We start from the raw sequence: 461,373 nt of genomic DNA, 5'->3' as shown, positions 1-461,373 counted from the left end.
TGAGAGTAAAACACATCGTTTTGCTTTGAATCCACCTTGTTTAAAGGCTAAGCTAAAGGCGTCTTTTGTGTTAGATTGCATAATATTTTGCGTAGTGGTTTCATTTAAAATCACACGAGAGCCTTGCAAAAATACACCTTTTTTTGCAAAGTGTAGATGCTCTTTTATAAAATGAGAATCTAAAATCATATCGCCATCAATGATAATAATATATTCTCCATTTGCCGCATTTATGGCACGATTACGAATCTCACTTAAGCGAAAGCCTTTATCCATCTGCCAAATATGCCTTAAAGGACAAGGAAAGTCTTTTGCATAAGATTCTATTAATTCTTTTGTATCCTCTGTGCTGCCATCATCGGCAATAAGCACTTCACTTGGCAAAAGCGCAAGATTTTTTACAGAATCTAGCACTAAAGCCAGTCTTTCTTTTTGATTATAAGTAGTGATGATAAGCGAACATACTCGGGGGGGGGTCGTGTTTTGAAGCTCATAAAGCTTCATATATTTAAAAAAAGTGCCTAATCCATTGCAAGTAGCAATCACAAAACCTTTGTATCCATAAAAAATACCTTTTTTGAAAAAATAATCTCTAAAAAATGTCCAAAGTCCGTGTGTGATTGCTTTAAATGGACTTGATTTTTTATATTTGTTTTGCTCTGCCCAAAGGCTTGAGTATCGTTGGAGTTTTTCAAGGAGATGAGCGATATTATCATAGGCGTAATGTTTTATTCCGCTTGAGAGCTTGAGTGTGTGCGCATTTTTGGGGATTATCACACTCTCGTGAACAAAATTGTCATTAAAGCGCGTGAAAGTTTTATTAAAAAGTCGCCAAACATAGTCTGGATACCACCCACACGCCTTTATCCACTCTCCATTATAGAGATTTTTACGTGGCAGGGCATAAATCGTGTGAGAATTGAGCTCTAAAGATTCTATAAGCGCAAGTGTGCTTAACTCAAGCACCTCATCAGAATCAATACTCAAAATCCAATCGTGCTTCGCATAGCTTATCGCTAAGTTTTTCAAAGCACCAAAGCCGATAAATTCACTCTCAAAAATCCGCACATTAGAGAAGTTGCGTGCTATTTCCAAAGTTTTATCAGTGCTACCATTATCAAGCAAGATAATCTCATCAAAATTTTTTAAAGACTCTAAGCATTCTTTTATGGTGTCTTGTGCATTTTTCACTAAGATTGTTACGCTTATGGGAAGTTTTTGCATTTTTCACTCTTTTATTTTGGGAGTATTGTTTGTTGAAATTATACCAAATGAAGATAACTTGTATTCCCGTGTATGAAATCAAAGTTATTTCGCGTTTGAAATCAAAGTAAAATCTCTCACTTTGATTTCATATATGAAATTTACAACTCAACTTTTTCATCGCACATTTGTGGGATACTCTCTTGCCTATGGGTAAAAGGCTTTTAATACCTTTTTTATATTAATCCCTCAATTTCAATGCTCACAATGCTTCTACCGACTTTGCTTAACACAATCTCGTGATTTTTGAGAAAGGCAAAATTGATAAGGGCTTCATAATTTGTAGCTATCACAAACACGACCGCCTCGCCTCTTAGCTCTGCTAATTCATAACTCACTCTATTGAGCTCACTATCGGGGACGATGATATTAAAAGCATTTGTGCGCTTGAAATTGCCCTTTGTGAGCTGTGTATTGCCGCTTTCATCAGTTTGGACTTTGGAGAAATCAAGCATAGAAATCGCATTTCCATCATAAAGCGTGGTAGCAAGTTCTAATAAATCCCCACAAATAATTGAGCCTATACGCACAATGCTCGTGCCATATGCTCTAATCCTAAAATACACATTGCGCGTAAAAGTGCTGCGTTCATAATAGATATTTCGCTTAAATTTTCTGCCCCAGCTCCCAAAAAAGTATTCGCTCCAAGAAGCAATATTTTGAGCATACAGCTTGTATTCTTTACTCTCAATGACCTCTGCGGTAAGAGAATCTATCACTTCAATGCTTAAATACTTCGCCTCAAGCCCACTTATGTATAAAGCCTTTGCACCAAAACAACCAAAAGTGAGGCAAATGCACTCTTTTGCTTCACTTTGGGTGTTGAGATAATAATCAAAACACGCCCATTCATTCGTGCTTCCCACACGCTCCCACACGCTCTTATCATCTAAGGGCTTATCCACATTATCGCTTAAAGCTTGATAGATACATTTGCCATCATTGATTTTATCGCCCTTTGTGTATGCCTCGCCTAGATTGAATCTTGTGCTGCTCTCAATGAGATTAGATTCTATAAGAGTTATATCACCACGAGTTAAAATTTTCATATTGCACCTTTATTTCTAACTATTTATTGAATCTCTCTTTAATAAGGGAGAGGGGTTAGGCGAGGTCGCTTCCGCTTGACTTACTTCTAGGCTTTCTTGATTCACACGCAAGAGTGATTTAAGCGTGGTGAGCATATTGACTTGGAGCTTTTCAGAGCTGCTTTCTTGCTCTAGTTTATAATCTTCTAGCTTCTTTACTTTTTGTAAAAATGGGTCAATGAGATTGAGTTTGGTTTTGCTCTCATCTTTAAGAGCCTGCTCATATTTTTTACTCGCAGAGCCACTTTGCATTAATGCCTCACCCAAAGCGTTAATGCGCTCAATGGTTTGCGGGTCAAAACTCTCTTTCAATGCTTCCTCGCGATAGCTGAGATAATTATCAATATTCACATCACTCGCCCCTAAGTTTTCTAAGATTCTATCTACTTGCTTACGTGCAAGCTCTTCTTGATATTTTAAGCCCTCTATACTTTGGTCTTTAAATTGATAAAGCCATACTTGAAAATTTTGCCCTGTGGATACAAATGCAGTAAGGCTTTCACTTAATGCCTCGCTTACCTGCTTATCCACACTTTTAGCATAGTCCGCCCACATATTATAAATCTCATTGATGTTTGGCGTGATAAGATGCTCTTTTAAAGCATTATGTGGAGCTTCATAAAAGCTCTTTATCAGCTCTTTTGCTCCAGCATTTAAAATATCTGCATAGCTTTTGTAATTCCCTTTAGCGATGCTTAAGCTTTTGACACCACTGCCAATATCTTGCAGTAAATATTCATAGCCCCTTATGCTTTGTTGGATTCCTTTTAGGGCAAAATTTGAAGCGTCATAGTATTCTTTCCAAGTGCTTGTGTTGCTTTGCAAACCCCACCATTTCTTTTTGACCTCTTCTTTATCGGCAAATTCACGCGCACTCACATTGTCTTTTGTAGCCTTTGAGATAAGCTCCACACCTTGCGCGGTGGTTGTGAGCTTTGTTGAGTTAAAGCTCCCAAATAACGTTCCGCCAAGCCCTCCAACAAGCCCTCCAACAAGTCCGCCTAAGCTCGTGCCAATCACAGGCACAAAACTCCCAATGGCTGCCCCAGCAGCAGCTCCTGCCATTGCACCATTATTTGCACTCTTTTGCGTTTTTTGTGCATTGACTTCATCACCTAAAAAATTGCCAACTAAGCCTCCAGCGACATTACCTATCCCAAATCCTGCAAAAGCTGCGCCTACTACTTCGCTTAGATGCCAATCTTCTTTTTGCACATTGGCAATACGATTTTTATCAAAAAGATTACTAAACAAAGAACCATCAATGGCGGAGGCGAGGGATTTATTCATAGATTCTATAACAGAGGATTCCATAAACGCAGCAGAGATAGAAGTCGCAAAACCTTTGGTAATAACACTTTGCAGAGATGAAAAAAGTTCATTGATTAAACTTCGAAAATAATGAACATTGCCATTAAATATGCCCTGTATATCCTCATTAAGGGCAGATTGTATATCGCTTTGGAGGTCTTTATAGGCTTTTGAATACTCTTGTATATGCTCCATTTTTTGCTCGTGGAGTTTAAGCTCTAGGGCATAAAGCTCATTTGCGCTATTTTTGTTTATAGAATCTAGCTCTTTTTTGATTTTTTGCAGTGAGCCATCTTTGACATTAAAGGTGAATTTAACACTTATTTGTTTCATATCGCTTCCATCTCCACAATCATTTCTTTATATAATCCCAACAGCTCCAAACTATCAAATCCATAATAAATGCAAAAATCCTTTAAAATGGCATAATTAATATGCCTAAAAACGCTCATTCCGCCCACGCTAAATTCTAAGCAGAGATTAAATCCAAGGGCTAAAAGCTGCTCTTCTGTATCTAGCACAATGGGCAAAGGCACAGATTGTTTATCTTGGGCTAAAAATGCCCTCTCCTTTGCCCAGCGTATTAGTTTTTTCTTTTGATGCCTTTTAATGCCCTAAATTGCTCGTTTATGCGGATATAAAAATCTGCTAATGAGCCATTTTCCATTAAATCATCAATAAACTCTTGCGCCCTCTCTCCTTTGAGATTCTCACTCAAATGCTTTTTTGTCATCTCTAAGCTGCTTAAGGATTCTTTATTGCGTTCAATTTCTTGAATCTGATTGGTGCTGCTCTCTAAAATTGTAAGCTTCACATTCTCGCCTGTGCTTAAAATAGCCTCAAATTCAAGGCTTCCTCGCTCTACTTTAAATACAAAACTTTTATTCATTTCAAATCTCCTTATTCATTATTTTAATGTCTTGTAAAAGGTAGCAAAACCACCTTTTACGCCTAAATCCCGTGCTTATAGCACTCATATTGTTAATAGCTTATAATTTTGTTTGCTGAATGTAATGCGTATAATAGCCCTCATCGGTTTTATTCGCACTGCCTTCAAAATCCATAGTCGCAAATTCCTCACTCATCAGCGGCAAATCCCCGCTCATTTTGATATTTGCTTCATAGACTACACCTATCACTTGTCTTGCTTGCACAGGCGCGCCTACAAAGATAAGCTTTGCTTTAAGCAAAGGATTGCTTCCTGCTTTGATTTCAATGAATCTATACTCTTTATCTGCTACCTCTCCGTGAGGGAGTATCTCCCCTGCCGCAAAATCCACCACCTTTGTTTCAGAGCCTAAAGCTGCAGCAAGATTGGCTGGAGAGAAGCTATTGCATTTAATTTTAAGCGTATAGTTCTCTTCAGTTACGACTTCTGCGATTTTTTGCTTTAATCCACTACTTCGTGTGAAAGCACTCGCGGTTGTTGTATCACGCGTAAGAGTTATCTCTGTCGCGCCCATATCAAACTTTTGGCTGCCTAAGCTTCCATCTGGCAAATAAGGCTGCAAATACATCACGCCTCCGCTTAAAAATAAGTTGTCCTTTTGTGTGTTATTCATTTTTTACTCCTTGTTCTATTAATTTAATGTCTTGTAAAAGGTAGCAAAGCCACCTTTTACGCCTAAAGCCCTGCGGGGGCACTACTGCGCACTTCATTGATTTGCACTTCAAAGTTCTCCACTCCGTGCTTTTTAACAAAATCATAAAACTCGGCAATAGCAGAAGTAGAATCTACTATGCCCATATCGTTTTTACCTTTACCTAAGCCTATGCAACCCTCTACATCTTTGCCTGTATTCATAATGTGAATAAAAATGCAGCGAGATTCAAAACTTGGTAGCATAGGTGTATAAAGCAAAAGCCCTACATTTTTAAAGCCCCATTTTGTGTATCGCTCGTGATATTTTGGCTCTATGAGCTCTTTGTAATCATCAAATCTAACATTTCTGTATCCATTTTTTGCGACTGCGGTTTTAGTGAAATTCCATTTCAGCTTGTAAGTGCGAGGCATTATGCGATGGTCTTTACCCCTCTCATCACTGCTTTGTGAGCCATTCTCTCCGCTAAAGTATTTAAAAAGCACTTTATTGTTACTATCAAGCAAAGTAGCATCACCAATGGTTGTTTTCTCACCTTTTGCATCTGCAAGTTTGCTAATGTGCGTTCTTTGAATAAGAAGCTTATACATTTTCCCTCCTTTTTAATAAAATAGTGATTCATACAAATACACATTGAGTGCAATACTTAGCGTAAGAGCAATCATAATCACGAAGCGAACAACCTTGTAAGTCTTACTTTCTCTCATTGTGTATCTCCTTTGCTCCTGCCATTTTTGAAAGCCAAAAGCTCTTTTGCTAAAGAAATAGCTTTCTCCACGCCAAAAAATCCAATTGCTGCACTTATGCCTACTCGCGCAAGGTAAGGTAAATCAGTAGCGCTTAAGAGGGCATACACCATCACGCATAAAAAGCTTGAGGTGAGCAAACTCTTTAAGGCAGCCTTAAAAGGGTGGCGATGCTCCGCCCCCTCTTGTGCCTCTTCATTAAAAAAGCTTACAATGCCAGCGAGTAGCCCAACAACAGCAATGGGTAAAAGTTCTATATAATGCTCAATCAAAGCAAACCTCCTTCAATCACTCGTCCTATGCTTAAAGCCACACAAATGATAATCACACCCCACAAAGCCTTGTGTATGACAAACCAAAACCGCTTAAGAGTAGGCGAAATATCGCAGTGATACTTGCCAATCAAAAACCAGCGAAAATAAAACCAAAATCGTTTGAGTTTTAGTATCGCTTTCATTGAATCTCCTTGTCTCCCCTGCACATTTTTAAATCTCTCTCCAAAGCTTGTGTATAAGCAAAAATCGCTTTTACATCAACACTCACTTTGCCGCTTTTGCTTGGACGCTCTCTTTTTGCCACATTACATTTTGTGGGGATAAGCACCTCTTCATATACCACCCTTGCACACCCGCTTAAGAGCAAAGCACTAAGGAGAAGAGGCATAAAACACTTCAAGTGCATATTCCACCTCCTGTAATTGCTTGAGGGCAGCTGTTTGAGAATCTATAGCATCTCTATAAGATTCATATTCTTTTATCTGCTGTGGATTATGTGAAATGTAATAAGCTGATAGAAACTCTTGCTCTATGAGTTTGCTTTGCGCGTTATAAGATTCAATCTCTTCTTTTTGCAACGCTTGCTCTTTAATTGCCTTATTTTGATTGGAAAGGTGATTTTGAAGCAATCTATTTTGCACCTTTGTATCAATGATGTTGCTTTGCCAAAGTAAAAGTGCAGCAAAAACGCCAAAACACACTCCAAACAATACATAAAACCTCATACTACCTCCTTAAACCAATGATGAAAGTTTAGTGAGGCTTAGGCTTTTAATTTCAAAAAATTCTTATAAAAAAAGAGCATTGCAATGGTGTAAAGTTGTGATTTAAGTTTTGGGATTATCCCTTTGAGTATAGATGCAATGTAGATTCTATAAAGGAGTATGTATGAGGACTATTACACCGCTTCCCACACCGCCTAGTAGCAATGATACAGCAAGCTTTGATATAAGAGCTGATGCGTTTATAGGGGCTTTGCCTACTTTTGTCCAAGAGCTGAATGACTTTGGTTTGGATATTTCTAACATTGGCAAACATACCTTTGAGAAAGCGGAAGTTGTTATCAAAGAAGGGCAAAAAGAGCTTTTAGAGCAACACAACATCTATAAAGCGCAAATAGAGCAAATGATTGAAGCAGCACAATTACTTATCGCAGCTCAAAGTGCAATCAAAAGCGATATGTGGAGCACGACTTTGCATTCTATTCTTTTTACCATTAAAAGCCTTATTCAAGAGCGTAAAGAAATCTTGCATCATAGAGCTAAAATAGGGCAATATGGGCTTTTTTTCCGCTCATCTTTGCCTCAAGGCTGGGTGAAAGCGGGGAGCTTACTCAAAAAAAGAGAATATCCACTTGCGTATATGTATTTTAAAAATACAAACAAAAGTTTGCAAGAGGACTGCCCTAAAGGCTATTTTAGACTACCTAAGCCTAATGTCTATGCTAAAGGTTGCAGTGATTTTAAACGCGTGGGTGAATTTGAAAGAGAGGGCTTACCAAATGTCAATGCAGGGAATTATGTCAATGATAGCTGGAGATACTCTCTAGGCGGAAAAGGTGGGGGCAGTAGAGATGATTGGGGTTGTGCCACATCACACGCGAATTTTGCATTAAGTAATTGGAATAGTATCTATGGACGCACAGATTCTGTGGAAGTCAATCATAACCTTTACTTAGAGGGCTTTTATGTGGGGGAGGACAAAATGAGGTTGAAATAAATGCCTAAATCGCGGGCTTTTGTCCTCGCGGTTGGACGCTTGCGAGATTAAACCCTTTGGGGTTGAAGGGCGCGAAGTGGGATTAACTCCCACGAAGCAAGACATTAGAAAGTGAGTTGATGAATGCTTTAGTAGTCATAACTCAAGCTTTAGGCGCACACAGGGGCTTTGCTCCTGTGTGTAAGACATTAAATCAATAGAACAAGGAGTAAAAATGCCCACAGAGCAAACACAACAAATGCAAACATTACTAGAGATAAAAGCAGAACTCAATAAGCTAAGTAGCCTTGATTATAGCTTAGAGCAGCCATTGCAGATTCTCAATCATCACGCCGATATGCTTAAAAGTGAGATTGACACTCATATAAACACATTAAACACAGCTTTAAGAGATATAAATATCCGCTCAAAAAGGCTTTTGTCTATGCACCTTTATCGTAGCTTGGCTTATCAAGATATTATCAAAAATACTAAGGGTGAAGTGATATGTTATGGTGATGTGTATATGAAAGGTTTGAGTGTTAATAATAACACAGGAAGCGGCAGGGCAAATGCCGCATTTTTCTCGCGAGTTGGCTTACCGAGTGATATAGAATTTATTGAAGTCTTTGGTGGATACACGACCTTTTATGCCTTGCCAAAAGAGGGGAACTTCCTCTATGTATGGGGAGCAAATGTGCAAGGTTGTGCAGGAGTAGGGCACACGAATGCTTTAAGCTTGCCTGTAAGGGTAGATTTTCCCTCTAGGGTGGTAAAAGTATGCTGTGGCACTTCAGAATCTAATGCCAAACAATCCGCGATTGTCCTCCTTGAAAATGGCTTGGTATATGTGAGTGGGAGCAATTCCATAGGAGAGCTTGGAGTGGGGAATACTCTGCCTCTTTCCACTTTCACACAAAACCCACATTTAAGCGATATTAAAGACATTTTTCTTTGTAGTAATGGCAATGTTGGGCTGTTTATGGCTATTGATAATGAGGGAGCACTCTATGTATGCGGACATAATCAACAAGGTGCGTGTGGCAATGGCAGCAATACAAATCTCACACTCCCATTTAAGCTTAGCTTTAATCAACAAGTCAAGCTTGCCAAAGCAAGTATAAATACAAGCTCTAATACGCATTATTGCACAGCTATGATTGTCCTAGAAGATGGGAGTGTGCGCGGAGCAGGATATGCGCTAGAGAATAATCTCTCTCAAAATGCGGTGGGGAATCTCAATATCTTTACCACACTCTTAAATGAGCAAGGAGAGCCTCTAAGCGAGATTGTTGATGTGTTTCCTGCAAGTATTGGCGGCACAAGCTTAGCATTAGATTCAAATGGCAATCTCTATGCGTGGGGCAAAGGAGCATATGGCTATGGCAATGACAATGCAACAGCTAATGCAAAAGCACAAAAAGTGCTAGAAAATGTAGAGAGCGTGCAGCATTGGGATAGGGCAAATACGCGTTGCGTAGCCAAACTCAAAGACACTCAAACTCTGCTTGCCTTTGGATTTAATACTGATAGTGCGCTAGGCGTTGGCAATGCAAGTAACACAAGAGTGTGGAAAAATGTGCTTTTGCCTCCTGCAATGAGTGAATATAAACTGCAATGTTTTGGAGCAGAAGCGCATTTAGTAGTCATAGCAGATAATGAAATCTATGCGTGCGGAACGAGCAGAGATGGAAGTATCAAATACACCACACCCACATTACAAAAACAATAAGGAGGATTCTATGCAAATATATGAACTTCAAGCAAGCAAAGTCTTAGAAGTGCAAGGTGATTTTATCTGTATTGGGGAAGAGGAAGGGAAGATTTATGTTCAAGCAGAGAATCTTAAAAAGCCTTTTAAACCCTCTCATCTCCCACAAAGACTGCAAGAGCAGTTTGCAGGAGAATTAAAAAAGCTAAGAGCGCAAAAAGAGCAGGAGTTTAATGCTAAGTGCGATGAGCTTTTGGCACATTTTGAAAGCGATGCACTAGGGGAGTCATATATGTATGATATGGCTTTGAGAGACCAAATTAATCTTTTGGGATTGCTCTTATCAAAAAGTGATGGATTCTTAAGAGCGCGTAAGGGTGAAGAGCCTAAGGCGAATTATCCTCACACAAAGGCGCAAATAAGCAAACTCTATGCAGACAGCCTCGCTCATAAAAATAGAATCTTATCTCAATGTGGGGTTTTAAAAAGCTGTCTTTTGGAGCTAGATTCAATAGAGGCAATCAATGCGCTTAGCTGGGAGGATTATGAGGGTATTCAAGGAACAAACTAGGGCGGGATAATCCCGCACTTTCTTAAAGTAGAATCTAGCTTTTATAATCTCAACATATATCCCTTCTATGATTATTAGGCACCCCCATTTTGTGTATGAGTGCAACTTTAACCTAACGCCCCTTTAGCTCTTTTACCTTCACGATTGATATTAATTTCATTAGCATATAAAGCCCATTTTTACCAATGCCAAATTCACCTTTACCTTTAATTTCCATCACAACCATTTTCATAATTTTTGTTTTATAAGATGATTCTTGTAAAATATATCCCTCATTTTCCAGTGTTGTAAGCATATGTGATACATAGATTATTACTAAGCTTTGCCAATTTTTATTATGCTCTAGCTGTTTGCTTTTGTTAAACTCATAAATTTTTGTAGCCATAAGAACACAAAACCAAGAGGCAATTTTATAAAAATCTATGCTACAAAATTTAGAATCAAATTGTTTGAGATAGCTTTCATAAAAAGCCATAATATCATCTATACATTCGTGCATATAATCTGCTGGAATATTGATATTATGTTCATTAGCTAATTTGCATAATTCAAAAATAATTTCAGTAACAATCTCCTTATTTTCTTGAGTGAGCATACTATCTTGTATGTTACTCATCAATATCCTTGCATATTTGTTCTAAATCCAGCTTTTTAATAGATTCAATCTTTGCTTGTTGAAGTCTTTGCGCCTTTTCATCATTGTGAGCAAGCCCAAGATAATATTCTTTTAAAGAATCTGATGAGTGGTTTTCAATTTTGCCCTCATTGGGTCTCATATTCCCTCCAAAAACCTTATTCATTGAAGTTTCTACTGCTTGTCTAATCTCTTCTTTTTTCATTTGCCACTCCTTAACAAAATGAAATACATTTTCCTTATTAAGCATAAAGCATACCCTTTATGCCAAGCAAGCTTTTTTGTATAATAATCGGATTTAGCATTTATTTAATTTAGTGTGTTTAAAACACTTAAAACAACATATTAACACACATTATTAAACCATTTTATTATTTCACTTTTGAGGATTCTTCCCTTTTTTCCTAGCCTCCCTTATTATCTCTCGTATAGTATTTTCGCTCAAATTATACTTATGCGCCAAAAACGCAGCATTATAGCCATTAAATTCCTGCACAATGTGCTCTTTCGCATTTGGGGAAACCTTAGGCACATAGATACTCACGCCCCCATAAGTCTTATAGATTTTCTCCCAACTCATACCATTTTTGTAACTCTCACAAATGTGTTCAAGTAGATTCTTATCCATTATCGCTCTCCTGTAATCTTTTGTAAGCCTGTGATGATTTTACTCGCCTCTGTTTTATCTAACGCCCATAAAGGCTTATATGCGCCAATTTGTCGCGTGATAAACCTCCTCTTTGCTTTATATCCAAAGCCTCTTTGTTTCATTATTGCCTCAATCTTTGCCCTCTGTGCCGCACTTATGCCGCCTTTTCTTTGTATATAATCTCTATCGGGTGCTTTGGAATCTAAAATATCAAGCACCTCTAAAAGCTCTGCTTCATTAAGAAATCTACAAGAATCCACGCCATAGCGCACTTCTAACCACGCTTCCCACGCCTGTGCTTCCTTGATGAGCTTGTATTTTGGGTGCGTATGGATAGCACATAGCATTGATTGTTGAGTTCGCATATTCTCTCCTTTCGTGCTTTAAAGCTATTTTTAATGCCCTAATGCCTCAATTTTTGGCTCAATGCGGAAATTATCTTTCACTACGCGCTTCAATCCAAGCTTGACTAATGAGCCTTCATCTAGCTCGCTCAAAGCCTCTTTATTTGGCTTCTCCTCATAAATGAGGCAATCCCTTAACCCAAAGCTCTTAATCGCTGCAATTAAAGATTCTACTTTTACTTTCACGCGCGGGAGGCTCACTGATTTACTTAAGCGATAGCCAATCGTGCCAAAGACTAGCTCCTTACTTCTTTTGTCTGCAAAGTCCGCCTTATGGCTTTCACAAAAGCATTCTATCTCTGCGCGGATAAAGTTTGCCTCATTGTTAAGGCTTTCTACTTGAGGTTTGTATTCCTCTTTAATCTTGTTGCAAGCAAGCGTTACTTCACCCTCAATATGAGCAATCGCCACTTCAATCTCACATAACCTTTTAAGATTCATATCCACATCTTCAAAGCTTTTTAATTCCATTGAATCCCTCCTTTGTCTCTACTTACCACATCAACGCATTTATAACCATTTATCACCTCATTCACGCCTCCTTTGAGAAATATATACTCATTATTCACAAAGTAATGTGTGCTTAAATACCTTGCCTTGCGCCCATAAATATAAAAGGGCTTAAACAATTCAACCTTGCTCATATCTCCCTCCTTACAGAATAATCATACTTACTGCTTGAGCGATAATGTCTTTATCAAGTTTGACATTATGAAGTTCTGCTAGTCTGCACGCTCTTTTATAAAGCTTTACGCTTGAGCGAAAATTGCCCTTTGTATAGGCGTGTATGCCTTTTATAAAGACCTCATTTGTCTCCGCTTCGCTAAGCCCTTTCAAATGCCATTTGCCACCTATGCGTGAGTAGAGCTGTCGCAATTCGCCATTTTTACCTATGAGATTCTTTAAGAGAATCTCCGTGCCAAAGAGGATAAGAGGGCAGGAGCTAAAATCCCAAATCCTGCGTAAATCCTCTAATGCCCTCACACTCAAATGTTCCGCCTCATCAATGAAAATCACCACATCGCGCCTTTTAAGCTCTTTGGCTATAAGGAGCACTTTTTCGTGCAGATTTCTCCCGCCGCTAATATGTGTGCGCTCGCATAGCTCATCTAAAATCACTCTAGCAGTGCTATGGAGTGTAGCTTCAATGAGAATCGCATTGGGGTGCAAGCGCGAATAATCTTTAGCAATCGTGCTTTTACCACTCCCTGCACAGCCTACGATAATGGCAATCTCTTTATCTCTCACCGCCTCATTGATGACAAAATCAGCCATTTGCTTATCTTTACTCTCAAAAATAGCCACTTCCTTGATGTCTTTGCTCTTTTTCTTTGCGTAATTATCAAGGTAGAGCTTGATTTTGCGCCCTAGCTCTTTATTATTGCCCTTATACTCGCCCTTGCGAAAGGTAGAGATACTTGCACTGCTTACGCCAATAGCTCTACCCAAAGCCGCTTGAGAGATATTTTGCACTTTTAAAAATATCTCTAGCTCCTCACACACTTGATTTAAATCTACATTTTTCATATAATTTTCCTTTTCATTCATTTAATGTCTTGATACTTTGAGCGAAGCCCAAAGTATCGCCTAAAGGATACGCTTACAACCGCGCTATGCTTGGTTGTCATACGCACTTGTGCTTATCCACACTTGCAAGCGAGTTCTTAAGGTTCTCTCTTGCTTTGTAGCAAGTGATTTGCACGAAGTGCTAATCCATACTTGTAAAAATCTTACAAAAGGTAGCAAAGCCACCTTTTGCGCCTAAAGCTTGAGTTATGACTGCTTCGCATTCATCAACTCGTTTTCTAAGGTTAGGGTTTATTAGGAAGTGCTTATCCATTCACGCACCATAGGTGCGTTAATCCACACTTGCAACACCTGCAAAAAAGCCAACGCTTTTATTTTGCCTTTTTCAATACCGCTGCTTCCCAGCTCACATCTTTTATATTTTTTGTTTGTGTTTCATTTTTTACCTCCTTTGTGGTATCTAAAATTTCAGCGCCCACCGCATTTTTACGCGCCTCATCTAAGAGCTTTGCTTGATAGAGATTGCTATCATTAATGGCTTTGAGTGTGGGCATATGCGTTTTTGGCATTTTCTTGTGCGCTTGTAAAAGCATTTGTGGGAATTGTGCCTCGACTTCTGCGCGTGCCTCTTGCATTTTGCCTTTGCGCGCTTTAAGCTCTTTATAAAAGATTTTTTGCGCATTCTTTGCCATTTCCGCACTCATCTCCTCGCTATCAAGATTTGACGCTACGCCGATGAAGCGGTGCTGCTCGTCATACATAAAAAGCTCTTTGGTGTTATTGATATTTGCTGCCACAAATACGCTTGTATGCGCGAACATAGCAGCACTTTGATACCACAGCCCACCATAAGCGATACCTTTTTTATTCACAGCACGCCTCTCAAGCGGGGAAAGCTTAGAACAAAGCTCATATTCGTGGATTCTCACTGCCTCATTTACACGCGCGTTATACGCCTCTGCGGGTGTAGAATCTAATCTCTGCAAATACGCATTATTCATCAAAGAATGCGTGTAGGCATCTATCATCTGCCCTAGCTCTTTAAGCGTGTGAAGATTGGTTTGATTGCTTTTTTGCCCTCTTTTAAGTCGCCTCTGTGCGCGAGAGAAGAAAAACTCAATGGCTTGTCTTTGGCTCACGCTATGCCCGATATAGCCTTTAATCCATTCCATAAGGTGATTTTGCAAACGCGCAAAGTTGCGCTCCACATAGGGCTTACACCACCCAGCATACGCCTTAGAGCGTATATGCTCTATATCAAGGCGGGAGAGCACTTCTTTGATATATTTACTCACAAATGCGCTGCCATTATCGCTTTTAATGCACTTTGGTTTGCCATAGGTAGTGATGTATTTTGCAATGGCGCGAGAGACACCGAGCGCATTTTCGGTATCGCTTATATGGAAGCTACACACGCCACTATAAGTATCAATGAGTGAAATAAGCACAAATCGCTTTTGCCAAGATTCTATGTTCTCTACCTCAAGCCCTAGAGAGCGCGCTATTTCGCTTGTATCAATAATCGCATCAATGCTTGTGGCATCAATCTCCACGATTTGATTAATAGAATCAGCCGCCCAATTACTCTGCCCAAGTGCAGGGAGGAAATTCCCAACCGCCGCATCTTCGCCGCGATAAATAATTTTTGCTTCTATGGGGTGAGCTTTTAAGTAAGCCTTGACATATCGCTCAAGCACACAATAGCTTATCACTTCATCGCGCTTTGCTAAAAAATCCGCCAAATCCGCCTTGCCTAAGCTATCAAGATGAATATGCAGCATTCTATGTAATGAGGAGATATTTACCCTGCCACGACTTGCCAAAATAAGCTTATTTGTGAGCTCCTCTAATCCAAGCTCTTTAATCTTGCTTTGGGCTTTTCTATTTTTACCTCGCTCATCAAGTAATAGCTCAAGCCCACCCCTCTTATATGCCCTCTGCCACGCATAGAGCTTATTTTCGCTTAAAGCTATGGAGTATTGCCCACCTGCATTCAGCAGCGCGATAAAATCTTTTGCATTCACACCTTTTGCCTTATATGCCTCCCATTCTTTGATAATGGATTTTTTCTCCAAAGCGAGATTCTTATCTTTTTGTGAAGCTTTGCTAAAAGCATCTAAAGCCCTCAACTGCCCATCATCATCTTTATTATCAAACATAGTCTTAGATTGTGCGCTTTGTATAAAGTGTGATGGACAGCTCAAGGCTTTTGCTTGCTCTTGTGCTAAAACGCTAGAAGTGCCTATTTTATGCGGTGTTGTCAGTGTTGTAGGTGTTGTAACTTGAGTTTGTGATATTGGCTCTAAAGTTGTAGCGTGTTGAGATTGGACGAATGTAAGCGCGCTAGATTGTGTTTTATGAGAATCTGTGTTTGAAAGATATGCTACTCGCTCTTGTGTGTAAGATTGCATAAATGATTCCGCCTCTGCTTGCGTCTTAAAAGGCTCACTCCAAATGCGGAGGACTTTACCCCCACGACCTATGCCCTCTTTGTATTGATACATAAAAAAATATGTATCAATAGAGAAAATTTTTTGCTTTTTTCTTTGAATTTTTAATTGTAGAGCACGAAGTGATACGCATTTAGATTCTGCGAACTCCTTGCTACTTACCCATTGTCCCATTTATGCCACCTATGCTATTTAAATCCATCAGCCTCAAGCATTTCTCTTAGCTCTTTGGCTCTCCCACGCTTACCTTTTGTAAGTCCATAAGAAATTTGATTTAAAAGCCCTATGTCCTTTTCGCTTAAACCCTTAGACTTTGCCCAAGTGCGTAATTTCATACCTTTTGCTGCCATTACTGCACTTAAACTTTGTTTTTTCATTGCTTTGCCTCTTTGTTTATGTTATAATACCGACCTAACCCCCTGTAAAGCAGAGGGTAAGTTCGGTTATAGCTTAAGACTAAGGGCTATTTCTAGCCCCCAAACCTTAAGAGTTACAACCAACTTTTTGAACTTCTTGACTTTCATCTTAAAGCTCCTAAAGTGGTATTCTACCCGCCCGCCCAACCGATTTATTTATTTCTTATCCTTTGTTGGATAATATTTCTAAATAAATATATAGAATTATACATAAAATTTTATGTATAGTCAAGGAGTTATGTATGGAAATTATTGCTTTTTTGGTAGTGTTTGGTAGTAATCAATGATAGGCTCAAAACTAGTAGCGTTAAGAAACGAACATCAAATGACGCAGAAAGATTTTGCAGAACGAACAGGGATATCTTATGGGACATTACAGGCTTATGAGTATGGCACGCAGTCGCCACGTTACGATTATCTGACAAAAGTATCGGATATATTTAATGTTCCTATGATATTTTTTTTAGATGACGATACCTCATTAGGCAATTCTTACACAAATCCAAAAGGATTCGTTAGTGATTCGTTAGATGTTCGTAAGTCAGATTCGTTAGTCTCCAATAATCCCTCTACAATCCAAATCCCTATCTATGATGATGTAGTCGCAAGTGCGGGAAGTGGAGCAATAAACGATGAGTATCCCACACAAAGCGTAGGCATAGACAAGGGCTTTTTACGCACACACTTTGGGCTTAGCTCATTTCTTGGGCTTTCTATTATCACTGCTAAAGGCGATTCTATGTCTCCTACAATCCCAGAGAATTGCCAACTCCTAGTCCAAAAGAGTGTGCCTAAAGAGGGGCAGATATGTGTAGTGCGTATTGATGATGAGCTCTATGTTAAACGCTTACAAAAGCTCCCCAAATACCGCCTTATAAGTGATAACAAGAGCTATGAAAATATAGAGCTAGAGGGGCGAGAATATGACATTGTCGGTGTGGTTGTAGGATTTTTTAAACGAATGATTTAAGGGCGCTTAAAGCGCATTAATGTGGCTTTTTAAGGCTTTTTACTTTTTGGGGTAGCGCGTGGGATTTTAGCGTAATGTGCGGTATTGTCTAGGAGATGGTATCGTATATAGTTTTGTTGAGGATTTTGTCAGTTTTTGTCTAAAAAGTGTCAAAAAATGTCAAAAGATTTACTGCCACTTTGATTTTTAAAATATTCCTCATTCTCTCGCACTTTGCTTTATTTGATTAACTTCTCTCTCACTTTGATTCTTGATAAAATTATACATATTCACATCACAACATTGAAGTTTTATTAAAAATCTTAACTTCATTAGGAGTCTTGATATAAGTTTTTATACTTTCTTCTACTTCGACAATATAGGCAATTACAAGTTTATTTTTACTTTTTGTAAGTTCTACTTCTACATTTAAATCACCACTCTCTGTTGTGATAACAATAGTTTTCTTTAAACTCTCATTATCATTGGGTAAGTTCATCGCAATGATTTGCCTATAAATCAACGCTCTTACTTCATATTCTGGGAATTGGATTTCTTTTTTTAAGTCTTGTTTAAAAGCCTCTAAAATATCAACATTAGGAATAAAGTTCTCACTAGCAGAGCAATGATAATCATCCCCGCATACTTCTTGCTGATATTTGGAATCATATTCTCCTATAACCACTTCTGCATACGCAAAAACTAAACAACCTAATAGCAAAATTAACTTTTTCATTCATTGCCTCCAAAAGTATTTTTAAGCCCTCTTGTAGAATTTCTAAAGGGTCAGCTATGTCTTCTCTCCTATTAAACTAAAAGCTTAAGCTTCCGCCTACGCGTAGATTGATATATTGAGGAATAGGTATGTTCTCTACACGAGTGAATTTGGTGCTCGTTTGCAAGGCAATATCAAGGAATCCAAGCACATTAAGTCCCCCTGTGAGTATAAGTCCCGTATCTTGGCGTAAATCTTTCATTGCACCCACGCGCACATCAATTGCTTTTAAATCAAAAGCAATACCGCCTCCAATCATTTGACTTTGCTGTCTAATATTGCTAAATGCAATCAAATCATTTGGAGTTAAATCTGCATCAAAAGCGAGATTAAATCTTTTTGAATTATAACCAATCCCTGCCCTGTATTGTGGCTTGATAGTAATATCCGAGAGTGTAGATTGAAAGGATGGGGAATTGATATTTTTTACTACAAGTCCAAAGGTAAGATAGCGAAATTCGGGGAAATCAACCTCATAAAGTGCGCCAACATCAATACCAAAATTATTTGAAGAAATAGCATTATCAAGCGAGGCAAAATTAGTAAGCTCTTTTTTAAAGTCTATATTTGTTTTGATATTCATTTGACTTTGGGTGCTAATGGCACTCATAAATTTGCCTGTTACACCAATGTTGAGGTTGCCATTTTTGAGATAAAAAGTCCTCGCATAGCCTATAGGCAGTTCAGTAAGCACAAAGCTTGTAGCAATAAGCTTGTGTGCATCGCTACTATCTTCTAAGGCAGCAATGAGTGAGTAGTTGTTATAGTCGGTTTGATTCGAAACTTTATAACTAAAGCTATCACCATTATCTGTTAGCTCATAATAACTACCATTGCCACCATCAATGATAAGACGCATACGAGAAGCATCAGCTTTGACTGACATACTTGAATACACAGAGGCAAAAATTGCTACGCCAAGAGAACCTAGCTTTTCATTCATTGTTTTGCTAGAGAGTTGCAAGATTACACCATCTTGGCTTGTAACATTAAGGTTATTATCTTTAAGTATATCTTGCACGGCACTAATATCATTCACAGCTTTATCAAGCCCTTTATCACCGCCTTTAGAAATAGTAATATCTTGTAAAAGTCCTGCTACACCACCCGCTCCTGCTTGGCTAAAGTCAAGTTTACCATAATCAATACTTCCTGCAATATGGCTAAGTAGGTCTTTTTGTTCAGGGTTAAGAGAGGAGCTTTGTTGGACTTGTTGTAATACTTGGGTTATCAAATCGCTGTAATTGCCGCCTTGATGATTTTGTAGATAGGTTTGTAAATCTTGTTCAACATTACCAGTTGGAGTTTGTCCGCTTGAAGTAAGCACAGAGCTAAGTGCATCTTTGACAACATTTGTAATCTCACCCACATTTGTTCCACTACCAGAAGCAAAAGTGCTTACAAGTCGCTCAGCAGTATTTGCCATATTTTTAATATCAATTTTAGCAATTTTAGCAAGATTATGTTCTTTTAAGCCAATACCCAAAGAATATCCCATTTTTACTCGCGGGTCAGAACTAAGAAGCGCAGGATTATAATACAATCCCCACGCAGAATGTTTCAAGGCTACTCCAGCTCCACCCATTGCCGCAGAAGTGTTACCCATTGACCCAAACTCTAAAGCTTCAAGTGAGCCATAGAAGCAACTGCTTAACATTCCTAAAGCAAGAAAATTTTTTCTAATCCCCCACATTACAACTCCTTATTTCGCTACCAAAACAGGAATGGGAGAAGAGTTGATGAAGCTATTTTGATGTGAATTGAAGATTCTATGAAGGAGTGAAGATTCACTCGCACCAATGATAAGCAAATCATAGTTATTAACAATCTCAAGCACTACATCAATAGGGTTGCCTGTCTTAAGAATTTTTTGACAAGCAATACCTTCTTTATTAAAGGCTTGTTCAAATTCATTAAGAATAGCATTTGATTTTTCATTTTCAATATTTTCTATTGTGCCATAATCTACAATTCCGCTTTCAGCATATACAACAATTTCTGGTGTTACGTGCAAAAGTGTGAGTTCAATTTCTTCGCGATGTCCAAAAAAACGGATAATAGTCTGAATAGCTCTACGACATTCTTGTGTGTCGCTTACTCCGAATAAGAGCTTTGTCATAATCACTCCTTATTTTAAGATATTTATTTAAAGAATCTCATAATTAATGAAGTCTATTATATCACAAAAATCGGCATTATAGGAAATAACCTTAATAGGTGCGCCTTTTGGCAGGAATTGCACATTATCAAAGAGAGCAATTGCATTATTTTTCCACATATTTGTCAGCGAGCTTGAACCAATTTTTCCGCCATTATGAGGAATAAATGTTTCATTTTCACATCGTCCTAGAATCATAGAAGTTGTATTGGCTTTGAGCTTTAAAGCCTCATCAAGCTTTAAGCTAAGACTTTGAGGATAGAATGCACTTCCTCCTTGTAAAGATTCCAAAATAGACAAAATAAGTGTATGTAGATGAAGAAGTAAGGCTAGGGGATTACCCGGCAGCAAGATAATAAGTGTTTTTCCTAATGTAGCAAATCCAAGATGGCGTCCGGGCTTGACATTAATGCCATCAAAAAGCATTTTTGCTCCTTGCATTTGCAATACTTCTTTAATCAAATCTGCATCGCCTACACTTGCTCCACCGCTTGTAATAATGACATCATATTTATTAAATTGCTCAATAGCCTCGCAAAGAGCTTTTTTGTCATCTTGTAAGATGCCTTCATAGCTACATTCATAGCCACGTTGTTTGAGGAGTGTGTAAAGACTGGTAGCATTTGTGTTATAAATTTGGTGTGCTTTGGCACTCTGATTTGGCTCAATAACTTCATCACCACTTGAATAAATCCCTATACGTAAGGGCACAAAGCTTTGCACTTCGCTGATGCCTTGGGAAGCGATAACGCTTAAATCAAGGTGATTAAGCCGTTTGCCTCTTTGTAAAAGAAGCGAATCTTGAGCTATTTCTTCGCCTTTAAATCGGATATTTTGCCCTTGAATAAGGTTTTGATTACAATTTAGTGCGGGAATATACACACCTGATTCATCTTCTTGCACCCATTCAATTTGCACGACAGCTTGGGTGTTTTGAGGGAGCATTGAACCCGTCATTACCTTATATGTGTGTCCTTGTGCAAGTGCAAATGCACTGCTATCAGCTCCTGCTAAAATGCTTCCATCGCATATACAATGTGTGCCATAATCTTGCATTCTAATGGCATAGCCGTCCATTGCAGAGTTATCAAATGCAGGAAGTGAGCGTGTAGCGATAATATCTTGTGCAAGAATTGTGCCATAAGATTCAAAAAGAGGCAAAGTATGCGTGTGCTTGGTAGGAGGTAATGAAATGCCTATTTGTAATGCTTGATTAAAGGTTGTCATAAAAGTTCCTTTAAGTGTGAAATTGTCGTAGTTGAGTGTAAGCTTGAACAAGTATATGAGCGATAGATTCTATAGAATCTAAATACATATAACTTACACTCAATAATTCGCGTGTGCTTGGCTCATCATACCCCATAGAACGCAGCACAAAGGAGGGTTTAGCGTTACCAAATAAGCAATCTTGCCCATTAATGGCATAGATTCCCTCTATGCTTAGAGCTTGGATTAAAAGCCGTGCTTTGATGTGCTTAAAGCGTAAAGGTAAAGCATTTTTTGTAGTAATCTCAAGGGGTGCAAAAAGCGAAATATCTTTACCCAAATGGGCTTGAAGTTTATCAAAAAAGATATGTTTGCTATCTTGAATTGGTGGGCTAGATAGAATACATTTAAGAGCGTAACTCGCAGCCTTAAAAAGATGAGGGCGCAAAAGAGTTGCGTTAAAAAATGCTTCTAATGCTTCTTTATGCGTAGGATTAAGTGTATCAAAATCACTCACAATAAAGCCACTTGGGCGCATTAAACCAATAGATTCACCATTGCACAAAAATATTATTTGAGGATTTTGCAAGGTGTGCAAAAATGCAAGCTGTGCTTGTTCAAGTGTGCTTACAAAAAGTGATATATCAAGGAAAATAAGCGCGTGAGGGTAGCTAGATAGAATCTGCTCAATAAGGGATTGTATGGGATTGAGCGAGAGAATATCTTGATTAATAAGAGGTATGAAAAACGCATATGGAGTATTATGGCTGTCTTGTGGAGATGCTAAAATGCCTTGTTGATTGAGAGGAAGAAATGATAAACCTTGTGGTGATATATGTTTAAAAAGTTCTGCTGCATAAAAGCTCTGTTGATGAAGGCTAGGGGCTAGAACAATATGATAATGATGTGCAAAAAGGGTGCTAAAAAGTGCGAGAAAGTTCCCACTGCTATAATCAAAGGTATGAGAATGTGTTTTGCCAAAAAATGAAGCAAGGCTTTGAGAATCTGCCTTTAAAGTGTGCAAAATAGTGCTATCAAGCGTATTTACGTTGGGATAAGTATCCTCAAATAAGGCATTTGCATTTGCATTTAGAGGGACATTTGCTAAAAAATCAAGATGTATCGTTTTTTTCATATTTTCCTCATTTGCTTTATGTGCCGTATTTAAAGGAGCGTTTGTTTTCATTGCATTCAATATCATCAAATTTATCTAAATATTCTAAATAACCAATGAGGTATTTGCGACTTAAATCTGTCCGTTTTCGTAGGAGATTTACATCAACATAGCTATGTGTGGAGATAATCTCGCGCATAAGGCTCACTATATGATTAAGCGCGGAAGAAGTGATAAAAAGATTATGTGTGATACGCACGACTTTGTGAGCTTGAGTGAGAGCTTTTAGAGCGTCATCACCTACTTTTTTGTCAATATCAAGTTCTTCATAAATATTATAAGGTGCGGGCGGTGCATAATGCCCTTGAGCAAGAATCTCAAGTATGCGCTCTTGGACATAAGTTTTAATATCTTTAATTTGGCACCATTGTGAGAGATATAATCCATTTTTATATCTAATTTGCTTTTCATTAAGAAGTTCATCAAGGGCTTTTTGGCAAAGTCCAAGACTTGCCCATTTTATTTTTACACAGAGACTTTGAGCCGAGAGCAGAGCAGATTTATTATGCAAGAAAATCTCTAAAATATGAGCTTTAAGATATTCTACTTGTGAAAGAGGATAAAGTGTAAGGGATTTTTCATCAATAAAAATATCTTTGAGAGTAGAAGCGGTTTGGAGGCTTTGAGTATGGCTAAGACAGAATCTCTGTGTAGAGCTTACAAGCCCAAAACCTTTTTTATGAATAGAACAAAGCAGGCTAAAAGCACTATCAAAATGCTTTTTACAAAGGGATTCTAAGAGTTGCACACGTTGATGCTTTTTAATAGGGTCAATGATAGGATTTAAAATAATGCCACCAAGCACAGCACCTTCATCATCGCGTAAAATAAAATGTTGTGAAAATATACTAAATATAATTCCATCACATTTAAGTGTAGCAAAGGTAAGAGGCTTTGAACCAAAGGCGTGAGAAGTGATAGGTTCACTAATAAGATGCACTTTCGCATTGAGTTTTGAGCTTCCTAGATAGAGTTGATAGATAGTATTATGTTGAGGTGCGCCGAAGATTCCCACATCAATACTATCAAAGCCGCGCAAATATCCTTTCTGAGAGAGAAGAAAGCCACGCTTGAGTTGGTGATGACTGATTCCAGAGAGATTAAGTGCGACACGATGAGAGGGAGTGGCTTTTGTAGCATTTTTATCGTGGATTTGTATTCCTCGCACAGCGACTTCTTGCTTTATATCATAGGCATAAAGCTTGTCTCCCACGCAACATTCACCGCTTAAAACGCTTCCTGTAACTACACAGCCTGCACCCTTAATGCTAAAACTTCTATCAATATAATATAAAAATAAGCCAAAATCTATCTTTTGGGGTTTAGGGATAGAATCTAAACTTGTTTTTAGCCTTTTGAGTTGAGATAAACTATCATAAGCGTTTGTGAGTGGCATTGTAGATGAATGCAGACTAAGAGCAATAGTGTCATAAAGTTTCATATCACAAGTTTTAAAGAGCGCGACAATATCAGATTCTAAACGCGGTAGCTCTAAAGAGGGATTTTCAAGTTTGTCAATTTTGGTAATTACACAAATACAAGAGCTAATGCCTAACATATCTGCAATGAGTAAATGTTCTATACTTTGAGGCATAATGCCTTCATTTGCAGCAATGACAAGAAGTAACACATCAATACCAAATGCCCCTGCAATCATATTTTTTACAAGCTTATTATGTCCGGGCACATCAATAAATGCGACATTGCGTGAGGGCAAATGAAGATGAGAAAAACTCAAATCAAGTGTAATGCCTCTTTGTTTCTCTTCCTCTAAACTATCGCCATCAAAGCCATTGAGTGCTTTAATAAGGGTTGTTTTGCCGTGGTCAATATGCCCAGCTAAGCCAACGATAATATCATTATGCCCCTCGCTCATATTTTTCTCCTTATGAGGATAATACTTCCCCAAGAATCTCCATAATACGCTCTTCATCACCTTCTAGTAATGTCCGCACATCAAGAAGAATCTTTTCTCCTTGTATGCAGCTAATTAGTCCTAAGGCTCGCAAAGCAAATTCAAAATCCTGCACTTGTAAATGTTTTGCTTGAAGTGAGATACCAAAAGAATCAAAAGATAAATGTGGCACACTCCCACCACCTGCGAGTGAGTGTAAAGGTATCACTTCAACTTCAAGTTCTGAAGCAATAGATGAGGCAAGTATGCGTTTTTTGAGATTTTTAGCCTTAGATTCTAACTCTTTGGGGGTGAAAGCAAGCATAGCAAGAGTTGGGATTTTGTGATATTCTTTGTTTTGATATGCTTTGAGCGTTGCTTGTAAGGCGAGAATACTAAACTTATCTACCCTTAAAGCGCGTAAAAGCTGATTATGCTTTAATTGCGCAATAAGCTGTGATTTGCCGATGATAATGCCTACTTGAGGACCACCGAGCAATTTATCGCCACTAAAGCTAAGGAGTGAGGGTTTATATTTGCAGATTTCGCGAACACTTGGTTCATCTGCGAGGGGCAATGCGCCTATGTGTCCGCTACCTAAATCAAAATAATCAATAAGATGATGTTTTTGTGCAAGATGTATGATTTCTTTGATATGGCATTGCTTTACAAAGCCAATTTGTTTAAAATTGCTTTGATGAACTTTCATAATCATTGCACTTTGTTCATTAATAGCATTTTCATAATCTTTTAAATGTGTTTTATTTGTTGCACCTACTTCGCAGAGGATACTTGAAGCACTTTTCATCACTTCTGGGATTCTAAAACTTCCTCCGATTTCCACAAGCTCTCCACGAGAAATAATCACTTCCTTATGGGCTGCAAAGGTGTTGAGGATTAAAAGCACGGCTGCAGCATTATTATTGACCAAAAGTGCATCTTCACAACCAAACATTTCGCACAGAATCTGCTTAGTATGGGTATATCGCTCACTTCTTTTACCTTTAGCTAAATCATATTCAAGCGTGTGATAGCTTCTCAAAAAAGGTGTGATTTCATCAAGGATTTGAGGTGAAAGAACACTTCGCCCAAGATTTGTGTGAATCACCACACCGGTAGCATTAATTACTCGTGTAAGCGTGGGTTTAGTTGCCTCAATAGCTTTTTTTTTAATCACAGGGATAATTTCGTTTAGGGCAGATTCTAATTCTTTAGGTGAAAGAGTATTTGAGCATATATTTTCACGCAATAGCGATAAATGTGATTGAATAAGTGGCAAAAGTGTAGATTTTTGAAACATTTTAAGTTCATTATGAGCAAGTAGTGTATCAACTTTGGGGAGGGATTTGAGTAAATGTTGCACCTGTTTCTCCTTTGTATAAACAGCAAGGACACAATTATATCGTAGAATAACTTTTTTTACACTTATAAATTTTGGAGGTAATATATGGCAGTAATTTATCTTGCAGGCGGCTGTTTTTGGGGAATACAAGGCTATTTTGATAAGCTTAAAGGCACACTTTGCTCACAGGTGGGCTATGCTAATAGTGCAGTTGAGAATCCAAGCTATGAGTTTGTATGCAGTGGTAATAGTGGAGCAGTGGAAGCTTTGGAGTTACATTATGATGAGGATCTACTTCCCTTGCGTGAAATTATAGGGAGATTTTTATCTGTTATCAACCCTTGTGCGCTTAATTTTCAAGGCAATGACATTGGCACACAATATCGCAATGGTGTATATTTTGTGCAAGAGAGCGATGAGAGTATTATTAAAGAATGTCTAAAACTTTGGGAGAAAAAGCATCACAAAAAAGCAGTGACAGAGGTTGAAAAATTGCAAAATTTCTATTCCGCAGAATTGTATCATCAAAAATATTTAGAGAAAAATGCACTTGGGTATTGCCATATCAATACAGATTTAGCATTACAAAAATGGGAGGAATGAAAATCCATTGCTTAAACTTTAAGCAATGGAGTAAAAATTAATGAGAGAAAATAACAGAATCCATTTTTTCCTCGCCAAAAATAGGGGCGAGAGTTTTCTCATAAGCTTCTTTCATAAAGCCTTCGTGGGTAAGTGATGTAATTTCATTATCAAGCCAATTTTTAAGCTCAATATTTCCTTTTTTTATTGCTGGAGCAATATTTTCTTCTTCACCTAGTGTTGGAATGCCCACGTTAAAACCTTCATTTTCCATAGCCCACGCGAGCAAAAGAGTATTATCGTGAGCAAGTGCATCACCTCTTTTATCTTTAAGCGCGAGAAAAGCTTCAGTATTTTGCTCATATTTAAGCAATTCAATATCAGGGTAGTTTTTGCTAAAGAATGCGTCAGCTGTTGTGCCTTTATTGACAATTAGTTTTTTCCCTTTTAAGTCATCAATGCTTTTAATCTCGCCATTTGGAGATATAACACCAAGAGCCACTTTCATATAGGGTTTAGCAAAATCTACTACTGCCTCGCGTTCTGGAGTTTGAGTGAAGTTTGCCATAATAATATCTACCTTATTAGAGCGCAAAAACTCTACGCGAGAAGCAGCTTCAGTAAGCACAAATTCAACTTTATTTTCATCTCCAAGTAAATCTTTAGCGATGCGTTTTGCAATATAAACATCAAAACCATCATTTTGTCCTTTTTCATTGATGAAACCAAAGGGTGGTTTATCGCTAAATACTCCTATGCGCACAACACCTTTTTGTTTAATTTCTTCTAAGGCATTTTTTGACTCTTTTGTGCTTTGATTATCTCCACACGCACTCAGTCCTATCATAAATACTACGCCAAATAGCGCTAAAAGCAATTTTTTCATTTATTTAACTCCTTTTATAAATGGGTATTAAAGATTATTGTGCCACAAAAAAATGTGATAGAAGTAAATATCATTAAAGATTCTTTGTTCTCTTTCATAAAAGAATAATGTAGTTTTTAGATATTCATTATGAATTTTAATAAACAAAAATATACAAAATGAAACATATCTTAAAGATTTTTCTTTGTTTTCATTATTGATTATTTATTTTTTTGTATAGTCCCTTTTCCGTTTTATTTATATATTTAAAAAATAAAAAAATAACTGCTATATTAAATTAAGGAATTATATGTTTAATAGGTTTTCTCTTGGAACAAAAGCTATATTAAGCGTTTTGGCAATTTTAAGTATCTGTATGGTTTTAATGATAAGTATGCTCGTTATCCAGGCAACCCATATTGCTAAAAAAGACGCCAAAGTGCTTATCTTCAATGTCGCCAAACGCATAGCAAATGATTACGAAGCACATATCAATGAAAGTTTGGTTGCACTTAATTTTGCACAACAAACTCTATCAGCCCTTATTCAAGAAACAAATGATATGAATTTTGAACGTAGAGCAAAAAATCGACTTGAAAATACGCTTGATAGTAATCAATGGCTTGAAAATGGTTTTGTCTATATCAAAAAAAATGCCCTAAGTCGTTTTAATATAAATGCGGAGAATTTAATTAATGGCGATATGGTTTTATATGCTTTTGATGAATCCCCAGAATCTACAGGAGGTGTAGTATTTTTGCCTTCTAATGACCACTTTTTGAGCTTAGAATCTGTAAAAAAAGCTTTGGAAACGGGTCAGCAATCTATTGGTAAGCCTCACCCAATAGACTATAAGGGACAATCTGCCATCGTCCTTGATTTTGCCTATCCATTATTTGATAGCAAAGGTAACACACAAGGTGTGGTGGGTATGAGCATTAATCTTGATTGGGTGGGAGCACAATTATTGGGCAATAAATTTTCAGTCTTTAAAGATGATTATCGTTGGGTTCTAGATAATCAAGCACATATTATCAAACACTTCAATAAAGATTTTCTTTTAAAAAGCTTAACTGATTTAAATGCAAGCGAAAATGCTAAATTAATGGCTTCTGATATAAATTCTTGCCAATCGGGCGTATATGAATATAGTAATATTATGAATACTGCTACAACTTCAGGAGTAGCAAGTTTCCCTATTGGTGAAAATAGCGATATATGCTATGCTGTTGTTGTTACTGCGCCCAATAGTTCAGTGTATGCTTCAGCCACGAAGATTACTATAATTGCTATATTAGGAGCTGTGATATGCTTACTTGTTTCAGCAGTATTTATTGCTTTGTATATGAAAAGAAGTATTACCAAAAGACTTCATCGCATCTCTCACACATTTTTTGAATTTTTTAATTATCTTAACTATAAGCAAGATAAACCACCCAAACCTCTTCGTATCATTGCTAAAGATGAGCTAGGCAAAATGGGAGAAACTATCAATGAAAATATTGCTGTGATTGAAAATACTCTCAAGCAAGATAAAATGCTTATTAGTGAAGTTTTAGGTATAGTTGATGAAGCAAAAAGAGGTCACTTTGGTAAAAATATCAAGCAAATAACTTTTAATCCCCAGATTAATGAGCTTAAAAATGCTATTAATGAAATGTCGGTTGCACTTTTAAATCTTGTAGGAGATGATTTAAACAGGACAAACCGCGTATTTCAATCCTATCGTAATAATGATTTTACCGATAGATATTGAAAATGCTCGTGGTATGGGCATAGCCATCAATGAATTAGGAGATTCTATCTGTAAAATGCTTCGTGATTCTATGCGATATGCCAAGGATCTTGAAGCCAAATCAAAAGAAATAGAATCTGTAATAGATGAGCTCACGCAAGGTTCTAATTCCCAAGCTTCCTCTTTAGAACAAACAGCTCAAGCAGTAGAAGAGATTACAAGTTCTATGCAAAATGTAAGTGGTAAGACTGGAGAAGTTATCCAACAAAGTGAAGATATTAAAAATGTTATAGGTATCATTAGAGATATAGCAGACCAAACAAACTTACTTGCTCTTAATGCAGCAATAGAAGCTGCAAGAGCAGGAGAACACGGAAGAGGATTTGCTGTTGTTGCAGATGAGGTGCGAAAATTAGCCGAGAGAACTCAAAAGAGCTTAGGAGAGATTGAAGCTAATACAAATCTCTTAGTGCAAAGTATTAATGATATGGGAGAATCTATTAGAGAGCAAACTACTGGAGTTACTCAAATTAATGAGGCTATATCACAGCTTGAAGCACTCACACAAGAGAATGCAAATATTGCTAATCATTCGCAAAAAATTAGCAATGCTCTTGATGATGTTGCCTCAAAGATTTTAAATGATGCAAATAAAAAGAAATTCTCATAGAATCTTTATTATAGATATAATGTGCTTATTCTAAAAGAGAGAGTAAAGCAAAATTCATTACAATATGCTCCATATTTTCAAAGGAGTGTTATGCCTTTTGTTACTAATTCCTATCATATAGCACAGCCTCTTCCCGCTTTTTTATTTCTTATGCGGCACAGGGGTTATACCCAAGCTCAAGCTCAAAAGGTTTTGGACAAAAAACGCCTAAGGCAGCATAATCGTGTTATTGCCAAAAATGAAATTATTTGTGGGCAAGTAGAATTAAGTGAATTTGAAGCTTGTGATATAGAGCTTGAACCACTTTTTTTTAATGAAGATTTTTGTGTATATGATAAACCGCATAATCTCCTTACACACCCCAAAGGCAGATTCTATCATTACTCACTCAATGATGCCCTCAAATTACGTTTTGGCAATTATGCTAACGCTATTCATCGCCTTGATAAGCAAACAAGCGGACTTGTATTGTGCGCAATCAATCCTCAAAGTGAACCAGAGCTAAAAGAACTTATAAGCACAAGGCAGATTCTTAAAACTTATTATGCCATTGTTGAGGGCAAACTTACGCAAGAATGTCTTATTGATGAGCCTATTGCTTTACAAAAATATAAAGGCACAGATTTATCTATTAAAAGCATTATTAGCCCTTATGGCAAGCCAAGTCGCACGAAACTTTATCCTTTAGCCTATCATTCGCCTACAGATTCTACACTTATCCGTGTCTTGCCTCTCACAGGCAGAACTCATCAAATCCGTTTGCATTGCGCACATATTGGGCATAGAATCTTGGGTGATCCGCTTTATGGCACCAAAGAAGAGTATAGTAGATTCTATCTTGAATCTCCCGCATTGCCTCCTCATCAATATGAAAGTTATTTTGGCGCACCTTATTTGTGCCTTAATGCGCATACTCTTGCTTTTAGCTTTAAAGGCAAGAGTTATTATTTCACAAGTTGCCATAATTTTTCGTTTATACCGCATTTTGCGACATATTTTTAGCTTTATATAGTTTATGTGAAAAAAGTGTTTTTTTTTTTTTGATATAATTTATAACTTTATAACTAAAAAATTCGGAGGGCTAAATGCGTTATTTATGTTATATATGGAAGTTTTTTGTATTTTTTGGATTTATTTATGTATCTACTTTTCTTACTGCTTGTTCGGATAATAAATTCGTAGAAAGTTATACTCAAAATATCTCTACTACACCAGAAATACTTATTACCTTTAATCAACCCATTGCATCAGAAAATGCAGAAAATATAGGCATTCTTTATAATGTAAATGAACAAGACAAATTCATTACGCTTAATGGAAACTCTTTGGTTGGGCATTACAGCTTCAAATCTCCTTATGAACTCCTCATTGTTCCAAGTGGCATACTTGAGCCAAATACAGATTATACGCTTAATATCAAGCTCTCAAAACTTGCTCAATCACTTTTAGAAGATACCATTAGCCTAGATCTTCATACTAATACTACAAAGATAGAGACATCTAAACTCCTTCCTCATTACATTGATGACAAAAGTTTTTTCATATCAGCCGAGATTGTTCTTTCTCAAGACATAAAAATTCTTCGCAATACAACCGGTATTTCTTCAGTAGATTCTAAAGAGTTGCGTTCAATTTTTCATCTCAAAGATGATACAGGTAAAGAGCTTGATTTCACTCTTGCCCCACAAGCGAGCAAAGATTTTGTTATTACAAGCCAAAATTTAACCTTTGATGATAAAGAAAAAAGTTATGAACTTACTCTATCTGCAAAACCTTTGGGTTTGGAAAAAGATGAAATATTGCGTTATGTGCGAGAAAATGAGGGCTTAGAAGTAGTAGATATTCAAGCTATCTTAGATGAAACACCTCATATCCAAGTGCATTTTTCCCAAAATCTTGCTGATAATGCAAATTTGGCAGATTTTGTCTCTATAAGCCCACAAGTAAAAACGAATATTACCAAACAAGGCAATATTATGAGGATTAATGCGTCTTTTAATCCTTCAACAAGCTATAAAGTGCATATCAAAGAGGGAATTATGGCTATTGACCGCTCACGTTTAGAAAAACCAAAAGATGCTGATATAGTGTTTAATCAAATTCCTCCTTCACTTGCCTTTTCTCAACAAGGTGTATTTTTGCCAAGTAATGCAGAGAAAAAAATTGCCTTTAAAAGTATAAATGTCAAAAAAGTTAATCTCAAAGTAAGCAAAATCTACCCAAATAACACTACGGCTTATCTGTATAAACAGAATCTCATTGGTGAAACCAAATATACTAATGCCTTATACAATGATTATGACGATTATGACGATGAATATAATGGAGGGCGCAGAGGGATATATGCAGATTTTGAACGATTGGGCGATGTTGTATTTGAACAAAGCTTTGATATTGCTATGCAAAAAAATCAATGGATTCAAACCCAACTTGATTTTTCCACACTCAAGGCACAAGAGGGTATATTTATTGTAGAACTTAGTTTTGATAAAAACGGGGTAGATTATGATTTCCCAGAGGGCACTTCGGAGTGGCGTAAAGAGCAATTTTTTAATCAACAAGGCAAGATTTTAAAGCATTTGATTTTTTCAAATATTGCGCTTTTAGCTCAACAAATTGACAACAAGCTTGAAGTATTTGCCCTTGATATTGTGAGCAATAAGCCTCTACCTCAAGTAAAAATAAATGCCATTAGCCACAAGAATCAAACTATCGCTACTCTTACTACTAATGAGCAAGGTCTAGCTCATTTTGAGCAGGCACAAAAAATAATGTATCTAAGCGCTACAAAAGGTGAAGATACTACTATTTTACGTCTGAATGCGCCTCTTAGCCTTGAGGGTTTTGATGTGGGAGGATTGCAATCACATCAACATACTTTTGCTTATATTTATACTGATAGAGGTGTTTATCGTCCCGGCGATACCGCCCATATTAATATCATTGCACGTGCAGATGCTAAACCTATAACCCACCCTATTCATATAACCCTTACTTCTCCGCAAGGTAAAGTAGTGCTTGAAGATTTTTCGCTCAAGGAGCAATTATTTGGGCTTTTTACTTATGATTTTAAAATAGACAAAAGTGCAGATACAGGTATTTGGCGACTTAAAACTAAAGTCGGAGGAAGTGAGTTTTGGCACAATATATCAGTAGAGAGTGTCGTGCCAAATCGTATAAAGGTAGAGATTGTAAGCCCAGAGCATATTAATCTTACAGAGCTTAAAAAAAATGATAATGCCCTCTTTTTTGATATCCGCTCACATTATCTTTTTGGTGCACCAGCAGCAAATCTTAAATATGAAAATAAAATTTATATGCAAGGCATAAATTTCTATGCCCCAGCCTATAATGGTTATACTTTTATGCACCCTTCATCTTTGCATTATAGTTTTAATGATACCTTAGAAGGACAGCTTAACGAAAATGGTCATACGCAAGGCTCTTTTAATGTAAAAAATACAGAGGATATAGGCAAAAATCTTCGTGCTTTTATTACGACAAAAGTCTTTGAAAATGGTGGGCGATTTGTGAGTGCAAGAAAAAATGTGGATATTGCACTCTATGATAGTTTTGTGGGGATTAAATCCCCTTCTCGCTATGTCAATATAGATTCTGAAATGCAAATCCCCATTATTGTCCTTTCTAGCAATACGCAAAAGCCTCTTGCTAACCATAACCTTAACTTTAGAATTTACCAAAATAGTTATTCGTGGTGGTGGGATTATGATAATTACAATGAGTTTGCGCGTTCTATTAAAAGAGATAAAAATACCAAGCTCCTAAAAAGCGGCACACTTATCTCTAAATTAGAGCCCGTTATGCTTACATTTAAGCCTACTCAATCAGGAGAGATTTTTATTGAGGTAGAAGATGAAAGTAATCATAGTAAAAGTGCAATTTTCCTCTATGCAAGTGAGGCTGGAGAGCCTATACAAGCCCAAAAAAATACACAACTTAAGATTCAATCAGATAAAGAACAATACCTCGTGGGCGAGGAAGCAACTATAAATTTTGAAAGCACACCTGATGCTCAAGCGCTTATCACTATCATCAATCAAGAGAAAGTCCTAGAGCGGTTTTGGATTCATACTAAAGACGCACAAAGTAGTTTTAAAATTCCGCTTAAAAAATCTTATGCACCTAATATTTATGTTGCTATCAATTTGTTACAAAACTATCACAAGCTTGATAATGACCGCTCACAAAGGCTTTATGGTGTATTGCCGCTTATGGTAGAAGATAAGGATTCTAAGCTTACACTTGAAATAAATGCCCCTCAATCAATCCGACCAAATACTGATTTTGCAGTCAAACTCTCTAATAAGGAAAACAAAAAAGTTGCCTATACCCTTGCTATTGTCGATGAAGGATTACTTGATTTGACAGATTTTGTCTCGCCAAATCCGTGGAAATATTTTTATCAAAAAATCGCTCTTGCACTTTCTAGCTTTGATAACTATAATCTTATCATTGGGCGAGATATAGGGCATATACATCAGATTCTCAAAGTCGGAGGAGATGAACTTGCAGCAGGTGCAAATCGTAAAGATTTGCATCAAGCCCAACGTTTTAAACCTGTAACATTTTACACGCCGCCTATTATGAGTGATGAATTTGGCAAAGCACAATTCACATATACTATGCCCGCTTATATGGGTAGTGTGAGAATTATGGCAGTAGCGGTAAATGACGAAGCCTATGGGAGTGCTTCAAGTGATATGAAAGTAAGCGCACCTGTTGTAATGCTTCCTACCATTCCACGCAGTCTTAAAATAGGTGATTCTTTTACTCTTGCTATTGAAGTATTTCCTACTCAAGATAATGTGGGTAAAGCTAATCTTACCCTTACAAGTGGCGAAAAAATCCGTCTTGAAAAAAATAACATCACACTTACCTTTAATGATAAAAAGTCTCAAATGATTCACCTTAAAGCTCAAGTGGATAAAGAAAGTATAGGACAAGATTTTATTGATATTACACTTAAAAGTGGGGATTTTAGTATGCAAGAGCGCACAGAAATTGATATTTTGCCAAATAATCCTTATACAACTCTCAATAAAAAATTTATCCTCGAATCAAGAGATTCATTCATACTTGAAAATCCAAAAGAATATATTAAAGATTCTCAAATGGGCTATGTGCTTGTGAGCGATAAGCCTATTATGAGCATTGACCATCGTCTTAAATGGCTTATACGTTATCCTTATGGTTGTATTGAACAAACAACTTCAAGTGTGCTTCCTCAACTTTTCCTCACAACCTTAAGTAAGGCAAATTTTATTGATAAACCCACGATAGTGAAAAATATTAATGCAGGTATTGCGCGTATAGCTACATTTCAGACAAGTAATGGTGGATTTGCTTATTGGCAGGGGGGCTCTTCTGCTGATAGATGGGGAAGTGCGTATGCTGGACATTTCTTATTGCTTGCTCAAGCACAAGGATATTATGTGCCAGAGAGTGTTCTTAAAGCGTGGATAAATTATGAAACTTATTATGTAAAAAATACAACTGATGTGCCCACCACGATTTATCCGCTTTACTTGCTTTCTCTTGCTGGAAAGCCACAAATAGGACTGCTCAATAACATATATGAACATCATTTTAAAAAGCTTGATGTAAGAGATAAATGGCTTCTAGCAGCGGCTTACAAGCTTGCAGGGCTTGAAGAGATTGCACAAAAAATTACAGAGAATCTCCCCACCAAAAGCACAGAGCGCGATAATTCATATTATCGTTTTAGCTATGGTTCGCCATTGCGTGATGATGCAATGATTCTTAAGGCTTATATGGATATTTATAAAACTCCACACAAGGAACTTTTAACATATATCCAACAACAGCTTGAAAGCAATAATTGGCTTTCTACTCAAACACTTGGCTATTCACTCCTTGCTATTGCACCCACGCTTTCTTCTCAAGGTGGGGATTCTCAAAATAGTTTTAGCATTACATTTGAGGGCAAGAACTTTGAGGGTAAAGATACACTGAAATTGCCATTTGATGATATAAAAGGCAAAATTACTTCACAAAGTGCTTTTCCACTTTATATTGCTCAAGTATGGGATGGCATCTTGCTTGAAAAAGATATAAAACCTAGTGCAAAAAAAATTGCACTTGAGCGAAGTTTTGTAGATGAAAAAGGAAACGCCATTGATGTAGATTCTTTGCCTTCTGGTAGCACTTTTTATCTTAAGCTCACACTCACAAATGCTGATAAAATCGTGATTGTGGATAATGTAGCTATCACGCAGAATCTTCCTAGTGGTTGGGAAATTGAAAATACACGATTAAATAATGATAAACTCCCCGATTTTGTTCGCAACGGCAATATTGCTTACACAGATATTCGCGATGATAAGATTATGTGGTTTTTAAATTATTATGGAGCAAATGAGAGTATGTTTGTCAAAATCAATACTATTACTCCGGGTAATTACCTCTTGCCTCCTGCAAATGCAGAAGCAATGTATGATAATAGTTTTCTTGCCAATACAGAATCTAGGGCTGTTTCGGTAACATCTCCGTGAGAAAAAGACATCAAAACATTTTTTTAACTTATCTCAAAGTGCCATTTTTATTTTTTATGGCACTTATGATACTTTTTTGTATCTATGGCATAGGAGTGTTTGTAAGCTTTTATACTACACTTTCTCCGCATAGTGATCTTTTTGAATCTAGATATAGCAAAAGCGTTTTTGATAGACATAATCATATCCTAAGTGTATTTTTAACGCCTGAGCAACAATGGCATCTCAAATCTCCATCGCCTATTTCATCTAAAATACGTGCAGCAGTGCTTACTTACGAAGATAAACGTTTTTATTCACATTTTGGTATAGATATACTTGCGCTTTTGCGAAGTATCAAAAATAATCTTACCTCCTCAAAACGCATAGGAGGAAGCACCATTAGTATGCAAGTAGTCAAGCTCTATCTTAATTCTCCACGCACTTATACAAATAAAATCAATGAGTTTTTTCAAACTCTTGCGCTTGAAGCTGCTTTTAATAAAGATGAAATTTTGCATATGTATCTTAATAACGCCCCTTATGGGGGAAATATTATCGGTTATCATTCGGCTGCTCTTTTATATTTTAATAAAGATGTTGGCTCTCTCACTTGGGCAGAATCTGCTCTCCTTGCAGTTTTACCTAATGCACCGGGCTTATTTAATCTCAAGAAAAATACGGATATTCTCAAAAATAAACGCGATGCCCTTTTGGTTAAACTTCACACGCAAGGCTATTTTGATAAAGAGATTCTCTCTATAGCACTCAAAGAGCCTCTTCCCTCACGCAAAATACATCATCATAATCTTGCACCACATCTTAGTCTCAAACTTATTGCTGCAAGGAAGCAAAATAATATTGTTTCTACGATTGATAAAACACTTCAAGCCCGTTTAGAAACTAAAATCAAACAATATCACAAAAAGCTTCTTTCTCAAGGAATTTTAAACCTCGCTGCACTTGTGGTAGATACGCAAAGTGGAGAGATTTTATGCTATGTGGGTTCGCAAGATTTTTTAGATATTGATAATTTTGGGCAAATTGATGGAGTAAGCGCAATGCGCTCTGTGGGCTCACTTTTAAAACCTTTTCTTTATGCTCTAAGCATTGATGATGGACTTATTGCTCCTCAAAGTCTGCTTGTAGATGTGCCCTTGTTTTTTTCTAATTTTAATCCACAAAATGCTACTAAAACTTATCAAGGCTTAGTGCCTGCACAAACTGCTTTGCAAAAATCACTCAATGTGCCTTTTGTCAAACTTTTGCAAAATTATGGTTATGAAAAATTCTTTTTCACATTGCAAGATATGGCAGGATTTGAAGCAAGTAATGCACAACGTTATGGTTTATCATTTATACTTGGCTCAAAAGAAATGAATATGCTTCAAATCGCACGACTTTATAGGGGTTTGGCTCAATATGGAGAATTTGGGGAGCTTTATACACTTTTAAATACCCAAAAGAAACCTCTTAAACGCTTTTTGAGCAAAGGAAGTGCTTACCTTACCCTTCAAACGCTCAAAGAGTTACAAAGAGAGGGGGATTTAGACTATCATAGAGAAAAAATGGCATTTTCGTGGAAAAGTGGCACAAGTTATGGGAGAAAAGATGCGTGGGCAGCAGGAGCTAGTCCTCAATATACTATCGTTGTCTGGGCTGGGAATTTCACAGGCAAAGCAAATCCGAATATTTTTGGCGTTAAAACAGCCGGGACATTGCTTTTTGAAATTCTTGAAGAACTCCCTAATAATAACATTAGTTTTTCTCTTCCTGCAGAATCTTTAAAAAACATTGAAGTGGATAGATTGAGCGGATATGGCGTAAATGATGAATTAAAAATTTTACTTGAAGAGAGCAAAATAGGGTTATCAAGCATTCTTTTTCCTACATCAGCTCAACCTCTGCAACCATCACCTTTTTTAAAAAAAGTTTTTTTAGCAAATGAAAAGGAAGTAGATTCTCTTGCTAAGGATTTTCTTTTTGCCAAACCCTCTCTTGCTCTTAAACTTCCTACAAATGTTCTAGCTTATTATAAGCTTCAAAATGTGAATATTCAAAAACATCTTTTAGAACGCAATAAAAGCTTACAAATTATCTATCCTTTACAAGGAATTACAATTATTCAGCCTAAAGATTTTGATGGACAGCAAGAGCTTATAATCCGCATTGCTAATCTTAAAAACCAACAAGTATCGTGGTATTTAAATGAAAAACTTATCCACATTTCTACACAATCTACACTTAAATTATTTCTTGCTCGGCGCACTCATTCTCTTGTCATTGTAGGTGAAGATGGGAATATGGACACCATAAGCTTTAATATAGAATGAACAAAAATTAGCTAAAATAAGTTAAGATTGTGCAAAAAAAGGAGAATACAATGAAATTTAATGGAGAAAATGTGCTTATTACAGGTGCAAGCAAAGGAATTGGGGCGCAAATTGCCAAAACTTTGGCAAGTTATGGACTTAAAGTATGGATAAATTACCGCTCAAAGCCTGAACTTGCCCAAAAGGTAAAAGAGGAAATAGAATCAAGCGGTGGTAAAGCAGCAGTGATTAAATTTGATGCAAGCATAGAAGAAGAGTTCATAGCTGGTTTAAAAGTTATTACACAAAGTGATGAGAAATTAGCCTATCTTGTGAATAATGCAGGAATTACAAATGACAAACTTGCATTGCGTATGAGCGTAGAAGATTTTGAAAACGTAATCGATGCAAATTTGAAATCGTGTTTTATTGGTTGCAGAGAAGCTTTGAAAATAATGAGCAAACAACGTTTTGGGAGTGTTGTAAATATCGCCTCAATCATTGGTGAGCGTGGCAATATGGGACAAACAAATTATGCAGCGAGTAAAGGTGGAATGATTGCAATGAGTAAATCTTTTGCCTATGAGGGCGCACCGCGAAATGTTCGCTTTAACTGCGTTACACCCGGTTTTATACAAAGCGATATGACTGATGAACTCAAACCCGAAGTTGTAGAAAGCTATATGAAAAATATCCCTCTTGCACGCTTTGGACAGGCAAGTGATGTAGCCCAAGCAGTGGCATTTTTGCTTTCAGAATCTTCAAGCTATATTACAGGTGAGGTATTAAAGGTCAATGGTGGGCTTTATATGTAAAACATACTTTAGAATCTGCTACTGATAAGGTAGATTCTATATAAAAGCAAAAGATTTTGCAGCAAGATTCGCAAATCTATTTGTTAAGGAGGTTTTATGAGTAAAGAAGAACTAAATGAGCAGTTATACAAGGCTGTTGAAAATGGAGATCTAGAGGACGTAATAGAAGCCTTAAAGGCAGGAGCTGAATGCACAAGGGATATTTCCAGTTTTGCCGAAGCTCGCCTAAGTGATTTGGAGCAAGAATATTAGGACGATAAAGCCTTGTATGCAGGATGCAGTGCGAAAAATTCCCCACAAGATTATATTTATAGAATCTATTCGCGATACGCAAAGGGACAAAAGCTCGATACTATTCTCAAAAGCGTATTTGATAGAAAGCCAGTCACGTCAAAAAGCAAGGGTGAGATAATCACGCCAAAAAACAAAATGAAGTTGCAAAAACTTGTAAAGCTTAAAAAGCAGTATTTAGGCGATATTGACATCAGCAATATTAAAGATTTATCATTTCTCTTTGAGGATGTTGATAGAAATGATTTTGCTGGGATTGAAAATTGGGATACGAGCAAGGTTACAACTATGCAAGATATGTTTAGATACTCTAATTTTAATGAAAACATATCCACTTGGGATACATCAAAGGTAAAAAATTTTAGCTTTATGTTTGAAGAAAATAAGGTGTTTAATCAGCCTATTGATAAATGGGATACTTCAAGTGCCACAAACTTTTCTTGTATGTTTTACCAAGCAGAAGCTTTCAATCAGCCCATTGGTGCTTGGAATACAAAAAAGGCTACAAATATGCATTATATGTTTGGTTATGCTTTAAGTTTTTGCCATAATGTAGGGTATTATTGGGATCTTAAAGGTGTAAAGGACACAGATAATATGTTTCGCGAAGCAACCGCATATAATCGTGCGCAAAAAAGGAATAAATGGGATTAGGATAGACAACATTTAGCGATAGATATACGCACGCATAATCTTGTATCTTGTGAAAGCGTAAAATACACGTGAGATTCTAAGGTATAACTTTTCAAATCCCTATATTTTGCAGAATCTCGCATAAGCTTTTGTAAAAGTTTCCAAATAGTAGCTAGTAATTTAACAAAAGTTTGATATAATCTCACCTTTTAAGTTTAAAACCAAAGGAGAATACAATGGATACATTTGAAAGTGTAAAGGCTGTAGTTGTTGAACAATTAAGTGTTGATGCAAATGAAGTAAAACCCGAATCTCGTTTTATTGAGGATTTGAATGCAGATTCTCTTGATGTTGTAGAGCTTGTTATGGCTCTTGAAGAGAAATTCTCTATTGAGATTCCAGATGAAGAAGCAGAAAAAATCAAAACAGTCAAAGATGTTGTTGCTTATATTGAAGCTAACAAATAAATTATAAACTATAGAATCTTGCTTTGCTTTATGCAGGTTGGATTCTATAACCCCCTTATTATAAAGGAATGAATGATGCGTCGAGTAGTGGTAACTGGTTTAGGAATGATTAACTCATTAGGCTTAAACAAAAGTGACTCTTTTAAAGCTATCATTAATGGACAATGTGGGATTAAAAGAATTTCTTGCTTTGATGTAGAAAATTTTCCTGTCAAAATTGCTGGTGAAATTACAGACTTTAATGTTGAAGAAGTTCTTGACCCACGCGAGGTAAAAAAGGCTGACCGATTTATCCAGCTTGGCTTAAAAGCAGCAAAGGAAGCAATGAGTGAGTGCGGATTGCTTGAAGGTAATGTCGTAAATATGTCACTTAGTGAGCGGTTTGGTGTTAGCTCCGGCGCAGGTATTGGTGGGCTTGGCAATATTGAGAAGAACTCCGTTGTTTGTGAGCAAAAAGGACCACGCAGAATTAATCCATTTTTTATTCCTTCTGCGCTTGTAAATATGCTCGGAGGTTTTATCTCTATTGAATACGCACTTAAGGGTCCTAATCTTGCAAGTGTTACGGCTTGTGCGGCTGGAACTCACGCTATTAGCGAAGCAGCAAAGACTATTATGCTCAATGGCGCAGATGCTATGCTTGTAATTGGTTCAGAATCTTCAATTTGCCCTGTGGGAATTGGTGGTTTTGCAGCGATGAAAGCACTAAGTGATAGAAATGATGAACCCTTGAAAGCTTCGCGTCCATTTGATAAAGAACGTAATGGATTTGTTATGGGTGAAGGTGCTGGAGCACTGGTGCTTGAGGAATATGAGAGTGCTAAAAAACGTGGTGCAAAAATTTATGCAGAATTGATTGGTTTTGGTGAGAGCGGTGATGCTAATCATATCACAACTCCTGCTCCACAAGGTGAAGGAGCATTAAGGGCTATCAAAGCTGCACTCAAAATGGCAAATAAACCTGTGGGATATGTCAATGCACACGGCACAAGCACGGCTTATAATGACCTTTATGAGACAATGGCACTTAAAGCTGCTTTTGGTTCTAAAGAATCTGTGCCACCTGTAAGTTCTACAAAAGGGCAAATTGGGCATTGTTTAGGTGCAGCTGGTGCTATAGAAGCAGTCATTTCTATTATGGCAATGCAAGAGGGTATCTTGCCTCCAACAATTAACCAAGAAAACCCAGACCCTGAATGTGATTTGGATTATATTCCCAATACTGCACGTGAGGCAAAAGTTGATGTTGTAATGAGTAACTCATTTGGCTTTGGTGGCACAAATGGTGTTGTAATATTTAGCAAAATCTAATTAGGAGGCATAATGGCAACCTATCTTGATTTTGAACAAAAAATTAAAAATCTCCAAGATGATATAGAATCTGCTATTATAAGTGGTGATAATGATGCTATATCAATCCTTGAAAAAGAGCTTGAAAAAGAAGTATCTAGCGTATATTCTAATATAAGTGATTACCAAAAATTACAGCTTGCACGCCACCCTGATCGTCCTTATGCAATGGATTATATTGAATCTATTCTCAAAAATCCTTATGAGATTAATGGAGACAGACATTTTAAAGATGATAAGGCAATCGTATGTTTTCTTGGTAAAATAGGTGAACAGACTACAATGATTATTGGTGAGGAAAAAGGAAGAGGCACAAAAAATAAACTTGCACGTAATTTTGGTATGCCAAGCCCTGAAGGCTATCGTAAGGCTTTGCGTGCGGCAAAGCTTGCCGAGAAATTTCATATTCCTATCCTTATGCTTGTAGATACACAAGGGGCTTATCCCGGATTAGGAGCAGAAGAACGCGGACAAAGTGAGGCAATTGCTAGAAATTTGCAAGAATTTGCCAAACTCAAAACGCCAACGATTGCGGTTGTTATTGGCGAAGGAGGAAGCGGTGGTGCATTAGCTATTGCAGTGGCAGACAAGCTTGCTATGATGCAATATTCTATCTTTAGTGTTATCTCCCCAGAAGGTTGTGCAGCGATATTATGGAATGATCCTTCAAAAATAGAATCTGCAACAAAGGCACTTAAAATTACGCCTATTGAGCTTAAAAAATGCGGGTTAATTGATGATGTTATCAATGAACCACTTATTGGTGCTCATAGAGATAAGGAATCTGCAGCAAAGGCTATAGAATCGTATTTTCTTAAAGCGTTTGAAGAAATATCACAAGATGATAACTACCTCAATAAACGCTATCAAAAGTTAATGAATTATGGGGCTTTTAGCTAATCATTAAAAATTCTTAGAAAGGGTAAGGGTTAAGATTTTTAGCCCTGCACAACGCACAGAGCAAAATCAAAATATTATTCATCAATTATTCAAACCTCTTCTTATTCACATCATCTAATATATCTTTAGCTACTTTATCTACTCTCTCACTAATCTCTGCACTAGAATTAGCAATCTCAACATTCTCTTGTGTAACAGATTCTAAATGTGATATAGCCTCATTAATTTGAGTAACTCCAGTAGTTTGCTCTCTAATAGATTCTCCCATATCATTAATACTTTGCACTAAGAGATTTGTATTAGCTTCAATCTCTCCTAAGCTCTTTTGAGTTCTCTCGGCTAATTTTCGCACCTCATCTGCAACAACAGCAAATCCTCTTCCGTGTTCTCCTGCTCTTGCAGCTTCTATTGCTGCATTAAGAGCAAGTAAGTTTGTTTGGTCTGCTATATCTCTAATGATACCTATAACATTTTTAATATCTTCACTTTGTTGGATAACTTCTCCAGTCTTACCACTTACATTTTGCATAGAACTTGTAATCTCTTCTACTGCTTGAGCTGTTTGTTCTAAAGAGGAAGCTTGGGAATTTGTTAAATTAGTAAGATTAGTTACTGCTTGAGCAAGAGATTTAGCTTCATTACTTAATGTTTGAGCAAAGTTTGAACTTGTTGAGAGCATTTTTCTAATTTCTTCTCCTAGAGTATTTGTAACAACTTCTACTCTACCACTTGCATCTTTTACTTCTGTGGTGAAGTCGAGTTTAGTATAGCTATCGAATACTCTTGCTATTTCATTGGTATCACTTCCTATTTTTGTTTGTAAATCATCAAGCATATGATTAAGCACATTTTTTAATTCATTAAGCTGTGGATTATGAGGAGTTTCTGTAATTCTTGCTCTAAAGTCTCCAGATTCTATGGTTTTTGCAGTTAAAACTGATTGTTCTACAGCTTTAGAATCTTGTTCTAAACCAGCTTTTGTTTTTTGAATATTATCATTAATAGCATTACCCATTTCACCTAATTCATCTTGAGCAACAATCTTAAGAGGTTGTGGTGCATCTTTGCGTTCGTGGTTGAGATAGGCAAAAAAGCTTGTAAGTGCGTTAAGTATTAATCGTATGCGTTTAGCTACACAGGTGCGTAAATAATACATTGTGCCTATGACAATAATTAATATTGTCCCTATGCTACAAGCAATAATAATCCATAGAAGTTCTACAAGTGGTTCATTAATGGATTTATTGGGGATATATGATAAGACATTCCAATACATATTACCCTCATTGAGTGGCTTTATAGAGCGCATACCGACGATACCTTCAATTCCTGCAGCTGTGCGGTAAGGGAAAATACCATTTTTTCCCTCTTTGGCAGCAATAATAATATTTTTTGTTTCTTGTGTTGGAACGATTTCATCAAGCTTTTTGCCTATAAAATTTTGATTTTGATTGATGATTATCGTGCCTTGCTCATCTATAACAAACCTTTGGTCATCATTAAAAACTCTAGCCTCTTCGCTTAATAGAGGAATCCCAATATTGGCAAAATTTATAAAAGCACCTAATGCACCTATAACTTTGCCATTTTTATCGTGTATGGGGACACCAAAGCCCTGTGCATATAACTCTTTATTTTGAAAATTGATGATTGCAGGGTGCGACAAACTCGGTTTATTGTTTGCAATAGCACCTTGTATAGATGTAAATGTTTTAATGATGGGTTCGGACTTGATAATGGCAGCTTTTTGTCCCTCTTTTCCATTTGATTGTGCGAGAATGATGAGTTCTTCACCCATAAATTGAGGCATAAATAAATACGCATACTCAATGCTGTTGATATTATTAGGAATTGCAGTGACAATATCCTTTAGACGCTCGGCACTGATAGTATTGTGCTCAATTTGAGTATTAATAGCAGTAGCACCAACAAATAATGTATCAAGCACCTCTGAACTTACCATATCAAGGATATTGCCGTAGCGATAAGAGGCCTGTTCTACAATTCTATGAGCTTGTTCTTCAAGTGAATGCTTTGAAGCGGAAATAATAAAAAATGCCAATATGCTTACACAAATTACTACAAATGCAGTTACTACACACGCTACCTTTGCACCAACATTTAGACGAGAAAAAATGTTCATAATACGACCTTTTTTAAACTAAGTTTAATAAAAATAGTTTTTATGTTATCAATATAAATGATTTTTTAAGAAAATACCAACAAATAGAAAAAACAATATATTTTACATAAATAATAAAATAGAATCTATACGCAAGGATATTCATTGAATGCTCCTGCATATAGAGACATCTTAAGCAAAGAGAGGAGTGACTATAAACCCAAGCCCTACTGCAAAGATTATCGCAAGTGTGCCGGGCACAATAAAGCTATGGTTAAAGACATATTTACCAATACGCGTTGAGCCGGTATCGTCCATTTGTACTGCACCAAGCAGGGTAGGGTATGTGGGCAATACGAAGAGAGCAGAAACTGCTGCAAAGCTTGCTACAAGAATGTAGGAAGATTCTGGAGTAGCCGCAGTTATGCCAAGTGCACCAATGACCACAGGCATAATAGCCTTTGCTGTTGCTGCCTGAGAGTAAAGCAACATACTTGCAAAGAAAAGTGCCACTGCTAAAAGTGCAGGATAATCACCTACAAGGTTGCTTGCTAAATCTCCAATTTCTTTTTTGTATCCGGCGACAAAGGTATTGCCAAGCCAAGCAACGCCTAGCACACAAATACAAGCTGTCATACCTGCCTTAAAAGTGCTGGCTTCAAGAAGTTTGCCTGTATCTATCTTGCAAAAAATCGTAATACAAGTAGCAATAGCTAACATAAATGCCATAATCGCTCCATCGCGTGGTAATCTCACTGGGTCAATGTAGCCTCTCATAAATTCAGCAATACCTGCCATAAGCCCTTGTCCATTATTGCTTACAATCACACCATTTAGGATATCCAAGAAAGGCTTACGCACAACATCAGAAATTGAAGTGGCATAAATCACCACGCAGAGCACACCTAATAAGAAAATTCCTACACTTAGTTTTGCACCTTTTTTGAGTTCAATATGTTGTGCACCAACAGAAGGCTTAACAAGTCCCGCTTTTAATCGTTCTTGATAGATGATGTCCTTGCTTAAATCAAGTGGGAAAAACTTGCTCACCACAAATGCAGTAAGCATACAAGCGGCAAAAGTTGTAATAAGCCATACAAGTAGCAATGTAGGGTAATTCCAGCCAAAATCTTCAAGAGCACCACTCATATACACCACTGCAGCACTTACAGGCGATGCAGTGATAGCAATCTGACTTGCGACAACGGCGATTGAAAGAGGTGCGGAAGGTTTAATGTTTTGCTCTTTTGCCACTTCTACAATCACAGGTATCATTGAAAATGCTGTATGCCCAGTGCCAGCTAAGAATGTAAGGAAATATGTAACCGTTGGAGCAAGGTAGTTAATGTATTTTGGATTCTTGCGCAAGATTTTTTCTGCCACTTGCACCATATAGTCTAGCCCACCAGCAAGTTGCATTGCCGCAATCGCTGCAATCACAGACATAATGATTAAAATCACGTCCCAAGGAATATCTCCGGGTTTCATACCGAGCACGAGACAAAGCACTACAACACCGAATCCTCCAGCATAGCCTATCGCCATACCTCCTAGTCGGATACCTAAGAAAATCGCACCAAGTAGCACTGCTACTTGTAAAACCAGTAATATTATTTCCATAAAAAATCCTTAAAAAATGAAATTGTAAGTTTTAAAGAAGTGCCTTTGGCTACTCCTCTAAAAACACTTTACAAAGAGATTATGCAAAAGGCGAATTTTTTTGGAATTTCGCCTTATCTTCTGCGCTCATATGTGGATTGAGCATATTTTTTGGTTGAAAAATCTCATTGAGTTGCTCTTCGCTTAAAAGCTTTCTTTCTAATGCAATTTCTTTAACAGGTTTGCCTGTTTGTAAAGATTCTTTAGCAATTGATGCAGAATTCTCATAGCCAATATAAGGATTAAGAGCTGTAACAATACCAATGCTATTATAAACAAAATCACTACAAATCTTTTCATTTGCAGTGATTCCGTCAATACATTTGCTTGCAAGTGTAAGCATAGCATTTCTCATCATAGAAATAGAGTTAAATAATCCATAAGCAATCACAGGCTCAAATACATTAAGCTGCAATTGTCCGCCCTCACTTGCAAAGCTCACAGTTACATCATTACCAATCACTGCATAGCATACTTGATTAACAACTTCAGGGATTACAGGATTTACTTTACCGGGCATAATGGAGCTTCCGGGCTGCATTTTGGGGAGGTTGATTTCATTAAGCCCCGCTCTTGGTCCAGAGCTTAGTAGTCGTAAGTCATTACAGACTTTAGAGAGTTTCACAGCTACTCTTTTAAGCACACCACTTACTTGCACATACGCACCTGTATCTTGTGTGGCCTCAATGAGGTCATCTGCAGTTTTGAAAGGGTGTCCTGTAACCTCACAGAGTTTCTTTTGGACAATTTTAGGATAATCAGGGTGTGAGTTTATGCCTGTCCCAATTGCGGTCCCACCCATATTGATTTCAGTTACAAGGTTTCTTGCTTCAAGCACACGCGCAATATCTTCTCCCATCATCACTGCAAAAGTGTGAAACTCTTGTCCTAAAGTCATAGGCACAGCATCTTGAAGTTGAGTTCGCCCCATTTTAAGCACATCTTTAAATTCTTGAGATTTTTTATTAAAAGATTCTTTTAGCACTTCCATATCTTTGGCAAGAGCTGAAAGCTCGTCATATAGTGCTACGTGAATAGCAGTGGGATATGAATCATTTGTAGATTGTGAGAGATTGACGTGGTCATTTGGGTGGCAGTATTGATATTCACCTTTTTTATGTCCCATAATCTCTAATGCCAAATTTGCTACAACTTCATTTGTGTTCATATTTGTGCTTGTTCCAGCTCCACCTTGAAGCATATCTACTACAAATTGCTCTCTTAGCTCGCCTGCAATAAGCCTATCACAAGCTTTGCAAATAGCATCTTTTTTTTGCTCATCAAGCAATTTAAGTTCATAATTTGCCAAACAAGCAGCTTTTTTTACTTGCGCAAAAGCCTTGATAAAGCTTGGATAGCTACTTAGCTTATCGCCTGTAATATTGAAATTTTGTAATGCTCTAAAGGTTTGCACACCATAATACATATCATCGGCAATCTCTAGTTCGCCAATAAAATCGTGTTCTACTCGTTTGCCCATTTTAAACTCCTGTAAGTATTATATAGGTAAATTATCACGAATCATTAGATAATTTGCAAGAATTATATATTCTCAAAGATTAAACTAAACTTGAATAGTTTAAAAATCAAGTGTGATATTTGCCCAATATCTGCGCCCCTCTTGAATATAAGCTCCGTGCATATTGACATTGCCACTAGCACTATAATTCCTAAAATCAATAAAATTTGTATCAAAGAGATTATACACACCACCATTTAAGCGGATAGATTCTGTAATTTTATAACCTAAACCGAGATTAACAATCGTATAAGGTTTGTAGTATGTGCCACCAAGTATATTTCTAATTGCTATGGCATCTGGTGTATTGCCTAATGCATTTGTGTTAAGCAACCCTGCTTTGTGTTGCCCTTGCACATAAAGATGGAATTTCTTATGTGTAAAGATAAGCTTAGACACGATGTTGTGCTTTGCCACACTTGAAAGAGGTCTGCCTTTATTGCTTCCTGAAGTAATTTCAGAATCCACAAAGGTATAAGCCACATCAAATCCTACGCCATAAATGGGTTTAATGCCAAAGCTAGATTCTACACCTTGAGAAAATGCACTATCTGCATTAATAGCGAGATTACATTGAGTATTTGTTCCTCCGTAATTTTGGCAAGTAATTTCATAAAAAGCACCATTTGCATTTTTATTCACCCTTGTGTTTTCAATTTTGTCTTTAAAATTTGAGCGGAAAAACATTAAAGAAAAATCAATATATCTCCCATCAAAAATAGTGCCTATTTCATAGCTCACTGAAGTTTCTGGTTTAAGGTTTGGATTACCTAAAAAAGCAAGTGTGCCTTGACTTCCATAGCCATATACCGCGTCAATGAGTTGATTGGCATAAGGAGCTTTATATCCTGTGGCTACTCCGCCTTTAAGAGCAAAACCATCAAGAATCTCATATACAAGATATGCGCGCGGACTGATATTTGAGCCAAACTTATCATTATGATTATACCTCGCTCCGAGAGTAAAAGTAAGCGGTTCAAAGATATTATATTCATCTTCAGCAAAAAGTGCGAAAGTATGGCGATTATGACTTGCAGGAGTAGCAGCTAAATCGTAATAATTCTCAAAGCGATATTCTGCGCCGACATTTAAAATATTGCTTTCTCCTAAAGGAAGCAAAAGTCGCGTGTCGGCGATCACATCATTAGAAGCAATATCTCTATTTTTACCAATATTTGGAGAGTTAGTATTGCCTGCTACAAGTCTTCCCGTATTGTTTGTTCGCATAAATTGCAGGGTATTTTTCCAAGTCCCAAAATCATAAGAGCCTTTATGTCCAATAGCCCCGAGAATCTTATCTACACCCACATTTTTTTCATAGCCTCCTCTCCCGTTAACATCTACACCAAGTGTTCCTATTTCTCCTTTGCGATTATCATAGTTTGATGTTGTGTAATCTACATCGGCATAGAGCATATTTTTACTATCAGGTAGCCAAGTGAGCCTTGTGCCGACATTAAGTAATGAAAATTTTGTGCCAAAAAAAGTAGAAACATCTTGCCCTAAATCATTTTTGGGTCTATCGCTTGGATTTTTATGAATTTGACGCACCCTAAAAGTTAGCCCTAAGTGTTTTGTAAGCCCACCTTGTGTCCAAAGTGAGTTTTGATAAGTATTACCAAAAGTAGAGGATTGGGGCACAATGATTTGAGATTGAAAAGAAGTGTGCCATTTATCTGTAATAGGTTTAGTGATGATATTTACAACACCCCCTATCGCATCACTTCCATAGAGTGTGCTCATAGGTCCCTTGATAACTTCAATACGCTCAATAGCACCCATTGGAGGGATAAAAGTGTTATACACACCAGCACCTAAATTTGCAGTAGCTACATCGCCGCTAGGATTTTGCCTTAAGCCATCAACTAAAAAAAGTGTATAACCTGAAGGCATACCACGAATAGAAATAGCAGAAGCACCGAGTTTGTTGGAGGTTTCATCAAGGCTCACGCCGGGCACTTCTTTGAGAGCTTCGCCTAAGTCTCTATAAGGTTTTTGCTCTAATTCTTCTTTGGTAATAATATTTACAGATGCTGGAGCATCAATTACATTTTTCTCACTCCCTGAAGCAGCAGTAACGATAGATTTTTGTAATTTGACATTGCGCGTTGCACTTGAAGATGACTTTTCTTTTGTAGATTCTGTCGTATCCGAAAAAGTTTCATTGCCTATCTCATCGGCATATCCAAAAAGACATAGACAGCAGGTTACCCCTCCACATATTAATATTCTACTTATCGTTATCATTTTATCCCCTTTTATGCAAATTATTTTTTGTGAAGTGAGATTTTAGCATACAAAACTTAAAATAAAATTTATTATAGGAATAATCACTAAAATGTAAAGAGTGATTTTTGTTTAGAAATTTTGATTATTTTTTGCTAGATTCTATAAATATCAAAATGCTTTAATATTTATTGCATTTTTTCTTGTATAAGTATTGTGTCTAGCGCATAGGAGGATATTTGAAAATAATATTGCTTTTGTTTATTCCTCTTTTATTTTGTAGTTGTGGGCTAACACCTGCTCGTGAGCCATCGGCAGATTGTAGGAAGACACACGCACTTGATTTTTGTAGTTGGTGGGACGCACCATATAAAAATGCCTTTAAATCAAGTTCGGAATATGAGTTAGGATATTAAATGAATTTAAGTTTAAGGAGAATTTCAATGGGTATTAAAAAAATCATATTTTCTTTGTTTGCCATAGCTCAAATAGCAAACAGTGCAGAGGCACTAAAAAGCACATATAATTTTGATACTACTTATAAAAACATTAAAAATACTATAATGCAAAAGAATATACCCATTTTTGCAGAATTTGACCATAGCAAAAATGCTAAAGAAGCAGGATTAGAACTTAATCCTACAAAGGTAATAGTTTTTGGGAATCCAAAAGTTGGAACGCTTTTGATGCAAGAGAATCAGCAAATAGCCACTCATCTGCCTCTCAAGATTTCTGTATGGCAAGATTCTAAAAATAATGTATATATCACATATACAGATATAAAAGAACTTGCAAAACGATATAAAATAAAAAACAAGCAGGTTGTAACAAATATAGATAATTTGCTAAAAGATATTGTCAAAATAAATTCTTTGTATGGTGGTAAAATCGCTGTGCCAAAAACCGACAAACTTTAGCAATGTATAGAATCCATTTGTTTGTAAGTATTCTAAGAGCTTATAAAATCACTCTTTAACTTTTTTATGAATGCAAGATTTTAGATTGTATAATTTAAACTTCTTGCTTTTTTGCATTAAATGGGGATTAATGTTGCTTTTACTTACTATTTGTTATCTTAGAATAAATAATGTAAAATACCAAGTTACAAATTTTATATCATTAAAGGAATTAAGGAGAATATATGGGCATTGAGAAATTTAAGTTATTTGTTGATGAATACCAAAAGTCAGCAACGTATAAAGAACCATTAGGTTTTGGTATTGCGCGTGTGGAGATTGGTAAAAAGTCTAAGGCAGTGTTGTGCGCAACTTATCCTACGATGAATTGGAAAGGAGAGAATCTCGGCACTTATGCCGTGCTATGTGAGAGTGCAAAAGCTGGTGAACTCATAGCTCAAAGTGATAATGAAGCGGTGTATGGCATTAATCAGGAATTTGTGCATAAGGCACTTGAGCTTTACACTCCCTTCTTAAATGAGGCATTAAGCGATTCTCAAACGCACAAAAATATTCAAGTCATTTTAGAGCTTAAAAAACAAGCAAATAAAGGCAAGCTAAAAACAAAGGGTGGTAGAGCTCGGTATAGATTCTGTGTTATCTATAAAGATGAAAAATGCGAAAGCGTAGAATCTGCATATCTTAAACTTTTGGCTTTATCTTTAGGCAAAGCGCCTTTGCGTTCTTTGCAACTTGATGGTATTTTTGGATTGCTGCAAAATGTCGCTTGGAGCGGCAATAAACCCTATGAATTGGAATGGCTAAGAGAAAATGAGATTCGTCTTAAAATGGAGGGCGAGTTTCCTCATATTGATTTTGTAGATAAGTTTCCACGATACCTAATGCAGGTGATTCCACAATATGATAATATTCGCCTACTTGATAGTTCCAAAACGCGCTTTGGAGCGTATTTAGGAACAGGTGGCTATACCCAAATGCCCGGAGCAAGTTATGTGAATTTCAATGCTGGAGCAATGGGAGCTTGTATGAATGAGGGGCGCATTAGCTCAAGTGTGGTGGTAGGTGAAGGCACTGATGTGGGAGGTGGTGCGAGTATCCTTGGCGTATTAAGTGGAGGAAATTCCGAGCCTATAAGTATTGGTAAAAATTGTCTTTTAGGCGTTAATAGTGCCACCGGTATTAGCTTGGGCGATGGGTGCATTGTTGATGGAGGTATTGCTGTTCTTGCTGGAGGAGTATTTTATATTGCACCTGAGGAAGCTGCAAAAATTGCTGAAATAAATGATACATTTGCTATTAAGGAAAATAATTTTTATAAAGGAAGAGAGCTTTCAGGCAAACACGGCATTCATTTTCGCTGTGATAGTCAAAGTGGCAAGATGATAGCTTTTAGGAGTAATAGAAAAATTGAGCTTAATACAGCTTTGCATTAATTATGGTATTATATTTGCTTAAAGCCATTTGCTTTGAAAGGCAAATTTATTACTTAGGATAGTGTGATGAAAAAGATTTTTGCGCTTATGTGGGCAATAATATGTATTGTAGGGATAGGATTTGCAGAGCCAGAGGAGACGGCAGGGGAAGTTTCCACACAACCTTTACCCAACTCACAAAATACCACAAATCCTATTGCTCCTAATGTATCAAATTTGCCTCAAAATACTCAGCCTACATCGCCTACCCAAAACAATCAAAATACAAATATTCCTGCAGGGCTTTTGGGCTCTGCTCCTCTTACTCCTGCTAATCAAATCAATGGAGCACCCATTGAGGATATGCTTGAGAATGTTAATGAATCAAATAATACCCTCAAATCAGCAATGGTTTTTGCAAGAGATGGAGATTATGAAAGCGCATTGAATCTCTTTGCACGCTCTTGTGATCAAGGTAATGCTGCAGGTTGTTTTGGTTCTGGACTTATTTATATGTATGGAGCAAATTCAGGTGTACCAGACCCTCAAAAGGCAGTTAATTATTACTATAAAGCTTGCACAGGTGGTGATGCTGTGGCGTGTGCGAATCTTGCAATGGCGTATGATAATGGTGAGGGCGTTAAAGAAGATAAAGTTCAAGCAGCACAGCTCTATGAGGTGGCTTGTCAAGGGGGAGATTCTCTAGGTTGTACTAATGCAGGTTGGATGTATGCTAATGGCGTAGGTGTCAAAAAAGATTACCAAAAATCATTAGCTTATTATAATAGCGCTTGTCAGCTCGGGAGCGATTTGGGCTGTTATAATTTAGGGCTTATGAGTAATACTTATAATGTGTATGGTATGACAAAAGATAAGATGAGCTATGTTGAGATGAATTATGTTGCTTGTCAGCAAGGTGATATTATAGGTTGTGGAAATTTAGGTTGGATGTATGCTACTGGCTCAAATGGTGCAGATAAGAATTATTATAATGCAGCAAAATATTTTACGCTTGCGTGTGATAGTGGGCATATTCAAAGTTGTAACAATTTGGGTGTGCTTTATGATGGTGGGTTTGGTGTGAGGCAGGATAAGCGTAAAGCGATTGAACTTTTTGGTTTAGCGTGTGATTATGGAATTGAATCGGGTTGTAATAATTATTCACTTATAAAAACAAGAGGAAGCGTAAATGGAGGGAATCCAATATTTGGCTTAAAATAGATGCGCCTTAATCAATATATTGCTCATCATACAAAATATTCTCGGCGTGAGGCTGATAAACTCATTTCTCAAGGGCGGGTTAATATTGAAAAAACTAAGGCGACATTACATTCTCTTTTGGGTGCAAATCAACGAGTATTTATTGATGGCAAAAAGATTATTCCCAAGGAGCACTTTACTTGTATCGTATATCATAAACCCAAAGGCGAAATTGTAAGCAAACGTGATGAGCGTGGTAGGCGAGTAATATACGAGAGTTTAGAAGCAAAATTTAAGCATTTTGTATATGTGGGGCGATTGGATTTTGCAAGTGAGGGATTGCTTATTCTTACCGATAGCACACCTGTTGCTAGAGCTCTTATGGAATCTGATTTATTGCGCACATATATTCTTAAAATTAATGGCTTTATCACCCAAGAAATCATTAGTGCTATGGAAAATGGGCTTATTAGTGAAGATACGAGAGTTGGAGCACATAGCAAAAGTCATATTACAAGTATGGAGTTTGCTCCTTTTAACTCTTATAAGATTCTTAAAAATGATAGAAGATATTCTAAAATCAAAGTTAGTATTGCACAAGGAAAAAATAGGGAGTTACGCCGATTCTTTGGAGCTTTTGGGCGTGAAGTATTAGATTTAAGACGCATAAGCTATGGATTTGTGCATTTAAATGCCTTACCTTGTGGGAAAAAGCGGTTTTTTACACACGAAGAATATAGAGATTTACACATTTTTTTACGGGATAAAATAGACAAAGCCAATAATCCCCAGATGTAAAAAAACAGGGAAATTAATACATAGGGTATTTTTAAAATTTGTGATATAATGCGCAGTTTTTAAAAATATAAAAGTATTAAAAGGAATGCGGTGTGATAAAGCTAAACCACATCAATAAAACCTACCCAAATGGATTTGTTGCTCTTAAAAATATAGATTTGGAAGTAGCAAAAGGCGATATTATGGGGATTATTGGTTATTCAGGTGCGGGTAAAAGCACACTTATACGTATTATCAATCGTCTTGAAGAGCCTACAAGTGGCACACTCTTTGTTGATGGCGTGAATATGCTTGGCTTAAAACAAAAAGAATTGCAAATGCAAAGACAAAAAATTGGTATGATTTTTCAACATTTTAATCTTTTAAGTGCAAGAAATGTATTTGATAATGTTGCATTTGCCTTGGAGATTGCTAAATGGGATAAAAAAGCGATAAAACCTCGTGTTGATGAACTTTTAGAGCTTGTGGGTTTAAGTGAACGAGCCTCCTTTTTTCCAAGTCAGCTTAGTGGTGGACAGAAGCAAAGAGTAGCAATAGCAAGAGCATTAGCTAATCACCCTAAAGTGCTTTTATGTGATGAGGCAACTTCGGCTCTTGATACTAAAACGACAAAATCAATTCTTGCCCTCTTGCGTGATATTCAAAGACGTTTGGGTTTAAGTGTAGTGTTGATTACACATCAAATTGAGGTCGTGCGCGAGATTTGCAATAAAATGTGTGTTGTGAGTGATGGTGCTATTGTGGAGCGTGGCAGCGTTGCCGAAGTTTTTGCTGCCCCTAAACATCCCATTACTCGGGAGCTTATTTCATTTTTACCTCAAGATGAAGGACATATTATTTCGCATTTGAAAGATTTGCATAATGTATATAAAGTTATATTTACTGGTCCTTACGCACATTTGCCGCTTGTAAGTCAAATGATACGAGAATTTGATGTTGATGTAAATATTTTAAGTGGCAATATTGATGAGCTTGCGACAGGAGAGGTTGGGCATTTAGTATTAAAATTTATAGCAACAGATGATAAAAGAGACAAAGCACTCTCGTGGCTTAAAGAGCAAGGTGTGAGTATTGAGGATTTGAATCTTATGTGTCAAAATACAGATTCTATTCAACTCTCTCAAAAAATAGAATCTAAGGCAGTGTGAAGGGTCATTTATGTTAGAGTTTTTAGATTTTTGCGAGAAACATTGGCTTATATTTTTGCGCTCTACTTTTGAAAATCCTATAATCTTTACTTTAGTAAAGTCGTGTTGCGAAACGCTCTATATGGTTTTTTTCTCTTCGCTTTTTGCTATGATTTTTGGATTACCTTTGGGGGTATTATTAAGCGTGATTAAGCCTTCTGGCATATTAGCAAATCCTTTGTTTTATAGAATCTTAGGAGCGATTGTCAATGTTGTGCGTTCATTCCCTTTTATCGTGCTTATTATTTTGCTTTTGCCTCTTTCAAAATACTTAATTGGCACGAGCATTGGAAGCACTGCTGCGATTATTCCACTTGTTATTGCAGCCACTCCTTTTATTGCGCGACTTTTTGAAGGAGCATTTGATGAGGTTGATAAAGGGCTTATAGAGGCTACTATGAGTATGGGGGCAAGCAAAATGCGCATTATTTTGATGATGATTAGTGAGAGTTTGCCCTCACTTGCTAATGCTATCACTATTACAGCTGTAAGTTTAGTTGGCTTTTCTGCTATGGCTGGAGTTGTAGGTGCTGGAGGGTTGGGAGACTTAGCCTATCGCATAGGCTTTCAATCTTTTAAGCCTGATATATTGGCATATGCGGTAATATGCACGATTGTGATTGTGCAATGTATTCAATCAAGCGGTGATTTACTCATTAAACGTTTGCGTCAGCATCGTTAATTTATTTTGTTTAAGGAGGTTTTATGAAAAATATTGTGCAGTTAGTTTTTGTGTTGGCATTGGGAGCGGGTTATGTGGCTTGTTCAAGTGAAAAAGAAGGTAAAATTAATCAAGAAGTAAGCAATGAGATGACACAAATACTTAAAGTAGGTGCAACACCTGTCCCTGCTGCGGAGATTTTAGAGTATGTTAAGCCACAGCTTGAGGCAAAAGGAGTGCAAATGCTTATTCAGCATTTTACGGATTATGTTGTGCCTAATGTGTCTTTAGCCGAAGGAAGTAGTGATGCAAATATGTATCAACACAAGCCTTTTATGGATAATACTAATGCTCAAAAGGGTTATCACCTTGTAGCAATTGCGCCTATATATGTTGTGCCACTTGGATTTTATTCACATAAATTTAAAGATATAGATTCTATCTCACAAGGTGCGACTATTGCTATTCCGGGTGATGCATCTAATATGGCACGAGCTTTTATTTTGCTCCACGATAATGGAATAATAAAGCTTTCAAATTCAAGTAACCTTAATGCTACAGAGATGGATATTATTGAGAATCCAAAAAATCTTGTATTTAAACCTATGGAAGCAGCTTCTCTGCCTATGGTGCTTGATAGTGTTGATGGCGCAGTGATTAATGCAAATTATGCCTTGCAAGCACAGATGAGTATCACTCAATCGCTTTTTCACGAAAATGACAAAAGTGCATATGTGAATGTGCTTGTAGCGCGTGAGGATAATCAAAGTGATGAACGTATTTTGGCACTTAAAGAGGTGCTTTTGAGTAAAGAAACCCGTGAGTTTATTCTCTCAAAGTATAAAGGGGAAATTATTCCTGTGGGTGCAGAAAATTAGGCAATCCTTACATTGTGTAAGGCAGATTAATTTTATTTTAAGGAGAATTAATGAAAAAGTTACTTACTTTTATTTTAGTAGGATTAGTGTTTTTTGGTTGTAGTGATGAGAAAAATACATCACAAGATGGCACAGCAGAAAAAGTTGTGCTTAAAGTGGGCGCAACCCCTGTGCCACACGCAGAGATTCTTGAATTTATTAAACCTGATTTGGAAAAAGAGGGTATTGATTTGCAAATCGTGCAATTTACAGATTATGTAACACCTAATGTGAGCTTAAATGATGGTTCTCTTGATGCGAATTATCACCAACATAAGCCTTTTCTTGATGCGCTTAAAAAAGATAAAGGGCTTAATTTAGAATCTATTGCAAGTATTCACATTGAGCCACTTGGATTTTATTCACATAAATTTAAGGATATAGATTCTCTTCCTCAAGGTGCTACTATTGCTATTCCTAATGACCCAAGTAATGGTGGAAGGGCTCTTCTTTTGTTAGATTCTAAAGGCATAATAAAGCTTGCAGATACTAATAACCTTAATGCTACAGAGCTTGATATTGTTGAGAATCCAAAGAGTATTAAAATTAAGCCTGTTGAAGCAGCACTTTTGCCCCGCACTTTAGATGATGTTGATGGTGCAGTGATTAATGGCAATTATGCACTTCAAGCTGGATTAAAAAGCTCTGATGCACTTTTTTTGGAAGGCTCACAATCGCCTTATGCGAATATTCTAGTTGTGCAAAGCACAAGAGTGAATGATGAGAATCTCCAAAAGCTTAAAAATGCGTTGCAATCTCAAAAAGTAAAAGATTTTATTCAGCAGCACTATCAGGGCGAGATTGTGCCTGTATTTTAAGTGCACTTGCAAAAGTTTATTTAAGAATCTTATTTCTTTTGGGTTTGTTGGATAAGAATTAATTGAGATTAAGGATATTAGTCTTCTTACCTTGTATTAGTTTTTATAGTATAAAGTAAAGGAGATTATTTTAATATTTTAGGAGACATATATGAAAAAAATTGGTTTATTTTATGGAAGCGATGGTGGCACTACGCAAGAAGTTGCTCAAAAAATTGCTGATAAATTAGGCGATTGTCAAATATTTGATGTTGCTTCAAGTAAAGCTGATGATTTAAGTGCATTTGAGAATCTTATTTTTGCTACACCTACTTATGGTTCAGGTGATTTACAAGATGATTGGGATAGTTTTCTTTCTAGTATTGATGAAGCTGCTTTTTCAGGTAAAACTATCGCTCTTGTAGGGCTTGGCGACCAAGAAATTTATAGCGAAACTTTTTGTAATGGTATTGCACATATTTATGAAAAAGTATCAAAACAAGGAAAAATTATTGGACAAACAAGCACAGATGGCTACACTTTTGATGAGAGTTTGGCAGTTGTAAATGGAAAGTTTGTAGGCTTAGTCATTGATGAGGTTAATCAAGAAGATATGACAGATAGCAGAATTCAAGCGTGGGTAAAGACACTTAAAGGTGCTTTTGCTTAATATTTATTTATACCCTAGAGATTTTTGATTCTAGGGTATAAAATCTAAAATTGCATTTTGTATTAATATCATATAAGTGATAGTTCCACATACAATGCTTAAAACGGGAATCTTAAACACTATATGTATGTAGCTTACTACTAAGACAGCAATAATTTCATTAAGTCCATATGGAGAGTGCTCTAAATCCATATCTTTAAGGCAATATATAATAAGCATTGCAATAATTGCACTTGGCAGCACTTTACCTAAAGAGACAATGAATGTGGGTGTAGATTTAGCAAAGATAATAAAAGGCAAAAAGCGACTTAAGAGAGTATTAAGCGCAATAAGCGCAATAAGAAGGACCGAGTGCAAAATTTCAGGCGACAATGGGTTTTCTCCATAGGCTTAATATAACACAAATGCCCACAAGTGAGGGGATTAAAAATTGTTGTGCCCCAAAAATATATAAACATATTAAACTTATTATAATGCCAATGAGTGCAGGAATACGCATTGTTTTATTACGCCATTGTTCAATAAAAATCACAACAAAAATAGCACTCATCACAAAATCAAGTCCATTAGAATTAAACTCAAGCTTTCCACCAAGTGCTGCTCCAAGAGTGCAGCCTATAACCCAATAGCTTTGATTGAGCGCAGCGATAAAAAAATCAAACCATTGTTTATCTACTCCTGTTTTGGGAGACTTAAGATTAAGAAGTGCAAGGGTCTCATCAGTGAGGGAATAAATCATATAATAACGCTTTTTGCCCATACGTTTAAACCTCTCTAACATACTTATAGAGTAAAAAATTTGTCGTGCATTAATCATAGAAACAAGCACAAAGCTCTCCCATAAGCCAGCTCCACTTGCTATGAGCCCGACAGCAATAAATTGTGTCGTTCCCCCATAAATAGCCACTGCCATTATAGCTGCCCATATCGCACCATAACCTGTTTTTTGCAATAAGATACCAAATACTGCACCCATAAAAATATAACCAAGCATAATAGGAATTGTATGTGGAAAAGCATCTTTAAGTGCAATAAATGCTTTTGAGCTCTGGCACATATTACATTCTTGTTTTTGCTTTAATTCCAAGCAGAGATAATCCAAGTGTGAGGCTTTGGCTGACAATCATTAGCACATAAAGAATACTTGATTCATTTGGACTTTGCAAGATTTTGTGTGTATTATAAAAGCTGTGAAATGAAGCAGAGAGGCTTTTAAGATAATCACATATTTTTTGAATCTCTCTATTGCGAAAGCTAGATTCTATTATTTGTTGCAGACAAAGAGCTTCAAACAAAAGCGCCTTTGCTTGTTCATTTATATCCAATTTATTCGCATTTTGTGCTGTCTGCTGCATATTTACTCCAGCTTTATTAAAAAGTGTGTGGATTCTAGCATTAGCATAGTTAATATAATAAATAGGATTGCTTCCATCTTCTTTTTTAAGTTCATCAACATCAAATTCAAGGTGTGTATCAGGTTTTTTAGAGAGAAAAATAAAACGAAGTGCATCAGCTCCAATATCTTCTATTACATCTTTCATAAGGATAAAATTTCCTGCACGTTTACTCATTTTATAAGGTTGCCCACCTTTAAGAAGGCTTACCATTTGAGAAAGCAACACTTCAAGTTTATTTTCATCATAGCCCAAAAAATGAATAGCTGCCTTTACGCGTGCAATATAGCCGTGATGATCGGCTCCCCAAATATTAATATAATGTTCAAAATGGCGATGAAATTTATCTTGATGATAGATAATATCTCCAGCAAGATAGGTCGGCTCACCATTCTCCCTCACGACAACTCGGTCTTTTTCATCATTGATTTGCGAGGAAGCAATCCAGATTTTGCCATCTTTGGTATAAATACCTTGATGAGATTTTAAAGTATCAAGCGTATCTTGCCATCTGTCATAAAGGGATTTTTCGCTCACAAAGGAATCAAATTTAATCCCAACTTGCGCTAGATTATCTTTAATCTCTTGAAGCATCATATCTTTGCCAAAATCTGCAAGAGAGGAGATAGAATCTTCACTTTTAAAAACATCTTCACCAAAGTGTAGCGCACATTGTTTTGCTAAATCAATAATATATTCGCCCTTATAATAACTTTGTGGATATTCTACTTGAGTTTTAAGGATATGTTCTCTCCCTGCAAGAAAAATTGATAGCCCAAGCATATAAATCTGTGCCCCTGCATCGTTTATATAATATTCGGTGAGTATATCATAACCTAAAAACCGCCCTACACGAGTAAGTGCATCGCCATATACAGCACCTCTTGCGTGCCCAATGTGAAGCGGTCCTGTGGGATTGGCACTGACAAATTCAATCAAAATATGCTCTTTTGGTGTTATTTGAGTCTTTTGTGTATATTGAGATATGTTAGGATTTATAGAATCTGCTTCAAGAGTCATACAATGCTGCAGTTGTTTTTGTGCAATATGTTGAAGAAAAGTTGTAGAAAGTGTGAGATTTACAAAGCCATTGAGAGTTTCTACTTTTTCAAACTCTGCGTAATTTGTAAGTATTTTAGCAATCTCTTCAGCGATAAGCTTAGGATTGGTTTTTTCAATCTTAGCAAGGCTAAGGGCAAGAGGTGTAGCAAAATGCCCCAAGTCTTTGTTTTTTGGTCTCTCAAGCACAATGTCAATTGTGTTTTTAATATTCAATGCACTTTGGAGAAGAGCTTTGATATGGTGGTGCATTAAGTGTCTTGTTTTTGAGAATCTGTGTGAGTTTTTGATACATTCTCATTTTTAGATTCGCTTTGTTTGATTTGAGATTTTGTATTTTCTTCACTTTGATTATCTTCTTCATCTTCTTTGACAGCTTTTTTGAAGTTTTTAATACCACTTCCTAATCCTTTTGCAAGTTCGGGAATTTTTTTTGCACCAAAAAGGAGCACAATAATAAGCAAAATAATCAACAATTGTGTAATACTAGGGGGGTGCATAGAATCTCCTTTGATAAAAATTGAGGTATTATACCAAAACTCGTCTTTAAATCTTAAACTTATCGTTCAATCTTACCATTTTTGGATAATCTTACTCAAACGCTCAATTTGCTGATATTTAAGTGAGCGCGCAATGGCAACCATAGCTTCTTTTGCAGTAGTAATATCATCATTAATAATAAGATAATCAAAATTGTGAATATGCTGCATTTCATTATGGGCTTGAATAAGACGAAATTCAATAGTTTGAAGATCATCTGTTTGACGCGAAATAAGTCGCTCTCGGAGAATATCTTTATTTTTTGTTGTAATAAATACAGACTTGGCAAAATCCCCAAAATATTCTTTAATGCTGTGATGTCCTTGCACATCAACATCAAAGAGCACAATTTTATCTTGTTCAAGCGCTTGCTGAACAGGTTTGAGTGAAGTGCCATAAAAATTTGTATGCACTTCTGCCCATTCCAAAAAAACATTATTGTGAATGTCTTGTAAAAAATGTTCTTTGCTCACAAAATGATAATGCACACCATCAGTCTCACCCTCACGCATAGGGCGCGTAGTTGTTGAAATAGAAAAATACACATTAGGGATAGATTCTATAAGCGATTTTGTTAATGTGCTTTTGCCACAGCCACTTGGTCCAGAGATAATAAGCACTGCCCCTTTGCTCATCATTTGCTTTTGTCTTTAAAGCTAATATTGATTGTTACTTCAAGCCCATCAAGCATTGATTTAAGATTATTAGAACTTAAACTAGAAATGCTACTTTGCACAGAGTTTGCTATCATATTTTTGACAATTTCTTGAGATTGATGTTGCGAATCTTGAGGTTTGTATTCTTGTGTTTGAGCATCTTGGTTTTCTTCTTCAACATTTTCAAGCTCTTCACCTAAAGCGTGAGCAACATCAGGCTCTTTGAGCGAAGCAAAATCTTCTTTTTTTGTATCATTGCTTTCAAGTGCGCTAAGAGCTTCAGATACCTCACCTACTTGTTCTTCATCAAGCACAGATTCTTTATCTATATCCTTATCTAATTCGTCTCCTAAATCAATACCTATATTTTCATCTGTGTCTTGTTCAGGTATATCCTCATCTCCAAGCGCGATACTCTCTACATCATCAAGCAAATCGTTTTCTAACGTATCTGCACTCTCTTGTTTTTCTTCATCATCTTGGATATCATCAGACATAGAATCTGTATCTGCAAGGGCATCTTGTAAATCTAATCCCTCTGCAATTTCTACTTCATCTGTTTGTGGAGATTCTTCAAGCGTTAATTCTTCAGGTTGGAGCGTATCATCTTCATTTTCTTGTGTTTTTTGGGGCAAATCTTCAAGAGATTCTTCATTAGACTCTTCTATACCTTCCTCGTCCGCAGCATTTTCAGGCAAATCTTGCGTTATATCATCAGTTATATTTTCTGTTTCTGTTGCCTCTAATTCTTCTTCTAAAGTATCTGCTGCTATACTTTCTTCTGCAGTATCTTGAGTGTCTTTGGTATCTAAATCTTCTAAGTTTTTAGAATCTTGCGTATCACTTAATTCTTCTGCTAAATCTACATTTGTCTCATCTGCTACTACCTCTGTTTGGGTTTCAGATTCATTATCCTCTGCAATATCTGCTTGAGTTGGAGTATCTGCCAAAGTCTCTTCTTGCTCCGTATTTTCTTCTAGAGGTATATCATCTGGTTGTTTTGCCTCATCTGCACTCTCTTGGATTTTTTCTTCATCTCCAAGTTTGTCAATATTACTCAAATCAAGCTCAACATCTAAATCATTTTCAGCCGTAGAATCTTCTTCTAAAACAGCATCATTAAGTTCTAATTCTTCTAAACTTACTTCCTCATCTGTATTTGCATCTTCATTAGTATTTTCAAGCGAAATCTCTTCACTCTCATTTTCGCTTATTTCTTCTTGTGCAATGTCCTCTTCTGCAGTCTGTGCGTCCTGCTCATTTGGTGCTTGTTCTTCTTGGTTAGATTCGGTATTGACTTTAGGCGTTGTATCTTCAGATGATATATGTTCATCAAGCGCACTATCTTCAAGGAGAGAATCTATCTCGCTTAAGCCTTCATCAAGGTTATCAAGACTTAAATTTGCACTCTCATCGCCTATATCTTCTATAATGGACACTTTGCCAGTTTCTGCTTCTACTCCATTTTGCGTATTTTCGTGTCCAAGCTGTGCTGTGAAAATATCTAAAATACTTGTTGGCAAAAATGGTTTTTGCACATAATCGTCAAATCCCTCAATACGCTTACCTTGTTTATTATAAATAAGACACTTGCGTTTTGGTTTCAGAGCATTGAGATAGGTTTTTGCATCAAGCGAAAGGCAATCATCATCAATAATCACATAGTCATATTGTTCTAAATCACCCATTTCGTTAGATTCTCTTATACTCGTGAGGTTTGCCCCAGCCTTTTTAGCTGTAATTTCTACAAGTTTTTGAACAATTTGATTGGTGTTGATTAGCAAAAATTTCATACGAACTCCCACTTTTATTGCATTTTTTGTGATAGTAATTTAAAATTATATCTAAATCAACGCTACAAAAGGAATAAAATGCAACAAAAAATGACAAAAATATATAGAATCTGTTTGATTGTGGGGATATTGCACACAATTTTATGGGGCACTTCATTACATTCATCTGAGAATGATATGTTTTATATGCTCCCTTATGAACAAGACCAAGCCATTAATACGCTCAAATCTGTGCTTAAAAATGCTCAAAGTGAAATTAAAATTAGCATTTATAGTTTTACGAATAATGATATTGCTAAAATACTTCGAGATAGCGCTAAGAGAGGTGTTAAGATTTCTATTATTTTTGATAAGGAAAGTAATTTGAAGAATGATACTTCCGTTATCGGTTATCTTGCTAAATATAATAACATTTCAGTATGCCTTCTTAGTGGTATGCGAGCTAAGAACAAGCGCTATTATGGCATTATGCATCAAAAAATGGCGATTGTGGATAAGAAGATTCTTGTCCTTGGTTCAGCAAATTGGAGTAAAAATGCATTTGAAAATAATTTTGAAACATTACTTATAAGCCATAATCAACGCTTTGTGCAAAAGGCACTGCAAGGTTATGAAAAAATGACAAGAGCGTGTGTAGGATTCTAATTTATTGCCCTAAAAAAATTTTCCCTACCGCAAAAAAAGCATTTTTAAGTTCATTTTTGAAAGTATACATAATTGTAGAAATTGTAAGCACAAGCACGACAAAGGCAATGGCAATTTTTACAGGAAAACCTATAACAAGGAGATTGAATTGCGGGTGGGTTTTCATAATCATACCAAAGATAATATCAGAGAGCAAGATAATTGCGAGAATGGGAAATGCCATAGAAAAGCCCACAGCAAAAATATTACTAAAGGCTTTGACAAAATAAGCTGCACTTTTTGGCTCAAATACAAAGCCCCCCAATGGCGTAGCTTCAATGCTATGAGAGATGATAAGAAAAATAGTATGATGAAAATCAAGACTTAAAGCGACAAGTAAGCCTATAATGGCTATAAGTTGCGCAATAATGGGTTTTTGTGTTCCACTCACAGGGTCATATGCACTTGCCATAGTGAATCCCATTGTGAAACTGATAATTTCGCCGCCAAAACTTAACATTGCAAAAACAATTTGCAAACATACTGAAGCAATGAATCCTAGCATAATTTCAAAAAGTGCAGCAATAAGAAACTCTACCATAGTCATATCAGGCAGCGTATAGGTTGCAAGAGGAAAAAATGCCACACTCATAAAAAATACCATTGCCGCACGGATATGAATACTAATAAGTTGATTGTCAAAAAATGGAAAAAACGCAAATACACCACCAAAACGTGCTATGAGTAATAAAAATACAGCAACACTATTTGGTTGAGTAAGATAAGCGACAAGCTCCATAGAATCTAATCTTTAAATTCTTGATACTGCAATTTGGCTTGTTCTAAAATTTCTTGAGCGTTTTTAAGACTTTGCATTCCTTGCTCATAAAGAGCGAGAGATTCTTTAAGGGTAATTTCTTGAGCATTGAGTTTGCTTAATACTTCTTTAGCTCGTTCAAGCATATCCTCAAAGTCTTCTTCTTGTGTTATTTCGTTTTTTTTATTTTCGGTGTTAGTTTGCGAAATGATTTTTTGCTTTTTAGAATCTGCCATTTTATTCCTTTTAGCCGTGATAATTTGGTGCTTCTTTGGTGATATCTACATCATGCACGTGAGATTCTCTAAGCCCAGCAGAGGTAATTTCTACAAACTCTGCCCTTTCCCATAAGGATTGAATGTCTTTACTGCCTAGATAGCCCATTGACGATTTTAATCCACCGATAAGTTGATGAATTACATCACTTACTTTTCCGCGATAAGGAACTCTTCCTTCTACACCTTCGGGCACAAGTTTATCTTGCGCTGTGCCCTCTTGGAAATATCTATCCGAGCTTCCTCGTGTCATTGCACCTATACTTCCCATACCACGATAAATTTTATATTGTCTGCCTTGATAGATAATAAGATCACCCGGAGATTCTTCAGTGCCCGCAAGAAGACTTCCTATCATTACACTTGAAGCACCAACTGCTAAAGCTTTAGCGATATCTCCTGAATATTTTATACCGCCATCAGCAATAATAGGGATTTTATGTTTTTGGGCTATTTGAGAGCAATCATCAATAGCTGAAATTTGAGGCATTCCCACGCCAGCAACAATGCGAGTGGTGCAAATACTACCCGGTCCAATACCTACTTTTACTGCATCAGCTCCTGCATTAATAAGATCTTGTGTGGCTTGTGGTGTAACGACATTGCCAACAACAATATCAATGGTGAGCTTGGATTTGATTTTTTCTAAAGTTTTAAGAACATTAATAGAATGTCCGTGTGCAGAATCAAGCACTAGCACATCAGCTCCTGCATCAGCAAGTGCTTGTGCTCTTTCAAATTGCTTTACTCCAATAGCTGCGCCAACCTTTAATCGTCCAAAGCTATCCTTGCAGGAATTAGGGTATTCTATACGTTTTTGAATATCTTTAATAGTAATAAGTCCTTTAAGCATATAGTTTTCATCAACAATTGGGAGCTTTTCAATTCTATTTTTGTGCATAATCTCTTTTGCTTCCTCAAGTGTGGTGCCTACTTTTGCTGTAACTAGGGAATCTTTTGTCATTAAATCGCCTACATATTTACTTAAATCTTGTTCAAAGCGCATATCACGATTAGTGAGAATACCAATGAGTTTGCCATATTCATCAACAACAGGCACACCAGAGATTTTATAATTATCTGTAATTGATTTTGCATCAGCAAGTGTGTTGTTTGCTCGGATATAAATAGGGTCAATAATAACGCCGCTTTCACTTTTTTTCACGCGTTTGATTTGTTCTACTTGTGAATCAATATCCATATTTTTGTGGATAATACCAATGCCGCCAAGTCTTGCCATAGCAATGGCAGTGCGACATTCTGTAACTGTATCCATTGCAGCACTTACAAGGGGAACATTAAGTGAAATATTTTTGCTTAAAAGAGTTTGAGTATTAACTTCTTGAGGGAGAATTTCGGAATATGCAGGGATAAGTAAAACATCTTCAAATGTGAGAGCTTTTTGTTTAATTTTCATATTTTACTCCTTTATAAAATTAATTGTTTATTTCTTTTTCTAATCCATAGGCAATATTGAGAATGTTCTGTTCTTTGAATTTTGCACCAATAAACTGCATACCAATGCTTAAACCATTTTTGTCCTTGCTTACAGGCATACATAAGGCTGGTAATCCTGCTAGATTGACACCAATAGTATAAATATCACTTAAATACATTTCTAAGGACGAATGCGTTGAGCCAAATTTAGGGGCTACACTTGGGGCAATAGGCAAGAGAATACTATCGCACTCATTAAAGATAGATTCGTAATCTGCACAGATTTTCTTTCGCACTTGCTGTGCTTTGAGATAATACGCATCATAATAACCGCTGCTTAGCACGAAGCTTCCAAGCAAAATGCGGCGCTTTACTTCTTCGCCAAAATATGCACTGCGTGTATTAAGATATACATCTTTGAGATTTTTTGATTCGCTTCTTGTGCCATAGCGGATTCCATCAAAACGCGCAAGGTTAGAGCTAGCCTCTGCAGTACAGATAATATAGTATGCCGAGATATGATAGCGTGTATCAAGCATAGATTTTTCAACAATGGTATGCCCCATAGATTCTAAAATTTTAATAGTGTGATTATAGGCTTCTTGTATTTGGGGGGTGGCATCTTTAAGGAAATCTTTTAAAATAGCAACCTTGTAACGTGCATTTGGGTCAAGGTCTTTAAATGTGTTGAGTGATGGGAGATTCGCACTTGTAGAATCTTGCTTATCATATCCGCTTATGGCATCAAGCAAAAGTGCAGCATCTTCAACATTTTGCGTAATAGGTCCAATTTGGTCTAAACTTGAGCTATATGCAATTAACCCATAACGACTTACTCTTCCATAGCTTGGTTTTAACCCTACACAACCGCAAAATCCAGCAGGCTGCCGTATTGAACCACCCGTATCGCTTCCAAGTGAGGCAATAGCAAGTCCAGCCGCTACAGCTGCCGCACTTCCCCCACTGCTTCCACCTGGCACACGCGAAGTATCAAGAGGATTTTTCACTCTCCCATAACAGCTAGATTCTGTTGTGCTTCCCATTGCAAATTCGTCCATATTGGCGCGTCCAAAAGCACACATTTTGTTTTCGTGTAATTTTGTGATAACACTTGCATTATAAGGAGAAACATAGCCTTTTAAAATTTTACTCGCACAAGTGATTTCCCAACCTTTAACATTGATATTGTCTTTTATGAGAATTGGCACACCACTTCCACTTTCGTTAATTTCGCCAATATAAGCATTGAGTTCTATGTTTTCCTTGACGCGTTGGCGCAAGAGAGTTTTTATCTCTTTGAGTTCATTTTCGGATTTGTTTAGAGCTTCTTTGAGTGTTATCATTTATTGTCTCCTATTGTGTTAAGGAAGTGTGATTATAGAATCTTCTTGCTTTAAAATAACTATAATATAAATTTTGTTATTGCTTATAAATCTTTTTTAAAAAACAAAGTTGTGAAGTAGCGTGTAATAAAAGCATATCTGCGAGGACGAGAGCAACCATTGCTTGCGCGACTATACTGCCACGAACTGCTACACACGGGTCGTGTCGTCCTTTGATTTGGCAAGTTTGTTCTTGTAAGTGTATATCAAGCGTCTCTTGGGGTATAAAAATACTCGGTGTAGGTTTGAAATGTGCTTTAACAAGAAGTGCATTGCCATTACTTATACCTCCCAAAATACCACCACTATGGTTACTTTTAAAGCCGTTTTTATCCATTTGGTCATTATGCTCACTTCCATATTGGGTGCAAGAGATGATTCCATCGCCTATTTCTACCGCTTTAACAGCATTAAGCCCCATAAGTGCTTCTCCCAACGCTCCATCGAGGCGATGATAAAGTGGTTCGCCCAATCCTGCAGGAAGTCCCTCTACACGAATGAGAGCACTTCCACCAATGCTATCGTGTTTTCTTTTAGCATTTTCAATAAGCGCTTTTTGTGATTCTTCACATTCTTTGTCAAGTGCATAAATTTCACTTTTGAGTGCGTATGCAAAATCATATTGCTTCCCTGTGATATTGCCAATTGAGCATATGCCACTTTGGACATTTATGTCAAATTCGCGCAAAAGCATTTGTGCTACAGCTCCAGCTGCTACTCTTGCTACACTTTCTCTTGCTGAACTTCTTCCTCCCCCTCTATAATCTCGGATACCATATTTTTTGAAATATGTATAATCAGCGTGTCCGGGACGAAAAATGTCTTTAATATTGGCGTAATCACTGCTTTTTGTTCCAGTATTTGCTATCCACATACCAATAGGTGTGCCCGTGCTCAACCCTTCAAACACACCACTTAGAATTTGCACTTTATCAGATTCTTTACGTTGTGTTGTATATTGATTGCGTCCGGGTGCGCGCCTTGTCATCATAGATTCTATAAAAAGTTCATCTATATGCAATCCTGCAGGAATGCCATCAATCACACAACCAATCCCCTCGCCGTGAGATTCTCCAAAAGTGCTTACACGAAATGATTTGCCAAAAGTATTCATTTTTCCCCTTTATGATGAGTTTTATTCATCTTTGAATAGAGTTTTTTATAAGCAATTTGCGCGCTTTTTTGTTGCGCCTCTTTTTTTGAGTTCCCGCTTGCTCTTGCATATTCTTTTCCTTGCACACTTAGAGCTATTTCAAAACTTTTTTTATGATCGGGTCCGCTTTCGCTAATGAGCGTATAAGTTGGAATCTCACCATAAAAAGCTTGAGTAATCTCTTGTAGCGCAGTTTTATAATCCATAAAAAGAGAATCTAAATCAATCTTGATATAATTATATTCAAGTAAATCATAAATAATACTTTGAACATAAGTGAGGCTAGATTCTAAATAAATTGCACCTATGAGGGCTTCAAAGGCATTAGATAAAATGGAAGCTTTTTGCCGTCCATTGTTGTTTTCTTCACTTTGTGAGATATATAAATATGCACCTAAATCAAGTGATTGAGCAAGTTTCATAAAACCTTTCTCATTGACGATGCACGCTCGTAATTTAGATAACTCACCTTCTTTAGCAAGAGGGAATTTTTTAAATAAATATTCTCCTACAAGCAAATCTAGCACTGCATCTCCTAGAAACTCAAGTCGTTCGTTATTATATTGTTTTTTACAACTTTTATGCGTGAGGGCTTCAAGGAGGAGTTGTTGATTTTGAAAAACATAGCCTAACTTTTTCTCAAGGAGCTGGGGAGATTTGGGCAAAATAGATTTACTCATCAGAAATTCCTTTATTTAAATAAAATTGCGCACTTTCTTTTGCAAGTTTATCACATAGTTCATTTTGTGCTACTCCCGCGTGTCCTTTTACCCAATGTGCAATCACTTGATGAGGTGATGAAACTTGTAAATATAGTTGCCATAAATCAGGATTTTTGACATTTTTAAATTGCTTAGAAATCCACGATTTAAGCCATAAGTTGATACCATTGCATACATAGCGAGAATCACTATATACATTCACAATGCAAGGTTGATTAAGAGCTTTGAGAGATTCTATCACTGCAAGGAGTTCCATACGATTATTTGTTGTATAGGTTTCGCCACCTGTAAGAATCTTTTGCTTATCACCAAAAGAGAGTATGCCACACCAGCCTCCAGCACCGGGATTTCCAAGTGCACTACCATCACAATAAAGAGTAACTTGTTTCATTATCAACCTTTTGTATCTTATAGATTACATCGGTATTAAGCAACTCACCACAATGTGAACAACGTGCGTTTTCAAAGGGAAATACTTGTTTGCAGCTATGGCAGCGGTATTCAAAACTAAAATCTATGCAAAGGGTTGAATGTTGCTTTAAGATTCTCATATTTTCTAGCTCAAAAATATTGCAACTTTTTGTATCTTGTATCCAGCCTTTTGCACGATAGATATCAAGAATCTGCGGATGTGTAATTTGCTCTAGAGGCACATTTTTGCGCTCAAAATCCCATAATACATCAATGAGGCTTGCTATATTTTCGCTTTTATTGATTTCTTCCCAAAAGAGTGAATGACTTACGCTTTTAAAAAAGACTAGAATAATTTTTTCAAGTTTTATTTCTTTTGCTTTGATTTCATTGAGCCTTTGAATCTTGCTTGATAGGGGCATAGCGTATTGATTGATGAGTAAAAGTGTGTGTAAATAAGCTTTATTGAGTGCAATTGTATGAAAAAATTGCTCTTGGGCTATTGTAGGGGTAGAGTGTGAATCATAGATTTCTTCGATACATTCAAGTGTGTCGATAGCATTTTTATATTCGCTTAGATTTTCGTAAGTTTTGAGCAAATAAATGAGCACTTGAGGATTTCGGGGATAATTTTTGAGAATCTCTAAAAAAATATTTTTTGCTCTTTGTAAAAATCCTGCAGTGTAGTAAGCAATGCCTAGCTGCTGGAGAATCTCAATTTTTGATTTTGCACTTTCTTTTGAATTATCAAGATTCTCTAAAATACTAAGATAAATTTTAATTGCTTCTTGCGTATTGCCGCTTTGAATATAGGCATTAGCGATGAATTGTAAAGTAGGAATAGGGTTTTGCGAAAGTGCAAGGAACTCTTCTACTCCTTGGGTTAGTCCAGCAAATTCATACGATTTTGTTAAGTTTTTTAAAGAGCGTTTTTTTTTCTTTTCTTTGTAGCGATTTTGCCAATAATCAATAAATGCAGCCGTAGCGATAAGAGATACAAAGATAATAATGCCAAAAAGTGGGTCAGTATAAGAGAGCATAATTATTCTCTAAGATTTACAATATTAGCACTAGAGCGGATTTTGTTAAAGTGTTCCGCGATAATAGACTGCTCTTTTTGTGCCATAATTTTTTGATTGATAAGAGGTTTTGCCTCCTCAAAATTAATAGGGGTTTCACCTAAACGTTCTTTTACCAAAAAGCTCACAAAACCATTGCCACCTGTGGTAAGCACAGGAGTAAATTCATTATTTGGCGTGTGTATAAATACTTGGGCAATTTGAGGATTAAGGGAAGAGAGAGCGATAGTTTCATTTACTTTTTGCACACCTTTAATATTTTGTTTGGGTGATTGTATCGCCTTTTGCAAGGCATTATCGGTTTGAGAAAAATAACGCACTACACGCACTTGTGAGGGAATTAGAAATTCTTTTTTATGTCGTGTATAATAGGTAAGAAGCTCATCTTCACTTGAAATGCTAATATTAGAAGCAAGGATTCTCTGCATAAGTTCTTTTGTTTGGAGTTGTTTTTTAATTTGTGTGCGATATTCTTGCAAACTCATTGTATGCGTAGCTTTTCTAAGAAATTCATCTTTGCTTAGATTAGCATTTGCGGCAAGCAGAGCAATTTCTTCATCAATTTTAAAATCTTCAATGCTGATTTTAAAACGTTCAATTTCATCATCTTTGAGCCGCTCATTAATGAGCATATCAATAGCGGCTTGTTTGGAGATTTTAAGATGTGATTGCAAAGAGGCAATTTCATATAAAGTGATAGCGTGTCCATTTACGCGTATGGCTACTCCAGCGATAACTTCTCCATACGCGCTAAACACGCACGCACAGAGCAGACATACTCCATAAATAATATTTTTCATTTGTATCCTTTGTAAATTCGGCATATTTTATCATATTCAAAGCAATAAGCAGCAAAGAGGATTCTATCTTTATCTTAACTCTATTTGAAAATTATAATATAATGTCGCTTTTGCAATCATTGCAGCAATAATGAGATAAGGCTTTTGGAGAAAGAATGGGATTAAGAGCATATTTAGCAAAGAAAGCACAAAGCAAACGCGAGATATTTTTAAAAAAGAGGCTTATTGTGCCAAATGAGAATTATGAAGTGTTAGGGGAAGAGGAAACAGATTTTATGTATGAAAGAATTGGATTTAATGTAATGCCACATTGGAATATTTTAGAGATTGCGCGTAAATTGCCCTATATTATTTATATTGCGGATTTTGATAAAGTCAATCATAAAGCCTTTCAAGAGAGTATGCCACAAATTTTTGCGAAAGTTTTAGATAAATATGCTCTTACAAATTTAAAATCCTATGCTCAAAAAGAGGAGCAAAAAGCAGCAAATGAGATTATTGTGCTTGATTGGCAACATTCTTGCTATGCTTATTATCCTAAAAAGCCTAGCGGAGAGTGTTTTCCATATTATTGCGATGGGGATTATGGGTATAATCCTTATTCAATTACCTATGGAGAAAATGAAATTTACAATTTTTACTTCCCTACATTTTATCCAAATGGAGAGCATTTTGCTTTTTTCAAATATGACACAAAAAGCAATCAAGTTGCCTTTGGTATGGTGGGATTATTTGATTTTGAAAGCAGAGGCAAAAAAACTACAATTACCATTTTTGGCGAACATTTTATAGAGGAAATGCGATATTATGATGAAAAGATTTTTGGCTTTGAAATCATAGAGATGGCAGGTCTTTTACATAAATAACAAAGAATTAAAAAATGGAAAGCATAAGATGAACAAATTTGCTTTGAATGCAACAAGCAAAACGATTTTAGTTTTGGCTCTTAGCTCTTTTTGTATGGGAGTTACAGAATTTATTATTGCAGGTGTTTTACAAGATGTAAAGGCATATTTTGGTGTAGATTCTAATCAGGCAGGATTGCTTACGACTATGTATGCAGTGGGTGTAGTAATTGGCGCACCACTTTTAAGCATTCCTCTAAGTGGATTTAATCGTAAATTGCAGCTTTTGCTTAATCTTGGTGTGTTTGCTTTGGCAAATTTTGTGATTTATATCAGTGATAATTTTATACTCAATGTGATTGCACGATTTATCGCAGGCACACAACACGGAGTGTTTTTTGTTATTGCTACACTTACGGCTATTCAAGTTTCTTCCAAGGAAAAAGAATCTCGCAATCTCGCCCTTATGGTGTCCGGATTGACGATTGCACTTGTAAGTGGCGTTCCTTTGGGGACATTTATTGGGCAGATTTTTGGCTTTAAATCTATTTTCTTGCTTATTTGCCTTTGCACACTTATTGCTTTTATTAGCGCAATTGCTTTTATGCCAAGCCATTTGCAAGGCTGCAAAACGCATATAAACGCACTTTTTAAGGCTTTTTTACATATTCCATTACTTAAAGCCTATGCAATTACGATATGCACTTGTGGTGGGGCATTTGTACTTTATACTTATGTAACAGATTTACTCACACAAAAAAGCCATTTTAATGAGGCGAGCATTGTATATATTTTGTTACTTTATGGCATATTTGCAATTTTAGGGAATCTCTTTGGCGGTAGGCTTGCAGACAATAAAGGCTCAAGACGCGCTTTACAAATCGTGCTCTTTTTACAAATTATTTTTTACGCTCTTGTGAGTGTGAGCGCCCATTCACAAGTGTTTGTTGTGATTAATTTAGCGATTATGGGTTTTTTATCTTTTGCCTCAATCCCAGCGCTCAAAGTGAATGCAATGAATATGGCACGTAAATACACGCCAGATTCTATGGATAGTTCAGTAAGTGTCAATGAAGCAGCCTTTAATGTAGGCATTGCATTGGCAAATCAAATTGGTGGCTTAGTCGTTGTTGCACCATTTTTGGGTGTTAGTTTTAATCCTCTTTTTGCTTCGCTTTTTGCACTTCCTGCATTTATTTTAGTGCTACGTAAGATGGAATAATTTTATAGAATCTTATTGGATTTGCGCAAAATTACTATGCACTCTCTATGATATGTATGTGGGAATTGGTCAAAAAGCCCAAATCGCATTACATAATGGCTTTGAGAAAGAATGCGCAAATCGTTTAGTAGCGTATGGGGATTGCACGAGACATATATAATTGTGTTAAAGTTTTGCAAAAAATACAACACTTCTTCTTCGCCTACACCGCTACGAGGTGGGTCAATTAATACACAATCAAACGCAAAAGCATCTAAATCAATATTTTTAAGGCGAAAAAATACGCGCTCTTTACGCAGAGCTTGGATACTTTCAAATGCGTTAAGTCGCGCAGGTATAATATTTTCTATATTATTTTTAGCCATATTTTTTTGTAAAAGTGTAATTGCAGACTTTACCACTTCCGTAGCAAAAATATGGCGGAATATTGAGGCAAGTGGAATGGTGAAGTTACCGCTACCACAATAGAGTTCAAGCATATCACAAGGAGTTTGTGGGGTATAGATTGATGAGAGTGCGGAGACAATAAATTCAAGCATTTGAGTGTTGATAAATGGATTAGGTTGGCAAAATCGGGATTCTTGTTTGAAAAATGTATAAGTGCGTTCTTTTGGAGTGTTGGCAAAAAGTGTGAGATGCTCACAAATAATATCATTTGAGAGGATATGTTTGTGATTTTTACTGCGTCCGATAATGTGAATATTCGTATTAAGAGTATATTCAAGCTCTTTTTGTATTTTTAACGCAAGAGATTCCCAATGAGAATCTAGGGATTTGTGATAAATGAGGGTGATGATAATTTCATTTTGTAAGGAGGAGAGGAGATTGCACGCATAAAGTTTATGATTAAGTAAGTCGTATGTATTGAGATAGTGCAGCAAAAGAGGCATAATGTCCTGTAAAGTAGGGAGCAAAATAGGACATTTTTTAATAGGCACACGGTGATTATAACCAAATGCATTCATAGCAAAATCAAGCCCACTTTTATTCTGGAAAACGTGAGAGAATCTAAACTCTGCACGAGCTCTAAACCCCTCTTGCGGTGAAGCAAATACTTCTATAGCTAAGGGATTGGTGGGATATTGAAAATTTTTGCTTTTTGTATCAAGAAAAGATTGAAATTCTTGCAAAGTAAGATTGTGTTTTGCCTGCAGTTGTGTGGAATAATCTTGTATATTTGTGCAGCCTCCACATATGCCAAAATGCTCACAATTCATTCTAGACCTAGCTACTTAAAGCCTTGCACAAGGTTACCTATGAGGAGATTCCAACCATCAACAAGTATAAAAACAAGAATCTTAAAAGGCAACGAAATCATTACAGGTGGCAACATCATCATACCCATTGCCATAAGCACCGAGCTAATAACCATATCAATAACTAAAAAAGGCAGATAAAGCAAAAAACCAATCCAAAATGCAGTTTTAAGCTCACTAATCATAAATGCTGGAAGCAACACTGTTAAGGGCACATCATTAACACTTTGAGGGTTTTCAAGTTGGCGGATTCTAAAAAAAAGAGCCAAATCTTTTTCACGCGTGTTTTTAATCATAAAATCTTTAAAAGGTACAATCGCTCTTTCAAAGGCTTCATCATAGGAGATTTTTTTTTCTGCATAAGGTTTAATACCCACTTCATAGCTTTTGGTTGCCACAGGTTCCATAATAAAAAATGTCAAAATTAGAGCAAGGCTAACAAGCACTTGTGTTGGGGGAGATTGCTGTGTGCCAAGTGCAGTGCGCAAAAAAGCAAAAACAATGACAATACGTGTAAAGCTTGTCATCACAAGCACAAGCGATGGAGCAATGACAAGAAGCGTGATGATAAGCACGATATTGAGAGTGGCAACAAGTTCGGTTGGTTCTTTTGGTGCAGTAAGGGAGAGATCTACTGATGGTAAGATAGGGTTATTAGGGATTGATGGCACAGATGGAATGCTAGAGGGTGCAGGAAGTGCGGGCTCAAGTTTTGGCTCTGCATAAGTAAAAAGCATACATAAACTAAGCAGGCAAAATATTTTTTTCAAAAATCACTCCAAAATTGAAACTCAAGGGCGTATTATAGGATTTAGTGTGTTAAAATTATATAAATTAAGCCAATTCAATATAAATGAAGGAGTAATTTATGAATGTATCAGTGGTGATTTTAGCCGCAGGAGCAGGGACGCGTATGAAATCGCATATTCCTAAAGTATTACATAAAATTTGTGGCAAAGAAATGTTGTTTTACTCCATTGATGAGGCATTAAAAATAAGTGATGATGTGCATATTGTGCTTTTTCATCAAGAAAATGTAATCAAAGAGCGCTTACTTTGTGCATATAAACAGGCTTATGCTGATGGGGCATTGCATTTTCATCTCCAAGACCACGCTCATTATCCCGGGACAGGTGGTGCGCTAATGCAAGGACAAAATGCAGGTGCAAACGCTAAAAAGCCTTTTTGTTATCAATATGATGAGATTCTTATTCTTAATGGTGATATGCCTTTAGTGTGTTCACAAACTCTCAAGTCTTTATGCCAAAACAAAGCACAAATTGTAATGAGTGTCTTGCATCTTCAAAATCCAGATGGCTATGGACGTGTAGTGATGGAATCTGGCGTAGTGCAAAGAATTATTGAGCAAAAAGATGCAAAAGAATCCGAGCTTTTGATAAAAGATGTAAATGCAGGTGTTTATAAAATCCACAAATCAATCCTTGATCTTTACTTGCCTCAAGTGGGAAATGCCAATAATCAGCAAGAATTTTATCTTACCGATGTAGTTTTTTATGCAAAAGAAAATGGCATAGAAATAGCTGCATTGGAGGTAAAAGAAGAGGAATTTATGGGGGTGAACTCTAAGATTCAGCTTGCCTGTGCTCAAGAGATTATGCTTCAAAGATTGCGTGAGAAGGCAATGGAGCAGGGTGTGATTATGAACTTGCCTCATACTATTTATCTAGAATCTAATGTTACTTTTAGTGGGGAGTGCATTATAGAGCAGGGTGTGCAGATATTAGGGGATTCTCATATTAGTGATTCTCACATTAAAGCGCATAGTGTGATTGAACAGAGCATTATAGAATCAAGTGATGTAGGACCTTTGGCGCATATCCGTCCTAAGAGTCATATCAAAAATACTCATATTGGCAATTTTGTTGAAACAAAATCAAGCACCTTGCGCGGTGTGAAAGTGGGTCATTTGAGTTATCTTGGAGATTGCGAAATAGATGAGGGAAGCAATATTGGTGCGGGAGTGATTACTTGTAATTACGATGGTAAGGCAAAACATAAGACGACTATTGGCAAAAGTGTGTTTGTAGGAAGTGATGTGCAACTCATCGCACCTTTAAACATAGAATCAAATGTGCTTATAGGTGCAGGAAGCACTATTACAAAAGACATTGAATATGGAGATTTAGCACTTTCACGTGTTGCACAACAAAATATTAAAGATGGGTTTTTTAAATTTTTTTCTGACAAAAATGAAGAGAAAAAGGAGCAGTAATGAGTGGGCATATATTATTGAATGGCAAGGACTATGAGATAGATGAGCAAGTAACGATTCTATCGCTTATAAAAAAGTTGAATATTACCCATAAGGCAATGGCGATTGCAGTTAATACACAGGTTGTAAAAAAGCCTTTATGGGAAAGCTATATATTACAAAATGGTGATGAAGTGGAGATTTTAGATTTTGTTGGTGGTGGATAAAATGAGATTGCTTAAGAGAGTGCTATGGGCAGTGAGTATTATAATATTAGATATATGGGGCTGCACAGGAGATTGTAAATCGTGCCATCAGAATCTTGATTATAAAAATGATATAAGACATCGTCCTATGCTTGAATGTAAGACTTGCCATACTGATGAAAAAATGGCACAAATTGATATGGGTGGCTGTGGAGAGGATTGTTTTTTGTGCCACGATGTGAAGAAGATTCAATCTCCAGCACTTGCTAAAGAACATAGTGTTATTGATGCTTGTATTCAGTGTCATACGCAGCTTTCTACCTCACCTATTAATACAGGAGAGAATGTTTTTCAAAAAAGTCTTAAAAGTTTCAGTAACGGATTGGCGCCCTAATTGCAGATGCAGAGATTTTAAATTTGGCTTTCAGGGAGAATTTTTGCAAGTGTTTTTAGAATCCTTGTCCAAATCCCTGTATCAGGAGGATAGGTAAAAATCTCTGTCTTGCTTTCATCATCTCCCTCCCAAAGCGTTTTTCCATTTTTATTATATACGTGCCACGCACTTTCCATATCTGTCATCAAATCAGCCTTAAAGACTTTTGCAAATTTAGGATTATCAAAGATAACAACGCATTCAGTATTGAGATGAGTTGAACGTGGGTCAAGATTAAAACTCCCAATCCAAGTAATAGAATCATCAAATACAATGCTTTTACTATGCAAAGAAGCTTTGGACTTTGATATTTTATCACGTAACTTTGATTTACCTCTACCTTGATATTGATATTCATATATATTTGCACCCTCTTTAATAAGAGTGCCACGATAACGTTCCCACGCACTATATACGACAAGAGAATCCGTAGAGGCAAGAGAATTTGTAAGAATATTAATATCCACACCCGAAGCAATCAAGGTTTTAAAACGTTTTATACCCTCTTTGCTTGGCACAAAATAGGCGGCAGAAATATAAAGATTGTTATATGTAAAGTTGAGAATCTTTGCAAGTGCTTTGGCAATGGGTTTTGGCGCTTGTGGGTCTTGAATTTTTTCTGGTTTATCAGCAATAAACACGGCGTTGCCCCAAAATACCTCAAAAGATTTGTTTTTGTATTTTTTAATAAGGGTATTGATTTTTTCCTCATAATGTGCCCACTCAGGATTCGCTTTAAGACTTTCCATAGAGGATTTAAGTTTTTTAAGTGGCGTTTTGAATTTAAGAAGTGAAACAGGAATAGAGCGATGAAAATTCCAATATTCATAAAAATTTTTTTTGCCCTCCATTGCTACATTACCAATAAAAAGCACATCGGTATCAACAAAATTAATATGATGATTTTGGTCAAAATAATTATCTGCGATATTTCGTCCACCAATGATAAGGGCAATATCATCTACAATAAAGAGTTTATTGTGCATACGATGATTAATGCGATTAAAATCAAACACCATTTCTGGATAACGTAGGATTTTTGAGCGATTTTTATAGGGGTTGAAGATTTTTACTTCAATATTTGGGTGAGAATTAAGAGCAATAATATCTGAAAAATCAGAATCTAATCCATTATCATCAATGAGCATTTTAACAATCACCCCTCTTTGTGCAGCAAGCCAAATCTCGTGCATAAGAATACGTGAAGCGAGGTCATTTTTATAAATATAAGTTTGTAAAACAATGCTTTTTTCTGCCATACGAGCGAGATAAGCGCGATGCAAAAATGCGTCTAACCCATCACTTACGAGCATTCCTCCCGTAATAGTTGGGTTTTGTTTAAGTTTATTCTGATAAGGCATACCAATAGCAGTGAGCACAGGGTCAAAAACAGGTGTTGGATTTGATTGAAGTGCAAGTGGGTCTTTAATGTCTTTGGTAGAAGCGACAATAGAAGAACAACCAGCAAAGATAAAAAGACATATAAGACAAAGCAAAGCAATATTTGTTGATGAAAAAAAGACAGAATAAATAGATTGCATTATGTTTCTTTAGAATCTACCCTTTTTAAGTAAAAGGGTAGAAAGATCGTGTTATTTCATACCTACACTAAGCATTTTGCGGCGCAAATAAGCAATTTTGCTCTGTAGAGGAAGTTCTTTTGGGCAAGTATCGTGGCAAGCAATAAGACTCATACAACCAAATACACCATCATCGTTACCTACAAGCTCATAATAATCCTCATCAGTGCGCTCATCGTGCGGGTCAATCATAAATCGCACAATCCGATTCATTCCAGCTGCACCAACAAAATCTTCGCGCATAACTTTTGTTGCACAGCTTGCAATACAACAGCCACACTCAATACATCTATCAAGTTCAAAAACTTCATCAGCTACTTCAGGTTCAATAGGCACTTCAAGTTTAGAAATATCGGGCTGATGTTGAGTATGTATCCAGCTTTCTACTCGTTTTGTCATACCTGCAAACCATTCGCCTGTATTTACGCTTAAATCTTTGATAAGTTTAAATGCAGGGAGAGGCATAAGGGTAATGACACCATCAGGGAAGTCTTGAGTAAGTGTTTTACACGCAAGTCTTGGACGTCCGTTAATCATCATTGCACAGCTTCCGCAGATACCAGCACGACATACAAAATCAAAGCTTAAATCAGGGTCTTGTTGCTCTCTAATCATACCCAATGCAATAAAAACTGTCATTGAATGAGCTTCTTCAACCTGATACTCACGAAAATGTGGTTTCGACACTGCACTTTGTGGGTCAAACTTTAATGCTCGAATAGTTAGTGTTCTTCCTTTTTGTTGTGTTGCACTCATTACTTATCTCCTAGTCGTTGGTTTCTTGCTTTAAATTGTGGTTGGAGATTGAAAGGCATCAAGGCTTCTTGCAAGGCATATCTATCACCGCCCTTTGCTTGAATCTCTTGTGTAATTTTCTCAATCTCAGCTTGGCGAATAGCACTATTTGGATGTTCAATAATCATACCTTTTGCGCCATAGCCACGGAAGCCGGGTGCAATTTCCATTTTCATAATATCCAAATCTTCATAAGTAACCGTTGGTAATGTTTGATTTGGGTCTTCCCAGCTTGTAAGTGTACGTTTTAACCAATTCGCATCATCACGTTTTGGATAATCTTCGCGTGTATGTGCACCACGAGATTCTGTTCTATCAAGTGCACCTTTTGCAACACATAATGCAATTTTAAGCATTTTTGGTGTGCGGTAAGCATCTTCAAGCTCGGGATTGTTATGAAGTTTTTTGTTTTGCACACGAACATTCTTACTGCGTTTATAGAGATCTTCAAGTTTATTCACAGCCTCTTGCAAACTTTTGCCATCACGGAAGATTCCCACATCATTATCCATAATGTCTTTCATAGCATTTTTAAGCACATAGACATCTTCATTTCCTGTGCTATTAAGCAATGAAGCGAGATATTCTTCTTCTTTTTTGACAAATTTTTCAAGCAAGGTTGTTTGGACATCAAGGTTTGCTCCTTGGCAGTATTCTGTAAAGTATTCTCCAATAATCATACCAGCTACTACAGCTTCGCTTACAGAGTTTCCGCCAAGACGATTGAATCCGTGTAGGTCCCAACAAGCTACTTCACCAGCAGCAAATAGCCCTTTAAGGTAAGTTTCTCCTCTATAATCTGTACGGATACCGCCCATAGAGTAGTGCTGCATTGGTCGCACGGGAGCCCAAACACCCGGTGTTGCAGGGTCAATTCCTGCAAATGTTTTACAAATATCTTGCACATCACGCAAGTTTCTCTCTACGTGAGCACGTCCTAAGATAGAGATATCAAGCCATAAGTGGTCGCCATAAGGAGATTTTACGCCTTTACCATTGCGGATATGTTCAAGCATTCTTCTTGAGACAACATCACGACTTGCAAGTTCTTTTTTCTCTGGCTCATAATCAGGCATAAAGCGGTAGCCATCAACATCACGTAGAACACCACCATCGCCACGACAACCTTCTGTAAGGAGGATTCCACTTGGCACAATCGGAGTAGGGTGAAACTGCACAGCTTCCATATTCCCAAGTTTTGCTACGCCTGTTTCCATTGCAATAGCTGCACCTGTTCCTTCACAGATAACGGCATTTGTAGTGTTGCGATATACTCTACCATAGCCTCCTGTAGCGAGTAAAGTGCCTTTAGATACATAAGCTATAAGTTCTCCTGTTACCAAATCACGCACTACGGCTCCATAACATCTCCCATCTTGATGGATAAGAGAGATAGCCTCTTTCCTATCTTGAATATCTACACCGAGTTTGTAAGCTTCGTTTGCTACTGCATAAAGCATTGTATGTCCAGTAGCATCGGCGGTATAACAAGTTCGCCATTTTTTTGTTCCACCAAAATCGCGTGAATGAATATAACCGTGTCTAAAATCATCTTCTGTAATTGTTACTTTTTCGCCGTTAATAACTGCAGGGCGGTCGCCTTTTTGGATTCTTGTCCAAGGCACCCCAAAACCTGCTAGTTGGCGAATTGCTTTTGGTGCGGTAGTAACAAACATTCTTGCTACATTTTGATCACAACCCCAATCACTTCCTTTTACCGTGTCTGCAAAGTGTAGATCTTCATTATCACCATCACTTTTTACAGAATTACCTAGACTTGCTTGCATACCACCTTGAGCAGCCGCTGAATGGCTTCTTTTGACTGGCACAAGAGAAAGCACAATGGTGTTAAGCCCTGCCTGTTTTGCTGCAATAGAAGCACGAAGTCCTGCTAAACCACCGCCAATAATCAGTGCATCTGAATATACTACTTTCATTTACTCTCCTTTCCCTTGTGTGTGCTCATCGATTATTCTATATTCCTGAATACTGTAGCTACTATCTAGTCCGTGTCCAATTTGCATATACGCCACATATGAAGCAATACCAAGTATAAGGCAGAATGCTGTGAGAGCTAGCTTAATAGCACGTAATGCTTTGATTCCAAGCCCTTCAAACCAGCCCCATTTAATACAAAGCCGATAAAGTCCAATAGAGCCGTGAAATTCAACAGCAAAAAGTAAAAGTGCATAAAGCAAATAGAAATCTTGGTGATAGAATCTATATGAACTTGCACTTGGACCGATATTTTCAGGTTGTGTAAGCATTATGAATACGTGTGGCATTGCCAAAAAGAAAATAGCAAAGCCTGTCGCTGCTTGAATTGCCCAATAACTTGTATCCCCGTGCTTCATTAAATCTTTATGAACACGTAAGGCGAGAAATTGTTTGTAGTTAATCGGGAATTTTCTCAACGCCAAAAACGCATGCACTACAAGAGCAATAATGACAATAGCCACAATAACAGAAACAAGACGTGGCTCGCCTGCCTCACCAAAAATCATACTGCCCTCAAAGAATTTTGTAACTTTATACATCGCTTCTTTGCTGATTAAGATACTTGATACAAAAAGTAAATGTGCCAACATAAACAACCCTAAGAATAGGCCTGTTGCACTTTGCCAAAAATCAAGTTTGGCAGGGATTTTACTCTTTTTTCTTTGAGGTGTTACCCCTGTGTAGCTTTCAATTATTTTATCCTCTCGCATGAAACCTCCTGTTTGTAGTTTGACCTCTATAGCTTACACAAGCACTCTAGGAGCTTTTATCCCAAAACTACTTAGTAGCATTTTAAAAAGGCTAAGCTACATTATAGGAAAATATTGATTAAAGTTTTTTTATGCCATTTTGAGAATCTTAAGATGTCTATCCTATTTTTTAGAGCGAGTTTCTTGTTTGATAATCTGCCCTAGTTGTAAATGTAAGACTTCATCAGCAAGTTCAATTGTGCTTGGGCGGTGAGCTACGATGATAATAATTTTATTATGCCTTAGATGCTCTATACTTTCTTTAATTGCCTCTTCAGTTTGTGAATCAAGTGCAGAAGTAGCTTCATCAAGGATAAGCACTTCAGGATTCTTATAAATTGCGCGTGCAATGGCAATTCTTTGACGTTGCCCGCCACTAAGATTTGAGCCAAATTCATCAAGGATAGTATGTATTCCTTGAGGCATTTCTTGCACAAAATCCCACGCGTGAGCAAATTTGAGAGCTTCAATGACTTTTTTTTCATCTATTTTGCTACCATAAGCAACATTATGTAAAATACTATCATTAAATATAAAAATTCTTTGTGTAACTACTGCCATATTATTGCGCACACTTTTTTGTGTATAGTTTTTAATGTTTTGGCTGTTGATAAGCACCTCTCCACTATCGGCTTCATAAAGACGCAAAAGCAAATTGATAATTGAGCTTTTTCCACTTCCACTTTTACCTACAAGAGCAGTGATTTTATTTTTTGCAAAGCACATACTTATGCCCTTAAGTGCGTGGGTTTCTTCGTTATAACGAAAATGCACATCTTTAAAAATAATTTCATTTATTGGGGCTTGGAGTTGTATCCCACCATCACGGATTTGTTGAGTTTGATTGAGAATCTCAAAGATTCTATCACTTGCAACAATGGCAGATTGCATTTGTCCATAGAGATTAACAAGTCTCTTTAGTGGTGTGTAGATAAAAAGCAACGCACCTGCGAAAGATGAGAATTGTGCTACACTAAGTTCTCCTTTGGAAATATCAATAATTGCCATATATACGACCAATGCAAGCATAATAGCCCCTAAAAGCTCCATAAGAGGGGTAATTAATTCTCCTACTCGCACAGCTTTCATACTGATTTTAAGAAAAGTGAGATTTTGAAGTTTAAATTTTTTAAGCTCCAATCGCTCCCCATTACTCGCTTTAATGACTTCTATATTATTGAAGATTTCGTGAAGTTTAGCGGTAATATCTGCATTTTTTTCCATTATATTGCGTGAATATTTTTTAAGTTTTTTGATAATCAGATTGATAGGTATGAGAGCTAAGGGCACAATAACTAACCCAATGAGTGCATATTTGGGACTTTGATAAATGACAATCGCTACAAGCCCAATAATTGTAATGCTTTCTCGGATAAATTCTGTAATATAGTTTGAAACGGCTGAACGAATGATACCAATATCATTCGTGATTCTCGCCATAAGCTCACCATTACGCATTTTATTAAAAAACACCATTTCAAGCGAAAGCATATGTCTAAGCATTCTATCACGCACTTGTCGCACGATATCTTGTCCAATAAAATTCATAAAATAAGCTTGCACATAAGTGCCAAGAGATTTTCCCAAATAAGTGCCAATAATCATAAACATCATCGCAAATGTTAATGTATTATTTTGAGCTAACTCATCAAAGCTGAAGAATGGATTAGCACGTGGAACTTTGCCAGAGAGTGTATCAAGCAAAGGGTCAATAAGATAAGCAGTTCCAGCCGTGCATAATCCTACAACAAGTGAAGCAATAATGGCGATTGCAAAAGAAAGTTTATGTCCTTTGATATAAGGAAAAAACTTTTTAAAAAATTCAAGAATTGTTCTCATCTATTCCAAATCCTGCATCAAGGATAGCTTCTGAAATAAGCTCTTGCGTAGCAGGGGCATTAAATTCTATTTTAACTTGGCTTTTTTCCAAATTTACATCAATAAGGCTTACGCCTTCTATTTCTCCGATAAATTTTTCAATTTTATCTACACATTTCCCACAGCGCATACCACTTACTGATAGAGTCGTTGTCATTTCATCTCCTTTTGAGATTTTATAAAATTTTAAATGCTTTTAATCTTGCAGCATTGGCAACGACACTTAGGCTTGAGCAGGTCATTGCAAATGCGCAAAACATCGGGTGTAAGAATATGCCAAATCCCCCTAATACACCCATTGCTAGAGGAATAAAAGCAATATTATAGCAAAAAGCGAAAACAAGATTCTGTTTTATATTTAAAATACTGGCTTTTGCAAGAGAGTATGCGTTATAAATACTCATTAAATGTTGATTGTAAATAGTAATATCGGCACTTTGTGTAGCAATATCTTGAGGCGAGGCAAAAGCAATGGAAGTATGTGCATAAGCAAGAGCAGGCACATCATTAATCCCATCGCCAACCATAAGAACTTTGTGATTGTTTGCATTAAGCTGTTCAAGGAGGCGCATTTTATCTTGAGGTTTTGCTAAGGCGGTAAAATCTGTAATACCTAGAGCAAAGGCAATTTTTTGTGTATTGAGGAGATTATCCCCACTTATAAGACTAAAGCTTATATTTTTTTCTCTAAAATGTGCAAGGGTGGAAAGTGCATCGGATTTGATATGGTCTTGTAATGCAAATTGTGCCAAAATGCGCTCATTTGTAGCAAGATAAAGTATGATTTTATCATCTTGCGGGAGATTTTCAAGCTCACCTCTAAGATGTGGTGGAAGCAAATGGGCATTACCAAGCCAATATTCACAATCATTAATAGTGCCTTTAATACCGCTGCCTATGATATTTTGTGCATTTATAATGGGGTAAAGCGTAACATTTGCACTCATAGGGTGAGTGTGAAAAGCTTGGGCAATAATATGTGTGCTTGTGGATTCTAAAGTGTAGGCGAGATTAAAAATTTCTTGTTGGCTCAAGTGCTTATCAAAAGAGAGAATCTGTGCTATTTCCAGTCCTTGAGTGAGTGTGCCTGTTTTATCAAATGCAATATGTGTGATTTGACTGAGTGTTTGAAAGCTTTTAGCATCTTTAAAAAAAACGCCCATTTTATTTGAAATAGCTTGTGCGTGGAGAATCGCCATTGGTGTAGCAAGCCCAAGTGCGCACGGGCAAGAAATAACAAGAGTAGCGATAAAAATACTAAGCCCAAATTCAAAATCTCTCATACCCCACCAAAATACACCAGCACCTGCTGCCAAACATATTACAAGCGGCACAAAAAATGCTGCCACCTTATCCGCAAGTGAGGCGATAGGTGCTTTACTTTCTTGAGCTTTTTGCACAAGTTGTAGAATCTGTGCAAGAGTAGATTGCTGTGCATTTTTTTCTGCACGCACATACAGCACGCCATCAAGGTTTATGCTCCCTGAAAAAAGTCTATCATCTTTATGAGCTAAAAGAGGGAGTGATTCACCATTAATAGCAGATGTATCTATGCTTGAATGTCCCTCTATCATTATAGAATCTACCATAATCATTTCACCAGGTAAGACTTTAAGTATATCTCCTTGTTGAATATCTTGTGCAGTAACTGTCCTGCAAGGTGCATTTGATAGGGTTTGAATATCAAGTGTGGCATTATTTGGGAGTTGAATTTTTTGGAGCGTTTTTTGGTTAAGCTGCAAAAGTAGCGAGGCACTATCTAATGCATTTTTTTTGGAGCGTTCTTCAATAGATTTTCCAACAAGCACAAGGGTGATAATTACGCATACGCTATCAAAGTATGTATGAAAGTGTGCATTAAATGTGCCTTGTAAGCTGTATAAAAATGCACTAGAAGTGCTTATGGCAATCAGAGAATCCATATTGGGATTTCGCGCAAAAAGTGCTTTAAATCCACGCAAATAAAACATTCTTCCCATATGCATAACTGCCAAGCTTAAAACAAGTAAAAGCGTGTAATGAAGTGTATATGGCAGACTTATGCCTATAAACATTTCACTCCAAGAGAGCACTACAACTATAATTGTGGCGATTATGCTTACAATGAGTTTGGTTTGAGTAGATAAGAAACGATTATCAAAAGATTCTATAAGAGCATTGAGTGAAAATGAAGTGTGTTTTGAGGTAGAGCGTTTATCAAGCGTAGAATCATTTAAATGAGGCTCATAACCCATTTTGGCTATGAGTTTAAAAATATCTTCAAGGTTTGCTTGCGTTTCATCATATACAATATGGGCTTTTTTACTTAAAAGATGCACTTGTATGTCTTGGCAAAAACTTTTACGCTTTAGACTACGCTCAATCCCACTAGAACAAGCTTGACAAGTCATTTGTTCAATATAAAAAGAAGCCTCTTTCATTGCGTTATATCCTTTGAAATATTTTGGCGACATTCTAACAAAAAAAAAAAAAATGAAAGGCAAAAGAATATTTAAAAAGCCTAGTTTGTGCCACCAAAGTGCACAAGTGCTGAACCCCAAGTAAGCCCACCACCAAGGGCATCTAGTAGCATTAAATCCCCATATTTAAGCTTTTTTTCTTCGTAAAGGTCATTCATTGCCATAGGAATAGAGGCTGCGGAAGTATTACCATATTTTTGTATGCTTACAACGATTTGTTCTGGAGTGAAGTTTAGATTCTCTCCCACTGCATTAATAATACGTAAATTTGCTTGATGAGGAATAAAAAATGATACATCTTGAGGGTTTATGTGATGGGTATTTAGAATCTCTTTTACTTCTGATACAAGCGTTTTCACAGCAACTTTAAAGGTTTCATTGCCTTTCATTTGAATAAATGATTGCTTTTCTTGTGCTTGAGTAGCGCCAAAGGTTGCATGAACACGTGGAGTGCAAAGAAAGTCTTGATATCGTCCATTTGCACTTACATTCACGCCCAAGATAGCTGCTTTCTCGTCATTTGTGCTACCTATAACACACGCTCCAGCCCCATCACCAAAAAGAACACAAGTGCTTCTATCGCTAAAATCAAGAACAGAACTTGTTTTTTCTGCACCAATGATGAGGATTTGCTTATAAGTGCCGGATTCTATAAAAGATTTAGCAAGAGAGAGAAGATAAACAAATCCACTACACGCCGCACTAATATCAAAGGCGGCTTTATTTTCAATACCGAGTTTAAAGGAAGTAATACAAGCAGTGCTAGGCATTGTGAGATAATCAGGGCTTAGAGTTGCTACGATTACTGCATCAATATCTTTTGGTTCGATGCCTGCGCGTTCTATTGCTTTTTTACCTGCTTCATAAGCAAGGTCACTTGTTTGTTGTGAAGGCAAGGCAAAATAACGCGTTTTAATACCTGTGCGTTTGGTAATCCACTCATCATTTGTATCAAGTGTTTTTTCAAAATCAACATTGCTTATGCAGGTGGGAGGGATATAAGAAGCAATTGATTTAAGTGAAGCATATATTTTGCCCATAGAGAATCCTTATTGTTGAGCGCTCGAAGGTTTATTTGCAAAAGCATCAGAGAGCTTGGAACATATATTAGATTCTATGGCATTAAGCGCTTGATAAATAGCGCATTCAATAGCGCGCGCATTAGCACTTCCGTGACTAATGATGACAACTTTTTGCACACCGAGTAGAGGGGCACCACCATATTCACTATGGTCCATTTTTTTCTTTAATCGTTTGAATACTCCGCGTAAGAAAAGTGCGCCAAACATTGAACATAGGCAGGATTTAATATCTTTTTTCAGCACCGATGACATAGCACTCGCTACCCCTTCACTTGCCTTTAGCACGAGATTCCCACTGAATCCATCACATACAATAACATCAACACTTCCATTAAAAATATCACGTCCTTCAACATTGCCTTTAAAGAAACTAAATTCTTTTAAGAGTTTGAAGGTAGCTTTGGTAAGCTCATTTCCTTTATTATCTTCTTCACCATTAGATAAAAGCCCTACGCGCGGATTCTCAAATCCTATAACATTTTTTGCATATTCATAACCCATAATGGCAAAATCTACGAGGTATTCAGGTTTGCAGTCTGTATTTGCTCCTGCATCAAGGATAATACTCGGTTTATCAGTAGTATTTGGCATAGTAGTGCATATTGCAGGGCGTGATACACCTTTGATGCGTCCAATTTTAAGTGTAGCAAGGCTCATTGTTGCTCCACTATGTCCAGGTGAGACAAGTGCATCTACATCTCCATTTTTAAGAAGTTCGGTGGTTTTAAAAATAGAAGATTGTGTGCGTTTTGCCGCTGCAGATGCAGATTCTTCCATACGAATATAATCTGTGCAATGCACGATTTGTGCGCGCGATTGAAGATATGGGGGGACAAGAGGAGCGATTTGCGCCTCATCACCGATAATGACAGCATTAAAATCACGTGATTTTAATGCCTGTATAACTCCTTGAACGATAGGAGTTACCCCATTATCCGCACCCATAACATCAATGGCTATTTTTAGCATCTTCACTCCTTGAGTTATAAATTACTTGTAGCTACCTGTAAATTTATTAATATGATGAGGCATTTTCCAGCTTCCATCTTTATCTTTGATGGGTTTTGCAAGAGCTATTTTGTAGTGTGAGCGTCTTTTTGCTGCTCGGGTTTTGCTTACGCGTCTTTTAGGAACTGCCATTTCTACTCCTTAAATTAGTCTTTGGTGTGATAATCGCTTCGTATAGATTCAATTTCACTTTCTAAAATATAATGTAAATCAATAAAGCCATCAAAAAACTCAACAACTTCAAAACTATCAAGCTTTTTGCTTTGGCTTTGTGCATTCCAGATACCATCTGAAATATACAAAACCAAAGGATTTTCAAGTTTGTGAATATACTCTTCTCCACTATTATCGCAAACAAGCTCTATTTCCCCGTAGATTTTGCCTTTGAGGCACAGCATTTGAGAATCCATACGATAAAGCTGCGCTTGTAAATTCACACCCTCAATATTAAGGGCAATATCTTTAGGAGTATGGGAGATTTTTCGCATCGCAATTTTCAATTAGCAAATCTCCCTTGTGCTAAAGAAAAAAGCAATTTCATTTTTTGCATTTTCAAGACTATCACTTCCGTGCACAGCATTTGCATCAATGCTTTGAGCAAAATCTGCACGAATCGTGCCAGCTTCTGCTTCTTTTGGGTTTGTTGCACCCATAAGATCACGATTTTTCATTACGGCATTATTGCCTTCAAGCACCATCACAACCACTGGTCCGCTTATCATAAAATCAACCAAATCCTTAAAAAATGGTCGTTCTTTATGAATAGCATAAAAAGCTTCTGCATCGCAACGAGTAAGTTGAAGTTTCTTCATTGCACAAATGCGGAGATTATTGCTTTCAAAGCGGTCTATAATTTTGCCAATCACACCTTTTTTGACAGCATCGGGCTTAATAATTGAGAGTGTTTGCTCCATAATTTTCCTTTCTCTAATAGTATGTGGATACAAATGCTAAAAACCTCAAATTTTATCTAAAAAAAACTTGCTTTAATATAAATATTTATGTAGAAATAAAAAATAATTTTAAGAGTGTAACGTTTATCAAGCGTTAATGGCTTTAAATAATATAGGATTTGTCGTAAAATCGGTGATAGCTTCTTCATACATATTAATGATTTTATCAATACTTTTCTCAAGTGCATATTTTGATGCACTTTTGGCATATTGCTCTTTCATCTGCTCTCGTTCTTTAGAGTGTTCTACCCAATAGTCAATTTTTGCGCTTAAATCCGCTATATTATTTGTTTTAAATAAGCTTCTTTCATCAAGAGCAAATTGTGTAGTAGCACTTATTTTAGAATCAGCAATAACAGGAACTAATCCAATAGAAACTGCCTCTAGGCAAGAAATAGCCTCGCTTTCAACTTCCGCAGAATGCACATACAAATGGCAACATTTAAGTTTTTCAATGAGTATATTATTATCAATAAAACCAAATTCAGGCGGATTGATTAAAAGTTTATCGCAGAGTTTGCGCAGATATTGCTCTTTTGGTCCAATTCCGTGTAGATGTAATTTGATATTGTTTGCATATTTACTTTGAGTAATAGCTTTTATCAAAATATCCTGCCGCTTTTCTTTAGAGAATCTTCCCACTGAAATAATATGAAAAAATGTATCATCAAATGGCTTCACACAAGATTGCGCTCTATTAATTTGGAATCCATTGCTTATAACAAACTTTTTCCCACCATACCCTGCCTTTTGTATTTCTTCTTCCATAAGCTGACTTGGGCAGTGGATATGATGTGTGTAACGATAAAAGGCTTTATAGAATCTCCTAAAAAGATAAGCATTAAACCATTTAAAGTTCATATTCATATTATAACTGATATGTTGAGGTTGGAGATGAAAAGCACTTATATAGGGAATCTTCATCTTTCTGCACAAATGAACACCTGCAATTTCTAATGCAAAAGGTAAATAAAAATGTGCAATATCACAACCTTTAAGGGCAGATTCTAAAATGTGAGAATCTGGTGAACCAAAAATCATATGTTGTTTATGAGAGATTTCTGTAACGATTGGAATATATCTTTCTTTGACAAAATAAAACTCTTCACCGCTACTTTGTTCATTGCTTTCTTCTTGTGTAGGATTTGTTGTGATTATGCGCACACAGTGTCCTCTTTCGATCAAAGCTCTTGCAAAGCGAAAGGCTGTCATAGAAGTGCCATTACTTCTATCTTTATAACTATCTACGACTATGGCTATAATCATTATTTACGCTGATAATCATCGCTCAAACGCACGATGTCATCTTCACCTAAATATTCTCCCATTTGCACTTCAATGAGTACAAGTGGCAGGATTCCGGGATTTTCAAGTCTATGCACCTCACCCATAGGAATATAAGTGCTTTGATTTGCTTTGAGGAATTTTTGTGATTCTCCAAGTGTAATTATGGCACAACCGCTTACAATAATCCAATGTTCATTACGATGATAATGTTTTTGTAAGCTCAATTTGCCCTTTGGCTTAACGACAATTTGCTTGATTTTGTAATTTTGAGATTCTAATAAAATTGTATAAGTTCCCCAAGGGCGATGAGCAGTTTTGTGAATTTGAGTAAGTTCAGGGTGGGTAGTTTTTAGCAAAGCCACAATATCTTTGACTTGTTGAGAATACCCTTTTTTGGCTATTAAGAGGCAATCGTTTTCATCAATAATCATTAAATCCTCTAGCCCAATCCCTGCGACAAGCTTATCTGAAATGACAAAATTATTTTTGCATTCTTTTTGAATAAAGGTATTTTTACTTGCATTTTCTGCTTCATCTGTGGGATATTCATTAGAGAGAGATTCAAAACTTCCAATATCATTCCATATAAAATTGCTACTCACACAAGCGACCTTTTGACTTTTTTCCATTAATGCGTAATCTATGCTAATATCAGGCAAATTTTCACTCATTTTGGCATCTAAGCGGATAAAATCCTTTGCTTCACTTTCCTTAGAAGCTTCAAAAGTAAGCTTACAGCGCTTATATACTTCTGGGTTATGCACTTCAAGCTCTTGTAAAAACACTTCTGCTTTAAAGCAAAACATACCGCTATTCCATAGATAGTTGCCATTTTCTACATAAGCTTTAGCATCTTTAATGGAGGGCTTTTCAATGAATTTTTCTACAACGCTATCTTTTGCCTTAATATAGCCATAGCCTGTATGTGGGCAATTTGGCTTAATCCCAAAAGTAACTAAGAATCCTTTTTGTGCTAATTCTATGGCTTGAAATATACTCTGTTCGTAATCAGCAGTATTTTTGATAAGGTGGTCGCTTGGCAGCGCAAGAATAATATCATCTTCATTTTGATTGAGTGAAAAAGATTCTAAAGACTTTAGAGCCGCAAAAGTAAGTGCTGGAGCGGTGTTTTTGCCAAGAGATTCTAAAATAAATTCTGATAAGGGAATATTAATTTTGTGAGCTTGTTCTTGCGCGATGAAGTAGTGATTATCATTGGTAATAATTTGGAATTTGCCCTTGTGGCTTTTGCGTAAAAAATCATTGCGCAAAAGTGTCTCTTGGAAAAGTGAGTGTGAGGAAGTTTGAGCGTTTTTAGATGGAAGTAGATTAGCAAATTGTTTAGGCAAAAGCTCACGCGATAGGGGGAAAAGACGCGTGCCAGAGCCACCACAAAGGATTGAAATCGTCATATTTACTCCTTAAAGGGAATATTGAGAGCTTTAGGAATTTCTCTTAAATCTTGCGTCTCAATGAGAATATTTGCCTCTTTTTTAAGAATCTCCTTTGCACAAAAGGCAATGCGCACATCGGCATAGGCAAACATACTTAAATCATTTGCGCCATCGCCTATCACAATTGTATCTTTGCGTGTGAGGCTAAGGAGATTCTGTAAGCGTTGGAGCATTATACCCTTAGAATCGCTAAACATCATCTCCCCACCCACTTCGCCTGTAAGAATAGAATCTTTATGATGCAAAATATTAGCAAAGCTTGCATCAAGTCCCAAAATATCTACAAAATAATCCGTTGCAATATGGAATCCTCCGCTAAAGCATACGACTTTGTAGTTTTGTGCTTTCAAGGCTTTTACACAAGGCAATGCACCATTCATAAGTGGTAGATTATGCGCTATCTCTTTGGTTTTTTGTAGGCTTAATCCTTTTAAGAGCGCTACACGACTTTTAAGTGCTTCATAAAAATCAAGTTCCCCATTCATCGCTTTGTGAGTGATTTTTGCAACTTCGTCACTAACATTATGCGCTTTGGCAAGTATATCAATCGTCTCGCCGTCCATAAGAGTAGAATCAAAATCAAAAACAACAAGTTTCATATCATTAATGTCCTTGCAAAAAATGTTACAATTATAGCGTTTGGGATTAAATTTGGGATTAAAATGGAGAGATGATGTTTGGATTTGAGTTTTTACCACATCAAAAAAGCGAAGATATACAGCACTTAAAGGCAATGTTAGAGGGAGCAAGAGAATTTTTAAAAGAAAATGTTGGCTTTGTGCTTGTCCCTGCAAATGTGCGTAAAAATGCCAGTGTAAATGCAATTTTGAGCGCGTATATACTGCGTGAGCATATAGATTTGCCCTTTGTGCCTACAATAAGTGCGGCAGGGCTAGATAAAACGCAGATTCTCTCCCAAATCCTAAGCTTAAAATATGCAAACTTCACGTGTGTAGCCCTTATTGGTGGAGATGATACAAATACAGCAGGGAGTGAAAAAATAGATGGCATAGAGCTTATTCGAATGACAAGAGATACATTAGGCAGCGATATAAGCATTATAAGCGGCACCCCCATAGATATGACTAATCCTATAATAAGAGAGCGATTAGCTAAAAAGTTGCGCATTGGCGTGGATAGAATCATCACACAACCTATTTTTTGTCCACATCAAGCAAGCGAATTTATAAGAAGTTTTCAAGAGTTAAAAAGTGAGAGTAAAAGCGTAGCAGAGCTTAGTTTGGGTGTGTTTGGGATTTTTAGTTTGCAAAGTGTAAGAGCGATAAATGAAGCACATTTAGGCTTTGAAGTGCCTAAGAGTTATATAGAGCAAATGCAAGGGGAAGCGGGGCAAGAAGATTGCAATGCAAGTTTAGCGGCATTTAGGTATTTATGGGAGAATTTACAAAAAGTAGCAAAACAAAATGATGTTTGCCTCTACCTCTCCACGCCAAAACATAATGATTTAAGGGCTTATGGTGTGCAAATGAGTGAGGGATAAATTCAAGGAAAATGGGAAAAGCAGGAAACTTAAAGGGTGGTTAGTTATTGAGTGTTTTGCTCTCAAAATGGAGAGCAAAATAGGGGAATCAAAAAGTGCGTTTGAGAAGATTTTCTACACGTAAAATAGTAATTAGTCTATCTTCGCGCTTACCAATACCTCGCAAAAGATTTTGATTTTCATTAAAAGATTCTGGAATGGGTTCAATATCACTTTGAGGGATACGCACTGCAGCTGTGAGTTTATCAATCATAAATCCAATCATTTCGTCTTGTTGGTTGATGATAAGGTATCTTGTATCTGCATCTTGTTTAATAGCAGGTAAGCCAAACTTTAAGCGCATATTAATAAGAGGTAAAACCGTTCCGCGCAGATTAAATACACCAAGCACATAATCAGGAACTGCAGGGACACGAGTGAATTCAATAGGCTTTACAATTTCCTTTACATTCAAAATAGGCACAGCATATTCTTCATTGCCAACCATAAAGCCTATGATATGGAGTGTCTCTTCAGTAGCAATGTCGCTTTCTTTGTTCTGTTGTTTTTCAAGGACTTCTTTTAATTTATTTTCGCTCATTTTATTCTCCATCTATTGTGAGGTTGATGTTTCGCCGAACGACATTAACTAAATATTCTGGCGTGTAAGGTTTTGTGATGTATTCTGTCATACCTGATTCTACACCTCTCATTCTATCAGTTTTGCTATTTCTGCTTGTAACAGCAATCAGAGGGAGATTCTTAAATTTATTATATTTCCTTACTTCAGATGCGAAAGTATAGCCGTCCATTTTTGGCATTTCAATATCTACAAGCACCGCATCAAGATGTTTGTCTCCATTTTTAACAATGTCCAATCCATCTTGTCCATTTGCTGCCTCAAGAACTGTAACACCAAGTGTTTTGAGACATTTTTTCATTATCGCCCTATCAGTATTGCTATCATCAATAGCTAGCACTACATAATCACTTGGGGAAGTTTTCTTTTTTGTTTCAGCGGTGTCATCTATCAGTTTTGCAACATTTACTTTAACTTCTTTTGCCATATCCATCATCGCTGCCACATCAACAATCATTGTAATCTTACCATCACCACGCACCGTTGCTCCAGCAATACCTTCAGTGCCTTTGAGATAGTAACCAAGAGATTTGATAACCACTTCTTCTTGTCCAACGAGGTAATCTACAATAACTCCCATTTTTTGTTCTGCCAAACCGATAACGACTACATACACCTCATTGGTGCTTTCTAACACAAAATTCACCTTAAAAATATCTGCTAAATGGACAATTGGGAGCACTTCATCACGCAAACGAAGCACACTTTTACCATCAACGGTGTATATCTCATCTTGACTTACACGCACAGTTTCAATAACTGAAGATAGCGGAATAGCATAATATTCCTCTTGAACAGCTACAAGTAATGCTTGAGTAATTGCAAGTGTAAGAGGAATTTTAAGTTTTTGAGTTGTGCCCACGCCTTTTTCGGATTCTATATCAATGATACCATTGAGTTTTTCAATATTTGTTTTTACTACGTCCATTCCTACACCACGCCCTGAAACGTTTGTAATTGCTGCTGCAGTTGAGAATCCGGGTTTGAAGATAATACCAAAAGCTTCTTTATCGCTCATAGAATCTGCTTCTCTTTCACTAATAAGACCTTTTTCAATTGCTTTGTGTCTAAGCATATCAGCATCGAGTCCCTTGCCATCATCTGCTACTTCAATTACGATGTGATTCCCTTCGTTGTAAGCTTTGAGATTTACGGTTCCACCCTCTGGCTTTCCTGCAGCAACGCGGTCTTCTGGTTTTTCAATCCCGTGGTCGCAAGAATTACGGATAATATGCACGAGCGGATCACCAATTTCTTCAACAATAGATTTGTCAAGTTCGGTTTCTTCACCTGTAATAACAAGCTCAATATTTTTGCCAAGTTCTCGTGAAAGGTCGCGCACCATACGAGGAAATTTATTAAATACTTTGCCTACAGGCTGCATACGTGTTTTCATCACTGCAAGTTGCACATCTGTGGTAACTGATGAAATAGATGCCACGACTTGATTAAGCTCTTCAAGGAATCTCTCTCCATCATATCGTTCTTCAACATCACCATAAATTTTGATTAATCTGTTTTTACCCAATACTAGTTCACCAATGAGATTCATTAAGTGGTCTAAGCGCTTAACATCTACTCTCACGGTTTGTTCTACATTTGTAGCTGGAGCTTTCTCTCCTCCCCCATCTTTTTTAGGGGCAGCTTTTGCAGTAGGTTTAGCAGCAGCAGGTTTTGGTGCTTCAGGGGCTTTGGGAGCTTGCACAGCTGGAGTTGCTCCACCTGCTTTTTGGGCTGCACGAGCTTGTTTATCCGCTTCTTGACGTTTTTTAAGGAGTCTTTCAATTTCTGCTTCTACCTCTTCGGTGCTCATTTTTGAATAATCAAGTTCTGGTTCGTCAGCAAGTGGATTATTGCTATCTGCTGGAGCAGATTCGGTTGATTGAGCTTGAGGAGCTGGAGCAGGTGAATCTTCTGCAGTTGGCGCACCGCCATTAGAAATTGCTTGTAGGCGCACAACAGTGTCATCAATTTCAATACCACTATTTGCATCAGTGCCGTTATCACGTATAGCGACAAGAAGTGCTTTCATCAAATCTATGGAGTGCAATACTACGTCCATTACATCAGGCGTGATTTTAAGCTCATCACGTCTAGCTTTATTGAGCACATCTTCCATATTGTGTGTAAGACGAGTGAGAATATCAAAATTCAAAAATGAGCTTGAACCTTTGATTGTATGAGCTACCCGAAAGATTCTATTAAGTAAATCAAGGTCTTCAGGATTGCTCTCAAGCTCTACCAAATCTTGGTCTAGTTGTTCTATCATTTCAAAGGCTTCTACTAAGAAGTCTTCTTTTATCTCTTGTAAATCATCCATTGTGAATCCTCTTGCACGAAATTAAATAAAGTATTTTACTATTTATTTTGATAAAATTCTAGTGATTTCATCATAAAATAGTTTTGCATCAAACTTAACTAAATAAGCTTCAGCTCCTATCTCTTTTCCTTTGGTGGAACTAAACTTATCACTAATAGAAGAATTAAAAATGATTGGAATCTTATTGAATCTTGCATCATTTTTAACTTGTGCTGCAAAGTGAAAGCCGTCCATTTTTGGCATTTCCACATCTGAAACAATTAATTTAAGGTGATTTGTTATGTCATTGCCCCAACGCTCATAGAGTTGTTCTAAACGCTCTAACCCTGCTTGTCCATCAATGGCTTCAATAACATTAAAGCCAATATCAGTCATTGTGCTATGTAAGAGTTTGCGGGCAATAGAGCTATCATCAAGAATAAGCACACTTCCTTCAAATTTTCTAGTTGGCTTAAACTCTTCTGTATCTGCATTAGCACCATTTGGCATTTGGAAATCTAAATCATCAATAATACTTTCTAAATCTAAAATTAACAAAGTTCTTCCATCTTCAATGCGCGTTGTTCCTGTGATTTTACCACGCTGGTTGTCATTGTTTAAGCTAAACATAGCAGATTCTATATCTGCCCAACTTATTCGTCTAAGACGCTTTGTTGCATGGACGACAAAACCAAGTCGTTTGTTGTTAAATTCTGTAACAATTACTTTTTTTTCATTTATAGCATCTTCTTTTGGCTTGATATTCATCCACAAAGTTAAATCAATGAGTGGCACTATCTCTCCGCGTAAATCAAACATACCAAGTAAATAATCAGGGCTTCCTGGAGATTCAAAAATTTCCTCAGGATAGATGACAATGCCACTTACTTTGGCGACATTAATACCATATACGCCCTCATAAGTTTCTCCTTCTTTATCTTCATAGAGCCTGAAATCTACAAGTTCCATCTCATTGCTTGCAATGTTCATTACATTGGTTTCATTTGTTTTCAATTATGCTCCTTGAATATGGTTTGAGCTTAAGGCGGATTCTATACTAAAAATACTTCTAGTAACATAAAATGAAGGCAATGATATATACAAAGCCCTATCAACGTAGGTTTTTCCAATATGAAAATGTCCTTCTATAAAAACAATATCGGAGTATGAGGAAGAATGTGTATCAAAAGCGCAGGAATTGAGATTTTTATATAAATAAGATTCATAAGCACAAATGCGCTTTGGAGCAAAGCGAGATATGTCTATTTTCCCTTCCTTGATGGGTTTATGATTAATTTTTTTGATAATGGATTTATAGAGATTACCCAAAGTTATCGCATCAAGGCATTTGATGAGAGATTGCATTATTGTGGAAGTCATTATGCGGATATAGAGTTCATATTTGGTATTTAAAAATATATCGCCGTGAGCGAGCAAAATTTTTTTCTTTTCTTGATTGTGTTGATAATTAAAAGCAAGAGGTTGATTGCTACGTGGAATACATCTTACATTTTTTAAAAAAGGCGGCATAGCATTTTGTAAGGCGGATAATCCAAAATCGTGATTACCTTCAAACCACCATATTTGACTATATTGGCTTAAAGATTCTATATATTGTAAAAGTGAAACATTTGATTTTTGACTTGATATTGCACTCCCTAATAAAAGATGTGCAATATCACCCATTAAAAATATTTGTGATGGAATTTGCGTAGGATTGTCTAAAAGAGAATCAAAGTATGCAAGTAATGCACGCGAAGCAGATATGCTTTGTTGTGAGAGTAAGGGAAAATCAGGAGGTATAAAATGTGCATCTGCAATAAATACAGCATCATTTTTAATATAAGGTGCCTCTTCCCATATTTTTGCAATATCTTTGGTATCTTGATTTTGCAAAATACCTCTTTGAGCTAGATTCATTAATAAAACCTAAAAAATACCATAAGGTATATTTGGCACACCTAAATGCTCATCTAAGCCACACATAAGGTTAGCATTAAGCAAAGCTTGTGAGCTTGCTCCGCGTAGAAGATTATCTATTGAAGAGTTGATATAAATATTTTTGTTCGTAGTAGCAACAAAAATATCACAAAAATGGCTACCAACAACGTGGGCAATACTGACAGGGCTCTTACGGATTCGGACAAAAGCCTCATTTTTATAGGCATTCAGGAGTATCTCATATGCTTCTTGTGAGTTTAGTGGTGAATGAAGTGTCGCAAATATGCTTATAAGCATACCACGTGTAATAGGCATAAGGTGTGGCACAAAGACAATATCCATTTCCTTAGCGCCAATAGTTTGGCATTTTTCGGCAATTTCTATTTGGTGACGATGTGTAAGAGGGGAATAGCTAAAGAGATTCTCATTAATGTGGGGAAAGTGTGTATTCTCAGTAAGGCTTTTTCCTGCTCCACTCACACCACTTTTGGCATCAATAAACACACCACAAGAGCTATCAATATAATCCAAAAAAGGGAGCAGAGCCAAAAGACTAGCAGTAGGATAGCAACCCGGATTTGCCACAAGATGAGATTTTTGTATCAATGCACGATTATATTCTGGCAATCCATACACAGCGCTAGCGAGATTTTCTGTATCAATATGAGGGCAATAATGCGCTGTATAATTTTTCGCATTGAGGCGGTAGTCAGCTGATAAATCAACAATCTTTATTGGCTTAATGCTTAGAATCTCACGCACCATAGTCATAGCACTTTTATGCGGCAGGGCAATGAAAATAAGCTCACATTTATCTACAGCTTCTTTGGCATCAGCCTTGCAAACCGGCAGATGACTAAGAGAGAAGAGCATTTTATGAATCTCATCAAGATGTATCTCTCCTTGTGTATTAGCGATGTAGCTTAATTTAAAAATCGGGTGAGCAAGAATAAGCTTAACAAGTTCTAAGCCCGTATAGCCACTCACTCCGATGATTCCGACATTGATATGTTGCGCTAACATTATAAGCCCTTATAAGAGATAATAAAATCGTGCAAAATAGCACAAAAGATTTCAAAATCGCGCATATCAAGGCATTCATTAAGACTATGTGGAGTATGAATTGTCGGTCCAATAGAAATAACATCAAGGTTTGTATGTGAGCCAAGTGAGAGGAGTTGCCTTTTGAGAATTCCACATTCTAGACCTGCGTGGATTTGTGCGATATGGGGTGTAATATGATGAGATGTATAGAGTGTTTGCAAAAGCGTGAGTGCCGGGTGATTATCATCTATGCTTTTTTCCCACGGACTATAAAATCCGCTTGTATGCAAAGAGCAATGAGGATTAAGAAAGGCTACGCTATTTTGTAGCCGATTGATTGTGCGTTGCAAAAGTATATCAGTATTAGCACGTGCCATCATAATGAGTTTAAGCGTTTCTTCTTGTTGGGCAAGGAGTGAGAGATTAAGTGAAGAGAGTGTGCCTTGAGAAGACGCGGCATATATACCACTATGGATACCGCATATAAGCGGGATAATTGCATTTTTGTGGTAAGCATATTGATAAGAAGTAATATTGTCTTTAATTGGCGTAATGTCAAAAATAGCACCCTGTGGTGTAGTAAAAGTTTCATTTAGAGGCGTGGCACAAGCAATTATAGAATCTAATCCTGTGGGGATTGAATTGCGTTTTTCTCCTGCTTGAAGCATAAGAATATATACATCAAGCGAGGCAAGGAAAAAACCAAATTCTGTAATGACATTTTCTTTATTTTTATGTATATCAATGCCACTATGTCCTCCCAAAAAGCCTTTACTTGTAATGCGATAAATATGAGGGTAGTTAGAAGTGAGTTGTGCAAGGGGTTTGTTAAATGCTTTAAGGTCAATCTCACATTCTATATCTACTCCGCCAGCGCAACCTAAAACAATTTCATTAATATCTTCGCTATCAAGATTGAGCAAAAGGGAAGATTCTATCTTAAGTCCAAGATGATTAGCTCCTATCATACCTACTTCTTCGTCGTTGGTAAAAAGAAGCTCAATATCAGGAGCATTTTGGGCTAGCATACAAGCCATACCAATACCATTATCTGCACCAAGGCTAGAATTTTTTGCGCATAAAAAGTTATCTTTTTGGATAGTTTGTATTCCTTTGTGTTGTGTAGAATCTCCTACACATACCATATCATAATGACTTTGGAGGCAGACACTTGGGTTACCTTTTTTAGCATAGATGTTTTTGGCTTCATCACTTTGGACTTCATAGCCTTTGTGTGTGAGTGTGGTGCAAAGATAGGAAAACATATCTTGCGTATGAAAGCTACAATGAGGAATTTCACAGAGTTTATAAAATTCTTGTAGGCTTTGGAGGGCAAAGTCATTCATTCCTGATCCTTAAAAATTATATTTGGGATTTATCTTGACATCTTTCGTGCAAACTTGCATTATAATGTAAGATTTTACACGAATTTTCAATAAGAGCAATTACTTTAGCAAGTGTGTAAATGTCACGAGCATAGGCATATACACCATAGCCTTTAATTAACATAAAAGAATGATTGTGTTCTTTAAAATATCGTGGAATATCAGTATCTGCTCGTTTTTCCCAAGTTTCATAATCTTTGGGGTCAAAAATTTCAATGCAGGGGGCGAGAAATTTGTAGCCAAAATAATCTTGAGGTTTAAGGGCATTATATTTGAGAGAGTAGGAAACAAGATAGGGTGGCATAGCATAAGCAATGAATTTTGCTTCAGAGAAATGCTCATAAATACTTGCGTGTATAGGAGCGTGTAAGCTAGCTTCGTCCCAGCGATAATCTTGTCTATGATAAAGTGCAATCATAGAATTCGCATTGAGGTTATCAAAAATAGCTTGTTGTTTGTTGATAATAAAGCGATTTTTTGCCACACGCGCAGAAATTGCTCCGTGAAATACACCAAAGAAATTCTTTCTAAACATAGAAAGCGAAATACTAGCAATACTTGCAATAAGTTCTGGGCTAACTTGAGTGGTATGTATATTCATAAAGTGATTGTAGCATTTTGTAGGTAATGATATGAAAAAAAAGTATAAAATTCACTCAATAATTGTTTGTAAATGTTATATTTATGATAAAAACCCATAAGTAAATTATATTTATTAAGATTATTAATTATATTTACTAATATAACTTTATATCAATAGACTAAAGTTTTGTATTTTTTAGCAATATTTTTATTTATTTGCTAATTTATTTGCCATTTTTATGTTATGATTACAATGTTTCATTTAAGAAATTTAATCAATGAAACAAAAGTATAAAATTTAAGTCATAACATAAAAATGTAGATTTGTATCTGAAAGCTATTTTAAAGAGGTGAGGAATTGAGTAAAAAAGATTTGCTTCTTTCGCGTGTAATTGTTGAGTATTTAAAACACAAAGAGCCTATTGGTTCTGAATCTTTAAAATCTCTTATGAATACAAAAATCTCATCTGCTACCATACGCAATTATTTTAAGGCATTAGCAGATGAGGGATTATTGTTTCAACCTCACGTGAGCAGCGGACGCATTCCTACGCTTGGTGCTTTGAAATCATATTGGTATAAACAACTTGATACGAAGTCTCTTGTGGAAGTAGATTCTGTAAAATGTATTCAAGAGGCGTGTTTTGCAGCCGAGCTTTTTTGTGCTGTGAGTGTGGAAGAGAGTAATCGTCTTTGCAATATACAAAGATTGCAAGATGATAAACTTTTACTAGAATTTGAGCGCATTGGTATTACCCTACCTTTTTCAAGTGCTTTAGAGAGATTTTTGCACGAGCTAAAAGGATTAGAGGTTATTGATGTGCGAAAAATTGCTCATCAAGTTCGTGCACAGAGTTTGCTTGATGCACTTTCTTGTGTGCAGAGTAGGAATCTTACATATTTTGGTGTAGGAGCAATGGCTCAAGCTTACATACATAATACCAATGAACAGAGTTTTTATTCTATTATTGATGGAAGTATGTTTGATTTTTTAGAGAGCGGTATGTATTGCGAGGAGGTGTTACCTAAAGGCTATATGGCAATTATGCAAGATATAAAGCTAAAAACTCACCCAGATAAAAAGACAAGAATGCTTTGTATCGGGGCATTAGATAGAGATTTTGCTTATTTTTATGGCTGTATTCAATCTTAAAATGAAAGGAGTGTGATTTTGATGGAAGAGCAAGAAGAAAAACAATATAACCAAAACATTCAAGACAATGAGGAAGGCACTCAAATGCGTGAAGAGTTACAAGAGAGCACCAGCGCACAACAAACCCTTCAAGAGCAAGAAATAGATTATCAAGCAAAATATTTGGAGTTAAAAGACCAATATGTGAGGGCATTTGCAGATTTCGAAAACACGAAAAAGCGGCTAGAACGAGATAAGAATCAGAGCTTAGAATATGCGTATGAGCGCATTATGAATGATTTACTTCCTGTGCTTGATACATTAGAAAAAGCCCTAGAGAGTGCCCAAAGTAACCCAGAAGCAGGAGCGATTGCGCAAGGATTGCAGCTTACGCTTGAAGGCTTTTTGAAAGTATTAAGTAAGCACGGGGTGGAAGTGATAGCCACAGATGGAGAATTTGACCCGAATTTGCACGAGTGCCTGATGCAAGTGCCTGATGCAAACAAGAATGATGGTGAGATTCTCCAAACCTTACAGAAAGGGTTTGTGTATAAGCATAGAGTGCTTCGTCCATCTATGGTGAGTGTCGTAAAAAATTAATTTAAACAAAAAGGAGACAAAATGGCAAAAGTAATTGGAATAGACTTAGGAACAACAAACTCTGCAATGGCAGTGTATGAAGGAAATGAGGCAAAAATTATTGCAAATAAAGAAGGTAAAAATACTACGCCATCAATCGTAGCATTTACTGATAAGGGTGAGATTCTAGTCGGTGAACCTGCTAAAAGACAAGCAGTGACAAATCCAAAAAAGACAGTGTATTCTATTAAGCGCATTATGGGGCTTATGTTTAATGAAGACAAGGCAAAAGAAGCAGAGAAGAGACTTCCTTATAATATCGTAGATAGAAATGGTGCGTGTGCGGTAGAAATTGCTGATAAGATTTATACACCTCAAGAAATTTCGGCAAAGATTCTTATGAAGCTTAAAGAAGACGCGCAAAGCTATTTGGGAGAAGATGTAACAGAAGCAGTTATCACTGTTCCAGCGTATTTTAATGATTCTCAACGCAAGGCAACCAAAGAAGCAGGGACAATAGCTGGACTTAATGTGCTTAGAATCATTAATGAGCCTACTTCAGCAGCATTAGCGTATGGATTAGATAAAAAGGAAGCTGAAAAGATTATGGTGTATGATTTGGGTGGTGGGACATTTGATGTTACCGTTTTAGAAACAGGCGATAATGTCGTAGAAGTCCTCGCTACTGGTGGAGATGCGTTTCTTGGAGGTGATGATTTTGATAATAGAATCATTGATTGGGCAGCAGAAGAATTTAAAAGTGATGAAGGGATTGATTTAAAAAATGATGTAATGGCATTGCAGCGACTAAAAGATGCGGCAGAAAATGCTAAAAAAGAGTTAAGTAGTGCGCAAGAGACAGAAATTAATCTACCTTTTATTACAGCTGATGCAAGTGGTCCAAAGCATTTGGTGAAAAAAATCACTCGTGCGAAGTTTGAGAGTTTGATTGATGATTTAATTGAGGATACGATTAAAAAAATTGAATTTGTGATTAAAGATGCAGGGCTTTCTCAAAGTGATATTTCTGAAGTGGTGATGGTTGGTGGTTCTACGCGGATTCCAAAAGTGCAAGAGCGCGTTAAAGCATTTATTAGTAAAGATTTAAATAAATCAGTCAATCCTGATGAAGTTGTGGCTGTGGGTGCAGCAATACAAGGTGGCGTGCTCAAAGGAGATGTAAAAGATGTACTTTTACTTGATGTTACACCTTTGAGTTTAGGTATTGAAACTGCTGGTGGTATTTCAACAAAAGTTGTAGAGAGAGGCGTAACTATCCCTACGAAAAAAACACAAATTTTCTCTACCTACGAAGACAATCAACCTGCAGTGAGCATTAATGTATTGCAAGGAGAAAGGGAATTAGCGCGTGATAATAAATCGCTTGGGCGCTTTGATTTAAGCGGTATTCCGGCAGCTCCTCGTGGTGTGCCACAAATTGAAGTAACATTTGATATTGATGCAAATGGAATCTTAACCGTTTCAGCAAAGGATAAAGCCACAGGAAAATCTCAAGAGATTAAGATTAGCGGTTCAAGTGGGCTTTCAGATGCTGAAATTGAAAAAATGGTCAAAGAAGCAGAATTACACAAAGAAGAGGATACGAAGAAAAAAGCAATTATTGAATTGCGTAATAATGCGGATTCTCTAGTGTATCAAACAAAAAAGAGCCTTGAAGAATTTAAGGATAAAATAGAATCTGCCGAAGTAGAAAAGATTCAAAGCGCGGTTGCTGCACTTGAAGAGACTTTGAAAAATGAAAATGCTTCAAAAGAGGAGCTTGAAGAGAAAATTAAAAATCTCACAGAAGTAAGCCATAAACTTGCTGAAGCAGCGTATGCCAAAGAGCAAGGTGGCACACAACAAGGCACAGATACAAAGAAAAAAGATGATGATGTCATTGATGCTGAAGTAGAGTAGGCGAAAAGCGCTTGACATAGTTGATAAAATCTCCTACAATAATTCGATTTAGATGCAATTTTGTAGGAGATTACAATGAGTATATGGCGTATTGCTCAAATCTTTGTTTGTGTTCTTGTGATGGCATTAGGAATGCTAGGTTGTTCAAGTGAAGAGAAAGCACAGCAAGTGAAAGAAAAAAGGAGTGAAAAGTTGGAAGGCTTTGAGCAAAATGCCAAAATAAAGAAGCCTAATATTGTGATTCTTGCCACAGGAGGCACGATAGCTGGGGCGGTAGATTCTCAAATTAAAACAACAGGCTATAATGCAGGAGTAATAAGCGTTGATACATTGATTGAGGCTGTGCCACAGCTTCAAGAGATTGCACATATTCAAGGGGAGCAAATTGCCAATATTGATAGTGCGGATATGAATGATGAAATATGGCTCACTTTGGCTCAACGCGTGAATAAGTTGCTTGAGAATCCAAAGATTGATGGTATTGTTATTACTCACGGCACAGATACAATGGAAGAGAGCGCGTTTTTTTTACATCTTACTACTCGAAGTGATAAGCCTGTAGTGCTTACAGGAGCAATGCGTCCTAGCACTGCGATAAGTGCTGATGGTCCTAAGAATCTTTACAATGCACTTGCATTAGCAGCTAATACGCAATCAAAGGGTAAGGGCGTTATGGTAGTGATGAATGATAGAATCCAAAGTGCGCGATATGTGAGCAAAACACATAGTCTTAATGTAGATGCTTTTTCCTCCCCTAATAGTGGCGATATGGGCTATATTTTAGATGGTAAAGTATTTTTCTACACATTTCCAAATAAGCCTCATACAACTCATAGTGAATTTGATGTGCGCTCTTTGAGATCTCTGCCAAAAGTGGATATTCTTTATTCTTATGCTAATGATGGCTTAGCCATAGCGGCTCAAGCTTTGGCAAATCAAGGCACAAAAGGCTTAGTCATAGCAGGAAGTGGCGCTGGAAGTATCCATAAGAATCACAAAGATATGCTTAAAAAATTAATGCAAGAGGGTTTAATAGTCGTGCAAAGCTCAAGGATAAATAATGGCATAGTATTAGCAAGTGAAGCAGATGCTAAACTTGGCTTTATTGGCAGTGGGGATTTGAACCCACAAAAAGCACGTGTGCTTTTAATGCTTGCCCTTACTCAAACCAAAAATTCAGCAGAAATTGCAAAAATTTTTCAAAGATATTAATGTGATTTTAAAATTTGTTTATCTAGGTATAATACAATTCCATCTTATTATAGTTACATAGACAACTTTAGAATATAAAGCCTTTATGAATGTTTGCAGATAAAAAGTAAGAATCCTTAATATTTAAGGATTTTAGGGAAATTTAAAGATAGTAAGTAAGGACAAAAGAATATGCGTATTATTTTGACTTTAATACTTTTATTTTCTTTAAGTATGGCTTCTGGTTTTAAGATAACCGAGCAAAGTTTGAACGCTACTGCATTAAATTCTGCTTATGTCGCTGGAGCTTATGGGGCGGATAGCGCATATTATAATCCTGCTAATATGGGTTTTTCTCACCCATTATCAGACACGGCTAAACACGATTTAGATATTACTTTTACAGGCATTTACATTCCGGGTTTTGTTTTTACAACAGATACGAATTTGAAAAATATTGGTGAGGGCTCTATTAATTGGGGCTTAAGCACCACTACGACATTGGGTATTGATTCAAATATGGCAAATTTAGCAAACACTTTTTTGGGTGTGGATTTGAGTGCACCCATTGAAGTGCCCTCTGAAGTGAAAAACCAGCACGGAGAATGGGGATTTAGTGAGAGAGGTGCATTAGTTGAGGGTTCTGCTGACCCGACATTTTTTCCTGTGCCTAAGATTTTTTATAAAAGCAAAACTGCTAAAAATAAGTGGGGAAATTGGAATTTTGGTGCAAGTTTTACTGCTCCTAGCGGATTAGCAATGAATTGGAATGGCGAGGCAGGAGCTTTTTTACGCAATGTGATGATTGCAATGGTGGAATTTAGTCCTTCTTTGAGCTGGAATTATGATGAACGTATTTCTATTGGGGTAAGTCCGCGGATTCTCTATGGAATGGGCAATTTCAAAAACACTGTGTTTGTTCCACTTGGCACAAAAGATAAGCCCGGTGAAGTGATTACAAATATTAAAGATTTTGATGAAATTCCAGAATCTATGGTGCCACCAGCTATGGCGCAGCTCATTTATGCAGTAAATACAGCTCAAGGTAATGCTTTAGCTGCTTTGGCAGGATTAGGGGTTTCTGGTGGAGGACACTTAAATAATAAACTCCGATACCAAATGCCTACAATATTTAATCCTGAAGGGTGGTTTGGTATGCCTGACCCGAGTGTGTTTGCTCCTTATGTTGATGACAATAAACAAAGCATTGATGTTGCAGGTTATAATGCAAAGGTTGCAGAGATTAACGCAAAAATTAAAAAGAATTGGGAGAACTATCAGGGTGAATGGACAAATGGTAACTTAGAATGGCGATATAATGATAAGACTTGTGCAAGTCAAACAGCTATTTGTTTGCCCACATTATTCAATAAAGTGCCTAATCAAACTTATAAAACTACTATCAATGGGGTAGAGCAAACAGGCTATAAATTTGTCAATGGCGTAAATTATTGTATTCAAAATGGTTATAGCACAAGTGATTTTTATGGTTGTGGTAATTTAGCAGACACTATGAAAGAAGCTCAAAACTTAGGAGCATATGTGAATTGTTACACAGGGACATTTTATGATTTTAATGGTAACTTGCAAACAAGTAACCCGGGACCTTGTGCTTATCCATCTCCAACAGAAACAGATGCCGATGGAGCTCCACGTGGCTATCTCCCTCTAATGGATGCCAAACAAGTGGCAAATGCCTTTGGTATGGGAGATATGGAGATTACTACAAGGCTTGTAGGAGCGACTAAAGTAGAGCAAAAAAGTAATGGTGCAGATCTTGCCTTTGGCTATAAACTTGCAATGAGTATGCGTCCCTTTGAAAGCAAGAAAACTACTTTGAGTGTTGTTTATACTTCTCCCGTAACTTTTAACCTCAAGGGCGGCCTTGATGCTACAACTTATATTGGTGGTTCTGTGGGTAATGTAAATATGAAAGCAGATTTAAATCTTGGCGTTACGCTTCCTTCAAGCGTGCAAATTGCAATAATGCACTATTTTGAGCAATTAAGTGTAGAGTTTGTATATGAGAGAATTTATTGGAGCAAGGGAGATAAATTTGCATTTAACTTTAGCAATCCCAAATTTACGCCTCTTAGCGGTATGGTAATGCAATTTAGTTCGCAACAATTAGAAGCAATGATGGGGTTAGCTGATTATGGTGCAGTGGCTATGGGTGATGGTTGGCAGGATACTATTGCTTTGCGTTTAGGGGTTACTTATTTGACACAAAAGAATCTACTTCTAATGTTTTCTGCGGCATTTGACCAATCCCCTGTGCCTCAAGATAAAATAGGAATCCCCGATAGTAATGCCTATATGTTTGGTGCAGGAGTGAGAAAAACATTTAGTGAGCAATGGAATCTAGGCGTTGCATATAGTCTAAGTCTTAAAGATGGGCGTAAAAGTATTTATCAAACAGGTGGATTCGGACAACTTCATTTGCTCTCTGCCTCTTTGGGTTATCAATTTTAACTTTTTATTAAAAAGGCACAAAATAGCCTAATTCAAGCATTAAGAGAATTCATAGCAAAATAAAAAGTTAAGAGGAAATTATAAATATGTGCTACAATTTGAGTTTTTAAAATCAAGGGTAGAATATGGATTCTTATGAATATGGTGAGTTACTTAAAACTTTGCACAATAAATGTGAGAATATTGCAAAGATTCTTAATCCAACTTCGCTTCAAAAGCAGCTTAAAGATATTGAGAATCTTGAGCAAGATGAGCATTTTTGGAATGATAGCAAAAGAGCAGCAGAAGTAGCGAAGCAAAAGCGAAAATGTGAGCGAATGCTACAAACTTATACGAACACAAAACAAGAAATTGATGATGCACTAGAACTATATGAAATAGCTATGAGCGAGGAAGATTCTCGCACTTTAGAGTTGCTTTTTGAGCAAGCACCTTCTTTACTTAGTCATATTCAAAAGGTTGAGATTGAAGTAATGTTAAGTGGTGAGAATGATGGTTCAAATGCTATTATTACTATTCAGCCCGGTGCTGGTGGCACAGAATCTCAAGATTGGGCAAGTATCCTTTATCGTATGTATTTGCGTTGGAGTGAGCGTAGGGGGTTTAAAGTTGAGCTGCTTGATTACCAAGATGGCGAGGAAGCAGGGATTAAAGGTGTGGCTTTTATCATAAAAGGCGAAAATGCTTATGGTTATGCTAAAAGCGAGAATGGTGTGCATCGTTTAGTGAGAATCTCTCCTTTTGATGCAAATGCTAAGAGGCATACGAGTTTTGCTAGTGTGCAGGTAAGTCCAGAGCTTGATGATGATATAAACATTGAGATTGAGGACAAAGATATACGCATTGATACTTATCGTGCAAGTGGAGCAGGCGGACAACACGTCAATAAAACAGAATCTGCTATTAGAATCACTCATTTTCCTACAGGTATAGTGGTGCAATGTCAAAATGATAGAAGTCAGCATAAAAACAAGGCTACGGCGATGAAAATGTTAAAATCCAAACTCTATGAGTTAGAGTTGCAAAAAAATCAAGAAGGAGCAAGTCAAGAAAAAAGTGAAATTGGTTGGGGACATCAAATCCGCTCCTATGTGCTTGCTCCTTATCAACAGGTAAAAGATTTGCGCACTCAATTTGCTACAAGTGATACAAGCGGTGTGCTTGATGGAGATATTGATGAGATTATAGAATCTGTTCTTGTGCATACAAGTGCGAAAGATAATTAAGTTGTGTAGTCAAAAGCACTTAGCTGATTTTAATAATCCATTCAATGTAATGTTGTATAATACGCATTCCATTATTTTGAATAAAAAAAAGGCAATATAATGACCCAAGAAGAGTTAGATTCTCTTATGAATGGAGAGCCAGATATAAGTGAAGTAGATGCGCTTTCTGATACATCAGACACACAAGAAGAGTTTAAAACAGAAACTATTGACCCTAATGATTTTCGTGTGGAGGCTGATAAAAAGTGGCCTCCACCACCACCTACTGAAGACCATAAAGTAGTGCATCAGCTTGATGAAGTGACTCAAGATACAGAAGCTAAGGGTATTCAGATTTTTGACCAGCTTGAAATTATGAGCAATAGTGCGGCAAAAATTGAAAAAGAGATTAAAAATATTAAAAAATATCTTGAAAATCAAGAGCATCTTTTCAGTAAGCTTTGTGCAACATTTCCTCATATTCAGAGCTTTCAAAGTGCTTTAGAATCTACAAAAGAATTGCAAAAAAGTGAAAAAATTATTTTAAATGCAGCCAATGACATTAATGATGCTTCAATGCAGGCAATGGATTTAATGCAATATCAAGATATTCATCGTCAAAAAATTGAACGCGTTATCAATGTTATGCGTGCATTAGCACAATATATGAATTCTTTATTTGAGGGCAAAATTGATGATAGTAAGCGCGTAAGTTCAGCGGTATTTATTGCGGGAGATAATAAGGAAGATGTTGCCAATGAGGACGATATTGAGGCTCTTATTGCTTCATTTGGCGCAAAATAATGGCAGATTCTAGAGTCCAGCTCCTTTCTCCTGCTGGGAATCTTAAAAAACTTAAGATTGCTCTTGCTTATGGTGCAGATGCAGTATATGGAGGCGTGAGCCATTTTTCTTTACGCACGCGCGCGGGAAAAGACTTCAGTTTTGAAGATTTCGCGCAAGGTGTAGCCTATGCTCACGAGCGTGGTAAAAAGGTATTTGTTACGATTAATGGATTTCCTTTTAATTCCCAACTTAAACTTTTAGAATCTCATATCGCTAAAATGGCATCTCTAAATCCCGATGCGTTTATTGTAGCGGCACCGGGTGTAGTGAAATTGAGCAAAAAGATTGCTCCGCAAATCCCTATTCACCTCTCTACTCAAGCAAATGTGCTTAATGTGCTTGATGCAGAGGTATTTTATGAAATGGGTGTGAAACGCATTGTTGCCGCCCGTGAAATAAGTCTCAAAGATGCACTTGAGATTAAAAAACATTTGCCTGATTTGGAGATTGAAATTTTTGTGCACGGGAGTATGTGTTTTGCGTTTTCTGGGCGATGTTTGATTTCTGCTCTGCAGAGTGGGCGTGTGCCAAATCGTGGGAGTTGCGCCAATGACTGCCGATTTGATTATGAATATTTTGTGCGTAATGTGGAGAATGATGAGCTTGTGAAGTTTGATGGCAAAGAGTTCTATGTAAAAAACCCCGATAATGGCGTGATGATGAGATTACAAGAGGAAGAGGGCTTGGGGACGCATATTTTTAATTCAAAGGATTTAAATTTAAGTGGGCATATTCGTGAAATTTTGGATTCTGGAGCAGTAGATGCACTTAAAATTGAAGGACGCACAAAGTCAAATTATTATGCTGGCATTACGGCAAGGGCATATCGCGCAGCTATTGATGATTATTATAATGGCAGTGAAAATAGTGCCTTTTATACCAATGAACTTTATACACTTAAAAATCGTGGATTCACTGATGGTTATATTATCCATCGTCCTTATGAGAAGTTTAATACACAAAATCATCTCACTGCCATAAGTGAGGGGAGTTACCAAGTGAATGCAGAAGTTGATGAGAGTGGCGAGTGGGCATTTTGTAGGCATACCATTAGAGTTGGAGAGGCAAAAGAGATTGTCGCACCTTTTGGTGAAAGTATAACTTGTGGTAAAAGTGATCTTGGCGAGATATTTGAAGAACAAGGCGTGAAATATATGCGTTTTAATAGGATTTGCTTGAAAGATGACAAAGAGCTAGATTCTATCCATAGTGGCAATACCAATGCTTTTAAGCTGCCTTTGCCTTTGCCACCATTTAGTTTTTTGCGAGAGAGGCTTTAAAGAGTTATAAAGATACCTCAAGCTTATAAAGCACAGGGCTAAAAGCTTTAGAGGCAATAATTACTTGTTCGCCCACCTTAAAATTTGCTGCCTCAATGGGGTCATAGACAATTTGAAAAATCTCATTTTGACAAAGCACACTTATAATACATACAATCTCTTGTATGGATATATTGATAATTTTGCCTGTAAGTTTGATTTTAGCACTAAGACGCTTTTGAATAAACACTTCTTGATTGCTTCCATCACTGATAATTTGCCCTTCTTTTATGACAAAAGTGCGAGAAGCAAGAGAGAAAATTTCACTTAGATTGTGGCTCACAAGTAAAGTTGTGAGATTGAAGTGTTTGTGAATCTTTTTGAGTTCATTTTGTAGGATTTGTGCCATTGCATTATCAAGTGCAGAGAAAGGTTCATCAAGCAACAAAAGTGTAGGTCGCGAAGTAAGGGCACGCGCAAGTGCTACGCGTTGAGATTGTCCACCAGAGAGTTGATAAATGTGCGCCTTTTTAAGGGATTGCAAGTCCATAAGAGCTACGAGTTCATCAGCAAAGATTCTATCTTGTTTGTTTTTGAGCCCAAAACAAATATTTTCATATACATTTAGATGAGGAAAGAGGGCGTAGTTTTGAAAAACAAATCCAATGCGCCGCCTTTGCGGAGGGAGATCAATGTTTTTTTGAGAATCTAACCAAATCGTATCACCTACGCGAATATAACCATTTTCTACTTTATCAAGTCCGCTCAAAACGCGCAAAATACTTGTTTTCCCAGCACCACTTTTGCCAAAAAGTGCGATAAACTCACCAAAGCTTAATTGTTTATCTATTTCAAGTTTAAATGCACCTTTGCTCCCAAGCAATTTTTTATTAAAGCGAAAGACAATATCGCTCATAAGATGCCTTGAGATTGTTGGAATCGTCTGTTAAGATAAAAAATACTTAGAAGCAAAATAAAGCATATTGCAAAAAGTGTAAAAGCATATTGATGTGCGAGGGCATAATTGAGCGATTCTACTTCATCGTAAATAGCGATACTTGCCACGCGCGTTTGATTTGGGATATTACCCCCTATCATCATTACTACGCCAAATTCACCAATAGTATGCACAAAGCTTGTAACACAACCTAAGAGAAGAGCAGGTTTAATATTAGGAAGCAGGACAAAAAAGAGTGTGTAGATTCTATTTTTGCCCAGTGTGAAACTTACTTCCTTAAGCGTGGGTGAAAGGCTTGAAAGAGCGGCTTTGATAGGGTTGCACATAAAGGGTAAAGAAAAAATGATACTTGCTAAAATAAGCCCTTCAAAGCTAAAAACAAGTTTAAGATGAAAATACTCTAATAAAAACGCACCCAAAGCATTTGTAGGGCTAAAAGTAATCAAAAGATAGAATCCAAGCACAGATGGCGGCAACACAAGAGGCAGCCATACAAGCACCTCTATGATGGGACGCAAAGGATTTTGTGAAAAAGCAAGATAATTACCTAAAAATATGCCAATAGGAAGCAAAATCAATGTAGTAAGTGTAGCAACTAAGAAAGTAAGTCGCATTGTTTCAAAAAAATCCACTAGCTTTTCCTTTCAAGTAAAATATGCGTGCAAGGCACATACCACATACATTGCTCTTTAGGTTTAAGAGGATAGGGGGTAAGTGAGGGGAGAAGCGCATAGATTACAAGAGATTGTTGAGTAGAGTTTATCGCACTTTTTGGCAATATGCGAAGACGCGTAAAAAGTCCGCTGTGTTGATAAGTATCTATTATACCCTCAAAGGCATTTATGATACTTAAATGTCCTTTTGTATTGGATAAAGGCGATATAAAGACTTCATTTTCTTTAAAAGTTGCTATAACTTCGTCATTAATGACAAAATCACCGGCTTCAACCACTAAAATTTGGAGCAACCCAAGCGCACATTCTGCTTGTATCATTGTGCATTCATTATGGGTAACGATATGGGAGATACGAGCGGGAATTTTATTCATTTTTGCCACTTCATTAAAGATTTAATCATTATCTGGCTTATCATATCCGTATTCTTTGAGTATTTTTTGTGCTATTTGCGAATGAATAATATATTTAGCAAAATCTTTAGCAAGTTGAGAATCTTTGCCAAATAGAGGGATAATCAATGCTTGATTGATAGGTTTATAAGTGCCTTCATCAATAAGGATATAGGTGAGATGGGGTGTTTTATCTTTTATTACCATAGAGAGTGCGTTAAAACCAATTTCGCTTGCACCTGTAAGCACATAGGTTGTGGTTTGTCCGATAGAATCTCCTGTGCTTAGTTTGTTTTTGAGTTTCTTATCAAGTTTTTGAGATTTTAAAAATTCCTCTGCTGCTCTACCATAAGGTGCAAGTTTAGAGTTTGGGATAGCAATATGAGTAATGTTAGTATTTTGAAGTATGTCAATGCTTTTGACTTTAAATGCAGCATTGGCGCTAAAAAGCACAAGTTTTCCCTTAGCATAATTGATAGGGGGTAAAGGAGCAAGTTTTTTATCATAGAGTTTTTGTGGATAGCTTACATCAGCAGCGATAAAAAGATGAGCAGGGGCACCATTTTGAATCTGTGCATACGCCTTGCCTGATGAGATATAGTTTATGTGAATCTTATCTTTTTTGTGCGTTTTTACATACGCACTTTTAATGTCTTCAAGCACATATTTGAGGCTTGCTGCGGCAAGGACATTAATTTCTTCAGCTATTGCACTTGTGCAAAAAATCATACTGAACATACAGATATGAAGCACTTTATTTAAAAAATACTTTTTCATATCTCTCCTTGAATTTAAGTAATAAATATAATTGTATATAATTTTATATAACGAAGTCAAGATTCTAGAAATATCAACATACAGGGGGCAAATTAATTTTTCTAAAGTCTTTCAGGACGGATTCTAAGTGGGCGATTTTTTGCAAAAGTTCATTAAAATCTTGCGAATTATCCAAATAATCAAAAAAGATATTTTTTACTCGTTCTAATTCATTAAATGCTTGGAGTGCTTCAAAGCCAAGAGGAGTGAGCTTTGTGCCACCACCACCCTTGCCTCCATTATTTGATTGCACAAGTGGAGAGGGGGAGAGCTTGTTCATAATATCCACACTATCCCAAGCGGCTTTATAGCTCATATTCATCTCTTTTGCAGCCTTTGAAATTGAGCCTGTATTGGCTATACGAGTGAGTAGCTCTGCGCGTCCTACCCCAATGTAGCTTTTATTATCTTTTTCAAACCAAAACCGCGCAAAAACATTCATAGAGCTCCTTTTAATAAAGAATCACATAGGTTCGCAATGAGCCGTGCACACCAAAGACAGTTTGTAACTCAATATCAGCAGTGCGTGAAGGACCAGCAATAAAAATCATATTACTTGGCAAGATTTCCTCGTTACCACAGGCTTTGAGCTTTTGAACACCTTCATACAGATGTGCAACAATATCTTGTTTCTTAAGAAGCACGATACAAGTTCTTGTGATAAGTGATGAAAGTCGCGGAGCACGATTGCTAGAGGTAATGCCGATAATACCGAGATTTGCCACACCGCATCGCGCTTTCACGATTGAAGTATCAATGTTAAAAAGCTCCTCTCTTGTCTCATCAACACTTTTTTCATAAGGAATAAGGCTCATAGAATCTGACATATCCTTATGTAATGCTTGTATATCAATCTCATCTTCAATATCAAGATTATAGAGAATCTTAAGTGCTTTTGCTTCTGCAAGAACTTTATGTATATCTTGTATTAGAGTATTTGGACTAGATTCTACCACAATGGCTTTATTTGCATTTTGTAAGCTGATATATTCTTGCACTTTATCAGAATTTGTGCTTTTCATCGGATTAGCATAATGCGAGGATTCTGTATGAAGCGGATTAGCCTGAAGTGAGGCTTTGATATTGTCTAAAATAGCTTGCTTACTCATAAATTACTCCTTTCATATGTGATATTTTTTTATGGAGATTCCCATTTAAAGTAGGGAAAGTGCGATAAGCCACCCAATTTTTAAGCCCGGGTATAAATCCACTAAAAAGCTTTACTAGAGGCATAAGTAGAGGCTTGTTTGGCAAATTCAATAATTCACGCCAAGCATCACCATTAGTTGCAGCATTAGCAAATTGTTTCATTGCATATTCCTCACCTTTATCACGCAATGAGCCATCATTATTTTTAAGATTCTTGCGTCCTTGCCCTACTTTTTCACTACGCAAATCACGAATAAGCTCTGCAAGCGGAATCTTCACAGGACATACTTCACTACATCGTCCGCAGAGTGAGCAAAGATTCACCATATGTCCAAAATTTTTCATACCAAAAAGCTGTGGAGAAATTACTTCACCAATAGGTCCAGGATAAGTGCTAAGATAAGCGTGTCCTCCGATTTTGTCATATACAGGGCAATGATTGAGACAAGTGCCACATCGGATACAAGAAAGAGAGCGGTAAAAATGCGCATCTTTAAGTATGGTTGAGCGATTATTATCAAGGAGGATAATATGCACTTCTTTGGGACCATCTAGCTCGCCATTTTTGCGTGGAGAAGTAATAATGTTATTGTAACAAGTAATGGGTGCGCCTGTAGCTGAAGGCACAAGGAGTGTGTCAAGAATAGAAGCATCTTCAAAACTCTCCACAATCTTTTCAATGCCACAAATAGCTATATGAATATCACTTGCAGTAGTGCTCATACGCCCATTGCCTTCATTTTCAATGAGCCAAATTGCTCCCTCATTAGCAATAGCAAAATTAACCCCACTTAGTCCCATTTTAAATTCTTGAAATTCTTTACGCAAATGCACACGAGCGATTTCGTTGAGTTTTTCTGGTTCAGATTCTAAGTTTGCACCAAGTTTTTGTTGGAATATTTCGCCGATTTGATAGCGGTTTTTATGAATAGCTGGGGCGACAATATGCACAGGTGGCTCATCAATAAGTTGAATGATAAGCTCACCCAAATCTGTTTCAATGGGATTAATACCTTTTTGCTTTAAAAAAGCATTAAGATGCGTCTCCTCGCTCGCCATAGATTTGCCTTTGAGAATCTTAGTGATATTTTTCTCTCTCATAAGATTATAAATAATCTCATTTGTTTCTTTGCTATCGCGTGCCCAATGCACAATGAATCCATTTTTTGTAGCATTTTGTTCAAAACGTTCAAGGAGAGTATCAAGTTGAGAGAGAGTTTTTTGTTTAACCGCTCTTCCTTGCTCACGTAAAGCCTCCCAATCTATATAACGAGAAGAGATAAGATTCTTACGATTCCCTTTAAGGGTGTCCATTACACTCTTAAGGTTAGTGCGGAGTTGTTTGTCATTGAGTTTGGTATGGACGATATTGGTATGTTCTTGATGGCTCATAATTATGCTCCTAATCCGATTCTTTGGGCTAAGAAATCATAGAGATGAATGGGTTTGACAGCGATTTTTTGCTTTTGCATTGCCCCGCTGATATTAAGTAAGCACCCTGCATCTGCTGAAATTACATATTCTACATTTCTTGAAAGAATATCCTCAATTTTCTGGCTCACCATTGCATTTGATACTTCCGGCTCTTTAATGCTAAAAGTCCCACCAAAGCCGCAGCATTCTTCTTCTCGTTCTAGTTCAATAAGCTCAACATTTTGCAATGAAGTAATGAGAGCCTTTGCGCTATCAACAACTTTAGAGGTGCGTAAAGCGTGGCAATTACTATGCCAAGTAACTTTGGTAGGCGCACCTTTATCTTCATATCGGACATTGAGTATCTTATGTAGGTATTCGCCTAAATCATATACACGTGAGCAAAATTGTTTTACCTTCTCAAGTTCGCTTCTTCCCTCAAAAAGTGCTAAATAATCCTCTCTCATCATACCTGCACAAGAGCCTGAAGGCACAATAATTGGTTCTTCTCCCTCAAAAAGTGCTATATTATGGAGAGCAACTTTGCGGCTTTCCTCATAATAGCCCGAATTATAGCTTGGTTGTGCACAACAAGTTTGGTCTTTTTTAAAAATGACTTCACACCCCTCTTTTTGTAATAATCTGATTGCATTTACGCAAGTATCAGCATACGCTAAACTTCCTAGACAAGTTGAGAAAAAAAATACTCGCATATTAACTCCTTCCTAAATTTCATAAAACAATTATGATATAAATAAGGAGCTTTAAAAATACAAAAGGTAAAAGTTTAGTTATTTTTCTTTTTATAAATGTGTAAAATTTTCTCAATTATATGTCAAATGGATTTAATGTGAAAATTTTACACATTGGCATATAAAATACATACTCATTCATCTATTTCATAAGGTTAAGTTTTTTTTGATATTTTAAAATCAATAGCAAAATGGCAGTTGCAGTTGTTATTTTGAAAAGATTCTAACCATAAAGATTAAAGGAGATTCTAAAAATGGGTGCTTGGGAACAGATTTATGATCCACTTAACAATATGTGGTTAAGTGCAGCAGTAGCTTTTATACCTATTGCGTGTTTTTTATTATGTTTGCTTGTTTTAAAGCTTAAGGGATATATAGCGGGCTTTATCACAGTGATTGTAGCGACTTTGGTGGCATTTTATGCTTACAAAATGCCTTTTTCACTCATAGGTGCTTCTTTTGTGCAAGGATTTGCACAAGGAATGTGGCCTATTGCTTGGATTATTATTGCAGCAATCTTTCTCTATAAGCTTTCGGTGAAATCTGGCTCTTTTGAAGTAATTAAACAAAGTGTAATGACTATCACGCCTGATCATAGAATCCAAGTGATTTTGATTGGATTTTGTTTTGGTTCATTTTTGGAGGGAGCCATTGGCTTTGGCGGACCTGTTGCAATTACAGCAGCACTCCTTGTGGGCTTGGGGCTTCGTCCATTATATGCAGCAGGACTTTGTTTGATTGCAAATACTGCTCCTGTGGCTTTTGGAGCAGTTGGGATTCCAATTATTGCAATGAGTAATCTTGTAGGTGTAGAGCAATATTCTGTTGCGGCAATGGTTGGGCGTATGCTTGTGCCTTTGAGTTTAACAATCCCTTTCTTTATTGTATTTTTAATGGACGGAATCAAAGGTGTGAGAGAAACTTTCCCGGCAATTTTGGTAGCAGCAGTGAGCTTTACAGCTACTCAATTTATTAGCTCAAACTATCTTGGTGCAGAGCTTCCTGATATAGTTTCTGCTGTAGTATCTTTAGTTTGTACCACAGCTTTTTTGAAGTTTTGGTCTCCCACAAATATATTTAGGCTTGATGATTTAAAAGATTTTTCAAACCACGAAAAACTTGAATTTGTTAAAGTCTTTAAAGCGTGGCTTCCGTTTATTTTGCTCATTATTTGTGTAATTATTTGGACTCAGCCTTGGTTTAAAGCAATATTTGAAGCAAAGAAAATTTTATTTGAGAATCCAGATTTATTGATAAATGGAGCTATTGCTTTACCTAAAGAGAGTTTCTTTTTTAGCATAAAGCCTATAATTGATGATGCGGGAGCAACGATAGGTTATTATCAAATTGGAGCCTTAAACTATACCCAAGTGAGTATGGCTTTCAATCCTCTTACAAGTGTCATAACTGACCCTAGCGGCAATCCTATAAAAATTGATTTGCCCATTAATCTTATTGCGCTTCAAGCAGGCACAGCGATTTTAGTAGCCGCTTTTTTAACCATCGCTTTTTTGAGAATAAAATCAAGTGTTGCTGAAGAAGCACTTGGAGATACCTTAAAAGAAATGGCAATTCCTTGTATCACAATTGGGCTTGTTGTTGCCTTTGCTTTTATCTCAAAAAATAGTGGTATGAGCGCAACTTTGGGTATTGCTTTTGCAAAAACAGGCGATTTATTTGCTTTCTTTAGTCCAGTTATTGGGTGGCTTGGTGTGTTTATCACAGGAAGTGATACAAGCTCAAATCTACTCTTTGGTCCGCTTCAACAAGTTACTGCACAAGAGCTTGGTATTAAAGAAACATTATTTCTTGCAGCAAATTCTGTAGGTGGTGTTGTAGGTAAAATGATTTCTCCACAAAGTATCGCGATTGCTTGTGCAGCGGTTGGGTTAGTTGGTAAAGAATCAGATTTATTTAAATTTACTTTAAAATATTCTCTTGCATTTATCATTCTTATTGGTATTTGGACAGCTATTATTGCTATGTTTATTCCTTATATCATTCCCGAAGCGGTAGCCCTGGTTAAATAGCTAATGCTCCTCTAGGGGAGCTCTAGCATCGTTTAGAATCTGCTTTAGTTTTATATTCTAAGTTTATCGATTTGTCCTGTGTAGTAGAAATATTTTTCAAGCACTAAAAGAGAAATGATAGCTTCACGTTTTGTATCAAAAAATTGTTTAATATACTCTTGGGCGTTATGGATAATTTCTTTAGCTTCATTTGGGTGTTTGATGAAATATTCTAACCTTTCCTCCAAGTCTTCATAGTCATCGCGGATTTGTGCATAATGCACATTTGATTTAAGTGTGCCTTCCATAAACCAAGTTTCAAATTTTGGCTTTGACATAATTGCAAGAGAATTAGAGCTCATTACCCATTTGAGATTGCTTGCAACATCATTCCCCTCTAAAGAGAGCAAAAATTTATAAGGTAAATGTTTGGCTATGCCAATTTTTGGCTTTTGCCATAAGTGATGCACTCTTTTACTTCCGGTATGTCCTAAATCACAGAGCCGATGATTAAAATACTTTTCAAAAAATTGTGTGCGATGGGGTTGATAAATCCCGCCACGATAAAAAAGTTTATCTTGTTTATCTTCAAAGGTATATGGATCATTGATAAATGTAAAATGTCGCACCTTTTCTAAATTAAGCAAAGTAGAATAATTAAAAGGTGGAGACTTAAGAGCGTTATGCCCCCCCCCCAATGTTAATTGTTGAGAATGCGATTCATAATAATCCTTTATTGGACGTGATTTTGTAATAGAGGGTTTAGGGCAAATAAAGTTAATATCGCCAAATGCAAAATGCGCTTTAAAATCTTGAGGAAAATATCTTGTGTATTCATAGGTATCAAAAAAATACACGGTTTTCTTGCGTGTAAATCGCACAAAGCTAAGATTTTTCGCTTCATCATCAAGGGTGATAGGATTATTTAATTGGCAATAATAATCTACACGTGATTTAATATATTCAATATCAGGGCGTGTGAGCACATCTTTTAAAATTTTCTCACGATTTTTGGGCAAAAATACTGCAGGTGTTAGCATACGAGAGATTCCCTTAAGATTATAGAGAAAATAATTATTTTTCATATAATTTCCTTAAAATACGCAATTGTTTTTATTAGCCCTTCTTTAAGCTCAACATTTGGATTCCACCCTAGCTCATTTTGAGCAAGGCTAATATCGGGTTGCCGTTGTTTTGGGTCATCTTGAGGTAAGGGTGAAAAAACAAGTTTGGATTTAGAGTGAGTGAGCTCTAGCACTGCATTTGCAAGTTCAATCATACTAAATTCACGTGGATTCCCTATATTTACAGGTCCATAGAATCCATCTCTACTATCCATAAGTCTTATCATACCCTCAATCAAATCATCTACATAGCAAAAACTACGAGTTTGCTTGCCTTCGCCATAAATCGTAACATCTTCGCCTTTGAGTGCTTGAATGATAAAATTACTCACTACACGCCCATCGTTTGGGTGCATTCTAGGTCCATAGGTATTAAAAATTCTCATTACTTTAATATTTAAATTATGCTGCCTTTGATAATCAAAAAAAAGTGTTTCTGCACATCGCTTTCCCTCATCATAACACGCCCTTATACCAATAGGATTCACTGAGCCTTTGTAGGATTCTACTTGTGGGTGGATTTCAGGATCGCCATAAACTTCACTCGTGCTTGCTTGCAGAATCTTCGCTTTCACTCTCTTTGCAAGTCCTAGCATATTGATTGCTCCCATAACGGAAGTTTTAGTTGTTTGCACTGGGTCAAATTGATAATGCACTGGAGAAGCAGGGCAAGCGAGATTATAAATTTCATCAACTTCTACATAGAGAGGAAAAGTTACATCGTGGCGCATAAATTCAAAACGGGGATTTGAGAGTAAATGTATAATATTTTGTTTTGTGCCTGTGAAAAGATTATCCACACAAAGCACCTCATCACCACGATTTAAAAGTTTTTCACACAAATGTGAGCCCAAAAATCCTGCTCCGCCTGTAACTAATATTTTTTTATTTAGCATTAGGTTCCTTTATGATTTATTTTTATTGGGGATATTATATCCAAAATGCCATTAGATTCTTTCTATGCCATTTAAATCACTTATTCAATTAGCTGTAATTATTAGTAAAGTAAAATTTTATTATTCTTAATTTTATGTATTTTTTAAGATAAATATGATTATACTCTCAGCTGGGTTTTAAGCCCATAAACAACAAATAAGGGAGAACTAAATGGCTGTAAAAATTACAGATATTTGTATCGCTTGTGGTTCTTGCATTGATGAATGTCCTGTAAGTGCCATTGTAGATGATGATGCTAATCCAACAGGCGAGGGCACTTATTATGTTTATCAAAATAAGTGTGTAGAGTGTGTCGGACATAATGAGCAACCCGCGTGTGCGAGTGCTTGTCCGACTGATGGTTGCATTGTATGGAGCGAGTTAGGAACTGCTAATCGCGACTATATTGGTGCGGATATGAGAGATGGCACACATCCAGTAATGTCTTAATACTCAATTATAAATCTCACATTGCAAGAATAAATGTATGTGAGATTCTCTTTTTCCTAGCATTTTCTCAATTTATTTTTCTCTTAAAGAATTTCTTACAAATAAACAAGTAACACTCTTTTTTTGTTCAATTTATCTTCTTAAGATAGAATAGACTTTGTTTATTATTATGCAATAATTAAGGAGAAGTGACGAATGAAGCATTTATATGTTATTGGAATGATTGGCATAATGTATTTGATGACAGGTTGTTTTTCAAATAAGCCTACACCATCAAGCACACAAAATGAAATAGAAAAAATGTGTAACGAGGCAAAATACACAATCACACTAGGGCAAATCAATGATATTGGACAAAATGTGCTTTCAAAGCAAGATTTTAGAACAATTTTGGATAAAGCTCTTAGAGATTCTGGTTGTTTTGTCGTTGAATCTAAATTAAACAATCGCGAAAAAGGGTATGTATTAAATATTGAATATGGACTTGAAGTCAAAGAGAGTAAAAAAGATACAAGCGCCGTTAGCACCCAAAGTTCAGCTAGTTTAAAAAGTGAAGTGAGGTTTGTTATGAGCAGAGCTAATTATACAATCACTCAAAATGCCTCAAGCACTATGAAAATGAGTGGAAAAAAATATCTTGGCATAGGCGAAGAGCCACAAATTACGCAAGAGCAAAAAGAGCGTTTAGTTCAGCGTGCTTTAAAAACAATTTTTACTAATCTCTTAAAAATATAAATTTAATTTTGTATAAAATGCCTTAAGGAGAAAGAGTGCATATTACAATTATAGGTAGTGGTTATGTTGGACTTGTAGCAGGGGCTTGCTTTGCTCAAATGGGAAATAATGTTGTATGCCTTGATGTGGATTCTAAGAAAATTTTGCAACTTCAAAAAGGGGATATTCCGATTTATGAGCCCGGTTTGGAATCTTTAGTGCGCGAAAATACTGCACTTGGCACACTTTGTTTTACTACTGACAAAAAAGAAGCAATTTCTAATGCTGAAGTAATTTTTATCGCAGTTGGCACACCTATGGGCGATGATGGAAGTGCAGATTTATCTTATGTGCGCAATGTAGCAATGGATATTGGGACGTATATAGAGCGTGAATATGTGGTTATAGTGGATAAAAGCACAGTTCCTGTTGGCACTGCACGGGAAGTGCGAAAACTAATAGAATCCACGCTCCTAAAGCGTCATATCACTTCAGTAGCTTTTGATGTGGTAAGTAATCCAGAATTTCTTAAAGAGGGAATGGCGATTAAAGACTTTATGAGCCCTGATAGAGTAGTGATTGGAACAGATTCTACAAGAGCATTAGATACAATGAAGACACTCTACGCACCTTTTTTGCTTAAAAGCGATAGATTTATTTCTATGGGGATAGAATCTGCGGAAATGACAAAATATGCCGCAAATGCTATGCTTGCTACGAAAATTAGCTTTATTAATGAAATGAGTCAAATTTGTGAGCGCGTGGGAGCAAATATTAATGATGTGCGATTAGGTATTGGTTCAGATGCGCGTATTGGATATAGTTTTATTTATCCGGGTTGTGGCTATGGTGGGAGTTGTTTTCCTAAAGATGTGCGTGCATTAGAAAAAACCGCAAAAGATTTTGGCTATGATGCGTGTATTTTAGGTGCAGTTCAACGTGTAAATAATGAGCAAAAAATGCTTTTGGTAGAAAAAATCGTGCGCTATTTTGGCGAAGATTTATCAGGGCTTAGTTTTGCATTGTGGGGACTTAGCTTTAAGCCAGAAACTGATGATATGCGAGAAGCAAGCTCCTTGGTGCTTATAGAGCAGTTAAGTAAAAGGGGAGCAAAAATTAAAGCTTATGACCCAAAGGCTTATGGACAGGCACAATTCTATCTTAAAGATTATATGCAATCTCTTACCTTAGAGGAGAGTAAATATGAGGCATTAAAGGATTGTGCGGCGCTTGTGATTGTAACAGAATGGCGTGAGTTTAGAAGCCCAGACTTTAATGAAATTGCAAAACTTCTTATGAATCCTATTATTTTTGATGGACGAAATATTTATCAACATCTTGATATGGAATCTAAAGGATTTGAGTATTACCAAATTGGTGTAAAGCATAATAACTAAAAGCTTTCTCTTTCTATAATAAATTGATTTTTTTATGCTGATGCCGATATGTTTGCTAGAAATATAAGGAACATAAAATGTTAAAATATATTATTATTTGCATAAGTTTAATAGGTTTAATTTATAGCGCAGAGTTAGAAGTGCGTATTACGAATACTGAAACTGCTGGTGAGGTAAAACAAAGACGTGTAACTTACATTAAAGGCACAGAGATTAAGCACGGGCGAGAATCTTGGTATGATCAAACAGGGCATTTATTGCATCAAATGCACTTTATTAATGGACGTAAAGAAGGTCGTGAGATGAAATATTCCCGTGATGGTGAAGTTATTTATGATGCAAATTATAAAAACAATAAGCTTGAAGGTTTGGCACAAGAATTTTATCCTCAAAATATACTTAAATCCGAAATTACTTATTCAGAGGGTAAAATTATTGGCAAAGCCAAATGGTATCATAGCAATGGCACACTTGCTAAGGAAGCTGATTATAATGATGGTTTGCTTGATGGCAAGGTTATAGAATATTATGATAATGGAAAAGTTGCAAGACAATATACCTATAAACAAGGCAAGATTGAGGGTATTAGTCGTGGATTTTTTAAAAATGGCAAGATACAAGAAATCGTCAATTATCGTGATGGATTAAAAAATGGTGATATGAAGCAATATGATGTAAATGGTATTGTGCGTGAAGAGGCAAGTTTTAATAATGACCAAAAGACTGGACGTGAGCGAACCTATGATGGAAATGGTGTTGTAATGATAGAGCGTTTTTATGATACAGGAGTGCCAAAAAAAGTAGAAGTAAGTTGGTTCTATCCGAGCGGAAAGCCTAAAATGCAAATGCTTTATGAAGAGAATCAAGCCATTTGGCAAAAAGAATATAATGAGCTTGGTGAGGTTGTATCCAAACTTGATTGTAAAGCGCAAAATTGTATATCGGGTTTGAGTGAAAACATAGGAAAATAGAACAGCAGAGTAGATTAAAGAAAAGGTGCAAGTGTTTGTTTAAAAGGTGAAAAATCCGTAATAATATGACCACCTTCAATCATTACAATACGCGCATAATGTTGCCAATAGGCTTTTGAAACTTGCACATCAATGAGTTCATCATCAAGTGAAAGGCATACAATACATTGAATCTGTTTTGCTAAAGGCATACGCAAGGAATGCGCATATGAAACCCACGAATCATAACTAAATGTAAAACTTTGATGCGTTGTAGTATTGATTTGAGGTTGATTGATATATTTTTTAAGTTGCACTAAGGGTTCAAGAACAGGATTGAAAAGAATAAGCGTATGAGGTGTAGGAATACTTAGAGTGGGCGCAAATAGTGTGAGTTGCCATAAGTAAAATGCCCCCAAAGAGTTGCCAATAAAACCAAAGGGCATATTGGATTCTATACAATTTTGTAATTGACTTTTGCAGCTATACAGATTTGTATAAAAATCTGCGCCATTGTCATAAACAAGTTGTTGTGGCTCAATATCTAAACCACAACAAAGCCGCTTATACGCTTGAGAATCACGACTAGAGTGAAATCCGTGAGAATAAAAATATTGCATAGCTATCATTCTCCAATACGTAGTTCTTTTGGCAGGGGCGAAGTAAATTCATAGCCCAAAAGCGCGATTTTATGGGCGTGAAGCATAAGACGTTTTGCTTCATCATTTTTACCATAGATTCTATCGCCTAGTATAGGGTGATTGATACTTTGACAATGCACGCGTATTTGATGTGTGCGCCCTGTTTTGATAAGGGCTTTGAGCAAGGTTTTTTTACCCATTATACTTAGAGGGGTGAGGAGAGTGAGTGCATTTAACCCTTTTTTATCAATGCGTGATTTTGCAAAACCTCTTTTTGTTGTAGAGATTGCTTTATTTATTTCTATGGAATCTGCTAGGATTCCGTGCACAAGGCAAACATATTCTTTATAAACTTCTTGATTTTTAAAGGCTTCTTTTGCTTTTATGTGAAAAGCACTTCCTTCCTTAATGAGCAAAATGACACCACTTGTTTCCCTATCAAGCCTATGAAGCAAATGCCAGCCTTCAAACATATTACTTAAATCATAAGATTCTATAAATGGTGGTTTTTCAAGCGCAAGGATATGTTCATCGGTAAAAAGCACTTTAGGTTTTTTGGGTTTAAGAATCTCAAAGGCAGTATGGATTGGGATTTCAAGTCGTGCGATATTTACTTTTTTGCCTGCAGCGAAGACAAGTCCTTTATCAATAAGAGATTTAGCTTGATTATGAGAAATATTATGTGTGCGGGCGAGGACTTTGTAAGCCTTATCTTTATACATCAGTATATCTTTTGTATAAGGGTAGTGAGTTTGTCTTGGGAATTTGTTTTAATGGCGCTCTTGGGTAGAGATTCCCATCTAAGAAGCGTATCTTTTAAGCTTTGGGGAGGTATCAGCACATAATGTTCTATTTCCTCAAAAAGTGCGTATTGATTAAAAATATGTTCTCCACTTATAAGCTTTGTATGAAAATAAGCGGGCTCAAGCGGATTATGCCCTCCTATTTTGGCAAAACCACCACCAAGTATGACAACATCACTTATTGCATAGAGATTATTAAGTTCTCCAAGTGTATCAATAATAATTACATCTGCATTATGAGCATTCAAATGTGTTTGTGAGAAAAGTGTAGTGTTTGTAAAAGTGCGTAGGCTTAATTCATACACTTCCTTAAAACGTTCTGGGTGGCGCGGTGCAATGAGTAAAAGTGCAGAGTTATCAGATGATTTTTGAGCATTTTTAAGAGCTTTAAAGGCTTCAAGGATAAGCTTTTCTTCGCCTCTATGTGTGCTTGCGCCAATAAATACAGCAGAGGAAGGTTTGGTATAATGTGCGCTAAGTGAGGGAGTATTGAGTGTTTTAAGATTACCAAAAACTTCAACATTATGTGCACCTAAATTCTCTAAACGCTCCTTATCAATTTGACTTTGAGCAAGCACTTCATCAATAAGATTAAAAATGCCTTGATAAAACCACGCAAAACGTTGATAATTTTTGTGTGAGCGATTAGAAATGCGGGCATTAATCAGTAGAGTGCGTGCTCTATGAGACTTCGCAAGATAAAAAAGCATTTGCCATATTTCAGCTTCTGTAACCACGAGAGTTTTAAGTTGGCGACAAGATTTACTCCATAAGGGCAAAAATATTTCAAAAGGTAAATAACGCACGACAATATGGGCTGTATCTTGTGAATCTGCAGAATGCGTTTGATATAGGCGTTTTGCTTCTTTAAAACCTGTATGTGTAATAGTTGTAATAAGAATGGTGCAAGGCATAGTTTTTGATGCGTTGATAAGGGGTTCAAGAGATTTTATTTCGCCAAAAGAACACGCGTGAAACCAATATTGTGGCTCACAATCAAGCGATGAGTAAAAAAAACGTGCTGGAATAGATTCACGATGTTTTGCACGAAATATATTTGCAATTAAAATAGGTAGTGCTATAAGATAGAGTATTATACAAAGACAATAATATGTAAAAGGAAAACGAGGAGTTTTATTTTTATCTAAATCTTTTGTAGAATCTGCTCTATCCATAACAATTCCTCAAAAAGCTCTTAGATTCTATGCTTTAGTTTTTTTCTTGCTTTGAGGTTTTTCTTCAGCTGTATTTGTTGGTGTTTGAGTGCTTTTTGAAGAGGGATTTGCATAGAGAATCCGCCCGCAATGAGGGCAGTTAATAATGTCATTGCCTTTAAGAATCTCACTATAAATAGTGTCATTAAGCTTGATAAAGCAACCACCGCAAGCCTGTTTGAAAACACAAACCACGCTTGTATTTCCTGCCCAACGTCTAATTTTGGCATAAAAACTTGTGATTTTACTATCCATTTGTCCCACAAGTGCTTCTTTTTTATTAAATAATTCTTGTTGCACTTTTTTAATTTCTTGGACTTGACTTTGTGTTTTTTCTTCAAGCGTTTTAATGAGAGATTTAAGCTCTTCAAGCTTTGGCTCATAGGCTTTTTTCTCTTCTTCTTTACTTTTTTTCAGTGTTTCAAGACGATCAATTTCGCTATTTGAATGAGTCATATTTTCTTTAGCAATATCAGATTCTACATCAAGAGCACGCATTTCTTTTTCTGTTTTAATTTCTTTTTGCTTTTTGCCAATTTGCTCTAGTTTTGAAGAGGCATCTTGAATATTTCGGTTGTGATGAGAAATTTCAAGCTCAATGCTATAAGATTCGCGATCAAGTTTTTCTATATTCTTTAAAATTTGCTCTTGTTGTTTGATTTGTTCATTAAGTTCGGAACGTGCTTGGGAAATTTTGGGTTCTAAGTCATCAATTTGTTTGTCAAAATTCGCCACTTCTATAAGTTCTTTTAAATGCTTATTCATCGGGATTTCCTTTTTGGTTAGGTGATTAGAATCTATTGATGCTTAGCTTGGCAAAAATAGAATGGATTTTTACAATCCATAATTATAGCGTTATATCCCACATTTTGCAAAATAGAATCAAAAATTTCCACAAAATATTTTTCACTCTCGTAGTGTCCTATGTCTATAAGGCTTATGCCCATACTTTTAGCCATCATTGCATCGTGATGTTTGATATCACCTGTAAGCAAACATATATGTGGATTTGGTTGGATTTGAGAAAGGAGTGAGCAACCACTTCCGCATACAACATAAGCTTCTGTAATGGCATCATTTGTATGAGATGCTTGAGATTCTTGATTGAGAAATGTTATATCATCGCCTTGCACGAAACTCACACTAGGCGCATTCAGCTTTTTGCATACATCTTGAGCCAATTTTTGAAGTGATATAGGCGGAATCTTCCCACTCATTAAAAGCCCATCTTCACTTGGCACAAAATGATGCCATTGTAAAATTTGATGTGTGAGGTAGGTATTTAGATGTGATTTATCAAAATTTGTGTGAAGACTAATGAGTGAGCAATTTTTACGAATAAGAATGGCAGCGATATTATGAGGGTATGTATCTGTTATCATTTGAGCAGTAGGATTGAAAAACAAAGGGTGGTGTGTAATAAGAAGTGTATTTGGTTTAAGCGAGAGTGCAATAGCGAGATTTACCTCAAGACAAAGCACAATATCTGTATATTCATTATGAAAACTACCGAGATTTAAACCACTTTTATCCCAAGATTCTTGTGTGTTAAAAGGCGAGATAGTATTGCATAGCTCATAAATCTCTCCCACTTTTGGGTTTTTTTGATGTGTATTTTGTTTATCTTGCTGCATAAAAATCCTTATTTATGAAAATATAAACTAATTATAAAACAAAAGGTGTATCTTGATATACAGAAAAATTGAGCCAATTTGAAAAAAGCACGCTTGCACTTGATTTCCAAGAAAGCACAGGTTCTCCTTTATCATTAAAATAATTCAGAGGTTGTGTAATCTCTAAACCCTTTTGTTTATCACGTTCATATTCAAGTAAAAGCGTATTTTTGGCATATTCTGGGTGTCCAAGTATAAAAAAGTCTTTGTCATCTTTAAGTGCGCAAATACCACATATATCACTTTCAAGTAAGATTTTGAGTTGCGATTTTCTTACCTTTTGATCATCAATGCCTGAATGCCTAGAATGAGGGATTCTTATATTTTCATCTAAGCCGCTAAGGAGTAAATCATTTTCTATAATATGATGTGCAAAGATTCCAAAGACTTTATGTGGCAGTGAAATTTTTGGAATCTTGTGAAAGTGATATAAACTTGCCATTGCTCCCCAGCACAAATAAAGTGTGCTTGTGCAATGCTTTTTGAGATAATCCATAATTGTGGAGATTTCATTCCAATAAGCTACTTGCTCAAATGCTAAATGTTCAATAGGTGCTCCTGTAACAATTGCTCCATCAAAATTGCGTCCTTTGATTTCGCTAAAATTTACATAAAAGCGCTCCAAATGGCTTTTGGGTGTATTTGTGCCAATATAGCTTGATGTAGAAAGAAGAGTAATATTTATCTGCAAAGGAGAGTTAGCCAAAAGAGAGAGAATCTGATTTTCTGTCTCTATTTTTGTTGGCATAAGATTAACAATAAGCACTTCTAATGCTCTAATATCTTGATGTTTTGCCCTTTGAGAACCCATAACAAAAGCATTTTGATTGAGGAATTTATAAGCGGGAATATCTTCTGGGATAATGAGTGGCATAGTTTTCCTTATTTTTCTAAAGCTTTTTTTAAATCTTGTATTAAATCATCTGCAGATTCTAAACCAATGCTAAGGCGTATAGTGCAAGGTGTGATACCTGCGCTTGAGAGTTCATCTGCATTAAGTTGCGAATGTGTTGTGGAAGCGGGGTGAATGATAAGTGATTTTGAATCCCCAATATTAACTACGACTGCAAAAATTTCTGTAGCATTACAAATTTTTTGTGCCTCTTCAAAACTTTGCGCCTCAAAACTGATAAGCCCACTTGCTTGGGAATCTTTGTAATATTTTTGAAGTAGTCTATTGTAAGGGTTACTTGTTAATCCAGCATAAGCCACACTTTGCACCTTAGGGTGTGATTGTAAAAATTCCGCGACTTTAAGGGCATTTTGACTATGTTTTTTAATACGCAACTCTAAAGTTTCTAAGCCTTGTAGAATAATCCACGATGCTTGTGGAGAGAGAGTAGCGCCAATGTTTCTAAGCCATTCTGTAATAAGCCGGATACTAAAGCAAGGCAAAGGAAGATTTGCATATATTAATCCGTGATAGCTTGCATCAGGTGTGTTAAATACCTCATAGCGCGGATTATCCTTAATTAATTCATTTAATCCATATCGCTCAATAATTGCTCCACCAAGCGCACTTCCTTGCCCATTAATATACTTACTTAGACTATATATGCTAATATCCACGCCATAATCAAAAGGTTTATGTAAAAATGCGGTGGGAATGGTATTATCACAAATGCTAATAATTTTATGTTTTTTAGCAATAGCGGTAATTTTCTCCGTATCGGCAATAGATATTTGTGGGTTTGAAATACTTTCAAAAAAAATCGCTTTTGTTTTATCATCTATGACAGATTCCAAAGAAGATTCAATATTGTCAATATCAAAAACTTTTGTTTGTATGCCAAATCGTTTTAAAGTATGCACGAATAGTGTTTGTGTGCCACCATAGATTTTATTGGAAAATACGATATTATCGCCACTTTGCGCACAATTAACAATCGCATAAAAAATTGCAGCACTCCCACTAGCAGTAGGCACACCAAATATTCCTCCCTCAACTGCAGCTAAGCGCGCACCTAGAACATCGGTGGTAGGATTGCTCAAGCGTGTATAAATATTACCAATCTCTTGAAGTCCGAATCGTGCAGCAGCTTGTTCTAAGCTCTCAAAACTATAAGCAGTATTTTGATAAATTGGCACGCTGATTGTGCGCTGTGTGTCATAAGTATAACCTGCGTGAAGTGCAAGCGTATCTTGTGAAAGATTGTGGTGAGAGAGATTTGCCATATTATACCTCGTTGTATTTTGTTATTTTTTGAATTTAATAATATCACAAAAAAATAAGATTACAATATGTAATATATATAAATATGCTAAAAAGGATAAATTGTTACTTTTTTACAAATACATATTGTAATCTTATTTTTTTGTATAGAAAATATTAACTCACTATGAGCATAAAAAGCTGATTTGGTAATTTTTGCTACAATAAGTATTTATAGAATCTATAAAATATTTAAAGATAAGAAGGGAATTAAGGTGAGAGCAATTACATTTTTTTGGCTTGTATTTGGAGTAAGCGCATATATGATGTATTACGTGTATGCAGCCTATTTAATGGATATTTTAATTGCTCTTTTGCTTTGTATCGCTACTTATGGATTGCATAACATTCTCTCAAAATATATCAAATACCCTGTGATATGTGCATTTGTGAGTGTGAGTGTATTAGTATTACTCTTTATTGTGCCTTTGTTCTCTTTGATGAAAACTCTTATAACCTCTGTATCTGAACTTAATCCTACTGCTTTTGGTGCATTTATTGAGGGTAGCAAAGCACAAATTCTCGCGCTCTTTAGCTCGTTTCCGGAGATAGAATCAAGATTGCGCGATGTATTTAATAATATATCTGCTCCATCAATTTTAAGCTATGTGTTTAATTTTAGCTCTCAACTTGGCAAATCAAGCTTGGGATTTATCATTGATACAGGCTTTATTGTTGTATTTTTATTTTTTTATTTTCTTTATGGCAAACAAGCCTATGAATATATTATTGAGCTTATTCCTTTTGAAAATATACAAATTGCAAATGTGCTTGATGAAGTAACAAATGTTATTAAAGTGGTTTTTTATACTTCGCTCCTAAACATCGTGCTTCAAGGCTTTGCTTTTGGTATATTGATTATGTTTTTTGGTTATGATGGAGTATTTTTTGGTATGCTTTATGGACTTGCATCAATTGTGCCTATAGTAGGTGGAGGGCTTGTGTGGTTACCATTGGCAGGATATGAATTTTATCTTGGTAATACACATAATGCACTCATTATTGCACTTTATGCTCTTATTGTTTGTGCGGTGTTAATTGATAATATTATTAAGCCTATTTTGATTGGAATTATCAACAAAAAAGTGCTTAAAACTTCTGTGAAAATCAATGAACTTCTTATTTTCTTTGCCATTCTTGCAGGGCTTACAAGTTTTGGATTTTGGGGAATTATACTTGGACCAGCAGTTACAGCACTTTTTATTTCATTACTTAGAATCTATCGCAAACAAACAGCTAAAGAATCCCTCACACCCCATCATCAAGACAAAATAGGCTTATAGATTCGCTTTTTATGAAAAGCGGAGTTGCTCATATTCAGTAGGGATAAAGTAATCTTGTGTTTTAAGCATTTGTGGATAAAATCCCGCATTATAGCCTAGTTCAAAGAGTTTATCTATAGCCTTTATTTCGCTCTCATTCACAGAGATAGAATCTTTATTAGCATAGAGATTAAGATAAATATCAAGCTCTTTGGCATTTACGCGGATAATACCTCTCTCAAGAAGCATTTCACTTAAAATTTTTTTATTATTGACAGCAACATCAACAGCTTTTGTAAGTATTTTTTCACATTCTATAGCGGTGGTAAGCGGAAGAGAGCGACGCAAAGCCATACCTCCAAGTGGTAGGGGTAAGTTATCAGCGCTTAGTTCTTGCCAAATATCCCATAACTCCGCTTCTACTTCTAAACTTTTATCAAAGTTTAAAATTGATTCGTGAATGAGCACCCCTGCATCAACCTCATCATTAAGCACGCTTTGTTCTATATCAAGGAAGTTTTTATAAATAATGCGTGCGTGTGGATAAGCAATACGAAAAATCATTGCATTTGTTGTATGTTCTCCACTTAAAGCCACTTTGAAATGTTTTTTGCATATTTTTCCTTTTTTTTTGATAAGTTTTGGTCCATACCCATTCCCAAAGCTTACACCTGTGCGTAAAAGTGCATAATTTTGTGCGATAAGCGGATAAAGAGCAAATGAAATTGCACTAATATCGTATTTTCCCTGTAATGTGTCAAGATTAAGCGTTTGAATATCCTTAGCCGTGTTGCTAAAGCGTAAGTTTGTAGAATCTACCCACCCAAAAACAATAGCATAATACATAAATAAATCGTCTGCATCAGGACTATGTGCGACATTTATCATAGTTTCTCCTGTGTTTTTTTAAACAAAATTATAAGGAGAATTTAGTCAAACTTAGATAAAATAGCATCATTTATTTGTAGTTTATACATTAAGGATAGATATGGTAGATGAAAAAAGGCAAAAAGCGATTGAACTTGCTTTAAAGCAAATTGATAAAGCATTTGGTAAAGGTGCTTTGGTGCGTTTGGGTGATAAGCAAGTTGAAAAAATTGATAGTATTTCTACGGGTTCACTTGGACTTGATATGGCACTTGGAATCGGTGGTGTGCCTAAGGGAAGGATTATTGAGATTTATGGTCCAGAATCCAGCGGTAAAACAACACTTAGCTTACAAATTGTAGCAGAATGTCAAAGAAACGGGGGAATTTGTGCCTTTATTGATGCCGAACACGCTCTTGATGTATATTATGCCAAGCGTTTGGGTGTGGATACAGAGAATCTTCTTGTATCTCAACCTGACACAGGTGAGCAGGCTCTTGAAATTTTAGAAACCCTTACACGTAGTGGTGCAGTGGATTTAATAGTGATTGATTCGGTAGCAGCGCTCACTCCTAAGGCAGAAATTGAAGGAGATATGGGAGATCAGCACGTAGGGCTTCAAGCACGACTTATGAGTCACGCATTGCGCAAAATTACAGGCGTGCTTCACAAGATGAATGCAACATTAATTTTTATTAACCAAATTCGTATGAAAATTGGCACTATGGGGTATGGTAGTCCAGAGACAACTACGGGCGGTAATGCACTCAAGTTTTATGCAAGTGTGCGTATTGATGTGCGCCGTGTTGCTACACTTAAGCAAAATGACCAGCAAATTGGTAATCGCACAAAAGCAAAAGTTGTAAAAAATAAGGTTGCCCCACCTTTCCGCGAAGCAGAATTTGATATTATGTTTGGTGAGGGGATTAGTAAGGAAGGTGAAATTATTGACTATGGTATCAAGCTTGATATTATTGATAAAAGCGGTGCGTGGTTAAGCTATAATGATAAAAAGCTTGGACAAGGGCGTGAGAATGCTAAAATTGTTTTAAAAGAAAACAAATCTCTTGCTGATGAGATTACAGCTAAAATTAAAGAGCAAATTGGCTCAAAGGACGAGATTTTACCTTTGCCTGATGAACCAGAAACTGATGAGTAGATTCTATAAGGAGGGGTTGTGGTGGATAAGCTCAAACAAGATACTTTGGCGGTACTCAATAAACGTTTAAATGAGTATATGGAAGCAGAGCAAAAATATAAGGAAAGCTATGAAATAAAAAAGGATTTAGAATCTCTTAAGCTTATGCGTGTTACTTTATCTTTTATGGCTGAAATAATCAGAGAGGCGATTGTTGAGACAATTTCTCCACCAGAGGATAGGTTAGATAAAGTATAATTTCATTTATTTTAAGGAGTAAAAGTATGGTTTATATTGAAGCAATTGATGCACAAGAAGTAATGGATAGTCGTGGAAACCCAACTGTTAGAGCAGCAGTAAGGTTAAGTGATGGCACAAGAGCGGCAGCTATCGTTCCAAGTGGTGCAAGCACTGGTAAAAGAGAAGCCCTTGAATTACGTGATGGCGATAAAGAACGTTATCTTGGTAAAGGCGTGTTGAAAGCCTGTGCAAATATTAAAACTGAAATTGCTGCACAACTTGATGGGGTATCACCTTATGACCAAAGTAAAATTGATTTGATTTTAAAAAAAATTGATGGCACAGAGAATTATTCAGAGCTTGGGGCAAATGCAACTTTAGGCGTGAGTATGGCTATTGCTCGTGCAAGTGCGCAATCTTTGAGGTTACCTCTTTATCGTTATTTAGGTGGGAGTAATGCGCTTACACTTCCTACCCCGATGCTTAATATCATTAATGGTGGTTCTCACGCAGATAATACTGTGGATTTTCAAGAGTATATGATTATGCCTTTGGGTTTTGATACTTTTGCTGAAAGTTTGCGTGCATCAGCTGAAATTTATCATCATCTCAAAGCGATTCTTAAAGGAAGTGGACATATTACAAGCATTGGTGATGAAGGTGGATTCGCCCCTAATTTAAAAAACAATGAAGAGCCCATAGAAATTATTTTAAAGGCTATTGAACAAGCGGGTTATAAGCCGCTTGATGAGATTGCTATTGCACTAGATGTGGCAAGTAGTGAGCTTGTAGATGAGAATGGTATGTATCATTTGGCAGGAGAGGGCAAAGTGCTTGATAGTGCAGGTATGATTGCATATTATGAGAATCTTGTAGCAAAATATCCTATTGTTTCTATTGAAGATGGCTTAAGTGAAGATGATTGGGAGGGTTGGAAACTTCTTACTCAAAAACTTGGCAATAAAATTCAGCTTGTGGGCGATGATTTATTTGTTACAAATAAAAAAATTCTTCAAGAAGGTATTGAAAAAAATATAGCTAATGCAATTTTGATTAAACCTAATCAAATCGGTAGCGTGAGTGAAACAATGCAATCTGTGCGCCTTGCCCAACGTAATAATTATAAGTGCATAATGAGTCATCGTAGTGGGGAGAGTGAAGATACATTTATTGCAGATTTTGCTGTGGCACTTAATACAGGTGAGATTAAAACTGGCTCAACTGCAAGAAGTGAGCGGATTGCAAAATATAATCGTTTGCTTGAAATTGAGCGAGAGATTAGTGATGCGGAATATATTGGAAAAACACTTTTTAAGCGTTAAATAAGCAGTAAAAGATGAGAAAACAAACCCAAGAGTTATTAGAAAAGCCTTCAAAATTATGGCGTTTTTTTTATATCAATCGTGTGTGGTTGATTGTTTTTGGGTTATTGTTAGTAACAGGACTCTATTTAGGATATTTGCTTTTTGGAAGTAATTCTGTAGAAGTGCTTTTGCGATTACAGTCGCAAAAAAAGCATCTTTTACAAGAAGCACAAGTAATTGAAGCTCAAAACGCGCATTTACAAAAGCAAATTTTTGAATTAAAGGAGTTAAAACCTTGAAAAAGAAAATGTTAATATGCGTATTATTATTTGTGGGTATGTGTTGTGCAAATATATTAGAAGCAAGAGAGAATCCTTTTGAATCTGTTATTACACCAAAACTTGAAGAACATCAAGCGCCAAGCATACATCAAGATCCACTTTCAAGTGTAGAATTTGTGTTGCCAAGCACTGCAAGAGTGTTAAAAAGTGTGCAGGTAACTTATCAGAATCTTGATGGTTCTATTGAAAGCAAAACTATTCAGCTTGATGAGAGTATAGATTGGCATTATCCTCTACTTATTGCACAAAAAGCACAAGGGGCTACATATAATGCAGAAAATCGTTTTAAGCTTGGTGAATTTGAGCTTATTATTAACAGAAGCAGTCTTTTTATTGCTACGCGTAAAAAATTATTGCGTGATTTTATTTTGCCTAAACCTTATCGACTTATGCTTGATATTGAAGGCACAAAAAGCAATGAAAGCCAGAAAATTAAGCTTGGTAAAAAATATTTTAGTGATGCAGAAATCTCCACACACGAAGGATTCTATAGAATATCTATCGGGTTTGATGGACGTTACAAACCTGTTATTACTCCTCAACGTGATGGTTTTGCGATTACTTTGGAGTAAGTGTGGAGAATATAGTTTTAATTGGCTTTATGGGAAGCGGTAAAACAACCATAGGGCGAGAAATTGCGTTACTTGGAGGACGTTTTTTGCTTGACACTGACCAAATTATAGAGCAAAATATGGGAAAAAGTATAAACGAAATTTTTGAATCAGTGGGCGAGAGTGGATTTAGACGTATAGAATCCCAACTTATTTTATGGCTTTCCGCTAATGTTAAAAATGCTGTGATTGCTACAGGCGGAGGTATGCCTATTTATAATGATGTAGCATATTTAGGCTATGTGTTTTGGCTTGATATGAGTTTTGAAAGCATTTTAAAGCGATTGACTATTACAGAACAAGAAAAGCGTCCACTTTTTAGTGATATTTCAAAAGCAAGGCAGCTTTATAATGAGCGTAAGAGTATTTATAAAAAACAATCCAAATATATTATCAATGGAGATGCTTCTGCTTTGGAAATTGCACGTAAAATTATAGAATGTATGGATAAAGAGGTGCAAGAATAGTTCTTTTAAGTTAATTTGATTATAATATTCTACTTCATTATTAAGGTCAATTATGGAATTTATCAATCTCAAAGCGCAGTATGAACATCATAAAAGCGAAATTGATAGTGCAATACAAGATGTGTTGCACTCTTCACAATTTATTATGGGAAAGGCTGTTGAGGAATTAGAATCACATCTTGCTTCATATATAGGTGCTAAAAATGCTATTGCGTGCAGTAGCGGGACAGATGCTTTGATTTTAGCTTTAATGGCACTTGATATAAAAAATGGTGATGAGGTAATTACATCTCCATTTAGTTTTATTGCAAGTGTAGAGGCAATTATGCTACTTGGAGCGAAGCCGATATTTGTAGATATTGATGAGAAAACTTATAATCTTGATAGCACAAAGCTCGAAAGTGCCATCACAAAGCATACAAAAGCAATTATTCCTGTGGCTATTTTTGGACAAATGGCTGATATGGGAGCTATAAATGCTATTGCATCAAAGCACAATATTCCTGTCATTGAAGATGCAGCTCAAAGCTTTGGGGCTAGTCAAAGGTGTGATAATAAGATTCTTAAATCTTGCAATGCAAGTATTCTCGCTACTACTAGCTTTTTTCCAAGTAAGCCGCTAGGTTGTTATGGTGATGGAGGAGCAGTTTTTACAAGCGATAATGAATTAGCGCAAAAAATACGTTATTTACTTAACCATGGGCAAACTAAACGTTATGAACATAGCTTTATTGGATTGAATGCACGACTTGATGCACTTCAAGCAGCAGTTCTTAATGTGAAGATTAAATATTTAGATTTTGAAATTGCCAAGCGCCAAGAAATTGCACAGATTTATGATGAAAATCTCCAAAATGTTATTACTCCTTTTATTCAAGAGGGCAATGTGAGTGCTTATGCGCAATATTCAATTCGCATTCAAAACCGAGCTCAAATGATAGAAAAGCTCACTCAAGCTCATATCCCTTATGCAGTGCATTATCCCATTCCATTGCACTTACAAGAGGTTGTAAGCAAGGTTTATGCACATAAAAAGGGCGATTTTCCTATAAGTGAGGCGGTATGCAATGAGATACTTTCTTTGCCTTTTAGCCCATTTTTTACAAGTCAAGAGCAAGATGAAGTGATAAAGGCTGTAAATGGATAAACCTATTAAAATAGCACTTTTTGGCATTGGTAAAATGGGGCAAAATCACCTTAGAATCTTAAGTATGCTTAAAGATGTAGAAATTGCATTTTTGTATGATACAAACCAAGAGCTTTGTCAGGTGATGAGTGAGCGTTTTGGTGTTAAGATACTTAAAGATATTGATGAGGATTTAAAAAGCTGCGATGGGGCAATTATCGTAACACCTACTTTTACACACTTTGATTATATCAATAAAGTGAGTGATTATGTCAAAAATATTTTTGTAGAAAAACCTTTAACCAATACTTTAGAATCTACTCAAATTATTCTCACACTCGCAAAGGAGAAATCACTCAATATTCAAGTAGGCTTTATTGAAAGATATAATCCTGCTGTGCTAACACTTAAAAATATTCTTACTCCAAATACCCATAAAATTATTAATATTGATTTTATTCGCACGAACAAAATGAGTTCGCGTATTACAGATTGTGATGTTGTAATTGATTTGATGATTCACGATATTGACTTGGCATTAAATTTTAATGGTGATGTGCGTGATATTTATGCTCACGGAGTAGTGATTAATGATATGATAGAATATGCAAGAGCGTGTATTATTCATACTAATGGTTCATTTTCTAATATCGTAGCAAGTCGCATTACCGAAAAGCGTAGGCGACAAATTAGCATAACAACCAATAATGAATATATTGATTGCAATTTGCTAAGAAAAGAAGTTTTTGTAGATAAGCAGAGTGTGGAGCAGCGCCTTGATAATGTTTCTATTAGTGCTAATACAGAAACTATTGAAGTTAGAGGACAAGAATCACTATTGTCAGAACTCATTGATTTTGTGAGTTTGTGTAAAAATGTTCCTTCCTCTTTAAGTGCAAATCGCCCCAATCAAAATGATGGTATGAAAGCTATGCGCATTGCTCATCAGATTCAAGATATTATCCATAATGCCAACAGGTAGCTACACTCCAAATTTACGCACAACGATTCTAAAAAGTGGTGGCAAAAGAAGAAGAGTAAGCATTGATGAGGTTACAAGCCCACCTAGGACTACGATTGCAAGAGGCTTTTGCACCTCACTTCCTACACCTGTGGATAAAAGCATAGGAATAAGCCCAAGTCCAGCGATAAATGCTGTCATAAGCACTGGGCGCAGTCTTCTTTTTGCTCCAATAACAATTGTATCCTCAATGCTATAACCCTCTTTAAGGAGATGCAAGAAATATCCCACCATTACTACACCATTAAGCACAGCGATTCCAAAAAGTGCGATAAATCCTACAGATGCAGGGACAGAAATGTATTCACCTGATAGGAAAAGTGAGATAAAGCCACCCGTAACAGCAAAAGGAATATTGAGTAAAATAAGCAAAGAAAGAGAAATAGACTTAAATGTAAAAAAGAGGATAAAAAAGATAGCAAGAATACTCAAAGGAATAACTGTGGAAAGACGTTTATTCGCACGTTGTTGATTCTCAAATTGTCCTCCATAAGTGATAGAATATCCCTCTGGTAATTGCACTTGCGCATTAATCTTTTGTTTTGCTTCTTCAACAAAACCACCCAAATCACGTCCTATCACATTACTTCGCACAACACTATAACGCTTACCTTGTTCTCTTTGAATCTGCACAGGTCCATCAATTTCTTCAATATCGGCTATTGAGCTAATGGGCACGGAATTGCCATCAGGAGAACTCATTTGTAGGCTTTTAAGTTTAGTAATATCAGAGGCAATATCAGCATCTTGGCGAATGATGACGGGGATTCTTGCAAAACCTTGAGGAATATATGTTACCATAATGCCCTCTAAGCTAGAGCGCATAAATTTTGTAAATTCATCACTAGAGATGCCTGTATTTGCCATCACAGAATGCCAAGGTGTTACATAAAGATAATTTACTCCTTTATTGAAGGTAGTAAAAACCTCTGATGAACCGCGAATGTCTTTAAGAATATCTACAATTTGAGCGCTTAATTCATTGAGTTTTTCAATTTCTAAACCAAAGATTTTAATCGCTAAATCCCCGCGCACACCTGTAAGCATTTCCGAGATTCTCATATCAATTGGTTGCACAAGAGCAATATTCATACCTTTAAATTCGCTAATGATATCACGAATTTTATCTTCTACTTCTTCCATATTTTTGGCTTGCCATTGTTCCTTTGGCTTAAAGGATATAAATGCATCAGTTTGGTTAAAGCCTGCCGGGTCAAGCCCCACTTCATCAGCTCCTGTTCGCCCAACAATACTTTTAATCTCTGGCACACGCGCTAAGAGTTCTTTTTGCATTAAAAGTATTACATCACGACTTTGCTCCAAAGAAATAGAGGGGCTAGATTCTATATTAAGCACAAGGTCGCCCTCTTGGAGAGTAGGCATAAAAGCGCTTCCGATGAAGGGAAAAAGTGAGAAGCTAAAAACAAGGAAGCACGCAGCACCTACAAGCAAGAGTTTTGTTTTTGTAAGGGCAAAATTGAGCATAGGCGCATACATCTTATGAAAAAATTGTGTGAGTTTTGTCTCGTGGTGTTGAGTAGCTTTTAAAACAAAAGAGCTTACCACAGGGATTACTGTCATAGAGAGTGTTAATGAGCCCAGAAGAGCAAATACAATCGTTTGAACTAAGGGAACAAAAAATTTGCCCTCCAAACCTTCAAGCGTAAGAATTGGGACAAAGAAGATAATAATGATGAGAATCCCGCTGAATACAGACACCGAGATTTCTTTACAGGAGCGGTAAATAGTGTGGAGCTTTGGCGAGTTTTTGGTAAGACTTAGTTTTTCAAAGGCATTTTCAACCATAACAACCGCAGAATCTACTAAAATACCAACTGCAATGGCAAGTCCGCCAAGACTCATTAAGTTTGCAGAAATGCCATAATGGCGCATCATTACAAAGGCTATAGCTATGGAAAGGGGCAAAATTACACTCACAGCAACAGCTGCGCGCACATCACCCAAAAATAAAAAGAGCAAAATTACAATGAGCACCACAGCTTCAGCAAGGGTTTTGATAACATTATTGACTGCTTTTTGTGTGAGTTCGGATCGGTCATAAAATACTCGGAGTTCTGTGCCTTGAGGTAATTCGGCTTTGAGTTCTTCTAGTTTTACTTTAATTTCGGCGATTGCATCGCGCGAGTTTGCGCCTTTGAGAGAAAGCACTAAACCTAGAGTTGTTTCTCCTTTGCCATCAATAGTTGTAAGCCCAAGTCGAGTCATATGGCTTTCAATCACATCACAAAAATTTCTTAAACGCACATAGCCAAATTTTGTAATAATGGGAATACTTTTAATTTCTTCAATATTTGTTGAGGCTGTTTGTATTTTTACAAGGAAACTCTCACCATCTCGAGATACACGTCCTGCACCATCATTTTTGAGATTCGCTTCAAGTGTTTTTTGTAAATCACTCATACTAATGCCAAGCCTTGCCATATCATTAAAATCAGGCACAACGACAATCGCCTTAGCATATCCACCCAAGCGATTAACATCAGCTACACCTTTTATATTACGCAAAGCAGGGCGGATTGTAAAATCAAGGAGTTGCCGTTTTTGCACTTCTGATAAAGAATCATTTGCGCTTTCAATGGTGAACATAAACATATCGCTAAGAGGCGTTACAATCGGTGCAAGCCCACCGCTTACGCCTGAGGGTAAATCATCCATAGCCATAGAGAGTTTTTCATTAACCATATTACGAGCGAGATAAATATCAGTGCCATCATTAAAATCAAGTGTAATATCTGCAATACCATATTTTGAAAGACTACGCAAACTCTTTTGATTAGGTAGCCCTAGAAGTTCAAGCTCAAGCGGACGTACAACGCGATTTTCTACCTCTTCTGGTGCCATTCCTGGTGCTTTGAGAATGATTTTTACTTGCGTAGAAGATACATCTGGAAAAGCATCAATGGGGATTGTAAAAAATGAATATATGCCAAATATAAAAAGCATAATGGCACTAAGCACTACAATCATACGTTGTTTGAGGGAAAATTCTATAATTTTAGCTAGCATTATTCGCTCCCTAGTCCGTCCATCATACCCTTAAGACTAATAATATTACCTATGGCAATTTTCATTTGATTATTTAAGCCTTTAGGTTCAATTACAAAGCTATTATCTCGTTCTTCAACTTTTTGAATCTTGGTGGGTTTAAAGCCTTTTGCGCTTTGGACAAAAATGAGGTAATCATTGCCGTTTTTTATCACTGCTGATGAGGGGATAAGAATTGTTCCTTTAGGCAAAGAACCATCAATATATACTTCTACGATTTCCCCTACCTTAAATCGTGTGTCGTAGATATTGGCAGTAGCAAGAATGGTATTTGAAGTTTTATCAATGACAACTGAGAGATTCTCAATTTCGCCAATTTTTGTGCCACCATCATCAAAAACGGGCGCACCCTTTTGAATATTGTGTGAAATATGCAAAGGGATTCTAATGCGTCCGAGGAGGTTACCACTTCCTTTATCTGTATGCCGTGAGATTCTTACATAAGGCGTAAAAGCTTCAATTTTTTCCCCACTTTGCTTAGGGGCGACCGAGAGAATCCCAGAAGCTTTTGCAACAACTGGAAAGCCATATTTTCCTTGAGCACCATTTTTAATAAAATTTGGGTCAATACCTAATAAATCTAGCTTTGATTTGATTTCATTGAGTTTTAAACGCAATTCGTTCATAGCGAGGTAACTAAGCTGGTATTCACGTTTTGAGATAACACCAGCTTTATAGAGTGATTTATCTTTGCGTTCGTTTTCGGAGGCAATTTTAAGACGTTCTTGGGCATTGGTAAGTTCAAAAAACATCGCACTTAAGTCATTAGAGCTAATATCGCAGATTAAATCTCCCTCATTGACACTCTCACCTTCGCGCTTATAAATATTTACCACAATAGCATTAAAACTTGAGCTTTGTGTGCTTGAAGTTTTATCATCAAAGTCGATAAGCGCATTAAAGGGCACGCCTTTAGTGTTAAAAGCTTGATTGAGAGCAATAACTTTTATACCATTTTTTGCAAGTTCTTCTTGAGAGATAGATATTTCTTCATAACACAAAGAAAAGCTTATTATGAGGCATAATAAATATAAATATTTTTTCACGATTGTTCCTCCATAAGTGGTTTTTTCAAAGTATTGAGGTTGAGCACAGAGCTGAGAGTTTCCTCAAGCATAGAGAGTGTTTGGACATAATCGCGTTTTGCTTGAGTGGTAGCAATCATTGCGTTAAGATGTTCATTTTTTACGCTTAAATATTCAAATGCACTTGTCTTTCCTGCTTCATAACCAATTCGCGCAATTTCACTTAATTGTGCGCGATTATTTTCATTATCTTTTGCAAGAGCAATAACCTCTTTTTTGTATGCGAGCTGCTCAAGATAGGATTTGGCATTTACAAGTAAAGAATCTTTAAGAATCTCATTCTCACGAATAGAGCCACTTTGGAGTGCGAGATACATCGCTTTTTGATTATCATATTTGGTTGTCAAAGGGATAGGAATCTTAAGCTGAAAGGTTACTCCATCACTTGATTCTGCTTTTTTAATACCTCCGCCAATTTCAATATTATCAAATCGGCTTTGTGAAGCAATATTCGCGCTATATTGGTAATCTTTAATATCAAGTGATACGATTTCAAGATACAGATTTTTAGAGAGTGTTTTTTCAAGATTTGCCCTATCAAAATGCAAATATTTAAATACCAACCCATTTATGTCTATATCACTATTTTCAGTTGTAATGCCCAAAATTACTTTGAGTGCATTGAGAGTATTAAGCATTTCTGTATGAGAAGTTTTGAGTGCAACTTTGGTTGCTAAAAAATCGCTTTTAAAAAAAAGATATTGAGATTTGCTGATACGTCCTGCTTCATATTGCACTTGTGACATTCGAAGTTGGTTTTTGGCATTTTCATAGCGGTTTGTATAGATTTGGTGCTGTTCTTTAAGCACGAGATAATCCAAATAAAGCCTTTTTGCTGCAATAAGAGCAAGACGTTTTGTAAGCTCGTAGGATTTTTCTTGCCTTAAAATTTTGTTTTGATAGCTTTGAGCAAGCGTATAAGTAACCCACGGCAAACGAGGAGTGAGCATAAGCAAAATGGTATTTTCAAGTTCCGTTCCACCAGCAGGAGATTTTGCTCTATTAACCTGTGCATCAATATATCCAGCATTCCACGCACGCATCGCCTTGCCTTCATAAAAAAGACTTCGTGCCATTGCACGAGATTTTGCAAGATTAATTGAGTTTTTTTCCACACGCTCAATAAATTCATCAATATCCATCTCTTGCTTATTTTGGGGTATATGAATATGAAATTCTTCTTCTAGTTTATTGAAATCTACAAATTCAGAATCTCCCCACATTACGCTTATGCAGAGCAGAAAAGCGCACAGATACTTCATTATTTACAATCCTTGTTTGATTTTGTGAGGGTTTATTATAGTGTATTTTTCATTTTTTTATGATTTATATTTTAATTTTTTAGGCTATTTTTAAAATCTCGCAAAAGTGTGTTAAAACGATTGACAAAGACTGGATTTTTTGCGCTTAAATAATCACTTATCATTAGAATCTGTTTTTGATTAAGTCCTGTAATAATTTTTACACACACATCGCTAAATTCTTGTTCATTAGAGCCATACATAGATTCATCAAGCATTTGAGTGTATTGAGTAAATATTTTATGGTCTCTTTCATCTTGTCGTTTATGTTCAAGAAGTTTTGCTTTCATATCTTCAAGTTCTTCCATAGGAACGTTTTTGAGATAATTTTTGGAATACATACCTGTAAGAATGAGGATATCTTCCACAAGCTTAAGCTTTTCAGGAGTATTATTAAGATACTCTTTATAAACATCATTAAAAGTATTTTTTGACATAAAATCTTTTACAATAAGAAGTTTAAAACGTGCCATATCTAGAATTTGCTGTCGCTTTTTTTCATCAGAAAGCTCCTGAATAGTGCTTCTAAGACGAGCAGTATCACCGCGAATGCTTTCATAATGATTCATTATTGTTTTATATTCTTCAATGGGCAATTCTTTAAGCTGTGTGGCGATTTTATCAAGGAGAATTTCTTGGAACTCGCGATAAGCAATACGCAAGATTCTTTGAAGTTTGTGGATAGAGATATTTTTAATATTTAAAGTCAAAGTATCAGCAATATCGGCATAACTAAAATCATTAAAACCATCTCTAATAATATCAACAAGAATAGCCATATTATCTAAATTTTCTTGCACTTTGAGTTTAAATTCACCAATATCAGCTTCATCAAGCGTGCTTATTACTGAGAAAGTATCTTCGTTCATATAGTGTAAAAAATTAAGCGTATTTTTGCGAGTATCCTTTTCATATAGATTTATAACGCTTTCTTTATCAAGACGCTCTATTTCTTCTTTGGTATGTCCGTGTCGCAGTAAAAATGCCTTAACGGATTTTAAATCTCTAGGTTCATTCATTGCATCGCCTTATACATTTTAAGCATATCAATATGCTCATCTTCATCGTGTATGCGCAAAATACTTGCTCCATTTTGTAAGGCAAAAAGATGTAGCGCAAGTGTGCCAGCTAATCGATTTTCTACTTTTTTCCCTGTGATTTGTCCGATAGTATTTTTACGGCTAGCTCCAACAAGTAATGGGAATCCAAAGTGCAAAAAATGTGCCAAATCTTTGATTAGAGCAATATTTTGCGAGGTATCTTTAGCAAAGCCAAAGCCAATATCAAGGATAATATCTGTTATGCCTGCATCGTTTAATAAAGCAATTTTATGCTCAAAAAAACAATCTATATCATTAAAAAGATGAGTGTAGCTATCTGTGAGGCTTTGCATAGTTTCGGGTGTGCCTTTAGTGTGCATTAAGACTACTCGGGCATTGTATTTTGTAGCAACTTGTATCATTTGTGCGTTAGAGAATCCACTCACATCATTAATCATTTTAAATCCACGAGAAAGTGCATAATCAGCAGTTTGCGGGTTATAAGTATCAATACTAAAACATACTTTTTCGTAGAGTTTATGTGTAGCAATATATTCTACAATGGGTTTTAAACGAGCAATTTCTTCATCAGATTCTATTAACTCACTGCCCGGACGAGAACTTGCCGCACCAATATCAATAATATCTACTTCTTTTTCTAAAAGTGTATTTATTCTTTTTATAGCTTGTTCTCCTTCTGTTTGTGAATGCTTATAAAAACTATCAGGCGTGGCATTAATAATTGCCATAAGGGAGGGCACAGCAGATTGTGTTTTAAGATGTCCTTGAAGAAGGCTTTTAAGTGTCTTTAAGCCAAAGGGTTGTATAGAGAGTTTTGCAATGATTTTTTCAAGTTGAGATCTAGTGGCAATGAGCAGAGCAATATGTTTGCCTTTATGGGCAATAGTATCTCTTGGCGTAGCACAATCCCCACCCACACTTAAAGCTTCTTGTTTAAGAATATTGACTGCTTCAAAGCTTAAGCCAGTGATTTCAAAACCAAAAATATGTGCTTTTTTGCTCATAATCTTTTGTCCTATGGCATCTGCGCCTATTGCTTGGATTTTTTGAGGAATAGATTGAGGGTAGATTCTCTGTACTATCATTGTTTATTCTTTTGTTTTTGCAAGATTCTAAGCAAAAGTGGCAAAAAAATGTAATTTTCTCTTTCACTTGCATCATTTTGATTGAGTGCGATGGCTTTATCAAAAAGTGCAAGTTCTCGCTCATTGAGTTTGATTTTGGCTTCAAAAAGTGCAAAAAGAAGTGATTGAATGCGAAGTTTCACTTCCTCTTTGCTGTGATGAGCGTTTTCATTGTGTTTGCAAAATTCATAAATAGATTGCAGGTTGAGTTTTTTTATATCAAGTTCAAAGGGTGCAATGTCGCTCTTATGCCTATGTATTTTAAGCTGCATACGAGAGCGAATTGTGGGAAGAAAAGCGTTTTTATTTTTTGCAATAAGGATAAAACGCACATTTTGTGGAGGCTCTTCTATGATTTTAAGCAAAGCATTTTGTGCAGCCTGATTATATTTGTGAGCAGTGATGATAATAAGTGTTTCTTTTTCGTGTGCAAGGTAACTTTGAGCGATTACTTCTTTTGCATCATCAATTTTAAAATCTTCTCGTTCAAAGATTTCATAATATTGCTCATCACGATTGTGAGTAAAATCTTCTATAAGGTTCTGAGGAAAAGGTGTTATATGAATTTCTCCTATCATTTTCTAATCCTCCTTCTTTTTGCTATATATCAAGTGAGATTCTATTAAACATAGCCTCAAGAATAGCTCTATCAAAGAGTTTAAAAAGACTTAAGAGTTTATAATCAAGTTTTTCATCAGTGGAACTTAAAAATGTATTATTTTCATCAAATATCCAAAACCACCCTTCACCGCTATTTTTTGCAAAATCTGCTCGTGTGTTTTTTTTGCCAATATACCAAAATCTATAATTTGAATACATCATATCAAGCATATCTTTAATGAGTTTAAAACCTTGAATACTCCCTTCTTTGTTAGAATCTATCATATTGTGTAGATATTTAATTTGGACAATAGGAAAAAAAGGACGCCCTTTGTGCGATTGATTAATATGGGTAATGATATAGTCTCCAAACCATTCACATTTTTCATCGGTAAGGACAATAATGCTTCCACCTTTGATAATGTGTTCAATCGTATATGTCATAGAAGGTAGAAAAATAAAACGTTTTTCTTCAATCCACCCACTCATAATACCTTTTTTTTCATCTTCACGTATGATACGCAAAAACCAATCACTGATATTTTCCATAGTAAATCCGCATTTATTTATCAAGTTCATAAACACTATGAAGCTTGCACACGGCAAGCTCAGCAAATTGGGCGTTAATAATCATTGAAATTTTAATTTCACTTGTGCTTATCATCATAATATTAATATCATCTTGTGCTAACGCTTTAAATGCTGTGCTTGCTACGCCAGAATGTGATTTCATACCTACTCCTACAATAGAGACTTTAGCAATGTTGTTATCATATTCGATATTGCCCAAATCATCTTTAAATTTTTCTAATACTTGTTGTGTAAGGGTAACTTCAGTTTTAGGAATAGTAAAATCAATATCAGTTTTGCCATCACGCCCAATTGTTTGAACTATCATATCTACATTAATATTATTATCTGCAAGTAGTCCAAAAATATCTGCAGCAATACCTGGGCGGTCTTGCACATCAGCTAAACTTACACGTGCTTGATTTTTATCAAGTGCTACGCCACTGACGACTGGTTTTTCCATTATATCCTCCTCTTTGGTAATAAGTGTGCCTTGAGCTTCGCTAAAAGAGCTAGCGCAGATAAGATTGACATTGAGTTTTTTAGCGAGTTCCACAGAGCGATTAAGCAAAACTTTCGCACCCATAGAGGCAAGCTCCAACATTTCATCATAACTAATTTTTTCTAATTTGCGTGCGTTTTTAACAATGCGCGGATCTGTTGTATAAATACCATCAACATCGCTATAAATCTCACATACAGTAGCATTAAGTGCGCCAGCTAATGCTACAGCAGATAAATCACTCCCTCCTCGCCCAAGCGTAGTTACTTCACCTTGTTGTGATATGCCTTGAAACCCTGCAACTACGACTACATAATCTTCATTAAGAAGATGAAAAATTTTGGTTGTATCAATATAAGAAATACGTGCTTTAGTATGAAATTCATCAGTGATAATTCCAGCTCCTCTACCGCTTAGCGAAATTGCCTTTACGCCCATTGATTCCAAAGCAATAGCAAGGAGTGCAGCGCTTACCCTTTCTCCAGCACTTAGTGCCATATCAACTTCGCGTGTATTTGGCAATGGCGTGAAGTGTTGTGTAAAGTTAATAAGTCTATCTGTTTCTCCTCCCATTGCAGATACGACAACCACAAGCTTATGTCCTTGGGCTTTACTTTTAATAACGCGTTTGGCGACATTATGGATCCTATCACAATCTCCCATACTCGTGCCACCATATTTTTGCACGATTAGCATATATATCCTTGAGTGTAAAATAAAGGCGTAATCATAAAATGTTCTTCCTTAAAATATATCACTAGAGATAACCTTCTTTTTTAAAATACTCTAAAACTTGCTTATATACTCCTTTTTTAAAAGGTGTTACGCACTCTAGGAGTTTTTTTCTACTGACAAATTCATATTTGTTAAATTCTGGTTCTTTGGTTTTGATATTAATAGCAGCATCATTTTTAAGTCGCACCAAAAAATATTTCTGAATCTGTCCTGCAAAGCCTTTATACTTTTTTTTTGACATACTTTTGGGAAAATCATATTGTATCCATTCTGGGCATTCACTAATAATTTCTATTTCATCTGTGCCTATTTCCTCTCGCAATTCACGAAAAAGCGCATCACGAGGACTTTCTCCTTCATCAATACCTCCTTGAGGGAATTGCCATACATCTTTAATATCTAAACGTTGCGCAATAAAAAATCGGCATTCTTTTGGATATACACTTGAGAGAATCACAGCAGCAACATTGGGACGATACTTTTTAATAGGGGCATCTTGTTGTAATTTTTCTTGTGTGCAAGATGATTTCATACCTTTGCCTTTTAGATTCTATAAATTTATCTCTTGCATTATAAGATATAATATATAACAATTTATTTTAATAATAATAAAGGTTGCAAGGAGCATTTGTGTTGCTTTATGTTCATATTCCCTTTTGTGGGAGTAAATGTGGTTATTGTGCATTTAATTCTTTTGTGGTAGAACAAGACAACTTTGAATCTTACATACAAGCACTTTGTGCGGATATAGAGCATACTTTGTGCCATTTGTATCCTCACTCGCATATTAGTTCTATTTTTTTTGGTGGTGGCACACCGAATCTTTTGCATAGTGAGCATTATGAAGCTATTTTTACTATTCTTTATAAAAACGCGTTTATATCAAAAGATTGTGAAATCACTCTTGAAGCAAATGTAAATTATTTAAACACGCAATGGTGCAAGGATTTGGTATCTCTAGGAGCAAATCGCTTAAGTGTTGGGATTCAGAGTTTTGATAAAGATAAGATAGCTTTTTTAGAACGAGAACATAGTGTGTATGAGATTGCTAAATGTATAGAGAATGCGTATAATGGAGGATTTAAAAATATAAGCTGCGATTTAATCATTAATACACCTTTAGATTCTAAAGCGCTTATATCATCAGAAATTACTCAAGCTGCTGCATTGCCACTAAGTCATATATCAGTTTATACTTTGAGTATTGATGAGGGCTCTCGTTTTTTTTTGGAATCTAAAAAATCAAAGCCTATACAAAATTCAAAAACAATAGATTCTAAGACAGATGAAGAGTTAAGTTTTTGGGCAAGAGAATGCCTTAAAGAAAATGGATTTTATCAATATGAAGTGTCAAATTATGTTAAATTCAATACAAATGCGGAATGTAAGCATAATCTAGGGTATTGGCAAGGTGAAGAGTATTTAGGTTGTGGAGCAGGAGCTGTAGGTAGGATAGCAAATAAGCGCACTAGAGCTTATCCAAGTCTCAATGAATACATCAAAAACCCTTATTATAGATTAGTAGAGGAGTTAAGTGAGGAGGATTTACGTTTAGAGCAGATAATGCTAGGTCTTAGGTGTGTTAAAGGCGTGGATATGGCAGTATTTGATGATGAAAGATTTCTAAAACCTTTGTTTGATGATAAAAAATGTTTTAGAGAATCTTATAATGGCAAATTATTTTTGGTAGCAGATGAGTTATTTTTGGCAGATGAGATTGCAACTTGGATTTTATGTAGGATTTAGGTGCTGCATTTATTTCTCATCTATTTTCCTCTTTAATGCGCCAAGAGAGATTTGTTTGCGCTCGGAGTGGTATAATATGCCCAAGAGGTGTATTAATGTAAGGAGGCACTGGATTTTCCACACGCTCAAGCGTGATGGTTTTAATCGGAAAATGCTTTAGCTTGTAGTTCGCGATAGCCCTATTGCTTATAAATGTTTGCAAGCAATCAAGGGCGTTATGAAATGCAAAAACTTCAGCAAGGGCTGGGAGTAAAATAGGGGCAGAAAAAATCCCCGCTGCACCTTTGGAGTTAAGTTTTGCAGATTCTAAATGAGGCGCAGAATCCGACCCAAAACTTACTTTTGGGTGAGCATTTAGAGCAGCTTGCAGCAAGGCTTGTTGGTCTTTTTTGGTTTTAAGCATAGGTTTGCAGAAGTGATGAGGATTAATCCCCCCACCAAGCACGTCATCAAGATTCATAGTAATGTGATGTAATGTAAGTGTAGCATAGAGATTTGGGTATTGTTCAATCAACTCAAGACTACGCCTATCGCTCATATGCTCAATGATTATGCGAAGACGAGGGAAATGTTGTGCAATATGGGCAAAAATAGGCAAAAATTCATATTCTCTTTCCATACAAAAGCCATTACTCTCGCCGTGTATGGAGAGAATAAAGCCTAATTCTTGAGCAATCTCAAAGATATGAAGTGTCTTTTCGCATAACATCTCTTTAACGCCCTTCTCACTTCCCGTAGTTGAGCCCTTAGGATAAAGTTTAAGAATATGAATGCCTGCTTCTTTAGCACGTATAAGTTCTTGTTTGTCAAGGTCTGGAGTAAGAAAAATACTCATAAGTGGTTCAAATGATGTAGAACAAAGTGATAGAATCTGCCTTTTGTATGCAAGAGCTTGTGCAGTAGTGGTAATAGGGGTTTTAAGATTTGGCATAACAACAGCAGCACTAAAAGGATTTGCACTAAAAGGCAAGATAGCACTAAGCATTTCTCCCTCGCGCAAATGAAGATGCATATCCATAGGGTTTGTGAGTTGTAATGTTTGTGGCATAGCTTGTCCTTATGTTTTTTGACAATTTTTCAGAAGAGCAAGTAAATGAGTTTTATAAGATTCGCATTCTTCTTTGCTTATAGCTTCAAAACGTGTAACAAGCACAGGTGTAGTATTACTTGCCCTTATGAGTCCCCAGCCATTTTCAAATATTACACGCAATCCATCAATGCTGATAATATCTTTAATGGAAGGGAAATCAGCAGGAGGGTTTTTTAATGCCTCACCAAGGGTGTGAATAAGAGTGAATTTCTCTTCCTCTGTGGTAGAAATCTTCTCTTCGTCTGTGCTGTAAAGATGAGGTAGAGCATTGATAGTAGCTTCTAGTTCCTTTGGTGTATAGTGCAAAAACAACTCTAAAGCTCTAAGTGAAGCATAAATTGCATCATCATAGCCAAAATATCGGTCATTAAAGAAGAGATGCCCACTCATTTCTGCTGCAAGATGTGCATTGAGCTCTTTAAGCTTGACTTTAAGGTTACTATGTCCTGTTTTATACATTATTGCTTTGCCGATTTTGTTGATTTCGTCATACATCACTTGCGAACATTTGACTTCGCCAATGACGACAGGACTTAAAAAGCGTCTTTTCATCTCTTGCGCAAAAAGAATAGCAAGTTCATCGCCTTTATAATTATAATGAGTTGTTAAAAGTGCAAGTCTATCAGCATCTCCATCAAAGGCAATTCCAATCGGTATAGAATCCGATTTCATTTTGTCTTTAAGTGCAATGAGATTTTTTTCCTCGCTTGGGTCTGGGTGATGATTGGGAAAAGTGCCATCTGGTTCAAAAAAAAGTGGTGTATAGTTAATATTAAGATTTTCTAAAATTTTTTTTATACCTATACCACCCACGCCGTTGCCACAATCTACAGCAATAAGATAGGGAAAATTCTCAAGGGAGGCAAATGCTCGCGTCAAATAATCTATATATGCCCCAAGAGCGTTAATTTTTGTATATGTTTTATTTTGATGTGTATTTGGGAGAATATTGTGTTTATTTTGTTGATTGAGCAACGTAGTGAGTTTTGTCCCAAGAGCACGGATTTGCTCTCCATAAAAAGGTGTTTGATTAATGGTAATTTTAAAGCCATTGTATTGAGGCGGATTGTGTGAGCCTGTAATCATTACAGAATGAGGACAAGTGATAGAATCTATGGTGTTAAAGGTTGCAAAGTATGCCACAGGAGTAGGGATAAGTCCAAGATCATAAACTTCAATACCTGTTGATGCAAAACCTTCCGCAAGCCACGTAAGAAGAGTAGGCGAATGTGTGCGTGCATCATAGCCAATATATATGCAAGGAGGCAGTTTAGATTCTATAATATATTCTCCAAGTAGTTGCCCTATGCCACATACAACTTCGTGCGTGAGGTCATCACCGAAAATACCACGAATATCATATTCGCGAAAAATATGTGTAATTTCTAAAATATGTTTATTGTGTAGTGTTTGCATCTTGGAATGACCCCTTAAATCTTAGAGTTTTTATCAATGTCGGTTATTCTTGATATATTTTAGTAAATTGTAGCAAATTTTCGTTACAAGCCAAAAGATATGATTTTAAAGAAACTTATAAATATTTTAAGATAAAATAAACCATTTTTTTGATGAGTTAAAACCAAGTTATGGATAAGAGGTGATACAGAAGTGTTTCGGAGCGCATTGAAGCAAATTGTAACTTATGAGGCAGGGAAGCCAATAGAGCTTGTCGTGCGTGAGTATGGGATTAAGCCAGAGGATATTATTAAACTTGGCAGTAATGAGAATCCTTATGGAACATCTGCTCAAGTAGTAGAATCTCTTCAAAAAAATGCCCATAAAGCTTTTTTGTATCCTGATGATTCTATGTATGAGCTTAAAAATGCCCTAGCCTCGCATTTTGATGTAGAATCTAAACATATTATTATTGGTGCAGGAAGCGACCAAATCATTGAATTTTGTATGCAGGCGCTCAATCATCACAATGCACAGGTGCTTATGGCTAAAACGACTTTTGCTATGTATGAGGTATATGCGAAACTTGCTGGTGTAGAGATTTCTAAAACACCAAGTGATGAACATATTTTAGAGGAGTTTTTTCAACTCTATCAAAGCGAAAAAGAAAGAAAACATATAAGTGCAGTGTTTTTATGTGCACCAAATAATCCTTTGGGTGAATGTTTAGATGCAGCGGCTATTGAGCAATTTATACAAGCAGTGGATAAGGATACACTTGTAATTGTTGATGGCGCATATCAGGAGTTTGCAGCTTATAAAGATAAGGCAAAGGCTATTAATCCCAAGCAGCTTATAGAGCGTTTTAGTAATGTGATTTATCTAGGAACATTCTCAAAAGTATATGGTTTGGGTGGTATGCGTGTGGGTTATGGTATTGCAAGTGAGCATATTATTTCTATGCTTTATAAAGTGCGCCCACCCTTTAATGTTACTACACTTAGCTTACAAGCTGCTCTTATTGCATTAAAAGACCAAGTGTTTGTGAGTGAGTGTATAAAAAATAATGCTATTGAAATGGCAAGATACGAAGCATTTGCTAATGAAATGGGATTTACATTTATCCCTTCATATGGGAATTTTATTACATTTTTGCATTCGCATATAGAATCTTCGCATTTATGTGATTGGTTATTGCAAAATGGTTTAATAGTGCGTAATCTACGCTCTTATGGATTGAATGCTTTTCGGATAACAATTGGTAGAGCAGAGCAGAATACACGCGTATTTGAACTCATAAAAGCATATTTACAAATTCATAACTAAGGGATATTCGTGGATTTAAGACTGATTTTTGAACAAATTGCTCGAGTGTTAAATAAGCTTAATAAGAAACAGCGAATTATTATCCTTACAACTTTTGTTGTGCTTATTAGTTTTTTAACTTATCTTGTTCTCTTTAAGGTAGAAACAAAAAATGAGTATGAAAATTATGAGGTGCTTTTTAGTAATTTAAGCGCAGAAGATAGCGCATTGATATTACAAAAGCTCCAACAAGATAAAATCCCATATAAAATACCTCAAGATAATATCATTATGGTGCCAAAAGATAATGTTTATGAGCAACGCATTACACTTGGTTCGCTTGGACTACCCAAGACAAGTAAAAATGTAGGTTTTGATATTTTACTTGAAAGTCCTGTAGGAGAGACACCTTTTACCCAAGATATGAAATATCTCATTGCTAAGCAAAATGAGCTTGCAAGGACTATTGAGAGTTTGCGTCCTATCGAAAAAGCAATTGTGAATATCTCAATGCCCAAGGAATCACTTTTTGTTCAAGGCGGACATCCGCCATCTGCTTCTGTTAAGCTCACAGTGCGCGATAATATGTTTCTTTCAACCGAGCAAGTTATTGGTGTTAAACATCTTGTTGCTGCAGCAGTAGAACGTTTGACTCCGGAGAATGTTAAAATTATCAATCAAGAGGGCGAATTGCTTGGCGAAGAGGATGAAGCAGCGTTACAAGGGGTTTTAGCGAAGAAAGCAGCCTTTCAAAGACGATATCAACAAGCCGCAGAGAATGCTATGGAGGCGAAGATTATCAAATTTTTGCAACCAAGTGTGGGAGATGGTGTGCAAGCACAAGTAACGATGGATTATGATTTTAGTGTGCGTAATTCTACTCAAGAAGAATTTGACCAAAACCCTGTTATACGAGGTATTAGAGAGTATGAAAAAGAACGAAAAGGATTCCGTCCACCACAAATTGGGGGTGTTCCAGGAGTGGTAAGTAATATTGGTCCTGTGCAGGGATTAAAAGATGATGAAATGATGGAATGGGAGAAAGAAAGCGAAGTTGTTCAAAATAACGAGATTGGTAAAAAAGTGAGTAGTATTTCGGAACATTATGGAGTTTTAAAGCGAGTAAGTGCTTCTGTAATGATTGATGGGACTTATGAAGAAGTCGTAGGTGAAGATGGTGAGACACGTTTAGAATATTCTCCTCGTTCTCAAGAAGATATGGACAAATTTTTAGAAGGTGTAAAAAAAGCAATTGGTTATAACGAGGCACGAGGCGATCAAGTTGAAGTGATTAATATGCCCTTTAGGAATACACAGCTCGATTATCGTCCAAAAGATGCTTGGGAGGCTTTCTCTGATAAAGTAGAGCGATATCTTAGTCCGTTTATGCCATTGTTAAAATATGTTATTGTTGCGGTAATTCTCCTTGTATTTTACAAAAAAATTGTTGCACCATTTGCAGAGCGTATGCTTGAAGTGCAAGAAGAGGAAGATGATGATATAGAATCTCTTATGCAAATTGATGATGATGATGATGATTTAAATAAATTCAGTGAATTAAGAAAACGTGTAGAAGACCAGCTTGGTTTGAGCTCTGGGCTTGATGAAGATAATATCAAATATGAAGTATTGCTTGAAAAAATGCGTAATGTTATTTCAGAGCGTCCTCAAGAAATAGCTTCGTTGTTTCAAACATTAATTAAAGATGAGCTTGATATTACCGAAGGTATTGGTCATAAATAACTATAAGGAGTAAATATGGCAATCACACTTAGTCCTCGTCAAAGAGCACAATATGATGAGCTTTCAATGGCAGAAAAAATTGCTATCTTATTGATGCAATTAGGTGATGAAATTACTTCTGAAATTTTTCATCATCTTGATATTGATGCAATTACTGAAATCAGTAAACAAATTGCACAGCTGGGTGGAATGGATAAAACTATTGGCGCAGCCGTTTTAGAAGAGTTTTATGTCATTTTTCAGTCTAATCAATATATTAGCACAGGTGGTATAGATTATGCTCGTGATTTATTGATTAAAGCTCTTGGACCTGATGCTGCAAAGGCAATTTTGGATAAACTTGCCAAAACAATGCAATCTCAAAAAAACTTTGCCTATCTCTCCAAAATTCGCCCACAGCAACTTGCAGATTTTATTATCAATGAACATCCCCAAACGATTGCTCTTATTCTTGCGCATATGGACGCAAGTGGAGCAGCAGAGACATTGAGTTATTTCTCTGATGATTTGCGTGCAGAGGTAGCTATTCGTATGGCAAACCTTGGGGATATTTCGCCAAGTGTTGTTAAGCGCGTAAGTGCAGTGCTTGAAAATAAACTTGAATCTCTTACAAGTTACAAGGTTGAAGTGGGTGGCACACGTTCCGTTGCGGAAATTTTCAACAGATTGGGACAAAAAGCTGCAAAAGCGACACTTTCACATATTGAGCAAATTGATGAGCAGTTAGCTATTGAAATTAAAGAGATGATGTTTACTTTTGAAGATATTTCAAAACTTGATAATAACGCTATTAGAGAGATTCTTAAAATTGCTGATAAAAAGGATCTTACCCTTGCTCTTAAATCTGCTCCTGATGATTTAAAACAGAAGTTTATGGGCAATATGTCTCAACGTGCGAGTGAGCAGTTTATGGAGGAAATGCAGTTCCTTGGAGCTGTAAAAGTGCGTGATGTAGAAAATGCACAAAGAAAAATTGTTGAGGTAGTCCAAACCCTTTCAGAGCAAGGTTTAGTCCAACTAGGAGAACAAGACGATGTCATTGCTTAATCAAGAAAACATTATTGGACAAGAGCGACTTAAAAATCATAATATTAAAAAATATGAATTTAAAAGCATCACAAATGAGATGATAGAATCGAGCAAAGAAATCGCTTCTGCCTCTGCTCATATAGAAACACTTGCACCAAAAATACCGCAAGATGAGGCAAATGAGCTCTCTCAAAATATACAAAGTAATGCGCAAAAAATTGCAACACTTGAGCAAGAGCTTGTCGAGCGTTTATTACAAAAAACAGATGAGCTTTCCGGCTCACTTGCAAAGCTACAAATTCAGTTTGAAAAACTCCAAGTAGAAAGCGAACAACGCGTTGTAAGTGCGCGTGAAGATGGCTATAAAGATGGTTTTAGAGAGGCAGAGGAGAAAGCAAAAGAGGATTTATTTGCTGAAGTGAGCGCACAAAAAAAAGCTTTGGTAGATTCTATTATTACGCTTGAAAATGCGCTTAAAACAAGCCAAAAGCATCTAGAAGATTTGGAAAAAGAACTAAGTGCTATTTCAGTCGATATTGCAAAAGAAGTAATTATCAACGAAGTGAGTGAAAATTCTCAAAAAATTGCATTGAATTTGACAAAAGAGTTGCTTAATTCTATTATGGACGCAACAAATATTAAAATTAAAGTCAATCCAAGTGATTATCTTTTTTTAAAAGAACAGCTTAAGGATAATGCGAAAGTTGAACTTATCTCTGATAGCGCTGTATCACTCGGGGGTGTAGTGATTGTGAGCGATAATGGTAACATTGATGGCACAATTATGTCGCGTTATAAGAATCTTAAACAATCTGTGCTTGAAAATATGCGTGATTAGGACAAAATTAAGAGGGGAAAGAGAGATGGAAGTCAAAACGCTTGATGTAGCAAATTTCTTAGCCCGTATACAAAAGCAAGAGAGCACTTTTGAGAGTTTGAGTAAGTTTTCTCCCACGCAGCTTAAAGAGCTTGCTACGTGTATTCGTCATAGAATATTAGAGGTTGTAAGCTCTAATGGTGGTCATCTTAGTTCTACTTTGGGCGCAGTAGATTTGATTATAGGAATGCATTTAGTCTTTGATGCAAACACAAATCCTTTTATCTTTGATGTTTCTCATCAAGCTTATGCACATAAACTTCTCACTGGAAGATGGAATGATTTTTCTAGTTTAAGGCAATTTGGTGGTTTAAGTGGGTTTTGTAATCCCAAAGAATCCCCTAGTGATTATTTTATTGCTGGACATAGCTCAACTTCCATTTCTCTTGCGGTTGGTGCAGCAAAAGCGTTAGCATTAAAGGGAAGTGCAAGTATGCCTGTGGTAATGATAGGTGATGGTTCAATGAGTGCAGGGCTTGTATATGAGGCACTCAACGAATTAGGTGATAAAAAATATCCTATGGTTATTATTTTAAACGATAATAAGATGAGTATTTCTAAACCTATTGGGGCAATTAGTAACTATCTTTCGCAGATTTTGACAACATCTATATACCAAAAAATACGTGATACGATTAAGAAAGTGCTTACAAAAATGCCCGATTCTGCTACCTATCTTGCTAAAAGATTTGAAGAATCTCTCAAACTTATTACACCAGGTATTTTATTTGAAGAATTGGGGCTTGATTATGTTGGTCCCATTGATGGACATAATATTGAACTTATAATCGCCACATTACAAAGAGCAAAAGAAATGAGAAAACCTGTCATTATTCACGCTCAAACGCTCAAAGGCAAGGGTTATGAAATTGCAGAGGGTAGATTTGAGCATTGGCACGGAGTTGGTCCTTTTGATGTAAGCACGGGTTCTTCACTTAAAAGTTCTGCTCCACAATCGCCCACAGCAGTATTTTCTGAAAGTTTAGAATCTTACCTTACTGATGAAAAAGTGGTTGGTGTAACTGCTGCAATGCCAAGCGGAACAGGTTTAGATAAGCTTATTGAAAAGTATCCACAGCGATTTTGGGACGTTGCAATTTGTGAAGCTCACGCGGTTACTTCAATGGCAGCAATAGCAAAAGAAGGATTTAAACCTTTTGTTGCAATATATTCAACATTTTTACAACGCGCTTATGACCAAATAATACACGATGTAGGAATTTTGGGATTGCCCGTGCGGTTTTGCATTGATAGAGCAGGCATTGTGGGTGAAGATGGTGAAACTCATCAAGGATTGTTTGATATTGCTTATTTGCGTTCTATCCCTCATATGGTGCTTTTTGCACCGCGTGATAATGCAAGTTTGCAACAAGCAGTAGCTTTTGCTTATCGCTATAATGATTCACCTTGTGCATTCCGATATCCACGTGGTTCATTTACGCTTGAGGAGGGTGTATTTGTTTCAAATGAGTTTGTACTAGGGCAAGCAGAGATGTTAAAAAGAGGTAAGAAAATTCTTCTTGTGGGATATGGTAATGGTGTAGGTAGAGCTTATAAAGTGTATCAAGCTTTAATCACAGAGGGTTATGAGCCAAGCTTACTTGATTTGCGTTTTGTAAAACCTCTTGATAAACATATGTTGAATGAGGTGTTTAAAACGCATACCCATATATGTGTTTTTAGCGATAGTTATTATATGGGTGGTGTTGCAAGCGCACTCCTTGAGTTTATGGCAGAAGAAAATATCAAAGATGTGCAGCTAAAAAGCTTTGAAATTAAAGATAGATTTGTCCCACACGGCAATACTGCACTTATAGAGCAGTCTCTTGGTTTGGATACGCCCCATCTTGTAAGTAAGATTAAAGAGTGGATTTAGAAAATTTTAAACATTAATGAAGTAAAATCTGCGCCTTGCTTTTATGGCATTTGAGAATTATCTTTTTTGGTATGACGCTGCGGGAATGGCGAAATTGGCAGACGCACCAGACTTAGGATCTGGCGCCGCAAGGCGTGGAGGTTCAAGTCCTCTTTCCCGCACCACTTCTTTTATGCAATCTTATCTTTAATAGTTTTGGCGCGATATTTTTGATTTTTCCTGTGGATTTTAACATTCAATCAAGGAGTAAAAATATATAATTTCGCGTTTAAATTTTGTTATTTTTAAGGTCTTCGTAATGAAACAAGCACAAGCAGTTCAACATATTTCTCGCAAACAAATCTATAACCCAGAATCAACAGAGAGTGTAGCTGATAGGAAGATTTTTGGCGGGAATCCCACAAGTATGTTTGATTTAAATAAAATTAAATATCAATGGGCTTATAATCTATGGAAAGTGATGCTTGCGAATACTTGGTTTCCCGAAGAGGTAAATATGACACCTGATAAGCGTGATTATAACGGCGGTTTAACAGCGCAAGAGAAGCTAGGTTATGACAGAGCCTTAGCACAACTAATTTTTATGGATTCTTTGCAAACAAATAATTTGATTGACAATGTCAATCCCTATATTACAAGCCCAGAGATTAATCTTATCCTTGTGCGTCAAGCTTATGAGGAAGCATTGCATTCACAAAGCTATGCAGTAATGGTAGAATCTATTTCGGCAAATACTGATGAGATTTATAATATGTGGCGTGTGGATATGCAGTTAAGAAGTAAAAATGATAATATTGCAAATGTTTATATTGAGCTTGCAAAAAATCCCAATGAGCAAAATCTTCTCAAGGCTATGTTTGCTAATCAAATTTTAGAGGGTATTTATTTTTATAGTGGATTTTCATATTTTTATACCCTTGCACGTAGTGGCAAAATGTTAGGAAGTGCGCAAATGATACGTTTTATTCAACGTGATGAAGTAACACATTTGCTTTTATTTCAAAATATGATTAGTTCTTTGCGTAAAGAACAAGGGCATTTATTTACTCCTTCGCTTGAAGAGGAAGTTGTTGAGATGTTTAAAAAAGCAGTTGAGATAGAATCTCAATGGGGTGAATATATTACACAAGGGCAGATTCTAGGATTAACTTCAGAGATTATTCGTGAGTATATTCAATATTTGGCAGACGCACGTCTCAAGGCAGTGGGCTTACCTCAACTTTATGGCTCAAAGAATCCTATTAAGTGGGTAGATCAGTTTGCAAGTTTTAATGACCAAAAAACAAATTTCTTTGAGGCGAAAGTTACAAACTATTCAAAAGGGAGCATTAATTTTGATGATTTCTAAAAAGTTATATTGTATGCAAATTAAGACTGGACAAGATTTTGCAGAGAATCTTATAAATGTAGAGGATTTTATCGCCCGATGTGGAAAAAATGCTATTATTTGCGCGCCTGAAGTCGTGATAAGTGGGTTTGCTTATCAACGTATGAAAGAGGCGAGTGAATTTTCAAAGATTGCAACAGAGAGACTTTTAGAAAGTAGCGCAAAATATAACAATACACTTGTTATAACAATGATAGAAGAAAAAAAGAAAAAATTTTTCAATAATCTTAAAGTTTTTCATAAGGGTGAAATTATCCATAAGCAAAGCAAAAACAAGCTTTTTTCGCTTGGTGATGAGCAGTTGCATTTTAAGGCTGGTGAAAAAGGTGAAATTAGCATTTTTGAAATTGATGGTATTAAATGTGCAGCTTTAATTTGTTTTGAATTGCGTTTTGTGGAGTTATGGGAACAAATAAAGGGTGCGGATATTATTTTTATAAGTGCTCAATGGGGCAAAGCACGCAAAAGCCATTTTGAGATTCTCTCTCAAGCCCTTGCAATAGCAAATCAAGCTTTTGTTGTAGTAAGCAATAGCGCTAATGATATAATGGCAAAAGGAAGCTCTGTTATTACCCCTTATGGCATTGTGTATAAAAATGATAAGAAGAATTTTGTGGCGTGTGAAGTGGATATTGGGGAAACCTCGCGTATGAGAAAATATATTAATACTGGTATAGAGATTCATTAATGTATCAAAAAATAGCCAAAAAAATGTGTGATGAAATACAAAAAAGCTTTCCACTTTCTCCCAAAGTAGTTACCGCACTTTGTGCTGTGGATAGAGAGATGTTTGTGCCTTCAGTTTTCGCTCATCAAGCTTATGAGATTAATGCGTTGCCTATGGTAGATTCTCAATGGATTAGCTCCCCTCTGACCGTGGCACAAATGAGCGAGTATCTCGCCCCAAATGGAGGAGATTCTGTATTGGAAATTGGTTGTGGGAGCGGCTATCAAGCAATGGTGCTTTCCAAAATGTTTCGCCGTGTTTTTAGTATTGAGCGCATTGATAAGCTTTTTGAAGAAGCACGAGAACGCTTTAGACGTTTAGCATCTCATAATATTTTTATTAAGCTCGATGATGGGCAAAAAGGTTGGGCTGAATATGCTCCATTTGATGCAATACTTTTTTCTGCGTGTGCAAGGGAGATTCCGACTATTATTGTTAATCAACTTGAAGAGGGTGGGGTGCTTGTCGCACCTATGCTTGAAAATGGAAAGCAAATCATTAAACGTTTTAAAAAACATAATGGCATACTTGAGGGTGGCGAAATCTTATCAGAATGCCTTTTTGTAGATATACAAGATGGTATAGTCTCAGAATCTAAGAATAAATGCGTAATGTAAATATGCGAGGATAAGATGATAGTCTCTGTAATGCTTTCTTTATGTTTTGGCTTTGTTGGAGTATTTTTTATTGCATTTTATTCAGAAGATACGCGCTTGAAACCTTTTTCTTTAGCCATTATTTTTAAACTCTGGATTTATAGAATCTATTTTCTTTTGCTTTGTGTTTTTTCACTTTGTGTTTTAATGTGGTTTGGCATAGATGTAATATATGTCATTATGATGCTTTTATTGCTTTTGGGTTTAATTGATATTAAATGTCTTGCTGTGCCTGATACGATTAACTTTTTATTACTTTTGGTTTGTATAGGGTATGTATTTATAGATTCTCAACATAGTTTTGTTCAAAGAGTGCTTATGGGATTTGGCGTAGGAGGTGTATTTTTTGCCCTTAAAATCCTTTATCAAAGTCTTGTGCAAAAAGAGATTATTGGGGAAGCAGATATTATTGTTTTAAGTTCTATTGGCATTGCATTTGGTGCGCTTAATGCATTTATTAGTGTATTTTTAGGGAGTGTGGCAGCATTGGTATATGCTATATTTTTGGCAATTTTTTATCGAGTTAATCTTGCGCAACTGAAATTACCTTTTTGTTTTTTTATTTTTTTGGGCACGACTATTAATCTAGCTTGGCTTAGTTTTGTTATCCACGAGAATCCCTAATGTTTAAACGTTATCTTTTTATGTCTTTTGCACAGATATTTTTTCCATTTTTCCTTGTCTTGCTTTTTATTGCTTCTGTGGTATTGCTTATTGACATAGCAGGGCGCACCTACGTGATTAAAATGAGTTTTATAGATTTGGGCACATTATTTTTATATCTCATACCCGGTAGTTTATTTTTTATTATTCCTATTACTTTTTTTGCTGCTTTAGTGTTAAGCGTGGCGAAATTGACATATGATTATGAGCTAATGGTATGTTTTTCACTTGGAGCAAAGCCTTTAGATATTGTGAAGTTTTTTTTACCTATTACGCTCCTTGCCACGATTATTTTATTTGTGTTTTCACTTGTTATGCTTCCTTTGGCAAATAGTGCATCTAAAAATTTTGTTGCGCAAAAAAAAGCTGATATTGATGTAAATATTAAATCTGGTGAATTTGGGCAAAAACTTGGTGATTGGCTCGTGTATGTAGATAGCGCACACAAGCGCATTTACAAGAATCTTATTTTGTTTTCAGAAAATGGTTTTGAGGGCGATACTTTTATCGTTGCAGAATCTGGCAAAACAAATAATAATCAAGGTTTATTTGAGCTTAATCTTCAGGAAGGAAGCGCTTATTTTGCATCACCAGAGGAATTAAAAAGGGTGGATTATCACCAAATGAGTGTGCGACAAAATGTGAGTGAGCCACAGCTTAGAAGTTATGATTTGTTTGAATATTGGGGCAATGTTTTTACTTCAGATTCTCACCAAAAACCACGCAAACTTGCTCAAGCTGTTATGGTTTCACTTTTTCCTCTTACCTCCCTTTTTCTTGTGCCGCTTTTTGGTATTGCAAATCCTCGTTTTCATTCTAATATGTCTTATTTTTATGTTATTGCATCTGTAGCGCTATACTTTGTGCTTACGCACATTGCTTCGGAACATTTTCCACTTATAGGTATGATTATTATACCTTTCCTATGGTGTGCGCTAAGTTTTGGACTCTATAAAAAGTTTATTACAAAGTTTTATTAATGCCCACTTATAAAGCAGTGATTGCCTATGATGGTAGTGTATTTAGTGGATTTGCATTGCAAAAAGATAAGCGCTTAAAAAGTGTGCTAGGCACACTTAAAGAGGGATTTGCTCGTGTAGGTATTAAGAGTGATATTATCGGAGCAGGACGCACAGATAAAGGAGTGCACGCCACAGGGCAGGTTATATGTTTTCAAAGCGCACATTTTTTAGATTCTCAAGTTCAAGCCATAGAATCTTTGCGCTTTTTGCTTAATGCCAAGCTCTATCCTCACATTATGGTGCGTTCATTGCATATTGTAGATGATACTTTTCATCCACGTTTTGATGCACTTTGGCGTTCTTATCGTTTTTTACTCTCTCCTACACAACCTTCTCCTTTTGCTGCACCTTATGTGTCTTATGAAAAAATTGGTGATGAAACGCTTTTTAAAAATGCACTTCAGGCATTTCAAGGACAACATAATTTTGTATTTTTTAAAAAAAATGGCTCGTATACAAAGAATTGTATTCGCACAATTTTTGCAATTAAGCATTATACATACAAGGGTTTAGATATAGTATATGTGCGAGGCAATGGATTCTTACGCGCACAAGTAAGACTTATGGTAGGCGCAGCACTCGCTTATAGTCGCGCAGAACTAAGTTTTCATTCTCTACAAGAGCAAATAAATGGGCAAAAACAGCATTATACTTATCCTATAAGTCCTAATGGTTTGTATTTGTGTGAAGTGGGTTATAGGTAGTAAGCTATCAGGCTTATTTGAATGGTTTGTAGCTTTAATATTATAAGGATATTATAGGGGAGCACAAATAGTTGCTATTTGAGGTATATGGGTGGAGTAAGTGTTGAGGTTTAAAATGTGAGAAAAATCAGCATTAATTTTTTCCCTTCCCACCCAATGAGAATTTGTTCTTGTAAAGAGATTATCGTTTTTTAAGTGAGAGTCTTTATAATATTAACTTATAGATTTTTATGAAAAGAGATTGTATGAAAAGTGGAAATTTTCTCATTCTTTTTGTCTTTATTTCTGTGAGTTTTGGCTTTCAATGCACACACAAAAGTTGCAATGATGACCGTTTATTTCTCTCTCCGCATTTCGTGAATCTTCATTCTTCAACGATTAGTATTAATGGTGTAGGCGGTGGCTTAGGTGGTGATGCGCTTTGGTATGATAGAGAGTTTTATGCTCATACAAATGTTGGCATAAACTTTATGGATTTTAACACTCATAGTTCGCATAATATCTTAAGCACCAATCGTGGTTTTGGCACGATTTTTAGCGCGTTTGGAGATATTGGATTTAATCTTGGCTCATTAAATAAACCATTTTTTTTAGGCTTTGCAATTCCCATAGAGATGTATAATCTTAACTCTAGCAATTCTCCAAATGGCTTAAGTATCGGTACAATCGGCTTTGGACTTAATCTCTCACAAAGATACATTGAGCTTTTACCTGATGTGAGATTTGAATATGCTCTAGGGGTCTATTATGGCTTAGGTGTTTATAATTTTGCTGCGCTAGAGCCTAAAGGACTTTTTAGGAACGGCTTAAACACACAAGGTTTTATCACACAGGGCTTTGTCGGGCTTACTTATGGTGAGAGATACAATCTTTTTGCACGCTTAAAAGCAAAATATTATCAGCTTCAAGATTCTCAAAGTATTGTGGTAAATGGTGTGAGTGCCTTTTATCCAGCAAGTCAAAATTTTACACTTGTTTTAGAGCTAGGTATGGGCTTTTAAGATTATCTTTGTTATAATGCAGTTTAACCTAGATGACGCGCCTTTCCTTCATATCGCTAGTCTGTTACTAAAAGATTGTTTGGGTTAATCGTAGTAATCTTTGTGTGTCGGTGTTTGCGCTTGAGCTACTTTGAGATAGTGAGCATTCGCCGCCTAATGAGATTCTCTTAACCCTATTTGTGGCTTTTTTAGGCTACGCAAATCGGGGTAACGCTCATTTGGGGATTTGTAAGATAAGGATTATAATGCAAGAGCGGATTTTGATTATTGGTAATGGGGGACGTGAATATGCCATAGGACGAGTGTTGAAAGAAGAAAGCAGAGTAGAGGCTTTGTTTTTTGCACCCGGTAATGGAGCAACACATTTGCTTGGCACAAATCTTACCTACACGCACCCACAAGAACTTTTAGAATCTATCAAACTTCATCATATCACACTTGTTATCATAGGACCTGAAGCACCGCTAAGTGAAGGTTTAAGTGATTATCTAAGAAGTCATAATGTGCGTGTTTTTGGTCCATCAAAAGCAGCAGCACGTTTAGAATCAAGCAAGGCTTTTATGAAAGATTTTGTAAGTGCAGCTTGTATTCCAACAGCACGTTATATGCAATCAAGCGAGTTTGAAGCACTTTGTAATTTTATTGATACGCTCACCCCACCGATTGTGGTAAAAGCTGATGGTTTATGTGCGGGCAAGGGTGTGATTATTGCTCAAAGTTATGAAGAGGCAAAGCAAATTACTCAAGAAATGCTCTCTGGCACTGCTTTTGGAGAAGCAGGTAAATGTGTAGTTGTAGAAGAATTTTTGGATGGCTATGAGCTTTCTGTATTTGCCATTTGTGATGGAGAAAATTTTATTATGCTTCCTGCGTGTCAAGACCATAAGCGGCTGCTTTCGGGTGATGAAGGACCAAATACCGGTGGTATGGGTGCATATACACCTACACCTTTATGTGATGAGAATCTAATGGATAAAATTAAGCAGCGCATTATCGCTCCCACACTAGATTTAATGCGTAAAAATGGCACACCATTTGAGGGAGTGCTTTTTGGCGGGATTATGGTAGTAAAGAAAAATGATGAGCTAGAACCTTATCTGTTAGAGTTTAATGTGCGATTTGGAGACCCTGAATGTGAGGTGCTAATGCCTATGTTGCAAACACCTTTGCTTGATATATTCTTGCATTGTATTGAGGGCAAGATAAATAAGTTAAAATGTATGATAAAAAAACAATACGCAGTGGCAGTAGTGGCTTCATCAAAAGATTATCCTTATGCTTCAAGTGCCCCTGTGCCTATTAAGATTCAAAACTTTGATGAGCATCTAGGGCATATTGTGTATGCAGGAGTGAGCGTGGATTCACAAGGGCAACTTTTGGCAAGTGGCGGACGTGTGCTTTTGGCACTAGGAATTGCTCCAAATATTAGACAAGCGCGTGATAATGCTTATGAGATTCTCAAAAGTATATATTTTGAAGATATGCACTTTCGCGATGATATTGCTTATAAAGCTTTAGAACTATGAATACAGATGATAAAATTTTAGAACTTCTTGAAAGAGAGAATATCCAGCTTGCTGATAAAGCCTTGCGTTCTTTAGCGTGGTTTATTGATGTATTTTTACTCTCCCTTATTTTTACTTTAATTCACATTGACACGCTTTCACAAATGAGCGATGCACAAGGAAATGTGGATTATACTACCTTACGAGATTTTGTTATAGCTTATATGTGGCAAGTGTGGATTCTCAAAATTAGCTATGATACTATTTTTGTGTGGTTTTATGGAGGGAGTATTGGCAAAATCTTATGCAAAATACGCGTAGTGAGCGTGGATTTGCTTGATAAGCCAAATTTTATTTTCTCTCTTCTTCGTGCCTGTGGCAAATATATAGGTGAGAGTTTGCTTTTTATTACTTATGTATTTGGCTTTGGTGATATACTTTTCCGCACCTTGCACGATAGATTGGCAAAGACTTTGGTGATTGCATATTGAGACAACATTTAATTGTAGGATTGCTTTTTACGTGGTTGTGTTCTCTTACGCCCTTGTGTGCGGAACAAAAAGCAGATATGTTTGATTTATCTGCTGATGATGTGCGCGCAAGTGGTGATATTATCACTGCAGAGGGTAATGCTTTTTTGCTCTATGGTGATGCTTATATGGTGGCACAAAAGATTATTTATAATAAGCAGAGCAAAGAAGTGCATCTTGAAGGTGGTGCAAAAGTCTATCAAGGCAATATTTTATATCTTGATGTAGAACGCGTAGATATAACTTTAGAAGATAAGCACACGATTATGAGCAACCTTTATTTACAAAGCACAATGGGTATTTGGATTATGGCAAAACAAGGTGAGGGACAAGATGATAATTATACTTTCAAAAAAGGTGTGATTTCAGGCTGTGATATACAACATCCATTATGGCATTTAAATGTGAGTTCTGGCACATACAATGCACAAAAGGAATATATAAGTGTATGGAATCCAAGATTTTATCTTGGCAGTATGCCTGTGTTTTATTTTCCTTATTTTTTTGCGCCCACGGGCAATATAAGAAAAACCGGATTGCTCTCTCCTGAAATGTCTTTTAGTAATAAACAAGGTTTTATGTATATGCAACCTTTGTTTATTGCGCCTTTTAATCGTTGGGATATGACACTTTCTCCGCAAGTAAGAACACAACGCGGTTATGGTGGAGAAGTAGAGTTTCGTTTTGCAGATAAAGAAAATAATATCGCAACTTTTAGAGGACGATATTTTCAAAATAATGATGAGTATATGAGGAGCAATAACCTTAAGAATCAACATATTTATGGTGGGACATTTCAATACGAAACACAAGATATTTTCGTATCTAATAATGAGTATGCAAATGATGGATTTTATACGGATATTACTTATATGAATGACCTTGAATATATGCGGCTAAAAAGTCTTAATGCAGCTTTTAATACGCGTTTATATGAATCACGTATTAATTATTTTGTCAATACCAATAAGCATTATTTTGGCACTTATTTTAAATATTATCTTGACCTTTCTAAAGAGAGCAATGTAAATACTTTTCAATCTTTGCCGCAAATACATTATCATCATTATACAGATTCTCTATTTTTTAAGAATCTGCTTTATACTTTTGATTTTCAAGGTAAATATGTTACTCGTGCTTCCGGTTATAAATATTTTCAAAATACTTTCTCTTTACCTTTTGGTGTTGCATTTCCTTTTTTTAAAGATTATTTTTCCATAGGAGCGAATGTAGATATGTATGCTACTTCGGTTTTGCTTCAAGATACGCAAGGCATTACAGATGCTATGAATCACCCATTAAACAAAAGTATTAATTATAGTGTAAGTAGCTATAATATTTCTCTTAATTCTGATATTGCGCGTCCTTATAAACATTTTTTCCATTCTATGCATTTTGAAGCACTTTTTAGTGGAGCATTATATAAATACACCTCTAATGCTATTGATGATGATAGATATGAAGCCTATAATAAGTTGCTTGAAGAGAATAATCACAATCCTGAAGCCTTAAAAGTATATTGGAATCCAAGTGATATTGTTGATATTGTCAAAAATAAGCACAAAGTAGATTTAAAACTTTCGCAATATTTTTATGGCAAAAATGGTAAAGAGTTATTTTATTGGCGAATGTATCAGCGGCTTTTTATCAAAGATAGTTTTTTAACAAGAAATCAAGTGCTTCGTAATGAACTTGGATTTTCACCTATTGAGGGACTAAATCTTAGTGCTTCAGCATTTTATTCTTATTCACGTAATACTTTTAGTGAAGCATCAATTAATGCTTCATTTAATAGATGGGGGCTAGATTCTAATTTGACTTTTTATTTCAAGCTTGACCCGTTATATCTTTCATCTGGTTTATATTCCCAACAAGGTAGCAATAATGGCAATACTGGTTTTCTTCGCGGCACTATGGGCTATGATTTTGGATATTTTTATTTAAATACAAATATAGGTTATGATGTAGGACTTGGGTATTTAAAGGATTGGTATGTTACAATCTCTAAAGATATTCGGTGTTTTGGTATAGGATTAAAAATTGCTCAAGATGTGCGTCCTACCTTGACAGCTGACAATCAGATTACACCTATTACAAATCAATATGTTAAGCTTGAATTTCGCTTTGTGCCTTTGGCGAATATTGGTGCAACTTATAGATTCAAAGAGTAAGGAGAGGTTAAGAATGCAAAATATTATATTTGAATCCACAGAAGATGCCCTAAAGCCTTTGCTTGATGTGATAAATATTAAAAATCTCCCTTTGTCTAATGCAATTTTAATTAATATAGGGCGTGAAGGAGTAACACTTGCACACGAACTTGCTACAAAACTTAAAATTCCAATGGAATTTCTTTTTACACAAATTATCCCTTCTCCACTTAATTCCGAATGTCCTATTGCTGTGGTAAGTGAAGATATGGAAATGGTAATTAATGAAAGTTTGGTCAATGCTTTTGATATTAGCCCTGATTATGTTTATAATGAGGCACAAAGACAATATGAAGAGGTTATTTTACCTTCCCTCTATCAATTCAAAAAAGGTGAAGGTTTAGAATCGCTCAAAGGAAAAGATGTGTTACTCTTTGATATTGGTATAGATACGGGTTTGCGTATGGGTGTGGCGATTAAGACTTGTATGAATATGAAAGCAAAAAGTCTTTGCGTTGTTGCACCTGTAATGCCAAAGAGTATTTATGATTTTTTATGCGAAATTTGTGATGATGTCTGTTGCCCTTATCCTCTTGAAAATTATGTAACCACTTTACATTATTTTCCACATTTAAATGTGATTGATGATGAAGCATTTGAGGAAGCATTAAACCAAACTACAACACAAAAGGATACATAATGCAACACATTAAACTTGAATTTGAGAATCTAAGTGAGCAATATAGCTTTAATTATGTTGCACAAGCTGCAAATGGGGGTATACTTTATCAAAATGGAGGGAGTGTGCTTTTAGCAAGTGTTTGCACGCAGGAGAATGAAAAGTATGATGATGAGTTTTTGCCTTTGAGCGTGCAGTATATTGAAAAAACTTATGCAAACAATAAATTTCCATCTGGCTTCATAAAACGTGAAGGTAAACCAAGCGAGTTTGAGATTCTCACTTCAAGGCTTATTGACCGCACTTTGCGCCCACTTTTTCCTAAAGGTTATACTTACATAACTTCTATTGTTGTTATGGTTTTAAGTTATGATGGAAAAAGTGATTTACAACTTAATGCCCTTAATGCTGCTGCGTGCGCACTTTATGTATCAGATTTGCCATTGGAAAGTTTGCAAGATAAGGCAGTATCTGGTGTCCGTATTGGGCGTAAAGATGGGCATTTTATTATTAATCCTACAATGGAGCAACTTAGTGAAAGCGAACTTAATTTATTTGTTTCGGGGCGAGACGATGAACTTCTTATGATTGAAATGAAAAGTATAAGAACTGCGCAAGGTGCAAATGAACTAAGTGAAGAAAACTTCCTTGAAGCCCTTGAATGTGCTAAAAATTATATTAAAAATGCTACACAAACCTATCATCAGCAATTTGCTCCCTATAAGAAGTCTCCTTTTGCTTTTGAATCAGCGAATGATGAGCTTGATGAGCAGTTATTAAATATAATTCAAACACATTATCATACGCCCATTACAGAGGCTATTAAACATATGGCAAAATCTGAACGACACACTCAGCTTAAGGCATTGATAAAGCAAGTTGTTCGTGAATGCGAGATTGAAGATGAAAAAAAGGTGCAAGAACATATTATGGCGTATAAGAGAAAACTTGTGCGTGAGATGATTTTACAATCTCATATTCGTGCCGATGGTCGTGGGCTTAAAGATGTGCGCCCTATAAGTATTCAAACAAATATTTTGCCTTTTGCGCACGGAAGTGTGCTTTTTACGCGAGGACAAACTCAAGCACTTGTGAGCGCTACGATTGGTGGAGATAATGACGCACAAAATTATGAAATGCTTGGCAGTAAAAACGCACTTAAAAAGCGATTTTTGTTTCATTATAATTTCCCAAGCTTTAGTGTAGGTGAGGCGAGTATGATAGGTTCTGTAGGTCGTAGAGAGCTAGGACACGGCAATTTGGCTAAACGTGCTTTACATTCAAGTGTGCAAGAGCAGGATAAAACAATTCGCCTTGTTTCAGAGATTTTAGAATCTAATGGTTCAAGTTCAATGGCAAGTGTGTGTGGTGGTTCTTTGGCACTATGTGCTTGTGGCATAAAAGTAGAATCTCTTATTGCAGGTGTGGCAATGGGGCTTGTTACACAAGATGAGCAGTGTGCGATTTTGACAGATATTAGCGGGTTAGAAGACCACGATGGTGATATGGATTTTAAGGTAGCTGGAGGATATAAAGGGATTAGCGCAATGCAAATGGATATTAAACTTGGTGGGATTACACAAGAGATTCTTTGCCAAGCACTCTTTCAGGCAAAAGAGGCAAGAGAGCAGATTTTAGCAATTATGGAAGAAGCTCGCGCAAAGATTGTATTAAATGATGTGATATTACCAAAGAGTGAGAGTTTTATGATTCCTCCACATAAGATTGTTGAGGTTATTGGTGCTGGTGGGAGGGTAATAAAAGATATTATTGAGCGATTTGAAGTAAGTATTGATTTAGCGCGTGAAAGCGGTATGGTCAGTGTGAGTGCGAGTAATGTAGAAAATCTGCAAAAGGCAAAGACTTTTATTTTACAGCTTGTATCTAGTGCGGGGACAAAAAAAGAATATGAAAAAGTAGATTGGGAAAGTTATGCAGTAGGGGAGCGATTTGTAGGGAAAATTAAGAAAATTGTTGATTTTGGTATCTTTGTTGAGTTACCACGTGGAGGCGATGGACTTATTCATATTAGTAAAATCACAAAAGATAAAACTCAACAATTAAGCGAGATTTTTCACAATGTAAGTGAGCTAGAATGCGAGATTTTATCACAAAATAAGAACAAAGTAGAACTAGGGCTTGTTGAATAATATCAATTAATGTTTTTTTTATTAAATCTTAGGCATAATCTAGCCTCCAAAGTGTCAAGTAGGGGAATGAATCCGAACGGGCTTTGAGATAAAAAACGAGGTGTAAAATGAAATTTTTGGCTCTTTTATGTTTGGGAATGGTAGGCTTTGCTTTTGGTGCAGAAGTAAGTGGTTTGGATATGATTAAATCATATTCAATTGCTGGTGCTGTTATTGGTTTGGGGATAGCGGCACTTGGTGGTGCTATTGGTATGGGACACGCTGCTGCTGCGACAATTTCAGGAACAGCACGTAATCCCGGAATTAGTGGTAAATTGCTCGGAACAATGTTTATTGCGCTTGCTTTGATTGAAGCACAAGTTATTTATACATTGGTTTTAGCTCTTATTGCTCTTTACGCTAATCCTTTCCTTTCTTAATTGATTTCTCCCCATTGTGGGGAGTATGCGCTGGTGGTGGAATTGGTAGACACACCATCTTGAGGGGGTGGCGGGGCGACCCGTGCGAGTTCAAGTCTCGCTCAGCGCACCATCTTCTTTTAAGTATCAAGTGCAAAACCTTAATTTTATCTTCTTAGAAATTTTATGCCGGAGTGGTGAAACTGGTAGACGCGCTAGACTCAAAATCTAGTAGGGGCAACCCTGTGTCGGTTCGAGTCCGACCTTCGGCACCATTTTACGAAGCAGGGATTAATTTTCCCTACATACTCTTTCAAACTCTTTATAATATTTCCAAGATTCTATAATGTCAGGGCGTTCTTGTTTAATAAGGCTTAAATGTTCATCTAGAATACTTTTGAATTTTTGTCTTATTTTTGGATTTTTTTCCATAAATTCAAGCACATCTTTTTCGCTAAACTTCTTTAATTTTTCTCTTTCATTTTGTGAAATCAGCTCTTGTATAAGTTCTTGCAAATAAGATTTTGTTTGTGTATATAGCTCTCCATTGGCTCTTAGGTATTCTAAGTTTTCTCTTTGTATGCCTATACAAATAGTATCGTGTTTTAAAGCACCTAACATTTCAATGCTAATATCTACCAATTCATTGATATAAAATTTTTTAATAATATAGATTGTGATTTTTTTATCGCAAGATTTGTCATATATATACATTACTAGAGGCAGTAATCCGCCAAAATCTGTGTTTTTTGCTAAGAAAAATTCCCTATCTTCTTCTTTTGGTGGTGGCACATTAAAAATTTTTGCAAATTTGCATAGAGTTGGTATTGTCCTCTCTCCCACTATTTCAGGCATATCCATAAATTCAACTTTTTCTGCTGTAAGATTTATCATTTCCTTAAATAGCATACCATCGTGAAAACACATATAAGTAAAGCTCACCCAAAATGGAATTTCTTTTACGCTTGGATATAGATACCCACCAGAATATCGCACCAAAGAAGAAACAATTTCTTTTGGATTGTGTCCTAAGTTAAAGCTAGTGAGTGCTTTTTCTGGTCTTCTTTTTACCCCTACATAATGTTTTAACATACTTATTGGGTCTCTCACTTGGTTTAAAATCATTATTCTTGGCTTTTGAATTAGAAAATGTAATTTTTTGGCATTTTGATTCATAGCAGGAAGATAATCTCTTATTAAGAGCACTCTAGCACCATTATTTAAAGCATTATAAAGTATTTTATAAACTTTTATTACACAAAAAAGATTATCTGGTAGCATAATAATGGAAATACCTAATTTTTGTATAAAACTAGAAAATATACTGCCAACTCCGTGAGATTCAAACTTTACCATATCACTTTGAGGCAACGGCACATTCAAATCCCAAGCAGTTCCTGCGGGGATACTCTCATAATTTAGATTGGAATAAGGATTCTTAGAATCTTTAGTTAATCTCTCTGGATTAAGTAAAGGAGGATAAGGGTGATTTTTATCTATATATTGTTCTTTAAACTCTTTAGATTCTATCCAAGAAATAATCTCCTCATAATGTTGAGAGATAAAGACTAAAGTTGGAGTATGAGTTGTTAAAATATGAAATCTTTTTAGAATATTATAAATATGAAACTTATGAGGCATATGAGATACAAAGATAATATAGAACATCTCTAGTTTTTGAAAGAAATGTTGATAAAAAGATGTTTGCTTAAATACTCTTTTTTTCTTTCTTGCATTATATGCAAGAGCAAACCTTAAACCTTTTCTTTTAAGAATCCTTATTGTTTTGGAACGATTATGTGCCCCCCCCCCCGTTTAGATGCAAAAAAATTACCCCCAAATCATCAAATTCTTGTAAGATACAATTATAATATTTTTTACTAAAAAATCAAAGTTTTTATTTATCAACAATTTGATAATTTCACATCCACTCTAAAATCCTGCTTACCTCATTTGTTTCAAAACATTTAAGTGTAGATGAGGGGTTAGATGGTTTTTTGGCAAGTATAACTTTGTTAAAACCATAGCTTTCAAGCTCTTTTAAACGTGTATCAATATTGCTTACTTCTCGTATATCGCCTGTGAGTGAAACTTCGCCTATAAAAGCAGTTTTTGCATTAAGAGGGCGATTACGAAAGCTTGAGATGATGCTTGCAATTACAGCAAGGTCTGCGCTTGGTTCATTGATTTTAATGCCGCCTGCAACATTGACAAAGACATCATAGCGCCCTAATGGAAGTTCAAGTTTGCGTTCTAAGAGAGCAAGAAGCATATTGAGGCGATTAGTATCAAAGCCTGTGCACGAGCGTTTAGGATAAGAAGATTCACTCACAAGTGCTTGAATCTCAATAACAAGCGCACGACTTCCTTCAAGTATCACAGCTATAGCACTTCCTGCTTGAGCACTTTTTTGCGTAAAAAAGAGTTTTGAAGCATTTTTAGCGCTTACTAATCCTCCCTCTTTCATCTCAAAAATACCAATTTCGCTTGTCGTGCCAAAGCGATTTTTAAATCCCCTTAACATTCTAAGCTCTCGGCTTGGATCTCCTTCAAAATACAGCACACAATCTACCATATGTTCTAAAATTCTTGGTCCAGCAATTGAACCTTCTTTGGTAATATGTCCGATGATAAAAATGCTTATATTGCGCTCCTTAGCAAGTCTCATAAGTGCAAAAGTAACTTCGCGCACCTGTGAGATAGAACCAGGTGCAGAAGTAATATCGGGAGAATAAATCGTTTGGATAGAATCTATCACACATAGAGCATATTGCTGCTCATCAAGTGCATTTTGAATGATATTTAAATCAATTTCATTAAGCAAAAACAAATCTTCGCTTATCGCCCCAAGCCTAGAGGCACGCATTTTGATTTGTCCCGCACTCTCTTCACCGCTTACATAAAGAACCTTTTTGTGAATGTGTTTGGCAATTTCTCCAGCGATTTTCAGTAAAAGCGTGGATTTTCCTACTCCCGGACTCCCCCCTATAAGGTATAATCCGCCCGGGACAATGCCTCCACCTAATACAATATCCAATTCTTCTTCAAAGGAGCTAAAGCGCTCAATATTTTCAAAGCTTACTTGTGTGATAGGGATAGCATTTGACAAGTTTTGAGGATTGCTTTTGAGGGATTTTGTGATTTTTATTTGACTAGGTTTAAGTTCTATAAGCGAATCCCAACTTCCACAGCTACTGCATTTACCAAGCCATTTTGCACTTTGCCACCCGCAAAATTGACATTCAAAAATGGAAGTTTTTTTTGCCATTAATGTCCTTGATAAATACTATCAAGCAAGATTCTTACATATTCTTTAGAATCAAAAGGGATAAGGTCATTTTCCCTTTCGCCTATACCAATGTATAAAATAGGTATGTTTAGCTCATTTACGATACTAAAGAGCGCACCACCTTTGCTTGTGCCATCAAGTTTTGTGATGATAATACCATCAAAATCAATATTTTTTGAAAATATCCGCACTTGATTAATAGCTGAACTTCCTTGTGTGCCATCAAGAACAAGAAATTTGCGCAGAGGCTTATCTCCAAGAGCCTTTTGACTTACGCGCACGATTTTTAAAAGCTCGTTGTTAAGATTGGTGTGGTTGTGCAAACGCCCAGCTGTATCTATATAGAGTTCATCAATATTTTTAGCAATCGCAGAATTGATACTATCAAATGCTACTGCGCTTGGGTCGTGCATATGCTGTGTTGCAATTACAGGAATCTGCAACTTTTCTCCCCAAAGTTTAAGTTGCTCTATTGCTGCTGCGCGAAATGTATCTCCTGCTGCTAACATCACCTTTTTATTTTGTGTTTGAGCAAGGTGAGCAAGTTTAGCAATTGTTGTGGTTTTGCCTGCGCCATTTACACCTACAATAAGCGTTACAAGAGGCTTGGGTGGTATGTTAGACAAGTTTGATGTTTGGTCTTTTATATCAAGTAATTTTAAAAGCTCTTTGTTTAATGTCTCACGCGATATATAAGAGGGGAGATTTTCAAGTAAGGATTCTATAAGTTCATATTCAAGGTCGCATTCAATTAGAATCTCTTCTAGCTCTTCTTTAGCACATTTATCTTTTTTAGAGCCAAGAAGCGAGGTAATATTTTGAGTCGTTTTTTGAAGTGTTTTACTAAGAGCAGAAATCATTGAGCTTCTTGTGCTGGGATATTTGGGCTAAGAGTATCAGCTGTGTTGTCCATATCTTCTTGTTCTTCTGGGGTAAGATTTTGCATTTCGCTTTGAGCTTTTGCATCAAGCTGGTCTTGAATCTGATAGCGTATATCAAGCTCTATCATCTCTTCTGGCACAAGTCCTACATAATCAATAACTTTTTCCCCTTGTATATCATAGAGTGCAATATAGCTTTGTTTGTCATCTTTATTAAGAAAATTAAGCAGATTCTTATTATCTGTTGGCGCATAAAGCTTAAATTGTGGATTGAGGGCATCAATTTCTTGTTGAAGATGTGCAATATCCTCTTTTGGGCTAATAGCGATAATAGAGATAAATTCTTGATATTTATTATATAAATCTAAAATATGGAGCAATTCATTTTGGCACTCAATACAATCTTTAGAAATAAAAAAGAGTAAAGTAGGACGTTGTGTTTCGCTTTTAAAGATACTTTGAGTTTGATTTGTCTTAAAGCGCAAAGATTCATTTTGAGTGTTTGTAACTTCAATGCTTAAAATCTCATCTTTGTTTCCCTCAAAACCAAAAACATCTTTATCTCTATCGCCTTCATCGCTACACGCTCCTAATGTCGCAACCAATAAAAACCCTATAAGTAGATGTGTAATATGCCGAGTATTGAGAATCTGTGCTATTTTCATACTATTTTACTCTCCATTTTTATCTTTTGGGGTATCATTATACCCAAAAAAAGGATTAACAATTACCAAACAAGACTTTAGATTAAGTGCAAAGGCACGATTAAATCAACGCTCTATTTATGGATATTTCGCGGATAAATCTTTGAATAGATTTCTTTTGACTTACCTGCAAGCAAAAAGTGTTCGCAATATCCTCGTATATATGCCCTTTGGCAATGAAGTAGATATTTTTCCTCTTATTTGCAAACTTCGCAAAAAAAAATATCGTGTTTTTGTTCCTTTTATACAAGAACTTAGCTTTAAAATGATACCATTACGAATGCCGTTTCATAAAAATAAATACGGCATTTATGAGTCAAATAATTCTACATTTAAATTAATAAAAGTTGATGCAGTGATTATCCCTGTTTTGGGCATTGACAAGCATTTTAGACGAATAGGTTTTGGGAGGGGTATGTATGATAGGTTTATGTCCCATCTTAAAGGCAAAGTTCATACTATTTTTGTAGCAAGAAGTCCAAACTACGCTGCAAGCGTTATTACAGAGCACTATGATGTGCAGGGGGATTGTTTTTTTACACCATCAGCTTTATGTATAAGGAAGCACAATGGGAGTATGGTATGCAATAGGAAGCATAATCTTTGGGTTATTAGTCGGCGTGAGTGTATATCTCATCAGTAGAAAGATATTTCATTCTAATTCTCAAATAATTATTGAGCAAGCCAAAGCGAAAGCTAAAGCGATTGAATATGAAGCGCAGAATATACTTCAAAAACATCATATGCAGATAAAAGAGGAGCAAATGCGCTTAAAGCAAGAATATGAGCAAGAGTGTGCAACATTGCACAAAAATTATGAATCTCGTCTTGCTAAACTTGATAAAGAAGAAAGTAATCGTTATCAGCAGCTTAATAATCAAAAACAAGAAGTAGAAAAAGAAAAGCAAGAGATTGCCGAGCTTAAAGTGCGTCTTTTGCGTTCTCAAGGAGAGCAAGACAAGCTCAAGCAAGAATATCAACATATCAAAAAAGAGATGCTTGATGTTCTTTCAAAATATGCTCAAATGACAAGAGAGGAAGCCACAAATATTTTGCTTTCTCATCTTGAAGAGGAGCTTATTGAAGAGAAAGCATTTCTTATTCGGCGTTATGAAAAGCAAGCGTATGATGAAGCCAAAAAACAAGCAAATTTCGTTCTAGCTCAAGCTACTACGCGTTATGCAGGGGATTTTGCTACTGAGCGATTGGTAAATGTAATTAATCTACCTAATGATGAACTCAAAGGTCGTATTATTGGCAAAGAGGGGCGTAATATTAAGACTTTAGAGACAATTAGTGGTGTTGATGTCATTGTTGATGATACGCCCGGTAGCATTATTTTAAGCAGTTTTAATCTCTATCGCCGTGCTATTGCGACAAAGACAATAGAGAAACTTGTTGAAGATGGTCGCATTCAGCCCTCACGCATTGAAGAAGTCTATGAGCGCGTAAAAGATGAGATGGACGAGCAAATGCGCCAAGATGGTGAAAATATCGTGCTTGATATGGAACTTGGTTATATGCACCCAGAGTTGAAATTTTTGCTTGGTAAAATGCGCTATCGTGCATCATTTGGGCAAAATGCACTTGGGCATTCCATTGAGGTGGCTAATCTCGCAGCGATTATTGCAGGAGAGCTTGGAGGTGATGAAAAACTTGCGCGTAGAGCAGGAATTTTGCACGATATTGGTAAAGCTCTCACACAAGAGTTAGGAGGTAGTCACGTAGATTTGGGTGTGGAAGTTTGCACTTGCTATAAGGAACACCCCGTGGTTATTAATGCAATCAAAGCTCATCACGGCTATGAGGAGATTCAAAGCATTGAATGTGCAGCAGTGTGTGCAGCAGATACCCTCTCAGCTGCTCGTCCGGGTGCCAGGAGAGAAGCGTTAGAGAATTTCTTAAAACGTATGCAAGATATTGAACGCATAGCTATGGATAAAATTGGTGTAAAACAAGCGTATGCAATTAATGCTGGACGCGAAGTTCGTGTGATTGCTCGTGCAGATTTAGTAAGCGATGGGCAAAGCGTTATTCTTGCGCGAGAAATTGCCAAAGAGATAGAATCTACTTTGCAATATCCCGGAGAAATTAAAGTGAGTGTCATACGAGAAACAAGAGCGGTTGAATTTGCACGATAGGATAAAAAGTTTTTTAAAGAGCAGATGCGTAATGGAATTAACAAATAAAAAATAAAGAAAACATACTTGGAATGCAAAGGCTTAATTTTTAGAGCGTGGAGGGCGCATAGCATTCAAAAGTGCTAAAAGTGCTATGCCGACATCACCAAATACAGCAAGCCACATATTTGCTATGCCCATTATACTCAAAATAATCAGCACGAGTTTGCTTGCTAGTGCAAAGCTAATATTTTGCCAAGTAATAGAGCGTGTATGATGAGCGATTTTAAATGCTTGCACAAGCCCTTGAAGCGAATTATGTTGTAAAATGATATCCGCACTTTCTTTGCTAATATCATTACTAGTTTCTCCGGTATTGATACTTATGCCCACATCACTGCGTCTAAGCACTATTGCATCATTAATGCCATCACCCACAAATGCAATTTTTTCCTGCCATTGTTCCATAAATTCAGCTAGTTTTTGTTCTTTTTGTGCGGGTAAAAGATTCCCATAAGCGTGAGATATACCTAGCTCTTTAGCAAGGCAATCTACATTGGTTTGATTATCTCCACTAAGAATTGCGAAATGTTTTATACCATAGTGTTTGAGCATTTTTAAATCATCTTTTATTCCCTCTTTAATTTTATCTCCGATAAGGATATGCCCCACATAAGTTCCTTTAAGTGCGACATATATGGTTGTATGGGGTGTATGTATAGGTGTAAAGGAGATATGATTTTCCTGCATAAGCGCAGCATTTCCTGCGAGAATCTCGCCTTTATCACTCAAAAGTCGCACACCCTTACCACTTATTTCCTCATAAGATTCTATATGGCACATTGTGTTAAGGTGATTTTTGATACAAGTAGCTATTGGGTGATTTGAGTTTTGTTCTGCTAATGAAGCAATTTCAAGTAAGTCTTGCTGCGTGTAGCCTTCATTTGGCACAATACTAAGAATTTCAAATGTGCCAAGCGTAAGCGTTCCTGTTTTATCAAAGATAATATTTTTTACTTGAGCAAGGGTTTCAAGGTAAGTTGAGCCTTTAAATAAAATCCCTTTGGCACTTGCTTGCCCAATGGCAGCGAAGTATCCCAAAGGCACAGCAATAACAAGTGCACAAGGACAGCTTATCATCATTACTACAAGTGCGCGATAAACCCATTCGTGCCATTGTTCATCAAAAAGAGGTGGGATAAGAGCGAGACTTAGAGAAAGAAAAAAAATAATAGGCGTATAAATACGAGCAAAAGAAGTAATTACTTTTTGCGTTTTGGCTTTATTTGCGCTTGCTTCCTGTGTAAGCTTGGCAATTTTAGCAATATGAGAATCTTTAAAGGGTTTTTCTACGCGCACTTCAAGCATAGCAGTTGTATTGATTGCTCCTGCGATAATACTTTGCCCCTCATTTATACTCACAGGCACGCTCTCTCCATTAATTGAGCGCATATCTAAATAACTTTTTCCTTTAAGCACTATGCCATCAGTGGGGATTTTTTCTCCTACCTTAATAACGATAATATCTCCTACACTCAATTCTTGTGGGTGCAAGTCTTGTAAAGTGTCATTATGCTTTTTGTGTGCTATATCAGGCATAATTTGCAAAAGTGCATTGATAGAGCGTTTAGATTTTTGCACTGCAAGAGATTCTAAAAATTCACCTACACGAAAAAAAAGCATAACTGCTACAGCTTCGCTTATCTCACCAATACACAATGCTGCGAGTGTGGCAAAAAGCATAAGGGAGTGTTCATCAAAAAATAGTTTATTTTTGCAATTTCTCCAAGTTGCGCTAAATATAGGTATTCCTGAACCTATATAAACTATACTAAGTAAAATATAAGCAACAATGGGAGGAATATATAGAGAATCTATATGAAGTGCAGCCATACAAAAGATGAATATGGCTATAAAAATACTTATAGAGAGTAATTCGTGTGAATGTTTTGTATCTTCTTGTAGTGGAGAGATATAAGATGAAGATGTTTCTAATACGCTCACTTGTGGTTCTATATGTGTGATAGTGTGTATAACTTTTGTGAGATTATCTGTATAGATATAAAGCATATTCGTGCTAAAATCAATATTAGCTTCTTTTGTATTTGGGAGTGCATTGAGTGCATCTTCTATGCGCTGTGCACAATTTGCGCAATCAATACCTTTAAGTATAAGAATATGCTGCTTCATAAAAAATCCTTATATTCTATAAATAGATATGATTATGGCATAAATTTGTAAATATACATATAGGGGGTATATGTATAAAATAAATGAGAACAGAATAAAAAGGATTGGTTGAAATATTTTGTGATATAATCCTACACTTTAACTCAATATATTTAAGGACATTTGTGCCACGAGGAAGAAGAAAAAAACCACAAGAACAATCCACAAACGAACAAGAAAAAAAAGATAATACAACAAATATACAAGATGTTCAGGGGACAGAAGAGATTCTTACACAAGAGATGCCAAAGCAAGAGCGTTTTATTAAAATAGTCATCGGTATGGTAGTAGCTCTTGTGCTTGGTTTAATAGCTGCAGCATTAGCAAGATTCTATCTTGAAGCATCTTTTAAGGTTTCAGCGCTTCTTGGCATTATTGCCTTGCTTGTTACGCTTTGGACAAACAAAGCTTTACCCTTAGGGGTCGTTTCGCTTTTGCCCATCATTCTTTTTCCAAGTTTTGGGATTTTAGATACTAAAAGTGCCACACAAAATTATGCAAATCCTATTATTTATCTATTTTTGGGCGGTTTTATGTTGGCGACTGCGACGGAAAAAATTGGTTTACATCGTGTTATAGCTAAAAAATTCTTAGGGCTTTTTCCAAGCACTCCAAAAGGTGTAATATCTGCGCTTGGATTAGCTTCTGTGGTTTTAGGCACAGCACTTTCAAATTCTACAACTGCTATTTTACTCCTGCCTATCGCACTCTCAATCACGCAAGATTATTTTTTAAAAATGCGTTTTTTACTTGCAGTTGCTTTTGGTGCAAGCATTAGTGGTATTACTACACCTATTGGTTCTCCACCTAATTTGATATTTTTAGGATTCTTGGAACGTTTGGGTTTTGATGGTATAAGCTTTACCACTTGGATTTTTATAATGGCACCATTAACTTGCCTTATGCTTTATGCAATGATTTATATCCTTTCGCGCAATACGAATGAATATCATTTAGAAATAAATGTTTTTGCTGATGTAGAAGTGAGCTCTGCACATAAACGTCTCCTCTTTTTTATTGTTGCACTCCTTGTGCTTCTTTTTATTAATTCTCCTATTAAACCTTTTTATAATGGCTTAGGCTTGAATGAAAATATTATTTTGCTTGCCTTTGGACTTTTAATGTTTGTGCCAAAAATTGGTTTTTTAGATTGGGATGATTCTAAATCAATCCCCTATGAGCTTATATTTTTATTTGGCGCAGGGTTTTGTATTGCTACTGCTTTTTCTCAATCTGAACTTAGTAGTGCCTTTGAAGGATTTTTTGCACAATTTTCGGGATTGCCTTTTATCATATTTTTATTTTTAGCTTGTATATGTGCGCTTATTGCCACAGGTTTTTTAAATACTACTGCACTCATTGCAATTTTGCTCCCTATTGTTTATACTGCTACGCAGTCATTTTTAGTTAGCAATGAAGCCACAATTACAATGCTTGCTCTTACTATTTGTGCAAGTTTTTCTTTTATGATACCCATATCTACGCCACCTAATGCTATCGTTTTCTCTCAAGGCAATATTAAAGCGTGGGATATGGTAAGATTTGGTTTTTTATTAAGCCTTGTAGGGCTTGTAGCTGTCCCAATTTTTGCTTTTATCTACTGGCGATGGTTTTTGGGGTAGCTTTATGTAGAAATAGAATCTGCCCCCCCCCCCGTTAATTTTTGTTTTTTAAAGCTTGATTGAAGTGTGAGACGAATGCGATGCAGTATGTCAAAACAAATATCAATTTCTTCTTGAGAGCATTGTGCTCGGAGAAGTTCTTCTGTTTTTTTGATTTTTTCTTTCATATATGAAACAGCTTTCTTGCCGCTTGCAGTAAGAGTAAGGGATAGAGTGCGTTGGTTATGAGATGTTTGATTTTTTATACAGAATCCTTTTTTAACAAGAGAATTGACTTCGCGAGAAATAGTTGCTTTATTTTTGTTTAATCCTTTGGCAATTTGGCTAATACAAGTATGTGGATTTTCTGAAACCATAAGGAGAATTATTCCTTGTTCAAAACTAAGTTGGTAAGTTTTAAGTTCATTAATAAAAAACATTTGTAAGTATCGTGCAGTCTCTCCAACTTGATGACCGATAAAGTGTTGTGTGTCCATTATTGAGTTAAATCCTCTAAAAGCTGAGTTTAAATACAGATATAGACATTGATTATAACAAAATTTGCTATAATTTACGCTTAGGCATAGTAGGTGGTTGCTTTTGATTACAAAAGAGGAAAGTCCGAGCTACAAAGACAGGATTCCATTTAACGAATGGCTAGGGTAACCTAAGGGAAAGTGCAACAGAAAATTACCGCCTTATAGAATCTTAAGATCTTAAGGTAAGGGTGAAAAGGTGAGGTAAGAGCTCACCGGTCTTTCAGCAATGTTAGGCGTCTATGCAAACCCAATTCGTAGCAAGAAGAATATGGTTAAAGTCTTAAGATAATAAATTCTTCGCTTGAGATATGTTGTGAAACATATCCTAGATAAATAGCCACCCACGACAGAACTCGGCTTATCGCTATGCCTATTTTGATTACATTGATACATTAACTTTCTTTAAAATTTATTATGGAACAAAAGATGCTTAAAATGAATAACTCTAAAATGTGATGAGGTTAAAAATGCAAGATATTTTATCTACTCTGCAGAGACATATAAACGCACAATTTACTGATGAAATGGGACAACCTATGTCTGCCCAAAGTGCGAGAGCTATCCATAGATTCAGTGAGGATATTAAAGGTGCAAATGAATTTATAGGTGCGCTCCAAAGTGCCTCTATTGCTCTTAAAAAGCTCCTCAAGCTTGCTCAAAGTGTAGATATTCAAAGTCAAGATATACAAATTGCTCAAGTTAAAAGTGCTATGCAGGAAATTATAAATAATACTTCATTTATGGGTGTTAAACTTTTTGATACGCAGCTACATACGCATTTAAATACAAAAACTTATACTATCACGATTGATAATCCTATGTCGCTTTGTGAAAGTACATCACATACACCATCTTGCGCAAACACCCCTATGGATTCGTTTATCTCTTATGTAGAGGAAAAAACAAATGAAATCACTCAAATGCTCCTTGATTTAAGCGAAGCTCTGATAGAACCTACAAATCCTAAGCAAGAGAATGGTTATAATTTTGAGGAGTTTAATCCGCAAGCATTTACTCAAATGTTTAAAGGAAGATAATGCTACGTTTTGCTCCATCTCCTACGGGTGATATGCACATTGGGAATCTAAGAGCTGCCATTTTTAATTACATCATAGCCAAGCAGCAAAATCAAAAATTTTTAATTCGTATTGAGGATACAGATATTGCGCGTAATATTGTAGATAAAGACAAAGAGATTCTTAATTTACTCAATCTTTTTGGTTTATTATGGGATAATCTTGTTTATCAAAGTAGCAATTTTGAACGTCATCGTCAGCTTGCACAGCATCTTATCTCAAAGGATTTGGCTTTTTATTGTTATTGTTCTAAAGAGTTTTTAGAATCCAAACGACTTGAGGCAAAAGAACAAAAAAAACCTTTTCGTTATGATCCTTCTTGGGCAGAAATTGAAAAATCAAGTAACACTAAGCCTGTGGTGCGTATTCGAGGAGCAAGTGAGGCTATTAGTTTTGAAGATGCCATCAAAGGCACATTGCGTTTTGAGGCACACGAAATAGATAGTTTTGTAATTTTAAAAGAAGATGGTATTCCTACATACAATTTTGCCTGCGCAATTGATGATATGCTCTATGATATAAGTTTTATTGTGCGTGGCGAAGACCACGTAAGTAACACACCTCGTCAGATTCTTATTCATCGTGCTTTAGGTTATGATAAGGTATTAGGATACGCGCATTTGCCTATTATACTTGGAGAGAGTGGGAGTAAAATGAGCAAACGCGATAATGCTTCATCAGTAGCTTGGTTACTTGAAGAGGGGTTTTTACCTCAAGCTATTATGAATTATCTTATTTCAATGGGAAATCACACACCTACAGAAGTATTTAAACTTCAAGACGCTTATAATTGGTTTGATATTAAAAATATTGCCAAATCGCCTGTAAAATTTGATATTAAAAGACTTCGTTTTTTGAATAGAGAGCATCTCAAAATGCTCAATGAACAAGAATTTGCTCTTTTGCTTGATAGCAAAGATAGCTCCATAGGCGCACTTGGAAAACTACATTTGCAAGAGGCAAGCACTTTAAATGAGATTCGCTCTAAAATAGAACGTATTTTTAGCCCAAAATGTATTGCCCAAAATGAAGAGGGTGAAAATTTTGAAAATGAGTGTAAAATTCTCTATGATATTTTGCATCAAATGATAGAATCTTATGATGAATCTTTAAATGACTATGACACATTTAAAAATGCACTTATGGCAAAAAGCTCTCTTAAGGGTAAAAAGTTTTTTAAACCTTTACGGATACTTCTTACGGGGCAAACTCAAGGTTTAGAGTTGAGTGAAATCTATCCATATTTGCGCTTTTTCTTGCGTGATATTGTGCGTTTAAGCAAGTAAATCCAATTAAGGAAGGAATAAAGGAATGGTTTTAGGCACATTTTTAAGCGCAGTAGCTACGATTGTGAGTATGCTGATAAATCTCTATGTGTGGATTATTGTCATTGCTGCACTTATAAGTTGGGTGCGTCCTGACCCTTTTAACCCTATTGTGCAAGTGCTTAACCGCCTTACCCAACCATTTTATGCAAAAATACGTTCAATCATACCAACAACTATTAATGGTATAGATTTTTCTCCCTTAATTGCGGCAGTAGTGCTTAAATTTATTGATTTATCTCTCGTGCAGATTCTTATGCAATATGCAGCAAGACTTAGTATCTAGCAAACACAAGGGGAGAAAGTTATGAGAGTATTTGTATTATTGTTTTTGTGCTGTGTTTTAAGTTATGCACATACAGAAATTACGCTTGATTTTTTAAAATCTAAACCTAAGGGCTTGGCAAGAGATTTTTATATTTGGCAATTTCTCTCTGATGAGCAAACGAGCCTTAAAGATGCACTTAAAGCTTATGAACTTATTTTTCGTAGAACTTCAAAGCTAGATAGTCTTATGAGTGCTAAGGGAAAAGTAAGTGAGCTTCCACGTAATCTTTATTGTCAGCGTTTGAGTTTTGATAAGCTTAAAACTCAAGATCTTTCCTGCATTAAAGCTGGATTAAACCTTGCTAATATTCCTTCTATGCCACAAAAAAACAAAGATTTTTTACTCAAAAAATTTCAAAATGACCCAGCTTTTAGAAAACGCATTGAGATTTTAATCAATCCTAATATTCTTACGGGTATGCTCAATAGTGATGCGCAAACTTTTGCTAGCATTTATCGTGCATTAAGGGCAAATCAGCGCACACAGATTCTTAATCAAGATATTAAGCCACAAGCACTTAAAAAGCTTGCTGATGAAAATAATACAGCTTTTAATAATATGCTTCAAAGCATTATTATTACACAGGATAAAAGCTATGATAAGTTTAAAAAGTCCCTTATAGGAGCAAATATCACAGGAGCAGATTCTTATACGCTTTTTATGTTAGGACTAAATGAAATTTTACACCAAAAGCCAAAAGCAGCACTTGAATACTTTAAACGTTCATATTCAAATGCTACAACACCTATGCAGAAAAATCGTTCATTATTTTGGCAATATCGTTTGAGTAATGATAATAAAGTGCTTGAAACTCTTGGGGCAAGCACAAATGTAGATTTATATACGATTTATGCACATCAAAAACTCGGCGTTGAGCCAAGTTATCAAGTCGTTACACATTTAGAGAATCTCTCGCCTAAAAAACCCAAATTTGATATTAAAGACCCTTTTCAATGGCAGCTTTTAAAAGAAAATCTTGCTCAAATTAAAAGCGATAAAGATTTAAAAGAATTAAGTAAGCATTTTGCCTATGAGGATACAAGCGCACATTTTGCTTATATGCTTAATCAGCTTAATAGATTTAAAATTCATTATTTTATTACTCCCTTTAGCAATAAAATCAAGTGGAAAAATGACCACGAAAAAGCCTTTACTTATGCTGTTGCTAAGCAAGAAAGCATACTTTTACCAGCCCTTGTTTCAACTTCGTATGCGCTTGGTATGATGCAGATTATGCCCTTTAATGTGCAGCCTTTTGCCAAAAGTTTAAAACGTGATAATATCAGCTTAGAAGATATGTTTGACCCCGTTACTGCACTTGAATTTGGAACATTTTATCTTAATGATTTATCACGTGAATTTAAACACCCACTTTTTGTTTCTTATGCCTATAATGGTGGTCCAGGATTTTTACGTCGCACACTTAAGAGTAAAACTCTTTTTTTGAAAAAACGTGATTATGAGCCGTGGCTTTCTATGGAGCTTATTCCTTATAAAGAATCTCGTGATTATGGACTTAGAGTATTGGCAAATTATATTGTTTATCAAGCAAGCTTTGGGAATAATATCAATCTTGAAAATTATTTAAAACAAACACTTGTAAATTAATAAGGAGATTTTATGATAAACAAATGTCTTTTCCCAGCTGCAGGATATGGCACAAGATTTTTACCCGCAACAAAGGCTATGCCCAAAGAAATGTTACCCATACTCACAAAGCCACTTATTCAGTATGGTGTAGAAGAAGCTCTAGAATCTGGTTGTTGTAACATAGGTATTGTTACAGGAAGAGGTAAGCGTGCTATTGAAGATTATTTTGATGTGAGTTATGAGTTAGAACATCAAATATCAGGCACAGATAAGGAGGAATTATTAAATGAGATTCGCAATCTCACAGATACTTGCACATTTTCTTATACGCGCCAAATTGCAATGAAAGGATTAGGAGATGCTATTTTAAAAGGCAAAAATCTCATTGGGAAAGAAGCCTTTGCGGTCATTCTCGCTGATGATTTATGTATTAACCCACAAGGTAAAGGCGTGCTTGCTCAAATGGTAGAGTTGTATAAAAAATATCAATGCTGCATTGTCGCTATTGAAGAAGTCAAAAGAAGTGATGTGGATAAATATGGCATTATTGAGGGAGAGGAGATAGAATCTGGTGTATATGAGGTGAGTAATATGATAGAAAAGCCAAGCATAGATAAAGCTCCAAGCAATTTTGCCATTATTGGGCGCTATATTCTTACACCTGATATTTTTGACATTCTAGCAGTTACAAAACCGGGAAAAAAGGGAGAAGTTCAAATCACTGATGCACTTTTAGAGCAAAGTAAAAAGGGACGCGTATTAGCATATAAGTTTCAAGGCAAACGTTATGATTGCGGGAGTATTGATGGCTATGTTAAAGCAACTATAGATTTTTATCAGGCTTTAAACGCAAATGTTTAATCTTAGTTTTTATGTTATTTGTTGGTTATGCTTTTTTTTGCTATGCTTACCTATTATTTTTAGTGGGCTTTTTGCTATTGCACTTGAAGAGGACAAACCCACAATTAAACAAAGTTCTTTAAAGGTGCTTTCAAATGAGATTGATAAATGGACTAATGATAAGGATAAACTTAAAGCATTATTTGAAAAGTTTTTGCAAAATTATAAAACACAACCTCAAGATGCAAGTGAGCATAGTCTATGGCTTGATATGATTTCGCGATTTGCAGCTAATATGAATCTGATGGAAGTAGAGGAAGTTGTGAGTTTTCAAGATAACCTTGAGAAAGCAAATCCTGAAAATAAGGCGAATATCAAAGAAGCTATTGGCAAAGCTTTGCAAAAACGAGAGAATAAATAATAAAGGATTTTACATTATGGATTATTTACAAATTACCAAAAGCCCTACACTTCAAGGTAGCGTTAGTATTTCTGGTGCAAAAAATTCTGCCTTACCTATTCTTGCTGCGACATTGCTTAGTCAAAATGAAGTAACAATTAATAATCTCCCTGATGTTGCCGATGTAAAGACATTAGCCAAACTTTTGGAACATTTGGGTGTAAATATTACTTGGCATAAGCCAACATCACTCACTTGTCTTGCTGAAAATATTGTGCATACGCGTGCTATTTATGATATTGTGCGTAAAATGCGCGCCTCTATTCTTGTGCTCGGACCTCTTCTTTCGCGTTTTGGCTATTGCGAGGTAAGTTTGCCCGGTGGGTGTGCTATTGGTGCGCGTCCTGTGGATTTACACATTAAAGCAATGGAAAAAATGGGCGCGGATATTCAAATTAAAGGTGGATATATTATTGCTCAAGCTAAAGGAGGCTTAAAAGGCGCAGATATTTTATTTGATAAAATCACCGTTACTGGAAGCGAAAATGTGATTATGGCAGCTGCCCTAGCACAAGGCAAAACACATATTATTAATGCTGCAAAAGAACCTGAAGTTGTGCAATTATGTGAGATTCTCTCTCAAAGTGGTGTAAAAATTGAGGGTATTGGGGGAAATGAGCTTATTATTTATGGCACAGGTGGAGAATTGCTCAATTTTGCGCCTATTTGTGTTATACCCGATAGAATTGAAGCAGGGACATATCTTTGCGCTGGTGCAATTACAAATTCTTCTATCACATTAGAGAATGTTGAAAACAATCATCTTAGCGCTATTACTGATAAATTAGAGGAAATTGGCTTTGGTTTTAATAAAAGCGAGCATTCTTTAACTTTACTTCCAGCGCAAAGCCTTAAACCTTTTGAAATCATCACTACCGAATATCCCGGATTTCCTACCGATATGCAAGCACAATTTATGGCACTAGCCACGCAATGTGAGGGTACAAGTGTGATTGAAGAGCGTTTATTTGAAAATCGTTTTATGCACGTAAGTGAATTGCAGCGATTGGGTGCAGATATTTCGCTCAAGGGTAATCACGCTACAATTAAAGGCATTAGCCCATTACTTGGAGCTGATGTGATGGCGACAGATTTGCGTGCAAGTTCTGCGTTGGTTGTGGCTTCACTTGTAAGTGAGGGCACAACCAATATCCATAGAATCTATCATCTTGATAGGGGTTATGAAAGACTTGAACACAAGTTACAACATTTGGGTGTAAATATCGTGCGCTTAAAAAGTTAGATTCTATAAGGAGTGAGAAAGTGAAGGTGGTAAAAGTCGTATTCTTAATCTTAATATATAAAATGTTAGCATTTGGCGTTGCCTTTGCTTCAGATGCGGCAGAATATGATGTGAGAATCTCCTATACAGGCGATAAAAAATCTCCTACTATCATCAGAACGCAATATTGTAAGGGCACAACGATGAAATGTGGCACTCAAATAAAAAAAGCGCCTAATGGTGTGGTAATTTTTCGTGCATCTTATGATAAAGATAAATATGAGGGGAAAGTGAGTTCTTATTACCTTGAGGGCACAATTAAAGAAGAGCGTTACTACAATGAGGGAAAAGAGGAGGGAAAGCGCATACTTTATTTTCCTAATGGCAAAATGCAGAGTGAGCAAGAATATAAGTTTAATAAGCGTGAAGGGGAGGGCAAAAAATATTATGAATCTGGTGTATTGCAAGAGAGTTTTACTTATGAAAATAATGAGCGAGAGGGCATTAGGGCAGAATTTGATAAAAATGGTATGTTACAATATGAAACACTCTATAAAAAAGGTAAGAAGCAATGGATGAAGCATTATGATGAAAAAGGCACAATGATTGAGGAGAAAAATTGTCGTTGGCAAACTTGTTATTAAGTATTATAGAGGAGGGGGGCGATGGACATTTGGTGTAGTAGAATTAAACATAGCGTATGTCGAAAATTAGTGCTTATGGGTGTTATAAGCGCATTAGTATTAGGAGGTTGTGTGGGTGAGCAAGTTGCTTTGCCACAAGATTCTCAAATACAAAACCAAAGTTCTACAAAAAATAAACACACTTCTTTGAGCACACAGCAAAAAACTTCTATCCCTAAAATACAACAATCAAACCAAAAGCCCCATTATTCTCAAGCGAAACTTGAAAATATTACCGGAGAGCAGAGCACAGAGGAAGTGCAGGATAATGGACGCACTTTTAAGGCAGAGATTACTTATAAGCCCGGAACAAAAATCAAGCACGGAAAAGAGACTTTGTATTATCTTAATGGCACTATGGCACAGAGGGCATTTTATGTTGAAGGTAAAAGAGAGGGTATATTTGAGCTTTTTAGTCAAAAGGGCATTCTTATTTATCAAGCATATTATAGCGCAGGGCAATTACACGGATTATGTCGTATTTTTGATGTTGCCAATGGCAATATTCAAAGTGAGATGAATTTTGTAAATGGTGTGCAAGAGGGACAAATGAATATCTATGACACATCAGGGAAACTTTGGTATCAGCTTCAATATAAGCAAGGCAAAAAAGAGGGCATAGCAAAAGAATTAGATTCAAATGGTAAGGTTGTGCGTGAAGTGCGCTATGTGAATGATAAAGAGATAAAATAATAAATATGAGTTATGATGTAATTATTATAGGAGGCGGACTTGGTGGTCTTACTGCTGGGGCTGTTTTAGCAAAAAAGCAAAAAAGAGTTTTACTTCTTGAGCAGCATTATATCCTTGGCGGTGCAGCTACGATATTTAAAAGAAAGGATATTCATATTGAAGTGGGTTTGCATCAAATGGATTATGGTAAATATGGATATGATATTAAAAGAGATTTATTTGATTTTTTAGAACTTGATAAAAAAATTGAATTAATCAGTTTGCCCGAAATATGGGGAGTTGTTGATAAGAATAAAAAATATGTAGTGCCACAAGGAATCGAGGAAGCTAAAAAATATTTTATTTCTCAATTTCCAAGTGAAGAAAAAGGCATAAAAAAATATTTTAATATTTTAAAAAACACTGCTTATACTATGGGAAAAATCTCTTATGATATGAACTTTTTTCAATTTTTAACATATCCTCTAATCAAATTTCCAAGAGTTGTTAAGTATTTCTTTCATCAAAAATCTGTTGGCGAAATACTAGATAAAATAATTAAAGATGATACATTAAAAAGATTATTAAATGTGAATTTTGTATATTATCACGATAATCCTTATGAACTTTCTTGGTATTATCACGCTCTTGCCCAGTATAATTACTATAATAGTGCAAAATTTATTAAGGGCGGTAGTTATTCATTAAGCCTTGCACTTGCTGAAATAATTACGGAAAATGGCGGGAAAGTAGAAACAATGTGCAATGTTGAAAAAATTATTGTAGAAAAAGCAAAAGCAAAGGGTGTTATATATAAAAATAAACGCACACAAGAACAAATGGCAGTAGATTCTCAATATGTAATAGCAAATTGTGCTCCTGCTATGCTTTATGAGAATATGGTTGATGAGGAATATAAGGATAAAAGCCTTGAAGAGCTTAAAGAATCTGTATCCTTATATACCATTTATATTGTTTTTAAACAGAATTTAAAAAAAATTTATAAAAACCATACCCATTCTACTTTTATCTATAATGATGGTGAATTTAATAAACCATTTATCCAAATGAAAGAAGGATTAAGACATAAAAATATTCAAGATAGGGGGTTTGTTTTTGTAGATTATGGTGTAATAGATTCTGGACTTCATATCAAAGATGATGATAAAAGAAGTGTTGGTGTCTTCTGTGGCGCATCATATCTTGAAGAATGGGAAAATTTACCAAAAGAAGAATATATTGCAAAAAAAGAAAAACTAGCACAAGACTTATTTAAAAAGGCAGAAAAATATTTTCCTGATTTAAAAGAATATATAGAATATTATGAAATTTCAACACCAAAAACTATTAAAAGATATATAAAAACTCCATCAGGCACTGCTTATGGCTATGCAAATAATAGTTTTTTAAGAAAAGGCAGAGCCGCGCGATTTTCAAAGACAATTAAAAATCTGTTATTTACAGGTGCTTATGCCTTCCCGGGTGGTGGTTTTACCGGAGTATTAATAAGTGGATATATGGCAGCATATAACGTTATTGAACCGCAGTGGAAATATATCATTCGTAGAACTTGTATTATTGCTTTTGTGTGTATATTTATTTATATTATTTTAAATGGATTAGAGTTCTTTAAATAAAGCAAACAATAGCTGGAATACGCTTTTGTATCAATATTTTAGGAGTGAAAATGCCAAAACTTGTAGTTTTTAGTGGAGCAGGATTAAGTGCAGAATCTGGGCTAGAAACATTTAGAGATAATGGTGGATTATGGGCACAATATGATCCTATGGAAGTATGTAATTATGAAAATTGGCTAGATAATTTTGAACTTGTGCATAGATTCTATAATCTTAGGCGTGAGGAATTAGGCAAAGTGCAACCGAATGCTATGCATAAATTTCTTGCTTCACTTCCTATGATTTTAAATAAGCCTCGCATTGCACTTTCTGCAAAGAAAAAACACAAAGATCCTATTGAAGTAATCCATATTACGCAAAATGTTGATGATTTGCTAGAGCGTGCAGGAGTGAGTAATGTCATACATCTCCACGGGGAATTATGCAAAATCATTTGTCCTCAATGTGAGCATATCTTTGATATAGGATATACTCATTTTGAGCCACATAATTGTCCAAATTGTGATTATGGAAAGCTTAAGCCTTTTATTGTATTTTTTTATGAGCGTGCACCTAAATATGTAATTATGCACGATATTTTTTCGCAGCTCTCAAGTAAAGATTGCGTGTTGGTCATCGGCACAAGCGGGAATGTGGTAGATATTAGCACTATTCTTGCTTTTGCAGAATCTAGAGCAAGAATTGGCTATAAAATCCTCAATAATTTACAATATTGTCCTAGCATTGCCGAATCTGTATTTGATAAAATTTTTTATAAGCCAACCACACAGGCAATAGCAGAGATAGAGCAAGAATTAGAGCAGTTTTTTATTTCCTAAGTTTAGATGCTAGCTCATACGAGAAAAATGCTCTATTGCAGTAGCAAGTTCATTGAGCGTTTTGTCAATATCGTTTGCCTCATCGCAGATACTATCACGCACACAATGATTGATATGCCCCTCAAGCACGATTTGCCCCACTTTGTGTAACGCACTTTTTGCAGCATTAAGCTGGATAAGCACATCTGGGCAAGCGGCGTTATCACTTATCATTTTATCAATACCATTAAGCTGTCCAATAATTTTTTTAAGCCGTTTATGTATATTTTGCATCGTTTTATGTTCAAGCATTTTTTCTCCTTGTGCTGAGATTCTTTAAATACGCCGATAACTTAGGGCTTCAAGCAAATGAGCTTTAGTGATATGCTCCTCTTTGGCTAAATCCGCAATAGTGCGCGCTACTTTTTTGAGCTTATTTTGTGCGCGATAAGAGAGAGAAAAACGCTCACTCGCTTGGTCAAGTAGATTCTTAGAATCTATATCTAATATGCAAAATTGCTCAATTTCTGCCTCATCAAGTTTGCCATTAAACACTTCTTGCTTTCGTTTTTTTTGCATTTTAAAAGCATCAAAAACCATTTTTTGCATACTTAGAGAATCTAGTCCTGCTTGTGTTTGCCTGTCTTCTTGCTCACTCATTTGGACAAAAAGGTCAATTCTATCAAGGAAAGGTTCAGAAAGCTTTGAGCGATAGAGATTAATTTCTCTTTCTTGACAGCGACATTGTTTATTTTTGCTGAGAAGATTGCCGCAAGGACAAGGATTAAGCGCACCTACAAACATAAAATTTGTGTCATATTCAAGCTTAGAATGCACACGGGAAATAGCAAGCTTATTGTTTTCAAGTGGCTCACGCAAAGATTCTAAAATATCTTTTTTAAAATGTGGTAATTCATCAAAAAATAAAATGCCATTATGTGCTAAAGCAACCTCACCTGGTTTAACTTCAAACTGCGTAGCTGAACCAAGAATACTTGATTTACTCGCACTTTGGTGAGGATTACGAAATGGACGCAAAGGTGTATAATGAGTGCTTTGCTTATTGAGCGCTTGAGATTTGACATTTTCTATCATTTCCTGCATAGAGCTAGGGGGTAAAATGTATAAAAGTCGTTTGGCAATCATACTTTTGCCACAGCCCGGTGAGCCTTCCATAATAAAATTATGGAATCCTGCTGCTGCAATGAGTGCTGCGCGTTTGGCAATGTCTTGCCCACATACTTGTTTAAAATCAGATGCGAACTCATCTTGATAAAAATAAGTTTTTCCTTCAAGTTCAAAATGCTTAAATCCAAGTGTGTTATGTGTCATTTGAGGTTGCGAAGTTGTATGTAATTGCGGATTATTAAGAAGCTCAATAGCTTCTTGTAAATGCGAGGCAAAATAAAATGTGAGGTTGGGGATTAGACTAAGTAATTCTTTAGCGCAAAGAGGCACAATAACCTTTGCGTGAGGGTGGAGTAAGGAAATATCAAGCAAAAGTGGATATATAGAATCAAGATATTTTATGCTTCCATCAAGCCCAAGTTCGCCAAAAGCAAACCATTGTTCAAGATTCTCTCCTTGTTTTTGCAATGCGAGCGCAATAGGCAAATCAAAATGCCCACCACTCTTAGGAAGGTCAGATGGAGAGAGATTGATATTAATTTTAAGCGGCGGGAGAGTAATGCCATTATTGGCAAGCGCGGATTGCACACGTTGTTTGGATTCTTGAATAGAGCTATGAGCTAAACCGGTGATACTAAAATGAGGCAATCCTCTTGTAAAAGTTGCTTCTACTTCAACTACTTTTGCTGATGTGCCGAAGCTTGTTGCACTTAGGATTGTATTTACCATTACCAATTCTTAGGCTTGAGATTCTTTTTTAAGTTTTTTGAGTTCTTTTTCAAATTTTTTGCGTTTTAAAATAGGGAGTTTATCTACAAATAAAACACCATTGAGGTGGTCTATTTCGTGTTGAATTGCTACCGCAAGGAATCCTTGTGCTTTGAGAATCCTGTCATTACCATAGCGGTCTTTATAAGCGATTGAGACTTTATCAAATCGTTTGATACTTTCATAAAAATCAGGCACAGATAAACAGCCCTCTTCCCATTCTACACATTCTTCTTGCGTTAAAAAAGTGGGATTAATGATTTCAAGCAAATCTTCTTTATATTGTTGTTTATCCTCTTCACGCGGAATATTAATAATAAGAATTCGCTCCGCCCTTCCTACTTGAATAGCAGCTAAGCCAACACCTTTGCTTTCTATAAGCGTCTCATACATATCATCAAGGAAGTTATGTAAATTATCATCAAAAATCTCAACAGGTATAGATTTTTTGCGCAATAGTGCATTAGGATATTTCAAAATCGCTAAGGTCGCCAAAGTCATCTCCGGGTATTTCAAAGTCATCATTATTTGTAGAGCTACCTGCCCCTGTTTTGCCAAATTTAAGAGGTTTATCTTCTGCTAAAGCTTCATCAAGCATTTTTTTGGCTTCTTCTAACATAGAATCGGGTGTTTTATTTATGTCAAAAACAATCCCACCCATAACAATATTCAAACTAAGCTCTAAATCCCCAATAAAGATATTTGTTTGCTTACATTTTTTTATTACTTCTTCGCAGAGTTTAATTGCTCCATCGGCTTGAACATTCTTAAGTAACATAGCAAAACGTCCTCCTCCTAAATAAGAGACGAGGTCTTTTGCGCCAATATTTTTTGAGACAATACGTGCAATATTTTTAAAAGTTGTTACAAGTTTATTTTGATTATTAAGCTGTGCGCCAAGTTCCCTTGATGGAGTAAAGGCTATCAATGCACTATTTCGAGGGAATTCTGTGCCATTTTCACATTCAAATTCAAGCGTATGATAAAAGAATGATTTACTATAAATACCCAATGTTGTATCATATATTGCACTTGATTTAACATTGGAAGATTTGGCATACATATCACGATAAGAACGCGAAATGTTGTCTGCTTGGAGCACAAATTGTTTATGAAAACCCCTGATTTCATTTATAAGCACCTTGATAGCATTTTGTGCACCAAGAGGATTTGTGATAGTAGAGATTTCAGCTAGCCGTTTTTCGGTATTGTTTTCCATAGCTGACATATATTTGCAGAGTGTGAGGAGATGTTCAAGCACAGATTTGAGTGTGGTGAAGTTTTCATTAAAGGTTTTTTCTAAGGCAATCAACCTTGAATCGTGATTTGCACTCTCTACCATCGCTTTAATTCTTTCACGCACTTCTTCATCTTGTTCTTGCGAGAGAGTTTTTTCAAAATAAGCTTCAAAGTTTTCAGGTAAGGGTAAAATTGCATCTTTTTCAAGAGCTTTCATTGCTTGCTTAGAAATAGAATTTAATTTTTTAGTTGTATCTGTTCGTTTAGCAGTATTTGCTTTTTTTGGTTTTTTATTCTTAACGCCTTCTAAACCTACATCATCAAGATTCCCAAAAAAATCATTGTTTCCATCTAAATCTAATTCATCTAAATTCATATCTCTCCCTTTTCATATTCATTATTTCAAACTTTTTGTCAAAATTTCATCAACTAATCCATATTTTTTAGCTTCTTCTCCGCTCATAAAAAAGTCTCTTTCAGTATCTTGAGTAATTTTTTCAATTTTTTGTCCTGTGTTGTGAGCCATAATTTCATTAAGTATCTTTTTTAATCGTAAAATTTCTCTTGCCTGTATTTCAATATCTGTGGCTTGTCCTTGCGCACCACCAAGAGGTTGGTGAATCATAATCCGTGAGTTTGGCAGAGAAAAGCGTTTTCCTTTTGTGCCAGAGCTTAACAAAAATGCTCCTGCGGATGCGGCTTGTCCAATGCAAATAGTGCTAATATCAGAATGGATATAATTCATTGTGTCATAAATGCTAAAAGCACTTGTGATAACACCACCGGGGGAATTAATATAAAAATTAATATCTTTTTCTGGGTCTTCAGCTTCTAAGAAAAGTAGTTGTGCTACGATTGAGGAAGCTATATGGTCGTTAATTTCGCCACTTAGTAAGATTATGCGGTCTTTTAAAAGCCGTGAATAAATATCATAGCTTCTCTCACCGCGTCCTGTGCGTTCAATGACATAAGGAATATAACTACTCATTGATTATCCTTTTGAGCATTAGTATTTGCCTTGCTTTCTTCAAATTTTTTATCAAGCAAATAGTGTAATACTCTATCTTCAAGCATAGTCATTTTAATAGCTGGAACAAGATTGTTTTTTTGATAATGTTCTAGTGTTGCTTTTGGGTCTTGTCCCATCATCATAGCTTCATAATAAATAGTTTGTAATACTTCATTATCATTAATGGCAATATTATATTTTTTTGCCAAAGCGTCCATAATAAAAGTAATTTGCACACTTTTGCGTGCTTCATCTTTATGCGTTTCTCGTTGTTTTTTAGCTTCATCTTGATTGTTTTTTATTTTATCAAATTCTTCTGGTTTAAGCTGACTAAGAGCATTTCTAAATAAAATATCCATTTCTTGCTCAACGATTAAATCTGGCAAATCAAATGAAATATTTTTAAGTAATATTTCTACTAATTTTTCTTTGAGTTCTTTATTGTAAATTTCAGTTTTTTGTTCCATTTCAAGTTGCTCTTTTATCATATCTTTTAAAGATTGTAGGTTAGATTCTTCGCCTGCAATGCTTTTTGCAAACTCATCATCAATTTTTGGCAACTCTTTTTGCAAAATCTTATGGAGCGTTACATCAAAGCTTGCTTCTTTTCCTGCTAAATGTTTAGCTTGATATTGCTCGGGGAAAGTAACCTTAATTGTGCGCTTCTCGCCATTTTTCATACCGATGAGTGCATCTTCAAAGCCCGGAATAAATTGATTTGAACCAATAGCGAGATTGAAGTTTTCTCCTTTACCACCCTCAAATGCTTTTCCATCAACAAAGCCTTCAAAATCAATTTGAGCTGTATCATCTTTTTGTAATGTCCTCTCTTGAGTGATTTCATTAAGAGGTGCGCGATTTTTTGCAATTTCTTCTAAGCGCTCATCAATAAGATTTTTACTTATTGTTTTGAGTTTGACTTCAGGTGTGTAATCCTCAACATTATCAAGATTTAATGTGGGGGTAATGCCAAGCTTAATTTCAAGTTCTATTTTATCATTAAGCTTATTAAATTGAGAAATCATAGGATTGCCAATAAGGCTATTGGGCTGAATTTCTAGCTCTTTAAGTGCAGCGGTAAGCAATTCTTGAATTGCTTCTTGTTGTGCATCTTGATCTATCTGCTCTTTATAACGTGTTTTAATCACTTGCGTTGGGACCTTACCTTTTCTAAAGCCATCAATTTTTATATTTTTAGCAATTTTTTTGATGACTTTTTCAAATTTTTCCTCAATTTTAGAGAGTGCAATGCTACCATTGATAACAGCATTAGCGCTATTTATGCGTTTTGTTGTGAAATTCATAGCTTTCCTTAATAAAATAAAAAAGTATAATTTGGTATTCTAACAAAAAAATCTTAAAAGTAGGTTTTGTGTATGTCATTGTCTCAAATCAAACAAAAACTTCAAAATAATATTAATCTTTCCCCAAGCTATGGACATCTTGTAAAAGTGATGCAAAATATGTTAGTGGCTAATGGCGTAAAACCTTCGGTGGGTGATATTGTGAAGATTCTCTCGCATTATGAAGCACCTTCTTTGAAAGAATGCAATCAATCTTCAGAGGAATCTCTACAATTTGCTCATAATATGCAAACACATAATCTCGGTATGGTAATGGCTATTGAAGGGGAACATTTTTTCATTAGCCCCTTTTCATTTATAGAGGGACATAAATGTGGCGATAAAGTGGAGATTCTCAATCACGGATTGCATATTCCTGTGGGAGAGAATATGCTTGGACGAGTGATTAATCCACTTGGAGAACCCATTGATGACAAGGGAGCATTGCATACTTCTCATACTACACTGCTTATGCGTCCGCCTATAAGTGCGCTTAAAAGGGGGTTGATAAATGAAGTCTTTGAAGTGGGTGTAAAATCAATTGATGGAATCCTTACCTGTGGAAAGGGACAAAAAATGGGTATTTTTGCAGGTTCAGGCGTAGGAAAATCCACACTTATGGGTATGATAGTGCGTGGTTCAAATGCACCTATTAAAGTAATCGCTCTTATTGGGGAAAGAGGGAGAGAGGTCCCAGAGTTTATCCATAAAAATCTCAATAATGATTTAACCAATACCATTCTTGTGGTAGCTACAAGTGATGATTCTCCACTTATGCGTAAGTATGGAGCATTTAGTGCGATGGCGATCGCGGAGTATTTCAAATCACTCGGTAATGATGTGCTTTTTATTATGGATTCTATAACGCGTTTTGCAATGGCACAAAGAGAAATTGGTTTGGCACTCGGCGAACCACCTACAAGCAAAGGTTATCCGCCATCTGTGCTTACACTTTTACCTCAATTAATGGAACGTGCGGGAAAGGAGGATGGTGTAGGTTCTATCACAGCTTTTTTCACGGTGCTTGTTGAAGGAGATGATTTGAGTGACCCTGTTGCTGACCAAAGTCGCTCTATCCTTGATGGACATATTGTGCTTAATCGTGACCTCACTGATATGGGAATTTATCCGCCTATTAATATTCTTAATTCTGCTTCACGCGTTATTAATGACATTATTAGCCCTGAACATTTGCAAGTTATTCGTAAATTTCGGCGATTGTATTCGCTTCTTAAGGAAAATGAAGTGCTTATACGCATTGGTGCATACCAAAGAGGTGCAGATAAAGAGCTTGATGAAGCTATTACAAAGCGTTCGCTTATGGAATCATTTTTAAAACAGGAAATGAATGAGCAATGGAGCTTTGAACGCTCTTTTCAAGAGCTCTTGCATATTATGGAAGATGTGTAAATTTTGGATTTGCTAAAATTTCATTTGAAATTGTCAAATCAATTAATCATAAAATGATAAAATTTAGCGTTTTTATTAGAAAGGTTAAAATAATATTTACTTAAATTTGCAACTCAAACACAAATTTTAGGAGTAAGATGATGAAGCAAGTCTATTTAGACAACAATGCAACAACAATGCTTGACCCAAGTATCAAGCCGCTTATGGAGCCGTATTTTTGCGAGAAGTTTGGGAATCCAAATAGTCTCCACAAATATGGCACACAAACTCACGCAGCTATATCAGAAGCAATTGAAAAACTCTATAAAGGTATCAATGCCGATGATAATGATGATATTATTATTACCAGCTGTGCAACAGAATCCAATAATTGGGTGATAAAGGGCGTGTATTTTGATGAGATTGTTAAAAAGGGTAAGAGGCATATTATTACCACAGAGGTTGAACACCCAGCAGTGCGTGCTACTTGTGCCTTTTTAGAAACTCTTGGCGTGGAGGTTACTTATTTACCTATTAATCAGCAAGGCACAATTACTGCCAAACAAGTGCGAGAATCTTTGCGTGAAGATACTGCTCTTGTAAGTGTAATGTGGGCAAATAATGAAACAGGACTTATTTTCCCTATTGAGGAGATAGGCACACTTTGTCGGCAAAATAATGTTCTTTTTCACACTGATGCAGTGCAAGCTATTGGTAAGATTCCTGTTGATGTCCAAAGTGCACAGGTAGATTTTTTAAGCTTTAGTGCACATAAGTTTCACGGACCAAAAGGTGTTGGTGGTTTATATATTCGTAAGGGTATTGAGCTCACTCCTCTTTTTCACGGCGGCGAGCATATGCGTGGCAGACGCAGCGGCACACTCAATGTCCCTTATATTATTGCAATGGGTGAAGCGATGAAATTAGCGAATGATTATCTTGATTTTGAGCTTTCTCAAGTAAAGAATCTGCGTGATAGATTAGAATCTGCTCTTTTAGAGATTCCCGATGTGTTTGTGGTTGGCACAAGAGATAATCGTGTGCCAAATACGACACTCATTAGTATAAGAGGAATTGAGGGCGAAGCTATGCTATGGGATTTGAATAAGGCAGGTATAGCTGCTTCTACAGGAAGTGCTTGTGCAAGCGAGGATTTGGAAGCAAATCCTGTTATGGTCGCTATTGGTGCAGATAAAGAGCTTGCTCATACTGCTATTAGAATCTCTTTGAGTAGATTTACTACAAGCGAAGAGATTGATTACACTATTGAGGTGTTTAAGAAAGCGGTGCAGAGGCTTAGAGCGATTTCTAGCTCGTATGAAAGCTAGTCGCGTTGTCTCTTTGGTGCTTTTAGTGGATTGTTCATTCAAGGCTCGGTCATTGCCACTTAGGTAACTCACTTTGCCTTTTATGCCAAAGCTACTAAAATCACTCAAAGATACTACTGCAAATAGTTTGAAACCGCTTTAGAATCTATTAATAAAAAGCTTGTAAAAGCAAAATATTAAAACAAATAAAGGAAAGAAAATGGCAAAGAATGACTTAATCGGTGGGGCGTTATGGGACGCGTATTCAAACAAAGTGAGTGAAAGAATGGATAATCCTACGCATTTGGGAGTTCTCACACAAAAGGATGCAGATGAGAGGGGAGCAAAGCTCATTGTCGCAGACTATGGTGCGGAGGCGTGTGGTGATGCAGTAAGGTTATATTGGTTAGTAGATTCTGAAGATAGAATCATTGATGCTAAATTTAAGAGTTTTGGTTGTGGGACAGCGATTGCAAGCTCTGATATGATGGTAGAACTCTGCCTTGGTAAAAAAGTGCAAGAGGCTGTGAAAATCACAAACCTTGATGTGGAACACGCTTTGCGTGATGACCCTGATACACCTGCAGTGCCCGGGCAAAAAATGCATTGCTCTGTTATGGCATATGATGTAATTAAAAAAGCTGCGGGAATCTATCTTGGCAAAGATGCGGAAGATTTTGAAGATGAGATTATTGTGTGTGAGTGCGCACGTGTAAGCCTTTCAACAATTAAAGAAGTGATACGATTAAATGATTTAAAAAGCGTGGAGGAGATTACAAATTACACAAAAGCCGGAGCATTTTGTAAAAGCTGTATTAAGGCAGGTGGGCACGAAAAGAGAGATTATTATCTTGTAGATATTTTGCGTGATGTACGTGCAGAAATGGATAAAGAAAATCTAAAAAATGTCGCACAAAAAAGTGTTGAGGGAAATTTAGCATTTGCAGAAATGACAATGGTGCAGAAAGTAAAGAGCATTGATAAGATTATTGATGAAAATATCCGCCCTATGCTTATGATGGACGGCGGTGATATGGAAATTTTGGATATTAAAGATACAAGTGATGGGTTTATTGATGTGTATATTCGTTATCTTGGAGCTTGTAGCGGATGTGCAAGCGGAGCTACGGGCACATTATACGCTATAGAATCTGTGTTGCAAGAAAAATTAGATTCTCATATTCGTGTGTTGCCCATATAAAAGATAATTAACACAAGGCTACATTATCCTTGTAGCTTTAATAAATATTCGCGTATGGGGAGATTATCTACATTTGCCTTATAAATGCAGTAAATCTCTTGTACTTCACAGCCATTGTAAGAAAAAGCATAATTAATAGATGAGAGTAAAGTGTCAAGAGTATATCCGTGATGCCCATCATAGCTTGTTTCATCGCCTCCTGCAGTTGTGATAATGCTAAATTTTTTATGCGAAAGTAGTTTAGGGTTTGCACTATGATGAATGTGTGTGAGGATTTTATCTTGCCACTCTTTCATTATTGCAGGTGTGCTAAACCAAAATAATGGAAATTGAGCGATAATTTTTTCAGCTTTTTGTAAAAGTGCAATTTCAGCTTCAGTATTAATTTTTCCATCTGGGTAAGCGGTGTTTAGATTATGGATAGTTACATTTTCTAGTGTTTTTGCAGATTCTAAAAGAGCTTTATTGACTTTAGAATCTGCCCAATATGTGTGTGAAAAGAGTAGAAGTATTTGCATATTGCCCTCCCATTACATTTAAAGAAAATCTTATGTTAAATTTACTTAAGATACCATAATATTTTGTTGTAGTTTGTATTAAGGAGATTATATGCACGAAAATCACACACAAGAGATGTGTTTAAGCGATACGCAAAAACGCACTATTTTAGAATCTGCTAAGATAATTGTCATAGTTGGGCTAAGTCCTGATGAGCATAAGGCAAGTTATCAAGTGGCACAATATCTTTTAGACAATGGCTATGAGATAGTGCCAATTTATCCTCGTGGTGGAGAGATTTTAAAGAAAAAAGTTTTTCGCTCTCTACTTGAAGCATTTGAATATATGGCACAAATGGGTCAAGTATGCGATATTATTAATATTTTTAGAAAAAGCGAGGCATTGCCCAGCATAATGCGTGAAATTTGCTCACTTCAAGGATTTAGCTCATTTGATAAAGAGCGAGCGTGTGTATGGGTGCAGCTTGGATTGCAAAGCGCAGAAGCAGCATCGATTGCACGTGAGTATGGCATTTTGTATGAGGAAAATAGCTGCATCAAAATAGAGCATCAGAGATTACACATACACTAAGCCTCACTACATAATTTAACATCTAGCAACTATAAGTAGTAAGGAACTCAAATGGGTGAGGGCGTGCCTCCCAAGGCCAAATCTCTGTTTCAAACTTATATGCTTTATAAGTTTGGATAAATTCTTCACTAAATACACCGCCTTCTTTAAGATATGCTTTATCAACAAGCATTTCCTCAATAGCGTGGCGCAAAGTGTGTGGTAGTTGTTTAATGCCTTTTTCGCGAATTTCATCTAAAGTAAGTTCAAAAAGATTGATTTCCATAGGCGCGCCCGGGTCAATTTTGTTTTTTATCCCATCAATTCCTGCGAGTAAGAGGCTTGCAAATGCAAGATAAGGATTTGCAGAGCTATCTGGGAATCTAAATTCCATTCGTTTTGCTTTCTCGCCGCTATTATATGGGATTCTGATACTTGCAGAGCGGTTTTGTGCGGAATAAGTGAGGATACTTGGTGCTTCAAATCCCGGTATAAGGCGTTTATATGAGTTTGTGCTAGGATTTGTAAAGGCGGCTAATGCGCGTGCGTGTTTAAGCACACCGCCTAAGAAATGTAGAGCCATTTCGCTTAAGCCTTGGTATGCTTCTCCTGCAAAGAGATTATGCCCATCTTTCCAAATACTAATATGCACGTGCATACCACTGCCATTATCTCCATAAAGTGGCTTTGGCATAAAAGTCGCGGTTTTGCCATTGAGATGAGCAACCATTTTGACAACATATTTGAGTTTTTGTACATTATCTGCTGCTTCAAGCATATCGCCAAATTTCACACCAATTTCATTTTGCCCTTGTGCGACTTCGTGGTGAAGCACGAAAGTTTCTAATCCTACTTGATTAAGCACTTTGACGATTTCAGCGCGTAAATCCACCATAGAATCTACAGGTGGCACAGGAAAATACCCACCTTTTGTGCCGGGACGATGCCCCATATTTACACCGCCTTCAAACTCACGCGCACGATTCCATTCGCCCTCTTCGGAATCTATCTCATAATATTGACAATTCACAGAATCTTTAATCTTAATAGAATCAAATACAAAAAACTCATTCTCTGGTCCATAGTAGGCGATATCGCCAATACCGCTTTCTTTGAGATATTTCATTGCACGTTTAACAATGGAGCGCGGACATTTCTCATAAGGCTTATTGTTGTAAATGTCCCAAATATCGCAAAAGACTACCGCAGTGGTATCAGCAGTAAATGGGTCAATGAAATACCGCACAGGTTCAGGGATAAGCATCATATCGGATTTATCTACGGGCTGCCAAGCAGGGATAGAGCTACCATCAAAAGGTATGCCCTCAAAGCTTTCTTCGTTAATTGCATTGCGAGAAAAGCTCAAATGATGCCATACGCCTTTAATGTCACTAAAACGGAAATCAATAAATTCTACTTCATTTTCATCACAGAATCTAAAAAACTCTGCTACCGCTTGTTTATCTATGCTTACTCTACTCATCAATACTCCTTTAATGCTTTAATTTATAGAATCAAAATGTGGCGATTATAGCATAAGTGAATCTTTCTTTAACAAATGCCAAAGTTTTTAAAATAAATTTACTCTGTGTTCTTTAAGGATTCTATGAATTTGTGCTCATTGGGATTTGCTTTTGCGAAATTCTAGCTCATCTCTTGCTCTACAACTTGTTGTTTTTGCAAGAACTCGTAACTCTTCATCACTAAAAGATGAGTATTCATCGTGTTGGTCTATGATACAGGGCTTACATTTGGGTTTATCACACGCAAAATATGTTTTAAATATGCCATCATTAACCCTTTTGCCTTTAGGACTATACCAAATTCCCCTGCCATCGGGATACAAGTCAAAATCCCATACTTCCCCATAAGCTTTGAGTGTGCCTTTTATCTCACAAGAAAAGCCACCAAATAATAATTGATAATTTCCTGCTGAATTTTGCACACTAGCATTATTAAAAAATTGCGCAATATCTTCTTTACTAAAGTTTTGCGTTTTAAAATCACAATTTGCATTAAAATCTCTTTTATTTGCATCTGAATCATCTCTAATATTAAAATCTAATATCTCAATGTTTGCTTGGGCAGCATCATATTGATTTGCAAATTGCTCTAAAAGCGGTGTTATTGTCGCTCCTGCATTTTTAAGTCTGTGTATTTTAGCTTCTTCGTTTTGTATCAAAGATATTCTTGTTTTTTTAGCTTCTTCATCATTATTATCAATAGGCAGTGAAAGTTCAAATCTAAGATTATAAGGATATTCTTCTCCTGCTCGTAAGGTTAAAAAAAGTGCGTCATTATAAGCTTCTTGGTTGTGCTTAAAAGGTAAAAGTTTTTTGAGCAGAGAGAATCTCCGCTCATCACTTGCAGCGAGAAAAAGAGCATTTGCCTCACCCATAAGATGAATATCTGCTCCTTTTGAAAGCATATAGGGTAAATGCTCAAAATATCGCTCAATAGGCGTTATATGCCCATTACTTTGATTTATATCTGCTCCAGATTCTATTAAGATTTGTGCAGTACTAAAATCTTTGGCAACAAGCAGTGGGATTATCTTTTTATCCTCACCATTAGGACTTAATCCAAGAGAAAGGAGATAGGTTAATATTTCTGCATTTCCGCTCCACGCTGCCTTTGCTACTGCCCCAAAGCCTGCATAATCTCTAGCATAAATATCCACGCCTGATTGCACAAGGGATATTACTTCGGAGTTATTACCTGATTCTATAGCTTTAAAGAATGCAGATTCTAATTCTGCGTTACTTTTTGGCTTTAGCAATTTTTTTTCACTCAATTCTAAGGTGGCATTATTATGAATGCTATTCTGTTTGCTCTCTTTGTTTTGTGATTGGCAGCTTAAAAAGCATAAGCCACACAGCAAACATATAAAAATCCTCATACAAGCCCTACTAATCTTTTAGCATTTTCATAAGTATTTTTTGCAATAGGGCGGATAGAATCTGCACTTTTTGTAAGCACAGATTGGATATAGGTTTTGTCTTGGCTGATTTTGGCATAGGATTGCTGAATAGGACGCAAAGATTCTATAATGACTTCTGCAAGAGCCATTTTTAAATGCCCATAGCCTTTGCCTTCAAATTCTGCCTCAATGCTTTTGCGGCTTTTTTGTGTGAAAATCTCATAAATGCAAAGCAAATTATACAGCCCTGCGCGAGATTCATCAAAGACGATATTGCTTTGAGAATCTGTAACTGCCTTCTTGCATTTGCGCGTGATGACATCGGGGCTATCAAGTAAAAATATTGCGTGATTTTCACCTTGAGCAGATTTACTCATTTTGCTTTGTGGATTATCTAGTCCCATTACACGCGCACCAACTTGAGGTATCATCGGTTCTGGGATATTGAAGCACTCTCCATAATCGCGATTAAATCGCATTGCAACATCGCGTGTAAGCTCTAAATGCTGCTTTTGGTCTTCACCCACAGGCACAAAATCGGCTTGATAGAGCAAAATATCTGCCGCCATAAGTGCAGGATAATTAAATAAGCCGACATTAATATTTTTTGGATTCTTATTTGATTTGTCTTTAAACTGCGTCATACGACTCATATCACCCATAGGAATATTGCAATCCAAAATCCACGCTAATGCAGCGTGCTCGTCAATTTGACTTTGAATAAAAAGATGTGATTTTTTCGTATCAATCCCACAAGCAAGGAGAATGCCTGCAAGTTCATAGGTTTTGTTTTGTAATTCTTGTGGGTCTTGTCGTATCGTAATAGCGTGAGAATTGACTACACAAAAGATATTTTCATATTGCTCTTGTGAATCTACCCAATGCCGCACCGCACCTAAATAATTGCCTAAATGAATATTGCCTGTGGGTTGAATGCCTGAAAAAATGCGCTTTTTGCTTGAAGTGTGAGACATACTATTCCTTAAAATAAAGTTTATAGAAATTAAGTTCCAAAAGCAGTATTGTATCAATTTTAGCTTATATCACTTATATATTTTACTTCGATATTAAGTTAAATAACTTTGAGTAAAAGGAGAAGGGAGAAAATCTAGTTTCAATAGACCAAAACGACTTGGCAAAGCTAAAGGATATTTTAAAAGATTATCCTACGCAAATATCTTGCTATGAGCTAAACATTAAAGGCGAAAATGGAGAATGCCCTTTGCTTAAAGCCTTACAATCTTATACTAAGAGATTTTGCGGGATTTCCTCAATCCTCGCAAACATCTTGGAAGTCTCATCATCTACCACAACCGCTTCACCTTTTTCAAGGCTTTCTAAACCTTGCATAAATTTTTGCAAAGAAAGAAAATAAGCCAAATCCCACTCGTCCTCTTCAAATATCGTGCCATACTTGTTTCCCTTTGTGGTGAGGATTTTATACTCCTCAATCTTGCCTTGCAAAAAGCTCTCAAAGTCCTTGCCCTGCGCGTTTTTTCTGCCCTTGTGAAGCCCAAGAAAGAGTGCGTATTCTAGCACTTCTAAGGTTTCATCCTCAAACATCGCAAAGACAAAAGGCACAATTTCTCCCTTTGGCTTGGTATATACATCATCGTTGCTAAGCCCTTTAAGGTCTTTTGCGTTTAAAAACAAACTTAGCCCCGCTTTTGGCAAAGCAAAGAAGCTATTATCTAGCACTTCCTCGCTAAAAAGCTTGTTTTTAAGTGCGTAGATAAAAACTTGCTGCGCTCCTGTAAAAGTGTCTCTGTAATTATGCACCGCATTGTAATAAGAAAACGCCTCGGTGTAAATTTCACCAATACTAAAAGGGCTTAGCAAATCCCATATCTTTTTTAAAGTCTCTCCCTTTTTTATCCCTAAACACTCAAATTCTTTCGTTTGCGCCTCAATGTCAAGTATATCACGCCAAGCATATCTTAGCTCCTTTAAATAATCTTGCTTAAATTCCACGCCATTTTTGATAAGAAGTTCTGCAATATCTACCCTGCCACCATCTAAGGCACTTGCTAAAAAATCACGGCTTTTTTTGCCACCCTTTTGCGAAAGCAAAAAGTCTTTATCCTGTGCGTTTTGGATAATAAATTCTACAAGCTCTAAAGGCGCACATTCAAGCGCATACTTTGTTTTGGTGGTTTTTTCTTCTATCCTCACAAAGTATTCTGTATTGTTTATACATTTAAGCACTCTAGCTAAATCTTTATCGCTGATTTTCTTATTTTTCTTGCTTTCAAGGATTTGCTTTAAGCCCTCCAACGCTTGTTGCAAATGTTCTACATAAAAGCCAAACTTCTCTGCTGAGTAGGGTCGTTCTTTTATAAAATCACAAACTGCTTTGATGTCTTTAAGTTGTTTCATTTTTTCTCCCTTGAATCATTCTTGCGTGCTACATTATATTGTTTTTTTGTAATCAAGTCCAGGCGTTGAATCCGCAGACAAAAGATTCTAAAAATTGCATTGAACCTTGCAAATCCCTAACGAATTTTATACAATGCTAAATGAAAACACAAATTTTGCAGAAGTGCGCTTTCATATCAAAGAGTTTCAAAAGGTGTAAAAGGAGAAAGTTTGCGATTAGAATCTATTGTTGTGATAGCCGTGCTTCTTGTGCTTGCTTGTGCAAGTTTCTTTTTAATTGTCAATGTATTTGAGTTAAGCCATACAAGTATTGCGCTTATCATTTTTATTTTAGGGCTGATTTGCGCAAAATTTGTCTTTCCTATGATGATAAAAGCCAAAGTAAATCAAAAGAATAAAGAATCTAACAAAGAGGCGCATACAACGAAAAGAGCAAAAGAAAAAGCCATAAAGATAGAGGCACAAGATAGGAGTGATGATTCTATTGAGATATTTCATACAGAAACATTTGACCAAACTATGGATAGAATGAAAAATATTATGCAATCAGTAAGAGATGCAAGTAATGCAATGGAGCAAGATATTGAAGAATACGATGAAGTAAGCAGTGAGTATAAGGAAATGTATCTGCAAAAAGAGAAGCAAAATGCGTTTATTGCAGTTTTCAAACTCTCAAATGAGGAGTATGCAAAACTCACACCAAAAGACTTTCAAAATTACCAAAAAGAGCTCAATTCCTTGATTAAGAATTTTGTCATTGCCATTGAACATTTTGAGGAGGAATTAGAGGTAGAATATACGCAAAACTTGCGCAATATGCTAGAGGATAAAGAAAGCGTTATTTTTGTAGAGAGTTTTCTCCCGTTAAGCTTACCAAAGAGTTTAAGATTTTTGAGTGAGGAATCTAAACAATTACTTAAAGGAGCGAATCGCACTTTGTTTTTGAATCTTATAAGAGCTGGAGCAGAGGTAGAATGGGAGCTTGTGGAACAAGCGGAAAATGCTGCACAATGGTATATTTCATCACAGCTGCAAAGATACAATCTCTATCAAGCATTGCGAAAAAACAAAGATTCTAAACTTTGTGATGAAAAATATTCCATAAGTGATGAGCAAAAAGAAGCCTTTGTGCTTTCACTTCCTACAACCAAAATCCTACAAGAACTTTGTGCGATTCTTAGGTCTGCCTATTATACAGATGGCACGGTGCAAATAAGGGCTTTGCAAAGTCTCGTGCAAGAATCCGAACTTGATGAGTGGATTTTGCCTCAATATGAGGAACTTTTCATAGGTGGGGAAGCTACCAATTATGATTGGCAATTACTTTCTTATGAGAGGGTGCAAAATCAGCAAAACTATGATGAAGCCTATAATGCAACCATAGAAAAACTTAAAAAATCTCTACAATCTGGAGAGCAGACACTCTTTTATGAGGATATTTTAAAATATGAAGATTCTCTAAAAAATAGGGTAGATTCTCAAATACTACACAAAAGAGGCAAAGCAAAAAGACAAATGGGTAATAAAGAGGTAGATAGCACAGACAGAGAGGGTGCTTATGATATGCTTTTTAAGGCAATTATGCTTTCAGATTTTGATTTGTTTGAGGAGGCAATCGCTAATGGAGCAGACGCAAATGGTGTAGTAAGTGCAAAACAAGCGGAGAGCGAACTTGCAAGGGAGCAATATTTGTGTGAAGAGGGTGCAAGTCATTATGCTATGGCGGTTGGCAAAATTTTAGATTGCATAGCACTTGATGATGAGGATTTGAGCGAGGAATCTTTGAAAGAAGAATGTGAGGAAAGCTTTAAGATTGTCTATGCGATGAGGGATTTAAAGCCAAGTGAAGAGGCATTAGAATTTACAAAAGAAATGCTGCAAGATACACACGATGACTGGTGGTATGAAGCTTACAAAGAAGCTGATGAGTTTGGCTATGAAGGCGATTTAGATGATGAGGAGGCACTGCATACTTGGCTAAGAAATCATAAGCCTTTAACATACTTTGAAGTGCTAGGCAAAGAGCTAGGTTTGGATTTGGAATTAAGCTGGGAGTGAAGTAAGGCTCTAAGGATAAAAATATAAAATCAATACTAAATGATTTGATATAGAATCTTGTTTGTTGCATTAAGGCTTAAAAAATAAATTTTAAAAGGAAAAACAATGACAAGAGAACAAGCAGAATTGATTATTAAGGAAGAGGGGTTAATAGAAGCAGAATGGAATAAGTATGGTGAAGCGGGTGGGGAGTATTATTTCATCATTTGGTTTAATCCTAACAATAATAAATATGAAACTATTTACATTGGAGAGCGAGGGGGCGTTGAAGATGAATATGCCTTTGATTATGAAAGAGAAGCAATAGATAAAATGCTACAAATGAATTATTGGCAGAAAAAACATATGTATGGAGACATCAAAGGATATTTAACAAAAGAACTTGCTTTACAAGTCATCAAAGATGAGAATTTAGAAGTCATTTGGTATGATGAGGCTTTGAAGCCTTTGAGTGCTGGAATTAAGCACGATAAACAAAGAGATAAATACATTTCTTTTATCACAAATTCTAAGGCAGAGCTGATAGAGTGGAGGAATATTGAGTTTAATGGTGATGAGGAATTTAAGGGGAAAATATATAATGATGAGTATCTAGCCCTTTACGCCCTTATCAATCGTGCAAGAATGATAAAGCAAAATAAAATTAGCTTTAGCAGCATATCAAAGAAAGAAATGTTAAGGCATTAGAATCTAGATTCTTTGGCTATTACCTTAAGATATGACAGGGAAAAGGGTTGGATTCTTCACTTTCGTTCAGAGTGACAAGATAGATTATAGATTCTAAATATATAAAAAATCATACAAAAATAAAAGATATAAGCCACCCTTTATATTTATGTTCAAATCTTATAATAGAGAAGGTAGTCTTTATCAATAATTTTAGATTTAATAATGGGAGTAAAACACTTTAAATGTCTCAACAAGAATTCTTAGATGAAATTGTTATAAATTTTTGCAAAAAGCTAGACAAATTTTCAGCACAATATGGCTTAAAAACAGAGGAATTTATAACTTTTGGTGTTTTTGATAATTTACTTTTTACTTTTGAACATTATTTAGAACAAGAGGAAGATTGCATAAGTCTTGATGTTTCTTTTAGGGTGAAATCCATAAAAAGCGATGAGATTCTATGTGCTAGCCTAGAGATTGATGAGCCTGATTTGGACTTTAAAATCTTAAATGAATATGGCGTAAGGTCTTTTCCATTTTCCTTTAAAAGTATGGAATTTTCCAATATGCAAGAATTGCAAGAATTTGCTTTAGATGATATGCCTAGTGATTCTTATCATAATTTTTTGAGTGCCTACAAGGAGAGCATAGAATCTCTTTTGGAAGCCTTTAAAATCGACACATCTAGCACGATACAAGGACTTTATGATTTTATTTATAAATACGAAAATAATAAAGATGTGTTTTGGAAAGATAGAACCCTAATGCAAATTTTACTTCTTATAGAGTTAAACCAAAAAGAACAAGCACTTAAGATTTTAAAAAATGACCCAAGAACTAATGAAGAACGTAAGATTTCTATAGAATATGATAATGAGGAAGTAGAAATATTTGATATTTTGATTTATTCTTTGGAGAATAATATTATATGAATATCTCAAGCCAAAAAGATGTATTTAGACTACGATTGCAATACTTTTTATATGGCAAGGACTGATGAGCAGATTTTGAATTATCTTAATGACGAGGAATTAAGGCAAGATTTGCAAAGCTTTGTGGAATCCAAGGCAAAAGGCAAATAAATCACGGGGCTTTTGGGAATCCTCTAAAAGGAGAAAGAAAATGAAGTTTAAGAATATAAAACACGGAATCCCCTTTCAAAGAGAGTTTGAGTTAGAGGGTGCAAACATTGACTTGCGCAATGATTTTTGCTTGTATAAAATCACAAACAGCGCAAAGACTTTGGAGCTGTTTTTCAAATCAAATAAAACAAATATATGTGATGTAAAAATGACTTTTTGGGGTTGTGAGTTATTACACTTATGCGCGTATTGTGAGGATTTAGGGAAATGTCAAGCTCATTTTATAGATTTAGTAAGGACGAATTGGGACAATATGACAGGCTATATTGAAAAAGATGATGAAATGCTCCTTAGCCTATATTTTGATGAAGATTTGGAATCCATTACTTTGTATTGCAAGAGCTTTGAAATAGTTTTTGTGCAAGAAAATGCCCAGTCAAAGGAAAAACAATGACAAGAGAACAAGCGGAGCTAATCATCAAAGAGGAGCAGTTAATTTATACAGATTGGTATCCTTCTTATAAGCACGTAGGAGAATTTCATCTTACTATGTGGTTTGATTCTAAAAGTAATAAATTCGAGGTGCTTTACATTGGAGAACGAGGCTGTGTCGAGCGTGAATATGCCTTTGATTATGAAAGAGAAGCAATCGATAAAATGCTACAAATGAATTATTGGCGTAAATATTATGATAATGAAATAGACTTGAGCGGTGATGATAGAAAAGAACTCGCTTTACAAGTCATCAAAGAGGAACGTTTGCAAGTCATTTGGGACAATGAGGCTTTGAAGCCCTTATGTGCGGGTATTAAGCACGATAAACAAAGAGATAAATATATTTCTTTTATCACAGATTCTAAAGCAGAAGTGATAGAGTGGAGGAGTATTGAGTTTGAGGGAGATAGATATAGTGAAACTTTTGAAGAAGTATTTAGTGATGAGGATACAGCCCTCTATGCGCTTATTAATCGTGCTAGAATGATAAAACAAGGAAAGATAATTTTGTGTTAAGGTATCTTTATCAAGATTGTTTCAAAATGATACTAATTTAAGCAAATTCTCGTTAAAATCACATTTAAATCTATTGAAAGAAAGGAGATACAATGCTTGAGATACGATGGCATTCTCGTGCTGGGCAGGGTGCTGTAACAGGTGCAAAAGGACTTGCTGATGTAATTGCAGGCACAGGCAAGGAAGTGCAAGCTTTTGCGTTTTATGGATCGGCAAAGCGTGGTGCTTCAATGACAGCTTATAATAGGATAGATTCAGAACCCATTCTTAACCACGAGAAATTTATGAATCCAGATTATATTTTGGTTATTGATCCGGGATTGGTTTTTATTACAAATATTTGTTTATATGACAAACCTTCTACAAAATATATCATTACAACGCGTTTGAGCAAAGAAGAGCTGATTGCAAAAAAACCTGAGCTTGCAAGCAAAGAGATTTATACACTTGATTGTATTCAAATCTCTATTGATGCGATTGGTAAATCTGTCCCAAATGCACCTATGCTTGGGGCGTTAATGAGGGTTTCAGGTATGCTTGAAATTGATTTCTTTTTAGAATCTTTTTCTAAAGTGCTTGGTAAAAAGCTTCCTCCTCAAGTTATTGAGGCAAATAAGGTGGCAATTAGACGAGCCTATGAGGAAGTCAAATAATAAAGCAAAGGAGAGATTTATGGATAAATTAAAAGATTGGGACAAATTTGAAATCGGCTCTGTGCTTTTTCCTTTCAAAAAGGGTGTAGATGGCAGAAAGGAGCTTTATAAATATGAAAGGACTTATAGTGGAGATAGTTCTTTTACAGATAGTGTGGCTCATTGGCGTGTAGAGAAGCCTGTGCATAATAGTGAAATTTGTATTAATTGCTTTAATTGTTGGGTATTTTGTCCTGATGCGGCAATCCTTACAAGAGATGAGAAACTTGCAGGAGTAGATTATGTGCATTGTAAAGGTTGTGGAGTGTGTGTAGATGTATGTCCTACAAATCCTAAGTCATTGCTTATGTTTAGCGACCATAAAGCGAATGAAGAAGCACTTAAAGAGTGGCCAGCTAAAGAATCTAAAAAACCACAGAACAATGCGTAGAGGAGGAAATAATGGCTAAAACAATGGAATTACGAACGATTGAGGTGTGGGACGGGAATATGGCAGCCTCTCAAGCACTGCGTCAAGCACAAATTGATGTGGTAGCAGCTTATCCTATTACACCTTCAACTCCGATTGTGCAAAATTATGGAAGTTTTGTGAGTAATGGTTATATTGATGGTGAGTTTGTTATGGTGGAATCTGAACACGCTGCTATGAGTGCGTGTGTAGGTGCAGCTGCAGCTGGAGGAAGAGTAGCAACTGCGACAAGCTCTCAAGGTTTTGCTCTTATGGTAGAGGTGCTTTATCAGGCTTCTGGTATGCGCTTACCTATTGTTTTAAATCTTGTCAATCGTGCGCTTGCTGCGCCGCTTAATGTCAATGGTGACCATTCTGATATGTATCTTAGCCGCGATACAGGTTGGATAAATCTTGCTACCTATAATCCCCAAGAAGCATATGATTTTAATCTTATGGCATTTAAGATTGCAGAAGATAAACGCGTGAGAGTGCCCGTAATTGTGAATCAAGATGGTTTTATTTGCTCTCATACAGCCCAATCAGTGCGTCCATTTACTGATGAAGAGGCATATAAGTTTATTGGCGATTATATCCCACATAATCCTATGCTTGATTTTGCTAATCCTATCACTTATGGAGCGCAGACAGAGGAAGATTGGCATTTTGAGCATAAGGCACAATTACATAAGGGCATTATGGATTCGGCTGCAGTGATAGAGGAAGTATTTGAATCTTTTGCAAAAGTGTCGGGACGCAAATATAATCTTGTTGAGACCTATATGTGTGAAGATGCGGAGGTAGCAATTGTTGCACTTGGCACAAGTGTAGAATCTGCTCGCGTGGCAGCTAAAAAAGTGCGTGAGGAAAAGGGAATTAAAGCAGGAGTGCTTTCAATCCGCACTTTGCGTCCTTTTCCTTTTAAGCAAATAGGAGAAGCACTCAAATCTCTTAAGGCTGTAGCGTGTTTAGATAGAAGTCTTCCTGCTGGTGCGCTTGGTATGCTATTTAACGAATTTTCTGCTGCGGCTTTATCTGCTGGTGCGCACCCTGTGATGTCAAATTATATCTATGGACTTGGCGGACGTGATTTGACTCAGGCACATTTGGAAGGTATTTTTAATGAGCTTGATGCAAATGTAAAAGCTGGCAAACTTACACACCCAGTTCAACAAATGTTAGGGCTTCGCGGACCTAAAATGAGCTTTTTTTAAGGAGAGTATGATGGTAAAAGAAGTTAAAAATCTTAAAGAGTTTCAAAAATCATCAAAGAAATTTGAAGGTGCGCATTTACTTTGCCCAGGTTGTGCGCACGGAATGATTGTGCGTGAAGTATTAAGTGCGGTTGATGGACCTATTATTTTAGGAAATTCGACAGGTTGCCTTGAGGTTTCAAGCGCAGTATATCCGCATACAAGCTGGGACGTGCCTTGGATACATATTGGTTTCGAAAATGGTTCTACTGCTGTGGCTGGTGCAGAAGCTATGTATAAAGCACTTGTACGTAAAGGCAGATACACAGGCGAAAAACCTAAATTTGTTGCATTTGGTGGTGATGGCGCGACTTATGATATTGGATTCCAATGGATTAGCGGGTGCTTTGAGCGCGGACACGATATGACTTATATTTGTCTTGATAATGAAGTGTATGCAAACACAGGTGGGCAGAGAAGTGGCTCTACACCGCTGGGTTCTAGCACTTCAACAACTCCTGCAGGAAGTGCAAGCTATGGTAAAAAAGAGCGCAAAAAAGATTTACTCTTTATAATGGCAGCACATCACGCTCCTTATGTCGCTCAAGTCGCTCCAAATAAATGGAAAGATATGAACAAAAAAATTAAACGTGCCATTGATACAGAGGGACCGACATTTATTAATGCAATGAGTGCTTGCACAACAGAATGGCGATTTGAATCTAACAAAACCGTTGAAATCAGTGATTTAGCTGTGGATTCTCTTGTGTTTCCATTGTTTGAAATTATTAATGGCGTAGAATTGCACATTACTTATCGCCCACGTAATGTTGTTCCAGTGCGCGATTATTTAGGTGCACAAGGGCGTTTCAAGCATCTTTTTAAACCTGAAAATGAGCATATTATTAAACAATTCCAAAAAGATGTGGAAGCACGTTGGGAATATCTCCAACGTAGAGAAGAAATTAATCCTAAATAAGAACTCTTAGTAGCCTAATAAAGCAATTAGGCTACAGAATAAAGGGTGCATATTAATAAAGTTTTTATGCAATCTTAGATAAAATTGCCGATTTTGTTATATTCCATTGCAAGGACATCATTATGTCAGAAAAATCCGATAAGGTCAGCAAAAAATCAAAAGAAGTCAATGCTGAATTAGAAAGTCTTTTTAAAGAAGAAGATAGCGATTATATCACTTATGAAAAAATTGCCCAAATTATCCTTAAAGCTCCTACTGCTGCACAAGTTAAGAAAATTAAAGACTTAAGTAAAAAATATAAAAAACAGCTTTTAAGTTCGTCAGAAATTGCAAAAATGCTCAATACTCAAGAGCAGATTAAACGTCAAGCTGATAAGAAAAAAATGCTTAATGAAGAGCTTGAAGATGAATTTGATTTTATGAAAGATAAGGAATTGCTTGAATGGAGCAGAAGTGATAGTCCTGTGCGTATGTATTTGCGTGAAATGGGACAAATTTCGCTTTTGACAAAAGAAGAAGAAATCAGTTTAAGTAAAAAAATAGAATTAGGTGAAAATACTATTCTTGATGCAATTTGCTCTGTGCCTTATTTGATTGATTTTATTTATGATTACAAAGATGCTCTTATCAATCGTGAGCGACGTGTAAAAGAGCTTTTTAAAAGTTTTGATGATGAAGAGGAAGAGAATGAAGAGGAAGAGGAAGAATTTGATATGCTTGATGATGAAGAGGCATCACGCAAATCTAATTCTAAAAAAGACCAAAAACGTATAGAAAAAGTTATGGAAAGCTTTAAAGCACTTGATAAGGCAAAAAAAGAATGGCTCAAAGTGCTTGAAACACCAATAGTAGAGGGAGAAGATGAGTTGGCTCATATTTTGCTCCTCTCGCATAAAAAGCATATTTTGAAAATGAAGCTTTTGGATTTAGGACCAACAAGTAAGCTTATTGGTGAGCTTGTGAAAGCAATGGAAAACACTCTAAAGAGTGGCGATGGCTTTGAACGTGAGTTAAAACGTTTAGAGTATAAATTGCCATTGTTTAATGATATGCTTGTGGAAAATCATCAAAAAATACTTGCTAATATCACAACGATGAGTCGTGATGAGATTGCTGCAATGGTGCCAGAAACAACAATGGTGAGTGTATATGTAGAACTTAAAAAGCTTTTTCAAACGAAAGAAGCAAGCGAAGGGGGTTTTAATTTAGAGCCTGAAAAGCTTAAAGAAATTCTAGAGCAGATTAAGCGCGGTAAGTCTATCTCCGATAAAGCAAAGGCAAAAATGGCAAAATCTAATCTTCGACTTGTGGTAAGCATTGCCAAACGCTATACAAATCGTGGTTTGCCATTTCTTGATTTAATCCAAGAGGGCAATATTGGGCTAATGAAAGCAGTGGATAAGTTTGAATATAAAAAGGGCTTTAAGTTTTCAACTTATGCTACTTGGTGGATTAGACAAGCAATTTCTCGTGCTATTGCCGACCAAGCACGCACAATTCGCATTCCTATCCATATGATTGAGACGATTAATAGAATCCACAAGATTATGCGCAAACACGTGCAGGAAACAGGCAAAGAGCCAGATATTGATTTTATTGCCAAAGAAGTGGGGTTACCTATTGATAAGGTAAAAAATGTGATTAAAATCACCAAAGAGCCTGTAAGTCTTGATGCACCTATTGGGAGCGATGATGATGGCAAGTTTGGGGATTTTGTAGAGGATAAGAGCTCGGTTGGTCCTATGGATTACATCCTCAAAGAGGATTTAAAAGTGCAAATTGATGAGGTGTTAGAGCAGCTTAATGATAGGGAAAAAGCAGTCATTCGTATGCGCTTTGGATTGCTTGATGATGAATCTGACCGCACTTTGGAGGAAATTGGCAAAGAACTTAATGTAACACGAGAGAGGGTGCGACAAATAGAATCTAGTGCGATTAAAAAGCTTAAACACCCAAAGGTAGGAAGAAAGCTTAAAAATTACATTGAGGAATAAGGTTGGAGAAAGCCAAATTGCTTTTTATTTTATAGATTTGGAGGGGAGAAGCGTTTGCTTTTAGAAAAAGTAAAATTTATATTGTTAGGGATAAGCTTTGTTTCATTACTACTTGGAAATGAGATTCCACAATTATACAATATTTCACTTTTAAGTAATAATGGGACGATGTTTTCTAATACACTCTCGCCTGAAATGGCAGATGGGAGGTATTGGGTGGATTTTGATGGCGAAGTAGAGTTTACCGGTGTGTTTGAAATGACTTATGAATTTAACTAAGGTGCTTGGAATTGGGTATTTTACCCTGATAGCAACCTTGAGCTTCCTTTTTCGTTTGACCCATATAAACAAGGAGTTTATGATAAGCAACTCAAGAAATGGGACTATAAGAACGCTTCTTTTAATAAAAAGATTGATTTGGGTATCCTTGTAGGGATTGATGAAGTATATAAAATCCTCCCTTATGATTTACAGGCAAAAGAGATAATTTTTGGTACAGTCGCAGTGAGGGCACAGGTGGTATTGAAGTATTATGGATTTGATGGAACAAAAGATTTTCCTATAAAAAGGTAGGGCATATAAAAAAATTTAAAGCACTTTCTCCAATATCCAAGCATTATTATGAGATTGGCATTGCACCGCATTTACAACAATTCCCTAAAACAAAGGATAGTTATATTAATTTAAGAGGTGAGCCAAAAAATGATGGCAAAAAGGCAGGAGAGATTATCGCGCAAATCCAAGTGGAAGATTTAAAAAATAAAAATGCTTTTGTTTATTATATATGGGGACGAAGTATTGGTGAATGGCTAAGAGTCTTTTACTTTCCACCTTCAGCCAAAAGTGGTAAGGACGCTATATTAGGTTATATCCATATCTTCACAAATTGAGAGCAAAAAGCAAAAATAGCGTATTTTATGTATTTTTTAGATTTTTAAGATAGAATCCAAACTTTATTTTATACCAATCAAGGAGGTCAAAATGGCTTTAGATATGGCGAAGAAGAAAGAGATTATTGCTAAATTCGCACGAGATAGTAAGGATACAGGCTCAAGTGAGGTGCAAATCGCATTGCTTTCACAAAGAATTGCAGATTTAACAGAGCATTTAAAAGCTAATCCAAAAGACCATTCAAGTCGTTTGGGGCTTTTAAAGCTTGTAGGGCAGAGAAAATCGCTCCTTTCTTATCTTAAAAAGACGCAATATAATCGTTATGCAAAACTTATCGGTGAGCTTAAACTCAAAGACAGATAAGCTATTTTTTTGCAAATTCAAATAAGCCAAAGCAACAACTTCTTTTATGTGCTTTTGGCATAGATTCGAGTGCTTCCTTATTGATGTGTAGATTGTTATTTTCCCATTTCATACATTCTATCACATCAAAATCTTTTATATAGCCCATTTCAATAATTTGCATAGAATCTAGGCTATCAATAATAGTTTGTGGTTTGTAAATGCGGTGGGCATTGAAACAAAGCCTATCCTCATCTGCCACAGGCACACTTAGATAAAGCCGTCCATTGGGTTTTAATACTCTTTGAAAGGCTTTTAATGCTCCCTCCCACGCATCTGGTTCTATGGGGTCTCCATAACGCCCAAGTCCAAAATGTTCTATACTACATAGTGCAGAGAGTGAGTGGATAGAATTATCAGCTATATTTTCTAAACGCGTAGCATTGGCTTGAATATATATTATGCCCCCCCCCCCGTTGTTTAAAAAGCTCGTATTAAATTGATTATTCATTGGACGTATATCAAGCAAGGTAATTTTTTGATTATAAGCGAGACAATGCGCGATAAAATCCCTCACACTAGAGCCTACATCATAATGCACATCGGGTTTATGAGCTAAAACTTTACGCGCTCCCCAAATATCTTGTATAAAATATTGTGAATCTATAACACCATTAGGTGCATACTTATCCCCTAAGCACAAATAATCCCACTCACTATCAATCACAAATCGTTTATCCATATTAAGACGTGTATAGTCTGTCTTATCTTTGGCAATTTCTTGGTTGCTCATTATTTCGCCTCCACTCGCTCCATTTGTAATAAGCCACATTTGATAAAATGGGCGTGATATTTCTCTTAAAATTTTTTTCCATATGGGCATTTTTTGTTTCATTTTATTCCTTTTGTATGGGTTTAGATTAAGAAATTATATTATTTGTTTAATTGCTTTGTGTTTAAAGCGTCCGCATATAAGCAATAATAATATACAACTCATTCCGCTGAAAATAACTTCTCCAAAAGAATTAAGAGCTTTTGTGTTTGAGATCATCAAGATCCCAAAGCTCAAGCCTGTAGTAAGTGCAGAAAATACAATAGCGTGAGTTGAACGTGGATTATCCCCTTCTTTTATGGCATAGATTCCATAATCCACACTTACAACTACTAAAATGAGCAAAGCGAAAAGGTGCATCATATTTAATACGCTATGGCTTGATATGACACAGAGTGCCATACTCAAAGGAAAAAGCACAAAGCTTGCCGCACTTAAAAATGCTTTATGTGTGCTAAATGCAAGGGTTAAGAGCATAAGGCATAGCGCAATGCCAAGCACGATAAGCATAGGTTGGTAGATAGAATCTGCTAAGTTATCCATAATGCTTTGCAAAGGGCGTGCGTCAAGGTGCACATTAGATTGTGCAATTTTTTCTTGCTCTTCTACGCTCCACAGACTTTGCACATTTTCTTGTAATTTTGTAGTGTCTTTAGAATCGCTATCAGCTGCTTGCAGAGATTTTAAAAGTTCTTGTGTCTTAACAATTTGGGGTTTTGACATATGCACGAGATAATAATATTTCTCTAAATGAGATTCTCCTTCACTTTGTCTGAAGTTTATCGCACCTGTGGATTGTATAAGCCCACGCACAAAGAGCATAAGCCCCTCACTTTTATCTGCAAAGAGTAATACATCATTTTCATCTTTGTCTTGAATGTGCGCAAAAAATGCTCTTTCTTTGAGCATAGGTTTATTTTGATAATCAAGTTTAGAGAGGTCAAAATCAAGTTTAAGTTGTGTGCTTATGTAGATAAAACCTATTAGCGCTATGCTTAAAAATACAATACTCGGGATAAAGGGTTTCCTCAATGCCGAAATTACACTAAAAAGTCGTGGTGGCTTAAAACCTATGCGTGGATATATGAATGCGAAGTTAATATATGCTACGCTTAAAGAAATCATTGCATAAAGAGCAAGTTGTGATAAGAGAGGAAAAGGGATAAACAAACACGCACCAAAGCCTACCATTGTTGTAAAATAACCATAAAACACAGGAAGATTAAATGGTGGACGAGGATATGAAGATTGCTTACGAAAAGCCGCACTTTGTGTATAAAGCCCAAAGAAGTGATGATGCATCATATAATCAATGGCAATATTTGAAATGCCCATACCAAAGCTTAATGCCATAATCGTAACTTTTGGATATATGCAAAGGGTAAGCAAAATTGCAAGGGCATTAGAGAGAATGAGTGTGCAAATAGTATAAAAAGTCAAAAGTGGTATGCGAATAATCACAAAATACAGCAATACAAATACAAATGAGGCAAAACCTAAAAGAAAATTTACTTCATTTAAAATTAATTCTAGATTCTCTACACGCATAAAATCAGACGAAAAATAGCGCATATCAGGATAATCTTGAGCTATGGCTTTAAAGCTTTGTAGCGTGGATTTAATAGCTTCATCTTCAAGGTTTGCAAGCTCTACTAATACCATTAAGCCATAATCTTTTGCTATAAGGGTAGAGGAGGCTGGCGGAGCAGAAGATGCAAAATGATTTGTAAGTTGGTGTAATAAAGGAGCGAAAATCTTTTGCGCCTCAAGCGAAATAAGAGTATATTGCGAATGAGAATCAAATGAGGCGTTGTGTGGAGCGAGGATATAAGAAGTATTTTGTGCTAAAAAGGTATAGAGCTGTTTTTCTAAGGGGATATTTTCTTCAATGACAGAGGAAACATAGGGAAGAGATTGAATAATGCGAACAATATCTTGCATACGCTTTTGTGCATTTTCATCAAAGCCTTTAATCGCCACAGGCACATATTTAGAGCTAGAAAAATATCTGTATGCTTCAATCACTTCTTTATCATCATTATGTGGAAAGAGATCAAGCACCTCTTGACTTATACGCTCTGGTTCAAAAGCCCACCAAAACACACCCAAAGTTGCGAAAAAACATAATGTAAAGACAAAAAGAAGTGCATCTCTCCGCATACTTATCCTTTGAGTATAGACTTTTGATTATAGCAGAATTCTATTATTAATTTTATTTTGCACCAAAAATCAAAGCAAGTTATGGCTAATGCGGAAATGTTGCTAGATTTTAAAAGGATTCTCAACAACTTTTTTTCTATCCACGATGTAGGGGATAAGAGCCATATGTCTTGCGCGTTTGATTGCTACTTCTACACGTTCTTGCCAACGTTTTGTATTGCCTGTAAGACGTCTTGGCATAATCTTGTATCGCTCTGAGAGTGAATGCTTAAGCATTTCCACATCTTTGTAATCAATATATTCAAGCTTTGCTTCGGTATATCGGCAGTATCGTTTTGAGTATTTTTTCTTTTCCATTATTGCTCCTTGTGTTTATTAAAAAGGTATATCTTCATCATCAATGTTGATTTCGGGGATATTTTGAGGATAGTTTCCTGTCCCAATATTCCCATTTCCTTGTGGCTGCGAGTGAGTTTGATTATAGTTTGGTGAGTTATTGGTATTATGTTGCATTCCTGTATTAGAGGCATTTGTATTGTTATAAGGGTTCTCATCTCCACTAGGTTTAGAATCTAGCATTTGCATACTTTCTGCAGTAATGGTATGCCTACTTCGTTTTGCACCGCTTTGGTCGTTCCACGATTCTAAACTCAAACGTCCTTCAATGAGAATCTTGCTTCCCTTGCGCAAATATTGATTTGCTACCTCTGCACTGCGCCCAAAAAGCTTTACATCTATAAAGCATACTTCTTCACCTTGAGAGCCATCTTGCTTTTTGAATCTCCTATTGCTTGCTAATCCAATGGTAGCTAGAGCGCTCCCACTAGGCAAATATCGGAGTTCCACATCTCGTGTAAGATTTCCTATTATAATCACCTTATTATACATCTAGCTTCTCACTCGTATTAAGCCTCTGTCTGGGCTTGCTCTTTAGCCTCTGGGGCAACATCTTCTTTTTTAGCTTTTGTGGGTTTGGGTTCTGGTTTATTATTTGCTTTATTTACAAGGCTTTGCCACGCACTTTGTTCTTTTTTACTCTCATATTTTATGACGATAAAGCGCAAAATCTCTTCATTAATGCGATAATTGCGCTCAAGCTCCAAAATTAAGCTAGGTTGAGCCTTGAAGTAGATGACAAAGTAGTATCCACGTTTATTTTTTTTAATCTCATAGGCAAGATTTCGCATACCCATATCAAGGCAAGTTTCAATCTCGCCACCATTTTTGATAATGACTTCTTTAAAAAAATCAAGTCGTGCTTTGATTTCTACTTCTACAAGTGTGGGTTTGAGAATAAACATCGTCTCATAAAATTTCATTGTAATCTCCTTTTGGTGTAACCGCCCTTTTGTTTATTGCTATGAAGCCACAAAGCTTTTGTGTTACAAAAGAGCAAGGTGTAAGGGTAAGATTCTATCTTATCATTTCTTGAATTTTAATTAAAGTGCTCATAGATTGTTTGGATTTGCCTTTGCTTACTTCATAGCGCCAAGCAGAGAGTAACTCAAAGATAGCAATATATTGTGTCTCTTTAAAACGAATGCAATAACGTGATAAACGCTCAATAATATGAGCAGGTGGACTAAATCCTAGAATCTCTTTCGCATCGGGTCGTCCTTTGATTTTAATAAAAGCAAAAAACAAAAAGAGTTGATAAAAAAATCTTTGAATCTCCCCAATCATCATTATTTCATTAATTCCCTCTTCATAGATAGTGTTGAGCATTTTGATAATAGGCTTTTTTTCCATTAAAGTATGGCATAGCTCTTCTACACTAAAACTTGCTATGCCATCACAAAGTAAATTCACATCATTTGGTTCTATGGGTCTTCTTTCTGCACCTGTGAAAATAACAAATTTTTCTAATTCATTTAAAGAGAGTGCAATATCATTATTTTGTAATCCTAAAATATAGCCTAGAATCTTATCATCGGCAATAAGCCCTAATTCTTTGCTTCTCTCACGCATAAAGCCCATACATTCATCTATTTTTGGCGGAAAGAATCGCACTTCCACAATGCTATCTTTAGGTATTTTGGGATTTTTAAAATATCCAGCACAAATTTTGCAATCTCTTACATAATCCCCATCTGATTTATTTGACGCTTGATAGTATTCTATAATAAGCGCATTTTGTGTATTATGTGAAAGTGAAGTAAGAAAAAGCTCTATATCAGCCTTGTTTAGTTTATGATTGATTTTTAGCACTACAAGTGAGCTAGAGCCAAAAAGTGAGCCTTGTGAAAGCAAAGCATTGATGTTATTTGCATTGTATTCATCAAAGTAAAAAGTCGTCTTTTCCTCGCTTTTTAAACAATGAGCAATTTTTCTACTATAATAGCCCACTAAAAAGCTATCACCATACAGAAAACTTATGCGCGGAGCAGATTGTTTTAAGAGTGTATCAAGTTGAGATTTATACATTTATTGCAGAGAATCCTTAAGATGTAAATCCTAAGGATTCTAGCAGGATTTATTTATTAAAACCCTTAATGCCAATTTCAAACATTATGACAAAATCGTCAGAGTTTGGATAAGCTTGTGCGCCTTGTATATAAGCAGGGGCTATATTTGATACTTCCCTCTAGCTCTGCGCCTAAGAGTATAATATCTCTATCTAAGCCTTTTTTAGAGCTAACTGCGCCGTGATGTCCATTTCTTCATCACTGAGCAATGCAACATTGACATCTTGCTTACCAAAAAAGCAATTGGGCATCAGCTTTGCTTAGCTTTTGCACTTCTTGTGCTTGTGCTGCAACAAGGGAAGTTGTCCCCAAGCTAAAAACTAAAGCCAGAGAAATCAAAATCTTGCTCATTGTGAGATTCCTTAAAAATGATTTTGAAATATTGAAATAATATTTTTCATAAAGTAACATTTTAATTTTAGTCAATTTTAAGACTTAATGACTGATAGATTCTATTACTCTTCCTTGCACATAGCCACAAAGCAAATCCACTTTTTCTATTTGCACTTTTACAAGTTTAAATCTCTCAAATGAGTGTGAAAGAGCAATTTTTATTTGCGGGATAGTATCTAGCGCAATAGCATAAGAATCTTCTTCTACCACAAGTGCAGTGCAGATAAGAGGTAGAATAGATTCTAAGAGTTTTTGTGTAAAGGCAAGCATTTTGCGTTGATAAAAATCCTGCTCAATATGGCTCACTTGCTTTTGTTTGATGTTCATCTCTTGAGCAATACCATTGAGCCCCTCAAGTAAGAAAGACAGGGATTTATCCTTATGAAGAAGTGCTTTTAAGATTCTATGCACGATTAAGTCGCTATATCGGCGAATAGGAGAGGTAAAATGTGTATAACTCTCAAATCCTAAGCCAAAATGCCCGATATTGATGACACTATAAGTTGCCTTAGCAAAAGATTTGATAATCATATCATCAAGCACTTCTGCCATATTGCTTCCTTTGACTTGGTTTTGTATAGCTAATATAAGGCTGTGAAAATCAAGTGTAGAGGGTAGCTCAAAGCCCATATTTTTTATTTCCCATAGTAGTGATTGTATGCGCTCTTCTTTGGGGGGAGGGTGGATTCTAAAAATGCCCTTTTGTGTATTATTGATGAGCATAAGCGCACTTTGCACATTTGCAAGGAGCATAGATTCTTCAATGATGCTATGAGCCAAAGTGTGCTCTACTTTGTGCCACGAGCTTATATTTTGATACTCATCAAGTTCCAACTTGATTTCATTGCTTTGAAATTCATAGCCATACTGCAAGCGCATAGCCCTGTGTTTTTTGATATAAGGCAAATATGCCTTAAGCCATTTTTGAATCTCTTTTGGCAGAGTGCTTTTGTGTCCTTGCAAAAAAGATTCTATGTTTTCATAGCTGACATTTGCGTGAGATTGTATAAAGGCTTCTAAGAGCTCACTTTTTTGCACTTGTGCGTTTTTATCAAGCGTTATTTTCCATACCATTGCTAAACGCACTTTGTTTTCTTTTAACGAGCAGATTCCGCTGCTTAGCTCAAAGGGGAGCATAGGCACAACTTTATGCGGAAAATATATGCTAAAACCTCTTTGTCTTGCTTCCTTATCAAGCACACTTTCACAGCTTACATATTCGCTTACATCGGCAATAGCCACATAAAGCGTTTTTGTTTTGCTTTCAAAATAAATCGCATCATCGTGGTCGCGTGCGTCTTTGGGGTCTATCACACAAAAAGGCAAGTGGCTTAAATCTACACGATGGGGATACATCTCTTTACATACTTCATCGCCAAAAGATTGAGCAAACTCCTTGACATTAGAGCTAAATTCATTGACGCGATTATAAGAGCTTAGGACTATTTTTTCGTCAATTTGTGCATCTCCAAGCACTCCAAGCACTTCAACAATATTGCCAGATAAAAGCTCAACCTTTACCACGCAGTGCGGAGGCAAAGCTTTGAGCGATTTTTGTGAGACTTTAAGTTCTATATAATGTTCTTTTCCACTTTTTGTATCAAGCTCAAGAGCTTTAATTACCCCCTTTTTCATCACAAGAGTAGCAAGGGTATAAGTTTTTGGTGAGTAAAGCAATGTAATAAAACGCGCTTTTTTTGTTGTGTGCTTTGCGAGAATAATATCACCTTTTTTGAGCTTAACATATCGTCCATTTTCAAGGAGAAAATCATTTTCATCTTTTATATTCAAGCTTTTGATGTAGATTTTTCCACTGCGTGAAATATCTACACTGCCTATAATAAAGTGAGGCTTAAGTATGCAATATTCACCTTTATTTTCAAGCACATTTATCTCTTCTAAATGTTTAAGTGCGTGAGCAAAAGATTTGGGAATGCGCCTCCTTATCGTGCCAGAGGAAATAAGAGCGTAAAAATATATCATTGCTCCCCTAAATATGGACTTTATGTCGCCATAAGGTAATAATTTCTTTAAGTCGTTTGGGAGCAAAACCTAGCTGTTCGCAGCTGACATTAAAACAAAAGGAATAATTTGTATTGCGTGAATGGATATGTCCGTGAATATTCAGTGAGCAATCCGCGAGGGCAAAAAGCTTATCAAGCGTATCTCTACTTTTAGTGAATCTATCGTGTGCCTTGCGATGAAACACAGGAAAATGCGAAAACATAATGCGCTCTCCTGCACAATCAAGCACTATGGCATTGAGATAAATATCATCTTTTACCATACTTTTGCCAAATTGTGCATAGAGCTTTTTGAGAATTGCCTCGCTTTGGGGAACTTGTAAGGCTAAACCTTTTTGAACACTCCAACTTTTAAGATTTTTAAGTTTTTCAAAACGTTCCACATCATTATTTCCTATTACAAGTTTTTTCGTGCCATTGAGTCCTTTAAGATAAGGGAATCCACCTGCATAATATAAATCTCCCAAATGCAAAAGCGTATCTTTTTTGCCCACTACTTGATTCCATAAATGTTTATGAAACGCATAAAAATCACTATATCCATAGGCTTTGGCACTTTTGAGCCGACTAGGTTCGCGCTGCAAAACAGCCTTATGTCCAAAATGACTATCAGAAATCACAAATGTGTTTTCAGTAATTTCAAACCCCATCATATAGCCTTTTTATAGAGGGTTAAGGAGATGTTTTGCTATATAGCCATTAATTTCACGCACCCCTTGTTTCCCCTCAAAAATATAATGAATCTTTGCCCATTCTCCATTTTGCCCCTCAAAAGAAAGAATTTGCATTTTGCGTCCCAAAGGTGCTTTAGCCACAATGGGCGCAGTGATGGAAGGCTCTAAGCGCACAAGCGCAATATTTACTTTTACTTGTGCATTTATAGGAAGTGCTTTCACAGAGGAATCTTGAGTTTTTTGTGATATATCTTTTGGTGTGGATTCTATAGGTTTTGTATTCTCTTGCGGAGCATCTTGAAGTGCCTCTGTTAGCATATATGAGCTAATGTAGCCCTCTTGATTTACACCATTTTTACTATCTTTTGCAATTTTGCTCCATTTACCCACTTGTTCTAAAACTTCTACTTTCGCTCCTTGTGGAAGTTTCGCAATTATAGAATCTTGTATGCTTGGTTTTAATCGGACATTAACGCCAATAGAGGGTCTAACAAAACGAGTCATAGTTTGTTGTGGTATTTTGATTGTAGGCTTAGTAGATTCTTTTTGTTCATTTTTAGGCATAGATTCTTTAGAAGCAAGGGCTATATTTTTAGGTGGTATAGTGCTTGGTGATGTCTGTTTGGTATGAGTGTGTGCTAGAGCTAAAGCAAGGGGTGAATTAGGTGCAGGTTTATAGGCTATAAGTTTATAAGGTGTGGGATTATCAAGTGGAGGTTTATCAAAAGAAATAGTTATCATACCGCTAAATACATCTTTGCGATAGATTTCAGCGCGATAAATAAGAGATTGTTTATCAAGGCTATATCGTGGCATAAAGTCTTTTTTATGGACTTTGATACCACTTTCATTGGGTAAAGGCGAAGTATCATTAGGCTTGACATAGCCTATAATATTTACGCGATATTCACTCATGGGTTCAAACTCTATACTTTCTTTTGCATAAACTATTGAACCCAAATGCACAGACTGCATTTTATCATCAATTTTCATATTCACACTGCCCAATGAGCTATCAAAAGCGCTCCATTGGGGTGAGAGTGTGCTAAGTGTGCGTGAGCCATATTTAATCTCTATACCCCCTTGTTGATTTTTCACTAAGCCGAGTATATGACTTGGGCTTTGAATCTTAATATGTTTTGGTTCTACGCCTTGAGGAAGCGGAAAATAAGTAATAAGAGGGCGTAGAGAATCTAAGGGCAAAGTGATGAGTCCTTCAATATGTGCTTGTAAATGTGCAGTAGAGATAAGTTTTTTGATAGAGGCGGGATTAAGTTCAAAATCTCTCTCAAATTCTATACCAAGCTGTCCGAGTAGAGATTCTATGGCGAGGAGGTGATAATATACGCGTATTTGAATATCAAGCTCTTTGCTTGCTTCATTTGTGAGGGCTGGTTTGCCGAGCGAGAGTGAGAAAAAAGTGAGGGCTTTGAGTTGTTGTGTATCATTTTTAGATTTTGTATGAGTATTATGCACAGAGTAGCGATGGAGAGGGTGTAGGATATACTCATTAATATCTGCCACCATTTGAATCACAAAAGATTCTAATTTGCCATATTTTGAGCCTTTAAGCTCTACTTGGTCTATTACCGAGCAATTTCCCCAACGGAGCGGATTAAGGAGGTTACTCACATAGGTAGGACGCCAATATCCACTCCCATCGTGGAGGTGCATTGAAATATCAATCTGTGGATGAGCAAGAAGCTCTTTGATTTTTTGGATACTCTGATAATCAGGGTCGTTTTGAGCAAGCGCAGCAAATTTGCGATTCATATCACCATATAAACCACGCACATTTGCAAACATACTATGAGGATTAACAACAGGCACAACCCACACACTACCCTTTGTGATTTTGTAATGACGCATAAATAAATCAGTAGAGTAATATGCTCCGGGTTCATCGCCGTGAATCCCGCCCATAAGGAGTAAAGTAGGTGCTCTTTTGTCTCCATCATTGAGTTTATAAAGTTCAAAATCACGCACAAGATTCTCCGCGTGAAGTATGCTAAATATAAAAATTAAAATCAGAAAAAGGCGCATCATAATCCTTTGTTTTTTTCTCTTCGCATAGTTCTCTCTTCTTCCATTTCTTTATAGAGTGTGGCACAGCCTTTAGCGAGTTCGCGTATTTGTAAGATATAGTTTTGTCTTTGAGCTACAGAGATAGCTTTACGCGCATCAAGGATATTAAAAAAATGACTTGCTAACATTGTGTAATCATAGGCTACAAGAGGGACTTTTTGTTGCAAACAATGTTTGACTTCTTGAGTGTATTGATTAAAGAGAGAAAAAATCATTTGTGTATCAGCAAGCTCAAAATGGTATTTAGAAAATTCATATTCGCTTTGCAAATGAACATCAGCATAAAGCATAGGTGCAGAGTTTGAGGAATCATTCCAAAGAATATCAAAGATATTTTCTACACTTTGAATATACATTGCTAAACGCTCCACTCCATAAGTGATTTCTACTGCTACAGGGCGACAAGGGATACCTCCTACTTGTTGAAAGTAAGTGAATTGAGTTACTTCCATACCATCAAGCCATACTTCCCAGCCTAATCCCCACGCACCAAGCGTTGGAGATTCCCAATTATCTTCTACAAATCGCACATCGTGTGATTTTAAATCTAATCCTAAAGCCTCAAGGCTACGTAAGTAGAGCTCTTGTATATTATCAGGACTTGGTTTGATAAGCACTTGAAATTGATAGTAACTTCCTAAGCGGTTAGGATTTTCTCCGTATCGTCCATCTGTGGGGCGGCGTGAAGGTGCGACATAAGCTACATTCCACGGCTTAGAATCAAGACTTCTAAGTAGGGTTGCAGGGTGGAATGTCCCAGCTCCTGCAGGAATGTCATAAGGCTGGACAATGAGGCAGCCTTGATTTTTCCAAAATTCTTGTAATTTTAATAAAATATCTGAAAAACTTAACATATTTCTCCTTATTTGACATTATGCTTTAACATCATTGTGCCTTTTTCCACACCACAAAATGCAGCTACAACATCGCATTTGACTTTAAAAAGCATAAAAAGTCGCTCATCTTTATGAGATTGCAAACATTCAAAATTTCCCATACCCTTAGAAAGAATCACATCAGCTTCATCATAGAGTTTTTGCGCACGCTCACAAGCATCTGCATAAACAAAGCCCGGACTCTGCACGCCAGAATCTATAAGTGTGCAATAATGTCCTATACCCTTTGCCAAAGGGTGGCGCATATCTTCTAAGGTAAGGTCGTTAATAATAGGCTTTCCACGCAGTGCGTAATATATTTGAAGTTGTGGATAAATTTCTTTAAGGGAAGATATAAGCACTTCATCAAAGATATTTTCTCCCGCATTATCAGCAAGATAAAAGAGGATTTTAGCACACTCAAGTTTATCTATGAGTGCATCAAGGCAAAAATCACCAAATATCATTTCTTTAAAGCCAAAATCTGCATTCTCAAAACTAAAAGCACTTTGAGAGCCATAATCAATGACATTTCCCAAAATTGCTACTCTTATCGCCCAATCAAGTCGCCTACGCATAGAATCCACGCTCCATTTTCCCGATGAAGTGCGTTCAAGCACAGGAGCAGGATAAGAGACAAGGAGATTCTCACAAATGCTATGAGCGCGCACCATACTCTCTTGTTTAATATGTATAAAAGGGTCGCTTATGCCTAGATTTTGCTCAACGCATTGATAAATCTCAATAGCAATTTGAGGCGGAGCAAGAGTGCGGCTTTGTGCGGCTTTTTGAGCCAATTTATCTTTGATTTGTTGTGTAATACTAGAAGCATTGTGTGGTTTTAATACAAGGCAGAGATTTTCAACCTGTTTTTGCAGACAATCAAAACACTTATCTTGTGCTATCATTTTGACTCTGTCATATTTGAGACTTTACCCCACATAAGGCGATATTTGCGCTTCATAAATTCAATTTCCTCCCGTGAGCGCTCTAGTTCTGCACGTAGCGTTTCCATCGTCTTTTTGTCATCATCATAGACTTCTTGCATAGAAATAAGCGCATCTTTAAGGAAAGAATTTTCATTTTTAAATGCACTAATAGTTTCATCTTTTGAAGCGATGACTTTATCGTGTAAGCCTAGAATGGTTGAAATTGTTTTTTCTACAAATACAGGGTCAAGTTCCTTGCCATTCATATCCGCAGAGACAAGCCCAGATTCTACTTTTTTGACAAGTGCAGAAGTGCCCGAAGTCGCATCTACCAAGATTTTTCCATTTTCTTCTTTACTTTTGATAGCTCCTTCTTTAATGAGTTCCATAATTTTGGTTTCATCTAAGCCAGAGAGTTTGGTAAATTCCTCAAGCACAAGCCAAGTTGTATTTTCCATTGTGTCCCCTTAAATTCTCACTTCAATCTCTGCTGAATCTAGTTCTACCTTTTTTGCTTTCATCACTCTATCTTCTATTAATTTGCCCGCAAGTTCATCATTTTTAAGGCTTAAAATTTGCATTGCTAAATATGCTGCATTAATCGCCCCGGCTTTACCAATACTTGTCGTTGCCACAGGCATTGAGCTTGGCATTTGCACTGTTGAGAGAAGAGCATCAAGTCCATCTAATGCACCTCCATTAAGTGGCACACCAATAACGGGCTTACAAGTTTGAGAGGCGATAGCCCCGGCTAAGTGTGCTGCCATACCTGCTGCTCCAATGAAAACCTGCGCACCACGAGATTGTGCATCTTTAATGTATGATTTTGTGCGCTCTGGTGAGCGATGAGCCGAACTGATTATTACCTCATAGGCTACATCAAATTTCTTTAACACTTCTATGCACTCGCTCATCACATTCCAATCACTTTTACTTCCCATAATGACGCTTACAAAATCCATTTTTGCTCCTATATCTTTTCATTTAGCATTTTATACACATTTAAAAGCGATTTATAGCGCATTTTACCATATTTTGTATTAATTTTAAGAATGCTTGAGAGAACATCTCACCCATCGCATTATACACATCTCTAGCTGTGGAATAGGGATAATGTCTTGCTGCACTTCTTTTTTGCTAAAAAGTTGGAGAATCTGCTCGGGTGCTTTGATAGGATTATTGGCACAAGAGAGTGAGCAAATCTCATCAATGGCTTGTTTATCGCTTATTTCATAAGCTTCTTGTGTGTTTTTAATGATGTCTGCTTCTTTGAGTGCTTCTCTCACACTTGGGGCGAATTTACTCCATTCTGCTGTGGCAAGAAATACACTTTTGCCAATTACACTACTTTTTTGCAAATTTTTTGCTACAAAATAAGCAATCGCACTATGCGGGTCAAGTAGTAATCCTTCTTTGAATCCTTGCGCAATGCTCTGCATACACATTTTATCATCACATTCAAATGCACTAAAATCTTGCTGAAGTAAGCTTAACTCTTCAGCAGTGAGGCTATAAAAATCTTTTTTATCAAGGCTATCCATTAATTGCTTTGTGCGTTGTGCGCCAAAGAGTGCATAAAGCACTCTCTCTACATTTGAACTTTTTAAAATATCCATAGCAGGGGATTTGGTTTTAATTAAGTTTCGCTTAGAAATATCATATACACCCGTGTTTATAAAATCACTTAAGATATTATTTGCATTAGAAGCGCTCACAAGACGCTCAAGGGGTAAACCCATTTTTTTTGCAAAAAACGCTCCTAAAATATTGCCAAAGTTGCCACTTGGCACGACAACAGAGATCTTTTCCCCAAGTGTAATATGTCCATCTTTAAGTAATTTTACATACGCCCAAAAATAATAAATGATTTGAAATGCAATGCGTCCAATATTCACAGAATTTGCAGCAGAGAGCGCAAATCCTTGCTCTTTGAGTTTTTTTACAAAATCTACATTTGCGATAAGTTTTTTTAATGCACTTTGCGCTCCATCAAAATCCCCCTCAATACCAATAACTTTTACATTTGGTGCGGTATGAGTTGTCATTTGTAATCGCTGCACATCGCTAGTGCCTCCATAAGGATAAATGCACACAACCCTGATATGAGGTTGATTTGCAAAGCTCTGCAAGGTTGCAGGTCCGGTATCACCGCTTGTGGCAGTGAGAATAAGATAGGGTCTTGTATCTTGCGTAGCAAGATGTGCAAACAAACGTCCAAAGGGTTGAAGTGCCATATCTTTAAAAGCACGCGTAGGACCAGAGAAGAGATTAAGCATAAAGAGATTCTCATTTACCACTTTAAGTGGAGCAGGATTATAAGAATCATCAAAATTTTTATAGCTTAAAAGTGCTTCTTCAAGCACACTTCTATGGATTCCAAGTTTTAAGCGATTAAAAATATCTACGCACAGCTTGGTATAAGTAAGGTTTGTAAAATTTTCAATGTCCTCTAGGCTGATATGAGGGAGTTTGGTAAAGGTATAAAGCCCATTATGTTGTGCATTCGGGTGTAATAAAGCGTGTTGAAAGCTTACGCCAAAGGCTGTATCATCTCGCGTGGAATATAAGAGATTCTCATCATATGTATTCATTTATGTTCCTTATGCCTTAAAATGGACACATTGTAGCATATTTTGATTTTTTTAGGGTAATAAAGTTTAAGATTGCTTCCCCGCTTCTTTGATAGAAAGCAGGGAAAAACATTTAGAAAGTGTAGTTATAGCCAATTTGCACGATGTAAGTGCGAAGTGTAGCTGCTTTCACATCTCCTACAACAGGTTGCGTAATTTTATAATCATAGCCTAGTAATGGAATTTTTGCTCCAAGGAGGATTTGACTTGCATCATTAAAGTTATAGGTAAGCCCCACATTTACAGGCACGGCAAGTCCGCCTTTAGCTTCAGTAGGCATAGCATTTCCAGCTATTTTCCAAGTAGGATCATATTGTTGATAGCCTACACCAATACCGATATATGCACCAAAAGCAGGAGTGAAATTAAAGTAATAATCCACATTTGCAGTGATAAGATGTTGATTAATATCAGCATTTACTTTAGGTAAAGGGCTATTATCCTTAGAACCTTTGCTTTGATTGTAGTTATAGCTGATATAGTATTTTAAACCATAGTTTTCGCTCAAGACTTGTTTATAGCCTACATCTAGTCCTACTGCCCAGCCTATTCCGCTTGTAGGAAACATACTAGAATTTGGTATAGCAGGACCATATGAGGGCGTAGTAATAGGCACTCCTGCATTTACCCCTACAAAAAGCCCACTTGTTTGTGCTTGAGCTACACCAAATAGGCTTGCTGCTAATGCACTTGAGATAAGAATCTTTTTCATTTTAATCCTTTTGTCTAAAAGTTTTAGTATCATTTGATACTAGAGACATACAATTATAGCACTACATAAGTGCAAAAACAAAATTTAAAACGCTTTTTTTTTTTTTGTAGTGCAAATGCAACAAAAAGTTGCATATACAACAAATTTGTTTGATTTATTCTTTAATTTTTCTCTCTAACCATTGTGATGAGACTGCACGCACTTGGTTATCAAAGGCTTGTATGGATTCTAAATCACACAAAGAAGCAAACTTAAAGCTATCAAAATATTCCATCATCGCCAAAATAAGCGCACTTATATGTCCAAAAGGTATTTTTTGTGCTAAGAACGCTTCTATGGCTATTTCATTGCTTGCATTTAGCACAATGCCTTTTTGTGGTGTATGTAAAAGCGTGTCTTTAAGATTCCATAGCGGATAACGAAGCGTATCAATGTTTTTAAGAGCAAGGCAGAGGGATTGTATATCCAAAGGCTGGATAAAAGGCATTTGTGCTGCCTTATCTTTATCAAGTGCATAGGCAATAGGGAGCTTCATATCAGGCGTGCTTATATGTGTTGTAATGCTCCCATCTGCAAATTCAATAAGTGCGTGCATACTTGAGCTTGGCTCAATAAAGGCATCAATAGATTCTATATCGAAGAGCCAACGCGCTTCAAGTATTTCAAAAAGTTTATTTGCCATACTTGCAGAATCTATGGTGATTTTATATCCCATTTGCCAATTTGGGTGTTTAAGTGCTTCTTGTGGGGTAGCAAGGGCGATTTTATCTAGTGGATAATCCCTAAAAGCTCCACCGCTTGCAGTAATATAAAGTTTAGTTATTGGGCGATTGTTTTGTAAATACCATAAGCCAAAATGTTCGCTATCAATGGGAGTAATATCTGCATTTTGCAAGAGCCAGCCAGCATTTACTAGGGATTCTTTATTTGCAAGAGCGAGTTTTTTGTTACATTGCAAGGCTTTAAAGCTAGGTTTTAATCCAGCAAATCCTACAAGGGCATTCAGCAGTAGATGAGAATGAGAGGATTCTATCATTTCTAGTATGCCCTCACTCCCAAAAAACAGCTTATAGTTGCCATTTATGAGTTTATGGGCGTCATTTTTATCAGCAATACAAACATTTTTTGGCGCATAGTGTGCGATTTGTTGATTTAAAAGCGTGATATTTTTCCCAGCACACAGAGATTCTATGGGTATATCAAAATGTGAGGCAACTTCAAGGGCGTTTGTGCCAATGCTCCCTGTGCTACCAAGTAAAATCATTAATTAGAGCATAATTGCCAAGTCTTTGTAACCGGGCAAAAAGAAAAGTAAAAAGTGCATTACTATTGCACCAAAAAGCACAGCATCAAGCCTATCAAGCACACCACCGTGTCCAGGCAACACAGAGCCACTATCTTTCACACCTGCTTCGCGTTTGAGATAACTCTCAAATAAATCGCCAAAGACAGAAGAAATTGCGACTACAAAAGTAATACCAAGTGAGTATAAGAAGTTTCCACAAGTGCCAATTCCCACAATAGAGCCACAAATTACCCCACAAATTACCCCACAAATAACACCCTCAATGGTTTTTTTGGGGCTCGTAGGACAAAAAGGCGTTTTACCAAAAGCTTTTCCTCCAAGATATGCTCCTGTGTCAGTGAGGGCTACAATGACAATAAGCCATACAATCACCCATACTCCAGCTCCTCCGGCGTCTTTATAGAGTGCGTAAATGCTTAAAAACGGCAACACAGGATAAATAAATGGAAGCAGGGTTTTAGGCGAGATTTTTTTGCTATAAGCAAGATAGGAAGCGTAAATCACAAGAGTAAAAAGTGCAGATTCTATTATGCGTTCATTAAAGTATGCAAGCACCCAAATAAAAGCTGTAGCAATATAATAATGTAATGCAGGTGGGAGAGCATAGAGTTTAAGGGATTCTTGCACACCAATGAGGCAAATAATAGCAAGCACGATACAAGTAAGTAAGGTTGAATCAATGCTTAAAATTAAAATAAGTGCAACTATAAGCACACCAGCAGTGATAAAACGTGCCTTATCAGCAAGAAACTTCGCTTTTATCTGCTCTTTTGTGTTTTGTTGAGATGTTATAGATTCTTTCTCATTGGTATCCATTTTTACTCCTTAGGATTGTTATAATGATATAATTAATGATAAATTTATAGAATCTTAATGTTAGGTAAGATTCTATGAGCCAGCATTATACCACAATCCATAAGTTTTAGAATATATGGCGTATATAGAAAAATGCGTGAGATCGGTCATCTTTGCGGTTTTGAGTAAGCATAGTGCCACCATTATTTTGAGACTGATAAGAGCCTCCAAGAGGACTATACCCTTTCTTAGTTGTATCACTAAACCATTCTAGTTTTCCACCTACAGCGATGTCTTCGCGGATTTGATAATTAAGAATAAATGCCACACTTTGTTCTGCACTTCGCGGGCTGTTTGTTCCACGTCCTAATATTTTCCAATCAAAGCTGCTATAGTTTGCCCCGATATACCCAAAACCTGTAATGGCATTTCTGCCGATGATGTCATTTAAGGATTGTCCTATATCATATGCGCTTCCTGTCCAAATATCAATAGAGATAGGATTTCCCCAGCGTCCAATGAGTTCATTTGCATTGCCAAAGTTTTGATAATATCCTGCACCAAAGTTAAATAGATTGACTTCAAATCGTTGCTCAAGATAAAGTGTATAAGAGTGTTTATCTATCTCTCCCCACCTTTTAGCATTGATTCTTTGGCTTATATCCGCTATAGGTGCGAGAAAACGAAGTTTGGTAATACTTCTAAAGCCTTGAGATTCTTTGTTTGGATTGGTATCAAAGGTAATACTTGCGCCCGGAGCAGTTACTATTCCGGGTGTATAATAAGAGAATCCAGAGAGTGTAAGCCCACCAAAAGTAAGATTAAGCCCCAAAGCATAGGTATTACGCGTAGCCCCTCCCCCATAAATTCCGTGAACACGATAGAAATCATTAAACCATTGGTCATACGCAAAGGCACGGCGATTTGATAAAAATCCCCAGAGTTTCACACTTCCAGCTTGTAAATAACCCTCTGCTCCTTGATTATAGCCACTAAACCACTCACCTACCTTGCCAGATTGATAACGTCCGGCTTTAAAATAGACATTATCACTATAGCTATACTCTAAAAAGGCATTTTGCACCATATAATTTTGCACTTTTGCCTTATCCCACGCAGTCCCAAAATAAGAAGTAATAACAGGAGAGCCTACACCATCCAATATAGGGTCATTTCGTGTAGAATCAAAAGCTAATCCACCCAAAGCCCCGCCAAACCCTGCTTTAAATCCAGCTCCTAAATCTGCATTGAGATTAAGCTGTGCAAATAATGTCGTAAAACTCTCTGTGGGAGCTTGATTGTTGGGTATATCAAGTTTTTGATTATTAAAGCCCCATTTTGTAAAACTTTCCGCCGAACCACTTACTTTGTAATCAAAAGCATTCACGCTTGAAGCAAATAAGCCTCCTAAGGCTGCAACTACTAAAGTTTTTTTCATTTTTTATCCTTAATTTGAGGTTTGAAATATTTGCAGATATTTCAAATAAATTTACGTATTTTTTAGAATACAATATGTATTCTAACATTTTATGCTTAATTGAGACTTAATATCAAATAAACTTTATGTGCAGATACAAAATTCAAGCACTGCCATACGCACACATACGCCGTTAGTTACCTGCTCTAAAACTTTGCAACGTGGGTCTTTAAGCACTTCATCATCAATATCAATGTTACGATGAACAGGTCCAGGATGTAAAACAATAACATCTCTATCGCTTAGAATCTCGGGCGTGAGGCAGTATTGTGAAGCATAGTCTTTGAGTGAGCCATAAATTTGTTTATCGTGTCTTTCTGTTTGAGTGCGCAAACTCATAAATACATCAACTTCTTTGGCAATTTCTCGCAAAGAGTAGCAAGTGCGTAAATGTGTGGATGGAAGAAAATGAGGTGGGGCAACGAGAATCACTTCCATACCAAAACGCGAGAGCAGCTCAATATTGCTATTTGCCACACGGGAATTTACAATATCACCAATAATTGCAATTTTTTTACCTTTGAGATTGTTTAAATCATTATCAAAATGTTCTTTAAGTGTGAGTAAATCAAGTAGGGCTTGTGTAGGGTGTGCGTGCGCACCATCTCCTGCATTGATGATAGGGCAGCTCACTTGGAATTTAAGATAATATCCAGCTCCTGCATTTTTATGACGAATGATAATTGCGCTTGGATTCATTGCATTGAGATTGGCTGCAGTATCAGACATACTCTCTCCCTTTGTAGTGGAGCTTTTACTCACATCAAGTCGCACAACATCAGCACTTAAGCGTTTAGCAGCGATTTCAAAGCTTGAGAGTGTGCGCGTGGAGTTTTCAAAAAAAATGGTAATAATAGTTTTGTTTTTAAGATTCTCTCTATGGTGCATATCTTTGTAGGTTTGGGCTTGTTGTAAAATTGTTTCTATTTGTGAATTATCAAGATCGCTTGTGCGTAAGAGATGTTTGGGCGGGCGCATAAATCTCCTTTTGGGGATAAATTTGGGTATTGTAGCAAACTTTGTGATAAAATTCCCATAATTTTAGAATCTAATAAGTATCATTTACAAAATTAAAGATAAACAAAGGAAAAAGGGAAAATGTGGTTATATTGAGGCTTTGTATGTGTGTTATCACAGGAATATGTATGAATGTGTGGATTGCAGGTTGTAGTGATTTTTATCGTAAAGATTTTATACACATTACTTCAGCATATGAGGATTCTAAAGAAAAAAGAGCCTTTAAAGAGCGCGAAATACAAGCTATGAGAAAATCTCAAATTTTAATACATAATCACACGCGAGTTGTGATGATTGTGCGATATATGAATGAAGTTGATGATACTTTTGGAGGAAGTGATAATAAAGAAGTATTTTTTGTAGAGTTATACGATAAGCTTGGACAAGTGAAATTAAAAGATTTACAATTTTCTTTAAAAAATATTTATAAAAGTATAAAACCTAGCAATGTCAGCAAACTAAGCACTGCGGATATGGAGTTTCTAAAGCCTGATGTTATTTATAATGATATGTATAAAGTGGTTTTTGAATCTATAGGTGCGCGTGGCAAAGATATGCTACAATTTAATGTAGAAATTGCAGGTGTAGGAAATATGAGCGTTGATTTTAGCTATGCAAAAGCAAAAAGCAATCTTACAAAATAATCAAAATAATGCAGCGACTTGATATTTACCTTAAAACACTTTTATCTTCTCGCACTAAAGCTCAAGAGGCGATAGAATCTGGCTGTGTGCGGGTAAATGGCAAAGTGGTATATAAAAGCTCTTTACCTTTAAAAAGCAGCGATGAGGTAGATATAGACACACAAGGCTTATTGCTTGGACGTGCAGGATACAAATTAAGAGGCTTTTTTGAAGAGCTTGTGTGCAAGGGGTTATGGGAGGAAGGATATTTAGTAGGCAAAAGAGCGCTTGATATTGGTTCAAGCACAGGAGGATTTGCCCAAGTGCTTTTAAATTTTGGTGTGTCTGAAATAGTATGTGTTGATGTAGGGAAAAATCAGCTTCATCAGAATATGCGAGATGATGAGCGTGTAAGAGTTTTTGAAGAATGTGATGTGCGAGAATTTGAGCCTTGTGAGTATTTTGATATAGTAGTGTGCGATGTGAGCTTTATTTCATTATATAAGCTTATGGAAAGTTTTGAGCGACTTGTAAGCGCAGAGTGTATATGGCTCTTTAAACCACAATTTGAGGTAGGACGCGCAGCAAAACGCGATAAAAAAGGCGTATTAAAAGACAAAACACTCGCACATATTGCTCTTGCAGATTTTTGTGCTTATGTGCAAACAAGAGGTTTTAGAATCTTGCACACATCTCAAAGTATATTAAGCGGAAAGGAAGGAAATGAAGAATTTTTTGTCTATGTGCAGCGATAAAGAAGTGCAATCATTAGCACTAGGAAAATTTGATGGTATGCATTTAGCACACAAAGAGCTTTTTAAGCATTTGGATAAAAAAGGTGCTTTGCTTTGCATTGAAGGAAAATTTGATGATATGTGCCTTACACCCTCTAAAGAACAATATAGTCCCTGCGCTCTTATTTATGTAGCTTTTGAAGAGATTTCACATTGGAGTGGCGAAAAATTTATAACTATATTAAAAGAGAAATTTCCCTCCCTTAAACGTCTTGTGGTGGGCTATGACTTTCATTTTGGAAAAAATAGGGCTTTTAGCGCGAGTGATTTATGCCATTTATTTGCAGGCGAGGTTGTTATTATGCCAGAATATCGTATAAATGGTGTAGGTGTGCATTCAAGTTTAATTAAAGAATTTATTCGCTATGGTGATATGGATATGGCAGTAGCTATGCTTGGACGTTATTATCATTTACAAGGCACTATTATTAAAGGACAGAATCTAGGCTCAAAGAGACTTTATCCGACAATAAATATTCAAACGAGAGGCTATGTAATACCACAAGAGGGCGTGTATGCAAGTTTTACCAAAGTAAATGAAAAAATAATGCCAAGTGTATGTTTTGTGGGACATCGTTTAAGCACAGATAGGCATTTTAGTATTGAAAGCCATATCCTTGATAAGGAGATTGTGTGTGAAAGCGATATGGCAAGTATATGTTTTGTGCGTAAAATACGAGACAATCAGAGTTTTAGTGATTTAAATTTGCTTAAAGAGCGCATTACCCAAGATATTATTACATCTAAAGTAATTTTGAGTGCTGCACAGATGATATATGTAGATATGTAGCTTAGATTTTTTCCCAAGTGCTGCCTTGAGGAGTGTCCATAATTTCAATACCTTGCGATTTTAGCTCATCGCGTAACTTATCAGCAAGTGCATAGTTTTTTTGTGCTTTTGCTTCTTGACGCTTAGCAATTTTAGATTCTATCTCTTGCTTAGTTTTTTCATCAAGTCCAAGCTGAAAATAACTTTGTGTGGATTTACCTCCAAGCCCGAGTAAAAATTCAATACACGCGAGATTTGCTTTAATAGCTTGCTTATAGGCTTTATCTTTAGGATTTTTGTCTAAATATTCATTGCTTGTAGAGAGCATATCCTCAATAATGCTCAAAGCTTTTGAGATATTATAATCATCGCTTAAAGCCTCAACAAGTGAGGATAAAAATGTTTTATGCGCTTCTTTGGCGGTTTCTTTGATATTGTGAGTAAATTGCTTTATTTCTTCTCTTGTAATTTGAGGAGATTGTATGTGAGATTCTATAACACGTTTTTTAAGGCGATAGAGTTTATCAAGTCGTTTTTTGCTTTGTAACAAATCCTCTTCATTAAAATTGAGTGCCAAGCGATAATGCACGCCCAGCAAATAATTACGTAAAATCTCTCCATCATAGACTTTTAGCGCATCTTTGATAAAAAAGCTATTGCCAAGAGATTTGCTCATTTTTTCACCATTGATATTCACAAAACCATTGTGTAGCCAATATTTAGCAATTTCTCTTCCTGTAGCACAACGCGTTTGTGAGGCTTCATTTTCGTGATGAGGGAAGAGCAAATCTGATCCTCCTGCGTGAATATCAATACCATATTCTTCATTTTGGTATGCTAAGTGTTTTTCAATCATTGCAGAACATTCAATATGCCAGCCGGGACGCCCTTTGCCAAATGGACTATCATATGCAATATCATTCTCTCCCTTATAACCTTTCCAAAGGGCAAAATCATTATGTTCAAGCTTGTCTTGTGCATTTTGAATACGACTTTGGGTATGGCTTTGTTCAAGGCGTTGAGAGAGAGCACCATAGTTTTTATCTTTGTGGATACGAAGATAAATATCACTATTTTCACCCTCATAAGCGTAACCTTTATGAAGCAAGGTTTGTATCATCTCGCACATTTGGGGTAGATTATCGGTTGCTTTTGGCTCAATATCTGCACGCAATACGCCAAGAGAAGCCATATCTTTAAGATATGAATGGATATAGTGCGAACCTATCTCTTGCACACTTGCATTGTTTTGAAGAGATTTTTTAATAATTTTATCATCAATGTCTGTAAAGTTTTTAACAAATACTACTTCAAATCCCAAAAATAAAAATAATCGTCGCCATAAATCAAAAACAATAGAGCTACGAGCGTGCCCTAAATGAGCATCATCATACACAGTTGGACCGCACACATATAATCGAATCTGATTATCTTGTATAGGAGTAAAAGGGATCTTTTGTTTTTTAGCACTATCAAAAAGAGTAATCATAAAATGTTCCTTACAAAGAGATGAAAAGCATCAACGAGTGCTTTGACATAGGGTTTGAGATACCACAAAAGTAGAGATTCCAAACCCACAATGCCTACAAGAAGTAACCACGCTTTTTTGTTATTTATTATAGCTAAGAATTGTTTGAAGCCAAAGATTCTAATTGTGAGGACAAAAAGCACAAATCCGCTCAAACTGCCCGATAATGCTAATCCCATTGCCCCAAATGGGTGCATAAGCACAAGAGAGAATATTACCCCACAGCCTAAAGAGATAGCTGAAATCTTTGCGGCTTTGCCTTGCATTTGATGAGAATAAAGCCAAAGGGAGAAAATTTTACTTAACCCAAAAGGCACTAAACCAATCATATACGCGCTAAAAACTTGTGCTACGATAAGAGTGTCATCTGCACTGAATTTTCCCCATTGATAAAGAAGGCTGATAATCTCTTCGCTTAGCATAATACCACCAAGCACACATACACAAAGGACAATAAGCAAAAACCAAAATGATTTTTTTAAGGCATTAAGTGCGACATCGGCTTGTTTGTTTTTAATTGCTTTTGCTACAAGGGGAAAGAGTGCGGTTGATATGGCTATGGCAAAGATTGCAAGGGGAAACTGAAAGATTCTGTTAGCATAATAGAGTGCGCTAATACTCCCGCTGATAAGAAATGAGGCGAGGAGTGTATCTGTAAAAGTAGCAAGTTGGGCTGTAGAGCTCCCGAGCATAGCAGGAAAGAATTGTTTAAAGAAAGTTTTTATTTCAATTTTGGCATAGCGGATTTTGCATTTGAGTTTAGAATTTGGTTCTTTAATGTGTATCCATTGCCACAACTCTATCACACCTACCCATAAGAGTTTAAAAAATCCCAAGCGATAGAGTGGATAAAAATGGAGTATAATTTGCGCTACTCCACCGCATAGCACACCATAACTTAGCATATAGACAATTTGCATAGAATCTTTATTTTGTGCTAAAAGCAAAGCGCTAATCATTGCAATATTTAAAAGCGCGGTATTGTAAGCATTAACCCAAAAGCAGTTTTTATATTGCAATAAAGAGGAAAGAAAAGTAACAATAAAAACAAGTTCTAAATACCAAAAATTAATCACCACAATGGGTTTGGCAAGCTCAATGGTTGCATCATTAAAACCATACGCAAGAAGTTTTGTAAAGAATCCACTAAAAAATACCACCAAAAGCGAGAGAAATAAAATAAAAACTGCAAAAATAATAAAAGTAATCAAGGCAAACATACCTTTTTTGCGACTATGAATGAAGTTAGGCAAAAAACTTTGTGTAAAGGCTCCTTCACCAAATACACGGCGAAAGAGGTTAGGGAGCTTAAAAGCAGCAAAGAAAATATCGCTATACACGCTTGCACCTAGAAATTTTGCTGTGCATAAATCACGAATTAATCCTGCTATCCTAGAGAGTAAAATTCCGCTACTATTTGTTAAAAATGCTTTTTTAATCAAATTTTGCCTTTTAATAAAGAAATAAAGTGTAGAATTATAGCTACAATAAACAAACTTTAAGCTATGGAGGTTTTTATGCAGTTTTTTGAACCTATCTCAATTAAGGGCTGTGTTGATGTAGGTATGGAACTTAAAAAAATAACTGAACTTTATGCCTTTGAAGAGCATATGGTAAGCTTTGATATATTGCGCATTAGCACTTTTTATAGAGGCGAAAAAAAGAAGGATTTTAGCCTACTTGAAGGACAGGAGAGAGCAAGGATTCTAAGTGATGATGCAGAATATAATAAAAATGATTTTGAAATTAAACAGGTTTATGATATTTTGTTGCGTGGATTAAAAAAAGGGGATTTAGCACCTTTTGTTGGGCTTAAAATGGATAGTGAATGTTATGAATTAGTTTTGGAGCTTAAAGAAGGGCTAGAAGTGCGTAATGATGATACATTTTTTGAAGAGCTTTATACAGAGATTACGCGTAAAAAAATATGTCAACATATTATTGTGAGGTTATTTGATGAGGATATTAAACAAGAAATTAATGCGCTCAAAGAGCTATTTTCTCATCTTAATATTCAAGGGAAAATACAATCTTCTCAAAGCATTGCCCTTGCTAAGGCAAGTGGATTCATACCAGAAATGGGGGCAAAATTCATATTTACGCTTAAAGATGAATGGAATAAAACACATACTCAAAGTATAGATTTTGCTTCTTATGCTGCAAAGAGTGGAGATTTGGTGGGTTTAAGCCTTAAACCACAGGTAGGTGTAAGCGGACGTAACCTTAAGGGTGAATATATACACGCCAAAAAACATGCAGAGGGTGCAGATATTGGTAATGAAGAAGCAAAGCTTAAATTTAAAGATAATGAGTTTCGCAAAGAAGAAAAAGAGGGGAGCATTGAGTATTATGCATTACAAGATGGCTATGTAGGAATGAGTGAGGGTGAGTTACGTGTAATTACAGATTTTAATTTTGCAGAAGTGAGCTCACGTAAAAATGGTTCATTGCTTGGAGGTGACAAAAAAGGTTTTGTAGTAGAAGTAACTTGTGGCGACCCCAATCAAGATGCGATAGGTGCAGGTATTACGCTTGAGGCAAGTGAAATAAAAATTTTTGGAAGTGTGGCAGAAAATACTAAAATAGTAGGGAAGAAGATTGAAATCAATGGGCAAACACATCAAAGCTCCACGATAAAAGCTGATGAAGTAAATATTGATTTGCATAAAGGTGAAGTTATGGGCGATAAAGTTCGTGTAGAGCGCCTTGAATTAGGTAATATAGATGGCGAAGAAGTATTTATTGAGCAAGCAAATGGAGGCACTATTAAAGCAAGAAATATTACAATTGCTACCTTACATTCCCACACAAAGATCTTTGTGTCAGAGCATTTACATATTAAAAATATGAGCGGAGGAGAAAATCGTTTTACACTCTCTTCGCGTGCTTCTCTTAAGGCACAAGAAGAGGTGCAATCTATTACCGAACAAATTACACAGAATATCCAAGAGATGAATACCCTCCTTGCTGTGCTTAATAAAGATTTGGTGCGTGTGCGTAAAACAAAACCTGTAGTAGAAAAAATAAAAGCTATTATGGAGGAAAACAAAAAAAATAAAAAACCCAATGAGCGCAATATCATTGATAGTATGGCACAATACGTTATTTTACTTCAACGCACGAAATATCTTAAAGAAAGGTTAGTAGCCCTTAAGCAACAAAGTAGAGATTTGGATAAGCGTCTTGAATCTCTTGATAAACAAACTCAAGATGCAAAAATCACAAGTGATGTAGCGTGGCAAAAGGAAAATGAAGTTGTTTATGAGAGTTTTTTCCCAGAGAGTAAGGATATTATGATTTTAAGCGATGGAGAGGAGGTAAATATTGGTATTAATAAAGGACAGCTAAAGCTTGTGAGAGAAGTGCGTTCCTAAATGTTGAATAAAATAAAGATTCTTTAATGAGTTTATTATAAAAAAGGAGAAATTGGTGATTGTTGGATTAAGAGGAACGATAATAAGATTAGAACCTATGTATGCTGAAATTGATGTAGGAGGTGTGATTTATGGAATGCAAATGTCTCTGAATGCTACTTCTATGCTCCAAACAAAAATAGATTCACAACCAGATGCTCCTGTGAAAATTATTTGCGCACAAATAATTCGTGAAGATGCACATTTGCTTTTTGGATTCTGTGAGGAAATTGAAAAACAGACTTTTGAGCGTCTTATTAAAATAAGTGGTGTAGGTCCAAAGGTTGCAATAGCAATTCTTTCTACCTACACACCAACACATTTTGCAAAAATTATTGCTGATAAAGATATTGAAGCTTTAAAAAAAGTGCCGGGTATTGGTGTAAAAGGTGCAGCAAAAATTATGGTTGATATAGCAGGATTTTTTGCGCAGCTTCTTCAATCCCAAGAGGAAAGTATTGCTCCTTCTAATAATCTCAAATATGAAGCATCTTTGGCACTTCAATCACTTGGCTTTAAGAGAAATGAAATACAAAAAGTGTTAGAACATATTGAAGCATTAAGTGTGTCTGAAATTGTTAAGGAAGCTTTAAAGAGACTTGCGTAATTATATAAAATCCTAGGGGGTGAAAAAATGTTACAATCATTTCGTTCTAAAGTGCTTTTCACATTGTTTGTTTTTATCATTATTGGTTTTAGTGTTTTATATCAAATTGTCTCTACTGGATACGAAGATATGGTAGTAAAGGAGGGCAAAAGAAATGCTCAAATGCTCGGAGATTCTATTTTTCAAACCGTGCGTATGAGTATGAATATTGGTGTAAGAGAAATGATTGATGCAGGATTAGATAATGCACGTAAAATAGCAGGTGTGCGCTCACTTGAGATACATAAGTCTCAAAGTGTAATTGATTTGTTTAATATGCCCGACAAGGTAAGTCAAAAAAAAGACATTCAACATATCTTTGAAAGCAAACAATCCCAAATTGCTGAAGTTTATGAAAATGGTGAGCATAATGTGCTTCTCCAAAAGCCACTTATTGCTGATGAGGGTTGTATGGTATGTCATCAAGATGGGACACTTAAAGAAGGCGATGTGCTTGGAGTGCTTGAGTTAAGAATCTCTACAGAGAGTTTTTATGAACAAATTGAACAAAGTGAAAATTATCTTTTGCTTACAATGTTTGTCGCAGGTATATTGGCTTTATTAGGGCTTTATATCTTTTTTGAAAAGGAGCTTGTAAAGCCTCTTAATCGTTTGCGTGATATGGCAAAAGACTTGACTGAAGATGGCGGTGGAGATCTTACAAAACGTATTGCTATTAAAAGTAATGATGAAGTGGGAATAACTTCAAATTATGTGAATAGGTTTATTAAAATTATTCAAGAGACTATTGCTGTAAGCAAACACGTTAGTGAAGAAAATACACAAACTTGTAAAGGTTTATTAGAGATGTCAAATGTATTATCAAAAAATTCTGACGCACAATTTGAGCTAGTTGATAGAGTGAACTTACTTGCTCAAGATGTGAGTAAGAAGCTTGATGTTGCCGAAAAAACAACAAGTTCAACTATAAGTGATATTGCTCAAACTGAAAGCATTTTAGATGATTTTGTTAAAAACCTTCAAGACACGATTGGGCTTATAACCAATTCTGCTCAAACACAGCAAAATATTCTTCAACACGTTGAAGAGCTAACACAACACGCAGATCAAATTAAATCAGTTCTTTCTATTATTGCTGATATAGCAGATCAAACAAACTTACTTGCTCTTAATGCAGCAATAGAAGCTGCACGTGCAGGAGAACACGGAAGAGGATTTGCTGTTGTTGCAGATGAGGTGCGAAAACTCGCAGAAAAGACACAAAAATCACTCAATGAAATTGCAGCAAGTGTAAATCTTGTAACCCAAAGTGTCCAAGATGTCGGGCAAACAATTAGAGATACCACAAAGGATATGATGTATATTACAGAGAAAACATCGCCTTTAATTGATGATGCGCACCATACACAACAAAATCTTGTTCTTACAAAGCAAAATTCTATTCATCTTAAAGATATTAGCACTTCAATCGCTCAAAGCACTAAAGAATTAGCTCAAATGATGCAAGATATAGTGAGCTCTTCAGAATCTACCCAAAGTGTAGGGCATACTATACAAAAAGATGTTAATGATATGTCGCAAAAAGCCCAAGAGCTTGATAATGCTATTACCAAATTTAAAACATAAATTTGAGAGCTATGAGTGAGCCTATATAAAGATATGAGGCATCATAAAGCAGTGTTTCAAGCTGATTTTGCAGGAATTGATAAAAGTATTGTATGGGTAGAATCTCAGCTTGTTAAAACACTTAGATTTAAACCTTTCAAAGAAATAATCATTGACAAAATAGGGCTTGTAATGTTTGAAAGCGTGAGCAATATTATTGAACATAGCATTACTTGTATGCCTAAAATGAATATATATAATAAAAAAATAAATTATATACAATCTTTGCGTCAGCAACAGCGATTTTCCTGTTTTCTTGAAGTAGGGGTAGAGCAAGTAAGAATAAAGATTCTTTATCCTTTTAATCCTCATTATAAGTGCCATTTGAGAGAGAAAAATATTTTAGGCGGAAGGGGGGAACACATTATAAAAGCGATGGGCGCTAAAGTTCGTAGGCGTGTGAATTATGCAAAAAAAGCTGCTATGCTTACACTTTATATACCTTATGTTTAATCCCTTGCAATAAAGCTTTGTTATAATTAAATGTTATTAAAAAAGCAAGAGGTAAAAATATGGGACTTAATATAGAAACCATTAATGATTTGCAAATGGTGCGCAGCACTGGGAAACTTAAAACCTATGACGCATTTTTGACTTTCAAGGCGGAGCTTGAAAACCTTTTGCCGCAGATTCTATCAAGTGCAGATAATATACTTAGAATCTACTTTGTTCAAGCCTATCCAATCAATTCTTATGTATTAGGTTTTTTGTTCAAGCTCAAAAGTGTAGATGGAGTAAAAATTGAGATTGTTGTTGATGATTTGCGATTATTTATGTTTTTTGAAGAGATTGATATGATTGATGAATTTAAGATTAAAATTATGGAGGAATAATTTTGGAGACTTATAGTGTATGGAATAGAATCTACGATTATATTAATCCTATTGCATTTAAAATTTTTGATATAAGTGTGCATTGGTATGGCATTATGTATGTGAGCGCAATGCTTATCGCACTTTTGATTGCAAAAGCATTTATTACATATCGCAATGAGCGTTTTCCTATCACCCAAGAATTATTGGATAGTTTTTTTATTTGGGTGGAAATTGGTGTTATTTTAGGCGGACGCATTGGTTATGTGTTGATTTACTCGCCTAATCGTTGGGAATATCTTATGCAGCCGTGGCAAATGTTTAATCCTTACACCAATGGAGTATTTGTAGGTATCAGTGGTTTTAGTTATCACGGGGCAATGGCGGGGTTTGTCCTCGCGGCTATTATATTTTGCTATGTTAAAAAGCAATCTTTTTGGATATTTATGGATTTATCTGCTATTTCAATTCCATTAGGGTATGTTTTTGGACGCATAGGAAATTTTTTTAATCACGAGCTTTTTGGACGGGTAATTGAAAGTGATAGCTCCTTGCGAGATATTGGAATTCTTGTAAATGGAGAATTGCGTTATCCAAGTCAGCTTTTTGAAGCTTTTGCCGAGGGCATTATAGTATTTATTCTTCTTATTTGTTTATTGCGTTATGCAAAAAAGCCGGGCACTCTTCTTGTCGCGTATGGTGTATTTTATGCGCTAGCAAGATTTGTATGTGAGTATTTTCGTGAAGCAGATTCGCAAATGGGATATTTTGTATTTGGCTTATCAATGGGGCAGATTCTAAGTCTTGTAATGCTAGTTATAAGCATATTTTTAGGATTATTTGTTTTTGTGCAAAAACCTATTTCTTCTCAAAAAATAAAACACCAAAGGAAGAAAAAGTGAGTCTAAAAAAAAGTTATTTATTTTTGATGTTCGCTATTTTGACTGAAGTGCTTGCAGTGAATTTAATGAAAGCAAGTGAGGGAGAGATTTGGGGGCTTATGTGTATGTATGTGTTGCTTGTGCTTTCTTATTATTTTATGGCTCTCTCATTAAAGCGTATTTCTGTGGGTGTAGCATATGCGATATGGGAAGTGTTAGGTGCGATTTGTGTGGTGTGCATTAGTGTATTTTATTTTGGCGAAGAGATTTCATTTATACAAAAGATTGGCATTGTATTGTCCATTAGCGGCATTGCTTTAATCAATTATGCCGAAATTAAGCGTGAATCAAAGATAGATTCTATGGAGGGCTAGATGACTTTAGCATTTATATATGTAATAATTTCGGCGATTTTAGATGTAATTGCAAATTTGTTTCTTAAAAAATCTAATGTTTTTACACATAAGGGCTACACCATAGGCTGTATTCTTATGGTGTGGGCAGCTTTTAGCGTGTTGGTTTTAGCACTTGAGAGTATGCCACTAAGTGTAGCGTATTCTACTTGGGGAGCGATAGGAATTATTGGCACGATATTTGGGGGTTATGTGTTTTTTAAAGAAAAATTAGATTTTTTAGGATATATAGGTGTTGCTATGGTAGTATGCGGCGTGATATTATTGCATTGGGAATCTTAAACATCACAAAATGCAAAGGAGGAGAAATGTTGGATAAAAAAATGAGTATAGCTACACTCAAGGCAAAAAAAGGGATTGAAAAAATTACAGCAATTACTGCGTATGATGCGCTTATGGCACGCATTTTTGATGGTGAAGTTGATGTGATTTTGGTAGGTGATAGCTTGAAAATGAGTTTTGGTGGAGAGAATGAAACATTAGGTGCAAGTATGCAAGAGATGATTTATCATACAAAGGCAGTGTGCAAAGGCGCTAAGCATTCTTTCATCATTGCAGATATGCCTTTTGGTAGCTATGCTACACCAAATATGGCATTAAAAAATGCGCTTAGATTCTATAAAAACACTGCAGCAGATGCACTTAAGCTTGAAGTAGGCATTGATAAATTACCTGTGGTGAAAGTACTATGTGAAGAAGGGATTGCTGTAATGGCACATATTGGCTTGAAACCCCAATTTATGCGCTTTGATGGAGGATTTAAAATAAAGGGCAAAGATGAGGTTGAATCTCAAGAATTGATAGAAGCCGCTGTTGCATTCCAAGAAGCTGGGGTTTTTGGGATTTTGATAGAGGGAGTGAAATCGGAATCTGGTGCACGCATTACACAAGCTTTAGAGATTCCAACGATTGGCATTGGTGCAGGTGTGGAGTGTGATGGGCAGATTCTTGTATGGAGCGATGCTTTTGGCTTTTTTGATGAGTTTAAGCCAAAATTTGTGCGCCGCTATTGTGATGGTAAAGCGATACTTAAAGATGCCATAAGAGCGTATGCCAAAGATGTAAAATCTCAAGCATTTCCACAAGCCCAAGAGAGCTATTAAGAGGTAAGATTATGGAGAAAATCACCATTGAGAAAATGATGAGTTTAGGAGAGGGTGAGAAAGTAAATCGTGTCGTAGATATGGAAAAATATAGCTTTGAAAGTGTCCAAGAGTTATCTTTGCGTCCAAATGTGTGGGAGGAGTATATCGGGCAAGAAAAGATTAAAAAAAATCTCAAAGTGTTTATTGAGGCGAGTAAAAAGCGTAAAGAATGCCTAGATCATATTTTGTTTTTTGGACCACCCGGTCTTGGTAAAACTACGCTTAGCCATATTATCGCACACGAAATGGGATGCAATATCAAAGTCAGTGCTGCGCCTATGATTGAAAAATCTGGCGATTTGGCGGCGATTTTAACAAATCTTAATGAGGGAGATATTTTATTTATTGATGAAATACATCGTCTTAGCCCTGCGATTGAAGAGATTCTCTATCCTGCAATGGAGGATTTTCGCCTTGATATTATTATTGGCTCTGGTCCTGCTGCGCAAACGCTTAAAATTGACTTAGCTCCTTTTACGCTTATTGGCGCAACTACACGCGCAGGTATGCTTTCAAATCCGTTGCGTGATAGATTTGGTATGAGCTTTAGATTGCAATTTTATGAACCAAAGGAGCTCTCTGCTATTGTGATTTGTGCTTCTTCAAAGCTAGGCAGAAGCCTCTCAAAAAGCGGTGCAGATGAAATTGCACGCCGATCAAGAGGCACACCTCGTATTGCTTTGCGATTGCTTAGGCGTGTGAGAGACTTTGCAGATGTGGGTGAATATGCACAGGATATGAGAAATCAAAGTGAAATAAGCCTTGAATGTGTCCGTTATGCGCTTAATGAGCTAGGTGTGAATGAACTAGGCTTTGATGAGCTTGATTTGCGTTATTTGGCAATTTTAGCAGAATCTAGAGGCAAAGCTATAGGGTTAAATACCATTGCCGCTGCGATGAGTGAAGATGAGGCAACTATTGAAGATGTAATTGAACCCTATCTTTTAGCAAATGGCTATTTGGAGCGCACAGCAAAGGGGCGAGTGGCAAGCCCAAAGACTTATGAGCTTTTGCATATTCCTTTTTTGGAGCAAAAGGGATTGTTTTAGAATCTATTTTATAAATTAATTGTCCCAATCTTTTTGCTGTTTATTTTTTATAGCACTTAGTTGCTCCATTTTGCACAATGCACTTCTTATTAAACTCATAATCCATCGCCATTACAAAACAAATTAAAAGAATGACAAATCCTGTCAAAATATCTCTTATCCAATTCTTTTTTACTTGTGCCTTCTCTTCTGTGTTTAATTCATTCCACTTTTTAGATTCTTGTGCTTTAGGATAACGCTTCTCTGTCATTTTTTCTTCCTATGGATAATGAGTAATCCAATTAAAATAATCAATAGGCATAAAGCTTGTCCCATACTTTATATTAAACTCCTTTATTCTTGCTCTGTTACTTTAGTAGCAAAACTTGTGCCACGTATGACATTATCTTAAAACAATCAATAAATTATAAAGATTCTGCTAAATTTGCATAAATTACTTTCGCAAACTCCCTTAATTTCTTTTTGTGTCTATAAGTTTGCTTTTTATTTTAATATAAAACAATATTTACTTAATAATAATATTTTTATACATTACTTTTATTATACTGCTATATTCACTATGATTAAACTCTTCCTCATATTTAACAATGCAATGTCCTATATATAGCGCACCCATACTTCTTGCATAATTATACTTTTTCTCTAAGTGTTCATTTACACACTCCGCAATTTTTTTACCCATAATTTCAGATGTATTTGTATTATCGCCATAACAAGCAACTGCAAACCAAAATACAAGCAACCAAATCGCTAATACCTTTGTATTAAATGGTGTGTGAAAGATTATTTTTTGTATGAGATTCGCATTTAAGCGGTTAGAAAGTGTGCTGCTCTTGTGATGCGTAATGTGATTTGAAGAATGCGATGTATAAGAATATAGCTTATGCCCCCCCCCCCGTTAAAAGCAAATTCATTATTCCCCTCCATCAAATAAATTTAAAGCTACAATTATAACGAAAAATCTAAAAGAGTTGCTTAAGGATAATGGGATTACTGCTGCGAGTTTTGCAGAGTTTCTTCTAAAATAGATTGCGTTACAGGTGCATCTTTTGGATCGACAAAGAAAAATATCTCTACACGATTATTTTTTGCACGATTGAGCGCGCTATCATTAGGTGCAATCGCTTGATGCTCTCCATAGCCAGAAAATGAGATTCGCTCGGGAGAAATACCATTTTTAATAAGATTTTTCATCACGCTTAAACTTCGTGCAGAGGAGAGCTCATAATTATCTTTATAGCGTGAACCAACGGGCAGTGGTGCATTATCTGTGTAGCCTCGCACATCAATTTTTACATAATCGGGCAGTTTTTTGATAATAGCACTCATTCGTTGGAGATACAAAAATACATCGCTATTATTAATCTCTGCACTACCAGAATCAAAGAAAAGATTAGAAGGGAGGCGCAATGACATACCCATTTCCATTTGCTCTAAAATTCCGCCTTCTTCTGCCATTTGTTCTATTTCTGCTGAAGTAACCGATGAACTTTCACTTATTGCCCCACTTTCATTTTCTGTTTCAGAATCATTAACATCATCTTGGTCAGAATTGAGTGGAGAGGTAAGCGTAAAATCAAAAATTTTAACAAACTCGGTTTTAAGCAATTCAGAATCCGCATTGCTTGTAGATGAAATCGCCCATAGCGCAATAAAGAGTGCCAATAAAAGTGAGAGGAAGTCTGCATATGGAACAGCCCATTTCTCTCCTGCAGGACACTCTGGACATTTTTTCTTTTTAGCCATTTTGCACTCTTAATCTATCTTATTCAAATTGTGAGATTTTAGGCTCACCGGGTGGAATAAATCCAAGTAATTTCTCTTCAAGGTTGCGAGGGTTATCACCATTAGCAATACCTACAACACCTTCTAAAACAACCATACGTCCCCTTATTATATCTGCGCTTTTAGAGTGCATTTTATGTCCCCAAGGTCCAAAAAGTGCATAAGAACAGAAAATCCCTGTAACGGTCGCGGTAAATGCACCCGCAATACCTGCTGCCATCGCTTTTGGGTCATCAAGCAACTGGAGGGCAAGCATAAGTCCCATAACCGCTCCAACTAGCCCCATTGTAGGACAAGTTTCTGCATAGAGAATCCAAAAGTGTGAGCAACCCTTATAATATTCTTCAAGCGATTCTATTTGCACTTCCATATCTTCACGCACAGCGTGAGCATCTCGTCCGTCAATAATCATTGAAAGGGATTGACGCAAGAAGTCATCTTCAATTTGTGCCGCCTTTCCTTCAAGTGCAAGCACACCATCTTTTCTTGCGAGTGTAGCAAGTTCTACAAGCTGTCGTATTATTTCATTGAGATTCACTCCTGTTGAACCAAAAACGATTTTGAGCTCTTTCATTGCACCTTTGATATGTGTGGCGTGTGTAGCACTTGAGGCAGCACACATAGCGGTAGGTATGATAATAATCAGTGAGCTTATGTGGATAAGATGCAGGGGGTTACCTCCCTCAAGAAAGTCCCCAACACAAAGGCTTATAATCGCCCCAATTAGCCCACCAATGGTCGTTATATCCATAAATACCCCTTTATGTTAATTTGAGATGAAAAAGCAAAAAGTATTCCTAATTATAAACTATGTTCTAGCTGTTTAATCCAAAAACTGACATTGCGTTGTTCTTCAGCAAGATTTGTTGAAATTCCGTGTCCGGGGTGGATTGTTTTGTTTGGATTTGAGGGTAAAGAGCTAAAGCGTATCAGAGATTCTCTCATATCCATTGAGTTTGAGTAAGTAAAATCACTCCGCCCAATGGAGCGATGAAAAATAAAATCACCACTAAAAATTTCTCCCTCAATCTCCACAATAGAGCAACCCGGGGTGTGTCCGGGAAAATGAGAGAATATTACTTCAATACCTTTAAAATCAAGTTTTTGCGTGCCTTTTTGACATTGTGTAAGAATATCTGGAGTGCTAGGAGTTACGCCTATATCAAAGCAATCAGATTCTAACATAAATGCATCAAGCGCGGGACAAACTAATGGCACATTGGGAAAGTGAGATTTAAGTGTAGCATTGCTCCAAATATGGTCAAAATGACCGTGCGTATTAAGGAAAGCAAGCGGAGAGGGGCATTTTTCTATAACCCAATTATGCGCCCCCATTCCTGCATCAATAACAATCTCTCCTTGAGGAAATTTGCAAATATAACAATTTGTCTGATACTCGCCAAAACTTTGAGAGAGAATTTCCACTGCAATCTTACCTTTTTGAGAATTGTGGGCTTCGGCGTGCTTTTCGTTTTCCATATTTTTTTCGTTCAACCACACGAGAATCTCGTGTTAAAAGTCCTTTTGGTTTTAACATCGCTCTGAAGGCAACATCATAGGCATTAAGTGCTTTTGAAATGCCGTGTCGCAAAGCTTCTGCTTGAGCTGAATATCCACCACCAAGTGTAACAGCGTGAATATCCACTGATTTTTCTTGTTTGGTAAGGATAAGCGGTTGCATTACTTTCATTTTAATAGCTTCGTGTCCTCCAAGCCAGTCATTGAGACTTTGCCCATTGATATTGAGCTTACCGCTCCCAGAAGTAAGCCAAACTTTCGCGATTGCTGTTTTTCTTTTTCCTGTTGCATAAACTTTTGCCATAGTATTCCTTATTTTGAGCTTTTAGCGACTTGAGCGCTGTGTGGGTGCTCACTGCCGCGATAAACTTTGAGTTTTTTAAGCATAGCTCGTCCAAGTTTGTTTTTGGGGAGCATACCTCGCACCGCAAGATGATAGAGTTTTTCGGGAGTTTTTTCTAACATTTCTTGAAGTGTTTTACTCTTAGTGCTGCCAAAGTAACCTGAATGCGTGAAGTATTCTTTGTCTTTGAGTTTCATACCTGTGAATTTTACTTCTGTGGCATTAATAATGACTACAAAATCGCCACAATCAATATGAGGTGTGAAACAAGGTTTGTGTTTGCCTCGTAAAAGAGTAGCTATTTCTGTGATAAGGCGACCAAAGACTTTATCTTTTGCATCAAGCACAATCCACTGACGATTGATGTCATTTTGTGTTGCTATTTTTGTCAATTCCATTATTTTCCCTTAGATTCTAAATAATTTTGGAAAGGGGATTCTAGAGTAAAGAAACTTAAATTTTTATTAACTTAAGCATATTTTAATGTAAGATACCAAAATGCTCTAAAAATTCATCATCTATATCATCAATAAGTCCCTTTTTCTTTAATGTGGCGATGACAGATGGGCTACAATTTGTATCTTGGGGCCACTCGCGCAGATGTCCATCACAGGTTGATTTATCGGTTGCATCAATAAAAACAAGATTTTCAACAATAAGAATATCACGCTTTGCATCAATATTATTAACAATCCGCCAAGTAAGCATATAAGGGTTTGTGAGATGATTTTTATGCGAATCTACAAAGATAATAATACTTAAGCAGTTTTGTAAAGCTTGAAAACCTTTAAGATTCTCATTTAAATCTGTAAAGAGATGACTTTGCTTTACCACACTTACAATACAAATGGGATTGGGCGTGTGAGTAAAATATTGCTTTAAAGCAGTGGCTTGAGGAAAAAGTGGAGCAAATTTCTTCCATAAGCACTCATCATTAAGAGCAATAAATGAAGGCTTATGCACGGGTGTAATAGCTTCTACACCAAGCTTTCCTCCGTGAGCAAAATGTGGGCTTGCGTGATCAAGTGCATCACAGATTCCCTCTGTAATAAGCAGATTATTAGGAGAGAAGCGCTCAAGTATGTAAGTGCCAAGCGCTTCATAATCTGTCAGTTCGGGTGCATTTTCATCAACAAAAATAGCGTGTTTTACAAAGCTCATTTGCCCCACTCCCCAAAAATTGTGCATAATCTGCTTACTATGCGAAGGATAATCAGGCTTGATTTTTGCAAAAATAAGATTATGGAATACGCCATTTTCGGGCATATGATAATCCTTTAATCCGTGTGCAGTAGTTTGTAATAATGGCAAAAATACGCGCTCTGTTAAATAACCCATATATTTATCCTCAAGCGGAGGTTTGCCAACGATTGTAGCAGGAAAAATAGGTTTTTTTCGCATCGTGATTGCACTCACTTCAAGCACAGGATAAGGTTCAATGGGCGTATAGAATCCTGTATGATCGCCAAATGGTCCCTCATCTCGCATTTGTGTAGTATCTACCCAACCTTCAATAACAATATCTACATCATTTGGCACAAAGAGTGGGTTAGTGATACACGGGCAAAGCACAGGCTTTTTAGAGCGGATAAAGCCATAGAGCATTAGTTCAAAGATACCCATAGGTAAAGGTGCCTGTCCGCACCAAATATAGAGTGGGTCGCCGCCAAGAGCAATACTCACAGGCATTTTTTCCCCTGCTTGTTTATATTGATGAAAAAAATGTTGAGAATCTTTATGAATCTGCCAATGTAATCCTAAATGTTTTTCATCATAGACCTGCAGACGATACATACCTAAATTTTTTGCTTTGCCATCAATGCTTTGGGTATAAACTTGCCCCATAGTAATAAATGCTCCCCCATCGTGTTCCCAAGTTGTGAGAATGGGGAGATTAAAAAGATTAATTTCTTCACCTATAATAATAGTATCTTGGCATAGACCTTTAGATTTCGTGTATTTAGGAAAAACAAAGCGCAAGTGAGCAAGTTCTTTAAGCCGAGAGAAAATCTCTTTTATACCTTTAGGTGGGCTAAAGCGCAAAAGATGTTGTATGTGAGTAGCAATTTGTGGAATTGGCTTATCAACGAGGAGGTTAAGTCTTTGATGTGAGCCAAAAATATTCATAAGCACGGGTATATCAAAGGTTTTTCCACTTTTAGCACAAATAGGATTTGTAAAAAGAAGAGCCTTGCTCGTTGGTTTTTTAACTTCAAGATAGGCAAGCTGAGGAATTTGCAGATAAATATCAAGAGGTTCATCAATAATAGTCAGTTCATTGTGAGATTGCAAAAATGTAATGAGCTGATGAGAATCTAAAGCCATATAAAGCTCCAAAAGTAAGTTGCTCCCCTCTTTGCTAAGCCATTTGGTGATTAAGCAAGAGGGTTAAGATTCTATAAATATAGAATCTTAGAAATGCAAGGCAATAAGTGCTTGAATAGTTTGCATTTTCTCTTTATTGCCTAAGGGAGTATCAAGCTCTGGTTTTTGATAAGTATAGAGTAAACCAAGTGAAATAGGAATAAGATCAAATTTAAGCTTTAACCCTGCATTATAAGCAATAGTATCTTTATAAATTTTATTAAAACTTGAGTGATTCACTCCTATATAAGGTGTTAATCGTGCGATAATGAGCCCAATGTTATATCCAGCTGAGATACCATATTGTAAATTTCTAAAATCATTATCAGAGTTTGAATGCGAATTAAAATCCCATTTGACTTGCGGAGCTACAACAAAATCAAAAGCACCAAGCCATATACGCCCAAATGCACTATAATCTTTTAGATTCGCACTATCGATTTTTGTTTGTCCTGCAGCAAATCCGATTTCAGGGCTTATTTCAAACCCTGCAATACTTGCAGCTTGCACATTAAGACTAAGTCCTGCTACACAAAGTAGCGAAAGTAGATATTTTTTCATTTTGTTCTCCTTAGTTTTGAAAATGACGTGCATTATAATCAAAATATCATTTATTTCCCTTAAATATTTTTCTAAAATTTTATAGAATTTGAAACAATTTTGCCAATGTTTATAAAATTATTGAGAGAATCAAACACAAAGGAAGCATTTTTAATGTGAATTTGAGATACAATGAAATTATATTACGACATTAAGGGGGCAATATGACAATTAATGATTCAAAAATGTATTTTAATCGTGAGCTTTCGTGGCTCAAATTTAATACACGTGTGCTTAATGAAGCTAAAAACACTAATATTCCGCTTTTGGAGCGATTAAAATTTGTAGCAATTTATGGGACAAATCTTGATGAATTTTATATGATACGCGTAGCAGGGCTTAAACGTTTGTATGCAAGTGGAATTACCGAAGTGGGCGCAGATAAACTTACGCCATTGCAGCAGCTTAAAAGTATACGCGAATACCTTGATAAAGAAAAAAATATGCTTGAGAGTGTTTTTAAGGAGATTCAAAGTGGCTTAGCAAAGGAAGGTATGCACATTAAACAAGTCAATCAGTTAAATAATGAGCAAAAAAAGCGATTGCACGAATTTTTTATTAATTATTTGTATCCTGTGATTGTGCCTGTGGCAATAGATGCTACACACCCCTTTCCTCATCTAAATAATTTAAGTTTTGCCATTGCGCTTAAACTTAAAGATACACAAGAGGGGAGTGTAAAATTTGCTATGGTAAGAATCTCGCGTTTGCTTTCGCGTTTTGTGGAGATTGAAAGCGGCGTGTTTATAGCGGTTGAAGATATTGTAGGTGAGTTTGCAAGTGAATTGTTTGGAGAATATGAGATTCTCAATTATGTTCCTTTTAGAATCACGCGTAATGCGGATATGGAAATTGAAGAAGAAGAGGCAGATGATTTTATAGAGATTATGAGTGAGGGGCTTAAAACTCGTAGGAAAGGTGAAGTAGTGCGTCTTGAGATAGGTGCAGATAAAGATAGTAGCCTTTTAGATTTTATTAATTCTCATTTAAAAGTTGATGCTAAAGATGTTTATGTTTATCATATTCCGCTCAATTTAAGTGGATTGTGGGAGTTGGTAGGGAGCAAGGCATATGCTCATCTTACCACTCCACCTTTTAATCCAAAAACACTTCCACCATTACACGGGAGTAGAGAGATTCTCTCTACAATGGAAAATGATGATATTTTGCTCTTCCACCCCTATGAAAGCTTTGATCCAATAGTGAATTTTATTCAGAGCGCAGCAAAAGACCCTGATGTGCTCTCCATTCGTATGACACTTTATCGTGTAGGAAAAAATTCACCTATTGTTAAAGCTCTCATACAGGCAGCTGAAAATAATAAGCAAGTAACGGCGTTGGTTGAGTTAAAAGCACGATTTGATGAAGAAAATAATCTGTATTGGGCGCATTCTTTAGAATCTGCTGGAGCACACGTTATTTATGGTGTGCCCGGACTTAAGGTGCATGCCAAAATTGCGCTTGTGATTAAAAAAATTGGCAATACACTTAAAGAATATGTGCATTTAAGCACAGGAAATTATAATCCTAGCACTGCAAAAATTTATACTGATATTTCGTTCTTAACTTGCAATCAGTCTTTTGCAAAAGATGCAATTAAACTTTTCCACTCTCTCTCTACAGGTTCTTCATATCGCACCAAGCTTAGTCATTTATTGATTGCTCCTACACAGATTAAGACTAAAATTTTAGAGCTTATTGAACACGAAAAGAAAATGGGAAGTGAAGGGCGCATTATTATGAAAGCAAATGCTTTTATAGACATTGATGTGATACGTGCACTTTATGGAGCATCAATAGCTGGAGTAAAGATTGATTTGATTGTGCGTGGTGTATGTGCCTTGCGTCCGGGTATAAAGGGTGTGAGTGAAAATATTCGTGTATTTTCAATCATTGGAAAATACCTTGAACACGCTAGAATCTATCATTTTAAGAATGATAAAGTAGGCGTATATTTTGCTTCAGCAGATATTATGCCTCGTAATTTAGAGCGACGTGTGGAGATTCTCACACCAAGCTTAAATACACAGATGAGCAAACGTTTAATGGAGATTCTCCAAATGCAGCTTAATGATAACGTCCAAATGTATGAACTACAAAGCAATGGGGAGTATCAGAAAGTAGTGAGCTCACAAAAACCCTTTAGTTCACAACTTGCTTATGAGGAATATGTGAATGCTATTTATGGAGATTTGGTAAGAAATGATGAGGTGAATAAGGCAAAAAAACTTGCTAAAAGAATGCTCAAAGAGAGTTAAAAAAACAGAATATTAAACGATTTATTAAGGAGGTTTAACATAAAGCAAAGAAGCTTTATAATGCAGGGAGAGGTAAGGCAATGGGTAGGTTGCATTATACAGAAGTTTGGAATTTTATTACAGGTTGCACCCAAATATCCCCAGCGTGTGATTATTGCTATGCTATGACTATGACTAAGAAATTGCAAGCTACATCAAAAAGCGAGCTTGATAAAACTATAAATAAACTTGATTATAGTAAGTGTACCCCTAAATGTAAAGATATTACGATGAGTGAAGAAGGCGATAAATTGCATATAGTATGTGAATGCAAAAATACTGAACATTTGATTGAAACACCTAAATATTATTATGGGTGGGAGCAAGTTGTATTTCATAAAAGTATGTTAGAAGAAATACTAAACACAAATATGTATCCAAGCGGTTCTAAGGTTTGTGTATGCAATATGAGTGATTTATTCCACGAGGATATAGACTCGCAAGATTTAGCTCTTGTTTTTGAGTATATGATTAAGCGTAAGGATTTGATTTTCCAAGTGCTCACTAAACGACCGGAGCGAATGTTAGAGAGTGTGAAAAACAATATAGTAAATACAGATGATACAAAGCATATTTGGTTTGGTATATCAGCTGAAGATCAAGCTATGTTTGGCAAGCGTATGCCATCGCTTGTAGAGGTTAAAAAAAATTTGGGTGAAAAGGTGAAAATTTTTGCGATGATTGAGCCTATGATGAGTGGGATTGATTTACAATCTTATAAGGACAAGCTTGATTGGGTTGTTGTCGGAGGAGAGAATATCCCTGAAAACCCAAAAAAAGCAAGAAGTATGCAATATGAATGGGTAGAAGATTTGTATGAACAATGTAGACAATATGATATTGCTTTCTTTTTTAAACAATGGGGAAGTAATCCTAGAAATAGACCAGATTTGATTAATTTAAAGTCGGGATTCCCGAAGGTTGAGGAAGTTGAAACCTAAAAGCTGTGGTGTCCCCGATGCGATTCGAACGCATGACCTCACGATTAGGAATCGTGTGCTCTATCCAGCTGAGCTACGAGGACAAAAAGTAGAGCAGACACATTTTGGAATGGGCATTTTACACTCATTTGCCAGAGAAATCAAGCCAAAAGGTGGAGAATGGGCTTTTTTATGTTAAAATATATATTCAAACCCTTGCTGGGCATATTTGATAAAAGGAGAAAATATGGCGATTAAGCTCGCAATTAATGGCACTGGGCGTATAGGACTTTGTGCAGCGAGAATTATCGGACAACGCGATGATGTGGAGCTTGTAGCAATGAATACTACAGCAGATATTGATACACTTGTGCATTTGCTACGTTATGATTCTGTGCATAGGAGCTATGACATAGAAAAAATAGATAAACAGACTTTATGTATTGGCAAAAGCAAAAATGTTAAGATTGTAAGCGATAGAGATCCTAGAAATCTTGATTTTGGTGCAGCTGTGGGTGTGCTAGAATGCACAGGCAAATTTAATTCCCTTGAAAAATCAAGCCTTCATCTTAAAGATAATATTAAAAAAGTCATCATATCTGCTCCTGCAGATGATGCGCCCACATTTGTTTATGGCGTTAATCACACAAATTATCAAGGGCAAAGTGTCATTTCAAATGCTTCTTGCACCACAAATTGTCTTGCACCCATTGTGAAAGTGCTTGATTCTCACTTTGGTATAGAAAATGGTTTGATGAGCACGATTCATAGTTACACAAATGATCAGAATCTCCTTGATGTCAAACATAAAGACTTGCGCCGAGCACGTGCAGCAGCATTAAATATGATTCCTACGAGCACAGGAGCAGCAAAAGCAATAGGGCTTGTATTACCTCATCTTGCGGGAAAACTTAATGGGATTTCTGTGCGTGTGCCAACTCCTGATGTGAGTCTTGTGGATTTAAGTGTAAATCTTAAAAGTAAAGTGAGCAAAGAAAGTATCAATGAAGCATTTTATAAAGCTCAAGAGGGGGCAATGAAAGGTCTTATTATCGTTGATGATGAGCAAAGGGTATCAAGTGATTTTATTGGCTCAAGTGCGAGCGCAATCATTGTGTCTGATAAGAGCATAGCTATTGATAAAAGCGCAAAGATTCTTGCGTGGTATGATAATGAGATGGGTTATACTCATCGCCTTGTAGATATGAGTGTATATGTATGTAGGACATAAAAAAGTATGGTAGCGTTTTCACTGCATTTTCAAACACAGCATCAAAAAGTATGTGATACGCTTTTTGAGAGTATTTGCGAGGAACGAGATAGTCAAAAAAGTGGCTATTATGATTTGCCTTTTACAGAGGTGGCAGTTGATGAATCTTCTTGTTTTGTGAATGATAATAAAGCATTTTTGCAAACTCTCTCTCACTTGGTGATTATTGGCATTGGTGGGAGTTCACTTGGGCTTAAAGCCATAGATTCTATGCTGGAGCATTTGCCTCATCGCAATAAGCTTAAACTCTCATTTTTAGAACATACTGACCCTATTAGTATTACCAAGAGTTTGCAGGGTATTAAGCGTGAAAATACACTTTTTATTGTTATTTCTAAATCGGGCACGACTATTGAGACTTCATCTTTGCTTAAGTTTGTGCTTGAAGAATATAATTTACTCCAAAATGTGCAAAGCAAACGACATTTGCTTGTTATTACCGATAGGGATTCTCCACTTGAGCATTGGGCAAAAGTAGAGAAACTAACATATTTTGGAATCCCACCAAATGTAGGAGGGCGATTTTCAGTATTAAGTATGGTTGGTATTTTGCCTTTAAGCATTCTAGGCTTTGATACGCGAGCGATTTTGCGGGGAGCAGCAGGCATTACACAACGATTTTTTGAGCGCAAAGAAGAGCATATTTTGCACAAAGCTCTCACTTATTTTACTCATAAAAATCATATCTCTATGAATGTGTTATTTTCATATTCAAGTCTTTTTACACATTTTAATGCGTGGTATGTGCAACTATGGGGAGAGAGTTTGGGTAAAATCAATGCTATGGGAGAAAGAGTAGGGCTTACACCTATTGCGCTTATTGGGAGCATTGACCAGCATTCATTTTTGCAGCTCATCGTGCAAGGCGTGCGTGATAAAAGCGTAACTTTTCTAAGCCTTAATCCTACTCATAGCGCACAGCCAAGCATTCCAAATCTTCAAATTCCATTTTTAGAATCTACAAACTTTGTAAATACACAAAGTTTTGCAACTTTGCTCAATAATCAACGTATTGCTACGATGCAGACAATAGAAAATGAGGGGATTCTCACAGATTGTATTGAGGTAATGAGTTTGTGTGAGGAAAGTGTAGGGATACTTATAGCATATTTTGAAATACTCACTTCGTGTATGGGACAACTTTTTGAAATTAACACTTATGACCAGCCGGGTGTAGAATTTGGCAAGGCAAGATTAAAAAAACTTTTTGAATCTTAAATAATGGAGGTGAAACTATGCGAAATTTGTATGAATCAAAGGAGAAAAATGCAAAAGCTTATTTGCTTGTGTGCTTGCTATATGGTGCATTTATGCTTGAGGGCTGCTCACTTAAAGAATGCGCAGATGAGGAAGATAGAGAAAGGGGCTGCATTCAAAAAGAATATCGCTTAAGTGGGAAGCTTGGATTTGAAATTCCTTATAAAAACAATAAGGCAGAGGGCAGCGCAAAATTTTATTATCCAAGCGGGGAACTTGAATGTATAGTGCCATATAAGAGAGACAAAAGAGAAGGTGTAAGAAAATGTTATTATAAAAATGGAAAGATTAAAAGTGAAACACCTTATAAAAATGGCGAGCAAAATGGCGTTGAAAAATGGTATTTTGAGAATGGCAAGATTGAAAGTGAAAGACCATACAAAAATGATGAAAGAGAAGGGATACACAAATGGTATTCTGAGAATGGAAATATTAAAAATGAGGAATCATATAAAAGAGACAAACTAGATGGCGTATGCTCATCTTACTACGACAATGGCAAACTTAAGCAGCAAATCCCATATAAAAATAGTAATAGAGACGGTATTGAGAAAAACTATTATGAAAGCGGGAATCTTTGGATTGAAACTCCATATAAAAATGGCTATAGAGAGGGTATTGAGAAATGGTATTATGAAAATGGTAAGCTTTTTTCTCAAGTATTATATAAAAATAACCGCAAACAGGACGTAGCGAGCTTTTATGATGAAGAGGGTAATACAATTATGGAAATTACATTTGAAGATGGCATTCCCACAGGGGTTAAATGTCAAAATGGCAAAGAAAGTGAAAGAGGAATTGACGGGTTTTGGATGAGACTTCCTTCCTTTTGTGAGCAATGAGATGAGGTTTAAACATTGGGCAAAAAAGATTCTAATATTCTATTCCTACTTCTTTAAGCCTATCGCGGAGATAGCGCATTTGAATGTTTTTATCAAAACACCATTTAGGAGCAAGTAAAGATTCATCGTGTGCTCCTGCACTGATTCTCTGCACGACTACATCAGGTGGGATTTTTTGTAAAGATTTCACAATAAGATCACTAAAGCTTTCCATTGTGATTGGCTCATATTTCCCATCTTTATAAAGTTTAGCAAGACGCGTGCCATTGACAACATATAAAGGGTGAATTTTAATACCATCAATTCCCCATTCTAACACAGATTCTAGCGAGTAGAGCATCATTTGAGGGGTTTCTTCGGGTAATCCATAAATAAGGTGTGCGCAGACTTTCACACCTTTTTCACGAGTTTTTGCAAACATCTCTTTAGCTCCTGCAATACTATGAGCGCGGTTTGTGATTGTTAGAGTGTTATCATACACCGATTGGATTCCATATTCTAACCAAATTTCTTTGCCTTTTTTGACATATTCGCCTAAAAGTTCCAGCACTTCATCTTTTACGCAATCAATGCGTGTGCCTATGCTTAAACCTACGACATTTGGGAAACTTAGTGCTTTATCATAGAGGGCTTTGAGCGTGGAATAAGGCGCATAAGTGTTTGTGTATGATTGAAAATATATCATATATTTGCACACACCAAATTTTCTTTGATGAAATTCAGAGTGCCAATAGAACTGCTCTTCTAGCTGCTTGAGCTGTTTTTGAAGTAGGGGATTATGAGTAAGTGAAAAATTCATTTTGACTTCAGAAATTTTATCAAGCTTAATGAGACTGGGTGAAAAACTTTCATTATCACAATAGATACAGCCGCCTTTGGCAAGGCTTCCATCGATATTGGGACAAGTAAATCCTTGTAAAGAAATAGGAATCTTTCTTACCCTTGTGCCAAAACGTCTTTTAAAATATCGCCCTATACTTAACATTACACGCATTATATATCTTTAATGAGAGGATTTTAAAGCGGCAGGGATTGCTGCACCTGTGGTATAATCATCAATATAATGTCCATCAAAACACGCTTTGCATAAAGAATTGTTTTCGCCTATACTTTTGGTCAAACCGCTAAGGGAGAGAAAACCTAGAGAATCTGCACCGATATGCTTACACACTTCTTCAATACTTTTATTAGCACAAATGAGTTGCTCCTTATTGGGCGTATCTATACCATAAAAGCACGGCGAAATCGTAGGCGGAGAGCTAATAAGTAGATGAATTTTTCTTGCCCCCGCTTGACGCAAGATTTTAATAATTTGCTTACTTGTCGTGCCTCTAACCACAGAATCATCAATGACAATAATATCTTTATTAGCTATAAGTTCTCTGATAGGGTTGAGTTTAAGGCGAACTTTAAGCTCTCTCTCTTGCTGCGTTGGCTCAATAAATGTCCTTCCTACATAGTGATTGCGGATAAATCCTAGCTCAAAATCAATTCCGCTTTGCTTACTATAACCAATAGCTGCAGCCACACCAGAATCTGGCACAGGAATTACCATATCTGCTTGAATTTGATGTTCTTTAGCAAGCTCTATACCCATTTGTTTGCGTGCTTGATAGACATTATGTCCAAACACATTGCTATCAGGACGTGCAAAATATATGTATTCAAATACGCAAAAATGCGGTTTTGGTTCAAAGACTTGAATACTTTTGGGTTGAGAATCTTGAAAGGCATACGCTCCATCAAAAATAATCATCTCACCTGCTTTGACATCTCGGACAAATTCCGCACCTATAAGGTCAAATGCACAACTTTCACTCGCTACAACATAGCCTGTGCTTCCGTCTTCGTTTTGTATTTTGCCTAAGCTAAGTGGGCGCAATCCATACCTATCACGAATAGCAAACATTTTGCTCCGTGAAAGAAATACAAAGCAATACGCTCCATCAATGTAGCTTAAAGCATCAATGATTCTATCAGTAAGCGATGTTTTTTTACTTCGTGCAATCAGATGAATGAGATTTTCAGTATCAAGATAGCTTTGGAATATTGTTCCCTCTTTAATAAGCATCTCGCGCACTTCTTTGGCATTTGTGAGATTCCCATTATGTGCGATTGCCATTTCGCCTAAATCATATCGTGCAAAAATAGGTTGTGTGTCATTTATAGAATCTTCACCTGCAGTTGAATAGCGATTGTGTCCAATACTTGAGCGACCTTGCAATTTATCAAGTCGCTTTTGTGTAAAAATTTTAGTTACTAAACCAGTATTTTTGATAGTTGTGATTTTTGTGCCATTACTTGCGGAAATCCCACTTGCTTCCTGCCCCCTATGCTGCATTGCAAAGAGTGAATAATAGCTTAAGAGTGCTGCATTATCAACATTATATACGCCCACAATGGCGCACTCTTCGTTCCAGCTTTCCATTCCTTATCCTCATTATGTTTTGTATCTGCGATTGTATAGTAACAAAACCAACAAGCAAATTTAAAGCTTAAATCTCAAGTGCATCCTCAATACTATAAAGCCCATTTTTTTGTGTTACAATCCATTTTGCCATATCAAGTGCACCCTTAGCAAAAGTAAGGCGAGAAGTAGCATTATGAGTAAGCTCTAAATATTCACCATCAAGATAGAATCCAATTGTATGTCTTCCAGCAACATCACCTCCGCGTAGGCTCATTACGCCAATTTCGTTAGAATTTCTTTCACCAATATTTCCATTGCGTCCGCTTATGCGCACATCGCTCAATTTGAGATTCCTTGCTTTCGCACAGCTTTGAGCAAGAGTAAGGGCAGTCCCAGAAGGCGCATCTTTTTTGTAGCGATGATGAATCTCGCAGATTTCTATATCACTTTCTTTTAATGTTGCAGCCACTAATGCGCCAATTTTATTGAGCATTGCTACCCCTTTACTCATATTTGTTGCATAGAGTATAGGCATTGTATGTGAGGCATTTTCAAGGAGATGTTGTATGTCATTATCTAAACCTGTTGTGCCTATAACAAGCGGTTTTGGATAAGAGAGAGCGACTTCAAGAAGTGCTTTTGTCGCTTCGGGTGAAGAGAAATCAATAATCACATCGCTTGCTTGTAAAAATATTTCAAAGTCTTTTGTTACCATTGTGCTTGAGGGAAGCGAATATTGTAATTCATTGCGCACATATACACTTGAGAGATTGAAGTGAGTGTGATTAAGTATTTCTTCAATAAGTAGCTTTCCTACGCGTCCCGTAGCGCCAAAAATCCCTACTTTTAGCATATATTCTCCTTAAATGTAATAGATTCTATAAAATATATAATATTACTTATGTTCTAAATATGCAATAGCTTGTAATGCCGCAGTTGCACCATCTCCAGCTGCGCATACAACTTGTTTGGGAGCAAGAGTGCGGACATCTCCAGCTGCAAAAAGACCTTCTACACTTGTTTTCATTGATAAATCTACCTTGATACTGCCATATTCATCGCATTCACAAAGCATTGAGCCATCATCTTGTTTGAGCGTAGCTGTATTGACATTATAACCTACAAAAATAAAGATTCCCATAACAGGGATTTCCTCATTTGTATTTGAATCTGTATGTTTAATCAGCACACTCGTTACACCCGATTTATCGCCTTTGATTTCCTCAACAACTGCGGGAGTAACAATGTGAATCTTATCATTTTTCTTTACGTGTTCAATTGTGCTGGGCGCAGCGCGGAACTCATTTCTTCTATGCACCAAATGCACTTTAGAGCAAATCCGACTAAGATATACTGCTTCTTCAAGAGCTGTATCACCGCCGCCGAGCACAATAACCTCTTGGTCTTTGTAAAAAAATCCATCACAAGTAGCACAAGTGCTTATACCTCTACCCCAAAACTCATCTTCTCCCTTAAGATTTGCTCTTTTTGGGCTACCACCAGCGCAAAAAATTACTGCTTTTGCTTCATCAATACTTCCATCGGTTTGATGAATGTAAAAAATATCATTTTTCTTTGTGATTTGGCTGACTTCACTCATTTTATGAGTTAATCCAAAGCGAAAGCATTGCTCTTGCCAAGGCTCCATAAACTCCATACCACTTACAATATCTTTTACACCCGGATAATTTTCTATTTCACTACTTCCTGTAATCTGTCCGCCGGGCATACCTTTTTCAAAAAGCACTACATTTTTAATACCGCCTCTTGTTGCGTATAAACCTGCACTTAGTCCAGCTGGACCACCACCGATAATTGCTAAATCAATCATATTTTTCTCCTTACAAATAATAAAAATTTTCCATTACTATAATTAACTAAAACAACAACTAGGTAAATGGAAAAGCAATGTTTCATAAGGTAAGGAAATTTGCAAGAAGCCTTAAACCTACGTTATGGCTTTTTTCGGGGTGAGCTTGTATGGCAAAAAGATTATCTTTATGGACAATCGCACCAAAAGGATAGCCATAGGTGCATTGAGCAAGGATAAATTGAGGTTGTGTTTGAATATGAAAGCTATGCACGAAATAAAAAAAGCTTCCATCAGCAATACCCCTAAAAAGCTTTGAATGTTTGCCTTCAGGAGTAAAATTACAGCTATTCCACCCAATATGTGGCACTTTTAGTGGTGCAATATGTTCAAATCCTACTACTTTGCCCTCAATAAGTCCTAATCCTTTGTGATTGCCAAATTCTTCACTTTGCTCAAAAAGCAGTTGCATACCTAAACAAATCCCAATTAAGAATTTGCCGCTTTGGACAAATTCTCTGATAGCCTCATCTAAATGAGTGTTTTTTAAATGTGTCATTGCATTGCCAAATGCTCCAACACCCGGCAATAAGAGTTTATCGTAATCTTGTAGCCTTTCAGGGTGAGATTCTACCTTTATTTCAAGTGTGTGTGGTAATACATCGCTAAAATGTGTTTGTATAAAAGCAAAAGCATTTTGCACACTGCCGAGATTCCCTACACCATAATTAATAATACCAACACGAAGCTTACTCATTGACAAGTCCTAAAAGCCATTGTTTATTTTGTGCAATTACATCATTGCTTTTTTGTAAGAGATTATCACGCACATTTTCTAAATCTACACAAGAGAGAGTATCCATAACTGCAGGAGAAAGTGTGGTATGCGAAGCAGGAATTATATTAAGAAGTTGCTCTATCTCGGAGATAAGTTGGGCTTTGGTAGTGATTTCGCCATTTTTGGTAATATAAGGTGTATTCATTACTTTCCTTTTTTAAGAATCTACTTTATAGGATTCTATATGCTTTTTAAGCGTATGTGTAAAAATATCTGAATAAGGCTTGTCTTTAGGGAGTTTCTCGCAAAACTCCACAAGTAGAGCATAATAGTCATTTTCTAATAAAGTGCCCTTAAGCAGCTCATATTTTAAATAGAGCCAATAAGTATTAAGCACATCACTATGGCAGTAATGATTAATTGTTCCAAGTGCAGCTTTTTTGGTTTCTAAAGTATTTTCTCCACCAAGATAAGTTTGATAGACTTGCTCACCGCTCATATCATATTTGCCAACCATATCAAGCATACGACAGAGCGTGTTGAGATTGAGTGCGCGCACTGCACCAAATTGCCCTAAGCTATCAAATAAGTCTGTGTGGAAAATCTCACTATATCGTTGGCGATAATTGTCCCATTTGGTTTTATTATGCGCAGGATTATTTTGCTCAAAATATGCGTATGCACTGATATTGTAGCGCATAGAGCGAAGAGCAAGAACAGGCAAATCAAAACCTCGTCCATTAAAGCTTACAAGCTTTGGATTATTTTTATTAAAAAACTGCCAAAATTCATTTAAAAGTGTAGATTCTAAAGTATCTAAGAAATCTTTTGAGAGACAATCTGTGCCCTCTTGTATCAAATCTAAAAATCCCTGCCCAAAGTGCCCTACTTTGCGGAAATGCCCAAAGTCATCGCATACCACACTGCTTATGCTTATTATACGATGAAAGCATAGAGGGAGAAACTCACTCCCGCTTTTGTCAAATTGTTCTTTAAAGGCACTTTGTGCGATTTGCAAAGGTTCGCCCTCATAACCAAAGGTAGTTTGAAGCAAGTCAAAATCTGGGATTGTTTCACAATCAAAGACACATATCATTTTATTGCCTTCTTAAAAAATATGGCTACAATATTACCAAAATTTACTAACAAGGACAGATATGTATGCACTATTAAGTGTAAGCGATAAAGAAGGTATTGTAGAATTTGCGCAGGATTTAACACGATTAGGATATAAGATTCTAAGCACAGGTGGCACACTTAAGCTTTTGAAGCAATCTCACATTGCAGCTATTGACGTAGGAGAATATACACAAAGTGAGGAAATGTTTGATGGACGCGTGAAGACTTTGCACCCTAAGATTCACGGCGGGATACTTTATCGGCGCGATAATCAAAGCGATGTGGGCATAGCACAACAAAAAGGTATTAGTGCGATTGATATTGTATGTGTGAATCTTTATCCTTTTAAGCAAACCATAGAGCACACAGATGACTTTGAGGAGATTATTGAAAATATTGATATTGGTGGTCCCGCAATGGTGCGCTCTGCAGCGAAAAACTTTGCGAGTGTGCTTATTATTACTGATAAAAATGATTATAAAAGCGTGATAGAATCTTTACGCGCAGGCAATAATACGCTTGAATTGCGTCAAAAAATGATGATAAAAGCTTTTTCACACACAGCAAGTTATGATGCAATGATAGCTCAATATATGAATAAATGCTTTAATAATGGTTTTGGGGAAAAGGTGTTTATTGTAGGCGAAAGAGTGCTACAAACACGATATGGTGAGAATCCACATCAAAAAGGTGCACTTTATGAGTTTGGGAGTTTTTGGAAAGAACATTTTGAGATAAAAAAAGGTGAGCCAAGCTTTAATAACCTTGCAGATATAAACGCTGCAATGAAACTCTCTATAAGTTTTGGTAAAGATGCGAAGGCAGTGAGTATCATCAAGCACGGCAATCCTTGTGGTTTTGCACTTAAAGATTCGCTTTTAGATTCTTATATTCACGCACTTGCGTGTGATAGCGTGAGTGCATATGGTGGTGTGGTAGCGGTAAATGGCATTGTGGATTTGCCTTTAGCCCAAGAGATGAATAAAATTTTTGTTGAGGTGCTTGTGGCTGGAGATATTACAGATGAGGCACTTGCGCTTTTTGAAGGGAAAAAGCGTATGAAAATCTTTACGCAAAAGACTTCTTATTTATCGCTCCCAAATGATAACTATGACTTTAAGCATATACAAGGAGGAGTGCTTTTCCAAGAGAGCGACAATGTCTTAAGTGAGGAAATAGATAATGCCACGCTTGTAAGCGAAGTTGCTGCAAGTAAAAGTCAAAAGCAAGATTTAAAAATCGCCTATATTATTGCTGCACTTACAAAATCAAATTGTGTAGCCTATGTCAAAGATGGCTCACTTGTAGGCATTGGTATGGGTATGACAAGTCGCGTTGATGCTTCAAGGGCAGCTCTTGCAAAAGCAAAAGATATGAATCTTGATTTAAATGGCTGTGTATGCGCTTCAGAGGCATTTTTTCCATTCCGTGATAGTGTAGATATGCTTCATCAAGCCGGTGTAAGCGCTATTATTCAGCCCGGTGGGAGTATTCGTGATGATGAAGTGATACAAGCGTGTAATGAATACAACATAGCGATGTATTTCACACATACAAGGCATTTTCTACACTAGATTTGCAAATTTATATTTCCCACTCAAGGGCGAAGTTAATAAAACTTATCGCCTCCCATTCTAGCGTATTCTTATTAAAGCTACATTTTCCTTTGCCCTCAAAGTTTAGGGTGATAATATAGATATGATTGTAAATGAAAGTGAGTTTTGAGAGTTTAGATTCTATATTTTCTAAGTTGCTAAAGGGCAAAAACAAAAACACACCGATTTCGCATACAAATTCCCCTAAATCGCCATAATATATTTGTTCGCTTTTTTCATATTGCTCACATAGTTTAAGAATCTCTAAAAGCAGCATATTTTCTAAAATCGCAATGAGATTTTTTGGGCTTTGCACGCAAAGTGGCAAAGTGAAATCATAAAAATATAATTTTTTATTTGCATTTTTAATATGTGGGATAAGATAGATAATACCGCACGCTTCAAGGTGTGTAAGCCACGGATAGATTTTATCTTTGGAGATTTTATGAGATTTTTTTAAAAGTGTGTAGATGTGGTTTATAGTGAGTTTTTGTCCTTGCATAGATAGGAGGGAGCAAAATAGAGCAAAATCATTAGCAAGTGCAAGTTTTAGAATCTCTTGTTTGCGAGTGATTTTGTAACTTGGTTGAAGTCGTTGGATTTCAGGGAGATTACCTTCTTTGAGGAAAAGATTAAAGAGATTTGTAATAGAAATATTTTTATTATCAAAGCTCACATATTCTTCAAAACTCAAAGCTCGGATATGCTTGTGTTTGAAATCTTTTGGGCAATGTGTCATTGAGGGGGCAATAAGGATAATATGATTAAGATTAGGTAGAGAGAGCGCAGGCGTAAAATTATCTATGATGAGAAGCTCAAGATTACGCTCAAGGTAGGATTTGAGAATAAGCGCATTAGCAGATTCTATATTTGTGCGGCAATCAGCGCAGTTTATATAAAGTGTCTTTTTGTAATACATACTATGAAAAAATGCTAATGAACTTTTACCCACGCCGGGTGCGCCATATAAAAAGATTCTCTGTTTATTGAGCCCATATCGGCGAGGTAATATGCCCACTACGCGTTCAAGGTAAGATTTGGATAAATCTTGCATACTTTGCCTTTGTAAAAGATTATATCATTATAGCTAGGCTTAATGCAAAACACAAAATGAATAAATTGAGTTATCTTTAAGTGTCGTTTTTTTTTTTTTTTTGATATATTTTCATTCAGATTTTTTTAATATTTACTTTATCTTTATTAGGTTTGGTTAAAGGGGGCAAAATGAATTTTTTTCGTTCATTAAGTATTGGCGCAAAAATTATGCTAGGTTTTTCAAGCATATTGGTTATTTGTATGTTGGCTGTTACGATAATCATCGTAAAAATTTCGCAAGATATTCAAATGAATGAAGCAAATAAAATGCTTGTCAATGCAGCTAAACGCGAAGCAAATTGGGTAGGAGGGATTTTTAATGAAATCTATGTTGCCGTGAGTGCTTCTAAGCATTTTGTAATGCGCGATGTGCAAGCAGGTGCACAGGCTATTTTGCAAAATGATGTTATGGATATGTTTAATAGCAATGAATGGGGCAATTTTGGCTATGTGTATCTTAGAGATGAAAGATATAAAGGTGGAAATATCCTTGATTCTACACATAAGTTACCTAATGGTGATTTTATGGTTTTGGCTATTAATGAGGGCAAAAATCAAAGTCGCATTGTGCCAGCAAGTGAAGTAATTGCAAATTTTCCAAGTGTGCAAGAAGCTCTAAGCACAGGAAAACCTAGTGTGGGTAGACCTTTGTGGGTAACAATTAATGGTAAAGAATACTTTGGTATGGGTATAAATCAACCTCTTATAGATAAAAAAGGTATAGTGCAAGGTGTTTTAGGTGTGTTTATTGATTTATCAACTATTACAACAATACTTCAAGATCCAAAAAATTCTATTTACAAAGGTGATTTTAAAGGCGTGTATGCGACTGATTCTACCATTGCAGCACACGGGAGAAAAGAATTTTTGGGTAAATATTTGCGAGAAGTGAATCAAAGCCCTACAATGAATGAGCTTAAACACGCGATTGAGAATCAAATTGAGGGGATATTTAGTTATATTAATTCACTAGGTGAGATGAGTTACACAGCTGTGGCAAATATCCATATCGGTGATAGTGTGGATACATCAATATGGACACTTATTGTTTCAGCCCCAGAAAGCTCTATTTACGAATCTGTCTCAAAGCTTAGAATAACAATGATAGCTGCTAATATTGCGAGTATTGTCATAGTGATGTTTGTAATGTTTATTTTTATCCGCACACAAATTGTCGCGCGATTAAAAAATATTTCTGCCTTGCTCTTTGGTTTTTTCAAATATATTCGTCACGAAGTGGATATTCCTCCAGCGTTTTTAACTCCAAAAGCAAATGATGAATTTGGCATTATGGCAAAAGAAATCAACCAAAATATACAAAATGTGCAAGAAGGTTTAGAGCAAGATAAAAAGGCGGTAGAACAATCTATACAAACGGCTAAGGCAATAGAAGAGGGAGATTTAACAGCAAGAATTATAGAAAATCCTTATAATCCTCAATTAATAGAACTTAAAAATGTCCTTAATACTATGCTTGATGTGTTGCAACATAGGGTAGGGAGCAATATGAATGAGATTCATCGTGTGTTTGAATCTTATAAAACCCTTGATTTTACGACAGAAGTGCCCAATGCACAAGGTAGTGTAGAGACGACCACGAATATTTTAGGAGAAGAGATTAAGAAAATGCTTCGTTCCTCAAGCGGCTATGCTAAAGAGCTTGTTACACAAACACATCAGTTACAAGAATCTATGAATAAGCTCTTAGCTGGTAATTCTTCCCAAGCAAGTTCTTTGCAGCAATCTGCCTCCTCTATTGAGGAAATCTCTAGCTCTATGCAAAATGTTAATGATAAAACAAGTGAAGTTACGCATCAAGCAGAGGATATTAAAAACATCGTGGGTATCATTAGAGATATAGCAGATCAAACAAACTTACTTGCTCTTAATGCAGCAATAGAAGCTGCACGTGCAGGAGAACACGGAAGAGGATTTGCTGTTGTTGCAGATGAGGTGCGAAAACTCGCAGAGAGAACAAGTAAATCGCTCAATGAAATAGAGGCGAATGTCAATGTTTTGGTGCAGGGTATTAACGAAATGAGCGAATCCATCAAAGAGCAGACTTTAGGAATTGAGCAGATTAATGAGGCTATTGCCCAGCTAGAAACTCTTACTGATAATAATGTGGGTGTAGCGAATACTACAAATGAGATTGCTCAAAATGTCAATCAAATCGCTGATGATATTTTAAGTGATGTAAATAAGAAGAAGTTTTAGGCATTTTGCTTTAAGAGTTTGCGCATTAGTTTGTAAATCCTTTACGCTAGAGAATCTAATGCGGCACAATGGAGTTTGGAATTTTAAAGAATTTATAGGTTAAATATAAAACTATAAAGAGGTTGTAGATAAGGTGAATCAAATTTAAAATATTGACTAAATATATTCTCATTCATTGTATTTTTGTTTGATTTTATAATTTTTTCTAAACCGCTTGCCTCACGATAAGCATACATTTTTGATTTTTTGTAAATATTATCTGCAAAATCTTTAGAGTGAGAGTTTATACATTCAACATATTTTTCAAAACATTCTATTATTTCTTTATGTTTGGCAATATGAGAGAGTAAAGTTTCAAGGTTGCCTTTGTTTTTATTGTCTGGGAATAAAAATATTTCTACTTTATTTTTATATTCTATGATTTTATTTTTAATATGCTGTTGTGTTTGGTTATAATCTAAATCGGCATCAAAAATAATACAAACTCTATGACTATCATCTAATTCTTTTTGAATTGTTTTTAATGTCGATTTTTGAAGCTCATTGCCATTATTTTCAATGATTTTATACTCAAATGTAGGGTTTTTATAGTGTATATATTGCGCTAAAATACTTTATCGCTTTTGCCTTCTACAACAAATAAAGTCATTTTAGTCTCTAAATTCTGTTTTGGTTTTGAGTAAATTCTCTAAATCTTTCATATCATATTTATAAGTTTGCAAACCTTTAAGTTTAGTTCTCGCAATGTTAAAAATAGCAATTTGTTCGTATTGATTCTCACTAGAGATTGTATTAAGAATTTCTAAAAATTCATAGCTATGGGTGGAGACAAAGAGTTGTATATCGGTTTTTTGAGCTAGTTTAATGACAGATTCAAGCAATTTGTGCATTGATTCAAAATGAAGTCCATTTTCAATTTCATCAATGCAGATGTATTTATATTCTCCCACAATGACACTTGCCAAAATGGCTAGATATTTTTTTAAGCCTTCCCCCATAGTATTAAGACTAATTTTTTTAGGCATATCTGCTAAATCTACCATTATTTCACCATTGATTACTTCTATCCCTTGAATCTTCTCATCAAAGATTTGGAGATGGGCTAATAATTCTTGCTCTTTTTTAAGTATTCGTAATCGTCCTAAAATGCCTAACGCATTAAACATTAAATTGCTTGGAAAAATCATACCTGAAAATGAGGGATAATCTACTTGGATAACATTATTAATATTGTTTCCGCGAATATCAAAGCTACTTCTTACCGCAGGATTTCCATTAAATTGTATATCAAAGTTTAAACCTGTGATGTAAGCACCTGTTTTTTTATCTAAGATTTTATCCATATTCATATTTATATCATTTGGCAGTATTTGAGCAAAATCATTTGTTGTTTTTGGTGTGATTTGCAAGTGCATTTTTTGCTGATTATAAGATGATGTGATTTTAATAGGTTTAGTCATATCAAGCTGATTGAAAAAATAATCCAAATTATCGTGGCTTATTTGCATTTGTCTTATAAAATTAGACACAACCGATACGATATTCATAGGATTGTTTGGCTGAAAATTAAGAAATATAGTCTCAAGCAAAGAGGTTTTACCGCAATTATTTTTACCTACAAAAATATTTATTTGTGCTAGGTTTTCAACCTCTATTGAATCTAATACTTTATAATTTTTTACTTCTATACTCTCTATCACATTAGACTCCTAAACTTTGATTTAGAAGAATAGCAAAAATAATTCCTTATATTTGAAATATATAAAAATTTCTTAATATAAGATTTTAGTCACTTTTATTTCTTCCCACAATGCTTTTCCTTTTTTATTATCATTAGATTCTATAATGTCTTGCATATGTTCTTTTATCGTTCTGTCTTTTTTATCAAAAAGGATGCTTTTATCCAAAAAGTTACAATTAACTTCTTTATGAATTGTTGTATCTATGATTTTATCTGCTGTTATATCTTGCACCTCAAGTTCTGCTTGTTTAATAATTGGTAGTTCCTCAAGTTTTGCAAAGTGTTCTAGACTCATATAACAATCTGTTTCTATAAATTCTTTATAAAATGCAACATAATTAAATTCTAAACTATTCATTTGACTCCTTTGTTTATATATTAAGAGCAAAGATCTAACGCGTCATTTAAACAAATATATAAACTTAAACATTACATCTCACGATTTTATCTACCCATTGCTTAGTTCAAAAGGATTACACACTAAATCATTAATCTTAAATTCTCAATGAGAATCTGTGGTTTTGAGAACTAAAATCTTATCAACCTTTAAGATGTTTTATTTTGCAATCATTCTTCTCTCCTTATATTTATATCCATATAGAGACATCCACTTAATATTTTCAAGATCACTCATTATTAAAAACCTCTTCTATCTTTAATTTTCTCAATGTCATTTTCGTCATCCTCCTCACTATGCTCGTCATTATTAAATTTAAATACTCTACATTCGCCACTATCTATAAACTCTTTTTTTCTTTGCTCAAGAAACTCATAAAATTTATTTTCTATAGCCACACTTAAAAAAGGTAAATTTTGTTCGCAACTACCATTACGACTATTTTTACCACAATTAATACTATGTTCATTAAGGCAATCCCAACTATTGCAATAAACTTTACCATCTTTGTCAAGTTCTATAAAGCTAAAACCATAAAATTCCATTTCCCAAAAAACTTCATTATCTTTATTTTGACACGCAACTCTTGCATCTGCTTTGCTCACACTAAAAAATAATGCAAGTAAACTAACTCCCAACGCCAATTTGAGTTTTATTCTGTTTTTCATTCTGCACTCTTCTTATTAAAATCTACCTTAACACATTCTCCACTTAATAATAATTCCTCTCTATGTTTATATAAAGCTTCTTTGAAAATTTTTCTCATTTCCTTGCAAATTTCTGCATTATTGCCAACCTTACAATTATAGCCTATTTCATCTCCTTTTATATAACCAAAACTACCAAATACTATATTCCTCCACCATTCCTCATCTTGTGCATTTTTACATATAACCCTGTCATTTGCTCCCCTTGCTTCACTCATATTAAAGAATAATGTGATAAATATAATCCCTATTGCAAATGCCTTTCTCATTTTATCCTCCTTAAGGTCAATATGCCATTTAAGCCAACAAAGTTCTGCAAGCAACAAAGCTTCGTTAGCTTAAATATAATTTTAAGTATGAATGTGTTGAGATGTATAAAGAATAGAGGTTCAATGGAGATTATATAATATTTGATATTATAAGCAAGTATTGGCAGAGATTTAAAAAGTATTATTGGAATAAGTGTAGCAATGTCTAGCTTATGCCCCCCCCCCCGTTAAAAAGCAATCCATATCGTATCCTTGTAAGTGAAGTTAAGGTATTATAGAAAATAAAGTCTAAAAAACAAATTAACTTCTAAAGCCCATACTCTTAGCATTATCAAAATTTCCGCTAAGCTCAGCCTTGATATGTGTGATAAAATCTTGTTGTGTGAAAATAGGCTCTTTTTTTGTGGCGACTTTATAAGCGGTATTTTTAACAATAAGGTGAATCTGTCCTCCACTTAAGTTATATTCTGCAAGTGCATTGGCAAGATTTTCTTTGCAATCTTCTCCAAAATCTGCATTTTTTGGCAGATATTTAAGCCATAGAGCGATTCTTTGCTCTTTATTTGGTCGTTTAAATTCAATTTTATAATTAAATCGCCGCGAGAATGCGCTATCAAAGTTTTCTAAAAGATTGGTTGTTGCAATCAAAATGCCCTCAAATCGCTCAATTTGCTCTAAAAAAATATTTTGCATTTGGTTGTGCATTTTATCTGCACTATTGCCACTAGTTGCGCGCGTGCTAAGGAATTGGTCAGCTTCATCAAGGAGCAAAATAGGCTCATTTTTAATTTTTTTGCAAATTTCTTGGTAGCTATCAAAAATTTTGCGCACATTTTTTTCGGATTCTCCCACATACATAGAGAGAATCTTTGAACAATCAAAGCTTAACACTTGCTTTTTAAGGCTTTTAGCCAAAGCTAGAGCAGTAATGGTTTTACCTGTGCCAGCTGCACCATAAAGAAGAATTTTTGCATCAATGCCCTTTTTCTTATCTTTTATCCCCCAAAGTCTAAGCAGAGAAATTACATTGCTATTGACTTGAGCTAAGAGATTGTCCAAAATCTCACGCGTGTGAGAGTGCAAAATCACATCATTAATGCTTTGTTTTGGCTCCACAAGCTCAAAAATCTCTTGCTCTTTGATAATAGAATCAAGACTGATTTTAGCGCGTTTCTTTTTTTTGTTAGGGTGAATGATATCTTGAAGTATTTCTTCTGGGATAAAAAATGTGCGTGATATGCCCCCAAAAGGATTAAGCAATTCATCATAATCCACTAAGCCCTTTTGCACAAGATTAGAATTTTCATCAAGTAAAGAGCGATGTTTGATTTTGTCATACTCATCAAGGCTAATGAGCTCAAGTAAAGCATTTATATCGCGTAAATTCTCATCACTACTTGAATATTCTTCTTTGAGCAGGGCAAAAAAGATAATCTGTTCTTTTTGTTCTAAGTGATGTTCTTTGATAAGCTTGATAATACTAATATCTTTAGTTGTAAGCTTTAAGCGTGAGTTGATAGTATCTTCAAGGAGCTTAAGGCGATAATTTGCACGTAAAAGAGAGGGAGAATCTATTTTTTGCGAAAATTTAAGCCCACTCATTTTATGAAGTAAATCAATATGCGCAAAGCGGTCTTTGAGATATTCAAGGTGGTCTTCATAGGGAGTGATTTCGGGCAAATCAACATTAAGCGTGCCATCTTCAAGGAGTTTCAAAAAGGTGTGTGAGAGACAAATATTATCATTATAGAGCTCAAGTAATGCAATATCGGTAAGTTTGGGCTGTAAGAATGAGCTTTGAGTAATCCAACCTAACTCAATAAGATTACGAATATGATGCAAAAATGCAAGGCTATGCTCACCTTGTGTGCTTGAGGTGTCTTTGTGTGGGAAGACTTTAGCAAGTAATATATGCACGACAAAATCCATTTCACCCTCAAGCAAGGCTTTTGCCATAAATTGCAAAATTTTTCCTTCATTTTCATTACACTTAAGGAATCCAAAAAGGCTATTATTTGTTAAATCTTTACACGAAATAAAATCAAGATAATGCTTCATTTATTACTACCCCTCCCCTGTATTTCCTTTGATGAGTATTTATTAATTAAATGCTTTTTAGGAGTGTGTTTTGACACAATTTTCCTTTAATATATTTAAAAGTTTTAAGGGGAACATTATAGCAGTCCCTAGCTTTTTGGCTTCTTAGTAGGATTCATTTTTGTATCTCTCGCCCACCATAAATATGGGTCAATGCCATAAGGTGGGGTAATGGTTGGCATTTCAATTTTGCGCCAATATGCCACACGAAAAGCAGGGAGGTTAAAATGTGGGATAGCATAGAATCCCCAAAGCAAGATTCTATCCATTGCTCTGCCAATGGCTATACGCTCTTTTTCATTCGTAGCATTTAATAATCTTTGAATTAAATCATCTACCACAGCATCTTTTACGCCTGCAAAATTTTTACTCCCACTTGTATCTGCCACTGCAGAGCTCCAATAGTAATTTTGCTCATTGCCCGGAAAAAGGCTTTGCCCTAAAAGCTCAATGACCATATCATATTTGAAATGCCGCACACGATTAATATATTGTGAATCATCTACTTTTTTAATCGTAGCAGTAATGCCAAGCTTTTGGAGATTTTTTACAAAAGGCAAGCAAATACGCTCAAAAGCTTCATACGATATAAGAATTTCAAAAGTAAAAGGTTTGCCTTGCGGCGTATAAAGTGTGCCATTTTTAATATAAAATCCCGCACTTTTAAGTAAATCTCTTGCGTATTTGAGATTCTCTCTTAAATTTTCCCCACGCACTTTTGCTCCATCTGTGCGGGGGATAATATAGCTTTGGGTAAAGATTCTAGGATTAAGCTTAAATTTATATTCTTCCAAAATCTCTTTTTCCCTGCCTGTGGGAATGCCAGAGGAAGCAAAAGGGGAGTTATTAAAAATATGTTTCGTGCGTTCATATTGATTAAAAAATAAATTTTTATTACTCCATTCAAAATCAAACGCATAAAGTAGGGCTTCCCGCACTCTTATATCGGCAAAAAGAGGATTTCTCGTATTGAAAAAAAAGCCTTGAAATGTGCTTGGAAGCTGATGTTTAAAGCTCTGTAAAATGATTTTTCCCTCTTTTTTTGCCTTGCCCTCATAGTCGTTTGCCCACACTTTTGCTGAAGATTCTATGCGATAGTCGTATTCTCCAGCAAGGAAGGCATTTTGCGCCACAGAAGGGTCTTTATAATATTCTATAATGACTTCATCAAAGTTATATGCCCCCTTTTGTGTAGGGTGATTTTGCGCCCAATAGTGAGGGTTGCGTTCATAAATGATACTGCGCCCTATATCAAATTTTTTCACTCTATATGCGCCGCTTCCTATGGGGATTTGAAGTGGATTCTCACCAAAAGTATTTTTGCCCTCTTTAAGATAAATATGAGCAGGTAAAATAGGGAGTTGCCCTAAGATTAAAGGTAGCTCTTTGTTAGAATCATTTTTAAAATAAAATGCCACTTCGCTCTCACTTAGCACTTTGACGCTTTTGACATCAGCATAGTAGCGTTTAAACTCTATCTTGCCCTTTTGCATTAGCGTCTCAAAGCTAAATGCGACATCTTTTGCGCTCACCTTTACACCATCACTAAATTTTGCCTTTGGGTTGATATGAAAGATAATGTAATCTCTCCCCCTTGTCATAGAATCTGCAATTAGCCCATATTCGCTAAAAGGCTCATCTAGGCTTTGAATGGTAAGTGTGTTATACACAAGTGTGCTAAGCTCCGCAGCCGCATTGCCCTTTTGCACAAAGGGATTGAGGCTATCAAAAGTGCCAAGAGCAAAGCCTTTGAGTGCGCCACCTTTTGGAGCATTAGGATTAGCATAGTCAAAATGTGTGAAGTTTTGAGGATATTTGAGTGTGCCATAAATGCTAAGAGCGTGCGTTTTTCTTTGTGCGTGCAAAGTATCCGCGTTCATTCCTATGCATAAAGCAAGCAGAAGTATAAAATAGACTTTCATTATCAAAGATTAATAGAATCTATTAAGCGCGTAAGGAAATACACCAGCGATAAAAATCAGCACAATCACGAAGGGCAAGATATATTTAACATACGCATACCATATATTTACAAGGTGCGGATTAAGTGTGCCATTGTTGCTTAACTCTTTTTTTGCTTCATCTTTTAAAATCCAACCCACAAAAAGTAATGTGCCAAGAGAGGTGAGCACAAAGAGAATATTGCCGCTGATAAAATCAAAGCTATCAAAGATATTTTTGCCATTCCAAGTGATATGCTCCCAAGCTCCATAAGAGAGGATACAAGGGAGATTCCCACATATGAAAATAAAGCTAAGCGTGATATTAATTGCATTGGTGCGTGAGATATTACACTTTTCATATAAAGCGGTAATAATCACTTCATAAATGGGCAAAGAAGTAGTAAGTGCTGCAGTAATTAAAAGCAGGAAAAAGATAAGGGCTAGGACATTACCAAAATAAATATGTGAAAACACAATAGGGAGGGTTTGAAATACAAGGCTTGGTCCTTGATTTGGTTCTAATCCAAAACTAAAGAGTGAGGGAAAAATCATAAATCCAGCTAAGAGTGCGATAAGTGTATTAAGCACACCGGTGGCAACAGCGGTTTTAATCATATTTTCATTTTTTTGTAGATAGGAGCTAAGTGTAATCATCACGCCAAAACCTAAGGAAAGTGCAAAAAACACTTGCCCTAGCACATCAATGAAAAGCTTAGCTGTGATTTTGCTAAAATCGGGCAAAAGATAGAATCTCACGCCCTCCATTGCACCTGGAAGCGTAAGATTGCGGATAACGATAATAAATAAACAGATAAAAAGCAAGGGCATAAGATATTTCATACTGCGCTCAATGCCATCAATGATGCCTTTTTTGAGAATTACCCAATTTATAGCGACAAATACACTTGTCCAAATGCCAATCATTAGCGGATTATGCTCTATTTTGGCATTATAAAAGCTTTGGGCAAGTTCTTTATCAATGGGCGAGGAGAGATTAAGCTCACCACTTAGGATACTTGTGATATAAGTAATCACCCAGCCGCCTAGCACCATATAATATGCCATAATCCCAAATGCCCCTGCAATGCCACAATAGCCAATGATTTTATAGATATGCGGAATGCTTTTGCCTTCTATCTCTCCACCAAAGGCATCAATTGCGTTTTTATGTGCGCGTCTGCCAATGACATTTTCTACCCAAATCACGGGGATTCCTACTAAAATCATTGCAAGAATAAAAACAAGCACATACGCACCACCACCATTTTCTCCTACAAGATATGGGAATCTCCAAGTTGCTCCAAAGCCAATAGTCGCTCCTGCAACGGTTAAAACATAAGTGAGACTAGAGCTCCAAGTTTGGCGAGTAGGGGCAGGATTTTGCATTATTTCTCCTTTTGGGGTGTTTTCCAAAATACATATACAATTTTAATAAGCACACTAAAAATAATACCCTCTAAAATCGCACCAAGCACAAATGATGCATAAAGCGTATCATTGAGTTCCCCGATACTTTTACCTAAAGTAGCAGTGGCGATAAGAAAGGTAAGTGGCATAGAATCGCTTAGCGCAAAAAGGAGTGTAAATTTTGCACTTTTAAAATATTTACCAAAGACAATACTTGCACTAATGAGGCGCAATGTAAGCATACCGATGACAAGATATAAAGCGTGATAGAGAATCTGTGTATCCCTAAATACTGCATTGAGATTGAGTGTAGAGCCCACGTGCACAAAGAAAAAAGGCACAAAGAACCCAAATCCAAAATGATTGAGTTTTTCGGGTAATTCGGCTTTATGTTTAAAAAATGTAGCGAGAATCGTTCCGGCTAAAAATGCTCCAAGCACAGCTTTAATTTCTAAGAACATCATTAAAAGCACGAAGCCAAAAAGTAACATAAAGACAAATCGTAAGTCTTGAGAATTGCTATCATCGTTTGGCAAAAATAAGAATCTTACCTGAGGTATCCACCAAAAAATGACTTTTGCAATTTTAAAACCAAAGATGACAAAAAGCAAGAAAAGTCCAAGCATAAGGAGTTTTCTTCCCAGCTCACTTCCCACTCCGTGCCGCGATGCACCATCAATAATTACAAGTGCGGCAATACTTACTAATTCTCCCAAGATACCAATTTTGAGTGCCAAATCAAGCCAAGGTTGGTCTTTGCCATAATCCTTAATAAGCGCTACAATCATACCTAAGCTCATAACAGGAAATGCTGCAATATACACATAAGAAATTTTTGCGCTAAAAACAACGATGCAAGTAATGCCATAGAGTGTGCAAAAATATGCTAGAGTTTGAAGCAAAAAGGGTTTGCCAAGCTTTGCAAAAGATTTAATATCTACTTCCAAACCGCATAAAAACATTAAAAATAAAAATCCTATTTCTGCGACAATGTGTATTTCTTGAGAATCATTAAGGAAAGTAAAAAAATGTGCAGCAATAGCTCCTAAAATCATCTCTACTACTACAATAGGAATACGCGTAAGGCTACTAATAGGCGAAGCAAATAGAATAAGGAGAACAAAAATGCTAAAAGCACTGAGTGTTTCAATGGGATAACTCATTTTGATTCCTCTACACTTTTGTTTAAGTCTTTTAACCCAAGTGCGAGCAAAATAGCGCGTGGATAGAGAGAATATTCAAGGGCGTGGATTTTAGATTCAAATTCTTCAAGGTTTTCATTTGGAATCTTTTGCAATTTTTCTTGCAAAATAATTTCTCCACCATCAAGTTCTTCATTTACCCAATGGACACTTACTCCACCATAGGATTGAGCAGAGTTAAAACTCTCTCTAATGGCATAAGCTCCTTTGTGTTCAGGCAGAAAAGAGGGGTGGATATTGATTGTTTGAAAGGTTTGTGTAAAAGAAGATGTAAGAATGCGCATAAAACCTGCTAAGAGCACAATATCTATGGAATGCACTCGGAGTATTTCTATCATAGCATTATCAAAATCAATACGCGAGGAGAAATCTTTGTGATTAATAATTGTGCAAGGGATAGCAAGAGCAGCAGAGCGTGTAATACCTTGTGCTTTGGGATTATTACAAAGAGTAAGAGTGATTTCAAGATGCACAGGATTGTTATTATTATCATAAAATATTTTATTATGCAAAGATTCTATAAGGTTTTGCATATTGCTTCCGTTTCCGCTAAATAAAATGGCACATTTGATGTTTCTCATCACTCTGCAAACCTATGTTTTGATAAAAAATTGTGGGTAGTCTTTTTTAAGAGATTTGATAATACCAATCATCTCTTCTTGCCCATAATTTGCATCTTCAGGGAGTTTGGCATAAAATTTGTCCATTTGTTCCGAATAAAGCTCTATAAGTTCATCAATATGCTTTTTTTTCGCTCCAGCAAAATAAAGTGCAACGCCTAGCATATCAATGACTTCTAGTGCCATTTCTTCTAAACTCATTTCAAGCGTAAGTTCTTCACTGATGTTTTCATCAATACTCATAAATCCTCCTTGTGCTTATTTAAAATATATTCAATTTGTGTTTTAATATCTGCATAAGCAAAACTTTCTTTAAAACCTTCAATTTTTCCTCCAGCAGCATTTTTATGTCCCCCACCATTGAAAAGCTCTTTGCTCATTGTATTAACATCGCAGTTACCATTAGCGCGGAGACTTACATTACCACGCGAATTAACATCAATATAAAAATCATATTCAGGATTACGCCGCAAAAAGAGATTTGCCAAAACACTAATGCCTCCTAAAGAATAACTTAAGAATCCTTTTTTGTCATTATAGCTAATCGTGCAAAGATGTTTTTTTGCGCTTAAGAGTTCTACCTGTGCGTTTGAAGTGATAGTATCCATTGTTTGCGTTTTTGGGTCGCCTCCAAGTGCGCGTTTTTTAATTTCATACAAGGCATTATCAAAAGCTACCTCACCATTTGGGAGTTCTAAAAACTCTTGTGCAGATTCTATAAGAGCGAATTTATATGAGCGATGTTCCTCATCAAACATAAAACGATTAAGTTCATAACTTGAGCTAATCATATTCATAGCAACCTTGCCAAAATCAAATTTATAGCCATCTTCAAGCCAAATATCTACAGAATTAATCATTTCACTTAGATTGTGAATCCATTCTTTACGTGCAGAATTAAGTATATTGTGGTGCTGTGTAAGTGTTTGAAAAGTAATCTTACTTGCACTTCTTAAACTATCGAGATGATACCATTCATATTTATCTGCACATTCTTGCCCGCTAATATGGTGGTCTAAAAGCAGCAGTTCTATATCATATCCTGTAATTTTGAGCTCACTTACACGTTCATTAAGATAATTTGCCTCATTAAGTGTGAGATTTAAATCTGTGATAAGCAAAAGATATTTTTCATTTGTTGTCTGTTTTGTAGAGGAATTTTTAGGCGTTTTGCCAAATTTTAAAGCGAGGAGATTTTCAGTTGATTGCGTAGAGTGGATTATATAATCGAGTATAGAATTAAGGCGCACAAGCACTTCTTTGCCATAATTTGCATTATAAAATTTGATATGAGGGAAAAATTCTTTAGCTATAAATTGGCAACCATAGCCGTCTAAATCGGTATGTGAGAGATGAAAAACTTGCATATATGTCCTTAAAATTCAATATTAAGTGTGCCGACAACTTCAAAACTTGCGTGAGGGTCAATTTCTGCATTACCAAGTATGGTAATACTCATTCTAAAGGGTTCAAGGAGTTTAACAAGTGGCTTGCGGATTCTATAATCTACAAGCAGCACAGGCATAATATTTTTTTGTTTTAATTTCATATCTTCTTCTTGAATCGCATCTATGAGCTTTTGCACTTCATTAGAGTGTAATACGAAATTTTTGCCATTAGGTTGTTCTTTGATTCTATCAATGAGATATTGTTCGGTAGCAAGTGAGAGTGTGAAAAGTTTAAGATTCCCATCTTCGGCTTTGAAAATATCTGTAATAGTGCGTGCAAGGCGAGAGCGCACTTGCTCTACAATCGCATCAGTATCATCTTGCAAAATAGGATAAGTATCTGTGATACTCTCCAAGATTGTAGGCATATCTTTGATTGGAACTTTTTCGTGAAGAAGCTCGCGCAATACACGCAAAATGATACCCATAGGAATTTTTGAGGCTTCACCAACCACCACAGGATAATCTTTAGCGTGTCTGTCCATAAGAACTTTCACTTCATCTTTAGTGATGAATTCTTCCGCATAAGTTTTGATAAGCTCTGTCATATGTGTGGTAATAATCGTAGAGGGATCAATAATATGATACCCTTGAATAATCGCTTCTTCTTTATCTTTTGGGTCTATCCATAGTGCATCAAGCCCAAAAGCAGGTTCTTTTGTGGGGATACCCTCAATAACTTGTCCTACCATACCTGTATCCATTGCTAAAAATTTATCGGGCAAGACATCACCTTCACCAATTTTTACACCTTTGAGCAAAACCTCATAGTTGGTAGGCTGGAGATTAAGATTGTCTTTGATACGAATTTGTGGGATTAAAAACCCATAGTCAGTAGCAATTTTCTTACGCATAGCACGGATTCTTTCTAATAAATCACCATTTTGCTTTATATCAGCAAGGCGGATAAGTTGATAGCCCAAATAAATTTCTAAAGTCTCTACTTTGAGTGCTTCATTAATAATGGCTTCCTCTTCTTTTTTAATTTCTTCTTCGCTCTTTTGTGCTCTTTGCGCTTTATGTTGAGATATATCAATATCTTGTTCTCCGCTTTGTGTTGGAGTTTTATTCAGATGCGACGAATCCTCTTTGCGCAACCATTTTTCTACGAGAGAAAACATACTGCTTAAATCCTCTCGGCTTGTGAGCCACGCTACAACAAGGAAAAATCCTCCTACAAAACCAAGTGAAATTGGCAATCCGGGCACGAGCGCAAATAGGATAAGAATAAAACCTACAATGCTTAGAATCTTCGCACTGCTTGTAATTTGTGTGATAATATCTCCTGCAAAGTTGGCTTGTGAGTTTTTTGCTGCGCGAGTAGTAATAATACCTGTGGCAGTAGCTACAATGAGCGCTGGAATTTGTCCCACAAGTCCATCGCCTATAGTAAGGATTGTAAAAGTTTCTGCACTTTGCTTAACGCTCATTCCGTGCTCAAATACACCAATAAGGAATCCACCAATGATATTAACAATAGTGATGATGATAGAGGCTATTGCATCGCCTTTGACAAATTTGCTTGCTCCGTCCATTGTGCCGTAAAAATCTGCTTCTTGTGCAAGAGCATCACGGCGTTTTTGAGCTTCTTCTTGCCCAATAAGTCCTGCATTTAAATCTGCATCAATTGCCATTTGCTTACCCGGCATTGCATCAAGTGTGAATCTAGCGCGCACTTCTGTTACACGTGTAGAACCATTTGTAATGACTATAAGATTCACAATTACAAGAATAGTAAAAACAATAATCCCAATGACATAATTTCCGCCCACAACAAAGTGCCCAAATGCTGCAACAATGCTACTTACGGATTCTACACCATTATGTCCTTCGCTTAGAATCATACGTGTGGTAGCGACATTGAGGGCGAGACGATAAAGCGTAACAATAAGCAAAATCGTTGGAAAAGCTGAAAATTCTGTGGCTTTATCCACATAGAGTGTAATGAGAATAATTAAAATAGAAAGTGCAATAGAAATGCTGAGTAAAAAATCAAGCATTGCACTTGGTAAGGGCACCATTATAATGCCTACAATCAATACCATAAAGATGACAATAATCATCTCTTTGCTTTGAGAGAGGCTTTTAAAAGATGACATTACTTGGTCTAAAATATGTGTCGCGTTAAATGTCAATACTCTTCCTATACTCATCTGAATTATAAAAAATAAAGTGTGGCATTGTAGCAAGAATTTTTAAATTTAATGCTTTGCCACTTTTGAATATGTTTGCATTATTGTAAAGTTATTTGCATACTTCTTTCATTTTATAATTTTTAATAAAAATAGGATTTGCACTTCCCCAATATCCTAATGTTTCAGAGAGAATCGTGCCCGTTCCTTTTTCAAATTCGGCTTGAGTGATTTCATTGCCGCATTGTTTTCCAAAGAGCACGACTTCATCGCCTGCTTTAATATCTGGATAATCGGTTACATCTACCATAAAAGTATTTTTTGTAACTCTCCCAACGACTGGCACTTTATGCCCTCTAATAAGCACTTTTCCTTGATTGCTTAAAGATTTTGCATAGCCATCATAATAACCCACAGGAATATTGGCGAGTTTAGAATCTCTTGTAAGTGTGTGAGTGCCATCATAGCTTACTTTGCTCCCTTTTGGATATTCATTTATAACTGCTACTTGAGATTTTAAACTCATAATTTGTTGTATGGGTAGATTTTCATCTCCTCCACCATAGCCATAAATAAGCTTTCCGGGTCGTATCATATCTAACCTTGATTGAGGCACTTGCACTGCTGCATATGAGGCAGCAGCGTGCAGCACAAGTTTATTTCTATCAAGTTTTGCTTTACTTATTAGAAAATCCGTATCTTCTTCAAAATGTTTTAAATTTTCCTTTACTTTTGAGGTATCATCATAAGGAAAATGTGTCATTAGCCCTTTTATTTTAAGATGTGGCAAAGTAGCTAACTTAACTGCAGATTCTTTGCCTTTATCAGTGCTTAAATCAATACCATTTCTATCCATTCCACCTGAATTGAGTTTGATATGAATGGGAAGTTTTTTGCCTATCGTCTTTGCTAGAGAATCTACTTTTTTTGCTTGATCTAAATTTCCCAAAACTTCTGTGATGTTATATTTTAAACCATCTTTTATTTCTCCCATTGTGGCTGTTCGTATTCGTAGAATCTCGCCTGTATATTTCATTTTGCGGATAACTCTTGCTTCTTCATTGCTTGTAATAGCCACACAAGGGATTTTTTCTTCTATGATAGTGGGCAACACTTTGCTTATTCCAGCCCCATAAGCATTGGCTTTTAAAACTGCACAAACTTTAGCATTTCCTGCTATTTTTTTGGCAACTTTGATATTATTTTTAAAGGCTTTTATATCAACTTCCATAAAAGAGTTTGTATTGTTTTTGTTCACATTTGTGCTCTCAACAAGTATAGGCGAGGCAAAATTTGCACTAGCAAGTATTCCCATAAGTAATAGGGTAGTAAATCCAGTTTTAAATATATTCATCTTTTGCTCCTTAAAATATATATTTGTTTATAAAATATTTCTACACCAAGTAGGAGAAAAAACATTAAATTTTGTAACATTGAATGTTGAAACTTTATTAAAATTATTTCAAAAAGTAACAAAGAATTTAAAGCCAAAAGGCAGCGATGAGTTGTATTAATTATGGTGTGATTTAAGCTTTTTTTCTATAATGCTACTTTGAATTCAATAAGTGAGGGTAAGTAATGCAAGAGCGGAAATATAATCCTAAAGATATAGAATCTAAATGGCAACAATTTTGGACAGAGCATAAGAGTTTTGAGCCATTTGATATAGATATTGCTACATCAGATTCTATGAAAAAAAAATATATTTTAAGTATGTTTCCTTATCCAAGCGGAGCAATTCATATGGGACACGTAAGAAATTATTGTATTGGTGATGCATTAGCGAGGAACTATCGCCAAAATGGTTATAATGTTTTGCACCCTATGGGTTGGGACGCTTTTGGTATGCCTGCTGAAAATGCTGCTATTAAACATAAGACACACCCTAAAACTTGGACATATAGCAATATTGATACAATGAGAAAAGAACTTGCCACTCTTGGACTTAGTTTTTCTAAAGAGCGTGAGTTTGCTACGAGTGATGCAATTTATACGCGTTTTGAACAGGAATTTTTTATCAAAATGTGGGAGAGAGGACTCATTTATCGCAAAGAGGCGTATTTAAATTGGTGCCCTAAGGATAAAACAATCTTAGCGAATGAACAAGTTATTGAGGGCAAATGTTGGCGATGTGATACGCCTGTGGTGCAAAAGCAAATGTTTCAATATTACATTAAAATCACAGATTATGCCGATGAGTTGCTTGAGTGTCTTAATAAGCTTGAGGGACATTGGCCTTCTCAAGTGTTGAGTATGCAGAGAAATTGGATTGGTAAATCAAAGGGGTTAAGTTTTACCTTTGATTTTAGTGTAGATTCTCTACAAAAACTAGGTAATGGCAAAGTAAAGCTAGAAGTCTTTACCACGCGTCCAGATACAATTTATGGTGTTACTTATTGTGCAGTTGCCCCAGAACACCCTATTGTGCAGCAGTTGATAGAAAATAAAAGTCTTGATGAGAGCGTGATAAAATCTATTGAAGCAATTAAAAATACTACTGCTAGAGCACGTGCAATGAGCGAGAAAGTGGGTTTTGATTTAGGAGTGTATGTAATACACCCATTGACACAAGAGAAGTTGCCTGTGTGGGTGGCAAATTTTGTGCTTATGGATTATGGCTCTGGAGCAGTGATGAGTGTTCCAATGCACGATGAGCGCGATTTTGAATTTGCCAAAACCTATGCTTTGCCTTTTAAATGCGTTCTTACAAAAGAGATAGATGGTGAAGAGCCAACACAAGAGATATGTGCTGCGTATGAGGAAGGCTTTTTAATTAATAGTGGAGAATTTAGTGGTATGTCAAGTTCTCAAGCAAAAGAGCGTATTATCGCACATTTTGAGAATGCTAGCATTGGTAAGGGCATAACCAATTATCGTTTGCGTGATTGGGGTGTGTCAAGACAAAGATATTGGGGGGCGCCTATTCCTATGGTGCATTGTCAATCTTGCGGTATTGTGCCTGAAAAAATAGAAAATTTGCCTATCACATTGCCTGAAGATGTTGTGATTGATGGAGAGGGGAATCCTCTTGATAAACATCTTGTGTGGAAAGATTGTCTTTGTCCTAAGTGTGGTAAAAAAGCACAAAGAGAGAGTGATACGATGGATACTTTTATTCAATCAAGTTGGTATTTTTTGCGCTATAGCACACCAAGAAAATTATGGGAGAAACAAGCTTTTGATAAGGAAAGTTTAACATATTGGCTCAATGTTGATGAATATATTGGCGGTATAGAACACGCTATTTTGCATTTACTCTATGCACGATTTTGGACAAAAGTATTACGTGATTTGGGCTATATAGAAATTGATGAGCCTTTTGCAAATCTACTCACGCAAGGTATGGTGCTTAAAGATGGAGCAAAAATGTCAAAATCTAAGGGCAATATCGTCAATCCAAATGAACTTATTGCGCATTATGGCGCAGATACGGCAAGACTTTTTGTCCTTTTTGCTGCCCCGCCTACGCGAGAGCTAGAATGGAATGATAAAGCAGTGGAGGGTGCGCATAGATTCTTAAAACGCTTGTGGGAAAGAGCCGAGCATATAGAATCTTGCACACAAAAGCCACATATCAATCATAAAACATTGCAAAAAAATGAACAATATGCTCGTCAAAAAGTGTATGAGGCATTGCAAAAAAGTAATGAGATTTTTAGTAAAAAGCAAAGTGGATACGCATTTAATACACTTATTGCTGCGAGTATGGAAGCTTTTAACGCACTTAATGAGCAAGAGAATCCTCTTGTTTGGACGGAAGGATATTTTGTTTTATTGCATATTTTAGAGCCTATTGTGCCTCATATTTGTTGGGAGCTAAGTGAGCAGTATTTTAGACGATGTAATTTCGCACCTCTTAGCGTTGATAAAGATGCACTTACAAAAGAGAGCGTGATATATGCTATTACGATTAATGGTAAAAAACGCGCAGAAGTGGAGATGCCTTTAGGCTTAAGCAAAGAAGAAATTATTATCCAAGCTAAAGAAAGTGTGCCAAAATGGCTTGAAGGAGTAGAGATTCTTAAAGAAATAATTGTGCCAAATAAACTTGTAAATCTTGTGGTGAAATGATGCCAAAAGCATTATTATTGAGTTTATGTTTGTATTTTGTGGGGTGTGGGTATCAGCCTATAAGCTATTATGCACAAGGTATTTTTAATGATGGTGTATATGTAGATATTAGTATTAACTCTTCTGTGCCAGAATCTGGAGCGAGCATTAAAGATGCGGTCAATAATGCTATTATTAAACGTTTTGCAAGTAAGCTTATGAGCAAGCAAGAAGCAAAAAGTTATTTACAAATCAAAGTTCAAAGCATTACACAAACGCCAATAGCTTATAATCAGCAAGGTTTTATCAGTTATTATCGCACAAATATTGTGCTTGATATTCATTTTGAAAATGCACAAGGTAAGAGTTTTGATGTGAGCAATACAGGTTATTATGATTATAGTGCAGATTTTACCTCTACAATCGTATTTGACCAATATCGTTTAGAATCTATATCTAATGCTGCCTCTCAAGCTCTTGATAAATTTATTTCACAAGTAGCATATTATGGAGAATTTTATAATGAACATTAATGATATTTCTTACAAAGCACTTCAACGTTTGCATTTATTGCAAAAAGCCCCTACTCCCACTGCATATTTTGAAGCATTTTATGAGATTGCTAGAGTTGAGGGAATGGCTGAAGAATTAAATTGGCAGACGCAGTGGCTCAACAAATTTGATAAACATATTCAAAATCAGCTTAAAAATGTAAGCAATCCTGATGAGTTTATTGATAAGATTTCACTTTTGCTCAAAGAATATAAAGAGAGTTATGCACCAGAACATATGCAATGGCTAAAGAATCTTAATCGTGGCTTGCTTGGTGTTATTTCTGATATATTTTCAATCGGAGCAAAAAATAAATTTCATTTTCTTTTTAGTTTAGGTGGGCTTAATAGTCTTGAAGTAACAAAAAAGCTTGTGGGATATTGGGAGCATTTCCGAGATTCTAAGGTGCATTTGAGTGTGTTAAAAAGACTTGTGGGAATTATAGTATATGTTTTGCGCACGCCTAATCATAAAGGCACGATAAACAAGGAAGCTTTAGAAATAGCATCTACGCTGATGATACACCCTGAAAGTCTTATTGATTTAGATTTACTTAGACGTATAGAGAAAGTTTTAGGCATAGAGGGTGTGGAGGAGATAAAGTCGCCCAGAATACAAGCTAGTGAGTTACATAATGTTTGCGTAGCAATATTTAAAATAAGTAATTTACATTTTTTAAACCAAGAAAATGAAGATAATATCCATAAGGCAACGCATAAGGCAATAGAGATTGTGCAAAAAATGTGTTTTAATACATTTGGAGAGAGTATTTTGCTAGAGTATCATCAAAATGGATTTGTTTGTGTGTTTAAGAACGTTACACCTAAGGAATTGCTTGAAAAGATAAATCCTATTTTAGAGCAGGTGCAGAAAGTGTCTTATGAAGGTATGTTTTTTTCTTTTAACACTTCAGTAGAAACACTTAAAGAGAGCGATTTTACTTCATTTGAAGAACTAAAATATAAAATTCAACACAAGCATAAAAATTGATGTTAAAACTTTCCCAAGTGCTCCAAAGTAAAGGCACAGAATATGCGCCTTTTGACCCTACACGTGCTCATAAGATTTATGCTAGTATTGCTTCAAAATGCGGTTTTAGAGAGCATTTTGGCACAAAATGTAAAGTGATTCATATCATAGGCACAAATGGCAAGGGTAGCACAGGACGATTTATCACAATGGGGTTAGAACAGCAAGGCAAGAGTGTGTTGCATTTTAGTTCCCCGCATCTTTTTAGATTCAATGAGCGCTATTATATAAGCAATAATTCATATAAAGGCGAGGTTGATGATATAGCACTAGAAACAGCTCATCAGTTCCTTTGGCGTATGGAATCTGTGCATAAGGCAAGTTATTTTGAGTATGCAACCTTTCTTGCACTTGTGCTTGCAAAAGAATGCGAGTATCTTGTATTAGAATCTGGCGTTGGTGGCGAGTTTGATTCTACACATATACTAAAAGCTGATGTGAGTGTTTTTACGCTTATTGGTTTAGACCATCAAGAAATGTTAGGGAATACTTTGCGTGAGATTGCGCTAACAAAACTAAGAGCAATGGATACACGAGCAATTATAGCAAGGCAAAATGAAAGAGAGGTTGAGAATCTTGCGCTTAAAATAGCAAAGCAAAAAGGTATTGAATGTGATTTATGGCAAGAGCTAGATACGGATGAAGCCTTTAAAGACGAGAAAGATTCCTTTAAGGACTACGCACACACTTACCATTTACCTCGTTTTTTGTGCGATAATCTTCATAATGCGATGCGCACACTTGCAGTTTTTGGAATGAAATTTGATTTTAAGAATCTAGGTGCGCTTACACTTCGTGGGCGATGCGAAGTCTTAGCACCTCATATTGTGCTTGATGTAGGACATAATTTTGATGGCGCAAGAGTTTTAAAAGAGCAATTTATAGGAAAACAAGTAAATCTTGTGTATAATAGTTACGTAGAAAAGGATATTGAGGCAATTTTGCGTGAGCTTTTGCCAATCATTAAGAAAGTTTTAATAATTTCTGTGGAAAATTATAGAATCTGCCCAAGAGGGAAGCTCATTGATGTTCTCATAAAGTTGGGAATTGCATATGAGGATTTTAATGTCCATATTCTCTCACACAATGAGAGTTATCTTGTTTTTGGTTCTTTTAGTGTTGTTCAGAAATTTTTACAAGAATATCAAGAATATAAGGAAAAGTAAGTGCAAGACAAATTAATGATTTCTATTATTGATGATAATGGTTCAAGGCAGTTTAGTGTGCATCGTCTAGTGCAAAAGGTGGCGCTTTTTACGGGTGTTGGTATGATATCGATGGTTATTTTGTATTTTGTTATGGCTCATTTTTTGATGAGTGAGCTCGAAGTCATTTTGGCAAATAATAATCAAGTGCGTGAGAATTTCCAAAGTATCTATGAAAAAAATAGTGCCTTAGAGCGTGATATTGACTATAAAACAAATGAATTTCTTAAGGTAAATACCAAAGTCAGTGAGCTTGAGAGCATTGTAAATGTCCGTAAACATAGCAATGAATTATATAATAACCAAGATATTGACATTGATGCGCTTACTCCCTTGCAAAAGGATATGATTTTAAAGATTATTCCTAATGGTAACCCTGTTGATGATTTTGCATCAAAAAGTTTCCCAAATAAAGGTGTTTCTATATATCACCTTGCAAAAGCTTCTCCTGTGTATGCTACAGCGAATGGTATTATTGATTCTGTGCGAGTGGCAGGAAGCGAGAATCAATTTGTGCAAATTCAGCATTCTTATGGATTTACTTCAAATTATGGGCATTTACGTAAGGTCATTGTGCAAAAGGGTGATTTCGTTACAAAGGGGCAAGTGATAGGATATAGTGGGGTAGGTGCAGGTTTATATTATGATTTGCGATTTATTGATTCTGCGCTTGAAGTGGCAAATTATACAGATTGGAATAGTGATAATTTTGCTCAAATTGTAGGTGTAAATAGTGTTATTGACTGGAAAAGTTTGGTATGGGCGCTTAATGATATAGTTCAATTAAAAAATTATCGTGTAAGTTACCAAGATGATGAGAAGATGCTCACATATTAAGCAATGAGTCCTAAAAATAGCCGCCTTGTTTTAATGATTACCGACCAAAATGGGTCGCGCTATTTTAATGTTAGCTCTATTTTTAAACAAATAAGCCTTTATCTTGCTGTATTTATTGTTACATTGATAGTTTTTGGTGTAGTCTCTATTAAAACTTTTAGTGCAGAAATTAATAAAATGTCAGTGTTAAATGAAACAATAGCCAAACGTTATAACAAAATGCTTGCTAAAAATGAATCGCTTAATAATCAAATTGAAAGAAGACTTGAAGAAATTTCCCAAGTTGATGATAAAATAGGAGATTTGGAAAGTATTATCGGCGTGCCTATTGATGCTTCTAGAGATGCTGATGGCAACCTTGAGCATCGCATAGATGTGGCTTCTCTCACTGGGACACAAAAGGCTTTTGTAATGAAATTTGTTCCAAATGGCTATCCCATAGAACACTATAATCATATTTCTGCTTATTATGGTTACAGAGTGCATCCGCTTTTTTTTACACGACATTTGCATACAGGAGTGGATTTTGCCACTCCTATTGGCACACCAATATACGCTACGGCTGATGGAGTTGTAAATGCTGCAAGTTTTTCAACTGGTGGTTATGGATATCTTGTTAAAATAGATCATTCACTTGGGTTTACAACTTATTATGCTCATTTGAATAAAATAGTAGTGCAAAAAGGAATGTTTGTAAGACACGGGCAGCTTATTGCTTATAGTGGCAATACCGGACAAAGCACAGGACCTCATCTTCATTATGAAATAAGATTTTTAGGGAATGTTATTGACCCTAAAAATTTTATGGAATGGAAGATGAGTAATTTTAATTCAATTTTTGAAAAAGAGAGGAACGTAGCATGGCAATCTTTGTTAGCGACAATAAACAACTTGATGGAGTAAGTTCATCTAGCGGCGGTGGAGCAACTATCATCGCACAAGGCACAAGAATTAAGGGGGAAATCAACACAGATTGCAGATTGCATATTGATGGCGAATTTGAGGGAAATATTCACTCTAAAGACACCGTAATGATTGGTAAAAGTGGTATTGTAAGGGGTGATATGCAAACAGCCTCTTTAATTGTGAGTGGACGTTTTATCGGCAATGTAACTTCAAATGTGCTTGAGATTAAACCTCAAGGGCGTGTAGAGGGGATAGTAGTTGTAGGTGAGATTATTATTGAACGCAAAGGTGTGTTTATAGGTGAGAGCAAGATTAAAGATTCAAAGGTAAAAACAGATATTGCTTCACTTGAATTGCCCAAAAAAGATAAGTAATAAGAGAAAAATCTCGGAGGGGTAGTTTGATACAATCTTGCCTATATAAGCTTCTTAAGCAGGGCAACTTTCCCTACGAATTATTGCTTACTAAAGATGCTAAGCAATCCCAAGATGCATATGAACTTATAAAGCTTTTTGATTATCAAAAGGCTTTTGTTTTACCTGAATTGCGTATTCATTTTGGAGATGATTTAAGTTCATTTCGTGAAGAATTTTTAGGAGTTTTGAGCGTATTGCGGACATTTTATGCTGCCACCTCGCCAAAGATTCTTATCTCTCCTATTTCCAGTGTGCTTTATCCACTACCAAAGGAGCAAATACTCCAAACCTTCAATCTTTCTTTTGGACAACGTTATGATTTAGCAGTTTTGAAAAAGCATATTGTAGAATATGGTTATGAATGTGTAGAGGTAGTAGAACTTGAGGGGGAAGTAAGTTTTAGAGGTGATATTGTTGATATTTTTATGCCTTATAGTGAATCTCCTTATCGCATTGCTTTTTTTGATGATGAGGTAGAGAGTATCCGCATATTTGATACGCATACCCAAATGAGTAACCCCACTGAAGTTAAGGAGATTTGTATCGCTCCTGCACTTTTTTCGCTTAACCCTCAGCAAAGCAGCGATATACAATCTCTTGTGAATCAGAGTGATTTTGATGGGTTTAACAAAGATATAGCTTCATTTGGATTTTGGTTTTTAGGAGAAAATGCACATTTTTTGCCTTTACATTTTTGTTCTTTGCTTACACCCCAAGCACTTTTAGAAGCTAAAGAGATTTATAGTTTAGATTCAATGGAGCACGCTCTTACATTGGAGCAGCTACAACAAATAGGGTGTTGTGAAGCAAGTGAAGGTTATAGCGATATACTTTTTAAACCAGCTAATCTCGCCTCAATGATAAATGCTCATAGCAATCGTGAAATTACGCTTATTGCACATAATGATATTAAACTTAAGGCATTTGATATTAGCACACAGGGATTGCATATTAAATATTCAGATGCAGTAGTAAATATTATCACTCCAAATGAACTTATTCTCTCACTTAATACTTTTACACCTAAAATCAAGCATAAGAAGCCTACACTCAAGCTAAATGAAATTGCACAAGGAGAATATGTTGTGCATAGTGAATATGGTATAGGGATTTTTGAGGGAATTAAGCAGACTCAAATAGTTGGGGTTGTAAGAGATTTTATTGAAATTAGTTATCAAGGTGAAGATAAACTTTTGCTTCCTGTTGAGAATCTTAATATGATTGAGCGTTATGTGGCAGATTCTGGACAAATACCTATGCTTGATGGATTAGGTAAGGGTAGTTTTGCTAAGCTTAAACAAAAGGTAAAAACTAAGCTTTTAGAGATTGCTCATAACATTATTGATCTTGCTGCAAAACGTAATTTATTACAAGGCATTAAGATTGATACGCAAAATCCCTCACTTTTATCTTTTCAAAATGCGTGTGGATTCACTCTCACTCATGACCAAATACGAAGTATTGAAGAGATTTATACAGATTTATCTTCTGGTAAAGTAATGGATAGATTGCTTAGTGGAGATGTGGGGTTTGGCAAGACTGAAGTAGCTATGAATGCTATTTATGCAGTGTGTTTATCAGGTTTTCAAGCGGCAATGATTGTGCCTACTACGCTTTTATGTGCGCAACATTATCATTCATTACAAATGCGCTTAGAATCTTTTGGCATACGCGTAGCACGATGTGATAGATTTTTGAGCACGGCAGAGAAAAAACGGCTTTTTTTAGGACTTAAAAATAATGAAGTAGATGTAGTGGTAGGCACTCACGCTTTATTGGGTGCAGAGTTTGCAAAACTTGGTTTGATTGTGGTAGATGAGGAACATAAATTTGGTGTGAAGCAAAAAGAGAGAATCAAAGCACTTTGTGCCCATACGCATTTGCTTAGTATGAGCGCTACGCCTATTCCACGCACGCTTAATATGGCGCTTTCTCATATTAAATCTTTGAGTTCTTTACATACGCCTCCTGTGGATAGAATCCCTGTGCGAACATTTATAAAAAACGCTAAAGATTCACTTTTAAAAGAAATAATTCTGCGTGAATTGCGGCGCGGTGGGCAAGTATTTTATATTCATAATAATATTGCAACTATCCAAAAAAAAGCCCAAGAAATTCAATCTCTGCTCCCGCAACTTAAAATTGCTATTTTGCATTCAAAAGTAGAGAGTACTCAAACCGAAAATATTATGCTTGATTTTGCAAATAATGTATATAATGTGCTTCTTTGCACAAGTATTATAGAATCTGGTATTCATCTGCCCAATGCAAATACCATTGTCGTAGCAAGTGCTGATAGATTCGGCATAGCTGATTTACATCAATTACGAGGACGCGTAGGAAGAGGCAATAAAGAGGGATTTTGTTATTTTCTTGTAGAAGATATGGAGGTCATTACTCCTGAAGCAAAAAAACGTTTAATGGCGTTAGAGAAAAATTCTTATCTTGGTAGCGGAGAGAATCTAGCATATTATGATTTAGAAATACGTGGTGGAGGGAATTTACTCGGTGAAGCTCAAAGCGGACATATCAAAAATATCGGATATGGTTTGTATTTGCGTCTGCTTGAAGAATGTATTAATTATTTGAGTGGTAAGGGCAGTGTGCAACAAGTTCAATGTGATTTGAAAATTAATCTTAATGCGTATTTAAATCCGCAGCTTATTGCAAGTGATAAATTGCGTTTGGAGTTGTATAGGCGTCTTTCCCTTTGCGAGGAAATAAGCGAAGTCAATGATATAGAATCCGAAATTTTTGATAGATTTGGTGCTCCTGATACAATGAGTAAGGCATTTTTGGAGCTTATATGTGTTAAAGTGCTTGCTAATAAATTGAGATTAAAACAAATAATGCACTATGGGCAAAATATTACAATCACTTATATGGACAATACCAAAGAAAGCATTATTTCGCCAAGTAAAGATTGGGATGATGTGCTAGAGTGTATTATGGTATTTTTGCGCAAACAGATTCAGAACAAACAAAGCTAGGAGGGGAATATGAGATGTGGTTTTTGTGAGCGGATTAAGAAGCTTCGTAAAATTGATGTTGTTTTAATTTTGCTTATTTGCCTCTTTATGTATATTGCCAATCAATTTCAAATGAGAGAATATTACGCACAAAAAGCAAAAGTGGAGCAACAAAGAGCTAAAGTTCAAGATGAAAAATTACAAGAATTTGAGAATCTGCAACGACAATGTTTGTTTAAGCAAGATAAAACTGCTTGTGAAGCGCTCAAAAAATTTTAGGTTTGAAAATTAGGAATCTGAAATTTTAAGTAAGATTATGGCTCCGGATGCAGGATTCGAACCTGCGACCAAGTGGTTAACAGCCACCTACTCTACCGCTGAGCTAATCCGGAATAAACAAAAGCCCCGATTATATAGAAAAATCCTCCCATTGTCAAGGGTAGAGAGTTTTGTGTGGGATACATTGAGTGATTGTTTTAGAATTTTAGAGATTTAATTCATTTGCGGGGGGGGGGGGGGGTGAAATGCTATCGCTCCCTTCTTTTATTAAAGCTTTAAGCGGTGTGTTTGCATAATCAATAATGCGCTTGATTATTGCATCAAGACTTAAAATTTCGCTCACAGCACCCATTTCAATCGCTTTTTTTGGCATACCAAATACTATGCAGTCTTTTTCATTTTCTGCTAGAGTGTGCGCACCATTATCATAAAGTTCTTTAAGTCCTATGCAGCCATCATCACCCATACCTGTGAGGATTATGCCAAGTGCAGAACGTCCAGCAGTATTATTTGCGCTTCGGAAGAGGATATCTACGCTTGGCTTATGACGCGAAATACGTAGTTTCTCATCAAGTGATTTTGCGTAATATGAACCCATTGCAAAATCTATAATCATATGCTTATCACCCCCTGCAATATAAACACAATTATCTTTCATAGGTGTTTTTGAAGTAACTTCGCAAATGCTAAGTTGAGAAAGAGTATCAAGCCTTTTGATAAATGAAGAGCCAAAACTTGGTGGGATATGTTGCACTACAGCAATAGGAGGTAGTTGTGCAGGGAGACGAGAGAAAATATATGAAAGTGCATCAACACCACCAGTGGAAGCTCCTATAACGACAAGTTTATCGCGTATGATTTTACAAGGATTGCTTTTAAGAATTGTGTCAGGGTGATATTTTATAGTATCCATTAACATAATTTACGCCTTGATTTTAATAAAAGCTTTATTGCCAAGCTTTTCAAATTTTTCTTGGAGATGATAAAGTGTTTCAGAATGTCCCAAATAAAATGTGCCATTAATACGTAAAGTATCAATGAGTTTTGAGAGAATCTTTGGTTGGTCTTCTTGTTTGAAGTAAATAAGCACATTACGACAAAAAAGTATGTCAAACTCTTCGTGCATAAAGGGATAATGCCTATCAAAAAGATTCATTTGTTTAAAAGTAACCATTGATTTAAGTTTGTCTTTGACTTTAAATAGAGGAATAGATGGTGTATTGCTCTCATCAACAGGGTCAAAATATTCATTAATATCACACCAATTTGGGAATTTGTCTATTTTAAAATCAATCGCATAAATTCCTTCTTTTGATTTTTGTAACATATTTGTGTCAATGTCTGTAGCGATAATACTTACGGGTGTAGAGTTACCATAAAGTTTTCTTGCATATAAAACACTCATAGCAATAGAGTAAGGTTCTTGCCCGGTAGAGCTTGCACAGCAGTAAATTTTGATAGGTTTATTGAGTTTAAAAAGTATAGGAAGTGAGCGGTCAATCATATCCTGAAAGTGAAAATATTCACGAAAAAAATCTGTTTTATTGGTTGTAAAACTATTAATAAATTGTTGTTGAATTTTTGGATTAGTTTCAATACTTGAAAGCAAAGAATCAATGCTATTAATATGTGTCTCGTGCATAAGATGGTAGATTCTATTTTTTATCATTGTGAGCTTAGAATCATTTAAAAAAATACCACTATATTTATACAGACGCTCCTTAATGAGGGAGATCTGTGCATTATCAAGCATTACCAAATTTATTTCCTTACATTTTTGTTATTTCATCATAATTGTTTTTGTGCCATTAGCGCTATAAACTAAGATTCTCTTGTTTTTGCCCTTAAAGCGTGTAAATGCATTGGTTAAGTCTGTTGGCTTTTTAATAGCTATATTTTCAACTTGTGCAATAATATCGCCCACTTCAAATCCTGCTTGTTGAGCTTTTGAATTAGGATTGACTCGAGTAACTACTACGCCATCAATATTATTTGGCACTCTATAACGTTGGCGTTGAGCTTGATTGAGCGATTCTACACTTAAGCCTTCTACACTTGAGGCAGAACCATTTGGCGTATTTTGTGAAGAAGTTTGATTTGATTTTGTATCGGGTAATTCGCCAAGTGTGATTTGAGTTACACGCTCTTGTTTATCACGGATAAACTTCACAACAACTTTTTCATTAGGAGAGAGCATACCGATAAGATTTTTAAGTTCGGCTGCATTTGAGATTTTTTTGCCATTAACGTGAGTGATTAAATCCCACACCATAAGCCCTGCTTTTGCTGCTGGAGACTGAGGCTCTAGGCTAATAACCACTGCACCACTATTATCTCCATAACTTTCTTTAATATCATTATTAATATCTTGGATTCCTACGCCTAAGAATCCACGTTTAATCCCACCTTTTTCAATGAGTTCTTTGGCGATTTTTTTTGCCATATCTGAAGGTATTGCAAAACCTACACCGTGATTACCTCCTGTGCGCGAGAGGATAGCCGTATTAATCCCAATGAGCGCTCCCCGAGAATCCACTAATGCTCCACCTGAATTACCCGGATTGATTGAGGCATCAGTTTGGATAAAATTTTCATAATCATTGATGCCAATACCACTTTTATTGAGTGCAGAGACAATACCTTGTGTAATTGTTTCACCTACGCCAAAAGGATTCCCAATAGCAAACACTACATCGCCTATAAGAACATTGCTACTTTGGGCAAAAGTGATAGGAGATAGGTTTTTTTGTTCAATTTTAATCACCGCCAAATCGCTTCGTGCATCTGTGCCAATGACTTTAGCAGTGTATTCTTTTGTGCTATCAGAAAGTGAAACAAGCACTTTGTCGGCGTCTTCAATCACGTGATTGTTTGTAATAATGTATCCATCATTTGAAATAATTACGCCACTTCCCAAACTACGTTCTACACGTTCTTTGGGAATCTGTCCATAAATATCACCAAAAAATTGCTTAAAAAATGGGTCATTAAACATCGGATGATTAGGAAGTTGATTGCTGACATTTTTTTGTGTAGAAATATTTACAACAGCTTTTTTTGCACTTTCTATGGAGGAGTTAAAAGAGTAGAGTGTATCGCTATTTTGTTGAGGATTAACACGTTTTTGGATTGTGGGCGCTTCTTGAAATTCAATAGCTAAAATATGAGTCATAAATAGCGCACTGACAAAGAAATATATACTTGCATACTTCATAAAATACTCCTTAGCATTTAATTGTGAGATTTTATAAGTTTAAATTAAACACTTATTAATCATTTTTAAAAGAGCTATCTCCTAATATCTCTCGCACACCTTTTACATTAGGCGTAGATAAAAAGCCCTCTCGTTCAAGCTGCTCAACAATATTTGCTGCTTTGTTGTAGCCAATGGACAATCTTCTTTGTAAATAACTTGCAGATGTCTTTTTATCTTGTAAGATAATATTTTTTGCCTCTGTGAGCAAATCGTTATTCTCGTTATTAAGATTCTCTGTGTTTTCGCTCATAAGATTCTCTTTTTCATCAAGCATAAAATTTTTATCATATTCCACATTTTGTTGTGATTTAATAAATTCAACAACTTTTTCAATTTCTTCTTCTGTATTCCAAGGTGCGTGCAAACGTATTACTCCACCTTCGCGAGGCGGAGTAAAGAGCATATCACCCTTGCCAAGCAAAGATTCTGCGCCAAAAGTATCAAGAATAACTTTAGAATCTATTTTACTGCCAACCTTATAGCTAATGCGTGATGGGAGATTTGTTTTAATTAGTCCTGTAACAACATCAACGCTTGGACGTTGGGTCGCTACAATAATATGTATGCCACAAGCACGTCCCATTTGAGCAATCCGAGCAAGAGAAAATTCTACTTCTTTGCCTCCTGTCATCATTAAATCAGCCAATTCATCAATAATAATTACAAGATAAGGGAATTTCTTCCCACCCTCATTTAATACTTTGTTGTTATAACTATCAATGTCTTTAGCGCGCATTTCGCTCATTAAGTCATATCGTCTATCCATTTCAGCTACAGCACTATTTAAACCTACAATGGCCTTTTTGGGTTGTGTAATAATAGGTGTGATAAGATGAGGAATATCTGCGTATATACTAAATTCTACTTTTTTTGGGTCAATCATAAGGAGTTTGAGATTATCGGGCGAATTTTTATAAAGCAAAGAGAGAATCATTGCATTAATTCCTACACTCTTGCCACTTCCTGTGGTCCCTGCAATAAGCAGATGAGGAGCTTTTTTTAAATCTGTGATAAAAGGATTGCCAATAATATCTTTACCAAGTGCAAGAGTAAGTGGCGAAGTGGAAGTCTTAAATAAATCAGATGCTAAGACTTCACGTAAATAAATTGTCTGCATTGTGTTATTAGGAATTTCAATTCCTACTACATCTTTTCCCGGAATAGGAGCTTGGATACGTATTGAACGCGCACGTAATGCCATAGCTAAGTCATCTTCAAGAGTGAGAATTTTACTTACTTTGATATGTGGTGCTGGGCGAAATTCAAAAGTTGTAACAATAGGACCCGAATAAGTGCGCACAATATCTCCCTCTACGCGGAACATTTTGAGCTTTGCTAATAAATCTTCTATTTTTCTATCAATTTCGCTCTCATCAATCTCATTTTTTTCTTCAAATGGTTGATTAAGGAGACTTATAGGGGGAAGCTTAAAATGAAGCGGTTTATTGACTTTGCCATATTCAAGATTATCAAGCAGTGCTTTATTTTCAGCAATCTCTGTTACTTGAATTTTACTTGGTTGAGGTTTTGGTTTTTGCTCTTGTGGGATTTCTTGCACAATAGAATCTACCCAATCGATGTTACTTGTCGGTATCTCTTGAATATTAATATTGAGTGTTTGTGCCATAGTGTGAGAGGCAGTATCTTGCGTATTTGGTTGTATAGAGTTTTGCGTATGTTGAGGTATTGTATTTTGTTTAGTTGGGATAGAGGGTTGAACCTCTGATTGCATAGGTGTAAGCAGTGAAAATGGTGTGAATTGTGGCATTTGTGTTTGGAGATTATCATCATATTCGGCATAATCAAAAAGTGTTGTATTTGTATGAGAATCTTGTTTTGATTGTGTGGATTCTTGCGTGGCAGCTCTTATGTTTTCATTTTTAATATGAATGGGAGTTATAGATTCTTGTTTGGGAGCAGTTTGTAAGAATACATTAGGATTAATCGGACGTGGAGGAGGTGTGGAAATCTCTTTGGTATGTGATGTTTGGAAAAGAGTATCAGTTTGTGATGGTGTAGATTCTTGAGGTAGAGTGGATTCTTGTGTGGGTATGGTAGGCTTAGATTCGGAATATTTAAGTGCTGGTTCGGAAAGAGCAGTATGCTGATAAAGTTTAAGATTTTGGAGCATATCAAAATGTTTTGCAACTTGATTTTTGAAAAAATCTTCTAAGTTTGTGTCTTCAGAGGCTTCAACAATTTGTAATTGAGATGTTTGAGGAGTGGGCGATATTATAGGCTCTAAAGTATCTAATGAAGGTTGTGTAGCCATATTTGTGGATTCTGTATGGGCAGATTCTGTTTGCGAGGGAGAATCAGGGCGCATTTCATCAAAAGTCTCTTCTACAATAACATCTTTAAAATCATAATGTGCCCGTGTGGTTTGCTCTTGTGTAGCAGTTTGTAAATCAAGCACATCTTGTGTATTTTTTGCAAAAAGTCTTTGTATGGATGGTGTAATACTTGTAATAAAATGTGTTAGAACTTTCTTGGTGAAAATATAAGATGAAGTGGTAATATGTTTAAAAAAATCAAATCCCATAAGAATCTTATTTTGCATTTGTTTTAAAAGTAAATCAATGTTATGCTTTGTGGAGATAAGCCACGAAAAAAGAAAAAAGAATAAATCAAGCACCCATACGCCAAAGTAGCCAATGTAGCCTTTTAAAAAGAGTAGAAGGCTAGTGCCAAAAGAGCCTTTATGAAAGAGTAGGGATTGTAAAATCAATAACGCTACAAAAAAAAGCGAAAAAGATACAATGAGTTCAAGTCGCCTGAAAGTAAGCCTTGTGTTTTTATAGAGGCAATATGTGGGATAAAACAAAAAGAGCGGATACACATAGGCGATATAACCGAAGATCCCGATATTAAGATGAGCAAAACGTGTGCCAAAATCGCCTACAAGCCCATAATCACCAAAAATAGTCGCTACACAAAGAAAAAGTAGAACAATATTAAGCCCAATGTAAAAATATAATTTTTTTATGAGATATCCTTTGTTATTCCTTTCAACTCCTAAATTAATCTGCCCTCAATAATGATAATTTTGATGTGGGATTATAATTTTGTGTTGATTTGAGATAAAATTTGTATTATATCATAAAGACTTTGATAACTCATTTATGGATTATATTTTTTTTTTATTTTTATTGAGTTATAATTCTCCATAATTTAAGATACAAAACTAGTTTTAGAGCTTTAGAGTGAAGGAGCGCAAAAGTGCATGGTAAAATATTGAGATATTCAAACCAAACAAAAAATGGTGTTATTATTAATGCTAACAAAAAAATTTTTGAATTGCGTGGGAAAAATTGGCACGACCAGCGAATGATGCCAAGCACAGGTATGCTTGTTGAGTTTCGGCTTGATGATGATGGAAACATAGTTACAAGCTGTAAAGCTTCAAAATATCAGCATTTTCCAGAAGGAGGACTTTTACGAGAGATTGACTTTTGGCGCACTAATACTGATGAAGAGCTTAAGAGTAAAGAATCTGATGCGCAAGGAAATATTGCCAAACAGATTTTTGAAGAGACAGATTATTATAAGCTTAATAGTATTGAGCTTAGCACACCTATTCAAGATACAATAAAGAATTATTTTCAAGCAGAATTTAATGCTCTTAACTCCATTGAAGGAATGGAAAGTGAACAAAATGAGCCACAGACACGCATTAATTACATTATTCTCAAACCTTATCTTTCAAAAGCAATTGATTTTTTAGTCTTTAATGACCGACACGTAACCATTGATAATTTTGCTGATGATTTGCAGATACTTAAAAAACTAGAATATTCCTATAAGCAGTTTCAGGTTAATACTAACCTTACAGCCGATAAGATTTATCAAGAATGTTTTCTTGATGTGCAGTATCACTATAAGGGCGTATTAAGAGCAATAGAAAATTTTAATGAACAAAAGCTTTCTATGCAAAATAAAATTCGTGTAGGTTCTATGGAGTTGCGCTCAATTCAATCTAAAATTGATGCAAAAAAAGGTGACCCACAAGCGTTAGAAGAGAAAAAAAAGCGCACGATGAATGTTATAGCCAATGCGGAAGCTGATATTAAAGTTATCACTGAAACTTTTGAAAGGCTTAAATCTCTCTCTGAAAATTTTAAAAAAGAGAATCTTGCAAAATTTGAAAGTGTATTTAATAAAATGTATGACCTTCTTGTTAATAAAACAAAAGATGCTATGGACGTTTGTGCTACACATATTGATAATAAACTTTGGAAACTCGGTATGGCTTCACTTGCTATTAAAAATGTATTTTTTAAGCATAATCTTAACAGCCCTTTTTGTTCAATGACTTTTTTAGGTAATCATACTAAAATGCTTGATAAAGCAAAGCTACGTGATAATGAATATGCTGTATATCAGTATTATAATAGATATATGCAAAAAAATGCTAAGCACTTTTTGATTTTTACAGATAATCCAGATTTTGGTTTGGAGCTTAAAATTAAAATTATGGCTGCAAGTAAATTTCATAATGTTGTGATTTTCCAAAAGGAGATTGAATATTTCAGTGCTGTGAATCGTCAAGCCTTTGAACTTATCTATATTGATTCTGAACTTAGATTTCAAAAACCTGCATCTATCATAAAAATCGGTAAAGAATCTAAGCGCAATAAAGAAACAAATTTTGCACTTCTTTCTTTAAGCGAAATCAAAACACTTGAGCTTTAAAATAGGGCATTTGAAGAATTTATTATTAGATTTTGCATAAAAAGCTTTGTTTTATTAAAGGCTGCTTAGGAAAGTTAGGAAACTTTTGCTACAATCCACAGCATTATTTTAAAATACAATGAGGGGTTTTCTATGAAAGAAGCGCAATTTATTTGGAAAGATGGTGTTCTTGTGCCGTGGGCTGAAGCTACGACACACGTTTTAAGCCATACATTACATTATGGTAATGCCTTATTTGAAGGCACAAGAGCATATATGACAAAACAAGGACTAGCCATTTTTCGCTTAAAGGACCATACCAAACGACTTTTAGATTCTGCTAAAATTGTATGTATTAAGTCTCCTTATACACAAGAAGAATTAGAAAAAGCCCAAATAGAGCTTTTGAGGGCAAATAAAAGTGATTATAATGGCAATGTTTATATTCGTCCTCTCATATATTTAGGGTATGGTGTAATGGGTGTTAGTCATATTAATGCACCTGTAAATGTAGCGATTGCTGCGTGGGAATGGGGTGCATATCTTGGCGAAGAGGGCATTAATAATGGCATTAAAGTGAAAACAAGTTCTTTTGTCCGCAATCCTGCAAAAGCTTTTATGGGTAAGGCAAAGGTAGCTGCTAATTATCTCAACTCTCAAATGGCAAAGCACGAGGCGCTTTCTTGCGGTTGCGATGAGGCGTTGCTCCTTGATGATAATGGTTTTGTAGCGGAAGGGAGTGGTGAGTGCTTTTTTATCGTGCGAAATGGTAAGCTTATTACACCACCACACGCAAATACTTTAGAATCTATTACTCAAGCAACAACCATAGAAATTGCTAAGGATATGGGAATACCATTTGAGGAGCGAAATATTACACGCGATGAGGTATATATCGCTGATGAAGCTTTTTTTACAGGCACAGCAGCAGAGATTACGCCTGTGCGTGAGCTTGATGCGCGTGTCATTGGAAATGGCACAGCAGGAGAGATTACAAAATCACTTCAAAAAGCATATTTTGCTATTGTAAATGGAGAGAATCCTCGTTATCAACACTATTTGACTTATATTGACAAGGAGAAATAAAATGCCTATTGATTTAAATGAACATCTAAAGAAAAAACGTGCACAGCTTGATGAAAACAAAGCTGAATCTAAAAATGAATCACCAAAGGGTGGTAATGGTGGTAATCGTCCAAATGGTAATAATAATCGGGGAAATAATAATGGTGGATTCAATATAGAATCTCTCCCTATGCCATCTATGCCAAGTGGCAAGTCTCTTGGCGTGCTTGTGGCTATTGTGTTGTTAATTATTATTTTTATTGCAGCACGTCCATTTGTGATTGTTAATGCTGGAGAAGTAGGGATTAAGGTAACTACAGGGAAATATGACCCAAAGCCTCTTGACCCCGGATTGCACTTTTTTGTGCCTATCATTCAAGATGTAATCCTTGTAGATGCAAAAGTGAGGACTATTAACTTTTCTCGTAGTGAAGATATGGGAAATGTGGGACGAGAGCAGAGTATATTGCGTAACGATGCGATAAATGTTATGGATACAAGTGGTATGACGATTTCTATTGAACTTACTGTGCAATATCAGCTTGAGCGTGATAAAGTTCCTGCAACTATTGCAGAATATGGCACTTTATGGGAGCAAAAAATTATAAATCCCGTTATTCGTGATGTAGTGCGAAGTGCAGTAGGGAATTATCCCACAGAGGAGCTCCCTACTAAACGCGATGAGGTAGCAAGTCTTATCTATACAGGATTTAAAAGCAAACTTGATGCTACGCCTAATCAACCTGTAAAACTCGTATCAATTCAACTCCGCGAGATTGTATTGCCAGAGCAAGTTAAAACGCGTATTGAAGGCGTTGAGCTTGCAAAAAGAGACGCACAAAAAGCTAAAGAAGAAGCAAATGCTTTGCGTGAGCGTGCAAAAGGTAAGGCTGATGCTTTAGAGATTGAAGCAAAAGGTCAAAGTGAAGCAAACCGACTTGTAAATGAAAGTCTTTCGCAACGTTTGCTTGATTTACGACAAATTGAAACACAAGGAAAATTTAATGAAGCATTGAAAGAAAATACAAATGCACAAATTTTCCTTACACCCGGTGGGGCAGTGCCAAATATTTGGGTAGATTCTAAAAGTAAGCAAAAAAGTGCCGCAATAGGACAATAATTTTATGCAAGATGTATTTAGGCAAATTGATTGGGAACGTTATGAGCTTATTCCAACTATTGTGCAAGAAAAGCAATCTCAACAGATTCTTATGCTTGCTTATTCATCAAAGCAATCCCTTGAATTGAGCTTACAAACGCATCTCGCACACTACTTTTCGCGTTCTAAGCAGAGAATCTGGCAAAAAGGTGAGCAAAGTGGGCACATACAACATATTAAAGAGGTAAAACTTGATTGTGATAATGATAGTTTGATTTTTATTGTGGAGCAAGTAGGTGTAGCTTGCCATACTGGAGAGAAAAGTTGCTTTTTCCGTATATTTTCACTTGATAAAAATTGCCAAAATCCTCCTGTTTCTATGCCACAAAAGTATCCTATAGGTGTGTATCATATACTTGATGATCTTTATCATATTATAGAGCAAAGAAGATGTGAGAATATAGAGCATTCTTATACCGCTTCACTTCTTGCTAAAGGTGTAAATGGTATAGGCAAGAAAATCATTGAAGAAGCAGGGGAGTTATGTTTTGCTCTTAAGGATAAAGATGAGAAAGCAATTATTTATGAATGTGCAGATTTATTTTATCATATACTTGTGGGTTTGGCTTTAGAGCATATCACTCCAGAGCGTGTTTTGCAAGAGCTTCGTAGGCGTATGGGACAAAGTGGCATAGAGGAAAAAGCCTCACGTAAGCATTAATAATAGGAATCCAAATGACAGAAAATCTCAAAACATTTCTCTTACAAATGGTGTCTTATTTCTCTATATATGAGATTGCAGTGTTGCTTGGGATTTTTTTGTTTTTATTATGCTTTTTACACTTGGATTGTTGCTACGAGGTAGGAGATTTATTGCAAGCTTCTTCTTTTTTCTTTCTATATTGGTGATTTTTTCTACTCCTGTTGTATTGCAATTTGTAATGCAACGTGTGTTATACCCTATAGATGTAAATATTACAAGTGCACACGCTATGCAATATACCAAAGGTTTTTTTGTGGCAGGGCATATCACACATAAGGGAAAAATTGCCATTAATGAATGTTATATTGCTGTGAATGAAGTGCGTGATGAAAAGAATAATAAAGTCCTGCAAGTGCTTAATACGATTATACCAAAGAGCTCATCAGGCACAACCATTAGTATTGATATTGGAGTAGGAGAGAGCAATGATTTTGCAGTAATTGTGCCAAATTTTGAAGCAAAAGAACCATTTTTATATAGAATCTATGTGGATTGTTATCTTTCAAATAAATTCGCACAAAAAATGCAAAAAAGCCATAACCAAGATATAGATATTTTAAAGCCACAAATTCCACAGCCTGAAATTTTGATTCAAACTCCAAAACAAGAAGTGGAAGAACAAGAAAAACAATCTGAGCAAGAACATACAACACAAGAGTCTATACAGGATTTATCACAAGAGATGCAAGATGCACAAGAGGGCAAAGAGGAGCAAAAAGTCCCCCAACAAAATATAGCCGATGAAAGCAATGAAATGAATGATGAGGATAAGAATCTTAGTGAGGAGGCACAAGCTCAAGGAGCGTAATTTCGTGGTTGCTCCCAATGCGCATAGGTGGTCCCCAAAATCCTGTGCCTTGTGAGACATATACTTTTGTTTGATGAAGATTCTCTAATGTATGTAATCCAGAAATAAAAGGTTGTTGCAAGAGCATAGCAAGTGAGAATGGAAAAATTTGTCCGCCGTGTGTATGTCCGCTTACTACTAAATCAACTTTATCATAAGGTGCTTTGAGATAATTAATGACTTTAGGTTGATGTGCAAGGAGAATTGTAGGGAGATGAGGATTTATATTTTTTAATGCCTCATCAATATTTGGTTCTAAATGCCCTATGCGCCAGCCCATAAAATCAGCTATTCCCACGATATTAAGCGTGTCTTTAAGAGTGTAATTTTGATTGATAAGTATATAAAATCCAAATGATTTGAGCTCTTTAAGAATATTTTCTACATCGTGGAAATATTCGTGATTACCCAATACATAAAATATGCCATCATTTGCTCTAAGATTTTTGAGTTCATTAAGAGCATTTTGCACATTTTTTAGTGGTGCATCTACAATGTCTCCTGTAAGAAATATCATATCTGCATTAAGCTCATTTGTTATTTTGACAATTTGTTTGACTTTATTTTCCTCTATAAGCCCACCGATATGCACATCACTTAAAACTGCTGCTTTAATAGGTGTGCTTAATCCTTCTAATTCAATACTTATATGCACAATATTAGGGTTTTTTGTGCCATTATAAGTGCCAAAGACAAGCATAATGAGGGCAAAGAGAAAAATGCTCACTTTTGCCCTATGTCTCCAGCGAGAACGTGCAGATTTGGTGTGTAATGTCATTATTATAAGAGAGCAACATTGATAGAAAAAAGCAGCCATTGCAAATAAAAAAGTAATGCCCAAACAAAACGAGAGTAGAAAATAAATTCCTTGTGGCACATAAGCGCTATCACGCAAAAAAAGATAAGCTATACAACCTACAGCATTAAAGCAGGTAAAAATTTTCCATACAAAGCGTACAAAAAGCTTAGTTGAAAGCGATTTGAGCAATGCTTTGTAAATATAGATATGAAGCACAATAAATACAAATGAGCCCATAAAAGGAAATATAGTATTTTGCATTTGTGCAAATTGTGGTATATCCTGCATAAATGCTCCTTACAAAGGTTATACTTTGAAATTAAAAGCCTAGATTCTATCAAGGTAGGACTTAAAAGTCTATATTATTAGCATTATTTATTAGTTTATTCTATTGGGAGTGGGGTAAATATAAAGTTTATATAAAGGCAAGATTTATCTTGCCTTATTTTTATTTTAGTTTATTTTTTACGCTTGCAAGCACTGCATTAAACGCGTTTATATCATTCATTGCCATATCTGCAAGTGTTTTTCTATCAAGCTCAATATTTGCGAGTTTAAGAGCGTGAATAAAGCGTGAATAGCTTACTCCATTCATTTTACACGCAGCATTAATACGTGTAATCCATAATCGTCTAAAATCACGCTTCTTTTGTTTTCTATCCCGGAAAGCATAGCACATACTGCGCTCAAGTTGTTCTTTTGCCTTTCTAAAATGTTTGCGGCGTCCGCTATAAAAGCCTCGCGCAAGTTTTAGAATCTTTTTATGTCTTCGTCTTCGGACAACGCCTGTTTTTACTCTCATTTATTTCTCCTTTACCTTTAAATTGAGGTGTAAGCTATCGCTTCTCTTACCCATAAATCTTGTTTTATGGGGAGTGGATTCTCTAAGCCATACAAAGTAGGCTTTTTACAGAATCAACATTTGTGCTATGAACATATTTTGGTGCATTTAAATTAGCTTTGCGCTGGTGCGATTTTTTTGTCAATATATGATTTTTAAATGCACTACCACGTTTGATTGCATTTTTTTTAAGCTTAAAACGCTTTGCTGCACCACGATTTGTTTTCATCTTTGGCATTATCTCTCTCCTTTCATAAGATTTAGTGTTTTTCTTTTTTCTTTGGCACATAGAGCACATTAAGGTGTTTTCCCTCTAGTTTTGGCTCTTTTTCTGCGATTGCAATATCCTCAAGCATAACCGCGACTTTGCCAAGTGTATCCATTCCCGCATCGGGGATATTGAGTTCACGTTGTTTGAGAAATACTTTAAACTTTACGTGCTTACCAGATTCTAAAAATTCAATCGCGTGCTTTACTTTGTAGTTAATATCATTTTGGGCAATTTGAGTTGAAAGTTTAATCTCTTTAATCTCAATTTGTTTTTGCTTTTTGCGTGCTTCTTTTTGCTTTTTTTCAGCTTGGTAACGAAATTTACCATAATCCATTATTTTGCACACAGGTGGTTTGGCATTAGGTGAAATCAACACCAAATCAAGCCCAGCTTTATGGGCAAGATTTAAGGCTTCTTTAGATGAAATAATGCCGTATACCTCGCCATTATCACTTACGCAGCGCACTTCCTTAAAATCTATCTCCTCATTGAGTAATACTTCTTCTTTGCTCAAAAACTAACCTCTCCTATTTTTGTTTTCAATGTAGCAATGAATGCTTCTTCAGGGAGCTCATATTGTGATTTCTCCCGCCTATCTCGGATTGCAAGGATTTTGCTCTCCACTTCTTTTGCCCCGATAACAACAATCAAAGGCACACGCTGCTTTTCAGCAAGTCGTATTTTTTTACTTAAGCTTTCATTCTTATCCATAAGTTCGGCATATGCACCACTTTGAGTAATGATTTTATCACGCAAGATTCTTGCATATTCAAGTTGCGCTTCACCAATAGGAATTAAAATCACTTGTGTAGGTGCGATAAATAACGGAAACTCACCCCCAAAATGCTCTGTCAATATCGCCACAAATCGTTCAAATGAGCCAAGAATTGCACGATGAATCATAACAGGCTGCACTTGGACATTATGTTCATCTGTATAGCTTAACTCAAAGCGTTCAGGGAGATTCATATCAATTTGTATCGTGCCACATTGCCATTTGCGTTTAAGTGCATCAGTGATTTTAATATCAATCTTAGGACCATAGAATGCTCCTCCTCCTTCATCAATTTGATAACTTATGTGATTTTCTTCAAGCGCACTTTTGAGTGCTGCTGTAGCATTTTCCCATACTTCATCATTGCCAATAGATTTTTGTGGACGTGTGGAGAGTTCCATTTCATAATGGAATCCAAAAGCATTCATAATGCCTTTTGTAAAATCAAGAATCTGATTCACTTCAGACTTGATTTGACTTGTCATACAAAAAATATGTGCATCATCTTGAGTAAATTCTCTCACGCGCAAAAGCCCGTGTAACACACCGCTTCGTTCGTGTCTATGCACTATGCCATATTCGTAAAAACGCAGTGGCAATTCTCTATAACTTCGTGGAGAGCTTTGATAGACTTTAATATGCCCGACACAATTCATAGGTTTAATGCCATACTCTTGTTCATCAATAATCGTAAAATACATATTTTCTTTGTAATTGCTATAATGTCCACTTTTTTTCCATACATCACTTTTGAGAATCTCTGGTCCTCTTACAGGTTCATAGCCTCGTTCTTTGAGTGCTTGAGTGAGTAAATGCTCAATATTATGTCTTAATCTAGCTCCTTTTGGTAGCCATATAGGTAATCCTGCGCCAATTTCCTCATCAAAGGTAAAAAGTCCCATTTCTTGCCCAAGTTTGCGATGATCACGTTTTTTGGCTTCTTCAAGTGTGAATAGATAATCTTTGAGTGATTGCTTATCGGCAAAGGCAATGCCATAAATTCTAATAAGCATTTGCGCATTTTCATCGCCGCCAAGATATGCCCCTGCAATTTTGGTAAGTTTGAAATGTTCTAAAAGTTTTGTATTAGGGAGATGAGGTCCCCTGCATAAATCCTCAAAATCACCTTGTGTATAAATACTTAGTTTTTCATCGGGGATACGACTCATTACTGCTACTTTAAGTTCATCGTGCGCAAATCGTGCCTGTGCTTCTTTGCGTGAGAGTGTAATTTTAGTGATAGGATAAGCATTTTTTGCAATCTCTTTCATTTTTGCTTCAATTACAAGGAGATCTTCCTCACTGATTTTAGTATTGACTTTGAAATCGTAATAAAAACCCTCATCAACGACAGGTCCAACAAAAAATTGCGCTTCTGGATAGAGGATTTTAATTGCTTGAGCCATTAGATGTGCGCAAGAGTGGCGAATAATTGCTAAAGATTCTTGAGAGTTATCAAAACTAATAGAATCCCCAGTAATGCCAAGTTCATCTGCTGTGCAGAGGTCATAAATATGTTGATTGTGTTTAATGCCTATAACTTCACTCATTGCTATACTTTCATCACCTCTTCTTCTTTGTGTTTGAGCATTTCATCGCATTTTTTGACAAATTCATCGGTATATCTTTGAATTTCTTCAAGTGCTTTTTTATTCTCATCTTCAGTAATGCTTTTATCTTTTTCTAGCTTTTTGATAGCATTGTTTGCATCTTGTCGGATATTGCGGATAGCAACCTTGGCTTTTTCACCCATAGATCTAGCATTTTTGGCTATTTCTTTGCGTTGCTCTTGTGTCATAGGAGGAAAAAAGAGCTTGACACATTCGCTATCACTATTTGGATTCACGCCAATATTTGCTTCTTGAATAGATTTTTCAATATCTTTTATTAGCGGTTTTTCCCAAGGGGTAATGATAATTGTTGTAGCATCTTGTGCAATAACTGAGCCTACTTGATTAAGGGGTGTGGGCGTGCCATAATAATCTACGCGAACATTGTCTAAGATATTTACGCTTACTTTACCACTGCGGAGTGTGCTAAAATCCCTACGCAAAGATTCTATGCTCTTATCCATATGGGACTTAGCATTTTTAAAAATCTCATTAAGCATTATTTTCCTTTAACTTATTTTTCATTTTGTCCTTGAACAGGCTCTTGTTGTAAGAGTGGGGCAGAGGGAGCAACATTTTCGTTAAGAATAAAAGGGTTTTCACTCTCCTTTGTATCCGTATTTGGTGCAGCTGGCGCTGCTGGGGCTAATGTATTGCTTGGAATAGAATCAAGGATACTTTTTTGGCTTTGTGTATTATAAGTGTAGCTTAAAGCAATAGTATTTAATACAAAAAGTAGTCCCAAAAACATAGTAAATTTTGCTAAAAATCCAGCTGGTCCTTTTGCCCCAAATACAGATTCATTACTCCCACTATATGCTCCAAGTCCAATACTTGAGCTTTTTTGTAAAAGCACGATAATAGTAATAAACACTGCTAAGACAATTTGCACAACAAAAAGAGTGGTTGTCATTTATTCTCCAAATAATAAAAATCAAGCAATTATAAAATAAGCACACGATTTTAGCAAAAAATCCTTATAATAAACTTGTAATTGCCTTATTTTCTTTTTATGCAAGTAAAAAATAAGCTATAATTATACCAAAAAGGAAATGAGTAGGGAAAGGAATATTAAGAATGAAAAAAAGTTGGTTTATGTTTTGTTGTCTCTTTAGCATATTATATTTAGAAGCAAACCCGTTTAAAGGTTTAAAATATGATGATTTGTCCAGTGAGCGAAAGATGGCTATAAAATTATTTGATTTAAAAGTTAATACTTTAGCTTGGGCTGGAGGAAATATGCAAGATTGTGAAAAAGCATATAAAGAATTGATAAGCAGTTTTGATGTGGGTAAAGATTTTAATATTAATGCTAATGGACAAATAGTCTGTAAGCAATATTTTGCTGAATTTGAATATCTTAAGGCAACCAATACGGGACACTTTAATGTTGATGTATTAAAAATTTTATCAAATGAGGGTAAAAAATAAGGAATATTATCATTTGATTATTTTATTGTAGAATCTGCACTTCGCACTCTAAATCAATTCCGCTTGCTTCAAATACACGTTTTTTGGCAAGTGTGATAAGAGAGAGCGCATCTTCAAAGGTAGCCTTGCCTTTATTAATAAGAAAGTTTGCGTGTTTTTCACTAAAGGCTGCATCTCCAATACAATAGCCTTTTAAGCCTACAGATTCTAAAAGGCGTCCTGCAAAATCTCCTTTTGGATTTTTAAAGCAGCTCCCGCAGCTTGGCTCTTTAGGGTGATTCTTACGCAGAGCGATAAAATCTGCTTGAAGTGCATTGTTGAAACCCTCTCGTTTATGGAATCTGGCAGCAAGGATAACACCCTCTATACCACTATCACGATAATTCATAGGGAAAGATTCTCTATCTTGCCACTTTCCATTGACATTTATTGCTTGAAGAAGTTGTTTAATTTCATAGCTTTTCATTCCTGCATTCATTTTGACTAATCCACCCAAACTTCCGGGTAAGGCTTGCAGGAACTCTGCACCAGCAAGATTGTGTGATTTAAAATAGCTAAAAATCCGCCCAGAACTATATGCACCACCAATTTCAATATAATTACCACAATCTTTAAGATATGCAAAATGCTTATCAAGCATAGCAAGTTTTTGTGCTGCGGGTGAGACAAGGAGATTGTTCGCTTTGCCAATAATGCGCATATTTTGTGAAAGGGCAGAAATAGCATCTTGTGGAGTTTGTATAAGAGAAACTTCAAGTGGCGCACCGATTTTGATACTTGAATACTTTGCAAAATTAATAATGTGAGTTTGCACAGGCTAAAAATTAATATTAGAAATCATTGTAAAAAGCATACGCGTATAATCTGTAATCATATTTATCATCCACGGCATAGTAAATATAATTACAGCAACAACTGCGAGAATCTTTGGCACAAAAGTGAGTGTCATTTCATTAATCTGCGTGGTAGCCTGAAAAATACTAATAAGCAAACCCACAATAAGCCCAGCTAAAAGCATAGGAAGCGAAAGAATGAGCGTGAGTTTATAAGTTTGAATCGCAAGTGCCATAAGTTGAGCTTCCATAATGAATCCTTAATATATATATCCTATTAAATTGGCAGGAGAGCGAGAGAATCGAACTCCCCAAGAATTAGACACCTAATCCTTCAATGGGTTTGAAGCCCAAGACGCCCACCAGAGACGTTTGCTCTCCTTGCAGAGAATCTAAACTTACATTTAGATTCTAGGATTTTATTGCCTTAAGACCTAGTGGCTGCAGCCACAGCCCCCACCGCTATGTCCGCCACCACCGCAGCAACCTCCACCGCTATGTCCGCCACCACTACTGCAGCCACAGCCCCCACCAACACCACCTTGCAAAATTTCCATTTCTGTTGCTTCGCGCACATCGATGATTTTCACATCAAAATTAAGTGTTTTGCCTGCAAGAGGGTGATTATAATCAATGATAACAAATTTATCATTGAAATCTTTGACACTCACTTGCACAGTTTGCCCATCTTCCCCTTGTCCAAAAAGTGTCATACCTGCTTTAAGCTCAATGCCCTCAAATTGCTCTCGTGCTACTTCCTGCACAAAGTCGCTTTGATAAGTTCCATAAGCATCTTCAGGTGCAATAGTAGCTTTGACATTGTCACCTATACTTGCCCCCATAAGGGCATTCTCAAGCCCGCTAATGACTTGTCCTGAACCGACAAGAAATTCAAGTGGCGCACCATTTTTGTTTGAATCAAGTAGCGTATTGTCAGCTTGATTAAAGACTTCGTATTCAATACTAACGATTTTATTTTGTGCAATCATTTTTTTTCCTTATTTTGAGTTTTAAGTTTTTTGGCACTTTGAGCTTCTTTACTTGAGGGATAATTGCCTATCAAAGAATCCAAAAACTTATTATAGTTTTTTATATCTTTGATAGCGTTGAAAGATTGAGCTGTATGAAGCAAAAGTGTAGGCATATATTTTGTTTTATCATTTACCATAGCACTTTCCTTATAGTGATAGATAGCAGTATTATAGGATTTGTCTGCAAAAGCAATTTCGCCAAGGTAAAAATGACTATCAGCTTTTTTATAATCTATCTCAAGTAGCCATTCAAAACGCTCTTTAGCAGATACATATTCTAATTTTTTAAACATTTCTTGAGCTTGGGCAAAAATATCAGCTTTTTTATTTTTATCTTTAACAAAAGCAGGTTTGCTTGCCGTGCTTTTGGCAGTTTGATTTTCAGGTGCATTATTGAGCTGCCTAAGTCCATCAAGAATAGCCTCATTAAGAGTAGAAAGGCTTTTGTTAATTTCTTGAATTTGCGTATTGAGCACCTTAATCTCTTGTGTATTTGCATCAACTTTTTGTTTGAGATTTTTGTATAAATCAAATTGTGTTTTTAATTCTTCAATATTTTTTGCTTGTTGGGTAGTTTGGATAATTTGCTGTTGCAATTTAGAACTTTGTGATTCATAAAGGCTTGAAACACCCTCTTGCGCTTGCTGAATTGCATCAACTTTTTGTTGAAGATGTGTGATAAGGCTTTGAAGAGTTTTTATATCATTCTTTGTAGCACCACTCTGCTTTTCAAAAGCAGAAGGTTCATTTGTATAGAGTAAAAGAGGAATAAAAGTGAATAAAAGATAACGCTTTATCAACTTTATTCCCCATATTGTTTAAATTACTTTGCGAGTTTAAACTCAACACGTCTATTTTCTTGATTACATTCAGGAGTATCGCTTGTGCAAGTGGGTTTGCTTTCACCATAGCTTACCGTTTTGATTTGAGAAGCATTTACTCCACGTGTTGTGAGAGCATTTTTAACTGCATTTGCTCTTTTTGTGCCAAGAGCATAGTTGTAAGCATCTGAACCATAAGAGTCAGTATGTCCCTCAAGCACAACTTTTGCACCTGTGCTCTTAAGCGCAGCTGCACTTTTTTCAACACGATCTTCCATATCAGAACGGATATCATATTTATCAAAATCAAATAAGACTTTTACATAACCACCAGCTCCACCAGCCAAATCTACAAAGTTATCTCCGCCAGCAGCTTTCCCAGAACCAGAATCAGCTGCATCAGGTTCTGAACAACCCACTGAAATTAGCGCAGCTAAAACACCCATTGCAATATATTTTTTCATCATCATCTCCTTTAAGAATTAAAATGGCAAGATTCTACGCTATAAAAGTAAATATCTTACCAATCAAAAGCTTGGATTTTCATTTTGATGAGAGGGAAAAAGTAATTTGTATTATAATCTATGCGAATTATTCCCAAAGCACTTTGTGCTTTGTAATACTTAAGATACATAATTGTTCCACCATCATTTGAATATTTGGGCATTTGATTTTTTCCACTTGCCGTAAGTCGGCGTATATAATTTGAACCCGGAGCAAGTGAAATAAGATAGAGATTAAAAGTATTAGCGCCAAACTCATTGTTTGTTTCACGACTTGTATAAACTGCGTATTTGCCATTTGAAGTAACTGCGCTGTTATTGCGTCCGTGGAGCACGACTTGTTCCGTTCCGCCTCCATCAAGACGCATCATAAAGATATTAGGGTAACCAAGTCTATCAGAGACAAAAATAATCTCTTTTTCATTATTGACAAATTTTCCATCAACATCAATACCTGAATAGTTTGTGAGTCTACGCAAATTTTTGCTTTTTGTGTTATAAAGATATAAATCGGAAAGAGCAGTAGGAGAGAGGCTAAGGATAAGATTCTCTCCATTTTTACTTACATCAGAAACTACAGCAATGCCTTCGCTACCGACGAGTTGTTCAATGTGTCCTGTGGTAAGATTATGTTTAAGGATTGTGGGGACATCAAGATACTTTGTGTAATAAATGCTTTCTTGCTTAGAATCTACCCATTTAGGAAAAATATTAAGCCCACCCTTAACGACAACTTTTTGATAAGTCAAGGTATAATCAGCAATAAGAATCTCACTATTACCTGAAGTTGTGTATTGTGAAAGCACAACAAGACGTTGCATCCATTCAATACTTGGGGCTTGGATATAACTATTGACATCAATACACATACGATGAGCGATGAAAGGAAAACGTTTTACATCATTTTCGGTGTAATCTTTAACATATATGCGTTTGGAAGTATTAATATCATAGAGCGATATCGTGCCTGTAAGGCTATTTGAGGATTTACTTACTTTGATTTGTGCAAGCAAATCAATTTTTTTATCTGCATAATCTTTATATGCAACCTCTGAGTTTTTATTAACGCTACCATCATATACTTGAAAATGCCCACTTACCTTTAAGTCAGCTGCAAGCATTTTAAGTACTTTTGCGCCAAAATCTGCATTTTCACTATCTAATCTTTCAACCACGATATATGGAATCTTGTTGGTATTTTTGACGATCTCCAATGTTGCGTCAATTCCAAATAATTTAACACTTAGTAATAATAAAACCAAACCGATAAATCTCATACAACTCCTTTAGTTTTTAAAAGTTATAGCAATCTCCCTTGTTCCCTTTGGGTGAGGTGGAAAGTGCATTTGTGTGCATTCTTCAAGCATTGTTTTGAGAGAATCATCAAAAGCTACATTGCTAGAATATTTTACAATTTTATAACTAAAAACTCCATTGTCTGCAATACGAATATGAACTAATGCTTGCATTTTATCTTCAATATAGAATGTTTGTTGCCATTTTTGGTGGATTATTTTTTCAATTTGCGCATACCACTCATCATATTCTCCATCACTTTGGGTGCTATTAGTGCTAATAGTCAAATTGCTTAGAGTATTAAGTTTATTTTGCAACTCTTGGGCTGTTGATTGTAAATCTTTAATTTTTTGTTCTTTGGCGTTTTGCTCTACTTTATCGCGATTATCTCCTATGGGTGTGTTTTGTGAAAGTTCATTGCTATCAATTTTATCAAATATATCCTTAATTCCTGAGCCTGCAAGAGGATTATTTGTTGATGAAGGATTCTTAGTTATGCTTGGTGTGGGCTTATCATCAATAATAGCTTCAATACTAATAGCATTAAGCGAAATTGCTGATTCTTTAAGAGAAGAATAGTGTATGGGTGAAATAAAAAGAGTAAATACAAAAGCAATAATAATAAAACAATAAATACAGAGTGAAATGATGCCACTTGCGATAAATAAGAGAGCATTATTCATTTTAGCTACTAGTAACAAGAGATACTTTAAGGAAACCGGATTCTTTGGCGACTTTAAGAATATAAATAATATCTTCGTATTTAAGATTTTTATCCGCACGGATAAAGATATGTATGTTTTTATCAAAGTTTTTACTAAAAAGCACGAAACTATCTGCAAAATTTTTAAACTCATATACCTTATTGCGTATATAGATTTTTCTATGAGCACTTACACGTATTTCAAGCATCGTATCTCGAGCAATTTTTTTTGTCTTAGAGCCTTTAGGGAGAGTAATATCTTCTTGATAAGTAATTGTAGGGGTGCTCACCATAAGGATTGCCAAAAGCACAAGCATAATATCTACAAGCGGGGTGATATTAAGCTCAGGCTTTTCTTCCCAATCAAATTCTTCCATTAGAATCCTACTTACTTGAAAGCATAATATCAATTTGCATTTGAATGCAGGTAATGATATGGTATGACTTGCGTTTAAGAAGTAAATGGAATGAATAGGCGGGAATTGCCACAAGAATACCTGTTGCAGTTGCCACAAGAGCTTTTGATATAACCGGTGCTATCACATCAAAAGATACATTGCCACCACCAAGATAGCTAAAAGCTTCTAAAATTTCAACCACTGTTCCAAAAAGCCCTATAAAAGGTGCAGTAGAAGCAATAATACTTAAAAATACGAGAGATGAGGTAGCCTTTTGAGTCGCTTTAAGTTTCCATACTTGACATATTTCTTTTGAGATGTGCCCATCGGTTTTTTCAAGCAAAGCATTAATAAAAGTATTTTTAGGAATATGAATACTTTTAGCTAAAAGCATATCAAGGTGATATTTTTCTGATGCTAGCCAATCACTAAGGGTGAAGCTTTTATAGATATAAATCCAAAATGTAATAAGAAAATACAGAGAGAGCCAAGAAAGCACAATAATAGTTGTTAATGTGCTTTCTTCAAAGAAAGTTTTAAGTGTTCCCATTGCTAGATTCTACTTAATGAAGTTCTTGTAATCACTTTCAACACGAGAAACTACCATACCAAATAAAGCACTATCATCTGAAGCTTCTTTAAGAAGAGTTTTGGCATCACTGATGGCCGCAACAATTTCGGATTCGGTATTACCTGCAATAGCAACTGCACCATCAGCAATAATATTCACATCAGTATCTGATATTTGAGCGTGTCCCCAGTTTATTGCTACAAGTCCTTTATTACCTTCCAAGTTTTCAAATTCAATAACACCAACTTTAAGAAGCGAAAGAAGATTGCAATGTCCTGGAAAAACACCAAACTCTCCCTCACTACCGGGTATAACAACATATTTTACTTCACCATTATAGATGCTCCCATAAGGAGTTACAATACTTAGTGTGAGATTTTCCATATTATCACCTAGGCATTTTTAAGCTTTTGAGCTTTTTCTAATGCTTCTTGGATATTGCCTACCAAATAAAAAGCATTTTCAGGAATATCATCGTATTTACCTTCTAAAATACCTTTAAAGCCTTCAAGTGTTTCCTCAAGCGTTACATATTTGCCTGGACTACCTGTAAAAATTTCTGCAACAAAGAAAGGCTGAGAAAGGAATCTTTCAATTTTTCTTGCTCGGGCAACTACTTGTTTATCTTCTTCCGAAAGCTCGTCCATACCTAAAATAGCGATAATATCTTGTAAGTCTTTGTATTTTTGTAGCACTTGTTGTACACCTGTTGCAACTTTATGATGTTCTTCTCCTACAATTTGAGGGTCAAGGATTCTTGATGTTGAGCCAAGAGGATCTACTGCAGGGTAGATTCCCTTTTCAGAAATTTTTCTATCAAGCACTGTTGTTGCATCAAGGTGTGCAAATACAGATGCTGGAGCTGGGTCAGTTAAGTCATCTGCTGGCACATATACAGCTTGAACAGAAGTAATTGAACCTTTTTTGGTTGAAGTAATACGTTCTTGAAGTTTACCCATTTCACCTGCAAGAGTAGGTTGATAACCTACTGCTGAAGGAATACGCCCAAGAAGTGCTGACATTTCAGAACCAGATTGTGCATATCTGAAAATGTTATCAATAAACATAAGTACATCGAGTCCTTTTTCATCACGGAAATATTCCGCCATTGTCAAACCTGTAAAAGCAATACGATTTCTCGCTCCCGGTGGTTCATTCATTTGCCCATAGCAGAGAGCAACTTTGTCTAATACCCCCCCTTCTTTCATTTCGTGGTATAAATCATTTCCTTCTCTTGTACGTTCCCCTACACCGGCAAAAACAGAATAACCACTATGCTTATAGGCAACATTATGAATGAGTTCCATAATAACAACCGTTTTACCCACACCTGCACCACCAAATAATCCAACTTTTCCACCTTTAGAATAAGGAGCTATAAGATCAACGACTTTAATACCTGTTTCAAACATTTCTGTTCTTGTACTTTGATTCTCAAAGCTTGGAGCTTCTCGGTGAATAGGCCACTTAAGGTCACTTTCAAGAGGTTTACCTCCATCAATTACATCACCAGTAACATTAAAAATTCTTCCCAAGACAGCTTCCCCTACAGGCACTTCAATAGGTTTGCCACGTGCTTTAACTTCTTGTCCGCGTATAAGCCCTTCTGTCATATCCATAGCAATTGTTCTTACACGATTATCTCCAAGATGTGCCGCAACCTCTAGAACGAGATTATTTTTTCGTCCCTCTATGTCAAAATTAACATCAATAGCCTCATTAATCATTGGCAAATAGGAGCTAAACTCAACATCTACCACTGGACCCATTACTTGTGTAATTTTACCTTGCATTTATTCTCCTTTGTAAATTTATTTTATCGCTTCAGCACCAGCATTGATCTCAACAAGTTCTGTTGTGATTGCCTCTTGCCGAGCTTTATTAAGAGAGATTGTGAGGCTTTTAACCAAATCTCCTGCATTATTTGTTGCCGCATCCATAGCTTGGATTCTCGCGCTGTGTTCAGCAGCTAGAGAATCAACGAGAGCATAATACATATTGTATTGCACATACTTTTTCGCAAGCTCATCTAATATGATATTCTCTTCATCTTCTGGTTCAATATTGAGGACAGAAGGTTGCTCATTTTGTTTGATATTGATTGTAAGAGGTAGAATAGCTTGAGATTCTAATTCTTGCGATATCATATTCTTAAAGCCATTGTGTACAATTATCACTTCGTCGGTTGCGCCATTAAGGAAATCTTCAACTACATTCTCAATGAACGCTTCAGCTTTTTCAAAAGTAGGTGCAGCGCTTAACCCTATGGCTTTATCTAATACCTCAATATCATTGAATGCAAAAAATGAAATCCCTGTTTTGCCAATACCTCTTAAGCGCACTTTAATGCCTTGTTGCTTATACGTTTCCATAAGTCGCAATACTTCCTTAATGGTTGTAATATTGAATCCACCACACAAGCCTTTATCGGCAGTAATAAATATAATATCAAGTTTTTTAATTTCACGACCTTCAGATTTAGCGAAATAACGACTATTAATGTTATCAAGTCCTCTCACACGAATCTTTGCTACCACATCGTGAAATACTGCACTTAACTGTTTGGCATATACTTTGGAACGCCTTGCAAGTTCTTCAGCTTTTTTTAACTTAGAGCTAGAGACAAGTTTCATAGCCTTAGTTGTTTTCTGTGTATTTTTAGTACTACTGATTTGTCTTTTTATATTTTTAAGGTTGCCACCCATAATAGCTCCTCATTATGCCCCAAAGTTAATTTTAAACTCTTCAAGAGCCTTGCTAAGCTCAGCCTCAGTTTCTTTATCAATTGCCTTTTTTACGCTAATATCTTCAAAAATTTTGGGATATTTTGCTTCAAGGAATGGATAAAGCTCTGATTCAAATTTTATAACTTTATTGGCTGGAATATTATCAAGGTATCCATTTGCTCCAGCATAAATAATGATTACCTGTTTTTCAATTGAAAGAGGAGAGTAGGGAGGCTGTTTAAGGATTTCCACCATTCTTTGTCCTCGTTCAAGTTGTTTACGACTTGATTCATCAAGGTCAGATGCAAATTGAGAAAATGCTTGAAGCTCTCTATATTGAGCCAAATCAAGGCGTAGAGTTCCTGCCACTTGTTTTGTAGCTTTAATTTGAGCAGCTCCTCCTACACGTGATACAGATAATCCCACGTTAATGGCAGGACGAATACCAGAGTTAAATAAGTCTGTTTCAAGAAATATCTGTCCATCAGTAATTGAAATAACATTTGTTGGAATATAAGCAGCCACATCTCCAGCTTGTGTTTCAATAATAGGCAATGCAGTAAGAGAACCTGCACCAAGCTCATCATTAAGCTTCGCTGCTCTTTCAAGGAGACGAGAATGGAGATAAAATACATCACCGGGAAATGCTTCACGCCCGGGAGGTCTTCTTAGGATAAGAGACATTTCGCGATATGCCACAGCGTGTTTACTTAAATCATCATAGATGATAAGAGCATGTCGTGCATTATCTCTAAAATATTCTCCAATTGTAACACCTGTATATGGGGCAAGAAACTGCATTGCCGCAGAGAAAGAAGCAGGAGCATTAACTACAACTGTATAATCCATAGCTCCGTGCTCTTCGAGTTTGCGCACAACTTGAGCAACAGTTGATTCTTTTTGTCCTACAGCAACATAAATACAAATAACATCTTGCCCTTTTTGATTGATAATTGTATCTATTGCAACGGTTGTTTTACCTGTTTGTCTATCACCTATAATAAGTTCTCTTTGTCCTCGTCCGATTGGTACAAGTGCGTCAATAGCCTTAAGTCCTGTTTGAAGAGGTTGGTGAACAGATTTACGTGCCATAATGCCTGGAGCCTTTTCTTCAACAAAGCGATATTCATTTGCTTCAATTGCCCCTTTTCCGTCAATAGGTTCCCCTAATGTATTAATAACACGTCCAACTATTGCATCTCCTACTGGCACTTTCATCAGTTTTTTGAGACGCTTAACAGAAGTTCCTTCTTTGATTGTGCGTCCAGAACCAAGCACAACCACACCTACACTGCTTTCTTCAAGATTAAAAGCAATGCCTGTATCACCTGTATCAAATTCTACCATCTCATAATACATAACATTGTTAAGCCCATATACCTTTGCTACACCATCAGCATAAGCAATAACTTTACCTGTTTCACTGATGTCAATGTTGATATTAAAGTTCTCAATTCTCTCTTTGATAATTGAGCTAATTTCTTCTGATTTGATTTTTGTTGTCACTTTTCTCTCCTTATGTTAAAATTAAAGTGCTTTGAGGATATGATGCTTTAAATCATTACTAAAGCGCTCTTTGGAAAAAGACACCTCAATACCTAAATCCTCAACGCTCAACTTAATACCATCTACCTCACTCAACCTTTGCTTAATGCTAAGTTTGACACCAAGCTTTTTAGCTAGAGAATCTTGAATTTTCTCTAATGTTTTAGTGTCTAAACTTTCTTTAGCAGTAAGTGTAGCAGCATATTCTTTTTTGCGCGCAAGCAAACGTCTTTCAAGTTCATCGCTGATATATGGAATAAGTAATATTCTATCGGATTGTGCTAAAAGGCGGAAAAAATTTTGCAGTTTCATATCCACTTTGCCAACAGATTCTAATAAAAATTGCTCTTTTTGTGTCTTACTTAAGAAAGGTGAAGCAATGATATCGGCATTTCTTTTATCTTTAAGTGCAAGCGATAATCCTTTTAATATACTTAGAGTTTCATCTAAATTGCTACCTGAATCTACAAGGGCTTGAGTATATTTTTTTGAGATGATATTGAACATTATGAAATCCTTTTTGTAATGATATTAACATAATCTTCTTTGTTAAGCTGGACATCATCACTTTGTATCAATTTATTTAATAGCTCATCAACGGCTTCGTGAGTAATTTTTCTGCGTTCAAATTCAATGTTTGATTCGAGTGCGTATTTGAGAGTTTCTATATCCTTTTTAATTTGGTCATTGTATTTTTGTTCTAATAAATATGCTTCTTGCTTTGCAGCATTAACAATATTTTTTGCTTTCTCTTTGCTCTCCTCTAAACGTTTTTGGGCAGTTTCTTTTTCTCGTTTTGCTTTATGAAGATTTTCTTGCACTTCTTGCAAACGAGCTGAAATAGCATTTCTTCTATTAACAAAAATACCCTTGATAGAATCAAATGCAAAATACCACAAAATTGCAACAAATATGACAAAATTGATGACACGTTGAATAAAATCACTTTCTTGAATACTTGCTGATGCAAAAATTAAAGAAGGAAAGCCCACACATATTACAAAAAAAGCTATTTTTTTCATTATCCCCTCCTAAATTTGTTTAAGTTTTGTATTGAGTATTGTTTTAAATAAAGGAAGCTGCTCAAGAAGCTCTGTGTAAAGCTGAGATTTTTGTTCTTGTAGTTCTTGTTTATATTGTGCAAGCTTACTTTCATTTTCGGCTTTTTTTGCATTAATTTTGCTTTCATATGTAGCTTTTGCTTCTTTTGTCGCAGATTCTAGAATTTGTGTTGCTTCTTTTCTAGCAAGAGAAAGTATTTGAGCAATTTCTTCTTCAATATGTTGGGTGTCGCCTTTATGAGTTTGAGTGCTTAATAAATCACGTTCTATGGAACTATCACGATTGTTCATAAAAGCGAGTATAGGCTTAAAAAGCCATTGATTAAGGAGATAGATTAAAAGTATAAAAGTTATGAAAACAAGTAGCATAAGATATGGATTAAGAGTGATACTCATCTATTCTCCTTTTAATTCAAAATAAAACTTGGAAATATTTTAACAAGTTAAAATATATTAAACCTTAAAGCAAACATTATTTTGACATTTTTTTTATCAAGGTGGTAATTTCCGCATCATTTTGAAAGATAATACTCATTTTAGATGCACTGATATGGCTTTGGATGCCCATATCCTTAAATATACTTTGAAGCGCATACAAAAGCTCTTTATCGAGGGTTTGAGTATGCTTTAAGATATTTTTCTTAGAAAGTGTTTCTTTTTTGTCTTTAATTTTTTTAATTAATGTTTCAGTATCACGCACATTTAATTTTTGTCCAATAATCGAGTCAGCTACAAGCTTTTGTTCTCTGTTATCAAGTGTAACAAGCATTTTTGCGTGTCCTTGAGTAATTTTATTTTCATTAAGCAAATCCTTAATCTCATCGCTTAATTGCAATAAACGCAAAGTATTAGTAATTTGCGCGCGCGATTTATTGATACGTTTAGAAAGTTCTTCGTGAGTCATATCATATTCTTCAAGTAGTTCTTGGTAGGAAAGTGCAAGTTCAATTGCTCCTAAATCCTCTCGTTGAATATTCTCAATAATGGCTAATTCACGCATATGTTTAAAGTCAATTTCTGCCACAATTGCTTTAATATTGTCTAATCCAGCGAGTTTAGATGCGCGGAGCCTACGCTCTCCAGCAATAAGCACATAATCTCCATCACCATTATCATATACAATCACAGGTTGAAGCAACCCGTGTTCTTTAATAGATTCTGAAAGTTCTTGAAGTGCTTGTGGGTTAAAAGTTTTTCGTGGTTGGTAGGGATTAGGTTTGATAATATCAACATCAAGCTCTAATACAAGTGAAGAATTATCACTAAGGTTTTGTTCATATGCTTCTGCAGTTTCAGAAAGTATCGCCCCAAGTCCCCTGCCCATTGCCAACTTTTTTTTAGCCATTTCTCTTATGCTCCTTGCAAAATAACACGAGCAAGATTTTCATAAGCTATACTTCCATTAGAGCGAGTATCATAAAGCATAATGGGTTTACCAAAACTAGGAGATTCGGCAAGTTTGACACTGCGTGGGACTATAATAAATTCATCTTTGTCTTTGAAAAGTTCTCTGCTAAAATGTTGTGCAAGCTCTTCAAACACTTGTCTTGAGAGGTTATGCTGTCCTGAATACATAGTAGGCAAAAATCCTTTGATACTTAATCTTGGGTTAATAGTATCTTTAAGAAGTTTAATTGTATTAAGCAGTTGAGCTAAACCCTCGAGTGCAAAAAACTCACATTGAATTGGCACAATTACAGAATCTGCAGCAGCTAGAGCATTGACTGTGAGCGAGCCAAGTGCAGGCGGAGAATCAATTACAATAAAATCATATTGGTTTTTTATTTCTTCAATTTTTTTACTTAAAAGGAGTTCTCGACCCTTAATATTGTTTTTATTATAAAATTCTTTTTCAATACCTGCCAAACCAATATTTGAAGGTGCAATATCAAGATTTGGAATATCAGTTTTAAGTATGATTTGAGAAAGTTTTTTTGAGCCTGTGAGCACGTGATACATATCAGATTCTATTTTGTTTCGGCGGATACCAAAACTTGTGGTCGCATTTGCCTGTGGGTCATAGTCAATTATTAATACACTTTTATTTGCTGAAGCCAAAAAGGCTGCTAGATTCACAGTGGTAGTTGTTTTGCCTACGCCACCTTTTTGGTTTGCTATGGTTATAATTTCACTCATTGTCTCCCCTTTATCGTAAGCTATAAATTTTATGTCCATCAATACTCAAAGAGCCATCTTCATTGAGTATTGTGTCTTTCAGACAAATGTGTTTATTCTGAAAGTGAAAAAAATAAGAGTTATTTTTGTGAAATTCTAACTTATAAATACTAAAAATCTGCTTCCAAGATATAAATTTTTCAAAGCTTTGAAAAAAATTGCTCAAAAAGCTTAAAGGTTCTATATTAGCACTGATAGATTTTTCTAGAGTAGCGTAGTGTTGGCTATTTGAAGCATCGGGAGAATGATAAAGGTTTATACCCATACCGCATACAAGACTATCGTGTATTTTTTGCGTAAGAATACCGCCAATTTTGTGCTCATTTATGTATAAATCATTAGGATATTTGAGCCACACTTTTGAGCCAAGTGAAGCAAGAAATTGTTGTAAAATGACACCAAAAAATATGGAACTTGATTCTATCTTTAAATCTTGCGGTAAGCTGACTAGTGGTAGTGCAAATGAAAACATAAGCCCTCGTGGCACATTTTCCCATTGGTTGCCTCGGCTTCCTATACCTTGTGTTTGTCTTTTAGCGTGGATACAAAAAGGTGCTATAAGCGTTTTTGCTTTAATTTTTTCAACAGCCCAAGTTTGGGTAGAGGGTAATGTATCAAAATGGTATATATGTTCTTGGAGCAAAGTGATAAAAGAAGTTGTAAAAAAAGCTTGTGGTGAATTATGAGTCATTGATAATACCTTATTTTAGCACAATATATCGCCTACATTAAGTCTTTTGCCACGTAAATAAAGTGCGGCATTGAGCTTTTCTTTTCCCTCTTGTTGCAATGTTCCAATGCGCACACTTCCCTGCTTACAACCTACAACAATACTTTGAGTTTCAATGCTTAGAATCTCCCCCATTTTATGTAAATCACTAGATTCTATGAGAGCAACATCAAAGAGTTTGAGAGTGTAACCTTTTATACTTTTAATAAAAATATGGGGCCATTCGCAATATGCTAAATATGCACAATATACATTAAGTGCCGCATCTAGTTGCACATACCCATCAGATTTTTTAATTTTAGTGCAATAACTCGCATCTGCATTAATTTGATTTAAGGGTTCAATTTCTTTGAAATGTGTGAGAACATACAATGCAAGTTTTGCCCCCACACAACTTAGTTGAGCGGAGAGTTGAGTGATATTTTGTTGTGTGTTTGGCACATAATGTAGCCCCAAAATTGCTCCTTTATCAAGCTCTTCATTCATTTTTATAGCACTTACTCCAAAATATAGGGGTTGAGTAAGTATCATCTGCTGAATAGGGCTTGCACCGCGCCATAGAGGCAAAATTGAAGCGTGAATATTAATACAAGGTGCAATCTCTAAAAAAGCTTTAGGTAAAATCTTCCCATACGCTACTACAAGTATCACATCAGGTTGTAATGCTTGAATATGAGCAATAAATATTTCATCAATTTTATTGGGTTGTAAAATGTCAATTCCCATTGAAGCAAAATTCTCTTTTGTGTGCGGGGCTTTGGGCTCTTTTTTGCGACCAAATGGCTTATCAGGCTGACAGATAAGAGCAAGAATATCAAATATTTTGCTTTTTATTATGGGTGTAAATATTGCCGATGCAAATGCAGGTGTTCCAGCGAGAATCAGTTTCATATAAGCGTCTTTATACCTTGAGAATCTGCAGGGCAAAAAAGTGTGCCCGAACTCTGTTTATTATGTAGAAGAAAATCTCTTAATACATCAAGTTTGCGTCCGTGGCTTAAAAACATCATACATTTGCGTTGAAGTAAAAAATCTGCTGCTATAAGTTTGGTAACAATCCCTCCTGTGGCAAAATCTCCGTGTGGGCTATGAGTTTGTTCTAATGCTTGAGAAGGAATAGAATGCACTATAGGGAGGATTTGTGCATCATCATATTGATGAGGATTTTTGTCAAAATAGCCATCAATATCGCTTAAAATAATAAGGAGTTTTGCACCAAAATAATATGTTACATAAGCACCAAGCCTATCATTGTCGCCAAAAACCATTTCATCTGTGGCAATAGTATCATTTTCATTAATAATAGGGAGTGCATTGTGTGCTAGAAGTGTATCAATCGTATCCTTTGCAAAAGTTGTATTTTTGCGAGAATCGAAATCACGCCACACAAGGAGCAATTGTGCAGTAGGAATTGCATAATCTTTTAATGCCTCACGATAAGATTCCATTAGCAAAGGCTGACCGATACTTGCTAGGGCTTGTTTGTTTTGCAAAGTATTTCTATCTATGTGCAGCGTAGTATGACCGCTTGCTACTGCTCCGGAACTGACAAGAATCACATCAAAACGCATCTTGAGCTCACTGATAATTTGTGCTAATGCTTTAATTTGGGTTTTGTCAATGATTTTGCCATTACAAAGGTTTGAAGAGCCAATTTTAAGAACTATTCGTGGCTTTTGCATATAATCTCTCCTTCAAATTAAAGAGAGATTATATCTTTAGGTCGCTAAAATACTTCTTTGAAATTATAATTTATATCGCAACTGCAAGGAATAATTTGCTCCAGCTACTTGGTAAAAATCATAGAAGCGATTATTTGTGATATTCATAAAACTTGCAGATAAATCAATGCCATTTTTAAAGTTATAACCACATTTGGCATTAAGAGTAAATTGAGATTCATAATTGCCATAGGTATTGTTTAAAGCTGGAGTATTGAGGTCATCAGCATAGAATGCAGGTGCATAATACGCCCAAATTGAAGCATATAATCCATATTGTGGGAAGTAATTAAGTGCTAGATTAGTTATATGTTTGGGTGTTGCTGCAAGTTGTTTGCCCTCTGTATCTTTTTTTGCATTATTTTTGAGAATCGTAGCAAGAGTAAGGGTATAATTACTTTCTATATACAAATCTCTAAAAATGGGCACTTGTGCGCTTATTTCTATGCCGTGAATGCGTCCTCGTCCAGCATTGACATTTTGATAAGGTTTATCTTGTTTGCCTGTGCCAGAACGATATATCATATCCCATAGTTCTGTATCATAATAATATATTTTTCCCTCAAATCCCTTATGTTGATATTCCATACCAATATCAAAGCTCAATGCACTCTCTTGCTTTAAATCAGGGTTAATCTCCCAATATGTGTTAGAATGTGTGAATTGATACATATCACGCATAGTTGGCATTCTAAAGCCAGAGCCAATGGAGCTTTTAAGCATTATGCCTTGTAAAAAATTTGGAGCGTAGTTAATGGAAGCTTTGGGGCTCAAAACAGAGGCGATTGCTCCTTGATTATTGCGATTTGTGGTAGGATTATTATTATCCAAGAGATAGCCATTAAAATTTTTCCAATAATCATAGCGCATTCCAAGAGTGGAAGAAAGATTAGGTAGCCACTCTGAATCTACACTTAGATACGCAGAAGTTACAAAGGCTTTTCCTCCATAACTACGATAGACGTCAGTGCGGCTTTTATAGTCTTTCCAATTTGTCATATTGGCATTAAGCTGTGTAAATGTGTAATAACGAAACTGCATTGCTGTGTTTAAAGAATGTATAGCATTTAAATTGATACGATAAAGCATATCAAGATAATTACTTGTAGAATCTATATCTTGTGTGCTTCCTGCTCCACCATATCTATCACCCTCACCTTGCTTTGCATCTTGCCAAAGACTAAATAGATTCATTGTTGAAAAAGAGATTTTAAAATAAGATTCTTCAAAATCGTGTTGATAGGTAAGATTCCCTAATAAGTGTGAATAAGTCCCCATACCACCAAGCCCAGAACCTACAAAATAATCTTTGCCATTGACAAGATTGGTGCTTTCTCCTGTATTTTTATCGCTTATATAACTTTTGAAGTGTCCAAAAGTGTAGTTGTGATTAGAAAAGCTAATCATACTTGAGAGTATATCAGAATCGCTTATGTCATATTCTGCCTTTAAACGGATATCGTAAATAGTGTAGTTGCGCTTTCCACCATCGCCGATAATACGATTTCCCGCTTTGTCAATGACCATATTATTGATATTGCTTGTGTTGGTTTCAGAGCTTGGAAGTATGGTAGGGAAGCTAGAATACCCATTACTATGCGTATATCCTGCACTTAGCTTTAGTCTTAATCTTTTATCTATAAATACATCGCCTACACTTGCAAATGCGCGAATTAGATTCTTATCGGCAGTGTTATTTATAAACTCATTTCCATAGCTTATAAGAAATTGAGATTGAAATTGTGTAGGCATAGAAGTAATAAAATTGACTACACCACCAATCGCACCTGCACCATAGAGGCTAGAGAATGCTCCACGAGCTACCTCTACGCGTTCTACATCATAAAGTGAAATTTGATTTAAGATTCTATTTTCACCTTCTAAATCGCTTAGAATCACGCCATCAAGCATAAGGAGTGTTCCATAATTGATGCCGCGAATCTTAATTTTTGGACGTGGATTAAATCCTACATCATTATCTACGCGCACACCAGCTATTTTTTTAATTGTATCGGTTATTTTAGCATTTGGCATATGTTGAATTTGTTTGTTATCTATCACACTTACATTACCCGGAATCTTTTCTACATCAGTAGCAAGTGCATTACCTGTGATAATTGATTTATTGAGAGTATAGGATTGCATAGAATATCCAAAGCTCACACAGAGTGTCAGATTACAAAGTGTTTTAAACATCATTATTACTCTTTAATATTTTATGTTATTATGACATAGGATAAATTAAATATTACTTAATTTATTTTTTTATGTAAATAATATGATATAATATATATTTTTGATATTAATTTAAAGAATAAAGGCATTTGAGGAAGGAGAAAATGTGCGCGCAATCGTGATAGTTTTTATTTGTATGGGTGTATTGTGGGGGAAAAATACACTGATTATGGCAGTGTCTGAAAATATAGGAGCACTTAATCCACAAGGTTATCAAGGCAATGCAATGTTTGCGCAAAATGCTATTTATGAGGGCTTAGTGCGTGTGGATAAACAGGGGAAAATTGTTCCAAGCTTAGCGCTTTCGTGGAATACAAGTCAAGATGGTTTAAGTTATGAATTTGTGTTACGTAAGGGGGTAAAGTTTTCAAATGGTGAAGCATTTAATGCCGATGCGGTAGTGCTTAACTTTCAATCTATTCTTAAAAATAGAGCAAGGCATTCGTGGAGTGGTTTAGCTATGGCGATTAAAGATATGCAAAAAGTGAGCGAATATAAAGTGCGCCTTCTTCTCAAGCACCCTTATAGCCCAACGCTTAATGAGCTCGCTGTGGTGCGTCCTTTTAGATTCTTAGCTCCAAGTGCAATGCCAAAGGATTTAGATTTACTTCAACACAATCCAAAGCCTATTGGCACAGGAGCATATATGTTGGGTAAATCTAAACTCGGTGTGAGTGATACATTGCTCAAGAATCCGCATTATTGGAATCAAGATGCTTATAATGGGATTTATTATGATGAAATTATTTTAAAGGTAATTTTTGACCCTAATGCTAAACTTGCAGCACTTAAATCAAAACAAATAGATATGATTTATGGATATGATCAGATTCCACTAGAAATATTTAAAAATATGCAAAATGATAAACATTTCAATACTTATCTTAGCCCACCTATTTATAGCACGATTCTTGTAATAAATTCTGCTTCACCTATTCTTACCTTGAGCAATGAGAAATTTTCACAGAATCTGCGCAAAGCTATCGCGCTTGGCATTGATAAAACAAAAATTACTCAAGCAGTCTATGGGGGCTTACAAGAGAAAGCAGATACACTTTTTGCACCTAACATTTTTCATTCACTTAGCTCATATGATGTTTTAAAAATACTCCCATATAAACCTAAAGAGGCTCAAAATGCTATTGTGTTGTTATTGCAAGATTCCCAAGCTGCTTTACTGCGTGATAGGGGTGTAGAAATACTCTTTAGCGGGGATAATCCAGCCCATAAGATGATAGCAGAAATTTTACAAAGTGAATTTAAAGCCATTGGTATCAAGGCGCGTTTAAGTGCGAGTGAGCCTACAATTTATCGCAATCGTTTGCTTAAGGGAGCATTTGATATTGCATTTAGCGAGACTTGGGGTGCCCCTTATGAACCTTTGAGTATATTATATTCTATGCTGATTCCTAGCCATATTGATTTTGCTGCTCAAGCTGGTTTGAGCCAAAAACCTCATATTGATAAGCTTATTAGAGAGATCATTGCTCTTAATCCTCATTCTAAAGTATTTTATAGCGCATTGAGTGAGGTAATAGCTTTATTGCAAGAGAGTGGTGTGTATATCCCGCTCACTTATCAAAGAAATAAAGTAATTGCTCATAAAAAGATTAAGGGCATTAAAATGGGTGTGGTAGGGTATGAAGTGCCATTTTGGGAAATGTATGAGTAAAAAGGTAAGGTATGAAACGTATTATTTTATATAGAATCTTATGGCTTGTGCCAATTATCCTGATAGCTTCTTTTGGAGTATTTTGTTTATTGAGATTAGGTGGGAGCGACCCTGTAATGGCATATATCATTCATTCTGGTCTTCCTGCTACTCCTGAACTTATTGAAGAGATTACTCATAACTTTGGACTTGATAAGCCACTCTTAGAGCAATATGTTACTTGGCTGTGTAATGCGTTAAAACTTGATTTTGGTATTTCTTATATGAATGGACGAAGTGTAAGCACAGATTTTTTATACTTTTTGCCTAATACTTTGATACTTGTTGCTTGTGGTTTTGGATTGACTTTTTTGTGTTCTGTGCCGCTTGGGGTTGTAAGTGTATATTACCACAATAAATTGCCTGATTTTTTCATTAGATTTTTTTGTTTTGTGGGTGTGAGTATGCCAAATTTTTGGCTTGCATTTTTGCTTATTTTATTTTTTAGCGTATATCTTGGCTGGTTGCCTGCAGTTGGTATGGAGGGTGCACAGAGCTTTATTTTACCAAGTATAAGCATTGCTTTGATGTCTATATGTATTAATGCGCGACTTATCCGAGCAAATATGCTTGAAATGCAAAAAGAGAGGCATATTATTTATGCAAAAATGCGTGGTGTTAATGGGTGGAGACTTCATATCAAGCATATTTTTTATAATGCTTTTCTTCCTATTCTTACAGCAATGGGTATGCACATTGGTGAGCTCATTGGCGGTGCGCTTGTGATAGAGAGTGTATTTGCATTGCCGGGCATAGGACTTTATAGTATCCAAGGGATTGCAAACCACGATTACCCTGTGATTCAATGTTTTATTGTTGTGTTGAGCTTTTGTTTTGTGCTATGCAATGGTATGGTAGATATTCTCTATGGATTGCTTGACCCACGCATACGCAAGCAAATGGAAGACATACAAAGTATATCAAAAGAGAAGATGCAAAGTTTTGAATCTATCCAAAAAGAAGGCGGTGTATGAGCAATAATATAAAAATGAGTTGGTGGGGCAAAAGTGCATTTGTGGGTGTGGGGATTATCGTATTTTTAGCACTTTTTGCCCCATTTCTTACTTCATATGCCCCAGATATGCAGGATTTGGAACATCGGCTTTCACCTATAAGTATGCACCATTGGCTTGGCACAGATTATTTAGGGAGAGATATATTTTCTCGACTTTTATATGGAGCGAGACTTTCGCTTGGTTGTGCATTTATCATTTTAGGTTGGATTGTGCTCTTGGGTGTAAGTATAGGTGGGATATGTGGTTTTATCGGTGGGCGAGTTGATAATATATTTATGCGCGTATGCGATGTATTTTTGAGTATGCCAACTATTGCTCTTTCATTATTTTTAGTAGGTATTTTAGGAGCTGGATTGGAGAATGTGATGATTGCCATTGTGCTCACACATTGGGCTTGGTATGCAAGAATTGTGCGTAGCGTTGTATTTAGTCTCAAAAATAAAGAATATGTCTTGCTCTCCTATACCTTTGGCGCAAGTGGGTGGCAGAGATTTAAGCGACATATTCTCTCACCTATTCTTTGTCAATGTATAGTGCTTGCAAGTATGGATTTAGGGCATATTATGCTTCATATTGCAGGTTTGTCATTTCTAGGACTTGGTGTGCAGCCACCTACACCTGAATGGGGTATTATGTTGAGCGAAGCTAAAGATTATATGTGGGATTATCCCTCACTTATTATTTATCCGGGCGTAGCACTTTTTATCAGTGTAGGCTTATGTAATTTATTAGGAGAAGCATTAAGAGATTATTTTGGTGTGCAGCATACACTTAATGACCAATCAAGCAAAGAATCTAAAAATATAAAAGATACTAAAATACATCTTGATTCTAACATTCAGTCTCTTGCTCAAGCACAGATTTTGCAAATCCACGATTTAAGTATTTCTATGGCTTCTAATAATCTTGTCTCTCATCTTAATTTGTCCATTAAATGCGGCGAATGCGTGGCATTACTGGGCAAAAGCGGAAGTGGGAAATCTATAAGCGCTCTTGCTTTACAGGGATTCCTTGCTTCTAACCTTAGCCAAACAAGTGGCAAGATTATGCTTGATGATAAAGTGATTAATCCCTCATTTTATCGCTCCCTCGCTTTTTCTTGTATTATGCAGAATCCACGCACTTGTTTTAATCCACTTTTAAGTATTGCTCATCATTTTAAAGAAACGCTTAAATCTCTTCATAAACCTTACAATCAACCTTTTATTGTGCAATGCCTGCAAGAATCTGGATTAGATAAACAAGTGCTTGATATGTATCCATTTGAATTAAGCGGAGGTATGTTACAACGCGTAATGATAGCCCTAGCATTGCTCACTCAAGCTCCATTTCTCATCGCTGATGAGCCAAGTAGCGATTTGGATAAAGATATAGCATTTGAAATTCTCAAAACTCTACGTGAATTACAACAACAGCGCGGACTTGGTATTTTGCTTATCACACACGATTTAAGAGTGGTTGCATATATGGCTCAATATGTGTATGTAATGGATAAAGGAAAGATTATAGAAGAAGTTTCTCTTTGCAAGGATTTTTATTCTTATAGCCCTAAGAGCACGACCATAAAGCATTTAAAACATATATGTGAGAGCAATTTGCCAAAGGAAAATGTGCTATGCTAAAGCTTTGTAATGTATCTTATCAATATAAATCATATAGATTCTTTCACACAATGCAAAAATCAGTGCTCAAGCATATCTCTTTGCATATTTGTATGGGAGAAAGTCTTGCGATAATGGGGGCAAGTGGTTGTGGTAAAAGCACATTGGCACAAATTGCTTGTGGATTGCTAAATCCAACGTGTGATGAATTAGGGCAAGTAGGCAAAGTATATTTTGATAATCAACCACTTAGGCTTCATTCACTTCGTGCAAGACGTTTATTTTATGCACAGGTGCAGATTCTCTTTCAAGATGCCATAGGTTCATTAAATCCACGTTTGAATTGTTTTGAAAATCTCATTGAGCCACTCATATATTTGCGTGGTGGAACATATAAGGATAGTTTGAAAGATATTGAATCTTTGCTTGAAACATTAGGGCTGCAAAGGGAGATTTTAGAAAAAAATGTGGCAATGATTTCAGGAGGTGAAGCACAAAGAATTTGCCTTATGCGTGCTTTGCTTGTTAATCCAAAACTTCTTATCCTTGATGAGAGCACTTCAGGGCTTGATTATGAGCTGTGTTTGGAGGTTATTACATTTCTTAAAGCTTGGCAAAAACAACACAAAAGCGCAATTTTGCTTATCACACACGATAAATATATAGCTCAAAAATTATGTGGGAATCTCAAGGTGATAGAAGATGGAAAATTATGTGATATAACCTAAGATTATAAAGCTAAGTCTTTTTTGAATTGGAGCAATCTCTCGCTTTGATTATCTAATGCTTTGATGATAATACCTCCATTATTTGTGCTTATGCCAACATTTAAGGAGCTGTTTTTGATTTTTTGCTCTAAGGCTTGAACCTCTATTAAGTCATCAAATATTACCATACTCAAAGCGTGAGTATATTTATCAAAGAGGCAAATATTTTGCATAGCCATTTGTGCAGGTTTAAGATTCATATTTTCAAAAAATACTAAATGATTTTCTTTATATATGCGAAGTCTTGAGCTTAATTCTGAAAAATCAAATATTTCTCCCATAGCTACTCTACCTGCGCATATTATCTCGCTGTAATGAAGTCTAGCATTTTTGCTAAGATAAATATCAGTAGTATTTTTGAATGAAGAATCTTTAAAGGGTAATATAGGCAGGGGTGCATAATCTAAAAAGGCATTTTCTTCTATTGTAATTTGAGTATGCTTGCTTGCGTAGCCATCTTGTGTATCGTGTATTTTTTCATAACTTTGCGAGATGAGACGAATTTTACTTTCTTTGCCAATGTGTATTTGAATATCTTGGCAATCATCTTTAAGTAGCCCAGCTGAAACTGATATAAGCATAATTTCGGCTATATCCTCATCTTCTAGTGGGCTTATTATCTTTAAGGGAGGTGTAAAAAACATCTCCTCAATGATATTTTTGCCATTTAAACCTCTTTTTGTTTTGAGTTTTAAGATACTCTTTTGTGCAAAGCTACTCATATATCTTCCAAAAGTGCATATTTTTTTATCCATTCCACCACGGCATCAATTCCCTCTTTAGCACGAATATTTGTAAATAAAAATGGCTTATCTTCACGCATTTTTTTGGCATCTCTTTCCATTATGCTTAAATTTGCACCCACATAAGGAGCTAAATCAATTTTATTGATAATGAGCAAATCTGAACGCATAATGCCCGGTCCGCCTTTTCGTGGGATTTTATCCCCTTGTGCCACATCAATAACAAAAATTGTAAAATCTGCTAATTCTGGGCTAAATGTGGCAGAGAGATTATCACCACCGCTTTCTATAAAGAGAATCTCAATATCTGGAAATCTCTCTTGCATTTCTTCCACTGCTTCAAGATTCATAGAAGCATCTTCTCTGATTGCTGTATGAGGGCAACCACCCGTTTCCACTCCTATGATTCGCTCACTTGGTAGCACGGAATTTTTACTCATAAACTCCGCATCTTCTTGTGTATAAATATCATTAGTGATGACAGCAAGAGAGTATTGCTCATTCATCTTGCGTGTAAGAGATTCTATAAGGGCAGTTTTGCCACTTCCTACTGGTCCGCATATACCTATTTTTACCATTTTTTCTCCTTTATGACATATATAATCTTGTGGGTAAATATTGATGTTGCATTGCTTTAATCTCGCTAGCAATAGCGTTATTGCATAAATCTTGCTTTGTAAGATTTTTAAGCTCTTGATATAAAATATGAAGCTCCTCGTGTAAAGAAGCTAAAATCTCTTGCCCATCGCTTTGAGCGAGCGGGATAAGTTTCACACAATTAGTGAGAGTATGAGAGGCTTGAGCATATAAATACTGCTTTATACATTCTTCATCATTGAGCTGATATGAGGTGCAAAATACACCATAAGCAACAGCATAAATGTGATACACACTTGCTTGTGTATATGATTGAAACAAAGCGCTTTCTTTTAATTTCATAGCATCAATAGTTTTTATAAATCGCGCTCCAAGCTTTTGTATTGCACTTCGGATTTGTCTTGCCACACTTGCTGCTGCAATAATAGATTCTATTTCAAGGATTTCCTCTAAGCAATGAGATTCTATAATAAGTTTTATTGCTAATAAATCCGTGTATAAAACTTGAGTATGTAAATAAGCTTTAAGATAATCTCTAGCCTCATATTTGTTTTTTATTCTGCCTAATTGCACATAGCTTTCTAGCCCAAAAGAATGTGTATAATTGCCTATGGGAAAAAGCGCATCATTGATTTGTAAAAGTAAAAAATTCAATTTAATCCTTTTTGGGTAATTTTGATAGAAAAATGTGGGCTTTGAATAAGTTTTGGCTCACTTGCAATAGGGTAGGTAATATTAATTCTATCTTTTGAATCTAGCACACACCATTTTTTTTCAAATGCGATAGATTGCTTTTCAAGGATTCTTTGCAGTGGTTGCTCAAATGGCGCTTGAAGTTTCATTGTGTCTTTATTGTAAAAGAGTGGTATATGTAAATTTCCAATCTCATAACATAATCTTGCCATAGTATGCCAATGTGTCGGCTTCATACAAAGCACCCAAGTGGGTAAAATAGAGATAATAATTATTTTGTGTTCATCTAGAAAAAGAATATCTCCATTATTTAAACCATATTTTGGTGCTTGGGCAAGCTTCATTGCTATAACTTGCCCATTTTGTGAGTTCAAACGCGCAATTTTTTTCTTTGTGTCATACCAAGCTATTTGCACTTCATCAATGTCTAAATGCGTCGCATCTATGTCTTTGATATTACCAATAATGTGTTCTACTCGCATTAATGCCAATATCCCATAAGGATAAGCCACGCTGGAATCCACGCGGTGAGGATTCCCTCGGCAATGGCTAAATAAGGCACAAATTTGAGTTCAATTTTTAAAATACTTTCAATCCAGCCTGTAAGCCATAAAATGCCCCAAGCAATCCATATAAGAGCAAATGCCATACCTTCTTGTGTGTTTTCAAGATAGCTCAAATAGGCTGCGGGAATAGCATTGATGGCAACAAATAAACTATACCACCCATAGGCTCTTATATCAAGATTAAATAAATTATTGCACGCTATAAAAAGATAGGTAAAGCCAAAAAGTAATCCTGTTGCAGCTGCATAAAAGTCATTATACTCGCTGTTAATGCTTCCGTGCACAATGACAATAAGATTTACAAGCACAGAGAGCAATCCTACAAAGATATTCATTATTGAAGCACTTTTTCCATCAATATGAGTGAGGCGGCAAATACCATTATTAATTAAAACAATAGCTACATACATTAATACAATTCCTAGCATATTTTCTCCTTAAAATAAACAATAAAGTTGCCCTAAAGATACCTTTTCAACAGGCTTAGAAGTAATTTTTGTATTATTTACTCTTACTTCATAAGTTTCTGGATTCACTTCAATGGGTGTGATGACATCATTAAATTTCATATCTTTTTTTGTAATATTGCGACAATTTTTTACAGGCAAAAGTATTCTTTCAAGCCCAAGTTCCTCTTTGATATGACAATCATAGGCAATTTTTGAGACAAAAGTGATCGCACAATTATACTTTGCTTTGCCATAGCTGCCAAACATTGGGGCATATACGACAGGTTCAGGAGTAGGAATAGAAGCATTAGAATCCCCTATTTTTGCTGCTACAATCATTCCATTTTTGAGTATCATCTCTGGCTTTATGCCAAACATACTTGGTTTCCAAAGAACTAAATCAGCAAATTTACCCACTTCAACAGAACCTACATATTCTGAAATCCCGTGAGCAATAGCTGGATTGATAGTGTATTTTGAAATATATCTTTTGATTCTAAAGTTATCATTTTCGCCGCATTCTTCTTTTAAGGCTCCAAATTCATTTTTGCATTTATCGGCAGTTTGCCAAGTCCTTGTGATGACTTCACCCACTCTCCCCATAGCTTGAGAATCTGAGCTTGTGATTGAGAAAATCCCCATATCGTGAAGCGTATCTTCTGCGGCGATGGTTTCTGGGCGGATTCTGCTATCAGCAAAAGCCACATCTTCTTTAATTTTTTTATCTAAGTGATGACATACCATAAGCATATCCAAATGCTCATCAGCTGTATTTTTTGTAAATGGAATGGTGGGATTTGTAGAAGCAGGGAGAATATTTGGTTCTCCTGCAGCTTTAATAATATCTGGAGCGTGTCCTCCACCAGCACCTTCTGTATGGAATGTATGGATAGTTCTGCCATCAATTGCTTTCATTGTGTCTTCAACACAGCCTGCTTCATTGAGTGTATCTGTGTGAATAGCTACTTGCACATCATATTTTTGGGCAACATTGAGAGCGTGGTTAATTGCAGCAGGAGTAGAACCCCAATCTTCGTGAACCTTTAATCCCAATGCTCCAGCTTTAATTTGCTCTTCTAATCCTTCTTCATTAGAGCTATTGCCTTTGCCAAAAAATCCTAGATTCATAGCATAGCTTTCAGCAGCACGCAACATTTGGTGCATATTCCATTTTCCGGGTGTGCAGGTAGTAGCGTTTGTGCCTGCTGCAGGTCCTGTGCCTCCACCAATCATCGTTGTTACACCGCTATAAAGTGCAGTTGGGATTTGTGTAGGAGAGATAAAGTGAATATGTGTATCAATTCCACCCGCTGTAATAATTTGTCCTTCTCCTGCTATAACTTCTGTTGCAGCACCTACAACCATTGCCTCATTTACACTATCTTGCGTGTCTGGATTTCCCGCTTTACCAATGCCTACGATTTTTCCACCCTTAATGCCAATATCAGCTTTGTAAATCCCTGTATAATCAATAATCATTGCATTTGTGATGACTGCATCAAGCTCATTTGTATAAGTGCTTGCGCTTTGTGCCATACCATCGCGGATAGTTTTTCCTCCGCCAAATTTAATCTCTTCACCATAAAGGGTATAATCTTTTTCAATTTCTGCAAATAAGTTTGTATCGCCTAAGCGCACTTTATCACCTGTGGTTGGTCCATACATAGAGGCATATTGTTTTCTTGAAATCTTAATCATTTTCTCTCCTTGAATATAAATTTAGTGTATAAAATGTTTTTGTGCTGCATTTGCAAGGCATTGCTCTTTATTTTCTTTATTTATATGCGCATTCGTTAAGTCATTAAATCCAATAATTTTTTGTTTGCCTCCAAAATCAATAAGATTCACATTTTTTTCTTCACCCGGCTCAAAACGCACTGATGTGCCAGAGGCAATATCTAAACGTTTACCAAATGCTTGGGCTCTATCAAATTCCAAAAGTGCATTGACTTCAAAAAAATGAAAATGTGAACCTACTTGTATAGGTCTATCGCCCTTATGAGTAACTTTAATACTTATAGATTCTTTATTGGCATTGAGCGTAATGTCTTCATCTTTGAGAATATACTCTCCGGGAGTAAGTTTGCCATTATCTTCAATAGGATTATGAATCGTAACAAGCTTTGTTCCATCGGGGAAACTCACTTCTACCTGCACTTCATTAACCATACTTGCTACACCCTCCATTACTTCATCGGCTTTGAGAATCTCTCTGCCTTGTTGCATAAGCTCTGCTACACTTTTGTTACCCTCGCGCGCAAGCTCCATAATCTCCATACTAATAAGGGCTATAGATTCAACATAATTAAGTTTAATACCTCGTTCTTTGCGACTTTTGGCTAGTGCCCCAGCATAATGCAACATTAATTTGTCTAATTCTTTAGGCGTTAATCTCATACTCTCTCCTTAAATATTTTATAATTTTAAAGTCTCTTAAGAGGCGCGAGGATTGTAAAAGCTTATGATAAATACTTATTAAATAGTGTGTTTATAACAATAATTAAATGCAAAAGTTTAAGTTCCATTAAACTTAAATTACCAAAAGAAATAAGTAAAATCATTTGTTTATTGGCTATAATTTTAAGAATATTTTTGAGGCTGTATATATGTGAGGAGAAAGTAATGTTAAAAAAAATAGTAAATGTTGCTATGGTGTTATCAGTATGTTTGTCAATAGGGTATGCAAAGCCTTTAAAGGAATGCAAGAGTGAGAGGGATAGGCTTAATGGTTGTGTTGAGCAAAGGTATTATGACGATGATAGACGAAAGCTTCAAGTTGAAACTCCATATAAAAATGGTAAAATAAATGGTGTTAAGAAAGTCTATTATGAATCCGGGCAGCTTAGCAGAGAAACTCTATTTGAAAATGGTAAAGCAAATGGTATTATGAAAGAGTATTATGAATCCGGGCAGCTTAGCAGAGAAACTCTATTTGAAAATGGTAAAACAAATGGTGTTGTGAAATCCTATTATAAATCTGGACAGCTTGAAGAAGAAGTTACATACGAAAACGATAAAGTAAATGGCGTTAGGAAAGAGTATTATGAATCTGGGAAGCTTAAATATGAAGCTCCACAAAAAAATAATAGATTAAATGGTGTTGTGAAATCCTATTATAAATCTGGACAGCTTGAATATGAAAGTCCATTCGAAAACGATAAAGCAAATGGCGTTAGGAAAGAGTATTATGAATCTGGGAAGCTTAAAAAAGAAATTCTATACGAATATGATAGGACCATCACTAGGAAAGAATATGATGAATCTGGGAAGCTTATCAAATCTCAACAAAATAAATAAGCACTTTGTGTAATGAGAGATTGTAAAAGGAGTGCGCAATGACATTTTATTATCAATGTGAGTGTGGGGAGAGGATAAATAAGCTCACCGGAGAATTTGCAAATTCTAAGGAAGAGATTTTAGATAACGCTTTGTATGATATAGGTAAGAATCTCACGCAATGTCCAAAATGTGGCACAAAATATGAAGTAAAAATGATGCCTAGAAAAATCTTAAATATTGCTATATTTGTATGGTTTGTTGTGGCAGCTGTTTTAAAATTCACCTTAGGGATTGAAATTTACTTTATGATCGGAATGATATTTGTTGGAATTATTGTAGGATTTGTCTTTCATTTATTTTTTAGCCGTCTTGAAAAATATGAGCATAACACCAAAGGAAGTGCAAATGAAACTTAAAGATATAATTGAATCTCAATTTCTACACCGACTTCTTAGATAAAAGAGGGAAAGTGGCATAATGCAAACCAAATTCAATGGCAACTACATTAAAAGGATAAGCTATTATGTAGGAATAATAGCCTTTGTTGCTTATTTAATTATCGCACTTGTAATGTGGATAATGGATATAAATAAAGAAGTGGATAATATTGTAAATAATGCCAAAGCTGAACTTGCCCCATTGATACAATGGTATGAAAAAGATTCGGCTAGGGAGTTAGAACGATATAGAAATATCACATACGAGGAATTAAATAAAATTGATGTAGATTCACTGATTGAACAAACATTGCAAGATATAAAAACAATTATAAGCAATATAGAAATTCTTACAAATTTTACTTTGTCTTATGGAGACGAGAATGGAGCAAAAGAGTTTTCTTATGCTGGAGCTAGAACAATAGGAGCAAAACTACAGATTATTTTATTTTTATTGGATAGGGAAAGAACATTTAATCCCGATAATACTTACTATATTTTAAACAATAAACATCGCACTCAAAGCTTTTTAGATTTTCAACATTTCTTAGAATTGCAGATAAAAAATAATTTCTTAGATTCTAACAAGCGAGAAAAGGCTTCTCTCAATAGAATAATAGCTTATTATAACCCGATTCATATATATTATTTTTCACTAGCAATATTCCTTATTTCAACGGATATAGAGGAAAATACTTGTGATATTGATGAAACCATTATACGCAATGTATTTTCACAATACGAGTTTTTGAAGAAAAATACAAGTCTCCTTTTGGATATTTTTGATAAAAAAGATCCAGAACCTTTATCTTTAGAACAAAAACTATCCATTAAAAATGAACTTAATAATTTTATGGAATCAGTAAATAAAAAGGAGGCAACTATCGCCACTATCCAATCCAACCTCAAGGAATGTCAATGAGTGAGAACATACAAGTAACACTAAAATCTGAAAATGAAATCAATAAACAAGAGGTAGAAACACTAAAAGATGTCCTTACGCAAGCAGATATAACAGATAATGCAGTAATAATGCTTAAAGAAATGGAAAAAGAACAAGATGAAGCAAGATAGATTGGAGGACATAAATGCAAAGATTTCTATAATGGTATAACAAAAGCACAAGAAATAAAATTATTCTCTTTAGTGTTATCTTTATCCTTGCTTTGGGCTATTCGTTCTTGCATAGACCTTTGGGGTTGATAATGTGGTATCATCTTAACTTTATAGAAGAAAAAGAACAAGTAGAAACGACAAGAATTTATATGGACAATAAAGAGAAATTTTTAGAATATTACAAACAATATGATATTACAAACAAGCTTTCTAAAAGACAAAAAAAGTTTTTTAGATATATTGATAATTTTTGAAATTGATTTACTTGCAAGTTCTTTTGTGGGACTAAGTGAATGGTATTTGCAAGCTTTTTTATCAAAAAGCAGAATCTACGTTGAATATTTTAATATTTATATAGGCTATCAGGAATATTACGAAAGCACCTATGCGCCAGAAAATATTAATATGTTTATGGAATTTTTGGATAAAAATCAAAAAATATCTTTTTTTATTAACAAATTGGCACTCAAAAATGAAGAATTTGAAAGATATATAGTTCAACAGAGTATGATTCAACTGTTATTTGTATTTCCTGCTATATATTTTCTTTCACAAGAGCAAGTCTGTGCTTTGCCTGATAAAGAAAAAATATCAAATGTTTTAATGCAATTTTTTGATTTATATCAAAAATTACAAGGCGAAAATAAAACATATAAAATAGGAAAAGAGAGACAGGGCGATACTTTTGATAAGAATTTGAAAGGTTTACTTAATTTACACAACATAATCAAGGATAAACTCAATGAATGCCAATGAAAACAATGACATTAACGCTATCCAAAACCAAGAAGTTTATGAGGGTATAAGAGAAGCTATGCTTCAAGAGGGGGTTATACCTAGAGAAATTACAAAAGAGATGAGAAATTATGTTTATTTTTTAAATAAATAGCTACCAAACCAAAATACTCTGCATTCTTTAGCTTTTTCACTAAAGCAAGCGTATTTTTCTTTTGCAATACAATCATCAAAATATAATTCTCGTGCGTTTTTCAAGGTAAGACTAAAGCCAATATCCTTACGTCTTTTGATAATCTCACTGCCTTTTTCATAAATAAAGCCCAAATGAATATAGTTTTGCTCCTCATTGCTATAAAAACTTTTTACAAAATCCAAACATAAATAATGTGCTATTTGACTATCTCCAAAAAGTTTTTTAGCCTTGTGAGAAGAACAATCGGGCATTATAGATATATCTTGGTGCGTGGGGATACCGCCTTTATCTTTGTAAGCACCTAGAGTAAAGATAATCTCCCCTCTCAAATAATTGAAGCAACTTCTTACATTATCTTTTTGTGTAAAATCATACACACTTCTAATCCAAAACCAACGAAAATGATTAAACATATGTTCTTTATGCTCTATGTTTAAAATAATCATTTTTTCCATTTACACATTCCTTTTATAGAATCTGTATTTCTTGGCAATGCACCCCTTTAAGAGAGTGCAAATAAATCGCTAAACTCGTTAAACGGGGTAGATTCTAAAGTTTTTTGGTCGCTGCAAAGCTTTTCAATCAATGCACATTTTTTAGAGCTAAGCTTGAGGGCAATATTGCGTTTAAATTTATCTACAAGCACAGGAATTCCCTCATCTCTACGGCGTTTATGCCCGATAGGATACTCTACTTCTACTTTTTGACTTTTGCTACCATCTTTGTAGAAAATCTGCACTGCATTAGCGATGCTACGCTTATCAGATTCTAAATATTCGCGTGTATAGCGGTCATCAACTTCTACACTCATCTTATCTCGTAATGAGTCAATGCGTGGGTCAGAGGCTACACTATCTTCATAATCCTCTGCGGTCAATCGCCCAAACACAAGCGGAACAGCCACCATATATTGAATACAATGGTCTCTATCAGCTGGATTAGCCAAAGGTCCTACTTTATTGATGATTCTATGTCCGGATTCTTGTGTAGTAATCACTATGCGTTCAATTTCATCAAGGCGATTTTTCACTTCGTTATGAAGCTTAATTGCGCATTCTACCGCAGTTTGTGCGTGAAATTCCGCAGGGAAGCTAATTTTAAAAAGCACATTTTCCATTACATAGCTACCAAATTCTTGTGGAATAGTGAGCTTTTGCCCTTTCATTTTCACATCTTCAAATCCCCAAAATGATGCACTCAATGCACTTGGATATCCCATTTCGCCACTGAGTGCTTTTAAGGCGAGATTCACGCCTCTTGAGCTTGCATCACCTGCCGCCCAACTTTTACGACTGCCTGTATTTGGAGCGTGGCGATAAGTTCTTAAAGCTCCACCATCAATAAAAGCGTGGCTTATGGCATTACGCACTTCCTCAAAATTACCTCCAAGCATAGCACAAGCTACCGCAGTAGATGCGATTCTCACAAGTAGCACGTGGTCTAGTCCTACTTTATTAAAACAATTTTCTAAGGCTAAGATTCCTTGAATCTCGTGTGCCTTAATCATTGCACTTAGGACATCTTTTACCCTTAATGGTTCTTTGCCTTGTGCGATATTTTTACGACTAAGATAATCAGCCACTGCCCAAATTGCTCCCAAATTATCGCTTGGATGTCCCCATTCTGCGGCAAGCCAAGTATCGTTAAAATCAAGCCACCGCACCATTGCCCCAACATTAAATGCTGCTCTTTCTGGCTCTAACTGATAGCTTGTGCCCGGAATCTTTGCCCCTAGCGGACGAAATTCTGCACCCTCTACCACAGGTCCTAAAAGCTTCGTGCAAGCAGGAAAATTCAGTGCTAAAAGCCCACAACCTATGGTATCCATAAGGCAATATCTTGCAGTCTCGTATGCAAGAGGTGAGTTAATCTCAAACTCTAACGCATAGCGAGCAATTTTACTTAATAGCTCATCAAACTCCGGTCGTTGTGTCTCTAAAATACCCATATCTACACTCATTGTGTTCTCCTTTAATTTAGATTAAAAATGTGCCTAGCGATTATGCAATGGCACAAATGCCTTTTTATCTGGTCCAATATATTCTGAACTTGGACGAATAAGTTTATTATTTGCCCTTTGCTCAAAAATATGTGCCAACCACCCAGCTGTGCGAGAAAAAATAAAAATCGGTGTGAAATATGGTGTTGGAATCCCCATAAAATGATAAGCAGACGCGCTATAAAAATCAAGATTAGGAAAAAGCTTTTTTTGTTCCCACATTACCTTTTCTATTGCTTCACTAATAGGATAAAGTCCCTTTGTATCACCCACATCTTCGCTTAATTTCTTGCTCCATTCTTTTATTACTACATTGCGCGGGTCAGCTTTGACATACACGCGATGCCCAAAGCCCATAATTTTATCTTTTCTTGCAAGTTTATCTAAAATGCCTTTTTCTGCCTCCTGTGGAGTTTTATATTCGGCGATAAGCTCCATTGCCGCTTCATTTGCCCCTCCGTGTAAAGGACCTCTAAGCGCACCAATTGCCCCCGTGACTCCTGAATACACATCTGACATAGTTGCTGTAATCACGCGCGCGGTAAAAGTGCTTGCATTAAATTCGTGTTCTGCATAGAGAATCAAACTTGCGTGCATTGCTTTTATCCATAGCTCTTTTGGTGGTTTTTGATGAAGAAGTTCCAAAAAATGTCCAGCAATAGAATCTTGGTTAGATTGAGTGCTGATTTCTTTGCCATTATGATGGTAATGATGCCAAAAAGTGAGGGCTGAAGGAAAAATCCCTAAAAGTCTTATGGCAATTTGATTCTGCATAGGAAAAGACATTTTTACAATGTCATAAGTTTCAGGCTCAAGACAGCCTAACATAGAACAAGTTGTGCGCATAATATCCATTGGGTGAGCGTTTTTTGGCAAGAGTTTTAATGTATCCTTAAGTGCTTTGGGCAAATCTCTTGCGGCTATAAGCTCTTTTTTAAATGCCGCTAGTTCATTTGCATTTGGTAGTTTTTCTTTTAAAAGCAAATAAGCTACTTCTTCAAATTCACATTCACGTGCCAAATCATAAATATCATATCCTCTATAATTAAGTCCGTGCCCTGTGCCAACAGTGCAGATAGCTGATTGTCCTGCAGTAATGCCTGCAAGTCCGCCTACTTTTGTATTTTTGATTGTTTCTCCCATAAGTTTCTCCTTATTTTTTATGTTTAAAAAGCTCATCAAGCTTCTTCTCAAAAGTATGATAACCGAGCATTTCATAAAGTTCATCACGAGTTTGCATAGAATCTATACTTTGCTTTTGTGAGCCATTTTTAATAATATCTTGGAAAACTGTAAGTGCTGCTTTATTCATCGCTCGTGCTGCTGAAAGTGGGTAAAGCACCATTTTTACACCAACATTTTGAAGTTCAGAGGTCGTAAAATAAGGGGTTTTTCCAAATTCTGTAATATTTGCTAAAACAGGCACTTTGATGTTTTGTGTGAATTGTTTATATTCTTCAAGTGTATGTATGGCTTCGGCAAAAATCATATCTGCTCCAGCCTCTACATAAGCTAATGCTCTCTCAATCGCACGATTCTGTCCTTCACTTGCGTGTGCATCTGTGCGTGCCATCAATACAAAGTTTTCATCAATTTTTGCATCTACTCCGGCTTTGATTCTATCGCACATTTCCTCTAGGCTTACAAGTTCTTTATTAGGGCGGTGTCCGCAACGTTTTTGCGCCACTTGGTCTTCAATATGACAACCTGCTGCACCGCTACGTGTTAAATCTTTGATAGTGCGTGCAATGTTAAATGCCCCACCCCAGCCTGTATCTGCATCAACAAGTAAAGGTAAATCGCTTGCTGCAGTGATTCTACGCACATCAATACACACATCTTCCAATGAGCTAATGCCCAAATCCGGCACTCCCAAACTCATAGCAGCCAATGCACCACCACTAAGATAGAGGGCTTTTGCTCCACTTTTTTGTGCTTGTATAGCACTATATGCGTTAATTACACCGATAATTTGCAAAGGATTATTTTGCGCTACGGCTTCTCTTAATTTTATTCCTTGTGATTTCATTTTTTACTCCTTTGTTTTGATTGGATAGCCAAGCGTGGCAAGTGTTTTTTCTATCTCTGGCATAACGCTTGAATCTTCAATAGTTGAGGGCATCTTCCATTCATTGCCATCAGCAATATCACGCATTGTGCCACGCAAGATTTTACCACTTCGTGTTTTAGGAAGTCTTGCCACAACAGCTACAATATGCAATGACGCTACTGCACCAATTTCCTCTCGCACGAGTTGAACAACACCCTCGCATAAACTTTGTGTATCACGTTCAAGTCCGTCTTTAAGCACAACAAAGGCTAATGGAATCTCCCCTTTGAGTTCATTATTAACACCTATAACTGCACATTCAGCAATATCTGGATGTTTTGAAATGGCTTCTTCCATACCACCCGTGGAGAGACGATGCCCTGCAACATTGATTACTCCGTCCATTCGTCCCATTACAAACACATAGCCGTCTTTGTCAATATACCCGCTATCACCTGTAAGATAATAGCCCGGATAGTGATTGAGGTAAGAACGTTTATATCGTGCATCATCACCCCAAATACCGCAAAGACACGCAGGAGGTAATGGAAGCTTGATAACAAGATTCCCTAATTTTCCCCTCTTACATTCCTTACCCTCTTCATCAAGCACCTTAAGATTGAATCCGGGCATAGGCTTAGTAGGAGAACCTGCTTTGATAGGAAGTGGTTCTAAACCTAAAGGATTAGCTGCTATTGCCCAGCCGGTTTCTGTCTGCCACCAATGGTCAATCACAGGTTTTTTGGTAATTTTTTCAATCCATTTGAGCGTATCTGTATCGCAACGTTCTCCAGCAACAAACACTGCTTTAAGCGAAGAGAGATCATATTTTTTAAGCCATTCGCCTTTGGGATCTTCTTTTTTAATAGCCCTAAATGCAGTAGGTGCAGAGAATAGAATATTAACCTTATATTCTTGGACAACACGCCAAAATGCACCAGGATTAGGGGTTTTGACAGGTTTTCCTTCATAAAGGATTGTTGTGCAACCATTCATTAGCGGTGCATATACAATATAGCTATGTCCAACTACCCAGCCTACATCACTTGCAGCCCAAAATACATCGCCTGGTTTGGCATTATAAATATTATCCATTGACCATTTCATAGCCACAGAATGTCCTCCATTGCCACGAATAACACCTTTTGGCTTACCTGTTGTGCCTGAAGTATAAAGCACATATAAAGGGTCAGTTGCATCAAGCGGAACACATTCTACGCCTTCAGTTTTCTCTTCTTCACTCTCCCAATCTACATCACGCCAAGGGAGCATATTTGCTCTCTCTTGTGGGCGTTGCCAAATAAGACAAGTGGTGGGTTTATGATTTGAAGATTTAATAGCCTCATCAAGAATAGGTTTATATTTGACTACTCGGCTAATTTCTATGCCACACGAAGCGCTTATAATCACTCGTGGTTTAGCATCTTCAATACGCGAAGCAAGCTCGTGTGAAGCAAATCCGCCAAATACAACACTATGAATAGCACCAATCCTTGCACACGCAAGCATAGCAATAACAGCCTCTGGAATCATAGGCATATAAATAAGCACTCTATCGCCCTTAACTACACCTTTATTCACAAGTATTCCAGCAGTTTTGGCTACGCGTTTGCGCAATTCTTTATAAGTATAAGATTTTTTTGTATCAGTTACAGGCGAATCATAATAGAGTGCTACTTGCTCTCCTCTGCCATTTTCTATGTGCAAGTCAAGAGCATTGTAGCAAGTATTCATACAACCTCCAACAAACCAACGATAATGGTCATTGACAACATCAAGCACCTTATCCCATTCGTGATACCAATGCACTTTTTTAGCAGCTTCTGCCCAAAAAATTTCTGGATTCTCAATGGATTGTTGATAAATTTCTTGATATGTGGGCATTTTTTCTCCTTTACAAGTAGATAATTGCTTAAAGTTCTATTCTAGCTTGATTGATGAGATTTGCTTTGAACAATTTTTGTTTTTTAAACACAAGATTTGAGCATAAATGCTATAATTGAACAAAAATTGTGCAGTTTATGCCTAAAACAAAGAATATCAGAACATAAAGGATTAAAATATGGCATTTGGGGCATTAGAAAAATTGATTATCATCTATCAACAATCAGGATTAAGCGTGTCAAAATTTGCCCAAATCATTGGAAAAGATAGACGCACACTTACTTCGTGGATTGATAAAAGTGTGCAAAAGCAACCCTCTGTTGAGGTGCTTAAATCAGTGAGCACCTTTTTTCGCTACCCCGAAAGTATTTGGGAGCAGTGCGATGAACAGGAGTTTTACGCTTTGCTTAAAAATGTGCCAAAGAGTGAGGTAAAAATCATTGATAAAGGCTATGAGGGCGGTTTAGAGTATATTTTAGATAAGGAATCTAAGCGCCGATTTGTCATTCACCCTCGTTTTCCCTCACCCGCATATCGTGATAAAATTGTTACCTTTCCCTACAAATTTGGACAAACCCCACACGCAATTAATTTGCGTAAAATGCGCTATGAATTAATGCTTGAGCACGGATTTGAAAGTATAGAATGGTATAGTATAGAATCTTTGTTACGCTTCGCATTTTCACCTATTGGCAATATCTATACTATTGGACAGAGGCTTGAGGTATTAGATTTAATGCTTGAAAGTCTTGAGGATAATTACAATAAAAGCCTTTATCTTTTTGATTCATACAGCACAAAGATGTTTGGCGTAGATACAACCTATATTTCTATTAACCCGCACGATAATTTAATGTTTTTCAAAATGCCCATAGATTCTCTGATTGTAGAAATTAGCAATAAAACGCTTGTGCATAGAATCCATAAACATTTCACTTCTCCCTCCAATGCTCCAAAGCATATCCCCAAAGATGATGCTCCGCAGATTCTAAAAATGTGCGCTGAATGTATTGCTCAAAAAAAAGATATAATGGCATTTTGTGCGCTTATAAATGAAAAAACTTCTTATGCTCCACTTTTTATGAGCAGTATCTCAACGGAATTTCATCATCTGTTTGGCAAATAGTTTGATTTTTCAAAAAGTGAGGCACTAAAACCCGAATCTGTGTTGGGGCAATGCTCTAGTAAATCATATTTTTTAAAGAAGTTTTGAGATTGGAGAGGGGAGAAGTCGCCATCAAGTTTGCCGATAGACTCTTCTTTACCCCACCTATCTAATCCAATCACTTTGCAATTTTTATATTCTACATTTAATATATCTTGGTAGGTTATTGTTGGATTTTCTTTCCTTTCAATTTTTTCCAAAATATCTTTATCGAAATTACCATTCACTAAATGAAAATATCCATAACTAGCCCACGCTAACTCTGCCATATCCTGAAGTTTATTGATTTGCTGTTTGTTTGTCATTTCTCCTATCCTTGAAAAAATTATTTGGCAAATTATGTATATTATAAATATAACCACAATACAATTCATTATCAAAGTCAAATCTGAAATCCATATTACCCTCGTTGCCTAGTGTTTCTATATGATATGTTTGCCATTTGACATTAATATATACATCTTGAATTTTATCAAAATCTAGCCTAGATATTCCATTGGGATATATGTCTAAACTTAATCTTATCCTCCTTGAATACTGCTTAGTATGTGGAAAGTCATCTCTATCACCTAGCTTCTTATCAAAATAACTTAGAATCTTATTATATTTTTCCTCACTATTAGGGAGTTCGTTTAATTCACACATTTTCTTAAACTCCCAATAACTCGGTTGTAATGCATAGGGAGTGTAATGCAAAGGAATACCTATAAGGTAAATTATCCATAAAACCAATAAGATTAAAATGTGTTTTTTAAACTTAAAGTATTTTTTCATATTTTTTGTTTTATTCATTATAAGGCTTTGGACTTACTTTTGCTTCCTCTGTTTTGTTTGTGCTTAATTCTGTGCCACGAAAGGAGAGGATATATTGAGAATCTTTATCTACTGCTTTTCTTGTATTGGCTTTTTTATCAACTTCTCCTAAATCTTTAAATAAAGTTGCACTAAAACCCGAATCTGTATTGGGACAATGCTCTAGTAAATCATATCTATCAAAGAAGTTTTTTGCTTGAGTGGGGGTGAAGTCGCCTTTGAGTGTGCCTAGCTCTATATCTTGTCCCCAGCGGTTTTTACCCATTGCGATATAGCCATTATAAACAGAATCTAAAATGTCAGTTTGGGTAATGATAGGGGTCGATTCTCTGTCTATATCTTTTAAAATCTTTTTATCAAACCTTTGACCCATTAAATCAAAATATCCATAAGCTGCCATTGCTAGTTCAGCATTGTCTCTAAGTTTTTCTATTTGTCGTTTGTTATTCATTATTAATCTCTTTTTCTATGTCATCGCACCATATTTCGTAATTTTTCACTTTACGCCACTCATAAGAGGTAGAGCTTAAATCGTAACGATAACGCTTTGTATTCCAAGATACAAATATTTTTATATCGGCTATATTGTTTCTATTGATATGCGGCTGTAAGGTATAAAATTCCACAATTATAGCAGTAATGTCTTTAAATTTGGGAGCATTATTTATTACAAACCTATTTTTGTCTATATACTCATATCTATACTTATCATCGGGTAGTGGGTTTCTTGATAATATTTCAAATTTATAAAAGGCATTAGATATTCTTTTAGTTTTATTCAACTCCTCCCAATCTAAACTCTCTAAATCCGTATTAAAATACTTAAGAATCTTATTATACTTTTCTTCATTGTTTGGCAATTCATTTAATTCACACATTTTCCTAAACTCCCAATAACTCGGTTGTAATTCATAAGGAGTGTAATATAAAGGGATTCCTATAAGATAAATAATCCAAAGAATAAATAAGATTTTACATATTTTTAGAATCTTTTTTATTTTTACTCTAGGCTGCTTTTCTGTCATTATTTGTGCCTATGTAATAATCATTGAGTAAATCTTGGATTTGCTCTAGTTTAAATTCTGTGCCACGAATAGCAAAGATATATTCTGAATCTTTAGAGTCTGCTTTTGTGTCTTTAAAAAGCGTAGCAGAGAATCCTGAATGGGTGTTAGGTTGATGATGAAGTAGGTCGTATTTGTTAAGAAAATTCTTAGCTTGAATCTCCCCAAATTCGCCATTGAGTTTATCAAAGTTAAAAACTTCCTTGGCACTATTTTTCATCTCTGTAAAAATATCATCGCCTTGTTGCAGATTTATTAATACTTCTTGTCCTTGATATTTTTTATTTACTATATGTTCTAAAGTAACCTCTATTTCTTTATATCCTCTAGGATATTTTTCATCTTTGATTTTATTGCCATTAGAATCTAATCCATAAATCTTTCTAGGGATACCTTGAGAATCTTTTAGCAAGTCAAAATAAAAGTAGGAGGCTTGGGCTAGTTCAGCGTAGTCTCTTATTTTTTTAATCCGTTGTTTATTGTTCATTTTCTAAATCCTTGCTATTTCGTTTCCTTAAAGTATATTCGCATACCGCTTCCTTCATTGCCCTCAATAAATATTCCATAATTTGTGTATTCGCAGTAATGGTTATTATTTAATATTCGTTCAACAATACAATAATGAAATTTTGGGTTAGCAAAAGTAGTCCTGCAACCACCAACAAAAAATAAAACCAAAAAGAAAGGAATAATAGATTTTAAAAGAAAAGAAAGTATTTTTTGGAATCTTAGAGATTCTGTTTTGTGTCTAATTCTGCTAACAATTTTAATGATTAGCAATATTGCAATAATGCAAAGAAATATTAACCAAATAATACCTAGAATAAAGCCTAAAATAAAAAGCATTGTAAGCATTATGAAACCTTGACCAAAAAAGGATAATGGATATATTCTTTAGATTCTTTATTGTAAAAAAATGTAGCACTAAAGCCACTTGATTCTGTATTGGGGCAGTGTTTGAGTAAATCATAGCGTTCAAAGAAGTTTTGTAGTTGAATCTTGCCAAATTCGCCTTTGAGTTTAAGGGTATCAAAAAATGAGCTGTCTTCTGTTTCATAGCCATAATAAGTGGAATCTAAAATGTCGTGGAGGGTGATAGTCGGATTGCTTTTCCTATCTGTATTTTCAATATCTTGAATGTTAAACTTCTTTCCTATCAAGTCAAAGTATCCATAAGAAGCCCAAGCTAGTTCGGCATTATCTTTCATTTTACTAATTAATATTTTATTTTGCATTATTTGCCTCCTTTGGATTCATATTGTATTCTGATATATCACTACAACCTAATCTTCCCTCACTCCAATAAAATCCACTGCCTTCATTGCCGTCTGGATAAAAACGCTTCGTGTGCCACCTTCCAAGAATTATAGCCAAAGTGATATTGTCTTTTCTCAAAATCTTTTCATTACTATAAAAACTTGCAGTCATTGAATATCTTGAGTTTTTTATTTTGCCTATGAAAAATTTATATTCTATTTTATTTGGGGAGTAAAAATATTGTTGCTCACTCATTGTGTCTACCTTCCCATTCAACTCCTCCCAATCCAAACTCTCTAAATCTGTATCAAAGTAACTTAGAATCTTGTTGTATTTATTTTCATCATTGGGCAGCTCATTTAATTTGCACATATTTCTAAACTGCCAATAACTCGGCTCTAAATAAAAAGAATAAGGAGTGTAGTAAAAGATAGAGAGAAAAAAAAGTATTACTATAATACTTCCTATGTTGTATTTGAAATAAAAAAACAAAACTAGAGGAATAACAACAAAAAGGATTATGGCTAACATTAAGCAAGACTCATAGATTCTAAAGGTGCATTGTAAGTATAAACTTCATTGATACTATGCGGATAGCTTAAAGCAAAGAGTTGAGCGAGATAGCCACCAAGTGAATGTCCTATAACATTAATCCTTGCAATGCCTTTTTCTCGTAGTAAAGGCTTGAGAGTTTCCTCATAAAAGAGAAGCATATCAAAATACTGCTCTATCACTCTATTCATATCACTATTATTTGTGCCTATGTAATAATCATTGAGTAAATCTTGGATTTGCTCTAGTTTAAATTCTGTGCCACGAATAGAGAGGATATATTCTGAATCTTTAGAATCTGCCTTTGTATCTTTAAAGAGAGTGGCGGAGAATCCTGAATCTGTGTTGGGGCAATGCTCTAGTAAATCATAGCGTTCAAAGAATCTTTTTGCTTGGGTTGGGGTGAAGTCGCCATCGAGTTTCTCTGGATTAATGAAAGTTGTATGCTCGGAAGTTACATAGCCTTTGTAGGTGGAATCCAAGATGTCGTGGAGGGTTATGAAGTCATCTTTTCGTGTTTTGCTTTTATGATTAAACTTTTTATCGATTAAATGAAAATATCCATAGGAAGCCATTGCAAGTTCTGCATTGTCTCTTAATTTTTGAATCTGTTGTTTATTTGTCATTTTTGAATCCTTTTGGCGTCATATTCTCTTTTACTATATCACTACAACCTAATCTTCCCTCACTCCAATAAAATCCACTGCCTTCATTGCCGTCTGGATAGTAGCGTTTGGTGCGCCACACGACAGAGAAATACATTGCATTTGTATTATACCTATTGACTTCTGATGCATTACTAAATAAGTCAATTTCCATTTCTATTCGTGAGTTTTTGTGTTTCCAACCTGTTGCTGTTTGATATTCAAAGATGTCTTTTTTATACCAACCATCGGTTTCTTTTTTTTTCCAAGCTCTCTCATTCAACTCCTCCCAATCCAAACTCTCTAAATCTGTATCAAAGTAACTTAGAATCTTATTATACTTTTCCTCGTTATTTGGTAATTCATTTAATTTACACATATTTCTAAACTGCCAATAACTCGGTTGTAATTCGTAAGGCACAAGCCAACCCCAACCAAAGAAATAGATAAAGACGATAAGAGGTGGAATAATGATAAAACTTAAAATTTTAAAAGTTTTTAGAATCTTTTTCATTAAGCTATCTTTTTATAACTATTCGGTTTAGGAATGCAAATAAGTGGAACTCCTTTATCAGAGAATACTCCAGAGCTTACTAAATCTTGCATTATAGGATAATCTTCATTATGTTTTTTTAATCCACGAGAGTGAGGAAGTATGAGTGCTACTTGTGTGCAAGGTCCTCCACTTATAGGAGGATTAGGACAACCTACAATAGAGCTATAGAGTAAATCAGTTTCTAATACCATAGGGATATTCTTATCTTGAATACTTTTGCCTAGATTAGATTTTAATTGCACTACTCCTCCGTGAGAGCATTTAATCTCATTATCTTCTAGTATAGGGTGAAGCATAGCAGTGCTTAAAGGTTTTAATTGTTCTTTGTGTTGTTTTTGTTCTCTTTGCATTGTAGCTTTATCTTGTTTTTCTTTAGATTCTTTGTTTGTGAGTTCTAGTTTAATATTTAAACTAGAATCTAAGAGAGAGTAGTTTAAAAGAGTATTTGAGAGTGTATTTGTGAATTTGGGGTTATTCTTTTGCATAAGTGTCCTTTGATATGATTTATCTATGGTATGTATGCTTTGTATTATATTTATAGTATTTGTATTTCTACTTATATCATTACTCTTTGTATAAACTATCTTTATTTTCTATTTCGTTTTATTGCTCTATCTAATAATATTTTTTATGATATACCTGCTGTATATTACACCTCTATTTAATATGATGCTTTTTAGCATACCATTCTATTTTATCACGTAACTCTTGTGGGAAAGATTCTCTATATATGGCTGGGATAGTGGGATTTAGTTTTTTATCTAGTTTGCCTGCTTCATAGAGTTCATCTAAATACTCTGGGATATAGTAAGTGGGAGCATTGGGATAGCCTTGAGGGGGAGTAACTGCACGAATTTTTGCATAAAGTGTTATCATATCATATTCTAATTCTGTTTGAGCATCACTTCTTGTTGGTGGATATGGTAAATTGAGCGCTGAAGCTTCAGCTCTTCTTTGACTTAAAAAGATAGCTTTTTGCCTAAACTCATCTCTGCTCTCTTTAGTAGAATCTGTATCTCTTGGATCTTTTATTAGCCCTTTAGCAACTAACCCTTTATTTATTGGAAGTCCATCTTGATAAAGTTCCATGATTACATCACCATAGACATCATATTGTGAAAAATCCATTACCCAATCCACTCCCATTATTTCATCTATATATGGGAGCATACCAAATCTATCGGGCTTTATTTTCTTAGCTAGGGCTGTGAGCTGTTGTTGGCGCAAAGGGTTTTTGCGTAATCCTAATAGTTGATAGCCTACGATATTTTCTATATATGCCTCAAAATTAGTTAAATTTAGAAAGTTAGTAGTAGTCGCATCAAGCTGTATTTGCAAGATAAGAGCCTGTATATGTCGTGCTTGAAAGCCCATCTTATCTCTTGAGAGATACTCTGGATTCCCTAGTATCCCTGCAGCTATGCCCCATTCTTGTCTATGTAAGTAGGACTTTAATGTTTCTTTATTCCTATCTACTTGATAAAAAATGTCTTCATATTCTGGATTTATTACCCTACCTCTCTCATCTACACCACCAATAGCATCAAAGGGTATATCTATGACTGCACTTCTTAAGCCACTTCTTATTACTAAGTATTGGTATCGCTCTCTTTTAGTTTGTAAAGATTCATAATAGGCTTTTTCTTGTCTGGTCCAAGGAGCTATAGCCCCTTTTATAGGGTCTTTAAGATATAAATCTCTCCAAGCCTTAAACTCTAAAAGTGTCGATGTCTGTCCTGTTTTAAGGCTTGGGTCTAGGTAGAGGGGTTTATAGTTGGCATATGGAGAGGATTGTAAAATGGCATTTGTCTCATTAAGGAGTTTGGTAGCTCTTAATGAATCTTGTTTTAAGAATTCTTCATCTGTTGTAGGAATCTTTTTAACTTCATCATCAAAAATTGTCTGAATATCAAATCTATAATCTTTCAATATCACATTGCCATTCGAATCCAGCTCTATATCATTGCCAAAAATATCTTTCACTTTCTTAGTTTCTCTTTGTTGTGTGTCCTCTTTGTTAAATAAAAACATTTTCTCTCTTTTTTATAAAATAGAATCTATCCTAACCACAAGCCATCTTCTATGATGATAGTAGTGGCTAGACGACCTATGAGTTTAGGGCGTTTCATTTTTTTGCTACTTTCGCTTGTCCCCACATATAAAGCCCTAATATTATTCTGCCCTATGACATTAAGGCATTCTAAAAGCCTCCTTGCTTTGTTTCTATCTTCTTTTCCATTGCTCGTATTAGTGAAATAGTAATTTTTATACTCTGCTAAGATTTCTAGGGCTTCATTATAGGCATCAATGGCTGATTTTTTATCATCTTCTTCTAAAGCCTTAAACTCCTTATACAAATCACTCTCCTTTGGCACTTGGTATTTGCGTATGTCATTTAAAGAAATATGGCTTATTGTGTTATGTATGATGAGATTTTGTATCATCTCTTGCAAAAGATTTTCTAAAAGGTTGTTAGAATCTTGGCTCAATGCTCTATAATCTCTTGCTATAAAATGATGAGATTGCAAGTCTTTGAGTAAAGAGCCTAAAGTGTCATAGTGATATTGTAAGAATTGGCTTGTCTCATTATAGATTATGCTATGTGTATTATTTTCTGCATTATAGTGATGATAGAGACTAGGCATTGTATGCTTAAAGTCTTTACTTGTAAGTAATGGCACGATATAGAGTAGATTTTCTCTTTGATTTCTTGGAAGTTTAGATTCTAAAAGCATAGTATATGTTTGTGGCACATTAAAGTATTTGAGAGGGAGTGAGAGGATTTCACTAGGGATATTAGAATGAGAGAGAGAATGCAAAGAATCTAGGGCATTAGATTCTAAAATAGAAGCAGAATCTAATGTGTGAGATTGTAAAGAAGTATCAAGACTAGAGGATAGAGATTCTATGCTATGGCTTTTAAAATCTTTATATATTTGCAATCCTAGTATGCTACCTGCACCAAGTAAGCTTAAGTCTCTTAAATCTTTAATAGCTTTGCGTCTTTTAGAATCTATGTGAGCATTTGACAATATGTTTGTGTTTTTAGAGTTATTCTTTTGCATAAGTGTCCTTTTATGAGTTGATTTCTTTATTTAATTTGTCTTGGACAAGCAAATCTTGCAATTTTATCTTTTTTGCCTCAAAGTGCTTTTTAATTTTTTCAATAAACAATATGTCTTGCTCATTACCTTTTGTTTTGAGTGTATGTAGATATTGTATAGGATTATTATAGGATAAAATAGTTTCCTCCTCACCTGCTTGACAATAAATATTATACTTACTTGGATAACCCCAAGTTGTTAATGGGTTTTGCCTCCAATTTGTATAATAAAATACTTCACTTATCTTATAGGCATATATTGTTCCATTTTGAGAATCCACAAGAGAAGATATGAGAGCATAAGTATTGCCAAGTTGTATGGTGAATGATAATTGATAAATATAAGGCTTTAGTAATATAAAATCTTTTTTGATACTTAAATCATCTTTTTTATTTATTTTTTCAACAGCTAATGCTATTTGGCTACTATTACCCTCAACAAAAGTATCAGTTACCATATCGTGAGTGATACTATGCCAAAACGATTTAATACGAACATCTTGCCTTAAGGTCTTTTTTTCTTGCAGGGTATAATAATCTTGTATATATTGCGGTAAAGGGCGAGAATAAACAATGCCTTTTTGGGAAATTTCGCATAATCTCTCATATTCCTTATATTCAGAATCTAAAGCCTTAGGGATAAAGGCACGATAACTTGTAGGATAAGAACAACCTTTTATCATAAAAAATACTATTAAGATTCCAATGATTGCTAAGACATTATATTTCATTCATTGCTTCCCTCCTTTATTTCAATGAACACTCCCATTCATAAGCACTTTTGACAATCACTCTTAAATCATTATATTTTGGTTTCCATTGCGTAAGGGAGAGAATCTTTTCATTTTTGGCACTTAGCTCAATAGGGTCGCCCTCTCTACGAGCAGATTCTATAACTTTAAAATCCATTCCGCTGATTTCTTTGACAACATCAATTACTTCTTTTACACTATATCCTTTGCAATAGCCTACATTAAAAATATTGGAAGTTTGTGTATGCTGTAAAAATGTAAGAGCTTCAAGATGCGCACTTGCTAAATCATCAATATGAATATAATCGCGGATACAAGTGCCGTCCTTTGTGGGATAATCTGTGCCAAAGATACTCATAGATTCTCTTTTGCCACAAGCACACTCACAAGCGACTTTGATAAGATGAGTAGCATTTTTGCTCCTTTGCCCCAAGCCTTTATGGTTTGAGAGAATCTGTGGCGTGTTATCCATACTCGCTCCTGCGACATTAAAATATCGCAATGCTACATAATTAAAGTTTTTGAATGCAAGTGAAGTATCGTATAAGATTCGCTCGCTCATCATTTTTGAGCTTCCATAAGGATTAATAGGTAAAAGTGGGGCATTCTCATCAATAGGGATAAGTGAAGTATGTGGCTCTCCATATACTGCTGCTGTAGAGCTAAAGATAAATTTTGTTATGCCGCATTCTATGCACAAGGCAATAAGATTTGTAGTATTAAGGGTGTTGTTTGTATAGTATTCAAGGGGTTTGAGCACAGATTCTCCAACAATAAGCGAAGCCGCAAAGTGAATCACTGCCTCAAATTTATAGTGCAAGAGCAAAGTGCGCATTTTGGATATATCGTTGATATTGCTTTGCACAAAACTCACTCGCTCCTCAAAGCATTCTTGGAGATAAGCAATGTTTTCTTTAAAGCCTGTGCTTAAATCATCAACGATAAGAATATGATAATTTGTATTTTTCAAAAGACAATAAGCAGTATGAGAACCGATGTAGCCACTTGCACCTGTAAGCAAAAGATAAGGCATATATGCTCCTTAAACTTGATAGAATCCGCATTTAGATTCTATCAAGTTAAGCTAAATATATCCTGCAACCTTTGCAAGCAAATATCCTGCTACACAAGAGCTAAATACCCCAATAAGCCCTGGTAGGATAAAGCTGTGATTAATAACAAATCTGCCAATATGCGTTGTGCCACTTCTATCAAATTGAATCGTTGCCAAATCACTAGGATAAGTAGGCAAAATATAATATCCATAACAAGCTGCCGCAAAAGCTACAATAATACCCGGCTCTACACCAATACCCAAAGCCAAGGGCACAAATGCTGCAATAGCTGCTGCTTGAGAATTAACAAATTTAGAAATCAGCAAGAGCATAATCGCATAAGTCCAAGGGTGAGCTTTGACAATATCACCAAGTGCATCTTTCATCATCGGTGTATGCACTGCAAACATTGTATCTGCCATCCACGAGATTCCAAATACTGCTACGAGCGCAATCATACCAGATTTAAAAATTTCATTATTCCCAATTTTTTTCGCATCAACATTCGTAAAAATAATAATGAGTGCGCCTGCGAGGAGCATAAAAGCTTGAATGACATTTACCATTGAAATATAATCCATAGATGGATTACCAAGCTTGTCTTTTTGTGCAATAGCTACAATTTCTCCAGATTCTAAAGCGGATTTAAATGCACTCTGCCCCCCCCCTTGTGCCTTTTGGTCAAAGCCTAGAGCCTTTAAATCCACTATACCTTTATTCTCACCATTTGGTGTCCATTTGATAGTTGTTTCTTGCAGATGAGCTTCATAAGCCATTTTTTGTCCCCAGTTTGGCTTGATAGATTCAAAAGCTCCTACTAAGGCTACAAGTGCGATTGCACCTAAAAATATCCACATAGCCACCCAATCTTTTGTGGGAAGTTTGACTCCCAAAAGTGTTTTAGAATCCCCATAAACATATTTGTGAAATTCGGGGTCTTTTAACTTTTCTTGAAATTCCAAGTCTTTATCCAAGTCTTTGCCTCTAAACCAAGAAAAAATACCGATGCAAAGCACGCCAAAAAGTGTGCTAGGAATAGTAATTTGAAGCAAATTGATATAGCCATCAAATCCTGCAAGTTTATGCTCTGTATTTAAAAGCAAGGCTGTTAGGCTCACAACTGCCACAGATACAGGAGATGCAATAATCCCCATTTGTGAAGAAATAGAAGCAGCTGCCATAGGTCGTTCAGGGCGGATATTGTTTTTAATTGCAATATCATAAATAATAGGCATAATTGTATAAACTACGTGTCCTGTGCCACAAAGAATCGTCAAAAAGCAAGTTACAAAAGGAGCAAGGATTGTGAGAAATTTCGGATTGCGTCTTAGAATACGCTCTGCAATTTGGAGCATCACATCTAAGCCTCCGCTTGCTTGTAGTGTTGCACTTGCTACAACCACAGCAAGAATGGTAAGCATAACATCAATAGCAGGTTTGCCCGGCTTGATATGAAAGACAAATACGAGCATTAAAATACCAATGCCCCCAAGTAATCCCAAAGCAATACCGCCTTTTCTTGCACCATAAAAAAGGCAAATAAGCACGACAAGGAGCTGAATACTAAATTGCCACCCTTCATTTAAACTTGTAAAAAATTCCATAAGTCCTCCTTGAGTATGAGAAAAATTTGGAGCATTATTTCTAAAAGAATGTTAAATCTGACTTAATCATAGATAATATTTAAGTTTTTTTATGGCGTGAGTGTGTTAAAGTGAGGCATATTTACATTTTTCCAAAGGAAACAAAATAAATGACAGCTTTTCAAATTGTGCTTGTGCAGCCACAGATTCCACAAAATACAGGCAATATAGGGCGGCTTTGTGTGGCGACAGATTCTGTATTACATTTGATACATCCGCTTGGATTTAGCACAACCCAAAAGGAGCTTAAGCGTGCCGGGCTTGATTATTGGCAACATTTACAGGTATATGAATGGGCAGATTTGAATACATTTTGGCATTCTTATCCCCCAAGTAAGAGACACTTTTTCTTTAGCACTAAAGCACAGCAGCTTTATTATGATGCAGATTTTTCTCAAGGTGGGTTTTTATACTTTGGCAGGGAAGATGCGGGATTGAATGAAGATATTTTGCACACATATCAAAAGCAAGTGTATAAATTACCAATGAAAGCGGGTGTGCGGAGTATCAATCTCGCTACAAGTGTTGGAGCAGCTCTTTATGAGGGAGTGCGTCAATGTCAATCTTATAAGATTCTATAAATAATATACTTAGTTTTATATTTGTGTGGTGCAATGAGTGTAGATTCTCATATCTTCTTTACCAAAAGCTTGAAGGAGTTTATTAATAATAAATTGCGCTTTTTGTTCATCAATAAACATTCTAAAAAGCCCATATTCTTGCCTGCCGCTTACTTGTTCTGAAGCACTTTGTAAAAGGAAATTAGAAGCATATTTAGCGCAAGGAATATAGAAAAAATCATCATATCCATCTTCTAAGAGCATATCTACAATCGCATCTTTGAGCGTATCCTTAAAATAAATATCAATGCTTAATGTTTGATTTTGCATTAGTTTTCTTTTTGAGAGATTGTATTTTGTGCGTCTTCACCATATTGGACAATGACACGAATTTTAAAGATACCTATAAGATAAAGTATGATTCCATACACAACCATCACTCCAAAGCCCATAAAGAGGATTCCAAAAAAAAGTGCAACATTCTCATTTTGAAGCCTTGCTGTAACTAGAAAGCCAACTGATGAAATAAGAAAGACAAGGAGTCCTACAACCATAATTTTGGTTGCTTTAAAAAAAGTTTTTTCATTGGTGATAAAACTTAGCTCTTTGCCGAGCTCCCATAAAATATAAACGACAATAGGAGCAGCGATAGAGCAAAATATCATATAGGCAGAAAAGCTTGAAGTTATGGCAATTATGTCGGTTGATGTAGAAGAATTGTTGAACTCGGGAATAAATAATTGAAAAATACCAGCTATAATACCGATAACGAGCTGAATAGCATAGAGTTTTAAAAGTCGTTTTCTTCTTGCAAGTTTGCAGAGATAAAAAAAACAAAAGAGAATACAAATAGTCCCGCAGAATCCGATAATAGTGCTAAGTGTGTTGCTCATTGCAGGTATTTCACCTGTGAGCATATTCATTGAGGATACAACGATATATACATTAATCACAGCAAGAATCAGAGCGCCAATCCACAATAATTTAGCGCGTTTAAGGAGTGGTGTATGTTCAATAGTATGGATTGGGATATTATCAGGGATTGGCGGCATATTAACTTCAAACAAAGCCATTTCTCTTCTCCTTTTTTAATTTTAAAAGTGTGCATTCTATCACATTAATTTAAATTTTATTTGAATTTATAGCTTTATGATTTTTGCTCCAAAGCCACCCATATTTGCAGGTGCATCACTAAAAGAGAGAATCTTAGGGTGAGTAAGCAGATAGTCTCGCACAAGTTTACTTAAGATTCCGCTGCCAATGCCGTGATATACAAGCACTTCATCATATCCAGCAATGAGTGCATTTGATAAAAACTCATCAAGTTTCTCTATTGCCTCTTCTCCACGCATTCCGTGTAAATCTAGGCTTACACTTACACTTTTGCTTTGCTCAAATGTAATATGAGATTTTGGTGTGGGAGAAGGCGCAAAAGAAGGCTTAAGATTCTCTAGCTTTTCTTTAAACTTAAATCCGCCTTCAAGCTCTATTACACACATTTCACCCTTTATACTTAAAATATGTCCTTTTGCATTTTTATATTTTATTTTATCACCAACTTTAAATGTATGAGGATTTTGTGTGGTTTTTTGGAGAGAGGGTGCAGTATGAAGAATCTTATGAGATTGATTAAAAGCTTTGTGCATTTCCTTGCTTTCTTGCGATTTGAGGGCAGATTTGAGCGTTTGTGTGGCTTGGTTATAGGTAGATTGTAAATTGTGTTTGAGCAGCTCAAATTCTTCTTTTTGCGCATTGGAGCGTTCATTGAGGGAGAGAATCTTGCGCTCATATTCTGCAATAAGTGATTCTAATTCAAGTCGCTTTTGTTCAAGCGTGATTTCTAATTCACTTGAGCGTTCAATAAGCTCATTTAATCGCTCTTTATCTTCGCCATATACAGCTTTGGCTTGAGAGATAAGGGAAGCGGGGATTCCATATCTTTGCGCACTTTCAAATGCGTAGCTTTTCCCAATGCTTCCATCAAGAAACTCAAAGAGTGGCACTTGAGCTTGAATGTCATACATTGCCGCACAGAGTTGGACTTTGGGATTATGTGCCATAAGTGCGGCAAGATGTTTATGATGCGTGGTAAGGAGGATTTTAGCGTGATGTTGGAGCAAATACTCAAGTAATACTTTATAAAGGCTGGCTGCCTCATCTGCGTCTGTGCCTAACTCAATTTCATCAATGCCAAGCAACAAATCAGAGGTATTAAGAATCTGCTTAAACTCAAGCATACGTCCTGCAAAAGTGGAAATATCATTTTTGCTATTTTGAGGGTCAGAGATAATAGCTATAATATGCTTAAAATATGGAATCTTTGAGTGGTAAGCGTTGATTTTAAGCGGGATAAGAAATTTACTTAAAAAACACGCGCTAAGAAGAGATTTTAAAAGCATTGTTTTTCCTCCAGCATTTACACCTGTAATCATCAAAACATCACCTTTATATGCAAAATTTATAGGTTTTGGGGATTGTAAGGCAGGGTGGGAAAATTCAGATAAGATAATGTTTTTTTCGCGTGTCATTTCATATATAAAAGAGAGATTGTGAGCTTTGGCAAAACTCAATCGCGCATAGATATGGTCAAAAGTATCAAAGGCTTTGTTAAGAAAATGCAAAAATCGCTCGTGTTTATGAAGTGTGTTTGAAAGAGATTTGCAAATATTATAGAGACTTTGTTCAAGACTATCTTTGAGCTCATTTTGCTTTTCTTTAAGTGTTATAATACTCTCTGGCACAAGATAGAAAAATCCGCTATGAGAGCGTTCAAGCACCATACCTTTGATGATATGATTATATCCCGCCTTAAGCAAAAGACATTCGTTTTGATTGATATAATGCACAGAAGAATCTACAAGATAAGGAGCAAGGCTAGAAGAGTGCAAAATACGCGATATATGCTCATCAATGTGCATTTTAGTGCGTGAAATGTGAGATTTAAGCGTGTCAATTTCGTTATACACGCCCTCTTTAATCTCTCCTTTATCATCAAATACATTATCAATCTCTTGTAATCCATCAGGGATAAGAATCTTATCAAGCCATTCTTTGGTGCGAGGAGTAGATTCGGATATATTTTTTTTGAGATAAGCAAAATATCGCATCAGCTTGATAAATGCAAAGATTTCATACAATCTTAGAGTGCCATATTTTTGCAAAAGCCTTAAGGGTTCATTGAGATTTTCAAGTGGCGGAGGTGGATTCAATGGGTGGTTATCAAGCTCTTGCAAAAGTATGGCATAAAAATGCCTATCTCCTTCAAAAATAAAGGATTTTTCGCGTGCAAAATATGTTAAAAAAACTGCGAGAAAATCAGATAAGTCAAGCTTGGCAATGAGCCTTTCATTATGGTTTTGCACTAGGCATATCCGCTAGAGTGTCATCTTTGTTTTTATCTTGTGTAGCTTTTTGTATAGAATCTTTATCTGCATCATCTATATCATTTATTTTACAATCTTGCAAAGGTATGATAATGCCATTATAAGGCGTATTTGATTTGCCTTGAAAGCTCATTGTGCCATTGCTTAGGATAAAATGCTCTGCGCTAATTGTGAGAGTGCGCGATTGAAAAGCGCAAGTAAGAATCTTATTGTGCATAAAAGCACTTTTTAGACGTGAAAATTCCTCACTCTCTTTTTCTTGTAAAATATTATAAATCCCAATAAGCAGGGCAATAAGAATTAAGCACAAGCCTAAAACAATTTTTGTTTTGCGCGGTATTTTGTCTTTGTTTTGCGTTAATATAACTCCAACTACCACAAAGAACACCAATAGAAGTATGAAAATAATATAGCCCATTATTTTTCTCCTCGTAATTGATAAGTAATATCTCCTGCACCAAGTCCGATAATAAGAGCATCTTGCAAGGTTTTAATGAGATTGTTTCCATCATAGAGGTGGATTTGAGAATCTTCTCGCTTAAGATGTGTAGCAAAAGTGGGATTATAATGTGCAAAAAGTGTGGCAAAATCAATATCTATATGTTCCTCTCCAGCTTTCCACACAGGCAAAATTACAAGCTCATCACACGCATTGCTAAAACAATCTATGAAAGCTTGTAAATTATCAAGCACACGCGAGTATTTATGAGGCTGCCAAATGGCAATGACTTTATTATGGGGTTTAAGCGAGTTATAAATCGCTACGCTTTTGAGTGTAGCGAGAATTTCTGTGGGGTGGTGGGCATAATCGTCAATAATCGTTGTTGTGCCTTTAGTAAGAATATCAAAACGTTTTTTAATGCCCTTAAAATGTGTGAGATTCTCTTTTATTGTTGTCAAAGCATCAATACCGAGCTCATCAAGCGCACATAAAATAGCTAAACTCGCATTTTGTGCCATATGCTCTCCAAAGCCCCATACACTAAACTCTCCATAGTTTTTGAGGCTAAAAGTTGTTTGAGGTTCATCATTATGGAGATTAAAGCGTATGTCTTTAATGTCTTTATCAGGGCAAAGTGTGATAGATTCTATATCTGTAAGGCTTTGTAAATAAGGGTCGCTTAGGTTTAAAATGCGTTTTTTTGCTTTACAAATGAATTCATAATATGCACCATAAAATTCCTTTAAGTCGTGATTATAGCTCTCCATATGCTCTGGCTCGGCATTTGGGATAATCGCACAATAAGGATTTGAGTTTAAAAAGCTTTTATCAGATTCATCAGCTTCAAAAACAATGCTTTCACTTTTCGTTTCACGCACATTTGAGCCAAACTCTTTAGAATCTGCACCAATAATTGCACCAAATTGTGGAAAAATCGCACTTAAAATCGCACTTGTGGTGGATTTGCCGTGCGCACCACATACGCTAAAGACGCGTTTTTCTTTAAGAATAGAAGCAATGGCTTCTTTGCGTGAAAGGACTTTAATACCTTTTTTTATTGCCTCTTGCACTTCAATATTATCAGGCTTAATGATAGCTGAATGAATCACTACATCTTGATTGGTAATAGCAGCAGCACTATGAGGAATATGAATAGGCACACCTTGTGCGCGGAGATATTTTGTGGCATTTCCCTCTGCAATATCAGACCCACTCACTTCTATGCCTTGTGCGCGGAGGTATTTTGCTAAGCCTGAAATACCAATGCCACCAATACCTATGAAATGTATTTTCATTGACACTCCTGTTTATAAAGTTTGATTGCTTCTTTAAGGGCAAGAAGTGCTTTTTTTGTTGTATTATTATCATACACAAGAGCGATTCTTACATAGCCTTTACCTTGATTCTCCCTGCCTAAATAACTACCCGGCAGAGTAAGCACTCCTTTTTTCTCATAGGCGAATTTGCAAAATGCCTCATCATTATCAACTTTAAGCCATACATAAAAGGTATAAGGGCTAATTTGCTCTGTGCTTAGTTCTAAAATCTCCCTCGCTAAGGCGAGATTTTTAGCATAAATGTGTCGGATAGATTCAGGAGTTTGCATATCTTTCCACGCTACGGCAGCAGCTTTTTGCAAAGGTAATGGCAGTGCACAGCCCAAATAAGTGCGATAGAGGTTGTAGGCTTTTAAAATTTCAGCATCTCCGGCGATAAAACCGCTACGCAAACCCGGAGCGGAGGAGCGTTTGGAAATAGAATTGAGAGCAATGATATTTTTAAAACTTGTATTACCTGCTTGAATTGAAGCTTGGAGAATGCTTGGTGGAGGGGAAGACTCATAAATTTCACTATAACATTCATCATTTATAATCACAAAATCATATTCAAGTGCTTTTTTCACCCATTCTGTAAGTGCTTGCATATCTAGTATTCTACCTGTGGGGTTATTAGGAGAATTAAGAATAACTAAATGGACTTTTTTTAGCTCTTTGGGCGTGAGTGAGGGAGTGAAGTCATTTTCGCTTGTAAGATTCATTAGTAAAACCTGCGCTTTTGAGGCAATAGCCGCACCCTCATAGATTTGATAAAAAGGATTAGGATAGGCAATAGTAGGCTGTGGCAAGTCAAAAAGATAAAATTGCGGAAAATTAAAAAGCACTTCGCGTGTGCCAAGAGTAGGAATAATTTGGCTTTTTGTAAGCGTGAGATTGTAACGTTTGTTTATGAAGTGAAGCTGTGCGTCTTTAAGCTCGTCTTCACCGCTTGATTTTGGGTATTTATTGAGCAAAGAGGCATTGCTTTGCCACGATTGTATAATATTAGTAGGTGTAGGAAATTGGGGTTCGCCGATAGTGAGTGAAAAAATCTCTTCACCGCTCGGAGGAGAGCTATGAGCAAGTAGAGTGCGGAGTTTTTCAAAAGGATAGCTTTCAAATTGATGTAGCAAAATAGCTCCTTACATTGTTAAAGATTCTTTATATAATGAAAGCATTATTTAGAGAATCTGCTTGATTATAAATAAGGCGAGTTGCCATTTAAAATATGTGTATTAAATCCGTGCGATTATATAGTAAAATGATAACTTTTTGATTATATTTTGCTTTTTGCCCTTGATTTTTTTATCAAGCATTGATAAAATCATACCCTCAAAAGTCATACGCACAATATAAAGTATGCGGGAGTAGCTCAGTGGTAGAGCACAACCTTGCCAAGGTTGGGGCCGCGGGTTCGATCCCCGTCTCCCGCTCCATTATTGCTAGATGCAAAAATTGTGTTTGATGTGCTTTTGAATGTTTATCTGCGTTTATTAAAGAGACTATGCAGATGCCCGGGTGGTGAAATTGGTAGACACAAGGGACTTAAAATCCCTCGGACATTGCGTCTGTACCGGTTCAAGTCCGGTCTCGGGCACCACCTCAATATAAGGGCTTTCAATAAACAAATGCATACATTGCTTAAGATTCTCTTTTAGATTCTAGTAATGGCGACATAGCCAAGTGGTAAGGCACGGGCCTGCAAAGCCTTGATTCCCCAGTTCGAATCTGGGTGTCGCCTCCAATACACATTTTGAGAGTTAAAATTTAAGGTATAGCGGGAGATGGCTGAGCGGTTGAAAGCGGCGGTCTTGAAAACCGTTGAGGGTAACACCTCCGGGGGTTCGAATCCCTCTCTCCCGGCCATTATTTCTACAAAATTAAAAATCAATGTATTTGAAAGATAACATCCATTGTTAGTATTGAAGCAAACCACATTAGAAAACTCAAAATACTAAAAGATAAAAACCCAAAAGTGAAGACTTGTTTTTTAGAGGAGGGCATTATGGCAGAATGAGTATTTTTACGTAAGATAATAAAAGATAAGACAATAAAGGTCGGAGCAGCACAAATAATGCTTACCAAAGATATAAAAGGAATAGAGAATCTAAAATCTTCTAATATTGCCATAGCACCTTTTCTAAGCATTAGCACATCAATCATTTCCAATCCGCTCACTATACCTACTCCAATTACGCTACCTATCATACACCCTGTTAAACTAGCATAAGCAAAAGTAAAAAAATATCTATTTATATGTTTTCTGATTCTATGTGCATAAAAAAATGTAATGCACATTGCTATTATATTAATTATGCCTACAATACTTAAAAAAATAAAAATCATCATATAGGCTAAAAAAGCCCAAATTCCCATTAATCCCCCCTCTTGTTTATAATTTGCGTAATTATAGCCAAATATTCACTTAATGGAAAAATTTATTTAAGAGTGCAAATGCAGCCAAAGTTTCAATAGTATATAATAAGCACCCAGCTGAAAATAAAGGTGTGTTATTTATATTTTGCCTTTTTTATTTAAATAATAAATTAGAATATGCGGAATAAGAATGTATAGGGAGAATACTAAGCCTATTGTATATATTATTTATTAAAAACTCAAGATCAAGTCTAGATAAGCCTGATAAAGAAACTAAACCAATTATGCCACCCAACACTATGCCAATAAATCCGCCATAAAGAAAAGATGAGTTAATATAATTTCTAAAATGTGGAATAAGCAACAATAAAGCATTTACAATATAATGATGGGAAATTAAAAGAAATAGTAGGGATTGCAATAAATTGTACAGATGAAATATAAAGAATCTATAGTCATTAATTCCAAGCCTTTTTTTATTAATATTAATATTAAAATATAAATAATGACAAAGGCAAGTTTTAGAGGGTTCTACTCTTGACAAAGCAAGATGAAATCTATATAATTGCAACCTTTTTATTACATATTTGTGATAGAATGCTGGTTTAGCTCAGTTGGTAGAGCATCTGCCTTGTAAGCAGAGGGTCGGGGGTTCAAGTCCCTTAACCAGCTCCATTTTACACTCTAGCGTTGTCGCTTTCAGTGTTTGACCAGTTTTAGATTATTTTTGGTGAGTTACTCAAGTGGCCAACGAGGGCAGACTGTAAATCTGCTGTCTCCGACTTCCGTGGTTCGAATCCACGACTCACCACCACCTAAAAATATGAGAATCCTTTAAAATATTTGGTGGTAGTCAAAATAGTTAGTTGTAAGTCGCGGGAATAGCTCAGTTGGCTAGAGCATCAGCCTTCCAAGCTGAGGGTCGCGGGTTCGAGCCCCGTTTCCCGCTCCATACTGGGAGCTGAATCTTCTCTTTAATTTTAAGTTAAGATTTTCTCCATAAAATAGTTTGCCCATATAGCTCAGCGGCAGAGCACTTCCTTGGTAAGGAAGAGGTCGGCGGTTCAATCCCGCTTATGGGCTCCAGTTTTCTATATGTAGAATCTTTTTAGTTTTCTATGGATTTGGAAAGATTCTAAAATTAAATCTTAAAGTTAGGAGATACAAAATGGCAAAAGAAAAGTTTGTGAAAAACAAACCTCACGTAAATGTGGGAACAATCGGGCATGTTGATCATGGTAAAACAACTTTGAGTGCAGCTATTTCTGCTGTGTTGGCAACTAAAGGTCTTGCAGAATTGAAAGACTATGATAACATTGATAACGCACCAGAGGAAAAGGAAAGAGGTATTACTATCGCGACTTCTCATATTGAATATGAGACAGAAAATCGCCACTACGCGCACGTGGATTGCCCCGGACACGCTGACTATGTTAAAAATATGATTACAGGTGCAGCTCAAATGGACGGAGCAATTCTTGTTGTTTCTGCCGCAGATGGTCCTATGCCACAAACACGTGAGCATATCTTGTTGTCTCGCCAAGTAGGTGTGCATTACATCGTTGTATTTTTAAATAAACAAGATATGGTTGATGATGCTGAATTACTTGAGCTTGTGGAAATGGAAGTGCGTGAATTGCTTAGTCAATATGATTTCCCTGGAGATGATACTCCTATCATTGCAGGTTCTGCTCTCAAAGCGCTTGAAGAAGCAAAAGCAGGTAATGTAGGTGAATGGGGTGAAAAAGTATTAAAATTAATGGAAGAAGTTGATAAATATATTCCAACTCCACAACGTGATACTGAAAAAACATTCCTTATGCCTGTAGAAGATGTATTCTCAATCGCTGGTCGTGGAACGGTTGTAACAGGAAGAGTAGAAAGAGGTGTTGTGCAAGTAGGCGATGAAGTAGAAATCGTAGGAATCCGCGACACTCAAAAAACAACAGTTACAGGCGTTGAAATGTTTAGAAAAGAGCTTGATAAAGGTGAGGCAGGAGATAATGTCGGTATTTTGTTGCGAGGAACAAAAAAAGAAGAAGTAGAAAGAGGTATGGTTCTTTGTAAGCCCGGCTCAATTACTCCACATAAGAAATTTGAAGGTGAAATTTATGTCCTTTCAAAAGATGAAGGTGGAAGACATACACCATTTTTCAATGGCTATCGCCCACAATTTTATGTGCGAACTACCGATGTTACCGGTTCTATTGAGCTTCCAAGTGGCGTAGAAATGGTTATGCCCGGTGATAATGTAAAAATCACAGTGGAACTTATTGCTCCTGTGGCACTTGAAGATGGAACTCGTTTTGCGATTCGTGAAGGTGGTAGAACAGTTGGTTCAGGTGTTGTAACAAAAATTATTGAGTAATAAAGGCTCTATAAATGGCAAAGGGAAGCACTATTAAGATAGGACTTAAGTGTTCGGAGTGTGGTGATATTAATTATAGCACCACTAAAAATGCAAAGACAAATACAGAAAAACTGGAGCTCAAGAAGTTTTCTCCTCGTTTGAATAAACATACGATTCATAAGGAAGTAAAACTTAAAAGCTAGGTAGAAACCTAGCTTATAGGTCAGTAGCTCCAATGGTAGAGCGTCGGTCTCCAAAACCGAGTGTTGGGGGTTCGAGTCCCTCCTGACCTGCCATAGAGCTGTAAATTACTAATTAAAAGAGATGCAGATGTTTAAAAAGATAAAAACCTATTTTCAAAATGCAAATGAAGAACGATTGAAAGTTATATTTCCTACAAAAGAGCAGATTCGGAATGCTTCAGTGTCTGTGCTAATTGTAGTAAGTGTAATTACTTTATTTTTAGCATTAGTTGATTGGATTTTATTTCATTCTGTATCAAGCATTTTGTAAAATTATGGAAAGGTGAAGCTTTGGAGTGGTATGCAATACAAACATATTCCGGTAGTGAAAAAGTAGTTGGCGAAGCAATCCGTAATCTTATTGTCCAAAATCAGATGCAAGATAGATTTGGTGATGTTGTTGTTCCTACAGAATCCATTATTGAGACAAAAAAGAAAATTGTGGATAGAAGCTTATATCCGGGTTATGTATTTATTCAAGTTGATTTAGACACAAAACTTTGGCATATGATTCAATCTTTGCCAAAAGTAGGGCGTTTTATCGGCGAGAGCAAGAAGCCAACGCCATTAAGCGAAGCTGATATTGCTAAGATTCTCGAAAAAGTTAGAAATCCAAGTGCGCCAAAACCTAAGATTTCATTTGAACAAGGTGAAGTTGTGCGCATTATTGATGGTCCATTTGTGAATTTTACAGGAACGGTTGAAGAATATGATTTAGAACATAAAAAGCTTAAGCTTAATGTTTCAATCTTTGGGCGAAGCACCCCTGTTGAAATCTTATATTCACAAGTAGAGAAAATTATTTAAATTTTGGTAGAAAAGGAAGGAATGCACAAATGGGTAAGAAAGTTGTTGGTGAGTTAAAATTGCAGATTCCAGCAGGAAAGGCAAATCCATCGCCTCCTGTAGGTCCAGCATTAGGGCAGAGGTCGGTCAATATTATGGAATTTTGTAAAGCATTTAACGAGAGGACTAAAGATATGGGTGATTTTAACATTCCGGTTATTATCACTATTTATCAAGATAAAAGTTTTACTTTTATCACCAAAAAGCCTCCAGTAACAGACCTTATCAAAAAGGCAGCCAAAATTACAAAAGGCTCAGATAATCCACTTAAAAACAAAGTTGGGAAATTGACAAGTAAGCAGCTTGAAGAAATTGCTCAAACTAAAATGGAAGACCTTAATGCTTCGGATATTGAGGCTGCAAAAAAGATTGTGGCAGGAAGTGCAAGAAGTATGGGTATTGAAATTCAAGATTAATTGATGGAGTTTGTTTATGGGTAAGAAAATAGCAAAAAGATTGCAAACTTTACAGGCAAAAGTTGAGCCTCAAAAGGTTTATAGCATTCAAAGTGGTGTGAGCGCAGTGAAGTCTTTGGCTTCTGCAAAATTTGATGAAACGGTAGAAGTAGCATTACGTTTAGGAGTAGATCCTAGACACGCTGACCAAATGATACGTGGAGCAGTAGTTTTGCCACACGGAACAGGTAAAAAAGTGCGTGTTGCTGTGTTTGCAAAGGGTATTAAGGCTGATGAAGCAAAAAATGCAGGAGCTGATGTAGTGGGTGCTGATGATTTGGCAGAAGAGATTAAAAATGGCAATATTAACTTTGATATGGTTATTGCTACTCCTGATATGATGGCTCTTGTAGGTAAAGTGGGGCGTATTTTGGGACCAAAGGGTTTAATGCCAAATCCAAAAACAGGCACAGTTACAATAGATGTTGCTAAAGCTGTAGCTAACGCAAAAAGCGGACAAGTAAATTTTAGAGTTGATAAAAAGGGTATTATCCACGCACCTATTGGTAAAGCTTCTTTTAATGAAGAGAAGATTTTAGATAATATGCTTGAACTTGTGCGTGCTATCAATAGGCTTAAGCCTACTTCCGCAAAAGGTAAATATATTCGCAGCAGTAGTTTATCGCTCACAATGAGTCCAGCAATTAAGCTTGATTCTCAAGAGCTTATGGATATGAAATAGTTTTTGAAAGAGGTTTTATCTTAGACCAAAGAGCATAGGGGCTTAGGCTTAAATTTCCCTATGTGAGGTTGAGGTCTGAAAGGAGGAGAAATGACTAAGCAAGAGAAGATTCAGATTGTAGAATATTTAAGTGCTGAATTTAAGAATGCTTCTGCCTTGATTGTATGCGATTACAAGGGTTTACGAGTAAACCAACTTGAAGAGCTAAGATGCACTTCAAGAAGTGCTAATATTAAGGTTCAAGTTATTAAAAATACCCTTGCAAACATTGCCATTAAAAATGCGCAATGTCCTAACTTAGAGCTCAAAGATACAAATATTTTTCTTTGGGCAGATGACCAAATCGCGCTGTCTAAGGTTGTTTGCAAGTTTGCGGATTCTTATAATGAGCATTTTAGTTTGAAAGTTGGTTTGTTTGATAAACAAGTGGTTGATATTAAGCATATAGTGTCTGTTTCTAAGTTACCAAGCAAAGAAGAGCTTATCGGTATGTTGCTGTCTGTATGGACGGCTCCAGCACGATACTTTGTTACTGGACTTGATAATTTACGAAAACAAAAAGAAGAAAATTAACACAATAAAAGGAGTGTAAAATGGCAATCTCTAAAGAAGAAGTATTAGATTACATTGGGAATCTTTCAGTATTGGAGCTTTCAGAGCTTGTAAAAGCTTTTGAAGAAAAATTTGGCGTAAGTGCTGCGCCAACGGTTGTAGCAGGTGCAGTTGCAGGTGGAGCTGGCGGCGGAGCAGCGGCAGAAGAGAAAACCGATTTCAATGTAGTGCTTGTTGATGCAGGTGCAAATAAAATCAATGTAATTAAAGCAGTGCGTGAAATTACAGGCTTAGGTTTAAAAGAGGCAAAAGATGCTACAGAGCAAACCCCGAGCACACTCAAAGAAGGTGTAAGCAAAGAAGATGCTGAGAACTTTAAGAAAAAACTTGAGGAAGCGGGAGCAAAAGTAGAAATTAAATAATTTCAGGCTTTCAGTTTATTTTAATGCCAAATCTTAAACTAGGGTTTGGCTACTTATTAGAATATTGTAAAATGCCCTATAACGATTGTAGGTTTTTTAGAGTATTTAGCTCTTTTAATCCATTTAAGAATAAGAAGGATATAACACATGGCAAACTTCACAAAACTTAAGAATAGACTCCGCGCTGACTTTACAAAAAATCCTCAAAGCATTGATGTTCCTAACCTTTTATTGCTTCAAAGGAATAGTTATGATGATTTTCTTTGTGTTGATAGCGATAAAGAATCTGGTATTGAGCGAGTGTTTAAGTCTGTTTTCCCTATTCAAGATAGCCAAAATCGTATTACGCTTGAATATGTAAGTTGTAAATTTGGTAAGCCTAAATATACCACGAATGAGGCAATGGTGCGTGGTGTAACATATGCAGTATCATTGCAAATTAAGATTCGTCTCGTGCTTTGGGAAAAAGATGAGAAAACAGGAGAGAGACTAGGCATAAAAGATGCTAAAGAGCAAAACATTTTTGTGCGTGATATTCCCCTTATGACGGATAGAACAAGTTTTATTATTAATGGTGTTGAACGCGTAGTGGTTAATCAGCTTCATCGTAGTCCAGGTGTCATTTTTAAAGAAGAAGAATCAAGTGCTTCATCAAATAAGCTTATTTATACAGGACAAATTATCCCCGATAGAGGCTCTTGGTTATATTTTGAATATGATTCTAAAGATGTGCTTTATGCACGAATTAATAAAAGACGCAAAGTTCCGGTAACTATTATTTTACGCGCTATGGGATATAGCAAACAAGATATTCTTAAGATTTTTTATCCTTTACAAAGAGTCAAATACAAAAAAGGTAAATATCTTATCCCATTCGATGTAGATAGCATAGGTAATCGCGCTGAATTTGATATTAAAGATGCTAAAGGCAATCTTTTGGTATCATCAGGCAAGAGGCTTTCTACGAAAAAAATTAAAGAGCTTAAAGAGGCAAAAATTGATTTAATTGAGTATCCGCTTGAAAACTTAACAAACAAGTTTCTTGCTGAACCTATAATCAACGCACAAGGTGAAGTGCTTTTTGATACACTTACTCAGCTTGATGAAAGCAAACTCAAAAAATTGCTTGAGCTTAAAATCAATGAATTTGTTATCGCTAATGCGAGTGCAGCTGGTGTGGATAATTCTATTATTAATTCATTTATGGCAGATGCAGAATCACTTAAAATGCTTCGTCAAAGTGAAAAGATTGATGATGAAAATGAACTTGCTGCAATTAGAATCTATAAAGTTATGCGTCCGGGTGAGCCTGTAACAAAAGAGGTTGCAAAGAGTTTTGTAAGACAATTATTTTTTGATCCAGAGCGATATGATTTAACACGTGTTGGTCGTATGAAAATGAATCATAAACTTCAAATTAATGTTCCTGATTATGTTACCGTGCTTACCCACGAGGATATTATTAGGACGATTCAATATTTACTTAAAGTGAAAAATGGTTTAGGCAAAATTGATGATAGAGACCATCTTGGGAATCGTAGAATCCGATCCATAGGCGAGCTTTTGGCAAATGAACTTCATACTGGGCTTGTGAAAATGCAAAAAGCTATCCGTGATAAGCTTACTTCTTTAAGTGGTGCATTTGATACGATAATGCCTCACGACCTTATTAATGGCAAAATGATTACAAGCACAATTATGGAATTTTTTACTGGTGGGCAACTTTCTCAATTTATGGACCAAACTAATCCACTTTCTGAAGTTACACATAAACGACGACTTTCAGCACTTGGTGAGGGTGGACTCGTAAAAGATAGAGTAGGTTTTGAGGCTCGTGATGTGCATCCTACACATTATGGTAGAATCTGTCCGATTGAAACACCAGAAGGACAAAATATTGGTTTGATTAATACACTCTCAACCTATACGCGCGTGAATGATTTAGGATTTATTGAAGCACCTTATAGAAAAGTTGAAAATGGCATAGTTTCTCAAGAGATAGTTTATCTTACGGCTGCGCAAGAAGAGGGTATCGTTATTGCTCCTGCAAGCACAGCAGTAGATAAAAATGGGCATATTATTGAAGATTTGATTGAAACACGTAAAGATGGCGAAATTATTTTAAGTGAAAAGTCGCGAGTTCAACTCATTGATTTAAGCCCTCGTATGCTCGTTGGTGTAGCAGCCTCACTTATTCCATTCCTTGAGCACGATGATGCTAACCGGGCTCTTATGGGTTCAAATATGCAACGTCAAGCTGTGCCTTTACTTAAACCTGATGCGCCTGTAGTTGGAACAGGAATAGAGCAAATTATTGCTCGTGATTCTTGGGAAGCAACAAAAGCTACTCGCAGTGGTGTGGTAGAGAGAGTAGATGCTAAAAATATTTATATTCTTGGCGAAGATGATAATGGTGCATATATTGACCACTATCATCTTGGTAAAAATCTTCGTACAAATCAAAATACTTGCTTCTCTCAACAACCTATTGTGCGACAGGGTGATAGGGTAGAGCAAGGACAAATTATTGCTGATGGTCCAAGTATGGACAATGGTGAATTGGCATTGGGTAAAAACATTCGTGTTGCTTTTATGCCGTGGAATGGTTATAACTTTGAAGATGCAATTGTGGTTAGTGAGAGACTTATTAAAGAAGATGCTTTTACCTCAATTCATATTTATGAAAAAGAAATAGAAGCGCGTGAACTTAAACACGGACTTGAAGAGATTACAGCCGATATTCCAGGCACAAAAGAAGCGGAGACTGCACATCTTGATGAAAGTGGTATCGTGCGAATAGGGACTTATGTAAGTGCAGGTATGATACTTGTGGGAAAAGTCTCTCCTAAGGGAGAGGTAAAACCTACACCCGAAGAGCGTCTTTTACGTGCAATTTTTGGTGAAAAAGCTGGACACGTAGTAAATAAATCGCTTTATTGTCCGCCTTCACTTGAAGGAACGGTGGTAGATGTCAAGATTTTTACGAAAAAAGGCTATGAAAAAGATGCACGTGCAATAAGTGCGTATGAGGAAGAAAAACGTGTGCTTGACATAGAACATCACGATCGTTTAACAATGATTCAGCAAGAAGAGACTTTGCGCATTTCATTAATGCTTTCAAAAGAAAAACTCTTAAGTGAGGTAAAAGTTGCTGATAAAGTGTTTAAAAAAGGTGCACAGATTCCAAAAGAGGAGTTAAGTGTGCTTAATCCATTTATTTTAAGCACTCTAATTAAGCATTATCCTAAAGAGATTCAAACTCGTTATGAACAAATTAAAACAAATTTCTTAGAACAGAAAAAAACGCTTGGTGAAGAACACGAAGAAAAACTTTCAATCCTAGAAAAAGATGATATTTTACCAAGTGGAGTTGTCAAGCTTGTCAAAATTTATATTGCCACAAAACGCAAACTTAAAGTAGGTGATAAAATGGCAGGACGACACGGAAATAAAGGTATTGTTTCTAATATAGTGCCTATGGTAGATATGCCTTATACTGCAGATGGAGAGCCTGTAGATATTGTGCTTAATCCACTTGGTGTGCCCAGTCGTATGAATATTGGACAGATTCTAGAAGTGCATTTGGGACTTGTAGGTAAGCGTCTTGGGCAACAGATTCAGGAAATTTTATCTTCTCAATCAAAGCAATGGCTTGATACATTACGCTCAAAAATGATTGAAATTGCTCAAGTAGTAAATTCTGATGATAAGTCAATGATAGAATTCCTTAAGAATCTTGATAATGAAGCATTGCTTGCATATGCACGAGATTGGAGCAATGGGGTAAAATTTGCCATTCCTGTGTTTGAGGGCATAGAGCAGGAAAAATTTGATAAACTTTTTTCTTTGGTAAAAGTTGATATGGACGGCAAAACAGAGCTTTATGATGGGAAAACAGGTGAAAAAATGCGTGAGCGTGTCAATGTAGGCTATATGTATATGCTTAAACTCCATCATTTAGTTGATGAAAAAGTCCATGCAAGAAGCACAGGACCTTATTCTTTGGTTACACAGCAACCTGTGGGTGGAAAGGCACTTTTTGGCGGACAGCGATTTGGAGAAATGGAAGTATGGGCGCTTGAGGCTTATGGTGCAGCTCATACGCTTAAAGAAATGCTTACGATTAAATCTGATGATACTGAAGGGCGCAGGGGTGCATATAAAGCAATAACAAAAGGTGAGCACGTTGGAGAATCTGAAATTCCAGAAACTTTTTATGTTTTAACTAAAGAGCTTCAATCTCTTGCTCTTGATGTTAATATTTATGGCGATGAGCAAGATGAAAATGGTATGCCTGTGCCTATTGCTATTAAAGAAGATGAGCGTCCAAAAGACTTTAGCTCTTTTCAGCTTGTATTGGCAAGTCCAGAGAAGATTCTCTCTTGGAGTAATGGTGAAGTAAAAAAACCTGAAACAATTAATTATCGCACTTTGAAACCTGAACGCGATGGATTATTCTGTACTAAAATCTTTGGTCCAGTGCGTGATTATGAATGTTTATGCGGTAAGTATAAAAAAATGCGTTATAAAGGTATTGTATGTGAAAAGTGTGGTGTTGAAGTTACAAAAGCAAAAGTGCGCCGCTCAAGAATGGGGCATATTGAGCTTGTTGCACCTGTAGCGCATATTTGGTATGTAAGTTCATTGCCTAGCCGTATCGGGACGTTGCTAGGTGTGAAGATGAAAGATTTAGAACGCGTGTTATATTATGAAGCATATATTGTTAAATCACCCGGTGAAGCATTTTATGATAATGAGGGTTCAAAGCCAATTTTGAAATATGATGTGCTTAATGAGGAACAATTCCAAAGCATTAATCAACGTTTTGAACATACAGGATTTGTTGCCCAAATGGGTGGAGAAGCAATTAAAGAGTTACTTGAAGAGCTTGATTTGATATTGCTTTTAAATACTTTGCGCGAAGAGATTCGCTCTACTAATTCAGAAGCAAAGAAAAAAACTATTGTAAAGCGTCTTAAAGTTGTAGAAAGTTTTATTAATTCAGGTAATCGTCCAGAATGGATGATGCTTACGATTCTTCCTGTATTACCACCAGATTTACGTCCTTTGGTGGCTCTTGATGGAGGGAAGTTTGCTGTGAGCGATGTAAATGACTTATATCGCCGCGTCATTAATCGTAATCAACGTTTAAAACGGCTCATTGAACTTGATTCTCCAGAAATTATTGTGCGTAATGAAAAAAGAATGTTGCAAGAAGCTGTTGATGCACTCTTTGATAATGGAAGAAATGCAAATGCTGTTAAAGGTGCAAATAAACGACCGCTTAAATCTTTATCAGAGATTATTAAAGGGAAACAGGGGAGATTCCGACAGAATCTCCTTGGTAAGCGTGTGGATTTTTCTGGACGAAGTGTTATTGTTGTGGGACCAAATCTTAAAATGAACCAATGTGGATTACCTAAAAATATGGCTCTTGAGCTCTTTAAGCCACATTTATTTGCTAAACTTGAAGAAAAAGGTTATGCCACTACGCTTAAACAAGCAGTAAAAATGGTAAATCAAAAGACAAATGAAGTATGGGAATGTTTGCAAGAGATTGTTAATGGATACCCTGTGTTGCTTAATCGTGCACCAACTCTGCATAAACAATCTATCCAAGCTTTCCACCCAAAACTCATTGATGGCAAGGCTATTCAACTCCATCCGCTTGTGTGTTCAGCATTTAATGCAGACTTTGATGGTGACCAAATGGCAGTGCATGTGCCTCTTTCACAAGAAGCGATTGCAGAATGCAAGATTCTTATGCTTAGTTCAATGAATATCTTACTCCCAGCAAGTGGAAAGGCTGTAGCAGTGCCAAGCCAAGATATGGTTTTAGGCTTGTATTATCTCTCACTTGAGAAAAAGGGTGTAAAAGGCGAACATAAGATTCTCGCAAGTATTGATGAAATTGTTATGGCAATTGAAATGGGTGAACTTGATATTAACGCACGTATTAAGACTGTGCATAATCGCCGCGTGATAGATACAACAGCTGGACGTATGATTTTAAGCTCTATTTTGCCTGATTTTGTGCCATTAAATTTGTGGAATCAGACTATGAAGAAAAAGGATATCGGGACATTAATTGATTATGTATATAAAGAGGGTGGGTTAGGTATTACAGCTACTTTCCTTGATAACCTTAAGAATCTTGGCTTTAAATATGCGACAAAAGCCGGTATTTCTATTTCAGCAGCGGATATTATTATCCCCCATAATAAAGCTACTATGATTGATGAGGCGAAAAAAGAAATTAAGAGAATCCAAGGTGAATTTGAACAAGGACTCCTTACTGCGCAAGAGCGATACAATAAGAGTATTGATATTTGGACAGAGACAAGTGAAAAAATGGGTAAATTGATGATGGAAAAAGTCAAAAATGACAAAGAAGGCTTTAATTCTATCTATATGATGGCAGATTCTGGAGCGAGAGGAAGCGAGGCACAGATTCGACAACTTTCTGCTATGAGAGGACTTATGGCAAAACCTGATGGCACGATTATTGAAACGCCTATTACTTCAAACTTTAAAGAAGGTTTGAATGTATTAGAGTATTTTAATTCTACTCACGGCGCACGAAAAGGTTTGGCTGATACTGCCCTTAAAACAGCGAATGCTGGGTATCTTACAAGAAAACTTATCGATGTGAGTCAAAATATGAAAGTTACGATTGAAGATTGTGGCACACACGAGGGTGTAGAGATTACAGACATCACGGTTGGAAGCGATATGATTGAACCGCTTGAAGAACGTGTAGTTGGACGTGTGTTAGCACGAGATGTTATTGACCCTATTGCTAATGAGATTCTCTTAAGTGAAGGTGTATTGATTGATAGCACAATGGCAAGACGTATTAAAGAGGCAAACGTCAAATCCGTAATGATACGCACACCCGTAACTTGCAAAGCACAAAAAGGTGTGTGTGCGAAGTGTTATGGGCTAAATCTTGGTGAATCTAAAATGGTCAAACCAGGTGAAGCAGTAGGAGTGCTTGCTGCCCAAAGTATTGGTGAACCTGGGACACAGCTTACACTTAGAACATTTCACGTAGGTGGGACGGCAAGTAGAAGCACTGAAGAAAAGCAGATTGTGGCAAAGAAAGAGGGCTTTATTCGTTATTATAATATTCGCACTTACACTAATAGTAAGGGACAAAAAATTGTAGCAAATCGTAGAAATGCTGCAATTTTAGTTGTTGAACCACGTATTAAAGCAGAGTTTGATGGAGAACTAGAAGTAGAGAATGTCCATGATGAAGTGCATATTACGATTGTGGGTGATAAGAAACGTTCTGAAACATATCGCTTAAGAAAAGATGACGTAGCAAAACAAAATGAACTTGCAGGTGTAGCGGGCAAAATTGAAGGTAAGTTGCTTGTGCCACACGAGAGTGGTTATAAAGTGAAAGCTGGTGGAAGTATCGTTGATACAATTATGGATAGCTGGAATATACCAACGCGGATTCCATATGGAAGTGAATTAAAGGTTGAGGATAATGCGCCTATTTCTCAAAAAATTACTGCCAAAGAAAAGGGTATTGTGAAGTTTTATACGCTTCGTGCAGATACATTAGAACGTAATCATAATGTAAAAGCAGGTATGGTTGTATCTGAAAAGGGTATGTTTGCAGTGATTGCGGATCAAAACGATAGAGAAGCTATCCGCCATTATATTGCTCGGACATCCAAGATTCTTGTTGATGATAATAGTGAAGTAGATATAAATACACTTATTTCTGAACCAACTTCCACAGAACAGATTGTTGTTGCAGAATGGGACGCTTATAGTGAACCAATTATTGCTGACCAAGCGGGAATTGTATCTTTTAGGGATATTATTGCTGGGCTTACTGTGAGTGAGCAAGAAGATGAAAATACACATCAGAAAAATTTTGTCATTAATGAGTATGTTCCTGCAGGCTATAAACCAATGCTTGTTGTTACTACTAAAGATGGTAAGGAAATAAGTTATCGCTTAGAATCCCGCACTTCTATTGCTGTAAATGATGGCGATAAAGTTGAAATAGCTGATATTATCGCTAAAGTGCCAAAAGCATTGGCAAAGTCTAAAGATATTACGGGTGGTCTCCCACGTGTTACAGAACTTTTTGAAGCAAGAAAACCAAAAGACACCGCTATTCTTTCAGAACTTGATGGAACAGTAAGCTTTGGTAAACCTATACGCGGTAAAGAGCGCATTATTATTACTGCAGCTGATGGTAGGGTTGCAGAATATGCAGTAGATAAAAATAAGAAGATTCTCGTGCATGAACAAGAATTTATCCACGCAGGTGAGGCAATGACTGATGGTGTAATATCAAGCCACGATATTTTGCGTATTAGTGGTGAAAAAGAGCTTCATAAATATATTGTGAGTGAAGTGCAGCAAGTATATCGACGGCAAGGTGTGAGCATTGCCGATAAACATATTGAAATCATTGTTTCTCAGATGTTGCGTCAAGTAAAAATTGTTGATAGTGGTAACACGAAGTTTATTGAAGGTGATTTAGCAAGCAAGCGACATTTTAAGGAAGAAAATGAAAGAATCTTAAGTATCGGTGGAGAGCCTGCAGTGGCTGAGCCTGTATTATTAGGTATCACTCGTGCAGCTATTGGAAGTGATTCTATTATTTCAGCTGCGTCATTCCAAGAGACTACAAAAGTGCTTACCGAAGCAAGTATTGCAGCTAAAAAAGATACGCTTGATGATCTCAAGGAAAATGTTGTGCTTGGGCGTATGATACCTGTGGGAACGGGCTTATACAAAAATAAGAAGTTCCATTATAGGTGTGAAAAACAAGAAGAATACGAGGAAGATGAGGAAGAATAGATAAATTTCTTCATCTCTAAGAGAAATAAAAGTTTTTGTTGGGTAAAATCCCTGCATTTTTTATTTTTAATTTTGCATAAAGGAAGCATCAGTGCCAACCATAAATCAGCTTATTAGAAAAGAAAGAAAGAAAGTTATCCGCAAGACAAAGTCTCCTGCATTATTGGAATGCCCACAAAGGAGAGGAGTATGCACACGTGTTTATACTACGACACCTAAGAAACCAAATTCGGCATTAAGAAAAGTTGCCAAAGTGAAACTCACTTCTAAGGTAGAGGTTATTAGCTATATTCCGGGTGAAGGACATAATCTCCAAGAGCACTCCATTGTGCTTGTAAGAGGCGGACGTGTAAAAGATTTGCCCGGGGTGAAATATCATATTATCCGTGGTGCATTAGATACTGCAGGTGTTGCAAAAAGAAATGTTTCGCGCAGTAAGTATGGTGCTAAAAAAGCCAAAGCCGGTGGCGATAAAAAATAATTTAAGGATAAGAGAATGAGAAGAAGAAAAGCTCCTGTAAGAGAAGTTTTGGGTGACCCGATTTATAATAACAAGGTAGTAACAAAATTCATTAATAAAATGATGCTTGATGGTAAAAAAAGTGTGAGTGAAAAGATAATTTATGCTGCATTTGATAAAATTGAAGAAAAAAGTGGTGAAAAAGGTATAGAAGTATTTGAGAAAGCACTTGAACGTGTTAAACCTCTTGTGGAAGTAAGAAGTCGCCGTGTAGGTGGAGCAACATATCAAGTTCCTGTTGAAGTGCGTCCAGCTCGTCAGCAATCCCTCTCTATTCGTTGGTTACTTGAGGCTACGCGCAAGAGAAATGAGCGCACAATGATTGAACGTTTAGCAAGTGAGCTTGTAGATGCTGCAAATGAAAGAGGAGCAGCTTTTAAGAAAAAAGAAGATGTGCATAAAATGGCTGAAGCAAATAAAGCTTTTGCACACTATCGTTGGTAGCACAAAGGAAGTATAATGGCAAGAAAGACCCCTTTAGTAAGGATTAGAAATATCGGTATTGCTGCACATATTGATGCAGGAAAAACGACAACTTCAGAGAGAATTTTATTTTATACGGGCGTGAGCCACAAGATTGGTGAAGTCCATGATGGTGCAGCAACTATGGATTGGATGGAGCAAGAAAAAGAGCGTGGGATTACGATTACCTCTGCCACTACAACTTGTTTTTGGAGAGATTATCAAATCAATCTTATTGATACACCCGGACACGTTGATTTTACCATTGAAGTAGAGCGTTCTATGCGTGTGCTTGATGGAGCTATTGCTGTATTTTGTTCTGTAGGAGGCGTGCAACCCCAAAGTGAAACCGTATGGAGACAAGCCAATAAATATGGTGTACCTCGTATGGTTTTTGTCAATAAAATGGATAGAATCGGTGCTAATTTTTATAGTGTTGAAAGTCAAATTAAACAGCGTTTGAAAGCTAATCCTGTGCCTATTAATATCCCTATTGGGGCAGAGGAAAATTTTAAAGGCGTTATTGATTTAGTGCAAATGAAAGCAATTGTTTGGAATGATGAGTCAATGGGCGCTAAATATGATGTAGAGGAAATTCCATCAGAATTGGTTGAGAAAGCCAATGAATACCGAGAAAAGCTTCTTGAAGCTGCAGCAGAACAAGATGAAGCCTTAATGGAAAAATATCTTGGTGGTGAAGAATTGAGTATTGAGGATATTAAAAAAGGCATAAAAATTGGTTGTTTAAATATGAGTCTTATCCCTATGCTTTGTGGTTCAAGCTTTAAAAATAAAGGAGTGCAAACACTTCTTGATGCAGTGGTGGATTATCTCCCTGCTCCTACAGAAGTGGCCGAAATTAAAGGTATTGATCCTAAAAATGAATCTGAATTAAGTGTAGAATCTAGCGATGATGGTGCATTTGCAGGATTAGCTTTTAAGATTATGACTGACCCATTTGTAGGGCAACTTACTTTTGTGCGTGCATATCGTGGTAAATTAGAATCTGGAAGCTATGTACTTAATTCAACAAAAGGTAAAAAAGAGCGTGTAGGACGACTTTTAAAAATGCACTCCAATAAGCGTGAGGATATTAAAGAAATTTATGCGGGCGAGATTTGTGCATTTGTGGGCTTGAAAGATACGGTTACGGGTGATACGCTTTGTGATGAAAAAGTGCCTGTGATTTTAGAACGTATGGATTTCCCAGAGCCTGTGATTCAAATTGCAGTAGAGCCAAAAACAAAAGCTGACCAAGAAAAAATGTCTATTGCACTTAGCAAACTTGCTGAAGAAGATCCAAGCTTTAGAGTGAGCACGCACGAGGAGACAGGGCAGACTCTTATTGGTGGTATGGGTGAGCTTCACTTAGAAATTATTGTTGATAGACTAAAACGTGAGTTTAAAGTAGAAGCAGAAGTGGGTGAACCGCAAGTTGCCTTTAGAGAAACTATCCGAACTGCGGTTGAACAAGAATGTAAATATGCTAAACAATCAGGTGGGCGTGGGCAGTATGGACACGTGCATATTAGACTTGAACCAAAAGAAGCAGGCACAGGTTATGAATTTGTTAATAATATTAGTGGTGGAGTTATTCCAAAAGAATATATTCCAGCTGTTGATAAAGGCATTCAAGAAGCAATGCAAAATGGTGTGCTTGCAGGATATCCCGTAGTAGATTTTAAAATAACACTTTATGATGGAAGTTATCATGATGTGGATTCATCTGAAATGGCGTTTAAAATCGCCGGTTCTATGGCATTTAAAGACGCTTGTCGCAAGGCAAACGCAGTGCTATTGGAACCTATGATGAAGGTTGAGGTGGAGGTCCCTGAAGAGTATATGGGTGATGTCATAGGAGATTTAAACAGAAGGCGAGGGCAAATCAACTCAATGGACGATCGTATGGGATTAAAGATTGTGAATGCTTTTGTTCCTCTAGCTGAAATGTTTGGTTATTCTACTGACTTGCGCTCAGCTACACAGGGTAGAGGCACATATACAATGGAATTTGACCACTATGGTGAAGTGCCAAGTAATGTTGCCAAAGAAATTATGGAAAAACGAAAGGGGTAATCCATGAAAAAGTTAATTTTTGTGTTAGGTTTAGGTTTAGTGTTTGTAGCTTGTGGAGATAATGTAAAAGATAATGAAAGCGCAGAAACTCCTACGCATACAACAGATACAGCAGAAGCAATTGAAACTCCTGCAAATGAAACTGCACCAGCAGTAGAACCTCAAGCAGATGAAATGAAAAATGAAGATGATTCTCAAACACAAGTAGCTCCAGAATCTGAGATTACTACAGAATCTGCTGATTCACAACCTCAAGATGATGCTGCAAAAGAAGAGAGTGCAGCTCAATAAAAGAAGTCTCTTCCGCTAGCCTCTCCTTAAGAGAGGCAATAGATAAGGAAAAATTATGAATAGATTTCTTCTTTTTTGTATATTCCCTTTGTTATTTATCGCTTGTTTTGATGATAAAAAACAAGATTCTAAACACACTCCTGTATCTCAAGTAAAACAATCTGATATGTCTCCAAATAAGAATGCTTTAGAAAATGTAAAAAGTAATGCTTCTTTACCTGATGCTCAAGTGCTTTATGGTAAATGTGCTGCGTGCCACGGCAAAGATGGTAAGAGTGTTGCACCGGGAAGTGTAGGTAATGTCCTTATCGCTTCACTTAATAAGGCACAGGTAAGAGAATCTCTGAAAGGATTCCGTGAGCAGACATTGAGCAAGGGTGGCAATTCTATTATTATGTATATGCAGACAAAGAACCTAAGCGATGAAGATATTGAGGCATTAGCAAATTATATTGATGCGTTTTAGAATCTAAATGATAGAATTTTATTAGATTCTATCAAGCTCATATTTAATCGGTAATTCAATTTTGGTAGTTGAGCTTAGAGTAGGAAAATCGCTTTGAGCCTTTTTTATGGCATTGACTGCAGCTGTATTAAATAATTCATATTGATTTGCTTTGATAACGCGTATATTTGATACTTTGCCATCTTTATGAATAATAAATTCTACGATTACCTCTCCTTCCAATCCTCTTTTTCTTGCCATAGTAGGATATTTACTTTTTCGGTCAATAGCACTTTTAATTTTTGAGAACAAATCATCCTCGCTCCCATTTTTATATGAAAGCGTTTGTATTATCTCGCCTTCTTCTGTCTTTTCGTTAGGCTTAGCTTTAGGAGCTTTATTTATGGGAGATTCTTCCTCTTTTTTTGCAAGTTTGCCTTGTTCTTTAATAATTTCTTTATGCTGATGTTTTGTTTTATGCACTAAAGGTTTGGGCTTAGGATTTTCTATTTCTTCTTGAGAAGGAGTTTGAAAAGTTGCTAGAGTAAGGGTTGTGATATTGTCTCCGTTTTGTTGAAAATCAACATTGTGAAAATGCTCGTATAGGCTTATTGCAAATGCAAAATGTAATACAAAACTGAGCACAAATCCTACTTTGCTGGGTGTAAAGAAAGTATGCTGATTATTTTTTTGATGAGCTGTGTGATTTATGCTTAGCCTTTGCATATGACATAGATTACTTGGTTTTTGTTGAAATTCCGAAGTTTTCATGCCCTTTCTCCTTTAAAATATCTATGATTTGAATAAAAGTTTCAAATTTCGCATTTTTATCACTTTTGAGTTGAATAAGTGTTTTGTTATCAACATTGGCAATCTCAGCCTTAAGAGATTCTATATCGGTAGCTTTATCATTGAAATAAATAATATTCTGCTCATCAATAGTAATTATACTTGGTTTCTCGTGTTTTTCTTGTTGATTTTGGCTTGCATAGGGAAGTTCTACTTTAATTTGCCCTTGAGCTATAAAAGTAGATACACTTAGCACAATAGCCAAAAGGACAAGCATTACATCAATGAAAGGGACAATATTCAAGCCATCTTTTTTTGGGATTCTCATATTTATCTCTCGTTGATGTCTTTTTTACTGAGTTTATAGCGATTAAGCTGCACGTCCATTTTACGCACAAAGCAATTATATACAATTAAAGTAGGGATAGCTACCACCAAGCCAAGAGCAGTAGCTTTAAGAGCAGTAGATAAGCCAATCATAATGCTTTGGGCGTCCATACCACCGCTCATACCCATATCATAAAAGGTAATCATAATCCCAATAACTGTGCCTAAAAGCCCCACATAGGGTGCATTAGAATAGATGATATAAAGAGCAGTAAGATTTTTACTTAATACTTCTTCTAATATTTCCTCATTTTGATAATCATTAAGATTTATACGCATATAAAAAATGAGCCTCTCACAGCTAAACCACACGCTTAAAAAACTCATAAAACCAAGAATTGCAAAAATAATATAATCAATATAATCTTTGAGAAATTCCATAAATATACTCCAAAAAAGGTTAAGGTATTTAATTGCTGCATATTATAAAAATCATTCTTAAGATAAGATTATACTTCCTTTTAATTTTACTTAAATTCATACTTCAGCCTTTTTACGCTACAATTTTTTAAGTTTATTAAAAGGAGACATAATGAAGTCTAGTATTATCCGATTTAGTGTATCTCTCCCGCAGAATCTCCTTGAAACTCTTGATGAGCGTCTTACTCATAAGGGATATTCTTCACGTTCTGAAATTGTGCGAGATATGATACGCGAAAAGCTTAATGAGGAAATATGGAGTAGTGGTGCTGAAAATACGCAAGGTGTAGCAGTTTTGACGATTATTTATGATCACCATCAGCGTGAGCTTAATCAGCGTATGATTGATATTCAGCATACAAGCACACATAAGGGCAATGTTGAGATTCTCTGCAATACGCACGTGCATTTAGACCAACATAATTGCCTTGAAACAATTATCTTACGTGGTAATGGAGTGCATATTGAGGATTTAAGTATTGAAATTGGCGGACTTAAAGGTGTAAAATTTTCTAAATTGACGCGTGCAAGCCGATTTGAGTAATATTATAGCACTTTATGGTGGCAGTTTTGACCCGCTTCATTATGCTCATATGGAGATTATTCGCCTCTTGCGTGAAAATCTTCTATATAAGCGGATTATCCTTATGCCAAATTATCGTAATCCGCTTAAAAGCTCCTCTTTTTTTACACCATTGCAACGATTGCAAATGTGCAAAATCCTCGCTGATGAGATGAATAATGCTAAGTCTTGCAATCAAAAGATTCCATATATATCAGTCAGTGATTATGAAGTGTGCCAGAATCGGAGTGTATTTAGTGTGCAGAGCGTAGCCTTTATTAAAGAACAAATAACAAAGCAAGATACCAATGCCCAACTTGTTTTTGTGTTGGGAGAAGATAGTTTTAATAATCTTAAGCAGTGGAAAGATGTAGAAAAATTATGCAAAATGGTAGATTTTGTGCTTATAAAGCGCGAAATTTCCCAAAAAGATTCTCAAATATCACCACATATTGTGCCTTATGCGCACGTTATTAAATGTTTAGATTTACCTCCTAGTGTAGCGCATTTTTCCTCAAGCTCTGTGCGCTCTTTGCTTCAAAAAGGGCAAATAGATGAAGCTTTAAACCTTGTTCCTGTATGCTTACATACTTTTATCAAGGCAAACTTTAGGCTATAATAAGCCTTTATTTTATACAAGGAGATTGCTTGCAAGGAAAACATATAAATGAAAGGATTGAGCGTATTACCACACTTTTAGCAGATAAGAAAGGTGAGGATATTGAAGTATTTGATTTATGTGATAAGGATTATATTGTAGATAAAGTCATCATTGTGAGTGCGATGATAGGGAAGCATTCTTTTGCTTTACTTGATTATCTTAAAAGTGAGCTAAAGCCTCAAGGGGAAGTATTTTATGCTACCGAAGAAGAGAGTGAAGATTGGGTAGTTGCCGATTTGGGAGATATTATGATTCATATTTTCACACCTAATCATCGCAAAAAATTTAATTTAGAAGAATTTTTACATTCAATTATTATCAAAAAATAACAATGTTTTTAAGATTGACTCTTTCTAGCGTTTTTTTTGTTTGTGCCTTTGGTGCGGATATTCTCATTCCCTTACAAGATGAGGTATTTAAAGATGATTTTAAGATTCAAAGCTTCCAAAAGGATTCTTCTTTAGAATCTAATGCCTTAGAATATATGCAAAATAAACAAAGTCCCATTACTCAAAGCCTCTCATTACATTATCTTAACGCGTATATGCGTCATCACTCCTTTGCAATAAGTGTAAATGGAGTGGGGTTAGAATATCATAGAATCTTAGCTAATAATGAGCAAAGTGATGTACTTTTTTCTGTGCAGACAAATTTTACAAAAGCCTCACTTAAGACAGAATCTTTCTATTCTAATAACACACAAGATTCTATCTCTATTGCACCTGATGCAAGTTTTCAAATTGGCATATTAGCACAACTTGATGTTTTGTTTGCACAAAGTGAAAGAGGCTATCATTGGTTAGGTTTTGAGTTTGGATACTCCTTTGCTTTACCTGCACATCTTGCAGGAGGTGTTGAGGGCATAGAGTTTGATGAGCAAAGTATGCTTTTAAATGTTGATTATGGATATAGTTTTAACTTTGGTAAGTATGCCTTGCTGCCTTTTTTGCGCTTAGAGAGTTATGCGTTTTTCCCAACCAAAGAAATGGCAAAAAATCGTGATTTTATTGATGGGGGATTTAATATGCTTGTAGGGATAAAAAATATTTGGGATACGCGCTACTTTGAGGCTGCGTTGAGTTTTGGTGTGTTGAGTGATTTAAATTTATCAAGTTCTGGTGTTGGTGTGTTGGCAAATGGTGCGATAGTCTATGATAGGTTGGGTATGAGCAATGGTATCTTTAGCGAGATAAGTATTGGTATCTTAGAACATAAGAACTTTCATTTATTAGCAAAATCAAATTTTTCCTATATGCTTTCATATTATGAGCTAAATTGGCAAAATAGCCTAAGCGCAATGTTTAGATTCTAAGTTGATTGGTAAGAGGGAGTTAAAAAATGAATGAGCAAATGCAGATAAAAACTCATTGACTTCTATAAGAAGTTAATATAGAATCTTAGAATTTAATTTACTAAGGAGACAAGTATGAAAGATGTTCTATTACTCCAAGCAAGATACAACAAAATGGCTGATACGCAGATGTTTGCAGTGTTAAAAAATATGGCAACAGAGGATTTGTATAAGGATTGTGGTTTGTATTATGGGAGCATTATGCAGACTGCTGCACATAGCTTGTGTGGAAGTATAGGATTATTTTTGAGCAAACTGAGTGCTTTTGTGGAAAACAAACCCACTCATTTACAAGAAATTCTTGGATATTTGAAAGCAGATTTTAGTCTTGATGAAAAAATATTTCAAGATATTCAAAGCTTTTCTGCACTCCAAGAGCGCGTAGATGAAGCGATGATTGAGCTTATTAATAATATGAGTAATTTTGATAAAAGCGAAACTTTGACATTGGGTGAAAACTTTACAATTGTAAAGAGCAGAGCGCACTTAATCTTAGCTTTATTAAATCACGCTTTACACCACAGAGGACAGATTGCAGGCGCACTTGATATACTTGGAGTGAGTAATGACTTTGGTGGTATGCTAGATTTATCTTAAAGTTCAAATACATTAAGGAATTTTTGCGCTCTTTGACTTTTGGGTGCGCTAAAAAACTCTTGTGGTGTAGATTCCTCAATAAGTTTACCCTCATCAAAAAAGCAGATTCTATCTGCAACTTTTTGAGCAAAGCGCATTTCGTGTGTTACGATAAGCATCGTCATACCTTCATTTGCAAGCTCTAGTATCACTTCAAGCACTTCTTTTACCATTTCAGGGTCAAGTGAAGCAGTTACTTCATCAAAAAGCATAATTTCTGGATTCATACAGAGTGCGCGCACGATTGCTACACGTTGTTTTTGTCCTCCGCTTAGCTCTTTGGGTGAGGCTTGTATTTTATGTCTAAGCCCTACGCGTTCTAAAAGGGTTTGTGCTTGCGCTATTACTTCGTTTTTATTACGTTTTTGCACTTTTGTGGGACCGAGCAAAACATTATCCATTACACTCATATGGGGGAATAAATCATAACTTTGGAACACCATACCAATGCGTTGGCGGATTTTACTCCATTTTGCCTTTGGGTGATTAATTATTTCATTGCTCAAACTGATTTCTCCGCCTTGTGTGGATTCTAATCCATTGATACAGCGTAAAAATGTGCTTTTGCCACAGCCGCTAGGTCCTAAAATTACAATGACTTCACCCTTTTGCACTTGCATAGAAATATCATTAAGCACAAAATGTGTGCCATCATAAGTTTTTTTGAGATGAGATATACTCAAAAGTGGCGTGTCTAGTGTTGATTTCATTGATATTTTTTCTCCAAAATTTTACTTAAATATGAAAGGGGATAGCACAGGATAAAATATGTGCAGAAAATCCCTCCATATACCCAAAAACTCGCATTTGGATTGGATTTGTTGAGTTCTATAATTTGCTGCCCGACTTTGAGCAAATCTACAGCTCCAAGCAATGCTACAAGCGAAGTTGTCTTAATCATACGAGTAGAGAGGGAAATGATTGAGGGTAAAAGGCGACGGAGTGCTTGAGGCAAGATAATATAGCACATAATTTGCCATTGCTGTAATCCAAGTGCCTTACCACTTTCACTTTGATGTTTGGGGAGTGAGGTAATTGCTCCACGCACCAAATCTCCCACTTCAGCTACACCCCATAGGCTAAAGACGATAATCGCGCTTGTTATCGCACTAAGATTAATATCAAATTGCTGCGAAATACCAAAAAATACGATAAAAAGCCAAGCAAGAATAGGAATAATGCGCACACATTCAAGATAGAATCTGCATATTCCGCGTATAATGAGGCTTTTTAAAGTCATTATAAAGCCTAAAATAAGTCCGCCAAATGTTGCTAAAATAATAGAGATGAGCGCAATCTCAAGCGTGAGAAGCACCCCTTGTAAGAGCCGAGCAAAATTTGAGCCAATAAAAAATATTTCCATTACAACACTCGCTTTTTGTAGGATCGCTCAAGGAGTGAAAAGACCAAAGAGAGAGGGAGAAGCACGATGAGGTAGCTTAAGACAAGAAGAGTTAAGGCTTCATTTGTTTTATAATAATGCGTGATAATATCTTTGGTTACAAACATAATATCTGCTAAAGCGATGACACTTACAACAGAAGTTTCTTTCAAAAGAAAAATGACATTTGCTCCCACAGAGGGTAAAGCAACACTAAGAGATTGAGGGAGGATAATATAAAACATCATTTGATGAGATTGTAATCCTATGCTTTGTGCGCTTTCGATCTGTGAGCTAGAGATAGATTCTAATCCTGTGCGGAAGCTCTCACACATATATCCACCACCTAAAAATGCTAAGCCTGTGATAGCACAGACATATTCATTGAGATTTATGCCTATAATGCTATGTAGCCCATAGTAGAGAAAAAAGAGTTGGATAAGTAAGGGTGTGTTACGCGCTAATTCTACATAGATTGCTACAATAGGGCTTAGAAAGCGGACTTTTAAAAACAAAATCCACGCACTTATGAAACCAATGATAAGTGAAAGTAAAATGCCAAAAAAGGAGATATACAAAGTCAAAGAGAGGGCTTTGGCAAACATCGGCACACATTGGCGCATAAAGTCAAAATCTAGCATATTCTCCCTTTGATATTTTAAAGCGACATTATATAGATAATTATTAAATTCATAGACGAGTTTATTACAAACAAAGCTTCAAGGTGATATACTCGGCTATTTAATCCAATAATGTTTAAGAGGGGTATGGGTAAAAATGTGCGAACAGTTCTAGTTTTTATATGTATTGCTTTATTTTGGATAAGCTCTCTTGGAATCTTATTTGCTGCTGCAATAGATTCAAGCAAAGGATTTTTGTATTGGTTCTTAAAAGATTTTCTCTTTCAATTCTTACACTTGTTGGTTTTTTAGGAGTGTTCAGTTTATTTTTAGCACGATTTTATAGAAATATCCATATTGAATATTTTATGTTTTGCTTTTTTGGACTTTCTTGTTGGTTCTTTCTTGGCATTACTTCCCAAATGCTGGGCTTTGATAAAGCACACCCCAAAGCTGAAGTTAGAACATTTGATTGGCTGGTTTTTCATTATTGTATCAATGCTATTTTTTGTTCTCTGTCAGTTTTAGGCATTTATGCTCTTTTTGCCAAATATAAAAAAATCGCTACTCTATGTTTTGCAAGTGCAATGTTGCATTTTTGTTTAATGTTTTTTTTGATGTATGGATTTATAAATTGGGGAGAGCCTATGGAGGAATATAAAGCAGGGAAAATATCAAAGAATGAAAAATATAAATGAAAATGCACAATACAAAAAAGTGCCTAAACCTCAAATACAAAAAATACACCTCACTCACCCATTTGCTCCTGTGTTTGATACCTATTCGCGTGTATTGATTTTGGGTTCATTTCCCTCTGTGATTTCACGCGATGAGCAATTTTATTATGCGCATTCGCACAATCGTTTTTGGCACATTCTTGCTACACTTTTTACTCCTGAAATTGACATAAGAGCGCAAGATAGAGATGCCAAAAAACAATTTTTACTCACACATCATATTGCCCTGTGGGATATTGTGCGCGAGTGTGATATTTGTAATTCTAGTGATAGTACTTTGAGTAATGCTAAGCCTAATGATATATCAGTGATACTCTCAAGTGCGAAAATCAATGCTATTTTTTGTAATGGACGCAAGGCATATGAGCTTTTTATACGATTTTTTGGCTCACAAATGTGTGAAACACAGGAAATAAAAGTATTTTTACTTCCTTCATCAAGTCCCGCAAATGCGCGTTATAGTCTTGAAAAACTTGTAGATTCGTGGCGTGTTGTGCTCAATTATGTATAGAATCTAAAAATATAGCCTTACGCCTAGCATTGAAGTGGGTTGCAAGGAATGGGACATATCATTTTTGAGAATCTGTGCTCTTGCAAGTAAGGCAAGATTTTGTTTGAGATTAATGCTTAAAGTGCTATCAAGGGATTGGCTAAAATGCGTGAGTGTGTAGGATTTGAATTTATATTCAAATGTGACTTTGAGGCGATTATTATCTGATAAGATAATTCCAAGCACTTGATTGAGGCTAAAATCAGAGCGATTAAATTTATCAAGAAAAAAAGTCGGCTCAAGCAAATAATATCCGTATCCAAAATTCCAAAAATTAAGAGACAAACCTCCTCCAAGTGCTGCAAAATAATGCAAAGAGTTATCATAAAAACTCCGATTGAATCCGGTTTCAAGCCGATAAGAAAAGGGTTTGAAAAACTTACTTATCGGAGCGATTGAAGCAACTGAAAGGATATTAAGTTCATAGAGTTTTACTCTAGATTCTTTTATATTTGTGTCATAATATGCAAGAGTGCGCATAAATTCAATTTGTGCACCTTTAAGGTAGCCTTTGTCATTATCAGTTAGGTCGTGATAAGCGATTCTAAAATCAAGTGCGGGGTGCAACCCTTGTTTATTACCAAAAAGCAAAGGAGTGATTCTAAGGCTTTGATTTCCTTCAAGCGGATTAGAGGGTGTGGGTAAAGAAGGCGGTTTGCTTGCACCAAGAGTGGAGCGCGTGGAGGCGAGATTATGAGCAATTTGCGTGTATTGCTCTTTATCAAGTTTGCCTTTAAGAAAGCGATATTCACTTAGTTCAAGGGCAGATTCTAAAATATATTGTTTATTTTGAATGTTTAATTTAGGGTTATCTAAAATATCTTTTGGCTCTTTTGTGCCTTTGGCAAGGGATTTAGCAAGTGAGACTTGCGCATTGTTCATTACTTTTTCATAAGAAAGAAGTTTGGCTCGTTTGCTTGGGCGATAAGCAATATGAGTAATGAGATTGGCTTCTTGCAAGGCAAAGAGCGTTTCAGGGGGATTGACTTGATAGATGAATTTATGACGCAAAGCAAGACTTGGACGTGCCACTTCAAGCAACCATAAGATATTATACGAGCAATTACGATGAAAAAAATAATACCAGCTATATGCGTCAGTTAGCTCCCAAATGTGATTATAAAGCTGCGTGATTTCCTCTTGTGTGAGATTTAGTTCATACTCCCACATATCGCGAGATTCTGTATTGGAGTATTCTTTAATTTTATCGTAATAGGGCAAAATAGAATAGCTCCCTGTATATAATCCAAAAAGTCCATTGAAGGCAAAGCTTATGGCATTGGTTTGGCTTGGGTCAGCATCAGCTTGATAGTTTATTGCAAATGCAAGAAGTCGGGATTGAAAAGTAGAATCTAAGAGTAAAAATGTATGTCCAAACATTGAGGCAGGAGAGTTAATATGAGCTGAAGGGAAGATAATACTTGCCTTTGTAGGTGCGATGTAATCACGCATTGTTTGAAATTCAGCACAATTCACTTGAGGAAGCGATGTAAAAGAAAGATGTTTTTGTAAAAAAGCAAATCGTGCAGGAAAGCGACACAGGGCGTGATAATCTTGAGCTGCGATTGAGCGCGTGGGAAGATTGATGCTATTTTCTTTAAAAAAACGAATCTCCTTTTCTCGTTTTTGTAAAATTTCTTGTGGAATCTGCACAGATTCTATGGGTTGATAAAATGCACGAATAGTGGCTTCAAGCTCATCTTGAGCGAGATTCTTTGAGGGTAGGGGTGTAATAAAAAAATAAGGTGAGATAATTTCACTTGTTTTTTTATCAATATGCAAAAGGTCTTTCCATTCCTTAGAATGTGCAAGGTTGAGGGATTTGGCTTTTTCAATAAGATTATCAATATAAACATTTTGAGATTCTAATGTAGATATTACGTGAGTAGATGAAAGAGTATCTGCTATAAGCGTATGATGTATAGAGCATATACAAGCATAAGAGATGAGAATAAAAAACCGCCTAAAAATATGAATCCTTATGCATCACTCATAATTCCCCGCACACTTTTTGTGCTATGGGGAATATTTTTAAAGAGTAGCAGCTCCATCAAGCACGTCTGCACTTTGAGCATCTTTGCTTGCGTAGAGTTTGTTATAATTATCTTGGAGCGCTATTTTAAACGCATCTTTATCAGCTACATTTAATAGTTCTACAAGCGTATCAAGGTGTTCACCTCTGCCTTGAGCAATCTCTTGAGAAAGAGCGTCCATATTTGCAGCTACAAATTCTTGTGTGCGGCTATCCATAGCGATTTTGCCAGATTTACAACCTGAAGTTCCAGAAGTAATACCAAAAGTTTGAGTTCCTGTTGAGCCATTTGTTGTTATTTGAAATAAATTCCAAATAAGACCTTGTTTGTCAATAAGGTATGAACCAAGTCCGCACCCTGTATTGCTGTTCGCTGCAGCAAAAGCACCGCTTACCAAACTTGCGCTAAGAGCTACGCTCATAAAAACTTTTTTCATTGTTTGTCCTTTTGTAAAGATTGTTTCATTGAAACGGGTTATTCTATACCTATAAACATTAAATTATGTTGAATAATAAGCATATTTAATAGGGTATTAAAATAGTTTTAATCACAAAATCGTTTAAGAATTTCACTATAAGATTCTATGCGTCTATCGCGTAAAAATGGCCACATACGGCGCACTTCTTCACTTCTTTGTAAATCAATTTCTACTAAAATAATTTCTTCTTTATTCTCACTTCCTTGTGCCAAAAGCTCACCTTGTGCACCAAATACAAAGCTTGAACCCCAAAATCGTATGCCATTCCCTACCTTACTGCTATCAGATTCAAAACCCACGCGGTTAATTGCCATTGTAGGTAATCCATTCGCAACACTATGTCCTCTTTGCACAGCTATCCACGCTTCTTTTTGGCGTGTTTTCTCCTCTAAAGTATCTTCATCAAACCACCCAATAGCAGTAGGATAAATAAGCATTTGCGCTCCCTTTAGTGCCATAATACGTGCTGCTTCGGGATACCATTGGTCCCAGCAAATAAGCACACCAAGTTTCCCTAAACTTGTAGATATGGGCTCAAATCCTAAATCACCGGGTGTGAAGTAGAATTTCTCATAAAATTGTGGGTCATCAGGAATGTGCATTTTGCGGTATTTTCCAGCTATAGAGCCATCAATATCAAAAACAACAGCGGTATTGTGATATAGCCCTGCAGCACGTTTTTCAAAAAGTGAAGTAATAAGCACGATTTTATGCTTTTTAGCTAATGCGCTAAAATATGCCACATCTTTATCAAAATCCATTGCATAATCAAAAAATTGTGGATTCTCACTTTGACAAAAATATTCGTGTGTATGAAGCTCTTGTAATGCTACAAGTTGTGCGTTAGAATGTGCCGCTTTAGCAATCATTGCAGCACTTGATTCTATCATTGCCTCTTTATTTCCTTTGTAGGCTTGCTGCACAAGTGCTACACGGATCATAGAGGGCATTTTCATTAAAAATCCTTATTCATCATATTCGCTATCGGGGCTTTGATAATCGTCATCATCATACGCATTGTATGAATAATCATCATCATAATCTTCGAAATCCTCACTATCAATGTTTTCATAGTCATTGTATTCATCGTATTCGTTCATTTAATGCTCCTTAATTATATCTTGGATAATTTCACTTGCAATAATGAGTCCAAAGCTAGCTGTAACTCCACTGAAGCTACCTAATGGACAGCATTTTGCACCCTCTGAGCTAAATATTACCTTAATAGCCTTTTGAATATTTGCTTTTCTTAAGTGAGTGCGCAATTTTCGCGCAAATTTATCGCCGTGACTTTTCCATACATTATTTACTCTTATAAAAAGAGGATTAACTCTTTTTGCACTTCCTGTGGCAATGATATATTTTCCATAAGGCTTATTTGAGGCAATTTTAGCAATTTCTACTTTTGCAATAATCTCATCAATAGCATCAACAATATAATCAAATTCCATTATATCAAATCGCTCTAAAAATGCTGCATCTACACGTTCTTGAATGGGGGTGATGCCTTGATAAAGGCGCGCAAATACTTCCACTTTTGGCTCATCTATATGTTCTGAACCGATTTGGCGGTTTTGATTTGTAATATCAAAGCAATCTTTATCTACAATTGTGATATTTTGCAATCCACTTCTATATAAACAATCCACTACAAAACCCCCCACACCACCTACACCGAAGACAACTACTTTTGTATTTTGTATGCGCTCAAAGTTTTCGCCAAAAATAATGCGCGAACGCGTGTATCTATCAATTATTGTATTTTCATCAACAAGTTCATTCATAATTGTATCCATTCGCAAAGAGATGAACTATCCTCATAGCTTGTCATATCAAGCTTGATAGGTGTGATAGAGACATAATGTTCGTGCGTTGCTTTAAAGTCAGAACCATAACTATGAGGCATATCGTTGCGTTCTTCCCATTCTAAAGGGTGTAGCCCCAGCCAATAATATTCTTGTCCTCGTGGATTGCGGTGTAAATGTGCATTATCAGCGTAGATTCTATAACCCATTTGCGTGATTTTGTAACCTTTGCATTCTTTAGGCTTAATGTGAGGGATATTGATATTAAGAAATTTGCGCTCTCCCAAAGGGAATCCTTTGGCAAAAATAAGTTGAGTGATTTTATAAATACATTCTTTGGCAAGGGAAAAGTCAAAATGTTTTGAGCAATTTTTATCTGGCATAAGCTGTGAAATAGCAATAGAAGGCACACCTTGTATGCACCCTTCCATAGCGCCTGCAGCTGTTCCTGAATAAGTAATATCTTCTCCCATATTTGAGCCAAGATTAATGCCCGAAATAACTAAATCGGGTTTGCACGATGCTTTATAAAGCGTATTGAGTGCAAGATACACACAATCACTGGGCGTGCCATCTTCAAGTTTATAAAAATCATCATCAAGCTGCACAAAACTAAGTGGGCGCGTGAGTGTTAGTCCGTGCCCACACGCTGATTTTTCACTTGCTGGAGCGACAACCATCACGTGTGCTATATCTTTGAGGGCATCTTTGAGTGCAAGAAGACCGCTTGAGTCAAAGCCATCATCATTGGTAAGGAGAATGCGCTTCATTCAATATCCTTGAAATAATCTTGCAAAAGAGTAGTCAAATGAACATAAATGGCTTCATCAAATGTTTGGAGTTCTTTTTGAATCTGCTCTTTCATACGAGTAAATTCCACTTTTGCACCTTCTAAGCCAAGTAGATTCACATAACTATTTTTATGTATATCATTGTGTGTCGTTTTACCTGCTTGTTGTGCATCAAAACAGGCATCAATAAGATCATCACGCAGCTGAAAATATATGCCAAGCTTTAGCCCAAACTCATAAATTGATGAAGCAAAATGTGCTTTTGCATTTGAAATAATAGCACCAAATTGCAAAGAAGTAGCAATGAGTTTAGCAGTTTTGTTTGTGTGTATAATTTGAAGTTCTTGTAATGAAAGTTTTTTATCCTCAAAAGCACAATCAAGCATTTGTCCAAGCACCATACCACCAATACCAGCATTGAGTGCAAGAGAATGGATAAGCTCTAAGCGCACTTGCGCGTCAAGTCGTGCTTGAGAAAGCAAAGCAAAAGCATAGGTGTTTAGTCCATCACCTACTAAAAGCGCAAGTGTTTCGTCATATTTTGTGTGCAATGTAGCGTGTCCACGCCTTAAAGGTGCATTATCCATACAAGGCAAATCATCGTGTATAAGCGAATAAGTATGGATACATTCAATGCTTAGAGCAGGTAAAAAAGCATTTTTAATCAGTTGAGGAGCAAGAGCATTAACTACACAAAATACAAGTGCAGGGCGGAATCTTTTGCCACCATTTTTCATCATTTCCCACACAGCTTGTTCATAATGTGGGTGAAAACTTGGAATCTGAGGTGCTTGACTGATAAGAAAGGATTCAAAATCATTAAGAATCTGTGAAATACTCATACTCGCTCCTAGACTTTAACGAATATCTCAAGATTATCACGCACAATAAGGAGTTGCATTTTGCCTTCAAATCTTTCATCAAATTGTGTTTGAGAGAGGAGAAATCTCAATCGTTCAAAGCGTTTGCTCGCTGTATCGGTGGATTGTGTAATGATAGGTTCTTTATTAATCCATAAGATTTTATCTCCCGCACGTAATTCATTGAATCTCCCAGCCCTAGAGAGATTGATTGATTGGATAACCATTTGATTGTCTATATCAATACCAAAACGTTCAAGAAAAGTCTCTTTAAGCAAAAATCCACCATAACGTTGATTGACTTTGACTTTAAGATTTAGAGTTTTGCCATTGCGCAAGAGAGTAACTTGAGCAAGAGAATCTTTTTTGAGATTGCTCATTACCCATTCTGCTTCATCGCTCGTTTGCACTTTAGCGCCATTAATAGAGAGAATTTTATCTTGGGGTTTGAAAGGATTTTGAGGGACAAAAGGGTCAATACTTTTAACAATGGCTTTACTATTTTCAAAACGAATACCCAAATCACCATAATATGGAGATTTTTGAGAAAGGAATCTATCAATATATTTTTTTTCAATAAATCCTCCATTCCCCACACCCACGCCATAGATTTGATAGCAAATATTCCCCAAAACACCATTTATCGGTGTAGTCGTAGAAAATCGTGCATAGTTTAAAAATCCGCTTTGACGTTTCGTGATATGCCCTATTTGCACTTTGGTAGATGAGGAAATAAAGGCGAGTTTTTTATCATTAAGTGTGCGTTTATCAAGAGCGAGAATATCATAGCTTTGCTTAGTGCGTGGCACATCAACAAGATAAAGTCCAATAAACGGATCAGCTTTTAGAATCTTCACATTTTTGGGTGGAGTAAGGGAGTAGAGAATATGCACTTGTTTTGAGCCATTTTTAAGGCTAATAGCATTACTTGAGCCTAAAGGTGTGCTTGCTGCTTTAAAGTATTTTATACAATGGGAGTAGTCATATCCCCAAAGCAAGGGAGAAAAAAAGCAAAATATAAAGCCAAAAATGAGCTTTAATGGAAAGTTTTTAACCATTTGGTTTCCCACCAAAGATATTTAAATCCGTGCCTAAACCATTAAAAAGATTCATAGCACTTGATTGGCGATTATCTTCTACGCTTTTACGGACATCATTGAGCGCGCTCATTAGGAGAATCTGTAAAGATTCTTTATCTTCAAGCAAGCTATCATCAATGCTAATATCAATGACTTCGCCATTACCATTGCAGCTTACACTCACAAGCCCACCGCCACTTTTAGCACTAAGAATTGTTTGTTCATTGCGTTCTTGCAAATCTTTGATAGTATCTTGCATAGAGCCAAGCATTGCTCCAAGTTGTTTTGCATCAAACATTGTTACACCTCATTTGTAATAGATAGAATCTGATTAGATTCATTGACTTGCACAATAGTAGGTTTATAGTGTTCAAGCTCATTGTGGGTATATGTGGCATAAGCAATTATTATAATAATATCGCCTATTTGAACTTTGCGTGCAGCAGCTCCATTGAGACAAATTTCACCCTTTTTATCGCCATAAATGACATAAGTGCTAAAACGTTCGCCATTATTGATATTCACAATCTCTACTTTCATACCTGCTAAAAGATTTGCACTTTGGGCAAGTGTTTTATCAATCGTAATTGAGCCGACATAATTAAGATTAGCATCACTGACTTTAGCACGATGAATCTTTGAGTAAAGCATTTCAAATTGCATTTTATGCCTTATTTGATTTGGGATATAAAAATAGTGTAATTTTATCATAAAAATATGTAATATCATTATATGATGAGTAAATAAATTAATCAGATAAGGCTTGGAGTAAGCTTTCTTATTGATTATTCCATATAAGAATCTTATTATCAATATGCGTATTTGGGATTTCTTCTAAAATGTGTATATCTTTATGGAATTGTGTTGAGTATTCTTCAAGTTTATAGCTTCGTAGACTTTTTGGAGAGATATTATTATAAGTAATATAGCCATTATGTGCATGAGTAACAAGATATTTTGTATATATATCTTGTATGTCTCTGTGTAATTCGCTAAAAGCATAGTTGCTTATAAATAAATCATATTCTTTAAGGGCGATATTTTCAAGTGTGAGAAAATTGAGTGTGGCTTTTATATCAGTATAATTGCTTAAATATTTTTGTGCGAGTAAAAGTACAGCATTTAAATCTACAAAATCATAAGAGTGGGGTGTAAATATACTATTAATAATTCGTGCTTGTCCGCCATATCCTACGCCTACTTCACAGATTCTTAAATTGTCCAAATTGCCAAAATAAAGTATTAAATCTGATAAGACCTTAATGTATCGCAGTGTGCTTGGGCTTATTTTACCAATGGGGCTATAATCATATATTACCCCCCCCCCCCGTATAAATCATTTCTTTTAAAGCTTTCAAAATCTTGCATACTAAAGCATTTTCTTTGCAAAATCACATTGAGGTATTGCTGCCCTATATCTTGGCTTACATGTTCTAAGATAGCAGTATAGATAGGATTTGTCCTAAAATGTTCAAATACTTTCGTATTTTGTGCTGCTAAGGCACAAAAATGGGGATAATCCATTGATGAAGAGATGCTTGAATTTCTTTCAGAATCCAATAATCCTAAATGTTTTTTAATCCCAAAATTTTTTAAAATAAGCTTTAATCTTATATAAAGTTCCATTCTTACCCCTTTAATTTTGCGTAAAGGCATTATAGGGTGTTAAAACTTAAATTTAGGATAAGACTAGCTATTTGCTTTGATTATTTCTAGCTCTTCAAGTGAAAATCCTGCTTTTAGTCTCGCCTCATAATGAAGATTTCTAGGAATTGCTTTAAAAGCCTCAAAACGTTTGAGGATTGCAACAAAATCGCACGCACTTACTTTATTATTTGCGAATTTCCACCATTTATCCCCTTTTTTAACGTGTTCTATCTCATCGTGTAAAATGATTTCAAGAATTTCAAGCACTTGAGGCGTGATAGAATGCTCAAACTCTTTTATTTTGCTCGCTACAAAAGGATTTGCATCAAGCCCATTTGCTTCTAGTCCTCTATGAAGTAATGCCATTCTATTGCTAAAATCAGGAGTTGCTACTTGTGCATCAAAGAGCTGCGAATGCACAGGAAAATCTCCATACTCATAGCCAAGTTTATTGAGACATTCTCGCAAAAGGCGAAAGTGTAATCCTTCTTGTAATGCCACTTCAAGCCAATCTTCATAATATAATAGAGGCAGATTCTTAAAACGCGTGAGCGCATCAAGAGCTAAATCAATTGCACTATATTCAATATGCACAATAGAATGTAGCACTTTGGCGAAAGATTCTTTACTTTTAATGTGCTTTGGGCGGCGAATTTTAGTTGGGTGGATAATCTCACAGAATCTCGCATAAGAGGGGGATTGCAACGCAAATGGTGTATGATGTGATGAATGTAGTATTTGCTCGCAGAGCAGATGTTTTTGAGATGCAACTACTTCAAGGAGAGCAAGTTTAGATTCTATGCTTGGAGCGTGGAGAGCTTCAAGACTAAGAGCAAAGAGATTCATTATTTGCGCTCAAGCACCTCAAATGCAGGAAGAATTTTCCCTTCAAGTAGCTCCAAACTTGCTCCACCACCCGTGGAAATAAAGCTCATATTGTCTCGCTCTCCTGCCTTGTCTATTGCATCAGCAGTATCGCCACCACCAATAAGACTAAAGGCATAAGTATCGCTCACAGCGTGGGCAAGGTTAAAAGTGCCGCGTGAAAAAGCTTGTATTTCATAAATGCCAAGCGGTCCATTCCAAATAATTGTTTGAGAATCCCTTACCACTTCACTAAAGAGCTTACTTGTTGCAGGTCCCATATCTACTGCCATAAAGCCCTCTGGTATATCTTGTGCAGGCGTGATTTTGATATGGCGATGTTCTTTAATATCATCAGTGCTTACAACATCTACAGGAAGGTAGATTTTGACTTTTTTTTCTTTTGCTTTATCCAAAATCTTACGTGCTTCACTCACTAAATCATCTTCCACAAGGGATTTTTGCATATCAAAACCTCGTGCTTTAAGGAAAGTATTGCTCATCGCACCACCAATGATGATTTTATCCACCACATCAAGGATATTATATAAGAGTGCGAGTTTAGAGCTTACCTTGCTTCCGCCAACGATAAGTAACACCGGTTTAAGTGGATTTGCCATTGCTTTAGCAAATGAATCAATTTCTTTTTTGAGCAATAATCCTGCTACACACTCTTTGGCATATTTAGCAATGCCACAGGTGCTTGAATGTGCGCGATGGCTTGTGCCAAAGGCATCATTGATATACACATCACAAATAGAGGCGAGTTTAGTAGAGAGTTCCTCATCATTTTTTTCCTCTCCCTCATAGAATCTAATATTTTCAAGTAAAATCACACTTCCACTCTTGCTTTGTTGTTGAAGATTTTCTACATTTTCTATTGTCTCTGCGAAAGCTATATCGCGTCCTAAAAGTCGCTCTACACGTTTAAGCACGTGTTTGAGTGAAAACTCTGCATTGCGTCCTTTGGGACGCCCTAAATGGCTGACAAGCACTATATTTTGTGCGTGATTATCAATGCAATAATTAATAGTGGGTAGTGCTTCGCGGATACGCGTATCATCTGAAATATCAAAATCCTCGTCCATTGGCACATTAAAATCCACGCGAATAAGCACTCTTTTGTCTTTGACGTCAATATCACGCACACTTTTTGTATTTTTCATTAATTCGATTCCAGTTTCCTTCATCTACGCTCCTTATTAGATTCTGTAAATAAATGCGGTATTTTATCATATTTTTATATATGCGTTATGAGTGCTTTGTATTATCCTTAATAAACAATGTTATACTTCAAAATGGGAAAAACGATGAAAATCTATTATATTGAACTTTTTGGCATTATACAGGGCGTGGGATTTCGCCCATTTGTATATCGTCTTGCACATAAAATGGGATTAAAAGGCTATGTGCAAAATCGTTATAATACTCTTTTTATCTGTCTTGAAGTGCCCACAAGAGCAATACTTGATGAATTTATCACGCATATTCTTTCATCTCCACCTCCAAATGCACATATTGTGCAACATTCTGTTACTCCTATAAGCACTCCGCATATTTTAAGTGATTATTTTGAAATTAGAGAATCTATTTCTTATTCTACATCTTTACCTACATCTTTGCCGCTTGATACGCGTATATGTGAGCAGTGTTTAGATGATATGAAAGGCAAAGAGCGATTTTTGAATTATGCCTTTACTACTTGCACGGAATGTGGTGCACGATATTCTATTATTAAAGCTCTACCTTATGATAGAATCCACACTTCTATGAGTGATTTTGCTTTGTGTAAAGATTGTCAAAGTGAGTATGATAATCCCCTCAATAGGCGATTTCACGCTCAACCTAATTCGTGCCATCAGTGTGCTATACAAATGCGTGTGATTGATGAGTGTGGCACGATACATTCTTTTAGCCAATCTCAAGATGATATAAAGCTTTTAAAACTTATAGTGCAAAAAATTAAAGCAGGTAAGATTGTTGCTATAAAAGGTGTGGGTGGGTTTAACTTAGTTGCAAATGCAAGTAATGTTCAAGTGATTAAAACTCTGCGTAATCGTAAGAATCGCCCACATAAGCCCTTTGCAGTGATGTTTAAGAATCTGCAAGATATAAGTTCTGTTGCTCATATAAATGAGGAGGAGAAAAGGGCATTATTATCCCCACAAGCACCCATAGTTCTTTTAGAAAGGCATTTTAAGAGCGAGGGTATTATCAATGAAGAATGTTTTAATCTCATTGCACCGCAGATTCAAAGTGTGGGAGCGATTTTGCCTTATAATGGCATTATGCACCTGCTTTTTACATTGCTTGATATGCCTCTTATTTTTACAAGTGCTAATCTCTCTGGTGAGCCAATCATCACTCACGCACAAGAGTTAAGGCAAAAACTCGGTGGAGCAAATGCAGTGTATGATGTTATGCTTGATTATAATCGCGATATTTGTAATCCTATTGATGATAGCATTGTGCGTTTTATGGCAGGAAAAATGCGTATTTTGCGTTTGGCAAGAGGTTATGCACCTGCATCTTTAGGCTTTAAAGCTCCTCTAAAAGATACATCTTTGCTTGCACAAGAGGAAGTGCAAAATGGTATTATTGTGGGTGTGGGTGCGCAGCAAAAATCCACTCTAAGCTTTATAAATATATCTTGGAATGCGGATTATCAAGCTGTGATAAGCCCATATATTGGGGATTTACATAGTGTAGATTCACTAATACGCTATAAATTGCATTATGATTTTTTTACTAGGCTTTATATGCAGGAAATAAAGGCAGTAGGTTGTGACTTACACCCAAGCTATGCTTCTACGCATTTCGCCACAGAGCTTGAGGCACAAGGTGCGCAAAAATATTTACTTTCTCATCATAAAGCACATTTTTATGCAATCCTTGCAGAATCTAATGCTTTGGAAGAATCCGGGATTGGCATTATATGGGACGGCACAGGGCTTGGTGAGGATAAGCATATTTGGGGAGGAGAGTGTTTTATATACCAGCCAGATATGTGTGTGGGGACAATGGAGCGTGTATGGCATTTTGAGGAATTTACTCTTTTAGGAGGGGAGAGTGCAATAAAGGATATTGGCAAACTTGCTTTAAGCCTTATGTGGCACTATGGTTTGGAAAATGTGCAAAATAGAGTGCATTTTAGCCCTGCAGAGTTGGCACTTTTACAAAATAGTTTTAAAAGTGGGATTTATCCACAGACAAGTTCAGTAGGCAGGATTTTTGATGCTGTTGCTTATTTACTTGGGCTTTTAGAGGTGCAAACTTATGAGGGACAAAGCGGAGCAATTATAGAATCTTGTGCGTTACGCGATTATGCAAAATGCACGGAGGGAGTAGACATTGAGCCTTATAGCTTTGAACTTGCAAAGGGCGTAATTAGCCTTAGGGGGATTATTCAAGGAGTGATTGATGAGAGAGAAAAGCAAGGAGTTGAGAGGGCAGCTCATCGCTTTTTGCATACACTCGCACATATTGCTCTTGCTCTTGCTCAAAAATGTTCGCAACACAAAAATATACCATTAAAAGTATATTTTAGTGGCGGCGTGTTCCAAAATAAGTTTCTTTGTGATAGAATCCACACTTTATTTGCAAAAAATCATATTCCTTTTTATATGCACGAGAAAATGCCGTGCAATGACGCGAGTATTAGTTTCGCCCAAGCTGTATTTTGTGCATTAATTCAAGAAAAACAAGGAGAAAATAATGAATCTAAGCCGCAATGAGCGATTAGAAAATAATCCAAATTTAAATAAAAAATCTATACAAATAGTCAGTAAAATTCTCTCACAAAATGACCTCAAGGCACAGGAGTTGCGTGAAAAATATAAGCAATTAGGTGTATATGTGATAAATCTTATGAGTTCGCCCGGCAGCGGCAAAACGACACTTTTAGAATCTTTGAGTGCTTTTAAAGACTTTACATTTTGTGTGCTTGAAGGAGATTTGCAAACAAATCGCGATGCACAGCGATTAGAGGCAAAAGGTGTGAGTGCGTATCAGATTACCACAGGAGAAGCTTGTCATTTAGAAGCCTCAATGATAGAAACCGCACTTTGCGAGCTACAAAAGCAATGTGATATGCAGCAAATGGATTATTTATTTATTGAAAATGTAGGCAATTTAGTATGTCCTGCAAGCTATGATGTCGGGGCAAGTCTTAATATCGTGCTGCTTTCAACACCAGAGGGCGATGATAAAATTTTAAAATACCCTACGATGTTTATGTGTGCTGATGCGGTGATTGTGAGCAAGGCAGATATGATGCAATATTTTGGCTTTAGCTTAACGCGAGTAAAAGAGGATTTAGGGCAGCTTAAGGCAAATGTGCCACTTTTTTTGACAAGCAATAAAGAGCGTGAGAGTATCGCAAAAGTGCGTGATTTTATAGAGCAAAAAAGAGCACAAAATTATCAATCACATCATCAATTTTAAGGAGCAAGAATGTGTTTGGCTATTCCCTCTAAAGTTGTAGAGATAAAAGACAATAATATGGCAGTTGTAGATACATTAGGCGTGAGCCGTGAGGCGAGTTTGGATTTATTAAATGAGAGTGTAAATATAGGAGATTGGGTGCTTTTGCATATTGGTTATGTGATGAGTAAAATTGATGAGGAGAGTGCCAGAGAGAGTTTGAGACTATATGAGCAGATTTTGCAATCAATGCAAGAAGAAGAGAATGAGCGCATAGAGGCAAATAAATGAAAATTTTTATCATTAATCTTAAACGCGCGAGTGAGCGTAAAGAGTTTATGCAGCAGCAATTTGCACAAATGAGCGAGCAGCAAAGAGCGCAATTTGAGATTATATTTTTTGATGCTATTGATGGACAAAAAGGGGAGCACCTCGCCTTTAGTCAATACTCCAAAGGTGCAAGTATTGCCTTTCGCGGAAAAGAGATGAGTGATGGAGAGAGGGCGTGTTTTGCAAGTCATTATAGTCTGTGGCAAAAATGCGTAGATCTTAATGAACCTATTATAGTGCTTGAAGATGATGTTATGATTTTAGAGCATTTTTGGACAGAACTCACGCGTATAAGCAAAAGTGAATATGTGTATGTGCGATTAACATTTTTAGAGGATAAGGTAAAGGCTTTTGTCTTGCCTAATGAGTTTTATATTACTTTTTCCCGAGTAACAGGAACGCAAGGTTATTATCTTACACCCATTGGTGCACAAGGTTTTATAGCATCTGCAAAAACTTGGTATCGCCCAGTAGATGACTATATGGATATGTTTTATATTCATCATATTCCTATTATTTGCATAAAGCCAGTTTTAGGAACAATGGAGACAGAGACTACAATTGCAGGGCGATGGAGTAAGCCACCATTATATTTAAAAATAGTGCGAGAATGCACAAGATTATATTTTCAGTTAAAGCGATTAATATTTTTGACATTTAACAGAAAAAGTCTTCTTATGCCAAAAGAGGCTTTAGATTCTTCGGGGGGGGGGTATATAAGTGCTTAAGTGCAAAAAATCATTAGATATAAAACCATTTAACCTCATTGAAAATTTCCGTGATAAAGATGTGATTCTCGCTTATGCCAAACGCATTAAAAATCTTGCACAATCATTGAGTGAGCCACTTTATATTATGGAGGTGTGCGGAGGACATACGCATACGATTATGCGCTATGGATTGCAACATTTGCTTCCAAAAAATATTGAGTTTATACACGGACCAGGTTGTCCTGTATGTGTAATGCCTAAAAATCGCATTAATCAAGCCTATGAAATTGCTATGCAAAAAGATGTGATTTTACTCACACTTGGAGATATGATAAAGATTCCCGGTAGCAATGGAAGCCTAGCAGATGCAAGGGCTAAAGGAGCTGATGTGAGATTTTTGTATTCACCTTTTGAGGTGCTCAGTATTGCAAAAGAGAATCCGCTTAAGCGCATCGTATTTTTTGCCATTGGCTTTGAGACGACTACTCCTATGAGTGCTGCATTGATAGAAAGGGTAGTGCAATCAAAGCTTACAAATGTGTTTTTTCATATTAATCACGTGCTTGTGCCCCCGCCTGTAAAGGCAATTTTAGATTCTAAGCATTGTCGTGTAAATGCACTTATTGCTCCCTCTCACGTAAGTGTGATAAGTGGGGCAAAAATTTATGTAGATATTATGCACTCATTTAATATGCCTATCGTAGTAAGTGGATTTGAACCTGTGGATATGATGGAAAGTATTTATGAGATTTTAAAGCAAAAGGTAGGCAATAGGAGTGAACTTGAGATTCAATATAAGCGCGTTGTAAGTATGGAGGGCAATCTCAAGGCTCAAGCAATGGTGGAAAAGTATTTTCAAACAAGAGAGAGCTTTGAATGGCGAGGGCTTGGACACATAGCACATTCTGCATTGAAATTAAGAGAGGAATACGCATTTTTAGATGCTGAAATCCTCTTTGAAAGCATTTTAAGTAAAGAATCAATCCCTGATAATAAGGCGTGTCGCTGTGGAGATATTTTGCGAGGCGTAGCAAAACCGCTTGATTGCAAAGTATTTGGCAAAGCTTGCACACCAAGTAATCCATTGGGAAGCTGTATGGTAAGTAGTGAGGGAGCGTGTGCAGCGTATTATAAATATGGTGGTGTGATGTAGCCAATGAATACATCTTTGCGAGAAATCCTTGTAGAATCTGCACAGCGGTATTATGAGTATTTGGATAATAATGATTTGGGTTTAAGTGAAATTGCTATTACGCGCTATGAATTAAGTAATGATGAATTAGTGCTTTGGCTTAAGGGTAATGTGATAGATATGGATTTAAAGCTTGGCGGTGCTTTGCTCTTGCGTGTGGATAAGGAGTTTTATAGTATTGCGGAGGGAGAAGAGATAGAATCTCGTTTTTATGATGAAAAACAAAAGGTGCTTTATCTTTCTTTATTGCCTCATATTGTGGCAATTTTCACAAAGGCGCAAAAAGATAATATTGCATTTTCACTTTTTAGTGATTTGAAATTTTTAGTTAAAAATGTAGAGGATTTTTTTAGTAAATATGGACATAGGGTTACCCTGCCCAAATCTATTACATCTAATGAAATACCCCATATTGCACATTTAAGCGATGAGCAAAATCAAGCTTTATCTATGGTGCTCACAAATCCTCTAAGTTATGTATGGGGACCTCCTGGCACAGGTAAAACTCAAGCAGTGCTTTTTGAGGCACTTTTGTATTATATCCAACAAGGTAAAAGAGTGGCAGTTGTCGCTACTACAAATAATGCGTTAGAGCAGGTTTTGCGCACGCTCATTAAGCAATTTGATGCTTTAGGATTAGAGCGTAAGAATATTTTGCGATTAGGCACACCTACATTGCGCTATATGAATGAATTTCCACAAACTTGCGACCCGAGCATATTGCAGCAAAAAAACGCAACAAATTTGTTTAATTTCCAAGATACGCTTAAAACTCGTCTTAAAAATGCTTTTGTCGTGGGGGTAACACTTGATGGATTTATTAAACGCTATGAGAATTTAGAGCTTAAATTTCATCATATTTTTTTAGATGAATGTGCCTATGCACCGCTAATTAAGACTTGTGCATTGTGTGTTGATAGCACACCTCTTTCGTTTTTTGGTGATCATAAACAACTCTCTCCTGTATGTGAAATGCCTCCTAATGAACTTATGAGAGCAGAAAATGAGAATGCGTATATATGGAATCTCTCTGCACTTTTTTTAGAATCTCTTTGTCAAGGCACACCTATAAAGGAGATTATAAAGCAATATCAGCAAACCTGTGATATACCTCCATTTGCTTTTATGCGTATGAGTAAGCTAAGTAAGACACATCGTTATGGCAACAATCTTGCTCACATTCTTGATGAATATATTTATCGTATGGGTTTAAAGGGTAATGATGAACAAATGGAGATTCTTGTGTTTGATAGTGGAAGTAAAAGCGAGCAGGATAGGCGTTTGAGTGAGAGTGAAGCGCGTGCGTGTGAGCAGCTTTGTGCAAAGCTCAAGGGTGAAGATTTTGCAGTGATTACACCATTTATCAAGCAGAGACAGCGGCTTATACGCCAAATGTCAAGAGAGAGAATCTTCACTATTCATAGTTCTCAAGGACAGGAATTTGATAATGTGATTTTCTCTCCTGTGAGTTTGCATTATCATCTCACAGATTCTCGTCAAACTCACGCACTCTATGCATTAAATGTGGCGATTTCGCGCACTAAAAAGCGGCTTTTTATTGTATGTGATTATGCTTTTTGGAATGCACAGCAAGGGCAACTGATTTGGGCGATTTTGCAACGTGCTAAAAAAATCAATAATCTTTGAATGTAAAAAGGAGTAGCAATGAAAGAGCAGTATATTACCCTCTCACAAGGCAGCGGAGGGGTAGAATCTAACGCACTCATTGAGGAAGTTATATATAAGATTTTAGGAGAAATAATCGTAGATGGTGGCGAAGATGCTGGAGTGTGTGATTTAAAAGGAAAAATAGCCCTAAGCACGGATAGCTATGTAGTAAGCCCGATATTTTTTCCTGGAGGCGATATTGGCAAACTTTGTGTATGTGGCTCAAGTAACGATATAACAATGAGAGGTGCAAAACCGCGCTATATCTCACTTGGATTGATTTTGGAAGAAGGTATGAAAAAAGCGCAATTAGAGCAAATCTTACATTCTATCAAATCAGAGGCTCAAAAGACGAATTTGAAGATTCTCTCTGGAGATACAAAGGTCGTTCCAAAGGGTGTAGCAGATAGAATCTACATCAATACAACTGCTATAGGAGAGCTGTATGCGGATTGGCGTGTGAGAAATATACAAGAGGGTGATGAGATTATTGTGAGTGCACCTATCGGGGCACACGGAGCAGTAATATTTTGCACACGGAATGAGGTTGCACTGCAAAGTGATTTACAAAGTGATTGTGCGCAACTTTATCCGATGATAGAATCTGTGAGAGATTGTCATATACACACAATGCGTGATGCGACAAGAGGAGGATTGGCTGCGGTGCTCAATGAATGGAGTAGGGCAGCGAGTGTGGAAATAATACTTACAGAGGAGAGTATTCCTGTGTTACAACAAGTTCGGGGTGTATGTGAGATTTTAGGGCTTGAAGCATTAAGTTTGGCAAATGAGGGAGTATGTGTAATGGCTGTGCCACCAAATGAAAGCAAAAAAGTGTTATCACTGCTCAAATCTCACCCACTTGGCACACACGCTTGTGTCATCGGACATATATCACGCAAGGTGCAGGATATAAATCAAGCACGTGTTATTTTATGCAATGCGTGGGGTGGAAAACGATATGTGGAATATCCACAAGGCGAGTTACTCCCTAGAATCTGCTAGGCTTTAGAATTGCTCACGTGGTCTTGCTTCATTTACACGAAGGTTGCGACCACGAAAATCTTTTTCATTGAGCGCGTCAATAGCTTTAGGTGCAGCTTCATCGTCCATTTCTACAAAACCAAAGCCTTTTGGCTTACCACTCTCCCTATCATTAATAAGTTTAACAGAAAAAACTTCACCGAATTGGGAGAAAAGATCCTGAACCTCATCACGTGTAACTGCATAAACCAAGTTTCCTACATAAAGTGTTTTCAAAGCAACTCCTAAAAAATAACTAACCCCCAACTTTAAGGACGTCCTTGTATGCTACGATTTATTTACTTATAAGTTTCTTAAAAAGATACTATTGCATTATTCATTGCGTAAAACTTGCAAGGTATCTACTAAGGAAGCTTTTCTCGCAGGATAATAAGAGGAAAGGCATACGATAAAAATTGCCCCTATAATTGTAAGCAAGAAGTCAATCAAAGATAAGTCTAGCGGTAACTTAGAGCTACCATATACATCTGCGGGAAGCGAGATAATGGGGAAAGTATCAAGCACATACATTGCTATACCTGTGAGAATAATCCCAAGCGCTATACCACTTAAACCGATAGTATTTCCCACCCAAAAAAATATACTTTTAATCTCTTGCCTACTTGCTCCAAGCGAGAGGAGCAGAGCAATTTCTTTGCGGCGATTCATTACAACCATAAGTAAAGAGCTAATGATATTAAGAGCAGCCATTACAATGATAAGCATAAGCACAATAAAAAGTGCGCGTTTTTCAAGCTCTAACGCCGAGAAAAAATTGCCATTTTGTTGCCACCAGCCCTCAACTCCAGCGCGATAGGGAAATTGTGTGTTAAGAAAATCGCTAATGCTATGAATATCTTGCATAGGATTTGGTGTGTATATGTGAATCCCATCATATATGCCCTCATTAAGATGGCGAATCTTTTGTAATGCGCTTAAATTTGTATATACATAAGCTTCATCATACGCTCTCAAACCAGATTCAAAGAATCCTGCAATACTAAAACGTTTATTAATAGGTGTGTAGCTAAATCCTGATGGTTCAAGTTGGGTAAAAAATAAATCAAGTTTATCGCCAGATTCTAATCCGAAATTTTCCTCCATACTTTTTCCTATAAGAATAGAAAACTCTTTTTGCATAAAAGATTCAATATTTTTTTTAAATTCCGTATCGGAATTTTGAGAAGTTTTAAAAGCTTTTTTGACAACAGCATTGATTTGGGATTCTGCTTGCATATCTACACCAAAAACCATAGCTGCACTCATTGTATTGCCTATTTTGCCCACAGCTTGATAACGCAAATAAGGACTAAAAAGAAATTGAGGAAAATGCGCTTTGAGTGCCTGAAGTATATTTGCATCTACACCCTCATAGGTAGTAGAATATATGCTTAGAGGATAGTTCATAATAGAGAGTTTGCGTTCAAATTCTTTTGTCATACCATTCATAATAGCCATTGCTACACAAAGCACCATAACGCCAATACCCACACCAAAAAATGCTAAGAGTGCCGTGATAGAAATGAAAGGTTGTGTTTTGTCAAAACGTAAATAACGGGGCAAGAGATAAAAAATAAGTGTCTTCATTTATGCAAGTAATCCACTTTTAGGTCCGCTTTTGCCGTGGCATACTTTGTATTTTTTGCCACTACCGCAAGGACAAGGGTCATTGCGTGCAATTTTGTTCTTTCGCACAGGTGTAGAATCCATATTGGTATTTAAATCTTGCAAGTTTTCTTCAAGTTCATCTTGCAAATTTTTTATCATTTTATTTGCTACTTCCTCTTCTTTGTCTCTTAATTGGATAATTTGTAGCATTTTAGTTGTTTCAAATTTAAGATTCTCTACAAATTCTAAGAAAAGATTATAACTTTCTTTTTTGTATTCAACGAGCGGGTCTTTTTGATTATACCCGCGAAGCCCTATGCCTGTTTTAAGATTATCCATTGTGTAAAGATGTTCCCGCCACGAGCTATCAAGCACTTGTAAGTAAATAATACGTTCAATTTGGGCGCGTTGAGATTCTTCAAGTTTTGACATTTTTTCCTCATAGGCTGTATTCATTTGTGTAATGAGTTTTTCAAGTAATTCATCATAATCAAGATTCTCACAATTTCCAATCTCAAGCCCAAGCTCTTCATTGATTTGTGCTTTGAGTGAATCTATATTGAAATTACTGCTATCATCGCCGGGTAAAATTTGGGCTTTATAAAGCATAGATTGCGCAGTGAGTTCGCGATTAGTGCTAATTCGCTCTTGCAATGAGCAATTTTCATCAAGCAATTCGTTACGTAGTTTATATACAGCTTTGCGTTGCTCATTAGCAACATCATCATATTCAAGCAAATGCTTGCGTGATTCAAAATGGAGATTTTCTACCTTTTTTTGTGCACTTTCTACTGAACGCGTAACAAGTCCAGATTCTATATGTTCGCCCTCTTTAAGCCCAAGACGCTCCATAATGCCCTTAATCTTATCACTCCCAAAGATTCTAAGTAGCGAATCTTCAAGGCTCAAATAGAATTGACTAATGCCCGGGTCGCCTTGTCGCCCAGCTCTTCCGCGTAATTGGTTATCAATGCGGCGGCTTTCGTGTCGCTCTGTCCCAATAATATATAATCCGCCAAGTTCGCGTATTTCGTCATTGATTTTAATATCTACACCGCGTCCTGCCATATTTGTAGCGATTGTTACTGCGCCTTTTACTCCAGCGTCTTTAATAATTTCGGCTTCTTTGGTGTGCTGTTTGGCATTTAAGACAGTGTGAGGGATTCTATGTTTTTTAAGAAGTTCGTGGAGAATCTCACTTTTTTCAATACTTGCAGTTCCTACAAGGACAGGCTGCCCTTTTTTGTAAAGCTCTTGAATCTTGTCAATAACAGCATTAAATTTCTCTTTCTCACTTTTATAAATAAGGTCATTGAGGTCTTTGCGCTGCACAGGGACATTTGTAGGAATACTCACTACTTCAAGGTTGTAAATTTGCAAAAATTCACTTGCTTCTGTTTGCGCTGTACCTGTCATACCAGAGAGCTTTTCATAAAGACGAAAATAATTTTGGAAAGTAATATCTGCAAGTGTTTGACTTTCCTCTTTAATATCAACCTTTTCTTTTGCCTCAATTGCTTGATGTAATCCCTCACTAAATCGTCTGCCTTCGCTTAAACGCCCCGTAAATTCATCAACAATGACTACTTCATCATTTTGCACAACATAGTCTTTATCTTTAATAAAAAGATAATTTGCCTTGAGTGCTTGGTCAAGATGATGAGAGAGTGCAGCATTTTCAATACTATAAAGATTATCTACTTTAAAAAGACTCTCAGCCTTTTTAATGCCTTCTTCATTGAGGAGAATAACGCGATTTTTTTCATCAATGCTAAAATCTTCTTCGTTTTTGAGCCTTTGAGCTACGCTATTGGCGAGCTGGTAGTGTTCAAGTGTGCGATTAACAGGTCCAGAGATGATAAGAGGTGTGCGTGCTTCATCAATAAGGATAGAATCTACCTCGTCAATAATCGCAAAATAGTGCTCTCCTTGCACTTTTTGAGAAAGGTCATATTTCATATTGTCTCGCAAATAATCAAAGCCAAATTCATTATTTGTGCCATAAACAATATCACACGCATATGCTTGCAAACGTTCATTATCATCGCGGACTTCACTTGTAATAATACCTACTTCAAAGCCCAGAAAATTATAAAGTGGTTCTAATTCTTTGGCATCTCTATTGGCAAGATAATCATTAACTGTTACAACGTGCACACCCCTACCACAGAGTGCATTAAGACATACTGCAAGAGTTGCCACAAGCGTTTTGCCCTCTCCTGTTTTCATTTCAGCGATACGTCCATCATTAAGTGCCATACCACCGATAAGTTGCACATCAAAATGCCGCATACCTAGCACTCTTTTGCTTGCTTCGCGTGTGATTGCAAAGCTTTTATGTAGAATTGATTGAAGTGAGGTTTCGCCATTTTGGATAAGTTTTCTTAATTGCATAAAAGCCTCTTGCAGTTGTGCATCACTTAGAGTATTGTAAGTAGATTCTAAAGCATTAATGGCTTGGACTTCTTTAAGATAATGTTTAATGAGTTTATTGTTGCGTGAGCCAAGAAATTTTGAAATAAGAGTTTGCAACATAGATAAGCCTTTTTAGCAAAATTGGGTTTAGCGGAATAAACCTTGAAAAATTGGGCATAATTTTAGCATACTTTCGGTAAAATCTTGCTCTTAAATTTTAGACTTAAGGATAAGATAATGGAAGTTTTAAGGCGTTATGTGCTTGTATTTACTAGCTTATGTATGACACTTTTTGCGTGGGGCGAGAATTTACAGAGCATAGAAGCGGATTTTGAACAGATTGCTGTGAACGAAGATGGTGTGCCTACTCGTTATGAGGGACATATCATAGGAAAAATGCCAAGTAAGGTTAAATGGGATTATAAAGCGCCTTTGCAAAAAGAAATTTATATGAATAAAAATGAAGTTATTATGTATGAGCCGCGTTTAGAGCAAGTAAGCCATTCACGTTTAAAGGATAAAGCAGATTTTCTCTCTATCCTTAAATCCGCTAAAAAGCATAATGATGGCACATATCATACGAAAGTTGATGGTATAGAATATGTGCTTTTTATAGATAAAGCACAAAAGCCAGAACGCATTGAATTTGTAGATTCTATGGGCGTAAAAACAACGCTCAAACTAAAAAATGTCAAGCTCAATGGGGCTATCAGCGATAAAAAATTTGTTTTTGTGCCGCCTCAAGGCGTGGAGATAGTTGAGTTGCATTCGCGTTAAAGTATGATGCGATGGTTTTAAGGAAAAATGATGTTTGATTTTAGCAATTCACGCATAGCCTCAATAGCTCATAAAGAAATATTGTGCGATAATCTTACCCCTTTGGCAGTGCTTGGCTCACTGAATGCAAAAGTGCTTTTAGAATCTGCTTATAACGAAACAGGCAAAGATAGATTTTCCATTGTGATTTTAAACGAAGCTTTTAGAATCTACAAAGAATGTGGTGCACATTTTCTTTATACGCAAGGGCAAAAAATCCCTTTATATGAGGCTTTAGCAGACTATACGCCACTAGATTCTATTTCTCTACCTCCCACACATAAAGCTGGTTTTTTAGAATCTCTCGCTCTTGTGCGCACTCTTGCACCAAATCCTACTGATAGTATTCCTGCTCATTTGCCTTTGCCTCTTGGCGGAGCAGGATATATCGGTTATGAATTTTTTGCAGAGATTGAAGAGGTAACATTTAAGAATCCCTCCCTCTATAATGCGCCTGAATGTGCATTTATCTTTGGACGAGATTTTTTAATTTTTGACCATCTTTTTGATAGATTGCATATTGTGAGTGTGGGCTATGCACACGAGAGAGAAGAGCACTCAACTAAGCAGCGAATAGAGCATATTGCACATAGTCTTGCCACTTTAGTGCCACAAAATGGATTAGATTCTATGCAAAAATCAGATTTTGAGTGTGTGAGTGCTACTTCGCAGCAAGAATATGAATCTATGGTGGAGGCAATCAAAAAGGCAATTTATGCGGGAAATTTACTCCAATGTGTGCCAAGTCAATATATGCAGATTCGCTCTTCACTTTCTCCGCTTCAAGCTTATCGGAATTTACGCCATCAAAACCCTAGTCCTTATATGTTTTATTATAATTTTGATGATTTTGTGATACTTGGAGCGAGTCCGGAGATTATGCTAAGGCTTAAAAGCAAGCAAGGACAATCATTTTTTACACTTCGTCCAATTGCAGGCACACGTCCTAGAGGTGAGAGTGTGGCGCAAGATTTGGAGCTTGAAACAGAGCTTTTAAATGATGAAAAAGAAAATGCAGAACATCTAATGTTACTTGATTTAGCTCGTAATGATGCGGGTAAAGTAAGTGTAGGTGGAGGTGTAAAAGTAATAGCGCGTAATAAAATTGAGCGATATTCGCGTGTTATGCACATTGTATCCGAAGTGCAAGGAGAGCTAGATTCTAAGCATTTTAGCAAAGCTGATGCGTTTAAATCTGTTTTTCCTGCAGGCACATTAAGTGGTGCGCCAAAAATTGAGGCAATCAAAACCATAGAATCTTTAGAATCTCACGCACGAGGTGTGTATGGCGGTGCGATAGGGTATTTCACTTATGATGAAGATATGGATTTTGCTATTGCTATTCGCACAGCGGTGTATCAAAATGGTATGTATTATATGCGCTCTGGTGCGGGTGTGGTGCAAGATTCTATTCCAAGTGCAGAGTATATGGAGACACAAAATAAAGTCCGCTCACAGCTTGATATGTTTAATATAGACAAGGAATAAATGATGATTTTGCTCATTGATAATTATGATTCTTTTACTTATAATATTTATCAAGCATTTTATCGCTTTGGCTTTCCTATAAAGGTAGTGCGCAGTGATAAGATAAGTATCGAAGAGATAAGAGAGCTAAATCCTCAATATATCATTATTGGTCCTGGTCCAAAAACACCAAAAGAAGCAGGGATTTCTATCCAAATCGTGCAGGAGTTTCAAGGTGTGTATCCCATTTTAGGAATTTGTCTAGGACATCAAGCGATTATGGCAGCTTTTGGTATGGATATTGTCAATGCCAAAAATATTGCACACGGCAAAGTTGAGCCTCTTCATCATAACCAAAAAGGGCTTTTTAGGCATATCACACCGCTTACACCTATTGTGCGTTATCATTCACTTGTAGGCAAGGCAAATGAGTTACCTGATTGCTTTGAAGTGAGTGCGTGGAGTGAAGATGGAGAAATTATGGCGATTGAACATAAGATTCATCATCTTGTGGGCGTGCAATTCCACCCTGAATCTATTGGCACAACAGAGGGTGAGAAAATGCTTTTAAATTTCTTGCACTATACGCGTGAGATTATTCCTATCAAGCAATATCTCAAAAGCACTCTAAAGGGTGAAAATCTTAGCTTTAAACAAGCCTATGATGTAATGGACGAAATTACAGAAGGCAATATGAGTGATGCGCAAATTGGCAGTATTTTGACAAGCCTTGAGATTAAAGGCGTGAATGCGGAGGAGTTAGCGGGATTTGCAAGTGTATTGAAGAAAAAAGCCATTGCCTTTCCTTTACCACTAAGCAATGAGGTGCGTCTTGATATGGTAGGCACAGGAGGCTCTCCTCATAAAACCTTTAATGTATCTACCACAAGTGCATTGCTTCTCGCAGCTGCTGGAGTAAAGATTATCAAACACGGCAACAGGGCGATTACTTCAAAGTCTGGTTCGGCAGATTTGCTAAGCGCACTTGGCGTAAATATCAATATGGAGGTGCAAACTTGTATTGATGTTTATAAAAATATTGGTATTACATTTTTGTTTGCTCAAAAGTTTCACGCTGCTATGCGATTTGCTGCTCCTGCAAGGGCAACACTAGGCTTTAAGACAGCTTTTAATCTTATCGGTCCTCTAGCAAATCCTGCAAATGTTACACATCAATTTATTGGTGTATTTGATAAGGCATATACCGAGATTATGGCGCGCGCACTTGATATTTTGGGTATAAAAAGGGCAATGGTTGTAAGCGGATTTGATTATTATGATGAAATTTCGCTTTGCGCACCCACACAAATTACAGAGCTCAATAATGGTGTGATTAAAAGCTATGTATTTAATCCAAGTGAGATAGGGCTTGATTTTGTCCCTTATACAGAGCTTTGTGGAGGAGATGTGCAGGAAAATAAGCGCATTAGCCTTGATATTTTTTCTGCTTCACCCCAGTCATTACGCTCTCCTAAAACGCAGCTTGTTGCACTTAATACCGGTGCAGCGTTATACCTTGCAGATAAAGCGCAGAGTATCAAAGAGGGATATTTTTTAGCAAGAGACATTATAGAATCTAAACGCGTTTTTGCTATACTAGAGGAATTTGTGAGATTATCAAATCAATAGGAGGAATTAATGAAGGGTTTGCTTAAGGTTATTGTGGGTTTTTGTTTTGCTTTTAGTTTTTTGGTGGCAAACGATGAGGTAGATTCTACATATTTTAAGCTTTTGGAGGGTTGTAATTGGGGGCAGCTCAATGGCAAGACACAACTTTGCAAGGGTAATAATGACGCAGCAGGAGATTCCTATGCATATTACAAGCTTATAAAGCCTTTGAGCTTAAGCGGTGAAATTGTTTTTGCAAACATAGAACCTAGTGAGTGTAGTGACAATGAAACGATGTCCTCAATCTTTTATCCAAAAAGAAGTGGTTTTTCATTTTTACAAACCGCGCGTTTAAGTGTGGCAGATAAGGATATAAAACAAATAGAGAATCTTTTGCCCAAATGGTTTTTAGATGGATTGCTTGGCGAGGTGAGATTTCAAGTGAGTTTTGAAATAGAAAATAGAAAGGAACGTGTTATATTTGATGGTGATAGTGCAGGAAATATTGTGCCACATAGCGATTTAGTAGCACTTAAATATGAGCGTCACGTTTGTAGTGGTGGCAGTTATGATAAAATCAATGTGTCAAATCTCACTATCAAAAAAATCTCTGAAAAACCAAGTAATAGAGACGCGTATGAAAATGTATTGATGCTAGGACTAACAGGTTATGAGATAAGCGTAACAGATGAGTTTGTGAATCTGCGAGAAACTCCAAATGGTAAGATTTTAGAGCGCATTTATACGAAAGATAAAGAAGATGTATTGATTATTGGTATTTATAATACACGCAAATCTTGGCAGTATTTCATTGATAAGAAATTTTCTTTTAATAATGCAAATGATAAATGGATAAAAGTGTTGTATTTTCCACCTCGTATAAAAGATGTGCATAAAGCAATCATAGGTTATATTCATACTTCACAAATAAAACTTATGTTCTTTGATGGAGCGGAAAAGAGGTTGCGGAGACTAGGAAAATAAAAAAGATTTATAAAGAAAGTCTTTGTAATAAAGCAGGGTAGAATTTAGCGTGTTTGCGTAGTTGTGCACGATGAGTTTTAGCATTTGGACAATATCTTTGCACAAAATCCCAAAAATCCTGTGAATGGTTTTTGTAACGAATATGTGCGAGCTCGTGGATAATGACATAATCAATGAGCTCTTTTGGCGCAAAAATAAGCATAAAAGAGAAAAACAAACGATTATCATAGGTGCAGCTCCCAAAGCGAGTAAGAGCATTTGTAATTTTGATACTTTGATATTGCACTCCCATAGTCGCAGCGATTTGAGGCGCACGAGAGCAGATATAATCCAAAAGTATGGATTTAAGTGGTGCTTTTAGATTCTGTGGTGATAAGGTGAGGAGAGATTGAGCGTGTGAATAGAATGAGGTTAAGGAGGATAATCTTTGCCAAGAGCCAAAGATAAGAATCTCATCGCTATGGGCTTGTAAAATGCTTTGTGTGTGTGCGTTGCAATCGTGGAGTTTTAAAAGAGTGGATTCTATCCATTTGTGGTGTTTGCGGATAAAGGCTTGTAATTCTTGCATAGGGAATCTAAGTGGCACACGCACAAATAAGGATAAATCGGCTTTGATAATCAAGCGAGGATACTTAATGGCTTTGTGCTGAATATGAATTGCGCGGGCAAATGGATAAGAATCTTTCAAAGCTTTTAACATAATATTGCCACTTTTAGTTATAATTTCACATCGCAATTATAACGCAATGGAGAAAATATGAAAGTTCTACTTTTGGAAAATGTGCAAGGGCTTGGTAAAAAGGGCGAGATTGTTGAAGTAAAAGATGGTTATGGGCAAAATTTTCTTATCGCTAAGGGCAAGGCTCAACGCGCTACAAATGAGGTAATCAATAAATATAAAGCCCAGCAACGCAAAGCAGAGGAGCTTGCTGCGCTTGAAAAGGCTGAAATGCAGCAAATGAAAAAAACAATAGAATCTCTCACGCTCACACTGCATAAAAAGGTAGGTGCGAATGATACGCTTTTTGGTTCTATCACAAAAGAAGAGATTGCTCTTGCTTTAGAGGAGCATAAAGTAAGCCTTGATAAGAAGCATATTGAGATTGCTCAAGCGATTAAACATACAGGTAATTTTGAAGTGCAAGTCAAGCTTGGGCAGGGCATTAACGCTACACTTAAACTTGAGATTAAAGCACAATAATAAAAGGATACAAAATGTTTGAAGCAACAACTATACTTGGTTATAAAGGCGAGTATAATGGCAAAAAATGTGCTATTATCGGTGGAGATGGACAAGTAACTTTTGGAAATTGTGTGCTAAAAAATAATGCAACAAAAATCCGCACACTTTATAATGGAGAGATTCTAAGTGGATTTGCAGGTTCTACTGCTGATGCTTTTAGCCTTTTTGATATGTTTGAGCGCATTTTGGAGGGGCGTAAGGGCGATTTGGTGCGGAGTGTATTAGAATTTAGCAAAGAATGGCGCAAGGATAAATATTTGCGCAAACTTGAAGCAATGATGATAGTGCTTAATACCGAGCATATTTATATTTTAAGTGGCACAGGCGATGTAGTAGAGCCAGAAGATGGCACAATTGCCGCTATCGGTAGTGGTGGGAATTATGCTCTGAGTGCGGCGCGCGCCTTACATAATTATGCTTCTTTACCTCCGAGAGAGATTGTAGAGCATTCTTTAGCTATTGCAGGAGAGTTATGTATCTACACAAATACAAACATCAAAATTTTAGAATTATAACATTGGAGTGCAGATGAAAGAAAATATGACACCAAAACAAATTGTAGAATATCTTGATGGATATATTATAGGACAAAATGATGCTAAAAAGGCAGTAGCTATTGCGTTAAGAAATCGTTATCGTCGAATGAAGCTTGATAAGGAAGTGCAAGATGAAATTACGCCTAAAAATATTCTTATGATAGGTTCTACTGGTGTGGGAAAAACGGAAATTGCTCGCCGTATGGCAAAAATGATGGGATTGCCTTTTGTTAAGGTTGAGGCAAGTAAATACACTGAAGTAGGCTTTGTGGGGCGTGATGTAGAATCTATGGTGCGGGATTTGGTGCTTGCGAGTGTGAATCTTGTAGAAAATGAGCATCGGCAGAGGGCTCAAGCGCAAATTAATGATTATATTATTGAAAAAATTACTCAAAAGCTTCTCCCACCTTTACCAAGCGGCGTAAGTGAAGCAAAAAAAAGCGAATATGATATGAGCTTTACCAAAATGAAGCAACGTGTAATAAAGGGTGAGGTTGATGATTTGATGATTGAGATTGAGATAAGTAAGAAACCTATTTCGCAGTTTAATGATGAAAATATGCCTCCAGATATGATAAAAGTCCAAGAATCTATTTTTAAGGTGCTTAATGTCAGCCAAGATAAGATAAAAAAAGAAATGAGCGTCAAAGAAGCCAAAGAGGCACTTGCTTATGAAGCTATAGAATCTGTGCTTGATGCAGAGAGTATAAGGGCAGAAGGATTAAGGCGCGCGCAAGAAAATGGCGTAATTTTCATTGATGAGATTGATAAAGTTGCTGTGGGGAGCAAAGATGGCTCAAGGCAAGACCCGAGTAAAGAGGGAGTGCAAAGAGATTTACTCCCTATTGTTGAGGGGAGTGTAGTCAATACTAAATATGGGCAAATTAAGACAGATTATATTTTATTTATTGCTGCAGGGGCATTTCATTTGAGTAAGCCTAGTGATTTGATTCCAGAATTGCAGGGGCGATTTCCTTTGCGCGTGGAGTTAAGTATGCTTGATGAGGAGAGTTTGTATCAGATTCTCACTCAAACTAAAAGTTCTCTTTTGCGTCAATATCAGCTTTTGCTTGATACAGAGGATATTCGGCTTGAATTTAGTGATGAAGCAATTAGGGAGCTTGCACGTCTCTCACATAATGCTAACCAACGCACAGAGGATATTGGCGCAAGGCGATTGCATACGACTATTGAGCGCGTGTTAGAGGATATTAGCTTTGATGTGGATACTTACAAAGGCAAAGAAGTAGAAATCACGGGCGATATGGTAAGAGAGCGTCTTGGGGATTTGGTGGAAAATATTGATTTAGCACGTTATATTCTTTAGTTTAAAGCAACAAGTAAATGCAAATAGAATCCATAAGTAATCAAACCTTGCCAACTCGTGCGGGATTTGTAGCGACACTTGGCAGACCAAATGCTGGAAAATCTACTTTGCTTAATCATCTTTTGGGAGAGAATCTCGCACTTGTTTCGCATAAGGCAAATGCTACGCGCAAGCAACTCCAACTCATCGTGCCTTATGCACCACTCAATGCACAGATTATCTTTGTGGATACGCCGGGTATTCATCATCAAGAAAAATTGCTCAATCAATATATGCTCTCTCAAGCTCTTAGGGCTCTAAGTGATTATGATATGGCATTATATCTTGCTCCTGTAAGCGATGATATAGGGCATTATGAGCATTTTTTAGAGCTTTCTCAAGGCAAAAAACATATTTTACTTTTAAGTAAAATTGATACTTGCACAAATGAAGAGATTTTACATAAAATTGCTCAATATCAACGCTTTAGCGATACTTTTTTAGAATTATTACCTGTAAGCGTGAAAAAAGGATTTGATAGAGAAAAAATATTGCATACCATTGCTTCACATCTACCTTTTTCGCCGTTTTTGTATGATGAAGAGATACTCTCTAATGCTTCGCTCAAAGAGATTTATAAAGAAATGATTCGTCAGAGTTTATTTGAGAATCTAAGTGATGAGATTCCATACGAGGCTGATGTGGTGATTAAAAAATTTGAAGAAAGTGCAGAGCAAGATAGAATCTTTGCTCATATTATTGTGGAAAAATCAAGTCAAAAAGGCGTTGTCATCGGCAAAGGAGGCAGCAGTATCAAACGCATTAGTAAGTGCGCGCGTCAAAAGATAGAATCTCTTAGCTCTAAAGCGATTTTTTTAAAGCTTGATGTTGAGGTATATAAAGGTTGGAGCAAACAAAGGGATACATTGAAAAAAATAGGATATGATTTCACCTTATAATGAGTTAAAGGAGCAAGATAATGAAATTATGCAGGGTGCTTTGGTGTATATTGGCACTAAGCTTTATGGAGCATATTTATGCTTTAGATATGCAGCTTGTAGGTTTAGTTAATGAATACAAAAAAAATGGTATAGGTGCGATAGAATCTAAGCTTGAGAGTTATTTGTCAGATAAAGAGTATTGGGCAGAATATCTCAAAGAAAACGCCACAGAGTATGGATACTTTGAAGATTTGAAATTTTTGTTTGTATCAAATAAATCTACCCCATCGCTCCAACTCTATCAGCTTAAAGATTCTAAACTCCAAGAGATTGGCAACTCACCAGCACTTGTTGCAAAAGGTAAGGGTAATAAGAAAAAAGAGGGTGATTTGACAACGCCCATTGGCTCTTATGATTTAAATGCTCGTCTTACAGGATTAGACCAATATTATGGACCTTTGGCATTTTCTACAAATTATCCTAATGTGTATGACCAGTCTCTAAAAAAAACAGGTGGTGGGATTTGGATTCACGGATTGCCTTTAAATGGTAATAGAGAGGATATTAATACGCGCGGGTGCATTGCTATTGATAATGAGCTTTTGAAAAAGTATGACAAAATTATTGATTGGAAAAAAACTATGCTCATTACCTATGAGGGAATATTTAAACCCACAAGTGTAGATGAGCTCTCAATAGTGCTTTCTCAACTCTATCAATGGAAAAATGCGTGGCAAAAAAATGATTTGCAAACTTATTTAAATTTTTATGATGAAAAAAATTTTTTTCGCCCCGATGGTATGAGTTTTAAATCTTTCAGAGAGCATAAGAAAAATATTTTTGCTAAAAATGAAAGCAAAAATATACGCATTTCTCATATCAATGTATCTATTTATCCAAATGAATCACATCGCAATATGTATCGTATAAGTTTTTTCCAAGACTATAAAGCTTTTCTTAATGGTAAGCCAAGTTTTAGCTCTGCGGGGCAAAAAGATATGTATGTGCTCGTAGAAAATGGGAAAATCAAGATACTAAGTGAGCGATAGTTGATAAAAGCTAAAATAAATAACTTCTTCTAAAGATGTAAAATAGGAGATACTAATGAATAAAATATGGAAGATTAAAGGTTTTACATTTTTTATTCTTATAGCATTTATCAATGCCTTTATGGATTTAGGGCATAAAATCACTATTCAAAATACAATTTATAAAGTCTATGATGGAAGCGAACTTACACTCTTAACAAGCGTTATTAACGCACTTATCTTACTTCCTTTTATATTTCTTTTTTCTCCTTCTGGTTTCTTGGCTGATAAATATCCTAAAAATGTTGTTATGCGTATATGTGCGTGGTTTGGCTTGTTGCTTAGTATCATTATTGCGTTGTGTTATTTTTTTGGTTATTTTTGGTTTGCTTTTATAGCTACTTTGTTTATGGCAGCTCAATCGGCGATTTATTCTCCTGCAAAATATGGCTTTATCAAAGATTTGGTAGGTAAGGATTTACTTGCGTGGGGAAATGGTGTGATACAGGCAGTGGCGATTGTAGCTATTTTAGCAGGTATGAGCGTTTTCTCACTTCTATTTGAATCTTTGTATGCTTTGAGTGATTTAGGATTCCTAGCACAAAAAGGTGAGATTTTGCAAAGTGTCGCTCCGCTTGGTTTTGTGCTTATTGCGTGTGCTCTAATAGAATTATATTTATGCTATACCCTTCCCACACTTACGCAACGCACACAAGAGGTTTTTGATAAGGAAGCATATTTGAGAGGTTCTTTATTAAAAGCAAATTTTAAATTACTCACTTCTCATCGTAATATTTGGTTATCTGTAATAGGCATAGCTGTATTTTGGTCTATCTCTCAATTACTTTTAGCGACTTTTCCGACTTATGTAAAGATGACTTTTGCGGAGTTAAATACCTTTAAGGTGCAGATGATTATTGCTTGTTCGGGCTTTGGAATTATTATAGGCTCTATTATTGCGGGGCGATTTTCAAAGCAATATATTGAAACAGGGCTTATCCCTATTGGGGCAGGATTTATTTGTATAACTACTATGCTGATTTTAAGTTTTTCTTCTCTTACATCTTATGCTGTGCTCTTTTTCTTTTTTGGTGTGGGTGGCGCACTTTTTATAGTTCCGCTTAATGCTTTAATACAATTCCACGCCAAAGAGGGTGAGTTGGGCAAGATTCTAGCAGGTAATAATTTCGTGCAAAATATTGCTATGCTTTTATTTTTGCTTATAGGCACTCTTGTATCTTTAGGTAATATTGATGTAGTGTATCTTTTTTATTTTTGTATGATTGTCGCATTGTGTGGGGCAATTTATGTTGTGAAGCTTTTGCCCTTTTCGCTTGTAAGAATGCTCGTTACTCTTGCATTTTTTCAAAGATACCGCTTAAATGTAGAGGGTTTTGAAAATGTCCCTGAACGAGGCGGCGTATTATTACTTGGCAATCATATATCTTTCATAGATTGGGCTATGGTGCAGTTGGCACTACCGCGTAAGGTGTATTTTGTAATGGAGCGGAGTTATTATGATAGGTGGTATATACGCATTTTTCTTGATTTTTTTGGTGTGATTCCTGTCTCAAATGCCGGAAGCAGAAAAGCTTTAGAATCTATTGCACAAAAACTCATACAAGGGCATATGGTATGTATTTTTCCCGAAGGTGCAATATCGCGACACGGGCATTTAAATACCTTTAAAAATGGCTTTGAACTTGCTGCTAAAAATGTAAATGAAAATCAAGCTGTAATATTGCCCTTTTATATACGCGGTTTATGGGGGAGTGCATTTTCACACTCTCATCAAGGATTCCAAGAAAGACGCAAAAGCTTTGCTAAACGCAATATCACGATTGCTTTTGGAGAATCTTTAGATATTCACTCTAACGCACAGCAGGTTAAGGCTAAAGTGTTTGAGTTATCTTTTAGCGCGTGGAAATCTCAATGCGAAGTCTTGCCTACACTTGGCAAGGCGTGGGTAGATTCTGCAAAGAAGTGGGGAAGTGAAGTGGCTATTATAGATAGCCTAAGTGGTTCTATGAGTTATACGCGAATGCTTAGCCTTACACTTATTCTCTCTAAGCTTTTTGCAGAGCAGACAAAGGAGCAGCAAAATGTGGGAATTATACTTCCTGCCTCACTTGCAAGTGCATTATGTAATCTTTCTTTGCTTATGGCGACAAAAACCATTGTGAATCTTAATTTCACGGCTGGACAAAAGGCGATTGATGCTGCTATTAAATCCGCACAAATTCAGACAATTTATACTTCACAAAAATTTATGGATAAACTTGAAGGCAAGGGCGTGAGTTTAAATTTCTCGCAAAATGTGAGAGTGTTATATATGGAGGATTTAGTTGATAAGGTTAAAGCAAATAAGCTTGATTTTGTGTGTAAAATGGCTCAAGCGATTTTATTGCCCTCTTTTATGCTTAAATGGTTTTATATAAAAGCGCAGAAAAACACAGATATAGCCGCAATTCTTTTTAGTAGTGGGAGTGAGGGTAAGCCAAAAGGTGTAATGCTTTCACATTTAAATATTATGAGCAATATTTTGCAAATTTCTGATGTCATTCACGCGCGCGATGGGGATTCTATGCTTTCGTCTTTGCCACCATTTCACGCCTTTGGTTTAACCGTTACTACACTTATGCCTTTGCTTGAGGGTATGCTCTCTGTTACACACGCAGACCCAACTGATGCGGTAGGCGTTGCTAAGGCAATAGCAAAAAACAAAGTGAGTGTGATGTGCGGCACTTCTACGTTTTTGGGTATTTATGCGCGTAGTAATAAGGTAGATAAGCTTATGTTTGATTCTTTGCGACTTGTGGTAGCAGGAGCGGAAAAACTCAAAAAAGATGTAAAAGAAGCCTTTGTGATGAAGTTTAATAAAGAAATCTATGAGGGCTATGGTGCGACAGAGACTACACCTGTGGCAAGTGTGAATCTACCGAGTGAATTTGATGTGGATAATTGGGAATTGCATAAAGCAAGTAAGGAGGGCAGCGTGGGTATGCCTTTGCCCGGAAGTGCCATTAGAATTGTTGAGCCAAATACTATGCAGGAAATGCCTGTGGGCGAGGACGGGCTGATACTTATCGGCGGACATCAAGTAATGGTAGGGTATCTCAATGATGAGGAAAAAACCAAAGAAGTGATTGTAGAAATTGATGGGATTAGGTGGTATAAAAGTGGCGATAAGGGGCATTTAGATGCCGATGGATTCATTCATATTGTGGATAGATATTCGCGTTTTGCAAAAATTGGTGGGGAAATGGTAAGTCTTGGTGGGATTGAAGAGGAGATTGCAAAGCTTATCAAAAAATATGAGATTGATGATGGGCTTAAATATGTTGCCACAGCGATAGATGATAGCAAAAAGGGCGAGAGTGTCATTCTTCTTGTGAGCTGTGAAAAGACAGAATGTGAAAAAATAGAAAAAATTATCAAAGAAGCGCAAATCCCAGCACTTTTTAAGCCATCTAAGATTCTAAGAGTGGAATCTATCCCCGTGCTTGGCTCGGGTAAGGTGGATTTCAAAGGTGCGAAAGATTTAGCACAAAAGCTCCTCAATGTGTGAATGTAAAGGATTACATCATTTTATCTTTAGTAAGGATAAAATCTCCTCTTTATACTTGCTATCCTCTAATATTTCATAAAGGTTTTTCCCCTCATAAGTGCCAAGCTTCTCCACATCAAAGCCATTTTTTGCAAACTGCTTTAAGATTTTTTGGATATTATTGTTTGTAAGTTTATTTTTGAACTCATCGAGAAACAAAAGCAAAACACTCACTTTCACGAAAGTATCTCTTGGATAATAAATATAATGTTCAACTATAGTATCTGCTTGTAAAAGATGAAGCTCTAAAAATTTTAAAAATTTTGGCAAGTATTTATCAAGGTAATAATCAATAGCTCTAGGGTTAATTTCCACCCCTTGTAAATCCACCTCTATGCCATTATTAAAAAGTATGTAAATTAAATCCGTATTAATAAAAAAACCCAACATTTTTTTATCAGTGAAAATTTCTTTAGGGTAGTGTGCTAAAAGCTCCTTAAAAAATATATCAAGTGTTTTTTCATTAAAGTTATCTCTAGAACCCCTAGTTTCAGGATTAAAGCCAAGTGCTTCAAAAAACTTCTCATTGATTTCATTGCCTAAGTTTTGCACAAAGAAGCGCAGAATATCCTGCACTTCTTGTTTTGGGTTTGATTTAAGTGCTACATATACGCCAAAATTATTCTGTTTATCAATAGTAACCTTATAGCCAAGCGTTACTAAATACTTCGCATATTCTAATTTCCCAAATCGCAGACATTTTTGCATTACCTCATTGCTGATAGGAATGTGTATATTTTGTGATTTTGCTTGATTGACAAGGGCAGTGAAAAAATCTTTATCAGGGAGTGCTGTGCTTATTACTCCCGGCTCTGTATAAAAGCAAAGCCTTGCACATTCTATGTATTCCTCTTTGCTTAGAGTTTGTAGCTTTGAAAAGCATTCTTTTGCGCGGGCGTAGTCTCTTATCTTTACGAGTTTATAGAGCAATGCCACACTTGGATTATCCATATCAAAGACGGCTTTATACCACGATGGCGGATTTTGTGATAACGGGCAGTTTTCAAAAAGATATTTTGCTTTTTCTACCAATTCCTTACTTAGATTCCAAGCATCTAAATTACTTGTGAAAGACTTTGCCTCGCTAAACATAAAGGCAATATCCTCTGCTTTTTTGGGCTTCCATTTGCTTAAATCACTCTCAAAAGATTCACAATCTTCAAACATACTATTAAAGTTTTTCACACTTGAGACATTCCATTTGCTTAAATCTGCCCTAAAGTCTTTCAACCCTGTAAAAAGCTTGCACATATCATTGATTTTACTCGTATCCCATTGCTCTATACCGCTAAAATCTTTTCTATTTGTGCGCCACCAAGCATAATCAGCAAAGAGCGCAGCAAGGCTTTTGATATAGCTTAAATCAATTTGCCCAAGATTTACTTCCTCAATCTCTACAAGAACTTTTAGCTCAAAAGTGTTAAGTGGGATAAATGATAACTCCTTATGCTTTGGCTTAAAGTTGCCTTTTTTGTCATAAAAGACAGAGTTGTGGAGGGCAGATTCTATACTCTTACCTTTTGTGATAGATTCTAAAATTTCCCTTAGCTTATATACACTGCTTTTTTTGAGTTGCTTTCGTGCTTCGCCGCTATAATCTTTAAATCCTTGTCTATTGTAATCTACCTCAATAAATTCTGAAAATGCGCCTTTAATGTCTTTCCCAATTTCTTTGCCGCCTTTTGAATCTTCTACGACAACATCAATAAGAGAGTCTATGGCTTTATCACACACTTTTAAAAGATCTTTGCCAATGCGTTTTCTCTCTATCTGCCCAATTTGCAAGATATTTAAAGCCTTTAGCACTTCATAGTTTTGTATTGCCTCTATGAGCTCTTTTGGGCTTTGTGCGCTATTTGCATTGACTTGAGAATCTAGCCTTAGCTGCAAATTTTCATTCATTAGCTCTTCTAAAAGTGTGCGGATTTTGGCTAAATCTTCGTCAAGCAATTTATCTTCAAACCACCTTTGAAAGTCATTGCTATCACATTCAGATGCGGGAATGCCTGTCTCATCTTCATATTCTAGTTCATACTCTTCGTAATCATTATTCATTGTCATTTCATAAGCACAATCTTCTATATGCTTGAGTGCAGCTTTGATTTCTTTTTTGGCATTTTTGACATTGGCTTTAAGATATGCAATTATGGCTTCCTCACTCATATTATCGTTTTCTAGTATGAGAGATAGAAGAGTTTGCGCTTTTGCTGCTTTATTTGGTTTTCCCTCTTTTTGCATTTTGTCTCCTTTATGATTTGAAAAAGTAGAATTATACAAAAAAACCACAGCTAAAAGAATATTTAGAGAGCGTGGGGAAAGAGTATGAATAGGTTTAAATATTTAATGCTTTAAGATAGCATTATGCAATGATTTATGGTAACTTTTATTATAGCAATCCTTTAAGAAAACTCACTGCTTTTGATGTGCAAGGCGTTTTGAATGCGCTAGAGTGCATAGAATCTACTCTTAAATCAAAGCAAAAAGGCTATTTTGTCGGGTATATGACTTATGAAGCAGGCGTGGCTCTCCAAGCTCATCAAGCAAAAGCATATCATCATCTCTATGAGCGTATATGCGCTACAATGTCTTTACATAGGCAACCCTTGCTTTATTTTGTATTTTTTGCCAAAAGACGTAAGCTTAAAAATCTTTTTAACAAGACACATCACACTCAATTACCGCTATTTCTTTTGCAAGGGCTTGACTATGAGGGTTACAAGAGCGGATTTACACGCATAAAAACGCATATTTTAAAAGGTGAGAGTTATCAAATCAACTATACTCACGAGCTAAAGCTTTGTTCTCAAGTGCAGCCCAAGCAGCTTTTTAAGCAGATTCTTTCTTATCAAAACACCGCATACAAAGCCTACATTAAAAACGCATTTGGTGAGATTCTATGTTTTTCACCCGAGCTTTTCTTTGAGGTAAAAAATCGCACAATTACCACTCAACCAATGAAAGGCACAATAAAAAGAGCCAAAACACATAAGCTAGATGTTATACAAAAGCACACATTGCAGCAAGATAGCAAAAATCGTAGCGAAAATATGATGATTGTAGATTTATTGCGTAATGATTTGAGCAAAATTATCAAGCCTAGCTCCTTGCGAGTAAAAAATCTATGCAAGATAAAGACTTATCCCACACTTCATCAAATGGTCTCTACTTTGCAGGGGAGATTATCCAAACAGACTTCATTGCGTGAGATTGTGTGCGCTCTTTTTCCTTGTGGGTCTATCACAGGTGCACCAAAGCTTAAAACAATGGAAATTATCCATAGTTTAGAATCTCGCCAAAGAGGCGTATATTGTGGCGCATTAGGTGTGATTTCTAATCAACATACTTCCTTTTGTGTGCCTATTCGCACACTTTTTAAATGTGCAGATGAGGACTTTTATCGCTATGGTGTGGGAAGTGGGGTAGTGTGGGATTCTGTATGTGAGAGTGAGTTTGCCGAATTAAAGCTTAAAGCAAGTTTTTTGCAACCCACCCCTTTAGAATCTTTTGCGCTCTTTGAAACAATGCTTTTTGAAAATGGACGCATTTTTTTACTCCAAGAGCATTTAGAGCGACTTTTGCACTCTGCGCGTAAATTTGGCTTCCTTTGCAGCAAATTTAGTGCATTTACTGCTTCCTTTGCACACTCGCATTTATATCCAAAGATTGAATTCCCACACATTCAAGCATTACACAAGCGAGATTGTATCAAGCAAACACAGGCATTTTTTCAACTTTGCAAACAACAAATGCCAAAAGAGCGAGCAATATTGCGCTTAAGTCTTATGCCAAATGGCGCGTATGCTCTTGAGATAAAGCCTTTTGTGCCTTGTGCTTGCACTCGTGTTATATTGTCTAAACACACGCTTAATTCACATAATATATTTTTATACCATAAATCCACGCAACGCAACCATTTTGCAGATTCTATAAAACTCATAGAATGTAGAGCGGTGTTTGATGTGCTGTATTTTAACCAAAAAGGTGAGCTATGCGAGGGTTCGCGAAGTAATATTGTGCTTGAGATAGAGGGGAGATTCTATACACCAAAGCGCAAAAGTGGATTGCTTGGTGGCACTTTGGCTCAAGCATTGCTCCAAAGTGGAGCGATAAAGGAAAAAACTTTAAAACGCAAACATCTTGCAAAAGCACAGAGAATCTACTGTATAAACTCTGTGCGAGGAGTGGTAGAAGTGCAGCTTGAAAGAGGGGTAAAATGAAGCAAAAAGTATCAAAAGTGCTCCTCATTGATAATTATGATTCTTTTACATATAATGTGCTTTATTTGCTTAAAGAATGTGGCACAAAGTCATTTGTTGTGCCAAATGATACATCTTTATTGGAGCTAAAACAGCTTTGCAAAAAGCATTCTATCACTCATCTTATCATCTCTCCCGGTCCAAGCCACCCTTTAGAATCTGGTGTGTGTTTGGAGGCAATTAGGCATTTTGCCCCATATAAGAAGATTCTAGGAATCTGTTTGGGACATCAGTGTATCGCTCAAGCATTTGGAGGCGAGGTTGTTTCTATTGCAAATCCTACACACGGCAAGATAGCGCATTTTCATTTCACGCCAAACTCTTTATTTAAGGGGGTAAAGCAAGGAATAAAAATTGCTCTATATCATTCACTCTATGTAAGTCAATTAGGGCAATGTGAGGCATTAGGATATAGTGAAAATGGGGTGCTTATGGCTCTTAAAGCAAAGGGTTACCAAAGCTATGGAGTGCAATTTCACCCAGAGTCTATTTTGCAAGAGCAGGGCAAACGCATAATGCAAAATTTTCTTGCATTATAGTTTGGTGGGGAGGTAAAGGCGGAGTGATTGGGAAATGAAAGGAATCCATTATGCTATATAAAAATATATTTAAAATTCTCTTTTTTATCGCAGTATTGATAAGTTTAGTTAATGCCCAATCAAGCGAAATAGCAAAACCTAGCTTTGATTGTGCTAAGGCTACTACAAAAGTAGAAAAGATGATATGTGAGGATTCTAGTGGGGAATTACAGAATCTTGATAGGTATATGACTGAAGTCTACACACAGCTAAAAAAAGAGTTAAAAATCTCTAAGTTTCCCGATAAAGACCAAAAACTTAAGGAAATTTTAGAATCACAAAGAGCATTTCTTAAAAAAAATTTACAATACGATTCGTCCTCCAATCTTTTAAAAAAATCTTATAAAATACGCATTACGCATCTACTCAAGCTTTTGGGAGAAGTGCTAGATTCTAACAATAAAGAGCTGTGTGAGTATGCAAGAAAAGACAAATTTGATGAGAGCAAATGGAGAAAAATCCACCCATCTACTCATCCGCCTTTTAGCGTAGGCTTGTGTGCCTTTGGACGAAACAATAGAGATGTCTTTTTTGATTCTTTTTGCACACAAAATGGCGAGATTAAAAAAGATGAAGTGGCAAAAGCCATTCGTGAAAAATCTCCATACATAGAGTTTCCTAAAAGCTATGAAAGACAGATTGATATTGATAATGATGGGGCATTAGAAAAGGTAATTATCACAATAGGGAGCTATTTTGGAGTGCTTTGGATATATAAAAATGGTAAGCTAGATGAAAAAGTAAGTGATAGAATCTATGGCGATGATTTGCATTTTAGTGGAGCAAAAACCATTGAAAATGTTTGCATAAATAGCGAGGAGGCTTGTGCGGCACTAACTACATATGCTCTGCCAAGTAATAAAATTTCACAACGACTAGAATTTTATCCTGCAAATGAACGTGGTTTTATGCCTATACTAAGCGAATTATCTTATGGGGTTATAGAGTTTCAAGGTAAAAATTATATTACTCTCTTGAATGGGAGATTTTTTGAGGATAAGGATTTTATTTATCCAACAACACGCATTTATCTTTTAGAGGGTAATAAGAGAGAACTAAAATGCACTTATTGAAGTAAATAGGAGGTTTTATGCAAAAGATTCTAGTAAGTTTAGGTGTTTGTATAGTTTTAGGCATTTATCTTAACGCTCAATCCCCACAAGAATCTAAACCTAGCTTTGATTGTGCTAAGGCTACCACAAAAGTAGAAAAGATGATATGTAATGATGAGAGTGGGAATTTGCAGAATTTGGATAGACAAATCTTTAAAAGTTATCAAGAGACAAAAGCAAAGCTTGATAAGAATGGCAAAAAAGCATTCTTAGATTCTCAAAAATCTTGGCTTAAAACACGAGAGAGGTGCGAATCTAAAGAATGCCTAAAAGAGCTTTTGCAAAGTAGAATCAAAGAGCTACAAACCTACACAATGTATATAAGCAATGCGTGGCTTGGGACTTATGAGTTACAAAAAAATCTTTATATGGGGAGCTTTGAGATACAAAAATGTAAAAATAATACTTGTGAAGCCTCATATTTTGCTTTGTTACATAAAAGCGAGTTTAATGATATGCACCAATGTGATATAAGTTTGAAGTTGCAGATAAAATCACGACAAGAAGCCATAGCTTATTATGATGACGAGGATTTTGTAAATTGTAAAATTTATATCAAGAAAAATCCGCAAGGCATCGTATTTACAAGAGATGAGAAAGCCTTTGATTCACCTGATTCTTTTTGTAGCACAATGTGTGGTAACCAAACGATATTTGAGTGGGGAGATGTGTATAAAAAGGAGGTGCAATAATGTTGTATGACATTAATGTTATTTTAATGGAAAAGAACTTTATCTTTATAGCAGTAATAAAGTGATAGACTACTTTAAATAATAAAGGAATAATATGAAAAAAATAATTGTGTGTTTGTTTTGTTTGTCGCTTATAAATGCCAATGAACTTTTAGAAGAATTTAATAAATATTCTACAAAAATATATCAAGGGGAGATTGTGTTATTATTAAAGCTAGTGGAGTAGAAGTAGTGATAGATTCTAAAGGATTAGTCGTTAAAGGTGGGGAGGTAAAGGCGGAATGAGGGAAGATGCTAAGAGCAACTTTGACCCATTGCTTCTGCAAGGATTGCCATATAGGTATGGGAGGACAGGACAATGAACAATATACAACCTATCTTTGAGATAAAATCTAAAATGGGCATATTACACAAATTCATCAATATCATTGTGATACTTTTTAGTTTTGGTATATTATATAGTTTATATATGACGACTTCTCTAATGGAGTTGATTGAAGCTATCAAGAAAGAGTGGGCTACCATACTTATTTTTCCATTTACAGTATTAATGATATGGGGATTTATTTTTTGTCTGAATGAGATTATTTTCAACAATCAACGTAAAATAGTTCTCTATAATGATTATTTTATTGTGCAAACCTATCAGTTTTTCTTCAAAAAGACAATGTATCTCCATTATGGAGAATATGGATTGGTGGTAAGATTTAGACCTCCTCTTTTTTATGTGTTTATATTTTATGATATGAAAAAACAAAAATTGCCTTTTGGTTGGTTTGACGCAAAGATAAAAGGTAATTTTTATTATCCTTTATTTGACAAGAAAATGGCAGAAAATGTAGATAAATTCCTTGAGATCTTTAAACAAAAAACTAAAAAAACTTTAGAATCTCAAGGTATTAATCACTATAATTTAGATGAAAAAATTTTACTTACCCTTGGGAGATGACCTTATGAATCCCAACAATCCTAACCAACCCAACACAGCAGGTATTAAAATAGGCTTACCTAACTCTAGTAATAAAGGATTTGATGTTAAGGCTGGTATTATAGATTCTAACCCCAATGCTACTTATAATCCAAATAATAATATTAAACTTTATGATTCTAAAGATACATATAATCGTATTCCTTTCGCAGAAGTTATAATGTGTAATATTGATTGTCAAGAGTTTTTAAAAAATGCCACAACATTAAACACACAAAACAATATAGAATCTACGACCAACACAGAATCTGCACACCAAAATAATACAAACCAACCCTTTACCTATGAAGATTCTAACATTACAGCTAAAGAAATTATCAATAAGGATAATACTTCAACTTTAGTCATAGAATCTAATACAAATTTGCTAGAATATCAAGGTAATACCACTGATACACTAATGAGTGGAATAAGTGGAGTGTTTGCTTCAATGGCAACATTAGCAGAGAAATATGGGGTAGATAAATCACTCAAAGAATCAACTAAAGGACTTGGAACTAAAGGCAGAATCTTAGCTATTATTTCAAGCACGAGGATTCTATGAAACACTTTGACCCATTATTGCTTAATGGTTTTGGCACTCAAAAAGAACGGATAACTCATCGCTATATATTTATTATTTTAAATTATGCTCCTCTTGTTTTAGGCATTTTAGGATTAACTCATAGCTTTAAATATCCATTTTCTCCCATTTTTTTGACGCTTTTAAATATTTGCTTTGGATTATATTGTGTGATTTTTTTGTATGCTAATATACTTTTGTATCAAAATGGACACACTCAAGTAAAAGCAGATGAAACAAAAGCTTTACTTATTTGCAGAAAACATATAAAATCTTATGACTATCTTATGCTTGTATTTTTGATTTTATTTTATCTTGTTGGGTTATTAATTAGCTTAAACTTGTCTCTTGTTATTTTTAGTCTGTGGCTTTGGTATTTATATTTTGCAAAACCATTTTTACTTAAAGAGGTTTTATTATGTAAAGATTGCCTCATAGTAAGATATAGAATCTATGGTGATATTACGCTTAATTTGCAGAATCTTGCTTTAGTTGGAGAGGGACTTGGGATAGGAGTTAATCAAACACTTGCTAGAGTAAATTTCAATAAAAAAAGAAAGTGATTGAAACTTATCAGATTTTAGGCAATATTGATAATGATATGCTAGGCAGATTGGAGAACAAAACACAGCTCAAAGAAGCACTTTATCAAAAACTTGGCTTTAATGTGGATAGCATCTCTTATGCAAGTCAATTTGGATTAAATAGAGCAATGAGGGAGGAATAATGAACGCTAACGCTCCTTATAACACATTTCTTTTTAATGGATTAGGCACAACGAGTTTGAATGCAAAATGTGCAAGAATATACAATCGTTCTTTTATTGTAGTGCAATTTTTGGCGGTTGTGATATGTTTTATAGCGGCAGAATCCACTCTTAATGCTTTTGGAATTGGTTTATTCTTTAAACTCTATTGTGTGGATTTTGCAAATTTTATATTTATGATAATATGTATATATCTTTTAGCCTATATGTTTATATTTTATAAAGCTGGACAAGAACCTATCATACAAGATAAGTTATTGTTTGTCTGTGAATGTGCATACCAACAAAAATGGTATCAGAGGATATTGTTTCTCTATGAGGCAGTAGTTTCTTTTCTTTTTTGTGTATCTTTAATTCTTTTTGCCTACTTTTCACAAAATATAAGCATATTGGCTTTGCCACTTTATTATTTTATAATGAGTAAGCCATATTTATTAAGAAAAATCCTTGTGTATAAGGACAAACTTGTTTTGCAATATAGGTTTTATGGCAATATATGTATTGATATGCAAAACATTGGCATTGCTTCAGGTTTGGGAATAGGACATAATATTTTTGCAGGGCTTTTTTATGTTATAAAACATAAAGATTTCATATTATGTTATCATCTTGTTGGACTTAATCTAGTTGGATTAACTCATAAAAAACTCCTTATAGAAACAATCAACGAGCAGAGCGGATTTGATATGATACATCACACTAGAATGAGCCTTTTGGGTTTAAGAAGGAAAAGAGTATGAAAGAAAAGCAAGATATAAGATATGATGAGTTTGGAGAGGAGATTCTGTATGAGATAAGGCATAATGTGTTTATATTGGATTGGATTTCTTATATATTAATTTTTTTATTTTCTCTATTCATTCTTATAGCATTCCCAATAATGATAAGTAAAATATTCGCAGACGAAAATCCTATTCTTGTATTGATTGCTGTATTTTATAGCCCAAAGTCTTGGTTGATATTTTTGCTCTATATTGCCATTTTCTATTCAGTTATAGATGCGTATCGCCAAGCATTTTACTATCGCAAAAACAAAATCTATATTACCAATCAAGGCATAGGTTTTGAGTGTAGGCATTGGTTTAGAATGCAAAAGGGATTCTTTAAGTTTGGGGAAGTGGGATTAGTCAAATACTATACTCCAAGACCATTTTTAGAAAGGTCTAATTGTTTTGTTTATTATTTTTTGAACTACCAAGCACCGAGTAAAAATTATAAGTATTTCAATTTGATTTTTATGCCTAAGCATTATCATAAAGTATTTTTATGCGATGAATATGTAACAAATCAAGAACGAGAAAAACTACTCAACTCCATTCGCCAAAAGACTAAAGAAGCTTTAGAATCTCAAGGCATAACAATCAGTGATGCAGAATTAAAAGATAAGATAAAAGATTTAGGCTATAAGGACATCTAATGCCACAAGATTCTATACACAATATCCAATTATCCCCAAGTGTAGTATATGGCGATGGAAACTTCCCTCAAAAAGAATATGGAAGATTAAAAGCCTTACTTGATAAAGGACAAAGAGAACAAGTTATTAATGACTTAAAAGTTCGTTATCAAAAGGATAGAGATTTAGCTTATGAATTAGCCCATAGATTAGAGATTGATTTAGCAAAAGAACTCAATGTTATTCATTATGACAATCTTAAAGATAAAAATGCTTCTTATATTATCCTTGCAGATTATAATACGCAAACTCAAGAATTATCTCTAAGCTTAGAATCTGAAATCTTTAATACTTTACTTGATACAATCCATTATTATTCACAATACAAAGGCAATTTTGCAGATACTTTAATGGCTGGAATAAGTGGAGTGTTTGCTTCAATGGAAGAGGGAGCAAAGCAGGTTGCAAAACTAGCAATAGAGCAAGGATTTTCAAAGAAAATAAAAGCACTT

The 461,373-nt window shown here is 36.1% G+C and carries 465 protein-coding genes, 15 tRNA genes, 1 other RNA gene and 1 pseudogene (2 of these 482 running past the window's edge); 216 read left to right on the top strand and 266 right to left on the bottom strand.

Going from position 1 to position 461,373, the window contains the following annotated elements; translation table 11 throughout:
- The 11 genes from HH_RS03805 to HH_RS03755 form a co-directional block, all read right to left on the bottom strand.
- Positions 1-1,224: the 5' portion of a glycosyltransferase family 2 protein gene (locus tag HH_RS03805; RefSeq protein WP_011115615.1), read on the bottom strand. 342 nt of this gene lie to the left of the window's left edge; the window shows 1,224 of its 1,566 coding nt (coding positions 1-1,224); the start codon lies at positions 1,222-1,224; its stop codon lies off the left edge, out of view.
- Positions 1,225-1,439: 215 nt separating this feature from the next.
- Positions 1,440-2,312 (bottom strand): hypothetical protein, encoded by an 873-nt coding sequence (locus tag HH_RS03800; RefSeq protein WP_011115614.1) that lies wholly within the window; start codon positions 2,310-2,312, stop codon positions 1,440-1,442.
- Positions 2,313-2,327: 15 nt separating this feature from the next.
- On the bottom strand, positions 2,328-3,995 hold the full coding sequence (locus HH_RS03795) for a glycine zipper domain-containing protein (RefSeq protein WP_011115613.1): 1,668 nt from the start codon (positions 3,993-3,995) through the stop codon (positions 2,328-2,330).
- On the bottom strand, positions 3,992-4,198 hold the full coding sequence (locus tag HH_RS03790) for a hypothetical protein (RefSeq protein WP_034363851.1): 207 nt from the start codon (positions 4,196-4,198) through the stop codon (positions 3,992-3,994). The genes HH_RS03795 and HH_RS03790 overlap by 4 nt, the downstream gene beginning before the upstream one ends.
- 47 nt (positions 4,199-4,245) lie before the next feature.
- Positions 4,246-4,551, bottom strand: a complete 306-nt coding sequence (locus tag HH_RS03785) for a hypothetical protein (RefSeq protein ID WP_011115611.1) — start codon at positions 4,549-4,551, stop codon at positions 4,246-4,248.
- 100 nt (positions 4,552-4,651) lie between these two features.
- The gene (locus HH_RS03780; protein WP_011115610.1) at positions 4,652-5,224 is read right to left on the bottom strand and encodes a hypothetical protein; all 573 of its coding nucleotides are present in this window, start codon (positions 5,222-5,224) and stop codon (positions 4,652-4,654) included.
- A gap of 62 nt (positions 5,225-5,286) precedes the next feature.
- Complete coding sequence (locus HH_RS09170; RefSeq protein ID WP_011115609.1) at positions 5,287-5,853, bottom strand: DUF5675 family protein; 567 nt, start codon at positions 5,851-5,853, stop codon at positions 5,287-5,289.
- Between the two features lie 113 nt (positions 5,854-5,966).
- Positions 5,967-6,281, bottom strand: coding sequence for a phage holin family protein (locus HH_RS03770; protein WP_011115607.1), 315 nt, complete (start codon positions 6,279-6,281; stop codon positions 5,967-5,969).
- Complete coding sequence (locus HH_RS03765) at positions 6,278-6,466, bottom strand: hypothetical protein (RefSeq protein ID WP_011115606.1); 189 nt, start codon at positions 6,464-6,466, stop codon at positions 6,278-6,280. Before HH_RS03765 ends, HH_RS03770 begins: the two co-directional genes overlap by 4 nt.
- Positions 6,463-6,672 (bottom strand): hypothetical protein, encoded by a 210-nt coding sequence (locus HH_RS03760; protein ID WP_011115605.1) that lies wholly within the window; start codon positions 6,670-6,672, stop codon positions 6,463-6,465. The genes HH_RS03765 and HH_RS03760 overlap by 4 nt, the downstream gene beginning before the upstream one ends.
- Positions 6,656-7,009 carry a hypothetical protein gene (locus HH_RS03755; RefSeq protein ID WP_011115604.1) on the bottom strand — a complete coding sequence of 118 codons (354 nt, stop codon included), beginning with the start codon at positions 7,007-7,009 and terminating at the stop codon, positions 6,656-6,658. Before HH_RS03755 ends, HH_RS03760 begins: the two co-directional genes overlap by 17 nt.
- Before the next feature lie 163 nt (positions 7,010-7,172).
- Between HH_RS03755 and HH_RS03750 the strand changes: the two genes are divergently transcribed.
- The 3 genes from HH_RS03750 (at position 7,173) to HH_RS03740 (ending at position 10,264) form a co-directional block, all read left to right on the top strand.
- Positions 7,173-8,003 (top strand): hypothetical protein, encoded by an 831-nt coding sequence (locus HH_RS03750; protein ID WP_011115603.1) that lies wholly within the window; start codon positions 7,173-7,175, stop codon positions 8,001-8,003.
- Positions 8,004-8,217: 214 nt separating this feature from the next.
- Complete coding sequence (locus HH_RS03745; RefSeq protein WP_011115602.1) at positions 8,218-9,714, top strand: RCC1 domain-containing protein; 1,497 nt, start codon at positions 8,218-8,220, stop codon at positions 9,712-9,714.
- Positions 9,715-9,724: 10 nt separating this feature from the next.
- A complete protein-coding gene (locus tag HH_RS03740; protein WP_011115601.1) occupies positions 9,725-10,264 on the top strand; it encodes a hypothetical protein in 540 nt (179 codons plus the stop codon).
- Positions 10,265-10,376: 112 nt separating this feature from the next.
- On the opposite strand, the gene HH_RS03735 is transcribed toward HH_RS03740, so the two are convergent.
- From HH_RS03735 to HH_RS03695, 10 genes are all read right to left on the bottom strand, one after another.
- Positions 10,377-10,880, bottom strand: a complete 504-nt coding sequence (locus HH_RS03735; protein ID WP_011115600.1) for a hypothetical protein — start codon at positions 10,878-10,880, stop codon at positions 10,377-10,379.
- Entirely contained in the window at positions 10,873-11,103 is a 231-nt protein-coding gene (locus HH_RS03730; RefSeq protein WP_011115599.1) for a hypothetical protein, read from the bottom strand. The genes HH_RS03735 and HH_RS03730 overlap by 8 nt, the downstream gene beginning before the upstream one ends.
- 171 nt (positions 11,104-11,274) lie before the next feature.
- Positions 11,275-11,526 (bottom strand): Mor transcription activator family protein, encoded by a 252-nt coding sequence (locus HH_RS03725; protein ID WP_011115598.1) that lies wholly within the window; start codon positions 11,524-11,526, stop codon positions 11,275-11,277.
- A complete protein-coding gene (locus tag HH_RS03720) occupies positions 11,526-11,912 on the bottom strand; it encodes a phage protein GemA/Gp16 family protein (RefSeq protein ID WP_011115597.1) in 387 nt (128 codons plus the stop codon). The genes HH_RS03725 and HH_RS03720 overlap by 1 nt, the downstream gene beginning before the upstream one ends.
- Before the next feature lie 30 nt (positions 11,913-11,942).
- Entirely contained in the window at positions 11,943-12,422 is a 480-nt protein-coding gene (locus HH_RS03715; RefSeq protein ID WP_011115596.1) for a host-nuclease inhibitor Gam family protein, read from the bottom strand.
- Complete coding sequence (locus tag HH_RS03710; RefSeq protein ID WP_011115595.1) at positions 12,413-12,595, bottom strand: hypothetical protein; 183 nt, start codon at positions 12,593-12,595, stop codon at positions 12,413-12,415. The genes HH_RS03715 and HH_RS03710 overlap by 10 nt, the downstream gene beginning before the upstream one ends.
- Positions 12,596-12,605: 10 nt before the next feature.
- Entirely contained in the window at positions 12,606-13,478 is an 873-nt protein-coding gene (locus tag HH_RS03705) for an AAA family ATPase (protein WP_011115594.1), read from the bottom strand.
- Between the two features lie 181 nt (positions 13,479-13,659).
- Entirely contained in the window at positions 13,660-13,791 is a 132-nt protein-coding gene (locus tag HH_RS09805; protein ID WP_011115593.1) for a hypothetical protein, read from the bottom strand.
- 58 nt (positions 13,792-13,849) lie between these two features.
- Positions 13,850-16,102, bottom strand: coding sequence for a DDE-type integrase/transposase/recombinase (locus tag HH_RS03700; RefSeq protein WP_011115592.1), 2,253 nt, complete (start codon positions 16,100-16,102; stop codon positions 13,850-13,852).
- 14 nt (positions 16,103-16,116) lie between these two features.
- Positions 16,117-16,305 carry a hypothetical protein gene (locus HH_RS03695; RefSeq protein ID WP_011115591.1) on the bottom strand — a complete coding sequence of 63 codons (189 nt, stop codon included), beginning with the start codon at positions 16,303-16,305 and terminating at the stop codon, positions 16,117-16,119.
- A 322-nt stretch (positions 16,306-16,627) separates the two neighbouring features.
- Here HH_RS03695 and HH_RS03690 point away from each other — a divergent pair, with 322 nt between their 5' ends.
- Positions 16,628-17,314, top strand: coding sequence for an XRE family transcriptional regulator (locus HH_RS03690; protein ID WP_011115590.1), 687 nt, complete (start codon positions 16,628-16,630; stop codon positions 17,312-17,314).
- 274 nt (positions 17,315-17,588) lie between these two features.
- Here the strand turns inward: HH_RS03690 and HH_RS03685 are convergent, their stop codons facing one another.
- From HH_RS03685 to selA, 7 genes are all read right to left on the bottom strand, one after another.
- Positions 17,589-18,029, bottom strand: a complete 441-nt coding sequence (locus HH_RS03685; RefSeq protein WP_011115588.1) for a hypothetical protein — start codon at positions 18,027-18,029, stop codon at positions 17,589-17,591.
- A gap of 76 nt (positions 18,030-18,105) precedes the next feature.
- Entirely contained in the window at positions 18,106-19,761 is a 1,656-nt protein-coding gene (gene traF, locus HH_RS03680) for a conjugal transfer protein TraF (RefSeq protein WP_011115587.1), read from the bottom strand.
- Between the two features lie 9 nt (positions 19,762-19,770).
- Complete coding sequence (locus tag HH_RS03675) at positions 19,771-20,187, bottom strand: universal stress protein (RefSeq protein WP_011115586.1); 417 nt, start codon at positions 20,185-20,187, stop codon at positions 19,771-19,773.
- Positions 20,188-20,214: 27 nt separating this feature from the next.
- Positions 20,215-21,453: a molybdopterin molybdotransferase MoeA gene (locus tag HH_RS03670; RefSeq protein ID WP_011115585.1), complete on the bottom strand. Its 1,239-nt coding sequence runs from the start codon at positions 21,451-21,453 to the stop codon at positions 20,215-20,217.
- 10 nt (positions 21,454-21,463) lie between these two features.
- Positions 21,464-22,567: a hypothetical protein gene (locus tag HH_RS03665; RefSeq protein ID WP_011115584.1), complete on the bottom strand. Its 1,104-nt coding sequence runs from the start codon at positions 22,565-22,567 to the stop codon at positions 21,464-21,466.
- 16 nt (positions 22,568-22,583) lie between these two features.
- Entirely contained in the window at positions 22,584-24,482 is a 1,899-nt protein-coding gene (gene selB, locus HH_RS03660) for a selenocysteine-specific translation elongation factor (protein ID WP_011115583.1), read from the bottom strand.
- 10 nt (positions 24,483-24,492) lie between these two features.
- Positions 24,493-25,863 (bottom strand): L-seryl-tRNA(Sec) selenium transferase, encoded by a 1,371-nt coding sequence (gene selA / locus HH_RS03655; protein ID WP_011115582.1) that lies wholly within the window; start codon positions 25,861-25,863, stop codon positions 24,493-24,495.
- An 84-nt stretch (positions 25,864-25,947) separates the two neighbouring features.
- Here selA and msrA point away from each other — a divergent pair, with 84 nt between their 5' ends.
- The gene (msrA, locus tag HH_RS03650) at positions 25,948-26,445 is read left to right on the top strand and encodes a peptide-methionine (S)-S-oxide reductase MsrA (protein ID WP_011115581.1); all 498 of its coding nucleotides are present in this window, start codon (positions 25,948-25,950) and stop codon (positions 26,443-26,445) included.
- A 37-nt stretch (positions 26,446-26,482) separates the two neighbouring features.
- Here msrA and HH_RS03645 read toward each other — a convergent pair whose 3' ends face one another.
- Entirely contained in the window at positions 26,483-27,310 is an 828-nt protein-coding gene (locus tag HH_RS03645; protein WP_011115580.1) for a cysteine ABC transporter substrate-binding protein, read from the bottom strand.
- A 289-nt stretch (positions 27,311-27,599) separates the two neighbouring features.
- On the opposite strand from HH_RS03645, the gene HH_RS09640 reads away from it, so the two are divergent.
- The 11 genes from HH_RS09640 to accA all read left to right on the top strand — a co-directional run bounded on the left by HH_RS09640 (position 27,600) and on the right by accA (position 42,974).
- On the top strand, positions 27,600-29,045 hold the full coding sequence (locus HH_RS09640; RefSeq protein ID WP_011115578.1) for a PDC sensor domain-containing protein: 1,446 nt from the start codon (positions 27,600-27,602) through the stop codon (positions 29,043-29,045).
- Positions 29,023-29,694: a methyl-accepting chemotaxis protein gene (locus tag HH_RS09880; RefSeq protein WP_050720601.1), complete on the top strand. Its 672-nt coding sequence runs from the start codon at positions 29,023-29,025 to the stop codon at positions 29,692-29,694. Before HH_RS09640 ends, HH_RS09880 begins: the two co-directional genes overlap by 23 nt.
- A 90-nt stretch (positions 29,695-29,784) precedes the next feature.
- Complete coding sequence (locus tag HH_RS03635; protein ID WP_011115577.1) at positions 29,785-30,696, top strand: pseudouridine synthase family protein; 912 nt, start codon at positions 29,785-29,787, stop codon at positions 30,694-30,696.
- Positions 30,697-30,779: 83 nt separating this feature from the next.
- Positions 30,780-36,227, top strand: a complete 5,448-nt coding sequence (locus HH_RS03630; RefSeq protein ID WP_011115576.1) for an alpha-2-macroglobulin family protein — start codon at positions 30,780-30,782, stop codon at positions 36,225-36,227.
- 65 nt (positions 36,228-36,292) lie between these two features.
- Positions 36,293-38,539, top strand: coding sequence for a penicillin-binding protein 1C (pbpC, locus tag HH_RS03625; protein ID WP_226989506.1), 2,247 nt, complete (start codon positions 36,293-36,295; stop codon positions 38,537-38,539).
- 50 nt (positions 38,540-38,589) lie between these two features.
- Positions 38,590-39,333: a 3-oxoacyl-ACP reductase FabG gene (fabG, locus tag HH_RS03620; protein WP_011115574.1), complete on the top strand. Its 744-nt coding sequence runs from the start codon at positions 38,590-38,592 to the stop codon at positions 39,331-39,333.
- A gap of 96 nt (positions 39,334-39,429) precedes the next feature.
- Complete coding sequence (locus HH_RS09510) at positions 39,430-39,585, top strand: hypothetical protein (RefSeq protein ID WP_011115573.1); 156 nt, start codon at positions 39,430-39,432, stop codon at positions 39,583-39,585.
- Between the two features lie 12 nt (positions 39,586-39,597).
- On the top strand, positions 39,598-40,278 hold the full coding sequence (locus HH_RS03615) for a BspA family leucine-rich repeat surface protein (RefSeq protein ID WP_011115572.1): 681 nt from the start codon (positions 39,598-39,600) through the stop codon (positions 40,276-40,278).
- A gap of 215 nt (positions 40,279-40,493) precedes the next feature.
- Positions 40,494-40,724, top strand: coding sequence for an acyl carrier protein (gene acpP / locus HH_RS03610; protein ID WP_011115570.1), 231 nt, complete (start codon positions 40,494-40,496; stop codon positions 40,722-40,724).
- Between the two features lie 75 nt (positions 40,725-40,799).
- Positions 40,800-42,035 carry a beta-ketoacyl-ACP synthase II gene (locus HH_RS03605; RefSeq protein ID WP_011115569.1) on the top strand — a complete coding sequence of 412 codons (1,236 nt, stop codon included), beginning with the start codon at positions 40,800-40,802 and terminating at the stop codon, positions 42,033-42,035.
- Between the two features lie 12 nt (positions 42,036-42,047).
- Entirely contained in the window at positions 42,048-42,974 is a 927-nt protein-coding gene (accA, locus tag HH_RS03600; RefSeq protein WP_011115568.1) for an acetyl-CoA carboxylase carboxyl transferase subunit alpha, read from the top strand.
- Positions 42,975-43,059: 85 nt separating this feature from the next.
- On the opposite strand, the gene HH_RS03595 is transcribed toward accA, so the two are convergent.
- The 4 genes from HH_RS03595 to HH_RS03580 all read right to left on the bottom strand — a co-directional run bounded on the left by HH_RS03595 (position 43,060) and on the right by HH_RS03580 (position 50,521).
- Complete coding sequence (locus tag HH_RS03595) at positions 43,060-45,117, bottom strand: methyl-accepting chemotaxis protein (protein ID WP_011115567.1); 2,058 nt, start codon at positions 45,115-45,117, stop codon at positions 43,060-43,062.
- Between the two features lie 171 nt (positions 45,118-45,288).
- Complete coding sequence (locus HH_RS03590) at positions 45,289-46,716, bottom strand: anaerobic C4-dicarboxylate transporter (RefSeq protein ID WP_011115565.1); 1,428 nt, start codon at positions 46,714-46,716, stop codon at positions 45,289-45,291.
- 79 nt (positions 46,717-46,795) lie between these two features.
- The gene (gene aspA / locus HH_RS03585; protein WP_011115564.1) at positions 46,796-48,235 is read right to left on the bottom strand and encodes an aspartate ammonia-lyase; all 1,440 of its coding nucleotides are present in this window, start codon (positions 48,233-48,235) and stop codon (positions 46,796-46,798) included.
- Positions 48,236-48,334: 99 nt separating this feature from the next.
- Positions 48,335-50,521: a TonB-dependent receptor domain-containing protein gene (locus tag HH_RS03580; protein WP_011115563.1), complete on the bottom strand. Its 2,187-nt coding sequence runs from the start codon at positions 50,519-50,521 to the stop codon at positions 48,335-48,337.
- 218 nt (positions 50,522-50,739) lie between these two features.
- Here HH_RS03580 and HH_RS09505 point away from each other — a divergent pair, with 218 nt between their 5' ends.
- The 10 genes from HH_RS09505 to HH_RS03535 all read left to right on the top strand — a co-directional run bounded on the left by HH_RS09505 (position 50,740) and on the right by HH_RS03535 (position 59,059).
- Complete coding sequence (locus tag HH_RS09505) at positions 50,740-50,916, top strand: hypothetical protein (protein ID WP_158295427.1); 177 nt, start codon at positions 50,740-50,742, stop codon at positions 50,914-50,916.
- 27 nt (positions 50,917-50,943) lie between these two features.
- Complete coding sequence (locus HH_RS03575) at positions 50,944-51,417, top strand: DUF302 domain-containing protein (protein ID WP_011115562.1); 474 nt, start codon at positions 50,944-50,946, stop codon at positions 51,415-51,417.
- Between the two features lie 224 nt (positions 51,418-51,641).
- A complete protein-coding gene (locus HH_RS03570) occupies positions 51,642-52,850 on the top strand; it encodes a 2,3,4,5-tetrahydropyridine-2,6-carboxylate N-succinyltransferase (RefSeq protein ID WP_011115561.1) in 1,209 nt (402 codons plus the stop codon).
- 66 nt (positions 52,851-52,916) lie between these two features.
- Complete coding sequence (locus HH_RS03565) at positions 52,917-54,050, top strand: SEL1-like repeat protein (RefSeq protein ID WP_011115560.1); 1,134 nt, start codon at positions 52,917-52,919, stop codon at positions 54,048-54,050.
- Complete coding sequence (locus tag HH_RS03560) at positions 54,051-54,827, top strand: pseudouridine synthase (RefSeq protein WP_011115559.1); 777 nt, start codon at positions 54,051-54,053, stop codon at positions 54,825-54,827.
- 92 nt (positions 54,828-54,919) lie between these two features.
- Positions 54,920-55,975 (top strand): methionine ABC transporter ATP-binding protein, encoded by a 1,056-nt coding sequence (locus HH_RS03555; protein ID WP_011115558.1) that lies wholly within the window; start codon positions 54,920-54,922, stop codon positions 55,973-55,975.
- Between the two features lie 121 nt (positions 55,976-56,096).
- Positions 56,097-56,696 carry a methionine ABC transporter permease gene (locus tag HH_RS03550; protein ID WP_226989508.1) on the top strand — a complete coding sequence of 200 codons (600 nt, stop codon included), beginning with the start codon at positions 56,097-56,099 and terminating at the stop codon, positions 56,694-56,696.
- A gap of 23 nt (positions 56,697-56,719) precedes the next feature.
- The gene (locus HH_RS03545; protein ID WP_011115556.1) at positions 56,720-57,553 is read left to right on the top strand and encodes a MetQ/NlpA family ABC transporter substrate-binding protein; all 834 of its coding nucleotides are present in this window, start codon (positions 56,720-56,722) and stop codon (positions 57,551-57,553) included.
- A 50-nt stretch (positions 57,554-57,603) separates the two neighbouring features.
- Positions 57,604-58,410: a MetQ/NlpA family ABC transporter substrate-binding protein gene (locus HH_RS03540; RefSeq protein ID WP_011115555.1), complete on the top strand. Its 807-nt coding sequence runs from the start codon at positions 57,604-57,606 to the stop codon at positions 58,408-58,410.
- 151 nt (positions 58,411-58,561) lie between these two features.
- On the top strand, positions 58,562-59,059 hold the full coding sequence (locus HH_RS03535) for a flavodoxin (RefSeq protein WP_011115554.1): 498 nt from the start codon (positions 58,562-58,564) through the stop codon (positions 59,057-59,059).
- Positions 59,060-59,089: 30 nt separating this feature from the next.
- Here the strand turns inward: HH_RS03535 and HH_RS03530 are convergent, their stop codons facing one another.
- The 6 genes from HH_RS03530 to HH_RS03505 form a co-directional block, all read right to left on the bottom strand.
- Positions 59,090-59,431, bottom strand: a complete 342-nt coding sequence (locus HH_RS03530; RefSeq protein WP_011115553.1) for a branched-chain amino acid transporter permease — start codon at positions 59,429-59,431, stop codon at positions 59,090-59,092.
- Positions 59,421-60,116, bottom strand: a complete 696-nt coding sequence (locus HH_RS03525) for an AzlC family ABC transporter permease (RefSeq protein WP_011115552.1) — start codon at positions 60,114-60,116, stop codon at positions 59,421-59,423. The genes HH_RS03530 and HH_RS03525 overlap by 11 nt, the downstream gene beginning before the upstream one ends.
- Position 60,117: 1 nt before the next feature.
- Positions 60,118-61,764 (bottom strand): arginine--tRNA ligase, encoded by a 1,647-nt coding sequence (gene argS, locus HH_RS03520; protein ID WP_011115551.1) that lies wholly within the window; start codon positions 61,762-61,764, stop codon positions 60,118-60,120.
- Positions 61,764-62,012: a twin-arginine translocase TatA/TatE family subunit gene (locus HH_RS03515; RefSeq protein WP_011115550.1), complete on the bottom strand. Its 249-nt coding sequence runs from the start codon at positions 62,010-62,012 to the stop codon at positions 61,764-61,766. Before HH_RS03515 ends, argS begins: the two co-directional genes overlap by 1 nt.
- 72 nt (positions 62,013-62,084) lie before the next feature.
- The gene (gene gmk / locus HH_RS03510; RefSeq protein ID WP_011115549.1) at positions 62,085-62,687 is read right to left on the bottom strand and encodes a guanylate kinase; all 603 of its coding nucleotides are present in this window, start codon (positions 62,685-62,687) and stop codon (positions 62,085-62,087) included.
- A complete protein-coding gene (locus HH_RS03505) occupies positions 62,687-64,501 on the bottom strand; it encodes a hypothetical protein (RefSeq protein ID WP_011115548.1) in 1,815 nt (604 codons plus the stop codon). Before HH_RS03505 ends, gmk begins: the two co-directional genes overlap by 1 nt.
- A 78-nt stretch (positions 64,502-64,579) precedes the next feature.
- Here HH_RS03505 and HH_RS03500 point away from each other — a divergent pair, with 78 nt between their 5' ends.
- Positions 64,580-65,146: a phospholipase D-like domain-containing protein gene (locus HH_RS03500; RefSeq protein WP_011115547.1), complete on the top strand. Its 567-nt coding sequence runs from the start codon at positions 64,580-64,582 to the stop codon at positions 65,144-65,146.
- A gap of 1 nt (position 65,147) precedes the next feature.
- Here the strand turns inward: HH_RS03500 and fliR are convergent, their stop codons facing one another.
- From fliR to HH_RS03455, 9 genes are all read right to left on the bottom strand, one after another.
- Entirely contained in the window at positions 65,148-65,924 is a 777-nt protein-coding gene (gene fliR / locus HH_RS03495) for a flagellar biosynthetic protein FliR (protein WP_011115546.1), read from the bottom strand.
- 5 nt (positions 65,925-65,929) lie between these two features.
- Positions 65,930-66,178 (bottom strand): exodeoxyribonuclease VII small subunit, encoded by a 249-nt coding sequence (gene xseB, locus HH_RS03490; protein WP_011115545.1) that lies wholly within the window; start codon positions 66,176-66,178, stop codon positions 65,930-65,932.
- 10 nt (positions 66,179-66,188) lie between these two features.
- Positions 66,189-67,634, bottom strand: a complete 1,446-nt coding sequence (gene guaB, locus HH_RS03485; protein ID WP_011115544.1) for an IMP dehydrogenase — start codon at positions 67,632-67,634, stop codon at positions 66,189-66,191.
- Between the two features lie 19 nt (positions 67,635-67,653).
- Complete coding sequence (gene gatA, locus HH_RS03480) at positions 67,654-68,997, bottom strand: Asp-tRNA(Asn)/Glu-tRNA(Gln) amidotransferase subunit GatA (protein ID WP_011115543.1); 1,344 nt, start codon at positions 68,995-68,997, stop codon at positions 67,654-67,656.
- Positions 68,998-69,073: 76 nt separating this feature from the next.
- Positions 69,074-70,150 carry a chorismate synthase gene (gene aroC / locus HH_RS03475; protein ID WP_011115542.1) on the bottom strand — a complete coding sequence of 359 codons (1,077 nt, stop codon included), beginning with the start codon at positions 70,148-70,150 and terminating at the stop codon, positions 69,074-69,076.
- The gene (gene rnc, locus HH_RS03470; protein ID WP_011115541.1) at positions 70,147-70,869 is read right to left on the bottom strand and encodes a ribonuclease III; all 723 of its coding nucleotides are present in this window, start codon (positions 70,867-70,869) and stop codon (positions 70,147-70,149) included. The genes aroC and rnc overlap by 4 nt, the downstream gene beginning before the upstream one ends.
- Positions 70,862-71,302: a ribonuclease HI gene (gene rnhA, locus HH_RS03465; RefSeq protein WP_034365854.1), complete on the bottom strand. Its 441-nt coding sequence runs from the start codon at positions 71,300-71,302 to the stop codon at positions 70,862-70,864. Before rnhA ends, rnc begins: the two co-directional genes overlap by 8 nt.
- Positions 71,277-72,362, bottom strand: a complete 1,086-nt coding sequence (locus HH_RS03460; RefSeq protein ID WP_011115539.1) for a hypothetical protein — start codon at positions 72,360-72,362, stop codon at positions 71,277-71,279. Before HH_RS03460 ends, rnhA begins: the two co-directional genes overlap by 26 nt.
- Positions 72,363-72,364: 2 nt before the next feature.
- Positions 72,365-73,201 (bottom strand): peptidyl-prolyl cis-trans isomerase, encoded by an 837-nt coding sequence (locus HH_RS03455; protein ID WP_041309011.1) that lies wholly within the window; start codon positions 73,199-73,201, stop codon positions 72,365-72,367.
- A 155-nt stretch (positions 73,202-73,356) separates the two neighbouring features.
- Here HH_RS03455 and HH_RS03450 point away from each other — a divergent pair, with 155 nt between their 5' ends.
- Both HH_RS03450 and HH_RS03445 read left to right on the top strand, forming a co-directional pair.
- Complete coding sequence (locus HH_RS03450) at positions 73,357-74,067, top strand: DUF2716 domain-containing protein (RefSeq protein WP_011115537.1); 711 nt, start codon at positions 73,357-73,359, stop codon at positions 74,065-74,067.
- Positions 74,068-74,095: 28 nt separating this feature from the next.
- Positions 74,096-75,268: an MFS transporter gene (locus HH_RS03445; protein ID WP_011115536.1), complete on the top strand. Its 1,173-nt coding sequence runs from the start codon at positions 74,096-74,098 to the stop codon at positions 75,266-75,268.
- Between the two features lie 2 nt (positions 75,269-75,270).
- Here the strand turns inward: HH_RS03445 and HH_RS03440 are convergent, their stop codons facing one another.
- Both HH_RS03440 and fliP read right to left on the bottom strand, forming a co-directional pair.
- Positions 75,271-76,485: a tRNA (uridine(54)-C5)-methyltransferase TrmA gene (locus HH_RS03440; protein WP_011115535.1), complete on the bottom strand. Its 1,215-nt coding sequence runs from the start codon at positions 76,483-76,485 to the stop codon at positions 75,271-75,273.
- A gap of 11 nt (positions 76,486-76,496) precedes the next feature.
- The gene (fliP, locus tag HH_RS03435; RefSeq protein WP_011115534.1) at positions 76,497-77,294 is read right to left on the bottom strand and encodes a flagellar type III secretion system pore protein FliP; all 798 of its coding nucleotides are present in this window, start codon (positions 77,292-77,294) and stop codon (positions 76,497-76,499) included.
- 98 nt (positions 77,295-77,392) lie between these two features.
- Between fliP and glmU the strand changes: the two genes are divergently transcribed.
- Genes glmU through HH_RS03420 form a run of 3 tightly spaced genes read left to right on the top strand, consistent with a single transcriptional unit; the run spans position 77,393 to position 79,336 of the window.
- Positions 77,393-78,757, top strand: coding sequence for a bifunctional UDP-N-acetylglucosamine diphosphorylase/glucosamine-1-phosphate N-acetyltransferase GlmU (gene glmU / locus HH_RS03430; protein ID WP_011115533.1), 1,365 nt, complete (start codon positions 77,393-77,395; stop codon positions 78,755-78,757).
- Positions 78,757-78,963, top strand: a complete 207-nt coding sequence (thiS, locus tag HH_RS03425; RefSeq protein WP_011115532.1) for a sulfur carrier protein ThiS — start codon at positions 78,757-78,759, stop codon at positions 78,961-78,963. Before glmU ends, thiS begins: the two co-directional genes overlap by 1 nt.
- Before the next feature lies 1 nt (position 78,964).
- Positions 78,965-79,336 carry a hypothetical protein gene (locus HH_RS03420; RefSeq protein ID WP_041309009.1) on the top strand — a complete coding sequence of 124 codons (372 nt, stop codon included), beginning with the start codon at positions 78,965-78,967 and terminating at the stop codon, positions 79,334-79,336.
- 17 nt (positions 79,337-79,353) lie between these two features.
- Here the strand turns inward: HH_RS03420 and HH_RS03415 are convergent, their stop codons facing one another.
- From HH_RS03415 to serB, 15 genes are all read right to left on the bottom strand, one after another.
- Positions 79,354-80,916, bottom strand: coding sequence for a phospholipase D family protein (locus HH_RS03415; protein ID WP_011115530.1), 1,563 nt, complete (start codon positions 80,914-80,916; stop codon positions 79,354-79,356).
- Between the two features lie 51 nt (positions 80,917-80,967).
- The gene (locus tag HH_RS03410; RefSeq protein WP_011115529.1) at positions 80,968-81,711 is read right to left on the bottom strand and encodes a fumarate reductase iron-sulfur subunit; all 744 of its coding nucleotides are present in this window, start codon (positions 81,709-81,711) and stop codon (positions 80,968-80,970) included.
- Positions 81,711-83,687, bottom strand: coding sequence for a fumarate reductase flavoprotein subunit (locus HH_RS03405; protein ID WP_011115528.1), 1,977 nt, complete (start codon positions 83,685-83,687; stop codon positions 81,711-81,713). Before HH_RS03405 ends, HH_RS03410 begins: the two co-directional genes overlap by 1 nt.
- The gene (locus tag HH_RS03400) at positions 83,688-84,458 is read right to left on the bottom strand and encodes a fumarate reductase cytochrome b subunit (RefSeq protein WP_011115527.1); all 771 of its coding nucleotides are present in this window, start codon (positions 84,456-84,458) and stop codon (positions 83,688-83,690) included. It abuts the gene before it with no gap.
- Between the two features lie 162 nt (positions 84,459-84,620).
- On the bottom strand, positions 84,621-86,336 hold the full coding sequence (locus HH_RS03395) for an ABC transporter ATP-binding protein (RefSeq protein WP_011115526.1): 1,716 nt from the start codon (positions 86,334-86,336) through the stop codon (positions 84,621-84,623).
- A complete protein-coding gene (locus HH_RS03390) occupies positions 86,320-86,532 on the bottom strand; it encodes a copper ion binding protein (RefSeq protein WP_011115525.1) in 213 nt (70 codons plus the stop codon). Before HH_RS03390 ends, HH_RS03395 begins: the two co-directional genes overlap by 17 nt.
- A 19-nt stretch (positions 86,533-86,551) precedes the next feature.
- On the bottom strand, positions 86,552-88,795 hold the full coding sequence (locus HH_RS03385) for a heavy metal translocating P-type ATPase (RefSeq protein ID WP_011115524.1): 2,244 nt from the start codon (positions 88,793-88,795) through the stop codon (positions 86,552-86,554).
- Between the two features lie 80 nt (positions 88,796-88,875).
- Positions 88,876-89,874, bottom strand: coding sequence for a beta-ketoacyl-ACP synthase III (locus tag HH_RS03380; RefSeq protein ID WP_011115523.1), 999 nt, complete (start codon positions 89,872-89,874; stop codon positions 88,876-88,878).
- Between the two features lie 9 nt (positions 89,875-89,883).
- Positions 89,884-90,885, bottom strand: a complete 1,002-nt coding sequence (gene plsX, locus HH_RS03375; protein ID WP_011115522.1) for a phosphate acyltransferase PlsX — start codon at positions 90,883-90,885, stop codon at positions 89,884-89,886.
- A gap of 21 nt (positions 90,886-90,906) precedes the next feature.
- Positions 90,907-91,056, bottom strand: coding sequence for a 50S ribosomal protein L32 (rpmF, locus tag HH_RS03370; RefSeq protein ID WP_011115521.1), 150 nt, complete (start codon positions 91,054-91,056; stop codon positions 90,907-90,909).
- A gap of 14 nt (positions 91,057-91,070) precedes the next feature.
- On the bottom strand, positions 91,071-91,424 hold the full coding sequence (locus HH_RS03365; protein ID WP_011115520.1) for a hypothetical protein: 354 nt from the start codon (positions 91,422-91,424) through the stop codon (positions 91,071-91,073).
- On the bottom strand, positions 91,425-91,838 hold the full coding sequence (gene ndk, locus HH_RS03360) for a nucleoside-diphosphate kinase (protein ID WP_011115519.1): 414 nt from the start codon (positions 91,836-91,838) through the stop codon (positions 91,425-91,427). It abuts the gene before it with no gap.
- Positions 91,839-91,964: 126 nt separating this feature from the next.
- On the bottom strand, positions 91,965-93,143 hold the full coding sequence (locus HH_RS03355) for a glycosyltransferase family 4 protein (RefSeq protein ID WP_011115518.1): 1,179 nt from the start codon (positions 93,141-93,143) through the stop codon (positions 91,965-91,967).
- The gene (locus HH_RS03350; RefSeq protein ID WP_011115517.1) at positions 93,143-94,576 is read right to left on the bottom strand and encodes a mannose-1-phosphate guanylyltransferase/mannose-6-phosphate isomerase; all 1,434 of its coding nucleotides are present in this window, start codon (positions 94,574-94,576) and stop codon (positions 93,143-93,145) included. The genes HH_RS03355 and HH_RS03350 overlap by 1 nt, the downstream gene beginning before the upstream one ends.
- Positions 94,577-94,578: 2 nt before the next feature.
- Complete coding sequence (gene serB, locus HH_RS03345; protein WP_034365298.1) at positions 94,579-95,217, bottom strand: phosphoserine phosphatase SerB; 639 nt, start codon at positions 95,215-95,217, stop codon at positions 94,579-94,581.
- Positions 95,218-95,288: 71 nt separating this feature from the next.
- Here serB and HH_RS03340 point away from each other — a divergent pair, with 71 nt between their 5' ends.
- Complete coding sequence (locus tag HH_RS03340; protein ID WP_226989505.1) at positions 95,289-96,119, top strand: hypothetical protein; 831 nt, start codon at positions 95,289-95,291, stop codon at positions 96,117-96,119.
- An 88-nt stretch (positions 96,120-96,207) separates the two neighbouring features.
- Here HH_RS03340 and HH_RS03335 read toward each other — a convergent pair whose 3' ends face one another.
- The 7 genes from HH_RS03335 to HH_RS03305 are packed head-to-tail and all read right to left on the bottom strand — an operon-like array spanning position 96,208 to position 104,008.
- Positions 96,208-96,699, bottom strand: a complete 492-nt coding sequence (locus HH_RS03335; protein WP_011115515.1) for a chemotaxis protein CheW — start codon at positions 96,697-96,699, stop codon at positions 96,208-96,210.
- A 1-nt stretch (position 96,700) separates the two neighbouring features.
- Positions 96,701-99,058, bottom strand: coding sequence for a hybrid sensor histidine kinase/response regulator (locus tag HH_RS03330; RefSeq protein WP_011115514.1), 2,358 nt, complete (start codon positions 99,056-99,058; stop codon positions 96,701-96,703).
- Positions 99,059-99,100: 42 nt separating this feature from the next.
- Positions 99,101-100,027, bottom strand: coding sequence for a chemotaxis protein CheV (locus HH_RS03325; RefSeq protein WP_041309282.1), 927 nt, complete (start codon positions 100,025-100,027; stop codon positions 99,101-99,103).
- A gap of 24 nt (positions 100,028-100,051) precedes the next feature.
- A complete protein-coding gene (locus tag HH_RS03320) occupies positions 100,052-100,957 on the bottom strand; it encodes a metallophosphoesterase (RefSeq protein ID WP_011115512.1) in 906 nt (301 codons plus the stop codon).
- Positions 100,958-100,966: 9 nt separating this feature from the next.
- Positions 100,967-102,001 (bottom strand): N-acetyl-gamma-glutamyl-phosphate reductase, encoded by a 1,035-nt coding sequence (gene argC, locus HH_RS03315; protein ID WP_011115511.1) that lies wholly within the window; start codon positions 101,999-102,001, stop codon positions 100,967-100,969.
- Complete coding sequence (locus HH_RS03310) at positions 102,001-103,368, bottom strand: M20/M25/M40 family metallo-hydrolase (RefSeq protein WP_011115510.1); 1,368 nt, start codon at positions 103,366-103,368, stop codon at positions 102,001-102,003. The genes argC and HH_RS03310 overlap by 1 nt, the downstream gene beginning before the upstream one ends.
- A gap of 16 nt (positions 103,369-103,384) precedes the next feature.
- Positions 103,385-104,008, bottom strand: a complete 624-nt coding sequence (locus HH_RS03305) for a class II aldolase and adducin N-terminal domain-containing protein (protein ID WP_011115509.1) — start codon at positions 104,006-104,008, stop codon at positions 103,385-103,387.
- A gap of 339 nt (positions 104,009-104,347) precedes the next feature.
- On the opposite strand from HH_RS03305, the gene HH_RS03300 reads away from it, so the two are divergent.
- The 8 genes from HH_RS03300 (at position 104,348) to HH_RS03265 (ending at position 114,614) form a co-directional block, all read left to right on the top strand.
- Positions 104,348-105,142, top strand: coding sequence for an HrcA family transcriptional regulator (locus HH_RS03300; RefSeq protein WP_011115507.1), 795 nt, complete (start codon positions 104,348-104,350; stop codon positions 105,140-105,142).
- A 21-nt stretch (positions 105,143-105,163) separates the two neighbouring features.
- Positions 105,164-105,721 (top strand): nucleotide exchange factor GrpE, encoded by a 558-nt coding sequence (grpE, locus tag HH_RS09630; RefSeq protein WP_011115506.1) that lies wholly within the window; start codon positions 105,164-105,166, stop codon positions 105,719-105,721.
- A 21-nt stretch (positions 105,722-105,742) separates the two neighbouring features.
- Positions 105,743-107,620 carry a molecular chaperone DnaK gene (gene dnaK / locus HH_RS03290; RefSeq protein WP_011115505.1) on the top strand — a complete coding sequence of 626 codons (1,878 nt, stop codon included), beginning with the start codon at positions 105,743-105,745 and terminating at the stop codon, positions 107,618-107,620.
- Between the two features lie 75 nt (positions 107,621-107,695).
- Entirely contained in the window at positions 107,696-108,832 is a 1,137-nt protein-coding gene (locus HH_RS03285; protein WP_011115504.1) for an asparaginase, read from the top strand.
- Between the two features lie 171 nt (positions 108,833-109,003).
- Complete coding sequence (locus tag HH_RS03280; protein WP_011115503.1) at positions 109,004-111,283, top strand: outer membrane protein transport protein; 2,280 nt, start codon at positions 109,004-109,006, stop codon at positions 111,281-111,283.
- 125 nt (positions 111,284-111,408) lie between these two features.
- The gene (gene prfB / locus HH_RS03275; RefSeq protein WP_011115502.1) at positions 111,409-112,509 is read left to right on the top strand and encodes a peptide chain release factor 2; all 1,101 of its coding nucleotides are present in this window, start codon (positions 111,409-111,411) and stop codon (positions 112,507-112,509) included.
- Positions 112,510-112,608: 99 nt separating this feature from the next.
- Entirely contained in the window at positions 112,609-113,292 is a 684-nt protein-coding gene (locus HH_RS03270; RefSeq protein WP_041309005.1) for a chemotaxis protein, read from the top strand.
- Complete coding sequence (locus tag HH_RS03265; protein ID WP_011115500.1) at positions 113,292-114,614, top strand: peptidase U32 family protein; 1,323 nt, start codon at positions 113,292-113,294, stop codon at positions 114,612-114,614. The genes HH_RS03270 and HH_RS03265 overlap by 1 nt, the downstream gene beginning before the upstream one ends.
- Positions 114,615-114,618: 4 nt before the next feature.
- On the opposite strand, the gene HH_RS03260 is transcribed toward HH_RS03265, so the two are convergent.
- The 8 genes from HH_RS03260 to HH_RS03225 form a co-directional block, all read right to left on the bottom strand.
- A complete protein-coding gene (locus HH_RS03260) occupies positions 114,619-115,509 on the bottom strand; it encodes an ATP-binding cassette domain-containing protein (RefSeq protein WP_011115499.1) in 891 nt (296 codons plus the stop codon).
- A complete protein-coding gene (gene modB, locus HH_RS03255) occupies positions 115,506-116,165 on the bottom strand; it encodes a molybdate ABC transporter permease subunit (protein WP_081947925.1) in 660 nt (219 codons plus the stop codon). The genes HH_RS03260 and modB overlap by 4 nt, the downstream gene beginning before the upstream one ends.
- A 17-nt stretch (positions 116,166-116,182) precedes the next feature.
- A complete protein-coding gene (locus tag HH_RS03250) occupies positions 116,183-116,599 on the bottom strand; it encodes a hypothetical protein (protein WP_011115497.1) in 417 nt (138 codons plus the stop codon).
- Between the two features lie 21 nt (positions 116,600-116,620).
- Positions 116,621-117,394: a molybdate ABC transporter substrate-binding protein gene (modA, locus tag HH_RS03245; RefSeq protein ID WP_011115496.1), complete on the bottom strand. Its 774-nt coding sequence runs from the start codon at positions 117,392-117,394 to the stop codon at positions 116,621-116,623.
- Between the two features lie 73 nt (positions 117,395-117,467).
- Positions 117,468-117,875 (bottom strand): winged helix-turn-helix domain-containing protein, encoded by a 408-nt coding sequence (locus HH_RS03240; protein ID WP_011115495.1) that lies wholly within the window; start codon positions 117,873-117,875, stop codon positions 117,468-117,470.
- Between the two features lie 10 nt (positions 117,876-117,885).
- The gene (locus tag HH_RS03235; protein ID WP_011115494.1) at positions 117,886-118,542 is read right to left on the bottom strand and encodes a LutC/YkgG family protein; all 657 of its coding nucleotides are present in this window, start codon (positions 118,540-118,542) and stop codon (positions 117,886-117,888) included.
- Entirely contained in the window at positions 118,535-119,974 is a 1,440-nt protein-coding gene (locus HH_RS03230; protein ID WP_011115493.1) for a LutB/LldF family L-lactate oxidation iron-sulfur protein, read from the bottom strand. The genes HH_RS03235 and HH_RS03230 overlap by 8 nt, the downstream gene beginning before the upstream one ends.
- Before the next feature lie 2 nt (positions 119,975-119,976).
- Entirely contained in the window at positions 119,977-120,708 is a 732-nt protein-coding gene (locus HH_RS03225; protein ID WP_011115492.1) for a (Fe-S)-binding protein, read from the bottom strand.
- A 293-nt stretch (positions 120,709-121,001) separates the two neighbouring features.
- On the opposite strand from HH_RS03225, the gene HH_RS03220 reads away from it, so the two are divergent.
- A complete protein-coding gene (locus HH_RS03220) occupies positions 121,002-122,777 on the top strand; it encodes an L-lactate permease (protein WP_011115491.1) in 1,776 nt (591 codons plus the stop codon).
- Between the two features lie 50 nt (positions 122,778-122,827).
- Here HH_RS03220 and HH_RS03215 read toward each other — a convergent pair whose 3' ends face one another.
- Together HH_RS03215 and HH_RS03210 are read right to left on the bottom strand one after the other, a co-directional pair.
- Positions 122,828-123,841, bottom strand: a complete 1,014-nt coding sequence (locus HH_RS03215) for a glycosyl transferase family 90 (protein WP_011115490.1) — start codon at positions 123,839-123,841, stop codon at positions 122,828-122,830.
- The gene (locus HH_RS03210; RefSeq protein WP_011115489.1) at positions 123,838-124,776 is read right to left on the bottom strand and encodes a UDP-glucuronic acid decarboxylase family protein; all 939 of its coding nucleotides are present in this window, start codon (positions 124,774-124,776) and stop codon (positions 123,838-123,840) included. Before HH_RS03210 ends, HH_RS03215 begins: the two co-directional genes overlap by 4 nt.
- 211 nt (positions 124,777-124,987) lie before the next feature.
- Between HH_RS03210 and HH_RS03205 the strand changes: the two genes are divergently transcribed.
- The 4 genes from HH_RS03205 (at position 124,988) to HH_RS03190 (ending at position 128,348) form a co-directional block, all read left to right on the top strand.
- Complete coding sequence (locus HH_RS03205; protein WP_011115488.1) at positions 124,988-125,266, top strand: DUF362 domain-containing protein; 279 nt, start codon at positions 124,988-124,990, stop codon at positions 125,264-125,266.
- Positions 125,267-125,461: 195 nt separating this feature from the next.
- On the top strand, positions 125,462-126,001 hold the full coding sequence (locus tag HH_RS03200; RefSeq protein ID WP_011115487.1) for a hypothetical protein: 540 nt from the start codon (positions 125,462-125,464) through the stop codon (positions 125,999-126,001).
- A gap of 35 nt (positions 126,002-126,036) precedes the next feature.
- The gene (locus HH_RS03195; RefSeq protein WP_011115486.1) at positions 126,037-127,377 is read left to right on the top strand and encodes a UDP-glucose dehydrogenase family protein; all 1,341 of its coding nucleotides are present in this window, start codon (positions 126,037-126,039) and stop codon (positions 127,375-127,377) included.
- Positions 127,378-127,454: 77 nt separating this feature from the next.
- Positions 127,455-128,348 carry a toxin-antitoxin system YwqK family antitoxin gene (locus HH_RS03190; RefSeq protein WP_011115485.1) on the top strand — a complete coding sequence of 298 codons (894 nt, stop codon included), beginning with the start codon at positions 127,455-127,457 and terminating at the stop codon, positions 128,346-128,348.
- Between the two features lie 14 nt (positions 128,349-128,362).
- On the opposite strand, the gene HH_RS03185 is transcribed toward HH_RS03190, so the two are convergent.
- From HH_RS03185 to HH_RS03155, 7 genes are read right to left on the bottom strand one after another with little or no spacing between them, the layout of a single operon-like run.
- On the bottom strand, positions 128,363-128,947 hold the full coding sequence (locus HH_RS03185) for a YqiA/YcfP family alpha/beta fold hydrolase (RefSeq protein ID WP_011115484.1): 585 nt from the start codon (positions 128,945-128,947) through the stop codon (positions 128,363-128,365).
- Between the two features lie 5 nt (positions 128,948-128,952).
- Positions 128,953-129,690 (bottom strand): pseudouridine synthase family protein, encoded by a 738-nt coding sequence (locus tag HH_RS03180; RefSeq protein WP_011115483.1) that lies wholly within the window; start codon positions 129,688-129,690, stop codon positions 128,953-128,955.
- Positions 129,690-130,946 (bottom strand): lipid IV(A) 3-deoxy-D-manno-octulosonic acid transferase, encoded by a 1,257-nt coding sequence (waaA, locus tag HH_RS03175; RefSeq protein WP_011115482.1) that lies wholly within the window; start codon positions 130,944-130,946, stop codon positions 129,690-129,692. Before waaA ends, HH_RS03180 begins: the two co-directional genes overlap by 1 nt.
- Before the next feature lie 27 nt (positions 130,947-130,973).
- Positions 130,974-131,750, bottom strand: coding sequence for a zinc ribbon domain-containing protein (locus tag HH_RS03170; RefSeq protein ID WP_011115481.1), 777 nt, complete (start codon positions 131,748-131,750; stop codon positions 130,974-130,976).
- A gap of 32 nt (positions 131,751-131,782) precedes the next feature.
- Complete coding sequence (locus HH_RS03165; protein ID WP_011115480.1) at positions 131,783-132,619, bottom strand: Nif3-like dinuclear metal center hexameric protein; 837 nt, start codon at positions 132,617-132,619, stop codon at positions 131,783-131,785.
- Between the two features lie 31 nt (positions 132,620-132,650).
- Positions 132,651-133,532 (bottom strand): homoserine O-succinyltransferase, encoded by an 882-nt coding sequence (locus HH_RS03160; RefSeq protein ID WP_011115479.1) that lies wholly within the window; start codon positions 133,530-133,532, stop codon positions 132,651-132,653.
- Positions 133,533-133,540: 8 nt separating this feature from the next.
- Positions 133,541-134,833 (bottom strand): O-acetylhomoserine aminocarboxypropyltransferase/cysteine synthase family protein, encoded by a 1,293-nt coding sequence (locus tag HH_RS03155; RefSeq protein ID WP_011115478.1) that lies wholly within the window; start codon positions 134,831-134,833, stop codon positions 133,541-133,543.
- Positions 134,834-135,085: 252 nt separating this feature from the next.
- On the opposite strand from HH_RS03155, the gene HH_RS03150 reads away from it, so the two are divergent.
- A complete protein-coding gene (locus HH_RS03150; RefSeq protein WP_011115477.1) occupies positions 135,086-136,153 on the top strand; it encodes an AI-2E family transporter in 1,068 nt (355 codons plus the stop codon).
- A gap of 9 nt (positions 136,154-136,162) precedes the next feature.
- Here the strand turns inward: HH_RS03150 and HH_RS03145 are convergent, their stop codons facing one another.
- Positions 136,163-137,020 (bottom strand): menaquinone biosynthesis family protein, encoded by an 858-nt coding sequence (locus HH_RS03145; RefSeq protein ID WP_011115476.1) that lies wholly within the window; start codon positions 137,018-137,020, stop codon positions 136,163-136,165.
- 100 nt (positions 137,021-137,120) lie between these two features.
- Between HH_RS03145 and recA the strand changes: the two genes are divergently transcribed.
- From recA to HH_RS03105, 8 genes are read left to right on the top strand one after another with little or no spacing between them, the layout of a single operon-like run.
- On the top strand, positions 137,121-138,158 hold the full coding sequence (gene recA / locus HH_RS03140; protein WP_011115475.1) for a recombinase RecA: 1,038 nt from the start codon (positions 137,121-137,123) through the stop codon (positions 138,156-138,158).
- Positions 138,159-138,179: 21 nt separating this feature from the next.
- Complete coding sequence (locus HH_RS03135) at positions 138,180-138,395, top strand: hypothetical protein (protein WP_138091868.1); 216 nt, start codon at positions 138,180-138,182, stop codon at positions 138,393-138,395.
- A 26-nt stretch (positions 138,396-138,421) separates the two neighbouring features.
- On the top strand, positions 138,422-139,699 hold the full coding sequence (gene eno / locus HH_RS03130; RefSeq protein WP_011115473.1) for a phosphopyruvate hydratase: 1,278 nt from the start codon (positions 138,422-138,424) through the stop codon (positions 139,697-139,699).
- Positions 139,700-139,713: 14 nt separating this feature from the next.
- On the top strand, positions 139,714-139,980 hold the full coding sequence (locus HH_RS03125; RefSeq protein WP_011115472.1) for a hypothetical protein: 267 nt from the start codon (positions 139,714-139,716) through the stop codon (positions 139,978-139,980).
- Positions 139,977-140,594: an AMIN domain-containing protein gene (locus HH_RS03120; RefSeq protein WP_011115471.1), complete on the top strand. Its 618-nt coding sequence runs from the start codon at positions 139,977-139,979 to the stop codon at positions 140,592-140,594. Before HH_RS03125 ends, HH_RS03120 begins: the two co-directional genes overlap by 4 nt.
- A 2-nt stretch (positions 140,595-140,596) precedes the next feature.
- Positions 140,597-141,100, top strand: a complete 504-nt coding sequence (locus HH_RS03115; protein ID WP_011115470.1) for a shikimate kinase — start codon at positions 140,597-140,599, stop codon at positions 141,098-141,100.
- Between the two features lie 52 nt (positions 141,101-141,152).
- On the top strand, positions 141,153-142,247 hold the full coding sequence (locus HH_RS03110) for a DegT/DnrJ/EryC1/StrS family aminotransferase (protein WP_011115469.1): 1,095 nt from the start codon (positions 141,153-141,155) through the stop codon (positions 142,245-142,247).
- Positions 142,240-143,208, top strand: coding sequence for a Gfo/Idh/MocA family protein (locus tag HH_RS03105; protein ID WP_011115468.1), 969 nt, complete (start codon positions 142,240-142,242; stop codon positions 143,206-143,208). Before HH_RS03110 ends, HH_RS03105 begins: the two co-directional genes overlap by 8 nt.
- On the opposite strand, the gene HH_RS03100 is transcribed toward HH_RS03105, so the two are convergent.
- The 9 genes from HH_RS03100 to HH_RS03060 form a co-directional block, all read right to left on the bottom strand.
- Positions 143,209-146,274: an efflux RND transporter permease subunit gene (locus tag HH_RS03100; RefSeq protein WP_011115467.1), complete on the bottom strand. Its 3,066-nt coding sequence runs from the start codon at positions 146,272-146,274 to the stop codon at positions 143,209-143,211.
- A complete protein-coding gene (locus tag HH_RS03095) occupies positions 146,274-147,359 on the bottom strand; it encodes an efflux RND transporter periplasmic adaptor subunit (protein ID WP_011115466.1) in 1,086 nt (361 codons plus the stop codon). The genes HH_RS03100 and HH_RS03095 overlap by 1 nt, the downstream gene beginning before the upstream one ends.
- The gene (locus tag HH_RS03090; RefSeq protein WP_011115465.1) at positions 147,356-148,660 is read right to left on the bottom strand and encodes a TolC family protein; all 1,305 of its coding nucleotides are present in this window, start codon (positions 148,658-148,660) and stop codon (positions 147,356-147,358) included. The genes HH_RS03095 and HH_RS03090 overlap by 4 nt, the downstream gene beginning before the upstream one ends.
- 71 nt (positions 148,661-148,731) lie before the next feature.
- Complete coding sequence (locus HH_RS03085; protein WP_011115464.1) at positions 148,732-149,718, bottom strand: hypothetical protein; 987 nt, start codon at positions 149,716-149,718, stop codon at positions 148,732-148,734.
- Positions 149,715-150,845, bottom strand: coding sequence for a dihydropteroate synthase (gene folP, locus HH_RS03080; RefSeq protein ID WP_041309001.1), 1,131 nt, complete (start codon positions 150,843-150,845; stop codon positions 149,715-149,717). Before folP ends, HH_RS03085 begins: the two co-directional genes overlap by 4 nt.
- Positions 150,842-151,462: a DNA polymerase III subunit delta' gene (locus HH_RS03075; RefSeq protein ID WP_011115462.1), complete on the bottom strand. Its 621-nt coding sequence runs from the start codon at positions 151,460-151,462 to the stop codon at positions 150,842-150,844. Before HH_RS03075 ends, folP begins: the two co-directional genes overlap by 4 nt.
- 22 nt (positions 151,463-151,484) lie before the next feature.
- A complete protein-coding gene (locus HH_RS03070; protein ID WP_034366242.1) occupies positions 151,485-152,033 on the bottom strand; it encodes a HobA family DNA replication regulator in 549 nt (182 codons plus the stop codon).
- A 13-nt stretch (positions 152,034-152,046) separates the two neighbouring features.
- Complete coding sequence (locus tag HH_RS03065) at positions 152,047-153,252, bottom strand: aspartate kinase (RefSeq protein ID WP_011115460.1); 1,206 nt, start codon at positions 153,250-153,252, stop codon at positions 152,047-152,049.
- Positions 153,253-153,313: 61 nt separating this feature from the next.
- A complete protein-coding gene (locus HH_RS03060) occupies positions 153,314-153,823 on the bottom strand; it encodes an RNA pyrophosphohydrolase (protein WP_034366247.1) in 510 nt (169 codons plus the stop codon).
- Positions 153,824-153,921: 98 nt separating this feature from the next.
- On the opposite strand from HH_RS03060, the gene hemW reads away from it, so the two are divergent.
- Positions 153,922-155,037: a radical SAM family heme chaperone HemW gene (gene hemW, locus HH_RS03055; protein ID WP_011115457.1), complete on the top strand. Its 1,116-nt coding sequence runs from the start codon at positions 153,922-153,924 to the stop codon at positions 155,035-155,037.
- A 16-nt stretch (positions 155,038-155,053) separates the two neighbouring features.
- Here the strand turns inward: hemW and pyrC are convergent, their stop codons facing one another.
- Together pyrC and HH_RS03045 are read right to left on the bottom strand one after the other, a co-directional pair.
- Entirely contained in the window at positions 155,054-156,085 is a 1,032-nt protein-coding gene (gene pyrC / locus HH_RS03050) for a dihydroorotase (RefSeq protein WP_011115456.1), read from the bottom strand.
- Between the two features lie 9 nt (positions 156,086-156,094).
- A complete protein-coding gene (locus tag HH_RS03045) occupies positions 156,095-157,543 on the bottom strand; it encodes a phosphomannomutase/phosphoglucomutase (RefSeq protein WP_011115455.1) in 1,449 nt (482 codons plus the stop codon).
- Between the two features lie 192 nt (positions 157,544-157,735).
- On the opposite strand from HH_RS03045, the gene hisC reads away from it, so the two are divergent.
- From hisC to HH_RS02940, 21 genes are all read left to right on the top strand, one after another.
- Entirely contained in the window at positions 157,736-158,848 is a 1,113-nt protein-coding gene (gene hisC / locus HH_RS03040; protein WP_011115454.1) for a histidinol-phosphate transaminase, read from the top strand.
- A 9-nt stretch (positions 158,849-158,857) separates the two neighbouring features.
- On the top strand, positions 158,858-160,570 hold the full coding sequence (fliF, locus tag HH_RS03035; protein WP_011115453.1) for a flagellar basal-body MS-ring/collar protein FliF: 1,713 nt from the start codon (positions 158,858-158,860) through the stop codon (positions 160,568-160,570).
- Positions 160,571-160,585: 15 nt separating this feature from the next.
- Entirely contained in the window at positions 160,586-161,617 is a 1,032-nt protein-coding gene (gene fliG, locus HH_RS03030) for a flagellar motor switch protein FliG (RefSeq protein WP_011115452.1), read from the top strand.
- The gene (gene fliH / locus HH_RS03025; protein WP_011115451.1) at positions 161,604-162,437 is read left to right on the top strand and encodes a flagellar assembly protein FliH; all 834 of its coding nucleotides are present in this window, start codon (positions 161,604-161,606) and stop codon (positions 162,435-162,437) included. Before fliG ends, fliH begins: the two co-directional genes overlap by 14 nt.
- A gap of 25 nt (positions 162,438-162,462) precedes the next feature.
- A complete protein-coding gene (gene dxs / locus HH_RS03020) occupies positions 162,463-164,352 on the top strand; it encodes a 1-deoxy-D-xylulose-5-phosphate synthase (RefSeq protein WP_011115450.1) in 1,890 nt (629 codons plus the stop codon).
- A gap of 79 nt (positions 164,353-164,431) precedes the next feature.
- Positions 164,432-164,516, top strand: a tRNA-Leu gene (locus HH_RS03015).
- A gap of 134 nt (positions 164,517-164,650) precedes the next feature.
- Positions 164,651-165,700: a ribonucleotide-diphosphate reductase subunit beta gene (locus HH_RS03010; RefSeq protein WP_011115448.1), complete on the top strand. Its 1,050-nt coding sequence runs from the start codon at positions 164,651-164,653 to the stop codon at positions 165,698-165,700.
- The gene (locus HH_RS03005) at positions 165,690-166,427 is read left to right on the top strand and encodes a carbon-nitrogen hydrolase family protein (RefSeq protein WP_011115447.1); all 738 of its coding nucleotides are present in this window, start codon (positions 165,690-165,692) and stop codon (positions 166,425-166,427) included. Before HH_RS03010 ends, HH_RS03005 begins: the two co-directional genes overlap by 11 nt.
- A complete protein-coding gene (locus HH_RS03000) occupies positions 166,427-167,083 on the top strand; it encodes a protein-L-isoaspartate(D-aspartate) O-methyltransferase (protein ID WP_011115446.1) in 657 nt (218 codons plus the stop codon). Before HH_RS03005 ends, HH_RS03000 begins: the two co-directional genes overlap by 1 nt.
- A gap of 15 nt (positions 167,084-167,098) precedes the next feature.
- Complete coding sequence (locus HH_RS02995) at positions 167,099-167,746, top strand: prepilin peptidase (protein ID WP_011115445.1); 648 nt, start codon at positions 167,099-167,101, stop codon at positions 167,744-167,746.
- Positions 167,746-168,765: an LptF/LptG family permease gene (locus HH_RS02990; RefSeq protein ID WP_011115444.1), complete on the top strand. Its 1,020-nt coding sequence runs from the start codon at positions 167,746-167,748 to the stop codon at positions 168,763-168,765. The genes HH_RS02995 and HH_RS02990 overlap by 1 nt, the downstream gene beginning before the upstream one ends.
- Positions 168,765-169,511 carry a tRNA pseudouridine(38-40) synthase TruA gene (truA, locus tag HH_RS02985; RefSeq protein ID WP_011115443.1) on the top strand — a complete coding sequence of 249 codons (747 nt, stop codon included), beginning with the start codon at positions 168,765-168,767 and terminating at the stop codon, positions 169,509-169,511. The genes HH_RS02990 and truA overlap by 1 nt, the downstream gene beginning before the upstream one ends.
- A gap of 245 nt (positions 169,512-169,756) precedes the next feature.
- On the top strand, positions 169,757-170,512 hold the full coding sequence (locus HH_RS02980; protein ID WP_011115441.1) for a hypothetical protein: 756 nt from the start codon (positions 169,757-169,759) through the stop codon (positions 170,510-170,512).
- A 245-nt stretch (positions 170,513-170,757) separates the two neighbouring features.
- Entirely contained in the window at positions 170,758-172,038 is a 1,281-nt protein-coding gene (gene purD, locus HH_RS02975; RefSeq protein ID WP_011115440.1) for a phosphoribosylamine--glycine ligase, read from the top strand.
- Positions 172,035-172,508, top strand: a complete 474-nt coding sequence (locus tag HH_RS02970; protein ID WP_011115439.1) for an RDD family protein — start codon at positions 172,035-172,037, stop codon at positions 172,506-172,508. The genes purD and HH_RS02970 overlap by 4 nt, the downstream gene beginning before the upstream one ends.
- Positions 172,505-174,718 carry an LPS-assembly protein LptD gene (locus tag HH_RS02965; protein ID WP_226989504.1) on the top strand — a complete coding sequence of 738 codons (2,214 nt, stop codon included), beginning with the start codon at positions 172,505-172,507 and terminating at the stop codon, positions 174,716-174,718. The genes HH_RS02970 and HH_RS02965 overlap by 4 nt, the downstream gene beginning before the upstream one ends.
- A 13-nt stretch (positions 174,719-174,731) precedes the next feature.
- Positions 174,732-175,397, top strand: a complete 666-nt coding sequence (locus tag HH_RS02960; RefSeq protein ID WP_011115437.1) for a phosphoribosyltransferase — start codon at positions 174,732-174,734, stop codon at positions 175,395-175,397.
- Positions 175,397-177,526 carry a polyribonucleotide nucleotidyltransferase gene (locus HH_RS02955; protein WP_011115436.1) on the top strand — a complete coding sequence of 710 codons (2,130 nt, stop codon included), beginning with the start codon at positions 175,397-175,399 and terminating at the stop codon, positions 177,524-177,526. The genes HH_RS02960 and HH_RS02955 overlap by 1 nt, the downstream gene beginning before the upstream one ends.
- A gap of 107 nt (positions 177,527-177,633) precedes the next feature.
- On the top strand, positions 177,634-177,945 hold the full coding sequence (locus HH_RS02950) for a F0F1 ATP synthase subunit C (RefSeq protein ID WP_011115435.1): 312 nt from the start codon (positions 177,634-177,636) through the stop codon (positions 177,943-177,945).
- A gap of 27 nt (positions 177,946-177,972) precedes the next feature.
- Positions 177,973-178,057, top strand: a tRNA-Leu gene (locus HH_RS02945).
- Between the two features lie 55 nt (positions 178,058-178,112).
- Positions 178,113-178,199, top strand: a tRNA-Leu gene (locus HH_RS02940).
- A 16-nt stretch (positions 178,200-178,215) separates the two neighbouring features.
- Here HH_RS02940 and HH_RS02935 read toward each other — a convergent pair.
- From HH_RS02935 to HH_RS02920, 4 genes are all read right to left on the bottom strand, one after another.
- Positions 178,216-179,565 (bottom strand): DUF2972 domain-containing protein, encoded by a 1,350-nt coding sequence (locus HH_RS02935; RefSeq protein WP_158295426.1) that lies wholly within the window; start codon positions 179,563-179,565, stop codon positions 178,216-178,218.
- 280 nt (positions 179,566-179,845) lie between these two features.
- On the bottom strand, positions 179,846-181,192 hold the full coding sequence (gene radA, locus HH_RS02930) for a DNA repair protein RadA (RefSeq protein WP_011115433.1): 1,347 nt from the start codon (positions 181,190-181,192) through the stop codon (positions 179,846-179,848).
- Complete coding sequence (gene ftsY, locus HH_RS02925) at positions 181,192-182,073, bottom strand: signal recognition particle-docking protein FtsY (RefSeq protein ID WP_011115432.1); 882 nt, start codon at positions 182,071-182,073, stop codon at positions 181,192-181,194. Before ftsY ends, radA begins: the two co-directional genes overlap by 1 nt.
- A complete protein-coding gene (locus tag HH_RS02920) occupies positions 182,070-182,759 on the bottom strand; it encodes a redoxin domain-containing protein (protein ID WP_011115431.1) in 690 nt (229 codons plus the stop codon). Before HH_RS02920 ends, ftsY begins: the two co-directional genes overlap by 4 nt.
- Between HH_RS02920 and HH_RS02915 the strand changes: the two genes are divergently transcribed.
- Together HH_RS02915 and rny are read left to right on the top strand one after the other, a co-directional pair.
- Positions 182,737-183,441: a 5-formyltetrahydrofolate cyclo-ligase gene (locus HH_RS02915; protein WP_011115430.1), complete on the top strand. Its 705-nt coding sequence runs from the start codon at positions 182,737-182,739 to the stop codon at positions 183,439-183,441. The two genes, HH_RS02920 and HH_RS02915, sit on opposite strands and share 23 nt — an antisense overlap.
- On the top strand, positions 183,368-184,939 hold the full coding sequence (gene rny / locus HH_RS02910) for a ribonuclease Y (protein WP_034366339.1): 1,572 nt from the start codon (positions 183,368-183,370) through the stop codon (positions 184,937-184,939). The genes HH_RS02915 and rny overlap by 74 nt, the downstream gene beginning before the upstream one ends.
- A gap of 81 nt (positions 184,940-185,020) precedes the next feature.
- On the opposite strand, the gene HH_RS02905 is transcribed toward rny, so the two are convergent.
- On the bottom strand, positions 185,021-187,108 hold the full coding sequence (locus HH_RS02905; RefSeq protein WP_011115428.1) for a heavy metal translocating P-type ATPase: 2,088 nt from the start codon (positions 187,106-187,108) through the stop codon (positions 185,021-185,023).
- A gap of 281 nt (positions 187,109-187,389) precedes the next feature.
- Here HH_RS02905 and HH_RS02900 point away from each other — a divergent pair, with 281 nt between their 5' ends.
- A complete protein-coding gene (locus HH_RS02900; protein WP_041309278.1) occupies positions 187,390-188,769 on the top strand; it encodes an SLC13 family permease in 1,380 nt (459 codons plus the stop codon).
- 2 nt (positions 188,770-188,771) lie between these two features.
- On the opposite strand, the gene HH_RS02895 is transcribed toward HH_RS02900, so the two are convergent.
- On the bottom strand, positions 188,772-189,245 hold the full coding sequence (locus HH_RS02895; protein WP_011115426.1) for a MarR family winged helix-turn-helix transcriptional regulator: 474 nt from the start codon (positions 189,243-189,245) through the stop codon (positions 188,772-188,774).
- Between the two features lie 81 nt (positions 189,246-189,326).
- On the opposite strand from HH_RS02895, the gene rnpB reads away from it, so the two are divergent.
- From rnpB to HH_RS02840, 12 genes are all read left to right on the top strand, one after another.
- Positions 189,327-189,664, top strand: an RNA gene (gene rnpB, locus HH_RS09260) — RNase P RNA component class A.
- A gap of 90 nt (positions 189,665-189,754) precedes the next feature.
- Positions 189,755-190,324, top strand: coding sequence for a flagellar FLiS export co-chaperone (locus tag HH_RS02890; protein ID WP_011115425.1), 570 nt, complete (start codon positions 189,755-189,757; stop codon positions 190,322-190,324).
- Positions 190,324-191,649, top strand: coding sequence for a glutamate--tRNA ligase (gene gltX / locus HH_RS02885; RefSeq protein WP_011115424.1), 1,326 nt, complete (start codon positions 190,324-190,326; stop codon positions 191,647-191,649). Before HH_RS02890 ends, gltX begins: the two co-directional genes overlap by 1 nt.
- Before the next feature lie 25 nt (positions 191,650-191,674).
- Positions 191,675-191,974: a YggT family protein gene (locus tag HH_RS02880; protein ID WP_011115423.1), complete on the top strand. Its 300-nt coding sequence runs from the start codon at positions 191,675-191,677 to the stop codon at positions 191,972-191,974.
- 21 nt (positions 191,975-191,995) lie between these two features.
- A complete protein-coding gene (locus HH_RS02875) occupies positions 191,996-193,624 on the top strand; it encodes a lytic transglycosylase domain-containing protein (RefSeq protein ID WP_011115422.1) in 1,629 nt (542 codons plus the stop codon).
- A 12-nt stretch (positions 193,625-193,636) separates the two neighbouring features.
- Positions 193,637-194,467 carry a UTP--glucose-1-phosphate uridylyltransferase GalU gene (galU, locus tag HH_RS02870; RefSeq protein WP_034366326.1) on the top strand — a complete coding sequence of 277 codons (831 nt, stop codon included), beginning with the start codon at positions 193,637-193,639 and terminating at the stop codon, positions 194,465-194,467.
- Positions 194,460-194,867, top strand: coding sequence for a hypothetical protein (locus HH_RS02865; RefSeq protein ID WP_011115419.1), 408 nt, complete (start codon positions 194,460-194,462; stop codon positions 194,865-194,867). Before galU ends, HH_RS02865 begins: the two co-directional genes overlap by 8 nt.
- 16 nt (positions 194,868-194,883) lie before the next feature.
- The gene (gene murA / locus HH_RS02860; protein WP_011115418.1) at positions 194,884-196,149 is read left to right on the top strand and encodes a UDP-N-acetylglucosamine 1-carboxyvinyltransferase; all 1,266 of its coding nucleotides are present in this window, start codon (positions 194,884-194,886) and stop codon (positions 196,147-196,149) included.
- A gap of 20 nt (positions 196,150-196,169) precedes the next feature.
- Entirely contained in the window at positions 196,170-196,772 is a 603-nt protein-coding gene (locus HH_RS02855) for a toxin-antitoxin system YwqK family antitoxin (RefSeq protein WP_011115417.1), read from the top strand.
- A 21-nt stretch (positions 196,773-196,793) separates the two neighbouring features.
- Positions 196,794-197,504, top strand: coding sequence for a toxin-antitoxin system YwqK family antitoxin (locus HH_RS02850; protein ID WP_050720599.1), 711 nt, complete (start codon positions 196,794-196,796; stop codon positions 197,502-197,504).
- Between the two features lie 5 nt (positions 197,505-197,509).
- Entirely contained in the window at positions 197,510-199,120 is a 1,611-nt protein-coding gene (locus tag HH_RS02845) for a phytoene desaturase family protein (protein WP_011115415.1), read from the top strand.
- A 50-nt stretch (positions 199,121-199,170) separates the two neighbouring features.
- The gene (locus HH_RS02840; RefSeq protein ID WP_011115414.1) at positions 199,171-199,938 is read left to right on the top strand and encodes an SIR2 family NAD-dependent protein deacylase; all 768 of its coding nucleotides are present in this window, start codon (positions 199,171-199,173) and stop codon (positions 199,936-199,938) included.
- Between the two features lie 9 nt (positions 199,939-199,947).
- On the opposite strand, the gene HH_RS02835 is transcribed toward HH_RS02840, so the two are convergent.
- The 6 genes from HH_RS02835 to tig are packed head-to-tail and all read right to left on the bottom strand — an operon-like array spanning position 199,948 to position 205,365.
- Entirely contained in the window at positions 199,948-200,229 is a 282-nt protein-coding gene (locus HH_RS02835; RefSeq protein WP_011115413.1) for a metal-sensing transcriptional repressor, read from the bottom strand.
- Positions 200,230-200,253: 24 nt separating this feature from the next.
- Complete coding sequence (locus tag HH_RS02830) at positions 200,254-201,774, bottom strand: YifB family Mg chelatase-like AAA ATPase (RefSeq protein WP_034366317.1); 1,521 nt, start codon at positions 201,772-201,774, stop codon at positions 200,254-200,256.
- Between the two features lie 9 nt (positions 201,775-201,783).
- On the bottom strand, positions 201,784-202,338 hold the full coding sequence (gene def / locus HH_RS02825) for a peptide deformylase (protein WP_371414321.1): 555 nt from the start codon (positions 202,336-202,338) through the stop codon (positions 201,784-201,786).
- Positions 202,277-203,428, bottom strand: a complete 1,152-nt coding sequence (locus tag HH_RS02820) for a GGDEF domain-containing protein (RefSeq protein WP_011115410.1) — start codon at positions 203,426-203,428, stop codon at positions 202,277-202,279. The genes def and HH_RS02820 overlap by 62 nt, the downstream gene beginning before the upstream one ends.
- A 21-nt stretch (positions 203,429-203,449) precedes the next feature.
- Complete coding sequence (clpP, locus tag HH_RS02815) at positions 203,450-204,040, bottom strand: ATP-dependent Clp endopeptidase proteolytic subunit ClpP (RefSeq protein WP_011115409.1); 591 nt, start codon at positions 204,038-204,040, stop codon at positions 203,450-203,452.
- Positions 204,037-205,365: a trigger factor gene (gene tig, locus HH_RS02810; protein ID WP_011115408.1), complete on the bottom strand. Its 1,329-nt coding sequence runs from the start codon at positions 205,363-205,365 to the stop codon at positions 204,037-204,039. The genes clpP and tig overlap by 4 nt, the downstream gene beginning before the upstream one ends.
- Before the next feature lie 72 nt (positions 205,366-205,437).
- Here tig and fliI point away from each other — a divergent pair, with 72 nt between their 5' ends.
- The 3 genes from fliI to HH_RS02795 all read left to right on the top strand — a co-directional run bounded on the left by fliI (position 205,438) and on the right by HH_RS02795 (position 209,301).
- Entirely contained in the window at positions 205,438-206,814 is a 1,377-nt protein-coding gene (fliI, locus tag HH_RS02805; RefSeq protein WP_011115407.1) for a flagellar protein export ATPase FliI, read from the top strand.
- 140 nt (positions 206,815-206,954) lie between these two features.
- The gene (locus HH_RS02800) at positions 206,955-208,121 is read left to right on the top strand and encodes a NifS family cysteine desulfurase (RefSeq protein WP_011115406.1); all 1,167 of its coding nucleotides are present in this window, start codon (positions 206,955-206,957) and stop codon (positions 208,119-208,121) included.
- Between the two features lie 199 nt (positions 208,122-208,320).
- Complete coding sequence (locus tag HH_RS02795; RefSeq protein WP_011115405.1) at positions 208,321-209,301, top strand: iron-sulfur cluster assembly scaffold protein NifU; 981 nt, start codon at positions 208,321-208,323, stop codon at positions 209,299-209,301.
- Between the two features lie 23 nt (positions 209,302-209,324).
- On the opposite strand, the gene HH_RS02790 is transcribed toward HH_RS02795, so the two are convergent.
- On the bottom strand, positions 209,325-209,819 hold the full coding sequence (locus tag HH_RS02790) for an NAD(P)H-dependent oxidoreductase (protein WP_041308995.1): 495 nt from the start codon (positions 209,817-209,819) through the stop codon (positions 209,325-209,327).
- A gap of 91 nt (positions 209,820-209,910) precedes the next feature.
- Here HH_RS02790 and HH_RS02785 point away from each other — a divergent pair, with 91 nt between their 5' ends.
- Positions 209,911-210,390: a CoA-binding protein gene (locus tag HH_RS02785; RefSeq protein WP_011115403.1), complete on the top strand. Its 480-nt coding sequence runs from the start codon at positions 209,911-209,913 to the stop codon at positions 210,388-210,390.
- 22 nt (positions 210,391-210,412) lie between these two features.
- On the opposite strand, the gene glnA is transcribed toward HH_RS02785, so the two are convergent.
- From glnA to HH_RS02765, 4 genes are all read right to left on the bottom strand, one after another.
- A complete protein-coding gene (gene glnA, locus HH_RS02780) occupies positions 210,413-211,852 on the bottom strand; it encodes a type I glutamate--ammonia ligase (protein ID WP_011115402.1) in 1,440 nt (479 codons plus the stop codon).
- Positions 211,853-211,987: 135 nt separating this feature from the next.
- A complete protein-coding gene (locus HH_RS02775) occupies positions 211,988-213,268 on the bottom strand; it encodes an ankyrin repeat domain-containing protein (protein WP_011115401.1) in 1,281 nt (426 codons plus the stop codon).
- Positions 213,265-214,263 carry a tryptophan--tRNA ligase gene (trpS, locus tag HH_RS02770; RefSeq protein WP_011115400.1) on the bottom strand — a complete coding sequence of 333 codons (999 nt, stop codon included), beginning with the start codon at positions 214,261-214,263 and terminating at the stop codon, positions 213,265-213,267. Before trpS ends, HH_RS02775 begins: the two co-directional genes overlap by 4 nt.
- A gap of 268 nt (positions 214,264-214,531) precedes the next feature.
- The gene (locus tag HH_RS02765; protein WP_011115399.1) at positions 214,532-215,665 is read right to left on the bottom strand and encodes a hypothetical protein; all 1,134 of its coding nucleotides are present in this window, start codon (positions 215,663-215,665) and stop codon (positions 214,532-214,534) included.
- A gap of 210 nt (positions 215,666-215,875) precedes the next feature.
- On the opposite strand from HH_RS02765, the gene HH_RS02760 reads away from it, so the two are divergent.
- The 13 genes from HH_RS02760 to rpsO all read left to right on the top strand — a co-directional run bounded on the left by HH_RS02760 (position 215,876) and on the right by rpsO (position 227,006).
- Positions 215,876-217,723, top strand: coding sequence for a hypothetical protein (locus tag HH_RS02760; RefSeq protein ID WP_011115397.1), 1,848 nt, complete (start codon positions 215,876-215,878; stop codon positions 217,721-217,723).
- Positions 217,724-217,828: 105 nt separating this feature from the next.
- Positions 217,829-218,410, top strand: coding sequence for a hypothetical protein (locus HH_RS02755; RefSeq protein WP_011115396.1), 582 nt, complete (start codon positions 217,829-217,831; stop codon positions 218,408-218,410).
- A gap of 224 nt (positions 218,411-218,634) precedes the next feature.
- Positions 218,635-219,324, top strand: a complete 690-nt coding sequence (locus tag HH_RS02750) for a hypothetical protein (RefSeq protein WP_011115395.1) — start codon at positions 218,635-218,637, stop codon at positions 219,322-219,324.
- Between the two features lie 18 nt (positions 219,325-219,342).
- Positions 219,343-219,474 (top strand): hypothetical protein, encoded by a 132-nt coding sequence (locus HH_RS09800; protein ID WP_011115394.1) that lies wholly within the window; start codon positions 219,343-219,345, stop codon positions 219,472-219,474.
- Positions 219,475-219,514: 40 nt separating this feature from the next.
- Complete coding sequence (locus HH_RS02745) at positions 219,515-219,928, top strand: hypothetical protein (protein ID WP_011115393.1); 414 nt, start codon at positions 219,515-219,517, stop codon at positions 219,926-219,928.
- Positions 219,925-220,485 carry a hypothetical protein gene (locus HH_RS02740; RefSeq protein WP_011115392.1) on the top strand — a complete coding sequence of 187 codons (561 nt, stop codon included), beginning with the start codon at positions 219,925-219,927 and terminating at the stop codon, positions 220,483-220,485. The genes HH_RS02745 and HH_RS02740 overlap by 4 nt, the downstream gene beginning before the upstream one ends.
- Before the next feature lie 92 nt (positions 220,486-220,577).
- Positions 220,578-221,138, top strand: coding sequence for a pyruvate flavodoxin oxidoreductase subunit gamma (locus tag HH_RS02735; protein ID WP_011115391.1), 561 nt, complete (start codon positions 220,578-220,580; stop codon positions 221,136-221,138).
- Between the two features lie 19 nt (positions 221,139-221,157).
- Positions 221,158-221,568 carry a 4Fe-4S dicluster domain-containing protein gene (locus tag HH_RS02730; RefSeq protein WP_011115390.1) on the top strand — a complete coding sequence of 137 codons (411 nt, stop codon included), beginning with the start codon at positions 221,158-221,160 and terminating at the stop codon, positions 221,566-221,568.
- Between the two features lie 11 nt (positions 221,569-221,579).
- A complete protein-coding gene (locus HH_RS02725) occupies positions 221,580-222,800 on the top strand; it encodes a 2-oxoacid:ferredoxin oxidoreductase subunit alpha (RefSeq protein ID WP_011115389.1) in 1,221 nt (406 codons plus the stop codon).
- A gap of 10 nt (positions 222,801-222,810) precedes the next feature.
- A complete protein-coding gene (locus tag HH_RS02720; protein ID WP_011115388.1) occupies positions 222,811-223,758 on the top strand; it encodes a thiamine pyrophosphate-dependent enzyme in 948 nt (315 codons plus the stop codon).
- 122 nt (positions 223,759-223,880) lie between these two features.
- The gene (gene rpoD, locus HH_RS02715) at positions 223,881-225,752 is read left to right on the top strand and encodes an RNA polymerase sigma factor RpoD (protein ID WP_011115387.1); all 1,872 of its coding nucleotides are present in this window, start codon (positions 223,881-223,883) and stop codon (positions 225,750-225,752) included.
- Between the two features lie 54 nt (positions 225,753-225,806).
- Positions 225,807-226,031 carry a hypothetical protein gene (locus tag HH_RS02710; RefSeq protein WP_011115386.1) on the top strand — a complete coding sequence of 75 codons (225 nt, stop codon included), beginning with the start codon at positions 225,807-225,809 and terminating at the stop codon, positions 226,029-226,031.
- 702 nt (positions 226,032-226,733) lie between these two features.
- Positions 226,734-227,006, top strand: a complete 273-nt coding sequence (gene rpsO / locus HH_RS02705) for a 30S ribosomal protein S15 (RefSeq protein WP_011115383.1) — start codon at positions 226,734-226,736, stop codon at positions 227,004-227,006.
- Between the two features lies 1 nt (position 227,007).
- On the opposite strand, the gene HH_RS02700 is transcribed toward rpsO, so the two are convergent.
- From HH_RS02700 to HH_RS02610, 20 genes are all read right to left on the bottom strand, one after another.
- On the bottom strand, positions 227,008-227,880 hold the full coding sequence (locus tag HH_RS02700) for a class I SAM-dependent methyltransferase (RefSeq protein WP_041308991.1): 873 nt from the start codon (positions 227,878-227,880) through the stop codon (positions 227,008-227,010).
- A gap of 33 nt (positions 227,881-227,913) precedes the next feature.
- Positions 227,914-229,977, bottom strand: a complete 2,064-nt coding sequence (locus HH_RS02695; RefSeq protein ID WP_011115381.1) for a hypothetical protein — start codon at positions 229,975-229,977, stop codon at positions 227,914-227,916.
- Between the two features lie 102 nt (positions 229,978-230,079).
- Positions 230,080-230,334, bottom strand: coding sequence for a 30S ribosomal protein S18 (gene rpsR, locus HH_RS02690; protein ID WP_011115380.1), 255 nt, complete (start codon positions 230,332-230,334; stop codon positions 230,080-230,082).
- Between the two features lie 18 nt (positions 230,335-230,352).
- Entirely contained in the window at positions 230,353-230,865 is a 513-nt protein-coding gene (locus HH_RS02685) for a single-stranded DNA-binding protein (protein WP_011115379.1), read from the bottom strand.
- Between the two features lie 17 nt (positions 230,866-230,882).
- Entirely contained in the window at positions 230,883-231,296 is a 414-nt protein-coding gene (rpsF, locus tag HH_RS02680; RefSeq protein WP_011115378.1) for a 30S ribosomal protein S6, read from the bottom strand.
- Between the two features lie 94 nt (positions 231,297-231,390).
- Positions 231,391-232,401, bottom strand: a complete 1,011-nt coding sequence (holA, locus tag HH_RS02675) for a DNA polymerase III subunit delta (RefSeq protein WP_011115377.1) — start codon at positions 232,399-232,401, stop codon at positions 231,391-231,393.
- 269 nt (positions 232,402-232,670) lie between these two features.
- The gene (locus HH_RS09795) at positions 232,671-232,793 is read right to left on the bottom strand and encodes a hypothetical protein (protein WP_264357604.1); all 123 of its coding nucleotides are present in this window, start codon (positions 232,791-232,793) and stop codon (positions 232,671-232,673) included.
- An 84-nt stretch (positions 232,794-232,877) separates the two neighbouring features.
- Positions 232,878-234,818 carry an RNB domain-containing ribonuclease gene (locus HH_RS02670; protein WP_041308990.1) on the bottom strand — a complete coding sequence of 647 codons (1,941 nt, stop codon included), beginning with the start codon at positions 234,816-234,818 and terminating at the stop codon, positions 232,878-232,880.
- 7 nt (positions 234,819-234,825) lie between these two features.
- Positions 234,826-235,512: a metallophosphoesterase gene (locus HH_RS02665; protein WP_011115375.1), complete on the bottom strand. Its 687-nt coding sequence runs from the start codon at positions 235,510-235,512 to the stop codon at positions 234,826-234,828.
- A 9-nt stretch (positions 235,513-235,521) separates the two neighbouring features.
- Complete coding sequence (locus tag HH_RS02660; RefSeq protein ID WP_011115374.1) at positions 235,522-237,576, bottom strand: M99 family carboxypeptidase catalytic domain-containing protein; 2,055 nt, start codon at positions 237,574-237,576, stop codon at positions 235,522-235,524.
- Complete coding sequence (gene glyQ, locus HH_RS02655; protein ID WP_011115373.1) at positions 237,576-238,472, bottom strand: glycine--tRNA ligase subunit alpha; 897 nt, start codon at positions 238,470-238,472, stop codon at positions 237,576-237,578. Before glyQ ends, HH_RS02660 begins: the two co-directional genes overlap by 1 nt.
- An 8-nt stretch (positions 238,473-238,480) precedes the next feature.
- The gene (locus HH_RS02650; protein ID WP_011115372.1) at positions 238,481-239,401 is read right to left on the bottom strand and encodes a damage-control phosphatase ARMT1 family protein; all 921 of its coding nucleotides are present in this window, start codon (positions 239,399-239,401) and stop codon (positions 238,481-238,483) included.
- Positions 239,398-239,880, bottom strand: a complete 483-nt coding sequence (locus HH_RS02645) for a DUF3972 domain-containing protein (RefSeq protein WP_011115371.1) — start codon at positions 239,878-239,880, stop codon at positions 239,398-239,400. The genes HH_RS02650 and HH_RS02645 overlap by 4 nt, the downstream gene beginning before the upstream one ends.
- 9 nt (positions 239,881-239,889) lie before the next feature.
- Positions 239,890-240,384 (bottom strand): 5-(carboxyamino)imidazole ribonucleotide mutase, encoded by a 495-nt coding sequence (gene purE / locus HH_RS02640; RefSeq protein WP_011115370.1) that lies wholly within the window; start codon positions 240,382-240,384, stop codon positions 239,890-239,892.
- An 84-nt stretch (positions 240,385-240,468) separates the two neighbouring features.
- Entirely contained in the window at positions 240,469-242,013 is a 1,545-nt protein-coding gene (gene thrC, locus HH_RS02635; protein ID WP_011115369.1) for a threonine synthase, read from the bottom strand.
- Between the two features lie 112 nt (positions 242,014-242,125).
- Positions 242,126-242,764 (bottom strand): outer membrane beta-barrel protein, encoded by a 639-nt coding sequence (locus tag HH_RS02630; RefSeq protein ID WP_011115367.1) that lies wholly within the window; start codon positions 242,762-242,764, stop codon positions 242,126-242,128.
- A 154-nt stretch (positions 242,765-242,918) separates the two neighbouring features.
- Complete coding sequence (gene dxr, locus HH_RS02625; RefSeq protein ID WP_011115366.1) at positions 242,919-244,028, bottom strand: 1-deoxy-D-xylulose-5-phosphate reductoisomerase; 1,110 nt, start codon at positions 244,026-244,028, stop codon at positions 242,919-242,921.
- A 3-nt stretch (positions 244,029-244,031) separates the two neighbouring features.
- Entirely contained in the window at positions 244,032-244,886 is an 855-nt protein-coding gene (locus tag HH_RS02620; protein WP_011115365.1) for a phosphatidate cytidylyltransferase, read from the bottom strand.
- A 106-nt stretch (positions 244,887-244,992) separates the two neighbouring features.
- Positions 244,993-246,303 (bottom strand): outer membrane family protein, encoded by a 1,311-nt coding sequence (locus HH_RS02615; protein ID WP_011115364.1) that lies wholly within the window; start codon positions 246,301-246,303, stop codon positions 244,993-244,995.
- A 123-nt stretch (positions 246,304-246,426) separates the two neighbouring features.
- Positions 246,427-247,320, bottom strand: coding sequence for an aspartate carbamoyltransferase catalytic subunit (locus HH_RS02610; RefSeq protein ID WP_011115363.1), 894 nt, complete (start codon positions 247,318-247,320; stop codon positions 246,427-246,429).
- A 143-nt stretch (positions 247,321-247,463) separates the two neighbouring features.
- Between HH_RS02610 and HH_RS02605 the strand changes: the two genes are divergently transcribed.
- The 3 genes from HH_RS02605 to HH_RS02595 are packed head-to-tail and all read left to right on the top strand — an operon-like array spanning position 247,464 to position 249,566.
- Entirely contained in the window at positions 247,464-248,003 is a 540-nt protein-coding gene (locus tag HH_RS02605) for a hypothetical protein (RefSeq protein ID WP_050720598.1), read from the top strand.
- Positions 248,004-248,011: 8 nt separating this feature from the next.
- Positions 248,012-248,737, top strand: coding sequence for a 23S rRNA (cytidine-2'-O)-methyltransferase TlyA (tlyA, locus tag HH_RS02600; protein WP_011115361.1), 726 nt, complete (start codon positions 248,012-248,014; stop codon positions 248,735-248,737).
- Positions 248,706-249,566 carry a bifunctional riboflavin kinase/FAD synthetase gene (locus tag HH_RS02595; protein ID WP_011115360.1) on the top strand — a complete coding sequence of 287 codons (861 nt, stop codon included), beginning with the start codon at positions 248,706-248,708 and terminating at the stop codon, positions 249,564-249,566. The genes tlyA and HH_RS02595 overlap by 32 nt, the downstream gene beginning before the upstream one ends.
- A gap of 1 nt (position 249,567) precedes the next feature.
- On the opposite strand, the gene cysS is transcribed toward HH_RS02595, so the two are convergent.
- Positions 249,568-251,031 carry a cysteine--tRNA ligase gene (gene cysS, locus HH_RS02590; RefSeq protein ID WP_193328813.1) on the bottom strand — a complete coding sequence of 488 codons (1,464 nt, stop codon included), beginning with the start codon at positions 251,029-251,031 and terminating at the stop codon, positions 249,568-249,570.
- Positions 251,031-252,515 carry a murein biosynthesis integral membrane protein MurJ gene (murJ, locus tag HH_RS02585; protein WP_041308985.1) on the bottom strand — a complete coding sequence of 495 codons (1,485 nt, stop codon included), beginning with the start codon at positions 252,513-252,515 and terminating at the stop codon, positions 251,031-251,033. Before murJ ends, cysS begins: the two co-directional genes overlap by 1 nt.
- 75 nt (positions 252,516-252,590) lie before the next feature.
- Here murJ and HH_RS02580 point away from each other — a divergent pair, with 75 nt between their 5' ends.
- Genes HH_RS02580 through ruvB form a run of 10 tightly spaced genes read left to right on the top strand, consistent with a single transcriptional unit; the run spans position 252,591 to position 261,058 of the window.
- Positions 252,591-254,447 (top strand): hypothetical protein, encoded by a 1,857-nt coding sequence (locus HH_RS02580; protein ID WP_011115357.1) that lies wholly within the window; start codon positions 252,591-252,593, stop codon positions 254,445-254,447.
- A 55-nt stretch (positions 254,448-254,502) separates the two neighbouring features.
- The gene (ruvA, locus tag HH_RS02575) at positions 254,503-255,093 is read left to right on the top strand and encodes a Holliday junction branch migration protein RuvA (RefSeq protein WP_011115356.1); all 591 of its coding nucleotides are present in this window, start codon (positions 254,503-254,505) and stop codon (positions 255,091-255,093) included.
- 27 nt (positions 255,094-255,120) lie between these two features.
- Positions 255,121-256,719: a methyl-accepting chemotaxis protein gene (locus HH_RS02570; protein WP_011115355.1), complete on the top strand. Its 1,599-nt coding sequence runs from the start codon at positions 255,121-255,123 to the stop codon at positions 256,717-256,719.
- 33 nt (positions 256,720-256,752) lie between these two features.
- The gene (locus tag HH_RS02565; RefSeq protein WP_138091917.1) at positions 256,753-257,211 is read left to right on the top strand and encodes a hypothetical protein; all 459 of its coding nucleotides are present in this window, start codon (positions 256,753-256,755) and stop codon (positions 257,209-257,211) included.
- 59 nt (positions 257,212-257,270) lie between these two features.
- Positions 257,271-257,591, top strand: a complete 321-nt coding sequence (locus HH_RS02560; protein ID WP_011115353.1) for a hypothetical protein — start codon at positions 257,271-257,273, stop codon at positions 257,589-257,591.
- A gap of 2 nt (positions 257,592-257,593) precedes the next feature.
- Positions 257,594-258,472: a prolipoprotein diacylglyceryl transferase gene (gene lgt / locus HH_RS02555; RefSeq protein ID WP_011115352.1), complete on the top strand. Its 879-nt coding sequence runs from the start codon at positions 257,594-257,596 to the stop codon at positions 258,470-258,472.
- Positions 258,469-258,825 carry a DMT family transporter gene (locus HH_RS02550; RefSeq protein WP_011115351.1) on the top strand — a complete coding sequence of 119 codons (357 nt, stop codon included), beginning with the start codon at positions 258,469-258,471 and terminating at the stop codon, positions 258,823-258,825. Before lgt ends, HH_RS02550 begins: the two co-directional genes overlap by 4 nt.
- Positions 258,826-259,146: a DMT family transporter gene (locus HH_RS02545; protein WP_011115350.1), complete on the top strand. Its 321-nt coding sequence runs from the start codon at positions 258,826-258,828 to the stop codon at positions 259,144-259,146.
- Between the two features lie 26 nt (positions 259,147-259,172).
- Positions 259,173-259,967 carry a 3-methyl-2-oxobutanoate hydroxymethyltransferase gene (gene panB, locus HH_RS02540; protein ID WP_011115349.1) on the top strand — a complete coding sequence of 265 codons (795 nt, stop codon included), beginning with the start codon at positions 259,173-259,175 and terminating at the stop codon, positions 259,965-259,967.
- A 38-nt stretch (positions 259,968-260,005) separates the two neighbouring features.
- Positions 260,006-261,058, top strand: a complete 1,053-nt coding sequence (ruvB, locus tag HH_RS02535) for a Holliday junction branch migration DNA helicase RuvB (RefSeq protein WP_041309272.1) — start codon at positions 260,006-260,008, stop codon at positions 261,056-261,058.
- 40 nt (positions 261,059-261,098) lie between these two features.
- Here ruvB and HH_RS02530 read toward each other — a convergent pair whose 3' ends face one another.
- From HH_RS02530 to HH_RS02490, 9 genes are all read right to left on the bottom strand, one after another.
- Complete coding sequence (locus tag HH_RS02530) at positions 261,099-261,308, bottom strand: hypothetical protein (protein WP_011115347.1); 210 nt, start codon at positions 261,306-261,308, stop codon at positions 261,099-261,101.
- 255 nt (positions 261,309-261,563) lie between these two features.
- A complete protein-coding gene (locus tag HH_RS02525; protein ID WP_011115346.1) occupies positions 261,564-261,800 on the bottom strand; it encodes a hypothetical protein in 237 nt (78 codons plus the stop codon).
- 248 nt (positions 261,801-262,048) lie between these two features.
- Positions 262,049-262,804, bottom strand: a complete 756-nt coding sequence (gene motB / locus HH_RS02520) for a flagellar motor protein MotB (protein WP_011115344.1) — start codon at positions 262,802-262,804, stop codon at positions 262,049-262,051.
- Between the two features lie 19 nt (positions 262,805-262,823).
- A complete protein-coding gene (gene motA / locus HH_RS02515; protein ID WP_011115343.1) occupies positions 262,824-263,594 on the bottom strand; it encodes a flagellar motor stator protein MotA in 771 nt (256 codons plus the stop codon).
- Positions 263,595-263,644: 50 nt separating this feature from the next.
- Entirely contained in the window at positions 263,645-264,268 is a 624-nt protein-coding gene (locus HH_RS02510) for an MBL fold metallo-hydrolase (protein ID WP_034366025.1), read from the bottom strand.
- Between the two features lie 7 nt (positions 264,269-264,275).
- A complete protein-coding gene (gene rpsI, locus HH_RS02505) occupies positions 264,276-264,665 on the bottom strand; it encodes a 30S ribosomal protein S9 (RefSeq protein ID WP_011115341.1) in 390 nt (129 codons plus the stop codon).
- An 8-nt stretch (positions 264,666-264,673) separates the two neighbouring features.
- Positions 264,674-265,102, bottom strand: coding sequence for a 50S ribosomal protein L13 (rplM, locus tag HH_RS02500; RefSeq protein ID WP_011115340.1), 429 nt, complete (start codon positions 265,100-265,102; stop codon positions 264,674-264,676).
- Between the two features lie 82 nt (positions 265,103-265,184).
- Positions 265,185-267,029, bottom strand: coding sequence for a menaquinone biosynthesis decarboxylase (locus HH_RS02495; protein WP_011115339.1), 1,845 nt, complete (start codon positions 267,027-267,029; stop codon positions 265,185-265,187).
- An 87-nt stretch (positions 267,030-267,116) separates the two neighbouring features.
- A complete protein-coding gene (locus tag HH_RS02490; protein WP_011115338.1) occupies positions 267,117-267,629 on the bottom strand; it encodes a hypothetical protein in 513 nt (170 codons plus the stop codon).
- A 203-nt stretch (positions 267,630-267,832) separates the two neighbouring features.
- On the opposite strand from HH_RS02490, the gene HH_RS02485 reads away from it, so the two are divergent.
- Together HH_RS02485 and HH_RS09310 are read left to right on the top strand one after the other, a co-directional pair.
- On the top strand, positions 267,833-269,926 hold the full coding sequence (locus HH_RS02485) for an RNA degradosome polyphosphate kinase (protein ID WP_011115337.1): 2,094 nt from the start codon (positions 267,833-267,835) through the stop codon (positions 269,924-269,926).
- An 80-nt stretch (positions 269,927-270,006) separates the two neighbouring features.
- Positions 270,007-270,906, top strand: a complete 900-nt coding sequence (locus HH_RS09310) for a DUF5131 family protein (protein ID WP_011115336.1) — start codon at positions 270,007-270,009, stop codon at positions 270,904-270,906.
- Positions 270,907-270,912: 6 nt separating this feature from the next.
- Here the strand turns inward: HH_RS09310 and HH_RS02475 are convergent.
- Positions 270,913-270,989, bottom strand: a tRNA-Arg gene (locus HH_RS02475).
- Here HH_RS02475 and HH_RS09790 point away from each other — a divergent pair.
- Genes HH_RS09790 through HH_RS09160 form a run of 4 tightly spaced genes read left to right on the top strand, consistent with a single transcriptional unit; the run spans position 270,962 to position 274,254 of the window.
- Positions 270,962-271,084 (top strand): hypothetical protein, encoded by a 123-nt coding sequence (locus tag HH_RS09790; RefSeq protein ID WP_264357602.1) that lies wholly within the window; start codon positions 270,962-270,964, stop codon positions 271,082-271,084. The two genes, HH_RS02475 and HH_RS09790, sit on opposite strands and share 28 nt — an antisense overlap.
- Positions 271,085-271,132: 48 nt before the next feature.
- Complete coding sequence (gap, locus tag HH_RS02470; protein ID WP_011115334.1) at positions 271,133-272,116, top strand: type I glyceraldehyde-3-phosphate dehydrogenase; 984 nt, start codon at positions 271,133-271,135, stop codon at positions 272,114-272,116.
- 6 nt (positions 272,117-272,122) lie between these two features.
- Positions 272,123-273,373, top strand: a complete 1,251-nt coding sequence (locus HH_RS02465; RefSeq protein ID WP_011115333.1) for a glucose-6-phosphate isomerase — start codon at positions 272,123-272,125, stop codon at positions 273,371-273,373.
- A 17-nt stretch (positions 273,374-273,390) separates the two neighbouring features.
- Entirely contained in the window at positions 273,391-274,254 is an 864-nt protein-coding gene (locus tag HH_RS09160; protein WP_011115332.1) for a toxin-antitoxin system YwqK family antitoxin, read from the top strand.
- Positions 274,255-274,285: 31 nt separating this feature from the next.
- Here HH_RS09160 and HH_RS02455 read toward each other — a convergent pair whose 3' ends face one another.
- From HH_RS02455 to HH_RS02425, 7 genes are all read right to left on the bottom strand, one after another.
- Positions 274,286-275,248 (bottom strand): TIGR01212 family radical SAM protein, encoded by a 963-nt coding sequence (locus HH_RS02455; RefSeq protein ID WP_011115331.1) that lies wholly within the window; start codon positions 275,246-275,248, stop codon positions 274,286-274,288.
- A gap of 9 nt (positions 275,249-275,257) precedes the next feature.
- Positions 275,258-276,682 carry an amidophosphoribosyltransferase gene (gene purF, locus HH_RS02450; RefSeq protein WP_011115330.1) on the bottom strand — a complete coding sequence of 475 codons (1,425 nt, stop codon included), beginning with the start codon at positions 276,680-276,682 and terminating at the stop codon, positions 275,258-275,260.
- Positions 276,683-276,749: 67 nt separating this feature from the next.
- The gene (dapB, locus tag HH_RS02445; RefSeq protein WP_011115329.1) at positions 276,750-277,517 is read right to left on the bottom strand and encodes a 4-hydroxy-tetrahydrodipicolinate reductase; all 768 of its coding nucleotides are present in this window, start codon (positions 277,515-277,517) and stop codon (positions 276,750-276,752) included.
- A gap of 42 nt (positions 277,518-277,559) precedes the next feature.
- Positions 277,560-278,495 carry a thioredoxin-disulfide reductase gene (trxB, locus tag HH_RS02440; RefSeq protein ID WP_011115328.1) on the bottom strand — a complete coding sequence of 312 codons (936 nt, stop codon included), beginning with the start codon at positions 278,493-278,495 and terminating at the stop codon, positions 277,560-277,562.
- An 82-nt stretch (positions 278,496-278,577) separates the two neighbouring features.
- On the bottom strand, positions 278,578-279,231 hold the full coding sequence (gene hisH / locus HH_RS02435) for an imidazole glycerol phosphate synthase subunit HisH (RefSeq protein WP_011115327.1): 654 nt from the start codon (positions 279,229-279,231) through the stop codon (positions 278,578-278,580).
- Positions 279,224-279,457, bottom strand: a complete 234-nt coding sequence (locus tag HH_RS02430) for a hypothetical protein (RefSeq protein WP_041308982.1) — start codon at positions 279,455-279,457, stop codon at positions 279,224-279,226. Before HH_RS02430 ends, hisH begins: the two co-directional genes overlap by 8 nt.
- A 12-nt stretch (positions 279,458-279,469) precedes the next feature.
- Positions 279,470-280,348, bottom strand: coding sequence for a 3'-5' exonuclease (locus HH_RS02425; RefSeq protein WP_011115326.1), 879 nt, complete (start codon positions 280,346-280,348; stop codon positions 279,470-279,472).
- Positions 280,349-280,409: 61 nt separating this feature from the next.
- Between HH_RS02425 and purH the strand changes: the two genes are divergently transcribed.
- Entirely contained in the window at positions 280,410-281,945 is a 1,536-nt protein-coding gene (gene purH, locus HH_RS02420) for a bifunctional phosphoribosylaminoimidazolecarboxamide formyltransferase/IMP cyclohydrolase (RefSeq protein ID WP_011115325.1), read from the top strand.
- Positions 281,946-281,955: 10 nt separating this feature from the next.
- On the opposite strand, the gene HH_RS02415 is transcribed toward purH, so the two are convergent.
- Positions 281,956-283,020, bottom strand: a complete 1,065-nt coding sequence (locus HH_RS02415) for an ATP-binding protein (protein WP_011115324.1) — start codon at positions 283,018-283,020, stop codon at positions 281,956-281,958.
- 170 nt (positions 283,021-283,190) lie between these two features.
- Here HH_RS02415 and HH_RS09835 point away from each other — a divergent pair, with 170 nt between their 5' ends.
- Complete coding sequence (locus tag HH_RS09835; RefSeq protein WP_011115323.1) at positions 283,191-285,278, top strand: methyl-accepting chemotaxis protein; 2,088 nt, start codon at positions 283,191-283,193, stop codon at positions 285,276-285,278.
- 92 nt (positions 285,279-285,370) lie between these two features.
- Here HH_RS09835 and HH_RS09875 read toward each other — a convergent pair whose 3' ends face one another.
- From HH_RS09875 to alr, 14 genes are all read right to left on the bottom strand, one after another.
- Complete coding sequence (locus HH_RS09875) at positions 285,371-285,874, bottom strand: DUF3226 domain-containing protein (RefSeq protein ID WP_432805826.1); 504 nt, start codon at positions 285,872-285,874, stop codon at positions 285,371-285,373.
- Between the two features lie 54 nt (positions 285,875-285,928).
- A complete protein-coding gene (locus HH_RS02405; RefSeq protein ID WP_011115320.1) occupies positions 285,929-286,978 on the bottom strand; it encodes an AAA family ATPase in 1,050 nt (349 codons plus the stop codon).
- Positions 286,979-287,050: 72 nt separating this feature from the next.
- Complete coding sequence (locus HH_RS02400) at positions 287,051-287,377, bottom strand: hypothetical protein (RefSeq protein ID WP_011115319.1); 327 nt, start codon at positions 287,375-287,377, stop codon at positions 287,051-287,053.
- Positions 287,378-287,655: 278 nt separating this feature from the next.
- Positions 287,656-288,084 carry a hypothetical protein gene (locus HH_RS02395; protein ID WP_011115318.1) on the bottom strand — a complete coding sequence of 143 codons (429 nt, stop codon included), beginning with the start codon at positions 288,082-288,084 and terminating at the stop codon, positions 287,656-287,658.
- Entirely contained in the window at positions 288,081-288,392 is a 312-nt protein-coding gene (locus HH_RS02390; protein ID WP_011115317.1) for a hypothetical protein, read from the bottom strand. Before HH_RS02390 ends, HH_RS02395 begins: the two co-directional genes overlap by 4 nt.
- A gap of 300 nt (positions 288,393-288,692) precedes the next feature.
- Positions 288,693-290,450 carry an ATP-binding protein gene (locus tag HH_RS02385; protein ID WP_011115316.1) on the bottom strand — a complete coding sequence of 586 codons (1,758 nt, stop codon included), beginning with the start codon at positions 290,448-290,450 and terminating at the stop codon, positions 288,693-288,695.
- A gap of 128 nt (positions 290,451-290,578) precedes the next feature.
- Entirely contained in the window at positions 290,579-292,369 is a 1,791-nt protein-coding gene (locus HH_RS02380; protein ID WP_050720596.1) for an extracellular solute-binding protein, read from the bottom strand.
- Between the two features lie 51 nt (positions 292,370-292,420).
- Positions 292,421-293,818 carry a sodium-dependent transporter gene (locus HH_RS02375; RefSeq protein ID WP_011115314.1) on the bottom strand — a complete coding sequence of 466 codons (1,398 nt, stop codon included), beginning with the start codon at positions 293,816-293,818 and terminating at the stop codon, positions 292,421-292,423.
- Positions 293,818-295,002, bottom strand: a complete 1,185-nt coding sequence (locus HH_RS02370; RefSeq protein ID WP_011115313.1) for a cation:proton antiporter — start codon at positions 295,000-295,002, stop codon at positions 293,818-293,820. Before HH_RS02370 ends, HH_RS02375 begins: the two co-directional genes overlap by 1 nt.
- Positions 294,999-295,622: a phosphoribosylglycinamide formyltransferase gene (gene purN / locus HH_RS02365; protein WP_041309267.1), complete on the bottom strand. Its 624-nt coding sequence runs from the start codon at positions 295,620-295,622 to the stop codon at positions 294,999-295,001. The genes HH_RS02370 and purN overlap by 4 nt, the downstream gene beginning before the upstream one ends.
- A gap of 12 nt (positions 295,623-295,634) precedes the next feature.
- Positions 295,635-295,904: a hypothetical protein gene (locus tag HH_RS02360; protein ID WP_011115311.1), complete on the bottom strand. Its 270-nt coding sequence runs from the start codon at positions 295,902-295,904 to the stop codon at positions 295,635-295,637.
- Positions 295,901-297,028 carry a DHH family phosphoesterase gene (locus tag HH_RS02355; RefSeq protein ID WP_011115310.1) on the bottom strand — a complete coding sequence of 376 codons (1,128 nt, stop codon included), beginning with the start codon at positions 297,026-297,028 and terminating at the stop codon, positions 295,901-295,903. Before HH_RS02355 ends, HH_RS02360 begins: the two co-directional genes overlap by 4 nt.
- Before the next feature lie 8 nt (positions 297,029-297,036).
- Positions 297,037-299,244 (bottom strand): flagellar biosynthesis protein FlhA, encoded by a 2,208-nt coding sequence (gene flhA / locus HH_RS02350; protein WP_011115309.1) that lies wholly within the window; start codon positions 299,242-299,244, stop codon positions 297,037-297,039.
- Between the two features lie 109 nt (positions 299,245-299,353).
- The gene (gene alr / locus HH_RS02345) at positions 299,354-300,595 is read right to left on the bottom strand and encodes an alanine racemase (protein WP_011115308.1); all 1,242 of its coding nucleotides are present in this window, start codon (positions 300,593-300,595) and stop codon (positions 299,354-299,356) included.
- Positions 300,596-300,819: 224 nt separating this feature from the next.
- On the opposite strand from alr, the gene leuS reads away from it, so the two are divergent.
- The 9 genes from leuS to HH_RS02300 are packed head-to-tail and all read left to right on the top strand — an operon-like array spanning position 300,820 to position 311,484.
- A complete protein-coding gene (leuS, locus tag HH_RS02340; RefSeq protein ID WP_011115307.1) occupies positions 300,820-303,312 on the top strand; it encodes a leucine--tRNA ligase in 2,493 nt (830 codons plus the stop codon).
- Positions 303,312-303,824 (top strand): LPS assembly lipoprotein LptE, encoded by a 513-nt coding sequence (gene lptE, locus HH_RS02335; RefSeq protein ID WP_011115306.1) that lies wholly within the window; start codon positions 303,312-303,314, stop codon positions 303,822-303,824. The genes leuS and lptE overlap by 1 nt, the downstream gene beginning before the upstream one ends.
- Positions 303,814-304,833 (top strand): hypothetical protein, encoded by a 1,020-nt coding sequence (locus HH_RS02330; protein WP_041308979.1) that lies wholly within the window; start codon positions 303,814-303,816, stop codon positions 304,831-304,833. Before lptE ends, HH_RS02330 begins: the two co-directional genes overlap by 11 nt.
- Positions 304,833-306,038: a Mur ligase family protein gene (locus HH_RS02325; RefSeq protein ID WP_041308978.1), complete on the top strand. Its 1,206-nt coding sequence runs from the start codon at positions 304,833-304,835 to the stop codon at positions 306,036-306,038. The genes HH_RS02330 and HH_RS02325 overlap by 1 nt, the downstream gene beginning before the upstream one ends.
- The gene (locus HH_RS02320) at positions 306,039-306,914 is read left to right on the top strand and encodes a M23 family metallopeptidase (protein WP_011115303.1); all 876 of its coding nucleotides are present in this window, start codon (positions 306,039-306,041) and stop codon (positions 306,912-306,914) included.
- Between the two features lie 3 nt (positions 306,915-306,917).
- On the top strand, positions 306,918-307,817 hold the full coding sequence (locus HH_RS02315) for a M23 family metallopeptidase (RefSeq protein ID WP_011115302.1): 900 nt from the start codon (positions 306,918-306,920) through the stop codon (positions 307,815-307,817).
- A complete protein-coding gene (locus HH_RS02310) occupies positions 307,775-308,194 on the top strand; it encodes a bactofilin family protein (protein WP_011115301.1) in 420 nt (139 codons plus the stop codon). The genes HH_RS02315 and HH_RS02310 overlap by 43 nt, the downstream gene beginning before the upstream one ends.
- A 26-nt stretch (positions 308,195-308,220) precedes the next feature.
- Positions 308,221-311,226 (top strand): transcription-repair coupling factor, encoded by a 3,006-nt coding sequence (mfd, locus tag HH_RS02305; RefSeq protein WP_011115300.1) that lies wholly within the window; start codon positions 308,221-308,223, stop codon positions 311,224-311,226.
- A gap of 9 nt (positions 311,227-311,235) precedes the next feature.
- Positions 311,236-311,484 carry a hypothetical protein gene (locus tag HH_RS02300; protein ID WP_011115299.1) on the top strand — a complete coding sequence of 83 codons (249 nt, stop codon included), beginning with the start codon at positions 311,236-311,238 and terminating at the stop codon, positions 311,482-311,484.
- 38 nt (positions 311,485-311,522) lie between these two features.
- On the opposite strand, the gene HH_RS02295 is transcribed toward HH_RS02300, so the two are convergent.
- From HH_RS02295 to HH_RS02275, 5 genes are all read right to left on the bottom strand, one after another.
- Positions 311,523-311,597 (bottom strand) — tRNA-Asn (locus HH_RS02295).
- 92 nt (positions 311,598-311,689) lie between these two features.
- Positions 311,690-312,403, bottom strand: coding sequence for a CheB methylesterase domain-containing protein (locus HH_RS02290; RefSeq protein ID WP_011115298.1), 714 nt, complete (start codon positions 312,401-312,403; stop codon positions 311,690-311,692).
- A gap of 3 nt (positions 312,404-312,406) precedes the next feature.
- A complete protein-coding gene (locus HH_RS02285; protein ID WP_041309264.1) occupies positions 312,407-313,237 on the bottom strand; it encodes a CheR family methyltransferase in 831 nt (276 codons plus the stop codon).
- 27 nt (positions 313,238-313,264) lie between these two features.
- Positions 313,265-314,698, bottom strand: a complete 1,434-nt coding sequence (locus HH_RS02280) for a Do family serine endopeptidase (protein ID WP_011115296.1) — start codon at positions 314,696-314,698, stop codon at positions 313,265-313,267.
- 55 nt (positions 314,699-314,753) lie between these two features.
- Positions 314,754-317,579 (bottom strand): FtsK/SpoIIIE family DNA translocase, encoded by a 2,826-nt coding sequence (locus tag HH_RS02275; RefSeq protein ID WP_011115295.1) that lies wholly within the window; start codon positions 317,577-317,579, stop codon positions 314,754-314,756.
- 380 nt (positions 317,580-317,959) lie between these two features.
- Between HH_RS02275 and HH_RS02270 the strand changes: the two genes are divergently transcribed.
- The 5 genes from HH_RS02270 (at position 317,960) to HH_RS02250 (ending at position 323,146) form a co-directional block, all read left to right on the top strand.
- A complete protein-coding gene (locus HH_RS02270; protein ID WP_011115294.1) occupies positions 317,960-319,432 on the top strand; it encodes a hypothetical protein in 1,473 nt (490 codons plus the stop codon).
- A 132-nt stretch (positions 319,433-319,564) separates the two neighbouring features.
- Positions 319,565-320,497: a branched-chain amino acid transaminase gene (locus HH_RS02265; RefSeq protein WP_011115293.1), complete on the top strand. Its 933-nt coding sequence runs from the start codon at positions 319,565-319,567 to the stop codon at positions 320,495-320,497.
- Between the two features lies 1 nt (position 320,498).
- The gene (locus tag HH_RS02260) at positions 320,499-321,596 is read left to right on the top strand and encodes an SPFH domain-containing protein (RefSeq protein ID WP_011115292.1); all 1,098 of its coding nucleotides are present in this window, start codon (positions 320,499-320,501) and stop codon (positions 321,594-321,596) included.
- A gap of 4 nt (positions 321,597-321,600) precedes the next feature.
- Positions 321,601-322,296, top strand: coding sequence for a bifunctional phosphoribosyl-AMP cyclohydrolase/phosphoribosyl-ATP diphosphatase HisIE (gene hisIE / locus HH_RS02255; RefSeq protein WP_011115291.1), 696 nt, complete (start codon positions 321,601-321,603; stop codon positions 322,294-322,296).
- A gap of 109 nt (positions 322,297-322,405) precedes the next feature.
- Complete coding sequence (locus HH_RS02250; protein ID WP_226989502.1) at positions 322,406-323,146, top strand: DUF2393 domain-containing protein; 741 nt, start codon at positions 322,406-322,408, stop codon at positions 323,144-323,146.
- Here the strand turns inward: HH_RS02250 and HH_RS02245 are convergent.
- The 7 genes from HH_RS02245 to secG form a co-directional block, all read right to left on the bottom strand.
- Entirely contained in the window at positions 323,115-324,272 is a 1,158-nt protein-coding gene (locus HH_RS02245) for a metallophosphoesterase (protein ID WP_011115288.1), read from the bottom strand. The genes HH_RS02250 and HH_RS02245 overlap by 32 nt on opposite strands.
- Before the next feature lie 160 nt (positions 324,273-324,432).
- Complete coding sequence (gene rplT, locus HH_RS02240; RefSeq protein ID WP_011115287.1) at positions 324,433-324,786, bottom strand: 50S ribosomal protein L20; 354 nt, start codon at positions 324,784-324,786, stop codon at positions 324,433-324,435.
- 82 nt (positions 324,787-324,868) lie between these two features.
- Complete coding sequence (gene rpmI / locus HH_RS02235; protein ID WP_011115286.1) at positions 324,869-325,063, bottom strand: 50S ribosomal protein L35; 195 nt, start codon at positions 325,061-325,063, stop codon at positions 324,869-324,871.
- Between the two features lie 22 nt (positions 325,064-325,085).
- On the bottom strand, positions 325,086-325,610 hold the full coding sequence (infC, locus tag HH_RS02230; protein WP_011115285.1) for a translation initiation factor IF-3: 525 nt from the start codon (positions 325,608-325,610) through the stop codon (positions 325,086-325,088).
- Positions 325,607-327,421 carry a threonine--tRNA ligase gene (gene thrS, locus HH_RS02225; protein ID WP_011115284.1) on the bottom strand — a complete coding sequence of 605 codons (1,815 nt, stop codon included), beginning with the start codon at positions 327,419-327,421 and terminating at the stop codon, positions 325,607-325,609. The genes infC and thrS overlap by 4 nt, the downstream gene beginning before the upstream one ends.
- 2 nt (positions 327,422-327,423) lie before the next feature.
- The gene (frr, locus tag HH_RS02220) at positions 327,424-327,981 is read right to left on the bottom strand and encodes a ribosome recycling factor (protein WP_011115283.1); all 558 of its coding nucleotides are present in this window, start codon (positions 327,979-327,981) and stop codon (positions 327,424-327,426) included.
- A gap of 14 nt (positions 327,982-327,995) precedes the next feature.
- Positions 327,996-328,394: a preprotein translocase subunit SecG gene (gene secG, locus HH_RS02215; protein WP_011115282.1), complete on the bottom strand. Its 399-nt coding sequence runs from the start codon at positions 328,392-328,394 to the stop codon at positions 327,996-327,998.
- Between the two features lie 164 nt (positions 328,395-328,558).
- Between secG and HH_RS02210 the strand changes: the two genes are divergently transcribed.
- Positions 328,559-328,912, top strand: coding sequence for a hypothetical protein (locus HH_RS02210; RefSeq protein ID WP_041308973.1), 354 nt, complete (start codon positions 328,559-328,561; stop codon positions 328,910-328,912).
- Positions 328,913-328,934: 22 nt separating this feature from the next.
- On the opposite strand, the gene HH_RS02205 is transcribed toward HH_RS02210, so the two are convergent.
- The 23 genes from HH_RS02205 to HH_RS02100 form a co-directional block, all read right to left on the bottom strand.
- On the bottom strand, positions 328,935-329,726 hold the full coding sequence (locus tag HH_RS02205) for a UDP-N-acetylmuramate dehydrogenase (protein ID WP_011115281.1): 792 nt from the start codon (positions 329,724-329,726) through the stop codon (positions 328,935-328,937).
- Positions 329,727-329,729: 3 nt separating this feature from the next.
- Positions 329,730-329,996 carry a flagellar biosynthesis protein FliQ gene (gene fliQ, locus HH_RS02200; protein WP_011115280.1) on the bottom strand — a complete coding sequence of 89 codons (267 nt, stop codon included), beginning with the start codon at positions 329,994-329,996 and terminating at the stop codon, positions 329,730-329,732.
- A gap of 32 nt (positions 329,997-330,028) precedes the next feature.
- Positions 330,029-330,127: transfer RNA gene (locus HH_RS09405), tRNA-Sec, on the bottom strand.
- 52 nt (positions 330,128-330,179) lie between these two features.
- Entirely contained in the window at positions 330,180-330,734 is a 555-nt protein-coding gene (locus HH_RS02195) for an FKBP-type peptidyl-prolyl cis-trans isomerase (RefSeq protein ID WP_011115279.1), read from the bottom strand.
- Positions 330,731-331,576 (bottom strand): hypothetical protein, encoded by an 846-nt coding sequence (locus tag HH_RS02190; RefSeq protein ID WP_011115278.1) that lies wholly within the window; start codon positions 331,574-331,576, stop codon positions 330,731-330,733. The genes HH_RS02195 and HH_RS02190 overlap by 4 nt, the downstream gene beginning before the upstream one ends.
- A gap of 23 nt (positions 331,577-331,599) precedes the next feature.
- Positions 331,600-332,061, bottom strand: coding sequence for an OmpA family protein (locus HH_RS02185; protein ID WP_011115277.1), 462 nt, complete (start codon positions 332,059-332,061; stop codon positions 331,600-331,602).
- A 56-nt stretch (positions 332,062-332,117) separates the two neighbouring features.
- Complete coding sequence (gene tolB / locus HH_RS02180) at positions 332,118-333,377, bottom strand: Tol-Pal system protein TolB (protein ID WP_011115276.1); 1,260 nt, start codon at positions 333,375-333,377, stop codon at positions 332,118-332,120.
- Between the two features lie 9 nt (positions 333,378-333,386).
- Positions 333,387-334,079, bottom strand: a complete 693-nt coding sequence (locus HH_RS02175; protein WP_011115275.1) for an energy transducer TonB — start codon at positions 334,077-334,079, stop codon at positions 333,387-333,389.
- A gap of 1 nt (position 334,080) precedes the next feature.
- Positions 334,081-334,476 (bottom strand): ExbD/TolR family protein, encoded by a 396-nt coding sequence (locus HH_RS02170; RefSeq protein WP_011115274.1) that lies wholly within the window; start codon positions 334,474-334,476, stop codon positions 334,081-334,083.
- 7 nt (positions 334,477-334,483) lie between these two features.
- On the bottom strand, positions 334,484-335,047 hold the full coding sequence (locus tag HH_RS02165) for a MotA/TolQ/ExbB proton channel family protein (RefSeq protein ID WP_011115273.1): 564 nt from the start codon (positions 335,045-335,047) through the stop codon (positions 334,484-334,486).
- Between the two features lie 9 nt (positions 335,048-335,056).
- Entirely contained in the window at positions 335,057-335,452 is a 396-nt protein-coding gene (gene atpC, locus HH_RS02160) for an ATP synthase F1 subunit epsilon (RefSeq protein ID WP_011115272.1), read from the bottom strand.
- Between the two features lie 8 nt (positions 335,453-335,460).
- A complete protein-coding gene (atpD, locus tag HH_RS02155; RefSeq protein WP_011115271.1) occupies positions 335,461-336,861 on the bottom strand; it encodes a F0F1 ATP synthase subunit beta in 1,401 nt (466 codons plus the stop codon).
- Between the two features lie 18 nt (positions 336,862-336,879).
- A complete protein-coding gene (gene atpG / locus HH_RS02150) occupies positions 336,880-337,773 on the bottom strand; it encodes an ATP synthase F1 subunit gamma (protein ID WP_011115270.1) in 894 nt (297 codons plus the stop codon).
- 12 nt (positions 337,774-337,785) lie between these two features.
- The gene (gene atpA / locus HH_RS02145) at positions 337,786-339,300 is read right to left on the bottom strand and encodes a F0F1 ATP synthase subunit alpha (protein WP_011115269.1); all 1,515 of its coding nucleotides are present in this window, start codon (positions 339,298-339,300) and stop codon (positions 337,786-337,788) included.
- 21 nt (positions 339,301-339,321) lie between these two features.
- Positions 339,322-339,846: a F0F1 ATP synthase subunit delta gene (locus HH_RS02140; RefSeq protein ID WP_011115268.1), complete on the bottom strand. Its 525-nt coding sequence runs from the start codon at positions 339,844-339,846 to the stop codon at positions 339,322-339,324.
- Positions 339,846-340,361: a F0F1 ATP synthase subunit B gene (locus HH_RS02135; protein ID WP_011115267.1), complete on the bottom strand. Its 516-nt coding sequence runs from the start codon at positions 340,359-340,361 to the stop codon at positions 339,846-339,848. Before HH_RS02135 ends, HH_RS02140 begins: the two co-directional genes overlap by 1 nt.
- A gap of 9 nt (positions 340,362-340,370) precedes the next feature.
- Positions 340,371-340,796 (bottom strand): FoF1 ATP synthase subunit B', encoded by a 426-nt coding sequence (locus tag HH_RS02130; protein WP_011115266.1) that lies wholly within the window; start codon positions 340,794-340,796, stop codon positions 340,371-340,373.
- A 76-nt stretch (positions 340,797-340,872) separates the two neighbouring features.
- Entirely contained in the window at positions 340,873-341,745 is an 873-nt protein-coding gene (locus HH_RS02125; protein ID WP_011115265.1) for a ParB/RepB/Spo0J family partition protein, read from the bottom strand.
- A 5-nt stretch (positions 341,746-341,750) separates the two neighbouring features.
- Entirely contained in the window at positions 341,751-342,536 is a 786-nt protein-coding gene (locus HH_RS02120) for a ParA family protein (RefSeq protein WP_011115264.1), read from the bottom strand.
- A gap of 10 nt (positions 342,537-342,546) precedes the next feature.
- Complete coding sequence (locus HH_RS02115) at positions 342,547-343,266, bottom strand: biotin--[acetyl-CoA-carboxylase] ligase (protein WP_011115263.1); 720 nt, start codon at positions 343,264-343,266, stop codon at positions 342,547-342,549.
- Positions 343,267-343,281: 15 nt separating this feature from the next.
- Positions 343,282-344,196, bottom strand: a complete 915-nt coding sequence (locus HH_RS02110; protein WP_034365522.1) for a methionyl-tRNA formyltransferase — start codon at positions 344,194-344,196, stop codon at positions 343,282-343,284.
- A complete protein-coding gene (gene proB, locus HH_RS02105) occupies positions 344,193-344,987 on the bottom strand; it encodes a glutamate 5-kinase (RefSeq protein WP_011115261.1) in 795 nt (264 codons plus the stop codon). Before proB ends, HH_RS02110 begins: the two co-directional genes overlap by 4 nt.
- A gap of 63 nt (positions 344,988-345,050) precedes the next feature.
- Entirely contained in the window at positions 345,051-347,225 is a 2,175-nt protein-coding gene (locus HH_RS02100; RefSeq protein WP_011115260.1) for a TonB-dependent receptor, read from the bottom strand.
- Positions 347,226-347,367: 142 nt separating this feature from the next.
- On the opposite strand from HH_RS02100, the gene nikA reads away from it, so the two are divergent.
- From nikA to HH_RS02080, 4 genes are read left to right on the top strand one after another with little or no spacing between them, the layout of a single operon-like run.
- On the top strand, positions 347,368-348,933 hold the full coding sequence (nikA, locus tag HH_RS02095; protein WP_011115259.1) for a nickel ABC transporter substrate-binding protein: 1,566 nt from the start codon (positions 347,368-347,370) through the stop codon (positions 348,931-348,933).
- Positions 348,934-348,944: 11 nt separating this feature from the next.
- Positions 348,945-349,946, top strand: coding sequence for an ABC transporter permease subunit (locus tag HH_RS02090; protein ID WP_050720595.1), 1,002 nt, complete (start codon positions 348,945-348,947; stop codon positions 349,944-349,946).
- On the top strand, positions 349,943-351,610 hold the full coding sequence (nikC, locus tag HH_RS09305) for a nickel ABC transporter permease subunit NikC (RefSeq protein ID WP_011115257.1): 1,668 nt from the start codon (positions 349,943-349,945) through the stop codon (positions 351,608-351,610). Before HH_RS02090 ends, nikC begins: the two co-directional genes overlap by 4 nt.
- Positions 351,604-352,317: an ATP-binding cassette domain-containing protein gene (locus tag HH_RS02080; RefSeq protein ID WP_011115256.1), complete on the top strand. Its 714-nt coding sequence runs from the start codon at positions 351,604-351,606 to the stop codon at positions 352,315-352,317. Before nikC ends, HH_RS02080 begins: the two co-directional genes overlap by 7 nt.
- 2 nt (positions 352,318-352,319) lie before the next feature.
- On the opposite strand, the gene HH_RS02075 is transcribed toward HH_RS02080, so the two are convergent.
- The 7 genes from HH_RS02075 to ureA are packed head-to-tail and all read right to left on the bottom strand — an operon-like array spanning position 352,320 to position 357,801.
- Positions 352,320-353,078 (bottom strand): urease accessory protein UreD, encoded by a 759-nt coding sequence (locus HH_RS02075; protein ID WP_041308970.1) that lies wholly within the window; start codon positions 353,076-353,078, stop codon positions 352,320-352,322.
- Entirely contained in the window at positions 353,075-353,677 is a 603-nt protein-coding gene (ureG, locus tag HH_RS02070; protein WP_011115254.1) for an urease accessory protein UreG, read from the bottom strand. The genes HH_RS02075 and ureG overlap by 4 nt, the downstream gene beginning before the upstream one ends.
- Before the next feature lie 10 nt (positions 353,678-353,687).
- Positions 353,688-354,350: an urease accessory protein UreF gene (locus HH_RS02065; RefSeq protein ID WP_011115253.1), complete on the bottom strand. Its 663-nt coding sequence runs from the start codon at positions 354,348-354,350 to the stop codon at positions 353,688-353,690.
- Positions 354,347-354,871 carry an urease accessory protein UreE gene (gene ureE / locus HH_RS02060; protein ID WP_011115252.1) on the bottom strand — a complete coding sequence of 175 codons (525 nt, stop codon included), beginning with the start codon at positions 354,869-354,871 and terminating at the stop codon, positions 354,347-354,349. The genes HH_RS02065 and ureE overlap by 4 nt, the downstream gene beginning before the upstream one ends.
- Positions 354,871-355,383 carry an AmiS/UreI family transporter gene (locus HH_RS02055; RefSeq protein WP_011115251.1) on the bottom strand — a complete coding sequence of 171 codons (513 nt, stop codon included), beginning with the start codon at positions 355,381-355,383 and terminating at the stop codon, positions 354,871-354,873. Before HH_RS02055 ends, ureE begins: the two co-directional genes overlap by 1 nt.
- 9 nt (positions 355,384-355,392) lie before the next feature.
- Positions 355,393-357,102 (bottom strand): urease subunit beta, encoded by a 1,710-nt coding sequence (gene ureB, locus HH_RS02050; protein ID WP_011115250.1) that lies wholly within the window; start codon positions 357,100-357,102, stop codon positions 355,393-355,395.
- Between the two features lie 21 nt (positions 357,103-357,123).
- Positions 357,124-357,801 carry an urease subunit alpha gene (ureA, locus tag HH_RS02045; RefSeq protein ID WP_011115249.1) on the bottom strand — a complete coding sequence of 226 codons (678 nt, stop codon included), beginning with the start codon at positions 357,799-357,801 and terminating at the stop codon, positions 357,124-357,126.
- A gap of 225 nt (positions 357,802-358,026) precedes the next feature.
- Here ureA and HH_RS02040 point away from each other — a divergent pair, with 225 nt between their 5' ends.
- From HH_RS02040 to HH_RS09490, 7 genes are all read left to right on the top strand, one after another.
- Positions 358,027-358,701: a toxin-antitoxin system YwqK family antitoxin gene (locus HH_RS02040; protein WP_050720594.1), complete on the top strand. Its 675-nt coding sequence runs from the start codon at positions 358,027-358,029 to the stop codon at positions 358,699-358,701.
- Positions 358,702-358,739: 38 nt separating this feature from the next.
- The gene (locus HH_RS02035) at positions 358,740-359,099 is read left to right on the top strand and encodes a hypothetical protein (RefSeq protein WP_011115246.1); all 360 of its coding nucleotides are present in this window, start codon (positions 358,740-358,742) and stop codon (positions 359,097-359,099) included.
- A gap of 61 nt (positions 359,100-359,160) precedes the next feature.
- A complete protein-coding gene (locus tag HH_RS09710; protein ID WP_011115245.1) occupies positions 359,161-360,042 on the top strand; it encodes a hypothetical protein in 882 nt (293 codons plus the stop codon).
- Positions 360,039-360,194, top strand: coding sequence for a hypothetical protein (locus tag HH_RS09500; RefSeq protein WP_011115244.1), 156 nt, complete (start codon positions 360,039-360,041; stop codon positions 360,192-360,194). Before HH_RS09710 ends, HH_RS09500 begins: the two co-directional genes overlap by 4 nt.
- A 131-nt stretch (positions 360,195-360,325) precedes the next feature.
- Positions 360,326-360,490 carry a hypothetical protein gene (locus HH_RS09495; RefSeq protein ID WP_158295425.1) on the top strand — a complete coding sequence of 55 codons (165 nt, stop codon included), beginning with the start codon at positions 360,326-360,328 and terminating at the stop codon, positions 360,488-360,490.
- Positions 360,477-360,992 carry a hypothetical protein gene (locus HH_RS02025; protein ID WP_011115243.1) on the top strand — a complete coding sequence of 172 codons (516 nt, stop codon included), beginning with the start codon at positions 360,477-360,479 and terminating at the stop codon, positions 360,990-360,992. The genes HH_RS09495 and HH_RS02025 overlap by 14 nt, the downstream gene beginning before the upstream one ends.
- On the top strand, positions 360,979-361,125 hold the full coding sequence (locus tag HH_RS09490) for a hypothetical protein (protein ID WP_158295424.1): 147 nt from the start codon (positions 360,979-360,981) through the stop codon (positions 361,123-361,125). Before HH_RS02025 ends, HH_RS09490 begins: the two co-directional genes overlap by 14 nt.
- Here HH_RS09490 and HH_RS02020 read toward each other — a convergent pair.
- The 5 genes and pseudogenes from HH_RS02020 to HH_RS02000 all read right to left on the bottom strand — a co-directional run bounded on the left by HH_RS02020 (position 361,107) and on the right by HH_RS02000 (position 367,100).
- On the bottom strand, positions 361,107-361,622 hold the full coding sequence (locus tag HH_RS02020) for a hypothetical protein (RefSeq protein ID WP_011115242.1): 516 nt from the start codon (positions 361,620-361,622) through the stop codon (positions 361,107-361,109). The genes HH_RS09490 and HH_RS02020 overlap by 19 nt on opposite strands.
- A gap of 47 nt (positions 361,623-361,669) precedes the next feature.
- Complete coding sequence (prpD, locus tag HH_RS02015; RefSeq protein WP_011115241.1) at positions 361,670-363,127, bottom strand: 2-methylcitrate dehydratase; 1,458 nt, start codon at positions 363,125-363,127, stop codon at positions 361,670-361,672.
- 33 nt (positions 363,128-363,160) lie between these two features.
- Positions 363,161-364,309 carry a bifunctional 2-methylcitrate synthase/citrate synthase gene (gene prpC / locus HH_RS02010; protein ID WP_011115240.1) on the bottom strand — a complete coding sequence of 383 codons (1,149 nt, stop codon included), beginning with the start codon at positions 364,307-364,309 and terminating at the stop codon, positions 363,161-363,163.
- A gap of 10 nt (positions 364,310-364,319) precedes the next feature.
- The gene (gene prpB, locus HH_RS02005; RefSeq protein WP_011115239.1) at positions 364,320-365,195 is read right to left on the bottom strand and encodes a methylisocitrate lyase; all 876 of its coding nucleotides are present in this window, start codon (positions 365,193-365,195) and stop codon (positions 364,320-364,322) included.
- A pseudogene (locus HH_RS02000) lies at positions 365,149-367,100 on the bottom strand (propionyl-CoA synthetase). Before HH_RS02000 ends, prpB begins: the two are co-directional and overlap by 47 nt.
- 178 nt (positions 367,101-367,278) lie before the next feature.
- Here HH_RS02000 and HH_RS01995 point away from each other — a divergent pair.
- Entirely contained in the window at positions 367,279-368,226 is a 948-nt protein-coding gene (locus tag HH_RS01995) for a hypothetical protein (protein ID WP_011115237.1), read from the top strand.
- On the opposite strand, the gene HH_RS01990 is transcribed toward HH_RS01995, so the two are convergent.
- The 15 genes from HH_RS01990 to HH_RS01915 form a co-directional block, all read right to left on the bottom strand.
- On the bottom strand, positions 368,208-368,570 hold the full coding sequence (locus HH_RS01990) for a hypothetical protein (protein ID WP_011115236.1): 363 nt from the start codon (positions 368,568-368,570) through the stop codon (positions 368,208-368,210). The two genes, HH_RS01995 and HH_RS01990, sit on opposite strands and share 19 nt — an antisense overlap.
- On the bottom strand, positions 368,545-369,057 hold the full coding sequence (locus tag HH_RS01985; protein WP_050720593.1) for a hypothetical protein: 513 nt from the start codon (positions 369,055-369,057) through the stop codon (positions 368,545-368,547). Before HH_RS01985 ends, HH_RS01990 begins: the two co-directional genes overlap by 26 nt.
- Positions 369,050-369,529 (bottom strand): hypothetical protein, encoded by a 480-nt coding sequence (locus tag HH_RS01980; RefSeq protein ID WP_011115234.1) that lies wholly within the window; start codon positions 369,527-369,529, stop codon positions 369,050-369,052. The genes HH_RS01985 and HH_RS01980 overlap by 8 nt, the downstream gene beginning before the upstream one ends.
- The gene (locus HH_RS09155) at positions 369,522-370,103 is read right to left on the bottom strand and encodes a hypothetical protein (RefSeq protein ID WP_011115233.1); all 582 of its coding nucleotides are present in this window, start codon (positions 370,101-370,103) and stop codon (positions 369,522-369,524) included. The genes HH_RS01980 and HH_RS09155 overlap by 8 nt, the downstream gene beginning before the upstream one ends.
- Positions 370,084-370,629, bottom strand: coding sequence for a hypothetical protein (locus HH_RS01970; protein WP_011115232.1), 546 nt, complete (start codon positions 370,627-370,629; stop codon positions 370,084-370,086). Before HH_RS01970 ends, HH_RS09155 begins: the two co-directional genes overlap by 20 nt.
- Positions 370,630-370,996: 367 nt before the next feature.
- Positions 370,997-371,377 carry a hypothetical protein gene (locus HH_RS01960; RefSeq protein ID WP_011115230.1) on the bottom strand — a complete coding sequence of 127 codons (381 nt, stop codon included), beginning with the start codon at positions 371,375-371,377 and terminating at the stop codon, positions 370,997-370,999.
- Positions 371,367-371,930 carry a hypothetical protein gene (locus HH_RS01955; RefSeq protein ID WP_011115229.1) on the bottom strand — a complete coding sequence of 188 codons (564 nt, stop codon included), beginning with the start codon at positions 371,928-371,930 and terminating at the stop codon, positions 371,367-371,369. Before HH_RS01955 ends, HH_RS01960 begins: the two co-directional genes overlap by 11 nt.
- Complete coding sequence (locus HH_RS01950; protein ID WP_011115228.1) at positions 371,930-372,577, bottom strand: alpha/beta fold hydrolase; 648 nt, start codon at positions 372,575-372,577, stop codon at positions 371,930-371,932. The genes HH_RS01955 and HH_RS01950 overlap by 1 nt, the downstream gene beginning before the upstream one ends.
- A complete protein-coding gene (locus HH_RS01945; protein WP_011115227.1) occupies positions 372,567-373,109 on the bottom strand; it encodes a hypothetical protein in 543 nt (180 codons plus the stop codon). Before HH_RS01945 ends, HH_RS01950 begins: the two co-directional genes overlap by 11 nt.
- A complete protein-coding gene (locus HH_RS01940) occupies positions 373,109-373,636 on the bottom strand; it encodes a hypothetical protein (protein ID WP_011115226.1) in 528 nt (175 codons plus the stop codon). The genes HH_RS01945 and HH_RS01940 overlap by 1 nt, the downstream gene beginning before the upstream one ends.
- Before the next feature lie 172 nt (positions 373,637-373,808).
- A complete protein-coding gene (locus tag HH_RS01935; protein WP_011115225.1) occupies positions 373,809-375,182 on the bottom strand; it encodes a hypothetical protein in 1,374 nt (457 codons plus the stop codon).
- A 26-nt stretch (positions 375,183-375,208) separates the two neighbouring features.
- Positions 375,209-376,216, bottom strand: coding sequence for a hypothetical protein (locus tag HH_RS01930; RefSeq protein ID WP_011115224.1), 1,008 nt, complete (start codon positions 376,214-376,216; stop codon positions 375,209-375,211).
- Positions 376,217-376,226: 10 nt separating this feature from the next.
- Entirely contained in the window at positions 376,227-376,985 is a 759-nt protein-coding gene (locus tag HH_RS01925; RefSeq protein WP_011115223.1) for a hypothetical protein, read from the bottom strand.
- A 16-nt stretch (positions 376,986-377,001) separates the two neighbouring features.
- Positions 377,002-378,039, bottom strand: a complete 1,038-nt coding sequence (gene galE / locus HH_RS01920; RefSeq protein ID WP_011115222.1) for a UDP-glucose 4-epimerase GalE — start codon at positions 378,037-378,039, stop codon at positions 377,002-377,004.
- Positions 378,040-378,090: 51 nt separating this feature from the next.
- Entirely contained in the window at positions 378,091-379,665 is a 1,575-nt protein-coding gene (locus HH_RS01915) for an anaerobic C4-dicarboxylate transporter (RefSeq protein ID WP_011115221.1), read from the bottom strand.
- Positions 379,666-379,814: 149 nt separating this feature from the next.
- On the opposite strand from HH_RS01915, the gene HH_RS01910 reads away from it, so the two are divergent.
- Positions 379,815-380,285 carry a tRNA (cytidine(34)-2'-O)-methyltransferase gene (locus HH_RS01910; RefSeq protein ID WP_011115220.1) on the top strand — a complete coding sequence of 157 codons (471 nt, stop codon included), beginning with the start codon at positions 379,815-379,817 and terminating at the stop codon, positions 380,283-380,285.
- A gap of 15 nt (positions 380,286-380,300) precedes the next feature.
- Here HH_RS01910 and HH_RS01905 read toward each other — a convergent pair whose 3' ends face one another.
- From HH_RS01905 to HH_RS01880, 6 genes are all read right to left on the bottom strand, one after another.
- A complete protein-coding gene (locus HH_RS01905) occupies positions 380,301-380,594 on the bottom strand; it encodes a DUF3240 family protein (RefSeq protein ID WP_011115219.1) in 294 nt (97 codons plus the stop codon).
- Positions 380,594-381,337 (bottom strand): hypothetical protein, encoded by a 744-nt coding sequence (locus HH_RS01900; RefSeq protein WP_011115218.1) that lies wholly within the window; start codon positions 381,335-381,337, stop codon positions 380,594-380,596. Before HH_RS01900 ends, HH_RS01905 begins: the two co-directional genes overlap by 1 nt.
- A 66-nt stretch (positions 381,338-381,403) precedes the next feature.
- Positions 381,404-383,626, bottom strand: a complete 2,223-nt coding sequence (locus HH_RS01895; protein ID WP_011115217.1) for an endonuclease MutS2 — start codon at positions 383,624-383,626, stop codon at positions 381,404-381,406.
- On the bottom strand, positions 383,613-384,065 hold the full coding sequence (locus HH_RS01890) for a hypothetical protein (RefSeq protein ID WP_011115216.1): 453 nt from the start codon (positions 384,063-384,065) through the stop codon (positions 383,613-383,615). Before HH_RS01890 ends, HH_RS01895 begins: the two co-directional genes overlap by 14 nt.
- The gene (gene murC, locus HH_RS01885; protein ID WP_011115215.1) at positions 384,065-385,384 is read right to left on the bottom strand and encodes a UDP-N-acetylmuramate--L-alanine ligase; all 1,320 of its coding nucleotides are present in this window, start codon (positions 385,382-385,384) and stop codon (positions 384,065-384,067) included. The genes HH_RS01890 and murC overlap by 1 nt, the downstream gene beginning before the upstream one ends.
- Positions 385,381-386,538, bottom strand: coding sequence for a succinyldiaminopimelate transaminase (locus tag HH_RS01880; RefSeq protein ID WP_011115214.1), 1,158 nt, complete (start codon positions 386,536-386,538; stop codon positions 385,381-385,383). The genes murC and HH_RS01880 overlap by 4 nt, the downstream gene beginning before the upstream one ends.
- A 228-nt stretch (positions 386,539-386,766) precedes the next feature.
- On the opposite strand from HH_RS01880, the gene HH_RS01875 reads away from it, so the two are divergent.
- The 4 genes from HH_RS01875 to HH_RS01860 all read left to right on the top strand — a co-directional run bounded on the left by HH_RS01875 (position 386,767) and on the right by HH_RS01860 (position 387,271).
- Positions 386,767-386,841: transfer RNA gene (locus HH_RS01875), tRNA-Gly, on the top strand.
- 76 nt (positions 386,842-386,917) lie between these two features.
- A tRNA-Leu gene (locus tag HH_RS01870) sits at positions 386,918-387,005 on the top strand.
- A 69-nt stretch (positions 387,006-387,074) separates the two neighbouring features.
- Positions 387,075-387,149: transfer RNA gene (locus tag HH_RS01865), tRNA-Cys, on the top strand.
- A gap of 34 nt (positions 387,150-387,183) precedes the next feature.
- A tRNA-Ser gene (locus tag HH_RS01860) sits at positions 387,184-387,271 on the top strand.
- A gap of 21 nt (positions 387,272-387,292) precedes the next feature.
- Here the strand turns inward: HH_RS01860 and HH_RS01855 are convergent.
- On the bottom strand, positions 387,293-387,781 hold the full coding sequence (locus HH_RS01855; protein ID WP_011115212.1) for a hypothetical protein: 489 nt from the start codon (positions 387,779-387,781) through the stop codon (positions 387,293-387,295).
- 599 nt (positions 387,782-388,380) lie between these two features.
- Between HH_RS01855 and HH_RS01850 the strand changes: the two genes are divergently transcribed.
- The 19 genes from HH_RS01850 to HH_RS01760 all read left to right on the top strand — a co-directional run bounded on the left by HH_RS01850 (position 388,381) and on the right by HH_RS01760 (position 405,977).
- Positions 388,381-388,456 (top strand) — tRNA-Thr (locus HH_RS01850).
- A gap of 54 nt (positions 388,457-388,510) precedes the next feature.
- Positions 388,511-388,595: transfer RNA gene (locus HH_RS01845), tRNA-Tyr, on the top strand.
- Positions 388,596-388,656: 61 nt separating this feature from the next.
- Positions 388,657-388,733 (top strand) — tRNA-Gly (locus HH_RS01840).
- Between the two features lie 59 nt (positions 388,734-388,792).
- Positions 388,793-388,867: transfer RNA gene (locus HH_RS01835), tRNA-Thr, on the top strand.
- 82 nt (positions 388,868-388,949) lie between these two features.
- On the top strand, positions 388,950-390,149 hold the full coding sequence (tuf, locus tag HH_RS01830) for an elongation factor Tu (RefSeq protein WP_011115211.1): 1,200 nt from the start codon (positions 388,950-388,952) through the stop codon (positions 390,147-390,149).
- A gap of 14 nt (positions 390,150-390,163) precedes the next feature.
- Positions 390,164-390,334, top strand: coding sequence for a 50S ribosomal protein L33 (gene rpmG, locus HH_RS01825; protein WP_002955417.1), 171 nt, complete (start codon positions 390,164-390,166; stop codon positions 390,332-390,334).
- Positions 390,335-390,351: 17 nt separating this feature from the next.
- Positions 390,352-390,427: transfer RNA gene (locus HH_RS01820), tRNA-Trp, on the top strand.
- A gap of 34 nt (positions 390,428-390,461) precedes the next feature.
- The gene (gene secE, locus HH_RS01815; protein WP_011115210.1) at positions 390,462-390,644 is read left to right on the top strand and encodes a preprotein translocase subunit SecE; all 183 of its coding nucleotides are present in this window, start codon (positions 390,462-390,464) and stop codon (positions 390,642-390,644) included.
- Between the two features lie 20 nt (positions 390,645-390,664).
- Entirely contained in the window at positions 390,665-391,180 is a 516-nt protein-coding gene (gene nusG / locus HH_RS01810; protein ID WP_011115209.1) for a transcription termination/antitermination protein NusG, read from the top strand.
- A gap of 29 nt (positions 391,181-391,209) precedes the next feature.
- On the top strand, positions 391,210-391,635 hold the full coding sequence (gene rplK / locus HH_RS01805; protein WP_011115208.1) for a 50S ribosomal protein L11: 426 nt from the start codon (positions 391,210-391,212) through the stop codon (positions 391,633-391,635).
- Between the two features lie 16 nt (positions 391,636-391,651).
- Positions 391,652-392,356: a 50S ribosomal protein L1 gene (gene rplA, locus HH_RS01800; RefSeq protein WP_011115207.1), complete on the top strand. Its 705-nt coding sequence runs from the start codon at positions 391,652-391,654 to the stop codon at positions 392,354-392,356.
- A gap of 90 nt (positions 392,357-392,446) precedes the next feature.
- Positions 392,447-392,929 carry a 50S ribosomal protein L10 gene (gene rplJ / locus HH_RS01795; RefSeq protein WP_011115206.1) on the top strand — a complete coding sequence of 161 codons (483 nt, stop codon included), beginning with the start codon at positions 392,447-392,449 and terminating at the stop codon, positions 392,927-392,929.
- A 20-nt stretch (positions 392,930-392,949) separates the two neighbouring features.
- Positions 392,950-393,330 (top strand): 50S ribosomal protein L7/L12, encoded by a 381-nt coding sequence (gene rplL, locus HH_RS01790; protein WP_011115205.1) that lies wholly within the window; start codon positions 392,950-392,952, stop codon positions 393,328-393,330.
- A 147-nt stretch (positions 393,331-393,477) separates the two neighbouring features.
- Positions 393,478-402,162, top strand: a complete 8,685-nt coding sequence (locus HH_RS01785) for a DNA-directed RNA polymerase subunit beta/beta' (RefSeq protein WP_011115204.1) — start codon at positions 393,478-393,480, stop codon at positions 402,160-402,162.
- Positions 402,163-402,253: 91 nt separating this feature from the next.
- The gene (gene rpsL, locus HH_RS01780; protein ID WP_011115203.1) at positions 402,254-402,643 is read left to right on the top strand and encodes a 30S ribosomal protein S12; all 390 of its coding nucleotides are present in this window, start codon (positions 402,254-402,256) and stop codon (positions 402,641-402,643) included.
- 15 nt (positions 402,644-402,658) lie between these two features.
- On the top strand, positions 402,659-403,126 hold the full coding sequence (rpsG, locus tag HH_RS01775) for a 30S ribosomal protein S7 (protein ID WP_011115202.1): 468 nt from the start codon (positions 402,659-402,661) through the stop codon (positions 403,124-403,126).
- 15 nt (positions 403,127-403,141) lie between these two features.
- Positions 403,142-405,220 carry an elongation factor G gene (gene fusA / locus HH_RS01770; protein WP_011115201.1) on the top strand — a complete coding sequence of 693 codons (2,079 nt, stop codon included), beginning with the start codon at positions 403,142-403,144 and terminating at the stop codon, positions 405,218-405,220.
- A 3-nt stretch (positions 405,221-405,223) separates the two neighbouring features.
- The gene (locus HH_RS01765) at positions 405,224-405,511 is read left to right on the top strand and encodes a hypothetical protein (protein ID WP_011115200.1); all 288 of its coding nucleotides are present in this window, start codon (positions 405,224-405,226) and stop codon (positions 405,509-405,511) included.
- A 55-nt stretch (positions 405,512-405,566) separates the two neighbouring features.
- Positions 405,567-405,977: a c-type cytochrome gene (locus HH_RS01760; protein WP_011115199.1), complete on the top strand. Its 411-nt coding sequence runs from the start codon at positions 405,567-405,569 to the stop codon at positions 405,975-405,977.
- Between the two features lie 21 nt (positions 405,978-405,998).
- On the opposite strand, the gene HH_RS01755 is transcribed toward HH_RS01760, so the two are convergent.
- From HH_RS01755 to exbB, 3 genes are read right to left on the bottom strand one after another with little or no spacing between them, the layout of a single operon-like run.
- Positions 405,999-406,727, bottom strand: coding sequence for an energy transducer TonB (locus HH_RS01755; protein ID WP_011115198.1), 729 nt, complete (start codon positions 406,725-406,727; stop codon positions 405,999-406,001).
- Positions 406,693-407,073: a TonB system transport protein ExbD gene (gene exbD, locus HH_RS01750; protein WP_011115197.1), complete on the bottom strand. Its 381-nt coding sequence runs from the start codon at positions 407,071-407,073 to the stop codon at positions 406,693-406,695. The genes HH_RS01755 and exbD overlap by 35 nt, the downstream gene beginning before the upstream one ends.
- A gap of 2 nt (positions 407,074-407,075) precedes the next feature.
- On the bottom strand, positions 407,076-407,513 hold the full coding sequence (exbB, locus tag HH_RS01745; protein ID WP_011115196.1) for a TonB-system energizer ExbB: 438 nt from the start codon (positions 407,511-407,513) through the stop codon (positions 407,076-407,078).
- A gap of 151 nt (positions 407,514-407,664) precedes the next feature.
- Between exbB and nikR the strand changes: the two genes are divergently transcribed.
- From nikR to HH_RS01720, 5 genes are all read left to right on the top strand, one after another.
- The gene (gene nikR, locus HH_RS01740; RefSeq protein ID WP_011115195.1) at positions 407,665-408,096 is read left to right on the top strand and encodes a nickel-responsive transcriptional regulator NikR; all 432 of its coding nucleotides are present in this window, start codon (positions 407,665-407,667) and stop codon (positions 408,094-408,096) included.
- Positions 408,089-408,733: a nicotinate (nicotinamide) nucleotide adenylyltransferase gene (nadD, locus tag HH_RS01735; protein WP_050720592.1), complete on the top strand. Its 645-nt coding sequence runs from the start codon at positions 408,089-408,091 to the stop codon at positions 408,731-408,733. Before nikR ends, nadD begins: the two co-directional genes overlap by 8 nt.
- A 29-nt stretch (positions 408,734-408,762) precedes the next feature.
- On the top strand, positions 408,763-409,104 hold the full coding sequence (gene rsfS, locus HH_RS01730; protein WP_011115193.1) for a ribosome silencing factor: 342 nt from the start codon (positions 408,763-408,765) through the stop codon (positions 409,102-409,104).
- 14 nt (positions 409,105-409,118) lie between these two features.
- Positions 409,119-410,087, top strand: a complete 969-nt coding sequence (locus tag HH_RS01725; RefSeq protein WP_158295423.1) for a hypothetical protein — start codon at positions 409,119-409,121, stop codon at positions 410,085-410,087.
- A 114-nt stretch (positions 410,088-410,201) separates the two neighbouring features.
- Positions 410,202-410,723, top strand: coding sequence for a DinB family protein (locus HH_RS01720; protein WP_011115191.1), 522 nt, complete (start codon positions 410,202-410,204; stop codon positions 410,721-410,723).
- Here HH_RS01720 and HH_RS01715 read toward each other — a convergent pair.
- From HH_RS01715 to HH_RS01705, 3 genes are read right to left on the bottom strand one after another with little or no spacing between them, the layout of a single operon-like run.
- Positions 410,720-411,472, bottom strand: coding sequence for an amino acid ABC transporter ATP-binding protein (locus HH_RS01715; protein ID WP_011115190.1), 753 nt, complete (start codon positions 411,470-411,472; stop codon positions 410,720-410,722). The genes HH_RS01720 and HH_RS01715 overlap by 4 nt on opposite strands.
- On the bottom strand, positions 411,469-412,125 hold the full coding sequence (locus HH_RS01710) for an amino acid ABC transporter permease (RefSeq protein WP_041308960.1): 657 nt from the start codon (positions 412,123-412,125) through the stop codon (positions 411,469-411,471). The genes HH_RS01715 and HH_RS01710 overlap by 4 nt, the downstream gene beginning before the upstream one ends.
- The gene (locus HH_RS01705; RefSeq protein ID WP_011115188.1) at positions 412,125-412,784 is read right to left on the bottom strand and encodes an amino acid ABC transporter permease; all 660 of its coding nucleotides are present in this window, start codon (positions 412,782-412,784) and stop codon (positions 412,125-412,127) included. Before HH_RS01705 ends, HH_RS01710 begins: the two co-directional genes overlap by 1 nt.
- A 239-nt stretch (positions 412,785-413,023) precedes the next feature.
- Between HH_RS01705 and HH_RS01700 the strand changes: the two genes are divergently transcribed.
- Both HH_RS01700 and HH_RS01695 read left to right on the top strand, forming a co-directional pair.
- Positions 413,024-413,461 carry a hypothetical protein gene (locus HH_RS01700; protein ID WP_041308958.1) on the top strand — a complete coding sequence of 146 codons (438 nt, stop codon included), beginning with the start codon at positions 413,024-413,026 and terminating at the stop codon, positions 413,459-413,461.
- Positions 413,445-414,011, top strand: a complete 567-nt coding sequence (locus tag HH_RS01695; protein ID WP_011115184.1) for a DNA-deoxyinosine glycosylase — start codon at positions 413,445-413,447, stop codon at positions 414,009-414,011. The genes HH_RS01700 and HH_RS01695 overlap by 17 nt, the downstream gene beginning before the upstream one ends.
- 3 nt (positions 414,012-414,014) lie before the next feature.
- On the opposite strand, the gene HH_RS01690 is transcribed toward HH_RS01695, so the two are convergent.
- From HH_RS01690 to HH_RS01630, 14 genes are all read right to left on the bottom strand, one after another.
- Positions 414,015-415,832 (bottom strand): Lnb N-terminal periplasmic domain-containing protein, encoded by a 1,818-nt coding sequence (locus HH_RS01690; RefSeq protein ID WP_011115183.1) that lies wholly within the window; start codon positions 415,830-415,832, stop codon positions 414,015-414,017.
- Positions 415,833-416,081: 249 nt separating this feature from the next.
- The gene (locus tag HH_RS01685; RefSeq protein ID WP_011115182.1) at positions 416,082-416,519 is read right to left on the bottom strand and encodes a DUF3015 family protein; all 438 of its coding nucleotides are present in this window, start codon (positions 416,517-416,519) and stop codon (positions 416,082-416,084) included.
- Positions 416,520-416,626: 107 nt separating this feature from the next.
- Entirely contained in the window at positions 416,627-417,517 is an 891-nt protein-coding gene (locus HH_RS01680) for a carbon-nitrogen hydrolase (RefSeq protein ID WP_011115181.1), read from the bottom strand.
- Positions 417,518-417,526: 9 nt separating this feature from the next.
- Positions 417,527-417,661 carry a hypothetical protein gene (locus tag HH_RS09785; RefSeq protein ID WP_011115180.1) on the bottom strand — a complete coding sequence of 45 codons (135 nt, stop codon included), beginning with the start codon at positions 417,659-417,661 and terminating at the stop codon, positions 417,527-417,529.
- The gene (locus HH_RS01675; protein ID WP_041308956.1) at positions 417,662-418,345 is read right to left on the bottom strand and encodes a tRNA threonylcarbamoyladenosine dehydratase; all 684 of its coding nucleotides are present in this window, start codon (positions 418,343-418,345) and stop codon (positions 417,662-417,664) included. It abuts the gene before it with no gap.
- Positions 418,342-419,136 (bottom strand): 5'/3'-nucleotidase SurE, encoded by a 795-nt coding sequence (surE, locus tag HH_RS01670; protein WP_011115178.1) that lies wholly within the window; start codon positions 419,134-419,136, stop codon positions 418,342-418,344. The genes HH_RS01675 and surE overlap by 4 nt, the downstream gene beginning before the upstream one ends.
- Positions 419,133-419,999: a polyprenyl synthetase family protein gene (locus tag HH_RS01665; protein WP_011115177.1), complete on the bottom strand. Its 867-nt coding sequence runs from the start codon at positions 419,997-419,999 to the stop codon at positions 419,133-419,135. Before HH_RS01665 ends, surE begins: the two co-directional genes overlap by 4 nt.
- Before the next feature lie 8 nt (positions 420,000-420,007).
- Positions 420,008-421,075 carry a DUF7488 domain-containing protein gene (locus tag HH_RS01660; protein ID WP_011115176.1) on the bottom strand — a complete coding sequence of 356 codons (1,068 nt, stop codon included), beginning with the start codon at positions 421,073-421,075 and terminating at the stop codon, positions 420,008-420,010.
- Positions 421,068-421,394 carry a YbaB/EbfC family nucleoid-associated protein gene (locus tag HH_RS01655; RefSeq protein WP_011115175.1) on the bottom strand — a complete coding sequence of 109 codons (327 nt, stop codon included), beginning with the start codon at positions 421,392-421,394 and terminating at the stop codon, positions 421,068-421,070. Before HH_RS01655 ends, HH_RS01660 begins: the two co-directional genes overlap by 8 nt.
- 2 nt (positions 421,395-421,396) lie before the next feature.
- Positions 421,397-421,759 carry an aspartate 1-decarboxylase gene (gene panD, locus HH_RS01650; protein ID WP_034368323.1) on the bottom strand — a complete coding sequence of 121 codons (363 nt, stop codon included), beginning with the start codon at positions 421,757-421,759 and terminating at the stop codon, positions 421,397-421,399.
- Between the two features lie 115 nt (positions 421,760-421,874).
- A complete protein-coding gene (locus HH_RS01645; protein ID WP_081947994.1) occupies positions 421,875-422,384 on the bottom strand; it encodes a putative sugar O-methyltransferase in 510 nt (169 codons plus the stop codon).
- A 26-nt stretch (positions 422,385-422,410) separates the two neighbouring features.
- Complete coding sequence (locus HH_RS01640; protein WP_011115172.1) at positions 422,411-422,722, bottom strand: hypothetical protein; 312 nt, start codon at positions 422,720-422,722, stop codon at positions 422,411-422,413.
- A 63-nt stretch (positions 422,723-422,785) separates the two neighbouring features.
- Entirely contained in the window at positions 422,786-423,589 is an 804-nt protein-coding gene (locus HH_RS01635; protein WP_011115171.1) for a ferritin-like domain-containing protein, read from the bottom strand.
- On the bottom strand, positions 423,589-424,797 hold the full coding sequence (locus HH_RS01630; protein WP_011115170.1) for a phosphoglycerate kinase: 1,209 nt from the start codon (positions 424,795-424,797) through the stop codon (positions 423,589-423,591). Before HH_RS01630 ends, HH_RS01635 begins: the two co-directional genes overlap by 1 nt.
- 120 nt (positions 424,798-424,917) lie before the next feature.
- Here HH_RS01630 and hypF point away from each other — a divergent pair, with 120 nt between their 5' ends.
- The 7 genes from hypF to hypE are packed head-to-tail and all read left to right on the top strand — an operon-like array spanning position 424,918 to position 432,934.
- Positions 424,918-427,341, top strand: coding sequence for a carbamoyltransferase HypF (gene hypF, locus HH_RS01625; RefSeq protein ID WP_011115169.1), 2,424 nt, complete (start codon positions 424,918-424,920; stop codon positions 427,339-427,341).
- Positions 427,322-428,050, top strand: coding sequence for a hydrogenase nickel incorporation protein HypB (hypB, locus tag HH_RS01620; RefSeq protein WP_011115168.1), 729 nt, complete (start codon positions 427,322-427,324; stop codon positions 428,048-428,050). Before hypF ends, hypB begins: the two co-directional genes overlap by 20 nt.
- Before the next feature lie 9 nt (positions 428,051-428,059).
- The gene (locus HH_RS01615) at positions 428,060-428,320 is read left to right on the top strand and encodes a HypC/HybG/HupF family hydrogenase formation chaperone (protein WP_011115167.1); all 261 of its coding nucleotides are present in this window, start codon (positions 428,060-428,062) and stop codon (positions 428,318-428,320) included.
- Positions 428,317-429,087: a glycosyltransferase family 25 protein gene (locus HH_RS01610; protein ID WP_041308953.1), complete on the top strand. Its 771-nt coding sequence runs from the start codon at positions 428,317-428,319 to the stop codon at positions 429,085-429,087. The genes HH_RS01615 and HH_RS01610 overlap by 4 nt, the downstream gene beginning before the upstream one ends.
- Positions 429,088-429,106: 19 nt before the next feature.
- Positions 429,107-430,222: a hydrogenase formation protein HypD gene (hypD, locus tag HH_RS01605; RefSeq protein WP_041309242.1), complete on the top strand. Its 1,116-nt coding sequence runs from the start codon at positions 429,107-429,109 to the stop codon at positions 430,220-430,222.
- A gap of 3 nt (positions 430,223-430,225) precedes the next feature.
- The gene (locus HH_RS01600) at positions 430,226-431,908 is read left to right on the top strand and encodes an AAA domain-containing protein (protein WP_011115164.1); all 1,683 of its coding nucleotides are present in this window, start codon (positions 430,226-430,228) and stop codon (positions 431,906-431,908) included.
- Between the two features lie 18 nt (positions 431,909-431,926).
- Positions 431,927-432,934, top strand: a complete 1,008-nt coding sequence (gene hypE, locus HH_RS01595; protein WP_011115163.1) for a hydrogenase expression/formation protein HypE — start codon at positions 431,927-431,929, stop codon at positions 432,932-432,934.
- 3 nt (positions 432,935-432,937) lie between these two features.
- Here the strand turns inward: hypE and HH_RS01590 are convergent, their stop codons facing one another.
- The 3 genes from HH_RS01590 to secA all read right to left on the bottom strand — a co-directional run bounded on the left by HH_RS01590 (position 432,938) and on the right by secA (position 437,095).
- Positions 432,938-433,189, bottom strand: a complete 252-nt coding sequence (locus HH_RS01590; RefSeq protein ID WP_011115162.1) for an RNA recognition motif domain-containing protein — start codon at positions 433,187-433,189, stop codon at positions 432,938-432,940.
- 96 nt (positions 433,190-433,285) lie between these two features.
- A complete protein-coding gene (locus HH_RS01585; protein WP_011115161.1) occupies positions 433,286-434,539 on the bottom strand; it encodes an ABC transporter permease in 1,254 nt (417 codons plus the stop codon).
- The gene (gene secA, locus HH_RS01580) at positions 434,540-437,095 is read right to left on the bottom strand and encodes a preprotein translocase subunit SecA (RefSeq protein WP_011115160.1); all 2,556 of its coding nucleotides are present in this window, start codon (positions 437,093-437,095) and stop codon (positions 434,540-434,542) included. It lies immediately after the preceding gene.
- Positions 437,096-437,212: 117 nt separating this feature from the next.
- On the opposite strand from secA, the gene lolA reads away from it, so the two are divergent.
- Genes lolA through HH_RS09150 form a run of 4 tightly spaced genes read left to right on the top strand, consistent with a single transcriptional unit; the run spans position 437,213 to position 441,850 of the window.
- Positions 437,213-437,752 carry a LolA-like outer membrane lipoprotein chaperone gene (gene lolA, locus HH_RS01575; RefSeq protein ID WP_011115159.1) on the top strand — a complete coding sequence of 180 codons (540 nt, stop codon included), beginning with the start codon at positions 437,213-437,215 and terminating at the stop codon, positions 437,750-437,752.
- 30 nt (positions 437,753-437,782) lie between these two features.
- Positions 437,783-439,279 (top strand): anthranilate synthase component I, encoded by a 1,497-nt coding sequence (locus tag HH_RS01570; protein ID WP_011115158.1) that lies wholly within the window; start codon positions 437,783-437,785, stop codon positions 439,277-439,279.
- A gap of 3 nt (positions 439,280-439,282) precedes the next feature.
- Positions 439,283-440,887 carry a bifunctional anthranilate synthase component II/anthranilate phosphoribosyltransferase gene (locus tag HH_RS01565; RefSeq protein ID WP_011115157.1) on the top strand — a complete coding sequence of 535 codons (1,605 nt, stop codon included), beginning with the start codon at positions 439,283-439,285 and terminating at the stop codon, positions 440,885-440,887.
- Between the two features lie 9 nt (positions 440,888-440,896).
- Positions 440,897-441,850 carry a hypothetical protein gene (locus HH_RS09150; protein ID WP_011115156.1) on the top strand — a complete coding sequence of 318 codons (954 nt, stop codon included), beginning with the start codon at positions 440,897-440,899 and terminating at the stop codon, positions 441,848-441,850.
- 7 nt (positions 441,851-441,857) lie between these two features.
- Here HH_RS09150 and HH_RS01555 read toward each other — a convergent pair whose 3' ends face one another.
- Complete coding sequence (locus HH_RS01555) at positions 441,858-442,550, bottom strand: SprT family zinc-dependent metalloprotease (protein ID WP_034367073.1); 693 nt, start codon at positions 442,548-442,550, stop codon at positions 441,858-441,860.
- 57 nt (positions 442,551-442,607) lie between these two features.
- On the opposite strand from HH_RS01555, the gene rplI reads away from it, so the two are divergent.
- From rplI to HH_RS01525, 6 genes are read left to right on the top strand one after another with little or no spacing between them, the layout of a single operon-like run.
- Entirely contained in the window at positions 442,608-443,051 is a 444-nt protein-coding gene (rplI, locus tag HH_RS01550) for a 50S ribosomal protein L9 (protein ID WP_011115154.1), read from the top strand.
- Positions 443,052-443,065: 14 nt separating this feature from the next.
- Positions 443,066-443,608 (top strand): ATP-dependent protease subunit HslV, encoded by a 543-nt coding sequence (gene hslV, locus HH_RS01545; protein WP_011115153.1) that lies wholly within the window; start codon positions 443,066-443,068, stop codon positions 443,606-443,608.
- Positions 443,609-443,633: 25 nt separating this feature from the next.
- Positions 443,634-444,956 carry an HslU--HslV peptidase ATPase subunit gene (hslU, locus tag HH_RS01540; protein WP_414843396.1) on the top strand — a complete coding sequence of 441 codons (1,323 nt, stop codon included), beginning with the start codon at positions 443,634-443,636 and terminating at the stop codon, positions 444,954-444,956.
- A 17-nt stretch (positions 444,957-444,973) separates the two neighbouring features.
- The gene (era, locus tag HH_RS01535) at positions 444,974-445,894 is read left to right on the top strand and encodes a GTPase Era (protein ID WP_011115151.1); all 921 of its coding nucleotides are present in this window, start codon (positions 444,974-444,976) and stop codon (positions 445,892-445,894) included.
- 20 nt (positions 445,895-445,914) lie between these two features.
- Positions 445,915-446,925: a L,D-transpeptidase Cds6 family protein gene (locus HH_RS01530; protein ID WP_041308950.1), complete on the top strand. Its 1,011-nt coding sequence runs from the start codon at positions 445,915-445,917 to the stop codon at positions 446,923-446,925.
- 49 nt (positions 446,926-446,974) lie between these two features.
- Positions 446,975-450,472: an acyl-[ACP]--phospholipid O-acyltransferase gene (locus HH_RS01525; RefSeq protein WP_414843397.1), complete on the top strand. Its 3,498-nt coding sequence runs from the start codon at positions 446,975-446,977 to the stop codon at positions 450,470-450,472.
- 15 nt (positions 450,473-450,487) lie between these two features.
- Here the strand turns inward: HH_RS01525 and HH_RS09145 are convergent, their stop codons facing one another.
- Positions 450,488-452,749 (bottom strand): BspA family leucine-rich repeat surface protein, encoded by a 2,262-nt coding sequence (locus tag HH_RS09145; protein WP_011115148.1) that lies wholly within the window; start codon positions 452,747-452,749, stop codon positions 450,488-450,490.
- Positions 452,750-452,877: 128 nt separating this feature from the next.
- Here HH_RS09145 and HH_RS01515 point away from each other — a divergent pair, with 128 nt between their 5' ends.
- From HH_RS01515 to HH_RS09705, 11 genes are all read left to right on the top strand, one after another.
- Positions 452,878-454,728, top strand: a complete 1,851-nt coding sequence (locus HH_RS01515) for a bifunctional chorismate-binding protein/class IV aminotransferase (protein ID WP_011115147.1) — start codon at positions 452,878-452,880, stop codon at positions 454,726-454,728.
- Positions 454,725-455,306 carry an anthranilate synthase component II gene (locus HH_RS01510; RefSeq protein WP_011115146.1) on the top strand — a complete coding sequence of 194 codons (582 nt, stop codon included), beginning with the start codon at positions 454,725-454,727 and terminating at the stop codon, positions 455,304-455,306. The genes HH_RS01515 and HH_RS01510 overlap by 4 nt, the downstream gene beginning before the upstream one ends.
- A 50-nt stretch (positions 455,307-455,356) precedes the next feature.
- Positions 455,357-456,418, top strand: coding sequence for a lysozyme inhibitor LprI family protein (locus HH_RS01505; protein WP_041308948.1), 1,062 nt, complete (start codon positions 455,357-455,359; stop codon positions 456,416-456,418).
- Between the two features lie 17 nt (positions 456,419-456,435).
- Positions 456,436-457,149, top strand: coding sequence for a lysozyme inhibitor LprI family protein (locus tag HH_RS01500; protein ID WP_011115144.1), 714 nt, complete (start codon positions 456,436-456,438; stop codon positions 457,147-457,149).
- 358 nt (positions 457,150-457,507) lie between these two features.
- Entirely contained in the window at positions 457,508-458,098 is a 591-nt protein-coding gene (locus HH_RS01495) for a hypothetical protein (protein WP_011115143.1), read from the top strand.
- A 4-nt stretch (positions 458,099-458,102) separates the two neighbouring features.
- Complete coding sequence (locus HH_RS01490; RefSeq protein ID WP_011115142.1) at positions 458,103-458,681, top strand: hypothetical protein; 579 nt, start codon at positions 458,103-458,105, stop codon at positions 458,679-458,681.
- Positions 458,678-459,262, top strand: a complete 585-nt coding sequence (locus HH_RS01485; RefSeq protein WP_011115141.1) for a hypothetical protein — start codon at positions 458,678-458,680, stop codon at positions 459,260-459,262. The genes HH_RS01490 and HH_RS01485 overlap by 4 nt, the downstream gene beginning before the upstream one ends.
- Positions 459,259-459,426 carry a hypothetical protein gene (locus HH_RS09485; protein ID WP_011115140.1) on the top strand — a complete coding sequence of 56 codons (168 nt, stop codon included), beginning with the start codon at positions 459,259-459,261 and terminating at the stop codon, positions 459,424-459,426. Before HH_RS01485 ends, HH_RS09485 begins: the two co-directional genes overlap by 4 nt.
- Positions 459,426-460,205 (top strand): hypothetical protein, encoded by a 780-nt coding sequence (locus HH_RS01480; RefSeq protein WP_011115139.1) that lies wholly within the window; start codon positions 459,426-459,428, stop codon positions 460,203-460,205. Before HH_RS09485 ends, HH_RS01480 begins: the two co-directional genes overlap by 1 nt.
- Complete coding sequence (locus HH_RS01475; protein WP_011115138.1) at positions 460,202-460,882, top strand: hypothetical protein; 681 nt, start codon at positions 460,202-460,204, stop codon at positions 460,880-460,882. Before HH_RS01480 ends, HH_RS01475 begins: the two co-directional genes overlap by 4 nt.
- A protein-coding gene (locus HH_RS09705; protein ID WP_011115137.1) for a hypothetical protein crosses the window boundary here: on the top strand, positions 460,882-461,373 show its 5' end (the start). The gene runs 2,067 nt beyond the window's last position; the window shows 492 of its 2,559 coding nt (coding positions 1-492); the start codon lies at positions 460,882-460,884; its stop codon lies beyond the right edge, outside the window. The genes HH_RS01475 and HH_RS09705 overlap by 1 nt, the downstream gene beginning before the upstream one ends.

This window comes from Helicobacter hepaticus ATCC 51449, assembly GCF_000007905.1.
Lineage (GTDB): Bacteria > Campylobacterota > Campylobacteria > Campylobacterales > Helicobacteraceae > Helicobacter_C > Helicobacter_C hepaticus.
This window is presented reverse-complemented; position numbering and strand designations above follow the sequence as displayed.

Bases quoted from the DNA above. Each gene is read 5' to 3' on its own strand.
- HH_RS03725 (WP_011115598.1), bottom strand. From the start codon at position 11,526: ATGGATAAGAATCTACTTGAACACATTTGTGAGAGTTACAAAAATGGT.
- ureA (WP_011115249.1), bottom strand. From the start codon at position 357,801: ATGAGATTAACGCCTAAAGAATTAGACAAATTAATGTTGCATTATGCT.
- HH_RS01555 (WP_034367073.1), bottom strand. From the start codon at position 442,550: ATGTTAAAAGCTTTGAAAGATTCTTATCCATTTGCCCGCGCAATTCAT.
- rnhA (WP_034365854.1), bottom strand. From the start codon at position 71,302: ATGAAACAAGTTACTCTTTATTGTGATGGTAGTGCACTTGGAAATCCC.
- HH_RS03155 (WP_011115478.1), bottom strand. From the start codon at position 134,833: ATGGCAAATCTCTCTCACCACAATCTTTCACAAGATACGCTTGCACTT.
- HH_RS02395 (WP_011115318.1), bottom strand. From the start codon at position 288,084: ATGAAAAACAGAATAAAACTCAAATTGGCGTTGGGAGTTAGTTTACTT.
- HH_RS03665 (WP_011115584.1), bottom strand. From the start codon at position 22,567: ATGAAAAAAACGATACATCTTGATTTTTTAGCAAATGTCCCTCTAAAT.
- dnaK (WP_011115505.1), top strand. From the start codon at position 105,743: ATGGCAAAAGTAATTGGAATAGACTTAGGAACAACAAACTCTGCAATG.
- HH_RS02730 (WP_011115390.1), top strand. From the start codon at position 221,158: ATGGATAAATTAAAAGATTGGGACAAATTTGAAATCGGCTCTGTGCTT.
- hypF (WP_011115169.1), top strand. From the start codon at position 424,918: ATGAAAATCTATTATATTGAACTTTTTGGCATTATACAGGGCGTGGGA.
- HH_RS01610 (WP_041308953.1), top strand. From the start codon at position 428,317: ATGAAAATTTTTATCATTAATCTTAAACGCGCGAGTGAGCGTAAAGAG.
- dxr (WP_011115366.1), bottom strand. From the start codon at position 244,028: ATGATTTTACTTGGTAGCACAGGGAGCATTGGCACAAACGCCCTTGAA.
- glmU (WP_011115533.1), top strand. From the start codon at position 77,393: ATGAATGTATCAGTGGTGATTTTAGCCGCAGGAGCAGGGACGCGTATG.
- HH_RS03210 (WP_011115489.1), bottom strand. From the start codon at position 124,776: ATGCTAAATAAAAAAATATTAGTTACAGGCGGAGCAGGATTTTTGGGC.
- gatA (WP_011115543.1), bottom strand. From the start codon at position 68,997: ATGATAACACTCAAAGAAGCTCTAAACAAATCCGAAAATGAACTCAAA.
- rplM (WP_011115340.1), bottom strand. From the start codon at position 265,102: ATGGAATTGACAAAAATAGCAACACAAAATGACATCAATCGTCAGTGG.
- def (WP_371414321.1), bottom strand. From the start codon at position 202,338: ATGATGACTTTGAAATACCCGGAGATGACTTTGGCGACCTTAGCGATT.
- HH_RS03335 (WP_011115515.1), bottom strand. From the start codon at position 96,699: ATGAGCGAAAATAAATTAAAAGAAGTCCTTGAAAAACAACAGAACAAA.
- HH_RS03505 (WP_011115548.1), bottom strand. From the start codon at position 64,501: ATGAAATTTTTGCTAATCAACACCAATCAAATTGTTCAAAAACTTGTA.
- HH_RS02075 (WP_041308970.1), bottom strand. From the start codon at position 353,078: ATGAGTAGCTTTGCACAAAAGAGTATCTTAAAACTCAAAACAAAAAGA.
- HH_RS03450 (WP_011115537.1), top strand. From the start codon at position 73,357: ATGGGATTAAGAGCATATTTAGCAAAGAAAGCACAAAGCAAACGCGAG.
- atpD (WP_011115271.1), bottom strand. From the start codon at position 336,861: ATGCAAGGTAAAATTACACAAGTAATGGGTCCAGTGGTAGATGTTGAG.
- HH_RS02185 (WP_011115277.1), bottom strand. From the start codon at position 332,061: ATGAAAAAATATATTGCAATGGGTGTTTTAGCTGCGCTAATTTCAGTG.
- HH_RS02040 (WP_050720594.1), top strand. From the start codon at position 358,027: ATGTTAAAAAAAATAGTAAATGTTGCTATGGTGTTATCAGTATGTTTG.
- prpB (WP_011115239.1), bottom strand. From the start codon at position 365,195: ATGAAATCACAAGGAATAAAATTAAGAGAAGCCGTAGCGCAAAATAAT.
- HH_RS03605 (WP_011115569.1), top strand. From the start codon at position 40,800: ATGCGTCGAGTAGTGGTAACTGGTTTAGGAATGATTAACTCATTAGGC.
- HH_RS02595 (WP_011115360.1), top strand. From the start codon at position 248,706: ATGAAGAATTTTTTGTCTATGTGCAGCGATAAAGAAGTGCAATCATTA.
- HH_RS03325 (WP_041309282.1), bottom strand. From the start codon at position 100,027: ATGAACATTGCAAGCAATGAGATGGAACTTGTAGATTTCAGGCTCTAT.
- HH_RS01585 (WP_011115161.1), bottom strand. From the start codon at position 434,539: ATGAAGACACTTATTTTTTATCTCTTGCCCCGTTATTTACGTTTTGAC.
- HH_RS02570 (WP_011115355.1), top strand. From the start codon at position 255,121: ATGTTACAATCATTTCGTTCTAAAGTGCTTTTCACATTGTTTGTTTTT.
- HH_RS02650 (WP_011115372.1), bottom strand. From the start codon at position 239,401: ATGATAGCACAAGATAAGTGTTTTGATTGTCTGCAAAAACAGGTTGAA.
- clpP (WP_011115409.1), bottom strand. From the start codon at position 204,040: ATGAGTAGTTATATTCCTTATGTCATTGAACGCACAGGACGCGGTGAG.
- HH_RS02750 (WP_011115395.1), top strand. From the start codon at position 218,635: ATGTCTCAACAAGAATTCTTAGATGAAATTGTTATAAATTTTTGCAAA.
- ureG (WP_011115254.1), bottom strand. From the start codon at position 353,677: ATGGTAAAAATAGGTATATGCGGACCAGTAGGAAGTGGCAAAACTGCC.
- HH_RS02360 (WP_011115311.1), bottom strand. From the start codon at position 295,904: ATGAGTATTGATGAAAACATCAGTGAAGAACTTACGCTTGAAATGAGT.
- fliI (WP_011115407.1), top strand. From the start codon at position 205,438: ATGTCATTGTCTCAAATCAAACAAAAACTTCAAAATAATATTAATCTT.
- HH_RS01530 (WP_041308950.1), top strand. From the start codon at position 445,915: ATGAAATTATGCAGGGTGCTTTGGTGTATATTGGCACTAAGCTTTATG.
- waaA (WP_011115482.1), bottom strand. From the start codon at position 130,946: ATGGATAGAGCAGATTCTACAAAAGATTTAGATAAAAATAAAACTCCT.
- HH_RS02035 (WP_011115246.1), top strand. From the start codon at position 358,740: ATGACATTTTATTATCAATGTGAGTGTGGGGAGAGGATAAATAAGCTC.
- HH_RS03670 (WP_011115585.1), bottom strand. From the start codon at position 21,453: ATGACAACCTTTAATCAAGCATTACAAATAGGCATTTCATTACCTCCT.
- HH_RS03215 (WP_011115490.1), bottom strand. From the start codon at position 123,841: ATGAAAAATAATTATTTTCTCTATAATCTTAAGGGAATCTCTCGTATG.
- HH_RS02735 (WP_011115391.1), top strand. From the start codon at position 220,578: ATGCTTGAGATACGATGGCATTCTCGTGCTGGGCAGGGTGCTGTAACA.
- HH_RS03560 (WP_011115559.1), top strand. From the start codon at position 54,051: ATGCGCCTTAATCAATATATTGCTCATCATACAAAATATTCTCGGCGT.
- serB (WP_034365298.1), bottom strand. From the start codon at position 95,217: ATGAAACTTGTTGTTTTTGATTTTGATTCTACTCTTATGGACGGCGAG.
- HH_RS03265 (WP_011115500.1), top strand. From the start codon at position 113,292: ATGGCAGATTCTAGAGTCCAGCTCCTTTCTCCTGCTGGGAATCTTAAA.
- HH_RS01935 (WP_011115225.1), bottom strand. From the start codon at position 375,182: ATGTTTTTATTTAACAAAGAGGACACACAACAAAGAGAAACTAAGAAA.
- HH_RS01720 (WP_011115191.1), top strand. From the start codon at position 410,202: ATGAAAGATGTTCTATTACTCCAAGCAAGATACAACAAAATGGCTGAT.
- HH_RS01675 (WP_041308956.1), bottom strand. From the start codon at position 418,345: ATGAATGAACTTGTTGATGAAAATACAATAATTGATAGATACACGCGT.
- acpP (WP_011115570.1), top strand. From the start codon at position 40,494: ATGGATACATTTGAAAGTGTAAAGGCTGTAGTTGTTGAACAATTAAGT.
- HH_RS01635 (WP_011115171.1), bottom strand. From the start codon at position 423,589: ATGAATCTCTTTGCTCTTAGTCTTGAAGCTCTCCACGCTCCAAGCATA.
- HH_RS03185 (WP_011115484.1), bottom strand. From the start codon at position 128,947: ATGCAATATTTTTATTCTCACGGATTTCACTCTAGTCGTGATTCTCAA.
- HH_RS03690 (WP_011115590.1), top strand. From the start codon at position 16,628: ATGATAGGCTCAAAACTAGTAGCGTTAAGAAACGAACATCAAATGACG.
- HH_RS03060 (WP_034366247.1), bottom strand. From the start codon at position 153,823: ATGAAATCATCTTGCACACAAGAAAAATTACAACAAGATGCCCCTATT.
- rpoD (WP_011115387.1), top strand. From the start codon at position 223,881: ATGTCAGAAAAATCCGATAAGGTCAGCAAAAAATCAAAAGAAGTCAAT.
- glnA (WP_011115402.1), bottom strand. From the start codon at position 211,852: ATGAGTAGAGTAAGCATAGATAAACAAGCGGTAGCAGAGTTTTTTAGA.
- secG (WP_011115282.1), bottom strand. From the start codon at position 328,394: ATGACAACCACTCTTTTTGTTGTGCAAATTGTCTTAGCAGTGTTTATT.
- HH_RS02455 (WP_011115331.1), bottom strand. From the start codon at position 275,248: ATGCGTGTAATGTTAAGTATAGGGCGATATTTTAAAAGACGTTTTGGC.
- HH_RS01630 (WP_011115170.1), bottom strand. From the start codon at position 424,797: ATGAAGGAAACTGGAATCGAATTAATGAAAAATACAAAAAGTGTGCGT.
- HH_RS02495 (WP_011115339.1), bottom strand. From the start codon at position 267,029: ATGGCTTTAGATTCTCATCAGCTCATTACATTTTTGCAATCTCACAAT.
- HH_RS03280 (WP_011115503.1), top strand. From the start codon at position 109,004: ATGCGTATTATTTTGACTTTAATACTTTTATTTTCTTTAAGTATGGCT.
- HH_RS02720 (WP_011115388.1), top strand. From the start codon at position 222,811: ATGGTAAAAGAAGTTAAAAATCTTAAAGAGTTTCAAAAATCATCAAAG.
- HH_RS02580 (WP_011115357.1), top strand. From the start codon at position 252,591: ATGCAGTTTTTTGAACCTATCTCAATTAAGGGCTGTGTTGATGTAGGT.
- HH_RS03400 (WP_011115527.1), bottom strand. From the start codon at position 84,458: ATGCGAGAGGATAAAATAATTGAAAGCTACACAGGGGTAACACCTCAA.
- HH_RS02745 (WP_011115393.1), top strand. From the start codon at position 219,515: ATGAAGTTTAAGAATATAAAACACGGAATCCCCTTTCAAAGAGAGTTT.
- galE (WP_011115222.1), bottom strand. From the start codon at position 378,039: ATGCCTTATCTTTTGCTTACAGGTGCAAGTGGCTACATCGGTTCTCAT.
- HH_RS03190 (WP_011115485.1), top strand. From the start codon at position 127,455: ATGTTAAAATATATTATTATTTGCATAAGTTTAATAGGTTTAATTTAT.
- HH_RS02790 (WP_041308995.1), bottom strand. From the start codon at position 209,819: ATGCAAATACTTCTACTCTTTTCACACACATATTGGGCAGATTCTAAA.
- eno (WP_011115473.1), top strand. From the start codon at position 138,422: ATGGTTTATATTGAAGCAATTGATGCACAAGAAGTAATGGATAGTCGT.
- hslV (WP_011115153.1), top strand. From the start codon at position 443,066: ATGTTTGAAGCAACAACTATACTTGGTTATAAAGGCGAGTATAATGGC.
- HH_RS03570 (WP_011115561.1), top strand. From the start codon at position 51,642: ATGGGCATTGAGAAATTTAAGTTATTTGTTGATGAATACCAAAAGTCA.
- murC (WP_011115215.1), bottom strand. From the start codon at position 385,384: ATGAAAATACATTTCATAGGTATTGGTGGCATTGGTATTTCAGGCTTA.
- HH_RS02285 (WP_041309264.1), bottom strand. From the start codon at position 313,237: ATGCTTGATAATGCACAGATCTCCCTCATTAAGGAGCGTCTGTATAAA.
- HH_RS03000 (WP_011115446.1), top strand. From the start codon at position 166,427: ATGTATCAAAAAATAGCCAAAAAAATGTGTGATGAAATACAAAAAAGC.
- HH_RS01890 (WP_011115216.1), bottom strand. From the start codon at position 384,065: ATGGGCTATATTATTTTCATACTTCTATTGGTGTTCTTTGTGGTAGTT.
- rpsI (WP_011115341.1), bottom strand. From the start codon at position 264,665: ATGGCAAAAGTTTATGCAACAGGAAAAAGAAAAACAGCAATCGCGAAA.
- HH_RS02620 (WP_011115365.1), bottom strand. From the start codon at position 244,886: ATGGATACCAATGAGAAAGAATCTATAACATCTCAACAAAACACAAAA.
- HH_RS02175 (WP_011115275.1), bottom strand. From the start codon at position 334,079: ATGAATAATGCTCTCTTATTTATCGCAAGTGGCATCATTTCACTCTGT.
- HH_RS01985 (WP_050720593.1), bottom strand. From the start codon at position 369,057: ATGAATAAAACAAAAAATATGAAAAAATACTTTAAGTTTAAAAAACAC.
- HH_RS02875 (WP_011115422.1), top strand. From the start codon at position 191,996: ATGAGAGTATTTGTATTATTGTTTTTGTGCTGTGTTTTAAGTTATGCA.
- plsX (WP_011115522.1), bottom strand. From the start codon at position 90,885: ATGCTAAAAATAGCCATTGATGTTATGGGTGCGGATAATGGGGTAACT.
- HH_RS02485 (WP_011115337.1), top strand. From the start codon at position 267,833: ATGACAATTAATGATTCAAAAATGTATTTTAATCGTGAGCTTTCGTGG.
- HH_RS02090 (WP_050720595.1), top strand. From the start codon at position 348,945: ATGAAACGTATTATTTTATATAGAATCTTATGGCTTGTGCCAATTATC.
- gmk (WP_011115549.1), bottom strand. From the start codon at position 62,687: ATGAGCAAAGGGGCAGTGCTTATTATCTCTGGACCAAGTGGCTGTGGC.
- HH_RS09800 (WP_011115394.1), top strand. From the start codon at position 219,343: ATGTATTTAGACTACGATTGCAATACTTTTTATATGGCAAGGACTGAT.
- rplT (WP_011115287.1), bottom strand. From the start codon at position 324,786: ATGAGAGTAAAAACAGGCGTTGTCCGAAGACGAAGACATAAAAAGATT.
- HH_RS02210 (WP_041308973.1), top strand. From the start codon at position 328,559: ATGAAAAAAAGTTGGTTTATGTTTTGTTGTCTCTTTAGCATATTATAT.
- HH_RS09785 (WP_011115180.1), bottom strand. From the start codon at position 417,661: ATGAACGAATACGATGAATACAATGACTATGAAAACATTGATAGTGAG.
- HH_RS02385 (WP_011115316.1), bottom strand. From the start codon at position 290,450: ATGAAGCATTATCTTGATTTTATTTCGTGTAAAGATTTAACAAATAAT.
- holA (WP_011115377.1), bottom strand. From the start codon at position 232,401: ATGTATAAATCTCAACTTGATACACTCTTAAAACAATCTGCTCCGCGC.
- HH_RS03340 (WP_226989505.1), top strand. From the start codon at position 95,289: ATGATGTTTGGATTTGAGTTTTTACCACATCAAAAAAGCGAAGATATA.
- fliQ (WP_011115280.1), bottom strand. From the start codon at position 329,996: ATGGAAGCTCAACTTATGGCACTTGCGATTCAAACTTATAAACTCACG.
- HH_RS09795 (WP_264357604.1), bottom strand. From the start codon at position 232,793: ATGAGCAAGATTTTGATTTCTCTGGCTTTAGTTTTTAGCTTGGGGACA.
- HH_RS03565 (WP_011115560.1), top strand. From the start codon at position 52,917: ATGAAAAAGATTTTTGCGCTTATGTGGGCAATAATATGTATTGTAGGG.
- HH_RS03390 (WP_011115525.1), bottom strand. From the start codon at position 86,532: ATGACAACGACTCTATCAGTAAGTGGTATGCGCTGTGGGAAATGTGTA.
- HH_RS01660 (WP_011115176.1), bottom strand. From the start codon at position 421,075: ATGGTTAAAAACTTTCCATTAAAGCTCATTTTTGGCTTTATATTTTGC.
- rny (WP_034366339.1), top strand. From the start codon at position 183,368: ATGGGAGTATGGTATGCAATAGGAAGCATAATCTTTGGGTTATTAGTC.
- HH_RS02995 (WP_011115445.1), top strand. From the start codon at position 167,099: ATGATAGTCTCTGTAATGCTTTCTTTATGTTTTGGCTTTGTTGGAGTA.
- HH_RS09640 (WP_011115578.1), top strand. From the start codon at position 27,600: ATGTTTAATAGGTTTTCTCTTGGAACAAAAGCTATATTAAGCGTTTTG.
- HH_RS02265 (WP_011115293.1), top strand. From the start codon at position 319,565: ATGAAAGAAGCGCAATTTATTTGGAAAGATGGTGTTCTTGTGCCGTGG.
- HH_RS02545 (WP_011115350.1), top strand. From the start codon at position 258,826: ATGACTTTAGCATTTATATATGTAATAATTTCGGCGATTTTAGATGTA.
- HH_RS03090 (WP_011115465.1), bottom strand. From the start codon at position 148,660: ATGAAGTATCTGTGCGCTTTTCTGCTCTGCATAAGCGTAATGTGGGGA.
- modB (WP_081947925.1), bottom strand. From the start codon at position 116,165: ATGCGACTTACTTTCTTAGTTGCTACACTTACTACATTGATTTTGCTT.
- HH_RS03550 (WP_226989508.1), top strand. From the start codon at position 56,097: ATGGTTTTTTTCTCTTCGCTTTTTGCTATGATTTTTGGATTACCTTTG.
- HH_RS02300 (WP_011115299.1), top strand. From the start codon at position 311,236: ATGAGATGTGGTTTTTGTGAGCGGATTAAGAAGCTTCGTAAAATTGAT.
- xseB (WP_011115545.1), bottom strand. From the start codon at position 66,178: ATGGCAGATTCTAAAAAGCAAAAAATCATTTCGCAAACTAACACCGAA.
- HH_RS03085 (WP_011115464.1), bottom strand. From the start codon at position 149,718: ATGAATGAACCTAGAGATTTAAAATCCGTTAAGGCATTTTTACTGCGA.
- HH_RS02900 (WP_041309278.1), top strand. From the start codon at position 187,390: ATGCCAAAGCAAGAGCGTTTTATTAAAATAGTCATCGGTATGGTAGTA.
- HH_RS02785 (WP_011115403.1), top strand. From the start codon at position 209,911: ATGCACGAAAATCACACACAAGAGATGTGTTTAAGCGATACGCAAAAA.
- HH_RS02990 (WP_011115444.1), top strand. From the start codon at position 167,746: ATGTTTAAACGTTATCTTTTTATGTCTTTTGCACAGATATTTTTTCCA.
- HH_RS01760 (WP_011115199.1), top strand. From the start codon at position 405,567: ATGAATAGATTTCTTCTTTTTTGTATATTCCCTTTGTTATTTATCGCT.
- HH_RS02660 (WP_011115374.1), bottom strand. From the start codon at position 237,576: ATGCGCCTTTTTCTGATTTTAATTTTTATATTTAGCATACTTCACGCG.
- HH_RS03395 (WP_011115526.1), bottom strand. From the start codon at position 86,336: ATGAGAACAATTCTTGAATTTTTTAAAAAGTTTTTTCCTTATATCAAA.
- rpsF (WP_011115378.1), bottom strand. From the start codon at position 231,296: ATGAAATTTTATGAGACGATGTTTATTCTCAAACCCACACTTGTAGAA.
- modA (WP_011115496.1), bottom strand. From the start codon at position 117,394: ATGAAAAAGTATTTTTTAAATAAAGTGCTTCATATCTGTATGTTCAGT.
- HH_RS03735 (WP_011115600.1), bottom strand. From the start codon at position 10,880: ATGAGTAACATACAAGATAGTATGCTCACTCAAGAAAATAAGGAGATT.
- tlyA (WP_011115361.1), top strand. From the start codon at position 248,012: ATGCAGCGACTTGATATTTACCTTAAAACACTTTTATCTTCTCGCACT.
- HH_RS03455 (WP_041309011.1), bottom strand. From the start codon at position 73,201: ATGAAAAATATTATTTATGGAGTATGTCTGCTCTGTGCGTGCGTGTTT.
- HH_RS01475 (WP_011115138.1), top strand. From the start codon at position 460,202: ATGAAAGAAAAGCAAGATATAAGATATGATGAGTTTGGAGAGGAGATT.
- rpsG (WP_011115202.1), top strand. From the start codon at position 402,659: ATGAGAAGAAGAAAAGCTCCTGTAAGAGAAGTTTTGGGTGACCCGATT.
- HH_RS03260 (WP_011115499.1), bottom strand. From the start codon at position 115,509: ATGAGCGATATTGTCTTTCGCTTTAATAAAAAATTGCTTGGGAGCAAA.
- HH_RS02890 (WP_011115425.1), top strand. From the start codon at position 189,755: ATGCAAGATATTTTATCTACTCTGCAGAGACATATAAACGCACAATTT.
- HH_RS01480 (WP_011115139.1), top strand. From the start codon at position 459,426: ATGAACGCTAACGCTCCTTATAACACATTTCTTTTTAATGGATTAGGC.
- HH_RS03795 (WP_011115613.1), bottom strand. From the start codon at position 3,995: ATGAAACAAATAAGTGTTAAATTCACCTTTAATGTCAAAGATGGCTCA.
- HH_RS01490 (WP_011115142.1), top strand. From the start codon at position 458,103: ATGAATCCCAACAATCCTAACCAACCCAACACAGCAGGTATTAAAATA.
- HH_RS02765 (WP_011115399.1), bottom strand. From the start codon at position 215,665: ATGAAACAACTTAAAGACATCAAAGCAGTTTGTGATTTTATAAAAGAA.
- purH (WP_011115325.1), top strand. From the start codon at position 280,410: ATGTATGCACTATTAAGTGTAAGCGATAAAGAAGGTATTGTAGAATTT.
- HH_RS02935 (WP_158295426.1), bottom strand. From the start codon at position 179,565: ATGCCTCATAAGTTTCATATTTATAATATTCTAAAAAGATTTCATATT.
- HH_RS02840 (WP_011115414.1), top strand. From the start codon at position 199,171: ATGCCAAAACTTGTAGTTTTTAGTGGAGCAGGATTAAGTGCAGAATCT.
- HH_RS03160 (WP_011115479.1), bottom strand. From the start codon at position 133,532: ATGCCACTCATTATCCCAGAAGATATTCCCGCTTATAAATTCCTCAAT.
- HH_RS02055 (WP_011115251.1), bottom strand. From the start codon at position 355,383: ATGCTAGGAATTGTATTAATGTATGTAGCTATTGTTTTAATTAATAAT.
- hisIE (WP_011115291.1), top strand. From the start codon at position 321,601: ATGCAAGATGTATTTAGGCAAATTGATTGGGAACGTTATGAGCTTATT.
- HH_RS03270 (WP_041309005.1), top strand. From the start codon at position 112,609: ATGACCCAAGAAGAGTTAGATTCTCTTATGAATGGAGAGCCAGATATA.
- HH_RS01960 (WP_011115230.1), bottom strand. From the start codon at position 371,377: ATGCAAAATAAAATATTAATTAGTAAAATGAAAGATAATGCCGAACTA.
- HH_RS02370 (WP_011115313.1), bottom strand. From the start codon at position 295,002: ATGAGTTATCCCATTGAAACACTCAGTGCTTTTAGCATTTTTGTTCTC.
- HH_RS03440 (WP_011115535.1), bottom strand. From the start codon at position 76,485: ATGAATTGTGAGCATTTTGGCATATGTGGAGGCTGCACAAATATACAA.
- HH_RS09160 (WP_011115332.1), top strand. From the start codon at position 273,391: ATGCGAAATTTGTATGAATCAAAGGAGAAAAATGCAAAAGCTTATTTG.
- HH_RS09155 (WP_011115233.1), bottom strand. From the start codon at position 370,103: ATGACAGAAAAGCAGCCTAGAGTAAAAATAAAAAAGATTCTAAAAATA.
- glyQ (WP_011115373.1), bottom strand. From the start codon at position 238,472: ATGTTAAGTTTTTCAGATATTTTATTAAAATTACAAGAATTTTGGAAA.
- thiS (WP_011115532.1), top strand. From the start codon at position 78,757: ATGAGTGGGCATATATTATTGAATGGCAAGGACTATGAGATAGATGAG.
- HH_RS01655 (WP_011115175.1), bottom strand. From the start codon at position 421,394: ATGTTTGATGCAAAACAACTTGGAGCAATGCTTGGCTCTATGCAAGAT.
- HH_RS01715 (WP_011115190.1), bottom strand. From the start codon at position 411,472: ATGAAATCAACACTAGACACGCCACTTTTGAGTATATCTCATCTCAAA.
- HH_RS02700 (WP_041308991.1), bottom strand. From the start codon at position 227,880: ATGAAACAAAAAATGCCCATATGGAAAAAAATTTTAAGAGAAATATCA.
- HH_RS02695 (WP_011115381.1), bottom strand. From the start codon at position 229,977: ATGCGGAGAGATGCACTTCTTTTTGTCTTTACATTATGTTTTTTCGCA.
- HH_RS02140 (WP_011115268.1), bottom strand. From the start codon at position 339,846: ATGTTCAATATCATCTCAAAAAAATATACTCAAGCCCTTGTAGATTCA.
- HH_RS01765 (WP_011115200.1), top strand. From the start codon at position 405,224: ATGAAAAAGTTAATTTTTGTGTTAGGTTTAGGTTTAGTGTTTGTAGCT.
- HH_RS03105 (WP_011115468.1), top strand. From the start codon at position 142,240: ATGGATAAACCTATTAAAATAGCACTTTTTGGCATTGGTAAAATGGGG.
- HH_RS03720 (WP_011115597.1), bottom strand. From the start codon at position 11,912: ATGCGAACTCAACAATCAATGCTATGTGCTATCCATACGCACCCAAAA.
- HH_RS03710 (WP_011115595.1), bottom strand. From the start codon at position 12,595: ATGAGCAAGGTTGAATTGTTTAAGCCCTTTTATATTTATGGGCGCAAG.
- HH_RS02245 (WP_011115288.1), bottom strand. From the start codon at position 324,272: ATGCAGGATATACCACAATTTGCACAAATGCAAAATACTATATTTCCT.
- HH_RS03705 (WP_011115594.1), bottom strand. From the start codon at position 13,478: ATGAAAAATGTAGATTTAAATCAAGTGTGTGAGGAGCTAGAGATATTT.
- HH_RS02165 (WP_011115273.1), bottom strand. From the start codon at position 335,047: ATGGGAACACTTAAAACTTTCTTTGAAGAAAGCACATTAACAACTATT.
- HH_RS02960 (WP_011115437.1), top strand. From the start codon at position 174,732: ATGCAAAATATTATATTTGAATCCACAGAAGATGCCCTAAAGCCTTTG.
- HH_RS02325 (WP_041308978.1), top strand. From the start codon at position 304,833: ATGTTAAAACTTTCCCAAGTGCTCCAAAGTAAAGGCACAGAATATGCG.
- HH_RS03320 (WP_011115512.1), bottom strand. From the start codon at position 100,957: ATGAATCTAGCTCAAAGAGGTATTTTGCAAAATCAAGATACCAAAGAT.
- HH_RS01855 (WP_011115212.1), bottom strand. From the start codon at position 387,781: ATGGGAATTTGGGCTTTTTTAGCCTATATGATGATTTTTATTTTTTTA.
- dapB (WP_011115329.1), bottom strand. From the start codon at position 277,517: ATGCTAAAAGTAGGGATTTTTGGCGCTACGGGACGCGTAGGAAAGCTA.
- hslU (WP_414843396.1), top strand. From the start codon at position 443,634: ATGACACCAAAACAAATTGTAGAATATCTTGATGGATATATTATAGGA.
- HH_RS09490 (WP_158295424.1), top strand. From the start codon at position 360,979: ATGAATGCCAATGAAAACAATGACATTAACGCTATCCAAAACCAAGAA.
- HH_RS03755 (WP_011115604.1), bottom strand. From the start codon at position 7,009: ATGAGGTTTTATGTATTGTTTGGAGTGTGTTTTGGCGTTTTTGCTGCA.
- nikR (WP_011115195.1), top strand. From the start codon at position 407,665: ATGAAGTCTAGTATTATCCGATTTAGTGTATCTCTCCCGCAGAATCTC.
- HH_RS03330 (WP_011115514.1), bottom strand. From the start codon at position 99,058: ATGGATGATTTACAAGAGATAAAAGAAGACTTCTTAGTAGAAGCCTTT.
- HH_RS02430 (WP_041308982.1), bottom strand. From the start codon at position 279,457: ATGAATACACCTTATATTACCAAAAATGGCGAAATCACTACCAAAGCC.
- HH_RS02290 (WP_011115298.1), bottom strand. From the start codon at position 312,403: ATGTTAATGGATACTATAAAATATCACCCTGACACAATTCTTAAAAGC.
- HH_RS03635 (WP_011115577.1), top strand. From the start codon at position 29,785: ATGCCTTTTGTTACTAATTCCTATCATATAGCACAGCCTCTTCCCGCT.
- HH_RS01600 (WP_011115164.1), top strand. From the start codon at position 430,226: ATGAATACATCTTTGCGAGAAATCCTTGTAGAATCTGCACAGCGGTAT.
- HH_RS02775 (WP_011115401.1), bottom strand. From the start codon at position 213,268: ATGAGGATTTTTATATGTTTGCTGTGTGGCTTATGCTTTTTAAGCTGC.
- HH_RS02260 (WP_011115292.1), top strand. From the start codon at position 320,499: ATGCCTATTGATTTAAATGAACATCTAAAGAAAAAACGTGCACAGCTT.
- rpmG (WP_002955417.1), top strand. From the start codon at position 390,164: ATGGCAAAGGGAAGCACTATTAAGATAGGACTTAAGTGTTCGGAGTGT.
- HH_RS03590 (WP_011115565.1), bottom strand. From the start codon at position 46,716: ATGGAAATAATATTACTGGTTTTACAAGTAGCAGTGCTACTTGGTGCG.
- HH_RS03200 (WP_011115487.1), top strand. From the start codon at position 125,462: ATGAAGCATTTATATGTTATTGGAATGATTGGCATAATGTATTTGATG.
- HH_RS02490 (WP_011115338.1), bottom strand. From the start codon at position 267,629: ATGAAAAAATATCTACTTTCGCTACTTTGTGTAGCAGGACTTAGTCTT.
- pbpC (WP_226989506.1), top strand. From the start codon at position 36,293: ATGATACTTTTTTGTATCTATGGCATAGGAGTGTTTGTAAGCTTTTAT.
- galU (WP_034366326.1), top strand. From the start codon at position 193,637: ATGATAAACAAATGTCTTTTCCCAGCTGCAGGATATGGCACAAGATTT.
- purE (WP_011115370.1), bottom strand. From the start codon at position 240,384: ATGGATTTTGTAAGCGTCATTATGGGAAGTAAAAGTGATTGGAATGTG.
- hypB (WP_011115168.1), top strand. From the start codon at position 427,322: ATGAATCTAAGCCGCAATGAGCGATTAGAAAATAATCCAAATTTAAAT.
- tig (WP_011115408.1), bottom strand. From the start codon at position 205,365: ATGAATTTCACAACAAAACGCATAAATAGCGCTAATGCTGTTATCAAT.
- HH_RS09710 (WP_011115245.1), top strand. From the start codon at position 359,161: ATGCAAACCAAATTCAATGGCAACTACATTAAAAGGATAAGCTATTAT.
- HH_RS01495 (WP_011115143.1), top strand. From the start codon at position 457,508: ATGAACAATATACAACCTATCTTTGAGATAAAATCTAAAATGGGCATA.
- HH_RS03170 (WP_011115481.1), bottom strand. From the start codon at position 131,750: ATGAATAAGCATTTAAAAGAACTTATAGAAGTGGCGAATTTTGACAAA.
- HH_RS02390 (WP_011115317.1), bottom strand. From the start codon at position 288,392: ATGAGAAAGGCATTTGCAATAGGGATTATATTTATCACATTATTCTTT.
- fabG (WP_011115574.1), top strand. From the start codon at position 38,590: ATGAAATTTAATGGAGAAAATGTGCTTATTACAGGTGCAAGCAAAGGA.
- HH_RS03525 (WP_011115552.1), bottom strand. From the start codon at position 60,116: ATGTGCCAGAGCTCAAAAGCATTTATTGCACTTAAAGATGCTTTTCCA.
- HH_RS01995 (WP_011115237.1), top strand. From the start codon at position 367,279: ATGGCATTTGGGGCATTAGAAAAATTGATTATCATCTATCAACAATCA.
- HH_RS03405 (WP_011115528.1), bottom strand. From the start codon at position 83,687: ATGAAAGTAGTATATTCAGATGCACTGATTATTGGCGGTGGTTTAGCA.
- guaB (WP_011115544.1), bottom strand. From the start codon at position 67,634: ATGAAAATTAAACAAAAAGCTCTCACATTTGAAGATGTTTTACTTATC.
- HH_RS03460 (WP_011115539.1), bottom strand. From the start codon at position 72,362: ATGCTCTCTTATACTGACCCACTTTTTGGCATTATTATCTTTGTATCT.
- HH_RS03575 (WP_011115562.1), top strand. From the start codon at position 50,944: ATGGGTATTAAAAAAATCATATTTTCTTTGTTTGCCATAGCTCAAATA.
- HH_RS01485 (WP_011115141.1), top strand. From the start codon at position 458,678: ATGAAACACTTTGACCCATTATTGCTTAATGGTTTTGGCACTCAAAAA.
- tuf (WP_011115211.1), top strand. From the start codon at position 388,950: ATGGCAAAAGAAAAGTTTGTGAAAAACAAACCTCACGTAAATGTGGGA.
- HH_RS02850 (WP_050720599.1), top strand. From the start codon at position 196,794: ATGGACATTTGGTGTAGTAGAATTAAACATAGCGTATGTCGAAAATTA.
- rpsO (WP_011115383.1), top strand. From the start codon at position 226,734: ATGGCTTTAGATATGGCGAAGAAGAAAGAGATTATTGCTAAATTCGCA.
- HH_RS03580 (WP_011115563.1), bottom strand. From the start codon at position 50,521: ATGATAACGATAAGTAGAATATTAATATGTGGAGGGGTAACCTGCTGT.
- pyrC (WP_011115456.1), bottom strand. From the start codon at position 156,085: ATGCCACAAACATTACAACTCACAAACCCTATGGATATGCATCTTCAT.
- rpmF (WP_011115521.1), bottom strand. From the start codon at position 91,056: ATGGCAGTTCCTAAAAGACGCGTAAGCAAAACCCGAGCAGCAAAAAGA.
- HH_RS02955 (WP_011115436.1), top strand. From the start codon at position 175,397: ATGCAACACATTAAACTTGAATTTGAGAATCTAAGTGAGCAATATAGC.
- HH_RS03630 (WP_011115576.1), top strand. From the start codon at position 30,780: ATGCGTTATTTATGTTATATATGGAAGTTTTTTGTATTTTTTGGATTT.
- rplI (WP_011115154.1), top strand. From the start codon at position 442,608: ATGAAAGTTCTACTTTTGGAAAATGTGCAAGGGCTTGGTAAAAAGGGC.
- HH_RS01930 (WP_011115224.1), bottom strand. From the start codon at position 376,216: ATGCAAAAGAATAACTCTAAAAACACAAACATATTGTCAAATGCTCAC.
- traF (WP_011115587.1), bottom strand. From the start codon at position 19,761: ATGTGGGGGATTAGAAAAAATTTTCTTGCTTTAGGAATGTTAAGCAGT.
- HH_RS02895 (WP_011115426.1), bottom strand. From the start codon at position 189,245: ATGGACACACAACACTTTATCGGTCATCAAGTTGGAGAGACTGCACGA.
- HH_RS03780 (WP_011115610.1), bottom strand. From the start codon at position 5,224: ATGAATAACACACAAAAGGACAACTTATTTTTAAGCGGAGGCGTGATG.
- HH_RS02920 (WP_011115431.1), bottom strand. From the start codon at position 182,759: ATGAAAATAGCACAGATTCTCAATACTCGGCATATTACACATCTACTT.
- HH_RS09495 (WP_158295425.1), top strand. From the start codon at position 360,326: ATGTGGTATCATCTTAACTTTATAGAAGAAAAAGAACAAGTAGAAACG.
- purF (WP_011115330.1), bottom strand. From the start codon at position 276,682: ATGGAAAGCTGGAACGAAGAGTGCGCCATTGTGGGCGTATATAATGTT.
- HH_RS01955 (WP_011115229.1), bottom strand. From the start codon at position 371,930: ATGTTAGCCATAATCCTTTTTGTTGTTATTCCTCTAGTTTTGTTTTTT.
- HH_RS02795 (WP_011115405.1), top strand. From the start codon at position 208,321: ATGGCAAAGAATGACTTAATCGGTGGGGCGTTATGGGACGCGTATTCA.
- murA (WP_011115418.1), top strand. From the start codon at position 194,884: ATGGATTATTTACAAATTACCAAAAGCCCTACACTTCAAGGTAGCGTT.
- HH_RS02380 (WP_050720596.1), bottom strand. From the start codon at position 292,369: ATGAACGCGGATACTTTGCACGCACAAAGAAAAACGCACGCTCTTAGC.
- prpD (WP_011115241.1), bottom strand. From the start codon at position 363,127: ATGAGTGTAGATATGGGTATTTTAGAGACACAACGACCGGAGTTTGAT.
- HH_RS03310 (WP_011115510.1), bottom strand. From the start codon at position 103,368: ATGAATGACTTTGCCCTCCAAAGCCTACAAGAATTTTATAAACTCTGT.
- HH_RS03045 (WP_011115455.1), bottom strand. From the start codon at position 157,543: ATGCAAACACTACACAATAAACATATTTTAGAAATTACACATATTTTT.
- HH_RS02905 (WP_011115428.1), bottom strand. From the start codon at position 187,108: ATGAAGCAGCATATTCTTATACTTAAAGGTATTGATTGCGCAAATTGT.
- HH_RS01680 (WP_011115181.1), bottom strand. From the start codon at position 417,517: ATGAAAATGCCCTCTATGATCCGTGTAGCACTTGTGCAGCAAGCCTAC.
- HH_RS03355 (WP_011115518.1), bottom strand. From the start codon at position 93,143: ATGATTATAGCCATAGTCGTAGATAGTTATAAAGATAGAAGTAATGGC.
- prfB (WP_011115502.1), top strand. From the start codon at position 111,409: ATGGATTCTTATGAATATGGTGAGTTACTTAAAACTTTGCACAATAAA.
- HH_RS03305 (WP_011115509.1), bottom strand. From the start codon at position 104,008: ATGAATATACATACCACTCAAGTTAGCCCAGAACTTATTGCAAGTATT.
- exbB (WP_011115196.1), bottom strand. From the start codon at position 407,513: ATGGAATTTCTCAAAGATTATATTGATTATATTATTTTTGCAATTCTT.
- ndk (WP_011115519.1), bottom strand. From the start codon at position 91,838: ATGGAGCAAACACTCTCAATTATTAAGCCCGATGCTGTCAAAAAAGGT.
- aspA (WP_011115564.1), bottom strand. From the start codon at position 48,235: ATGGGCAAACGAGTAGAACACGATTTTATTGGCGAACTAGAGATTGCC.
- folP (WP_041309001.1), bottom strand. From the start codon at position 150,845: ATGATAGTACAGAGAATCTACCCTCAATCTATTCCTCAAAAAATCCAA.
- HH_RS02980 (WP_011115441.1), top strand. From the start codon at position 169,757: ATGAAAAGTGGAAATTTTCTCATTCTTTTTGTCTTTATTTCTGTGAGT.
- HH_RS09150 (WP_011115156.1), top strand. From the start codon at position 440,897: ATGAAGGGTTTGCTTAAGGTTATTGTGGGTTTTTGTTTTGCTTTTAGT.
- panB (WP_011115349.1), top strand. From the start codon at position 259,173: ATGTTGGATAAAAAAATGAGTATAGCTACACTCAAGGCAAAAAAAGGG.
- HH_RS02115 (WP_011115263.1), bottom strand. From the start codon at position 343,266: ATGACTCATAATTCACCACAAGCTTTTTTTACAACTTCTTTTATCACT.
- HH_RS09170 (WP_011115609.1), bottom strand. From the start codon at position 5,853: ATGTATAAGCTTCTTATTCAAAGAACGCACATTAGCAAACTTGCAGAT.
- HH_RS02530 (WP_011115347.1), bottom strand. From the start codon at position 261,308: ATGACAGAGAAGCGTTATCCTAAAGCACAAGAATCTAAAAAGTGGAAT.
- HH_RS03205 (WP_011115488.1), top strand. From the start codon at position 124,988: ATGGCTGTAAAAATTACAGATATTTGTATCGCTTGTGGTTCTTGCATT.
- HH_RS02130 (WP_011115266.1), bottom strand. From the start codon at position 340,796: ATGAGTATCACTCTTAATCCATATCTTATGCTACTTGTTTTCATAACT.
- HH_RS03745 (WP_011115602.1), top strand. From the start codon at position 8,218: ATGCCCACAGAGCAAACACAACAAATGCAAACATTACTAGAGATAAAA.
- HH_RS03415 (WP_011115530.1), bottom strand. From the start codon at position 80,916: ATGCAATCTATTTATTCTGTCTTTTTTTCATCAACAAATATTGCTTTG.
- rplK (WP_011115208.1), top strand. From the start codon at position 391,210: ATGGGTAAGAAAGTTGTTGGTGAGTTAAAATTGCAGATTCCAGCAGGA.
- motB (WP_011115344.1), bottom strand. From the start codon at position 262,804: ATGGCTAAAAAGAAAAAATGTCCAGAGTGTCCTGCAGGAGAGAAATGG.
- trxB (WP_011115328.1), bottom strand. From the start codon at position 278,495: ATGATTGATTTAGCAATTATCGGTGGTGGTCCAGCTGGACTAAGTGCA.
- HH_RS02830 (WP_034366317.1), bottom strand. From the start codon at position 201,774: ATGGTAAATACAATCCTAAGTGCAACAAGCTTCGGCACATCAGCAAAA.
- HH_RS02415 (WP_011115324.1), bottom strand. From the start codon at position 283,020: ATGCAAGATTTATCCAAATCTTACCTTGAACGCGTAGTGGGCATATTA.
- HH_RS01940 (WP_011115226.1), bottom strand. From the start codon at position 373,636: ATGCAAAAGAATAACCCCAAATTCACAAATACACTCTCAAATACTCTT.
- accA (WP_011115568.1), top strand. From the start codon at position 42,048: ATGGCAACCTATCTTGATTTTGAACAAAAAATTAAAAATCTCCAAGAT.
- HH_RS02250 (WP_226989502.1), top strand. From the start codon at position 322,406: ATGCTTTTTACACTTGGATTGTTGCTACGAGGTAGGAGATTTATTGCA.
- HH_RS01505 (WP_041308948.1), top strand. From the start codon at position 455,357: ATGCTATATAAAAATATATTTAAAATTCTCTTTTTTATCGCAGTATTG.
- lolA (WP_011115159.1), top strand. From the start codon at position 437,213: ATGGAAGTTTTAAGGCGTTATGTGCTTGTATTTACTAGCTTATGTATG.
- HH_RS03005 (WP_011115447.1), top strand. From the start codon at position 165,690: ATGATTTCTAAAAAGTTATATTGTATGCAAATTAAGACTGGACAAGAT.
- truA (WP_011115443.1), top strand. From the start codon at position 168,765: ATGCCCACTTATAAAGCAGTGATTGCCTATGATGGTAGTGTATTTAGT.
- HH_RS02670 (WP_041308990.1), bottom strand. From the start codon at position 234,818: ATGATATATTTTTACGCTCTTATTTCCTCTGGCACGATAAGGAGGCGC.
- HH_RS03180 (WP_011115483.1), bottom strand. From the start codon at position 129,690: ATGTATAAAGATAAGGCTTACAAAGTCCTCGCCCGCACACATAATATT.
- HH_RS09310 (WP_011115336.1), top strand. From the start codon at position 270,007: ATGGGTAGGTTGCATTATACAGAAGTTTGGAATTTTATTACAGGTTGC.
- HH_RS03740 (WP_011115601.1), top strand. From the start codon at position 9,725: ATGCAAATATATGAACTTCAAGCAAGCAAAGTCTTAGAAGTGCAAGGT.
- fusA (WP_011115201.1), top strand. From the start codon at position 403,142: ATGGCAAGAAAGACCCCTTTAGTAAGGATTAGAAATATCGGTATTGCT.
- HH_RS02125 (WP_011115265.1), bottom strand. From the start codon at position 341,745: ATGGCTAAAAAAAAGTTGGCAATGGGCAGGGGACTTGGGGCGATACTT.
- HH_RS02100 (WP_011115260.1), bottom strand. From the start codon at position 347,225: ATGATGTTTAAAACACTTTGTAATCTGACACTCTGTGTGAGCTTTGGA.
- thrC (WP_011115369.1), bottom strand. From the start codon at position 242,013: ATGAATACATATGATGAGAATCTCTTATATTCCACGCGAGATGATACA.
- hisH (WP_011115327.1), bottom strand. From the start codon at position 279,231: ATGAGTAAGCTTCGTGTTGGTATTATTAATTATGGTGTAGGGAATCTC.
- HH_RS03070 (WP_034366242.1), bottom strand. From the start codon at position 152,033: ATGGAAAATATCAGTGATTGGTTTTTGCGTATCATACGTGAAGATGAA.
- HH_RS03675 (WP_011115586.1), bottom strand. From the start codon at position 20,187: ATGACAAAGCTCTTATTCGGAGTAAGCGACACACAAGAATGTCGTAGA.
- atpG (WP_011115270.1), bottom strand. From the start codon at position 337,773: ATGGGTGGCAACCTTAAAAATATAAAAAGACAAATCAGTAGTACTAAA.
- purN (WP_041309267.1), bottom strand. From the start codon at position 295,622: ATGAGAAACATCAAATGTGCCATTTTATTTAGCGGAAACGGAAGCAAT.
- HH_RS03250 (WP_011115497.1), bottom strand. From the start codon at position 116,599: ATGAATAAAATTCCCGCTCGTATCTCCCATATCGTTACCCATAATGAA.
- HH_RS03225 (WP_011115492.1), bottom strand. From the start codon at position 120,708: ATGCGAGTATTTTTTTTCTCAACTTGTCTAGGAAGTTTAGCGTATGCT.
- HH_RS03545 (WP_011115556.1), top strand. From the start codon at position 56,720: ATGAAAAATATTGTGCAGTTAGTTTTTGTGTTGGCATTGGGAGCGGGT.
- HH_RS09835 (WP_011115323.1), top strand. From the start codon at position 283,191: ATGAATTTTTTTCGTTCATTAAGTATTGGCGCAAAAATTATGCTAGGT.
- HH_RS02355 (WP_011115310.1), bottom strand. From the start codon at position 297,028: ATGCAAGTTTTTCATCTCTCACATACCGATTTAGACGGCTATGGTTGC.
- HH_RS03685 (WP_011115588.1), bottom strand. From the start codon at position 18,029: ATGAAAAAGTTAATTTTGCTATTAGGTTGTTTAGTTTTTGCGTATGCA.
- HH_RS03750 (WP_011115603.1), top strand. From the start codon at position 7,173: ATGAGGACTATTACACCGCTTCCCACACCGCCTAGTAGCAATGATACA.
- HH_RS01515 (WP_011115147.1), top strand. From the start codon at position 452,878: ATGATTTATGGTAACTTTTATTATAGCAATCCTTTAAGAAAACTCACT.
- HH_RS02820 (WP_011115410.1), bottom strand. From the start codon at position 203,428: ATGAATTTAGATGAATTAGATTTAGATGGAAACAATGATTTTTTTGGG.
- HH_RS02685 (WP_011115379.1), bottom strand. From the start codon at position 230,865: ATGTATAATAAGGTGATTATAATAGGAAATCTTACACGAGATGTGGAA.
- HH_RS03125 (WP_011115472.1), top strand. From the start codon at position 139,714: ATGAGAAAACAAACCCAAGAGTTATTAGAAAAGCCTTCAAAATTATGG.
- HH_RS03500 (WP_011115547.1), top strand. From the start codon at position 64,580: ATGCAACAAAAAATGACAAAAATATATAGAATCTGTTTGATTGTGGGG.
- HH_RS03715 (WP_011115596.1), bottom strand. From the start codon at position 12,422: ATGGAATTAAAAAGCTTTGAAGATGTGGATATGAATCTTAAAAGGTTA.
- HH_RS02565 (WP_138091917.1), top strand. From the start codon at position 256,753: ATGAGGCATCATAAAGCAGTGTTTCAAGCTGATTTTGCAGGAATTGAT.
- fliG (WP_011115452.1), top strand. From the start codon at position 160,586: ATGGCAATCACACTTAGTCCTCGTCAAAGAGCACAATATGATGAGCTT.
- HH_RS02425 (WP_011115326.1), bottom strand. From the start codon at position 280,348: ATGATATGTGTCTTTGATTGTGAAACAATCCCAGATTTTGACTTGCTT.
- HH_RS02755 (WP_011115396.1), top strand. From the start codon at position 217,829: ATGACAAGAGAACAAGCAGAATTGATTATTAAGGAAGAGGGGTTAATA.
- HH_RS02610 (WP_011115363.1), bottom strand. From the start codon at position 247,320: ATGCGCCCGCCCAAACATCTCTTACGCACAAGCGATCTTGATAATTCA.
- HH_RS01785 (WP_011115204.1), top strand. From the start codon at position 393,478: ATGGCAAACTTCACAAAACTTAAGAATAGACTCCGCGCTGACTTTACA.
- hypE (WP_011115163.1), top strand. From the start codon at position 431,927: ATGAAAGAGCAGTATATTACCCTCTCACAAGGCAGCGGAGGGGTAGAA.
- HH_RS09805 (WP_011115593.1), bottom strand. From the start codon at position 13,791: ATGGATAAGCACTTCCTAATAAACCCTAACCTTAGAAAACGAGTTGAT.
- HH_RS03695 (WP_011115591.1), bottom strand. From the start codon at position 16,305: ATGAAAAAACAAAGTTTAAGTGCAGTAATGGCAGCAAAAGGTATGAAA.
- HH_RS02665 (WP_011115375.1), bottom strand. From the start codon at position 235,512: ATGATGGGGTTTGAAATTACTGAAAACACATTTGTGATTTCTGATAGT.
- HH_RS01945 (WP_011115227.1), bottom strand. From the start codon at position 373,109: ATGAAAAAGATTCTAAAAACTTTTAAAATTTTAAGTTTTATCATTATT.
- ruvB (WP_041309272.1), top strand. From the start codon at position 260,006: ATGAGTTTAGGAGAGGGTGAGAAAGTAAATCGTGTCGTAGATATGGAA.
- exbD (WP_011115197.1), bottom strand. From the start codon at position 407,073: ATGAGAATCCCAAAAAAAGATGGCTTGAATATTGTCCCTTTCATTGAT.
- HH_RS03240 (WP_011115495.1), bottom strand. From the start codon at position 117,875: ATGAATGTTTTTGCGCGGTTTTGGTTTGAAAAAGATAATAAAAGCTAC.
- HH_RS03535 (WP_011115554.1), top strand. From the start codon at position 58,562: ATGAAAAAAATTGGTTTATTTTATGGAAGCGATGGTGGCACTACGCAA.
- HH_RS03075 (WP_011115462.1), bottom strand. From the start codon at position 151,462: ATGATAGGAGAAATTCATATAACACCTTTTCCTCAGAACCTTATAGAA.
- HH_RS02605 (WP_050720598.1), top strand. From the start codon at position 247,464: ATGTGTGTTATCACAGGAATATGTATGAATGTGTGGATTGCAGGTTGT.
- HH_RS01900 (WP_011115218.1), bottom strand. From the start codon at position 381,337: ATGGCTTTGTTTGAAGTTAATATGCCGCCAATCCCTGATAATATCCCA.
- HH_RS03540 (WP_011115555.1), top strand. From the start codon at position 57,604: ATGAAAAAGTTACTTACTTTTATTTTAGTAGGATTAGTGTTTTTTGGT.
- HH_RS03145 (WP_011115476.1), bottom strand. From the start codon at position 137,020: ATGATAAATGTCGCACATAGTCCTGATGCAGACGATTTATTTATGTAT.
- HH_RS02135 (WP_011115267.1), bottom strand. From the start codon at position 340,361: ATGAAAAAAATAGCTTTTTTTGTAATATGTGTGGGCTTTCCTTCTTTA.
- HH_RS02970 (WP_011115439.1), top strand. From the start codon at position 172,035: ATGAATACAGATGATAAAATTTTAGAACTTCTTGAAAGAGAGAATATC.
- HH_RS03380 (WP_011115523.1), bottom strand. From the start codon at position 89,874: ATGGGCAAAATATATGCTTCACTTAAATCAATTGCTTCTTATATCCCT.
- trpS (WP_011115400.1), bottom strand. From the start codon at position 214,263: ATGTCTCACACTTCAAGCAAAAAGCGCATTTTTTCAGGCATTCAACCC.
- HH_RS02400 (WP_011115319.1), bottom strand. From the start codon at position 287,377: ATGAATAGTTTAGAATTTAATTATGTTGCATTTTATAAAGAATTTATA.
- HH_RS02465 (WP_011115333.1), top strand. From the start codon at position 272,123: ATGGTAGCGTTTTCACTGCATTTTCAAACACAGCATCAAAAAGTATGT.
- HH_RS02880 (WP_011115423.1), top strand. From the start codon at position 191,675: ATGGTTTTAGGCACATTTTTAAGCGCAGTAGCTACGATTGTGAGTATG.
- gltX (WP_011115424.1), top strand. From the start codon at position 190,324: ATGCTACGTTTTGCTCCATCTCCTACGGGTGATATGCACATTGGGAAT.
- proB (WP_011115261.1), bottom strand. From the start codon at position 344,987: ATGCAAAAGCCACGAATAGTTCTTAAAATTGGCTCTTCAAACCTTTGT.
- HH_RS01755 (WP_011115198.1), bottom strand. From the start codon at position 406,727: ATGAAAACTTCGGAATTTCAACAAAAACCAAGTAATCTATGTCATATG.
- HH_RS01665 (WP_011115177.1), bottom strand. From the start codon at position 419,999: ATGAGTATTTCACAGATTCTTAATGATTTTGAATCCTTTCTTATCAGT.
- HH_RS02080 (WP_011115256.1), top strand. From the start codon at position 351,604: ATGCTAAAGCTTTGTAATGTATCTTATCAATATAAATCATATAGATTC.
- rplL (WP_011115205.1), top strand. From the start codon at position 392,950: ATGGCAATCTCTAAAGAAGAAGTATTAGATTACATTGGGAATCTTTCA.
- ureB (WP_011115250.1), bottom strand. From the start codon at position 357,102: ATGATTAAGATTTCAAGAAAACAATATGCCTCTATGTATGGACCAACC.
- HH_RS03285 (WP_011115504.1), top strand. From the start codon at position 107,696: ATGAGTATATGGCGTATTGCTCAAATCTTTGTTTGTGTTCTTGTGATG.
- HH_RS01500 (WP_011115144.1), top strand. From the start codon at position 456,436: ATGCAAAAGATTCTAGTAAGTTTAGGTGTTTGTATAGTTTTAGGCATT.
- rplA (WP_011115207.1), top strand. From the start codon at position 391,652: ATGGGTAAGAAAATAGCAAAAAGATTGCAAACTTTACAGGCAAAAGTT.
- msrA (WP_011115581.1), top strand. From the start codon at position 25,948: ATGGCAGTAATTTATCTTGCAGGCGGCTGTTTTTGGGGAATACAAGGC.
- HH_RS02740 (WP_011115392.1), top strand. From the start codon at position 219,925: ATGACAAGAGAACAAGCGGAGCTAATCATCAAAGAGGAGCAGTTAATT.
- HH_RS03010 (WP_011115448.1), top strand. From the start codon at position 164,651: ATGAAACAAGCACAAGCAGTTCAACATATTTCTCGCAAACAAATCTAT.
- grpE (WP_011115506.1), top strand. From the start codon at position 105,164: ATGGAAGAGCAAGAAGAAAAACAATATAACCAAAACATTCAAGACAAT.
- HH_RS01695 (WP_011115184.1), top strand. From the start codon at position 413,445: ATGAAAAATATAAATGAAAATGCACAATACAAAAAAGTGCCTAAACCT.
- HH_RS03100 (WP_011115467.1), bottom strand. From the start codon at position 146,274: ATGCTAGCTAAAATTATAGAATTTTCCCTCAAACAACGTATGATTGTA.
- HH_RS03230 (WP_011115493.1), bottom strand. From the start codon at position 119,974: ATGAGCCATCAAGAACATACCAATATCGTCCATACCAAACTCAATGAC.
- HH_RS02375 (WP_011115314.1), bottom strand. From the start codon at position 293,818: ATGCAAAATCCTGCCCCTACTCGCCAAACTTGGAGCTCTAGTCTCACT.
- HH_RS01910 (WP_011115220.1), top strand. From the start codon at position 379,815: ATGACAGCTTTTCAAATTGTGCTTGTGCAGCCACAGATTCCACAAAAT.
- nikC (WP_011115257.1), top strand. From the start codon at position 349,943: ATGAGCAATAATATAAAAATGAGTTGGTGGGGCAAAAGTGCATTTGTG.
- HH_RS02120 (WP_011115264.1), bottom strand. From the start codon at position 342,536: ATGAGTGAAATTATAACCATAGCAAACCAAAAAGGTGGCGTAGGCAAA.
- HH_RS02170 (WP_011115274.1), bottom strand. From the start codon at position 334,476: ATGGAAGAATTTGATTGGGAAGAAAAGCCTGAGCTTAATATCACCCCG.
- HH_RS03385 (WP_011115524.1), bottom strand. From the start codon at position 88,795: ATGAAAGAGGCTTCTTTTTATATTGAACAAATGACTTGTCAAGCTTGT.
- HH_RS02630 (WP_011115367.1), bottom strand. From the start codon at position 242,764: ATGAAAAAGATTCTTATCTCAAGTGCATTAGCAGCAAGCCTATTTGGT.
- HH_RS01570 (WP_011115158.1), top strand. From the start codon at position 437,783: ATGTTTGATTTTAGCAATTCACGCATAGCCTCAATAGCTCATAAAGAA.
- HH_RS02330 (WP_041308979.1), top strand. From the start codon at position 303,814: ATGAACATTAATGATATTTCTTACAAAGCACTTCAACGTTTGCATTTA.
- HH_RS01925 (WP_011115223.1), bottom strand. From the start codon at position 376,985: ATGAAATATAATGTCTTAGCAATCATTGGAATCTTAATAGTATTTTTT.
- HH_RS03420 (WP_041309009.1), top strand. From the start codon at position 78,965: ATGAGATTGCTTAAGAGAGTGCTATGGGCAGTGAGTATTATAATATTA.
- HH_RS01510 (WP_011115146.1), top strand. From the start codon at position 454,725: ATGAAGCAAAAAGTATCAAAAGTGCTCCTCATTGATAATTATGATTCT.
- era (WP_011115151.1), top strand. From the start codon at position 444,974: ATGCAAATAGAATCCATAAGTAATCAAACCTTGCCAACTCGTGCGGGA.
- lptE (WP_011115306.1), top strand. From the start codon at position 303,312: ATGCCAAAAGCATTATTATTGAGTTTATGTTTGTATTTTGTGGGGTGT.
- HH_RS03445 (WP_011115536.1), top strand. From the start codon at position 74,096: ATGAACAAATTTGCTTTGAATGCAACAAGCAAAACGATTTTAGTTTTG.
- HH_RS02280 (WP_011115296.1), bottom strand. From the start codon at position 314,698: ATGAAGTATGCAAGTATATATTTCTTTGTCAGTGCGCTATTTATGACT.
- HH_RS02315 (WP_011115302.1), top strand. From the start codon at position 306,918: ATGAGTCCTAAAAATAGCCGCCTTGTTTTAATGATTACCGACCAAAAT.
- HH_RS01915 (WP_011115221.1), bottom strand. From the start codon at position 379,665: ATGGAATTTTTTACAAGTTTAAATGAAGGGTGGCAATTTAGTATTCAG.
- fliR (WP_011115546.1), bottom strand. From the start codon at position 65,924: ATGGAGCTTGTCGCTTATCTTACTCAACCAAATAGTGTTGCTGTATTT.
- HH_RS03515 (WP_011115550.1), bottom strand. From the start codon at position 62,012: ATGCACCCCCCTAGTATTACACAATTGTTGATTATTTTGCTTATTATT.
- thrS (WP_011115284.1), bottom strand. From the start codon at position 327,421: ATGAGTGAAGTTATAGGCATTAAACACAATCAACATATTTATGACCTC.
- gap (WP_011115334.1), top strand. From the start codon at position 271,133: ATGGCGATTAAGCTCGCAATTAATGGCACTGGGCGTATAGGACTTTGT.
- HH_RS03785 (WP_011115611.1), bottom strand. From the start codon at position 4,551: ATGAATAAAAGTTTTGTATTTAAAGTAGAGCGAGGAAGCCTTGAATTT.
- motA (WP_011115343.1), bottom strand. From the start codon at position 263,594: ATGGATATAACGACCATTGGTGGGCTAATTGGGGCGATTATAAGCCTT.
- rnc (WP_011115541.1), bottom strand. From the start codon at position 70,869: ATGAGTAAATCTATTTTGCCCAAATCTCCCCAGCTCCTTGAGAAAAAG.
- rpsR (WP_011115380.1), bottom strand. From the start codon at position 230,334: ATGGAAAAGAAAAAATACTCAAAACGATACTGCCGATATACCGAAGCA.
- HH_RS03760 (WP_011115605.1), bottom strand. From the start codon at position 6,672: ATGCCTCTTCTCCTTAGTGCTTTGCTCTTAAGCGGGTGTGCAAGGGTG.
- HH_RS02020 (WP_011115242.1), bottom strand. From the start codon at position 361,622: ATGGAAAAAATGATTATTTTAAACATAGAGCATAAAGAACATATGTTT.
- HH_RS01705 (WP_011115188.1), bottom strand. From the start codon at position 412,784: ATGCTAGATTTTGACTTTATGCGCCAATGTGTGCCGATGTTTGCCAAA.
- argC (WP_011115511.1), bottom strand. From the start codon at position 102,001: ATGTTAGCGCAACATATCAATGTCGGAATCATCGGAGTGAGTGGCTAT.
- HH_RS09880 (WP_050720601.1), top strand. From the start codon at position 29,023: ATGATTTTACCGATAGATATTGAAAATGCTCGTGGTATGGGCATAGCC.
- atpC (WP_011115272.1), bottom strand. From the start codon at position 335,452: ATGGAAAATCTCACACTAAGTATTGTAACTCCTTATGGGAGCATCTAT.
- HH_RS02110 (WP_034365522.1), bottom strand. From the start codon at position 344,196: ATGAAACTGATTCTCGCTGGAACACCTGCATTTGCATCGGCAATATTT.
- HH_RS03700 (WP_011115592.1), bottom strand. From the start codon at position 16,102: ATGGGACAATGGGTAAGTAGCAAGGAGTTCGCAGAATCTAAATGCGTA.
- HH_RS03645 (WP_011115580.1), bottom strand. From the start codon at position 27,310: ATGAAAAAATTGCTTTTAGCGCTATTTGGCGTAGTATTTATGATAGGA.
- fliH (WP_011115451.1), top strand. From the start codon at position 161,604: ATGTCATTGCTTAATCAAGAAAACATTATTGGACAAGAGCGACTTAAA.
- tolB (WP_011115276.1), bottom strand. From the start codon at position 333,377: ATGAGATTTATCGGTTTGGTTTTATTATTACTAAGTGTTAAATTATTT.
- HH_RS02865 (WP_011115419.1), top strand. From the start codon at position 194,460: ATGTTTAATCTTAGTTTTTATGTTATTTGTTGGTTATGCTTTTTTTTG.
- secA (WP_011115160.1), bottom strand. From the start codon at position 437,095: ATGTTGCAAACTCTTATTTCAAAATTTCTTGGCTCACGCAACAATAAA.
- HH_RS01710 (WP_041308960.1), bottom strand. From the start codon at position 412,125: ATGGAAATATTTTTTATTGGCTCAAATTTTGCTCGGCTCTTACAAGGG.
- HH_RS03110 (WP_011115469.1), top strand. From the start codon at position 141,153: ATGGAATTTATCAATCTCAAAGCGCAGTATGAACATCATAAAAGCGAA.
- ureE (WP_011115252.1), bottom strand. From the start codon at position 354,871: ATGCGAGTAGAACACATTATTGGTAATATCAAAGACATAGATGCGACG.
- HH_RS03350 (WP_011115517.1), bottom strand. From the start codon at position 94,576: ATGACGATTTCAATCCTTTGTGGTGGCTCTGGCACGCGTCTTTTCCCC.
- panD (WP_034368323.1), bottom strand. From the start codon at position 421,759: ATGCAATTTGAAATGCTTTACTCAAAGATTCATCGTGCTAAAGTCAGT.
- HH_RS02950 (WP_011115435.1), top strand. From the start codon at position 177,634: ATGAAATTTTTGGCTCTTTTATGTTTGGGAATGGTAGGCTTTGCTTTT.
- radA (WP_011115433.1), bottom strand. From the start codon at position 181,192: ATGGCAAAAAAAACTTCCATTTTTGAATGTCAATTTTGCGGGTGGCAA.
- HH_RS01990 (WP_011115236.1), bottom strand. From the start codon at position 368,570: ATGACAAACAAACAGCAAATCAATAAACTTCAGGATATGGCAGAGTTA.
- selB (WP_011115583.1), bottom strand. From the start codon at position 24,482: ATGAGCGAGGGGCATAATGATATTATCGTTGGCTTAGCTGGGCATATT.
- rpmI (WP_011115286.1), bottom strand. From the start codon at position 325,063: ATGCCAAAGATGAAAACAAATCGTGGTGCAGCAAAGCGTTTTAAGCTT.
- surE (WP_011115178.1), bottom strand. From the start codon at position 419,136: ATGAAGCGCATTCTCCTTACCAATGATGATGGCTTTGACTCAAGCGGT.
- HH_RS02195 (WP_011115279.1), bottom strand. From the start codon at position 330,734: ATGATTGCACAAAATAAAATCGTTAGTATTGAATACGAAGTCTTTAAT.
- HH_RS01950 (WP_011115228.1), bottom strand. From the start codon at position 372,577: ATGACAAATAAACAACAGATTCAAAAATTAAGAGACAATGCAGAACTT.
- leuS (WP_011115307.1), top strand. From the start codon at position 300,820: ATGCAAGAGCGGAAATATAATCCTAAAGATATAGAATCTAAATGGCAA.
- HH_RS09500 (WP_011115244.1), top strand. From the start codon at position 360,039: ATGAGTGAGAACATACAAGTAACACTAAAATCTGAAAATGAAATCAAT.
- HH_RS03220 (WP_011115491.1), top strand. From the start codon at position 121,002: ATGGGTGCTTGGGAACAGATTTATGATCCACTTAACAATATGTGGTTA.
- HH_RS02845 (WP_011115415.1), top strand. From the start codon at position 197,510: ATGAGTTATGATGTAATTATTATAGGAGGCGGACTTGGTGGTCTTACT.
- frr (WP_011115283.1), bottom strand. From the start codon at position 327,981: ATGCTTAATGAGATTTTTAAAAATGCTAAGTCCCATATGGATAAGAGC.
- HH_RS02835 (WP_011115413.1), bottom strand. From the start codon at position 200,229: ATGCTTGAACATAAAACGATGCAAAATATACATAAACGGCTTAAAAAA.
- dxs (WP_011115450.1), top strand. From the start codon at position 162,463: ATGGAAGTCAAAACGCTTGATGTAGCAAATTTCTTAGCCCGTATACAA.
- HH_RS01565 (WP_011115157.1), top strand. From the start codon at position 439,283: ATGATTTTGCTCATTGATAATTATGATTCTTTTACTTATAATATTTAT.
- HH_RS03800 (WP_011115614.1), bottom strand. From the start codon at position 2,312: ATGAAAATTTTAACTCGTGGTGATATAACTCTTATAGAATCTAATCTC.
- HH_RS03595 (WP_011115567.1), bottom strand. From the start codon at position 45,117: ATGAACATTTTTTCTCGTCTAAATGTTGGTGCAAAGGTAGCGTGTGTA.
- rplJ (WP_011115206.1), top strand. From the start codon at position 392,447: ATGACTAAGCAAGAGAAGATTCAGATTGTAGAATATTTAAGTGCTGAA.
- HH_RS02725 (WP_011115389.1), top strand. From the start codon at position 221,580: ATGGCTAAAACAATGGAATTACGAACGATTGAGGTGTGGGACGGGAAT.
- HH_RS01640 (WP_011115172.1), bottom strand. From the start codon at position 422,722: ATGGAACTTTATATAAGATTAAAGCTTATTTTAAAAAATTTTGGGATT.
- HH_RS02560 (WP_011115353.1), top strand. From the start codon at position 257,271: ATGGGACTTAATATAGAAACCATTAATGATTTGCAAATGGTGCGCAGC.
- HH_RS03765 (WP_011115606.1), bottom strand. From the start codon at position 6,466: ATGAAAGCGATACTAAAACTCAAACGATTTTGGTTTTATTTTCGCTGG.
- purD (WP_011115440.1), top strand. From the start codon at position 170,758: ATGCAAGAGCGGATTTTGATTATTGGTAATGGGGGACGTGAATATGCC.
- HH_RS03410 (WP_011115529.1), bottom strand. From the start codon at position 81,711: ATGAGTGCAACACAACAAAAAGGAAGAACACTAACTATTCGAGCATTA.
- prpC (WP_011115240.1), bottom strand. From the start codon at position 364,309: ATGGGAGAAACAATCAAAAATACAAAAGTAGGCGGACTTGCAGGCATT.
- HH_RS09510 (WP_011115573.1), top strand. From the start codon at position 39,430: ATGAGTAAAGAAGAACTAAATGAGCAGTTATACAAGGCTGTTGAAAAT.
- argS (WP_011115551.1), bottom strand. From the start codon at position 61,764: ATGCACCACCATATCAAAGCTCTTCTCCAAAGTGCATTGAATATTAAA.
- HH_RS01615 (WP_011115167.1), top strand. From the start codon at position 428,060: ATGTGTTTGGCTATTCCCTCTAAAGTTGTAGAGATAAAAGACAATAAT.
- HH_RS03730 (WP_011115599.1), bottom strand. From the start codon at position 11,103: ATGAAAAAAGAAGAGATTAGACAAGCAGTAGAAACTTCAATGAATAAG.
- HH_RS09145 (WP_011115148.1), bottom strand. From the start codon at position 452,749: ATGCAAAAAGAGGGAAAACCAAATAAAGCAGCAAAAGCGCAAACTCTT.
- aroC (WP_011115542.1), bottom strand. From the start codon at position 70,150: ATGAATACTTTTGGCAAATCATTTCGTGTAAGCACTTTTGGAGAATCT.
- secE (WP_011115210.1), top strand. From the start codon at position 390,462: ATGTTTAAAAAGATAAAAACCTATTTTCAAAATGCAAATGAAGAACGA.
- HH_RS02645 (WP_011115371.1), bottom strand. From the start codon at position 239,880: ATGGAAAATACAACTTGGCTTGTGCTTGAGGAATTTACCAAACTCTCT.
- HH_RS03235 (WP_011115494.1), bottom strand. From the start codon at position 118,542: ATGAGTAAGCAAGCTATTTTAGACAATATCAAAGCCTCACTTCAGGCT.
- ftsY (WP_011115432.1), bottom strand. From the start codon at position 182,073: ATGATTTCTGCTCTTAGTAAAACACTTCAAAAAACGACTCAAAATATT.
- HH_RS03165 (WP_011115480.1), bottom strand. From the start codon at position 132,619: ATGCAGCAAGATAAACAAAATACACATCAAAAAAACCCAAAAGTGGGA.
- HH_RS01685 (WP_011115182.1), bottom strand. From the start codon at position 416,519: ATGAAAAAAGTTTTTATGAGCGTAGCTCTTAGCGCAAGTTTGGTAAGC.
- HH_RS01980 (WP_011115234.1), bottom strand. From the start codon at position 369,529: ATGAATAACAAACGACAAATAGAAAAACTTAGAGACAATGCTGAACTA.
- recA (WP_011115475.1), top strand. From the start codon at position 137,121: ATGGTAGATGAAAAAAGGCAAAAAGCGATTGAACTTGCTTTAAAGCAA.
- HH_RS02800 (WP_011115406.1), top strand. From the start codon at position 206,955: ATGAAGCAAGTCTATTTAGACAACAATGCAACAACAATGCTTGACCCA.
- HH_RS01905 (WP_011115219.1), bottom strand. From the start codon at position 380,594: ATGCAAAATCAAACATTAAGCATTGATATTTATTTTAAGGATACGCTC.
- alr (WP_011115308.1), bottom strand. From the start codon at position 300,595: ATGAATATATTTAAAACTGGATTTACTACCCTATTACTTATGGGAATA.
- HH_RS02310 (WP_011115301.1), top strand. From the start codon at position 307,775: ATGGCAATCTTTGTTAGCGACAATAAACAACTTGATGGAGTAAGTTCA.
- HH_RS02615 (WP_011115364.1), bottom strand. From the start codon at position 246,303: ATGAAAAAAACTTTAGTAGTTGCAGCCTTAGGAGGCTTATTTGCTTCA.
- HH_RS03065 (WP_011115460.1), bottom strand. From the start codon at position 153,252: ATGCTAATCGTGCAAAAATATGGTGGCACGAGTATGGGAGATTGTGAT.
- HH_RS01970 (WP_011115232.1), bottom strand. From the start codon at position 370,629: ATGAACAATAAACAACGGATTAAAAAAATAAGAGACTACGCTGAACTA.